General features: G+C 60.2%; 419 protein-coding genes, 11 tRNA genes, 6 rRNA genes, 1 other RNA gene and 4 pseudogenes (1 of these 441 running past the window's edge). 268 read left to right on the forward strand and 173 right to left on the reverse strand.

What is annotated here, in order from left to right; genetic code table 11:
- Window positions 1-90 precede the first annotated feature (90 nt).
- Both trbL and OSC50_RS01340 read left to right on the forward strand, forming a co-directional pair.
- Window positions 91-1716, forward strand: coding sequence for a P-type conjugative transfer protein TrbL (gene trbL / locus OSC50_RS01335; protein WP_266247093.1), 1626 nt, complete (start codon window positions 91-93; stop codon window positions 1714-1716).
- Window positions 1713-2033 (forward strand): hypothetical protein, encoded by a 321-nt coding sequence (locus OSC50_RS01340; protein WP_266247091.1) that lies wholly within the window; start codon window positions 1713-1715, stop codon window positions 2031-2033. Before trbL ends, OSC50_RS01340 begins: the two co-directional genes overlap by 4 nt.
- A gap of 393 nt (window positions 2034-2426) precedes the next feature.
- On the opposite strand, the gene OSC50_RS01345 is transcribed toward OSC50_RS01340, so the two are convergent.
- Both OSC50_RS01345 and OSC50_RS01350 read right to left on the reverse strand, forming a co-directional pair.
- Window positions 2427-2960: an ABC transporter ATPase gene (locus OSC50_RS01345; protein WP_266247090.1), complete on the reverse strand. Its 534-nt coding sequence runs from the start codon at window positions 2958-2960 to the stop codon at window positions 2427-2429.
- A gap of 205 nt (window positions 2961-3165) precedes the next feature.
- Window positions 3166-4041: a helicase RepA family protein gene (locus tag OSC50_RS01350; protein ID WP_266247088.1), complete on the reverse strand. Its 876-nt coding sequence runs from the start codon at window positions 4039-4041 to the stop codon at window positions 3166-3168.
- Window positions 4042-4333: 292 nt separating this feature from the next.
- On the opposite strand from OSC50_RS01350, the gene OSC50_RS01355 reads away from it, so the two are divergent.
- Complete coding sequence (locus tag OSC50_RS01355; RefSeq protein WP_266247086.1) at window positions 4334-5344, forward strand: LuxR family transcriptional regulator; 1011 nt, start codon at window positions 4334-4336, stop codon at window positions 5342-5344.
- On the opposite strand, the gene OSC50_RS01360 is transcribed toward OSC50_RS01355, so the two are convergent.
- The 6 genes from OSC50_RS01360 to rpsU form a co-directional block, all read right to left on the reverse strand.
- A complete protein-coding gene (locus tag OSC50_RS01360; RefSeq protein ID WP_266247085.1) occupies window positions 5259-6371 on the reverse strand; it encodes a tyrosine-type recombinase/integrase in 1113 nt (370 codons plus the stop codon). The genes OSC50_RS01355 and OSC50_RS01360 overlap by 86 nt on opposite strands.
- A gap of 125 nt (window positions 6372-6496) precedes the next feature.
- Window positions 6497-6573, reverse strand: a tRNA-Ile gene (locus OSC50_RS01365).
- 15 nt (window positions 6574-6588) lie between these two features.
- Entirely contained in the window at window positions 6589-10329 is a 3741-nt protein-coding gene (locus tag OSC50_RS01370; RefSeq protein ID WP_253509616.1) for a bifunctional diguanylate cyclase/phosphodiesterase, read from the reverse strand.
- Window positions 10330-10451: 122 nt separating this feature from the next.
- Window positions 10452-12302 (reverse strand): RNA polymerase sigma factor RpoD, encoded by a 1851-nt coding sequence (rpoD, locus tag OSC50_RS01375; RefSeq protein ID WP_181080222.1) that lies wholly within the window; start codon window positions 12300-12302, stop codon window positions 10452-10454.
- A 67-nt stretch (window positions 12303-12369) separates the two neighbouring features.
- Window positions 12370-14343 (reverse strand): DNA primase, encoded by a 1974-nt coding sequence (gene dnaG, locus OSC50_RS01380; RefSeq protein ID WP_181080223.1) that lies wholly within the window; start codon window positions 14341-14343, stop codon window positions 12370-12372.
- A gap of 442 nt (window positions 14344-14785) precedes the next feature.
- Complete coding sequence (rpsU, locus tag OSC50_RS01385; protein ID WP_002551877.1) at window positions 14786-15001, reverse strand: 30S ribosomal protein S21; 216 nt, start codon at window positions 14999-15001, stop codon at window positions 14786-14788.
- A 202-nt stretch (window positions 15002-15203) separates the two neighbouring features.
- Here rpsU and tsaD point away from each other — a divergent pair, with 202 nt between their 5' ends.
- Window positions 15204-16229, forward strand: coding sequence for a tRNA (adenosine(37)-N6)-threonylcarbamoyltransferase complex transferase subunit TsaD (gene tsaD / locus OSC50_RS01390; RefSeq protein ID WP_181080224.1), 1026 nt, complete (start codon window positions 15204-15206; stop codon window positions 16227-16229).
- A 20-nt stretch (window positions 16230-16249) separates the two neighbouring features.
- Here tsaD and plsY read toward each other — a convergent pair whose 3' ends face one another.
- Complete coding sequence (gene plsY, locus OSC50_RS01395) at window positions 16250-16819, reverse strand: glycerol-3-phosphate 1-O-acyltransferase PlsY (protein ID WP_034101082.1); 570 nt, start codon at window positions 16817-16819, stop codon at window positions 16250-16252.
- A gap of 74 nt (window positions 16820-16893) precedes the next feature.
- Between plsY and folB the strand changes: the two genes are divergently transcribed.
- Together folB and folK (OSC50_RS01405) are read left to right on the forward strand one after the other, a co-directional pair.
- Entirely contained in the window at window positions 16894-17247 is a 354-nt protein-coding gene (folB, locus tag OSC50_RS01400) for a dihydroneopterin aldolase (protein WP_253509614.1), read from the forward strand.
- Window positions 17238-17756 (forward strand): 2-amino-4-hydroxy-6-hydroxymethyldihydropteridine diphosphokinase, encoded by a 519-nt coding sequence (folK, locus tag OSC50_RS01405; protein WP_253509613.1) that lies wholly within the window; start codon window positions 17238-17240, stop codon window positions 17754-17756. Before folB ends, folK (OSC50_RS01405) begins: the two co-directional genes overlap by 10 nt.
- On the opposite strand, the gene OSC50_RS01410 is transcribed toward folK (OSC50_RS01405), so the two are convergent.
- From OSC50_RS01410 to OSC50_RS01460, 11 genes are all read right to left on the reverse strand, one after another.
- Window positions 17751-18980 (reverse strand): multifunctional CCA addition/repair protein, encoded by a 1230-nt coding sequence (locus OSC50_RS01410; protein WP_266247080.1) that lies wholly within the window; start codon window positions 18978-18980, stop codon window positions 17751-17753. The genes folK (OSC50_RS01405) and OSC50_RS01410 overlap by 6 nt on opposite strands.
- Before the next feature lie 63 nt (window positions 18981-19043).
- Window positions 19044-20609: a SpoVR family protein gene (locus OSC50_RS01415; protein ID WP_266247078.1), complete on the reverse strand. Its 1566-nt coding sequence runs from the start codon at window positions 20607-20609 to the stop codon at window positions 19044-19046.
- Complete coding sequence (locus OSC50_RS01420; protein ID WP_266247075.1) at window positions 20606-21877, reverse strand: YeaH/YhbH family protein; 1272 nt, start codon at window positions 21875-21877, stop codon at window positions 20606-20608. Before OSC50_RS01420 ends, OSC50_RS01415 begins: the two co-directional genes overlap by 4 nt.
- 115 nt (window positions 21878-21992) lie before the next feature.
- Window positions 21993-23915: a PrkA family serine protein kinase gene (locus tag OSC50_RS01425; protein ID WP_181080231.1), complete on the reverse strand. Its 1923-nt coding sequence runs from the start codon at window positions 23913-23915 to the stop codon at window positions 21993-21995.
- Window positions 23916-24200: 285 nt separating this feature from the next.
- Window positions 24201-24530 (reverse strand): thiosulfate sulfurtransferase GlpE, encoded by a 330-nt coding sequence (gene glpE, locus OSC50_RS01430; protein ID WP_181080232.1) that lies wholly within the window; start codon window positions 24528-24530, stop codon window positions 24201-24203.
- Between the two features lie 32 nt (window positions 24531-24562).
- Entirely contained in the window at window positions 24563-25414 is an 852-nt protein-coding gene (locus OSC50_RS01435; RefSeq protein WP_181080233.1) for a symmetrical bis(5'-nucleosyl)-tetraphosphatase, read from the reverse strand.
- Window positions 25414-25794, reverse strand: coding sequence for a Co2+/Mg2+ efflux protein ApaG (apaG, locus tag OSC50_RS01440; protein ID WP_181080234.1), 381 nt, complete (start codon window positions 25792-25794; stop codon window positions 25414-25416). Before apaG ends, OSC50_RS01435 begins: the two co-directional genes overlap by 1 nt.
- A 106-nt stretch (window positions 25795-25900) precedes the next feature.
- Window positions 25901-26713 (reverse strand): 16S rRNA (adenine(1518)-N(6)/adenine(1519)-N(6))-dimethyltransferase RsmA, encoded by an 813-nt coding sequence (rsmA, locus tag OSC50_RS01445; protein WP_181080235.1) that lies wholly within the window; start codon window positions 26711-26713, stop codon window positions 25901-25903.
- Window positions 26710-27699: a 4-hydroxythreonine-4-phosphate dehydrogenase PdxA gene (gene pdxA / locus OSC50_RS01450; protein ID WP_266247071.1), complete on the reverse strand. Its 990-nt coding sequence runs from the start codon at window positions 27697-27699 to the stop codon at window positions 26710-26712. The genes rsmA and pdxA overlap by 4 nt, the downstream gene beginning before the upstream one ends.
- A complete protein-coding gene (locus OSC50_RS01455) occupies window positions 27696-29036 on the reverse strand; it encodes a peptidylprolyl isomerase (RefSeq protein WP_266247068.1) in 1341 nt (446 codons plus the stop codon). Before OSC50_RS01455 ends, pdxA begins: the two co-directional genes overlap by 4 nt.
- Entirely contained in the window at window positions 29011-31791 is a 2781-nt protein-coding gene (locus OSC50_RS01460) for an LPS-assembly protein LptD (RefSeq protein ID WP_266247066.1), read from the reverse strand. The genes OSC50_RS01455 and OSC50_RS01460 overlap by 26 nt, the downstream gene beginning before the upstream one ends.
- 130 nt (window positions 31792-31921) lie before the next feature.
- On the opposite strand from OSC50_RS01460, the gene OSC50_RS01465 reads away from it, so the two are divergent.
- The 3 genes from OSC50_RS01465 to OSC50_RS01475 are packed head-to-tail and all read left to right on the forward strand — an operon-like array spanning window position 31922 to window position 34387.
- Window positions 31922-32947 (forward strand): aminoglycoside phosphotransferase family protein, encoded by a 1026-nt coding sequence (locus OSC50_RS01465; protein ID WP_181080239.1) that lies wholly within the window; start codon window positions 31922-31924, stop codon window positions 32945-32947.
- Complete coding sequence (gene murU, locus OSC50_RS01470) at window positions 32944-33618, forward strand: N-acetylmuramate alpha-1-phosphate uridylyltransferase MurU (RefSeq protein ID WP_266247064.1); 675 nt, start codon at window positions 32944-32946, stop codon at window positions 33616-33618. The genes OSC50_RS01465 and murU overlap by 4 nt, the downstream gene beginning before the upstream one ends.
- A 1-nt stretch (window position 33619) precedes the next feature.
- On the forward strand, window positions 33620-34387 hold the full coding sequence (locus tag OSC50_RS01475; RefSeq protein ID WP_266247062.1) for a TerB family tellurite resistance protein: 768 nt from the start codon (window positions 33620-33622) through the stop codon (window positions 34385-34387).
- A gap of 28 nt (window positions 34388-34415) precedes the next feature.
- Here the strand turns inward: OSC50_RS01475 and OSC50_RS01480 are convergent, their stop codons facing one another.
- Window positions 34416-35390 (reverse strand): alpha/beta hydrolase family protein, encoded by a 975-nt coding sequence (locus OSC50_RS01480; protein WP_253509606.1) that lies wholly within the window; start codon window positions 35388-35390, stop codon window positions 34416-34418.
- Between the two features lie 77 nt (window positions 35391-35467).
- Between OSC50_RS01480 and OSC50_RS01485 the strand changes: the two genes are divergently transcribed.
- The 10 genes from OSC50_RS01485 (at window position 35468) to trpE (ending at window position 47128) form a co-directional block, all read left to right on the forward strand.
- Entirely contained in the window at window positions 35468-37462 is a 1995-nt protein-coding gene (locus OSC50_RS01485) for a PAS domain-containing sensor histidine kinase (protein WP_181080243.1), read from the forward strand.
- Window positions 37463-37480: 18 nt separating this feature from the next.
- On the forward strand, window positions 37481-38110 hold the full coding sequence (locus OSC50_RS01490) for a response regulator (RefSeq protein WP_034101058.1): 630 nt from the start codon (window positions 37481-37483) through the stop codon (window positions 38108-38110).
- A 225-nt stretch (window positions 38111-38335) separates the two neighbouring features.
- Window positions 38336-39448, forward strand: a complete 1113-nt coding sequence (locus OSC50_RS01495) for an ABC transporter ATP-binding protein (protein ID WP_040267156.1) — start codon at window positions 38336-38338, stop codon at window positions 39446-39448.
- A 44-nt stretch (window positions 39449-39492) separates the two neighbouring features.
- Window positions 39493-40533 carry an ABC transporter substrate-binding protein gene (locus OSC50_RS01500; protein ID WP_266247054.1) on the forward strand — a complete coding sequence of 347 codons (1041 nt, stop codon included), beginning with the start codon at window positions 39493-39495 and terminating at the stop codon, window positions 40531-40533.
- A 95-nt stretch (window positions 40534-40628) separates the two neighbouring features.
- The gene (locus tag OSC50_RS01505) at window positions 40629-41876 is read left to right on the forward strand and encodes an ABC transporter permease (RefSeq protein WP_181080245.1); all 1248 of its coding nucleotides are present in this window, start codon (window positions 40629-40631) and stop codon (window positions 41874-41876) included.
- Window positions 41877-41888: 12 nt separating this feature from the next.
- A complete protein-coding gene (locus tag OSC50_RS01510; RefSeq protein ID WP_024077705.1) occupies window positions 41889-42713 on the forward strand; it encodes an ABC transporter permease in 825 nt (274 codons plus the stop codon).
- 139 nt (window positions 42714-42852) lie between these two features.
- Window positions 42853-44001 carry an iron-containing alcohol dehydrogenase gene (locus OSC50_RS01515; RefSeq protein ID WP_181080246.1) on the forward strand — a complete coding sequence of 383 codons (1149 nt, stop codon included), beginning with the start codon at window positions 42853-42855 and terminating at the stop codon, window positions 43999-44001.
- An 84-nt stretch (window positions 44002-44085) separates the two neighbouring features.
- Window positions 44086-44760, forward strand: a complete 675-nt coding sequence (rpe, locus tag OSC50_RS01520; protein ID WP_181080247.1) for a ribulose-phosphate 3-epimerase — start codon at window positions 44086-44088, stop codon at window positions 44758-44760.
- On the forward strand, window positions 44757-45575 hold the full coding sequence (locus tag OSC50_RS01525) for a phosphoglycolate phosphatase (RefSeq protein WP_181080248.1): 819 nt from the start codon (window positions 44757-44759) through the stop codon (window positions 45573-45575). Before rpe ends, OSC50_RS01525 begins: the two co-directional genes overlap by 4 nt.
- A 71-nt stretch (window positions 45576-45646) precedes the next feature.
- On the forward strand, window positions 45647-47128 hold the full coding sequence (trpE, locus tag OSC50_RS01530) for an anthranilate synthase component I (protein ID WP_181080249.1): 1482 nt from the start codon (window positions 45647-45649) through the stop codon (window positions 47126-47128).
- Between the two features lie 51 nt (window positions 47129-47179).
- On the opposite strand, the gene estP is transcribed toward trpE, so the two are convergent.
- Window positions 47180-49102 (reverse strand): esterase EstP, encoded by a 1923-nt coding sequence (estP, locus tag OSC50_RS01535; RefSeq protein WP_266247048.1) that lies wholly within the window; start codon window positions 49100-49102, stop codon window positions 47180-47182.
- 418 nt (window positions 49103-49520) lie between these two features.
- On the opposite strand from estP, the gene OSC50_RS01540 reads away from it, so the two are divergent.
- The 4 genes from OSC50_RS01540 (at window position 49521) to OSC50_RS01555 (ending at window position 52841) form a co-directional block, all read left to right on the forward strand.
- Window positions 49521-50114 carry an aminodeoxychorismate/anthranilate synthase component II gene (locus tag OSC50_RS01540; protein ID WP_181080251.1) on the forward strand — a complete coding sequence of 198 codons (594 nt, stop codon included), beginning with the start codon at window positions 49521-49523 and terminating at the stop codon, window positions 50112-50114.
- Window positions 50115-50123: 9 nt separating this feature from the next.
- Complete coding sequence (trpD, locus tag OSC50_RS01545; protein WP_253509601.1) at window positions 50124-51173, forward strand: anthranilate phosphoribosyltransferase; 1050 nt, start codon at window positions 50124-50126, stop codon at window positions 51171-51173.
- Window positions 51170-52006 (forward strand): indole-3-glycerol phosphate synthase TrpC, encoded by an 837-nt coding sequence (trpC, locus tag OSC50_RS01550; protein ID WP_266247045.1) that lies wholly within the window; start codon window positions 51170-51172, stop codon window positions 52004-52006. The genes trpD and trpC overlap by 4 nt, the downstream gene beginning before the upstream one ends.
- 142 nt (window positions 52007-52148) lie before the next feature.
- On the forward strand, window positions 52149-52841 hold the full coding sequence (locus tag OSC50_RS01555) for a lipoate--protein ligase family protein (protein ID WP_266247042.1): 693 nt from the start codon (window positions 52149-52151) through the stop codon (window positions 52839-52841).
- Here OSC50_RS01555 and crp read toward each other — a convergent pair.
- Window positions 52838-53482 (reverse strand): cAMP-activated global transcriptional regulator CRP, encoded by a 645-nt coding sequence (gene crp, locus OSC50_RS01560; protein WP_253509599.1) that lies wholly within the window; start codon window positions 53480-53482, stop codon window positions 52838-52840. The two genes, OSC50_RS01555 and crp, sit on opposite strands and share 4 nt — an antisense overlap.
- A gap of 247 nt (window positions 53483-53729) precedes the next feature.
- On the opposite strand from crp, the gene OSC50_RS01565 reads away from it, so the two are divergent.
- Entirely contained in the window at window positions 53730-54152 is a 423-nt protein-coding gene (locus OSC50_RS01565) for an OsmC family protein (RefSeq protein ID WP_009045862.1), read from the forward strand.
- A gap of 60 nt (window positions 54153-54212) precedes the next feature.
- Here OSC50_RS01565 and coq7 read toward each other — a convergent pair whose 3' ends face one another.
- From coq7 to hemJ, 6 genes are all read right to left on the reverse strand, one after another.
- Complete coding sequence (gene coq7, locus OSC50_RS01570; protein WP_266247033.1) at window positions 54213-54860, reverse strand: 2-polyprenyl-3-methyl-6-methoxy-1,4-benzoquinone monooxygenase; 648 nt, start codon at window positions 54858-54860, stop codon at window positions 54213-54215.
- A 118-nt stretch (window positions 54861-54978) separates the two neighbouring features.
- Window positions 54979-55317 (reverse strand): histidine triad nucleotide-binding protein, encoded by a 339-nt coding sequence (locus tag OSC50_RS01575; RefSeq protein ID WP_181081909.1) that lies wholly within the window; start codon window positions 55315-55317, stop codon window positions 54979-54981.
- A 46-nt stretch (window positions 55318-55363) separates the two neighbouring features.
- Complete coding sequence (locus OSC50_RS01580) at window positions 55364-56152, reverse strand: SDR family NAD(P)-dependent oxidoreductase (protein WP_266247031.1); 789 nt, start codon at window positions 56150-56152, stop codon at window positions 55364-55366.
- 62 nt (window positions 56153-56214) lie between these two features.
- Complete coding sequence (locus OSC50_RS01585; protein ID WP_266247029.1) at window positions 56215-57177, reverse strand: DUF805 domain-containing protein; 963 nt, start codon at window positions 57175-57177, stop codon at window positions 56215-56217.
- Window positions 57178-57248: 71 nt separating this feature from the next.
- Window positions 57249-58211: an NAD(P)H-dependent flavin oxidoreductase gene (locus tag OSC50_RS01590; protein WP_266247027.1), complete on the reverse strand. Its 963-nt coding sequence runs from the start codon at window positions 58209-58211 to the stop codon at window positions 57249-57251.
- Between the two features lie 24 nt (window positions 58212-58235).
- Complete coding sequence (hemJ, locus tag OSC50_RS01595; RefSeq protein WP_253509594.1) at window positions 58236-58664, reverse strand: protoporphyrinogen oxidase HemJ; 429 nt, start codon at window positions 58662-58664, stop codon at window positions 58236-58238.
- Between the two features lie 134 nt (window positions 58665-58798).
- Between hemJ and argC the strand changes: the two genes are divergently transcribed.
- Complete coding sequence (argC, locus tag OSC50_RS01600) at window positions 58799-59833, forward strand: N-acetyl-gamma-glutamyl-phosphate reductase (RefSeq protein WP_266247025.1); 1035 nt, start codon at window positions 58799-58801, stop codon at window positions 59831-59833.
- Between the two features lie 124 nt (window positions 59834-59957).
- Window positions 59958-60308: an iron-sulfur cluster insertion protein ErpA gene (erpA, locus tag OSC50_RS01605; RefSeq protein WP_007906865.1), complete on the forward strand. Its 351-nt coding sequence runs from the start codon at window positions 59958-59960 to the stop codon at window positions 60306-60308.
- A 66-nt stretch (window positions 60309-60374) separates the two neighbouring features.
- On the opposite strand, the gene OSC50_RS01610 is transcribed toward erpA, so the two are convergent.
- Window positions 60375-61466, reverse strand: coding sequence for an anhydro-N-acetylmuramic acid kinase (locus tag OSC50_RS01610; protein ID WP_181081903.1), 1092 nt, complete (start codon window positions 61464-61466; stop codon window positions 60375-60377).
- Window positions 61467-61469: 3 nt separating this feature from the next.
- Window positions 61470-62888, reverse strand: a complete 1419-nt coding sequence (locus OSC50_RS01615) for a peptidoglycan DD-metalloendopeptidase family protein (protein ID WP_266247022.1) — start codon at window positions 62886-62888, stop codon at window positions 61470-61472.
- Between the two features lie 210 nt (window positions 62889-63098).
- Between OSC50_RS01615 and tyrS the strand changes: the two genes are divergently transcribed.
- From tyrS to bfr, 55 genes are all read left to right on the forward strand, one after another.
- The gene (gene tyrS / locus OSC50_RS01620; protein WP_181081901.1) at window positions 63099-64298 is read left to right on the forward strand and encodes a tyrosine--tRNA ligase; all 1200 of its coding nucleotides are present in this window, start codon (window positions 63099-63101) and stop codon (window positions 64296-64298) included.
- A 553-nt stretch (window positions 64299-64851) separates the two neighbouring features.
- Window positions 64852-66388 (forward strand): 16S ribosomal RNA (locus OSC50_RS01625).
- Between the two features lie 82 nt (window positions 66389-66470).
- Window positions 66471-66547: transfer RNA gene (locus tag OSC50_RS01630), tRNA-Ile, on the forward strand.
- A gap of 30 nt (window positions 66548-66577) precedes the next feature.
- Window positions 66578-66653, forward strand: a tRNA-Ala gene (locus tag OSC50_RS01635).
- Between the two features lie 247 nt (window positions 66654-66900).
- Window positions 66901-69792, forward strand: a 23S ribosomal RNA gene (locus OSC50_RS01640).
- 151 nt (window positions 69793-69943) lie between these two features.
- Window positions 69944-70059 (forward strand): 5S ribosomal RNA (gene rrf, locus OSC50_RS01645).
- The 16S, 23S and 5S rRNA genes sit together here with 2 tRNA genes alongside, the layout of an rRNA operon.
- 172 nt (window positions 70060-70231) lie before the next feature.
- Window positions 70232-71191 carry a bifunctional biotin--[acetyl-CoA-carboxylase] ligase/biotin operon repressor BirA gene (gene birA / locus OSC50_RS01650; RefSeq protein WP_253509589.1) on the forward strand — a complete coding sequence of 320 codons (960 nt, stop codon included), beginning with the start codon at window positions 70232-70234 and terminating at the stop codon, window positions 71189-71191.
- On the forward strand, window positions 71181-71930 hold the full coding sequence (locus tag OSC50_RS01655; RefSeq protein ID WP_253509588.1) for a pantothenate kinase: 750 nt from the start codon (window positions 71181-71183) through the stop codon (window positions 71928-71930). Before birA ends, OSC50_RS01655 begins: the two co-directional genes overlap by 11 nt.
- A gap of 7 nt (window positions 71931-71937) precedes the next feature.
- Window positions 71938-72384, forward strand: a complete 447-nt coding sequence (locus OSC50_RS01660) for a hypothetical protein (RefSeq protein ID WP_181081305.1) — start codon at window positions 71938-71940, stop codon at window positions 72382-72384.
- A 143-nt stretch (window positions 72385-72527) separates the two neighbouring features.
- Window positions 72528-72612: transfer RNA gene (locus tag OSC50_RS01665), tRNA-Tyr, on the forward strand.
- A 24-nt stretch (window positions 72613-72636) separates the two neighbouring features.
- Window positions 72637-72710: transfer RNA gene (locus OSC50_RS01670), tRNA-Gly, on the forward strand.
- A gap of 26 nt (window positions 72711-72736) precedes the next feature.
- Window positions 72737-72812 (forward strand) — tRNA-Thr (locus OSC50_RS01675).
- Between the two features lie 160 nt (window positions 72813-72972).
- Window positions 72973-73048, forward strand: a tRNA-Trp gene (locus OSC50_RS01680).
- Window positions 73049-73093: 45 nt separating this feature from the next.
- Window positions 73094-73462, forward strand: coding sequence for a preprotein translocase subunit SecE (gene secE / locus OSC50_RS01685; RefSeq protein WP_003194658.1), 369 nt, complete (start codon window positions 73094-73096; stop codon window positions 73460-73462).
- A gap of 9 nt (window positions 73463-73471) precedes the next feature.
- Window positions 73472-74005: a transcription termination/antitermination protein NusG gene (gene nusG / locus OSC50_RS01690; RefSeq protein WP_003176436.1), complete on the forward strand. Its 534-nt coding sequence runs from the start codon at window positions 73472-73474 to the stop codon at window positions 74003-74005.
- Window positions 74006-74122: 117 nt separating this feature from the next.
- Complete coding sequence (rplK, locus tag OSC50_RS01695; RefSeq protein WP_003176435.1) at window positions 74123-74554, forward strand: 50S ribosomal protein L11; 432 nt, start codon at window positions 74123-74125, stop codon at window positions 74552-74554.
- Window positions 74554-75249, forward strand: coding sequence for a 50S ribosomal protein L1 (rplA, locus tag OSC50_RS01700; RefSeq protein WP_003176434.1), 696 nt, complete (start codon window positions 74554-74556; stop codon window positions 75247-75249). Before rplK ends, rplA begins: the two co-directional genes overlap by 1 nt.
- 198 nt (window positions 75250-75447) lie before the next feature.
- Window positions 75448-75948: a 50S ribosomal protein L10 gene (gene rplJ, locus OSC50_RS01705; protein WP_034101003.1), complete on the forward strand. Its 501-nt coding sequence runs from the start codon at window positions 75448-75450 to the stop codon at window positions 75946-75948.
- A 75-nt stretch (window positions 75949-76023) separates the two neighbouring features.
- Complete coding sequence (rplL, locus tag OSC50_RS01710) at window positions 76024-76389, forward strand: 50S ribosomal protein L7/L12 (protein WP_034148078.1); 366 nt, start codon at window positions 76024-76026, stop codon at window positions 76387-76389.
- A gap of 219 nt (window positions 76390-76608) precedes the next feature.
- A complete protein-coding gene (gene rpoB, locus OSC50_RS01715; RefSeq protein WP_181081306.1) occupies window positions 76609-80682 on the forward strand; it encodes a DNA-directed RNA polymerase subunit beta in 4074 nt (1357 codons plus the stop codon).
- A gap of 64 nt (window positions 80683-80746) precedes the next feature.
- Window positions 80747-84946, forward strand: coding sequence for a DNA-directed RNA polymerase subunit beta' (rpoC, locus tag OSC50_RS01720; protein ID WP_010206924.1), 4200 nt, complete (start codon window positions 80747-80749; stop codon window positions 84944-84946).
- A gap of 216 nt (window positions 84947-85162) precedes the next feature.
- Window positions 85163-85534 (forward strand): 30S ribosomal protein S12, encoded by a 372-nt coding sequence (rpsL, locus tag OSC50_RS01725; protein WP_002555494.1) that lies wholly within the window; start codon window positions 85163-85165, stop codon window positions 85532-85534.
- Window positions 85535-85652: 118 nt separating this feature from the next.
- On the forward strand, window positions 85653-86123 hold the full coding sequence (gene rpsG / locus OSC50_RS01730; protein ID WP_002555493.1) for a 30S ribosomal protein S7: 471 nt from the start codon (window positions 85653-85655) through the stop codon (window positions 86121-86123).
- A 30-nt stretch (window positions 86124-86153) separates the two neighbouring features.
- A complete protein-coding gene (gene fusA, locus OSC50_RS01735) occupies window positions 86154-88259 on the forward strand; it encodes an elongation factor G (protein ID WP_065909927.1) in 2106 nt (701 codons plus the stop codon).
- 30 nt (window positions 88260-88289) lie between these two features.
- Window positions 88290-89483, forward strand: coding sequence for an elongation factor Tu (gene tuf, locus OSC50_RS01740; protein WP_008374172.1), 1194 nt, complete (start codon window positions 88290-88292; stop codon window positions 89481-89483).
- A 157-nt stretch (window positions 89484-89640) separates the two neighbouring features.
- Complete coding sequence (rpsJ, locus tag OSC50_RS01745) at window positions 89641-89952, forward strand: 30S ribosomal protein S10 (RefSeq protein WP_003186070.1); 312 nt, start codon at window positions 89641-89643, stop codon at window positions 89950-89952.
- An 81-nt stretch (window positions 89953-90033) separates the two neighbouring features.
- Window positions 90034-90669 carry a 50S ribosomal protein L3 gene (gene rplC / locus OSC50_RS01750; RefSeq protein WP_003194649.1) on the forward strand — a complete coding sequence of 212 codons (636 nt, stop codon included), beginning with the start codon at window positions 90034-90036 and terminating at the stop codon, window positions 90667-90669.
- Between the two features lie 12 nt (window positions 90670-90681).
- Window positions 90682-91284 (forward strand): 50S ribosomal protein L4, encoded by a 603-nt coding sequence (gene rplD / locus OSC50_RS01755; protein ID WP_003176424.1) that lies wholly within the window; start codon window positions 90682-90684, stop codon window positions 91282-91284.
- Window positions 91281-91580: a 50S ribosomal protein L23 gene (rplW, locus tag OSC50_RS01760; protein WP_002555488.1), complete on the forward strand. Its 300-nt coding sequence runs from the start codon at window positions 91281-91283 to the stop codon at window positions 91578-91580. Before rplD ends, rplW begins: the two co-directional genes overlap by 4 nt.
- A gap of 14 nt (window positions 91581-91594) precedes the next feature.
- Window positions 91595-92419 (forward strand): 50S ribosomal protein L2, encoded by an 825-nt coding sequence (rplB, locus tag OSC50_RS01765; RefSeq protein WP_003186055.1) that lies wholly within the window; start codon window positions 91595-91597, stop codon window positions 92417-92419.
- Between the two features lie 16 nt (window positions 92420-92435).
- Entirely contained in the window at window positions 92436-92711 is a 276-nt protein-coding gene (gene rpsS / locus OSC50_RS01770) for a 30S ribosomal protein S19 (RefSeq protein ID WP_002555486.1), read from the forward strand.
- Window positions 92712-92722: 11 nt separating this feature from the next.
- A complete protein-coding gene (gene rplV / locus OSC50_RS01775) occupies window positions 92723-93055 on the forward strand; it encodes a 50S ribosomal protein L22 (protein ID WP_003103908.1) in 333 nt (110 codons plus the stop codon).
- A gap of 13 nt (window positions 93056-93068) precedes the next feature.
- The gene (gene rpsC, locus OSC50_RS01780; RefSeq protein WP_003176422.1) at window positions 93069-93755 is read left to right on the forward strand and encodes a 30S ribosomal protein S3; all 687 of its coding nucleotides are present in this window, start codon (window positions 93069-93071) and stop codon (window positions 93753-93755) included.
- 12 nt (window positions 93756-93767) lie between these two features.
- Complete coding sequence (rplP, locus tag OSC50_RS01785; protein ID WP_003176421.1) at window positions 93768-94181, forward strand: 50S ribosomal protein L16; 414 nt, start codon at window positions 93768-93770, stop codon at window positions 94179-94181.
- Entirely contained in the window at window positions 94181-94372 is a 192-nt protein-coding gene (gene rpmC, locus OSC50_RS01790; protein ID WP_002555481.1) for a 50S ribosomal protein L29, read from the forward strand. Before rplP ends, rpmC begins: the two co-directional genes overlap by 1 nt.
- Window positions 94373-94374: 2 nt before the next feature.
- The gene (gene rpsQ / locus OSC50_RS01795; protein ID WP_003176419.1) at window positions 94375-94641 is read left to right on the forward strand and encodes a 30S ribosomal protein S17; all 267 of its coding nucleotides are present in this window, start codon (window positions 94375-94377) and stop codon (window positions 94639-94641) included.
- A 23-nt stretch (window positions 94642-94664) separates the two neighbouring features.
- Window positions 94665-95033 (forward strand): 50S ribosomal protein L14, encoded by a 369-nt coding sequence (gene rplN, locus OSC50_RS01800; RefSeq protein ID WP_002555479.1) that lies wholly within the window; start codon window positions 94665-94667, stop codon window positions 95031-95033.
- Between the two features lie 11 nt (window positions 95034-95044).
- The gene (rplX, locus tag OSC50_RS01805) at window positions 95045-95359 is read left to right on the forward strand and encodes a 50S ribosomal protein L24 (protein WP_007896770.1); all 315 of its coding nucleotides are present in this window, start codon (window positions 95045-95047) and stop codon (window positions 95357-95359) included.
- Window positions 95360-95381: 22 nt separating this feature from the next.
- Window positions 95382-95921, forward strand: a complete 540-nt coding sequence (gene rplE / locus OSC50_RS01810; protein WP_003194642.1) for a 50S ribosomal protein L5 — start codon at window positions 95382-95384, stop codon at window positions 95919-95921.
- Window positions 95922-95934: 13 nt separating this feature from the next.
- On the forward strand, window positions 95935-96240 hold the full coding sequence (rpsN, locus tag OSC50_RS01815) for a 30S ribosomal protein S14 (RefSeq protein WP_003176414.1): 306 nt from the start codon (window positions 95935-95937) through the stop codon (window positions 96238-96240).
- A gap of 208 nt (window positions 96241-96448) precedes the next feature.
- Window positions 96449-96841, forward strand: a complete 393-nt coding sequence (rpsH, locus tag OSC50_RS01820; protein ID WP_010566853.1) for a 30S ribosomal protein S8 — start codon at window positions 96449-96451, stop codon at window positions 96839-96841.
- A gap of 12 nt (window positions 96842-96853) precedes the next feature.
- Complete coding sequence (rplF, locus tag OSC50_RS01825) at window positions 96854-97387, forward strand: 50S ribosomal protein L6 (protein WP_003176412.1); 534 nt, start codon at window positions 96854-96856, stop codon at window positions 97385-97387.
- A 10-nt stretch (window positions 97388-97397) separates the two neighbouring features.
- Window positions 97398-97748 (forward strand): 50S ribosomal protein L18, encoded by a 351-nt coding sequence (gene rplR / locus OSC50_RS01830; protein ID WP_003186037.1) that lies wholly within the window; start codon window positions 97398-97400, stop codon window positions 97746-97748.
- 3 nt (window positions 97749-97751) lie between these two features.
- Window positions 97752-98252, forward strand: coding sequence for a 30S ribosomal protein S5 (gene rpsE, locus OSC50_RS01835; protein ID WP_010566852.1), 501 nt, complete (start codon window positions 97752-97754; stop codon window positions 98250-98252).
- A gap of 2 nt (window positions 98253-98254) precedes the next feature.
- Entirely contained in the window at window positions 98255-98431 is a 177-nt protein-coding gene (rpmD, locus tag OSC50_RS01840; protein WP_003176408.1) for a 50S ribosomal protein L30, read from the forward strand.
- Between the two features lie 3 nt (window positions 98432-98434).
- Window positions 98435-98872 (forward strand): 50S ribosomal protein L15, encoded by a 438-nt coding sequence (gene rplO, locus OSC50_RS01845; protein ID WP_016969471.1) that lies wholly within the window; start codon window positions 98435-98437, stop codon window positions 98870-98872.
- Window positions 98873-100201, forward strand: a complete 1329-nt coding sequence (gene secY / locus OSC50_RS01850; protein WP_003176406.1) for a preprotein translocase subunit SecY — start codon at window positions 98873-98875, stop codon at window positions 100199-100201. It begins immediately after the preceding gene.
- 27 nt (window positions 100202-100228) lie between these two features.
- Window positions 100229-100345, forward strand: coding sequence for a 50S ribosomal protein L36 (gene rpmJ, locus OSC50_RS01855; RefSeq protein ID WP_002555468.1), 117 nt, complete (start codon window positions 100229-100231; stop codon window positions 100343-100345).
- Window positions 100346-100474: 129 nt separating this feature from the next.
- Window positions 100475-100831, forward strand: a complete 357-nt coding sequence (gene rpsM / locus OSC50_RS01860) for a 30S ribosomal protein S13 (protein ID WP_024077676.1) — start codon at window positions 100475-100477, stop codon at window positions 100829-100831.
- Window positions 100832-100861: 30 nt separating this feature from the next.
- Entirely contained in the window at window positions 100862-101251 is a 390-nt protein-coding gene (gene rpsK / locus OSC50_RS01865; protein ID WP_002555466.1) for a 30S ribosomal protein S11, read from the forward strand.
- An 18-nt stretch (window positions 101252-101269) separates the two neighbouring features.
- Window positions 101270-101890, forward strand: coding sequence for a 30S ribosomal protein S4 (rpsD, locus tag OSC50_RS01870; RefSeq protein ID WP_003176404.1), 621 nt, complete (start codon window positions 101270-101272; stop codon window positions 101888-101890).
- A gap of 22 nt (window positions 101891-101912) precedes the next feature.
- A complete protein-coding gene (locus OSC50_RS01875) occupies window positions 101913-102914 on the forward strand; it encodes a DNA-directed RNA polymerase subunit alpha (protein WP_003176403.1) in 1002 nt (333 codons plus the stop codon).
- A 41-nt stretch (window positions 102915-102955) separates the two neighbouring features.
- The gene (gene rplQ, locus OSC50_RS01880; RefSeq protein ID WP_003176402.1) at window positions 102956-103342 is read left to right on the forward strand and encodes a 50S ribosomal protein L17; all 387 of its coding nucleotides are present in this window, start codon (window positions 102956-102958) and stop codon (window positions 103340-103342) included.
- 233 nt (window positions 103343-103575) lie between these two features.
- Window positions 103576-105024, forward strand: coding sequence for a catalase (locus tag OSC50_RS01885; RefSeq protein ID WP_181081307.1), 1449 nt, complete (start codon window positions 103576-103578; stop codon window positions 105022-105024).
- Between the two features lie 155 nt (window positions 105025-105179).
- Window positions 105180-105644, forward strand: a complete 465-nt coding sequence (gene bfr, locus OSC50_RS01890) for a bacterioferritin (RefSeq protein ID WP_003176400.1) — start codon at window positions 105180-105182, stop codon at window positions 105642-105644.
- Between the two features lie 67 nt (window positions 105645-105711).
- Here the strand turns inward: bfr and uvrA are convergent, their stop codons facing one another.
- Entirely contained in the window at window positions 105712-108546 is a 2835-nt protein-coding gene (gene uvrA, locus OSC50_RS01895) for an excinuclease ABC subunit UvrA (protein WP_266246991.1), read from the reverse strand.
- 178 nt (window positions 108547-108724) lie between these two features.
- Here uvrA and OSC50_RS01900 point away from each other — a divergent pair, with 178 nt between their 5' ends.
- The 3 genes from OSC50_RS01900 (at window position 108725) to tam (ending at window position 111541) form a co-directional block, all read left to right on the forward strand.
- The gene (locus OSC50_RS01900; RefSeq protein ID WP_181081309.1) at window positions 108725-110119 is read left to right on the forward strand and encodes an MFS transporter; all 1395 of its coding nucleotides are present in this window, start codon (window positions 108725-108727) and stop codon (window positions 110117-110119) included.
- A gap of 9 nt (window positions 110120-110128) precedes the next feature.
- Window positions 110129-110644: a single-stranded DNA-binding protein gene (locus tag OSC50_RS01905; protein WP_266246989.1), complete on the forward strand. Its 516-nt coding sequence runs from the start codon at window positions 110129-110131 to the stop codon at window positions 110642-110644.
- Window positions 110645-110779: 135 nt separating this feature from the next.
- Window positions 110780-111541: a trans-aconitate 2-methyltransferase gene (tam, locus tag OSC50_RS01910; RefSeq protein ID WP_266246988.1), complete on the forward strand. Its 762-nt coding sequence runs from the start codon at window positions 110780-110782 to the stop codon at window positions 111539-111541.
- Between the two features lie 20 nt (window positions 111542-111561).
- Here tam and OSC50_RS01915 read toward each other — a convergent pair whose 3' ends face one another.
- Complete coding sequence (locus OSC50_RS01915) at window positions 111562-112125, reverse strand: cysteine hydrolase family protein (protein WP_266246986.1); 564 nt, start codon at window positions 112123-112125, stop codon at window positions 111562-111564.
- A 96-nt stretch (window positions 112126-112221) separates the two neighbouring features.
- On the opposite strand from OSC50_RS01915, the gene OSC50_RS01920 reads away from it, so the two are divergent.
- The 3 genes from OSC50_RS01920 to OSC50_RS01930 all read left to right on the forward strand — a co-directional run bounded on the left by OSC50_RS01920 (window position 112222) and on the right by OSC50_RS01930 (window position 115220).
- The gene (locus OSC50_RS01920; protein WP_266246985.1) at window positions 112222-113193 is read left to right on the forward strand and encodes a GlxA family transcriptional regulator; all 972 of its coding nucleotides are present in this window, start codon (window positions 112222-112224) and stop codon (window positions 113191-113193) included.
- Between the two features lie 172 nt (window positions 113194-113365).
- Window positions 113366-114475, forward strand: coding sequence for a DUF3182 family protein (locus OSC50_RS01925; protein WP_266246984.1), 1110 nt, complete (start codon window positions 113366-113368; stop codon window positions 114473-114475).
- Window positions 114465-115220, forward strand: coding sequence for an alpha/beta hydrolase family protein (locus OSC50_RS01930; protein ID WP_181081314.1), 756 nt, complete (start codon window positions 114465-114467; stop codon window positions 115218-115220). Before OSC50_RS01925 ends, OSC50_RS01930 begins: the two co-directional genes overlap by 11 nt.
- 3 nt (window positions 115221-115223) lie before the next feature.
- Here the strand turns inward: OSC50_RS01930 and OSC50_RS01935 are convergent, their stop codons facing one another.
- The 4 genes from OSC50_RS01935 to OSC50_RS01950 are packed head-to-tail and all read right to left on the reverse strand — an operon-like array spanning window position 115224 to window position 119128.
- Window positions 115224-116180: a lysylphosphatidylglycerol synthase domain-containing protein gene (locus OSC50_RS01935; protein ID WP_253509583.1), complete on the reverse strand. Its 957-nt coding sequence runs from the start codon at window positions 116178-116180 to the stop codon at window positions 115224-115226.
- Complete coding sequence (clsB, locus tag OSC50_RS01940) at window positions 116170-117432, reverse strand: cardiolipin synthase ClsB (protein WP_181081316.1); 1263 nt, start codon at window positions 117430-117432, stop codon at window positions 116170-116172. The genes OSC50_RS01935 and clsB overlap by 11 nt, the downstream gene beginning before the upstream one ends.
- On the reverse strand, window positions 117429-118205 hold the full coding sequence (locus tag OSC50_RS01945; protein WP_266246983.1) for an endonuclease/exonuclease/phosphatase family protein: 777 nt from the start codon (window positions 118203-118205) through the stop codon (window positions 117429-117431). Before OSC50_RS01945 ends, clsB begins: the two co-directional genes overlap by 4 nt.
- Window positions 118202-119128, reverse strand: a complete 927-nt coding sequence (locus tag OSC50_RS01950) for a DUF72 domain-containing protein (RefSeq protein ID WP_266246981.1) — start codon at window positions 119126-119128, stop codon at window positions 118202-118204. Before OSC50_RS01950 ends, OSC50_RS01945 begins: the two co-directional genes overlap by 4 nt.
- Before the next feature lie 159 nt (window positions 119129-119287).
- Here OSC50_RS01950 and OSC50_RS01955 point away from each other — a divergent pair, with 159 nt between their 5' ends.
- Entirely contained in the window at window positions 119288-121363 is a 2076-nt protein-coding gene (locus OSC50_RS01955; protein ID WP_253509581.1) for a mechanosensitive ion channel family protein, read from the forward strand.
- A 93-nt stretch (window positions 121364-121456) separates the two neighbouring features.
- On the opposite strand, the gene OSC50_RS01960 is transcribed toward OSC50_RS01955, so the two are convergent.
- Window positions 121457-125704 (reverse strand): DEAD/DEAH box helicase, encoded by a 4248-nt coding sequence (locus OSC50_RS01960; RefSeq protein WP_266246980.1) that lies wholly within the window; start codon window positions 125702-125704, stop codon window positions 121457-121459.
- A gap of 167 nt (window positions 125705-125871) precedes the next feature.
- Between OSC50_RS01960 and OSC50_RS01965 the strand changes: the two genes are divergently transcribed.
- Window positions 125872-126756 carry a sugar nucleotide-binding protein gene (locus OSC50_RS01965; RefSeq protein WP_181081321.1) on the forward strand — a complete coding sequence of 295 codons (885 nt, stop codon included), beginning with the start codon at window positions 125872-125874 and terminating at the stop codon, window positions 126754-126756.
- A gap of 118 nt (window positions 126757-126874) precedes the next feature.
- Here the strand turns inward: OSC50_RS01965 and OSC50_RS01970 are convergent, their stop codons facing one another.
- The 5 genes from OSC50_RS01970 to OSC50_RS01990 all read right to left on the reverse strand — a co-directional run bounded on the left by OSC50_RS01970 (window position 126875) and on the right by OSC50_RS01990 (window position 130784).
- A complete protein-coding gene (locus tag OSC50_RS01970; protein ID WP_181081322.1) occupies window positions 126875-127573 on the reverse strand; it encodes an OmpW/AlkL family protein in 699 nt (232 codons plus the stop codon).
- Window positions 127574-127667: 94 nt separating this feature from the next.
- Window positions 127668-128189, reverse strand: a complete 522-nt coding sequence (locus tag OSC50_RS01975) for a DUF3299 domain-containing protein (protein WP_266246978.1) — start codon at window positions 128187-128189, stop codon at window positions 127668-127670.
- A gap of 11 nt (window positions 128190-128200) precedes the next feature.
- Window positions 128201-129466 carry an ABC transporter permease gene (locus OSC50_RS01980; RefSeq protein ID WP_181081324.1) on the reverse strand — a complete coding sequence of 422 codons (1266 nt, stop codon included), beginning with the start codon at window positions 129464-129466 and terminating at the stop codon, window positions 128201-128203.
- A gap of 1 nt (window position 129467) precedes the next feature.
- A complete protein-coding gene (locus OSC50_RS01985) occupies window positions 129468-130178 on the reverse strand; it encodes an ABC transporter ATP-binding protein (protein ID WP_181081325.1) in 711 nt (236 codons plus the stop codon).
- A gap of 6 nt (window positions 130179-130184) precedes the next feature.
- Window positions 130185-130784, reverse strand: a complete 600-nt coding sequence (locus OSC50_RS01990; RefSeq protein WP_266246976.1) for a DUF2796 domain-containing protein — start codon at window positions 130782-130784, stop codon at window positions 130185-130187.
- Between the two features lie 131 nt (window positions 130785-130915).
- Between OSC50_RS01990 and OSC50_RS01995 the strand changes: the two genes are divergently transcribed.
- Window positions 130916-131263 carry a hypothetical protein gene (locus OSC50_RS01995; RefSeq protein ID WP_181081327.1) on the forward strand — a complete coding sequence of 116 codons (348 nt, stop codon included), beginning with the start codon at window positions 130916-130918 and terminating at the stop codon, window positions 131261-131263.
- Here OSC50_RS01995 and trxA read toward each other — a convergent pair.
- Window positions 131260-132132: a thioredoxin gene (gene trxA / locus OSC50_RS02000; protein WP_266246975.1), complete on the reverse strand. Its 873-nt coding sequence runs from the start codon at window positions 132130-132132 to the stop codon at window positions 131260-131262. The genes OSC50_RS01995 and trxA overlap by 4 nt on opposite strands.
- 73 nt (window positions 132133-132205) lie before the next feature.
- Window positions 132206-133105, reverse strand: a complete 900-nt coding sequence (locus tag OSC50_RS02005; RefSeq protein ID WP_350355774.1) for an Abi family protein — start codon at window positions 133103-133105, stop codon at window positions 132206-132208.
- A gap of 12 nt (window positions 133106-133117) precedes the next feature.
- Here OSC50_RS02005 and OSC50_RS02010 point away from each other — a divergent pair, with 12 nt between their 5' ends.
- The gene (locus OSC50_RS02010; RefSeq protein WP_266247554.1) at window positions 133118-133435 is read left to right on the forward strand and encodes a hypothetical protein; all 318 of its coding nucleotides are present in this window, start codon (window positions 133118-133120) and stop codon (window positions 133433-133435) included.
- Between the two features lie 34 nt (window positions 133436-133469).
- On the opposite strand, the gene OSC50_RS02015 is transcribed toward OSC50_RS02010, so the two are convergent.
- Window positions 133470-134123 (reverse strand): class I SAM-dependent methyltransferase, encoded by a 654-nt coding sequence (locus OSC50_RS02015; protein WP_181081329.1) that lies wholly within the window; start codon window positions 134121-134123, stop codon window positions 133470-133472.
- Window positions 134120-134575, reverse strand: coding sequence for a YbaY family lipoprotein (locus OSC50_RS02020; RefSeq protein WP_181081330.1), 456 nt, complete (start codon window positions 134573-134575; stop codon window positions 134120-134122). Before OSC50_RS02020 ends, OSC50_RS02015 begins: the two co-directional genes overlap by 4 nt.
- Window positions 134576-134714: 139 nt before the next feature.
- Between OSC50_RS02020 and nrdR the strand changes: the two genes are divergently transcribed.
- The 11 genes from nrdR to OSC50_RS02075 all read left to right on the forward strand — a co-directional run bounded on the left by nrdR (window position 134715) and on the right by OSC50_RS02075 (window position 142921).
- Complete coding sequence (nrdR, locus tag OSC50_RS02025; protein WP_034100969.1) at window positions 134715-135185, forward strand: transcriptional regulator NrdR; 471 nt, start codon at window positions 134715-134717, stop codon at window positions 135183-135185.
- On the forward strand, window positions 135182-136318 hold the full coding sequence (gene ribD / locus OSC50_RS02030) for a bifunctional diaminohydroxyphosphoribosylaminopyrimidine deaminase/5-amino-6-(5-phosphoribosylamino)uracil reductase RibD (protein WP_253509577.1): 1137 nt from the start codon (window positions 135182-135184) through the stop codon (window positions 136316-136318). Before nrdR ends, ribD begins: the two co-directional genes overlap by 4 nt.
- A gap of 45 nt (window positions 136319-136363) precedes the next feature.
- Window positions 136364-137026: a riboflavin synthase gene (locus OSC50_RS02035; RefSeq protein ID WP_253509576.1), complete on the forward strand. Its 663-nt coding sequence runs from the start codon at window positions 136364-136366 to the stop codon at window positions 137024-137026.
- A gap of 15 nt (window positions 137027-137041) precedes the next feature.
- The gene (gene ribBA / locus OSC50_RS02040; RefSeq protein ID WP_253509575.1) at window positions 137042-138133 is read left to right on the forward strand and encodes a bifunctional 3,4-dihydroxy-2-butanone-4-phosphate synthase/GTP cyclohydrolase II; all 1092 of its coding nucleotides are present in this window, start codon (window positions 137042-137044) and stop codon (window positions 138131-138133) included.
- Window positions 138134-138221: 88 nt separating this feature from the next.
- Entirely contained in the window at window positions 138222-138698 is a 477-nt protein-coding gene (gene ribH, locus OSC50_RS02045; RefSeq protein WP_034100965.1) for a 6,7-dimethyl-8-ribityllumazine synthase, read from the forward strand.
- Entirely contained in the window at window positions 138695-139195 is a 501-nt protein-coding gene (nusB, locus tag OSC50_RS02050) for a transcription antitermination factor NusB (protein ID WP_181081334.1), read from the forward strand. The genes ribH and nusB overlap by 4 nt, the downstream gene beginning before the upstream one ends.
- Window positions 139196-139213: 18 nt before the next feature.
- A complete protein-coding gene (gene thiL, locus OSC50_RS02055) occupies window positions 139214-140179 on the forward strand; it encodes a thiamine-phosphate kinase (RefSeq protein WP_181081335.1) in 966 nt (321 codons plus the stop codon).
- Between the two features lie 66 nt (window positions 140180-140245).
- Window positions 140246-140974, forward strand: coding sequence for a substrate-binding periplasmic protein (locus OSC50_RS02060; RefSeq protein WP_253509574.1), 729 nt, complete (start codon window positions 140246-140248; stop codon window positions 140972-140974).
- Between the two features lie 128 nt (window positions 140975-141102).
- Entirely contained in the window at window positions 141103-141720 is a 618-nt protein-coding gene (gene ribA, locus OSC50_RS02065) for a GTP cyclohydrolase II (protein WP_181081337.1), read from the forward strand.
- Window positions 141717-142136 (forward strand): MFS transporter, encoded by a 420-nt coding sequence (locus tag OSC50_RS02070; RefSeq protein ID WP_253509573.1) that lies wholly within the window; start codon window positions 141717-141719, stop codon window positions 142134-142136. The genes ribA and OSC50_RS02070 overlap by 4 nt, the downstream gene beginning before the upstream one ends.
- On the forward strand, window positions 142133-142921 hold the full coding sequence (locus OSC50_RS02075; protein WP_253509572.1) for a cobalamin-binding protein: 789 nt from the start codon (window positions 142133-142135) through the stop codon (window positions 142919-142921). Before OSC50_RS02070 ends, OSC50_RS02075 begins: the two co-directional genes overlap by 4 nt.
- A gap of 18 nt (window positions 142922-142939) precedes the next feature.
- Here the strand turns inward: OSC50_RS02075 and OSC50_RS02080 are convergent, their stop codons facing one another.
- The 7 genes and pseudogenes from OSC50_RS02080 to OSC50_RS02110 all read right to left on the reverse strand — a co-directional run bounded on the left by OSC50_RS02080 (window position 142940) and on the right by OSC50_RS02110 (window position 154452).
- Window positions 142940-144829, reverse strand: a complete 1890-nt coding sequence (locus OSC50_RS02080; RefSeq protein WP_266246970.1) for a TonB-dependent receptor domain-containing protein — start codon at window positions 144827-144829, stop codon at window positions 142940-142942.
- Between the two features lie 140 nt (window positions 144830-144969).
- The gene (dxs, locus tag OSC50_RS02085) at window positions 144970-146868 is read right to left on the reverse strand and encodes a 1-deoxy-D-xylulose-5-phosphate synthase (protein ID WP_266246968.1); all 1899 of its coding nucleotides are present in this window, start codon (window positions 146866-146868) and stop codon (window positions 144970-144972) included.
- Between the two features lie 110 nt (window positions 146869-146978).
- Entirely contained in the window at window positions 146979-147866 is an 888-nt protein-coding gene (ispA, locus tag OSC50_RS02090) for a (2E,6E)-farnesyl diphosphate synthase (RefSeq protein ID WP_253509569.1), read from the reverse strand.
- Complete coding sequence (locus OSC50_RS02095) at window positions 147863-148105, reverse strand: exodeoxyribonuclease VII small subunit (RefSeq protein ID WP_003194556.1); 243 nt, start codon at window positions 148103-148105, stop codon at window positions 147863-147865. Before OSC50_RS02095 ends, ispA begins: the two co-directional genes overlap by 4 nt.
- A 74-nt stretch (window positions 148106-148179) precedes the next feature.
- Window positions 148180-149180: pseudogene (locus OSC50_RS02100) on the reverse strand (Fic family protein).
- A 339-nt stretch (window positions 149181-149519) separates the two neighbouring features.
- On the reverse strand, window positions 149520-149834 hold the full coding sequence (locus OSC50_RS02105) for a hypothetical protein (protein WP_266246965.1): 315 nt from the start codon (window positions 149832-149834) through the stop codon (window positions 149520-149522).
- A 1-nt stretch (window position 149835) separates the two neighbouring features.
- Window positions 149836-154452 (reverse strand): RHS repeat-associated core domain-containing protein, encoded by a 4617-nt coding sequence (locus tag OSC50_RS02110; protein ID WP_266246963.1) that lies wholly within the window; start codon window positions 154450-154452, stop codon window positions 149836-149838.
- Window positions 154453-154936: 484 nt separating this feature from the next.
- On the opposite strand from OSC50_RS02110, the pseudogene OSC50_RS02115 reads away from it, so the two are divergent.
- Window positions 154937-155967 (forward strand): annotated as a pseudogene (locus OSC50_RS02115) (PDDEXK nuclease domain-containing protein).
- 60 nt (window positions 155968-156027) lie between these two features.
- Here OSC50_RS02115 and ycaC read toward each other — a convergent pair.
- Window positions 156028-156660 (reverse strand): isochorismate family cysteine hydrolase YcaC, encoded by a 633-nt coding sequence (gene ycaC / locus OSC50_RS02120; protein WP_093514305.1) that lies wholly within the window; start codon window positions 156658-156660, stop codon window positions 156028-156030.
- Window positions 156661-157029: 369 nt separating this feature from the next.
- Between ycaC and OSC50_RS02125 the strand changes: the two genes are divergently transcribed.
- The 9 genes from OSC50_RS02125 (at window position 157030) to OSC50_RS02165 (ending at window position 163623) form a co-directional block, all read left to right on the forward strand.
- Window positions 157030-157611, forward strand: a complete 582-nt coding sequence (locus tag OSC50_RS02125) for a YjfI family protein (protein WP_266247530.1) — start codon at window positions 157030-157032, stop codon at window positions 157609-157611.
- A 17-nt stretch (window positions 157612-157628) separates the two neighbouring features.
- On the forward strand, window positions 157629-158327 hold the full coding sequence (locus tag OSC50_RS02130; RefSeq protein ID WP_266246959.1) for a PspA/IM30 family protein: 699 nt from the start codon (window positions 157629-157631) through the stop codon (window positions 158325-158327).
- A gap of 55 nt (window positions 158328-158382) precedes the next feature.
- Window positions 158383-158943, forward strand: coding sequence for a rhomboid family intramembrane serine protease (locus tag OSC50_RS02135; RefSeq protein WP_266246957.1), 561 nt, complete (start codon window positions 158383-158385; stop codon window positions 158941-158943).
- A gap of 73 nt (window positions 158944-159016) precedes the next feature.
- Window positions 159017-160051 carry an ion channel gene (locus tag OSC50_RS02140; RefSeq protein ID WP_181079871.1) on the forward strand — a complete coding sequence of 345 codons (1035 nt, stop codon included), beginning with the start codon at window positions 159017-159019 and terminating at the stop codon, window positions 160049-160051.
- Window positions 160038-160709, forward strand: a complete 672-nt coding sequence (locus OSC50_RS02145; RefSeq protein ID WP_253509565.1) for a DUF2491 family protein — start codon at window positions 160038-160040, stop codon at window positions 160707-160709. The genes OSC50_RS02140 and OSC50_RS02145 overlap by 14 nt, the downstream gene beginning before the upstream one ends.
- 15 nt (window positions 160710-160724) lie before the next feature.
- Entirely contained in the window at window positions 160725-161153 is a 429-nt protein-coding gene (locus OSC50_RS02150) for a DUF350 domain-containing protein (RefSeq protein ID WP_034115228.1), read from the forward strand.
- 18 nt (window positions 161154-161171) lie between these two features.
- The gene (locus OSC50_RS02155) at window positions 161172-161879 is read left to right on the forward strand and encodes a DUF1190 domain-containing protein (protein ID WP_236217724.1); all 708 of its coding nucleotides are present in this window, start codon (window positions 161172-161174) and stop codon (window positions 161877-161879) included.
- Window positions 161880-161892: 13 nt separating this feature from the next.
- Entirely contained in the window at window positions 161893-163050 is a 1158-nt protein-coding gene (locus OSC50_RS02160; RefSeq protein WP_266246950.1) for a glutathionylspermidine synthase family protein, read from the forward strand.
- A 336-nt stretch (window positions 163051-163386) separates the two neighbouring features.
- Window positions 163387-163623 (forward strand): hypothetical protein, encoded by a 237-nt coding sequence (locus tag OSC50_RS02165; protein ID WP_266246948.1) that lies wholly within the window; start codon window positions 163387-163389, stop codon window positions 163621-163623.
- A gap of 300 nt (window positions 163624-163923) precedes the next feature.
- Here the strand turns inward: OSC50_RS02165 and OSC50_RS02170 are convergent, their stop codons facing one another.
- The 9 genes from OSC50_RS02170 to exaC form a co-directional block, all read right to left on the reverse strand.
- Window positions 163924-164697, reverse strand: coding sequence for a LexA family transcriptional regulator (locus OSC50_RS02170; protein ID WP_181079865.1), 774 nt, complete (start codon window positions 164695-164697; stop codon window positions 163924-163926).
- 213 nt (window positions 164698-164910) lie between these two features.
- The gene (gene ppa / locus OSC50_RS02175) at window positions 164911-165438 is read right to left on the reverse strand and encodes an inorganic diphosphatase (protein WP_003176323.1); all 528 of its coding nucleotides are present in this window, start codon (window positions 165436-165438) and stop codon (window positions 164911-164913) included.
- Window positions 165439-165547: 109 nt separating this feature from the next.
- Window positions 165548-166363, reverse strand: coding sequence for a M90 family metallopeptidase (locus OSC50_RS02180; protein WP_266246944.1), 816 nt, complete (start codon window positions 166361-166363; stop codon window positions 165548-165550).
- 6 nt (window positions 166364-166369) lie between these two features.
- Window positions 166370-167026, reverse strand: coding sequence for a DedA family protein (locus tag OSC50_RS02185; protein ID WP_181079863.1), 657 nt, complete (start codon window positions 167024-167026; stop codon window positions 166370-166372).
- Between the two features lie 410 nt (window positions 167027-167436).
- Window positions 167437-167895, reverse strand: coding sequence for a GNAT family N-acetyltransferase (locus OSC50_RS02190; RefSeq protein ID WP_181079862.1), 459 nt, complete (start codon window positions 167893-167895; stop codon window positions 167437-167439).
- A gap of 89 nt (window positions 167896-167984) precedes the next feature.
- Window positions 167985-168821, reverse strand: coding sequence for an ethanolamine ammonia-lyase subunit EutC (eutC, locus tag OSC50_RS02195; RefSeq protein ID WP_266246941.1), 837 nt, complete (start codon window positions 168819-168821; stop codon window positions 167985-167987).
- The gene (locus OSC50_RS02200) at window positions 168818-170212 is read right to left on the reverse strand and encodes an ethanolamine ammonia-lyase subunit EutB (RefSeq protein ID WP_266246939.1); all 1395 of its coding nucleotides are present in this window, start codon (window positions 170210-170212) and stop codon (window positions 168818-168820) included. The genes eutC and OSC50_RS02200 overlap by 4 nt, the downstream gene beginning before the upstream one ends.
- A gap of 62 nt (window positions 170213-170274) precedes the next feature.
- Entirely contained in the window at window positions 170275-171708 is a 1434-nt protein-coding gene (gene eat, locus OSC50_RS02205) for an ethanolamine permease (protein ID WP_181079859.1), read from the reverse strand.
- 184 nt (window positions 171709-171892) lie between these two features.
- Window positions 171893-173413 (reverse strand): acetaldehyde dehydrogenase ExaC, encoded by a 1521-nt coding sequence (gene exaC, locus OSC50_RS02210; protein ID WP_266246936.1) that lies wholly within the window; start codon window positions 173411-173413, stop codon window positions 171893-171895.
- A gap of 272 nt (window positions 173414-173685) precedes the next feature.
- Between exaC and OSC50_RS02215 the strand changes: the two genes are divergently transcribed.
- The 5 genes from OSC50_RS02215 to OSC50_RS02235 all read left to right on the forward strand — a co-directional run bounded on the left by OSC50_RS02215 (window position 173686) and on the right by OSC50_RS02235 (window position 179200).
- Window positions 173686-175590, forward strand: a complete 1905-nt coding sequence (locus tag OSC50_RS02215; RefSeq protein ID WP_181079857.1) for a sigma-54-dependent Fis family transcriptional regulator — start codon at window positions 173686-173688, stop codon at window positions 175588-175590.
- A 450-nt stretch (window positions 175591-176040) separates the two neighbouring features.
- Window positions 176041-176838 carry a hypothetical protein gene (locus OSC50_RS02220; protein WP_266246934.1) on the forward strand — a complete coding sequence of 266 codons (798 nt, stop codon included), beginning with the start codon at window positions 176041-176043 and terminating at the stop codon, window positions 176836-176838.
- A gap of 109 nt (window positions 176839-176947) precedes the next feature.
- Window positions 176948-178297, forward strand: a complete 1350-nt coding sequence (gene mpl, locus OSC50_RS02225) for a UDP-N-acetylmuramate:L-alanyl-gamma-D-glutamyl-meso-diaminopimelate ligase (protein ID WP_266246932.1) — start codon at window positions 176948-176950, stop codon at window positions 178295-178297.
- On the forward strand, window positions 178294-178923 hold the full coding sequence (gene ubiX, locus OSC50_RS02230; protein WP_181079854.1) for a flavin prenyltransferase UbiX: 630 nt from the start codon (window positions 178294-178296) through the stop codon (window positions 178921-178923). Before mpl ends, ubiX begins: the two co-directional genes overlap by 4 nt.
- Entirely contained in the window at window positions 178916-179200 is a 285-nt protein-coding gene (locus OSC50_RS02235; protein ID WP_181079853.1) for a YceK/YidQ family lipoprotein, read from the forward strand. Before ubiX ends, OSC50_RS02235 begins: the two co-directional genes overlap by 8 nt.
- A gap of 63 nt (window positions 179201-179263) precedes the next feature.
- Here the strand turns inward: OSC50_RS02235 and OSC50_RS02240 are convergent, their stop codons facing one another.
- From OSC50_RS02240 to OSC50_RS02250, 3 genes are all read right to left on the reverse strand, one after another.
- Window positions 179264-179905, reverse strand: coding sequence for an oxidoreductase (locus tag OSC50_RS02240; protein ID WP_181079852.1), 642 nt, complete (start codon window positions 179903-179905; stop codon window positions 179264-179266).
- 29 nt (window positions 179906-179934) lie between these two features.
- Window positions 179935-181653, reverse strand: a complete 1719-nt coding sequence (locus tag OSC50_RS02245; protein WP_181079851.1) for a C13 family peptidase — start codon at window positions 181651-181653, stop codon at window positions 179935-179937.
- Between the two features lie 105 nt (window positions 181654-181758).
- Complete coding sequence (locus OSC50_RS02250) at window positions 181759-182214, reverse strand: MaoC family dehydratase (protein ID WP_181079850.1); 456 nt, start codon at window positions 182212-182214, stop codon at window positions 181759-181761.
- Between the two features lie 204 nt (window positions 182215-182418).
- Between OSC50_RS02250 and OSC50_RS02255 the strand changes: the two genes are divergently transcribed.
- The 3 genes from OSC50_RS02255 to OSC50_RS02265 are packed head-to-tail and all read left to right on the forward strand — an operon-like array spanning window position 182419 to window position 184106.
- A complete protein-coding gene (locus OSC50_RS02255) occupies window positions 182419-182781 on the forward strand; it encodes a CidA/LrgA family protein (protein WP_181079849.1) in 363 nt (120 codons plus the stop codon).
- Window positions 182778-183494, forward strand: coding sequence for an LrgB family protein (locus tag OSC50_RS02260; RefSeq protein ID WP_181079848.1), 717 nt, complete (start codon window positions 182778-182780; stop codon window positions 183492-183494). Before OSC50_RS02255 ends, OSC50_RS02260 begins: the two co-directional genes overlap by 4 nt.
- 21 nt (window positions 183495-183515) lie before the next feature.
- On the forward strand, window positions 183516-184106 hold the full coding sequence (locus OSC50_RS02265) for an LON peptidase substrate-binding domain-containing protein (protein WP_266246930.1): 591 nt from the start codon (window positions 183516-183518) through the stop codon (window positions 184104-184106).
- On the opposite strand, the gene OSC50_RS02270 is transcribed toward OSC50_RS02265, so the two are convergent.
- Together OSC50_RS02270 and OSC50_RS02275 are read right to left on the reverse strand one after the other, a co-directional pair.
- On the reverse strand, window positions 184103-185419 hold the full coding sequence (locus OSC50_RS02270) for a bifunctional DedA family/phosphatase PAP2 family protein (RefSeq protein WP_266246929.1): 1317 nt from the start codon (window positions 185417-185419) through the stop codon (window positions 184103-184105). The genes OSC50_RS02265 and OSC50_RS02270 overlap by 4 nt on opposite strands.
- Before the next feature lie 30 nt (window positions 185420-185449).
- Window positions 185450-186133: a DNA-3-methyladenine glycosylase gene (locus OSC50_RS02275; RefSeq protein ID WP_253509553.1), complete on the reverse strand. Its 684-nt coding sequence runs from the start codon at window positions 186131-186133 to the stop codon at window positions 185450-185452.
- 174 nt (window positions 186134-186307) lie between these two features.
- Here OSC50_RS02275 and OSC50_RS02280 point away from each other — a divergent pair, with 174 nt between their 5' ends.
- The 13 genes from OSC50_RS02280 to OSC50_RS02340 all read left to right on the forward strand — a co-directional run bounded on the left by OSC50_RS02280 (window position 186308) and on the right by OSC50_RS02340 (window position 198789).
- A complete protein-coding gene (locus OSC50_RS02280; RefSeq protein ID WP_266246928.1) occupies window positions 186308-187573 on the forward strand; it encodes a glutamate-5-semialdehyde dehydrogenase in 1266 nt (421 codons plus the stop codon).
- Entirely contained in the window at window positions 187573-188217 is a 645-nt protein-coding gene (gene nadD, locus OSC50_RS02285) for a nicotinate-nucleotide adenylyltransferase (protein WP_034115210.1), read from the forward strand. Before OSC50_RS02280 ends, nadD begins: the two co-directional genes overlap by 1 nt.
- A gap of 69 nt (window positions 188218-188286) precedes the next feature.
- Window positions 188287-188781 (forward strand): ribosome silencing factor, encoded by a 495-nt coding sequence (rsfS, locus tag OSC50_RS02290; protein ID WP_010206793.1) that lies wholly within the window; start codon window positions 188287-188289, stop codon window positions 188779-188781.
- A gap of 9 nt (window positions 188782-188790) precedes the next feature.
- Complete coding sequence (rlmH, locus tag OSC50_RS02295; protein WP_003176297.1) at window positions 188791-189258, forward strand: 23S rRNA (pseudouridine(1915)-N(3))-methyltransferase RlmH; 468 nt, start codon at window positions 188791-188793, stop codon at window positions 189256-189258.
- Window positions 189259-189273: 15 nt separating this feature from the next.
- A complete protein-coding gene (gene mrdA, locus OSC50_RS02300; protein WP_181079843.1) occupies window positions 189274-191172 on the forward strand; it encodes a penicillin-binding protein 2 in 1899 nt (632 codons plus the stop codon).
- A gap of 31 nt (window positions 191173-191203) precedes the next feature.
- Window positions 191204-192307, forward strand: coding sequence for a rod shape-determining protein RodA (gene rodA / locus OSC50_RS02305; protein WP_181079879.1), 1104 nt, complete (start codon window positions 191204-191206; stop codon window positions 192305-192307).
- Window positions 192308-192324: 17 nt separating this feature from the next.
- The gene (gene mltB, locus OSC50_RS02310) at window positions 192325-193335 is read left to right on the forward strand and encodes a lytic murein transglycosylase B (RefSeq protein WP_266246919.1); all 1011 of its coding nucleotides are present in this window, start codon (window positions 192325-192327) and stop codon (window positions 193333-193335) included.
- A complete protein-coding gene (locus OSC50_RS02315) occupies window positions 193335-194339 on the forward strand; it encodes a septal ring lytic transglycosylase RlpA family protein (RefSeq protein WP_181079841.1) in 1005 nt (334 codons plus the stop codon). Before mltB ends, OSC50_RS02315 begins: the two co-directional genes overlap by 1 nt.
- A gap of 185 nt (window positions 194340-194524) precedes the next feature.
- Window positions 194525-195682 carry a D-alanyl-D-alanine carboxypeptidase family protein gene (locus OSC50_RS02320; protein ID WP_181079840.1) on the forward strand — a complete coding sequence of 386 codons (1158 nt, stop codon included), beginning with the start codon at window positions 194525-194527 and terminating at the stop codon, window positions 195680-195682.
- An 84-nt stretch (window positions 195683-195766) separates the two neighbouring features.
- Window positions 195767-196042 (forward strand): DUF493 domain-containing protein, encoded by a 276-nt coding sequence (locus OSC50_RS02325; protein WP_034100910.1) that lies wholly within the window; start codon window positions 195767-195769, stop codon window positions 196040-196042.
- Window positions 196042-196689: a lipoyl(octanoyl) transferase LipB gene (gene lipB / locus OSC50_RS02330; RefSeq protein ID WP_253509550.1), complete on the forward strand. Its 648-nt coding sequence runs from the start codon at window positions 196042-196044 to the stop codon at window positions 196687-196689. Before OSC50_RS02325 ends, lipB begins: the two co-directional genes overlap by 1 nt.
- Window positions 196690-196715: 26 nt before the next feature.
- Window positions 196716-197717, forward strand: coding sequence for a lipoyl synthase (lipA, locus tag OSC50_RS02335; RefSeq protein WP_253511933.1), 1002 nt, complete (start codon window positions 196716-196718; stop codon window positions 197715-197717).
- Between the two features lie 151 nt (window positions 197718-197868).
- Window positions 197869-198789, forward strand: coding sequence for a S66 peptidase family protein (locus tag OSC50_RS02340; RefSeq protein ID WP_266246918.1), 921 nt, complete (start codon window positions 197869-197871; stop codon window positions 198787-198789).
- 432 nt (window positions 198790-199221) lie between these two features.
- Here the strand turns inward: OSC50_RS02340 and OSC50_RS02345 are convergent, their stop codons facing one another.
- The 5 genes from OSC50_RS02345 to leuS form a co-directional block, all read right to left on the reverse strand.
- Entirely contained in the window at window positions 199222-200547 is a 1326-nt protein-coding gene (locus OSC50_RS02345; protein ID WP_181079837.1) for a lytic murein transglycosylase, read from the reverse strand.
- Between the two features lie 61 nt (window positions 200548-200608).
- Window positions 200609-200773 (reverse strand): alternative ribosome rescue factor ArfA, encoded by a 165-nt coding sequence (gene arfA / locus OSC50_RS02350; RefSeq protein ID WP_003176285.1) that lies wholly within the window; start codon window positions 200771-200773, stop codon window positions 200609-200611.
- A gap of 112 nt (window positions 200774-200885) precedes the next feature.
- Window positions 200886-201923 carry a DNA polymerase III subunit delta gene (holA, locus tag OSC50_RS02355; protein WP_181079836.1) on the reverse strand — a complete coding sequence of 346 codons (1038 nt, stop codon included), beginning with the start codon at window positions 201921-201923 and terminating at the stop codon, window positions 200886-200888.
- A gap of 39 nt (window positions 201924-201962) precedes the next feature.
- Entirely contained in the window at window positions 201963-202574 is a 612-nt protein-coding gene (locus tag OSC50_RS02360) for an LPS-assembly lipoprotein LptE (protein ID WP_181079835.1), read from the reverse strand.
- An 88-nt stretch (window positions 202575-202662) separates the two neighbouring features.
- Window positions 202663-205269: a leucine--tRNA ligase gene (leuS, locus tag OSC50_RS02365; protein WP_266246914.1), complete on the reverse strand. Its 2607-nt coding sequence runs from the start codon at window positions 205267-205269 to the stop codon at window positions 202663-202665.
- A 261-nt stretch (window positions 205270-205530) separates the two neighbouring features.
- Between leuS and OSC50_RS02370 the strand changes: the two genes are divergently transcribed.
- Both OSC50_RS02370 and OSC50_RS02375 read left to right on the forward strand, forming a co-directional pair.
- Window positions 205531-205845 carry a hypothetical protein gene (locus tag OSC50_RS02370; RefSeq protein WP_181079833.1) on the forward strand — a complete coding sequence of 105 codons (315 nt, stop codon included), beginning with the start codon at window positions 205531-205533 and terminating at the stop codon, window positions 205843-205845.
- Between the two features lie 106 nt (window positions 205846-205951).
- Window positions 205952-206713, forward strand: coding sequence for a YdcF family protein (locus OSC50_RS02375; RefSeq protein ID WP_266246913.1), 762 nt, complete (start codon window positions 205952-205954; stop codon window positions 206711-206713).
- A gap of 59 nt (window positions 206714-206772) precedes the next feature.
- Here the strand turns inward: OSC50_RS02375 and lnt are convergent, their stop codons facing one another.
- The 5 genes from lnt to miaB all read right to left on the reverse strand — a co-directional run bounded on the left by lnt (window position 206773) and on the right by miaB (window position 212101).
- A complete protein-coding gene (gene lnt, locus OSC50_RS02380; protein WP_266246911.1) occupies window positions 206773-208296 on the reverse strand; it encodes an apolipoprotein N-acyltransferase in 1524 nt (507 codons plus the stop codon).
- An 8-nt stretch (window positions 208297-208304) separates the two neighbouring features.
- Window positions 208305-209144: a CorC family transporter gene (locus OSC50_RS02385; protein WP_010206772.1), complete on the reverse strand. Its 840-nt coding sequence runs from the start codon at window positions 209142-209144 to the stop codon at window positions 208305-208307.
- A 42-nt stretch (window positions 209145-209186) separates the two neighbouring features.
- Complete coding sequence (gene ybeY / locus OSC50_RS02390; RefSeq protein ID WP_253509544.1) at window positions 209187-209645, reverse strand: rRNA maturation RNase YbeY; 459 nt, start codon at window positions 209643-209645, stop codon at window positions 209187-209189.
- Window positions 209638-210642, reverse strand: coding sequence for a PhoH family protein (locus OSC50_RS02395; RefSeq protein ID WP_266246908.1), 1005 nt, complete (start codon window positions 210640-210642; stop codon window positions 209638-209640). The genes ybeY and OSC50_RS02395 overlap by 8 nt, the downstream gene beginning before the upstream one ends.
- A gap of 130 nt (window positions 210643-210772) precedes the next feature.
- Window positions 210773-212101: a tRNA (N6-isopentenyl adenosine(37)-C2)-methylthiotransferase MiaB gene (miaB, locus tag OSC50_RS02400; RefSeq protein WP_181079828.1), complete on the reverse strand. Its 1329-nt coding sequence runs from the start codon at window positions 212099-212101 to the stop codon at window positions 210773-210775.
- Between the two features lie 131 nt (window positions 212102-212232).
- On the opposite strand from miaB, the gene OSC50_RS02405 reads away from it, so the two are divergent.
- Window positions 212233-212559 (forward strand): DUF1820 family protein, encoded by a 327-nt coding sequence (locus OSC50_RS02405; protein ID WP_003236992.1) that lies wholly within the window; start codon window positions 212233-212235, stop codon window positions 212557-212559.
- Window positions 212560-212625: 66 nt separating this feature from the next.
- On the opposite strand, the gene OSC50_RS02410 is transcribed toward OSC50_RS02405, so the two are convergent.
- From OSC50_RS02410 to OSC50_RS02425, 4 genes are all read right to left on the reverse strand, one after another.
- The gene (locus OSC50_RS02410; protein WP_181079827.1) at window positions 212626-213180 is read right to left on the reverse strand and encodes a tetratricopeptide repeat protein; all 555 of its coding nucleotides are present in this window, start codon (window positions 213178-213180) and stop codon (window positions 212626-212628) included.
- A gap of 226 nt (window positions 213181-213406) precedes the next feature.
- Window positions 213407-214690 (reverse strand): glutamate-1-semialdehyde 2,1-aminomutase, encoded by a 1284-nt coding sequence (gene hemL / locus OSC50_RS02415; RefSeq protein ID WP_253509543.1) that lies wholly within the window; start codon window positions 214688-214690, stop codon window positions 213407-213409.
- A gap of 11 nt (window positions 214691-214701) precedes the next feature.
- Complete coding sequence (thiE, locus tag OSC50_RS02420; RefSeq protein ID WP_266246905.1) at window positions 214702-215331, reverse strand: thiamine phosphate synthase; 630 nt, start codon at window positions 215329-215331, stop codon at window positions 214702-214704.
- A gap of 32 nt (window positions 215332-215363) precedes the next feature.
- The gene (locus OSC50_RS02425; RefSeq protein WP_181079824.1) at window positions 215364-216161 is read right to left on the reverse strand and encodes a hydroxymethylpyrimidine/phosphomethylpyrimidine kinase; all 798 of its coding nucleotides are present in this window, start codon (window positions 216159-216161) and stop codon (window positions 215364-215366) included.
- A 276-nt stretch (window positions 216162-216437) separates the two neighbouring features.
- On the opposite strand from OSC50_RS02425, the gene OSC50_RS02430 reads away from it, so the two are divergent.
- The 4 genes from OSC50_RS02430 to OSC50_RS02445 all read left to right on the forward strand — a co-directional run bounded on the left by OSC50_RS02430 (window position 216438) and on the right by OSC50_RS02445 (window position 222852).
- Window positions 216438-218828, forward strand: a complete 2391-nt coding sequence (locus OSC50_RS02430; protein ID WP_266246903.1) for a hybrid sensor histidine kinase/response regulator — start codon at window positions 216438-216440, stop codon at window positions 218826-218828.
- Between the two features lie 69 nt (window positions 218829-218897).
- Complete coding sequence (locus OSC50_RS02435; RefSeq protein ID WP_266246901.1) at window positions 218898-220553, forward strand: acyl-CoA dehydrogenase family protein; 1656 nt, start codon at window positions 218898-218900, stop codon at window positions 220551-220553.
- Window positions 220554-220672: 119 nt separating this feature from the next.
- Window positions 220673-222145: an AMP nucleosidase gene (amn, locus tag OSC50_RS02440; RefSeq protein WP_266247527.1), complete on the forward strand. Its 1473-nt coding sequence runs from the start codon at window positions 220673-220675 to the stop codon at window positions 222143-222145.
- Between the two features lie 71 nt (window positions 222146-222216).
- Entirely contained in the window at window positions 222217-222852 is a 636-nt protein-coding gene (locus OSC50_RS02445; RefSeq protein WP_258197689.1) for a pseudouridine synthase, read from the forward strand.
- On the opposite strand, the gene OSC50_RS02450 is transcribed toward OSC50_RS02445, so the two are convergent.
- Together OSC50_RS02450 and OSC50_RS02455 are read right to left on the reverse strand one after the other, a co-directional pair.
- Window positions 222847-223056, reverse strand: coding sequence for a DUF2788 domain-containing protein (locus tag OSC50_RS02450; RefSeq protein WP_025999909.1), 210 nt, complete (start codon window positions 223054-223056; stop codon window positions 222847-222849). The genes OSC50_RS02445 and OSC50_RS02450 overlap by 6 nt on opposite strands.
- A 135-nt stretch (window positions 223057-223191) precedes the next feature.
- Entirely contained in the window at window positions 223192-223671 is a 480-nt protein-coding gene (locus tag OSC50_RS02455) for an Lrp/AsnC family transcriptional regulator (protein ID WP_003194418.1), read from the reverse strand.
- Between the two features lie 416 nt (window positions 223672-224087).
- On the opposite strand from OSC50_RS02455, the gene OSC50_RS02460 reads away from it, so the two are divergent.
- Window positions 224088-225113: a DUF6515 family protein gene (locus OSC50_RS02460; protein ID WP_266246898.1), complete on the forward strand. Its 1026-nt coding sequence runs from the start codon at window positions 224088-224090 to the stop codon at window positions 225111-225113.
- Here the strand turns inward: OSC50_RS02460 and OSC50_RS02465 are convergent.
- Together OSC50_RS02465 and OSC50_RS02470 are read right to left on the reverse strand one after the other, a co-directional pair.
- Entirely contained in the window at window positions 225110-226003 is an 894-nt protein-coding gene (locus tag OSC50_RS02465) for a cation diffusion facilitator family transporter (RefSeq protein ID WP_181079819.1), read from the reverse strand. The genes OSC50_RS02460 and OSC50_RS02465 overlap by 4 nt on opposite strands.
- A 9-nt stretch (window positions 226004-226012) precedes the next feature.
- Entirely contained in the window at window positions 226013-226432 is a 420-nt protein-coding gene (locus OSC50_RS02470) for a polyribonucleotide nucleotidyltransferase (RefSeq protein WP_266246896.1), read from the reverse strand.
- Window positions 226433-226542: 110 nt separating this feature from the next.
- Between OSC50_RS02470 and hrpB the strand changes: the two genes are divergently transcribed.
- Window positions 226543-229053, forward strand: coding sequence for an ATP-dependent helicase HrpB (gene hrpB / locus OSC50_RS02475; protein WP_266246893.1), 2511 nt, complete (start codon window positions 226543-226545; stop codon window positions 229051-229053).
- A gap of 17 nt (window positions 229054-229070) precedes the next feature.
- On the opposite strand, the gene OSC50_RS02480 is transcribed toward hrpB, so the two are convergent.
- Both OSC50_RS02480 and OSC50_RS02485 read right to left on the reverse strand, forming a co-directional pair.
- Entirely contained in the window at window positions 229071-230159 is a 1089-nt protein-coding gene (locus OSC50_RS02480) for an endonuclease/exonuclease/phosphatase family protein (protein WP_181079817.1), read from the reverse strand.
- Between the two features lie 39 nt (window positions 230160-230198).
- A complete protein-coding gene (locus OSC50_RS02485) occupies window positions 230199-230858 on the reverse strand; it encodes a DUF7847 domain-containing protein (protein WP_181079816.1) in 660 nt (219 codons plus the stop codon).
- A 180-nt stretch (window positions 230859-231038) separates the two neighbouring features.
- On the opposite strand from OSC50_RS02485, the gene OSC50_RS02490 reads away from it, so the two are divergent.
- The 3 genes from OSC50_RS02490 to OSC50_RS02500 all read left to right on the forward strand — a co-directional run bounded on the left by OSC50_RS02490 (window position 231039) and on the right by OSC50_RS02500 (window position 233015).
- On the forward strand, window positions 231039-231773 hold the full coding sequence (locus OSC50_RS02490) for a DUF2076 domain-containing protein (RefSeq protein WP_181079815.1): 735 nt from the start codon (window positions 231039-231041) through the stop codon (window positions 231771-231773).
- A 128-nt stretch (window positions 231774-231901) separates the two neighbouring features.
- Complete coding sequence (locus OSC50_RS02495) at window positions 231902-232378, forward strand: LabA-like NYN domain-containing protein (RefSeq protein WP_034100876.1); 477 nt, start codon at window positions 231902-231904, stop codon at window positions 232376-232378.
- A 25-nt stretch (window positions 232379-232403) separates the two neighbouring features.
- The gene (locus OSC50_RS02500; RefSeq protein ID WP_266246889.1) at window positions 232404-233015 is read left to right on the forward strand and encodes a 3'-5' exonuclease; all 612 of its coding nucleotides are present in this window, start codon (window positions 232404-232406) and stop codon (window positions 233013-233015) included.
- Window positions 233016-233139: 124 nt separating this feature from the next.
- Here the strand turns inward: OSC50_RS02500 and OSC50_RS02505 are convergent, their stop codons facing one another.
- Window positions 233140-233436, reverse strand: a complete 297-nt coding sequence (locus tag OSC50_RS02505; RefSeq protein ID WP_181079810.1) for a DUF6124 family protein — start codon at window positions 233434-233436, stop codon at window positions 233140-233142.
- A gap of 486 nt (window positions 233437-233922) precedes the next feature.
- Here OSC50_RS02505 and OSC50_RS02510 point away from each other — a divergent pair, with 486 nt between their 5' ends.
- Entirely contained in the window at window positions 233923-234489 is a 567-nt protein-coding gene (locus OSC50_RS02510) for a hypothetical protein (RefSeq protein ID WP_181079812.1), read from the forward strand.
- On the forward strand, window positions 234479-234751 hold the full coding sequence (locus OSC50_RS02515) for an acyl carrier protein (protein WP_253509526.1): 273 nt from the start codon (window positions 234479-234481) through the stop codon (window positions 234749-234751). The genes OSC50_RS02510 and OSC50_RS02515 overlap by 11 nt, the downstream gene beginning before the upstream one ends.
- 180 nt (window positions 234752-234931) lie before the next feature.
- On the opposite strand, the gene OSC50_RS02520 is transcribed toward OSC50_RS02515, so the two are convergent.
- Both OSC50_RS02520 and OSC50_RS02525 read right to left on the reverse strand, forming a co-directional pair.
- Window positions 234932-235228 carry a DUF6124 family protein gene (locus tag OSC50_RS02520; RefSeq protein WP_181079810.1) on the reverse strand — a complete coding sequence of 99 codons (297 nt, stop codon included), beginning with the start codon at window positions 235226-235228 and terminating at the stop codon, window positions 234932-234934.
- A gap of 639 nt (window positions 235229-235867) precedes the next feature.
- On the reverse strand, window positions 235868-236329 hold the full coding sequence (locus OSC50_RS02525; protein WP_034100874.1) for an Lrp/AsnC family transcriptional regulator: 462 nt from the start codon (window positions 236327-236329) through the stop codon (window positions 235868-235870).
- A 159-nt stretch (window positions 236330-236488) separates the two neighbouring features.
- Between OSC50_RS02525 and yedA the strand changes: the two genes are divergently transcribed.
- Both yedA and rhlE1 read left to right on the forward strand, forming a co-directional pair.
- A complete protein-coding gene (gene yedA, locus OSC50_RS02530) occupies window positions 236489-237385 on the forward strand; it encodes a drug/metabolite exporter YedA (RefSeq protein WP_266246886.1) in 897 nt (298 codons plus the stop codon).
- 47 nt (window positions 237386-237432) lie between these two features.
- On the forward strand, window positions 237433-238767 hold the full coding sequence (gene rhlE1, locus OSC50_RS02535) for an RNA helicase RhlE1 (RefSeq protein WP_266246884.1): 1335 nt from the start codon (window positions 237433-237435) through the stop codon (window positions 238765-238767).
- Between the two features lie 113 nt (window positions 238768-238880).
- On the opposite strand, the gene OSC50_RS02540 is transcribed toward rhlE1, so the two are convergent.
- Together OSC50_RS02540 and OSC50_RS02545 are read right to left on the reverse strand one after the other, a co-directional pair.
- On the reverse strand, window positions 238881-240107 hold the full coding sequence (locus tag OSC50_RS02540; RefSeq protein ID WP_253509522.1) for a TIGR03862 family flavoprotein: 1227 nt from the start codon (window positions 240105-240107) through the stop codon (window positions 238881-238883).
- 171 nt (window positions 240108-240278) lie between these two features.
- Complete coding sequence (locus OSC50_RS02545; protein WP_181079806.1) at window positions 240279-241199, reverse strand: histone deacetylase family protein; 921 nt, start codon at window positions 241197-241199, stop codon at window positions 240279-240281.
- 75 nt (window positions 241200-241274) lie between these two features.
- Between OSC50_RS02545 and OSC50_RS02550 the strand changes: the two genes are divergently transcribed.
- The 3 genes from OSC50_RS02550 to OSC50_RS02560 are packed head-to-tail and all read left to right on the forward strand — an operon-like array spanning window position 241275 to window position 243348.
- The gene (locus tag OSC50_RS02550) at window positions 241275-241844 is read left to right on the forward strand and encodes a GNAT family N-acetyltransferase (RefSeq protein ID WP_181079805.1); all 570 of its coding nucleotides are present in this window, start codon (window positions 241275-241277) and stop codon (window positions 241842-241844) included.
- A 38-nt stretch (window positions 241845-241882) separates the two neighbouring features.
- Window positions 241883-242752, forward strand: coding sequence for an acyl-CoA thioesterase II (gene tesB, locus OSC50_RS02555; protein ID WP_181079804.1), 870 nt, complete (start codon window positions 241883-241885; stop codon window positions 242750-242752).
- A complete protein-coding gene (locus tag OSC50_RS02560; protein ID WP_181079803.1) occupies window positions 242749-243348 on the forward strand; it encodes an HAD family hydrolase in 600 nt (199 codons plus the stop codon). The genes tesB and OSC50_RS02560 overlap by 4 nt, the downstream gene beginning before the upstream one ends.
- Window positions 243349-243810: 462 nt before the next feature.
- Here the strand turns inward: OSC50_RS02560 and OSC50_RS02565 are convergent, their stop codons facing one another.
- From OSC50_RS02565 to OSC50_RS02575, 3 genes are read right to left on the reverse strand one after another with little or no spacing between them, the layout of a single operon-like run.
- On the reverse strand, window positions 243811-244791 hold the full coding sequence (locus OSC50_RS02565; protein WP_266246879.1) for an alpha/beta hydrolase: 981 nt from the start codon (window positions 244789-244791) through the stop codon (window positions 243811-243813).
- Window positions 244792-245676 carry a KPN_02809 family neutral zinc metallopeptidase gene (gene ypfJ / locus OSC50_RS02570; protein WP_266246877.1) on the reverse strand — a complete coding sequence of 295 codons (885 nt, stop codon included), beginning with the start codon at window positions 245674-245676 and terminating at the stop codon, window positions 244792-244794.
- Window positions 245677-245729: 53 nt separating this feature from the next.
- Window positions 245730-246146, reverse strand: coding sequence for a membrane lipoprotein lipid attachment site-containing protein (locus OSC50_RS02575; RefSeq protein WP_266246875.1), 417 nt, complete (start codon window positions 246144-246146; stop codon window positions 245730-245732).
- A gap of 198 nt (window positions 246147-246344) precedes the next feature.
- Between OSC50_RS02575 and OSC50_RS02580 the strand changes: the two genes are divergently transcribed.
- Window positions 246345-247223: a DMT family transporter gene (locus OSC50_RS02580; protein WP_034139389.1), complete on the forward strand. Its 879-nt coding sequence runs from the start codon at window positions 246345-246347 to the stop codon at window positions 247221-247223.
- Between the two features lies 1 nt (window position 247224).
- Here OSC50_RS02580 and OSC50_RS02585 read toward each other — a convergent pair whose 3' ends face one another.
- Window positions 247225-248559, reverse strand: a complete 1335-nt coding sequence (locus OSC50_RS02585) for an MFS transporter (RefSeq protein WP_414704459.1) — start codon at window positions 248557-248559, stop codon at window positions 247225-247227.
- Between the two features lie 221 nt (window positions 248560-248780).
- On the opposite strand from OSC50_RS02585, the gene quiC reads away from it, so the two are divergent.
- Together quiC and OSC50_RS02595 are read left to right on the forward strand one after the other, a co-directional pair.
- On the forward strand, window positions 248781-250682 hold the full coding sequence (gene quiC / locus OSC50_RS02590; RefSeq protein ID WP_266246872.1) for a 3-dehydroshikimate dehydratase QuiC: 1902 nt from the start codon (window positions 248781-248783) through the stop codon (window positions 250680-250682).
- A 78-nt stretch (window positions 250683-250760) separates the two neighbouring features.
- Window positions 250761-251426: a TetR/AcrR family transcriptional regulator gene (locus tag OSC50_RS02595; protein WP_181079797.1), complete on the forward strand. Its 666-nt coding sequence runs from the start codon at window positions 250761-250763 to the stop codon at window positions 251424-251426.
- Window positions 251427-251495: 69 nt separating this feature from the next.
- On the opposite strand, the gene OSC50_RS02600 is transcribed toward OSC50_RS02595, so the two are convergent.
- The 4 genes from OSC50_RS02600 to OSC50_RS02615 all read right to left on the reverse strand — a co-directional run bounded on the left by OSC50_RS02600 (window position 251496) and on the right by OSC50_RS02615 (window position 255346).
- On the reverse strand, window positions 251496-252344 hold the full coding sequence (locus OSC50_RS02600) for a shikimate dehydrogenase (protein WP_409521142.1): 849 nt from the start codon (window positions 252342-252344) through the stop codon (window positions 251496-251498).
- Complete coding sequence (gene aroQ, locus OSC50_RS02605; RefSeq protein ID WP_266246869.1) at window positions 252344-252790, reverse strand: type II 3-dehydroquinate dehydratase; 447 nt, start codon at window positions 252788-252790, stop codon at window positions 252344-252346. Before aroQ ends, OSC50_RS02600 begins: the two co-directional genes overlap by 1 nt.
- A 184-nt stretch (window positions 252791-252974) precedes the next feature.
- Window positions 252975-254054, reverse strand: coding sequence for a tRNA (uridine(54)-C5)-methyltransferase TrmA (gene trmA / locus OSC50_RS02610; protein WP_266246867.1), 1080 nt, complete (start codon window positions 254052-254054; stop codon window positions 252975-252977).
- On the reverse strand, window positions 254051-255346 hold the full coding sequence (locus OSC50_RS02615) for an NCS2 family permease (protein ID WP_017528884.1): 1296 nt from the start codon (window positions 255344-255346) through the stop codon (window positions 254051-254053). Before OSC50_RS02615 ends, trmA begins: the two co-directional genes overlap by 4 nt.
- Window positions 255347-255534: 188 nt before the next feature.
- Here OSC50_RS02615 and OSC50_RS02620 point away from each other — a divergent pair, with 188 nt between their 5' ends.
- The 4 genes from OSC50_RS02620 to OSC50_RS02635 all read left to right on the forward strand — a co-directional run bounded on the left by OSC50_RS02620 (window position 255535) and on the right by OSC50_RS02635 (window position 259768).
- Window positions 255535-255981 carry a DUF4879 domain-containing protein gene (locus OSC50_RS02620; RefSeq protein ID WP_181079794.1) on the forward strand — a complete coding sequence of 149 codons (447 nt, stop codon included), beginning with the start codon at window positions 255535-255537 and terminating at the stop codon, window positions 255979-255981.
- A gap of 96 nt (window positions 255982-256077) precedes the next feature.
- A complete protein-coding gene (locus OSC50_RS02625) occupies window positions 256078-256602 on the forward strand; it encodes a (2Fe-2S)-binding protein (protein ID WP_253509506.1) in 525 nt (174 codons plus the stop codon).
- Window positions 256599-257588, forward strand: coding sequence for an FAD binding domain-containing protein (locus tag OSC50_RS02630; protein ID WP_266246860.1), 990 nt, complete (start codon window positions 256599-256601; stop codon window positions 257586-257588). Before OSC50_RS02625 ends, OSC50_RS02630 begins: the two co-directional genes overlap by 4 nt.
- Window positions 257585-259768 (forward strand): xanthine dehydrogenase family protein molybdopterin-binding subunit, encoded by a 2184-nt coding sequence (locus OSC50_RS02635; protein ID WP_266246857.1) that lies wholly within the window; start codon window positions 257585-257587, stop codon window positions 259766-259768. The genes OSC50_RS02630 and OSC50_RS02635 overlap by 4 nt, the downstream gene beginning before the upstream one ends.
- Window positions 259769-259897: 129 nt before the next feature.
- On the opposite strand, the gene OSC50_RS02640 is transcribed toward OSC50_RS02635, so the two are convergent.
- Window positions 259898-261148 carry an MFS transporter gene (locus OSC50_RS02640; RefSeq protein ID WP_181079791.1) on the reverse strand — a complete coding sequence of 417 codons (1251 nt, stop codon included), beginning with the start codon at window positions 261146-261148 and terminating at the stop codon, window positions 259898-259900.
- Between the two features lie 319 nt (window positions 261149-261467).
- Between OSC50_RS02640 and OSC50_RS02645 the strand changes: the two genes are divergently transcribed.
- The 3 genes from OSC50_RS02645 to OSC50_RS02655 are packed head-to-tail and all read left to right on the forward strand — an operon-like array spanning window position 261468 to window position 264096.
- Window positions 261468-262907 (forward strand): cytochrome ubiquinol oxidase subunit I, encoded by a 1440-nt coding sequence (locus tag OSC50_RS02645; RefSeq protein ID WP_253509498.1) that lies wholly within the window; start codon window positions 261468-261470, stop codon window positions 262905-262907.
- 1 nt (window position 262908) lies between these two features.
- Entirely contained in the window at window positions 262909-263916 is a 1008-nt protein-coding gene (gene cydB / locus OSC50_RS02650) for a cytochrome d ubiquinol oxidase subunit II (RefSeq protein ID WP_181079789.1), read from the forward strand.
- A gap of 12 nt (window positions 263917-263928) precedes the next feature.
- On the forward strand, window positions 263929-264096 hold the full coding sequence (locus tag OSC50_RS02655; RefSeq protein WP_253509497.1) for a DUF2474 domain-containing protein: 168 nt from the start codon (window positions 263929-263931) through the stop codon (window positions 264094-264096).
- Window positions 264097-264166: 70 nt separating this feature from the next.
- On the opposite strand, the gene OSC50_RS02660 is transcribed toward OSC50_RS02655, so the two are convergent.
- Window positions 264167-265291, reverse strand: a complete 1125-nt coding sequence (locus tag OSC50_RS02660; protein WP_266246856.1) for a methyltransferase — start codon at window positions 265289-265291, stop codon at window positions 264167-264169.
- Between the two features lie 124 nt (window positions 265292-265415).
- Window positions 265416-266126, reverse strand: a complete 711-nt coding sequence (locus OSC50_RS02665; RefSeq protein ID WP_253509495.1) for a helix-turn-helix transcriptional regulator — start codon at window positions 266124-266126, stop codon at window positions 265416-265418.
- Between the two features lie 444 nt (window positions 266127-266570).
- Here OSC50_RS02665 and OSC50_RS02670 point away from each other — a divergent pair, with 444 nt between their 5' ends.
- On the forward strand, window positions 266571-267347 hold the full coding sequence (locus OSC50_RS02670) for a ferredoxin--NADP reductase (protein WP_253509493.1): 777 nt from the start codon (window positions 266571-266573) through the stop codon (window positions 267345-267347).
- A gap of 153 nt (window positions 267348-267500) precedes the next feature.
- Here the strand turns inward: OSC50_RS02670 and mscL are convergent, their stop codons facing one another.
- Complete coding sequence (mscL, locus tag OSC50_RS02675) at window positions 267501-267917, reverse strand: large-conductance mechanosensitive channel protein MscL (protein ID WP_181080059.1); 417 nt, start codon at window positions 267915-267917, stop codon at window positions 267501-267503.
- A 287-nt stretch (window positions 267918-268204) separates the two neighbouring features.
- On the opposite strand from mscL, the gene katB reads away from it, so the two are divergent.
- From katB to OSC50_RS02695, 4 genes are read left to right on the forward strand one after another with little or no spacing between them, the layout of a single operon-like run.
- Window positions 268205-269746 carry a catalase KatB gene (katB, locus tag OSC50_RS02680; RefSeq protein ID WP_266246855.1) on the forward strand — a complete coding sequence of 514 codons (1542 nt, stop codon included), beginning with the start codon at window positions 268205-268207 and terminating at the stop codon, window positions 269744-269746.
- A 57-nt stretch (window positions 269747-269803) separates the two neighbouring features.
- On the forward strand, window positions 269804-270343 hold the full coding sequence (locus tag OSC50_RS02685; RefSeq protein WP_181080057.1) for an ankyrin repeat domain-containing protein: 540 nt from the start codon (window positions 269804-269806) through the stop codon (window positions 270341-270343).
- Window positions 270344-270378: 35 nt separating this feature from the next.
- The gene (gene radA / locus OSC50_RS02690; protein WP_181080056.1) at window positions 270379-271746 is read left to right on the forward strand and encodes a DNA repair protein RadA; all 1368 of its coding nucleotides are present in this window, start codon (window positions 270379-270381) and stop codon (window positions 271744-271746) included.
- Between the two features lie 15 nt (window positions 271747-271761).
- Window positions 271762-272490, forward strand: coding sequence for a hypothetical protein (locus OSC50_RS02695; RefSeq protein ID WP_266246854.1), 729 nt, complete (start codon window positions 271762-271764; stop codon window positions 272488-272490).
- Between the two features lie 2 nt (window positions 272491-272492).
- Here the strand turns inward: OSC50_RS02695 and OSC50_RS02700 are convergent, their stop codons facing one another.
- A complete protein-coding gene (locus OSC50_RS02700) occupies window positions 272493-272861 on the reverse strand; it encodes a PilZ domain-containing protein (protein WP_181080054.1) in 369 nt (122 codons plus the stop codon).
- 174 nt (window positions 272862-273035) lie between these two features.
- Between OSC50_RS02700 and OSC50_RS02705 the strand changes: the two genes are divergently transcribed.
- From OSC50_RS02705 to yjiA, 3 genes are all read left to right on the forward strand, one after another.
- Window positions 273036-275102, forward strand: coding sequence for a carbon starvation CstA family protein (locus OSC50_RS02705; protein WP_266246853.1), 2067 nt, complete (start codon window positions 273036-273038; stop codon window positions 275100-275102).
- Window positions 275103-275117: 15 nt separating this feature from the next.
- Complete coding sequence (locus tag OSC50_RS02710) at window positions 275118-275315, forward strand: YbdD/YjiX family protein (protein ID WP_003194308.1); 198 nt, start codon at window positions 275118-275120, stop codon at window positions 275313-275315.
- 156 nt (window positions 275316-275471) lie between these two features.
- Complete coding sequence (yjiA, locus tag OSC50_RS02715) at window positions 275472-276431, forward strand: GTPase (RefSeq protein WP_266246851.1); 960 nt, start codon at window positions 275472-275474, stop codon at window positions 276429-276431.
- Between the two features lie 96 nt (window positions 276432-276527).
- Here yjiA and glyA read toward each other — a convergent pair whose 3' ends face one another.
- Both glyA and OSC50_RS02725 read right to left on the reverse strand, forming a co-directional pair.
- Entirely contained in the window at window positions 276528-277781 is a 1254-nt protein-coding gene (glyA, locus tag OSC50_RS02720; protein ID WP_017528864.1) for a serine hydroxymethyltransferase, read from the reverse strand.
- A gap of 227 nt (window positions 277782-278008) precedes the next feature.
- Window positions 278009-281860 carry a sensor domain-containing protein gene (locus OSC50_RS02725; RefSeq protein WP_266246849.1) on the reverse strand — a complete coding sequence of 1284 codons (3852 nt, stop codon included), beginning with the start codon at window positions 281858-281860 and terminating at the stop codon, window positions 278009-278011.
- Between the two features lie 239 nt (window positions 281861-282099).
- Here OSC50_RS02725 and OSC50_RS02730 point away from each other — a divergent pair, with 239 nt between their 5' ends.
- From OSC50_RS02730 to gdhA, 4 genes are all read left to right on the forward strand, one after another.
- On the forward strand, window positions 282100-282444 hold the full coding sequence (locus OSC50_RS02730; RefSeq protein WP_266246848.1) for a hypothetical protein: 345 nt from the start codon (window positions 282100-282102) through the stop codon (window positions 282442-282444).
- Between the two features lie 78 nt (window positions 282445-282522).
- Complete coding sequence (locus tag OSC50_RS02735) at window positions 282523-282660, forward strand: cupin domain-containing protein (protein ID WP_181080051.1); 138 nt, start codon at window positions 282523-282525, stop codon at window positions 282658-282660.
- Window positions 282661-282978: 318 nt separating this feature from the next.
- Window positions 282979-284643, forward strand: coding sequence for an energy-dependent translational throttle protein EttA (gene ettA, locus OSC50_RS02740; RefSeq protein ID WP_181080050.1), 1665 nt, complete (start codon window positions 282979-282981; stop codon window positions 284641-284643).
- A 301-nt stretch (window positions 284644-284944) separates the two neighbouring features.
- Window positions 284945-286282, forward strand: coding sequence for an NADP-specific glutamate dehydrogenase (gdhA, locus tag OSC50_RS02745; protein WP_253509478.1), 1338 nt, complete (start codon window positions 284945-284947; stop codon window positions 286280-286282).
- Here the strand turns inward: gdhA and OSC50_RS02750 are convergent.
- The 5 genes from OSC50_RS02750 to OSC50_RS02770 form a co-directional block, all read right to left on the reverse strand.
- Window positions 286279-286776 (reverse strand): GreA/GreB family elongation factor, encoded by a 498-nt coding sequence (locus tag OSC50_RS02750; RefSeq protein ID WP_266246847.1) that lies wholly within the window; start codon window positions 286774-286776, stop codon window positions 286279-286281. The genes gdhA and OSC50_RS02750 overlap by 4 nt on opposite strands.
- A 69-nt stretch (window positions 286777-286845) precedes the next feature.
- On the reverse strand, window positions 286846-287202 hold the full coding sequence (locus tag OSC50_RS02755; protein ID WP_181080047.1) for a hypothetical protein: 357 nt from the start codon (window positions 287200-287202) through the stop codon (window positions 286846-286848).
- A gap of 117 nt (window positions 287203-287319) precedes the next feature.
- A complete protein-coding gene (locus OSC50_RS02760; protein ID WP_266246846.1) occupies window positions 287320-287643 on the reverse strand; it encodes a chorismate mutase in 324 nt (107 codons plus the stop codon).
- A 394-nt stretch (window positions 287644-288037) separates the two neighbouring features.
- The gene (locus OSC50_RS02765) at window positions 288038-289891 is read right to left on the reverse strand and encodes an Lnb N-terminal periplasmic domain-containing protein (protein WP_266246845.1); all 1854 of its coding nucleotides are present in this window, start codon (window positions 289889-289891) and stop codon (window positions 288038-288040) included.
- Between the two features lie 91 nt (window positions 289892-289982).
- Window positions 289983-290471, reverse strand: coding sequence for a DUF3015 domain-containing protein (locus tag OSC50_RS02770; protein ID WP_016973832.1), 489 nt, complete (start codon window positions 290469-290471; stop codon window positions 289983-289985).
- A 266-nt stretch (window positions 290472-290737) separates the two neighbouring features.
- On the opposite strand from OSC50_RS02770, the gene OSC50_RS02775 reads away from it, so the two are divergent.
- Together OSC50_RS02775 and OSC50_RS02780 are read left to right on the forward strand one after the other, a co-directional pair.
- Window positions 290738-293179, forward strand: coding sequence for a Lon protease family protein (locus OSC50_RS02775; protein ID WP_181080044.1), 2442 nt, complete (start codon window positions 290738-290740; stop codon window positions 293177-293179).
- Between the two features lie 374 nt (window positions 293180-293553).
- Window positions 293554-293871 (forward strand): PA4575 family protein, encoded by a 318-nt coding sequence (locus OSC50_RS02780; RefSeq protein WP_181080063.1) that lies wholly within the window; start codon window positions 293554-293556, stop codon window positions 293869-293871.
- Window positions 293872-293877: 6 nt separating this feature from the next.
- Here the strand turns inward: OSC50_RS02780 and OSC50_RS02785 are convergent, their stop codons facing one another.
- Window positions 293878-295701 (reverse strand): hypothetical protein, encoded by a 1824-nt coding sequence (locus OSC50_RS02785; RefSeq protein ID WP_266246843.1) that lies wholly within the window; start codon window positions 295699-295701, stop codon window positions 293878-293880.
- Between the two features lie 164 nt (window positions 295702-295865).
- Between OSC50_RS02785 and OSC50_RS02790 the strand changes: the two genes are divergently transcribed.
- Complete coding sequence (locus tag OSC50_RS02790) at window positions 295866-296354, forward strand: TIGR00645 family protein (RefSeq protein WP_181080042.1); 489 nt, start codon at window positions 295866-295868, stop codon at window positions 296352-296354.
- A gap of 15 nt (window positions 296355-296369) precedes the next feature.
- Here OSC50_RS02790 and OSC50_RS02795 read toward each other — a convergent pair whose 3' ends face one another.
- From OSC50_RS02795 to OSC50_RS02825, 7 genes and pseudogenes are all read right to left on the reverse strand, one after another.
- Window positions 296370-297803, reverse strand: a complete 1434-nt coding sequence (locus tag OSC50_RS02795) for an ArnT family glycosyltransferase (RefSeq protein WP_253509467.1) — start codon at window positions 297801-297803, stop codon at window positions 296370-296372.
- A 114-nt stretch (window positions 297804-297917) separates the two neighbouring features.
- Complete coding sequence (locus tag OSC50_RS02800) at window positions 297918-298949, reverse strand: hypothetical protein (RefSeq protein WP_266246840.1); 1032 nt, start codon at window positions 298947-298949, stop codon at window positions 297918-297920.
- Window positions 298950-299049: 100 nt separating this feature from the next.
- A pseudogene (locus OSC50_RS02805) lies at window positions 299050-299315 on the reverse strand (DUF6124 family protein).
- Between the two features lie 387 nt (window positions 299316-299702).
- Window positions 299703-300092, reverse strand: a transfer-messenger RNA (tmRNA) gene (gene ssrA, locus OSC50_RS02810).
- Window positions 300093-300186: 94 nt separating this feature from the next.
- A complete protein-coding gene (locus OSC50_RS02815) occupies window positions 300187-300465 on the reverse strand; it encodes a PA2433 domain-containing protein (RefSeq protein ID WP_253509425.1) in 279 nt (92 codons plus the stop codon).
- Window positions 300466-300601: 136 nt separating this feature from the next.
- Entirely contained in the window at window positions 300602-303412 is a 2811-nt protein-coding gene (locus OSC50_RS02820; protein ID WP_266246838.1) for an FAD-binding and (Fe-S)-binding domain-containing protein, read from the reverse strand.
- Window positions 303413-303482: 70 nt separating this feature from the next.
- Complete coding sequence (locus OSC50_RS02825) at window positions 303483-305177, reverse strand: lactate permease LctP family transporter (protein ID WP_181080034.1); 1695 nt, start codon at window positions 305175-305177, stop codon at window positions 303483-303485.
- A gap of 261 nt (window positions 305178-305438) precedes the next feature.
- Between OSC50_RS02825 and OSC50_RS02830 the strand changes: the two genes are divergently transcribed.
- Complete coding sequence (locus OSC50_RS02830) at window positions 305439-306206, forward strand: GntR family transcriptional regulator (protein WP_181080033.1); 768 nt, start codon at window positions 305439-305441, stop codon at window positions 306204-306206.
- A gap of 34 nt (window positions 306207-306240) precedes the next feature.
- Here the strand turns inward: OSC50_RS02830 and smpB are convergent, their stop codons facing one another.
- Window positions 306241-306723 (reverse strand): SsrA-binding protein SmpB, encoded by a 483-nt coding sequence (gene smpB, locus OSC50_RS02835; RefSeq protein ID WP_024077453.1) that lies wholly within the window; start codon window positions 306721-306723, stop codon window positions 306241-306243.
- 168 nt (window positions 306724-306891) lie between these two features.
- Between smpB and OSC50_RS02840 the strand changes: the two genes are divergently transcribed.
- Together OSC50_RS02840 and OSC50_RS02845 are read left to right on the forward strand one after the other, a co-directional pair.
- Window positions 306892-307326: a type II toxin-antitoxin system RatA family toxin gene (locus OSC50_RS02840; protein WP_181080032.1), complete on the forward strand. Its 435-nt coding sequence runs from the start codon at window positions 306892-306894 to the stop codon at window positions 307324-307326.
- On the forward strand, window positions 307319-307621 hold the full coding sequence (locus OSC50_RS02845) for an RnfH family protein (protein WP_266246835.1): 303 nt from the start codon (window positions 307319-307321) through the stop codon (window positions 307619-307621). The genes OSC50_RS02840 and OSC50_RS02845 overlap by 8 nt, the downstream gene beginning before the upstream one ends.
- A 60-nt stretch (window positions 307622-307681) precedes the next feature.
- On the opposite strand, the gene OSC50_RS02850 is transcribed toward OSC50_RS02845, so the two are convergent.
- Window positions 307682-308209: an outer membrane protein assembly factor BamE gene (locus OSC50_RS02850; RefSeq protein ID WP_181080030.1), complete on the reverse strand. Its 528-nt coding sequence runs from the start codon at window positions 308207-308209 to the stop codon at window positions 307682-307684.
- 98 nt (window positions 308210-308307) lie between these two features.
- Here OSC50_RS02850 and fur point away from each other — a divergent pair, with 98 nt between their 5' ends.
- Window positions 308308-308712 (forward strand): ferric iron uptake transcriptional regulator, encoded by a 405-nt coding sequence (gene fur / locus OSC50_RS02855; RefSeq protein ID WP_181080062.1) that lies wholly within the window; start codon window positions 308308-308310, stop codon window positions 308710-308712.
- A 77-nt stretch (window positions 308713-308789) separates the two neighbouring features.
- Here the strand turns inward: fur and recN are convergent, their stop codons facing one another.
- Window positions 308790-310463: a DNA repair protein RecN gene (gene recN, locus OSC50_RS02860; protein ID WP_253509421.1), complete on the reverse strand. Its 1674-nt coding sequence runs from the start codon at window positions 310461-310463 to the stop codon at window positions 308790-308792.
- Between the two features lie 222 nt (window positions 310464-310685).
- Between recN and grpE the strand changes: the two genes are divergently transcribed.
- The 8 genes from grpE (at window position 310686) to OSC50_RS02900 (ending at window position 321197) form a co-directional block, all read left to right on the forward strand.
- Window positions 310686-311279: a nucleotide exchange factor GrpE gene (gene grpE / locus OSC50_RS02865; protein ID WP_266247519.1), complete on the forward strand. Its 594-nt coding sequence runs from the start codon at window positions 310686-310688 to the stop codon at window positions 311277-311279.
- Window positions 311280-311381: 102 nt separating this feature from the next.
- Window positions 311382-313304, forward strand: coding sequence for a molecular chaperone DnaK (gene dnaK, locus OSC50_RS02870; RefSeq protein WP_181080027.1), 1923 nt, complete (start codon window positions 311382-311384; stop codon window positions 313302-313304).
- 317 nt (window positions 313305-313621) lie between these two features.
- A complete protein-coding gene (gene dnaJ / locus OSC50_RS02875) occupies window positions 313622-314746 on the forward strand; it encodes a molecular chaperone DnaJ (RefSeq protein WP_181080026.1) in 1125 nt (374 codons plus the stop codon).
- A 10-nt stretch (window positions 314747-314756) separates the two neighbouring features.
- Window positions 314757-315563 (forward strand): 4-hydroxy-tetrahydrodipicolinate reductase, encoded by an 807-nt coding sequence (gene dapB, locus OSC50_RS02880; RefSeq protein ID WP_181080025.1) that lies wholly within the window; start codon window positions 314757-314759, stop codon window positions 315561-315563.
- A 259-nt stretch (window positions 315564-315822) separates the two neighbouring features.
- Window positions 315823-316959, forward strand: a complete 1137-nt coding sequence (carA, locus tag OSC50_RS02885; RefSeq protein WP_266246833.1) for a glutamine-hydrolyzing carbamoyl-phosphate synthase small subunit — start codon at window positions 315823-315825, stop codon at window positions 316957-316959.
- Between the two features lie 104 nt (window positions 316960-317063).
- On the forward strand, window positions 317064-320285 hold the full coding sequence (gene carB / locus OSC50_RS02890) for a carbamoyl-phosphate synthase large subunit (RefSeq protein WP_266246832.1): 3222 nt from the start codon (window positions 317064-317066) through the stop codon (window positions 320283-320285).
- A gap of 2 nt (window positions 320286-320287) precedes the next feature.
- A complete protein-coding gene (gene greA, locus OSC50_RS02895; protein WP_253511916.1) occupies window positions 320288-320764 on the forward strand; it encodes a transcription elongation factor GreA in 477 nt (158 codons plus the stop codon).
- Window positions 320765-320792: 28 nt separating this feature from the next.
- Window positions 320793-321197 (forward strand): MFS transporter, encoded by a 405-nt coding sequence (locus tag OSC50_RS02900; protein WP_181080022.1) that lies wholly within the window; start codon window positions 320793-320795, stop codon window positions 321195-321197.
- 9 nt (window positions 321198-321206) lie between these two features.
- Here the strand turns inward: OSC50_RS02900 and OSC50_RS02905 are convergent, their stop codons facing one another.
- Window positions 321207-321515 (reverse strand): YhbY family RNA-binding protein, encoded by a 309-nt coding sequence (locus tag OSC50_RS02905; protein ID WP_010206607.1) that lies wholly within the window; start codon window positions 321513-321515, stop codon window positions 321207-321209.
- 105 nt (window positions 321516-321620) lie between these two features.
- Between OSC50_RS02905 and rlmE the strand changes: the two genes are divergently transcribed.
- From rlmE to OSC50_RS02985, 16 genes are all read left to right on the forward strand, one after another.
- Complete coding sequence (gene rlmE, locus OSC50_RS02910; protein ID WP_010206606.1) at window positions 321621-322271, forward strand: 23S rRNA (uridine(2552)-2'-O)-methyltransferase RlmE; 651 nt, start codon at window positions 321621-321623, stop codon at window positions 322269-322271.
- A 200-nt stretch (window positions 322272-322471) separates the two neighbouring features.
- A complete protein-coding gene (gene ftsH / locus OSC50_RS02915; protein WP_181080021.1) occupies window positions 322472-324382 on the forward strand; it encodes an ATP-dependent zinc metalloprotease FtsH in 1911 nt (636 codons plus the stop codon).
- Window positions 324383-324390: 8 nt separating this feature from the next.
- Complete coding sequence (gene folP / locus OSC50_RS02920) at window positions 324391-325242, forward strand: dihydropteroate synthase (RefSeq protein ID WP_181080020.1); 852 nt, start codon at window positions 324391-324393, stop codon at window positions 325240-325242.
- Between the two features lie 16 nt (window positions 325243-325258).
- On the forward strand, window positions 325259-326596 hold the full coding sequence (glmM, locus tag OSC50_RS02925; RefSeq protein WP_181080019.1) for a phosphoglucosamine mutase: 1338 nt from the start codon (window positions 325259-325261) through the stop codon (window positions 326594-326596).
- 66 nt (window positions 326597-326662) lie between these two features.
- The gene (gene tpiA, locus OSC50_RS02930) at window positions 326663-327418 is read left to right on the forward strand and encodes a triose-phosphate isomerase (RefSeq protein WP_181080018.1); all 756 of its coding nucleotides are present in this window, start codon (window positions 326663-326665) and stop codon (window positions 327416-327418) included.
- Between the two features lie 4 nt (window positions 327419-327422).
- The gene (gene secG / locus OSC50_RS02935; protein WP_253509405.1) at window positions 327423-327806 is read left to right on the forward strand and encodes a preprotein translocase subunit SecG; all 384 of its coding nucleotides are present in this window, start codon (window positions 327423-327425) and stop codon (window positions 327804-327806) included.
- A gap of 22 nt (window positions 327807-327828) precedes the next feature.
- Window positions 327829-327914, forward strand: a tRNA-Leu gene (locus tag OSC50_RS02940).
- Window positions 327915-328010: 96 nt separating this feature from the next.
- Window positions 328011-328087 (forward strand) — tRNA-Met (locus OSC50_RS02945).
- A gap of 140 nt (window positions 328088-328227) precedes the next feature.
- Window positions 328228-328686, forward strand: coding sequence for a ribosome maturation factor RimP (gene rimP / locus OSC50_RS02950; protein ID WP_181080016.1), 459 nt, complete (start codon window positions 328228-328230; stop codon window positions 328684-328686).
- Between the two features lie 47 nt (window positions 328687-328733).
- The gene (nusA, locus tag OSC50_RS02955) at window positions 328734-330215 is read left to right on the forward strand and encodes a transcription termination factor NusA (RefSeq protein WP_181080015.1); all 1482 of its coding nucleotides are present in this window, start codon (window positions 328734-328736) and stop codon (window positions 330213-330215) included.
- A gap of 27 nt (window positions 330216-330242) precedes the next feature.
- On the forward strand, window positions 330243-332759 hold the full coding sequence (infB, locus tag OSC50_RS02960) for a translation initiation factor IF-2 (RefSeq protein ID WP_181080014.1): 2517 nt from the start codon (window positions 330243-330245) through the stop codon (window positions 332757-332759).
- Between the two features lie 159 nt (window positions 332760-332918).
- Window positions 332919-333314, forward strand: coding sequence for a 30S ribosome-binding factor RbfA (gene rbfA / locus OSC50_RS02965; protein ID WP_057725021.1), 396 nt, complete (start codon window positions 332919-332921; stop codon window positions 333312-333314).
- A gap of 3 nt (window positions 333315-333317) precedes the next feature.
- Window positions 333318-334235, forward strand: coding sequence for a tRNA pseudouridine(55) synthase TruB (gene truB, locus OSC50_RS02970; RefSeq protein WP_034117853.1), 918 nt, complete (start codon window positions 333318-333320; stop codon window positions 334233-334235).
- A gap of 115 nt (window positions 334236-334350) precedes the next feature.
- On the forward strand, window positions 334351-334620 hold the full coding sequence (gene rpsO / locus OSC50_RS02975; RefSeq protein WP_003176135.1) for a 30S ribosomal protein S15: 270 nt from the start codon (window positions 334351-334353) through the stop codon (window positions 334618-334620).
- 193 nt (window positions 334621-334813) lie between these two features.
- Complete coding sequence (gene pnp / locus OSC50_RS02980) at window positions 334814-336919, forward strand: polyribonucleotide nucleotidyltransferase (RefSeq protein ID WP_181080012.1); 2106 nt, start codon at window positions 334814-334816, stop codon at window positions 336917-336919.
- A 295-nt stretch (window positions 336920-337214) separates the two neighbouring features.
- Window positions 337215-337817: a BON domain-containing protein gene (locus tag OSC50_RS02985; RefSeq protein ID WP_181080011.1), complete on the forward strand. Its 603-nt coding sequence runs from the start codon at window positions 337215-337217 to the stop codon at window positions 337815-337817.
- A 269-nt stretch (window positions 337818-338086) separates the two neighbouring features.
- Here OSC50_RS02985 and OSC50_RS02990 read toward each other — a convergent pair whose 3' ends face one another.
- The 14 genes from OSC50_RS02990 to dksA form a co-directional block, all read right to left on the reverse strand.
- Complete coding sequence (locus OSC50_RS02990; RefSeq protein ID WP_266246815.1) at window positions 338087-341020, reverse strand: DUF748 domain-containing protein; 2934 nt, start codon at window positions 341018-341020, stop codon at window positions 338087-338089.
- 87 nt (window positions 341021-341107) lie between these two features.
- Window positions 341108-342124 (reverse strand): class I SAM-dependent rRNA methyltransferase, encoded by a 1017-nt coding sequence (locus OSC50_RS02995; protein ID WP_181080009.1) that lies wholly within the window; start codon window positions 342122-342124, stop codon window positions 341108-341110.
- A gap of 65 nt (window positions 342125-342189) precedes the next feature.
- Window positions 342190-343059: an oxygenase MpaB family protein gene (locus OSC50_RS03000; RefSeq protein ID WP_266246812.1), complete on the reverse strand. Its 870-nt coding sequence runs from the start codon at window positions 343057-343059 to the stop codon at window positions 342190-342192.
- A gap of 16 nt (window positions 343060-343075) precedes the next feature.
- A complete protein-coding gene (gene acs / locus OSC50_RS03005; protein WP_266246810.1) occupies window positions 343076-345013 on the reverse strand; it encodes an acetate--CoA ligase in 1938 nt (645 codons plus the stop codon).
- A 105-nt stretch (window positions 345014-345118) separates the two neighbouring features.
- Window positions 345119-346783, reverse strand: a complete 1665-nt coding sequence (gene pgi / locus OSC50_RS03010) for a glucose-6-phosphate isomerase (protein ID WP_181080006.1) — start codon at window positions 346781-346783, stop codon at window positions 345119-345121.
- A 222-nt stretch (window positions 346784-347005) separates the two neighbouring features.
- Window positions 347006-347857, reverse strand: a complete 852-nt coding sequence (panC, locus tag OSC50_RS03015; protein ID WP_181080005.1) for a pantoate--beta-alanine ligase — start codon at window positions 347855-347857, stop codon at window positions 347006-347008.
- Complete coding sequence (panB, locus tag OSC50_RS03020) at window positions 347854-348654, reverse strand: 3-methyl-2-oxobutanoate hydroxymethyltransferase (RefSeq protein ID WP_181080004.1); 801 nt, start codon at window positions 348652-348654, stop codon at window positions 347854-347856. Before panB ends, panC begins: the two co-directional genes overlap by 4 nt.
- Before the next feature lie 214 nt (window positions 348655-348868).
- Entirely contained in the window at window positions 348869-349366 is a 498-nt protein-coding gene (folK, locus tag OSC50_RS03025) for a 2-amino-4-hydroxy-6-hydroxymethyldihydropteridine diphosphokinase (RefSeq protein ID WP_181080003.1), read from the reverse strand.
- 2 nt (window positions 349367-349368) lie between these two features.
- Window positions 349369-350772 carry a polynucleotide adenylyltransferase PcnB gene (locus tag OSC50_RS03030; protein WP_181080002.1) on the reverse strand — a complete coding sequence of 468 codons (1404 nt, stop codon included), beginning with the start codon at window positions 350770-350772 and terminating at the stop codon, window positions 349369-349371.
- A gap of 692 nt (window positions 350773-351464) precedes the next feature.
- The gene (locus OSC50_RS03035) at window positions 351465-352904 is read right to left on the reverse strand and encodes a sigma-54-dependent transcriptional regulator (RefSeq protein ID WP_181080001.1); all 1440 of its coding nucleotides are present in this window, start codon (window positions 352902-352904) and stop codon (window positions 351465-351467) included.
- 22 nt (window positions 352905-352926) lie between these two features.
- The gene (locus tag OSC50_RS03040) at window positions 352927-355881 is read right to left on the reverse strand and encodes a sensor histidine kinase (protein WP_181080000.1); all 2955 of its coding nucleotides are present in this window, start codon (window positions 355879-355881) and stop codon (window positions 352927-352929) included.
- Window positions 355865-356041 carry a hypothetical protein gene (locus OSC50_RS03045; protein ID WP_003176118.1) on the reverse strand — a complete coding sequence of 59 codons (177 nt, stop codon included), beginning with the start codon at window positions 356039-356041 and terminating at the stop codon, window positions 355865-355867. The genes OSC50_RS03040 and OSC50_RS03045 overlap by 17 nt, the downstream gene beginning before the upstream one ends.
- Window positions 356042-356103: 62 nt before the next feature.
- Window positions 356104-356991, reverse strand: a complete 888-nt coding sequence (gene gluQRS, locus OSC50_RS03050) for a tRNA glutamyl-Q(34) synthetase GluQRS (protein ID WP_266246804.1) — start codon at window positions 356989-356991, stop codon at window positions 356104-356106.
- 83 nt (window positions 356992-357074) lie between these two features.
- On the reverse strand, window positions 357075-357515 hold the full coding sequence (gene dksA / locus OSC50_RS03055) for an RNA polymerase-binding protein DksA (protein WP_034100675.1): 441 nt from the start codon (window positions 357513-357515) through the stop codon (window positions 357075-357077).
- A 320-nt stretch (window positions 357516-357835) separates the two neighbouring features.
- Between dksA and OSC50_RS03060 the strand changes: the two genes are divergently transcribed.
- Together OSC50_RS03060 and sfsA are read left to right on the forward strand one after the other, a co-directional pair.
- Window positions 357836-359008, forward strand: a complete 1173-nt coding sequence (locus OSC50_RS03060) for a pyridoxal phosphate-dependent aminotransferase (protein ID WP_181079998.1) — start codon at window positions 357836-357838, stop codon at window positions 359006-359008.
- Window positions 359008-359718: a DNA/RNA nuclease SfsA gene (sfsA, locus tag OSC50_RS03065; RefSeq protein WP_181079997.1), complete on the forward strand. Its 711-nt coding sequence runs from the start codon at window positions 359008-359010 to the stop codon at window positions 359716-359718. The genes OSC50_RS03060 and sfsA overlap by 1 nt, the downstream gene beginning before the upstream one ends.
- On the opposite strand, the gene OSC50_RS03070 is transcribed toward sfsA, so the two are convergent.
- Window positions 359715-360032 carry a Rieske (2Fe-2S) protein gene (locus OSC50_RS03070; protein ID WP_181079996.1) on the reverse strand — a complete coding sequence of 106 codons (318 nt, stop codon included), beginning with the start codon at window positions 360030-360032 and terminating at the stop codon, window positions 359715-359717. The genes sfsA and OSC50_RS03070 overlap by 4 nt on opposite strands.
- Window positions 360033-360187: 155 nt before the next feature.
- On the opposite strand from OSC50_RS03070, the gene OSC50_RS03075 reads away from it, so the two are divergent.
- From OSC50_RS03075 to OSC50_RS03085, 3 genes are read left to right on the forward strand one after another with little or no spacing between them, the layout of a single operon-like run.
- Window positions 360188-361066, forward strand: a complete 879-nt coding sequence (locus OSC50_RS03075) for a heme/hemin ABC transporter substrate-binding protein (protein WP_266246799.1) — start codon at window positions 360188-360190, stop codon at window positions 361064-361066.
- Entirely contained in the window at window positions 361063-362100 is a 1038-nt protein-coding gene (locus OSC50_RS03080) for a FecCD family ABC transporter permease (RefSeq protein WP_266246797.1), read from the forward strand. Before OSC50_RS03075 ends, OSC50_RS03080 begins: the two co-directional genes overlap by 4 nt.
- Before the next feature lie 17 nt (window positions 362101-362117).
- Entirely contained in the window at window positions 362118-362867 is a 750-nt protein-coding gene (locus tag OSC50_RS03085) for a heme ABC transporter ATP-binding protein (protein ID WP_434085307.1), read from the forward strand.
- Between the two features lie 235 nt (window positions 362868-363102).
- Here OSC50_RS03085 and OSC50_RS03090 read toward each other — a convergent pair whose 3' ends face one another.
- The 3 genes from OSC50_RS03090 to OSC50_RS03100 all read right to left on the reverse strand — a co-directional run bounded on the left by OSC50_RS03090 (window position 363103) and on the right by OSC50_RS03100 (window position 365572).
- Window positions 363103-363375 carry a TfoX/Sxy family protein gene (locus tag OSC50_RS03090; RefSeq protein WP_181079993.1) on the reverse strand — a complete coding sequence of 91 codons (273 nt, stop codon included), beginning with the start codon at window positions 363373-363375 and terminating at the stop codon, window positions 363103-363105.
- A gap of 203 nt (window positions 363376-363578) precedes the next feature.
- On the reverse strand, window positions 363579-363923 hold the full coding sequence (locus tag OSC50_RS03095) for a pentapeptide repeat-containing protein (protein WP_253509381.1): 345 nt from the start codon (window positions 363921-363923) through the stop codon (window positions 363579-363581).
- A gap of 92 nt (window positions 363924-364015) precedes the next feature.
- Window positions 364016-365572, reverse strand: coding sequence for a bifunctional aminoglycoside phosphotransferase/ATP-binding protein (locus tag OSC50_RS03100; protein WP_266246791.1), 1557 nt, complete (start codon window positions 365570-365572; stop codon window positions 364016-364018).
- Window positions 365573-365690: 118 nt separating this feature from the next.
- Here OSC50_RS03100 and mrcB point away from each other — a divergent pair, with 118 nt between their 5' ends.
- From mrcB to yfiB, 20 genes are all read left to right on the forward strand, one after another.
- Window positions 365691-368015 (forward strand): penicillin-binding protein 1B, encoded by a 2325-nt coding sequence (gene mrcB, locus OSC50_RS03105; protein ID WP_181079990.1) that lies wholly within the window; start codon window positions 365691-365693, stop codon window positions 368013-368015.
- Window positions 368016-368031: 16 nt separating this feature from the next.
- Window positions 368032-368766: a tetratricopeptide repeat protein gene (locus OSC50_RS03110; protein WP_253509377.1), complete on the forward strand. Its 735-nt coding sequence runs from the start codon at window positions 368032-368034 to the stop codon at window positions 368764-368766.
- On the forward strand, window positions 368766-369095 hold the full coding sequence (locus OSC50_RS03115; protein WP_181079988.1) for a YqcC family protein: 330 nt from the start codon (window positions 368766-368768) through the stop codon (window positions 369093-369095). Before OSC50_RS03110 ends, OSC50_RS03115 begins: the two co-directional genes overlap by 1 nt.
- A 431-nt stretch (window positions 369096-369526) precedes the next feature.
- Entirely contained in the window at window positions 369527-371251 is a 1725-nt protein-coding gene (locus tag OSC50_RS03120) for an acetolactate synthase 3 large subunit (protein WP_266246786.1), read from the forward strand.
- A 2-nt stretch (window positions 371252-371253) separates the two neighbouring features.
- Window positions 371254-371745, forward strand: coding sequence for an acetolactate synthase small subunit (gene ilvN / locus OSC50_RS03125; protein WP_003176102.1), 492 nt, complete (start codon window positions 371254-371256; stop codon window positions 371743-371745).
- 47 nt (window positions 371746-371792) lie between these two features.
- Entirely contained in the window at window positions 371793-372809 is a 1017-nt protein-coding gene (gene ilvC, locus OSC50_RS03130; RefSeq protein WP_003194132.1) for a ketol-acid reductoisomerase, read from the forward strand.
- Between the two features lie 143 nt (window positions 372810-372952).
- Window positions 372953-373810 (forward strand): CDP-diacylglycerol--serine O-phosphatidyltransferase, encoded by an 858-nt coding sequence (gene pssA / locus OSC50_RS03135; RefSeq protein WP_181079986.1) that lies wholly within the window; start codon window positions 372953-372955, stop codon window positions 373808-373810.
- Window positions 373811-373873: 63 nt separating this feature from the next.
- Window positions 373874-374887, forward strand: a complete 1014-nt coding sequence (gene msrP, locus OSC50_RS03140; protein WP_181079985.1) for a protein-methionine-sulfoxide reductase catalytic subunit MsrP — start codon at window positions 373874-373876, stop codon at window positions 374885-374887.
- Window positions 374887-375507: a protein-methionine-sulfoxide reductase heme-binding subunit MsrQ gene (gene msrQ / locus OSC50_RS03145; RefSeq protein WP_181079984.1), complete on the forward strand. Its 621-nt coding sequence runs from the start codon at window positions 374887-374889 to the stop codon at window positions 375505-375507. The genes msrP and msrQ overlap by 1 nt, the downstream gene beginning before the upstream one ends.
- A gap of 545 nt (window positions 375508-376052) precedes the next feature.
- A 16S ribosomal RNA gene (locus OSC50_RS03150) occupies window positions 376053-377588 on the forward strand.
- 82 nt (window positions 377589-377670) lie between these two features.
- Window positions 377671-377747 (forward strand) — tRNA-Ile (locus tag OSC50_RS03155).
- 30 nt (window positions 377748-377777) lie between these two features.
- Window positions 377778-377853, forward strand: a tRNA-Ala gene (locus OSC50_RS03160).
- A 247-nt stretch (window positions 377854-378100) separates the two neighbouring features.
- Window positions 378101-380992, forward strand: a 23S ribosomal RNA gene (locus OSC50_RS03165).
- Window positions 380993-381143: 151 nt separating this feature from the next.
- Window positions 381144-381259: ribosomal RNA gene (gene rrf, locus OSC50_RS03170) — 5S ribosomal RNA — on the forward strand.
- Window positions 381260-381391: 132 nt separating this feature from the next.
- Complete coding sequence (recC, locus tag OSC50_RS03175; protein WP_266246781.1) at window positions 381392-384844, forward strand: exodeoxyribonuclease V subunit gamma; 3453 nt, start codon at window positions 381392-381394, stop codon at window positions 384842-384844.
- Window positions 384841-388515, forward strand: coding sequence for an exodeoxyribonuclease V subunit beta (recB, locus tag OSC50_RS03180; protein WP_266246779.1), 3675 nt, complete (start codon window positions 384841-384843; stop codon window positions 388513-388515). The genes recC and recB overlap by 4 nt, the downstream gene beginning before the upstream one ends.
- Window positions 388512-390569, forward strand: coding sequence for an exodeoxyribonuclease V subunit alpha (gene recD / locus OSC50_RS03185; RefSeq protein WP_266246777.1), 2058 nt, complete (start codon window positions 388512-388514; stop codon window positions 390567-390569). The genes recB and recD overlap by 4 nt, the downstream gene beginning before the upstream one ends.
- A gap of 155 nt (window positions 390570-390724) precedes the next feature.
- Entirely contained in the window at window positions 390725-391300 is a 576-nt protein-coding gene (gene yfiR / locus OSC50_RS03190; RefSeq protein ID WP_181078856.1) for a regulatory sequestration protein YfiR, read from the forward strand.
- Entirely contained in the window at window positions 391297-392559 is a 1263-nt protein-coding gene (gene dgcN / locus OSC50_RS03195; protein ID WP_253509369.1) for a diguanylate cyclase DgcN/YfiN, read from the forward strand. The genes yfiR and dgcN overlap by 4 nt, the downstream gene beginning before the upstream one ends.
- A gap of 4 nt (window positions 392560-392563) precedes the next feature.
- A complete protein-coding gene (gene yfiB / locus OSC50_RS03200) occupies window positions 392564-393055 on the forward strand; it encodes an outer membrane lipoprotein YfiB (RefSeq protein WP_181078852.1) in 492 nt (163 codons plus the stop codon).
- A 61-nt stretch (window positions 393056-393116) separates the two neighbouring features.
- On the opposite strand, the gene OSC50_RS03205 is transcribed toward yfiB, so the two are convergent.
- Window positions 393117-394064, reverse strand: a complete 948-nt coding sequence (locus OSC50_RS03205; protein ID WP_253509367.1) for a LysR family transcriptional regulator — start codon at window positions 394062-394064, stop codon at window positions 393117-393119.
- 132 nt (window positions 394065-394196) lie between these two features.
- On the opposite strand from OSC50_RS03205, the gene OSC50_RS03210 reads away from it, so the two are divergent.
- Together OSC50_RS03210 and mmsB are read left to right on the forward strand one after the other, a co-directional pair.
- On the forward strand, window positions 394197-395714 hold the full coding sequence (locus tag OSC50_RS03210) for a CoA-acylating methylmalonate-semialdehyde dehydrogenase (protein WP_253509365.1): 1518 nt from the start codon (window positions 394197-394199) through the stop codon (window positions 395712-395714).
- A gap of 15 nt (window positions 395715-395729) precedes the next feature.
- A complete protein-coding gene (gene mmsB, locus OSC50_RS03215; RefSeq protein WP_181078846.1) occupies window positions 395730-396617 on the forward strand; it encodes a 3-hydroxyisobutyrate dehydrogenase in 888 nt (295 codons plus the stop codon).
- An 85-nt stretch (window positions 396618-396702) separates the two neighbouring features.
- Here mmsB and OSC50_RS03220 read toward each other — a convergent pair whose 3' ends face one another.
- A complete protein-coding gene (locus tag OSC50_RS03220) occupies window positions 396703-397047 on the reverse strand; it encodes a cupin domain-containing protein (RefSeq protein WP_181078844.1) in 345 nt (114 codons plus the stop codon).
- Between the two features lie 387 nt (window positions 397048-397434).
- On the opposite strand from OSC50_RS03220, the gene kynB reads away from it, so the two are divergent.
- Complete coding sequence (gene kynB, locus OSC50_RS03225) at window positions 397435-398085, forward strand: arylformamidase (RefSeq protein ID WP_181078842.1); 651 nt, start codon at window positions 397435-397437, stop codon at window positions 398083-398085.
- Entirely contained in the window at window positions 398082-398939 is an 858-nt protein-coding gene (gene kynA, locus OSC50_RS03230; RefSeq protein WP_253509360.1) for a tryptophan 2,3-dioxygenase, read from the forward strand. Before kynB ends, kynA begins: the two co-directional genes overlap by 4 nt.
- A 37-nt stretch (window positions 398940-398976) precedes the next feature.
- Here the strand turns inward: kynA and OSC50_RS03235 are convergent, their stop codons facing one another.
- From OSC50_RS03235 to antA, 4 genes are all read right to left on the reverse strand, one after another.
- Entirely contained in the window at window positions 398977-400380 is a 1404-nt protein-coding gene (locus OSC50_RS03235) for an amino acid permease (RefSeq protein WP_181078838.1), read from the reverse strand.
- 71 nt (window positions 400381-400451) lie between these two features.
- Complete coding sequence (antC, locus tag OSC50_RS03240) at window positions 400452-401459, reverse strand: anthranilate 1,2-dioxygenase electron transfer component AntC (protein ID WP_266246771.1); 1008 nt, start codon at window positions 401457-401459, stop codon at window positions 400452-400454.
- 26 nt (window positions 401460-401485) lie between these two features.
- Complete coding sequence (gene antB, locus OSC50_RS03245) at window positions 401486-401977, reverse strand: anthranilate 1,2-dioxygenase small subunit (RefSeq protein ID WP_266247517.1); 492 nt, start codon at window positions 401975-401977, stop codon at window positions 401486-401488.
- Window positions 401977-403368: an anthranilate 1,2-dioxygenase large subunit gene (gene antA / locus OSC50_RS03250; RefSeq protein WP_181078833.1), complete on the reverse strand. Its 1392-nt coding sequence runs from the start codon at window positions 403366-403368 to the stop codon at window positions 401977-401979. The genes antB and antA overlap by 1 nt, the downstream gene beginning before the upstream one ends.
- A 311-nt stretch (window positions 403369-403679) precedes the next feature.
- On the opposite strand from antA, the gene OSC50_RS03255 reads away from it, so the two are divergent.
- Entirely contained in the window at window positions 403680-404672 is a 993-nt protein-coding gene (locus OSC50_RS03255) for an AraC family transcriptional regulator (RefSeq protein ID WP_181078831.1), read from the forward strand.
- 38 nt (window positions 404673-404710) lie between these two features.
- On the opposite strand, the gene OSC50_RS03260 is transcribed toward OSC50_RS03255, so the two are convergent.
- Entirely contained in the window at window positions 404711-405586 is an 876-nt protein-coding gene (locus tag OSC50_RS03260) for a LysR family transcriptional regulator (RefSeq protein ID WP_266246769.1), read from the reverse strand.
- A 114-nt stretch (window positions 405587-405700) separates the two neighbouring features.
- On the opposite strand from OSC50_RS03260, the gene OSC50_RS03265 reads away from it, so the two are divergent.
- Genes OSC50_RS03265 through catA form a run of 3 tightly spaced genes read left to right on the forward strand, consistent with a single transcriptional unit; the run spans window position 405701 to window position 408102 of the window.
- Window positions 405701-406828, forward strand: coding sequence for a muconate cycloisomerase family protein (locus OSC50_RS03265; protein ID WP_266246767.1), 1128 nt, complete (start codon window positions 405701-405703; stop codon window positions 406826-406828).
- A gap of 12 nt (window positions 406829-406840) precedes the next feature.
- A complete protein-coding gene (catC, locus tag OSC50_RS03270) occupies window positions 406841-407131 on the forward strand; it encodes a muconolactone Delta-isomerase (RefSeq protein ID WP_181078825.1) in 291 nt (96 codons plus the stop codon).
- Window positions 407132-407172: 41 nt separating this feature from the next.
- Complete coding sequence (catA, locus tag OSC50_RS03275; protein ID WP_181078823.1) at window positions 407173-408102, forward strand: catechol 1,2-dioxygenase; 930 nt, start codon at window positions 407173-407175, stop codon at window positions 408100-408102.
- A gap of 77 nt (window positions 408103-408179) precedes the next feature.
- Here the strand turns inward: catA and OSC50_RS03280 are convergent, their stop codons facing one another.
- Window positions 408180-408653 (reverse strand): Lrp/AsnC family transcriptional regulator, encoded by a 474-nt coding sequence (locus OSC50_RS03280; protein WP_017531067.1) that lies wholly within the window; start codon window positions 408651-408653, stop codon window positions 408180-408182.
- Between the two features lie 144 nt (window positions 408654-408797).
- Here OSC50_RS03280 and kynU point away from each other — a divergent pair, with 144 nt between their 5' ends.
- Both kynU and OSC50_RS03290 read left to right on the forward strand, forming a co-directional pair.
- Window positions 408798-410048 (forward strand): kynureninase, encoded by a 1251-nt coding sequence (kynU, locus tag OSC50_RS03285; RefSeq protein ID WP_253509349.1) that lies wholly within the window; start codon window positions 408798-408800, stop codon window positions 410046-410048.
- A gap of 99 nt (window positions 410049-410147) precedes the next feature.
- Window positions 410148-411554, forward strand: coding sequence for an amino acid permease (locus tag OSC50_RS03290; RefSeq protein ID WP_266246756.1), 1407 nt, complete (start codon window positions 410148-410150; stop codon window positions 411552-411554).
- Here the strand turns inward: OSC50_RS03290 and OSC50_RS03295 are convergent.
- Complete coding sequence (locus OSC50_RS03295; RefSeq protein WP_266246754.1) at window positions 411500-412396, reverse strand: LysR family transcriptional regulator; 897 nt, start codon at window positions 412394-412396, stop codon at window positions 411500-411502. The genes OSC50_RS03290 and OSC50_RS03295 overlap by 55 nt on opposite strands.
- Before the next feature lie 135 nt (window positions 412397-412531).
- On the opposite strand from OSC50_RS03295, the gene OSC50_RS03300 reads away from it, so the two are divergent.
- The 4 genes from OSC50_RS03300 to OSC50_RS03315 all read left to right on the forward strand — a co-directional run bounded on the left by OSC50_RS03300 (window position 412532) and on the right by OSC50_RS03315 (window position 416498).
- Window positions 412532-413296, forward strand: coding sequence for a sulfite exporter TauE/SafE family protein (locus tag OSC50_RS03300; protein WP_266246752.1), 765 nt, complete (start codon window positions 412532-412534; stop codon window positions 413294-413296).
- Window positions 413297-413411: 115 nt separating this feature from the next.
- The gene (gene mdaB, locus OSC50_RS03305) at window positions 413412-414002 is read left to right on the forward strand and encodes an NADPH:quinone oxidoreductase MdaB (protein WP_266246750.1); all 591 of its coding nucleotides are present in this window, start codon (window positions 413412-413414) and stop codon (window positions 414000-414002) included.
- Window positions 414003-414032: 30 nt separating this feature from the next.
- The gene (locus OSC50_RS03310) at window positions 414033-414929 is read left to right on the forward strand and encodes a LysR family transcriptional regulator (RefSeq protein ID WP_181078811.1); all 897 of its coding nucleotides are present in this window, start codon (window positions 414033-414035) and stop codon (window positions 414927-414929) included.
- Window positions 414930-415052: 123 nt separating this feature from the next.
- Entirely contained in the window at window positions 415053-416498 is a 1446-nt protein-coding gene (locus OSC50_RS03315) for a SulP family inorganic anion transporter (RefSeq protein ID WP_266246748.1), read from the forward strand.
- A gap of 18 nt (window positions 416499-416516) precedes the next feature.
- Here OSC50_RS03315 and OSC50_RS03320 read toward each other — a convergent pair whose 3' ends face one another.
- Complete coding sequence (locus tag OSC50_RS03320) at window positions 416517-416897, reverse strand: lysozyme inhibitor LprI family protein (protein WP_266247515.1); 381 nt, start codon at window positions 416895-416897, stop codon at window positions 416517-416519.
- 248 nt (window positions 416898-417145) lie between these two features.
- Here OSC50_RS03320 and OSC50_RS03325 point away from each other — a divergent pair, with 248 nt between their 5' ends.
- From OSC50_RS03325 to OSC50_RS03340, 4 genes are read left to right on the forward strand one after another with little or no spacing between them, the layout of a single operon-like run.
- A complete protein-coding gene (locus OSC50_RS03325; protein WP_253509340.1) occupies window positions 417146-418495 on the forward strand; it encodes a GntT/GntP/DsdX family permease in 1350 nt (449 codons plus the stop codon).
- 12 nt (window positions 418496-418507) lie between these two features.
- Window positions 418508-419368, forward strand: a complete 861-nt coding sequence (locus OSC50_RS03330) for a MurR/RpiR family transcriptional regulator (RefSeq protein WP_181078803.1) — start codon at window positions 418508-418510, stop codon at window positions 419366-419368.
- A gap of 1 nt (window position 419369) precedes the next feature.
- Complete coding sequence (locus OSC50_RS03335) at window positions 419370-420833, forward strand: N-acyl-D-amino-acid deacylase family protein (RefSeq protein WP_266246745.1); 1464 nt, start codon at window positions 419370-419372, stop codon at window positions 420831-420833.
- Between the two features lie 29 nt (window positions 420834-420862).
- Entirely contained in the window at window positions 420863-421231 is a 369-nt protein-coding gene (locus OSC50_RS03340; protein ID WP_266246742.1) for a glyoxalase superfamily protein, read from the forward strand.
- A gap of 626 nt (window positions 421232-421857) precedes the next feature.
- Here OSC50_RS03340 and OSC50_RS26095 read toward each other — a convergent pair.
- Both OSC50_RS26095 and OSC50_RS26100 read right to left on the reverse strand, forming a co-directional pair.
- The gene (locus OSC50_RS26095; RefSeq protein ID WP_400815138.1) at window positions 421858-422721 is read right to left on the reverse strand and encodes a methyl-accepting chemotaxis protein; all 864 of its coding nucleotides are present in this window, start codon (window positions 422719-422721) and stop codon (window positions 421858-421860) included.
- Window positions 422722-422760: 39 nt separating this feature from the next.
- Window positions 422761-423777 (reverse strand): annotated as a pseudogene (locus OSC50_RS26100) (methyl-accepting chemotaxis protein); the annotation flags it as partial.
- Between the two features lie 272 nt (window positions 423778-424049).
- Here OSC50_RS26100 and bamJ point away from each other — a divergent pair.
- Window positions 424050-424667, forward strand: a complete 618-nt coding sequence (gene bamJ / locus OSC50_RS03350) for a BamJ family beta-barrel-assembly machinery protein (RefSeq protein WP_034100560.1) — start codon at window positions 424050-424052, stop codon at window positions 424665-424667.
- A gap of 63 nt (window positions 424668-424730) precedes the next feature.
- Here bamJ and OSC50_RS03355 read toward each other — a convergent pair whose 3' ends face one another.
- From OSC50_RS03355 to OSC50_RS03365, 3 genes are all read right to left on the reverse strand, one after another.
- Window positions 424731-424988: a PA4570 family protein gene (locus OSC50_RS03355; RefSeq protein WP_181078796.1), complete on the reverse strand. Its 258-nt coding sequence runs from the start codon at window positions 424986-424988 to the stop codon at window positions 424731-424733.
- Between the two features lie 160 nt (window positions 424989-425148).
- Complete coding sequence (locus OSC50_RS03360; protein ID WP_181078794.1) at window positions 425149-425490, reverse strand: zinc ribbon domain-containing protein YjdM; 342 nt, start codon at window positions 425488-425490, stop codon at window positions 425149-425151.
- Between the two features lie 118 nt (window positions 425491-425608).
- Entirely contained in the window at window positions 425609-426577 is a 969-nt protein-coding gene (locus OSC50_RS03365) for a polyprenyl synthetase family protein (RefSeq protein WP_032885595.1), read from the reverse strand.
- Between the two features lie 239 nt (window positions 426578-426816).
- Here OSC50_RS03365 and rplU point away from each other — a divergent pair, with 239 nt between their 5' ends.
- The 7 genes from rplU (at window position 426817) to OSC50_RS03400 (ending at window position 432397) form a co-directional block, all read left to right on the forward strand.
- Window positions 426817-427131: a 50S ribosomal protein L21 gene (rplU, locus tag OSC50_RS03370; protein WP_003176051.1), complete on the forward strand. Its 315-nt coding sequence runs from the start codon at window positions 426817-426819 to the stop codon at window positions 427129-427131.
- A gap of 34 nt (window positions 427132-427165) precedes the next feature.
- Entirely contained in the window at window positions 427166-427423 is a 258-nt protein-coding gene (gene rpmA / locus OSC50_RS03375; protein WP_003176049.1) for a 50S ribosomal protein L27, read from the forward strand.
- A gap of 194 nt (window positions 427424-427617) precedes the next feature.
- On the forward strand, window positions 427618-428841 hold the full coding sequence (cgtA, locus tag OSC50_RS03380) for an Obg family GTPase CgtA (RefSeq protein WP_010206489.1): 1224 nt from the start codon (window positions 427618-427620) through the stop codon (window positions 428839-428841).
- 127 nt (window positions 428842-428968) lie between these two features.
- Window positions 428969-430087 (forward strand): glutamate 5-kinase, encoded by a 1119-nt coding sequence (proB, locus tag OSC50_RS03385; RefSeq protein ID WP_181078868.1) that lies wholly within the window; start codon window positions 428969-428971, stop codon window positions 430085-430087.
- 15 nt (window positions 430088-430102) lie between these two features.
- Window positions 430103-430567, forward strand: a complete 465-nt coding sequence (locus OSC50_RS03390; protein ID WP_266246737.1) for a CreA family protein — start codon at window positions 430103-430105, stop codon at window positions 430565-430567.
- Between the two features lie 101 nt (window positions 430568-430668).
- A complete protein-coding gene (locus OSC50_RS03395) occupies window positions 430669-431151 on the forward strand; it encodes a glutathione peroxidase (RefSeq protein ID WP_253509332.1) in 483 nt (160 codons plus the stop codon).
- A gap of 142 nt (window positions 431152-431293) precedes the next feature.
- Entirely contained in the window at window positions 431294-432397 is a 1104-nt protein-coding gene (locus OSC50_RS03400) for an NADH:flavin oxidoreductase (RefSeq protein ID WP_266246733.1), read from the forward strand.
- 137 nt (window positions 432398-432534) lie between these two features.
- Here OSC50_RS03400 and OSC50_RS03405 read toward each other — a convergent pair whose 3' ends face one another.
- The 3 genes from OSC50_RS03405 to cysZ all read right to left on the reverse strand — a co-directional run bounded on the left by OSC50_RS03405 (window position 432535) and on the right by cysZ (window position 435400).
- Window positions 432535-433161, reverse strand: coding sequence for a hypothetical protein (locus tag OSC50_RS03405; protein ID WP_266246730.1), 627 nt, complete (start codon window positions 433159-433161; stop codon window positions 432535-432537).
- A 238-nt stretch (window positions 433162-433399) separates the two neighbouring features.
- Window positions 433400-434578 (reverse strand): glycosyltransferase family 4 protein, encoded by a 1179-nt coding sequence (locus OSC50_RS03410; RefSeq protein WP_181078784.1) that lies wholly within the window; start codon window positions 434576-434578, stop codon window positions 433400-433402.
- Between the two features lie 54 nt (window positions 434579-434632).
- Window positions 434633-435400 carry a sulfate transporter CysZ gene (gene cysZ, locus OSC50_RS03415; RefSeq protein WP_266246728.1) on the reverse strand — a complete coding sequence of 256 codons (768 nt, stop codon included), beginning with the start codon at window positions 435398-435400 and terminating at the stop codon, window positions 434633-434635.
- A 293-nt stretch (window positions 435401-435693) separates the two neighbouring features.
- On the opposite strand from cysZ, the gene trxB reads away from it, so the two are divergent.
- On the forward strand, window positions 435694-436656 hold the full coding sequence (gene trxB / locus OSC50_RS03420; RefSeq protein ID WP_181078780.1) for a thioredoxin-disulfide reductase: 963 nt from the start codon (window positions 435694-435696) through the stop codon (window positions 436654-436656).
- A gap of 157 nt (window positions 436657-436813) precedes the next feature.
- On the opposite strand, the gene OSC50_RS03425 is transcribed toward trxB, so the two are convergent.
- The 6 genes from OSC50_RS03425 to OSC50_RS03450 form a co-directional block, all read right to left on the reverse strand.
- Window positions 436814-437155 carry a HopJ type III effector protein gene (locus OSC50_RS03425; protein WP_266246725.1) on the reverse strand — a complete coding sequence of 114 codons (342 nt, stop codon included), beginning with the start codon at window positions 437153-437155 and terminating at the stop codon, window positions 436814-436816.
- Window positions 437148-437444: a DUF1244 domain-containing protein gene (locus OSC50_RS03430; protein ID WP_181078777.1), complete on the reverse strand. Its 297-nt coding sequence runs from the start codon at window positions 437442-437444 to the stop codon at window positions 437148-437150. Before OSC50_RS03430 ends, OSC50_RS03425 begins: the two co-directional genes overlap by 8 nt.
- A gap of 84 nt (window positions 437445-437528) precedes the next feature.
- Complete coding sequence (folX, locus tag OSC50_RS03435; protein ID WP_003176029.1) at window positions 437529-437900, reverse strand: dihydroneopterin triphosphate 2'-epimerase; 372 nt, start codon at window positions 437898-437900, stop codon at window positions 437529-437531.
- A 2-nt stretch (window positions 437901-437902) separates the two neighbouring features.
- Entirely contained in the window at window positions 437903-438463 is a 561-nt protein-coding gene (gene folE / locus OSC50_RS03440; RefSeq protein ID WP_181078775.1) for a GTP cyclohydrolase I FolE, read from the reverse strand.
- 19 nt (window positions 438464-438482) lie between these two features.
- A complete protein-coding gene (gene folM, locus OSC50_RS03445; RefSeq protein WP_253509322.1) occupies window positions 438483-439193 on the reverse strand; it encodes a dihydromonapterin reductase in 711 nt (236 codons plus the stop codon).
- Between the two features lie 57 nt (window positions 439194-439250).
- The gene (locus tag OSC50_RS03450; protein ID WP_266246692.1) at window positions 439251-439811 is read right to left on the reverse strand and encodes an antibiotic biosynthesis monooxygenase; all 561 of its coding nucleotides are present in this window, start codon (window positions 439809-439811) and stop codon (window positions 439251-439253) included.
- A gap of 214 nt (window positions 439812-440025) precedes the next feature.
- Between OSC50_RS03450 and OSC50_RS03455 the strand changes: the two genes are divergently transcribed.
- Window positions 440026-440985: a MerR family transcriptional regulator gene (locus OSC50_RS03455; protein ID WP_266246689.1), complete on the forward strand. Its 960-nt coding sequence runs from the start codon at window positions 440026-440028 to the stop codon at window positions 440983-440985.
- A 2-nt stretch (window positions 440986-440987) separates the two neighbouring features.
- Here the strand turns inward: OSC50_RS03455 and OSC50_RS03460 are convergent, their stop codons facing one another.
- Both OSC50_RS03460 and OSC50_RS03465 read right to left on the reverse strand, forming a co-directional pair.
- On the reverse strand, window positions 440988-441593 hold the full coding sequence (locus tag OSC50_RS03460; RefSeq protein WP_266246687.1) for a hypothetical protein: 606 nt from the start codon (window positions 441591-441593) through the stop codon (window positions 440988-440990).
- 58 nt (window positions 441594-441651) lie between these two features.
- Window positions 441652-442119 carry a PAS domain-containing protein gene (locus OSC50_RS03465; RefSeq protein WP_266246685.1) on the reverse strand — a complete coding sequence of 156 codons (468 nt, stop codon included), beginning with the start codon at window positions 442117-442119 and terminating at the stop codon, window positions 441652-441654.
- A gap of 129 nt (window positions 442120-442248) precedes the next feature.
- Between OSC50_RS03465 and OSC50_RS03470 the strand changes: the two genes are divergently transcribed.
- The 4 genes from OSC50_RS03470 to OSC50_RS03485 all read left to right on the forward strand — a co-directional run bounded on the left by OSC50_RS03470 (window position 442249) and on the right by OSC50_RS03485 (window position 445623).
- The gene (locus OSC50_RS03470) at window positions 442249-442704 is read left to right on the forward strand and encodes a flavodoxin (RefSeq protein ID WP_266246683.1); all 456 of its coding nucleotides are present in this window, start codon (window positions 442249-442251) and stop codon (window positions 442702-442704) included.
- A gap of 180 nt (window positions 442705-442884) precedes the next feature.
- Window positions 442885-443667 (forward strand): class II aldolase/adducin family protein, encoded by a 783-nt coding sequence (locus OSC50_RS03475; protein ID WP_266246680.1) that lies wholly within the window; start codon window positions 442885-442887, stop codon window positions 443665-443667.
- Window positions 443667-444569 carry an alpha/beta fold hydrolase gene (locus tag OSC50_RS03480; protein ID WP_266246678.1) on the forward strand — a complete coding sequence of 301 codons (903 nt, stop codon included), beginning with the start codon at window positions 443667-443669 and terminating at the stop codon, window positions 444567-444569. The genes OSC50_RS03475 and OSC50_RS03480 overlap by 1 nt, the downstream gene beginning before the upstream one ends.
- 142 nt (window positions 444570-444711) lie before the next feature.
- Entirely contained in the window at window positions 444712-445623 is a 912-nt protein-coding gene (locus OSC50_RS03485; protein ID WP_181078758.1) for an SDR family oxidoreductase, read from the forward strand.
- A gap of 128 nt (window positions 445624-445751) precedes the next feature.
- Here OSC50_RS03485 and OSC50_RS03490 read toward each other — a convergent pair whose 3' ends face one another.
- Window positions 445752-446024, reverse strand: a complete 273-nt coding sequence (locus OSC50_RS03490; protein WP_266246676.1) for a hypothetical protein — start codon at window positions 446022-446024, stop codon at window positions 445752-445754.
- Window positions 446025-446103: 79 nt separating this feature from the next.
- Here OSC50_RS03490 and OSC50_RS03495 point away from each other — a divergent pair, with 79 nt between their 5' ends.
- The 3 genes from OSC50_RS03495 to OSC50_RS03505 all read left to right on the forward strand — a co-directional run bounded on the left by OSC50_RS03495 (window position 446104) and on the right by OSC50_RS03505 (window position 451935).
- Window positions 446104-447894, forward strand: coding sequence for a DUF1302 domain-containing protein (locus OSC50_RS03495; protein WP_181078754.1), 1791 nt, complete (start codon window positions 446104-446106; stop codon window positions 447892-447894).
- 26 nt (window positions 447895-447920) lie between these two features.
- On the forward strand, window positions 447921-449279 hold the full coding sequence (locus OSC50_RS03500; RefSeq protein WP_181078751.1) for a DUF1329 domain-containing protein: 1359 nt from the start codon (window positions 447921-447923) through the stop codon (window positions 449277-449279).
- 154 nt (window positions 449280-449433) lie between these two features.
- Window positions 449434-451935 carry a helix-turn-helix transcriptional regulator gene (locus tag OSC50_RS03505; protein WP_266246674.1) on the forward strand — a complete coding sequence of 834 codons (2502 nt, stop codon included), beginning with the start codon at window positions 449434-449436 and terminating at the stop codon, window positions 451933-451935.
- On the opposite strand, the gene OSC50_RS03510 is transcribed toward OSC50_RS03505, so the two are convergent.
- Window positions 451932-452807 (reverse strand): AraC family transcriptional regulator, encoded by an 876-nt coding sequence (locus tag OSC50_RS03510; RefSeq protein WP_253509309.1) that lies wholly within the window; start codon window positions 452805-452807, stop codon window positions 451932-451934. The genes OSC50_RS03505 and OSC50_RS03510 overlap by 4 nt on opposite strands.
- A 138-nt stretch (window positions 452808-452945) precedes the next feature.
- Between OSC50_RS03510 and OSC50_RS03515 the strand changes: the two genes are divergently transcribed.
- Window positions 452946-453848 (forward strand): DMT family transporter, encoded by a 903-nt coding sequence (locus OSC50_RS03515; protein ID WP_253509307.1) that lies wholly within the window; start codon window positions 452946-452948, stop codon window positions 453846-453848.
- 171 nt (window positions 453849-454019) lie between these two features.
- Here OSC50_RS03515 and norR read toward each other — a convergent pair whose 3' ends face one another.
- Window positions 454020-455561, reverse strand: coding sequence for a nitric oxide reductase transcriptional regulator NorR (gene norR, locus OSC50_RS03520; protein ID WP_181078743.1), 1542 nt, complete (start codon window positions 455559-455561; stop codon window positions 454020-454022).
- Between the two features lie 146 nt (window positions 455562-455707).
- On the opposite strand from norR, the gene hmpA reads away from it, so the two are divergent.
- Complete coding sequence (gene hmpA / locus OSC50_RS03525; protein ID WP_181078741.1) at window positions 455708-456889, forward strand: NO-inducible flavohemoprotein; 1182 nt, start codon at window positions 455708-455710, stop codon at window positions 456887-456889.
- A gap of 398 nt (window positions 456890-457287) precedes the next feature.
- Window positions 457288-457312, forward strand: the beginning of a protein-coding gene (locus OSC50_RS03530) for a disulfide bond formation protein B (protein WP_181078739.1). Its footprint extends 482 nt past the window's final position; only the first 25 of its 507 coding nucleotides appear in the window; it begins with the start codon at window positions 457288-457290; its stop codon lies beyond the right edge, outside the window.

Below are 457312 nucleotides of genomic sequence, written 5' to 3' on the forward strand. Positions count from 1 at the left end.
GGTGGCTGAGCAACAAAGGCAACAGCACGACGCTGATGCCTCATTTGAGGCGCGCCCGAACACTCGCGGCGGCGTGAGGGGGTACTAGCTATGGATCGTCTTCTATTGTCGTTACTCGCCTTGGCTGGTGTGTTCGTGGGCGGGGATGCTGTGGCCGCGACCGACCTTTCCCATGCCGATACATCGATTCAGGGTCTACTCGACCTCGTTTTGCAACAGTCGCACCAGTGGTCAGGGACATTGTATGACTATGCGATCAGACTGTTCTGGCTGCTAGCCTCGATCCAGTTCATCTGGACGTTCATGCCTTTGGTGATGAAGCAAGCCGATTTCGGCGAGATTGTCGGCGAGCTACTGCGCTTCGTGCTGGTGATCGGTTTCTTCCTTGCCGTCATGAAGTACTCGGTGGAATGGTCGACGGCAATTGTCGAAAGTTTTCGCGATGCGGCGGCCTCGGCGAGCGGCCTCGGGCGTGCATTAGAACCCGGCGACATGTTGGCAGTTGCGCTGGATTTTGGCCGCACCATGGTGCAGGGCATTTCAGTGTTCTCCCCAGCTAAGGGACTTCTGATCGCTGTATGTGCAATCCTTGTGTTGGCATGTTTCGCCTTCATCGCTGCATTCATGTTTGTCACGCTCGTAGAGTCTTACGTCATCATCAATGCTTCCGTGCTGTTCTTCGGCTTTGGCGGTTCGCAATGGACGCGGGATTTTGCAATTGCGCCAATGCGCTTTACCGTTGCTATTGGCGCCAAGCTATTTGTACTAACCCTGATTGTCGGCCTGATCGTACAGTCGGCAAAACAGTGGTTGGCCGCCTACACCAATGACGAAGCGTCATTGGTGACAATGGTCGGTTTGGCCTTGGTGTGCTGTTACCTCACGAAGACAATTCCTGACCTGATCGGTGGCATGATTAGCGGCACGTCAATGGGTGGCGGCTCGGCCATTGGCGGGATGGCAGTGGCCGGTGCTGCCGGGGCGGCTGCGGCTGCGGCCACCATCGCCACAGTCGGGGCGGCGGCTCCTGCTGCTGCCCTCGGTGCTGCCGGTACTGGTAGCGCAGCCGCGGCTGGGGCAGCGGGTGTCGGTGGACTCGGCGGCGGTCTGGCGGGGGCGATTAACTCCAGCTTTGCCGGTGCCAGCTCCGCAGGTGGTGCCGCGTCGTCTATGGGGGCAGCGGCGTCCTCCGGCGTGGGTGCCAGCACCGGCGGCGCAGCGGCCAAGGGTGCCAGTTCCGCAGGCGCGAAGGTCGGCGGCAGCTTCGCCAAGCCTGCCGGGCAGGCGTCGGCCGCGCAGTCCTCTCCAAGCAGCGGTGTACAGCAGGTCGCCAGGCAGGCCGGAAGGGCCGCGCTAGAAAGCGACGACAAAGACCAGCAGGCGACACCAAAAGGGGGAGTTGTTAGCTCCGGCAGCTCACTTTCCCAAGCGGCCAATGGTGGCGCAAAGATGCTCGGCGTGATGGCCTCGATGGCAGTGCCGGGTATGGAGAATGCGCACACATTATCTCCCGGTGCAGGATCTCCGGCACCAGTTCCCGATGATATCAACTCGACCACCCTGGCCAATGGAGCAGAATCAGCCACGGAGCCTTCACAAGCAGATTCTAACGTTATCCGCCCGGCCTCGGACACTAGCTCTACTCCCGGCCGCGTCGCCTCGCTCAAAGTGCCGGGCGTGACCTCGAACAACGATCTACCGGAGAAAAAACCATGATGGACGTTCTGATATTCGCTGGATTCGTAATATTAGCCTCGACATTCGCCATCGGCATGTGGGCGCTCGGCAGGTGGCTGCGTAGCAAGGGCTATGGGCCGCAGCTCGATAGTCTGGATCGCCAATATACGGCCTTGCAGCTTCGAGTAAGCCCTTTCGCTTTGTCGGCTTCCTATCGCATGTTTGCCGGAGCGCAGACCATGAATCGTTTACCTCTTATGGGCAGCAAGAGTAGCGTCGCTCTGAACCAACAAGTATTGATGGCCATCCAAGCCGCGCAGGAAGCCCAGAAACGAGAGAATCCCGGCAATCGCTGATTGCTGAGCTGCCAACAAAACCCCGCCCGAACGCGGGGTTTTGTTTTCCGAACGTATCCCTCTTTCCTTATGCCCAGTTCTGGAGGAATCGGGTTATCACCTCAATTATAAATGCGGACGAGGGCCGTCGCTGTCTATTCAAAGACCGCAGACGGCACGATGCACCATGTGCTCGATGTGGTGTGCGTTTGACGGAGAACCGCCCTTCTTTTTGGTGCCTAACGGCCGTAGGCCGAGTGGCAAGGCCTGACCGCGCCTCAAGCGCGGGCTGCGCCGCGCAGGATCTGAATATCCTGAATATCCTGCTCACTCCGGGCGGCTGTGCGACGTTTCGGGCGTGTGCGCGACGCTGTCGGGCGGGTGTGCGACGCTATCGGGCGGGTGTGCGACGCCTTAAGCGTTACCAGGACCTTTCCTCCTCACCCTAACGCCGTCGATAACCAGGCCTAGCACCTTCAATTTTTCCGTGTCTTCCCTTAGCCTGAATCGTGCATCGCGCATTGCCTTATTGGGCACCGTACCGGCGACGGCCACGATAAGAGTGTCAAGATACCAACCGCCTGTAGGCTCTACTTTGTGACTCAAAACGTGCCGAGCTACCGCTTGGCTGATGCCATGCTGGAGGCGGGCAATAGGAGCCGGATCGTAGAACAAACTCAAGTCATGTTCTAACAGCATCACCAGTGCTACGCCAAGGCGCACCCGCCATAGATTACGCTCTCCCCCTGTTAGGGGATCAGGTCGTGTCTTGGACGAAGGAATAACGTGGTCGATCAATCCGCCGATTATTGGGAAATCAAACTGGGGCGTTTCGATTATGATCGTTGCGGTACGAAGCTCCACAAACAACTTCTCAATCTGCGTGAAGCTGTAGCCGCTGTCGGAAATTGTTTTTCTAACTCGAGCGGGGTCTACCAGAAGTTCCACACCGCCATCTGAGACAGGGCGTTTCCGTTCCGCGCAATACAAGACTGCTTCGACAGTATCCGCGTGTCGCTGGCCTAGCCTGCCTACCACACGGCAACGCCCAAATGATGTATCGGTCCAATCGCCTTCGCGATGCTGCGGGCGCTGGCTAGGCTGATAAAGCATCACTCTTGCCATCGCGATGGTACTGGTTGCGGTCGTGGAATTACCACCTCTCATCGTCGCCCCCATCTAGCAGATGAGCGCTTGCCTTCCTAACCTCTGTCAATTGAACTGGCAGCAGGACACCGCCTTCGTGGCGTTGATACCAGCGATCATCATCGCACTCAGCGTAATTACCCTTACTCACTCCGAACCGCACAAAGTGCTTGCGCCGTTCCTTGCCAATCGGTTGCCGATCATAAGCCCGGTTGCTCAAGCGCTTGGCTTCATCCTCGGTCATCCTTGCGACGAATCCGCACCAGCGGGCGTTGTCGATTAGTGCCGATGCGCCACGTGCGGCTTGTTGCTGATCAGTTTGCCCGTCTCGTGCACTGCCTTTGCTTACATGATGGAGGTACAGAACTGATGCCCCCGTACTGGCAGCGACGTGCTCGAGCGTCGCAACAAGTCGAGCCATATCGCCGTTACTGTTTTCGTCTTTGTCGTGAATACGGCTCAGGGTGTCTAGTACGATCAGTCTGGTACCAGCACAAAACTCGTTGATGCGCGCAAGGTGCCTATCATCCATCACGTTCAGGCGTTTACCCATGATCGGTTCGAGGATGAGATTTTCAGCTATCGCTTCTCGAGCCCGTCTGTCCAGGTGCTTGCCTATCGCATGAATGCGGCGCTCCAACGCAACGTCCGGGTCTTCCCCTGCGAGATAGACAACCTTGCCTTTCAGCGCGGGAGCGAGTCCTACAAGATCGCCACCGGCAACGCTGCATGCAATTGACATGGCGGCCTCGAGTGCCCAGAAGCTTTTTCCTGTTGCTCCGGGCGCTACCAACGCTCCTACCGTGCCAGCAAGGAAGCCGGGCCATATGAAATCCAGCGTGGGAGGTTCGTTCTCGAAGGCAGTTGTTAGATTGATTGCCATCAACTACCCCTCCAAGCTTTCGAACGAGCCCGTGCTAAGGGCTTCAGCAATTTGAGAAGTCCGGAAGTAGACCCGTCGACCTATTTTCAGGCGGGCCCGGTTGATTGGTAGAGTCCAAGGATTCTGTGTGCGCAGGCTTATCCGCAGCCCATCTGGTGAGCGGTCCAATATTGTTGCTAGCTGGGCAAGGCTCAACAGCGGCCCAAACCGTCCTAGGAGGTTCTCTTCAATACCCATCGTTCATCTCCACTTGTGATCGGATTTATACGTATCGTAGGGAGAGGCTCAGTTGATGACATTCCTTTTATTGGTCATTATGGTTGACATGAAACTCAGCGAAATTGAAATTCAAATCGTGTCTAGCTGCTCTCCTATTCTCGAGTCAGCAATCCGGGAGCTGGTTGCTAGCTGGAAACCGTACTCGAGTAGTGCGAGGCGCTTTCCGATCCTGCGACTGATAGAGGGTCTTATTGATCCCGCTATTCAGCAGCTCACCATCCATGATTCCGTTTTCGGTCGCTATGTCGTGGGGGCTGGCGGAAAGGTCTCTCTGAGTGCGCTAATTCGTACGATTCATTTCAAGGCTGTTATGCGGGCCCAGCAAGTTCTAATTCGTCAGTACATTAGCGCCACGAAACATACGGGTGAGCAATCGCGGGAAGTCTTAGGAACGCTCGAAACCATTGTCGAATTGGTCGGAGCCTGTGGTCGTAAACGTCCAGTACGGTCCCGATGTCCAGTGAAAGGCGTAACTCAAAATGAGCAACGTAATAGAGATCTTTGTGAGGTATGTGGTAATCCTTCTGAGCTCACACGTCTCATCGATACGGGTGAGTGGCCCGAAGAAAATGATCCCGATTACGCTCTGCATTTAAGCAGTCGTTACTGCGTTGATCACCGCCCTCGTTACGCTGACGGTAGTTGGAATTCTCAATACCTACGGGCAAAGCGATCCAAGGAAGTTTTTAGCCTTGAGCTTGTAAGACTGACTAGGCAAAGCGCTCAGCGTAGCCCTCCCGATGACTCAGAGGGTTCCATTGCTGATCGGTATGCTTTTTATCATGCGCACAGCCTTGGTCTCACAGCGGCTGATGAGGTTGAACTAAGAGGCCAGGCCCGCCTCATGACTGACGCACGTCTGACGGACACCAAAAAGCAGATGTTGATGCTTCGGGCGTCCGGTTTGAACCAGAGTGAGATTGCTCGGACAATTGGTATCAGTCGTCAGGCTGTTTCAAAGGCGCTTGCTTCGATCCCTTCTTCGTTCCAGCTCGGCGGCGCGCCAGAGCATCCAGTTCGTTGACCAAGTCTTCTGCACGTAAGTGGGTATAGCGTCGAAGCATCTGCATAGATTTGTGGCCGCTGATAGCAGCAACCTTTTGGTCACTCATGCCTCCTTCGACAAGGCGGCTCACTGCTTCATGGCGCAGGTCGTGAAATCTGAAGTCAGGTAGATCAAGCTTCTTCTTCAACTGACCCCAAATCTTGGTGAACGTATACGGCCGACGCTTCCCGTCTTTCCCCGGTTCACCGAAAAACACCAAATTGCAGTCGATTGGTCGCACCGGGTTGTCCATCGCAGCTTTGAACACTTCAGTGGCGCGCTTGCTCAGTGGAACGGTTCGGGAGCCGTCGTTCTTTGTGTCTGAGAGACGTATGACGCGCTTTGCCAAATCCACTTGAGGGCGACGTAGGGATGAGATCTCTGACGAGCGCATACCCGTTTCCAGAGCGATGCAAACAATCCAACCCAGCATAGGGTTGCTGTGTCGATTCACTGCCGCAAGCAGAAGGCGTTCTTCCTCCGGCGACAATCTTCGGTCACGACCATCCCCAGGGCTTGGCTTCCGGATGTTCAGCACTGGGTTGAACGTCAGACCCAAACCCCACTCCTGAATCGCTACCGTGTACAGGTGGCTCAATAAGGCCAGTTCGAGGCGCACGGTGTTGTTGCTGATGGTCCCACCACGGCTGGGTTCGTTCAGGCGCTTGTCACGATAGCCGGCGATGATTTCAGCGGAGAGGGCAGCCAGTGAGTATTTGCCCAGGTGCTCGATGAGTTTCTTGGCTTTCGAGGTTTCGCCACGCTGAGTAGTGGGCTTCTTGGTGGGGGTTATGTCGCTCAGGTAGCGCTTGAGTGCAGCCTCTAGCGTCATTTTCTCCGAGCCGCTACGCCGGATGTACACGCCACGCACCATTTCTTCTTCGGTACGCCTCGACCAGTCCTCCGCATCACGCTTTGTGCGGAAGGTTTTGGCGACAGTGGGCCAGCCATTTTTACGAATGAGTGCCTTCCAAGTGCCGGAAGGGGTTTTGACGAGAGTAGCCATGAGAGGGTGCTCCTAGGCGGCTGGCGAACCAGCACTGTACCTAAATTGTACCCTTGGACCATAGGACTGTATCTGTGGTGGACCAGCCAGAAACGCGAAAGCCGCGCAATGCGCGGCTTTGGAGTTGGTGGGCCCACACGGACTTGAACCGTGGACCAAAGGATTATGAGTCCTCTGCTCTGACCAACTGAGCTATAGGCCCTTAACAGGTCGCGGATTATAACGATGGTTTCCTCGCTGTGCTATCCGAAAAGTCCTCAACCTTCATACGAAGGAAGGTTGCGGCGAAAAGTGCTGGCGGCAGAGGCAGGCTGACGATGTAGCCTTGCATTTGTTCGCAGCCTTCATCGGCCAGAAAGGCTTGCTGTGCGGGGTTTTCCACGCCCTCGGCGATGATGGTGAATTGCATGCTGTGGCCCAGGGCGATGATGGCGCGCACGATGGCGGCGTCATGGGTGTCGTCGGGCAGGCCGCGGACGAAGGATTGATCGATTTTCAGGAAGTCCAACGGCAGGCGTTTGAGGTAGCTGAGGGAGGAGTACCCGGTGCCGAAGTCATCGATCGCCAGTTGGACGCCCAGGCGCTTGAGTTCGTGCAGTACGTCGAGGGCTTCTTCAGCCTGGCTCATGATGAAGTTTTCGGTGATCTCCAGTTGCAGGCAGCCTGGCTCCAGGCGGTAGTCGCGCAGTAACTGTTCGATGCGCGGCAGCAGCTTGGGGTGGCGCAGTTGTGCGCCGGCGAGGTTGACCGACAGCGGGCCGAAATCGTCGAAAGTGCCTTGCCAGGCGTGAAGCTGGCGGCAGGCCTGCTCCAGCACCCAATCGCCGATCTGCAGGATCATGCCGTTTTCTTCCGCAAGGGGGATGAAATGTTCGGGCGGCACGTCGCCGAAGGTCGGGTGGTGCCAGCGGATCAAGGCTTCGGCGCCGATCAGCGCGTGGGTCTTGAGGCACAGTTTGGGTTGGTAGTAGAGGCTGCATTCGTTGCGTTCGATGGCGCGGCGAAGTTCTTGTTCCAGGGCGACGCGCTCCTTGGCCTGTGCGGTGAGGTCGCGGGTGTAGCTTTCAACCCGGTTGCGCCCCTTGGCTTTGGAGCGGTACATCGCGGCGTCGGCGTTCTTGACCAGAGTGGCGACGTCGGTGCCGTCCTGCGGGTAGAGACTGGTGCCGATGCTGGCACTGATAAAGAACTCGTGCTCGCCGGCCTGGAATGGCGGGGTGAAGCACGCCAACAGTTTATTGGCCAGGTGCTCGGCATCGCTGGGGTGTTGCAGGCCGGGCAGCAGGATGATGAATTCGTCGCCGCCCAGGCGCGCGACGGTGTCGATGTCCCGCAGTTGCTCTTTGAGGCGCAGGGCGATGTCCTTGAGCAACAGGTCGCCAACGGGGTGGCCGAGGCTGTCGTTGATGTGCTTGAAGCGGTCGAGGTCGAGAAACAGCACCGCGCCCTGTTTGCCGGTTTCCTGCTGGCCGTTCAACGCGGCCTGCAGGCGGTTTTCAAACAGTGTGCGGTTAGGCAGACCGGTGAGGGGGTCGTGGTGCGCCTGGTAGTCGAGGCGGGCCTGGGCGAGTTTGAGGCTGGAGATATCGGCGAATACCGCGACAAAATGCGTCACCTGGTCGCCGTTACGCACGGCGCTGATGGTCAGCCAACTGGGGTAGAGCTCACCGTTCTTACGGCGGTTGGAGATCTCGCCTTGCCAGTGCCCATAGGCGGTCAACTGGTGCCACATGGCGGCATAGAAGGCGCTGTCGTGCAGCCCTGATGCCAGCAGCCTCGGCGTTTCGCCAAGCGCTTCGGCCTCGCTGTAGCCAGTGATTTCGCTGAAGGCGCGGTTGACGGCGCTGATGTTTTGCCGGGTGTCGGTGATCAGCACGCCCTCGGCGGTGCTCTCGAATACGGTAGCGGCCTGTTGCAGCTTTTCCTGCATCAATTGGCGCTCGGTGATATCCCGGGCGATGGTGAGCATGCAGTCCTCGTCACCGATGGGCAGCGGGCGGCTGGACAATTCGCACAGGCGTATCAGCCCGTCGGCCCGGCGGATGTGGCAGATGAAGTCACGCACAAACCCGTCGCGCCGCATCAGCTCCAGCAGATGTTTGCGCTCGTTGAGGTCGACCCAGATGCCCAGTTCCAATGCGGTCTGGTCAATCGAAGTGGCAGCGGTGAAACCGGTAATGCGGCTGAAACCCTCGTTGACCTCGATCAGCAGCCCGTCGCGCTGGCGGCTCAGCAGTAAACCGTCGGGCGAGGCATGAAAGGCCTTGGCGAATTTCTCCTCGGAGGTCTGCAGTTGTTGCTGGGTTTCCTTCAACTGGCTGATGTCGCGCACCACTACCACAATGGCTTCCACCGTATCGAGCTGGAACGGTTCGGCGGATACCAGCCCGGTGAAGGCTTGGCCATTGCTGCGTCGGAACGCCATTTCCAGGTTGCGAATGCTGGTGGTTTGTACGCGGTGCAGCAGGTCGGGGCCTGCTTGGTCAACACCCCAGATATTCAGGTCAGTGGCGGTTTTGCCCAGCACGTCGGCGGCGCTTAAACCGATCTGGTCTTCAAACGCTTTGTTGACCTCCAGCAGGCAGCCATCGCTCAGGCGTGCGATTACCAGAATGTCGGGGCATTGCTGGAACACCGAGGCGAACTTCTGTTCGGAGCGTTGCAAGGCCTCCTCGGTGCGCTTGGCCTCGCTGATATCAATCATCAAGCCACGAAGTACCGGCTCATGGCCGTGCTCGATCAGGCTGACGATATCGCGCACCCACAGGCAGCGGCCGTCGGCGGTGATCACTCGGTAATCGACGCTGTGATCGCGATTGGCACGGGTTTCGCGCCAGCAATAAGCTTCGGCGCGGGTGAGGTCTGCGGGGTGGATGATGTTGCGCCAGAAGCCGGGTATCAGCCAATGGGCGCGTGGATAACCGAGCAGTTCTTCGGCGTGGGGAGACACGTAGCTGTAGGTGAAGTCGGTAATGCTGGCTTCCCAGGCGATGGCGGACAGACTTTCTACCAGGCCACGGTAATGATATTCGCTGCTGCGCAGCTCCTGTTCGAGTGCGACACGGCGGGAAATTTCCGAGCTGAGCCGACGATTGATTCGGATGACGATGACCAATACGGTGCTGAGCAGCAGCAGCGCCGGCACGCCGTATAACAGCAGATCGCTCCAGAACGTGCGGTTATCCGAGAAGTTGCCAACCCAGTGGTGCTGGATTGCGTTGGTTTCGTCCAGGCTGAGGTCGGCCAGCACTTTATCGAGGATACCCACCAATAGCTTGTCTTCGCTTGGTACCCCCATCGCCAGTTGATAGCGGTAGGGCGTTTCACCACTGACGTAAAGGCCTTCAAGTTTGAGTTCGCGCAGGCTCCAGACACTGGACGCGAGGTCGCTGACGACGGCGTCCACTTTTCCGGTGGCCAGAGCCTGCAGGGTGGAGCTGACGTTGGGCATGGCCACCAGATTCAGGTCAGGGTGATGGGTGCGCAGCAGTTCGTGGGGGGCGTAGCTGTCCACTACGGCGATTTTCAGCCCGTAGAGGTCTTTGAGGTTTCGCGGTCGCGCTCCGCCTTCATGGGCGAGAATGACCATCGGAAAGTCGATATAGGGCCGGGTAAAGGCCAGGTATTTCTGGCGCTCGGGCGTAGACATGACGCCGGGGACAAGATCGAGTTGATTGTCTCGGGCCAGCTCCAGCACCATGCCCCAGCGCGGTGGTTCGATCAGTTTGACCTTGACGCCCAGGCGATCCTGGATCAGTCGCACATAGTCGGCGGCGAGACCTTGATAATGCCCATTCTCGTCACGGTATTCGAAAGGTGGCCACGAAGTGTCCACGCCAAGGCGCAGCTCCTGATGGTCCGCCAACCAGGCACGCTCTTGATCGGTGAGAGTCAACGCGCCAGCCGTTGCGGTCCAGATCAGCAGCGACAGTAGTATCACGGTCGGCAAACTGGGCATAACGGTCTCGTTATGGCACGGGGAATTGTTTCGAGTGTAGACGGGCATTTCGCAGGAGGGGTGTCGCGGGGATTTTTATCTGGGCAAAACAAAACCCCCGGCCTGGGCCGGGGGTTCTGGGATCACTCGTCGAGGAAGGAGCGAAGATGCTCGCTTCGCGTCGGGTGACGCAACTTGCGCAACGCCTTGGCTTCGATCTGACGGATCCGCTCGCGGGTTACGTCAAACTGCTTACCGACTTCCTCAAGGGTGTGGTCGGTATTCATGTCGATGCCGAAACGCATGCGCAGTACCTTGGCTTCACGGGCTGTGAGGCCGGACAGTACGTCGCGGGTGGCTTCCTTGAGGCTCTCAACGGTGGCGACATCGATGGGCGACTGCATGGTCGAATCTTCGATGAAGTCACCCAGATGGGAGTCTTCGTCATCACCGATCGGGGTTTCCATGGAGATCGGCTCTTTAGCGATCTTCAACACCTTGCGGATTTTATCCTCAGGCATTTCCATGCGTTCGCCCAGCTCTTCCGGGGTCGGTTCGCGACCCATTTCCTGCAGCATCTGACGGGAAATACGGTTGAGCTTGTTGATGGTCTCGATCATGTGCACCGGAATACGGATGGTGCGGGCCTGGTCGGCAATCGAGCGAGTGATCGCCTGACGGATCCACCAGGTGGCATAAGTCGAGAACTTGTAGCCGCGACGGTATTCGAACTTGTCCACAGCCTTCATCAAACCAATGTTGCCTTCCTGGATCAGATCGAGGAATTGCAGGCCACGGTTGGTGTACTTCTTGGCGATGGAGATCACCAGACGCAAGTTTGCTTCAACCATCTCTTTCTTCGCGCGGCGGGCCTTGGCCTCACCGATCGACATGCGACGGTTGATGTCCTTGATCTCGGCAATCGTCAGCCCGGTCTCGGCCTCAAGCGCGCTCAGCTTCTGCTGGCAACGAATGATGTCCGGCTGCAGGCGGCCGATGGCTTCGGCGTACTTCGCCTTGCCCTTGGCCAGAGCGTCGGTCCAGCTTTCGTCCACTTCATTGCCCGGGAACTGGCGCAGGAAGTCGGCACGCGGCATGCGTGCATCACGCACACAAAGCTGCATGATTGCTCGCTCTTGAGCACGCAAGCGCTCAAGGGCGCTGCGAACGCGCTCAACCAGGCCTTCGAATTGCTTAGGCACCAGCTTGATGGGCATGAACAGCTCAGCCAATGCCAGCAGCTCGGCGATAGCCTGCTTATTGGCGCGACCGTGCTTTTTCAAGGCCTTGCGGGTGATTTCCATTTGATCGGAAACCGCACCGAAACGCTGAGCCGCGATCACCGGGTCCGGACCGCTTTCGACTTCTTCTTCGTCGTCGCTGCTGGCTTCAGCCTCGTCGTCGTCGGTGTCGTCGTCCGCCTTGGCGGCCTTGGCGTCGACAGGCGGCGGAACTTCGGCAGCTGGCGGCGCAATGCCGTCGTCCGGGTCGATATAACCGCTCAGGACGTCGGAGAGGCGGCCACCTTCGGTGGTTACGCGGGTGTACTCGGAGAGAATGTGGTCAACCGTGCCGGGGAAGTGCGCAATTGCGCCCATCACTTCGCGGATGCCCTCTTCGATACGCTTGGCGATTTCGATTTCGCCTTCGCGTGTCAGCAGCTCGACGGTGCCCATTTCACGCATATACATGCGCACAGGGTCCGTCGTGCGACCGATATCGGTCTCCACCGCAGCCAACGCGGCGGCAGCTTCTTCAGCGGCGGCTTCGTCGGTATCGGCGTCGGCCAGCATAAGGGAATCCTTATCTGGCGCAGTTTCGAATACGTTGATCCCCATGTCGTTAATCATGCGGATGATGTCTTCCACCTGCTCTGGATCTGAAATATCCTCAGGCAGGTGGTCGTTGACCTCCGCGTAAGTCAGGTAACCCTGCTCACGACCAAGAAGAATCAACTCTTTGATACGAGACTGCTGTTGCGCTTTTCCGGACATAACACCCTATCCACTGAAGGTCTTGGCGGGCAAAAAACAAGCCGAGGATTATACCCGAGCTATGACCTCACACGCCAGCTGAGGTCGGGTTTGATGCGGAAACATTCTGTTTTAAGAGGTCGCGCATCTGTTTTGCTATCTGAATCTGCTCTTCAGCCGATAATCCAGGCTGCCTTGCTCTCTTGATAAGTTCGTCGAGGGTCTGCGTGTGCTGGCCCGCGGATAACCTAGTAATGGTGTCTAAAAACTGTTGTTCAAGGTTTTCGCCGTCAATCAGCCACTCCTTTTCCGCGAGTGCCTTCAATAATCGACCCTGTTCGGTGCCATGCCATCTTGCCATCAGCTGAATGGAGTTTAGCCTGGGGTTTTTCTGCACCGCCTCGATCAAAGCGATCAGTACCTGCGCGTAAGTGTTGCTCTCGTTGGCAAAGTGCTCGGCACTGTCAACCTTGCCCGCCAGTTGCGGGTGATGAATAAGCGTGCGCAGTGCAATCAGCGTAGGCGCTTCCACCGCGACCGGTGTGCGCGGGGCATAGGCTTCATCTCGATCGCCACGCTTGCCGTTCTTGCTCCAGGGTTTTTTGTTGTCCCATTTCTTGCCGCCGGCGCCGGGCTTCTTCGCCGTCCACTCCTGCTGGGGCGCATAGGCGTCTTGCTGTGGATGAAAATCGGCATAGTCCGGCATGGCGTCGTAGTCCATGCCTGGGTCGTAGGCGGGCGGGGCGTCCTGTGGCGCGCTCTGCACCAGCTGACTCACGGCCTCGCCGCTCAAACCGGTAATTTCCAGCAGGCGCTGACGCATCAGCGTGCGCAGGTTGGCGCCGGGCACCTTGTCGATCAGCGGCGCCGCGAGGGTCGCCATGTGGGCCTTGCCTTCAAGGGAGCGTGGGTCGGCTTCTTCGGTCAGTTGCTGGAAAAAATAATCCGCCAGCGGCTGCGCGTGCTGGTTGATTCGTGCACGGAAGGCGTCGGTGCCTTCTGAGCGCACCAGGGTGTCCGGATCCTCGCCTTCGGGAAGGAACAGGAAGCGCGCGCGACGCCCGTCCTGCAGGCTCGACAGCGTGGCCTCAAGCGCTCGCCACGCGGCGTTACGGCCGGCCTGGTCGCCATCGAAGCAGAACAGGACGCTGGGCACCACGCGAAACAGGCGCTTCATGTGCTCTTCGCTGGTGGCGGTACCCAAGGTAGCGACGGCGTTGCGCAAGCCTTGCTGAGCGAGGGCTATCACGTCCATGTAGCCTTCAACCACGATGATTTCGTCAAGGTTGCGGTTGTTCTTGCGCGCTTCGAACAGCCCGTAAAGTTCCTGGCCCTTGTGGAATACCGGGGTTTCCGGGGAGTTCAGGTATTTAGGCTTGTCGTCACCCAGCACGCGGCCACCAAAGGCGATGATGCGGCCGCGACTGTCGCGGATCGGAAACATCACGCGGTCGCGGAAGCGGTCATAGCGCTTGCCGGTCTCGGCGTTTTCCACCAATAGGCCAGCATCGATCATGGCTTTCTGTTGCAGGGTGTCGCTGCTCAAGTGTTTGTACAGGTTATCCCAGCCCGGCGGTGCAAAGCCAAGGCCGAAGTCGCGGGCGATTTCACCCGTGAGGCCGCGCCCCTTGAGGTACTCGACGGCCGCTTTGCGCTGCGGATGGCTTTTAAGCGCTTGACGATAAAAGTCGGCAGCGGCCGTCAGCAACGGGTACAGCGGCGAGTCGGTGGGTTGTCGTGGTTTGTGCGAACGGCCGCTTTCTTCGCGGGGGATTTCCATACCGGCGGCTTTGGCCAGTTCCTCGACGGCCTGGGGGAAGTCCAGGTTGTCGTGGTCCATGATAAAGCCAAGGGCATTACCGCCTGCGCCGCAGCCAAAGCAGTAATAGAACTGCTTGTCGGGGCTGACGCTGAACGAGGGGGTCTTTTCTTTGTGGAACGGGCAGCAGGCGGTGTAGTTCTTGCCCGCCTTCTTCATTTGCAGGCGCGAGCTGACCACATCGACGATGTCGGTGCGGTTCAGAAGGTCGTCAATAAAGCTCTGGGGAATCAGCCCGGCCATGGCGTTCTCGTCATCACTGCGTGTAAATGAGGGCCCATGAAGTATTCAAGCGCACGTCATGCGGGCTTGATCATCAATTATCTGTTTGGACTGTCAGGAAGTGTATCTGCCGGACATTCGCTGACGTTAGTGTCTATCAGTCTTCGGCTTGAAATGTTGCCCAGGCATCCGGTCTTGACCCATGGCAGGCCTCGGAAGCTCGGTGGTGGGCACAGCCGACGCAGTTGATCGCCTGTTTATAAAATAAGTGTGCTCGTCAGTAGCCTTGTAAGGCTCGTCAGAAGAGACGCGCACCGCTGGCAGAAGAGCCAGTCCTGACGTGTGAAGCAGTGTCTCGGTCGCGTGTGCGGCGTCGACGATGAAGCATCAAGCGATATCCGCAAATGCCATTAGCCCGGCTGAGGGCCGGGCTTGGCAGAAGCTTGCTACGATCGTCTGTGTATTAGTACAGACGAACGGCGCGGCGCTGTTCGCGCTGAACTTTCTTGGCGTGACGCTTAACAGCGGCTGCTGCCTTACGCTTACGCTCAGAAGTTGGCTTCTCGTAAAATTCGCGGCTACGAACTTCAGCCAGTACACCGGCTTTTTCGCAGGAGCGCTTGAAACGACGCAGAGCTACGTCGAAGGGTTCGTTCTCTTTAACTTTGACGGCTGGCATCCAGAGCTACCTTCTTTCATTACCGGGATCAACGTTCTCGTCGCAAACAATTCACGGCTGAGGTCGTCGGTTTTTAAGGGTTGCGGATGTTAACCCCTCATTGCCTGGAATGCAAAGCCTCTGATCGAAAACCGCTAGTCGGGAGGTGGAGCGGCGACTATTATGCGCGCCTTCGAATTCAGCCTCTACAAGGCGCAAACCCATGCTAGTACTGGGACTTGAAACCTCCTGCGACGAAACCGGCGTCGCCCTTTACGACAGTGAACGCGGGCTTCTGGCCGATGCACTGTTCAGTCAGATCGACTTGCACCGCGCCTATGGCGGCGTGGTGCCGGAGCTCGCCAGCCGTGATCACGTCAAGCGCATGCTGCCGTTGATTCGCCAGGTGCTGGATGAGGCCGGTTGCGTGCCCACCGAGATCGATGCGATTGCCTACACGGCCGGCCCCGGATTGGTCGGAGCCCTGCTGGTTGGGGCCTCTTGCGCCCAGGCGCTGGCATTCGCCTGGGGCATTCCGGCACTCGGTGTGCACCATATGGAAGGTCATTTACTGGCACCCATGTTGGAAAAAACACCGCCACAGTTCCCGTTCGTCGCTTTGTTGGTGTCGGGCGGGCATACGCAGCTGGTTCAGGTGGATGGCATCGGCCAATACACGCTGCTCGGCGAGTCCCTGGATGACGCGGCCGGCGAAGCCTTTGACAAGACTGCCAAGATGATGGGCCTCAATTACCCCGGCGGTCCGGAGATCGCACGCCTCGCCGAAAAGGGCGTCGCCGGCCGCTACACCTTCCCGCGCCCGATGTGCGATCGCCCAGGCCTGATGTTCAGCTTCAGCGGCCTGAAAACCTCCGCACTCAACACCTGGCAGCAAAGCCTCGGCGCCGGGGACGACAGCGAGCAAGTCCGTTGCGACATCGCACTGGCGTTCCAGCAGGCCGTGGTGGAGACTTTGACCATCAAGTGCAAGCGCGCCCTCAAGCAAGCGGGCATGAAGCGTCTGGTGATCGCCGGCGGCGTCAGCGCCAACAAGGCGTTGCGCAGTTCCCTGGAGAAAATGCTCGGCGATATGAACGGCGATGTGTTCTATGCCCGACCTGAATTCTGCACGGATAACGGCGCGATGATCGCCTACGCCGGTTGTCAGCGGTTACAGGCGGGGCAGCATGAAAGCCTGGCGATCAGCGTGCAGGCGCGTTGGCCGATGGAGCAGCTGTCGCCGTTGTAGGACACGAGGTGCGTCGGTATTTAAAAATGCCGTTCGCGCCCGGCAAACAGGTCGCGTAGATTGCCGCGATGGCGCCAGACGATCAGCAGCGTCAGCACGCTCATGGGTAACAGCGCCGCCGGCTCCTGCCAGGCCAGCAGTGGCAGGGTCAGGGGCGTGGCGATCAGCGCGGCCAGCGAGCTGGTGCGGGTCAAGTAAAACGTCAGCAGCCAGGCCAGTACGGCCAGCAGCGCGGCGGGTGGGTAGATCCCCAGCAGCATGCCGGCCGCCGTGGCGACGCCTTTGCCGCCGCGAAAGCGAAAGTACAATGGAAACAGATGGCCGAGGACGGCGCATACGCCCACCCAGGCCTGCTGTTGCAGGGTGAGGCCGGCGAGGCTGGCGATCAGCACGGGTAACAAGCCTTTGCAGACGTCGCCCAGCAACGTCAGTACGGCGAGCTTCTTGCCGGCCAGGCGCAGCATATTGGTAGCGCCGGCATTGCCGGAGCCACCCATTCGCGGATCGGGGTTACCCGTCAGGCGGCTGAGCAAAATGGCGAAGGACAGCGAGCCGAGCAGGTAGGCGAGAATCGCCAGTGACCAAAACATGCTAACTATTCCGGGCGAGGACGCCCTGATTCTAACGGGGCATCGCGCCCTTGTCGTGCTGCGGAGAAGAGTGCTTGGACAGAGTGTTTATCGAAGGCCTGGAAGTCGACACCGTGATCGGGGCCTACGACTGGGAGCGCGGGATCCGACAATGCCTGCGTCTGGACCTGAGCTTCGCCTGGGATAACCGCCCGGCCGCGGCCGGCGACGACCTGACCCTGGCGCTGGACTACGCGAGCGTGTCTGCGCGCGTCCAGGCGTTCGCCGAGCAATCCCAATACCAGTTGGTGGAAACGTTTGCCGAGCGCCTGGCTGAAGTGCTGATGCGCGAGTTCAACATTCCCTGGCTGCGCCTCAAATTGACCAAGCCCGGCGCCGTGCCGGCCGCCAAGGGTGTCGGTGTGGAGATCGAGCGCGGATGTCGCTAACTCAGGTTTACCTTGGTCTTGGCAGCAACATCGAGCGTGAGCGCCACTTGCGCGCGGGGTTGGACGCGCTGGCGGGTTTGCTGGTGGACATACGCTGTTCGGCGGTGTTCGAGAGTCAGCCGGTCGGCATCAAGAGCGGGCCGTTCTTCAATTTGGTGGTGTCGGCGTATACCGATCTGGCGTTGATGGAACTGGATCGTCGGTTGAAGTTGATCGAGGCGGATAACGGCCGCTATGCACCGGACCGCAAAGGCTTGCCGCTGGATATCGATGTGCTGCTGTATGGCGAGCTGGTGGGTAACTTTGACGGTTTGGTGCTGCCACGGGCAGAGATCCTGAAAAACGCCTTTGTGTTATGGCCGTTGTCGTTGATGGCGCCGGATCGCATGCACCCTGAGGCGGGCAAGACAATGGCCCACTTATGGCGCGATGCGCACATTGATCAGGTGCTGGCCCCCGTCGCGTTCGAATGGCAGGGCCAGCAGCTCACGCCGAGTGGGTTGTTATAACGCGCACTTTTCCTTGTAGGCCTTGAGTGCCTTGAGCCTTTCCCGCTTGAGCGCTTCGCCCAGTTCCGGACCTTTGAAACCTTTCTCCAGCAGCGGCGCTACGGCCACGCCGCGTGCTGCCTGCGCTGCACCGCGCAAATAATCGGCTTGTGGATAACTGCGCTGCTCCAGGCCTTTGCGGCCACGCGCGTCCATTTCACAGGCAACCACGAACTCCTCGAAGCGCTGCGGCCGGCGATACACGTCAAAACTCTGCAACAACTCCAGCAGCGTCGAGGCCTTCAGCTCCAATGCGCGATGGCCGTGGGTGTGATACTGGCCGACCAGCAGCGCCAGTTCCTGGCAGTCCCTTGGCACTTTGAAGCGCTCATTGACCGCCTTGATCAGCTTCAAACCCCTGTGTTCATGGGCAATATGCTGCGGCAACTTATCCACAGGCGTCAGGCCTTTACCCAGGTCGTGCAGCAGGCAAGCCCAGCGTACGGTCAGCGGTTGCCGATGCACGGCGGCCTGTTCCAGCACGCTTAGGGTGTGCACGCCCGTATCGATTTCAGGGTGGTGTGCCACGGGTTGCGGCACGCCGAACAGCGCATTGATTTCTGGCATCAGGGTTTTCAACGCATTGCAGTCGCGTAACACCTGAATAAATACCTGAGGTTGATCTTCCATCAGTGCGCGAGAGATTTCTTTCCAACTGCGTTCGGGCGTCAGGGCCTCCAGTTCGCCGGATTCGCTGAGTTGGCGCATCAACTCGAGGGTTTCCGGCGCCACTGTGAAACCCAGGTGTGCATAACGCGCGGCAAAACGCGCGACTCTGAGTACGCGTAACGGATCTTCGGCAAACGCCGGGGATACATGCCGCAGTATGCGGGCTTGCAGGTCTTGTTGGCCGTGATAGGGGTCGGTCAGGTTGCCGTCATCGTCTTGCGCCATGGCATTGATAGTCAGGTCGCGCCGAATCAGGTCTTCCTCCAGCGTAACGTCTGGGCTTGCATGGAATACAAAGCCGCCGTAGCCCTTGCCGCTCTTGCGTTCGGTGCGGGCGAGGGCGTACTCATCGCCGTTTTTCGGGTCCAGGAACACCGGGAAATCAGCCCCGACCGGCTTGAAACCCTTGGCGAGCATTTCTTCAGTGGTCGCGCCGACAACGACGCGGTCGATGTCAGTAACGTCGATGCCCAGCAAGCGGTCGCGCACCGCGCCACCAACTTTATAGATTTTCATGAAAAAGCCTCCATTAGCGGCACAGGATAACGCCTGTCCCTGGCCAATGGAGGCTTTGCTGTTTCACAGATGGACGACGGCCATGTCCAGGCAACCGTAGTCATTATCGTTGTGGTCGCTGCGCGGCGGAACATGATGAGTCTTCATCACCTGATCGCCCTGCAGGGTTTCCAAGTGAATATCGAAGCCCCACAGGCGATGCAGGTGCTTGAGCACTTCCTCGGTGGAGTCCCCCAGGGGTTTGCGATCATGTTGCTGATGACGCAGGGTCAGCGAGCGGTCGCCGCGCACATCGATGCTGTAGATCTGCACGTTGGGTTCGCGATTGCCCAGGTTGTATTGCGCGGCCAGCGTCTCGCGAATAATGCGATAGCCCGGTTCATCATGGATGGCCGGTACCACCAGGTCGTCCTTGAGGTCGTCATCGAGAATGCTGAACAACTTCAGGTCACGGATCACCTTGGGCGACAGGTACTGCAGGATGAAGCTCTCGTCCTTGAAGCTGCTCATGGCGAACTTGATGGTGGACAGCCAGTCGCTGCCAGCGATTTCCGGGAACCAACGGCGGTCCTCCTCGGTGGGGTTTTCGCACATGCGCCGGATATCGCGGTACATCGCAAACCCCAGGGCGTAGGGGTTTATACCGTTGTAATACGGGCTGTCGAAACCTGGCTGGAACACGACGCTGGTGTGGGACGTTAGGAACTCCATCATGAAGCCGTCGGTGACCAGGCCTTCGTCGTACAAGTCGTTCATCAGGGTGTAGTGCCAGAAGGTGGCCCACCCCTCGTTCATCACCTGGGTCTGGCGCTGCGGGTAAAAATACTGGGCAATTTTGCGCACGATTCGCACAATCTCGCGCTGCCACGGCTCCAGCAGCGGAGCGTGCTTTTCCAGAAAATACAGAATGTTTTCCTGAGGTTCGGCGGGGAAGCGTGCATTATCCTTGTCGTTGTTTTTACCGGCGCGCTTGGGGATGGTGCGCCACAGGTCGTTAATCTGTTTCTGCAGGTGTTCTTCGCGCTCTTTCTGACGCAGGCGTTCTTCTTCGGCGGAAATCGGGTAAGGGCGTTTGTAGCGGTCGACCCCGTAATTCATCAGCGCGTGGCAGGAGTCGAGCAGGTCTTCCACCGCGTCGATGCCATGGCGCTCTTCGCATTGCATGATGTACTGCTTGGCGAACACCAGGTAATCAATGATCGAACTGGCGTCGGTCCAGGTGCGGAACAGGTAATTGCCTTTGAAAAAGCTGTTATGCCCATAGCAGGCGTGGGCGACCACCAGTGCCTGCATGCAGATGGTGTTTTCCTCCATCAGGTAAGCAATGCACGGGTCTGAGTTGATCACGATTTCGTAAGCCAGGCCCATCTGGCCGCGGCTGTAGGACTTTTCGGTGCTAAGGAAGTGCTTGCCGTAGGACCAATGGTGATAGCCCAGGGGCATGCCGACCGAGGCATAGGCGTCCATCATCTGCTCGGCGGTGATTACCTCAATCTGGTTGGGGTAAGTGTCCAGGGCATAACCCGCCGCGATACGGCTGATTTCCCGGTCATAGGCCTGGATCAGTTCGAAGGTCCATTCGGACCCGGTGGAAATGGGTTGGCGCTTAGTCTCTTTTTTGGCGGTCATGTCACTAACCTGCGCTGGAAGAGTTCACGGAAGACCGGATAGATATCGCCGGCCGAGACCAGTTGTTGCTGGGCGAACGTGTCGGCGAAGGCTTCGCCGATACGCTCGTATTCGAACCACAGGGCCTGGTGCTCCCGAGGGGTGATTTCGACATAGGTGTAGTACTGCACGAACGGCATGATCTGGTTGATCAAAATGTCGCGGCAGATCGGCGAATCGTCGTTCCAGTTGTCGCCGTCGGAGGCTTGGGCTGCGTAGATGTTCCATTCGTTGGCGGGGTAACGTTCAGCCATGATCTCCTGCATCAGTTTCAATGCACTGGAGACGATGGTGCCGCCGGTTTCGCGCGAGTAGAAAAACTCCTCTTCGTCCACCTCCCGTGCGCTGGTGTGGTGACGGATGAAAACTACGTCGATCTTGTCGTAATTACGCTTGAGGAACAGGTACAGCAGGATAAAGAAGCGTTTGGCGATGTCTTTGGTGGCCTGGGTCATGGATCCGGACACATCCATCAGGCAGAACATCACTGCCTTTGAGCTGGGGTTGGGTTGCTTGACCAGCAGGTTGTATTTCAGGTCGAAGGTATCGAGGAACGGCACGCGGCGAATCCGCGCGCTGAGTTTTTCGATTTCCGTCTCGATTTCCTGGATATCGCCGAAGTTATCCGGTTCTTCGCGCTTTAACCGCGCCAACTCTTCCTTGGCCTGTTTGAGCTTGGCGCGGCTGCTGCCCGATAGGGCAATACGCCGGGCGTGGGCCGAGCGCAGGGTTCGGATGATATTGATCCGCGAAGGGTTGCCTTCGTTGCTGATGCCGGCGCGCACCGTCTTGAAGGTGTCGGTGCCCGTGAGATTGCGTTTAACCAGATTGGGCAACTCCAGGTCCTCGAACATGAATTCGAGGAATTCTTCCTGGGTGATCTGGAACACAAACTCATCCATGCCCTCGCCGGAATTACCGGCCTTGCCCGGCCCCTTGCCGCCACCCCCACTTGGAGGGCGCTGGATATGCTCGCCTGTGGTGAACTCCTTGTTGCCGGGATGCACGACGGTCTGTTTGCCGCCCCGGCCGTGGTGCAGCACCGGCTCGTCGATGTCGCGTCCGGGAATGCTGATTTGTTCGCCATGCTCCATGTCGGTGATGGAGCGGCGGCTGACGGCCTCTTCCACCGCCTTTTTGATGTGGTCACGGTAACGCCGCAGGAAACGCTGGCGGTTTACCGTGCTCTTGTTCTTGCCATTGAGGCGTCGGTCGATCACATAGCTCATGGGGCCCCTCCGGGGAGCTTCAAGTCGTGAGCTTCAAGCCGCAAGGCAGAACCCGCTGACGGGCTCTGTCGCTTTTCCCTTGCCGCTTGTCGCTAGAAGCTTACAGCTGCTTCTCTCACTGCGATTTCCGAACCCGCAGGTACCATTCCGAAAGAAGGCGTACCTGTTTGTCGGTGTAGCCACGCTCGACCATTCGAGTAACGAAGTCGTTGTGTTTTTGCTGGTCCTCCTTGCTGGCCTTGGCGTTGAAGCTGATAACCGGCAGCAGATCCTCGGTGTTGGAGAACATTTTTTTCTCGATCACCACCCGCAGCTTTTCGTAGCTGAGCCAGGTCGGATTCTTGCCGTTATTGTTGGCGCGGGCACGCAACACGAAGTTGACGATTTCGTTGCGGAAATCCTTCGGATTACTGATACCTGCCGGTTTCTCGATTTTTTCCAGTTCCTCGTTGAGGGCTACGCGGTTGAGAATCTCGCCGGTTTCCGGGTCGCGGTATTCCTGGTCCTGAATCCAGAAATCTGCATACAGCACGTAGCGGTCGAAGATGTTCTGGCCGTATTCGCTGTAAGACTCCAGGTACGCGGTTTGGATTTCCTTGCCGATAAACTCGATATAGCGCGGTGCCAGGTATTCCTTGAGGAATCGCAGGTAACGCTCGCGGGTCTCGGCCTGGAACTGTTCCTGTTCGATCTGCTGCTCCAGCACATAAAGCAGGTGCACCGGGTTGGCGGCAATTTCGTGGGGGTCGAAGTTGAACACTTTGGACAGGATCTTGAACGCAAAACGCGTCGACAGGCCGTTCATGCCCTCGTCCACGCCGGCGGAGTCGCGATATTCCTGAATCGACTTGGCCTTGGGGTCGGTGTCCTTGAGGTTTTCGCCGTCGTACACGCGCATCTTGGAGTAGATATTCGAGTTTTCCGGTTCTTTCAAGCGCGACAGCACGGTGAATTGAGCGAGCATTTTCAAGGTGTCGGGCGCGCAATGGGCCTTGGACAGGGAGCTGTTGAACAGCAATTTGTCATAGATCTTGATTTCATCACTGACCCGCAGGCAGTACGGTACCTTGACGATGTAGATCCGATCGATGAACGCCTCGTTGTTCTTGTTGTTGCGGAAGGTGTGCCATTCCGATTCGTTGGAGTGGGCCAGCAGGATCCCGGTGAACGGAATCGCTCCCAGGCCTTCGGTGCTGTTGTAGTTGCCTTCCTGAGTGGCGGTCAGCAGTGGGTGCAGCACCTTGATCGGTGCCTTGAACATTTCCACGAACTCCATCAGGCCTTGGTTGGCCCGGCACAATGCGCCCGAGTAACTGTAGGCGTCGGCGTCGTTCTGCGGGAATTCTTCGAGTTTGCGGATATCGACTTTACCGACCAGCGCCGAAATATCCTGATTGTTCTCGTCGCCGGGTTCGGTCTTGGCCACGCCGATCTGGTTGAGGATCGACGGGTAGAGTTTCACCACGCGGAACTGACTGATATCACCGCCAAACTCCGCCAGGCGCTTGGTAGCCCAGGGCGACATGATGGTGTTGAGGTAGCGCCGTGGAATGCCGAAGTCCTCTTCGAGAATCGCGCCGTCTTCCGTGGCGTTGAACAGGCCCAGGGGCGACTCGAAAACGGGTGAGCCCTTGATAGCGTAGAAGGGCACCTTCTCGATCAACTGTTTGAGTTTTTCGGCCAGGGACGACTTACCGCCGCCGACGGGGCCGAGCAGGTAGAGGATCTGTTTCTTCTCTTCCAGGCCTTGGGCGGCATGGCGGAAGTAGGAAACGATCTGGTCGATGCATTCTTCCATGCCGTGGAAGTCTTCAAAGGCCGGATAGCGGCGGATCACCTTGTTGGAGAATATTCGTGACAGGCGCGAATTATTCGAGGTGTCTACCAGCTCCGGCTCGCCGATCGCCAGCAGCAGGCGTTCGGCAGCGGATGCGTAGGCGCTTCGGTCCTGTTTGCACAGGTCGAGATACTCCTGAAGCGTGAGTTCTTCCTGCTGTGTGGACGCGAAGCGTTGTTGGAAGTGGCTAAAAATACTCATGACGTCGTCACCTCGCTCGATACGTGGAGCCGACGCCGGATCAATCAGTTGATGCTGGCAACCATTGACGATCGCCAATGGTTGTTTTCCCCCCAGAACACCCTGAAACGCTACCGATGACCCGCACGCCGGTGTACCGGCTCTCCCCTGATTCGGATGGCCTGCGCTTAAGGATAGTTCGGAATCGGAGAGGTCAAGGTGCGAGACGTAATTAGTTTGCCCGCGCCGTTCGTCAGAAACGGCGCGAGCCCAAGTGACACGCGGGGTGGCGGGGTGTGAAAAAAATTATTGCGAGTCGCCTGATGCGATTTCTGCAGGAAAGGTCGCACGCCATAGCTCAAATCCGCCATCCAGGCTGTAGACGTCCGAGAAGCCCTGGCTGACCAGATAGGCGGCTGCGCTCTGGCTCGAGTTGCCGTGGTAGCAGGCCACGATCAGCGGTGCGTCAAGGTCGGCGGCGCGAATGAAATCGGCGATGTTGACGTTGTCCAGGTGCTGGGCACCAGTGATGTGGGCAGCGGCGTAAGTAGGCTGATCGCGGATATCGACCACCACTGCGCCTTGTTCGCGCAGGGCCTGGGCTTGTTCGGGAGGGATACGTTTGAATTCGCTCATGGCGGGCTCCTTGGGCGGGCGGCAAGCGGTGTCTAGCGCTTGGCGGCGGCCGGCTGTGTAACGGCAAGAGGGGGTGGGCACTGGCAGCGGTGGCGCTCGCCGGTGTCGATATTCATCAAGGTCATGGCGCCACCCCACACGCAGCCGGTGTCGAGGGCGAATACGCCGGGTTCATCGCAGTGGCCTTCCAGGGCCGCCCAGTGACCGAAGATGATCTTCGTGTCGCGGGTCTTGCGTTCCTTGTGGGCGAACCAGGGTTTATAGCCGGGCAGGGCGGTGTCGGCGCCTTCCTTGCTCTTGAGATCAAGTTTTCCTTCGGCGGTGCAGAAGCGCATGCGGGTGAAGTAATTGGTAATGACCCGCAGGCGAGCGACACCGGTGAGATCGTTATCCCACTTGACCGGCTCGTTACCGTACATACCGTCGAGGTAGGCGGTGTACAGGCTGTCATCGGCGAGGGCGCATTCAACTTCGGCGGCACACTTGAGGGCTTTCTTCAGTGTCCATTGCGGCGCAATACCTGCATGGACCAGCGCGATATTGCGGCTTTCATCGTAATGCATGAGTTTTTGCCGACGTAGCCAGTCGAGCAGCTCGGCGCGGTCCGGTGCGTCGAGAATTTCCCGCAGGGTATCGCCCTTTTTCAGGCGTTCGATGTTATTCGCGGCGGCCAGCAGGTGCAGGTCATGATTGCCCAGAACACAGACCAACGAATTGCGCAGGCTATATAAGTAGCGCAGGGTCTGGAGTGACGCGGGGCCACGATTGACCAGGTCGCCCACCAGCCACAGGCGATCCTGCGCCGGGTCGAAGGCTACCCGTTCCAGCAGGCACTTGAGGGGCTCCAGGCAGCCTTGCAAATCCCCGACCGCATATGTCGCCATCAGTGCAGGGCTCCTGGCACGGCGAGCCGAAAAGGCTTGATCATGGCATCGAACACATGGCCATCGGTGGCTTTCATCTGATATGAGCCCTGCATGGTGCCGACCTTGGAGGTCATCACCGTGCCGCTGCTGTAGGTGTGGCTGGCGCCGCTGTCGATCAGTGGCTGCTGGCCGACGACGCCGGCGCCACGGACTTCTTCGACCTGGCCGTCACCGTCGGTGATCACCCAGTGGCGTGAGAGCAGTTTGGCCGGCACCAGCCCATTGTTTTTCACCGTGATGGTGTAGGCAAAGGCGAAGCGGTTTTGTTCAGGTTGCGATTGTTCCGCCAGGAAGCGGGTGACGACGCTGACGTCGATCTGGTAGCGAGGATCGGACATGCAAGAGGCCTTAAAAGCAAAAGCGGAAGACAGCAGATGCGGATCAGTCTAGGCCAAGAAGTGTGTACTAGGCCAGACATGCTGTCCGGCCTGGTGCACGGCAGGCTCAGTCCGCGGCTGGCGCAGGCTGGACGGCCAACTGGTCAGCCAGGCGCACGAACGCGGCCAGATCCAGTTGTTCGGGTCGCAGGCTGCCGTCGACGCCGGCGGCTTCGATCTCGGCGTTGCTCAACAGCGCCTTGAGCGTATTGCGCAGGGTTTTGCGCCGCTGGTTGAACGCCTCGCGTACGACGCGCTCAAGCAGTTTGTGATCCTTGGCCGGGTGTGGCAGCACTGCGTGGGGAACCAGGCGTACGATGGCCGAATCGACCTTCGGCGGCGGATTGAAGGCCCCCGGGCCGACGTTGAACAGATGTTCGACGCGGCAGTGGTATTGAACCATGATCGACAGGCGGCCCCAATCACCGCCGCCAGGGCCGGCAGCCAGGCGTTCCACCACTTCTTTTTGCAGCATGAAGTGCATGTCGCGGATGATCCCGGCGTTATTCAGCAGGTGGAAAATCAGCGGCGTGGAAATGTTGTACGGCAGGTTACCCACCACGCGCAGGCTGTTGGGCGCGGCGTTAAGGGTATTGAAGTCGAACTTCAGTGCATCGCCTTGATGCAGGTTGAAGTTGGGCTTACCGGCGAACTGCTGATTGAGGATCGGGATCAGGTCTTTGTCCAGTTCCACCACGTCCAGCTGCCCACCGCTGGCCAGCAGGCCTTGGGTCAATGCTCCCTGGCCCGGGCCGATTTCCAGCAGGCGATCTTCCGGCTTGGCATGAATAGAGCGCAGGATTCGGTCGATCACGCCAGCGTCGTGCAGGAAGTTTTGCCCGAAGCGCTTACGCGCCCGGTGTTGGTAATGCTCGGTCATATACGGGTCTCGGCCATCCGGTAGGCGGTTTCCAGGGCCACGTGCAGGCTGCCGGTATCGATCTTGCCGCTGCCCGCCAGGTCCAGGGCGGTGCCATGGTCGACGGAGGTACGAATGATCGGCAGGCCCAGGGTCACGTTGACGGCGGCGCCGAAGCCTTTGTATTTCAGCACCGGCAGCCCCTGGTCATGGTACATCGCCAGCACTGCATCGCAGTGCTCCAGATATTTGGGGGTAAACAGAGTGTCTGCGGGCAGCGGGCCGCGCAGGTCCATGCCTTCTTGGCGCAGACGCTCCAGGGTGGGTTCGATGATGTCGATTTCTTCATGGCCCAAGTGGCCACCTTCTCCGGCATGAGGGTTGAGCCCGCAGACCAGGATACGCGGTTGGGCAATGCCGAATTTGTGGCGCAGGTCGGCGTGCAGGATGCGTGTCACGCGCTCTATACGCTCGGCGGTGATGGCGTCGGCCACCTCGCGCAAGGGCAGGTGTGTAGTCACCAGCGCCACACGCAGGCCGCCCGTGGCCAGCATCATTACCACCTGCGCGGTGTGAGTCAGCTCGGCGAGAAACTCGGTGTGTCCGGAAAACGCGATGCCGGACTCGTTGATCACGCCCTTGTGCACCGGCGCGGTGATCATGCCGGCGAAGTCGCCGTCGAGGCAGCCTTGCCCGGCGCGAGTCAGGGTCTGTAACACAAATGCCGCATTAGCCTTGTCCAGGCGACCCGCTACGACCTTGGCCTGCAGCGGGGTGTCCCACACGTACAGGCTGCCGGCGGGCGCGGGCGCGTCAGGCCAATTGCCCGGTGACGCATCCAACAGGGTGACAGCCACACCCAGCAGCGCGGCCCGCTCAACGAGCAGGCCACGGCTGGTAATGGCAATCAGGGGGTGTGGCTGAGGTTGCGAGGCGAGCAGCAGGCACAGGTCTGGACCGATGCCGGCGGGCTCGCCGGGAGTCACCGCGAAACGCTTTGGTTTCACTGGGCTGCCTGGTCGGTGCCTGTTGGTCCGGCGCCTGGCAGCTTGATTTCCACATAGGCTTCGTCACGGATCTGACGCAACCAGGTTTGCAGCTCTTCGTCGTATTTGCGGTTACGCAGCACGTTCAGAGCCTGTTGCTCGCGAGCCTGGCTGGTGTTGTCGGTGGCACGACGGCCAAGGACTTCCAGGACATGCCAGCCGTATTGCGTCTTGAACGGCTTGGACAACACACCTTGCGGAGTATCGGCCATCACCTGCTGGAACTCTGGTACCAAGGCTTTCGGATCGATCCAGTTCAGGTCGCCGCCGTTGAGGGCAGAACCCGGATCTTCCGAGAAGCTCTTGGCCAGGGTGGCGAAGTCTTCACCGTTCTGGATACGGTCGTAGATCTTCTCGGCCAGCTCCTTGGTTTGCGCTTCGCTACGGATTTCGCTTGGCTTGACCAGGATGTGGCGAACATGCACTTCGTCTTTCAACGACGTCTGGCCGCCACGGCGCTCGAGCAACTTGAGGATGATGAAACCGCCGGGCGTGCGAGCTGGCTGAGTAATGCCGCCCACTTCCATGGCGCTCAGTTCACGATCGAACGGAGGTGGCAATTGAGCGGCTTTACGCCAGCCCATATCACCGCCTTCAAGGGCGTTGTCACTGCCGGACTGGGCGATCGCCATTTGCGCGAAATCGGCACCGGCCTTGAGGCGATCATAAATCGCCTTGGTTTTGGCAGCTGCCGCATTGAGTTGTTCGGAGTTGGCGCTGTCCGGGGTCGGAATCAGGATATTGGCCAGGTGCAGCTCTTCGGAAAGCTGCATCTTGCCCAAGTCCGATGCCAGGAAGTTCTTCACTTCCTGCTCCGAAACCTGGACGCGCTCAGCGACGCGGCGCTGACGTACACGGCTGATGATCATTTCACGGCGGATCTGGTCACGGGCGTCCTCGTAGGACAAACCATCGTGAGCCAGCGCCGCGCGGAACTGGTCAATGCTCATGTTGTTGCGCTGGGCAATAGTGCCCACTGCCTGGTTCAACTCTTCGTCCGAGATACGGATGCCGGAGCGTTCGCCGATCTGCAATTGCAGGTTCTCGACGATCAGGCGTTCCAGCACCTGCTGGTCCAGCACGCTGGTAGGTGGCACACCGCCGCCACGCTTGGCGATGGTCTGCTGAACTTCCTTGACCCGTTGGTCGAGTTGGCTCTGCATGATCACGTCGTTATCGACAATGGCCACCACTTTGTCCAACTGCTGGACCGCCGCGTGTGCCGAGACGGTCCCCAGGAACAGCGCGCCCAGTATGAGCGGGCGCAGACAATCAGAAAGCTTGATCTTCACGTTCACGATAACCTTGAATGCCTTTGTCGAGGAAGCTCTCTACCTTGGCGCCGGTCAGGCCGCCGAGTCCTTTGAGGACGATCTGGAAGAAGAGCCCGTGGTCACCCTTTTCGTTAAGCGGGGCGAGCTGGGTATATTCGTCGTTGGAAACCCAGTAACGGTTGATGACACGCAATTTCCAGCAGCAGTTGTCGTATTCGAAACCACCAAAAGCTTCCAGGGTGCGGTTGCGGGCATAGTCATACTGCCAGCGGGTGATCAGGTTCCACTGCGGAATGATCGGCCACATCATCGAGAAGTCGTGTTGTTGGATTTTGTAGTAATCCTTCACATAGTTCTGGGTGTCGGATGGAACGCTGTAGTCACCACCGAACTGCCACTTGCCGGTCAACTGGTTGTAGACCACCTGGTCGTTGCGATAGCGATAACCGAGGTTGACCACCTTGTTGGGGTTGTCTTCCGGTTGGTAGTGGAACATCGCGCTGCCGGAGCGAGCGCTGTGTTCCTCGGTATCCCAGTTGTAGTCGGCAGTGGCGCGCCAGTCGCGGTTGAAGCGGAATTCGTATTCCAAGGCAACAGGCGATACGTCGGACTGCGCATCGGCACGGTCGGCTGCCAGTACGCCTGGAAGCTGAACTTCACGATCTTTGAAGTAAACCGCCTGGCCGACGCTGACGCGCTGACGTTCGAAACCGTTTTCTTCGATCCAGCGGCTGGTCAAGCCCAGGGACAGTTTGTTCTCGTCACCGATCCGGTCAGACCCGCTGAAGCGGTTGTCGCGGAACAACGAGGCGTAGCTGAACGAGTATTCGCTGGTGTCGAAGACCGGAATATCGCTCTGGTCCTTGTTCGGGACATAGAGGTAGTAAGCACGCGGTTCGAGAGTCTGGTTGTAATCTTTGCCGAACCAGTTGGTGTGGCGGTCGAAGTACAGGCCGCTGTCGATGCTGGCGATTGGTACCGCGCGATCTTGGGAGCTTTTGAATTCCTCTCCCGGGTTCATCGTATTCTTACCGAAAGTATCGAGGTCCAGATCATACTTGGTGTAAACGTATTTCAACTTCGGCGTGATGAAGCCGTAGGTCGTAGTAAGTGGCAGTTCAACGCTTGGAGCCAGATTCAGGCGCGTACCGTTGGCGCGGGTCAGCCCCCTCACATTGGTATCTAGGCGCGGAGTAGTCGTAATGCCATCTTTATCAGTGAATGTGCCGTCCTCAAGATCCCGATCAAATCTTACAGCTTCGGTCTCATAGGCGAATCTCAAACCGCCCGGGTTATAAGGCAGCGCGCCATTGAAGGTAATCTGCGGCAACCGATCATACGGCGTGATCTGGGAAATCGTCGCCAGTTGGTAGGCCTGAAGGTTCAAACGAGCCTGATAGGAATCTCCGCGATACGTCACAGAGCCCTGCTGATTCAGGAAGTCCTGAGACTCCACCCCAATCTGGTTGCTTTTCAGATCCTGGAAGTAATAAGGATCGCTGATCCGGGTGTAATCCACCTGAGTCGACAACCGCGAATCCAACCCACCCTTATGCTGCCAATTGAGCATATAGCGGGTTTTCTCGTAATCGGTCTGCTTGCTGCGCTCGTCGTTGTCGTCGTTCAGGTATGCGCCGCCGAACTGACCTTCGCTGGCCTTGGTGAGGTAGCGGAATTCGCCTTCCATCAACAGGCCGCGCTTGGTCATGTATTGCGGGTACAACGTGGCGTCATAGTTTGGCGCCAGGTTGAAGTAGTACGGCGTGGTCAGCGTAAAGCCAGTCTCGCTGCCGGTGCTGAAGCTCGGCGGCAGGAAACCGGACTGACGACGATTGTCGATCGGGAAATAGATGTAAGGGGTGTACAGGATCGGGATGTTCTTGACCCGCAACGTCGCGTTGGTCGCCGTGCCGAAACCGGTGGCGGGGTTCAACGTAATGTTGTTGCCCTTGAGCTGCCAGGCGTTGCTGTCCGGCTCGCAGGTGGTGTACGTACCGTCCTTGAGACGGATGATCGCGTTTTCGGCACGCTTGGCGTACAGCGCGTTGCCGCGGATTCGCGACTTGTGCATCACATATTCGGCGTTGTCGATCTGCGCGGCGCCGGTGTCCAGTTGAACCTGGGCGTGGTCGCCGACGATCAGCGCACCGTTGTCACGCAGGCGCACGTTGCCGTTCAGCTCGCCACGGTTCTCGGCCTGGTACAGGCTGGCTTCCTGGGATTCGAGCTGCATGCTGCCCTGGCGCATGACGACATCACCGGCCAGGGTCGCGACTTGCGATTCCTGCTCGTAACGAGAGGCCTTGGCACCGATGAAGGTCGGCGCGTCGCTCTTGTTCGTCTTGTCGTTCATGCCCGGACGCGTCGGTTCGATGTACGCACCGCCGCAATATGGACCGGTTTCGGCCAATTGGGCTGCGGTCAGCTTGTCGCGCGGCACCCAATCCAGGTGGCTGTAGTCGGCGCTGCGCGAACGCAGGCCGCGGCCCTTGGCTTCGGTGACCAGTGCGGTCTTGGGCTCGGCCTCGGTGCTGCCACCCGCCTCGGCCTGTGCCGTGCTGTTGGCCGAGCTGACGGCAGCGCCGTCATGCACCGGACGCGGTGGTAGAGGGGCTGCGGCGGTTTTCGGCGCGCAATCCCAGGCACCCGAAGCAGAGACTGAGCAGTCATACTGTTCCGCGGCGACCACGAATGAGGTGGCGAAGGGTTGCATGGCCAGCAGACTGCCGGTTACCAGCAACGGAAATTTTCTACGAAACGCGGGGGATTTCAATGCCATCTTATTAGTCCGGGCTTCCTGCGTGCCATCTGCCCGCGGTGTGGGCCGCACGCCTCTCGATGGTCTGAAAAAGATGCGTGATAATAAAGCATGACCCGCTTGACGGCTAGCGCCGTCGGAGACCCTTGTAATGCCCGAGCAAGATCTACGTTTACAACAGCTGAAAGTCTGGCTGGATGAGCAGTTGCCGATCCTTTTCAACGCTCAGGACTGGGGCGTCGTACCCCCGGCCACATTGACCGCGGCCAGCAGCGACGCGAGTTTCAGGCGGTACTTTCGATGGGAGGGCGGTGGCCGGACTTTCGTGGTAATGGACGCGCCGCCCCCCCAGGAAAACTGCAAACCTTTCGTCGATATCGCCCATTTACTTGCGACGTCGGGCATAAATGTTCCAAAAATTTATGCGCAGGATCTGCCGCGAGGCTTTCTTTTGCTCAATGACCTGGGCACAAAAACCTACCTGGACGTGATCGACGAGCACAACGCCGATCAATTATTCGCCGACGCCATCGATGCCTTGCTGGCTTTCCAGCAGTTGCCAATGGATGCACCGCTGCCCAGTTACGACGTCGCCCTGCTGCGTCGCGAGTTGGAACTGTTTCCCGAGTGGTACGTGCGCCGCCACCTGGGTATCGACATGGATACCCAGCAACAAGCGCTCTGGCAGCGCGTCAGCGACCAGTTGATCGACAGCGCCCTGGCGCAGCCGAAGGTGCTGGTGCACCGCGACTACATGCCGCGCAACCTGATGATCAGCGAGCCGAACCCCGGCGTGCTGGATTTCCAGGATGCGGTCTACGGCCCGGTCACCTACGACATCACCTGCCTGTTCAAGGACGCCTTTCTCAGCTGGCCCCAGGCCCGTGTGCGGGCATGGCAGCGTGTTTATTGGGAGCGCGCCGTGCAACTGGGTATTCCGGTGCAGACGGATTTCAATGAGTTCCTGCGTGCCAGCGACCTGATGGGCGTGCAGCGCCACCTCAAGGTGATCGGTATTTTTGCGCGTATTTGCCATCGCGACGGCAAGCCTCGTTATCTGGCGGACGTGCCGCGCTTCTTCGCCTTTATAGAGGCGGTCTTGGCTGAGCGTTCGGAGCTGAGCGAACTCTCCGAATTGTTGACCAGCCTGCGCCAGCCCGCGGAGGCGGTGGTATGAAGGCCATGATCCTGGCCGCCGGCAAAGGCGAGCGGATGCGTCCGCTCACCTTGCACACGCCCAAGCCGCTGGTGCAGGCCGGCGGCAAACGCTTGATCGAGTATCACCTGGAGGCGCTGGCCAGGGCCGGTTTCACCGACATCGTGATCAACCATGCCTGGCTTGGCCAGCAGATCGAAAGCTACCTGGGCGACGGCGCGCAATTTGGTCTGCGCATCCGTTACTCCCCAGAAGGCGAGCCGCTGGAGACCGGCGGCGGGATTTTCCAGGCACTGCCTTTGTTAGGAGACGAACCCTTCCTGGTGGTCAATGGCGATATCTGGACCGATTACGACTTCAGCCGGCTCAAGCAGCCGCTCCAGGGCCTGGCGCACCTGGTCATGGTCGATAACCCGGCGCATCACCCGTCGGGTGGTGACTTCTACCTGGATCACAGTCTGCTTCATGATGCGGCGCTCGGTGCCGATAACCTGACCTTCAGTGGCATTTCCGTGCTCCACCCTCAGTTGTTCGCGGGTTGCAGCGCGGGTGCCTTCAAGCTGGCGCCGCTGTTGCGGGCGGCCATGGCGAAAGGTCAGGTAACGGGGGAGCACATGGCAGGACGCTGGATTGATGTCGGCACGCTGGAGCGCCTGGCGCAAGTCGAAACCCTGCTCACAGCGGGGCAGTAGCATGTTGTGGCCAGGGACGCTGATCGGCGCCGGGGCTGGCTATGCCATTGCCAGTATTCCGGGGGCTTTGTTAGGGGCGCTGTTGGGGCAGGCGCTGGATCGTCGCCTGCAACTGCACAGTTGGGCGCAGTTGCGCGAACGCTTGGGCGGCCGCCCGGCGTTACGCAATGACGAATTGCTGTTTGTGTTGTTGGGGCGGCTGGCCAAGAGCAATGGTCGCGTGGTGGACGGGCATATCCAGCAGGCGCGGCAAGAGATGCGCGCGCTGGACATGAGCGCATCGGCCCAGCGTCGGGCGATTGCGGCGTTCAACCGGGGCAAGTCCGGTTCTGACCGTGTGCGCAGGTACCTGCGCGTGCTCAAGGCTCAACCCCATGCCGCCGAAGGCGTATTGCGAGCGTGTTGGCGGATGGTCTGGGCGGACGGTCGCGCGGACGATGCGGAGCGCGATCTGATCAATCAATGGGGCCGCTGGCTCGGCTGGACACCGCAACAGCTCAAGGCTCTGGCCGCTGACTACACCCCCGAGCGCAAGCCGTTGGCGAACCGAGGCGCGAGTTATCAAGACGCCTTGCGCCTGCTCGGAGTAACGGCTACCACGGAACCGTCGGCGATCAAGCGTGCTTATCGCCGCCTGCTCAGCCGTCACCACCCGGACAAGATCGCCGGCACCGGCGCCAGCCCGGCGCAGGTGCGTGAAGCTACCGAACGCACGCGCGAGTTGCATAGCGCCTACGCATTGATTCGCGAACGCCGGGATTTTCGTTAGTCGCCGCCGTTCAAGGGAGTGCTGTTCTTCAATCTGTGTTGGCCTGGGGGCTTAACCAGCCGCGGATCCTGCGGTACAGCTGCTCCTGCTCGGCGGCGCTGTTGCCGGGCAGGGTCTTGAGCGACACCTGCTTATAGCCGTCATTCTTCAAACGCTTGGCCGCTTGCAGGCGGGCCAGGGCGTTTTTGCTGGCTTGCGGGATATCCTGATAGAAGACATCGGCGGTCGGCAGTTTCAAGCCTGGGGCCAGTTGCTGCACATCCGGCTGCCGGCCGTGGGGTGTCTTGGCGTCGACCATGACCAGTTTCTGCACCTGGGCCGGCTGCTTCTCGCTCAAGTAGCGCGCGGCCCACCAGGCCCCGGTGCCATGGCCGAGCAGTACCACGCTGCGTGCGCTCTGGGTCTGGGCGAACGCCACGGCGGCGTCGATGCGATCAAAGATACGCGACGCATCGGTTTTATCCTGCTCGTCGGCACCCGGAACCACCGAAGGGTCGGTGCCCTCGGCTTCGGCGCTGGCGGCTTGCTCGATGGGTTTGTCGGCGGTGCTGGCTTCCTTGCTGCTGGTGTCGACCGTGGCGTTGGGCGCTTCCATGACACGCGGCGGCAGCGTGTCTACGCTGACGTCCGGCAACGACAGGCTCAGGCTGCCCCAATTGGCGTCCGGCAATTTGCGGCGCAACGGGCCGATTGCCTGCGGCCAGTCAGCATTTTCACCGGCGCCCGGTACGATAATCACCAGACCTTCGGGTTCGGCGCTGTTGGCCGGTTTCCACAGGGCCAGGAAAGAATCGCTGCCGGCCTGTAATTGCTGTTGCTCCTGTTGCGGGATTTTGCGTTCCAGAGCGCTGGCCTCTGCCTGGCTGCGTTCGGGCAGAGGTTGGCGTTCCACGGGCTTTTCGGCTTCTGGCGCGGGAGCGTCAGCGGCCTGTACGGAAAAGGCACTGGTAAAAAGCAGCGACAGGCACAATGCTGGCAGTGCCGAGCGGTGGTGAAAGGGCATCGTTAATTCCCGGCCAGAAGTGATTCCAGCAGCCTAATGGGTTGGTCAGTATTTGTCAGTGATGTGAGACGTGGATCATGGGTTTTCGCTGTCTGCTGGTTATCGGCTGTTGGTGCGTTGCCTTGATGGCAAACGCCGCTCCCGCGTCTGCCGTCGGGCCGGCGCAGTTGACCGCGCAGCAGCGCGAATGGCTGGCGGCGCACCCGGAACTGCGAGTGGGTGTGGTGCTGCAAGCGCCTTATGCGCAATACGATCGGCGCCTGCAGCGCTTGTCCGGGGCCAACGTTGAGTTGATGCAGTGGCTGGCCAAGGCGCTGAATATCGAGCTGACCTGGCGCAATTTTCCCTCTCAGGAGCAGCTCGAAGAGGCTGTGCGCGAAGGTGAAGTGGACATCGCGCCCGGCCTGCAGCAAACCCCGGCCGGCCTGCGCCTGTGGTTGTTCAGCGACCCCTACATGCGCGTGCCCCAGCGTGTGGTCGGCATTCGCGAGGGCGGCGGTGCGGTGGAGCTGGAAAAACTCGATGATCAATCTCGCGTCGCGGTGCGCATGCCCAGCGCCGTGGCCGATTACCTGCGCAGCACGTACCCCAATCTGAATCTGCAAGGCGTGCCCATGGAGCGTCAGGCCCTGCAGTTGCTGGTCAGCCAGCAGGCGCGCTACGCCGTGGTGGATGAAGCGCAACTGAGCCGTTTATCAGCGGAGGCGGAATTCGCCGGGCTGGCGGTGGTGGGCGATATCGGCCTGCCGCAACTCTTGCGCGTGGCCACCCGCCGCGAATGGCCGCAGCTGGCCGGCATCATGGAAAGCGCGCTGCGCGCCATCCCCGCCCGTGACCTGGACCAACTGCACACCCGTTGGCTGCAGCCCCAATACCCTCGGCTGTCGCAATCTCCCGGGCTGTGGCAAAACCTCAGCCTGTTGCTGGGCCTGCTGCTGCTCGCCAGCCTGGCGGTGGTGGTCTGGCAGCGCCGCCACCAGCGCCAGCTGGAACACGATCTGCTGGCCGCCCGTGAAGAAAGCGCCGCCCGCGCCGCCGGTGCCCAGGCGTTACGGTTGACGCAGTTTTCCATCGATCAAAGCACTGTCGGCATTCTCTGGGTCAACTGGGACAGCCATGTACGCTATGCCAACCGGGCGGCCGAGACCATGCTCGGTTATGGCCCCGGCGCTTTGATCGAGCGACCGCTGGTCGACCTTGACCCCACGCTGGACATGGACCGCTGGCTCAACCTGTGGAAGCGCGCGCGGGCCAGCGAAGAGGGGCCGCAGAATTTCGCCACCGATTGTGTGCGCGCCGATGGCAGCATCCTGCCGGCTAACGTCTCCTTGAGTTTTGTACGCTTTGCCGACGCCGAATACCTGGTGGTCTACCTCAACGACGTCACCGAACTGCGCCGCACCCTGGCCGCCCTGTTGCAAAGCGAGGCGCAACTGCGCGAGCTGTCGGCCCACCTGGAAACCGTGCGCGAAGAAGAAAAGGCCCGCATCGCCCGGGAAGTACACGACGAACTCGGGCAGATGCTCACCGTGCTCAAGCTGGAAACCTCCATGTGCGAGCTGGCCTACGCGCAGTTGGACCCCGGCCTGCATGAGCGCTTGAACAGCATGAAGCGCCTGATCGCTCAGCTGTTCCAACTGGTGCGCGACGTGGCTACCGCGTTGCGCCCGCCGATTCTCGACGCAGGCATTGCCTCGGCCATCGAGTGGCAGGCCCGGCGCTTCGAAGCGCGCACGCACATTCCTTGCCTGGTGCAAGTGCCGGATAACCTGCCGGCGCTGAGCGACGCCAAGGCCGTCGGCCTGTTTCGCATCCTGCAAGAGGCACTGACCAATGTGATGCGCCATGCCCAGGCGCATACTGTGGAACTGAGCCTGGCGATCGAAGGCGCCGACCTGCGCCTGACCATCAGTGACGACGGTGTCGGCTTCGTTCCGGCCCAAGGTCGAGCGACCTCGTTCGGCCTGGTCGGCATGCGCGAGCGGGTGTTGATCATGGGCGGCCAACTGAGCCTGCACAGCGAGCAGGGGGAGGGCACCACCCTGAGCGTGACGGTGCCGTTGGATGCCTGACAATAAGAGGAAGCCCTTGTGATACGTGTACTGGTAGCCGAAGACCACACCATCGTCCGTGAAGGCATCAAGCAATTGATCGGCCTGGCCAAAGACCTGCAGGTGGTGGGGGAGGCGAGCAATGGCGAGCAGTTATTGGAGACGCTGCGCCACGTCGCCTGTGAGGTGGTGCTGCTGGACATCTCAATGCCCGGCGTCAATGGCCTGGAAGCGATTGCGCGGATTCGTGCATTGAACAACCCGCCGGCGATCCTGGTGCTGTCGATGCATGACGAAGCGCAGATGGCCGCGCGGGCCTTGAAGGTCGGCGCCGCCGGCTACGCCACCAAGGACAGTGATCCGGCGTTGCTGCTCACGGCGATTCGCAAGGTGGCGGCCGGCGGGCGTTATATCGACCCTGACCTGGCCGACCGGATGGTCTTCGAAGTCGGCCTCACCGATGCCCGCCCCCTGCATTCATTGCTTTCGGAGCGCGAGTTCTCGGTGTTCGAACGCCTGGCGCAGGGCGCCAATGTCAATGACATCGCCCAGCAACTGGCCCTCAGCAGCAAGACCATCAGCACCCACAAGGCGCGCCTGATGCAGAAGCTTAATATCACCTCCCTGGCCGAGCTGGTGCGGTACGCCATGGAACACAAGCTTCTGTAGCGGCATATCTATTTGCGACACCCCGCAAAACCGCGCCGCACCCATTCTTGCCGCTTGCAGCGGGGGTCTTGCCGCCGCACTGTCCGGTGCCCGCCATCGGTGTAGGGCGATCCCTACCCCCAACCTTCCAACCGGCTGATGTGATTCTCTCCTGGCCCCCGATTTCCGGGGCTTCGCGCCTGGACTACGCTTGTGCCACAGCAGTCCAAAATAAAAGGTGCGGGTATGAGCGAGGTGGATTCAAATGATGTGCTGGTCAGCTTTCGTGGCGTGCAGAAAAGCTACGACGGCGAGAACCTGATCGTCAAAGACCTCAACCTGGAGATTCGCAAGGGCGAGTTCCTCACCTTGCTTGGGCCTTCCGGCTCGGGCAAGACCACCAGCCTGATGATGCTCGCGGGTTTCGAAACGCCGACCGCCGGTGAAATCCAGCTGGCCGGGCGCTCCATTAACAACGTGCCGCCGCATAAGCGCGATATCGGCATGGTGTTCCAGAATTACGCGTTGTTCCCACACATGACCGTTGCCGAGAACCTCGCATTCCCATTGTCGGTGCGCGGTTTGAGCAAGACCGACATCAGCGAGCGCGTCAAGCGCGTGCTCAGCATGGTCCAGCTCGACGCCTTCGCCCAGCGCTACCCGGCGCAGCTCTCCGGCGGTCAGCAACAGCGCGTGGCCTTGGCCCGGGCGCTGGTGTTCGAACCGCAACTGGTGCTGATGGACGAACCCCTCGGCGCACTCGACAAGCAACTGCGCGAACACATGCAGATGGAGATCAAGCACCTGCACCAGCGCCTCGGGGTGACCGTGGTGTACGTGACCCACGACCAGGGCGAAGCCTTGACCATGTCCGACCGCGTGGCGGTGTTCCACCAGGGCGAGATCCAGCAGATCGCCGCGCCGCGCACCCTGTATGAAGAGCCGAAGAACACCTTCGTGGCTAACTTCATTGGCGAAAACAACCGTCTCAACGGCCGCCTGCACAGCCGCAGCGGCGAACGTTGCGTGGTTGAGCTGGCGCGGGGCGAGAAGGTCGAGGCGCTGGCGGTGAACGTCGGCCAGGTCGGCGGCCCGGTGACGCTGTCGGTGCGCCCGGAACGCGTCAGCCTCAATGGCTCCAGCGAAAGCTGCGTCAATCGCTTCTCGGGGCGCGTGGCGGAGTTCATCTACCTGGGCGACCACGTGCGCGTGCGCCTGGAAGTCTGCGGCAAGACTGATTTTTTTGTGAAACAACCGATCGCCGAGCTGGACCCAGCCCTGGCCGTCGGCGACGTGGTACCGATTGGCTGGCAAGTCGAGCACGTTCGCGCACTCGACCCACTTCTAGAGGCGAATTGATCGCCCCCATGGCTTCACCAACCCTGCACGTGGAGAGAACAACAATGTTGAGATCCCTGAAGTATTCGGCCCTGGCAATTGGCTTGATGGGCGCAACGCATGCCATGGCCGGCCCGGACCTGACCGTCGTGTCGTTCGGCGGCGCGAACAAGGCGGCGCAGGTCAAGGCCTTCTACGCACCGTGGGAAAGCGCAGGCAACGGCAAGATCGTTGCCGGTGAATACAACGGTGAAATGGCCAAGGTCAAAGCCATGGTTGACACCAAGAGCGTGTCCTGGGACCTGGTGGAGGTGGAGTCGCCGGAACTGTCCCGTGGCTGTGACGAAGACATGTTCGAGCCCCTGGACCCGAAACTGTTTGACAACACCGCCGACTACGTGAAGGGCGCGATCCAGCCGTGCGGGGTGGGCTTCTTCGTATGGTCGACGGTGCTCGCCTACAACGCTGACAAACTGACTTCGGCGCCAACCAGCTGGGCGGATTTCTGGGACACCAAGAAATTCCCGGGCAAGCGCGGCCTGCGCAAAGGCGCCAAATACACCCTGGAATTCGCGCTGATGGCCGACGGCGTTGCGCCGAAGGACGTCTACAAAGTGCTGGCCGGCAAAGATGGCCAGGATCGTGCGTTCAAGAAACTCGATGAACTCAAACCGTCGATTCAATGGTGGGAAGCCGGCGCTCAACCGCCGCAGTACCTGGCCTCCGGTGACGTGGTGATGAGCTCGGCCTACAACGGTCGCATCGCCGCCGTGCAGAAAGAAAGCAACCTGAAAGTGGTGTGGAACGGCGGTATCTACGACTTCGACGCCTGGGCCATTCCAAAAGGCCTGGCCAAGGACCGTGCCGAAGCGGCGAAGAAATTCATCGCTTTCTCGGTCGCGCCGCAGCAGCAGAAGACCTACTCGGAAAACATCGCCTACGGCCCGGCCAATACCCAAGCCGTCCCGCTGCTGGCCAAGGACATCCTCAAGGACATGCCGACCACCCCGGAAAACATCGCCAACCAGGTGCAGATCGACGTGAGCTTCTGGGCGGATAACGGCGAGCAGCTTGAGCAGCGCTTCAATTCCTGGGCTGCCAAGTAACACCGCATAACCCTGTGGGAGGGGGCAAGCCCACTCCCACAGGGGATTTCTTGTGTGTGAGAGATTGCATTCATTTTCAAGTTTCGGAGTCAGCCATGGCCATCGCCGTTCCCTCTAACGAGGTCGACAGCCCCACCCTCAAGCAGCGCCTGGCGCGTGCGGAGCGGCTCAATCGCTGGAAAGCCCAGGCTTTGATTGCGCCGCTGGTGCTGTTTTTGCTGCTGGTGTTCCTGGTGCCGATTGTTGCGCTGCTCTACAAAAGCGTCGGCAACCCGGAAGTGGTGGGCGGTTTGCCGCGTACCGTGGTGGCGGTGAAGGCGTGGGACGGGCGTGGCCTGCCGGGTGAGCCGGTGTACCAGGCCCTCAGCGAAGACTTGGGCGAGGCGCGCAAAAACCAGACCCTGGGCGATCTGTCCAAGCGCTTGAACATGGAACTGGCCGGCTATCGCAGCCTGCTGACTAAAACCGCGCGGGCGCTGCCGTTTACCGACGCGCCCGCCTCTTATAAAGAAGCGCTGGAAAACCTTGATGAGCGCTGGGGCGACCCGGCGTACTGGCAGGCGATCCGGCGCAATACCAGCAGCGTCACGCCTTTTTACCTGCTGGCGGCCGTGGATCACCGTATCGACGACCTCGGCGAAGTGGCGCCGGCCACTCCAGACCAGGCGATCTATCTGGATATCTTCGCTCGCACCTTCTGGATGGGTCTGGTGATCACCGCCATTTGTTTGCTGCTGGCGTATCCGTTGGCCTACTTGCTGGCCAATCTGCCGGCGCGCAAAAGCAACCTGCTGATGATCCTGGTGCTGCTGCCGTTCTGGACCTCGATCCTGGTGCGGGTGGCGGCATGGATCGTGCTGCTGCAATCCGGTGGCCTGATCAACAGCGCGCTGTTGAGCATGGGCTTGATCGATAAGCCTCTGGAGCTGGTGTTCAACCGCACCGGAGTCTATATCTCGATGGTGCATATCCTGCTGCCGTTCATGATTCTGCCGATCTACAGCGTGATGAAGGGCATCTCGCCGACCTACATGCGTGCGGCGATTTCCCTGGGCTGCCATCCGTTCAGCAGTTTCTGGCGCGTGTACTTTCCGCAGACCTACGCCGGCGTCGGCGCCGGTTGCCTGCTGGTGTTCATCCTGGCGATTGGTTACTACATCACCCCGGCGCTGCTGGGCAGCCCGAACGACCAGATGGTCAGCTACTTCGTGGCCTTCTATACCAACACCAGCATCAACTGGGGCATGGCCACGGCACTGGGCGGCCTGCTGCTGCTGGCGACGGTTTTGCTGTACCTGATCTACAACCGGCTGGTAGGCGCCAGCCGCCTGCGCCTGAGCTGAGGAGACGTTGCGATGCTGAGCCCTTATATGTCACCGGTGGAACGGGTGTGGTTTTACAGCTTGCGGATTCTCTGCGGCCTGATCCTGTTGTTTCTGATACTGCCCGTGCTGGTGATCATCCCGTTGTCGTTCAACAGCGGCAGTTTTCTGGTGTACCCGCTGCAAGGCTTCTCCCTGCACTGGTACCAGGATTTCTTCGCTTCGGCGGAATGGATGCGCGCGCTGAAAAACAGCATCATCGTCGCCCCGGCGGCCACGGTGCTGGCCATGGTATTCGGCACCCTGGCGGCCATCGGGCTGACCCGTGGACACTTCCCCGGCAAGGCGCTGGTGATGGCCCTGGTAATTTCGCCGATGGTGGTGCCGGTGGTGATCATCGGCGTGGCCAGCTACCTGTTCTTCGCGCCGTTGGGCCTGGGCAACAGTTTCTTCTCGCTGATCGTGGTGCATGCGGTGCTGGGTGTGCCGTTCGTGATCATCACCGTGTCCGCCACTTTGCAGGGGTTCAACCATAACCTGGTGCGCGCGGCGGCCAGCCTGGGGGCTTCGCCGTTGACGGCGTTTCGCCGGGTGACATTACCGTTGATCGCGCCGGGGGTGATCTCCGGGGCGCTGTTTGCCTTTGCCACCTCGTTCGATGAGGTGGTGGTGACGCTGTTTCTCGCCGGGCCCGAGCAAGCGACCTTGCCTCGCCAGATGTTCAGCGGCATTCGCGAAAACCTCAGCCCCACCATCGCGGCAGCGGCGACGTTGCTGATTGCCTTCTCGGTGCTGCTGTTGCTGACCCTGGAGTGGTTGCGCGGGCGTAGCGAGAAACTGCGCACCGCCCAGGTTTAAAGGTCAATACAGATCAAACTGCGGGAGAGGCCTGCCCCTCCCACTTAGGTTCCTTGACCATTCAGCCGCTGAATGGAAGACAACCTGTTTCAGTCAGCTACTCTTGTGCCAGCCCATCCATTAAAAAGAGGCCGCGCACATGAGTACTTCCTCATTCAAGATCGCCCACAAACTACTGACCGGCGCCGGTGCCATCGAGCAATTGGCCGCCGAGCTGACGCGCCTGGATGTGGATAATCCGCTGATCGTCACCGATGCTGCACTGGTCCAGTCCGGCACGGTGGCGCTGGCGCTTGAACATTTGGGCGAGCGCAGCTACGAGATTTTCGACCGCGTGAAGCCCGACCCCGAGATTGCCATCGTCGAGGATTGCATGCAGGCGTACCGTGACGGTGGGCACGACGGCTTGATCGGCGTGGGCGGCGGCAGCGCCATCGACATTGCCAAAAGCGTGGCCGCCTATGCCGGTTACCACGGTGCGCTGCAAGACTTGTTCGGCGTCGACCAGGTGCCGCGCAAAGGCCCGCCGCTGATTGCAATTCCCACCACCGCCGGCACCGGTTCGGAGGTGACCAATGTGGCGATCCTCTCCGACAAGGTCGCCCAGCTTAAAAAAGGCATCGTCAGCGACTACCTGTTGCCGGATGTCGCGCTGATCAGCCCGCAGATGACCCTGACGTGCCCGCGCAGCGTCACCGCCGCCAGTGGTGTGGACGCGCTGGTGCACGCGATCGAATCCTACTTGTCGCTCAACGCCTCGCCGATCACCGATGCGCTGGCCATTGGCGCGATCAAACTGATCGTCAACGCGCTGCCCAAGGCCTACGCCAATCCGGCCAACCTGCAGGCGCGCGATGATATGGCCACCGCCAGTCTTATGGCCGGGATGGCTTTCGGCAACGCCGGCGTGGGTGCCGTGCATGCGCTGGCCTATCCGCTGGGTGGGCGCTACAACGTCGGACACGGCGTGAGCAATTCGTTGCTGCTGCCCTATGTGATGCACTGGAACAAGTTGGCGTGTGTCGAACGCATGCGCGACATCGCCGAGGCGATGGGGGTAGAAGTGGCAGGCTTGAGCGTCACTGAGGCCGCCGACCGGGCCGTCGACGCGATGACGCGCCTGTGCGCGGATGTGGAGATTCCCTCCGGGCTGCGCAATTTCGGAGTGACCGAGGATGCCATCCCCGCCATGGCGGCCGAGGCGGCAGGTATCGAGCGCCTGATGCGCAACAACCCGCGCAAGCTCAGCGCGGCCGACATCGAGAAAATCTACCGGGCCGCCTACTAGCCATTGAGCCAGGTCACGGTGCGCGCGGCAAAGCATGAGGTATACAATGCGCGCCATCGTGATTTAGCTCAGAAAAGGTGTGTCATGCAGCCCTTCGTCATTGCCCCATCGATTCTCTCCGCCGACTTCGCCCGCCTGGGCGAAGAAGTGGACAAGGTATTGGCCGCCGGTGCCGACTTTGTCCATTTCGATGTCATGGACAACCACTATGTGCCCAACCTCACCATCGGCCCGATGGTCTGCGCGGCGCTGCGCAAGTACGGCATCACCGCGCCGATCGACGCGCACCTGATGGTCAGCCCGGTGGATCGCATCATCGGCGACTTCGTCGACGCCGGCGCCACGTACATCACCTTTCACCCGGAAGCCTCGCTGCATGTGGATCGCACTCTGCAGTTGATCCGCGAAGGCGGCTGCAAGGCCGGCCTGGTGTTCAACCCGGCCACGCCGCTGGACGTGCTCAAGTACGTAATGGACAAGGTCGACATGGTGTTGCTGATGAGCGTCAACCCAGGCTTCGGCGGGCAGAAGTTCATCCCCGGCACCCTCGACAAGCTGCGCGAAGCCCGCGCGCTGATCGATGCGTCGGGGCGTGATATCCGCCTGGAAATCGACGGTGGAGTTAACGTCAACAACATTCGCGAAATCGCCGCCGCCGGCGCCGACACGTTTGTGGCCGGCTCGGCGATCTTCAACGCCCCGGACTATCAGGACGTCATCGCCACGATGCGCGCCGAACTGGCGCTGGCGCGTCCATGAGCGGCTTTGAGCAGTTGTTCCCCGGCAAATTGCCACGGCTGGTGATGTTCGATCTGGACGGTACGTTGATCGATTCGGTGCCCGACCTGGCGGCGGCGGTGGACCAGATGCTGCTCAAGCTGGGGCGCAAGCCGGTGGGCATTGAGGCTGTGCGCGAATGGGTCGGCAACGGCGCGCAGATGCTGGTGCGCCGCGCCCTGGCCAATCACATCGATGCCGAAGGTGTCGATGACGTCGAGGCCGAGCGGGCGCTGGAATTGTTCAACGAAGCGTATGAAGGCGGCCACGAGCTGACCGTGGTCTACCCCGGCGTGCGGGACACCCTCAAATGGTTGAGCAAACAGGGCGTGGAAATGGCCCTGATCACCAACAAACCGGAGCGCTTTGTCGCGCCGTTGCTGGACCAGATGAAAATCGGTCGTTATTTCCGCTGGATCATCGGCGGCGATACCTTGCCGCAGAAGAAGCCAGACCCGGCGGCGCTGTTTTTTGTGATGAAAATGGCCAATATCCCGGCCTCCCAGTCGTTGTTCGTCGGCGATTCGCGCAGTGACGTGCTGGCGGCCAAGGCGGCGGGCGTGCAGTGTGTGGCGCTCAGTTACGGCTACAACCATGGTCGGCCGATTGCTGAAGAATCGCCGGCGCTGGTGATCGATGACCTGCGACGGTTAATCCCCGGTTGCCTGGGAGCGGGCGCTGAGATAACGTTGCCCGACCTTGATCCGTCCCCTTCTGGAAATGCCATCGTGGTGGTCACTCGCAAGCTCTGGATGAAAGTCATGAAGGCCCTGGCCCGCTGGCGTTGGCGCGCCTGACCGATCCTGGCCGCGCCCTGCGGCACGTTTTGCCTACCTGACCGTCAGACCCTCACACCACGAGGCACCTCATGAACCGTGAAGAATTCCTGCGTTTGGCCGCTGCCGGCTATAACCGCATTCCCCTGGCCTGCGAAACCCTGGCCGACTTCGATACGCCGCTGTCGATCTACCTGAAGCTGGCCGACCAGCCTAATTCCTATCTGTTGGAATCGGTACAGGGCGGCGAGAAGTGGGGCCGTTACTCGATCATCGGCCTGCCGTGCCGCACCGTGCTGCGGGTGTATGACCACCACGTCAGCATCACCCATGATGGTGTCGAGATCGAAAGCCATGATGTAGAAGACCCGCTGGCCTTCGTCGAGGCGTTCAAGGCGCGCTATAACGTGCCGACCATTGCCGGCCTGCCACGTTTTAACGGTGGCCTGGTGGGCTATTTCGGCTACGACTGCGTGCGCTATGTGGAGCAACGCCTGGGCAAGTGCCCGAACCCGGATCCCCTGGGCGTACCGGACATCCTGCTGATGGTCTCCGACGCAGTGGTGGTGTTCGACAACCTGGCCGGCAAGATGCACGCCATTGTCCTCGCCGACCCGTCCCAGCCTGACGCGTTCGAGCAAGGCCTGGCCAGCCTTGAAGCGCTGCTGGAAAAGCTGCGCCAACCGATCACCCCGCGCCGCGGCCTGGACCTGAGCCGTCCGCCGGCGGCCGACCCGGTGTTCCGCTCCAGCTTTACCCAGAATGACTACGAGCGCGCGGTCGACACCATCAAGGAATACATCCTCGCCGGTGACTGCATGCAAGTGGTGCCGTCGCAACGCATGTCCATCGATTTCAAGGCTGCCCCCATTGACCTGTACCGGGCGCTGCGCTGCTTCAACCCGACGCCGTACATGTACTTCTTCAACTTCGGCGACTTCCACGTGGTGGGCAGTTCGCCGGAAGTGCTGGTGCGTGTCGAAGACAACCTGATCACCGTGCGCCCGATCGCCGGTACCCGCCCGCGCGGCGCGACCGAAGAAGCGGACCTGGCGCTGGAGGAAGACCTGCTGAGCGACGACAAGGAAATCGCCGAGCACCTGATGCTGATCGACCTGGGCCGCAACGACACCGGGCGTGTCTCGGAAATCGGCTCGGTCAAGCTCACCGAGAAGATGGTGATCGAGCGCTATTCCAACGTGATGCACATTGTGTCCAACGTCACCGGCGAGTTGAAAGCCGGGCTCACCGCAATGGACGCACTGCGGGCGATTCTGCCGGCGGGTACGTTGTCGGGTGCGCCGAAGATTCGGGCGATGGAAATCATCGACGAGCTGGAGCCGGTCAAGCGTGGTGTGTATGGCGGTGCGGTAGGGTATTTCGCCTGGAACGGCAACATGGATACCGCGATTGCGATCCGCACTGCGGTGATTAAGGACGGGGAGCTGCACGTTCAGGCCGGTGGCGGCATTGTCGCCGACTCGGTGCCGGCCCTCGAATGGGAGGAAACCTTGAACAAGCGCCGCGCGATGTTCCGCGCCGTGGCGTTGGCCGAACAGACCCCGCAGGATTGATGGCGGCCACAATGTGGGAACGGGGCACCGTCCCACATTGGTTCGCACGCGTCAGAAGTCCAGGCTGACACCGACGCTGACCCCTTGCTGGGTCAGGTTGTCATCCTTTCTCACGTTATACGCGGCCTTCAGCGCCAGCTCCTGGGTCAGTCTATGGCTGACCCCCAGGCTCAAGCGGTCCGAATTGCTGCGCGGCGTGTAGCCATCCAGTTTGAAATCGATCCCCTGCACGCTGTTGAGCGAAATCTTTACCTTCTGGGTGTCGTTTTCGAACTCATGTTCGCGGGCCACTTCGCCGAAAACCTGGGTGAGTGGCGTCACGCGGTAGCTGCCCTGCAGGCCGACGCCGAGACGTTTGGAGTCGCGCTGTTGATCGGCGAACGTCAAGGCAGTTGAGCGGTTGCCCTTCTCTGCGTAGCCATCGACGTGAACTCGCGCATAGTCGGCGCTGACGAACGGCGACAGGTGCCATTCGCTGCCCGGTGCGGCGATGTCATAGCCCAGGCGGCCACTCAAGGCCCACAGCCAGCCATCGGTGTCGCCTTTCTCGGCGCCTTCGCTGACGCCCAGGGCGAACTTGCGCTTGAGGCTGTCGAAATCCAGCTTGCCGGCGGTCAGCGCGGTGTCGGCCCACCAGTGGTTGTATTGATACTGAGCGAATGCGCTGCCCATGTAGCTGTTGAGCTTGTAGTCCGAATCGCTGGCGCCTGCTTCCAGAGTCTGGCGGTACAAACCCGCCGCGACGCCGACGCGCCAGGCTTCATCGAGCCGATAGCTGCCACCGATATTGAGGTTGTAGCCGCTGCCGTCGGCGCCGGCCGAGTGGTTTTGCTCGTCGAAGTCCAGGCGTTGGCCGCCCGCGGCTACGATCGCGCGCCACTGGCCGATGGCTTGCCACGCGCCGTTGTCGCCTTGCCATTGGTTACGCAGTTCGTCCTGATGCGCGCGCAATGTCCCTTGGGCCATTTCCGGCAGCAAGGTCAGCTCCCAGGGTGCGGCCAGCAGCGAATAGGCGTAGTCGGCGATCAGTCGTTGCCCGGCGATGGTGGGGTGGACGGAATCGTTGTAAATGAGCTTGGTCGGGTCCGGGGCACTGCCGCCGAGGCCATAGGTGGGATTGGCGGTACAGCCGCTGCCGCTGAAGCACGTTCCTGTGAGGTTTTGCCCGATGCCCAGACCAAAGCGGCCAGGGTCGGCGAAAGTTTCCTGAAGCAGCAGTGGGATGTTCAGCGGGATTACTTGGGCATCGACACGTGACAATCGCTGCACCAGCGCCTGGTTGAACACGCGACTCAGCGCCGAACTCGAGGCCTGCAGCGGCGTGCCGTTGAGGGCCGGAGTCAAACCCAGGTCGGGCAGCATCCACACCATGATGTAGCGCGCACCGGCCTGTTGCAGGGCGTCCGCGCTGTCGGCCAGACGCCCGCCCGCGGCTGCGGCCTGGCTTGGGCTGAGGACGCGCCCTTGCAGGAAGTCATTACCTCCACCGGACAGAAAATACAGTGCGTTCGGGTCTGCGCGCCCGCCGTTTGCCGGCAGGTAGCCCTGTCGACTGCGCAGCACGGTGCCGCCACCCGGGTTGTTGGGCGGGATCGTGGCGTTGGAGACCGAGGTGATGGAGTCCAGGATGTTGTCGGTACGGTAGCCGCCCACGGCCCAGTTGTTCCCGTCCGGCAGGCCCTGGGCGGCCCGAACGGGGGAGGTGGAGGCATTCAGATCGTGGGTGGGCACGCCCAGCCGTGAACCGAGCAGGGTCGATGAAACCAGGCCGAAATCGCCTTGGAACGTCGGACCGGTGCGGTTGGTAAAGCGCAATGTGGCGCCGGTGGAGCCGTCGGGGAATGTGCCGGCATCGGCCAGGCTATCGCCGAACACCACCATGGTTGAGTACGGCGCTGGCGCTGCAAGCGCCTGGGCACAGGCCAGTGACAGCAGGCAGCCGGCGAGAGGGGCGAATACCGTGGGTCTGAACATAGCGAAAATCCATTTAGTTGTTTTTGTGAAGGCGACGAAACATGAGCAATGTAGTAAGGGTTGCCTTCAATGAAAACCGTTTTTTCCTGCATGCTCTGCGTCGCGCACCCAGTATTTGCTGCTCCATATTGCACCGCTGCCGAGGCTACGTTACTGTGCCTGAACGTATGGACGAGACCCTTCCCGTGTTGATCATCAGCAAACTCTTAATGCGAGTCGTCAAGGCACACGCCCGTTGGCGTTGGCGCGCCTGACTTTTTCTCCACCGGCTCCGCCGGACCTGTACCGTTTGGCCTTCTTCACCCTCTGTTTGACGCCCCTTGCCTGCGACGCCGGCAACCGGAACGTGCGCCTGGCAGCGGGTATCCCCTTGAAGGCCGTGGCTAGAAATCAGTGAATTCCAGAGGTGTTTGCTCCCATGTTGCTGATGATTGATAACTACGACTCCTTTACCTACAACGTTGTGCAGTACCTGGGCGAGCTGGGTGCCGAGGTCAAAGTGGTGCGCAACGACGAGCTCACCGTGGCCGACATCGCGGCACTTAACCCCGAGCGCATTGTGGTGTCGCCGGGGCCGTGCACACCGACCGAGGCGGGTGTTTCCCTCGACGTGATCAAGTATTTTGCCGGCAAGCTGCCGATCCTCGGCGTGTGCCTGGGCCATCAGTCCATTGGCCAGGCCTTCGGCGGCGATGTGGTGCGCGCGCGCCAGGTGATGCACGGCAAGACCAGCCCAGTGTTCCATAACAACGTGGGCGTTTTCCAGGGCTTGAATCTGCCCGTAACGGTCACTCGCTACCACTCGCTGGTGGTCAAGCGCGAAACCTTGCCTGAGTGCCTTGAACTGACCGCCTGGACCCAGCTGGAAGACGGCAGCGTCGATGAAATCATGGGCCTGCGCCACAAGACATTGAATATCGAGGGGGTGCAATTTCACCCCGAGTCGATCCTGACCGAGCAGGGCTACGAGCTGTTCGCCAACTTTCTCAAGCAGAGCGGCGGCACGCGCTAAGGACTTTCCATGGATATCAAGACTGCCCTGAGCCGTATCGTCGGCCATCTGGACCTGAGCACCGCCGAAATGAGCGATGTGATGCGCGAGATCATGACCGGTCAATGCACCGACGCGCAGATCGGCGCTTTCATGATGGCGATGCGCATGAAGAGCGAGAGTATCGACGAGATTGTCGGCGCTGTGTCGGTGATGCGCGAGCTGGCGGACAAGGTCGAACTCAAGACCCTCGACGGCGTGGTCGATGTGGTGGGCACCGGCGGCGATGGGGCGAACATCTTCAACGTATCGACGGCTGCTTCTTTTGTCGTCGCGGCGGCGGGTTGCACCGTGGCCAAGCATGGTAACCGTGCGGTGTCCGGCAAGAGCGGCAGTGCCGACCTGCTGGAAGCGGCCGGTATCTACCTGAACCTGACGCCGGTGCAAGTGGCGCGCTGCATCGATAACGTCGGCATCGGCTTTATGTTTGCCCAGTCTCACCACGGTGCGATGAAACACGCGGCCGGCCCGCGTAAAGACCTGGGCCTGCGCACGCTGTTCAACATGCTCGGCCCGCTTACGAATCCGGCCGGCGTGAAGCACCAGGTGGTGGGTGTGTTCAGCCAGGCACTGTGCCGACCATTGGCCGAAGTGTTGCAGCGTCTGGGCAGCAAGCACGTGCTGGTGGTGCACTCCAAGGACGGTCTGGACGAGTTCAGCCTGGCCGCGCCGACTTTTGTCGCAGAGCTCAAGAATGATCAGGTCACCGAATATTGGGTAGAGCCTGAGGACCTGGGGATGAAGAGCCAGAGCCTGCATGGCCTGGCGGTGGAAAGCCCGGCCGCCTCCCTTGAATTGATTCGTGATGCCTTGGGGCGCCGTAAGACCGAAAACGGTCAAAAGGCTGCGGAGATGATTGTTCTGAATGCTGGCGCGGCACTTTACGCAGCGGACCATGCCTATAGTCTTAAAGAAGGTGTCGAGTTGGCTCACGATGCACTGCACACCGGTCTGGCCCGCGAGAAACTCGAGGAGCTGGGAGCATTCACTGCCGTATTCAAGATGGAGAATGAAGGATGAGTGTGCCGACCGTTCTGGAAAAGATCCTGGCCCGCAAGGCCGAAGAAGTCGCCGAGCGCCGTGCCCGCGTCAGCCTGGCTGAACTGGAAGACCAAGCCAAGCTGGCTGACGCGCCGCGAGGGTTCGCCAAGGCCCTGCTGGAGCAGGCTAAAAAGAAGCAGCCGGCGGTGATCGCGGAGATCAAAAAAGCTTCGCCGAGCAAAGGCGTGATCCGTGAGCATTTTGTGCCGGCCGAGATCGCCGTGAGCTATGAAAAGGGCGGGGCGACGTGTCTGTCGGTGCTCACCGATATTGACTATTTCCAGGGCGCCGATCTGTTCCTGCAGCAGGCTCGCGCCGCATGCAAGTTGCCGGTGATCCGCAAGGATTTCATGGTCGACCCGTACCAGATCGTCGAAGCCCGTGCCTTGGGTGCCGACTGTGTACTGCTGATCGTTTCCGCACTGGATGACGTGAAGATGGCCGAACTGGCCGCCGTGGCCAAACGCGTCGGCCTGGATGTATTGGTGGAGGTGCACGATGGCGATGAGCTGGAACGCGCCCTGAAAACCCTCGACACACCGCTCATAGGCGTCAACAACCGAAACCTGCACACTTTCGAGGTCAGCCTGGAGACCACTCTCGACCTGCTGCCGCGTATCCCGCGCGACCGTTTGGTGGTCACGGAGAGTGGCATCCTCAACCGTGCCGACGTGGAACTGATGGAAATCAGCGACGTGTATTCGTTCCTGGTCGGCGAGGCGTTTATGCGCGCGGAAAATCCAGGGGCTGAATTGCAGCGCTTGTTCTTCCCGGAGCGCGGCGTGCCGGTCAGTGGTTCCACGCTCGATTGATTTGAAATGCGATCCAAGTGTGGCAGGGGGCTTGCTCCCGATGGCGGCGATTCAGTTGGAGCATCCTTGACTGACATACCGCTATCGGGGGCAAGCCCCTCTCACATTCGGGTTTGTGTTTATTCAGATAGGTAGGTGCTCATTGATCCAGCCAGTGTCGATGCGTGTTGAAGCAGGCCTTGCCGCCGAGCAAGCCTTACTGGCCGCCGTTTGCGCGGGTGAGCAGGGGTTTGGGTTGTTGTTCTGGCAGCCCAGTGACCAGGCATTGGTGATGCCACGCCGTTTGAGCAGATTGCCTGCTTTCGATGTCGCCAGTCGCGTGTCTGCGGATGCCGGTTGGCCGGTGCTCTTGCGCGAAACCGGCGGCGAGCCTGTGCCGCAATCGGCGGCTACGGTCAACATCGCACTGGTCTACGCGCCGCCACGCAGCGAAGGCGACCAGAACCGCATCGAGACCGGTTACCTGCGTTTATGCCAGCCGATTTGCGATCTGTTGATCGAGTTGGGCGGCGATGCCTCGGTCGGCGAGATCGATGGGGCATTCTGCGACGGCCGTTACAACGTCAACCTCAATGGCCGCAAAATGGTCGGCACCGCCCAACGCTGGCGTCAGAGCGGCGGTCGCGCGGTGGGGTTGGTGCATGGAGCGTTGTTACTGGAGAACGATCGTGAAGCACTGATTGCGGCGGTCAACCGCTTCAACCAGGCCTGTGGTCTGGAGCAGCGAGTGCGCGCCGACAGCCATATCGCCCTGCACGAAGCGTTCCCGGCACCGGACGCCATCAGCCGATTGGATATCTTGTACCGCCAGATGCTGGCCGGCATCCTGGCCTAACGAGTACCGAACACCACCATCGTCTTGCCTTTGACGTGCACCAGGTTGCGCTCCTCCAGGTCTTTGAGCACGCGCCCGACCATCTCCCGCGAACAGCCGACAATGCGCCCGATTTCCTGGCGCGTGACCTTGATCTGCATGCCGTCGGGGTGGGTCATGGCGTCCGGCTGCTTGCACAGCTCCAGCAGGCAGCGGGCCACCCGGCCGGTGACATCGAAGAACGCCAGGTCGCCGACCTTGCGCGTGGTATCGCGCAGGCGCTGAGCAATCTGGCCGCTGAGGGCGTACAGAATGTCGGGATCGTGCTGGGCCAGTTCGCGGAATTTGGCGTAGCTGATCTCGGCCACGTCGCACTCTACCTTCGCGCGCACCCAGGCGCTGCGCTCCTGCTCCTTACCTGCTTGTTCGAACAGGCCCAACTCGCCGAAAAAGTCTCCGGTGTTGAGGTAGGCGATGATCATCTCCCTACCGTCCTCATCCTCGATCAGAATGGTGACGGAACCCTTGACGATAAAGAACAGCGTTTCGGAGCGCTCGCCGGCGCAGATGATGTTGTGCTTGGCCGGGTAGCGTCGGCGCTGGCAATGCATCAGCAGCTTGTCGAGGTTCTTGATCTTGGGTATGGGAGTAAGGGCAACCATGGTTGTATCCCGAAAAGGCGTCGCAAGGGGGTTGGCGTTGTTGTATGCAGCGGTATCGGCACAGATACGGGCTGGATAAAGTGTGGCAATGAGCCATCGATTTGGCGCCAGCTTAACAGAGGCATTCTGACTCGATCAGGGAATTTACTGGGCAACGCCCCGTTATCTATCACTTTGATGGGATGCACTGCCGTGATCGGGCCCTGTGCTAAGCTGGCGACCCTTTTTAAGCAGTGGAGTCTGGGCGATGAAGGCACGCATCCAATGGGCGGGCGAAGCCATGTTCCTCGGTGAGTCGGGCAGTGGCCATGTGGTGGTCATGGATGGCCCGCCGGAAGCCGGTGGTCGTAACCTGGGTGTACGCCCGATGGAAATGCTCCTGCTGGGTGTAGGCGGTTGCAGCAATTTCGACGTCGTCAGTATCCTGAAGAAATCCCGCCAGGCCGTGGAAAGCTGCGAAGCCTTCCTGGACGCCGAGCGCGCCACTGAAGATCCGAAGGTATTCACCAAGATCCATATGCATTTCGTGGTGAAGGGGCGCGGTCTTAAAGAAGCCCAGGTCAAGCGCGCCATCGAGTTGTCGGCTGAGAAATACTGCTCGGCATCGATCATGCTGGGCGCGGCCGGTGTGGCCATTACCCATGACTACGAGATTGTCGAGTTGGGCTGATCAACACTCGGCAAAAGAAAAGGGCGCTTTGAGCGCCCTTTTTTGTACCGGCAGGTCGGATCAGATGCGGTACGTACTTTTGGTCATGACCTTGGCCAGCAGGCTCATGCCCAAGCGTACCGGTGCCGGGAAACGAAAGCCGCCGGCGTCCAGCGCGCTTTCGGCGTGGTGTTCTTCGTCGATGCGCATCTGTTCAAGAATCGCACGGGACTTGTCGTCTTCACTGGGCAATTGCTCCAGGTGTTCGTCCAAGTGCTTGCACACCTGATGTTCCGTCGCGGCGACGAAACCGAGGCTGACCTTATCGCTGACCAGCCCGGCCACGGCGCCGATACCAAACGACAAACCGTAGAACAGCGGGTTCAGCACGCTTGGGTGGCTGCCCAATTGGCGGATGCGCTGCTCGCACCACGCCAGATGGTCGATTTCTTCCTCCGCCGCATGCTCCATGGCCGCGCGCACGTGCGGCAGCTTGGCGGTCAGGGCCTGTCCCTGGTACAGCGCCTGGGCACACACTTCGCCGGTATGGTTGATGCGCATCAGGCCTGCGACGTGACGGGTGTCGGTCTCGTTCATCTGCACATCGGGCTGCAGCAGGGCGGGCGATGGGCGGTAAGGCTGCCCGCTGAAGGGCAACAGCGTACGCATGGCCGTATCGGCTTGCAGCAGCAGACGGTCAATCGGCGAGTAGTGACGTTGGGTTGTCATGCTGACCTCCGGGAAGAATCTCGGCGGCCAGTTTACCGCAAGAGAGGAGAGAGCGTTTGCCCTGAGTCAAGGGCATAGGGTCGCAGCCTCCAGCGTTGGCTTCGACCCTGCGGACTTATCAGCCCGGCGGCCAGTTCATCTGGCGCTGACCCAGAACGTGCATGTGGATGTGATAAACGGTTTGTCCGCCCATCTCATTGCAGTTCATGACCACGCGGAAACCTTCTTCGCAACCCAGCTCCAGGGCCAGGCGCTGGGCTGTAAACAGGATATGGCCGGCCAGGCCTTTATCGTCCTCGGTCAGGTCGTTCAAGGTACGGATCGGTTTCTTGGGAATCACCAGAAAATGCACCGGTGCTTGTGGGGCGATGTCGTGGAAGGCTAAAACTTGATCATCTTCGTAAATGATCTTCGCGGGTATTTCTCTGTTGATGATCTTGGTGAACAGAGTATCCACAGCGGTTTCTCCATGATGAAAGGTCAGGGTGAGTGTACTCAGGCGATCAGCGTGGGCAATAGGCTTTGTTGATGGCGCCGGCGATCTTGCGTGTCAGCCAGCGTGGGCTGAAACGTGGGCTGAATGCCAACCAGCGGTTGCGCCGCCCCGGGATGATGATGGCTTTGTTCTTTTCCAGTGCTCGCACGGTGTAGAGCGCGACTTCTTCCGGGCTCATCAGCAGGTCGCTGCGCTCGAGCTTGGCGGTGTCCATTTGCGCGGTGCTGAAGAATGCGGTGCGCGTCGGCCCCGGACACAATACCGATACCTTGATGCCGCAGGTCTTGAGCTCTTCGCGCAGGCTTTCGGAAAAATGCAGCACGTATGCCTTGCTTGCGTAGTAACTGCTCATCCATGGGCCAGGCTGGAAGGCCGCGATCGAGGCAACGTTGAGGATCTGCCCGCCGCCGTGCAGCGCCATGGCATTCCCCAGGGCATGGCACATCCGGGTCAGGGCAAGGATGTTGACTTCGATCAGGTCCTGCTCGGTCATCCAGTCCTGGGCCAGGAATGGCCCGCTGGTGCCGATGCCGGCGCAGTTCACCAGCAGGTCGATCTGCCGCTCGCCTTCTTCCAGCTCCAGCAGAAACCCGGACAAGCGCAGAGGCTCGCCCAGGTCACACGCGCGAAACAGCACTTCTACGCCAAAGCGTTGGGTCAATTCGAGGGCGATGCTTTCCAACTGATCACGCTGGCGGGCCACCAGAATCAAGCTGCGGCCGCGTCGGGCCAGTGCTTCGGCCAAAGCCAGGCCGATGCCGCTGGAGGCACCGGTGATCAGAGCGTAACGGGTCATGCGTTTCTCCATCGCAACGTCCCGGGCCGGTGATGGCGGCACCACCGGCCCGAAGCGTTTCTTTACTGATCCGGAGAGTCTACAGGGTCGGCCGCTTCGTCAGCACTTTGCGTGTCGTCTTCCTGGACGGTCCCGCTCTGGTCGGCGTCTTCGTCGTACGTCATGGAACTGCTTTCGTAGCTGCTGTCGACGTTGCTCTCGAGTTGATCGAGGTAGCCGTTCATCCCCAGGGTCACCACGATGATCAGTATCAACGGAATGAACGCCAGCCACAGTGACGCCAGCACCTTGACTGCGGTGGAGTTGCGCGGCGGCGGCGCGCCGTACTGGTTGGCGCCCGCATTGCCCGGCATTACCAGCAGCAGCAAGGGGAAAATGCTGTTGACCAGCGGGACCAGGTTGAGCAGGTACAACCAACCGGACCAGCCCAGGTCGTGCAGACGCTGCACACCGATTTGCACGCTTACGACAACGAGCGCCACGAACAGCGCAAGGCCCAGCAGCGAACCGACGATGATGGCAAGGGTCGGCGAGGCGGTGGCGATGGCGAAGCCCACGGTGCTCAGGATGCCGGCTGCCACGATCATTGCAACGGTCAGTACCAGCGTCCATGCCAGGTACCGCAGGCGACCGATACGCCCATTGATGGTGAACACTTTGAGGGTGGCGTATTCCGGCAGGTTTTCACCGACGGCAGCCCGTGGCGGCGCATACGGCGATGCGGCCGGGGTGGAGAAGTCCGTGGTGCCGGCAGTGGTCTCGTGGGTTTCGGCAAGGCTGAAGGCCACCGGTTGCTCGGCTTCGATACGTGCATCGACGCCGGCGTTCTTCAGTGCGGTGAGGTAGGTCTCGGCGTCCGGGCGTGACAGGTCACGTTTAAGTGCGACCGTGCGGCCGGTAAAGAGCTTTTCGATCGCCTCGACGTCGCTCTTGAACAGCTCGGCCAGGTTCAGCTTGGCCGTGGTGCTTTCGACACCCGGGAGCAAGGCTCCATCAAACACAATCTTGAAACGGTTGTCGCTCATGCGGGCATCCTTGTCTGTCAAACATTGGGGGGAGTGCAAGCCTGCGCAATCGGCAGGCCTTGCAGGATTAGTCAGCGTGGCCAGTGTAACTGTGTCGCCTGTGTTTGCGCCTCGCGGTATTCGGCATTCAGGCGCGCAACGAGTTCATCGACGCCGGGCAAATCGCCAATTTCACCGACGCCCTGGCCGGCCGACCAGACAGTCTTCCAGGCCTTGGCCTCGTCGTTCAGCGGTTTGAGCTTGGAACCGGAGTTGACTTCGCCTTTGCCTTGCAGGGCATTGAGGTCGAAGCCGGCGTTTTCCAGGCTCTGGCGCATGAAGCTCGCCGGCACACCCGAGACAGCGGGAGTGTGCACGATGTCGGCGGCGCGCGCTGTGAGCAGCATCTCTTTATAAGCATCTGGAGCGTGGCTTTCGGTGGTGCCGATAAATCGAGTGCCCAGGTAGGCCAGGTCCGCCCCCATGACTTGCGCAGCCAGAATCTGGTGCCCGTGGTTGAGGCAACCGGCCAACAGTACGGTTTTATCGAAGAACTGGCGAATTTCTGCGATCAGCGCGAAAGGGCTCCAGGTCCCCGCATGGCCCCCCGCCCCGGCGGCCACGGCGATCAGGCCGTCCACCCCGGCTTCGGCGGCTTTCTCGGCGTGGCGCCGAGTGGTGACATCATGAAACACCAGGCCGCCGTAGCTGTGCACGGCGTCCACCAACTCTTTGACCGCGCCAAGGCTGGTGATGACGATCGGCACTTTGTGATCGACGCAGATGGCCAGGTCAGCCTCAAGGCGTGGGTTACTGCCATGCACGATCAGGTTGACGGCGTACGGGGCCGGGTTGTCCAACTGCGCCAGGCCCGCCTCGATCTCCTCCAACCAAGCTTTGAAGCCGCTGCTTTCACGCTGGTTGAGCGCCGGAAAGCTGCCGACGATTCCGTTGCGGCAACACGCCAGGACCAGTTGCGGGTTGGAAATCAGAAACATCGGCGCGGCCACCACGGGCAGGCGCAGACGTTGTTCGAGCAGAGCGGGCAGCGACATTGGATGTACCCCGATTGATTGACGTTAGAACGGCTTGACCACCACCAAAATTACGACAGCCAGCAATATCAGAACTGGCACTTCATTGAACCAGCGATAAAAGACATGGCTGCGGGTGTTTTCGCCACGGGCAAAGCGTTTTACCTGGGCGCCGCACATATGGTGGTAACCGATCAGCAGCACGACCAGGGTCAGCTTGGCGTGAATCCAGCCGCCCGTGCTGAAGATGCCGGGGTTCAGTGCAATCAGCCAGATGCCGAACACCAGGCTGGCAAGCATTGCCGGGCCCATGATTCCGCGGTAGAGCTTGCGCTCCATGACGCTGAAGCGTTCCTTGCTGACGGTGTCTTCACTTTGTGCGTGGTAGACGAACAGGCGTGGCAGGTAGAACAGCCCGGCAAACCAGCAGACGATGCTGACGATGTGGAAGGCTTTGACCCATAGATAGAGCATTTTCAGTTATTCCCAGGTTCACGGTAGCGAGGATAGTAGTGGCAGATACGCCCATACGTCACGTTGGCGGTTGTCGCAGAACGATGTGGCCCCTATTATCGACGGCTTTCCAGTGGTTCGTTGAGGGCAGGTTTATGGTCAAGGTCGGTATTGTCGGCGGCACGGGTTACACCGGTGTCGAATTGCTGCGTCTGTTGGCTCAGCATCCGCAGGCTGAGGTGGTGATCATCACCTCCCGATCCGAGGCCGGCCTGGCTGTGGCCGATATGTACCCGAACCTGCGCGGCCACTACGACGGCCTGGCGTTCAGCGTGCCGGACACCAAGACCCTGGGCGCATGCGATGTGGTGTTCTTCGCCACGCCCCATGGCGTTGCCCATGCACTGGCCGGTGAGTTGCTGGCCGCCGGCACCAAGGTTATCGACCTGTCGGCGGACTTCCGCCTGCAGGACGCCGACGAATGGGCCAAATGGTACGGCCAGCCTCACGGCGCACCGCAGCTGTTGGAAGAGGCGGTATACGGTTTGCCGGAAGTCAATCGTGAGCAGATCAAGCAGGCGCGCCTGATCGCCGTGCCGGGCTGCTATCCGACTGCGACACAACTGGGCTTCCTGCCGCTGCTCGAGGCTGGGCTGGCGGATGCGTCGCGTCTGATCGCGGACTGCAAATCAGGCGTGAGCGGCGCAGGTCGTGGCGCCGCGGTTGGTTCGTTGTACTCCGAAACGTCGGAAAGCATGAAAGCCTATGCGGTAAAAGGGCATCGTCACTTGCCGGAAATTCGTCAGGGCTTGCGTCGCGCCGCCGGTAAAGAGGTGGGGCTGACCTTTGTTCCGCACTTGACCCCGATGATCCGTGGTATTCACTCCACGCTTTACGCGACCGTGACTGATCGCTCGGTGGATCTGCAGGCCTTGTTCGAGCAGCGCTATGCCGGCGAGCCGTTCGTCGATGTGATGCCTGCCGGCAGCCATCCGGAAACCCGCAGCGTACGCGGCGCCAATGTCTGTCGGATCGCGGTGCATCGCCCGCAGGACGGTGACTTGGTAGTGGTGCTGTCGGTAATCGATAACCTGGTCAAAGGCGCGTCCGGCCAGGCAGTGCAGAACATGAACATCCTGTTTGGCCTGGATGAGAAGCTGGGGTTGTCCCACGCAGGCATGTTGCCCTGAGAGCAGCGCCAAGCGTTAAGCTTGAAATTGCCGCTGCTCCCATAATAGTTGACCGCTTTTCTAGGAGAAGCGGATAATGCCCGCCATTACGCATATGGCGGCGCGACGCCGGGAGATTATCAGCATGAGCGTTGAATCCTTCACCCCCACGGCTTTGCAATTCACCCACGGTGCTGCGCACAAGGTGAAGAGCCTGGTCGATGAAGAGGGTAATGATCGCTTGAAGCTGCGCGTATTTGTTACGGGCGGCGGTTGTTCAGGGTTTCAGTACGGTTTTACCTTCGATGAAGAAGTTGCCGATGACGACACCATCGTTGAGCGCGAGGGCGTTAGCCTGGTCGTGGATCCGATGAGCTTCCAGTACCTGGCAGGTGCCGAGGTGGATTATCAGGAAGGTCTGGAAGGATCGCGCTTCGTGATCAAGAATCCCAATGCCACCACCACTTGTGGTTGCGGGTCTTCGTTCTCGATCTGATTGGCAGCGGATACAAAAACGCCGCTTGGCTTTGATAGGCCAAGCGGCGTTTTGCTGTCTGGAAGGTCACGCGGGGTAGATCGCGCCGAGTATTCGCAGCCCGCGCGCACCGGTCACGCTCGGGCGATTAGTAGCGATGCCTTCAAGACAGCAATGGGCCAGCCAGGCGAATGCCATGGCTTCCACCCAGTCAGGGTCCACGCCATAAGTCGCGGTGGTGCTGACTTGAGTGGAGGGCAGTAACGCCGCCAGACGCCTCATCAGCGTGCTGTTATGCGCACCGCCGCCGCAAACCAGTAGGGTTTCAGTGTGGCTTTGTGCGATTTGCAGGGACTCGACGATGGTCTGCGCGGTCAGTTCCAGCAAGGTGGCCTGCACGTTCTGAGGCGCGAAGGCTGGCAGGCGGGCGAGGTGCTGTTGCAGCCATCCGAGATTGAACACTTCACGGCCGGTGCTCTTCGGACCTTTGGTGGTGAAGAACGGATCGCTGAGCAATGCGTTGAGTAGCTGTGGCTCAACGTTACCGCCGCCGGCCCACTGGCCATCGCGGTCGAAGTGGTGGCCTTGCTGGAGGTGGATCCAGGCATCCAGCAGCACGTTGCCCGGGCCACAGTCGAAGCCTGCAACCGGCTTGCCTGTCTCGATCAAACTGAGGTTGCTGAAACCGCCTACGTTCAGTACCGCGCGGTTGCCGCTGCGCTCACCAAACAGGGCCTCATGAAATGCAGGTACCAATGGTGCGCCCTGGCCGCCGGCGGCGACGTCGCGGCTGCGGAAGTCGCTGACGACGGTAATGCCAGTCAATTCGGTGAGCAGCGCGGGGTTGCCGATCTGTACGGTAAAACCTCGGGAAGGTTCGTGACGAATGGTCTGACCGTGGCTGCCAATCGCACGAATGTGCTGCGGTTTGAGATTCTGCTGGCCCAGTAACGTATGGATGCCTTGAGCGGCGAGTGCAACCCAGTGTTGCTGGGCAATGGCCGACCGGGCGATTTCATCCGGGCCGCTGGCGCACAGGCCCAGCAATTCGGCGCGCAGGCTGTCGGGCATGGGGACGTAATGGGTGGCGATCAAGCTGATCGCCGCGTCCTGCTCGATGAGGGCAATGTCCAGGCCATCAAGGCTGGTCCCGGACATTACACCTATATAGCGCGGCATCGCTTAACGCTTCGCCGAAGCCAGCAAGGTGGTGCGCTCCTGATCCATGCGCGCCATCAGCGGCTGGCTCTGTTGCATGAAGCGCGCGCGCTCGGCTTTGGCGATGGGGTCAGCCATCGGCAGCTTCTGGCCCAGTGGGTCGACGTGAACGCCGTTGACCTGGAACTCATAGTGCAGATGCGGCCCGGTAGACAGGCCCGTAGTGCCGATATAGCCAATTACCTGGCCTTGCTTCACGTTGCCGCCCGTTTGCACGCCCTTGGCGAACCCTTGCATGTGACCATACAGCGTACGGTACGTGTTGCCGTGCTGGATGATGACAGTGTTGCCATACCCGCCGCGACGGCCGGCCAGCAGTACCTTGCCGTCACCGGCAGCCTTGATCGGCGTACCGCGTGGCGCGGCATAGTCGACGCCTTTGTGGGCGCGAATCTTGTTCAGAATAGGGTGCTTGCGGCCCATGGAAAAACGCGAGCTGATGCGAGCGAAATCCACTGGCGTACGGATGAACGCCTTGCGCATGCTGTTGCCGTCAGCGGTGTAGTAGCTGGTGTTGCCTTGTTTGTTGGTGTAGCGCACGGCGGTGTAAGTTTTGCCGCGATTGGTAAAGCGCGCGGAGAGAATGTTGCCGGTGCCGACCACTTTGCCGTTGGCGACTTTCTGTTCGTAGATGACGTCGAATTCATCGCCCTGACGGATGTCTTGGGCGAAGTCGATGTCGTAGCCAAAGACACTGGCCATGTCCATGGTCATGTTGTGGGACAGGCCCGCGCGGGCAGCCGATTGAGACAGTGAGCTGTTAATCACGCCGTGAACGTAGGCGGAGCGCATTACCGGCTTGGTGGTGATGCGATTGAAGGCAAAGCCCTTGGGGCCCTTGGTCAGTGTAATGCTTTCCAGATCGCTGACATTGCTGTGCAGATTGTTCAGCTGGCCATCCGGTGTGAGCTCGAATTCCAGTTTCTGCCCGTGCTTGAGCTGGGTGAATTGCCTGGCTTGCTTATCGCTGGCCAACACTTGCGTAACGGACGCCGCCGGCAGGCCTACTTTTTCGAACAGGGTGGAGAGGGTATCGCCCTTGGCAACGATCACTTCGCGGTGTTGTGGGCCCTTCGCCGGTGTCGGTGCCGGTACGGGTGGGTTTTGGGTGGCTTGCTGGGTGTCCTCGGGAGTGCTTTCTATCTGCGCGAACGGTGAGTCCACGGGTGCGTTTGTGGCTTGTTGAGCGTCGGAAGCGTCTTGATCTTGTGTCAGTTGTTCAACGGGGCTCTCCAGGTCAAGGCTCAGAGACGTTCGTTTGGCTTCTACATCACTGGAAGGGAATACCAGGAGTGCCAGGCTGAGAAGGGCGGCGATACCACTTGCGGCAAGCAGGTGGGTCTTCGGGTAAAGCGGCGGCGCTTTAGACGGTTCAGTGGTCATAGGTAATTTGACTTTGAAAAGATGAAATGGAAAAGATGAATGACATGATGAAGATGAAATAACTGTATAAAATATAACCAAATCATCTGTGGCGCAAGCTCGCGAATGCCGGGCTTGCTGAAGGTTGTCCGTTTGCAGGGCAAAACTTGTAATTAGTCCCTGATCTTGTATGGTTGGTTCCCTTTTGAATCTGAGCCTTGCGGGTCTGTTATGAAGTCGGTTGAAGAGCAGCTAGCGCTGATAAAACGTGGTGCGGAAGAACTGTTGGTCGAGGCTGAGCTGATCGAAAAGCTCAAGCGTGGCCAGCCCCTGCGTATCAAGGCCGGCTTTGATCCGACCGCACCGGATCTGCACCTGGGACACACCGTGCTTATTAATAAGCTGCGTCAGTTCCAGGAGCTGGGGCATCAGGTGATCTTCCTGATAGGTGACTTCACCGGGATGATCGGTGATCCAAGCGGAAAGAGCGCGACGCGACCACCCCTGACCCGTGAACAGGTTCTCGATAATGCCGAGACCTACAAAACGCAGGTATTCAAGATTCTCGATCCGGCCAAGACCGAGGTGGCATTCAATTCCACCTGGATGGATCAGATGGGGCCGGCAGACTTTATCCGCCTGACTTCTCAGTACACCGTGGCGCGCATGCTCGAGCGTGATGATTTCGATAAGCGCTATTCGACTAACCAGCCGATTGCCATCCATGAGTTTCTCTACCCGCTGGTTCAGGGGTATGACTCGGTAGCGTTGCGCGCGGACGTTGAGCTGGGCGGGACGGATCAGAAATTCAATCTCCTGATGGGGCGTGAGTTGCAACGCGCCTATGGGCAGGAAGCTCAATGCATTCTGACCATGCCTTTGCTGGAGGGGTTGGACGGCGTCAAGAAGATGTCCAAATCCTTGGGTAACTATGTAGGTATTCAGGAGGCGCCGGGTGTGATGTACGGCAAGCTTGTGTCCATACCTGATGCATTGATGTGGCGTTATTTCGAGCTATTGAGCTTCCGCTCGATGGATGAGATCAATGCGCTGCGTGCTGAGGTTGAAGCGGGGGCCAATCCGCGGGACGTGAAGATCAAGTTGGCTGAAGAGATCGTAGCGCGTTTCCATGGCGAGGAGGCTGCGGCCAGCGCTCACCGTGCGGCAGGCAATCGTATGAAAGATGGCGAGTTGCCGGATGATCTGCCGGAGATCGAATTGGCTGCGACGGAGGCGATGCCCATTGCCGCCGTCCTCAATAAGGCGGGCCTGGTGAAGAACTCGGCAGTCGCTCGCGATCTTTTGGGTTCTGGCGGCGTGCGTATTGATGGTGAGGTGGTTGATCGCGCCTTTATATACCAGCTGGGCGCGACTCATGTTTGTCAGGCTGGGAAGAAGGCATTTGCGCGTATTACGCTCAAATCGGAATAAACCTGAAATTAACGGTTGACGGCGAATTATATCTGTCTATAATTCGCCCCACTTCCGGCGCAGTCGAAACGGAAAACTCCTTGGTAAACAAAGAGTTACGCAGAATTCGACAGCGGATCGCTTCAGTTCATCGAAGCTCAGAAGGAGTTGGTAGAGCAAGGTTGTTTGGCTCTATTAACGTTTCGATCTTCTCGGTCGAAAGCGGAGAAAAAGAGGTGTTGACAGCAGCGTGTAACGCTGTAGAATTCGCCTCCCGCTAACGAGAGATCGGAAGCGCAAGTGGTTGAAGTTGTTGAAGAAATCTTCGAAAACTTCTGAAAATAATCACTTGACAGCAAATGAGGCTGCTGTAGAATGCGCGCCTCGGTTGAGACGAAAGATCTTAACCAACCGCTCTTTAACAACTGAATCAAGCAATTCGTGTGGGTGCTTGTGGAGTCAGACTGATAGTCAACAAGATTATCAGCATCACAAGTTACTCCGCGAGAAATCAAAGATGTAACCAACGATTGCTGAGCCAAGTTTAGGGTTTCTTAAAAACCCAAAGATGTTTGAACTGAAGAGTTTGATCATGGCTCAGATTGAACGCTGGCGGCAGGCCTAACACATGCAAGTCGAGCGGTAGAGAGAAGCTTGCTTCTCTTGAGAGCGGCGGACGGGTGAGTAATGCCTAGGAATCTGCCTGGTAGTGGGGGATAACGTCCGGAAACGGACGCTAATACCGCATACGTCCTACGGGAGAAAGCAGGGGACCTTCGGGCCTTGCGCTATCAGATGAGCCTAGGTCGGATTAGCTAGTTGGTGGGGTAATGGCTCACCAAGGCGACGATCCGTAACTGGTCTGAGAGGATGATCAGTCACACTGGAACTGAGACACGGTCCAGACTCCTACGGGAGGCAGCAGTGGGGAATATTGGACAATGGGCGAAAGCCTGATCCAGCCATGCCGCGTGTGTGAAGAAGGTCTTCGGATTGTAAAGCACTTTAAGTTGGGAGGAAGGGCCATTACCTAATACGTGATGGTTTTGACGTTACCGACAGAATAAGCACCGGCTAACTCTGTGCCAGCAGCCGCGGTAATACAGAGGGTGCAAGCGTTAATCGGAATTACTGGGCGTAAAGCGCGCGTAGGTGGTTTGTTAAGTTGGATGTGAAATCCCCGGGCTCAACCTGGGAACTGCATTCAAAACTGACTGACTAGAGTATGGTAGAGGGTGGTGGAATTTCCTGTGTAGCGGTGAAATGCGTAGATATAGGAAGGAACACCAGTGGCGAAGGCGACCACCTGGACTGATACTGACACTGAGGTGCGAAAGCGTGGGGAGCAAACAGGATTAGATACCCTGGTAGTCCACGCCGTAAACGATGTCAACTAGCCGTTGGGAGCCTTGAGCTCTTAGTGGCGCAGCTAACGCATTAAGTTGACCGCCTGGGGAGTACGGCCGCAAGGTTAAAACTCAAATGAATTGACGGGGGCCCGCACAAGCGGTGGAGCATGTGGTTTAATTCGAAGCAACGCGAAGAACCTTACCAGGCCTTGACATCCAATGAACTTTCTAGAGATAGATTGGTGCCTTCGGGAACATTGAGACAGGTGCTGCATGGCTGTCGTCAGCTCGTGTCGTGAGATGTTGGGTTAAGTCCCGTAACGAGCGCAACCCTTGTCCTTAGTTACCAGCACGTTATGGTGGGCACTCTAAGGAGACTGCCGGTGACAAACCGGAGGAAGGTGGGGATGACGTCAAGTCATCATGGCCCTTACGGCCTGGGCTACACACGTGCTACAATGGTCGGTACAAAGGGTTGCCAAGCCGCGAGGTGGAGCTAATCCCATAAAACCGATCGTAGTCCGGATCGCAGTCTGCAACTCGACTGCGTGAAGTCGGAATCGCTAGTAATCGCGAATCAGAATGTCGCGGTGAATACGTTCCCGGGCCTTGTACACACCGCCCGTCACACCATGGGAGTGGGTTGCACCAGAAGTAGCTAGTCTAACCTTCGGGGGGACGGTTACCACGGTGTGATTCATGACTGGGGTGAAGTCGTAACAAGGTAGCCGTAGGGGAACCTGCGGCTGGATCACCTCCTTAATCGACGACATCAGCTGCTCCATAAGTTCCCACACGAATTGCTTGATTCATTGAAGAAGACGATAAGAAGCAGCCCGAAATTGGGTCTGTAGCTCAGTTGGTTAGAGCGCACCCCTGATAAGGGTGAGGTCGGCAGTTCGAATCTGCCCAGACCCACCAATTTTGTGTGGGAAACGCCTGTAGAAATACGGGGCCATAGCTCAGCTGGGAGAGCGCCTGCCTTGCACGCAGGAGGTCAACGGTTCGATCCCGTTTGGCTCCACCACTACTGCTTCTGACGTTTGAAAGCTTAGAAATGAGCATTCCATCGCTGCGATGGTGAATGTTGATTTCTAGTCTTTGACTAGTTCGTTCTTTAAAAATTTGGGTATGTGATAGAAAGATAGACTGAACGTTACTTTCACTGGTAACGGATCAGGCTAAGGTAAAATTTGTGAGTTCTCTTAATTGAGAAATTCGAATTTTCGGCGAATGTCGTCTTCACAGTATAACCAGATTGCTTGGGGTTATATGGTCAAGTGAAGAAGCGCATACGGTGGATGCCTTGGCAGTCAGAGGCGATGAAAGACGTGGTAGCCTGCGAAAAGCTTCGGGGAGTCGGCAAACAGACTTTGATCCGGAGATGTCTGAATGGGGGAACCCAGCCATCATAAGATGGTTATCTTGTACTGAATACATAGGTGCAAGAGGCGAACCAGGGGAACTGAAACATCTAAGTACCCTGAGGAAAAGAAATCAACCGAGATTCCCTTAGTAGTGGCGAGCGAACGGGGACTAGCCCTTAAGTGGCTTTGAGATTAGCGGAACGCTCTGGAAAGTGCGGCCATAGTGGGTGATAGCCCTGTACGCGAAAATCTCTTAGTCATGAAATCGAGTAGGACGGAGCACGAGAAACTTTGTCTGAATATGGGGGGACCATCCTCCAAGGCTAAATACTACTGACTGACCGATAGTGAACTAGTACCGTGAGGGAAAGGCGAAAAGAACCCCGGAGAGGGGAGTGAAATAGATCCTGAAACCGTATGCGTACAAGCAGTGGGAGCCCACTTTGTTGGGTGACTGCGTACCTTTTGTATAATGGGTCAGCGACTTATTTTCAGTGGCGAGCTTAACCGAATAGGGGAGGCGTAGCGAAAGCGAGTCTTAATAGGGCGTCTAGTCGCTGGGAATAGACCCGAAACCGGGCGATCTATCCATGGGCAGGTTGAAGGTTGGGTAACACTAACTGGAGGACCGAACCGACTACCGTTGAAAAGTTAGCGGATGACCTGTGGATCGGAGTGAAAGGCTAATCAAGCTCGGAGATAGCTGGTTCTCCTCGAAAGCTATTTAGGTAGCGCCTCATGTATCACTGTAGGGGGTAGAGCACTGTTTCGGCTAGGGGGTCATCCCGACTTACCAAACCGATGCAAACTCCGAATACCTACAAGTGCCGAGCATGGGAGACACACGGCGGGTGCTAACGTCCGTCGTGAAAAGGGAAACAACCCAGACCGTCAGCTAAGGTCCCAAAGTTATGGTTAAGTGGGAAACGATGTGGGAAGGCTTAGACAGCTAGGAGGTTGGCTTAGAAGCAGCCACCCTTTAAAGAAAGCGTAATAGCTCACTAGTCGAGTCGGCCTGCGCGGAAGATGTAACGGGGCTCAAACCATACACCGAAGCTACGGGTATCACGTAAGTGATGCGGTAGAGGAGCGTTCTGTAAGCCTGTGAAGGTGAGTTGAGAAGCTTGCTGGAGGTATCAGAAGTGCGAATGCTGACATGAGTAACGACAATGGGTGTGAAAAACACCCACGCCGAAAGACCAAGGTTTCCTGCGCAACGTTAATCGACGCAGGGTTAGTCGGTCCCTAAGGCGAGGCTGAAAAGCGTAGTCGATGGAAAACAGGTTAATATTCCTGTACTTCTGGTTATTGCGATGGAGGGACGGAGAAGGCTAGGCCAGCTTGGCGTTGGTTGTCCAAGTTTAAGGTGGTAGGCTGAGATCTTAGGTAAATCCGGGATCTTAAGGCCGAGAGCTGATGACGAGTCATCTTTTAGATGACGAAGTGGTTGATGCCATGCTTCCAAGAAAAGCTTCTAAGCTTCAGGTAACCAGGAACCGTACCCCAAACCGACACAGGTGGTTGGGTAGAGAATACCAAGGCGCTTGAGAGAACTCGGGTGAAGGAACTAGGCAAAATGGCACCGTAACTTCGGGAGAAGGTGCGCCGGTGAGGGTGAAGGACTTGCTCCGTAAGCTCATGCCGGTCGAAGATACCAGGCCGCTGCGACTGTTTATTAAAAACACAGCACTCTGCAAACACGAAAGTGGACGTATAGGGTGTGACGCCTGCCCGGTGCCGGAAGGTTAATTGATGGGGTTAGCTAACGCGAAGCTCTTGATCGAAGCCCCGGTAAACGGCGGCCGTAACTATAACGGTCCTAAGGTAGCGAAATTCCTTGTCGGGTAAGTTCCGACCTGCACGAATGGCGTAACGATGGCGGCGCTGTCTCCACCCGAGACTCAGTGAAATTGAAATCGCTGTGAAGATGCAGTGTATCCGCGGCTAGACGGAAAGACCCCGTGAACCTTTACTATAGCTTTGCACTGGACTTTGAATTTGCTTGTGTAGGATAGGTGGGAGGCTTTGAAGCGTGGACGCCAGTCTGCGTGGAGCCATCCTTGAAATACCACCCTGGCAACTTTGAGGTTCTAACTCAGGTCCGTTATCCGGATCGAGGACAGTGTATGGTGGGTAGTTTGACTGGGGCGGTCTCCTCCTAAAGAGTAACGGAGGAGTACGAAGGTGCGCTCAGACCGGTCGGAAATCGGTCGTAGAGTATAAAGGCAAAAGCGCGCTTGACTGCGAGACAGACACGTCGAGCAGGTACGAAAGTAGGTCTTAGTGATCCGGTGGTTCTGTATGGAAGGGCCATCGCTCAACGGATAAAAGGTACTCCGGGGATAACAGGCTGATACCGCCCAAGAGTTCATATCGACGGCGGTGTTTGGCACCTCGATGTCGGCTCATCACATCCTGGGGCTGAAGCCGGTCCCAAGGGTATGGCTGTTCGCCATTTAAAGTGGTACGCGAGCTGGGTTTAGAACGTCGTGAGACAGTTCGGTCCCTATCTGCCGTGGACGTTTGAGATTTGAGAGGGGCTGCTCCTAGTACGAGAGGACCGGAGTGGACGAACCTCTGGTGTTCCGGTTGTCACGCCAGTGGCATTGCCGGGTAGCTATGTTCGGAATAGATAACCGCTGAAAGCATCTAAGCGGGAAACTAGCCTCAAGATGAGATCTCACTGGAACCTTGAGTTCCCTGAAGGGCCGTCGAAGACTACGACGTTGATAGGTTGGGTGTGTAAGCGCTGTGAGGCGTTGAGCTAACCAATACTAATTGCCCGTGAGGCTTGACCATATAACACCCAAGCAATTTGAGTCGAAAGGCCAGATTGCGGTGTGTGAAGACGCAATGAACCGAAAGTTCGACGCTCACAAAACACCGACAGCTGTCACATACCCAATTTGCTGAAGCGAGGCCATCTGGTCACGACTCAGTACCCGAATTTCTTGACGACCATAGAGCATTGGAACCACCTGATCCCATCCCGAACTCAGCAGTGAAACGATGCATCGCCGATGGTAGTGTGGGGTTTCCCCATGTGAGAGTAGGTCATCGTCAAGATTAAATTCCGAAACCCCAATTGCGAGAGCAGTTGGGGTTTTGTTTTGGGCGCTCGAAAAGCGGAGTGAGGGCACTCTGATTTTCTCCTGTTTTCGACGCTAAATTTTGCCCTTTCTATGCAAGCACTCTTCGCATGGCTATCATGCGTGCCTCATTGTGAGGCGATACTTGCATGCTGATGTTGTTGAAGCTTCTTAAAGACGGCCGATTTCATTCTGGTGAGGAGCTCGGTGCGGCTCTGGGTGTGAGTCGTAGCGCGGTATGGAAGCAGCTCCAGAATTTAGAACTTGAATCGAACCTGGCTATTCACAGGGTTCGAGGAAGAGGCTATCAATTGGCTGCTCCTGTGTCCTTCCTGGATGCTGATGAAATTGCCCTGAATGCGCCTTCTTTGTCTTACCCCATTTTCATATCTGAATCTCTTGATTCGACCAACGCTGAAGCCCTGCGCTTGATTACTGCAGGCTCTACTGCGCCCTTTCTCGTGCTTGCGGAGCGGCAAACGGCAGGGCGGGGAAGACGTGGCCGCCAATGGGTAAGTCCGTTTGCGCAAAATATCTATTACAGCCTCGTATTGCGTATCGAAGACGGATTGCGCCAATTGGACGGGCTTAGCCTGGTTGTTGGTTTGGCTGTTATGCGCGCCTTGCAAGCGTCAGGCGTGCATCGTGCGGGACTGAAGTGGCCGAACGATGTGTTGGTGAATGGTAAGAAGATTGCCGGGATCCTGTTAGAGCTCGTGGGCGATCCGGCAGACATCTGTCACGTAGTCGTTGGCATTGGCATCAATGTGAATATGCAAGAAGTCGCCGGTATCGATCAGCAATGGACCTCTGTGCAATTGGAGGCTGGGGCTCCTGTTGATCGCAACCAAATGGTCGCGCAGCTTGGAGCGCAGTTGCAGCATTATCTCGAGTGTCACCGTGAATCTGGTTTTGAGGCTTTGCGAGAGGAGTGGGAGCAGAATCATCTGTGGCAGGGATGCTTGGTCTCCCTTATCGCAGGAGCAAATCAAATTCATGGGCGCGTGCTGGGTATCGATGGCCGTGGCGCTTTGCGCTTAAATGTAGCTGGTGTAGAGAAAGCATACAGCGGTGGTGAGCTAAGCCTGAGGTTGCGTGATGATTCTTGAGCTCGACTGTGGGAATAGCTTTATCAAATGGAGAGTGATCGAGCCAATTGGAAAATCGGCGTTTGCCGAGGGGGTCGTTGGTTCGGATATGGCCTTAATTGAAGGGCTGAAGGTCGTTCCAGGCCTAAGCTTGGCGCGCTGTCGAATGGTGAGTGTTCGTGCGGTAGAGGAGACTGAAAGGCTCGTTGAGGCCCTGGTGCGTACCTTTAACCTCGTTGTCTCTGTTGCTGCCCCGGCCCGGGAAATGAGCGGTGTGCGCAACGGGTACCGCGAGTTCGAGCGTCTGGGGCTGGACCGATGGTTGGCCATGCTGGGGGCCTTCAAGCTGGCAAAACGCGCGTGCTTGGTGCTCGACTTTGGTACGGCGGCCACTGCAGATTATGTTGGGGCGGATGGAGAGCATCTGGGGGGGTTCATTTGCCCAGGGATGCCACTCATGCGTAATCAGCTGCGTACTCACACGCGCAAGATACGTTATGACGATGTGGAGGCGGAGCGAGCCTTGGAACGCCTGTCGCCGGGACGTACTACTGTGGAAGCTGTGGAGCGCGGTTGTGCGCTGATGCTGAGGGGCTTCGTTTTGACCCAGTTGGAACAGGCGCGGGTTTACTGGGGGGATAATTTCACCGTGTTTCTTACGGGTGGAGATGCGCAATTGATAGCGGATGCGGTGCCTGAAGCTCGGCTTGTGCCCGACCTGGTTTTCGTTGGTTTGGCCATGGCCTGCCCTTTGCCCTGAGGTGTCTATGCGTTGGCTGTTTCTGCTTCTGGTTGTTCTCAATGTCTTCTATTACATTTGGCATCAGCAGGAGGCGCCTTTGCGCGCCAAAGATGTAACGCCTCTGAGTCTTTATCGTGGCTCGTCTCAGGATATAAGGCTATTGAGTGAATCTTCTGATGCTGCTGTCCGTCGGGATCGCTCTAAGACGGCTGAAGCGCAAGATACCTGCCTGTATGTCGGTGGGTTTGCCGATCAGCGCCAGGCGGTCGCGCTTGAGCAGCGACTTACAAGCCTGGATATAAAGGTCCAAGTCCAGTTGCTTAAGTCTTCAGACGCCTCCCGGTATTGGCTTCGGGTCTCGCCAGAAAGCCGGAGGCTGGCAGACGATCTGCCCCTTGAAAACCTTGCTAAGGAATTCAATGAGTTAAAACATAAAATAATGTTGTGCGAAGGCGTTGCAACTGCCGAATAGTTTGCATAGAATGGCGCCCGCTTCGCAGTGAAGACCGTTGAGGTCTACGGTGTGAAGCGAAGGTCAACGCAGCTAACCTCATATTTTTAAATGAGAAATTGCTTGACAGAAGGCTGGCATGATGTAGAATGCCGGCTCGCTTAGGAGGGGTTCCCGAGCGGCCAAAGGGATCAGACTGTAAATCTGACGTCTACGACTTCGAAGGTTCGAATCCTTCCCCCTCCACCATTTTTAGCGTGAGCTGCAGGCTCCGCGGGTATAGTTTAGTGGTAGAACCTCAGCCTTCCAAGCTGATGATGCGGGTTCGATTCCCGCTACCCGCTCCATGTTTGCAGGTCGTGCAAAGTGTTTTGCTCTTGTAGCTCAGTTGGTAGAGCACACCCTTGGTAAGGGTGAGGTCAGCGGTTCAAATCCGCTCAAGAGCTCCATATAACAAGGCAGATATGAAAATATCTGCCTTTGTTTTAACAGCTGCCTCGGCTTGTTGGTGTTTGCTTGGCTGTTTTGCTGGGTGATTTCAAGTCTAGTGGGGTTGGTTGTTGTAAAGTCTTTTTCAGGCCTGCATAATGGTCGGCCTGATTTTGTTTTAGGTCAGTAGCTCAATTGGCAGAGCGACGGTCTCCAAAACCGTAGGTTGGGGGTTCGATTCCCTCCTGACCTGCCAGATTCACGTGGTGTGTCTGGCTTTCTTTTCACAGGATCTTCATAGATGACTCCTAAGGCTGAAGCTCAAAGCTCTCGTTTCGATCTCGTCAAGTGGCTCGCTGTAGTCGCTTTGGTGGTCGTAGGCGTTGTTGGCAATCAGTACTATTCTGCTTCGCCGATCCTGTATCGAGTTCTTGCATTGCTGGCTCTTGCTGCTGTCGCTGCCTTTGTTGGCTTGCAGACTGCAAAGGGTAAGTCGTTTGCAGTCCTGGTGAAGGAAGCTCGCACCGAAATTCGTAAAGTCGTTTGGCCGACTCGCCAAGAAACCACGCAGACCACGCTGATTGTTGTGGCTGTCGTTCTGGTTATGGCGTTGCTGTTGTGGGGGCTTGATTCCCTGCTCGGTTGGCTTGTTTCCTTGATTGTTGGCTAAGGGTGTCCCGTGGCTAAGCGTTGGTACGTTGTGCATGCTTACTCGGGTTACGAGAAGCATGTTATGCGCTCTTTGCTGGAGCGCGTAAAGCTTGCAGGCATGGAAGATGGCTTCGGTGAAATTCTGGTTCCCACTGAAGAAGTGGTTGAAATGCGGAATGGTCAGAAGCGTAAAAGCGAACGCAAGTTCTTCCCTGGCTACGTGCTGGTTCAGATGGACATGAATGAGGGTACTTGGCACTTGGTCAAGGACACTCCTCGTGTCATGGGCTTTATCGGCGGTACTGCTGATAAGCCTGCGCCGATCACCGATAAAGAGGCGGAAGCGATTCTGCGTCGTGTCGCTGATGGTAGCGACAAGCCTAAGCCGAAGACGTTGTTCGAGCCTGGTGAAGTCGTTCGTGTTACAGATGGTCCGTTCGCTGACTTCAACGGAACTGTCGAAGAGGTTAACTACGAAAAGAGCCGGATCCAAGTGGCTGTGCTCATTTTCGGTCGCTCTACTCCGGTAGAGTTGGAGTTCAGCCAGGTCGAAAAGGTCTAGCTGAGCAAGCATCCCAACCCCACAGCCTTAGGCTGTGGGGTTTTGTCGTCACTGGGATAAACGCGCAAGTAACCGGGGAGCCTTTCGAGGCGTTTGAACCCGTAATTGGAGTGCCTCATGGCCAAGAAGATTACCGCTTACATCAAGCTGCAAGTGAAGGCCGCTCAGGCCAACCCTAGTCCACCTGTCGGCCCGGCTCTGGGTCAGCACGGCGTGAACATCATGGAATTCTGCAAGGCCTTCAACGCCCGTACTCAGGGTCTTGAGCCAGGTCTGCCGACCCCTGTGATCATCACCGTGTACAGCGACCGTAGCTTCACTTTTGAAACCAAGTCGACTCCGGCTTCGGTTCTGCTGAAGAAAGCTGCTGGCCTGACCAGCGGTTCCGCTCGTCCTAACACTGTTAAGGTTGGCACCGTCACTCGTGCCCAGCTGGAAGAGATCGCGAAAACCAAAAACGCTGATCTGACTGCAGCTGATATGGATGCAGCCGTGCGTACCATCGCCGGTTCTGCTCGTAGCATGGGCCTTAACGTGGAGGGTGTGTAATGGCTAAGCTGACCAAGCGCCAAAAGGCTATCGCCGGCAAAATCGAAGCAGGCAAGTCCTACAATTTTGTAGACGCCGCCGCTCTGCTGACCGAGCTGTCGACTGTCAAGTTCAGCGAGTCCGTTGACGTTGCTGTGAACCTGGGCGTTGACCCACGTAAATCCGACCAGGTCGTTCGTAGCGCGACTGTGCTGCCACACGGCACTGGCAAGACTGTACGTGTAGCTGTTTTCACCCAGGGTCCTGCTGCTGAAGCTGCCCTGGCTGCCGGCGCTGACCGCGTTGGCATGGACGACCTGGCTGCCGAAATGAAAGGCGGCGACCTGAACTACGACGTGGTCATCGCTTCTCCTGATGCAATGCGTGTTGTAGGTCAGTTGGGTCAGATCCTGGGTCCACGTGGCCTGATGCCTAACCCAAAAGTCGGCACCGTAACTCCAGACGTAGCTACCGCGGTTAAGAACGCCAAAGCTGGTCAGGTTCGTTATCGCACCGACAAAAACGGCATCATTCACACCTCCGTTGGCAAGGTTGGCTTCGACGCCGTCAAGCTGAAGGAAAACGTTGAAGCCCTGATCGCGGATCTGAAGCGTATCAAGCCAGCTTCTTCGAAAGGCATCTACGTTAAGCGCGTTACCCTGAGCACCACTATGGGCCCAGGTCTGGTCATCGACCAAGGTTCGTTGGACGTATAAGACACAGATTGGCGCAAGCAATTGCGCCAATTGAAAAATTGGGGTCCCTGCCTGGCGGGGGCTATCCAAGACCGTAGGCGACGCAAGTCTTAAACCACAAGCCTACGCAGATGGTGCTCCCGGTTCCTTACCGAATCAGACACCAAAACGACATCCGGCTCAGGTCGGATGAAACGGTAACAAGCAGGAGTTAAACCCGTGGCAATTAATCTCGAAGACAAGAAGGCCATCGTCGCTGAAGTCAACGAGGCTGCCAAAGCTGCTCTGTCCGCTGTCGTGGCTGATGCCCGTGGTGTGACAGTAGGCGCTATGACCGGACTCCGTAAAGAGGCTCGTGAAGCTGGCGTATACGTACGTGTTGTACGTAACACCCTGCTCAAGCGCGCTGTTGCTGACACTGAATACAGTGTTCTCAATGACGTGTTCACCGGCCCGACCTTGATTGCATTCTCCACCCAACATCCAGGTGCTGCTGCCCGTTTGTTCAAAGAGTTTGCTAAGGGTCAGGATAAGTTCGAGATCAAGGCAGCTGCGTTCGAGGGCAAGTACCTCGCAGCTAACCAAATCGACGTGCTGGCAACTCTGCCGACCCGTGACGAAGCAATCTCCCAGCTGATGAGCGTGATTCAAGGCGCTACCAGCAAATTGGCTCGTACTCTGGCGGCAATTCGCGACCAAAAAGAAGCTGCTGCAGCCTAAGGCTCGTCAACTTCTCGCGTTTTTTGTTTTTTTCGATGGTCGCGTAGGCCGTCCCCAATATCAGGAATTAGATTCATGTCTATCTCTCAGAACGATATCCTTGAAGCAGTTGGCAACATGTCCGTAATGGAAGTTGTTGAGCTGATCAAAGCTTTCGAAGAAAAATTCGGCGTTACCGCTGCTGCTGCTTCCGCTGGTCCAGCTGCTGCTGCTGCCGTTGTTGAAGAGCAAACCGAATTCAACGTCATGCTGACCGAAGCTGGCGAGAAGAAAGTTAACGTGATCAAGGCAGTACGTGAACTGACCGGTCTGGGCCTGAAAGAAGCCAAGGCTGTAGTTGACGGCGCTCCTGCCATGGTTCTGGAAGCTGTTGCCAAAGACGCAGCTGACAAAGCCAAAGCAACTCTGGAAGAAGCAGGCGCTAAAGTCGAGCTGAAGTAAGCATCGACCTTGCGTCTCCAGCCCAAGCGTTAAGCTGAAGGCTGATGGCTGGTGGCTCTTGCCACCGGCCTTTTTCCGTTCTTGGCTGTCGACTCGGTCGCCGCCATTAACGCGCTGTAGCCACCCGATGCGGTGGTGCAAACCATGGGGTTTGCAAGATTTTCTGGCTGCTCCCGTCGGAGGGGCCAAACAAGCAGGTGACCAAGCTGGGGAACGCTGATGGCTTACTCATATACTGAGAAAAAACGTATCCGCAAGGACTTTAGCAAGTTGCCGGACGTCATGGATGTCCCGTACCTTCTGGCTATCCAGCTGGATTCGTATCGTGAATTCTTGCAGGCGGGAGCGACCAAAGATCAGTTCCGCGACGTGGGCCTGCATGCGGCCTTCAAATCCGTTTTCCCGATCATCAGCTACTCCGGCAATGCTGCGCTGGAGTACGTGGGTTATCGCCTGGGCGAACCGGCATTTGATGTCAAAGAATGTGTGTTGCGTGGCGTTACGTACGCCGTACCTTTGCGGGTAAAAGTCCGTCTGATCATTTTCGACAAAGAATCGTCGAACAAAGCGATCAAGGACATCAAAGAGCAAGAAGTCTACATGGGCGAAATCCCATTGATGACTGAAAACGGTACCTTCGTTATTAACGGTACCGAGCGTGTAATCGTTTCCCAGCTGCACCGTTCCCCGGGCGTGTTCTTTGACCACGACCGCGGCAAAACGCACAGCTCTGGCAAGCTCCTGTATTCCGCGCGGATTATTCCGTACCGCGGTTCGTGGCTGGACTTCGAGTTCGACCCGAAAGACTGCGTATTCGTGCGTATTGACCGTCGTCGTAAACTGCCGGCCTCGGTATTGTTGCGCGCGCTCGGCTATACCACCGAACAAGTGCTGGATGCTTTCTACACCACCAACGTATTCAGTCTGAAGGATGAAACCCTCAAGCTGGAACTGATTGCTTCGCGTCTGCGTGGTGAAATTGCTGTCCTGGACATTCAGGATGAAAAAGGCAAGGTTATTGTTGAAGCTGGCCGTCGTATCACTGCGCGCCACATCAACCAGATCGAAAAAGCCGGTATCACAGAGCTCGAAGTGCCTCTGGACTATGTCCTGGGCCGCACCACCGCCAAGGTTATCGTTCACCCGGCCACAGGCGAGATTCTGGCTGAGTGCAACACCGAGCTGAACACCGAGATCCTGGCGAAAATCGCCAAGGCACAGGTTGTTCGCATCGAAACCCTGTATACCAACGACATCGACTGCGGTCCGTTCATCTCCGACACGCTGAAGATCGACTCCACCAGCAACCAATTGGAAGCGCTGGTCGAGATCTATCGCATGATGCGTCCTGGTGAGCCACCAACCAAAGACGCTGCCGAAACCCTGTTCAACAACCTGTTCTTCAGCCCTGAGCGCTATGACCTGTCCGCGGTCGGCCGGATGAAGTTCAACCGTCGTATCGGTCGTACCGAGATCGAAGGTTCGGGCGTGCTGTGCAAGGAAGATATCGTTGCGGTTCTGAAGACTCTGGTCGACATCCGTAACGGCAAAGGCATTGTCGATGACATCGACCACCTGGGTAACCGTCGTGTTCGCTGCGTAGGCGAAATGGCCGAGAACCAGTTCCGCGTTGGCCTGGTGCGTGTTGAGCGTGCGGTCAAAGAGCGTCTGTCGATGGCTGAAAGCGAAGGCTTGATGCCGCAAGACCTGATCAACGCCAAGCCAGTGGCTGCGGCGGTGAAAGAGTTCTTCGGTTCCAGCCAGCTTTCGCAGTTCATGGACCAGAACAACCCGCTCTCCGAGATCACCCACAAGCGCCGTGTTTCTGCACTGGGCCCGGGCGGTCTGACCCGTGAGCGTGCAGGCTTTGAAGTTCGTGACGTACACCCGACGCATTACGGTCGCGTATGCCCGATCGAAACGCCGGAAGGTCCGAACATCGGTCTGATCAACTCCTTGGCCGCCTATGCGCGCACCAACCAGTACGGCTTCCTCGAAAGCCCGTACCGTGTGGTGAAAGACGCTCTGGTTACTGACGAGATCGTCTTCCTGTCCGCCATCGAAGAAGCTGATCACGTGATCGCTCAGGCTTCGGCCACGATGAACGACAAGAAAGTCCTGATCGACGAGCTGGTAGCTGTTCGTCACTTGAACGAGTTCACCGTCAAGGCGCCGGAAGACGTCACCTTGATGGACGTTTCGCCGAAGCAGGTAGTTTCGGTCGCAGCGTCGCTGATCCCGTTCCTGGAGCACGATGACGCCAACCGTGCGTTGATGGGTTCCAACATGCAGCGTCAGGCTGTACCGACCCTGCGTGCCGACAAGCCGCTGGTAGGTACCGGCATGGAGCGTAACGTAGCTCGTGACTCCGGCGTTTGCGTCGTGGCTCGTCGTGGCGGCGTGATCGATTCCGTTGATGCCAGCCGTATCGTGGTTCGTGTTGCCGATGACGAAGTTGAAACTGGCGAAGCTGGTGTCGACATCTACAACCTGACCAAATACACCCGCTCGAACCAGAACACCTGCATCAACCAGCGTCCGCTGGTCAGCAAAGGTGATCGTGTTCAGCGCAGCGACATCATGGCCGACGGCCCGTCCACCGATATGGGTGAACTGGCTCTGGGTCAGAACATGCGCATCGCGTTCATGGCGTGGAACGGCTTCAACTTCGAAGACTCCATCTGCCTGTCCGAGCGTGTTGTTCAAGAAGACCGCTTCACCACGATCCACATTCAGGAACTGACCTGTGTGGCGCGTGATACCAAGCTTGGGCCAGAGGAAATCACTGCGGACATCCCGAACGTGGGTGAGGCTGCACTGAACAAGCTGGACGAAGCCGGTATCGTTTACGTAGGTGCTGAAGTTGGCGCAGGCGACATTCTGGTTGGTAAGGTCACTCCGAAAGGCGAGACCCAGCTGACCCCAGAAGAGAAACTGTTGCGTGCCATCTTCGGTGAAAAAGCCAGCGACGTTAAAGACACTTCCCTGCGTGTACCTACCGGTACCAAGGGTACTGTCATCGACGTACAGGTCTTCACCCGTGACGGCGTTGAGCGTGATGCTCGTGCGCTGTCCATTGAGAAGACCCAGCTCGACGAAATCCGCAAGGATCTGAACGAAGAGTTCCGTATCGTTGAAGGCGCGACCTTCGAACGTCTGCGCTCCGCTTTGGTAGGTCACAAAGCTGAAGGCGGCGCCGGTCTGAAGAAAGGTCAGGACATCACCAATGAAGTCCTCGACGGTCTTGAGCATGGTCAGTGGTTCAAACTGCGCATGGCCGAAGATGCTCTGAACGAGCAGCTCGAGAAGGCTCAGGCCTACATCGTTGATCGCCGCCGTCTGCTGGACGACAAGTTCGAAGACAAGAAGCGCAAACTGCAGCAGGGCGATGACCTGGCTCCAGGCGTGCTGAAAATCGTCAAGGTTTACCTGGCAATCCGTCGTCGCATCCAGCCGGGCGACAAGATGGCCGGTCGTCACGGTAACAAAGGTGTGGTCTCCGTGATCATGCCGGTTGAAGACATGCCGCACGATGCCAATGGCACACCGGTTGACGTCGTCCTCAACCCACTGGGCGTACCTTCACGTATGAACGTTGGTCAGATCCTCGAAACCCACCTGGGCCTCGCAGCCAAAGGTCTGGGCGAGAAGATCAACCGTATGATCGAGGAGCAGCGCAAGGTTGCAGACCTGCGTAAGTTCCTGCACGAGATCTACAACGAGATCGGCGGTCGCAACGAAGAGCTGGACACCTTCTCCGACCAGGAAATCCTGGATCTGGCGAAGAACCTGCGCGGCGGCGTTCCAATGGCTACCCCGGTGTTCGACGGTGCCAAGGAAAGCGAAATCAAGGCCATGCTGAAACTGGCTGACCTGCCGGAAAGTGGCCAGATGCAGCTGTTCGACGGCCGTACCGGCAACAAGTTTGAGCGCCCGGTTACCGTTGGCTACATGTACATGCTGAAGCTGAACCACTTGGTAGACGACAAGATGCACGCGCGTTCTACCGGTTCGTACAGCCTGGTTACCCAGCAGCCGCTGGGTGGTAAGGCTCAGTTCGGTGGTCAGCGTTTCGGGGAGATGGAGGTCTGGGCACTGGAAGCATACGGTGCTGCTTACACTCTGCAAGAAATGCTCACAGTGAAGTCGGACGATGTGAACGGTCGTACCAAGATGTACAAAAACATCGTGGACGGCGATCACCGTATGGAGCCGGGCATGCCCGAGTCCTTCAACGTGTTGATCAAAGAAATTCGTTCCCTCGGCATCGATATCGATCTGGAAACCGAATAACACGTGACGCGAATCGAGAGCGGGGCAGTGATGCCCGCTCTCTGCTCCGCCAGGAGGAAAGGCCTTGAAAGACCTACTGAATTTGCTGAAAAACCAGGGTCAAGTCGAAGAGTTCGACGCCATCCGTATTGGGTTGGCATCGCCTGAGATGATCCGTTCGTGGTCGTTCGGTGAAGTTAAAAAGCCGGAAACCATTAACTACCGTACGTTCAAACCTGAGCGTGACGGCCTGTTCTGCGCCAAGATCTTTGGCCCGGTAAAGGATTACGAGTGCCTGTGCGGTAAGTACAAGCGCTTGAAGCACCGTGGTGTGATCTGCGAGAAGTGCGGCGTTGAAGTTGCGCTGGCCAAGGTTCGTCGTGAGCGCATGGCGCACATCGAGCTGGCTTCGCCGGTTGCCCACATCTGGTTCCTGAAATCGCTGCCGTCCCGTATCGGCTTGCTGATGGACATGACCCTGCGTGATATCGAGCGCGTTCTCTACTTCGAGAGCTATGTCGTTATCGATCCGGGTATGACCACCCTTGAAAAGGGTCAGCTGCTGAACGATGAGCAATACTTCGAAGCGCTGGAAGAGTTCGGCGACGATTTCGATGCCCGCATGGGCGCCGAAGCTGTGCGCGAACTCCTGCACGCTATCGACCTGGAGCACGAGATTGGCCGCCTGCGCGAAGAAATTCCGCAAACCAACTCCGAAACCAAAATCAAGAAACTGTCCAAGCGTCTGAAGTTGATGGAAGCCTTCCAGGGTTCCGGCAACTTGCCAGAGTGGATGGTGCTGACCGTTCTGCCGGTTCTGCCGCCGGATCTGCGTCCGCTGGTACCGTTGGATGGTGGTCGTTTCGCGACGTCCGACCTCAACGACCTGTACCGCCGCGTGATCAACCGTAACAACCGCTTGAAGCGCCTGCTTGATCTGTCCGCTCCTGACATCATCGTGCGCAACGAAAAGCGTATGTTGCAAGAGGCCGTCGATGCTCTGCTCGACAACGGTCGTCGTGGCCGCGCTATCACCGGTTCGAACAAGCGTCCTCTGAAATCCCTGGCTGACATGATCAAGGGTAAGCAAGGTCGTTTCCGTCAGAACTTGCTCGGTAAGCGTGTTGACTACTCCGGTCGTTCGGTAATTACCGTAGGCCCGACCCTGCGTCTGCACCAGTGCGGTCTGCCTAAGAAAATGGCGCTTGAACTATTCAAGCCGTTCATCTTCGGCAAGCTGGAAATGCGCGGCCTCGCAACCACCATCAAAGCGGCCAAGAAAATGGTCGAGCGCGAACTGCCAGAGGTTTGGGACGTTCTCGCTGAAGTGATTCGCGAACACCCGGTTCTCCTCAACCGTGCACCGACCCTTCACCGTCTGGGTATCCAGGCGTTTGAACCGGTGCTGATCGAAGGTAAGGCTATCCAGCTGCACCCTCTGGTCTGTGCTGCGTACAACGCCGACTTCGACGGCGACCAAATGGCCGTGCACGTACCGCTGACCCTGGAAGCCCAGCTGGAAGCGCGTGCGTTGATGATGTCGACCAACAACATTCTGTCGCCAGCCAACGGTGAGCCAATCATCGTTCCGTCGCAGGACGTTGTATTGGGTCTGTACTACATGACTCGTGAAGCGATCAACGCCAAAGGCGAAGGTCGTGTGTTCGCTGACCTGCAGGAAGTTGACCGTGTGTTCCGTGCCGGCGAAGCCGCACTGCACGCCAAGGTTAAAGTGCGGATCAACGAAACCGTCAACGACCGTGATGGCGGCAGCGTGACCAACACCCGTATCGTCGACACCACTGTCGGCCGTGCGCTGTTGTATCAGGTTGTGCCAAAAGGCCTGTCGTACGATGTCGTCAACCTGCCAATGAAGAAAAAGGCGATCTCCAAGCTGATCAACCAGTGCTACCGCGTGGTTGGTTTGAAAGAGACCGTGATCTTCGCTGACCAGTTGATGTACACCGGTTTTGCTTATTCGACCATTTCCGGCGTTTCCATCGGTGTTAACGACTTCGTTATCCCGGATGAAAAAGCCCGCATCATCGGTGCAGCCACCGACGAAGTGAAAGAGATCGAAAGCCAGTACGCCTCCGGCCTGGTAACCCAGGGCGAGAAGTACAACAAGGTGATCGACCTTTGGTCCAAGGCCAACGATGAAGTTTCCAAGGCGATGATGGCCAACCTCTCGAAAGAGAAAGTCATCGACCGTCACGGCGACGAAGTTGACCAAGAGTCCTTCAACTCGATGTACATGATGGCCGACTCGGGCGCACGGGGTTCTGCTGCGCAGATCCGTCAGCTCGCCGGTATGCGTGGTCTGATGGCCAAGCCGGACGGTTCCATCATCGAAACGCCGATTACCGCGAACTTCCGTGAAGGGTTGAGCGTACTTCAGTACTTCATCTCGACTCACGGTGCTCGTAAAGGTCTGGCGGATACCGCGTTGAAAACCGCTAACTCCGGTTACCTGACCCGTCGTCTGGTAGACGTTGCACAAGATCTGGTGGTTACCGAGATCGATTGCGGCACCGAGCACGGCCTGCTGATGACTCCGCACATTGAAGGCGGCGACGTTGTAGAGCCGCTGGGTGAGCGCGTATTGGGTCGTGTCATTGCCCGCGACGTATTCAAACCAGGCACCGAGGAAGTTATCGTTCCTGCCGGCACCCTGGTTGACGAGAAGTGGGTTGAGTTCATCGAGCTCAACAGCATCGACGAAGTGATTGTTCGCTCGCCGATCAGCTGCGAAACCCGCTACGGCATTTGCGCCAAGTGCTACGGCCGTGACTTGGCTCGTGGTCACCAGGTGAACATCGGTGAAGCGGTCGGCGTTATCGCTGCCCAGTCCATCGGTGAGCCGGGTACTCAGCTGACCATGCGTACGTTCCACATCGGTGGTGCGGCAAGCCGGACCTCCGCGGCTGACAGCGTTCAGGTGAAGAATGGCGGTACCGTCCGTCTGCACAACCTCAAGCACGTTGAGCGAGTGGATGGCCATCTGGTCGCTGTGTCCCGTTCCGGTGAGCTGGCGATTGCTGATGACTACGGTCGTGAGCGTGAGCGTTACAAGCTGCCGTACGGTGCTGTGATTTCGGTTAAAGAGGGTGACAAGGTCGACGCTGGCGCAATCGTGGCCAAGTGGGATCCGCACACTCACCCAATCGTTACCGAAATGAAAGGTACCGTGACCTACGTGGGCATGGAAGAAGGCATCACGATCAAGCGTCAGACTGACGAATTGACCGGTATGACCAACATTGAAGTCCTCGACGCGAAGGATCGTCCAGCTGCCGGTAAAGACATCCGTCCTGCCGTGAAGATGGTCGATGACAACGGTAAGGATCTGTTGCTGCCAGGCACTGACGTAATCGCTCAGTACTTCCTGCCAGCCAACGCCCTTGTCGGTGTAGCGGATGGTGCGAAGATCGCCATCGGTGACGTTATCGCGCGTATCCCGCAAGAGACTTCGAAGACCCGTGACATCACCGGTGGTCTGCCGCGTGTTGCCGACTTGTTCGAAGCTCGTCGTCCGAAGGAAGCGTCGATTCTGGCTGAAGTCAGCGGCACCATCGCGTTCGGTAAAGAGACCAAAGGCAAGCGCCGTCTGGTCATTACTCCGAACGACGGTAGTGATCCGTACGAAGAGCTGATTCCGAAGTGGCGTCACCTCAACGTCTTCGAAGGCGAACAGGTAAACCGCGGCGAAGTTATCTCTGACGGTCCAAGCGACCCACACGACATCCTGCGTCTGCTGGGTGTGAGTGCGCTGGCCAAGTACATCGTTAACGAGATCCAGGACGTTTACCGTCTGCAGGGTGTGAAGATCAACGATAAGCACATCGAGACCATCCTGCGTCAGATGCTGCGTAAAGTTGAAATCGCTGAATCCGGCGATTCGAGTTTCATCAAGGGCGACCAGATGGAATTGACTCACGTACTGGTAGAAAACGAGCGCCTTGCAGCGGAAGACAAGTTTGTCTCCAAGTTTACCCGTGTGTTGCTGGGTATCACTAAGGCGTCGTTGTCCACTGAGTCGTTCATCTCGGCGGCCTCCTTCCAGGAGACCACTCGCGTACTGACCGAAGCAGCGGTAACCGGCAAGCGCGATTACCTGCGCGGCCTGAAAGAGAACGTGGTCGTGGGTCGTCTGATCCCGGCTGGTACCGGTTTGGCTTATCACAGCGAACGTAAGCGTCGCCGTGATGCTGACAAGCCGTTGCGCGTAAGCGCCAGTGAAGTGGAAGCTGCACTGACCGAAGCGCTGAACTCAAGCGGTAACTGAGTTCTGCGATAGATAAGTCCGGGCCCTGGCCGCTCCGTTCGTCGGATCGAAGCAATTTTGCTCCGGTTCGATGGGCGGAGAGGTCGGGGCCTTGCCTTGACTGGGGACAAGATCCTCTTTAGACTCTTGTACCCCTAAATTTGGCGGGAATTCGTTCCTGCCATTTTGCTTTTCTTGCAAGACAATAGCGTCGCAAGACAACAGTGGAGCTAGTAGATGGCAACTATCAACCAGCTGGTACGTCAGCCGCGTAAGCGTATCGTCGAGAAATCCGACGTGCCTGCGCTGCAGAACTGCCCGCAACGTCGTGGCGTATGCACTCGTGTGTATACCACCACGCCGAAAAAACCTAACTCGGCACTGCGTAAAGTATGCCGTGTGCGTCTGACCAACGGTTTCGAGGTTTCCTCGTACATCGGCGGTGAAGGCCACAACCTGCAAGAGCACAGCGTGGTACTGATCCGCGGCGGTCGTGTAAAAGACTTGCCAGGTGTCCGTTACCACACCGTACGCGGTTCCTTGGATACTTCCGGCGTTAAAGGTCGTAACCAGGGTCGTTCGAAGTACGGTACCAAGAAGCCTAAGTAGTAGCGGCTTTTTGTAAACCTGAATCATCTTATTTTCTGAGTCGATAAGAGTAAGGTCGGAGGCGTCCCGAAAGGGCACCGATTCCGAGCGAACCTGAAGACCGTTTGAGGGCTTATCCATGCCAAGAAGACGCGTAGCAGCCAAGCGCGAAGTGCTTGACGATCCAAAATACGGAAGCCAAATTCTGGCCAAGTTCATGAACCACGTAATGGAAAGCGGCAAGAAAGCCGTTGCCGAGCGTATCGTTTATGGCGCGCTGGAAAAGGTTAAAGAACGCAAGAACAGCGACCCCCTGGAAATCTTCGAGAAAGCTCTCGACGCCATCGCTCCGCTGGTCGAAGTGAAGTCGCGCCGTGTAGGCGGTGCTACTTACCAGGTTCCGGTTGAAGTTCGTCCGTCCCGTCGTAACGCTCTGGCAATGCGCTGGTTGGTAGACTTCGCCCGTAAGCGCGGCGAGAAGTCTATGGCTCTGCGTTTGGCCGGCGAACTGTTGGACGCTGCTGAAGGTAAAGGTGCTGCTGTTAAGAAGCGTGAAGACGTGCACCGTATGGCTGAAGCTAACAAAGCTTTCTCGCACTACCGCTTCTAATTTTAGCTTCACTAATTTTGCGAGGGCTTTATGGCTCGTACTACTCCGATTAGCCGCTACCGTAACATCGGTATCGTCGCTCACGTGGATGCTGGTAAAACCACCACCACCGAGCGCGTGCTGTTTTACACCGGCAAAAGTCACAAAATGGGCGAGGTGCATGACGGCGCCGCGACCACAGACTGGATGGTTCAGGAGCAGGAGCGTGGTATTACCATTACTTCTGCTGCCATTACCGCCTTCTGGAAAGGTTCCGAGAAGCAGTACAAAGACGAGCATCGCTTCAACGTAATCGATACCCCGGGCCACGTGGACTTCACCATTGAAGTTGAACGTTCCCTGCGCGTACTCGACGGCGCTGTCGTTGTGTTCTGCGGTACTTCGGGTGTTGAGCCTCAGTCGGAAACCGTATGGCGTCAAGCCAACAAATACGGCGTGCCGCGTCTTGTTTACGTAAACAAGATGGACCGTGCTGGTGCCAACTTCCTGCGCGTGATCGGCCAGATCAAGCAGCGTCTGGGTCACACTCCGGTGCCGATCCAGTTGGCTATCGGTTCCGAAGATAACTTCCAGGGTCAGATTGATCTGATCAACATGGAAGCTGTCTACTGGAATGATGCCGACAAGGGCATGGTTCCTGTTCGTAAGCCTATCCCTGCTGAACTGCAGGAACTGGCTGATGAATGGCGCAATAACATGGTCGAGGCTGCTGCCGAAGCCAGCGAAGAGCTGATGAACAAATACCTCGAAGGTGAAGAACTCACCAACGCGGAAATCAAGGCCGCTCTGCGTCAGCGTACTATTGCTGGCGAGATCGTCCTGGCTGTTTGTGGTTCTTCGTTCAAGAACAAGGGCGTTCCCCTGGTTCTCGACGCCGTTATCGACTACCTGCCTGCTCCAACCGACATTCCTGCTATCAAGGGTACCAACCCTGATAACGAGGAAGAAGAGATGGAGCGTCACGCCGATGACAGCGAGCCGTTCTCGGCTCTGGCGTTCAAGATCGCTACCGACCCATTCGTGGGTACTTTGACCTTCGTCCGCGTTTACTCGGGCGTGTTGGCATCCGGCGACGGCGTGATCAACTCGGTTAAAGGTAAGAAAGAGCGCGTGGGCCGTATGGTGCAGATGCACGCAAACGCTCGCGAAGAGATCAAGGAAGTACGCGCTGGCGACATCGCGGCCCTGATCGGCATGAAGGACGTCACCACTGGTGAGACTTTGTGCGACGCTGCTAAGCCAATCATCCTGGTTCGCATGGACTTCCCGGAGCCGGTTATTTCGGTTGCCGTTGAGCCTAAGACCAAGGATGACCAGGAAAAAATGGGTATCGCTCTGGGCAAGCTTGCTCAGGAAGATCCATCTTTCCGCGTCAAGACTGATGAAGAGACTGGTCAAACGATCATCTCCGGCATGGGCGAGCTGCACCTGGACATCCTGGTAGACCGGATGCGCCGTGAGTTCAACGTCGAAGCCAACATCGGTAAGCCTCAGGTTTCCTATCGTGAGCGCATCACGAAGAACTGTGAAATCGAAGGCAAATTCGTTCGTCAGTCCGGCGGTCGTGGTCAATTCGGTCACTGCTGGATCCGTTTTGCTCCTGCTGACGAAGGTCAGGAAGGTCTGCAATTCGTGAACGAAGTAGTAGGTGGTGTTGTTCCTAAGGAATACATCCCTGCTATCCAGAAGGGTATCGAGGAGCAGATGAAGAACGGTGTTGTTGCCGGCTATCCGCTGATCGGCCTGAAAGCAACCGTTTTTGACGGTTCTTACCACGACGTCGACTCCAACGAGATGGCGTTTAAGGTGGCTGCTTCCATGGCAACCAAGCAACTGGCCCAGAAGGGCGGTGGTGAGTTGCTTGAGCCAATCATGGCGGTAGAAGTTGTTACACCTGAAGACTATATGGGTGATGTCATGGGCGACCTTAACCGTCGTCGCGGCATGATCTTGGGTATGGAAGATACGGTTTCCGGCAAAGTGATTCGCGCCGAGGTTCCGTTGGGCGAGATGTTCGGTTATGCGACCGACGTTCGTTCCATGTCTCAGGGTCGCGCAAGCTACTCTATGGAATTCAAAAAATACAACACAGCTCCGGCGCACATCGCTGAAACTGTATCCAAAAAACAAGGCTGATTCAGTCCTTTAGGCAAGGAGTTAATTGTCGTGGCTAAAGAAAAATTTGATCGTTCCCTACCGCACGTAAACGTTGGCACCATCGGCCACGTTGACCACGGTAAAACCACTCTGACCGCTGCTCTGACTCGCGTCTGCTCCGAAGTTTTCGGTTCGGCCGTAGTTGAATTCGACAAGATCGACAGCGCTCCAGAAGAAAAAGCTCGTGGTATCACCATCAACACCGCGCACGTTGAGTACAACTCGACTATTCGTCACTACGCTCACGTTGACTGCCCAGGTCACGCTGACTATGTGAAGAACATGATCACCGGTGCTGCCCAGATGGACGGCGCGATCCTGGTTTGCTCGGCCGCTGATGGTCCGATGCCACAAACCCGTGAGCACATCCTGCTGTCCCGTCAGGTAGGCGTTCCGTACATCGTGGTTTTCCTGAACAAGGCTGACCTGGTAGACGACGCTGAGCTGCTGGAACTGGTTGAGATGGAAGTGCGCGATCTGCTGAGCACTTACGACTTCCCAGGCGACGACACTCCGATCATCATCGGTTCTGCTCGTATGGCTCTGGAAGGCAAAGACGACAACGAAATGGGCACCACTGCCGTTCGTAAGCTGGTTGAAACTCTGGATACCTACATCCCAGAACCAGTTCGTCTGACCGACAAGCCGTTCCTGATGCCAATCGAAGACGTATTCTCGATCTCCGGTCGCGGTACTGTTGTGACTGGTCGTATCGAGCGCGGTATCGTTCGCGTTCAGGATCCACTGGAAATCGTTGGTCTGCGTGACACCACCGTCACCACCTGCACCGGTGTTGAAATGTTCCGTAAGCTGCTCGACGAAGGTCGTGCTGGCGAGAACTGCGGCGTTCTGCTGCGTGGTACCAAGCGTGACGACGTTGAGCGTGGCCAGGTTCTGGTTAAGCCAGGTTCGGTTAAGCCGCACACCAAGTTCACCGCAGAAGTTTACGTTCTGAGCAAGGAAGAAGGCGGTCGTCACACTCCGTTCTTCAAAGGCTACCGTCCACAGTTCTACTTCCGTACTACTGACGTGACCGGTAACTGCGAATTGCCAGAAGGCGTAGAAATGGTAATGCCAGGCGATAACATTCAAATGACTGTTACCCTGATCAAAACCATCGCTATGGAAGACGGTCTGCGCTTCGCTATCCGTGAAGGCGGCCGTACCGTTGGTGCTGGTGTTGTAGCTAAAATCATCGAGTAAGCTCTTTCTTGAGTTAGCTTGGATGTTTTGAAAAAGCCCCCGCTCAGCGGGGGCTTTTTTATTGGGTTGACACCTATCGGGGCCGTCTATAGAATTGCGCCTCCTTTTAACGGGCGTATTGCGCTCGGTGGGAATAGCAGCCGGAGTCTGAAATCCAATGCAAAATCAGCAAATCCGTATCAGGTTGAAGGCTTTTGACCATCGCCTGATCGACCAATCCACCCAGGAAATCGTGGAAACCGCGAAACGTACTGGTGCTCAAGTGCGTGGTCCAATTCCACTGCCTACCCGTAAAGAGCGGTTCACCGTTCTGGTCTCCCCGCACGTCAACAAAGACGCGCGTGACCAGTACGAGATCCGTACTCATAAGCGCGTACTGGACATCGTCCAGCCAACGGATAAAACCGTTGATGCACTTATGAAGCTCGATCTGGCGGCCGGTGTGGAAGTACAGATCAGCCTCGGCTAAGACTTGGGTCTTAGTCGTGTAACGCTCTGAAATGGGCGGCCATAGCGGGTGAAAGCCCCGTACACTCATGAGGTTTACAACATGACTATTGGTGTAGTCGGTCGTAAATGCGGTATGACCCGTATTTTCACCGAAGAAGGTGTCTCCATTCCGGTCACGGTCATTGAGATCGAGCCGAATCGCGTCACCCAGTTCAAAACTGAAGAAACCGATGGCTATCGTGCAGTGCAAGTCACTGTCGGCGAGCGTCGTGCTTCGCGCGTGACTGCTGCTCAAGCAGGTCACTTCGCAAAAGCAAACGTTGCAGCTGGTCGCACTGTTATGGAGTTCCGTCTTGAAGACGGCGACTACCAGGCTGGCGATCTGATCAACGCTGAAATCTTCGCCGCTGGTCAACTGGTTGATGTAACCGGTCAGTCCAAAGGTAAAGGCTTCCAGGGTACGATCAAGCGTTGGAATTTCCGTGGCCAAGACAACACTCACGGTAACTCCGTCTCCCACCGCGTCCCGGGCTCTATTGGCCAGTGCCAGACTCCTGGTCGTGTATTCAAGGGCAAGAAAATGTCCGGTCATATGGGCGCTGAGCGCGTGACCGTGCAGTCCCTCGAAGTAGTGCGCGTCGACGCTGAACGCAATCTGTTGTTGGTCAAGGGTGCTGTTCCTGGCGCTACTGGCGGCAACCTGGTTGTACGTCCAGCGGCCAAGGCTCGCGGTTAAGGGGAAGCTGACATGCAATTAAATGTAAATGACGCTCAAGCGATCGAAGTTTCCGAACTGACATTTGGCGGCGAATTCAACGAGACGCTGGTTCACCAAGCAGTCGTGGCCTACATGGCCGGCGGCCGTCAAGGTAGCAAGCAGCAAAAGACCCGTTCCGACGTTCGTGGTGGCGGTAAGCGCCCTTGGCGTCAGAAAGGTACTGGCCGTGCTCGTGCCGGTACTATCCGTAGCCCAATCTGGCGCGGCGGCGGTACCACTTTTGCAGCTCGTCCGCAGGATCACTCTCAGAAGCTCAACAAGAAGATGTATCGCGCAGCTCTGCGCTCCATCCTTGCTGAACTCGTGCGTACTGATCGCCTGGTCGTGGTTCAGGACTTCGCTGTTGAAAGTCCAAAAACCAAAGATCTGCTGGGCAAACTGAACAACATGAGCCTGACCGACGTTTTGATCGTGTCTGAAGCTGTTGATCAGAACCTGTACCTGGCTGCTCGCAACCTGCCACACGTTGATGTACGTGACGTGCAAGGTTCCGATCCAGTTAGTCTGATCGCATACGACAAGGTGTTGATCACCGTGTCGGCCGTGAAGAAATTCGAGGAGCTGCTGGGATGAACCAGGAACGCGTATTTAAAGTTCTGCTTGGCCCGCACGTTTCCGAAAAGGCTACGGTTCTGGCTGACAAGAAAGGCCAGTTCGTTTTCAAGGTTGCAACTGACGCAACCAAGCTGGAAATCAAGAAGGCCGTCGAAAGCCTGTTCAGCGTGAAAGTAGAGCGTGTTACTACCCTGAATGTTCTGGGTAAGAGCAAGCGCACTGCTCGCGGTCTGGGCAAGCGTAATGACTGGAAGAAGGCAGTTATCTCCCTTCAGCCAGGCCAAGATCTCGATTTCAGCAGCAGTGCTGAGTAAGGAAGGGGTGCATCATGGCAATCGTTAAATGCAAACCGACTTCCCCTGGCCGCCGTTTTGTGGTCAAGGTGGTCAACCAGGAGCTGCATAAAGGCGCTCCTCACGCACCGCTGCTCGAGAAGAAATCGAAGTCTGGTGGTCGTAACAACAATGGTCGTATTACCACTCGTCACATCGGTGGTGGCCATAAGCAGCATTATCGTCTGGTCGACTTCCGTCGCAACGACAAAGATGGCATCGCTGCCACTGTCGAGCGTATCGAATACGATCCAAACCGTACTGCTCACATCGCTCTGCTGCTTTACGCAGATGGCGAGCGTCGCTACATCATCGCCCCTAAAGGCGTGAGCGCTGGCGACCAGCTGATCGCAGGTGCTTTGGCACCGATCAAGCCGGGCAACGCTTTGCAGCTGCGTAACATTCCAGTTGGTAGCACCGTACACGGCATCGAATTGAAGCCAGGTAAAGGCGCGCAAATCGCTCGTTCCGCTGGTGCTTCGGCTCAGCTGATCGCTCGTGAAGGTGTCTACGTGACCCTGCGTCTGCGTTCTGGTGAGATGCGTAAAGTATTGGCTGAATGCCGTGCGACCCTGGGCGAAGTCTCGAACTCCGAGCACAGCCTGCGTTCGCTGGGTAAAGCTGGTGCCAAACGCTGGCGTGGCGTTCGCCCAACCGTTCGTGGTGTTGCCATGAACCCGGTTGACCACCCACACGGTGGTGGTGAAGGTCGTACCTCTGGTGGTCGTCATCCGGTATCGCCATGGGGCTTCCCGACTAAGGGCGCGAAGACTCGTGGTAATAAGCGTACCGACAAAATGATCGTCCGTCGTCGCAAGTAAATAGAGGGATACGACAGTGCCACGTTCTCTGAAAAAAGGTCCTTTTATTGATCTTCACCTACTGAAGAAGATCGAAGTGGCGGCGGAAAAGAACGATCGCAAACCAGTTAAGACCTGGTCGCGTCGTTCGATGATCCTGCCACAAATGGTCGGTTTGACCATCGCAGTACACAACGGTCGTCAACACGTCCCCGTTCTCGTTAACGAAGACATGGTCGGCCACAAACTAGGCGAGTTTGCCGGTACCCGCACTTATCGTGGGCACGTGGCAGACAAGAAAGCCAAGCGTTAAGGGGTAAGGAAATGGAAGTAGCCGCTAAGTTGTCGGGCGCTCGAATCTCCGCCCAGAAAGCCCGCTTGGTCGCCGACCAGATCCGCGGGAAGAAGGTGGGCGAAGCGCTCAACCTGTTGGCTTTCAGCAGTAAGAAAGCCGCCGAGATCATGAAGAAAGTGCTGGAGTCGGCCGTAGCCAACGCCGAGCATAACGAAGGCGCAGACGTTGATGACCTTAAAGTCAGCACCGTTTTCGTCAACGAAGGGCGTTCGCTGAAGCGCATCATGCCACGTGCCAAAGGCCGTGCTGATCGCATCGTCAAGCGGTCTTGCCATATCACTGTCAAGGTTGCTGACAAGTAACGGAGTCGAAGAGATGGGTCAGAAAGTACATCCCATTGGCATTCGCCTGGGAATCGTCAAGGAGCACACCTCCGTCTGGTACGCAGACGGTCGGACTTATGCGGACTACTTGTTCGCTGATCTGAAGGTGCGTGAGTATCTCCAAGACAAACTAAAAAGCGCGTCCGTAAGCCGTATCGATATCCATCGTCCGGCGCAAACTGCACGTATCACCATCCACACCGCTCGTCCAGGTATCGTTATCGGGAAGAAAGGTGAAGATGTTGAGAAACTGCGTCAGGACCTGACCAAGCAAATGGGTGTGCCTGTGCACATCAATATCGAAGAGATCCGCAAGCCGGAGCTCGACGGTATGCTGGTTGCGCAGAGCGTAGCTCAGCAGCTGGAGCGTCGCGTAATGTTCCGTCGCGCTATGAAGCGCGCCGTACAGAACGCCATGCGCATTGGTGCCAAAGGCATCAAAATCCAAGTGAGCGGTCGTCTCGGCGGTGCTGAAATCGCACGTACTGAATGGTATCGCGAAGGTCGTGTGCCACTGCACACCCTGCGTGCCGACATCGACTATGCCAACTACGAAGCTCACACCACTTACGGTGTGATCGGTGTAAAGGTTTGGATCTTCAAAGGCGAAGTAATTGGTGGTCGCCAAGAAGAACTGAAACCACAAGCACCAGCGCCTCGTAAAAAAGCTGCTAAGTAAGGGGTACGCCAAATGTTGCAACCTAAGCGTACGAAGTTCCGCAAGCAGATGACAGGCCACAACCGTGGTCTGGCTCAGCGCGGTAGCAAAGTCAGCTTCGGCGAGTTCGCGCTGAAGTCTGTAGCTCGTGGTCGTCTCACCGCTCGTCAGATCGAGTCAGCGCGTCGTGCTCTGACCCGTCACGTAAAACGTGGCGGCAAGATCTGGATCCGTGTATTCCCGGACAAGCCGATCTCCAAGAAGCCTCTCGAAGTGCGGATGGGTAAAGGTAAGGGTAACGTGGAATACTGGGTAGCCCAGATTCAGCCAGGCAAAGTCCTGTATGAAATCGAGGGTGTTTCTGAAGAGCTGGCGCGTGAGGCTTTCGCCCTGGCTGCTGCAAAGCTGCCGCTCGCCACCTCCTTTGTTAAACGGACGGTGATGTGATGAAAGCGAATGAACTTCGTGAAAAATCCGCACAGCAGCTGAACGAGCAACTGCTCGGCTTGCTGCGCGACCAGTTCAATCTGCGCATGCAGAAAGCAACTGGCCAGTTGGGGCAGTCTCATCTGCTCTCGCAAGTTAAGCGTGACATCGCTCGCGTGAAGACTGTGCTCAACCAGCAGGCAGGTAAGTGATCATGGCTGAAGCCGAAAAGACTGTCCGTACGCTGACTGGCCGTGTTGTCAGCGACAAGATGGACAAAACCATCACCGTTTTGATCGAGCGTCGCGTTAAGCACCCGATCTACGGTAAATATGTTAAGCGTTCGACTAAGCTGCACGCGCACGACGAAACCAATCAGTGCCACATCGGCGACAAAGTCACTATTCGTGAAACTCGTCCGCTGGCCAAGACCAAGTCTTGGGCGCTGGTTGATGTTCTCGAACGCGCTGTGGAAGTCTAAGGACTAGGGGTCGGAGAAATTATATGATTCAGACTCAATCCATGCTCGATGTGGCCGATAACAGCGGCGCTCGCCGTGTTATGTGCATCAAGGTGCTGGGTGGCTCCCATCGTCGTTACGCTGGTATCGGTGACATCATCAAAGTTACCGTGAAGGAAGCAATTCCTCGCGGTAAGGTGAAAAAAGGCCAAGTGATGACTGCTGTTGTAGTCCGCACTCGTCACGGCGTACGCCGTGCAGATGGCTCCATTATCCGCTTTGATGGCAACGCTGCTGTTCTTCTGAACAACAAGCAAGAGCCGATCGGCACCCGTATCTTTGGGCCAGTGACCCGTGAACTTCGTACTGAGAAGTTCATGAAGATCGTCTCGCTCGCCCCAGAAGTGCTGTAAGGAGATCCGACATGCAAAAGATTCGTCGTGACGACGAGATCATCGTGATCGCCGGCAAAGACAAAGGTAAGCGCGGTAAGGTGCTGAAGGTTCTCGCTGACGACCGTCTGGTCGTTGGTGGTTTGAACCTGGTCAAGCGTCATACCAAGCCTAACCCGATGTCGGGCGTACAGGGCGGTATCGTCGAGAAAGAAGCGCCATTGCACGCTTCTAACGTCGCCATCTTCAACGGCGAAACCAACAAGGCTGATCGTGTTGGTTTCAAAGTAGAAGACGGTAAGAAAATTCGTGTCTTCAAGTCGACCCAAAAAGCGGTTGATGCTTGAACACTGCTAGGTAGATAAGACCATGGCACGACTACAAGAGATTTACCGGAAGGAAATCGCCCCCAAGCTTAAGGAAGAACTTAAGCTCGGGAACGTGATGGAAGTTCCGCGCGTTACCAAAATCACCCTGAACATGGGTCTGGGCGAAGCGATCGGCGACAAAAAAGTCATCGAGCACGCTGTTGCTGACCTGGAAAAGATCACCGGCCAAAAAGTCGTCGTGACCTACGCTCGCAAATCCATCGCTGGCTTTAAAGTCCGTGAAGGTTGGCCGATCGGCGTCAAGGTAACTCTGCGCCGTGAGCGTATGTACGAATTCCTGGATCGTCTGCTGTCGATCTCCCTGCCTCGGGTCCGCGACTTCCGCGGCCTGAATGCCAAGTCCTTCGATGGTCGTGGTAACTACAGCATGGGCGTGAAAGAGCAGATCATCTTCCCGGAAATCGACTACGACAAGATCGATGCTCTCCGCGGTCTGGACATCACCCTGACCACCACTGCCAAGAACGATGATGAAGGTCGCGCCCTGCTGCGTGCTTTCAAATTCCCGTTCCGCAACTGATTGGAGTAGGACCATGGCCAAGATGAGCATGAAAAACCGCGAGCTGAAGCGTCAGCTCACGGTTGCCAAGTACGCCAAGAAGCGTGCAGCACTGAAAGCGATCATCGTTGATCTGAACGCAAGTCCAGAAGCGCGTTGGGAAGCTACAGTTGCCCTGCAGAAGCAGCCACGTGACGCAAGCGCTTCGCGCATGCGTAACCGCTGCCGCCTGACCGGTCGTCCACACGGCGTTTACCGCAAGTTCGGCCTCGGCCGTAACAAACTGCGTGAAGCGGCAATGCGTGGCGACGTACCAGGTCTGGTTAAAGCCAGCTGGTAAGTACTTTCAGAGTCCGGGCGATTGGTGTCGCAAGATACTGACCGCCGGTGACCTTGAATCTGGAACAAGCCCCTTTTGGGGCTTGTTTCATTTCCGGAGTGTGTCTAGAATACCCGGCTCGCCTGAGCCCGTGTTTTCTATGCTCGGAGATTCTCGGCGACATATGTAGCCGCAAGGCTAATTTTTTTGTATTAGGAGCGTCTAGCCCATGAGTATGCAGGACCCGTTAGCGGACATGCTAACTCGTATCCGTAATGCCCAGATGGCTGAAAAGTCCGTCGTAAGCATGCCATCTTCCAAGTTGAAGGTAGCTGTTGCCAAAGTCCTGAAAGACGAAGGCTACATTGCGGGTTATCAGATCAGCAGCGAAACCAAGCCACTGCTGTCCATCGAGCTGAAGTACTTCGAAGGCCGTTCGGTCATCGAGGAAGTGAAGCGCGTTAGCCGTCCAGGCCTGCGTCAGTACAAGTCCGCTGAAGATCTGCCGAAAGTTCGTGGCGGTCTGGGCGTGTCTATCGTCTCCACCAACAAAGGTGTGATGACGGATCGTGCTGCGCGCGCTGCCGGTGTCGGCGGCGAAGTTCTTTGCACTGTGTTCTAAGGGGGGATAAGCATGTCTCGCGTCGCTAAGAACCCCGTTAAGCTGCCAGCCGGTGTCGAAGTCAAATTCGCAGGCCAACAGCTTTCGGTGAAGGGTGCCAAGGGCACTCTTGAACTGAACATCCATTCGTCCGTTGAGATCGTTGAAGAGGCTGGTGAGCTGCGTTTCGCTGCTCGCAATGGCGATCAACAAACTCGCGCAATGGCCGGTACCACGCGTGCGTTGGTAAACAACATGGTCCAAGGCGTAAGCCAAGGCTTCGAGCGTAAGCTCCAGCTGGTCGGTGTTGGTTACAAAGCGCAAGCAAAAGGCACGGTTTTGAACCTGGCCCTTGGCTTCTCGCACCCAGTGGATTACGAACTGCCGGAAGGCATCACCGCTGAGACTCCTAGCCAGACCGATATCCTGATCAAGGGCATCGATAAGCAACTGGTAGGTCAAGTGGCTGCTGAGATCCGCGACTTCCGTCCACCAGAGCCGTACAAAGGCAAAGGTGTGCGCTACGCGGACGAAGTCGTCCGTCGTAAAGAAGCCAAGAAGAAGTAGGGCATAGCAAATGACCGACAAAAAAGTTACTCGACTGCGTCGCGCTCGCAAAGCACGCCTGAAAATGCACGAACTCGAAGTCGTGCGTCTCTGCGTGTTCCGCTCGTCGCAGCACATCTACGCCCAGGTCATCTCGGCCGACGGCAACAAAGTCCTGGCAAGCGCCTCGACTTTGGATAAAGAACTGCGTGATGGTGCCACTGGCAACATCGACGCGGCCACAAAGGTTGGCCAGCTGGTCGCTACGCGTGCTAAGGCCGCTGGCGTCTCGCAAGTGGCTTTCGACCGCTCTGGCTTCAAGTACCACGGCCGCGTTAAAGCGTTGGCTGATGCTGCTCGTGAAGCTGGGCTGGAGTTCTAAGTTATGTCAAATAACGACCAAAAGCGCGACGAAGGCTACATTGAGAAGCTGGTTCAAGTTAACCGCGTAGCCAAAACCGTTAAAGGCGGCCGTATCTTCACTTTCACCGCGTTGACCGTGGTTGGTGATGGTAAAGGGCGTGTTGGCTTCGGCCGTGGCAAGTCGCGTGAAGTGCCTGCTGCGATCCAGAAGGCAATGGAAGCTGCTCGTCGCAACATGATCCAAGTTGATCTGAACGGCACCACCCTGCAATACGCCATGAAGTCCGCCCATGGCGCTTCGAAGGTGTACATGCAGCCTGCTTCTGAAGGTACCGGTATCATCGCTGGCGGCGCTATGCGTGCGGTCCTCGAAGTTGCTGGCGTTCAGAACGTTCTGGCCAAGTGCTACGGCTCGACTAACCCGGTAAACGTGGTTCACGCCACTTTCAAAGGTTTGAAAGCTATGCAGTCCCCTGAATCCATTGCCGCCAAGCGTGGCAAAAGCGTCCAGGAGATTTTCTGATCATGGCTACCGTTAAAGTAACGCTGATCAAAAGCATGACCGGCCGCATCCCTAACCACAAACTGTGTGTTAAGGGTCTGGGTCTGCGTCGCATCGGTCACACTGTAGAAGTCCAGGATACTCCCGAGAATCGCGGGATGATCAACAAGGCTTACTACATGCTGCGTGTCGAGGGTTAATCGATGAAACTCAATGATCTGAGTCCAGCGCCGGGTTCCCGTCGCGAAAAGCATCGTCCGGGCCGTGGTATCGGTAGCGGTTTGGGTAAGACTGGTGGCCGTGGCCACAAAGGTCAAACCTCCCGCTCCGGTGGCACCATCGCTCCAGGCTTTGAAGGCGGTCAACAGCCGCTGCATCGTCGCCTGCCTAAGTTCGGTTTCGTATCCCTGAAAGCTATGGATCGCGCAGAAGTGCGTCTGTCCGAGCTGGCTAAAGTGGAAGGCGACATCGTTACTCTGCAGACCCTGAAAGATGCCAACGTGATCAACGTCAACGTACAGCGTGTGAAAATCATGCTGTCCGGTGAAGTGACTCGCGCTGTCACTATCGGCAAGGGAATCGGCGCCACCAAAGGTGCGCGTTCGGCTATCGAAGCAGCTGGCGGCAAGTTCGAGGAATAAATGGCTAAGCAAGGTGCTCTCTCAGCGCTCGGCAAAGGCGGTATGTCTGAACTCTGGGCTCGTCTGCGTTTTCTGTTCCTGGCGATTATCGTCTACCGAATAGGCGCACACATCCCGGTTCCAGGTATCAACCCGGACCGACTCGCAGACCTGTTTCGACAGAATGAGGGGACCATTCTTAGCTTGTTCAACATGTTTTCCGGCGGCGCGCTGGAACGGATGAGCATCTTTGCGCTGGGGATCATGCCGTATATTTCGGCATCGATCATCATGCAACTGATGACCGCCGTCAGCCCGCAGCTGGAGCAGTTGAAGAAGGAAGGTGAAGCTGGCCGTCGCAAGATTAGCCAGTACACCCGCTACGGCACTGTTATCCTTGCCCTTGTTCAAGCTATCGGCATGTCCGTTGGCCTGGCGGGGCAGGGTGTTGCGTTCACTGGTGACTTTGGCTTCCATTTCGTTGCGGTATCCACTTTTGTGGCTGGCGCAATGTTCATGATGTGGCTGGGTGAGCAGATTACTGAGCGTGGTGTTGGTAACGGTATCTCGATGTTGATTTTCGCAGGTATCGTCGCCGGTCTTCCGAGAGCGATTGGGCAGTCTTTCGAGTCTGCACGTCAGGGTGATATCAATATCTTCGCCTTGGTTGCCATCGGTTTGCTGGCAGTAGCGATTATCGGTTTTGTGGTGTTCATTGAGCGTGGTCAGCGTCGTATTGCTGTTCACTACGCCAAGCGTCAGCAGGGCCGTAAGGTCTTTGCTGCGCAGACCAGCCACTTGCCGCTGAAAGTGAATATGGCCGGTGTTATTCCGGCAATTTTCGCGAGCAGCATTCTGCTGTTTCCGGCTTCGTTGGGTACCTGGTTTGGTCAGTCTGAAAATATGGGCTGGCTACAGGACCTCTCTCAGTCGATCGCTCCTGGTCAGCCGTTGAATATTCTGCTGTTTAGTGCAGGGATTATTTTCTTCTGCTTCTTCTATACGGCGTTGATGTTCAATCCGAAAGACGTAGCGGAAAACCTGAAGAAGTCCGGTGCCTTTATTCCGGGCATTCGTCCAGGTGAGCAGTCTGCGCGCTACATTGATGGCGTTTTGACTCGCTTGACCCTGTTCGGTGCTCTATATATGACGGCCGTGTGCCTGTTGCCCCAGTTCCTGGTGGTTGCAGCAAACGTTCCGTTCTACCTTGGCGGGACCTCGTTGCTGATCGTGGTCGTGGTTGTGATGGACTTCATGTCCCAAGTACAATCGCACCTCGTTTCGCACCAGTACGAATCCCTGATGAAGAAAGCCAACCTGAAGGGTTACGGCAGCGGCATGTTGCGCTGAGTACCCATAAGGTTCGAGGAGTTGGTGATGAAAGTTCGTGCATCGGTGAAAAAGCTGTGCCGTAACTGCAAGATTATTCGCCGCGAAGGTGTTGTTCGAGTAATTTGCAGCGCGGAACCGCGTCACAAACAGCGCCAAGGCTGAGTGTGATCCGCTTGAAGCCCGGCAGCTAGTGCGCTGCCGGGTTGATTATTTGTTATTACAGCGATATTATCTCGCGCCCTATTTCTTGGCTTCCGGGGCGTAGGTAGCTGTCAATTGGAGTCCCACTGAATGGCCCGTATTGCAGGCGTTAACATTCCAGATAACAAGCACACTGTTATCTCGCTGACCTACATCTATGGTGTTGGTCGCACTACTGCGCAGAAAATTTGCGCAGTTGCTGGGGTAAACCCAGCCGCTAAGATCAAGGATCTGAGCGACGAGCAGATTGAATTGCTGCGTGGCGAAGTGGCGAAGTTCACCACTGAAGGTGACCTGCGTCGCGAAATCAACATGAAAATCAAGCGTTTGATGGACCTCGGTTGCTATCGCGGTCTGCGTCATCGTCGTGGTCTTCCAGTACGCGGTCAGCGTACCAAGACTAACGCGCGTACCCGTAAAGGTCCGCGTAAGCCGATCCGCAAGTAATCGCCCCAGCGAATCGACAGGAAAATTATCATGGCAAAACCTGCTGCTCGTCCTCGTAAAAAAGTTAAAAAGACAGTGGTTGATGGCATCGCCCACATCCATGCTTCTTTTAACAACACCATCGTGACCATCACCGACCGTCAAGGTAACGCGCTTTCTTGGGCTACCTCCGGTGGTTCGGGTTTCCGCGGTTCCCGCAAGTCCACCCCGTTTGCTGCTCAAGTAGCTGCTGAACGTGCTGGTCAAGCTGCGCTGGAATACGGCCTGAAAAACCTCGACGTTAACGTCAAAGGTCCAGGTCCGGGTCGTGAGTCTGCTGTCCGTGCTTTGAACGGCTGTGGCTATAAGATCGCCAGCATCACCGACGTGACGCCAATCCCGCACAACGGGTGCCGTCCGCCGAAGAAGCGCCGCGTGTAATCCAGGAGATTGTAAAGAATGGCTCGTTACATTGGTCCAAAATGCAAACTCGCTCGTCGCGAGGGCACCGATCTCTTCCTGAAGAGCGGCGTGCGCGCGATCGAATCGAAGTGCAACATCGAAGCAGCACCTGGCATCCACGGCCAACGCCGCGGTCGCCAGTCCGATTACGGCACCCAACTGCGTGAAAAGCAGAAGGTCCGTCGTATCTACGGCGTTCTCGAGCGTCAGTTCAGCGGCTACTACAAAGAAGCTGCTGGCAAGAAAGGTGCAACCGGTGAAAACCTGCTGCAACTGCTCGAATGCCGTCTGGACAACGTTGTATACCGTATGGGCTTTGGTTCGACTCGTGCCGAATCCCGTCAGCTGGTATCGCACAAGTCGATCAGCGTTAACGGTCAGACCGTAAACGTTCCGTCTTACCAGGTTCGTGCTGGTGACGTGGTCGCAGTTCGCGAGAAAGCTAAAAACCAACTTCGCATTGTCCAAGCTCTCGATCTGTGTGCCCAACGTGGCCGCGTAGAATGGGTAGAAGTAGACACTGAGAAGAAGTCGGGCGTTTTCAAGAACGTTCCAGCTCGCAGTGATCTGTCCGCCGACATCAACGAAAGCCTGATTGTCGAGCTCTACTCCAAGTAAGGGCTAGAAAATAGGTGCATCCATGCAGATTTCGGTAAATGAGTTCCTGACACCCCGCCATATTGATGTGCAGGTTGTCAGTCCAACCCGCGCCAAGATCACTCTCGAGCCTCTCGAGCGTGGTTTTGGCCACACCCTGGGCAACGCGCTGCGCCGCATCCTGTTGTCCTCAATGCCCGGCTGTGCAGTAGTCGAGGCCGAGATTGACGGTGTGCTCCACGAGTACAGCGCCATCGAAGGTGTACAGGAAGACGTAATTGAAATCCTGTTGAACCTTAAAGGTCTGGCTATCAAGCTGCACGGCCGTGACGAAGTTACGCTGACCTTGTCGAAGAAGGGTTCGGGGGTGGTTACCGCTGCCGATATTCAGCTGGATCATGATGTCGAGATCGTTAACCCCGATCACGTAATCGCTAACCTGGCGTCTAACGGCGCCCTGAACATGAAGCTCACCGTAGCTCGTGGTCGTGGTTATGAACCGGCCGACTCGCGTCAGAGCGATGAAGACGAAAGCCGCAGCATTGGTCGCTTGCAGCTTGACTCTTCGTTCAGCCCGGTTCGCCGTATCGCATACGTGGTGGAAAACGCCCGTGTCGAGCAGCGTACTAACCTGGACAAGCTGGTTATTGATCTGGAAACCAACGGTACCCTGGATCCTGAAGAGGCTATCCGCCGCGCTGCAACCATTCTGCAACAGCAGTTGGCTGCGTTCGTCGACCTCAAAGGTGACAGCGAACCAGTGGTAATCGAGCAGGAAGACGAGATCGATCCGATCCTGCTTCGCCCGGTTGACGATCTGGAACTGACTGTACGTTCGGCTAACTGCCTTAAGGCGGAAAACATTTACTACATCGGCGACCTGATTCAGCGTACCGAAGTAGAACTGTTGAAGACTCCGAACCTGGGCAAGAAATCCTTGACTGAAATCAAGGACGTTCTGGCCTCCCGCGGTCTGTCCCTCGGCATGCGCCTCGACAACTGGCCGCCTGCAAGTCTTAAGAAGGACGACAAGGCGACTGCCTGATCGTCGTAATCACCGAACGTGAGTTTGGTAAGGAATGAACCATGCGTCATCGTAAAAGTGGTCGTCACCTGAGCCGTACCAGCTCGCACCGCAAGGCCATGTTCCAAAACATGGCGGTGTCGCTGTTCGAGCACGAGCTGATCAAAACTACACTGCCGAAAGCTAAAGAACTGCGTCGCGTTGCTGAGCCGCTGATCACTTTGGCTAAGACAGACAGCCTGGCTAACCGCCGTCTGGCTTTCGACCGTACTCGTTCGAAAGCTATCGTTGGTAAGCTCTTCAACGACCTGGGCAAGCGCTACGCTACCCGTGAGGGTGGCTACCTGCGCATCCTCAAGTGCGGTTTCCGCGCTGGCGACAACGCGCCTATGGCGTACGTCGAGTTGGTTGATCGTGCTACTGCTGGCGAAGCTGTAAGCGCCGAGTAAGACGACAGTCTGTAACGAAGAACCGGGCCTTGCCCGGTTTTTTGTGGGCGTGATAAAAGCGCGAATGTACAAGCTTCCTCCAGCAGCGCTTGGCACTATCGTATCGGAACTTGTTGGTAGTTATTTTCTATTGATGTCTACAATTTAATGAATTTGTAGGTGTCAGGTGGTTGATCAATACTTCCTCCAAGCCGATTAGCCGGCAGCTCCATCTGACCTGAGGAAAATTGAGCATGAGCCAGAATAAAATCCTTACCACCGCCAGTGGTGCACCCGTTGCGGATAATCAGAACTCCCGCTCCGCCGGCCCGCGCGGACCATTGTTGCTCGATGATTTTCATCTGATCGAGAAGCTCGCCCACTTCAACCGTGAGAACATTCCCGAACGCCGCGTCCACGCTAAAGGCTCGGGTGCATATGGCACGTTCACTGTGACCCGCGACATCACTCAATACACCAGTGCCAAGCTGTTTTCAGCGGTGGGCAAACAGACCCCGACTTTCCTGCGTTTCTCCACTGTGGGCGGTGAGCGTGGCTCGGCTGATACTGAGCGTGACCCCCGCGGTTTCGCCTTGAAGTTCTATACCGAAGAGGGCAACTGGGACATCGTGGGTAACAACACGCCAGTGTTCTTCATTCGCGACCCGCTGAAATTCCCAGACTTTATCCATACTCAAAAACGCCTGCCGCAAAGCAATCTGAAAAGCGCGCAAATGATGTGGGACTTCTGGTCGCACTCTCCAGAAGCACTGCACCAGGTCACGATTTTGTTCTCTGACCGCGGTATCCCTGATGGCTATCGTCACATGCATGGCTTCGGTAGCCATACCTACAGCTTGATCAACGCCCAGGGTGAGCGGCACTGGGTCAAATGGCACTACAAGACCAAGCAGGGCATCAAGAACCTCACGCCTGCAGAAGCCGCGCGTTTAGCGGGTACTGATCCTGATTACGCTCAGCGTGACCTGTTCGGGGCAATCGAGCGTGGTGACTTCCCGAAATGGCGCGTCTGCATCCAGATCATGACCGAAGCCCAAGCCAATGTTCATTACGAGAACCCTTTCGACGTGACTAAAACCTGGTCGCAAAAGGAGTTTCCGTTGATCGAAGTCGGCGAACTGGAGCTTAACCGTAACCCGCAAAATTACTTCGCTGAAGTAGAGCAAGCTGCGTTCGGTCCAAGCAATATGGTTCCGGGTGTGGGCTTGTCGCCCGACCGCATGCTGCAAGGTCGTGTATTTGCCTACGCAGATGCGCACCGCTACCGTGTCGGAACCAACCATCAGCAGCTGCCAGTGAATGCGCCGCGCAGCCCGGTGAATAGCTACCAGCGTGACGGCTCCATGGCCTTCGGTAGTAATGGCGGGGCGGCTCCCAACTACGAACCGAACAGCTATTCCGACGCGCCGAAACAGGCGCCTCAATATGCTGAACCCGCGTTGGCATTGAGCGGTGCGGCGGACCGCTACGATCATCGCGAAGACACCGACTACTACAGCCACGCCGGTGCGCTGTTCCGGCTGATGAACGATGAGCAGAAAGCTCTGCTCATCAACAACATTGCCGGTGCGATGTCTGGGGTTTCGAGTGATGTAGTTCAGCGTCAACTGCACCACTTCTACAAGGCGGACCCCGCTTATGGAGAAGCAATCGCAAAGGCGTTGGGTGTATCGCTTAACTGACTCTAAACGAGAAGCAGAACCGCCCTCATTTGGGCGGTTTTTGCGTTATTTCAGCTAGGTTTCTCTGAAAAACTTCGCTTTTCTGCCGTTGGTCCCGTGACCTTCGGCGCAGCATGGTTCAAACTACAGACTTTCAAGCAGGGAGATGTAGGGCGATGCAAGGTCACCCCGACGTAATCGATTACCTCAACACGTTGCTGACGGGCGAACTGGCTGCTCGTGACCAATATTTCATCCATTCACGCATGTACGAAGACTGGGGCTTTACCGAGCTCTACGAGCGTATCAACCACGAAATGGAAGAAGAGGCACAACACGCCGACGCGCTGATGCGCCGTATCCTGATGCTCGAAGGCACGCCACGCATGCGCCCCGATGACTTGGATGTCGGGACCACCGTACCAGACATGCTCGCGGCCGACCTTCGCCTGGAGTACAAAGTACGTGCCGCGCTCTGCAAGGGCATTGAGTTGTGCGAACAGCACAACGACTACGTCACCCGGGAAATCCTGCGTGTACAGTTGAACGATACCGAAGAAGATCACACCTACTGGCTGGAGAAGCAGTTGGGCCTGATCAAGTTGATTGGCCTGGAAAATTACCTGCAATCGCAGTTCTGATTCTCGGCTATAAAAAAAGCCCCTGCCACCGATGAGGTGACAGGGGCTTTTTACTACACCCGATAAATCAGGTTCGATCACGTTCCAGCAAGGGTTTCAAATAGTAACCCGTGTGCGATTGCGACATCTCGGAAACCTGCTCCGGCGTGCCCACTGCGATGATCTGGCCGCCCTTGGAGCCACCTTCCGGCCCAAGGTCCACCAGCCAGTCGGCTGTCTTGATTACATCCAGGTTGTGTTCGATCACCACCACGGTATTGCCATGGTCGCGGAGCCGGTGCAGTACATCCAGCAGCTGCTGGATATCCGCAAAGTGCAGACCGGTGGTTGGCTCATCGAGGATGTACAGGGTCTTGCCGGTATCGCGCTTGGACAGCTCGCGAGACAACTTCACCCGTTGCGCCTCACCGCCCGATAACGTAGTCGCCGACTGCCCCAGCTTGATATACGACAAGCCTACATCCATCAAAGTCTGCAGCTTGCGCGCCAGCGCCGGAACCGCGTCGAAGAACTCCCGCGCCTCTTCGATCGTCATCTCGAGGGTTTCGTGGATGCTCTTGCCCTTGTATTTGATCTCAAGGGTTTCACGGTTGTAGCGCTTGCTCTTGCACACATCGCACGGCACATAGATGTCCGGCAGAAAGTGCATTTCCACCTTGATCAGGCCATCGCCCTGGCAGGCTTCGCAGCGGCCACCCTTCACGTTGAATGAGAACCGCCCAGGCCCATAGCCACGGGAGCGCGACTCAGGGACGCCCGCGAACAATTCTCGAATTGGCGTAAACAGCCCGGTGTAGGTCGCCGGATTAGAACGCGGCGTGCGTCCGATCGGGCTTTGGTCGATATCGACCACCTTATCCAGGTGTTCCAGGCCCTTGATGCTGTCGTGAGCCGCCGCTTCGAGCGTGGTCGCGCCATTCAAGGCGGTGGCACTCAAAGGGAACAGCGTGTTGTTGATCAGCGTCGACTTGCCGGACCCGGAAACCCCGGTCACGCAGGTGAGCAGGCCCAACGGAATTTCCAGATCGACATTACGCAGGTTGTTGCCGCGCGCGCCCTTGAGGTGCAATGCCATTTTCTTGTTGCGCGGTGTGCGTTTGGCCGGCACTTCTATCTTCACCCGCCCCGACAGATATTTGCCTGTCAGCGAGTCCGGGTGAGCCATGACCTCGGCGGGTGTGCCCTCGGCGACAATATGCCCACCATGCACGCCGGCGCCGGGGCCGATGTCGACCACATAATCCGCCAGGCGGATCGCGTCTTCATCGTGCTCCACCACGATCACCGTGTTACCGATATCGCGCAGATGTTTGAGCGTGCCCAGCAACCGGTCGTTATCGCGCTGGTGCAAGCCGATCGACGGTTCGTCGAGGATGTAAAGTACGCCCACAAGTCCCGCGCCGATCTGACTGGCAAGGCGAATGCGCTGGGCTTCACCGCCGGACAGCGTGTCCGCACTGCGATCCAACGAAAGGTAGTCCAGGCCCACGTTCACCAGGAACTGCAAGCGTTCGCGGATTTCCTTAAGGATCTTGTCGGCAATTTCCCCGCGACGCCCGGTAAGCTTGAGCTCACCAAAGTATTCACAGGCATCGCCAATCGGCAGGTTGGTCACCGCCGGCAGGGTCTTCTCACCGACCCAGACATGACGCGCCTCGCGACGCAGGCGCGTACCCCGGCAATCCGGGCACGGCTGGGTGCTGAGGAACTTTGCCAGTTCCTCGCGCACGCTGGCCGACTCGGTCTCGCGATAGCGGCGCTCCAGGTTCGGCACGATGCCTTCGAACGGGTGAGAGCGCTTGACGATATCGCCACGGTCGTTCAAGTACTTGAAATCGACATTCTGCGAGCCGCTGCCGTTGAGAATGACCTTCTGCTGGTCCGAAGGCAGTTGGTTGAACGGCACTTCCAGGCTGAACTTATAGTGGGACGCCAGCGAGCCGAGCATCTGGAAGTAATAGACGTTGCGCCTGTCCCAGCCGCGAATCGCGCCTTCGGCAAGTGTCAGATCACCATTGACCAGGCGCTTGATATCGAAGAATTGCTTAACTCCCAGACCATCGCAGGTCGGGCAGGCGCCGGCCGGGTTGTTAAAGGAAAACAGCTTGGGTTCCAGCTCGCTGATGGCGTGGCCGCAGATCGGGCAGGCGAAGCGCGCGGAGAAGATGATCTCTTCGCCCGGTTCGTCATCCATCGGAGCGACCAGCGCAATACCGTCCGCCAGCTTCAATGCGGTTTCAAAAGATTCCGCCAGGCGTTGCTGCAGGTCGGCTCGCACTTTGAAGCGGTCGACCACAACATCGATAGAATGCTTCTTCTGCTTGTCGAGCTTCGGCGCTTCATCCAGCTCATAGAGCTTGCCGTTGATGCGAGCCCGCACGAAGCCCTGGGCGCGCAGCTCTTCGAATACGGAAAGGTGTTCACCCTTGCGCTCGCGGATCACCGGCGCCAGCAGCATCAACTTGGCGCCTTCGGGCTGCGCCAATACCAGGTCGACCATCTGGCTGACGGTCTGGGCTTCCAGGGGAATGTCGTGGTCCGGGCAGCGGGGGATACCTACCCGCGCGTACAGCAGGCGCAGGTAGTCATAGATTTCGGTAATGGTGCCCACGGTGGAGCGCGGGTTATGGGAGGTCGACTTCTGTTCGATGGAAATGGCCGGCGACAGACCTTCGATGGTGTCGACGTCGGGCTTTTCCATCATCGACAGGAACTGGCGGGCGTAGGCCGACAGCGACTCCACGTAGCGACGCTGACCTTCGGCATACAGCGTATCGAATGCCAGGGACGATTTGCCGGACCCGGACAGGCCGGTGATCACGATCAGTTTGTCCCGCGGCAGGGTCAGGTCGATGTTCTTCAGGTTGTGGGTTCTAGCCCCACGAATCAGGATCTTGTCCAAGATGGCCTCGCACGGCGGGCGTAAATAATGCCGGAGTATACGGCTAAAGACTGGATGAATATACACTGTCAAAAGGCCGCTTGCAGCCTTACATGAAAGCTGCGCGGCAAACCGCCGCATATACCCTCTCAATCGATGGGACTGGTAGAATCGCCGCCGGTTCACACGAGGTTTTTCCATGCACGATCCCCACAGCGAACGCATGAGTAGCGGCGAGACCCGAGCGGCAGGCGGTCTGGCCCTGGTGTTCGCCTTCCGTATGCTTGGCATGTTCATGGTGTTGCCAGTGCTGGCGACTTATGGGATGGATCTCGCGGGCGCGACCCCCGCTCTGATCGGCCTGGCCATCGGCGCCTACGGCCTGACCCAGGCGATTTTTCAGATTCCGTTCGGGATCATTTCCGACCGTATTGGCCGCCGCCCGGTGATCTACCTCGGGCTGATCGTGTTTGCCCTCGGCAGCGTGCTCGCGGCGCAATCCGATTCGATCTGGGGCGTGATCGCCGGACGCATCCTACAGGGTGCCGGTGCTATTTCCGCTGCTGTAATGGCCTTGCTGTCGGACCTGACCCGCGAGCAGCATCGCACCAAGGCCATGGCGATGATCGGCATGACCATCGGCCTGTCGTTTGCCGTCGCCATGGTGGTAGGCCCGCTGCTGACGCGCGCGTTCGGCCTGCATGGGCTGTTTCTGGCCACCGGCGGCATGGCGCTGTTCGGCATCGTGATCGTAGCCTTCATGGTGCCGCGTTCCACCGGCACGCTGCAGCACCGCGAGTCCGGCGTGGCGCGCAAGGCATTGTTGCCGACGCTCAAGCACCCGGATCTGCTGCGCCTGGATTTAGGTATCTTCGTATTACACGCCATGCTGATGTGCAGCTTCGTCGCCTTGCCCCTGGCCCTGGTGCAAAAGGCCGGTCTGCCCAAGGAACAGCACTGGTGGGTGTACCTGACCGCGTTGCTGATTTCATTCTTCGCCATGATCCCGTTCATCATCTATGGCGAGAAGCGACGCAAAATGAAACGTGTTTTGCTGGGCGCCGTCGCGACATTGATGCTCACTGAACTATTCTTCTGGCAGTTCGGCGACAGCCTGCGGGCACTGGTGATCGGCACAGTGGTGTTCTTCACCGCGTTCAACCTGTTGGAGGCTTCGCTGCCTTCGCTGATCAGTAAAGTTTCACCGGCTGGCGGCAAGGGCACGGCGATGGGGGTGTATTCCACCAGTCAGTTCCTGGGCTCTGCACTGGGCGGCATCATGGGTGGCTGGATGTTCCAGCATGGCGGTTTGTCGGTTGTGTTCCTTGGATGCTCAGGTCTGGCTGCCCTCTGGCTGGCCTTTGCTGTTACCATGCGCGAACCTCCCTATGTAACGAGCCTGCGCTTGCCGTTGTCGCCAGAAGCGATCCGCGAAGCTGGCCTGGTCGAGCGCCTCAAGGCTGTTACAGGGGTTACCGATGCCGTGGTTGTTGCTGAAGAAGCCGCCATCTACATCAAATTGGACACCGAATTATTGGATCGCGCGACGCTCGAGCAACTGGTCAACCCAGTGCCGACAGCGCGCCCAGCTTAGGAGAACGTTATGGCCCGTGGGGTTAACAAAGTCATATTGGTCGGTACATGCGGCCAGGATCCCGAGGTTCGCTACTTGCCTAACGGTAATGCCGTGACCAACCTGAGTCTGGCGACCAGCGAACAGTGGACCGACAAGCAGACCGGCCAGAAGGTCGAGAAGACCGAATGGCACCGCGTATCGATGTTCGGCAAGGTCGCGGAAATCGCCGGCGAGTACCTGCGCAAAGGTTCGCAGGTCTACATCGAAGGCAAATTGCAGACCCGCGAGTGGGAAAAAGACGGCATCAAGCGTTACACCACTGAGATCGTGGTCGACATGCAGGGCACCATGCAATTGCTGGGCGGCCGTCCACAGGGCGACCAGCAGGGCCAGAGCGGCATGTCCAATTCGGCACCGCGTCCCCAGCAGTCGCGTCCACAGCCAAGCCAGCAGCCACAGCGTGAGTCGCGTCCAGCGCCACAGCAGGCGGCACCGCAGCCGGCGGCGGATTTCGACAGCTTTGATGACGATATTCCGTTCTAAGGCTTAAAGCGTCGAAACGAAAACCCCCGATAGTCCAGGCTTCGGGGGTTTTTTATTGCCCGTTAATCCACTTGGTTGTCCTCGTGGGTGGCAGAACTTAGGCTAGGGCCAACTTCCAAAAAAAGGAAAGCCACAATGACCTGGTCTGCCAAGCAATACACGATGTTCGAACAGCAGCGCACCCGCCCGGTACGCGACCTGGTCGCCGCCATCCCCGATACCCATGTGCGCAACGCCGTTGATCTGGGGTGCGGCCCGGGCAATTCCACCGAAGTATTGGCTGCGCGTTTCCCACAGGCGCACATCACTGGCATCGACAGCTCGGACAATATGTTGATCGACGCCCGTAAGCGTTTGCCGACCTTGAACTTCGAACTGGCGGACATCGGCGCGTGGCAGCCGTCGCAGGCTTTCGATGTGATCCTGGCCAATGCCTCGCTGCAATGGTTGCCGGACCACGCCACGTTGTACCCGCACCTGATCCAGCAGCTGACGCCCGGCGGCACCTTGGCCGTGCAGACCCCGGACAACCTTGATGAGCCCGCGCATCGGCTCGCCCGCGAAGTCGCCGCCGATGGCCCGTGGGCCGCAAAGATCGGTGGGTTCCAACACAACCAGCGGCACGCGCCTGCCTACTACTACGAATTGCTGAGCGAGCACTGCGGCACTGTCGACGTATGGCGCACGACCTACCAGCATCCATTGGCCGATCATGCGGCCATAGTGGAGTGGTTCAAGGGCACGGGGCTGCGGCCGTTTCTAGCGCCTTTGAACGACGAAGAAAGGGCCGCTTTCCTACGTGAATATCAGGCGCGCGTCACCCAGGCTTATCCGGCCCTGGCGGACGGCACGGTGCTGTTGCCGTTTCCGCGTCTGTTTGTCATCGCCACACGCTGACAACAACCGCACGGTGGCGGTCAGGCCGCCGCCGCTTGCGCCTTCAGGAACTCATCCGCCGACACCACACCCGCGTACCCGAACGCCAGCGACGCCATATACGCCCCATGCACCTGCGCGGCCGGAATCACCTGCCCATTGAATTCCAGATCACGGGTGGCGCAGGCGTCATGGACCACCGTGACGGTGTAGCCCAGGTCCGCCGCGGCCCGTACCACGCCGTCGATGCACATGTGGCTCATGCTGCCGACCACTACCAGGTCAGTGATGCTGCGTTGTTCGAGCAGCGCACGCAGGTTGGTTTCGCGGAACGCATTCACGAAATGCTTGAGCACCACCGGCTCGTCGCCTTGATTGAGCACCTGGTTGTGCAAAAGCGCGCCGTCGGAGCCCGGGGTGAAGAACGGTGCATCCTCGGACGTGAACTCATGGCGCACATGAATCACCGCATTGCCGGCCTGGCGAAAGGCTTGCAGCACTTGCAGTGCCTTATCGGCAGCGGCTTGCACGCCGTCAAGCGGCCACTTGCCCTGGGGGAAGTAGTCGTTCTGGATATCGATTAGGATGAGCGCCTGCTTGGCCATGGAGGTTGCCTCGTGATGGGTTGATGGGCCCAGTATCTTAGCTGGCGTCGCGCCCGAGGATTGGCTGCACCGACAATAACAGGGGGAAAACTGACAATGGCCGTGGAACGCTCCATCGTTGAGCTGGGTGTGTTGATCTACCAGGGCGCGCAATTGGCGGCTGTGCATGGGCTGACCGACCTGTTCGGCGTGGCCAATCGCATCGCCGCCGGGCACGCGTCCGCCCAGTTGCCGTTGCTGCGCATCAGCCATTGGCACGTGCAGGCCGAGGGTGAGCCGATGCGGGTATTCGACAGCCAGCCCGGCCCGGATCTGCCACTGATGGCTCTGCTTGTGCCGCCCTCGATCTGTGGCTTCACCGATGAGCAGGCGCCGCCGTCTCTACTGGCTTGGCTGCGCAAAACACATGCCGGCGGTACGGTGCTTGGCGGCGTGTGCATCGGCTCGATCATGCTGGCGCGCAGCGGTCTGCTGGACGGGCGCAGCGCCACCACTCATTGGTCATCCGCCGAGTCATTTGCCGCCCTTTACCCGGCGGTGCGCCTGGAGGCGGACAAGCCCATTGTGGACGACGGCGACTTGATCACCACCGCCGGGCTGATGGCATGGTCCGAATTGGGCCTGCGCCTGGTCGACCGTTTGATGGGGCCGAGTATCGCCGCCGACACCGCGCGTTTCCTGGTGGTCGAACACAGTGACAGCGCCAGCCAGTGCGGCAGCAATTTTGCGCCCATCCTCGGCCATGGCGATGGCGCGATCCTCAAGGTCCAGCATTGGTTGCAGGCCAGCGGCGCGGTGGATGTGTCCGTGACCGCCATGGCCCAAGCGGCAGGGCTGGAAGAGCGCACGTTCCTGCGCCGGTTTCGCAGCGCCACCGGGCTCAAACCCACCGAATACTGCCAGCACCTGCGGGTGGGCAAGGCGCGGCAGATGCTGGAGTTCACCACTGGCACCATTGACCACATCGCCTGGACCGTGGGGTATCAAGACCCCAGCGCGTTCCGCGCTATCTTCAAGAAAATAACCGGGCTGGCGCCGAGCGACTACCGCAGCCGTTTTGGTGTGTAAATCGTGCAGAACGCCTGTTGCTCAACGCGAGGTCGTGCAGAATCAAACAGGCCATTGGCTATCGCCTTGCCCCTAACTGACTGATTTGCCGACGCTGTCGGCCTTAGGGGGATTGGCCTGATCCCTGCAACTATCCCCCTTACACACATGGCAGGATGGCCAAGGGGGACGCATGACCCCGATGCAACGGAAAAAAAGCGTGGTGGCGCATTCCACACGCAAAGGCGCGCCCCGGCATGAAGTCGACACCAACCGCGCCCTGGCCCGTTGGCTGGCGCAGATTCTGGGGCTCAAGTTCGGCGGCAGCTACGATCCGCAGCAACACGCGGGGCGTGATCTCTACCTGCTGCCCACGCAAACCATCGTCGGTCCGGCCCAGGCCCGTGCCTTGAATATCCAAGGCCCGGACGACCTGTGGGGCGGGTATGTGGAGCACGATTTCATCTGCACCAAAGCCATTACCCATGGCTTGCTCGGACCGAACGCCAAGGCACCGGATGGCTGGTCGCCGCAGTTCTGCGAGCAAGTGCGCGATGTAGTGCTCGATGGCCTCAGCGTATTCGCCCTGGGTGACGCGCGGGAGGCCGCCACGCGCCTGCTGTACAGCGGGCCGATCCGTCTGAAACCTGTGCACGCCTGCGCGGGGCGCGGACAGCAGGTCGTCCGTAGCCTGGACGAACTCGATACCGTGCTGGCGCACTCGCAGGCGACGGCGATGTTCAATGACGGTGTGGTGCTGGAGCAGGACCTGCGCAACGTGGTCACTCACAGCGTGGGTCAGAGTTTTATCGGCGATTACGTGCTCAGTTACTGCGGCCAGCAATACCTGACTCAAGACGGGCAGGGCGAAGAGGTCTACGGCGGCTCCGACCTGCTGGTGGTGCCGGGGGATTACGCCGACCTGCTGGCACTGAAGCTGCCCGACGACGTGCGCCTGGCCGTCGAGCAGGCCAGGGTCTTCGACGCCGCCGCCGACCAGTGCTATCCGGGGTTCTACGCATCGCGACGCAACTACGATGTCGCTCAGGGCCTGGACAGCGAGGGCCAGCGCCGCAGCGGCGTGCTCGAACAGTCCTGGCGCATGGGCGGTGCCAGCAGCGCCGAGGTTGCGGCGTTACAGAGTTTTATCAACCACCCGGGCCTGCAAGCCATTCATGTGTCCTCGGTGGAAACCTATCAGCACCAAGCGCTGCCGGCGGATGCCATCGAGGTGTACCGAGGCCCGGCGGAACACAGCGAATTTCTTCTCAAGTACGTAACGGTCAAATCTTATGACGGCTAGAAGCGAAAGCATTTCCATCGATATCGACGACGAACAAATGAGCGGCACGTTCCTGAGCCCCAAATCCAAAGTGCCCGGCGTGTTGTTTGTGCATGGTTGGGGCGGCAGCCAGGAGCGGGATTTGGAACGCGCCAAAGGTATCGCGGGCCTGGGCTGTGTCTGCCTGACCTTCGACCTGCGTGGTCACGCCGGCACCGGTATTCCGCTGTCGCGAGTGACGCGCGAAGACAACCTGCGCGACCTGCTGGCCGCCTATGACCGGCTGATCGCGCACCCGGCCATCGACACCTCGGCGGTGGCGGTGGTGGGCACCAGCTACGGCGGTTACCTGGCGGCGATTCTCACCTCATTGCGCCCGGTGCGCTGGCTGGCCCTGCGGGTACCGGCGTTGTACCGCGATCAGGAGTGGCTCAAGCCCAAGCGTGACCTGGATAAAGCTGACTTGATGGACTATCGCAGTACCCTGGTGCACGCCGAAACCAACCGAGCCCTGCACGCATGCTCGGCGTTTACCGGGGACGTGTTGATCGTCGAATCGGAAACCGACGACCACGTGCCTCACGCCACCATCATGAGCTACCGCGCGGCGTGCCAGCATACCCATTCGCTGACCCACCGCATCATCGACGGCGCCGACCACGCTCTCAGCGACCCGGTGTCCCAGCAGGCCTACACCTCGATTCTCGTGGACTGGATCACCGAGATGGTAGTGGGCGAGCGCTTGAGCATCATCCAGTCGCGGTAACCCTCAGGCGGGTGTTTTCTTCACCCGCAATGCCTTGGCCTTGGCCTCAACGCCCAGGTACATCACCAGGGCGATCAGCAGCGGGCATATGAAATAGATCGCCCGGTACGCAATCAGCCCGGCCAGCAGGCTGCCGCGCGATGCCTCGTGTTGCAGTAGCGCGATAAACACCGCCTCCAGCACCCCGAGCCCGGCCGGGATATGAGTGACCACCCCGGCAATCGCGCTGATCAGCAGCACGCCGAGCACCAGTGGGTAATCCAGTTTGGACGGCAGCAGCGTGAAAATTACCGCCGCCATCAACGACCAGTTCAGCGCGCCCAACGCCAATTGCAGGCACGCCATGCGCAACGACGGCAGGTTTATTTCGATACCGCGGATCGACCACGCGCGCTTCTTCGAGAACCGGCATGCCGCCAGATAACCCAGGCTCGCCAGCACCAACAACACCCCCACACCTTGCAAGGCGCCGCTGCTCAATTTCCAGCCGGGTGGCAGTGTCACCAGCCCGCTGCTGAACACCACGCCGGCCAGGGCCATATAGCCGAACCAGTTGGTGGCCAGGCTCAGGCCGAGGATTTTAGCGATATTGCCGGTGCTCACCCCCAACCGCGAATACAGCCGATAGCGCATCGCAATACCGCCCACCCACGCGCTCAGGTTGAGGTTGAACGCATAGCTGATGATGCCCACCGGCAAAATCTGCTTCCAACGCAACGGCTGGCGAATGTAGGTGCGGCCGATCAGGTCGAAGCAGGCGTAGACGATAAAACTGCACAGGGTCAGCGCGCTGGCGATCAGGAGCGTGCGCAGCTTGAACTCGCTCAAGGTCTGTACCACTTCGCTCCAGTCGATGCGACGCGCGAGCATCGTGAACAACACAATCAGCAGCAGGAAGAACGCGATGGTCAGCGGTTTCTTCCAGCGCTTGAAGCGCGAACCGCCGGTTTCAGTGGTCATGGGCCTGGCTCTCGAAAGGTTTCAGACGCGGTTTGTGGGCCGGCAACCAACCCGTCAGTACGGGAAAATGGCGCATCACATGGAACACCAGGAAACCCACGGTCAGGCGCCACAGCCACAGGCGTGGCTTGCGGTTTTCCGGCATGGTCTTGCAGTGGTTGTTCGCCAGCGTTTCCAGGCGCTCGTACAACTGCTGGTTGAACCCGCGGTCGCGGATCAGCACGTTGGCTTCCAGGTTGAGCGACAAGCTCAACGGGTCCAGGTTGCTTGAGCCCACGGTGCTCCATTCGTCATCCACCAGCGCCACTTTGCCGTGCAGCGGGCGCTGGCAGTATTCGTGGATCACCACGCCGTCCTTGAGCAGGTAGTCATAGAGCATCCGCGCCGCCAGCTTGGCCAGCAACACATCGGGTTGACCCTGCATGATCAGTTGCACGTGCACGCCACGTCGCGCCGCGTTGCGGATCTCGCGCAGCAGGCGGTAGCCGGGGAAGAAGTAAGCATTGGCGATCACCGCGCGTTTTTGCGCTTTGCTCAACGCATGGATATACGCTTCTTCGATGTCGTCGCGGTGCTGCAGGTTGTCGCGGTAAATCAGACGCACCAGGCCATCGCCTTGCTCGGCCGGCCACACCGCCGGCCGTTGCTGGCGCCGCCGCCAGCCGCGTCGTGTGCGCACCTGCCGACCGCTCTGTGCCAGGGCGAAGTGATGCAGGTCGGCGACCGCCGGGCCGGTGATTTGCACCGCGTAATCCTGCTTGGCTTCGGGGCCGAAATCGCCGAGGTGGTCGGCGGAAAAATTGATCCCGCCGATAAACCCCACGGTAGCGTCCACCACCACGATCTTGCGGTGCAGGCGGCGAAACCAGTTGGTGCGAATGCCCAGGGTCTTGGATGCCGGGTCGAACATTTGCACGGCCACGCCCGCATCCGCCAACGCACCGAGGAACGAGGGGCTCAGCTCGCCGCTGCCAAAACCGTCGAGGCTGGCGACCACCTTGACGCCCCGCTGCGCCGCCTCGATCAAAATACGCTGAAGCTCATTGCCCACCTTGTCTTCGAACAGAATAAAGGTCTCCAGCAGGATCTCGCGCTGGGCTTGGCGCATGGCCTCAAACACCCTGGGGAAGTACGCTTCGCCGTTTTCCAGCAGTTCAACCCGGTTGCCGCTCTGCCAGCCGTAATCGAGATCGCGGGCCTTGGCTTCGTCCGGCGGCTGATCGGTGGAAATGTGTTCTACCGCAATGTTCATAGTTCGATCTCCACGGACAGCGGCACGTGATCTGACAAATGGGACCACGGCCGTGCGGTCAGCACGCGCGGGTTATGGGCGGTGAGGTTGCGCACGTAGATACGGTCCAGCGCCAGCAACGGCAGGCGCGCTGGAAAGGTGCGCGCCGGTTTGCCGTGGGCGCCGACGAAGACTTCGGTCAGCCCGCTCTGGCTCAGGTCGGCTTTTTGTCGCCAATCGTTGAAATCCCCTGCCACCAGCACCGGCGCATCCGCCGGGATTTGCGCGATACGCTGCTCCAGCAAACGCAATTGCTGCTGGCGATGCACCTCGCGCAGGCCCAGGTGGATGCAGAACGCATGCACTTCCTGGCCGGTGCCCGGCAGGCGCAGTACGCAATGCAGCAGGCCACGGTTTTCATGGCCGCTTTGGGATATGTCGAGGTTGTCGTAGCGCACGATCTGGAATTTGGACAGCAGCGCATTGCCGTGGTCGCCGTGGGGGTAGACCGCGTTACGCCCATAGGCGAACTGCGGCCAGATACTGTCGGCGAGAAACTCGTACTGCGGCATGTTCGGCCAGTTGCTGTAACGCTGTGGGTGCTGTTCGTGAGTGCCGTGGATCTCCTGCAGAAACACTATGTCGGCGCCGATGCTGCGCACCGCTTCGCGCAGCTCGGGCAGGATGAAACGACGGTTGAGCGCGGTGAAGCCTTTGTGGATATTCACCGTGAGCACGGTAAAGCGCGTGATCGGCGTCGTCGGGGGGATGGGGATCAACTCGGGATGGGTCATGGCAACACTCCAGGTTCCGGCAGTTTCCCCGGCTCTGTGGCGAGGTGCGTATCCAGCTCGAAACGCTTGAGTAACTGGCGCGCATCGAAAGGCGCGCGCACTTTGATGTCATTGTCGAAAAAACAGAACACGTCGCGCTGCTTGCGCGCACGCGGCTTGTGCTGCGGGTCGGCCAGGTGCGCATCGGTTGGCTGCTTGCCCTTGCACCAGCGCTCGATGCGGTCGCCCCAACGCGTCAAGGCTTCGGGGGTATAGCCGCTGGCATACAGCTGTTTGTCTCCGTGCAAGCGCAAGTACACAAAGTTGGCGGTGACGTCTTCGAGATAAGGCCACTTGCCCGCTGTGTCCGCCACCACCAGGGCCACGCCGTACCTGTCCAGCAGGTGTACGAACTCGGGCACGGCAAAACTTTTATGTCGAATTTCCACCGCGTGCCGCAGCGCGCGCTTGCCGTGCGCCTGCAGGCTCGCCTTGCCGTTCAGGCGCGGCTCATGCTGGCGGGCGAGGGTGGCGGCTTGTTGGGTGTCGGTGGGCAGCTCCTTTAGAAACGCCTCGAACAAGGCCGGATCGAACTTAAAACTGGGCGGAAACTGCCAGAGGATCGGGCCGAGTTTTTCCTTCAGCTCCAGCACCCCGGAGGCGAAGAAATTCGCCACCGGTTTATGCACGTCCCGCAAGCGTAGGATGTGCGTGATGTAGCGCGGCGCCTTGACGCTGAACATAAAACCGTCAGGCGTATCGGCGTACCACTCTGCGTAGCGCTTGGGCGTCTGCAGCGCGTAGAACGAGCCGTTGATTTCGATACTGTTGACGGCGCGTGACGCAAACTGCAATTCGCGTTTCTGGGGCAGCCCCTCGGGGTAGAAGTCCCCGCGCCAGGGCGTGTAGCGCCAGCCGGATATGCCGATGTGAATCGCCGCCATGGTTGCTCCTGTCAAGGCAAGGCCGGTTTGCCTGCGTGGTTGGATGACTGCCGGATTTGACGGAAAGTTTCGCGATTCCTACAGACGGCACATTCTCGGGAACGATCAGGACGCAAACCCGTCAGTTCCTTACAGACCCATGCGAAGGAGCCCGGTGTTTTGCTGAATTCAAAGACTGCATTACTGCTCGGCGCGCTGCTGTTGTGCGGCAGCGGCGCATTGCATGCCGCGGCCGCCGCGCCTGAACCCCAAGCCCCGGCCAAACCGGAGTTGCTGGTGGAGGGTGGCCTGCTCGGCGCGATCAGCTCCAGCATCGACGACGTGCAGGACAAGCTCGATCTCAACCAGAACCTTATCGACGCCTGGCGCCTGCGCGCGGACCGGGCCGCCGATGAAGTCGGGCGGTTGGTCGACCAGACCGCGCAGCGTTCGCCGTGGAGCATTGCCGGGGACTTTGTGCTGCTGTCCTGCGTGTGGATCGGTGCCTTTACCCTGTTGACGTTGCTGGGGCGCCTGATCGTGCGGCGCCTCGGGCAACGCTCATTTTTCGAGCGCCGCGAGCGCCTGCTGGGTGTGCTGGGTTACGTGGCGCCGTATACGATTCCGGCGCTGATCTGTTTGCCGTTGACCCTCTACGTCAGTCATTTTCTGCCCAGCTCCATCGGTCGCGCGCTGGCGCTGTGTTTCGCCTACGCCACCAGCAGCGGGATCTTCTCCACGTCGATGCTGTTGTGCGTGATTGTCATGTTCAACCTCGGGCACAAGCGGCGTGCGGTGCAGATCATTCGCGCGTACTGCCCGCGGCCGCTGTTCCTGATCGGCTTCCTTGCCGCCCTCAGCGACGCGCTGACCAGCCCGCAGATCGCACGCCAGCTGGGCGGCAATATCACCAGCAGCATCGCGGTGTTCACCGGCCTGTTCGCGGCGGTGATCTTTGGCGTGCTGGTGGTGCGCCTGCGCCGGCCGGTGGCGCATCTGATCCGTAACCGGCCGCTGGCGCAACGCCTCAAGCATCCGGCGTTGCAGCAATCGCTGCGGGTGTTTTCCGGGCTGTGGTACTGGCCGATCCTGTTGATGGTGCTGGTCTCGGCGATCAACCTGATTGGCGCTGGCGACGACAACCAGAAGGCCCTGCGTTGCGCGCTGTTCACCACCATTTTGCTGATCGGTACGGTGTTTCTCAGCACGGTGCTGCAGCACCTGTTCAAGTCCCGCAGCCAGGTGGCGATCCAGCGCAGCAGCGCCTACAAGGAACGCTTCCTCAGCCTGTTGCACGCGATCCTGCGCATCGTCATGGCGATTGCGTTTATCGAGATACTCGGGCGCATCTGGGGCGTGTCGCTGTTCGAATTCGCCCAACGCAACTCGGTGGGCCGGGCGATCAGTGATTCCCTGAGCAGCATCGGCCTGATTCTGCTGGTGACGTGGCTGTTCTGGGTGGTGCTCGACACGGCGATTCAGGAAGCGCTCAAGCCGCCGGTGAACAAACGCTCGAGCCGCCAACCCAGCACGCGGGTCAAGACCATCCTGCCGCTGCTGCGCAATGCGGTGAAGATCATCCTGGTGGTGATCTGCGCGATCACTACCATGGCCAACCTGGGAATCAACGTCGCCCCGCTGCTGGCGGGTGCCGGGGTGGTCGGCCTGGCGATCGGTTTCGGTTCCCAGCAACTGGTGCAGGATGTGATCACGGGGCTGTTCATCATTATTGAGGACACGCTGTCGATCGGCGACTGGGTGGTGCTCGACTCCGGCCACGCCGGCACCGTCGAGGGCCTGACCATCCGCACCCTGCGGCTGCGCGACGGCAAGGGCTTTGTGCATTCGGTGCCGTTCGGGCAGATCAAGGCGGTGACCAACCAATCGCGGCAGTTCGCCTACGCGTTCTTCTCGGTGCAGTTCACCTACGACACCGATGTGGACAAGGCCGTGGAGCTGATCCGCGAGGCGGGGCAGTCGATCCGCGACGACGTGTTCCTCAAATACAACCTGCAAGGCCCGCTGGAGGTGTTCGGGGTCGACAAAATGGACCTCAACGGCGTGGTGCTGACCGCGCAGTTCCGCACCGTGTCGGGCGGCCAGTATGCAGTGAGCCGTGCGTTCAACCAGCGCTTGAAAAAGCTTGTGGATAACTGTGACGAGGTGCACTTCGCGCAGACTTATCCACAGCAGGTGTTGCTGCCCAAGCGCATGGCCCAGGCGGATGAGCCGGACGCTGAGATGCCGGTGGTGTGATGGCGTCTGTCAGGGCCTCATCGGGGCAATCCCCCTCCCACATTTTTTGCCGCCACTGTGGGAGGGGGCTTGCCCCCAATGAGGCCCTCAAGCTTACAGCCTGATCAACTTCTCCTGCAGCGCCTGCTGATCCTCCTCCACCAGCAATTGCTGCTTGCTGCCGACCCTCACCGCCGCCGGCAGCCCGTCGCGATACACGATGCGATTGCCACTCACCGCTGGCACCTTGTTGCCCGGCAATAACGTCCCCACCAGGTTCAACGGGTCCGCACCGCACACCGCCACCAGGCGCCCGTCATGGGGCCGACGCCGTACTTCGCGCAGTAACGGTATCGCTTCCGGCAAGGCAAATTGTTCACCTGCCAGGCCACTCACAAACCGTCCGCCGCGGATTTCCCCACGGGCTTCCAGGCGGTGGAAGGTGCGCAGCAATTCGCGCCAGCTCGGCAGCCAATCGGCCTCGCGCTCCAGCAGGCGCCAGAACACCACGCCGTAGCGGCGCAGCAGCGTCATCGCCACGTGCTCCAGGGTTTCGGCCGAGTGCGGGCCGGCGGCGCTCGGTGGGCGACGAATCAGCGCCCAGCGCCCGGCATCGTCCATGCCGCCGATAAACGCACCGCGCCCGCGTCGGCTGCTGCGGGCCTGGCGCTTGCTGGCGGGGGTGGTCAGTGCGCGCAGGCCGGCGAAGCTGTCGGCATTCACCAGGCCGGCGCCCACCAGTTCCAGCAGCGCGGTCTCCAGTTCGCTGCGCAGCAGATGGGCCTCGTGCACCAGCTCGTCGAAAAACAGCGCGCCGTGTTCGCGCAGCGCCCCGTGGGCTTTCTGCGCCTTGGGCGACAGGGTTGTGCAGTCGGCCGCGTCGGCCAGGCCGCTCCACATACCCACTTGGCTGCGCGGCAGCAGTACCACCGGCGTGCTGCGCTGGGCACTCGCGCTGGGTTTGTCAGTCAGGCGCATCCATACCCATTTGCCGCTGCGGCATAGGTCATCGAGCCAAGTCGGTGAGTAATCCTTGAGCCGAACGTTGAGTAGATCGCTGTCCCACGCCGACGCGGCGGCGGCATAGCCTTCGAATTGCCCGATAATCTGCGCCAACATGGCGCTGCCTTGGCCCCGGGTTTCATCGGACAGGTGCTGCCAATCGAACAGAAACCGCATGAAATCCTGCAGCGCCACCGGTTCGATTTCCCGGCGCAGACGCTTGACGGTGTAGCGATGGATGCGCGCCAGCAGGTGGCGCTCGCACCACTGTTCGCTGTCGGCGCCGGGGCTGAAGTGGCCGCGCAGCACGTAGCCTTCCTGCTCCAGCCGGGCCATGCCCTGGGCGATGTCGGCCGGCGGCAAGGCCAGGGGCGCGGCGATCTGGGCCAGGGTCTGCGGGCCGAAACCACTGAGGCGTGCGCGCAGCACTTCCGCCAGAGCGTCCTCATGGCTCCAGGGCTCGTCGAAGCCCGGCAGCAGCGGCAGGTGGTGGGGCACGAGCGCCTGCCAGATATTCAGGCGCTCCACCGCTGCCCACAATCCGTTGGGCAAACGATGGGCGCGCCCGGCTTTGGCCAGCGCCTGCAGCCAGTTGGCCCAGGGCGGCGTGATTTCGCTGGGGGCGATGCCGCCCAGGCTCATCAGCGCTTCGTGCATTTCATCCACGCCCTGAGGCGCCGGCCAGGCCTCTTCGCGCACGCCGGCGATGGCCTCAGCATCCAATGCACCGAGGTCGTCGGTGCTCTGCGGGTCGCTCCAGCGGCGATTGAGCACGGCCTGAGTACGACGTTCTTCCAGCGGCGCGTCATCCAGAAAGGTGTAGGGGCGCGCGCTGAGAATTTCTGCGGCCATGGGCGAGGGGGCCGGCAGATCGCGGCTGACCAGGCGCACCTGGCCGCTTTCCATGCGCCGCAGCAGGGCCAGCCAGCCATCGCTGTCCATGGCGTCGTGCAGGCAATCGTCGAGGGTTTGCTCGACCAATGGATGCTCGGGTACTTCGCGCTCGCCGGCGAGGTTTTCCAGGCAGGCGATCTGGTCGGGGAACACACTGGCGATCAGGTCTTCGCTTTTCATGCGCTGGATTTGCGGGGCCACCTTGCGCCCACCGGTGTAGCGTGGCAACGCCAGGGCCACGCCGGCGTTCCAACGCCAGCGCACGCCGAACAGCGGCGCGTCGAGCACGGCCTGGATCAACAGGTCTTCGGCGCTCTGGCTGTTGAGGTAACGCCACACCTCGTCCAGCGCGAAGCTGTGGCTGGTGGACAGCGAGAGCACGATCGCGTTTTCGCTGGCCGCCGCCTGCAATTCGAAATTGAAGGTGCGGCAGAAACGCTTGCGCAGGGCCAGGCCCCAGGCGCGGTTGATGCGGCTGCCGAACGGTGTATGGATGATCAACTGGGTACCGCCGGAAGCGTCGAAGAACCGCTCCATGATCAGCGTGTCCTGGGACGGCAGCGCGCTGAGAGCCAGGCGCGTGCGGGCCAGGTAATCGAGGATCTGCTCGGCGCTGGCGTGGTTCAGGCCCAGGGTTTCGGTAAGCCACGCCGATGCCCCGCGCAGGTCCCCGGGTGTGGCGCTGAGCAGGCTGTCCATCTGCCCCTGCAGGCGGGCCACGGCGGCCGACAATTCATGGCTGCGCCCTGGTGCTTCGCCCAACCAGAACGGAATGGTCGGCGGCTGGCCGTGGGCGTCCTCCACGCGTACTTTGCCGGCGTCGACCCGCAGGATGCGGTAGGAGGTATTGCCCAGCTGGAAGATATCCCCGGCGATGCTTTCCACCGCGAAATCCTCGTTGACGCTGCCGATGTTCAACCCCTGGGGTTCGAGCAAGACGCTGTAGTCGGCGTTATCCGGGATCGTGCCGCCGCTGGTCACAGCGGTCAGCCGTGCGCCACGTCGGCCGCGCAGGGTGTGGGTCACGGCATCGCGGTGCAGGTAGGCGCTGCGGATGCCCTGGCGACCGTTGTAGCCGTCGGCAAGCATGTGCAGCAGCGCCTGGTAGTGGCGCTCATCCAGTTCGGCATAAGGCGCGGCGCGGTGGATCAGCGCCAGCAGGGCCTGCTCCGACCACTCCTGGGCGCTGACCTCGGCGATGATCTGCTGCGCCAGCACATCCAGCGGTGCAACGGGGATGTGCAGCGTGTCCAGTTCGCCGCGCCGCACACAGTCGAGCAGTGCGGCGCATTCGATCAGATCATCGCGGGTGAGGGCGAATAAACGTCCCTTGGGTGTGCCGCCCACATGGTGGCCGGAGCGCCCGACCCGTTGCAGAAACCCGTTGATGGACCCGGGCGAGCCGATCTGGCACACCAGGTCGACGTCGCCGATATCGATTCCCAGCTCCAGGGAGGCAGTGGCGATCAGCACTTGCAGCTCGCCGGCCTTGAGACGTTGCTCGGCATCCAGGCGCATTTCCTTGGCCAGGCTGCCGTGGTGGGCGGCCACCGCGGTTTTACCCAGGCGTTCGCTCAAGTGCCGGGCCAGGCGTTCGGCCAGGCGCCGGGTGTTGACGAAGATCAGCGTAGTGCGGTGTTCGCGGGCCAGATCGGCGAGGCGGTTGTAGACCAGCTCCCAGACATCGTTAGCCATCACCGCGGACAGCGGCACCGGCGGTACTTCGATGTCCAGGTCACGGGGGCGCGCGTGGCCGATGTCGACAATGGCGCATGGGCGGCCGGTGCCGACCAGAAAGCGCGACACGGCGTCGATGGGTTTTTGCGTGGCCGATAAGCCGATGCGTGTCAGCGGTTCGCTGCACAAGCTTTGCAGGCGCTCCAGGCTCAGCGCCAGGTGGCTGCCGCGCTTGCCGGCGGCAATGGCGTGGATTTCATCGACGATCACCGTGCGCGTGGTGGCGAGCATCTGCCGGCCGGAGTCCGAGCCCAGCAGTACATAGAGCGATTCCGGTGTGGTCACCAGGATATGCGGTGCGCGTTTGCGCATCTGTGCGCGGTCTTTTTGCGGGGTGTCGCCGGTGCGCACGGCTGTGCGTATCGCCAGCGCTGGCAGGCCTTGCTGTTGCAAGTGCCGAGTGATGCCCGTCAGTGGGGTTTGCAGGTTGATCTGGATGTCGTTGGACAGCGCCTTGAGTGGCGACACATACACCACGAGCGTCTCATCCGGCAGTTCGCCGCCGTTGGCCAGCCCTTGGTGGACCAGCTCATCAAGCACTGCCAGAAACGCTGTCAGCGTCTTGCCGGAGCCGGTGGGCGCAGCGATCAGGGTCGAGCGGCGCTGGCGAATCAGCGGCCACGCCTGCGCCTGGGCGTCGGTCACCGAGGGGAAGCTTTCGCGGAACCAGGCGCTGACGGCGGGGTGGAAACCGCGCAGGGCTGTGTCGATGGATTCAAGTGCGTTCATGGAGTGATTGATACTGCCAGTTCCAACAAGTTGCAAACCCGTACTTTATCCGTGACGGTTGCGCTACAAACCCGCAAAATGCAACGATTCTGGCAACTATCCACGGCACGGCCCACAGCCCTGCCGACCCCAACCATCGTTCCAAACAGACCGGGCCTGCTCAATCTATGCGAATGCGCCTTATGTTACTGGGCGGCGGGAATGCCCTCGGGCAGGCGCTGATTCGCCTCGGTGCGGAGGAAGACATCGGTTTCCTCGCCCCCAAACCGCCCCAAGACGGCTGGGATGCCGCAAGCCTTACCCAATTGCTCGACGACACCCGTCCCGATGCGTTGATCAACCTCGCCTACTATTTCGACTGGTTCCAGGCCGAAGCGGTCAGTGAAACGCGCCTGGCCGCCCAGGAATTCGCTATCGAGCGCCTGGCCGAACTGTGTCAGCACCACACCATCACCTTGCTGCAACCGTCCAGCTACCGCGTGTTCGATGGCTCGCGCGCCACCGCCTACAGCGAAAAGGACGAGCCTGTGCCGCTGGGCCTGCGCGGCCAGGCGTTGTGGCGCATTGAACAAAGCGTGCGCGCCGCGTGCCCGCAACATGTGTTGCTGCGTTTTGGCTGGCTGCTGGACGACAGTGTCGATGGCACCCTCGGGCGCTTTCTGGCCAAGGCTGAGCAACCGGGGCAATTGCTGATGGCGGACGACCGTCGCGGCAACCCGACGCCAGTGGACGACGCCGCTCGGGTGATCATTTCGGTACTCAAGCAACTCGATTGCGCGGCGCCGCTGTGGGGCACGTACCACTACGCCGGCCATGAGGCGACCACGCCGCTGGCGCTGGGGCAGGCCATCCTTACCGAAGCGCGCAGCTTTCACCCGTTGGCCATCGAATCACCCACCGCCCAGGCCCACGCCGCCCGCCCGGATGCCAGCGAAGAACCCCAGCACGGCGTACTGGCCTGCAAGAAAATCCTGCACACGTTCGGCATCAAGCCCCGCGCCTGGCGTGCGGGGCTGCCAGCCTTGCTGGACCGCTTCTACCGCCGCAGCTGAATGTGAGAGGGGGCTTGCCCCCGACAGCGGTGGGTCAGTCAATGAACCGGTGACTGACACTCTGCTATCGGGGGCAAGCCCCCTCTCATATTGGTGACGCAGTGTTGGTTGCAGCGGCTTAGAACTTGTAGCCGATACCCACCATGTAGACCATTGGGTCCACGTCCACATTGACCTTGGCGCGAGTGCCGGCGGCCAATGCGTTGTTGTCCACGGTGGCCTTGGTGCTGATGTCGATGTAGCGCGCCTGGGCGTTGATCATCCACTTGTCGTTGATCATGTAGTCAGCGCCGATCTGCGCCGCCCAGCCCCAGGAGTTTTCCGCCTTGAAGTTGCTGAAGCCTGCGCCCTCGGCACGGCTGCCGACGTGTTCGTCATAGATCCAGGTGTAGTTGATACCGGCACCCACGTAGGGCTGGAAGGCGGACTTGTTATCCAGCGGGTAGTACACGACGCTCAAGGTCGGTGGCAGATGCTTGAGAGTACCGAGCTTGCCATTGGCGGCACCGAGCGCGGTGTTCTTGATCTTCACATCGTGCTCGAACGGCGTGGCCGCCAGCAGTTCGATCCCGACGTGGTCGGTGAGCATGTAAGCGAAGTTCAAGCCCAACTGGGTATCGCTGCTCATGGTCGCCTTGCCACCCAGGTTGGCGCCGGCCAGTGGGCCTTGATCAACCTTGACGCTGCCGCTGTCGGCCTTCGGGTTCACGGTGATTGCACCGGCGCGAACCAGAATGTCGCCCGCTTCGTGAGCATGGGCGGCAGGGGCGACGAGGGCGAGCGCGAAGAGGGACGCGCCGAGCAGAGACTTGTTCATGGGAGCTCCAAAGGACGTTTAAAAGTTGTAGGTCCAATGGTAAAGATCGTTCCGTTCGGTCTTTTGACTCAGCTCAATGAAAGGGCGATAAGCGTTATTCCTGCAGCTCGTACATATAAATCTTTTCGGCAACCATCTGGTAACCGGCGTCGGCCAGTTCGCTGGTGGAGGGCTTGACCTGCATCGCCCCCTCGATCCAGTACGGCTGGTACAGCTCGTCGAGCTTCACGCCGACTTCGCTTTTGACATGCACGATCTGGTTCGACGGCGGCGGCGGCACATGGATACACGCGCCGAAGTACGGCACCAGCAGGAACTCGGTGGTACGGCCTTCCTCGCTCACTTCCAGCGGCACGATATAACCGGGCAGGCGAATATGCTGGCCGTCGAGGCCCTTGACCACCGGGGCGTTGGGCAAATCCTGCTTGGCCGCCGGCGCCGCCTCGACGGACAAGGCATCGGCCATGTTCGACAGGTTGTGCAGCGGTTTCATATTGGGCACTTCCGGCGGCGCATCCGGCGGAATCATTTCCTGCCAGGACAGATCCCTGGGTTGCTCATCGGCCCAGGTCGGCACGGCCACCACCAGCAACAGGGCAAACAGGACACGGCGCATCGAAACCTTCCTCATAAACGTATGGACAGGCCGTCGGCCAGGGATTGTCGATAGGCGCGCCACGCGGGCACGCTGCCCATCAACAGCGCGGCGGCCAGGATACCGGCGAGCAGGGTCCATTCATATTCGCTCGGCCATGACATCGGCAGGTCCAGGCCATAGTTGGCCTGCAGGTAACCGCGCGAGGCGGCGATGCATACGTACAGCAGGCCGACGCCGGCGATCACCCCGGACAGTGCCAATGCAAACGCTTCGAAGATCAGCAGCGTCGCGATATGCCAGGGTCGCGCGCCCACCGAACGCAAAATCGCCATTTCGCGACGGCGTTCGTTGAGGCTGGTGAGGATCGCCGTGAGCATGCCGATCAAACCGGTCAGCACCACGAACAGCGAGATCACGAACAGCGCTTTTTCAGCGGTGCCCATCATGCTCCACAGCTCCTGCAACGCCACGCCCGGCAGAATCGCCAGCATCGGTTCGCCACGAAACTCATTGATCTGCCGCTGCAGCGCGAAGGTGGAAATCTTGTTGTTCAGGCCCAGCATGAAGGCCGTGATGGCTTGCGGCGTGAGGTCCATGTTGCGCGCCTGGTCCGCGCTGATCCGGCCTTTGCCTTGAGCGGGAACGCCGTTGTGCCAGTCGATGTGAATCGCTTCCATGCCACCAAGGCTGATATGCAGCGTACGGTCCACCGGCGTACCGGTGCGCTTGAGAATACCGACCACGGTGAAGGGTTTGTCATCGTGCTTGACCAGGCTGACCACCGCTACGCCATGGGCCAGCACCAGTTTGTCGCCGAGTTTGTAGTGCAGCGCATCCGCCACTTCCGCACCGAGCACCACTTCGAACGGGTCGCTGGCGAAGGCACGGCCGCTGGCCAGTTCGAGGTTTTGCTTGCGGCCGTACTGGTAGTGCTCGAAGTAGGATTGGTTGGTGCCCATCACGCGATAGCCGCGGTGGGAGTCCCCGAGTGAAATCGGGATGGCCCATTTCACCTGAGGGTTGGCGGCGAAGTGCTCGTAGCTGTCCCAACGAATGTTGTTGGTGGCGTTGCCGATGCGGAACACCGAGTACAGCAGCAGATTGACCGAACCGGAGCGCGCGCCGACGATCAGGTCGGTGCCGCTGATGGTGCTGGCGAAACTGTTGCGTGCCTCAACGCGTACGCGCTCCACCGCCAGCAACAGGCACACCGACAGGGCGATGGCGAAGGCGGTGAGGATCGCGGTAAAGCGGCGGTTAGCCAGGCTGGCCATGGCTAGACGAAACAGATACATCTCAAACCTCTGCGGGCGTGGCGGCGCGATTGAGCTCGGCCAGCGAAAGATGACGGTCGAACAGCGGCGCCAGGCTCTGGTCGTGGCTGACAAACAACAGGCTGGCCCCCGCGTCGCGGCACTCGGCGAACAGCAATTGGATGAAGGCTTCGCGGGCGTCGTAATCCAGGGCCGAGGTGGGTTCGTCGGCAATCACCAGTTCCGGTTGGCCGATCAACGCACGGGCGGCGGCCACCCGTTGCTGCTGGCCGATGGACAGCGAATCGGCACGACGCGCCAGCAGGTCTTTGTCCTTCAGGCCCAGGTGCGCAAGCAGAGTGGCGGCCGCCTGGTCGACGCTGCCGTGACGCTGGACCGCGCGTTGCGCACGCAGCCTGGAAAAGTGGCAGGGCAACTCGACGTTCTCGCGCACCGACAGAAACGGCAGCAGGTTGAACTGCTGGAAAATGTAGCCGGTGTGGTCGACACGGAACCGATCGCGCGCGCCCGCCGACAGCGCGGTAAGTTCCTGGCCGAGCAGGCGAATGCTGCCGCGACCGGGTTTCTGCACGCCGCCGAGCAACCCTAACAGGGTGGTCTTACCGCTGCCGCTGGGGCCTTTGAGAAACAGGGTTTCGCCGCGCTCCAGGCGGAAGGCGGGGATATCCAGCAGTTGAGGATGACCGGGCCAGTTAAAGCCCAGGTCGGACAGTTCGATCAATGGCTGGGTCATGGGCACTCAGAACTTCAGGGTGGCTGCGGTGGCCGTCGCGTCGACGCCTTGCTGGCCGCTCGGGCCGATCAGTTGTACCTGGATTTTCAGGGTGGCGGGGAAGGTCTTGAACACTTGGGTCAGGTCCAGATTGCCCAGGGCGGTCGGTGTGGCGCAGGTGAATTGATAGTGAGCGTGGATCTCGCTGTGGTCGTGATGGTGCTCATGGGCGGCTGCGCCTTTGCCGTCGGTGGCGTCATCATCGTCGTCATGATCGGCTTCGGGCTTGTCACCGAACAGCGGGCTGTTGAGTTCCTGGGAGCTGACCTTGCAACCGGCGGCCTTGGGCAGGTTGAACAGGGCGACAGGGTTTTCCAGTTGCTCGCGCGCGGCGGCGACCTTGGCTTTGTCGGCGGCGCTGCTGGCCACGTGCTCGAATCCCACCAGGTTCATCGCCGGGCTGTCCAGCTCAAGCTCCAGCGTCTGACCATCAAGCACGGCGTTAAGGCGAGCAACACCGTGTTCGTGGGCGCCGAGGCTGCCGTGTTCGTGATCATGGTCATCATGCGCCTGGGCGACAGCCAGTGGCAGCAGGGCAAACGGCAAGGCAAGCAACAGACGGCGCATGGAAAAGCTCCCGGAGATGAAAGTTTTGTTATGTAATCTTATAACAATGTGTCGAGAGTTTGCCCGCCCGCTTGGCGTTGTGCAAGCCACATGGGAGCATGCCGGTCGGAAAAACTGCGGGAGTAGGGGCGATGTTGCGAATTCGTGGAACCATCGGCGACCTGCCGGTGGATTTGACTGTAGAGATGGACGACGGCGATTGGGCACGCCTGGGCGCGCAATTTCAGGCCGCGCCAGTAGCCCCGGCGAGCGCTGGCCCGGCTGCGGCGGCGAAACCCGGTGATGATCTATGGCAGAGCGCCCAGGACCTGTTACGCAATGCCGGCCAACTCAGCGGCCTGGAATTGCTCGATCAACTGGAAGGCTTGGCCGGCGATGCGGCAGTGGGCAAACGCCTGCTGGTGCGCCTGCGCCACAGCGCCAAGGTCAAGGTGGTCAGCGGCGGGGATACGCCGCTGTACCGTTGGCTCGGCGATTAGTACAGCGCAGCGAACAACTTGCGGCGGTACACGGTGACCAGCGGGTGATCATTGCCCAGCAGTTCGAACACCTGCAGCAAGGTCTTGTGCGGCAGGCCTTCGTTGTAGCTGCGGTTGCGGACGAATAATTTGAGCAGACCGTCCAGTGCCGCATCGTACTGCTGGCGCGCCAGTTGCTGGATAGCCAGCTGATAGGCCGCTTCGTCGTCCTGCGGGTTTTGCGCCAGCCGGCTTTTCAAGTCGGCGGCGTCCGGCAGCTCGGCGGCCTGGCGCAGGAAGGTGATCTGTGCCTTGGCCCCGGCGAGAGCGGCTTTGTGGTCGTCGCTTTTCACGGCATCGAGCACGGCCTGGGCTTCACCCAACTCACCGCGTTCAGCCAGGCAGCGCGCGTACAGAATCAGTGCGGCGGCGTTAGTGTTGTCCTCGCCCAGCAGCGCGACCAATAGGGCTTCGGCGTCACTGATACGGCCTTCTGCGAATAACGCCTGGGCCTGCACCAATGGATCAGCCGCCTTCGGCGCAGGCATCTGCACATGCGGCTCAAGCATCGCCCGCACCGCCGACTCCGGCTGTGCCCCGGCGAACCCGTCCACCGGCTGACCGTCCTTGAACAGCACCACCGTCGGCAGGCTTTGAATGCCAAACCGCGCAACGATGTCCTGCTCGGCCTCGCAATCGACCTTGGCAAGCAGCAACTCACCCTGATAACTCTCGGCAATCTGCGCCAGCATCGGCATCAACGCCTTGCACGGCGCGCACCACTCGGCCCAGAAATCTACGAGTACAGGTTTGTGGAATGAGTTTTCGATTACCGCCTGGTCGAAGGTGGCAGTGGTGGCGTCGAAGATATATGGGGTGGGCTCACTCATGGGGCGTCTCGAAGAAAGCGGGAATGGGGGCAACTATAAGGGCTGGCGAAAGCTACCGGAAGCAGCAGGGCGCTCAGTTTTCAAGCGCATGCCAAAAAGGGTCCTGATACCAATTGAGAGGGAAGCCCATCGCTTTAAGGCTAACGTCGGGAAAATCGCAAATCAGTTGATGCAAGCGTTGATCCCAGTGGCTGTCGGGGCTCACTTGATGTGTCAGATGATTCAAAATGCAGAGTGCTGCAAAAATGCGGGTGTGCGGCCCGGGCTGAAAGAGATGTTTGGGCCATAAAAAATTGGCTTTCTTTGGCAGTTCGGGACGAATACCTAATTCTCGGTTCCACAGCCGTGAATGATGGGCGCAGATGTTTCGAATGGTGGTCAGGGTGTGCAGCCAAGACTGCATCAGGGGAGCCGCAATTCCCAGACGCCTGGCAATCGCCTTTTTGTCCGCGTCTTTCGCCAAGCCTTTATATAAATGGGATATATCGCCCAGTGTCAGTTCCTCCAACATCGCCCAACCTGGCATAAGAGGTGGGTGGGCGTAGGTGGTGGGGTAGTGGCGGGCGTAGCTTTCTTTAGCTCTTTGGCGTTTAAGGAGGCATTTTCTCCTGTCGTCCGCACGGGATCTATCGATGCGCTCGCATTCGCGCTGAAAATCACGCATGGCGGTGGATTGTTTGAAGGACAGCGTCGTAAGCAGCCGCTGATGATCGAACATCTGATGGAACATTCGTGGGTCCATATACCAATGACTGCCATGGGCGGGGCCCATATGGTTGCTGATGACTGCACGAGATGCGATTTCGACTCTCTCGATGGCATCCATGGTCAGTAAACGAAGCCGTCGATCAAAGTCGTAGAGACGCGTTAACTGACGAAACTGGCTGCCATCACGAAAGCGATGATCGATATCCTCCGGTTGTTGAAACGGTCGCATATAGGGGCTGAGCCTAAAGAAGCTGACCGATTGCAAAAAAGACTCTGCATGAACCTTATCCTGAACATTCAGCCCGCGGTGCTTGAGCAGCTCAAGCTGGGCGCGAACGTCAATGGCGGGTTTGCTGAATGTCCTCATGCTCAAAAAATACCGGGCAAAAAAAACCCGCACAATTTGTGCTTGGTTGCTAACGCAACCAGAGGCATGGCGGGTGTATTGCTGCAAAGGTTAGGTAGCCGCCCGATTTTTTGCAAGGGCGTTAAGCGCTCAGCAATGATTGAAATTGTTTGGAAAAACATGCAGATCGATGGCCCAGGCCGCTTGCGAAGAAGGGCATTTTCCATGCGCCTGCTTTTGCTGTCTTAACCAATCTATTGCTGAAAATCTGTAACGTGCGGGTTTAACGCTTCGAATGGTACAGGCTCACCTTGCGAAACTCCCACGGCTCGGCCAGGTCCGGCAGGGTCAGGGCATCCAGTATGTCCAGGCGTCGATAGGCGGGGTGTTGGAAGTCCCGCACGCGGGAGTCCGCCACCAGTGCTTCGCGTCCACGGCTGAGGAAGTGATCCAGCAGCGGCAGGTTAGCGCGGTCGTAGAGCACGTCGGCGACCAGGATCAGGTCGAAGCGGTCGGCTTCGGCGAAAAAGTCCGCCGAGTAACTCAGTTTCACACCGTTGAGTTCGGCGTTCGCCCGGCAGGACGCTAATGCCAGCGGGTCCAGGTCGCAGGCCACCACTTCCAGCGCACCCGCTTTAACCGCCGCAATACCGGCCACACCGGAGCCGGCGCCGAAATCCAGCACGCGCTTGCCTTTCACCCATTCCGGGTTTGCCGCCAGATACCGCGCCAGCGCCAGGCCGCTGGCCCAGCAGAAACTCCAGTAGGGCGGTTCATGCAGAATGCGCCGGGTTTCCTCCTGGCTGAAGGCGCGGTCCATGTTGTCCGCGTCCAGCAGCCATAACGACAGGTCGGTGCCCGGCAGCGCGCAGGGCACCAGGTGTGCGTCGCCGATCAGATCGCTCAGGGCGCGTTGCAGGTCCAGCGGTGGCGTCATGGTGCCTTGACGAGTTGCAGGGGGCCGGTGGTCTGTGTGATCGCCTGAGTAATGCGCACGGCGGGCAGGTGCAGGATCAACTGGCCGGACTGGCTGGCACGACCGCGCAGCTCAACCCGCGCGCCGGCCGGGAAAGCCTCGGGGTTGAACCGCAGGCGAAAGGCCAATGGCTTGCCGTTGCCGGTCAACACACTGCTGGCGAGCAGTTGCTGCGGGCGCGAGCGGTCGTCGATCACCAGCAGGGCCATTTCGACTTCGGCCCCGGCAGGCACATTGGTCAGGCTGCCGTTGATTTCACGCTGATAGGCCGGCAGTGGACCGAGGTCTTCGATTCCGGGGACTTTTTTCTCCTGCGCGGGCGCCGGCTGGGGCGCGCTCGGCTTGGGGGCTTCGCTGCTGCAGGCGACCAGGACACTGAACAAAGCGAGCAAAACAACGGGTCGTAACTGCATGTACGGCTCCAGAAGGGACAAAATCCGTGGCTTAAAAGAGAAGAAACATAATTGTCAGCCTATATACCGTAAAGGCTATGGCTTGTCTTGCCATGGGGATGCGCTACCATGGCCCTCCCATTTTTTGTTGCCTGCCACCATGCACTGTCCCTTCTGCGGTGCCAACGACACCAAGGTCATCGACTCGCGACTGGTCGCCGAGGGCGATCAAGTACGTCGCCGGCGCGAATGCCTGGCCTCCGGCTGCGGTGAACGTTTCACCACCTTCGAAACCGCCGAACTGGTGTTGCCACGGCTGATCAAGTCTGACGGCAGCCGCCAGCCCTTCGACGAAGAAAAACTGCGCGCCGGTATGCAGCGCGCCCTGGAAAAACGCCCGGTAAGCGTCGAGCGGCTGGAAGCAGCCCTGGCGCATATCAAGCACAAGTTGCGAGCGACCGGCGAGCGCGAGGTCAAGAGCCTGGTCGTGGGCGAGTTGGTGATGGGCGAGCTGCAAAAACTCGACGAAGTCGCCTATATCCGTTTCGCCTCGGTGTATCGACGCTTCCAGGATCTCAACGAGTTCCGCGAAGAGATCGACCGCCTGGCCCGTGAGCCGGCCAAACAATGAACCCACCTTCCGCTGAACAGGCCGTGCTCGACGCCCACTACATGGCCCGTGCCCTGGAGCTTGCGCGCAAGGGCGTGTACACCACCCATCCCAACCCTCGGGTCGGCTGCGTGATTGTGCGCGATGGGCAGATCGTCGGCGAAGGCTGGCATGAGCGCACCGGCGAGCCCCACGCCGAGCCCAATGCCCTGCGCGCCGCCGGCGATAAAGCGCGCGGCGCCACGGTGTACGTGACCCTCGAACCTTGCAGCCACCATGGCCGCACACCGCCATGCGCCGATGCGCTGGTGAGTGCTGGCGTGGCGCGGGTGGTGGCCGGGATGCAGGACCCCAATCCGGAAGTCGCCGGGCGCGGCATGCAGCGTCTGGCTCAAGCCGGGATCGAGGTGCGCAGCGGCGTGCTGGAAAGCCAGGCGCGAGCGCTGAACCCGGGCTTTCTAAAGCGTATGGAGCAAGGCCTGCCTTTTGTGCGCGTCAAGCTGGCGATGAGTCTGGACGGTCGCACCGCAATGGCCAGCGGCGAAAGCCAGTGGATCACCGGCCCCGCCGCGCGCGCCGCCGTGCAACGGTTGCGCGCCGAAGCCAGCGTGGTGTTGACCGGTGCCGACACCGTACTGGCCGACGGCGCGCGGCTGACCGTGCGTGCCGCCGAACTGGGCCTCGATGAAGCCACGACCGCCTTGGCCATGTCGCGCCCGCCGCTGCGCGTGCTGATCGACGGCCGCCTGCGGGTACCGCTGAACGCACCGTTCTTCAAGGCCGGGCCGGCACTGGTCATCACCTGTGTGACGCCGGAAAACCAGTTCCCGCGTGGCCCCGAATGCCTCGTAGTGCCGGGCGTCGACGGTCAGGTCGACCTGCGTTCGGCGCTGGTGGCCCTGGCCGCCCGTGGCGTCAACGAGATACTGGTGGAGGCCGGGCCAAGCCTGGCGGGCGCTTTTGCGCAGCAGGGCCTGGTGGACGAATACGTGATATTCGTCGCCGGTAAATTTCTCGGCTCCGCCGCCCGGCCGTTGCTGGACTGGCCGCTTGAGAAACTGGCGGACGCTCCCCAACTCAAGATCACTGATATGCGCGCTGTAGGCGACGACTGGCGAGTCACTGCCATCCCTCTGCCAGCAGCCAGCGTATAATTTCCGGCCTGCGCATCGCGCGGCCCCGTTTTCCAGGAGAAGGCCATGTTCACCGGCATTATCGAATCCATCGGCAGCATCCGCGCCATGACCCCCAAGGGCGGCGACGTTCGGCTGCTGGTTGAAACCGGCAAGCTCGACCTGGGCGACGTCAAGCTGGGCGACAGCATCGCCGTCAGCGGCGTGTGCCTGACCGTCATCGAGTTGCCGGGCAACGGCTTTGCCGCCGACGTCAGCCGGGAAACCCTGGACTGCACGGCGATGAGCGACCTCAAGGCCGGCAGCCCGGTTAACCTGGAAAAAGCCCTCACGCCGACCACCCGCCTGGGCGGCCACCTGGTCAGCGGCCACGTCGACGGCGTTGGCGAAGTAATATCGCGCAGCGAAAACGCGCGGGCGGTGGAATTCCGCATCCGCGCGCCAAAAGAATTGGCCAAGTACATCGCGCACAAAGGCTCGATCACCGTCGACGGCACCAGCCTGACCGTGAACGCCGTCAATGGCGCAGAATTCGCGTTGACCATCATCCCGCACACCCTGAGCGAAACCATCATGGCCGCGTACCAGCCGGGCCGCCGGGTGAATCTGGAAGTGGACTTGCTTGCCCGTTACCTGGAGCGCCTGTTGCTGGGCGAAAAGGCCGCAGAGCCGACTGCCGGGAATATCACTGAAAGTTTTCTGGCCGCTAACGGCTACCTGAAATCCTGACCAAGGGGGTGCCGCGTGGCGCTCAATAGCATCGAAGAACTGGTTGAAGACATCCGCCAAGGCAAGATGGTCATCCTGATGGATGACGAAGACCGCGAGAACGAAGGCGACATCATCATGGCTGCCGAGGCTTGCAAGGCCGAGCACATCAATTTCATGGCCAAGCACGCTCGCGGCCTGATCTGCATGCCTATGAGCCGCGAGCGCTGCGAACTGCTCAAGCTGCCGTTGATGGCGCCGCGCAACGGCTCGGGTTTCGGCACCAAGTTCACCGTATCCATTGAGGCCACCACCGGCGTCACCACCGGCATCTCCGCCGCCGACCGCGCACGCACGGTGCAGGCCGCCGCCGCCAAGGACGCCAAGGCTGAAGACATCGTCAGCCCCGGCCACATCTTCCCGTTGATGGCCCAGCCCGGCGGCACCCTGGCCCGCGCCGGTCACACCGAAGCCGCCTGCGACCTGGCGCGCATGGCCGGGTTCGAGCCCAGCGGTGTGATCTGCGAAGTGATGAACGACGACGGCACCATGGCCCGTCGTGTCGAACTCGAAGCATTTGCCGCCGAGCACAACCTCAAGATCGGCACCATCGCCGACCTGATTCACTATCGAATGATTCACGAACGTACCGTTCAGCGGATTGCCGAGCAGCCGCTGGACAGCGAACTGGGCCAATTCAACCTGGTGACCTACCGTGATTCGGTGGAAGGCGACGTGCATATGGCCCTGACCCTGGGCACCATTTGCGCTGAAGAGCCGACCCTGGTGCGCGTGCACAACATGGACCCGCTGCGCGACCTGTTGATGGTCAAGCAACCCGGCCGCTGGAGCCTGCGCGCCGCCATGGCCGCGGTTTCCGAGGCCGGCAGTGGCGTGGTGCTGTTGCTGGGCAACCCGGTGGATGGCGATGTCCTGCTCGCGCATATCCGCGAAACCGCCGAGCACACCCAGGTGAAAACGCCGACCACCTACAGCATCGTCGGTGCCGGTTCGCAGATCCTGCGTGACCTGGGTGTGCGCAAAATGCGCTTGATGAGCGCACCGATGAAATTTAATGCGATATCCGGTTTCGATCTGGAAGTTGTAGAATATGTGCCCTCCGAATAAAGGCCGGCGATTTCTGCCCCTTGTTCGCGGTTAAATCATCACTGAGGGACGCACATTTCGCGTCCCGGCTCTTTAAGAGATTTGTCGAATGACCCTGAAGACCATCGAAGGTACCTTCATCGCCCCCAAAGGCCGCTATGCCCTGGTGGTTGGCCGCTTCAACAGCTTCGTGGTTGAAAGCCTGGTAAGCGGTGCCGTGGACGCCCTGGTTCGCCACGGTGTGAGCGAGAGCGATATCACGATCATCCGCGCCCCTGGCGCCTTCGAGATTCCGCTGGTTGCGCAAAAAGTCGCCCAACAGGCCGAATACGCCGCCATCATCGCCCTGGGCGCGGTCATTCGGGGCGGCACGCCGCACTTCGAATACGTGGCCGGCGAATGCACCAAGGGCCTGGCCCAGGTGTCCATGGAGTTCGGCGTGCCGGTTGCGTTCGGCGTGCTGACCGTGGACTCCATCGAACAAGCCATCGAGCGCTCCGGCACCAAGGCCGGTAACAAAGGCGCCGAAGCGGCCCTGTCCGCCCTGGAAATGGTCAGCCTGCTGTCGCAGTTGGAGGCCAAGTGATTTCCGACGAGAGCGATCAGTTCAACCCTCAGGACCCACGCCCTGCGGATGCCGGCAAGCCGTCCAAGAGCGAGAAGCGTCGCAAGGCGCGTCAACTCGCGACCCAGGCGCTGTATCAGCGTCACCTGGCAGGCGCTGCGCTGAACGAAATCGAAGCGCAGTTTCGCGTCGATAACGACTTTACCTTCGCCGATCAGAGTTACTTCCACGACATCCTGCACGGCGTTCACGCCAACCTGACCGAGATCGACACGGCCCTCGCACCTTGCCTGGACCTGACGATCGAGGAACTGGACCCGGTTGAACTGTGCGTGATGCGCCTGTCCACCTGGGAACTGCTCAAGCGCGTCGATGTGCCGTACCGCGTGGTGATCAACGAAGGTATCGAGTTGGCGAAAGTCTATGGTTCGACCGACGGTCACAAGTTCGTCAACGGCGTGCTCGACAAATTGGCCCCGCGCCTGCGCGAAGCCGAAGTGAAGGAACACAAGCGCTGATCCGCGCTTGAGTTCTCGATGGGCGAGTTTGAGCTGATCCGCACCTACTTCGCCGCCGCGCCTTGTGCGCAGGGCGGTGAAGGCATAGCCCTGGGGATCGGCGACGACTGCGCCTTGCTGGCGCTGCCCCCTGGGGAGCAACTGGCGATCTCCACCGATACTCTGGTGGCCGGCGTGCATTTTGCCGACCCCTGCGATCCATTCCTGCTCGGCCAGCGCTCGCTGGCCGTGGCGGTGAGCGACCTGGCCGCCATGGGCGCCCACCCGCTCGCCTTTACCCTTGCACTCACCACTCCGACCGTCGATGCCGATTGGCTGCAACGCTATGCCCAGGGTTTGAACGCCATGGCGCAACACTGCGGTGTGGGCCTGGTAGGCGGCGACACCACGCGCGGGCCACTGAGCCTGACCCTCACGGTGTTTGGCCGTGTGCCGGCGGGGCAGGCCCTGACCCGCAGCGGCGCGCAGCCAGGAGACCTGTTATGTGTGGGCGGCGAACTGGGCAACGCCGCTGGCGCTTTGCCGCTGGTGCTGGGCCAACGCAGCGCCGATGCTGGCGTTGCCGAGCCGCTGCTGGCCCATTACTGGTCACCACAACCGCAACTGGCCCTGGGGTTGGCGCTGCGCGGTAAGGCCACGGCTGCGATGGATATCTCCGACGGGTTGTTGGCCGATTGTGGGCATATCGCCAAGGCTTCGGCTGTCAGCCTGCTGATTGAGCGCCAGGCGCTGCCTTTGTCCAAGGCGTTGCTGGCGTTCGTGGGGGACGAGCAGGCGCGGGTGGCCGCCCTGAGTGGGGGCGACGACTACGTGCTGGCCTTCACCCTGCCACCCGCCGAGCTGGCGCCGTTGCTGGCCGGTGGCTGGCCGATTCATGTGATCGGCCGGGTCGAGGCAGGGCAGGGCGTGACGCTGCTTGATGCCGGCGGCCAGGACATCACACCAGCCGTCCGCGGTTACCAGCATTTTCGCGAGACGCCCTGAAGCGGCGTCCTGCGCTACCCTCAATAGCGTAATCCCTGATGCATGGCTCTGTAGGAGGTCGTCCCGATGGATGTACGCCGCTGGCTGCTGACACTGCTGTGCACTGCTGCGACGTTGTTGCAGGCGCAGGACGCTCCGGTGGTGCCCTCCAAGGTCACGCTGGCCAGTGAGGCCTGGGACGGCTACACCAACGCCGATGGCAGCGGCCTGGCGTGGGATGTGATGCGCAAGGTATTCGAACCGGCGGGTTTGCAAGTACAGCCCCGCACCGAGCCCTACACCCGAGCGGTTGGCCTGGCCCAGCGCGGCGAGGTGGATGGCTGGGTCGGTTCTTACCGCGACGAGGTCACCGGCGTGCTGTACCCGCGCTGGCATTACGATTCGGACCCCATCTACGCCCTCGGCCTGGCGACCTCGCCCGCACCGAGCCTGGCCACGCTGGGGCGTTATCGCCTGGCCTGGGTGCATGGCTACAAATACGAGGCATACTTGCCGAATGTGCGACGTTTCAACCAGATACATCGGCGTGACGGCATCCTGCCGATGCTTCAGTACGGCCGGGCTGATTTCTACATTGATGCGCTCACCGAAGCCCGCGAAGTCCTGAGTCAGGCGCAGGACCCGGCCACCTTTCGGCTTACACACCTGACCCAGCTGCCGCTCTACGTGGGTTTTGCCGACAACGAGCGGGGGCGGGACCTGCGGGCAGTGTTTGATCGGCGTATGGATGCGCTGGTGAAGAGCGGCGAACTCAAGCCGATTTTTCAACACTGGAAACAGCCGTATCCGTTCTGACCTGCATAGAACCGAGTGGAAGGCCAATCGAACCGATTGATCTTTATCAGCGAACATTCAGCTTAAGCGTCTGTAGGAACCTGCTGTTACAATGCCGCCTCTGTAAAATCTGAAATCAGGAGCACCCGGTGCCCGTCGTTTTCGTCGCCGCTTCCAAGCTGCCTACCCCTTTTGCCACGTTCACCATGAGCGGCTTTCTTGAAGAAGCCACCGGGCGCGAGCACGTTGTGCTCAGCCTGGGCGACATCGCCGATGGCGAACCCGTGCTCGGCCGCCTGCACTCTGAGTGCCTGACCGGCGATGCGTTGTTCAGCCAGCGCTGCGACTGCGGCTCGCAGCTCGAAGCCGCGCTGCAGGCAATCGCCCGGGAAGGCCGTGGCGTACTGCTGTATCTGCGTCAGGAAGGCCGTGGCATTGGCCTGCTGAACAAAATCCGCGCCTACGAACTGCAGGATGGCGGCGCCGATACCGTGGAAGCCAACGAGCGCCTGGGTTTCGCGGCCGATCAGCGCGATTATGCGATCTGCCTGCCGATGCTTGAGCACCTGGGCGTGAAATCCCTGCGCCTGATGACCAACAACCCGCGCAAGGTCAAAGCCTTGGCCGACATGGGCATTACCGTGGCCGAGCGCGTGCCGCTGCACACCGGGCATAACCCGCACAACAAACTCTACCTGGCGACCAAGGCCAGCAAGCTCGACCACATGATGGGCAACGAACACCAGGGCGAGGTCGACCGCGCGTGACCCGGGGCCAGGTCAAGCGTCGGCTGTCCGTCAACTGGTGGCAGTATCTGGCCCTGGCACTGCTGCCCCTGTTTGTGGTCAACCTGGTGTTTGGCCAGGCTGAGTCCCTGCTGCCGGTGTTGGCCATGCCGTTCTTTATCGCCGGTGTGGCCTCGATGTTCCTCAGCCTGCGCTACTTCAATGGCTATAAACACGCGTTGATCGCCACCTCCAAAGCCCTCGACACCGCCGAAGAACCCGCCGCCTGGATCACCCTGGCGGCCCGTCGCCGCACGGCGTTGCTGGTGGCCGCGCTCCCCGCGTGGGTGGGTGCACTGGCAGTGTTTGTCGGCCTGGAGGCGGTGCCGTTGTTTCTGTTGGCGCTGTCGACGATGGTGCTGTTTTACCTCTACCGCATCCCGCGTCAGTTGGGATGATGCGCCGCTGGCTGGCGCTTCTGCTGCTGGCGCTGAGCGCCCAGGTCCTGGCGGCCGAGCGGGTGGTCAGCCTGGCGCCGTCGCTGTCGGAAATCGTAATGGAACTGGGCGCCGCCGACTTGCTGGTGGGCGTGCTCGACGGTGGCGAGCGCCCGGTGGCATTGGCGCAGGTACCTTCGGTCGGTCGCTATGGTCAGTTGGACATGGAGCGCCTGCTGAGCCTCAAACCGGACCTGATCCTGCTGTGGCCTGGCAGCGTCGGCCCGGCCCAGCGCGAGCAATTGCAGCGTTTGAATATCCCGGTGTATATCGCCGAGCCCCACAACCTTGAACAACTTACCGTCCAGGTCCAAGCCATCGCCGCGCGGCTGGGACGTGCCGACGCCGGGCAGCAACTGGCCGCGCAGTTGCGCCAGCGCCTGACCGAATTGCGCCGGCGCTATCGGCGTGCCGAACCCCTACGGGTGTTTTACCAGGTGTGGAATTCGCCGCTGTACACCGTGGGCGGCGGGCAGATCATCAGCGATGCGTTGACGGTCTGCGGTGCGCGCAATGTGTTCGACGACCTGAACCTGCCGGCGCCGCAAGTCAGCATCGAGTCGGTGTTGCAGCGCAATCCCGAGATGATTCTGGTCAGCGATCAAGCGCAGATGGACGCGTGGAAAGCCTGGCCAACCATGGCCGAGCGCGTGCGGCAGGTGCCCGATAAGGGCCTGGAACGGCCCAGCGGGCAGATGCTGGAGGCGCTGGGGCGATTGTGTCGGGTGATTGCGCCGGACCTGTGACACCGTTGCGCAGGCGCGTCAGGTCTCCGGGGTCCAGGTCACGCCGAACAGCCACGTCCGGCCTTCCTCGCGATAATCCTGGTTATTCATGAACGCCGGATCGTCATAGCTGTAGCGCGCCCGCACGTAAGACCGGTCCAACAGGTTATCGACCTTCAGCGACAGCGCCACTTGCCGATTGATCGCCCAGCTGCCACGCAGCCCAAGCAACGCATAGCCGCCCAAGCGTTGAGTGTTGTCGGCATCGTCATAACTGCTGCTGATAGCCTGCCAGCTGGCGCCCACGCCAAGTTGATCGAATTGCCGGTCCAGGTCCAGGCTCAACGTGCGCCGTGCGCGACGGGCCAAGGTATAGCCGGTGCTACGGTCGCGCGGATCGATGATCGACAGTCCCAGGTTGCCCTGCCAGCCGAACAGTTCCTGCTTGAGCGCCGCTTCCATGCCGTTGATGCGCGCCGACGCCACGTTCTGCGGCTTGCCCGAGCTGTCGAGGATGATCGCGTCGCTCAAGTCCGTGCGGTACAGCGAGGCTTCCAGGCGTGTGCTGTCACTGAGCTGGCTGCGCCACTGCAACTCGTAGCTCTTGGAGGTTTCGGGCTGCAGATTGGGGTTGCTGTAGTGTGTGTCGGGGTAATACAGGTCGTTGAAGGTCGGCGCGCGAAAGCCTTCGCTGTAGCTCAGCAGCACGTCATTGTCGGGGTTGATGGGCAAAGTCAGCGTGCCACTCCAACTGTTCTGCGCACCGAACTGCTGATTCTGGTCGCGGCGCAGGCCTAGTTCCGTGGAGAACCATTCACTGTGAAAGCGATGCTGCACAAAGGCCGCGCGGTTCCAGCGGCTGTTTTCGCTAAACGCGGTGGAGCCATGGAAGCGATCCTCGTACCAATCGCCGCCGAGGATCAGGCTGTTGTGTTCGTCCAGGGTCAGGTCGTTCTGCCAGTTGATCGAGTCGCGGTAGGTGTTGAACACGCTGAAGTCGTCGCTGAGGGTGTCGCGCTTGGTGTCGCGGTTTTCGCTGTGGCCCAGTTCCAGGCGTGACTGCCAATGCGCATTGAGCGTGGCATCCAGGTAGCCGCTGGCGCTGCTGACGGTGTAATCGGTGTAAGGCTTTTGCCCCAGCGTCTGACCACTGGCGACGTCGTAGCGGCCGAAGCTGTTGTCGTACTCCGATTTGCCACGGTTATCGAGCAGGTTGAAACCAGCCTCCAGCGCATCGCTGAACGAATGGCTGAGATTGAGGCTGAGCGACTGGTTGCGGTAGGCATCGTGGTCGCCGTCACTGGGAAAAGACGCACGGGTCGAGTTGATGCCGGCGGTTTCATCCAGGCTCGCTCCCAGGTTGAACCGCGTGTGTTCGTCCCCGCCTGCCAGACCGAGGCTGCGCTGCCAGGTCCGGCGGTTGCCGAACTCCAGCTTAAGACGCGGCTGCAAGCCTTGCTCGGCGTTGCGCCGGGTGAAGACCTGGATCACCCCGCCTATCGCATCGCTGCCATACATGACTGAGCGCGAACCGCGCAGCACTTCCACGCGCTCGATTTGATCGACATTGAGGTATTGCAGGCCGCTGTCGCCGGAGGTGGTATTGGCGATGCGCTGGCCGTCCACCAGCACCAGGCTTTGGGCGGATTTGGTGCCGCGCAGGTAAATCCCCGGCAAGCTACCGCGCCCGCCGGTGGGCGCCACTTGCACGCCAGGCACACGGCTGAGCAGGTCGGTGAGGCTGGTCGGTTGCAGGCGGTCGATATCGTCGCGGGTGAACACCGTGTTGGCGGCGCTGCTGTCATTGCGCGCCTGCACCTGGCGGTTGGCGCTGATGACCACGTCGGGGAGCTTAAGGGCCTCGTCGCGGGTGTCGGCGAGCAATTGCGGGGAGGGCAGGAGCAGCAAGGCAAGGTACAGGTGTTTCATGAGCTGTCCATGGCGTGGAGGAGGGCACAAACCAAATGTGGGAGAGGGGCTTGCCTCCGATTGCAGGGGGCCAGACTCAGTATCGGTAACTGATCCACCGCTATCGGGGGCAAGCCCCTCCCACATGTTGTTCCAGGTTTTTACAGACCCAGCAGTGCCATGCGGTTGCGCACAGAGGCTTCAATCCCTGCCTCGTCCAGCCCGCACTCAGCCAGCATCTGCGCCGGCTTGGCATGTTCGACGTACACATCCGGCAAGCCCAGGTGCAGCACCGACTTGAGGATATTCTCCCGCGCCAGGTACTCACTGACCGCTGCACCGGCACCACCCATGATGGCGTTTTCTTCAACTGTGACCAGCAACTCATGGCTGCCGGTGATCTCGCGCACCAGGGCTTCGTCCAGGGGTTTGACGAAGCGCATGTCGACCACCGTGGCGTCGATCTTCTCGGCGACTTTCAAGGCTTCGGCCAATTGCACGCCGAATACCAGGAACGCAACCCGGTTGCCCTGGCGACGCACGATACCCTTGCCGATCTCGATGGGTTCAAGGTCTTTTTCGATCACTGCGTTTGGGCCGTTGCCGCGCGGGTAACGCACCGCGGCCGGGCCGTTGTACAGGTGGCCGGTGCTGAGCATCTTGCGCAATTCGTTTTCGTCGCTCGGGGTCATCACCAGCATCCCGGGGATGCAGCGCAGGTAGGACAAATCGAAACTGCCGGCATGCGTCGGGCCGTCTTCTCCCACCAGGCCCGCGCGATCGATGGCGAACAGCACGTCGAGGTTCTGCACCGCGACGTCATGCACCAGTTGGTCGTAACCGCGTTGCAGGAACGTGGAGTAGATCGCAACCACCGGTTTGGCGCCTTCGCAGGCCATGCCGGCGGCGAACGTCACCGCGTGTTGCTCGGCAATCGCCACGTCGAAGTAGCGCAGCGGGAACCGCTCGCTGAACGCCACCAGATCAGAGCCTTCCTTCATCGCCGGGGTAATGCCCACCAGGCGCGAGTCGGCGGCGGCCATGTCGCACAGCCACTCGCCGAACACCCCGGAATACTTCGGCCCGCTGGGCTTTTTCGGCGCGGCGGCGGGAGCGTCCAGCGGTTCGAGCTTGGTGATTGCGTGATAACCGATCGGGTCGACTTCCGCCGGGGCGAAGCCTTTGCCTTTCTTGGTGACGATATGCAGAAACTGCGGGCCCTTGAGGTCACGCATATTGCGCAGCGTGGCGATCAGCGTCGGCAGGTCGTGGCCGTCGATGGGGCCGATGTAGTTCCAGCCCAGCTCCTCGAACAAGGTGCCGGGCACCAGCATGCCCTTGGCGTATTCTTCGGTGCGTCGGGCAATTTCCCACGCGCCGGGCAGACGCGAGAGTACCTTTTTGCTGCCTTCTCGCATGCTGGCGTAGGTGCGGCTCGACAGGATCTTGGCCAGGTAGTTGGACAGGCCGCCAACATTGCGCGAGATCGACATGTCGTTGTCGTTGAGGATCACCAGCATATTGGCGTCCACTTCCGGGGCGTGGTTCAGCGCTTCGAACGCCATGCCGGCGGTGAGTGCGCCATCGCCGATCACTGCAATCGCCTTGCGATCACTGTTTTGCAGGCGGGCGGCAATCGCCATGCCCAGTGCTGCACTGATGGACGTGCTGGAGTGGCCGACGCCAAAGGTGTCGTACTCGCTCTCGGAGCGACGTGGGAAAGCGGCAACACCGTCCTTCTGGCGCAGCGTGCTCATGCGCTCGCGGCGACCGGTCAGGATCTTGTGCGGGTACGCCTGATGGCCCACGTCCCACACCAGCCGGTCGTCCGGGGTGTCGAACACGTAATGCAGGGCGATAGTCAGCTCGATGACGCCCAGGCCGGCACCGAAATGCCCACCGGTCTGGCCGACCGTGTAGAGCAATTCCAGGCGCAATTCATCGGCCAGGGTTTCCAGCTCGGCTTCACCCAGACGACGCAGGCCGTCCGGCGTGGCAGCACGGTCGAGCAGGGGCGTGGACGGGCGCTTGCGGGGAATCTCTTGGAACGTCGTGGGCATCAGGCGAATCGTTATAGGTATAGAAGAGGCGGCAGTTTACCTCAAGCATCGCAAACTGCCCACGCAGAGCGCCGAACTTGGCCGATAGGCGGCCATGATGGCCGTGCCGATCAGTGGCGACGTTCGACGATATACCGCGCCAGGTCGCGCAATGGCTCGGCCGCCGCGTCGAAAGGTCGCAGGGCGGCCAGGGCCTGGTCGCGCAGTTCCAGGGCGTAGGCCTTGGCGGCTTCGAGCCCGAGCAGCGCAGGATAGGTCGGCTTGTCCCGTGCGATATCGGCGCCCTGGCGTTTGCCCAGCGTGGCGGTGTCACTTTCTACGTCGAGAATGTCGTCCTGCACCTGGAACGCCAGGCCAATCGCCTGGGAATAGGTCTGTAACGCCGCCAATTGCGCAGGCTGCGCCTGACCACTGGCCAGCGCGCCCAACTGCACGGCGGCTTCGATCAGCGCGCCGGTCTTGTGGCGATGCATGTGTTCAAGGGCTTGCTGGTCCAGCTTGAGGCTGACCGAGCCCATGTCGATTGCCTGCCCGCCGACCATACCGGCCGGGCCCGCAGCCTGCGCCAGAGTGGTGACCATGCGCAGGCGGATCTCGGCGTTGACGCTGCTCAAGCGCGGGTCCAGCAATGCGCTGAACGCCAGGCTCTGCAGACCATCGCCGGCGAGGATCGCGTAGGCTTCATCGAAGGCTTTATGGGTGGTGGGCTGGCCGCGACGCAGATCGTCGTCGTCCATTGCCGGCAAATCGTCGTGTACCAGTGAGTACGCGTGGATCAACTCCACCGCGCACGCCGCGCCATTAGCCTGTTCGGCCGGCGCGCCCAGCGCCTCGCAGGCCGCATACGCCAGCAACGGGCGCACGCGCTTGCCGCCATTCATCACGCTGTAGCGCATGGCTTCATAGAGGCGATTCATTTCCGGGCTTGGCGCAACAAACAAGGGCTCCAGCGCCGCATTCACCCGGGCTTGGCTACTGGCCTGATACGCGTCGATCATTCCGGCTGTTCCGCGTCGAAAGGTTCTTCGGCCAACTCCCCGTCACGCTCCAGCAACACCTGCACCTTCTGCTCCGCCTGCGCCAACGCGCTCTGGCAGTCACGGGTCAGGCCGATGCCTTGCTCAAACGCCGTCAGCGAGTCCTCCAGCGACAACTCGCCGTTCTCCAGACGCTCGACCAGGGCTTGCAGGTCGGCGAGGGATTGTTCGAAATCGAGTGCAACTTTTTTGCGGGCCATGGCGGCTATTCCGGTAGACGGTAAACCGGCGCGACACTAGCAGACATGGGGATTCTGGGCAAATGAGCGGGGTGTCACTTGCCTGCTGTATTGACCTGATAACGCGTGCTGCGGCCGCCTCCTGGGAGGCGGACCAGGCAGTTTTTTTCCAGCAGGTCCGCCAGGTGTCGCGTCGCTGTCGCCTTGGAGACCTTTGCGACCGCCTGGTACTGCGCCGCGCCGATGCCGTGTTCGAAGCCGTTCTCACCACCGTCGAGCAGTCGATTGAGGACCTTGATCTGTTCAGCCGACAAAGGGACGTCGCGGTGCTGCTGCCAGAACCGACTCTGTTCCAGCACCCGGTCAATCCGCGCCATGGCCTGCTGCACGCTGCGTAACAGGGTTTTAAGGAACCACTCCAGCCAGGCAGTGATATCCAGGGAGTCCTTCTGGCTGGATTCCAGCGCGCTGTAGTAGCCGGTGCGGTCTTCGAGGATGCTGGCTGACATAGCATAGAAACGGATGGCCTGGTGTTCACCCTGGGCCAGTGCCAAATCGGTGATAGCGCGTGTCAGGCGACCATTGCCGTCATCGAAGGGGGGCAGTGTGACAAACCAGAAGTGCGCGACACGACTTGCATTGGCTCATCTCCCCTCAAGGATCCAATATTGAGCGCTCGAGCGGCATAGCCCGCTTCCGGGGCCGGGAACAATAAGTGATGCCAGTTCAATGGGCGGGCGAGGGTAAACGGCTGGGTGAATTGTTGAGTGGCATCCATCATCAACTCGGCGAGGCCTTCGCTGCGGCGGCTTACCTGACCGTCTTCCATCGCTTCCAGGCCCATCCGCCTTGCCAGGGACGAGCGCACCGAGCCGACATTCAACTGTTCACCCTCAATCGCCGAGGACGTCAGGATATTTTGCAGCAGCGCATCCAGTTCATTCTGTGCGCTGACCGGCTGGCTGACGGAGCCGAGCATGCCCAGCAACTTGCCCTGGGCTTGTCCGCACTCGCGCAGCAACGCCGCGAGGCGACCGGGTTGCCAGTGGAAGTGAGGCCAGTCGGCGTGTTGCCAGATCCAGTGCGGATGAGCCATGGTGGAATGCCTGGGGTGCGTGAGCCGAATAAAGAGGTTATTCGGCTCATTTGGTGAGCCGATTGTGCTGCGGATTTGGCTCAGGGTCTAGGCTGGTGGTGGTGTTTTCGTAAGTGCACCATGAAATCCATATCAGTTACCTGTATCTTCATTTCACTTCTTTCATCTGCGCCCTGAGTGAGTTCGCTGTGGTTTTAGTTGCGCCGTTGATAAGGGTGATAAAAGGTTCTTTATCAGGTGCATGCATTAGGCTAGTGGAAAAACAGTCCTGTGTAGCTTTTGATTTTGACGGTGTTCAGGTGGATCAGTTTTTATCACTGATGAGTTTTAAGGGGAATGTCATATCTCTTGTGCGCTATAGCTGCCAGCAACTACGAGAAGAATTTTTTCTCCGCCATTACTCGATGTAAAACAGTAAGTTATCCCAGTTTCGCCAGGTTCTAGTCTGGTTGCTTCTTGCGAAAGCCATGTGTTTACCTCTTCGTACATATCACATATTTCGGTGCCGACAGCGCCTAAGCCTTGAAAGGCAACTAGATCGTTGAAGGTTATCTCCCATCGTCTTTCCTGCCAGTCTGTAAACTCCATTATCAATGTATTGCGGTTGCATATCAGTTTTTCAATTGTTCCATCTGCCACAGGGAATTTTTTCATGTCAGCTTCCTGGATGTTTTTCACCCGGTAAAAATCCGGTTCCGTGCCCTTCTTCGTAATTATGTGGTAGTACTTTTATTACTAGACTGTTTCTTTCAGCCTGTCTCCAACTGGAGTCGTTGGGCTTTAGCTCTATGTGATAGTGCTCGCCGTGATGTCTCTGTACGAATACACCCTCATCTCCCGGATGGCTCTCAAATCTTATCCGGGTATTACTGTTAGGTTTCCACTCCATTCGCTGAGTGTCATGCCTTGTCGTGGAGACTTTTGGCGCTACTCCTAGCACGTCTGTTAAATCATTAGGATCGCTTGGAAAATGAGAGTGGGCAGTGGGTAGGCTTGGCTGTCCATCATTGTGTCGCGGTACAGGCTCGTCAACACTCAACGATGGTTTACATTCGTTATTCCCTGGGCATGTACTCAGTCCCAGCGGATCCACCCATTTCGTAGGATTGGGCACGTACTGGTAGGTATTAATCCCACCCGCCAACTTCACGGGGTCCGGTGTGAGGTAACGACCAATATCGGGATTGTAGTAGCGATGGCGGTTGTAGTGCAGCCCGCTTTCCGGATCGAAGTACTGGCCTTGAAAACGTAGCGGGTTGTCGAGTTTGCTTACGTCGAAACGGCTGATCTGGCCGTAGGCGCGATAGTGCGCGGACCAGACGATTTCGCCATCCGGGGTGGTGAGTTCCTGGGGTGTGCCGAGGTGGTCGAGTTGGTAGTGGTAGGGTTTTGTCTCTTTGGGGCCGAAGCCTTCTAAAAGTGCCAACGGCCGAAAGCTGTCGGGTTCGTAGAGGTAACTGCGATGGCGGTCGGCCTGGTGTTCGGCAATCAGCTTGTCGCCTTGCCAGAAAAACTCCGTCGTTATGCCGTCCACGGTTTTGCTGATGCGTCGCCCAAACGGGTCGTAGCGATAGCTCGCGGTTTGGCCGTTGGGTTGGGTGATGCCGATCAGCCGATGCTGGCAGTCGTAGCGGTATTCCGTGACGAGTTGCCGGCCCTTGCCACGCCGTTCCTGGATCAGGTTGCCGAAGGCGTCGTAGGTGTAGTGGCGGTCGCCCTGGATCATCAGGCGGTTGCCGGCGACGATGTCGGGGCCGGGGCGGTTTTGCATCAGCAGGTTGCCGGCCGGGTTGTGGGCGAAACGTTCCTGTACGTCGTGGGAATGGTCGGCGCGGGTCAGGCGCTGGAGCGGGTCGTAGCGGTAGTGGTGTTCGCCTTTGCGGGTGTCGAGCAGGCGGGTGAGGTTGCCGGCTTGGTCGTAGTCGTATTGGCGCTGGTAGAGCGGATGGGTCTGGTGGGTGACGGCGTGGGCGTGCAGGCGCTGCTGGTCGTCGTAGTGGTAGTGGCTGAGCAGTTGGCCTTGTTGGCGCTGATGTTCGCGGCCTTTGCTGAACAGGTGTGAGGTCAGCGGTTTGCCGTTGAGTTCGACGGTGGCAAGATGCCCGCCCTTGTCGTGGTTGAACGCCACGCGGTTGTTGTCCGGCAGGCGCAAATGTTTGAGCTGGCCGCAGGCGTCGTAGCTATAGCGCAGGGTGCCCCAGCCCTGGTGTTCGGCGGTGAGGCGGTTTTGGCGGTCGTACTCGTAGGCCAACGCCCAGTGGCCGTCGTCGACGCTGAGAAGATTGCCTTGGCGGTCGTAGGCATATTCAACGACGCTGCCATCGGGCAGGGTTTTTCGTACGAGGCGACCGGCGTGGTCGCGCGCATAACGGGTAATGCGCTGACTGCCGTCGTCGCCGTGTTCGGTCTTTTCCTGCAGGTGGCCGTTGAGGTCGTAGGTGTACGCGGTGCGTTGGCCGTCGAAGCCGGTTTCCTGCCGGATCAGGCCATTGGGGTGGTAGTCGAGTTGGTAGATTTCGCCGACTTCGTTTTCGATTTCGGTCAGCAACAACCGCACGTTGTCGTAGCGGTAGTTGACCTGAGTGCCATCGGCGTTGAGGCGGCGGCTGATCAGGTGCAGGCCGTCGGCGTAGTCGTAGCGGGTGATGTGCCCGAGTTCGTCGCGTTCGGCGGTGATTTTGCCGTAGGGGTTGTAGCTGTATTCGCGGGTGGCACCGCCTGGCAGGGTCAGACGAGTCAGCCGACCCACAGCGTCCCACTGATACTGGCTCAGCGCGCCGAATTCATCCTCGCGGGCCACCTCGCGGCCCAGGTCGTCATAGCGATAGCGCTTGATCCCGCCATTGGGTAGTTGCTCCTCAATGAGCTGACCGCGTTCATTCCACACCAGCCGATGGCAGCTGTGATCCGGGTACCAAACCCCGGTCAGTTGTCCGTATTTGTTGTAGCTGTAATCCGTGACATGCCCATCGGGATCGATCTTACGAACGACATCGCCCTGGTCATTGCGCTCGTATTTCCAGACCGCCTCACCCCGGCGCACCACCCGTACGAAACCGTTGTCATGCTCGTAGGTTGTTGGCTCATCATCCCCAGGAAATAACGCCACCAAGCGTCCGGCTTCGTCGTACTGATACGCCGTCACCGCCCCCAGCGGGTCCTGCTCGACTGTCAGCCGGCCTTTTTCGTCGTAGGATTTGAAGTGCTGCGCGCCATCGGGATCGATACGTTGCACCAGGCGTGCGCGTTCATCGTGGACATACACTTCCTGGCTGCCATCGGCGTTATGCACCGTGACGCGGCCGTCATCACCCCAGGCATAGCGCGTGTCCATCTGCGAGAAGCTGGCCCAATGCCGTATGCATCTCGCCGCCTTGCCAGCCCGTTCCCACGCCCAGAAGAAACTCGCCCCACCGGCCAGTCCACGCTCAACAATGACGTGCTGATCGTCGTAGCGGTACACCTCGCTTTCACCGACGGCATTGGTCGCCGAGACCAGTCGGCCCAGGTTGTCATAGGCGTAGGAAACAACGTTCTGCTCGGTGAGCCATTCGTAAGGCTCATGCTCCTTGGCGCGCTGAATCTGGTAGTCCACCGCGACAATGCGACCGGACGAGTAGCGCAGAAACAACGAGCGACCAACCCCGTTATCCACTCGCTCGATACGCCCGGAAAAATCCCGGGCAATCCGCAGCCGGTTGTCATACGCATCACTGATTGAGACCAATGCGCCATCGCGAAAGTGATAAAACCGTGACGCCTGCGCCAGCACCAATTCATCCGGCGAATCCCCCAGATAGATCGCCGCTTCGGCCAAGCTATTAGTGATCGCCGGTCGCACAGAGGTGGGCAAGGGCAGGGTGATCGACCGGTTCTCATGATCCGTCCACACCACCGAATCGCCCGACACACAAAGCCGCTGCGCCAACGCATGGCTCCAGCCAAACCCCAACCCGACATCCACTTCCACCGCACTGGTGCGATACAGCCGCGTCCATTCAAACGGCAAAATCCCATCCAACGTGCCATCGGTCAGCGTCAACAGTTCCTCCCCGGTAACCATCGACACCGGGCAGCCGTTGGTGACGGTCTTATCCGAAGAGGCCGCCGCATCGCCCTTCGGATTCGTCGATACAGCAGGCACATCATCCACAGGCTCTTTTTGCTTAAGCACCGCGTTCTGCCGCGCCCGCCAGCGCATCTGCAGCGTGCCTTGCTTCACCCCGCCGACCACGCCGCGAACCGCTACCGCTTTGTAGCGATCCACCGCCTGCATGAACTTCGTCAGAATCGCCAGCACGCTCTGAACAAAACCTACAGCCGCCTTAACAATCTGTGCGCCATACCTGGCCAGCCGCAGGCTCAAATACGCCACAGCCGCCGCCGGCAATGCGATGGTCAGCACCGCGCCAATCACCAGGTCAATCAGCAGCGACACCACAAACCCAGCGGCCACTTGCGCAATCTCACTGGGCGGCAATGCGTCCAACCAGATCATCGCCGTGCGCACCAGCAGGAACAGCGCCGCCTCATCACTCGCGAGCAACATCGCCTGTGCCATGACCTTGGGCGCATCGGTGGCGATTTGTGCGAGCTTGGTCGCTTCAGCCCCCAGCTGTTCGACGTACTTCAACGGGTCTTCAAGCATCGCCTGCACCAGCTTGATGCTGTCCCACACGTCCCGGATCGCGGCCCAACTGCCCGCCAGCACGCCGTTGCCAATCGCACTGGCCGTGGACTGCTGCCAATGCGGCTTGAAGCCTTGCCACTGTTCGCGGAGCCACCGCTCCAGGTCCGCCATCAGCCCGGCGTAGGAGGCGAACAACGCATCCACCTGCTCCTGGGAAACACCGCCCTGTACCCGCACCTGATAGCGCCCGCCAGCGGCGCAGTGGTGTGAGCCCTTGCCGTGCTCATCCAGCATGACCCGCGTGGAACTGCCGTCATCCAACCCGATCACTTCGACTGGAATGTCGCCAATCGGCACGTCATACATCGAGTCGAATGTGCTCTCTATCTTCAGCTCGCCGCCCAACTGGCACACGGCAACACTGCCGATAAAGTTCGGGTCGCTTATGCTCACGGTTGTCTGCGAGTCACCGACGCGCAACACCCGATCCATCCCCAGCAACGACGGCATATCTGCCGCATGGCTCACCGAATCCAGCGCCCGCGAATACCAGGCGCCCATCTGCTGGCGATAAGTCACCAGGCTCTGATGAAAGCCATCCAGCTCATGTTCGATAGAGGCAATGTGGGAAGCGTGGGTCATCCGTGACGTCTCGGCAGAGGGCAAGGCGTCGGAGTCTGCCGCAGTAAAAAGCGGCTGGATGAACGGCGGGAAAAATCAGAAAGGGCTTACGAAGGTCGCGTAATAGTCAGCCCCAATCACAGTTGGGGGCTACTTCAAATGGCGATCATGCTCATTGACGAGCAGTGCTTTGTGCTTCTTTAAGTTGGAGTTCAAATTCAATCAGTCCAGCCTGCATCCTCTGCAATACGGCGATTTGCCTAGCCAGGTCTCGCTTCTTAAATTGGCAATAGCGTGTTCTGCTCGATCCCAGGGCAAAGCATTGGCCTCTCCCTTTTCCAAATCGTCCGCCGACCTGCTTCAGAGAGTGTTGCAATAAGCAGATTTGCAGTTGCCAGTAGGACCGTTCTGTAAGATGTGTCGGGCAGCTCCTTAAGCGCTTACGACCCCTTGTTACTGCAAAGGCCTCTGACTAGCCTGCCGAAAACTCAAGAGTGAAACAGGCATGAGCGAAAGGTCTATCCGTTTGACGGCGCCTCCGACGGGCTACAGCGATTGGCTGACCGGCCTTAAAAAGCGCATCCACGTGGCACAACAGCGTGCGTCACTGGCAGTCAATCGAGAAATGGTGCTCCTTTACTGGAATATCGGTCACGAGATTTTGACCCGCCATAACCAGCAGGGGTGGGGGAGCAAGGTTATTGATCGTCTTGCTCAAGATTTGTGTACGAGTTTTCCCTGCATGAAAGGTTTTTCGCCCCGCAACCTGAAGTACATGCGTGCATTTGCTGAAGCTTGGCCGGATTCGGAATTGTGCAACAGGCTGCTGCACAATTGCCGTGGGGCCACAATGTGGTCCTGCTCGACAAACTTCCGCGGCCAGAATCCCGTCGTTGGTACATCGCGCAGGCGATTGAACACAGTTGGTCCCGCAACACGCTGGTGATGCAAATCGAAACTCGCCTACTGGAGCGCACGGGTAAAGCAGTCAGCAATTTCGAAAGCCACCTGCCCAAGCCACAATCCGACCTGGCGCGTGAGTCGCTGAAAGATCCTTATCGTTTTGATTTTCTCAGTCTGGCCCTGGATGCGCAGGAGCGCGACATAGAAAATGCCCTGATCAAACACGTCACCGACTTTCTGTTGGAGTTGGGCGCTGGTTTTGCGTTCGTCGGCCAACAAGTTCTCTTGGATGTGGGTGGCGATGAGTTCTTCGTTGATCTGTTGTTCTACCACGTGAAGCTGCGTTGCTACGTGGTGATCGAGCTCAAGGCGGGAAAATTTAAGCCTGAACATCTAGGCAAGCTGAGCTTTTACCTTGCTGCTGTAGATGCTCAGCTTAGGCATCCGCAAGATGGGCCAACGATTGGCCTATTATTGTGCAAGAGCAAGAACGCGGTGGTAGCTGAGTATGCACTGCGCGATAACAACCGACGTATCGGAGTGGCGGAATATCAACTGGTAGGGACATTACCCGCAGAGCTGCAAACCAGTTTGCCAAGCATCGAGCAAATTGAGCGGGAACTGGCGGGTTAAGCTCGGTTGAATAACGAAAGCCTGCTTTTAAGGGCAGGCTTATCGCGAATCTCGGCTGACTTACTTCTGATGAGCCGTCAGCGCCGCATACCCATTCATCAAGTTGCGATAGTTGGGAATGCGCTGGGACAACAAATTCCCCAGGCCTTCGATATCGTTGCGCCAGTCGCGGTGCAGCTCACAGGCCACCGAGAACCAGTTCATCAACTGCGCACCGGCCTGTGTCATGCGGCTCCACGCCGCCTGCTGCACCGTGGTGTTGAACGTGCCGGAAGCATCGGTTACTACAAACACCTCAAACCCTTCCGCCAGCGCCGACAAGGTCGGGAACGCTACGCAGACATCCGTGACCACACCGGCAATGATGATCTGCTTGCGCCCGGTGGCCTTGATTGCCTTGACGAAATCTTCGTTGTCCCACGCATTGATCTGGCCAGGGCGGGCGATGTACGGCGCGTCCGGGAACATCTCTTTCAGCTCCGGCACCAGCGGGCCGTTGGGGCCCTGTTCGAAACTGGTGGTGAGGATGGTCGGCAGGTTGAAGAACTTGGCCAGGTCGGCCAGGGCCAGTACGTTGTTCTTGAACTCGTTGGGCGAGAAGTCCTGAACCAGGGAGATCAGGCCGGTCTGGTGGTCGACCAGCAGGACTACGGCGTCGTCTTTGTTGAGGCGGTTGTAGGTTGCAGTGCTCATGGTTGAATCCTTTTTGTTTAAGTGGGTTAGGGCGTTGCGTTCAACATGGGCACAGATTAATGGGTGGCGACGGCATGATAAATCGTCTGATATGGGTAATACCGTCAACTCAAAGGTGACAATTTCGGTCATTTAGCAGCAGCGATCTTTAGCGTCACTGAAAGAAGTGCGACAAAAAATCTCACGCGTGAGCTATTGAGCCTGCTGAAAATTGCCTGTAGATTTTCTCACGCGTGAGTTTTTCACAGCGAGGTCAGCACCATGAAAAGCAGCTCTCTATCGAACCCGTCCCCGGGGGCCGATACCGATTCAACCCGTCTTCAGGGAGAGCGCTTGAAACCGTCGGTCAAAAAGCCATCAAGCTTCTACATGAAGCAAATGCGCGCAGGCCTGGCGGCCGCCGGCTATGTGAAACACGAGACTTGGGTGCTTCCCGAAAATCGAAGCCTGCTCAAGCAAATGGAGAAACAGCTTCGCCAGCCGATTCTGGTTGGTTCATTCATGTCGGAGAATTTCATGAGCGCAGGTACCAACTGGAATATCGATCGCCTCTTCACCGCTCTTCAGGCCCTGGACGAGGTGATGTCCAAGGACATTACGCTGTCTCTGGTCCAAGGCTCCGAATCCAGCATCAAGCTGGAAATGAACGACTTCGGTGGCTTGCCGATTTACATCGCGGTGGTGGGCGAGCAGATCATCGTCGATACCGTGCTGGTCGATGCCGAGTCCATCAACGATGTCGCAACATTTAATGACGCGGTGTTGCGCAGCCGGGAGATGTTCCCGCTGTCTTCGATCGGTATCGAGACCATGCCGAACGGGCAAGTGGTCTACAACATGTTCGGCGCATTGAGCTCCGACTCCAGCCTGACCAATATCGTGACCGAGGTGAAAACCCTCGTCGACAACGTGCAGCGCGCCAGCGAAGCCTTCGAACGTTTCTTCAATTAAGTACTCGGGAGTATCCAATGACTCAGTCCATCTGGAGCAAATTGTTCACCGCGCTGCGTGGCGGTGCCAACGAAGTCGGCGAATCGATCGTCGACCAACAGGCCCTGCGCATCCTCGATCAGGAAATTCGCGATGCCGACACCGCGCTGGCCAACGCCAAGCGTGAGCTGGTCAGTATCATGGCCAAGCACAAATTGGCGACTGATCGCGTCAACGAGTACGACGCCAAGATCAAGGACCTGGAGTCCAAGGCAGTGGCGGCCCTGCAGGCCAATCGTGAAGACCTCGCCCTGGAAGTGGCCGAAGCGATTTCGACCCTGAGCAACGAGCGGGATGTCGAGCATAAGCAAGCCATTGAGTTCGGTGGCTATGCGGAAGGCATGCGCAAGGACATCACCAAGGCCGAAAGCCGGATCAAAAGCCTGCGTCAGCAAGTGGATATGGCCAAGGCTCGCGACAGCGTACAGAAGGCCCAGGTCAGCGCCTCCATCGCCAGCGGCGGTGCCAACGGCAAGCTGGAAACCGCCGTCGGTACGCTGAATCGTTTGCAGGCCAAGCAGCAGCAACGCGCCGCTGAACTGCAAGCCCAGGATGAGCTGGCTGACGCTTCGACGGGGACCGATCTGGAGCGCAAGCTGCGCGACGCCGGCATCACGCCTGATGAAGGCAGCGCCAATGCGATTCTGGAGCGCCTGAAGCAAAAGTCGGCGGAGTAAGCAACGTCGCCGCTGGGAGGGCAGTGTCTGCCCTCCCTTTTTTGTCGAGGTCAGGATGGATGCCCTGAAGGGTTTCAAGACAATCGCAGGCTTGGCCTTCTTGATGGTCGCGCTGCAACTGCTCAATGTGGCGACCGGTTACAGCCTTATGGCGTTCGGCCTGATCCCGAGAACGCTGCAGGGGCTGCCCGGCATACTCACGTCACCGTTTCTGCACGGCTCGTTCGCCCACCTGAGCGCCAACCTGATTGCCTTTGTGATCCTGGGCAGCCTGGTGATGATCGAAGGGCTCAATCGGTTTGTGGCCATCAGCGCGATCATCATTGTGCTGGGTGGCTCGCTGGTCTGGCTGTTCGGTTTTGCCGGCATACACGTGGGCGCCAGCGGCTGGGTCTTCGGGCTATGGGCCTACCTGTTGTCTCGCGCCTGGTTCCACAGGAGTTGGGGCAACCTGATAACGGCCGCTGTCGTCGCGGCACTGTATGGCGGCTTGATCCTTGGCTTCCTGCCTCGCCAGGGTGTTTCCTTCGAAGGGCATCTGTTTGGCGCATTCGCCGGATTTATTGCAGCCAAGGTACTTCTCTCCAAACCACGCAGCAGGTTTAATGCCGGCTGAGCGCGCTTGAGCATCCCGATGTCGAGGCGACAACGTCATCAGGTAATCAAGTACCCAAGGAGCCAGGGACAACGTGTCGATTTTTCTTCTGTTGCGCAGGTACGCTTCCTCGCTCTTTCACCGCTTCGGTTGGGCGGGGCTGGTGATCGCCCTGGGGATACACCTGATCACCGCCTACCTGGGCCTGGTGTACCTGGGCGAACAGCACCTCACCGCTCCCGCCACATTTATTTACTTCTACCTCACCACCACGCTGACGGTCGGCTATGGCGATCTTGCGCCGCAGACCTCGGCGGGGCGCGTGTTCGTGGCTGCCTGGGTGATGCTCGGGGGCATTGCGCTGCTGACGGCAGCCATCGGCAAAACCACCAGCACTGTCATCGATGCATGGAGAAAAGGCATGAAGGGCAAAGGCGATTTCACCGGTAAGGTCGGTCATACCGTGCTCATTGGCTGGGAGGGCGCGTCCAGTGAGCGAGTCATTGAGTTGTTGCTCCAGGACGAGACCTCGAACGACAACCTGATCGTCATTTGCGATTGCACCCTCGAAGAAAACCCAATGCCGGGCAAGGCGGCGTTCATCCGTGGCGAAAGCCTGTCTTCCACCGCGTTATTGCTGCGTGCCGGCGTGCCCGGTGCCGAGCGTGTGCTGGTGCGCACTCCGTCTGATGATCTGACGCTGGCCACCGTGCTGGCGGTGAATCAACTGAGCCCGGTTGGTCATGTGGTGGCCCACTTCAATGAAAGCGAAATTGCCGCCCTGGCCAGCTCCTACGCCCCCAGCCTGGAATGCACATCAAGCATGGCTATCGAAATGCTGGTGCGCGCGTCTCAGGATCCGGGCTCGTCGGTGGTCATCAATGAGCTGTTGTGCGTGGGCCAAGGTGCCACCCAATACTTGATGAAATTGCCCGAGGCCTTTGAAGCCACGTTCGGCGACCTGTACACCCAAATGAAAGAACGCCACAACGCCACACTCATCGGCTATCGCGCCCAAGGCGCCCCGCAACCCTCGATCAACCCGCCCAGCAACACGCGCGTTGCAGGTGGCGAACTCTTCTACATCGCCTCCACCCGCCTCAAGGAAATCTCCAATGGGATGGTTTAAACAGTTGATGGGGCTTGAGGCCCCGCACGCCAATACACAATCGAAAGAGCCTGGCCAAGCCGTGCCGACCACCGGGCCGCTGGGCCTGGCGCCGGGCAAAGGCGTGATATTCGACACGAGCCTGAAATTGCTGCTCGACGGCAAAACCACGGTGATCATCCCCGGCACCCAGGAAATCTGGAGCAACGGCACCGTTGACCTCGGGCAGTCGACCTGGCTGTCGCGTTACTACATGAACGACGAAGATTACTGGCTGCAGGTACACACCACGGGCGATATCACCGGGCAGGTCGAGTCGGTGATCCTGTTCAACTACCTGAGTTACGTCACCCTCAGCAGCGAGGCCGAACTGCGCCGCCTGGCGGGGCCGCAGAGTCTGATCGGTTTGCCGACCTACACCCACAACGGCGTCGAATACGCGCGTGTATGGGGCAGCGAGGAAGGTCAGACAGAATTGGTGGCCATGAGTGAGCAGGTGATCAACCCCGAAGACGCCTACAGCGTCGAGCACCGTTCGATGCTATACGCACGGGATACAGGCCTGACCGATCGACGTGAGTTCCTGCTGTTTTCCGTCGAGGAAGACGCTGAAGGCACCGTTAGCCTGAGCACATCGCTGGGCATTTCGCTGTACACAACCGACTTGAAAGCGCTCTAAAAAAGGAAGAAACACATGCTAGAAGCTCTCTCCATTTCACTGAACAAAACCGCTGTGCTCGGGTTTGTGACCTACATCCTGGGCGCTGCCGTACTGTTCGCATTGTTCCAGTTCATCTACACCCGCATCACCCCGCACAAAGAATTCGAACTGATCCGTGCAGGCAATGTTTCCGCAGCCGTTGCCCTGGGCGGTGCCATCGTCGGGTTCGCCATTCCGGCCAGCAATGTGATTGCCTACTCGATCAGCATTCTCGACTTCGTCGTCTGGGCAGTGATCGCGGCCGTCGTCCAACTGCTGGCGTTTCTGCTGACCAGCCTGGTGCTCAAAGGCACGTCCGAGCGCATCAGGAAGGGCGAGCTTGCGGCAGGCATCTACGTGGCCGCCGTGGCTATCAGCGTCGGCATGTTGAATGCCGCCTGCATGACGCCCACCCAGAACTGATTGCGCACGGAGCTCCCGATGAAACGAAGCAAGTACGTCCAGCTTTCGCTGGCAGCGTCGGTCGCCATGGCGATTTCCGGCTGCGGGCCGACGGAAAAAACCTACGATCTGCAGAAGAAGTACAACTTCCAGTCCGTTCAGCAATGCGCCGATGAAAAGCTTCCGGTGGACGTCTGCTCGGACGCCTACATGACCGCCATGGCCGAGCATCGCCGCATCGCTCCGGTGTACGCCAGCCAGGCCGACTGCGATGCCGACTTTGTCGCCGGCTGGTGCCAGCTTGACTCCAATGGCCAGTTCATTCCCAAGCTGGGCGGTTTCGAGCTGACCGCCGAAGGCCAGGTGACACAATCCCAGGTCGACGCTGCCAACGCTCAGGCGGGCAACGCTCAGGCAAGCGGCGGCTCCGGCTTCTCCACCAGCAGCCTGCTGACCGGTCTGCTGATCGGCAACATGCTGAGCAGCAATCGCAACAGCTACCGCTCTGAGCCCGTGTATCGCTATCGCGATGATCGCGGCGACTACGCCAACTCGACGCTCAATCAGCGCGTCTCCAATGGCGCCACGTTCGGCCGCTCGAACCAGGCCCGGTATGGCAGCAGCAATTACACCAACACGCTGCGCTCCTCCGGCACGTCGGGCTCCGTGGCGTCGGCCACCTCCCGTGGCGGTTTCGGCAGCAAGGCCAGCGCACGCAGCGGCTGGGGCGGCGGGTCGAGCAGTTAAGGAAAACCTGGGCATGAAGAAGATCCATTGCGCAGAGCGTCATGACTGGAAACAGACGGCCGACAGCCTCGGCTTTCTGTTCCACACCATCGACAACGAACCCTATTGGGACGAGAGCGCGTACTACCAGTTCACGCTCAAGCAAATCGAGCAAGACCTGGAAGACCCGACCACCGAGATCCATGACATGTGCATGGACCTCGTGGCACGCGTCGTCCAGAGCGAAGAACTGCTCGAACGCCTGAGCATCCCCACGCCTTTCTTCGACATGATCAGAACGTCGTGGCTGGAAGGTCATCCGCACCTGTATGGGCGCATGGATTTCTCCTACAACGGCACCGGCCCCGCCAAGCTGCTGGAGCTCAACTACGACACACCGACCAGCCTTTACGAGGCTGCGGCGTTTCAATGGGGCTGGCTGGAGCAATGCATCGAGCGCGGCCTGCTGCCCAAGCATGCCGACCAGTTCAACAGCATCGACACCAAACTGCACCAGGCTTTCGCGCAGTTGCAGGTCAACCAGCCGTTCTACTTCGCCTCGATGAAAGACTCGGTCGAAGACAAAGGCACCACCGACTACCTGCGCCTGGTCGCGGAAAAAGTCGGCATCGAATCACGCCACATCGACATCGAAGACATCGGCCTGACCCCCGAAGGCCGCTTCGTCGACCTCCAGGACCGTTGGATTCCCCACCTGTTCAAACTGCACGCCTGGGAATTCATCTTCCACGAACCCTTCGGCGCCGCGATTGCCGAGAGTGATACCCAGTTTTTCGAGCCTGCGTGGAAATCCATCATTTCCAATAAAGGCATCCTGCCGCTGTTGTGGGAATTCAACAAAGGCCACCCGAATCTGCTCGCCGCCCACCTGGATACCGAACCGGGTAAAGCGGTGCCGAAGGGGTGGGTGCGCAAGCCGTTTTTCTCGCGGGAAGGCGCCAACATTGAGCTGCAAACGGCTGATGGGCTGGTTGTGAAGGAGGACGGGCCCTACACGGATGCGCCGTTTATCCTGCAGGAATTTGCGCCGTTGCCGCGGTTTGGGGACAGCTATACGTTGATTGGGTCCTGGGTGATCGGGGACCAGGCGGCGGGGATTGGGGTGCGGGAGGATAATAGTTTGATTACCAAGGATTCGAGCCGGTTTTTGCCGCATTTGATATTGGATTGAGGCTGGCGCTTAAAGGGCCAGCAGGGCTGATCCCTTTCATTTGCAGGACGTTTCCGAGAGAATCCCAACCGCATTGCGCCAGCGGGAATGCGTGGCTAGGCTGCGGATCGTCACTGCCTATTCAGTGATCGGGTTTAGTCGCCCGGACTTCGCTAGGCGTATGCGCCATCTCAAAGACAGGTGTCTTCTCATCTGCACTTTATGGTGGCTGTGCGCAGGGCACCTTCGGGTGCGCCGGTGCCTAGCGGCCGGTCGACTAACCTGCGTACAGCCGCCACCTCTGATTGTTTAGTCGCGAAAGGACGGTGGTAATCACTTACTGCTAGAGGTTTTGCTATGGATAACGTTATTTCGGACTCACAGTCTTCGCGTGCAACCAATCCATTCGTCGTAAATGAAGAATTGAGCTTTGAGGATGCCTGGGTGCGCGTGGCTGAGTTGCTGCAGTGTGCGGTGGCGACTTCGCAAGTGCTTGGGGAGCCGGTGGCTGCACCGCAGAGGGCGGTGATGCATCTGGTGGAGATGGCGAAGGTGGTGGCGGATCGGGCTGTGGAGTGTATGCGGCCCGCATAAGGCGACTGAGAGAAGGGCAGGATATAGCAGCCCGCTTTTGATTAATCAATTGTCCAATAGCTGTTGGACAATTGAGCCGCGATACTTATCAGGCATTAAAAAGCCGGCTTGTGGCCGGCTTCTCGCTGACTGCCTCGGTTTGTTTTTGACAAACCTCACCAGCCTTCAAATCGCTCAGCCCACATTGCGTCGGGCTGAATAGTAGGGGCATCCGCGGGAACTCCTCCGCATCGCCGAGCAGGGTGGATAGCGCAAAGCCACCCCCTGCCAAATGTGCGGCGCATGATACCCACATTCATCTCAGTTGCCCACCTCGGGTTCCGATTTAGAGCCTTCCCAGCCCAAAAGATGCTCATCCAGCGGTACGGGCGGGCGGCGGTTGTTGAGGGTGGACCACCAGAATACCCAACCCACGATCTGGAAGTTCTGTTCGAAGCGTTCCTCGTAGGTGAGGTATTCGTCCGGGTGTTCGCCGGCGTTGTGGCTGCGCATGCGCAATCCGCCCCCAGGTCGGTTGTAGAGGTATTTGATGCGTAGCATCCCGTCGTGTTCGACGGCATAGATTTCGCCGTCGATGATTTGGCTGCGGCCTCGGTCGATGGCGAGGGTGGCGCCTTGTTGGATGATGTCGATCATGCTGTTGTCGACCATGTAGGCGCCCAGTGCGCGGTCGGGGTTGACGTTGAGGGTTTCGAGGGCGTGCAGGGAGATGCGGATGCGCTCGGTTGAGGTGAAGGAGGTGTGGAGGGGAATCTCCACGTCGATTTTTTCCGGGCTGCAGGCGGGGCCTGTGAGGTATTTGCCGCTGTCTTCGCGGGTGGGCAGTCCTTTGCGTGCACTGGGTGCTTCCAGCAGGAAGTTGGCCGGTGGGTGTTTGGGGCCTTCGCCGGTGCGCAGCCAACGGCTGGAGACGCAGAGCAGTTCTGCGAACTCGTTGAGTCGGCCCATGGGCACGCCGCGTTTGAACCAGTTGTTCACGTGTTGAGGCGTGACGCCGCGGTTCTTGGCGAAGTCGGAAGCGGAAAGATGAACTTCCCGCAGTAGTGCTTTTAAACGATCACCTGATGTATTCATAAACGCAGAGTTTACTGGCGGATAAGAACCATCAAATAAACCATGCGTTGATTTGCGCCTGTAGGTTTTGGCTTAGTTGTAGCCGGTTTTTTCAACTTTCTTGTCTGTTTAAACGTTAGTTGATGTTAGTTGAACTCGCTGTTTAATTTTTTCCAAAAAAAAGCCCCGAATGAACGGGGCTTTTTCAATTGCCGGAGCAATGAGTAGCGGGTATCAGCCTTTGTAGGCCGCGACCGACTTCATGATCTCGGCGCGGGCGGCGTCTGCGTTGCCCCAACCGTCGATCTTCACCCATTTGCCTTTTTCGAGGTCTTTGTAGTTCTCGAAGAAGTGCTTGATCTGCTCCAGCAGCAATGGCGGCAGGTCGGTGTATTCCTTCACGTCCACGTACAGCTGGGACAGCTTGTCGTGTGGCACTGCGATCACTTTGGCATCGCCGCCGCCGTCGTCGGTCATGTTCAGGATGCCGACTGGGCGCGCGCGGATGACCGAGCCTGGGGTAACCGGGTAAGGGGTCACGACCAGCACGTCGAGGGGGTCGCCGTCGTCGGCCAGGGTGTTCGGGATAAAACCGTAGTTGGCCGGGTAGAACATCGGGGTGGCCATGAAACGGTCAACGAACAGGCAGTCGCTGTCTTTGTCGATTTCGTATTTGATCGGCGCGTGGTTGGCCGGAATCTCGATGGCGACGTAGATGTCGTTCGGCAGGTCTTTGCCAGCCGGAATCTTGCTGTAGCTCATTGGGCGTTGCCCCCGTTAGTTGGCCAAGAAACTTGGCCGGATTGGCCTAAAAGTGGCCGCGATTATAGGCACATTCTGACGCCGATGCCATGCGCCAGACGTCGTACGGTTATTCGCCCGATGGCTGATAACGTGGGTCGTGGGCCTGCAGTTGGCTCAGGCGGGCCAATGGATCCTGGCGATAGAAGCAGCTGAGTTGGGCGTACACCTGTGGATAACTGCTGGCGAGCAAATCCGGGGCACTGAAGAAATATTCGCTGGTGACCGCGAAGAATTCCGCCGGGTTTTCGGCGGCGTAGGGGTCGATGGCGGTCTCGGCGTCGGGGTCGGTATCGAGTTGGCGGTTGAGGTCATCAAACGCGCTTTGCATCACGCTGGCCCACTCCTGCACGCGCATATCGCTATGCAGCGGTGGAAGACCGTTGGCGTCGCCGTTGAGCATGTCGAGCTTATGCGCCAGTTCGTGGATCACCAGGTTGTAGCCTTCCCATTGGCCGCTCGCCAGCACACCGGGCCAGGCGAGGATCACCGGGCCTTGCTGCCAGGCCTCGCCGCTGTGTTCGCCGTCCCACTCGTGCTCGACGCCGCTGGCATCGCGATGGCGTTGCGGGCTGAGGAAGTCGTCGGGGTACAGCACGATTTCGTGAAAGCCCTGGTACCAGTCCAGGTCGCCCAGGTTCATCAGTGGCAGTTGCGCCTGGGCGGCGAGCAGCAGGCGTTGTTCCTGATGCAGCTCGACGCCAGGCAGGGCGGTGAGGTGTTTTTCAGCGAGGAACACCACGCAGGCTTCGCGCAGCCACTGGTCCTGCTCGGCGCTGATGCCATCGAGGAAGGTCAGGTGGTGCCGCACCCGCTGCCAGGTGTCATCGGCAATCGGGTGCTTGGCCAGCAGGCGCCGGCGACGCCAGCCGCTGAGTGACCACATCGCCGGTTACTGCTGGTTGGCTTCGGAGGAACTGCGGCCGAAGCGGCTGCGGAACACGCTGATGATCATCGGTACCAGGGACAGCAGGATGATAAACACCACCAGCAGCGACAGGTTCTTCTTGATAAACGGCACGTTGCCGAAGAAATAACCGAGGGTCACCAGGCCACCGACCCACAGCACGGTGCCCAGCACACTGAAGCCGAAAAAGCGTGCGTACGGCATTTTGGCGATGCCGGCGACGAACGGCGCAAATGTGCGCAGGATCGGCAGGAAGCGCGCCAGGGTCACGGTTTTACCGCCGTGTTTGTCGTAGAAATCGTGGGTTTTCTGCAGGTAATCGCGGCGGAAGATTTTCGAGTTCGGGTTACTGAACAAGCGCTCGCCGACGGTTCGCCCAATCACGTAGTTGGTGCTGTCACCCAGGATCGCCGCCAGCATTAATAAACCGGCCAGCAACACCGGGTCCATGCCGCCGCCTGCCGCGACGGCACCGGCGATAAATAGCAGGGAATCCCCCGGCAGGAAGGGCATGACCACCAGGCCGGTCTCGCAAAAAATCACCAGGAACAGAATGGCGTAGATCCATGGACCGTAATTGGTGACCAGCATGTCGAGGTAAACATCGAGATGCAGGATAAGGTCAAGCGGGTTGAAATCCATGGATGGCACCTGTGTGAACGGCCCGACTCGGCAGGCCTGTGCGGAAGCTCGGGTAAGTAAGGCTACAAGCGTATGCCGTGATTCTTACAACCCTGAAAGGTGCGCATTATACGGATTGATCGGTGAAAAGCGTGTTGCTTTTGTAGCGGGGGATGTCGTGGAGCCCGATGCACTGATTGCCACAAATCCAGCGTGATTGCCAAAGTGGTGGGTCAGTTATAGATGGGCTGGCTGAGCAACCATTATCGGGGGCAAGCCCCCTCCCATATTGGAGTAGTGTTGAGGCAACTGACTCAGAGCGATCCCGTGCATTCACACGGCACCACCGGCCCCCCACTGCCTAGCCACTATGCCAATAAGGCCAATGTGGGAGAGGGCTTGCCCTCGATAGCGGTGTGCCTGTCCGGGCGTCAGTCTTCGCTGATCGGCAGTGTGTAGTTCTTGAATTCGGTGTCCTCGCGAAAGCCGATCGACTCGTAGGTTTTCTGCGCCACCTGGTTATCACTGCTGGTGGAAACCCGCAGCCGCACCGCATGGGTTTCCTTGGCCATCTTTTTCGCCGTGCGCATCAGGTTATCCGCCACCAATTGGCGCCGCGCATCTTCGGCTACATAGATGTCATTGAGGATCCACACGCGCTTGAGCGACAGCGAAGAAAAACTGGGGTACAGCTGGCAGAAGCCAAGTAACTTTTTGTCGTCGTCATCGGCCAAAGCCAGATAGACCACCGATTCCTTGCGGCGCAGGCGCTTTTCCAGAAAAGCCCGGGTTGAATCCGGAAAGGGCAGCGCCCCATAGAACTCGCGGTATTTGACGAACAATGGGGTCAACAGGTCCAGGTGTTCCAGGGTCGCTTGAATAATCCGCATGCCAGGCCTCGACTTCCTAGGGGGGTATGACCACACAAGCGGCCGTGACCCGATGCTGCCTAATGCCGCAAAAAAGCGCAATCGCGCGGCTATCGGTCATCTGGTGAGCTGAGCAGGAAATTTCCTTTCATCAGGTCCGGGTCGTCCGACTCGATAGTCTGAACCTGCGCCTCGTCCTTCAAGTTGACCCCCGATAACTGCCGACGGCACGCCTCCCGCATCAAGTAAAGCAGGCGATGCGCCGCCATGCCGTAACTCAACCCTTCCAGGCGTACATTGGAGATGCAGTTGCGGTAGGCATCGGTGAGGCCGACCTTGGGGTTGTAGGTGAAATACAGCCCCAGGCTGTCCGGCGAGCTGAGCCCCGGTCGCTCACCGATCAGGATCACCGCCATTTTGGCGCCGAGCAATTGCCCGATTTCGTCAGCCACGGCCACACGGCCCTGTTCCACCAGAATCACCGGCGATAACGACCAGCCCTCGGCGTGGGTCTGTTCCTCCAGGCGGGTCAGAAACGGCACCGTATGTTTATGCACCGCCAGCGCCGATAAACCATCGGCCACCACCACGGCCAGGTCCACGCCGCCAGGGTTGGCCTGGGCATGCTCGCGCAGGGTCTGGGCCGAGTCGTCACTCAAGCGTCGGCCCAGGTCCGGGCGTTGCAGGTAACTGTGGCGATCGGTGGCGGCGCTGTGCAGCAACAGGCTGTCCCGCCCGCGCTCGGCGAGTTGCCGGCTCAGGCCGGCATGGTCGAACGGCAGGTGCACCGCGTCGCGCGCCTGGGCGTGGGCGAACTGGAAATCCAGTTGCGCGCTGGTGGGAAGGCTGGTGCCGGTGCGGCCCAGGGCAATGCGCGCCGGGGTGAGGCTGCGCAGTTGCAGCCAGGGGTTGTCGGGCAGTTCTGGTTGCACGGTAGGCTCCTTCATCCTAATTGCGCCAAGGCGTGGCGAAACGCTGGTGGCAGGCTGTTGCCGAAGCGCACCTTGCCGTCGGCCTGCGTGAAGATGCCCATTTTCGCCAGCCACTGTTCAAATTCCGGTGCCGGTTTTAAACCCAGTGTCTGCCGGGCGTATAGCGCGTCGTGGAAGGAGGTGGTCTGGTAGTTGAGCATGATGTCGTCGGAACCGGGGATGCCCATGATGAAGTTGATCCCGGCCACGCCCAGCAGGGTCAACAGGGTATCCATATCATCCTGATCGGCCTCGGCGTGGTTGGTGTAACAGATGTCGCAGCCCATCGGTACGCCCAGCAGCTTGCCGCAGAAGTGGTCCTCCAGGCCGGCGCGGATGATCTGTTTACCGTTGTACAGGTACTCGGGGCCGATAAAGCCCACCACCGTGTTGACCAGAAACGGCTTGAAATGCCGCGCTACTGCGTAGGCGCGGGTCTCGCACGTCTGTTGGTCGACACCAAAGTGCGCGTTGGCCGACAAGGCGCTGCCCTGGCCGGTTTCGAAATACATCAGGTTTTGCCCCAGGGTGCCGCGCTTGAGGCTCAAGCCCGCCTCGTACCCTTCCTGCAGCACACTCAAGCTGATGCCGAAACTGGCGTTGGCTGCTTCGGTGCCGGCAATCGATTGAAACACCAGGTCCAGCGGTACACCGCGGTTGATCGCTTCAATGGAGGTGGTGACGTGGGTCAGCACGCAGGCCTGGGTCGGGATCTCATAGCGCTGGATGATCGCGTCGAGCATTTCCAGCATCGCGCAGATCGAGGCGATGCTGTCGGTGGCCGGGTTAATGCCGATCATGGCGTCGCCGTTGCCATACAGCAGGCCGTCGAGAATGCTCGCGGCGATGCCGGCCGGTTCGTCCGTGGGATGGTTGGGTTGCAGGCGCGTCGACAGGCGCCCGCGCAGGCCAATGGTGCCGCGAAATTGGGTAACCACGCGGATCTTCTGTGCCACCAGCACCAGGTCCTGCACGCGCATGATCTTGGAGACGGCCGCTGCCATTTCCGGTGTCAGCCCCGGCGCCAGGGCGCGTAGGGATTGTTCATCGGCCGCATCGCTGAGCAGCCAGTCGCGCAGTCCGCCGACGGTCAGGTGGCTGACCGGGGTAAACGCCTGTTTATCGTGGGTATCGATGATCAGTCGGGTGACTTCATCGCTTTCGTAAGGGATCAACGCCTCTTCGAGAAAGTGCTTCAACGGGATATTCGCCAGCGCCATTTGCGCCGCCACCCGCTCGCCATCGTTCTGCGCCGCCACGCCGGCGAGGAAGTCTCCGGAGCGCGCGGGGCTGGCCTTGGCCATCACGTCTTTAAGGCTGTCGAAGCGGTAGGTTTGTGTACCCACCGCGTGGGAAAAGCTTGCCATACAGTGTCTCCTTGGCGACGCGGGCCAGATGAAGGAACAGCGCCCGCGTCGAGGTTTACGGCTCAGTGCAAGGCGGCCTCTGCGGCCTGGATCGCCGCGAATTCCTCTTCGGGCGTGCCTGCTACCAAGTGATGCCGGCTGTAGAAAGCAAAGTAAGCAATTAATACTCCATAGATGATCGCCGCGCCAATCACCACCCGTGGGTCCACCAGAAAGCCCGCCACCACGGCCACGCAGGCCAGTACCAGAGCGACCCCGGAGGTGAAGATGCCACCGGGCGTGCGGTAAGGGCGTTCCATTTTGGGGCGACGGATGCGCAGGGTGATATGCGCGGCCATCATCAGCACGTAGGAAATCGTCGCGCCGAACACGGCCACCAGGATCAGCAGGTCGCCCTGGCCGGTCAGCGACAGGCCGAAGCCGATAACGCCGGGGATCACCAGTGCCAATACCGGAGCCTTGCTTTTGTTGGTCTCCGACAACTTGCGCGGCAGGTAGCCGGCGCGGGACAAGGCAAAGATCTGCCGCGAATAGGCATAGATAATCGAGAAAAAGCTGGCGATTAAACCGGCCAGGCCCACCAGGTTGACGAAGCCGCCCATCCAGGTCGAGCCGCCGTAGGACAACGCCAGCGCTTCAACCAGTGGGTTGCCGGATTTGATCAGCGCATAGGTCCCCGCACCGCCCGGTGCGATCACCAGAATCAACAGGGCAAAACTGGTGAGCACCACAATGGCGCCAATCAGGCCGCGAGGCAGGTCACGCTTGGGGTTCTTGGTTTCTTCGGCGGCCAGTGGCACACCTTCCACCGCGAGGAAAAACCAGATCGCATAGGGGATCGCAGCCCACACGCCAACGTAGCCGAAGGGCAGGAAGGTGCTGGCGCCCTTGGCCTCGGTCACCGGGATGTCCAGCAAATTGGCGACATTGAAGTGCGGCACCATCGACACCAGGAACACGCCCAGTGCAATCGCGGCGATGGCGGTGATCACAAACATCAGCTTCAAGGCTTCACCGACGCCAAAGATGTGGATGCCGATAAAGATGATGTAGAACGCCAGATAAATCATCCAGCCGCCAATGCCAAACAGCGACTCACAGTAGGCGCCGATAAACACCGCAATGGCGGCGGGGGCGATGGCATATTCGATCAGGATGGCCGTGCCGGTGAGAAACCCGCCCCAGGGCCCGAAGGCGCTGCGGGCAAAGCCGTAGCCACCGCCGGCGGTGGGAATCATCGAGGACAGCTCGGCCAGGGAAAAGCACATGCACAAGTACATGGTGGCCATCAGCAATGTGGCGAGGAACATGCCGCCCCAGCCACCCTGGGCCAGGCCGAAATTCCAGCCGGCGTAGTCGCCGGAGATCACGTAGGCAACACCGAGGCCGACCAGCAGCACCCAGCCGGCGGCGCCTTTTTTCAGTTCGCGTTGTTGAAAATATTGGGAGTCGACTTTTTCGAAGTCGACGGAGGATCCAGTCGGTTCGCTAGGCATGGGAAAGTACCTTTCATTCTTATTGTTTTATGCAGCAAGGGCGATCGTCCCCACGCTCTGCGTGGGAATGCATCCCATGACGCTGCGCGTTACCTTGCGCAGGGCTTGAACCTTGCGCAGACATCGGGACGCGGAGCGTCCCAGGTGGCGTTCCCACGCAGAGCGTGGGAACGATCGAGGCGGGTTAGAAGAAGCCCAATGGATTAATGTCGTAGCTCACCAGCAGGTTCTTGGTCTGCTGGTAGTGATCCAACATCATCTTGTGGGTCTCACGGCCCACGCCGGACTTCTTGTAACCGCCGAACGCGGCATGCGCCGGGTACAGGTGGTAGCAGTTGGTCCACACACGACCCGCCTTGATCGCGCGGCCCATGCGGTAGGCGCGGTTGATGTCGCGGGTCCAGACGCCGGCGCCCAAACCGAACTCGGTGTCGTTGGCAATCGCCAGGGCTTCGGCTTCGTCCTTGAAGGTAGTGATGCTCACCACCGGGCCGAAGATTTCTTCCTGGAATACGCGCATGTCGTTGGTGCCCTTGAGCAGGGTCGGCTGGATGTAATAGCCGCCGGCCATGTCGCCACTGAGCTGCTCCACCTTGCCGCCGGTGAGCAGTTGCGCGCCTTCGCCCTTGGCGATTTCCAGGTAGGACAGGATCTTGTCGAACTGCTGCTCGGACGCCTGGGCGCCAACCATGGTGTCGGTGTCCAGCGGGTCGCCGCGCTTGATCTGCTCGATCTTCTTCATCACCACTTTCATGAAGTCGTCGTAGATCGACTCTTGCACCAGCGCGCGGGATGGGCAGGTGCACACTTCGCCCTGGTTGAAGAACGCCAGCACCAGGCCTTCCGCCGCTTTTTCGATGAATGACGGCTCGGCTTGCATGATGTCGGCGAAGAAGATATTCGGCGACTTGCCGCCCAGCTCAACGGTGGACGGAATGATGTTGGTGGCCGCCGCGTGCATGATGTGCGAACCCACCGGGGTAGAGCCGGTGAAAGCGATCTTGGCGATGCGCTTGCTGGTGGCCAGGGCTTCGCCGGCTTCTTTGCCGAACCCGTGCACCACGTTCAGTACGCCCGGTGGCAGCAGATCGCCGATCACTTCCATCAGCACGTTGATGCCCAGCGGCGTCTGCTCGGCCGGCTTGAGCACGATGCAGTTGCCGGCGGCCAGGGCCGGGGCGAGTTTCCACGCGGCCATCAGCAGCGGGAAGTTCCACGGGATGATCTGGCCGACCACGCCCAGCGGTTCGTGGAAATGGTAGGAAGCGGTGTGTTCGTTGATCTCGGCGCTGGTGCCTTCCTGGGCGCGCAGGCAGCCGGCGAAGTAGCGGAAGTGGTCGGCAGCGAGCGGGATGTCGGCGTTGAGGGTTTCACGCACGGCCTTGCCGTTGTCCCAGGTTTCGGTGATGGCCAGCAGTTCGAGGTTCTGTTCAATGCGGTCGGCGATTTTCAGCAGCACCAGGGAGCGGTCCTGGGCTGAGGTTTTGCCCCAGGCGTCGGCGGCGGCATGGGCGGCGTCCAGCGCTTTGTCGATGTCTTTGGCGGTGGAGCGGGGGAATTCGGCGATAGGCTTGCCGTTGACCGGCGAGGTGTTGGTGAAATAGTTGCCATCGACCGGGGCAACGAATTCGCCACCAATGTAGTTGCCGTACTTGGCCTTGAACGAAACGATCGCGCCTTCAGTACCGGGGTGTGCGTAACGCATGGTGGGTATCTCCTGGCTTTTATGTTTATTGGAGTGCAGCGCTCAAGCGCGTAATAAAGCGTAGAGCAAAGGTTGGGCCAGCGCTGTGCACACCAGGTAAATCAAGGCGGCGGGCTTTGTTGCAGGGCGTTGCTGTGACACGCCTGGTACAGCCTGTGTGACAGTTTGTGCCACTAACGGTACAGCCCATGACCGATCAGTCGGCTCGGCATTGCATTGGCTGGGTGGCTGGGGGATGCTGGTCCCTCTCACGCCGGGAGAATAATAAGAACATGCACAACGATCATTTCAGTCGCCATGCCCAGCAGGTATTGACCGTCGCGCGCGGGCAGGACCTTTCCCACGGACCTGCCAGCGACCCCTCCATCGCTCGCTCCTGGCTGCGTTGCCTGCATGACTATCACCTCGACCCCGCATTGACCATGGCGCCCACCGTGCTTGAGCACGGTCGCCTGCTGGAAAGCCGCGAGCGCCTGCAGCACGTGCTGCACATTGCCGGCAGCGAAATGAACAGCCTGCACCAGCAACTCTCGGGCGCTGGCCATGCGGTGCTGCTCACCGACGCGCGCGGGGTGATCCTCAACTGTGTCACGGCGCCATCGGAGCGCAAGATTTTCGAGCGTGCCGGGTTGTGGCTCGGCGCGGACTGGAGCGAGGCCTGTGAAGGCACCAACGGCATCGGCACCTGCCTGGTGGAGCGCCAGCCGCTGACCATACATCGTGACGAACACTTTCGCGGCCGGCACACCGGGCTGACCTGTTCGGCGAGCCCGGTGTTCGACCCCAATGGTGACCTGCTCGCCGTGCTGGATGTGTCATCGGCTCGTGAAGCGGTGTCGCGCCAGAGCCAGTTCCACACCATGGCGTTGGTCAACCTGTCGGCAAAAATGATCGAGAGCTGCTATTTCCTGCGGCATTTCGAGCAGCACTGGCTGCTGCGTTTTCACCTGCAGGCCGAGTCCGTTGGGCTGTTCAGCGAAGGCTTGCTCGCGTTCGATGGCGACGGGCGCGTCTGTGCGGTCAACCAAAGTGCGTTGAACCTGTTGGGGCAGGTACGCGATGGTTTGCTCGGGCGCCCGGTGGACGCCTTGTTCGACTGTTCCCTGGATCAATTGCTCGGTCGCGCCAGTGCCACCGCCTCCAACAGTTGGCCACTGCGCACGCGCGATGGTCGACAGTTGTTTGCGGCGTTACGGGGCCAGTCGCGTAGTGTGCCGACCGTACTCGCGCCTGCGCCCAGGCCCGCGCCCCGGTCGGCGCCCGGCATCTGCCTGGGCGACCCGACGCTGCAGGAGGCTTTTCGAAAAGCGCTGCGGGTGTTCGAGCGCGACGTGCCACTGTTGATCAACGGCGAAACCGGTTCCGGCAAAGAAGCGTTCGCCAAGGCCGTGCACCACGCCAGCCAACGCGCCGATAAAGCCTTCATCGCCCTCAACTGCGCCGCGATCCCGGAAAGCCTGATCGAAAGCGAACTGTTCGGCTATCGCGGCGGCAGCTTTACCGGCGCGCGCAAGGAAGGCATGCCAGGCAAATTGCAACAGGCCGACGGCGGTACGCTGTTTCTGGACGAAATCGGCGACATGCCGCTGGCGCTGCAGACCCGGCTGTTGAGGGTGCTGGAAGACCGCCTGGTCGTGCCCATCGGCGGCGAGCCCCACGCGGTGGATGTGCGCATCATCAGCGCCACCCACCGTCATTTGCTCGAACGCGTACAGGACGGCAGCTTTCGCGAAGATTTGTATTACCGCCTCAACGGTCTGGAGGTGGGCCTGCCGCCGCTGCGCGAGCGCGCTGACAAGGCCCAGTTGCTGGACGTGCTGCTGGCCGAGGAGGCCGGGCGCCAAACGATCAGCCTGGAGCCTGCTGCGCGCCAGGCCTTGCTGGCGTTCGCCTGGCCTGGCAACGTTCGGCAGTTACGCACGGTGCTGCGCACAGTGGTGGCGCTGTGCGACAACGGGCGCGTAGGGCTGGCGGACCTGCCTGCACCGGTGCGCCAAGCGCCTGTGCACAAGGTGGCCGAGTTGCCGCTGGCGGATGCCGAGCGCCAAACCCTGCTGGCGGCATTGGAACGCCAGCGTTGGCACATGACCCAAACCGCAGAACAGCTTGGCGTCAGCCGCAATACTCTGTACCGAAAGTTGCGCAAACATGGGATTGCCCGTTTAACGGCGTTATAAATTTAATGTTCAATGATATAAGCACTGAGGTTGTAGGTTTTATGTTTCAACGTAGTCGGAAGTAAAAGGCTTTTTATTGTCAGGTCTGAATTGTCGTAGTCGTTGAGTTGGATACCACTCGCGGAACTGTTCCCGTGGGGTTGTTCACTCAATAAGTGCAACTAAAGCGATCCTTACAATAAAATTACGTGGGTGAACATGATGAAGATTGCAGCGACATTTATTCCTTTACTTCCAATGCTGTCCCCCTCGGAACCAGCGCCTCCGGACCCGGCCGCAGGAGCCGATCATGAGCCTGCCGATCCGTCGCACGAGCGCAGTAAACGAGGGGCCAGAAGCTTTTTCGGGTTTGGACGAAGGCACTCCGCGCCGCCATCGCTCCCGCCGGTCGTCCACGCGCCTTCCGTGCCTAAATCTCCCCTCAAACACTCCGTGTCGTTGAAGCCAGTAATGCCTGCGCCGGTGGAGAAGTTCAAAGGCGCCGGGCAGGCGGTCCTTCATGCCGAGAGAATCAAGGCGAACGATGAGCTACTCATGGCCAATTTGCGCAAGCAAGCGCCGATCAGTGTGGCGGAGGCTGCCAAGCGGCTGATCGATGCGGAAAGTCTGGTCAAGGCCGGGGTGATCTCTACCGGACCGAATGCCAGCCGGGTAGCGCGCGATGCATTTATCAGTGCGGGCATCACCGGGCTGGTCAGCGCTCCGATCAACGTTGGCGCCTATGCCGGTTCGGCGGCGGCGGGGGAGTCGATCAAGTCATCGTATACGCCCGGGGTGCTGCCGCCGCCCTTTTTGCCAGGCGCCGCCAACTCGCCCAAGCCGGCTACCGTGGCAGTTGCGCCGACCCAATCGTCCACCGTGTCGACATCGCCGGATCCTCTCAGCCAACGCTTGGATGAAGTTGAAATGAAGTTGCTGGGGATGGCCTCGACCGTCATGTTTGCCTTGGGCGATACCAGCAGTGTATTTACCAAAGATGAAAACTGGCCATCCGAGCATGGCGCGCGTTTGAATAACATGGAGAAGTTGCTCGGTGTTGCCGAGCAGCACTTTAAAAAAGCTGCTCGGCAGAATGCCTTGGTGTTCAAACCTTACAAACCCGGAGAGGCCATTCCCACGGAACCCAAGGAGCGCTTGGACCTTATGGAAAGAAAACTGGAACGCATGGTCGACACCTTTGAGAAGTTACGCTATTTGGCGGCCATGAAAGACAGTGAAAATAAAGCCGGTAATTCAACCGTCGCGTGAAAGATACCCAAGGCCAGGCGCAGGTCTGCTTCGCCTGGCCTTGGGCCGCATAAAGAGTGCGATTTCTTCCACCCTGCGCTAACCTGCCTCGATGTTTACGAGGTCGACTATGCACATTCATATTCTCGGTATCTGCGGCACGTTCATGGGCTCGATGGCGGTTCTGGCCAAAGAGTTGGGCCATCATGTCACGGGTTCCGATGCCAATGTTTACCCTCCCATGAGCACCCAACTGGAAGCTCAGGGCATTGAGTTGACCCAAGGCTACGACCCGGCGCAATTCGATCCGGTCCCGGACTTGGTCGTGATCGGCAACGCCATGTCCCGTGGCAACCCAGCGGTCGAGTACGTGCTCAATAAAGGCTTACCTTATGTGTCCGGCCCGCAGTGGCTGGCGGATCATGTGTTGCAAGGTCGCTGGGTAATGGCTGTTGCGGGCACCCACGGCAAGACCACCACCAGCAGCATGCTGGCCTGGGTCCTGGAGCACGCAGGCATGAGCCCGGGCTTTCTGATCGGCGGCGTGCCGCAGAACTTTTCGGTGTCAGCGCGCCTGGGTGATACGCCGTTCTTTGTGATCGAGGCGGATGAATACGACAGCGCCTTCTTCGACAAGCGCTCCAAGTTCGTCCATTACCGCCCGCGCACGGCGATTCTGAACAACCTGGAATTCGATCACGCCGACATTTTCCCCGACCTGGCGGCCATCGAGCGGCAGTTCCACCATTTGGTCCGTACTATCCCAAGCGAAGGCCTGGTGATCCACCCGACCACCGAACCGGCTCTGCAGCGAGTGATCGATATGGGCTGCTGGACCCCGGTACAAACCACCGGTGTCGGCGGGCAGTGGCAGGTCAAGTTGCTCAGTGACGACGGCTCTCGCTTCGAAGTGCTGTTCGAGGGCGAGCCCCAGGGCATTGTCGAGTGGGGCATGACCGGCCAGCATAACGTCGCCAACGCGCTGGTCACTCTGGCGGCGGCACGGCATGTGGGCGTAGTGCCGGCGATGGGCATTGCGGCGTTGAGCGCGTTCAAGAGCGTCAAGCGGCGCATGGAAAAAGTCGCCGACGTGAACGGGATTACGATCTATGACGATTTTGCCCACCACCCAACCGCTATCGCCACCACGCTTGACGGGCTGCGCAAACAGGTCGGTACGGCGCCGATCATTGCGATTGTCGAGCCACGTTCCAACTCCATGAAGCTCGGCGCGCACCGCGACGGTTTGCCGGAAAGCGTCAACGATGCCGATCAGGCCGTGTGGTACGCCCCGGCCAACCTCGGCTGGGACCTGCCGGCCATTGCCGCACAGTGCACGGTGCCTTCGCAGGTGTGCGATTCCATCGAAGGCATCATCGCGTTCGTCAAACAAAAGGCGACGCCGGGCACCCATGTGGTGGTGATGAGCAACGGCGGCTTCGGCGGCCTGCACGGCAAACTGGCCGAGGCGCTCAAATGAGCGGCCCGGAACGCGTCACGCTGGCGATGACCGGCGCGTCGGGCGCGCCCTATGGCTTGCGCCTGCTCGATTGCCTGGTGCGCGAGGATCGCGAGGTGCACTTTTTGATCTCCAAGGCCGCGCAATTGGTATTGGCCACCGAGACCGATGTGGCACTGCCCGCCAAGGTGCAATTAATGCAAGCCTTCCTGACCGAGTACACCGGGGCGGCGGCGGGGCAGATCAAGGTCTACGGCAAGGAAGACTGGATGTCGCCGGTGGCCTCCGGCTCCGGTGCGCCGGCGGCGATGGTGGTGGTGCCGTGTTCCACCGGCACCTTGTCGGCAATTGCTACCGGGGCCTGCAACAACCTGATCGAACGTGCGGCGGACGTGACCTTGAAAGAGCGCCGCCAACTGATCCTGGTGCCGCGAGAAGCACCCTATTCGAGCATTCACCTGGAGCACATGCTCAAGTTGTCGAACATGGGCGTGACGATCCTGCCGGCGTCGCCGGGGTTTTATCACCAGCCGCAAACCATCGACGACTTGGTGGACTTCGTGGTGGCGCGCATTCTCAATCTGTTGAATATCCCCCAGGACATGCTGCCCCGTTGGGGCGAGCATCATTTGAGCAGCGATGAATAGGGCGCTGCTGGTGCTGATGGCGTTGCACCTGGCCGGCTGCGCCACCGCTCGCACGCTGGACGCCGCGCAACCGGGCGCGCCGGTGGTGTACGCCGGCACGCGGTTGGATTTATATGCAATGAATGGCGGCTGCTGCGCCAAAGACCGGTTTGGCGCCGAAGCACCGAGCTATCCCGGCGTCGACCTGCCGGCCAGTGCATTGCTCGACACCTTGCTGTTGCCACTGTCAGTGTTGACGGTGCTGGGCGTCGGGTTCAACGCCACGGGCGGGCTTTAGCCTGGGGTTATAGGTCGGTTGACACGCCGCCATCGGGGGGCAAGCCCCCTCCCACATTTGGGCTCATTTACCGAGCTTGCGCAGCTCGTCCGACTCCACCACCCGCACTCCGTCCTGTTCTTCCAGCGCCAGGCGCCACATGGCGCGGGCCAGTTCGCACACTTCGATGCCGTGGTATTTACCCGGAATCAGGCGCGACAACGGGCCGGCCAGTTGTTCGGCCAGGCGTGGTTTGAGACGTTCGCCCAGCAGCAACGACGGGCGCACGATGGTCAGTTGCGGCCAGTCCTGAGCTTTGAGCGCCTGCTCCATTTCGCCTTTGACACGGTTGTAGAAGATCGAAGACTTCGGATCGGCGCCGATCGCGCTGATCACGATCAGGTGCCGCGCGCCCATTTCCCGCGCACGTTTGGCGAAGGCCACCACCATATCCAGGTCCACCGCGCGGAACGCTTCTTCGGAGCCTGCTTGTTTGATGGTGGTGCCCAGGCAGCAGAAAGCAATGTCCACCTGCCCGCTGAGCTGCGGCAGGAATACCGCCGGGTCGCCCACTGGGTTTTCCAGGCGCGGATGTTCGGCCAATGGTTTGCGGCTGGGCGCGAGTACGCGAGTGACGGTGGGTTCGTTGAGCAGGCGATCGAGCAGGTGTTCGCCGGTAAGGCCACTGGCTCCGGCAAGCAGAATATGCTGAGGCGTCAAGTACATGGTGTTTCCCCCTTGTTACACGGTTCAGCTTAGTTGCCTTTGGCTTCCTTGCTATTCATTGAGACGCTTTCCAGCGCCTTTCGTGCCTGCTGCTTGCGTAAGAGTTGCCAGTGAGCGATCACGCCTTTGGGGGCCCAGATCTGTGGTTCGGACGCTTCGAAATTGTCCGCCTGTTCGCGTTCGCTCACGTGCACCTGGGCCAGCTTGAAGGCTTGCTGCAAATCGTCGGTCTGGTTGAAGGCCTGGGCGAAGAGCGCATCGCCGAAGTAGGTGAAGTCGGCTTCTTCAGAACAGCCGAAGGACACCCGATCAGCCCGAGAGGCGGTCATGATCAGGGTGCGCTCGTCTTTGAGGGCCGGAATGAAGCCGCCGGAGTAGCAGGCGGAAATCACGATGACCTTGTCGCGGTTTTTCAAAGGGGCCATGACGATTGCCAGTTCATCGGCGGGCAGGTCGGCCAATTCCATGCGCGGCTGGTCCAGCACCAATTCGTGTTCATGGGTGCCGTGGCTGGTCAGGTAGATAAACACCAGGTCTTCCGGCCCGGTGCGCTCGGCCAGGGTCTGCACGGCGCGGCGCAGGCTCTCGCGCGTGGCCAGGGGGCGGTCGGTGATGTGATCGCGGTGGTTGACCAGGCGAATCTGCCCGCGCGCGCCAAAGCGGCTTGCCAGCAGATTGCTGACGTAATCGGCCTCGCGCAGGAATACGCTTTGTTTACCGTCGCCAGCCAGCACCAGGCTATACAGCTCCACGGCCGGCGTGGAGGTCGGCACGGCGGCGAGGGCGGCATCGAGTAACCGGCCCTGGGCCAGTACGCCTGTTTCCAATGGGTCGGGCAACAGCCGGCCGTCGGCGTCCCTTACGCGCATGCCGTTGACCCAGGTGCCTGCCTGTACGCTGCCGTCGGCGAGCACGAGGGTGCCTTGCCCCTGATAGTTGTCGCTGTCGAAGCCGCCCACATAGAAGCTGCCGTCGGTAAGGTTCAGACGGCCTTCGCCACTGAAGCGCCAGTCGGCGAACTGGCCGACGTAATGGCTGCCGTCCACCCCGATCAATTCGCCCTTACCGGTCAGCGATCCTTCCTTGAACTGACCGATCCACACATCGCCGTCGGCGTTTTCGTAGCGGCCCTTGCCATTGAGCTGGTTCTGTTTGAACTGGCCGACATAGATGTCGCCATCGGCGCTGTTGAAGATGCCGTTGCCCTCCAGCTGGCCGTCGACGAAGTGGCCGCTGAACTGGTTGCCACTGTCGTCGTTGCGCTGGCCTTCGCCATTGGGCTTGCCATGGGCGAACTGGCCCTGGTACTGGCTGCCGTCGGCCAGCTCAAGGCGCCCGAGGCCGGAATACTGGTCATCCTTGAATTCGCCGCGATAGGTCATCTGCCCCTCTTTGAGGGTGCCTTCGCCATGCCGTCGACCGTTCTTGAAACCGCCCACATACTGGCTGCCGGCGGTGGTCAGGCTGCCCTGGCCTTCGAACAGACCCTGCCGAAACTCGCCTTTATAGACTTCGCCATTGCTGCCGTGCCATTCGCCCTGGCCATGCCACTGGCCTTTGTCGAACGTGCCGGCGTACCAGCTGCCATTGGGGTAATCCACACGGCCCTGGCCTTGCAGCAAGCCATTGACCACGTCGCCCCGGTAGCGGCCACCATCGGGCAGGCGTGCGTCCGGCGGCAACAGCGATTCGCCGTCTCCGCAAGCGGTGAGCAACAGGGCAAGGGCAAGTGGGGCGAGTGGGCGCATAGCGGGATCCGGATAATTGAGCGCCGAGTATGCCGCAGCTGCGCGTTTCATACATAAATTTACATACCCTGCGACGAGTGTGGGGGCCTCGCCGCAGGGAAAGTCCTACACGAAGTAGAGCGACAGCGACTCGGCGATGTAAGCGGGTTTTTCCTGGCCTTCAATTTCCAGGGTGGCGGTGGCCTTGAGCAGCCATTGACCAGGTTTTTTTTCAATGACGTCGGTGAGCTTGACGCTCAGTCGCACCTTCGAATCGACTTTCACCGGCTGGATGAAGCGCACACTGTCCAGGCCGTAGTTGACCGCCATTTTCAGGCCTTCGGGCGCGATGAGGATGTCTTCCATCAATTTAGGCATCAGCGACAGAGACAGGAAGCCGTGGGCGATGGTGCTGCCGAACGGAGTCTGCGCGGCCTTGACCGGGTCGATATGGATGAATTGATAATCGCCGGTGGCTTCTGCGAACAGGTTGATACGGTCCTGGTCGATGGTGAGCCATTCGGAACATCCCAGTTCCTTGCCGACATAATCTTTGAGCTGCGCTACGGGTACATAGGGCATTGCGTTTCTCCTGGGTTCATCAATTTTTTCTCCCGGCACAGGCATGCGTTCATCCAGTGGCGGCGGGGCTTTTATGGGTGACAGAGAACCAATGTAGATCATCATGGGCAATCGGCTCGGTCAACCCACCATGCTGATGGCGAATGCCTGGGCATAGAGCCGGCGTGCTTATAATGCGAACGTGTTTTGAAGGGGAGAGGACGGATGCTGTTACGTGGCCTGACGTGGCTGGTGCTGTTTCAACTGATCGGCACGGCGCTCAATCATTTGCTGCTGCCGGTTCTGCCGGGGCCCATCATTGGCCTGCTGTTGATGCTCGGCTTTCTGGTGTGGCGCGGCGAAGTGGGTGAGCCCCTGAGCCTGGCCGCCGGCAGCCTGTTGCGCTACCTGCCGTTGCTGCTGGTACCGCCGGCGGTCGGAGTGATGGTGTACGCCAGGGATATCGCCGCTGACTTCTGGGCGATCGTCGGCGCCCTGGTGTTGTCGCTGGTGATTGCCATGGCCGTGATCGGCGTGATGATGCAGCGCCTGGTCAGGCGCCATGCCCATGAGGAGGAGGGCCAATGATCTTCGACTGGCACGGCGCGTGGACAGCAGTGATCCACCATCCCTTGTTCGGCATCGGCATCACCCTGGGTGCCTATCAGTTGGTGCTGGCGGGCTTCGAGAAAACCCGCTGGATCTTCCTGCAGCCGGTACTGGTGTCCATGCTGCTGGTGATCGGCGTGCTGCTCAGCTGTGGCCTGGACTACGCCGAGTACCGCAAAAGCACCGAGATCATGGGCATCCTGCTGGGCCCGGCGACGGTGGCCCTGGCAGTGCCGCTGTACCTGAACCTGCGGCGGATTCGCCAATTGTTCTGGCCGATTTTTACTACGCTGGTGATAGGCGGGGTGCTGGCCACCGGCTTGTGTGTCCTGCTGGGCTGGTGGTTCGGCGCCGAACACATGGTGCTGATGACCATGGCGCCCAAGTCGGTGACGTCACCGATCGCCATGCTGGTGGCCGAGCAGATTGGCGGCGTGGCGGCGCTGGCGGCGGTGTTTGTGCTGATCACCGGCGTGGTTGGCGCCATGGTCGGCCCGGCGTTATTGTCGCGCCTGGGCGTGCACAGTGCCGAGGCGCGCGGCATGGCCCTGGGCATGACTGCCCATGCGGTCGGTACCTCGGTGGCCTTGCAGGAAAGCGAAGAGTGCGGCGCCTTCGCGGCGCTGGCCATGAGTTTGATGGGCGTGGCCACGGCGGTGTTCCTGCCGCTGGCCGTGTCGGTCATTGTTTAAACCGGGTTTAAGGAACGCTTTATGAGTCTGGCGCTGTTTCCACTCAATACCGTGCTGTTTCCTGGCTGCACGCTCGATCTGCAGATCTTCGAGGCGCGCTACCTCGACATGATCGGGCGCTGTATGAAAAAGGACGAAAGCTTCGGCGTGGTGTGCATCCTTGGAAAAACCGAGGCCGGCCATATTACCGACGCTCACGCGGTGGTCGGTTGTGAAGCGTTGATCCGTGACTTCAAACAGCAGGATAACGGCCTGCTGGGCATTCGCGTTGAAGGTGGGCGGCGTTTTCGCGTTTATGACGTCACTGTGCAGAAAGACCAGTTGCTGTTGGGTGAGGTGCACTGGCTGGATGAGCAACCGGACAAAGCTCTGGAAGAAGAGGATGAAGACCTGCTGGCCTTGCTGCAGGCCCTGGCCGAACACCCAATGGTCGCTTCATTGGACATGGACACCAACGCTGAGGGCCAACAAGCGTTGGCCAATCAGTTGGCGTATTTGCTGCCATTCACGGATGACGACAAGGTCAGGCTCCTGACCATGGACAGCCCGCAGGAGCGTCTGGATATGATCCAGGCGCTGCTCGACGAACTGCAGGGCGAGCTGTTCACTTAATAGGCGTAGCGCAGCAGGGCATGCGAAGTACCGACCAGCGCGATAAAACCCATCACCGCCGCCAGTGCCGGCAGCAGCAGCCACCAGGTTTTTTGCGGCATGGCGGGCAGCGGGCGGCGATATTCGCTGAGCCCCAGGCAGACCGCGCACACCGTCATTGCCAGTAATGTGCCGGCAAGGATGTCCGTGGGCCAATGGGCACCGAGGTAAACCCGCGACAACGCGATAAACGCTGCGGGAATACAGCCCAGCAGCATCCAGGTCAGGCGCAGCCGCGTGGGCTGGCCGCGACCGGCCAGTACCGCCAACGCCAGGAAGAACGCGAATGCGCCGGACGCGTGGCCGCTGGGCATACTGAAACTGGTCAGCGGGTCTGTGAGGATTTCTGGACGGCCTCGGGCGAAAAACAGTTTGCTCCCGGTATTGATAAGGGCCGACCCCGCCAGCGTGGCACCGACAAACAGTGCGTGGCGCCATTGCCGCGCCAGTAACAACAGGCCGGTAAATACGGCACTGGCGAAAAACATCTTCTTGAACTCACCCAGTTGGGTGATCCGCACCATCACCTCATCCAGCCAAGGGCTGCGGTGCTCCTGCACCAGGGCGCTGAGGCCGTGGTCAAAATTATCCAGCGAGCGATAGCCGATAAACAGTGCGATCAACAACGTCAGGCTGGCGCCGCCTATCCATAAAGTGGCGCGACGATGGCCGCGCAGGCTGCTGTTCAGGCTCAGCCCGATCACTACGGCAAGGCACCCCGCGACCACCGCCGCCTCGGGCCAGAACCCTTCGGGCAACGGCAAGCGGAACGCGGCACCCGTCGCCCAGCCGGGCAGCAGATAAGCCACCGACCAACCCGCCGCCGCCAGAATGCTGACCCCGGCGAAGCGCGGGAACGGCATGTCGCACATGCCTGCCACCATCGGCAGCATGGGCCGCAGCGGGCCGATGAAGCGTCCGACCAGCAAGCTGGCGATGCCGTACTTGTGAAAGTAGGTTTCTGCACCGTTCATCCACTCGGGATGTTGGCGCAAGCCGGGCAGGCGCCGAATGTTCTGGTGAAAGTGTCGGCCCAGGTAGTAGGAAACCCCGTCGCCAAGCAAGCCGCCGAGGAAGCCCAGCAGCAATGTCTCGCTCAAGGACAACGCGCCGCTGCCGGCCAGCGCGGCAATGGCGAACAGCAGCACCGTACCGGGCACGATCAACCCGGCAATCGCCAGGCATTCCACGCACGCGACGATAAACACCGCCACGGCCAGCCACTGCGGGTTGACGGTCAGCCAGCCGGTAATGCTATCGAGCCATTGGCCCATACAATCCACTCCATCGGTGTTCGTGGGAATTCACAGCAAAAAATAGTCGCGGCCTTCGACCTGGCCTCGGCGCAGCGGGTTCCGCGTGCAATAAGGCGCATAGCCCGCATCGACGAAGCGGTACATCAGGTGTTCATCGCGGCCGCTGGGGATGCCCAGGCGGGTGGTCTGGATGATCTGCGTCGGGGTCTGGCCGACGTCTTCGACATAGAGGCGCTCCTGGTCAAACCGTTTGGCATCCCACATCGGTACCTTCAACCCCAGCGCCTTGCATAACAGTGTCTGGCCGGCGCACAGCGTGTGCGAAGGACGCGGCAAGCCCTTGGCGTCCGGATTATTGAGCAGCATCTGCGCCAGGCTGTCCGGGCCGGACACCTCATCGACCCACGGGTAGGCCGATTTGATCAGCACCGCGTTGCCGGGGCCCTGGGCGCTGAAGTTCAGGGAGTCGCCACCGCGTGCGTAATACATATAGATATGCCCGCCATCCAGAAACAAAGCCTTACGCTTTTCTGTGTAGCCGAGTGAAGAATGGCTGCCTTTCTCAGCGGCGTAATACGCTTCGGTTTCGATTATTCGCGCCGAAAGCCAGATGTCGCCGACGCGATGGCGGATGACTTTTCCGAGCAATTCACGCGCGAGCAATTGCGCATCGCGGTCGAAGAAGCTGTCGGGCAGGGCGCTGGCGGGGAGTTCGGGGGCAAAGCGGGACATGGCACCAAGGGTTATTGCGGCTAAATGTGACGGAATAATAACAACTCCCGCCTTAATTACCGCTGAAGGCGATGTTTTTACAGTTCATTTCGACCATCCGCCCCTCACCGCTGTCAGTCGGGCGGCGTCACGGCTATAATCTGCCGCTTTCCTCTTTGCCAAGACTCCCCGACCATGACTGAGTCCGTTCTTGACTACATGACCCGCCTGGGTCGCGCTGCCCGCCAGGCGTCGCGGTTGATCGCCCGTGCGAGCACTGCGCAGAAAAATCGCGCCCTGCTGGCCGCCGCCGACGCTCTGGATGCCTCGCGCTCCGAGCTGGCCGCCGCCAACGAACTGGACCTGGCCAACGGCCGTGCCAATGGTCTGGAGCCGGCTCTGCTGGACCGCCTGGCGCTGACCCCGGCGCGCATCGACGACATGATCGAAGGCCTGCGTCAGGTAGCCAAGCTGCCTGACCCCATCGGTGAAATCCGCGATATGCGTTACATGCCCTCCGGTATTCAGGTCGGCAAGATGCGCGTGCCCCTGGGCGTGATCGGCATCATCTATGAGTCGCGCCCGAACGTGACCATCGACGCCGCGAGCCTGTGCCTCAAGTCCGGTAACGCCACCATCCTGCGTGGCGGTTCCGAGGCCATCCATTCCAACCGTGCCATCGCCGCCTGCATCCAGCAGGGCCTGGCCGTGGCCCAGTTGCCCGCCGAAGTGGTGCAAGTGGTGGAAACCACCGACCGCGCCGCCGTCGGTGCCTTGATCACCATGCCGGAGTTCGTCGACGTCATCGTGCCGCGCGGTGGCAAGAGCCTGATCGAGCGCGTGAGCCGCGATGCCAAGGTGCCAGTGATCAAGCACCTGGATGGCGTCTGCCACGTGTACATCGACATCGCGGCCGATATCGACAAGGCGATCCGCATCGCCGACAACGCCAAGACCCATCGCTACGCGCCGTGCAACACCATGGAAACCCTGCTGGTGCACGCCGGCATTGCCGAGCGCGTGCTGCCAGCGCTGGCGGCCATCTACCGTGACAAGGGCGTGGAGCTGCGTGGTTGCGAGCGCACCCGCGCGCTGCTGGGCGCCGACGTGATCGAAGCCACCGAGCAGGACTGGTACACCGAATACACGGCGCCGATCCTGTCGATCCGCATCGTCGACGACCTGGACCAGGCCATCGAACACATCAATACCTATGGCTCCAAGCACACCGACGCAATCGTGTCCGAGCATTTCAGCGATGCGCGCCGGTTCCTTAATGAAGTGGACTCCGCTTCGGTGATGGTCAACGCCTCGACGCGTTTTGCCGACGGCTTCGAGTACGGCCTGGGCGCGGAGATCGGCATTTCCACCGACAAGCTCCATGCTCGCGGCCCGGTGGGCCTCGAAGGCCTGACCAGCGAGAAGTATGTGGTGTTCGGCGATGGGCATGTGCGCACTTGATGGCTAAGCGTATCGGGCTGCTCGGCGGTACCTTCGACCCTGTGCACATCGGCCACCTGCGCAGTGCGCTGGAGGTGGCGGACGCGCTGGCGCTGGATGAACTGCGTCTGATCCCCAATTTCCGGCCGCCCCATCGCGACACGCCGCAAGTGTCGCCCCAGCAGCGTCTGGAAATGGTGCGTCTGGCGGTGGAAGGCATTGCACCGTTGGTGGTGGACGACCGCGAACTCAAGCGCGATAAACCGTCCTACACGGTCGACACCCTGGAACTGATGCGCGCCGAACTGGCCGCGGACGACCAGTTGTTTCTGCTTTTGGGCTGGGACGCATTTTGCGGCCTGCCCTCTTGGCATCGCTGGGAGGATCTCCTCCAGCATTGCCACATCCTGGTTCTGCAACGCCCGGATGCCGACAGCGAACCGCCGGATGCCTTGCGCAACCTGCTGGCCGCGCGGTCGGTAAGTGACCCCTTGGCCCTGACCGGGCCGAACGGGAATATTGCATTCGTCTGGCAGACCCCGCTTGCGGTGTCCGCCACCCAGATCCGTCAACTGCTGGCCAGCGGGAAGTCGGTACGGTTCCTGGTGCCTGACGCGGTCCTGGCCTACATCGATGCGCACGGGCTTTACCGTGCGTCGAACTGAAAAGGCGCGCTTGAACGTACGAAACGTCGTACAGCGAGCGCCCGAACATACGAGCAAAACGAGTTTTATATGACCAACAAAGACGTAAGCAAAGTTAAGCGCAAAGGCACTTTCAAAAGCGCCCCTCTGCCGGTAGAAGCCCACACCGGTCCGGAACTGGCCGGCGAAGAGCTGGTAAAAGTCGCCGTGGCGGCCCTGGAAGATGTGAAGGCCCAGGACATCCAGGTGCTGGACGTGCGCGATAAGCAGAGCATCACCGACTACATGATCATCGCCACCGGTACCTCCAACCGCCAGATCGGCGCGATGCTGGACAAGGTGCGCGAAGCCGTCAAAGCCCAGGGCGTCAAGCCGTTGGGTGAAGAAGGCAAGGGCGACAGCGACTGGGTGCTGTTGGACATGGACGACGTGATCGTCCACATGATGACGTCCAACGCCCGCCAGTTCTACGACCTGGAGCGTCTGTGGAAAGGCGCCGAGCAGAGCCGTGCCGCCGATGGCAAGCACCACAGCCCTGAAGTGGGCCACGCTCACTTCGACAAGCTCAACAAAGACCAGGAATAAGGAACGGCTGTGCGCCTGCGTCTGATTGCTGTCGGTTCACGCATGCCCAAGTGGGTGGAAGAAGGCTGGCATGAGTATGCCAAGCGTCTGCCCGCCGAGCTGTCGCTGGAGCTGGTGGAGATACCGCTCAACACCCGGGGCAAGAATGCCGACGTGGCGCGCTTTATTCGTCAGGAAGGCGAAGCCATGCTGGCCAAGGTCGGCCCCAACGAGCGCATCGTCACCCTGGAAGTGCACGGCAAGCCCTGGAGCACCGAGCAGTTGGCGGTGGAACTGGACCGCTGGCGCCTGGACTCGCGCACCGTCAACTTCATGGTCGGTGGCCCGGAAGGGCTGGCGCCGGAAGTCTGCGCGCGGGCGGACCAGCGCTGGTCGCTGTCGGCACTGACGCTGCCGCACCCGTTGGTAAGGATCCTGATCGGTGAACAGCTGTATCGCGCCTGGACAGTTCTGTCCGGGCACCCTTATCACAAATAGTCTGCGCCCCTCCCGATGACTCAGCCGATCCGCATCAAGGACCATGAGAAAGACGCACGTCTGGTACGTGCGCGCGTGGTGTTTGGCGCGATCATGGTGGTGACGCTGATCGGGGTACTGATTGCGCGCCTGTATTTCCTGCAGGTGATCCAGTACGACTATCACTCCACGCTGTCGGAAAACAACCGTGTGCATGTGCAGCCGATTCCGCCGACCCGTGGGCTGATTTTCGACCGCAATGGCGTAGTGGTGGCGGATAACCGGCCCAGCTTCAGCCTCAGCATGACCCGCGAGCGTTCCGGCGACTGGCAGCAAGTGCTCGACGTCATTGTCGAGGTCCTGCAGCTGACCCCGGAAGACCGGGTGATCTTCGAGAAACGCATGAGGCAGGGGCGCCGACCGTTCGAGCCGGTGCCGATTCTGTTCGAGCTGACCGAAGAGCAGATCGCCCGCATTGCGGTGAACCAGTTCCGCCTGCCGGGCGTGGAAGTGGTGGCGCAGTTGGTGCGGCACTACCCGCAGGGGCCGCACTTTGCTCACTCCGTCGGCTATATGGGGCGCATCAACGAGAAAGAGCTGAAAACCCTCGACCCCGTCAATTACAGCGGCACCCACCATATCGGCAAGACCGGCATCGAGCGTTTCTACGAACCCGAGCTGCACGGCCAGGTGGGTTACGAAGAAGTCGAGACCAACGCGCGCGGCCGCGTGTTGCGGGTGCTCAAGCGGACCGACCCGGTGCCGGGCAAGGACATCGTGCTGAGCCTGGACATCAAGCTGCAGGAAGCCGCCGAGATGGCCCTGGGTGGCCGGCGTGGCGCCGTGGTGGCGCTGGACCCGAAGACGGGCGAAGTGCTGGCCATGGTCAGCCAGCCCAGCTTCGACCCCAACCTGTTCGTGACCGGTATCAGCTTCAAGGCCTACGCCGAGCTACGCGATTCCATCGATCGGCCGCTGTTCAACCGGGTGCTGCGTGGCCTGTATCCGCCGGGTTCGACGATCAAGCCGGCGGTGGCGATTGCAGGTCTGGACGCCGGTGTGGTGACCGCTTCCAGTCGGGTATACGACCCCGGTTACTACATGTTGCCCAATTACGATCACAAGTACCGTAACTGGAACCGTACCGGTGACGGCTATGTCGACCTGGACACCGCGATCATGCGCTCCAACGACACCTATTTTTATGACCTGGCCCACAAGCTGGGCATCGATCGTCTGTCGGCCTACATGGGCAAGTTCGGCCTCGGGCAGAAAGTCTCCCTGGACATGTTCGAAGAGTCCCCAGGCCTGATGCCGTCGCGGGAGTGGAAGCGCGCGACGCGCCGCCAGGCGTGGTTCCCGGGCGAAACCCTGATCCTGGGGATCGGTCAGGGCTACATGCAGGCGACGCCGTTGCAACTGGCCCAGGCTACCGCGCTGGTGGCCAACAAAGGCGTGTGGAACCGTCCGCACCTGGCCAGGACCATCGAAGGCGAAAAGCCGGTGGATGAGAACCCGATCCCGGACATTGTGCTGCGCGACCCATCGGACTGGACCAAGGTCAACCACGGCATGCAGCAGGTGATGCACGGCGCGCGCGGTACGGCGCGCAAGGCAGCGATCGGCGCGCAATACCGCATTGCGGGCAAGAGCGGTACCGCCCAGGTGGTGGCGATCAAGCAGGGCGAGAAATACGACCGTTCCAAGGTCCAGGAACGCCACCGCGACCACGCGTTGTTTGTCGGCTTTGCGCCGGCCGACGACCCGAAAATCGTGGTGGCGGTGATGGTCGAGAACGGCGAGTCCGGTTCCGGCGTCGCCGCGCCTGTGGTGCGCCAGGTGATGGACGCCTGGCTGCTGGCCGAGGACGGCAGGCTCAAGCCTGAATATGGCGGCCCCCCTTCAACCACCGAGGTTACGGCCAGTGAAGAGTAATTTTGACCGCATCCTCTCCAGCGAGGATGTGATGCGTCGCCGCGCGACGTTGCTGCAGCGCATGCACATCGATGGTCCGTTGCTGATCCTGCTGCTGACGCTGGCGGCCGGCAGTCTGTTTGTGCTGTATTCGGCCAGTGGCAAGAACTGGGACCTGCTGATCAAGCAAGCGTCGTCGTTCGGCCTGGGCCTGTTGTCGATGGTGGTGATCGCCCAGCTGGAGCCGCGCTTCATGGCGCGCTGGGTGCCGCTGGGCTATGTGGTCGGCGTGTTGTTGCTGGTGGTGGTGGACGTGATGGGCCATAACGCCATGGGCGCCACGCGCTGGATCAACATTCCAGGGGTGATTCGCTTCCAGCCGTCGGAATTCATGAAGATCCTGATGCCGGCCACTATCGCCTGGTACCTGTCCAAGCGCACGTTGCCGCCGCAGCTCAAGCACGTAGGCATCAGCCTGATCCTGATCGGCGTGCCCTTTATCCTGATTGTGCGCCAGCCCGATCTCGGTACTTCGCTGCTGATCCTGGCCGGCGGTGCGTTCGTGCTGTTCATGGGCGGGCTGCGCTGGCGCTGGATTCTCAGCGTGCTGGCTGCCGCGGTGCCGGTGGCGGTGGCGATGTGGTTTTTCTTTATGCATGACTACCAGAAGCAGCGGATCCTCACGTTCCTCGATCCGGAAAGCGACCCGCTGGGCACCGGCTGGAACATCATCCAGTCCAAGGCGGCAATCGGTTCGGGTGGGGTGTTTGGCAAGGGCTGGCTGTTGGGCACCCAGTCGCACTTGGATTTCTTGCCCGAGAGCCACACCGACTTCATCATCGCCGTGTTAGGCGAAGAGTTCGGCCTGGTGGGGATCTGCGCCTTGCTGCTGATCTATTTGCTGTTGATCGGTCGCGGCCTGGTGATTACCGCCCAGGCGCAGACGCTGTTCGGCAAATTGCTCGCAGGCAGTTTGACCATGACGTTTTTTGTTTACGTTTTCGTCAACATCGGTATGGTCAGTGGCCTGCTGCCGGTGGTTGGGGTGCCGTTGCCGTTCATTAGCTACGGCGGAACTTCGCTGGTGACGTTGATGTCAGCGTTTGGGGTTTTGATGTCGATTCATACGCATCGCAAGTGGATCGCACAGGTTTGAATAAGGTGAAGATGTCAATGCAAGTAATGCGCGGCTGGGCGACTCGGCATGCGTCCTGGATGGGCCTGATTGGGCTGCTGGGGGCAACGCAGGAGACGCTGGCCGGTGACTACGATGGTTCACCTCAGGTCGCCGAATTTGTCGGTGAAATGACCCGCGACTATGGTTTCGCCGGTGAGCAACTGATGGGCGTGTTCCGCGAAGCCCAGCGCAAGCAGGCGATCCTCGACGCCATTTCCCGCCCCGCCGAACGTGTGAAGCAATGGAAGGACTATCGCCCGATGTTCCTCACCGATGCCCGCGTGGCCCGTGGCGTGGACTTCTGGCGCCAGCATGAAGCCGCCCTGACCCGCGCCGAGCAGGAATACGGTGTGCCGGCCCAGGTGATTGTGTCGATCATCGGCATCGAGACCTTTTACGGGCGTAATACCGGCAGCTACCGGGTGGTCGACGCCTTGTCGACCCTGGGCTTCGATTACCCGCCGCGTGCCGAGTTCTTCCGCAAGGAGCTGCGCGAATTCCTGCTGCTGGCCCGCGAAGAGCAGGTCGACCCGCTGACGCTCAAGGGCTCGTATGCCGGCGCGATGGGCTTGCCGCAATTCATGCCGAGCAGCTTTCGCGCCTACGCGGTGGATTTCGACAACGACGGCCACATCAATATCTGGAGTAACCCCGACGATGCCATCGGCAGCGTGGCCAGCTACTTCAAGCGCCACGGCTGGGTTGCCGGCGAACCGGTGGTGGTGCGGGCGGACGTCAGCGGGGAGCGCGCCGACGAGGGCCTGACCCAGGGCATCGAGCCGGCCAGAACGGTCGGGGAGTTGCGGGCGCTGGGTTGGTCGAGTCAGAATGCGCCCCACGACGACATGCCGGTAACGGCGTTTCGCCTGGAAGGCGAAAACGGCCCTGAATACTGGATGGGCCTGAAGAATTTCTACGCAATCACGCGTTATAACCGCAGTGTGATGTACGCCATGGCCGTGCATCAGCTGTCAGACATGCTGGTCCAAGCACGGGGCAACAAGTAATGCGGGCATCGCCGTTCAATAAACCGCTCAAGCTGGTGGCGTTCACCGCGTTGTCCTTGCTGGTTGTCAGCTGTTCCACCTCCACCAGTCGCGGTCCGGCGCAGAAGTCCGGCGGCACTGTTGTCCGGTCTCAGCCTGGCCTGGACATCAACCGCGCGCACAAAGACGGTGCGCCGTGGTGGGATGTGGATGTGTCGAAGATTCCCGACGCCACACCGACCCTGCACACCGGTGCCTACAAGGCCAACCCTTACACAGTGCTGGGCAAGACCTACTTTCCGCTGCAGGACTCCAAGACCTACGTGCAGTCCGGCACGGCGTCCTGGTACGGCACCAAGTTCCATGGCCAGAACACCGCCAATGGCGAAGTGTATGACCTGTACGGCATGAGCGCAGCCCACAAGACCCTGCCGTTGCCAAGCTATGTACGCGTGACCAACCTGGACAACCACCGCACGGTGATCCTGCGGGTCAATGACCGTGGGCCGTTCTATTCGGATCGCATCATCGACTTGTCCTACGCCGCCGCCAAAAAGCTCGGCTACGCCGAAACCGGCACCGCGCGGGTCAAGGTCGAAGGCATCGACCCCGCGCAGTACTGGGCCCAGCGCGGCAAGCCGGCGCCGTTGATGCTCAACGAGCCGCAGACCCCGCAACCGCAGATCACCGCGTCGGCGGGCAAGGTCGAACAGTGGACGCCGCCGCCGCAACAGCATGCCCCGGACACCGTGGCCGTGCCTCAGGCCGCGCCGGGTGCCTCTCTGGCGGGCGGGCAATACCTGCAGGTCGGCGCTTTTGCCAACCCGGATGCGGCGGAACTGTTAAGGTCCAAGCTCAGCAGCATGGTCAATGCGCCGGTGTTCATCAGCTCTATCGTGCGCAACCAGCAGACCCTGCACCGCGTGCGAATGGGCCCGATCGGCTCGCCGAGCGAGGTTGCACAAGTGCAGAACAGCGTGCGTCTGGCCAACCTGGGGCAACCCAGCCTGGTCACCGCCGAGTAAGCAGTAATGGATTGATGGTTCAGGCGCGTACGCGGGCCTGGGCCCTGGTTGTTGGCTCGTTTGAACAATAAAAACCCGGGAGCAAGGGGTGAGCGGGCAACCGAACACGCGACAGTCTGGTAGCGGGCTGTCTGAATAAGTTTTGCCCGCGAGGGCAAGTTTCCATAAGCAATTTCGAGAGACGGATGAACATCACCACCTTAGCCAAACGCACGTGCCTGCTTATCTCGCTGATCATCACCCCGGCCGCCTGGGCGGTTGAAATGGTGCCGGCTTCACCGCAACTGGCCGCCAAGGCCTGGGTGCTCATGGATGCCGCCAGCGGCAACGTGCTGGTCGAGAACAACGGTGACCAGCGCCTGCCGCCGGCCAGCCTGACCAAGCTGATGACCGCCTATATCGCGACCCTGGAAATCCGTCGCGGCCAGATCGGCGAAAACGATCCGGTGACCGTCAGCGAAAACGCCTGGCGTACCGGCGGTTCGCGGATGTTCATCAAGGTGGGCTCGCAGGTCACCGTGAGCGACCTGCTGCACGGCATCATCATCCAGTCCGGCAACGACGCCAGCGTCGCCCTGGCCGAGCATATCGCCGGCAGCGAAGACGCGTTCGCCGACATGATGAACAAAACCGTGGCCGACCTGGGCATGACCAACAGCCACTTCATGAACCCGACCGGCCTGCCGAACCCAGAGCACTACTCGTCGGCTCATGACATGGCGATCCTGGCGCGCGCGATCATCCGCGTCGACCCGGTGCACTACGCGATCTACTCCCAGAAGGAGTTCTTCTGGAACAACATCAAGCAGCCTAACCGCAACCTGCTGCTGTGGCGCGACAAGACCGTCGACGGTCTGAAAACCGGCCACACCGAAGAGGCCGGCTACTGCATGGTGTCCTCGGCGGTACGTGACGGCCAGCGCCTGATCGCCGTGGTGTTCGGTACCAACAGCGAACAGGCCCGTGCGGCCGAGACACAGAAACTGCTGACCTATGGCTTCCGTTTCTTCGAAACCCAGACCTTCTACCAGAAGGGTGCTGAGCTGGCGACCGCGCCGGTGTGGAAAGGCGCGACCTCCCAGGTCAAGGCCGGCCTGGCCGAAGACCTGACCCTGACCATGCCTAAAGGCCAGCTGAAAAAGCTCGCTGCCAGCATGACCATGAACCCGCAATTGGTTGCGCCGATCGCCAAGGGCGACGTGATCGGTAAAGTCGAAGTGAAACTGGACGACAAGGTGGTGCACAGCGCCGACCTGATCGCGCTGGACGCCGTCGACGAAGGTGGTATCTTCCGCCGCGTGTGGGATAGCATCCGTCTATTCTTCTACGGCTTGTTCAACTGATTGTGTGCACCTGCAAAGCCCCGCGTTGATAAGACGCGGGGCTTTGCCGTCGCCACGGCTTACCGCTTACGAGGCTGTTCTGCCATGACCGATAAAGAAGTAAAGGCGCCCAAGATCGAGTTCCCGGTGACGGATTATCCCGTCAAGGTGATCAGCGATACCGGTGTTGGCAACAAAGACAAGATCCTCGACATCGTGCGTAAACACGCCACGATCAACGACAACCGTGTGGACGAACGCTCCAGTACCAACGGTAAATACACCACGATCCAGTTGCACATCGTGGCGACGGATCAGGACCAGCTCTACAATATCAACAGTGAACTGCGGGCCACCGGCTTCGTACACATGGTGTTGTGATGCCGCAGGTCCTGGGCTTTCGCGAGCTCGGCCAGATGGCCTACGAGCCCGTGTGGCATGCCATGCAGCGCTTCACCAACGAGCGCGGCACGTCGGCACCGGATGAGGTCTGGCTGGTGGAGCACCCGCCGGTATTTACCCAGGGCCAGGCCGGCAAGGCCGAACACCTGTTGCTGCCGGGGGATATTCCGGTGGTGCAGGTCGACCGAGGTGGCCAAGTGACTTACCATGGGCCCGGTCAGCTTGTCGCTTACCTGTTGTTGGACGTGCGCAAGCTGGGGTTTGGTGTGCGTGATCTGGTCAGCCGCATCGAGGCTTGCCTGATCGAGCTGCTGGCCAGTTATGGCGTGACCGCCGCCGCCAAGCCGGATGCTCCGGGGGTGTATGTGGACGGTGCGAAAATCGCCTCCCTGGGGCTGCGGATCCGCCACGGCTGTTCCTTTCATGGCCTGGCCCTGAACGTGGACATGGACCTGGCACCGTTCCGACGCATCAACCCGTGCGGTTATGCGGGGTTGGCGATGACACAACTGAGCGAGCATGTCACACCGATTAAATTTGCCGAGGTAAGTGCCCGGCTGCGTGCGCAGCTCGTCAAACACCTCGACTATGCTGAGCAGACGACCCTCACGGGCGGAATCGACTGATTATGACTACTGATGCAGTGCAAACCATGATCCCGACGCTGGACGTTACCGAGCGTCCGGCCCCGGCCCCGCGTGCCAAGGTGGAAGCCGGTGTCAAGCTGCGCGGCGCCGAGAAGGTTGCACGCATCCCGGTGAAGATCATTCCGACCACCGAACTGCCGAAAAAGCCCGACTGGATCCGCGTGCGCATCCCGGTCTCGCCGGAAGTCGACCGTATCAAGGCCCTGCTGCGCAAACACAAGTTGCACAGCGTGTGCGAAGAGGCCTCCTGCCCGAACCTGGGCGAGTGCTTCTCCGGCGGCACCGCCACCTTCATGATCATGGGTGACATCTGCACCCGTCGCTGCCCATTCTGCGACGTCGGCCACGGCCGGCCGAAGCCGCTGGATGTCAACGAGCCGCAAAGCCTGGCCATCGCCATCGCCGACCTTAAACTCAAATACGTGGTGATCACCTCGGTAGACCGCGACGATCTGCGTGACGGCGGTGCCCAGCACTTTGCCGACTGCATCCGAGAAATCCGCAAGCTGTCGCCCAACGTCGTGCTCGAAACCCTGGTGCCGGATTACCGGGGCCGTATGGACGTGGCGCTGGAAATCACCGCCGCCGAGCCACCGGATGTGTTCAACCACAACCTGGAAACCGTGCCGCGCCTGTACAAGGCTGCGCGTCCGGGTTCGGACTACCAGTGGTCGCTGACCCTGCTGCAGAAATTCAAGCAGATGATGCCGCACATCCCGACCAAATCCGGCCTGATGCTGGGGTTGGGCGAGACCGACGAGGAAGTGATCGAAGTCATGCAGCGCATGCGCGAACACGACATCGACATGCTGACCCTGGGTCAGTACCTGCAGCCGTCGCGCAATCACTTGCCGGTACAGCGTTTTGTGCACCCGGACACCTTCGCCTGGTTCGCCGAGGAAGGCTACAAGATGGGCTTCAAGAACGTGGCATCGGGCCCGCTGGTACGTTCTTCGTACCACGCTGACGAGCAGGCCAAGCTGGTCAAGGCAAGCCTGATCTCCTGATCGGAGTTTAGATCCGGAGTGGGAGGGGCTTATGTGGGAGGGGGCTTGCCCCCGATAGCGGTAGGTCAGTCACTCCTGTGCTGGCTGATCCACCGCTATCGGGGCAAGCCCTCTCCCACATTCGTACTGCGTTAACCAGGGAGAGTTGTGTATGACCATTGCCGTTCCAGCCCTTCGTTCCGAAGGCACCATCGCCCTGATTGCACCTGCCGGCCCCGCCGCGCTGGATGTTGAAAAGGCTGGCCAATGGATGCGCACCCGCGGCTATGGTCTGCAAATTTTTCCTGGGGTGTATGAACGCGACGGCTACCTTGCCGGCAGCGATGAGGTGCGCTTGCGTGACCTGCACGCCGCTTTCGCCGACCCTGAAATCGATGCGATCTTCTGCCTGCGGGGCGGCTACGGCACGCCACGGCTGTTGGACTGTTTGGACTTCGACCTTCTGCGCGCCAATCCCAAGCCATTTGTCGGCTATAGCGACATCACCGCCCTGCACCTGGCTATCAATCGCCACGCGGGCTTCGTGACCTTTCACGGGCCGATGCTCAATGCCGACCTGCTCGGCGACAAGCAGCAACCTACCGAATCCTCATTGTTCAGCCTGCTGCGTGGGCAACTGGGCGCTGGCAGCGTGCTGACGCACCCCGTGGCCTACCCGCTGACCACTCTTGAGCCCGGCATTGCCTGTGGGCGTCTGCTGGGAGGCAACCTGTCGATGATTGCGGCGGTGATGGGTACGCCTTACGAAATCGATGCGCAAGGCATCATCCTGTTTATCGAGGACGTCAACGAGCCGATCTATCGCATCGATCGTCTGCTCACGCATTTGCGCCTGGCGGGCAAGTTGGCTCAGGTAGCTGGGGTGCTGGTCGGGGACGTGGCGGGAGTGGATAACGTCGCGCTGCAGCGCCTGCTCAAACAGACAGTTGAACCGTTGTGCATTCCGGTGCTGGCCGGCTGGCGCAGTGGGCATTGCGATCCGAACCTGACCCTGCCGATGGGCGCGTGGGTGCGGCTGGATGCGGGAGAGCAGCGGGTGGTGTTGGAGCAGGATGTGGTCGTTACACTTTGAATCTGGGATCACTCGCTAAACCGCCATCGGGGGCAAGCCCCCTCTCACATTGATCAGTGATCGACATGACAACTCGGTCAGCTGTGGGAGGGGGCAAGCCCCCTCCCACATTGATCAGTGATCGACATGACAACTCGGTCAGCTGTGGGAGGGGCAAGCCCTCTCTCACATTGATCAGTGATCGACATGACAACTCGGTCAGCTGTGGGAGGGGCAAGCCCCCTCCCGCATTGATCAGTGATCGACATGACAACTCGGTCAGCTGTGGGAGGGGGCAAGCCCCCTCTCACATTGATCAGTGATCGACATGACAACTCGGTCAGCTGTGGGAGGGGGCAAGCCCTCTCTCACATTGATCAGTGATCGATATGACAACTCGGTCAACTGTGGGAGGGGGCTTGCCCCCGATAGCGATAGTCGCCATCAGCAGATCTAGCGGCTCTGCAGCGATTCCAGCAACTTCACCGTCGGATACCCATCCGCCGGCCAGCCCAGTGCCTGCTGCGCCGCGCGAATGGCCTTGCGGGTATTGGCGCCAATGATGCCGTCCGGGTTGCCCGCGTCATAGCCTTTGGCGCTGAGTGCCGTCTGCAGGTCAATGCGCTGCGTGCGGCTCAGGGGCAGTTCATCCTTCGGCCATTCGCCACGAATCACGCCACCGCCGCCAAAGCGCTCGGACAGTAGGCCGACCGCCAGCGCATAGGACGATGAGTTGTTGTACTTGAGGATCGCGCGGAAGTTATCCAGTACCAGGAACGCCGGGCCACGGTAACCCGCCGGCAGCAGCAGCGCGGCGGAGAGTTGATCGACGTTGGGCGGCATGCTGGCGCCCGGTGGCAATTGGATGCCCAATTTCAGCCATTCGGCGACGGTCTTGCGCGTGCCGCCGTCCGCCAGGGCGTAATCGAAGCTGGATGGCAGTTGCTTGACCTCAAAGCCCCACGGCTGGCCTTTCTGCCAGCCGGAGCTTTGCAGGTAGTGAGCGGTGGAGGCGAGGGCGTCCGCCGGGCTGTTCCAGATATCGCGGCGGCCGTCGCCGTCAAAGTCCACGGCGTGGGTGTTGTAGGTGGTCGGGATAAATTGGGTCTGGCCCATGGCCCCGGCCCAGGAACCCTTCATCTGGTCGGCGGCGATATCGCCGTGTTGGATGATCTGCAGCGCCGCCAGCAATTGCGCCTGGGCAAACGCCGGTCGGCGGCCTTCGTAGGCCAGGGTCGCCAGGGAGCGGATCACCGAATTGTTGCCCTGGAACTGGCCGAAGTTACTTTCCATGCCCCACACCGAAACCAATGCCTGACGGTCGACGCCATAGCGTTGTTCGATGCTTTGCAGGATGTCGGCATATTTGATCAGCAGCGCCTGGCCATTGCGCACGCGTACCGGCGACAGGGCGCCGTCGAGGTATTCCCAAACCGGGCGAGAAAATTCCGGTTGGCTGCGGTCGGCGCGTATCACCGCCATGTCAGGGGTGACATTGGCGAAGGCCGTGTCGAACACCGCAGGCGCGATGCCGGCCTTCAGGGCCTCCACACGAAAGCCGGCCTGCCATTCGGCAAAGGTCTGGGTCGGTTGGATATCCAGGTTGTCCACGGCCAGCGGGGCCACGACAGCGGGCGCTACCACAGGGGCGGTCTGGAGTGAGGGCAGGGGCTGGGCGTCGGCGGCGGTAGGTTTTTCCGCGCAGGCGACGAGCAGGATGAGGCTGGAGGCAGCAATCAATTGGCGCAGGTGCCAACGACGGGAAAGACTAGAGGGCATGCACAGGTCCAGGGATTACAAATCAGGTGCAGACCTTATCATGCCAAAGGGGCGCTTGCCTTCAGGCAGCCAGAAAGTAAGAAGCCTCCCAGCTGTTAGACTGGAAGGCTTCGCGGCGGTAACTGCCTTTGCCCTTGCCGGCGCGTTCCTGACGGCTGCGGAACAGTGGCTGGGCGATGATGGATTTGGCCTTGTTGGGGCCATGCTTGGATGGCTTTTTGCTCATGGTCGGTACTCTCGATAGGTGGTTACAACGGCGCAAATCATCTGCCGAAGTTTGACCGCTGTAAAGCCCGACACGTTTTTCGAAATGTTAACGCGGTCAACAGGTGGGAGGGTTATTCGGCGGGAAGTGTCAGGCGTTGCCCGGACATCAGCAGCGCCAGACGACTCAGGCTCATCCACGGCGAGCCGGCCGCTTGTCCTTTGATCTGCGCATCGATGCGCTGAGCTTCCAGCAACAGTTGCGCCCAGCGTTGCGCCGAGTGCCGTTGCAGGGCTTTGCTCATCAAGGGTTTGCGCTTGTCCCATATCGGCGGCCGGGCCTGGCTGAAGCACTTGTCCAGCGGCGTGCCCTGGCTGTATTGCAGGGAAATATTGGCCAGCACCCGCAATTCACGGGCCAGGGCCCACAGAATCACCGGCGGCTCCACCCCTTCGCCGCGCAGGCCTTCGAGCATGCGCAGGGCGTGGGCGGGTTCGCCGTTGAGAATCGCATCCACCAGTCCGAATACGTCAAAGCGCGCGCTATCCGCCACGGCGCCCTGGACGGTTTCGACGGTAATCTGCCCGTCTTCTGCCATCAGCTTGAGCTTTTCGATCTCCTGGGCGGCGGCGAGCAAGTTGCCTTCGACCCGTGCCGCAATCAGCTCGACCGCGTCCTGGGTCGCTGCCAGCCCCGATTGAGACAGGCGCTGGCGAATCCATTGCGGCAACTGGTTGCTGTCCACCGGCCAGATCTGGATGAACTGGGTCTGTGCACCTTCGACCAGGGCCTTGCCCCATTTGGTTTTCTGCGCACTGCCGTCGAGTTTGGGCAGGCTGATCAGCAGCACGGTGTCCTCTGCGGGGCGCGCGCAGTATTCCATCAAGGCGGCGGCGCCTTTGTCACCGGGCTTGCCCGAAGGCAGGCGCAGTTCCAGCAGGCGCTTTTCGGCGAACAACGACATGCTCGCACCAGCTTGCAGCAACGTGCCCCAGTCGAAACTGGCGTCCGCGCTGAAAACCTGGCGTTCATCGAAACCTTGCTGGCGTGCGGCCGTGCGAATGGCGTCCGCGGCTTCCTGGCACAGCAGCGGGTCATCGCCGCTGACAATATAGACAGGCGCAAGGCCACCTTGCAGGTGTTTGGCGAGTTGGGCGGGAGCGAGTTTCATAGGCAGGGCGAACGGGGCGCCTGGGGCGCCCCGTCGGGCTTACTCGACCGGAACCGGTACTTCGACAGGCGATTGTTTCGGCGTGTTGTCTTCGTACTCTTGGGCTGCTTTCAGGGCATCGGCTTCGGCCTTGGCCTTGTTGTCAGCCGTACGTTGCAGCTCCTCCAACTGCTGCGGAGTGAGCAATTGCAGGCGCAGCATCATGCGCTGGATCAGCTCGCGACGCATTTCCTTGCGCACTTGGATAACTTCCGAATCCGAACCCACCAGGTTGTTGCCATCGTGGCTCACGACCTTCTGCACCTGGATCTTGTCACCCATCAACGGCAGGTGGTCACGGCCCTGCACTTCAAACATGAGCAGGGTGCTCAGTTCGACGTCCGAGGCACGGCCTGCACTGGCGTAGCTCAGGTTACGCTGGGTTTCTTTCTCGTCCACCAGCACCAGCTTGTAGGGCGCACCGGCGTAGACGCGCACGCCGCTGTTTTCCAGGACCTGACGCAGTTGCGTCACGGTTTCGCCGTAGGCGTTGCGGGCACTGAGATCCAGTTCCTTGATCGTCAGGTCGTTGGTGCCGGTACCGCGCAGCTGGAAGCCGCAAGCGCTCAGCAGCACGGCAAGGCCCATAACCAGCAGATTGCGTTTGATCATTTTGTTGCTCCCCTTGAAACCAGGCGGGCCTTATCGCGGCCCCGAAGGTTTAATTCGGCGCAGGGCTCAAGCCCTGCGCCCGATCCGATTAGCTGGCGACGATATTGACCAGTTTGCCAGGCACAACGATTACTTTGCGAATCGTCAGGCCTTCGGTAAAGCGCAGCACGTTCTCATTGCTGCGCGCGGCCGCTTCGACGTCTTCGCGGCTGGCGCTGGCCGGCATGTCGATCTGGCCACGCAGTTTGCCGTTGACCTGGATCACCAGTTGCAGCGTGTCCTGGACCAGGGCGCTGTCATCGGCCACCGGCCAGCGGGCGTCGATGACGGCGTCGCTGTGGCCAAGGCGGCTCCACAGTTCGTGGCTGATGTGCGGCGTGATCGGAGCCAGCAGCAGGGTGACGGTTTCCAGGCCTTCCTGTACCAGCGCGCGGTCCTGCTCGGTAGCCTGCGGGACTTTTTCCAGCACGTTCATCAGCGTCATCACCTGGGCAATGGCGGTGTTGAACTTGTGGTTCTGGCCCACGTCCTGGCTGGCTTGCTTGATGGCCAGGTGGATGCTGCGGCGAATGGCTTTCTGCTCGTCGTTCAACGCGGCTACGTCCAGCCTGGCCGGCAGGCCCTGGCTTACGTGGGCATGGGCCAGGCGCCAGACGCGCTTGAGGAAGCGGTGCGAACCTTCCACGCCGGAGTCGGACCATTCGGCGCTCATGTCAGGCGGCGAGGCGAACATCATGAACAGGCGGCAAGTGTCGGCGCCGAACTGGTCAATCATCGACTGCGGGTCGACGCCGTTGTTCTTGGACTTGGCCATCTTCTCGGTGCCACCGATTTCCACCGGCAGGCCGTCGGCGATCAGTTTGGCGCTGATGACCTTGGCTTTGCTGTCACGCTCCAGCTCGACGTCCGCCGGGTTGAACCAGGTATAGGCGCCATTGGCTTCACGGCGATAGTAGGTCTCGGCGATCACCATGCCCTGGGTCAGCAGATTCTTGAACGGCTCGTTGGATGTCACCAGGCCTTCGTCACGCATCAGCTTGTGGAAGAAACGCGCATACAGCAGGTGAAGGATGGCGTGTTCGATACCCCCGATGTACTGGTCCACCGGCAGCCAATGGTCGGCTGCGGTTTTTTCCACCAGGCCGCCTTCGTAGTGAGGCGAGGCGTAGCGCGCGTAGTACCACGAGGACTCGACGAAGGTGTCCATGGTGTCGGTTTCACGCTTGGCCGGCTGGCCGCATTTCGGGCAGCTGCATTCGTAGAACTCGGGCATGCGCGCCAGCGGCGAACCGGCGCCGTCCGGCACTACGTCTTCAGGCAGAACTACCGGCAGTTGATCTTCCGGCACCGGCACGTCGCCGCAGCTGGCGCAGTGGATGATCGGGATCGGGCAGCCCCAGTAGCGCTGGCGGCTGATGCCCCAGTCGCGCAGGCGGAACTGAGTGCGCGAGGCACCAAGGTTTTTCTTGATCAACGCCACTTCGACAGCGTCGAAAGCGCCGGCGAAATCCAGGCCGTCGAACTCGCCGGAATTGATCAGCGTGCCGTGCTCGCCGTAGGCGTCCTGCCACGGTGCCGGGTTGGTATCGCCCGAGCTGGTGCGCACGACTGATTTGATCGGCAGGTTGTACTGGGTGGCGAATTCGAAATCGCGTTCATCGTGAGCCGGCACGGCCATGACCGCGCCATCGCCGTAGTGCATCAGCACGTAGTTGGCGACCCATACCGGCAATTTTTCGCCGGTCAGTGGGTGCTCGACGAACAGGCCGGTCGGCAGGCCTTTTTTCTCCTGGGTGGCGACGTCGGCTTCGGCCACGCTGCCACCTTTGCATTCGGCGATGAACGCCTGCAGCTCAGGGTTGTTCTGTGCGGCCTGGGTGGCCAACGGGTGTTCGGCGGCCACGGCGACGTAGGTCGCGCCCATCAGGGTGTCCGGGCGGGTGGTGAACACCTTGAGGGTGCCCGCTTCGCCGATGGAGTCGACGTTGTACGGGAATTGCACTTCCATGCCCTTGGATTTGCCGATCCAGTTGCGCTGCATGGTCTTGACCTGCTCCGGCCAGCCCGGCAGATCATCCAGGCTCGACAACAGCTCATCGGCGTAGGCGGTGATCTTGAAGTAGTACATCGGGATTTCGCGCTTTTCGATCAGCGCGCCGGAGCGCCAGCCGCGACCGTCGATCACCTGCTCGTTGGCCAGCACGGTCTGGTCGACCGGGTCCCAGTTCACGGTGCCGCTCTTTTTATAGATCACGCCTTTTTCGAACAGGCGAGTGAACAGCCATTGTTCCCAGCGGTAGTAATCCGGCTTGCAGGTGGTCACTTCGCGCGACCAGTCCACCGCCAGGCCCAGGCTGCGCAGCTGGGTCTTCATGTAGGCGATGTTTTCGTAGGTCCACTTGGCGGGCGCTACGTTGTTTTTCATCGCGGCGTTTTCTGCCGGCATGCCGAAGGCGTCCCAACCCATGGGTTGCAGTACGTTCTTGCCTTGCATGCGCTGGTAGCGTGAGATCACGTCGCCGATGGTGTAGTTACGCACGTGCCCCATGTGTAGCTTGCCGCTGGGGTAAGGGAACATCGACAGGCAGTAGAACGTCTCCTTGCCCGGCTGTTCACTGACTTCAAAGGACTTCTGCTCGTCCCAGAAGGCTTGGGCGGCATTTTCTATTTCACGGGGCTGATATTGTTCGTGCATGGCTACTTTTTGAACTGAATAGGGGTGGCCTAATCCTCTTCGGTGCATTGTCCAGGGAGATCGACACCCAAAAGCGGCGCGTCGGTGCCCGAACCTGCGGGAAGTGGAGTTACAGGAAGCGCCGTAGCATACATGACCCCACTCTATCGAGGGAAACCCTGATTGCGCGCCCGAGGCCGTCTGTCGCGGCGCCGGGCAGGCGCAGCCACGGGGGCTACGCTGTTTATTGGGGAGCAAGTCTTTCTTCAATGAGGTGAGGGGATGGTTGAATCGCAGCGAATCGCAACGAAACCGGAAATCTACGAAGGACTGATCGACCGATTGGGTCGTGCATTGGATGCAGCGAGAACGGCTGGCCGATTGCGGGATGAGCGGCCTGTTGAGTTGGAGCTGCGCGGTTTGAGCCGCGCGGAGTTGGAACTGATCAAGGCTTACCTGGAACGCAACAAGCGCAGTGCGCCTCCCCTGGCAACCCCGCCGGTCAAGGAGCCCACGCACTCTGCCAAGGTGGTGTGGCTCAAGGATGTGTCCGAGGGTCGTGGTCGGGAAAGGTTTCGGTCCGCCCGCAAGCAATAAGCTCTCCCCATGAACAGCACCCTTGTACACCGTCACAAATGTCACCGTCAGGGCTGTCGCTGAACCGCGCTACACCTTAGGCTTCGGGCATCTATGGAGATGCCCGATGCCTATTCGCTATTTCATCAAACAGTTGCTCCTGCCGCCCGGCATCCTTTTGCTGTTGCTGGCGCTTGCCTGGTGGTTTCGTCGCAGCCGTCCCAGGCTGGCCGGCGCGTGCTTTGCCCTCGGGTTTGGCGGTATGTGGCTGATCAGCCTGCCCGTGATGGTGGAGTGGGGGGCGCGCGCGCTTGAGACCGAGCCACCGCTGGCCCTTGAGGATTGGTCGAGCCTGGCCCAGCGTGCCGACGCCATTGTCGTGCTCGGCTCCGGGCGCGAGCGCGGTGACCCGGCCTGGGGCGCCGACCAGCCTACCGGTATCGGCCTGGAGCGCCAGCGCTATGCCGCACGCCTGGCCAAGGCATCGGGGTTGCCGGTGCTGACCACCGGCGGCCTGCATTACGGCACGCCGCCCAGCGAAGCGCAGTTGATGGCGGTGTCGCTGCAGGATGACTTCGGTGTGACCGTGCGCTGGAAGGAAGAACGCAGCCGGACCACTTGGGAAAACGCGCAGATGAGTGCCGAGGTGCTGTTGCCCCAGGGCATCAAGCGCGTGGTCGTCGTGACCCAGGCCTGGCACATGCCGCGTTCGGTGTGGAGTTTTGAAAAGGCCGGCTTTACCGTCGTGCCCGCGCCGGTGGGGTTCCTGGGCGTGGACAACGCCCGGCCGCTGGGCGGCTGGATGCCCGAGTTCAAGTCGGTGTGGCAGAGCGGGCAATTGATCAACGAGGCGGTAGGGCAGGTGGGGTATCGGTTGTTCTATCGATAACACCGCAGGCAAATGTGGGAGGAGCAAGCCTCCTCCCGCATTGGCTTTGCATTGTGTCGTTAGACGGTTTTGGCCATCCGACCTGCCAGCAACGCCCAACCAAACAACACCAGGCACACGATGATCAGCGGCCACGAGCGCCATTGCAGATACGGCGTGAGCTCGTGCATCGGCACCACTTCGCCGTACAGAATGCCGCGTTCGAACTGCGGGATCTGCGCGGTAATCTGCCCAAACGGGTTGATCAGACCGGTCACGCCATTATTGGTGGCGCGGATCATCCAGCGACCGGCTTCGAGCGCGCGCATCTGCGCCATCTGCAGATGCTGCAACGGGCCGATGGAGCGCCCGAACCACGTGTCGTTGCTGATGGTCAGCAACAGGTCGCTCTGGGCCGAGAGGCCTGCGGCGAATTCCGGGTAAACCACTTCGTAGCAAATGAACGGTGCGATCTGATAGCCCTTGGCTTGCAGCATCGGCTGGTCGGACGGGCCGCGCGCGAAGTCGGACATGGGCAGGTCAAAGAACGCGATCAGCCCGCGCAGCATGTCCTGCAGCGGTACGTACTCACCGAAAGGCACCAGTTTCTGCTTCAAGTAGGTGCCGTCGCCTTCGCCCACTACGGTAATGCCGTTGAAATAGCGCTTCTGATGGCGCACTTCCTGGCGAATCGGTACACCGGTGATGAGCGCGGTATGCCGATCGGCGGCAAACTTGCCCATCATGCCCAGGTAGCCCTCTACCGACTCCTTAAGCACCGGCACGGCGGTTTCCGGCCATACCAGCAGGTCGACAGGCTTGGACGTGAAGCTCATGTCACGGTACAGCGCCAACTGCGCGTTGAGCTGCTCCGGGTCCCACTTCATGCTCTGCTCAACGTTGCCCTGAATGGCCGCCACGCTGAGCGGGGCGCCAGAAGGGCTGGTCCAGGCGTGATGCTTGAGGGCCAGGCCGATAGCCCACGGCGCAACCAGCAGCACCAGGCCCGCGCCGACAAACGCATTGCGCTTGCCGGCCAGCAAGCGCGGCAGGTTGCAGAGCAAAGCGGCTGTGAGTGCCAGGGCAAAGGAAATCAGCCACATGCCGCCGACGGGCGCCAGGCCGCTGAGCGGGCCATCGAGTTGGCTGTAGCCGGAGTAGAGCCACGGGAACCCAGTGAGGAACCACCCGCGAAACGCCTCCTGGCCCACCCACAATGCGGCAAACGTGAGTGCATCCGCCAACGGTGCTTCATTGCGACGCAACCAGCGCGCCCACAGCCAGGCCGGCAGGGCGAAGAACCAGGCAATCGCAGCGGTGAACAGCAGCATCAGGAAACCCGCCAGCAGCACCGAGGCGCCGCCGAAGTGGTGGATGCTGTAGTAGATCCAGCTGGTGCCGGCCCCGAACAGGCCGAAACCGAAGCACCAGCCGCGCCCCAGGGCCTGGCGTGGGGTCAGTTCCCGCAGCCCGACATAGAACAGTCCCACGGCCACCAGCGCAAACGGCCATAGGTCGAATGGCGCCAACGCCAGGGTGGTGATGGCGCCGGCCACCACGGCCAGCAGGTTACCGGGCCAGCCGGGTGCGATGAGACGGCGCATGTCAGTCCTTAGCGGGCGATAGGTGTCAAACGAATCAAGTGGATACGGCGGCTGTCGGCATTCAGGATGCGGAAGCGATAAGCGCCGATCTCGGTGGTTTCGTTACGCTTGGGCAAGTGCCCGAACGCACTCATCACCAGGCCACCCACCGTGTCGAACTCATCATCGGAGAATTCGCTGTCAAAGAACTCGTTGAAGTTCTCGATCGGCGTCAACGCCTTGATCAGGAAATCGCCACTGGGCAGAGGCTTGATGTAGCTGTCTTCTTCGACGTCGTGCTCGTCTTCAATATCGCCGACGATCTGTTCCAGTACGTCTTCGATGGTCACCAGGCCCGCCACGCCGCCGTATTCGTCGATCACGATGGCCATGTGGTTGTGGTTGGCACGAAATTCACGCAGCAGAACGTTCAGGCGCTTGGACTCCGGCACGAACGTGGCCGGGCGCAGCAGGTCCTTGATGTTGAAACTGTCGCCGTTCTCCTTGAGGATCAGTGGCAGCAGGTCCTTGGCCAGCAGCACGCCCATGACGTCGTCATGGCTTTCACCGATGACCGGGTAGCGCGAGTGCGCCGAGTCGATCACGGCCGGGAGGAACTCCCGCGGGGTCTGGGTCGCCTTGATGCTGATCATCTGCGATCGCGGGACCATGATGTCCCGGACCTGCAGGTCAGCCACCTGGATGGCGCCTTCGACGATGGCCAGCGCTTCGCTGTCCAGCAACTTGTTCTGATGGGCCTCGCGCAGCAGCTCCAGCAGCTCCTGGCGGTTTTTCGGCTCGTGGGCAAAAGCCTGGGTCAGCTTACCCAGCCAAGACTTTTGCCCGTTGCTCGATCGGTCTTCGCTCATAGCGATTACTCTGAATCCTTTGTTGTTACAGTTGAGTGTTTTTTACGCTTCGTCATCTGCGTAGGGGTCCGGATGACCCAATTGGGCAAGCAACGTTCGTTCCAGTGCTTCCATTTCCTCGGCTTCATCATCGTCTATATGGTCGTAACCCAAGAGATGCAAGCAGCCGTGGATGACTAGATGGGCCCAGTGGGCCTCAAGTTCCTTGCCTTGTTCCCTGGCTTCGCGCTCGACGACTTCGACGCAGATCACCAGGTCACCCAGCAATGGGATGTCCAGCAACTCGTCGGGAACGTCGGCGGGGAAGGACAGCACGTTGGTCGCGTAGTTTTTCTGACGCCAGGTGTGGTTCAGTTCGCGGCCCTCGGGCTCATCCACCAGACGAATGGTCAGCTCCGAGTCGGCGGAGCGCTGGCGCAGCGCCAAGGCGCACCATTGCCGGAACTGTTCTTCGCTGGGGGCCGGCGCTTCGGTGGCCAGTTGCAGGTCAAGCTCAAGCATCGCCGCGAACGTCCTTGGCCGGTGCGTCATCGCGGTGGTCGAAGCGCTCGTAGGCTTCGACAATGCGCTGCACCAGCGGGTGGCGCACCACGTCCTTGGGCATGAAGTGCGTGAAGCTGATACCCGGCACGTCCTTGAGCACCTCGATCACCTGGGCGAGGCCCGACTTGGTACCTTTGGGCAGGTCGACCTGGGTGACGTCGCCGGTAATCACGGCCGTGGAACCGAAACCGATACGGGTGAGGAACATCTTCATCTGCTCGACGGTAGTGTTCTGGCTTTCGTCGAGGATGATGAAACTGTTGTTCAGCGTCCGGCCGCGCATGTACGCCAGCGGGGCGATCTCGATCACTTGGCGCTCGATCAGCTTGGCCACGTACTCGAAGCCGAGCATCTCGTAGAGCGCATCGTAGAGCGGGCGCAGGTACGGGTCGATCTTCTGGGCCAGGTCGCCGGGCAGGAAACCGAGCTTTTCGCCAGCCTCGACCGCCGGGCGTACCAGCAGGATGCGGCGTACTTGCTCGCGCTCCAGGGCATCCACCGCGCAGGCCACGGCCAGGTAGGTCTTGCCGGTGCCGGCCGGGCCGATGCCGAAGTTGATGTCGTTGCCGAGAATCTCTTTGACGTAGCGCTGCTGATTCAAGCCGCGCGGGCGAATCATGCCTTTCTTGGTGCGCAGGGCCACGCTGGCTTCGGCCACCGGGTTGTTGGCCAGGTCTTCCACGGCCGACTCCTGCAGGTACAGGTGCACGGTTTCCGGGGACAACTCGCTGCCCTTCGTCTCGCGATAGAGACGGCGCAGCAGGTTTTCTGCGGACGTAGTGTGTTGGGGTTCACCAATGAGCTCGAACTGATTGCCGCGGTTGCGGATCTCGATGCTCAGGCGTTGTTCGATCAAGCGCAGGTGCTCGTCGAACTGTCCGCACAGATTGGCGAAACGGCGAGCCTCAAACGGCTCGAGGATAAAACGATGGGGTTCTGCGATGGGTGCGTTCAAGGTTGCTTTTAGCCGCCCTTTGGCTGTTTAGGTGAAAGAGAGGATAACGCCAGTGACGCGGGTACGAAAGCACTTACGTCATTGGATGTTGCACGGTTCCAATGTGGAGGGGGCAAGCCCCCTCGCACATTTATTGCACCAGCGAGCCGCGCAACGAGTGCGGCTGCGCCGCGTCGATATGCACATCGGCAAACTGACCGATCAATGTAGGATTATCGCAGCGGAAGTTGACGATCCGGTTGTTCTCGGTACGGCCCTGCAATTCTCCAGGATCTTTCTTCGAGTAGTCAGTGACCAGGATGCGCTGGATCGAACCGACCATTTGTCGGCTGATCTCGAAGCCCTGCTGGTTCAGGCGGTGTTGCAGGGCATTCAGGCGTTCTTTCTTCACCGCCTCCGGCGTTTCGTCAACCAGGTCGGCGGCCGGGGTGCCGGGGCGTTGGCTGTAAACGAACGAGTAGGAGAAATCGAAGCCGACGTCTTCGATCAGCTTCATGGTCTGCTGGAAGTCTTTCTCGGTTTCACCGGGGAAGCCCACGATAAAGTCCGAGCTGATGCAGATACCAGGCACCGCCGCGCGCAATTTGCGCAGTTTGGATTTGTATTCCAGGGCGGTGTGGTTGCGTTTCATGGCCGACAGGATGCGGTCCGAGCCCGATTGCACCGGCAGATGCAGATGTTTGACCAGCTCCGGCACCTCGGCATGGGCCTGGATCAGGCTGTCGGAAAACTCCAGCGGGTGCGAGGTGGTGTAGCGAATGCGCTCGATGCCATCAACCGCCGCGACCACGCGGATCAGTTCGGCGAGGTCCGCCAGCCGCCCGTCGTGGGTCTGGCCGCGATAGCCGTTGACGTTCTGGCCCAGCAGGGTCACTTCACGCACGCCGTTCTCGGCCAGGTGGATGATTTCCGCCAGCACATCGTCGAACGGTCGGCTGACTTCTTCACCACGGGTATAAGGCACGACGCAGAAGGTGCAGTACTTGCTGCAGCCTTCCATCACCGATACGTAGGCGCTCGGGCCATCGATGCGCGGCTCGGGCAGGTGATCGAATTTTTCGATTTCAGGGAAGGAGACATCGACCTGCGGCAGCTTGGTCACGCGCGCGGCATCAATCATCTCGGGCAGACGGTGCAGGGTCTGTGGGCCGAACACCACGTCGACATAGGGCGCGCGGTCGCGGATCGCGGCGCCTTCCTGGCTGGCCACGCAACCGCCGACGGCGATCACCATGTCCGGATTGGCCAGTTTCAGTTCGCGCCAGCGGCCCAGCTGCGAGTACACACGGTCCTGGGCCCGTTCGCGGATCGAGCAGGTATTGAGCAGGATCACGTCGGCATCTTCGGCGCGGGCGGTGACTTCCAGGGCCTGGTGTTCGCCCAGCAGATCGACCATGCGCGAGCTGTCGTACTCGTTCATCTGGCAACCGTGGGTTTCGATGTAAAGCTTCTTGGCCATGGGAATCGTCAACTGGTGGTAAAGAACCGCGCATTATAGGGGGCATGCCCATTGGTTCCTAGCGTTGTGCATCGGGTGCCATGCTATAGTTCGCGCCCTCTTTTATATCCCCGATGTGTTGTTCGCCCACCATGACCAAACGTGAAGCTCCAATCTACAAGGTGATTTTCCTCAACCAGGGCCAGGTGTTCGAAATGTACGCCAAGCAGATCTATCAAAGTGATCTGTGGGGGTTCCTGGAGGTGGAAGAGTTCGTCTTTGGCGAGCGCACCCAGTTGGTCGTCGACCCGGGCGAGGAGAAACTCAAGGCGCAATTCGAAGGCGTGGTGCGCAGTTTCGTGCCGATGCACTCGATTGTGCGCATTGATGAAGTCGAGCGCCTGGGCACGCCGAAGATCAGCGAAGCGCGAGGCGTGAGCAACGTCATGCCGTTTCCGATGCCGATGCCTGAGAAGTAGAGCGTTAGAGTGCGTCGTGCCCTTCGCGGGCTTGCCCGCTAAGTGGCCGTCAGATGCAACGCAGGGTCAGGGCAGGGGTGAGAACGGCGAACGTCCGTCGGCGCTTTGCAATTCCAGCAGGTACTTGCGGAAGATCTGGCCCAGCACCTGGGTCGCCACTTCCAGCTCATCGCGCTTCATGTGCTCGGCGACCTCGTCGGCCGTGTCCAGTGCGTCTTCGGCGCCGTTCACCGCCGCCATCTTCAATACGATGTACGCCTGGACGTTATTGACCGGCACCCCTTCACCGCGCATGTACATGTTGCCCAGCTCGAATTGCGCCTGCGCGTGACCTTGCAACGAGGCTTTCTCGAAGTAACTCAAGGCTTTGTTGAGGTCCTGGGCTGGGTTTTTGCTGTCGTGGTAATACGCGCCCAACTCGTATTGCGCCTGGGCATCGCCCTCGTCAGCCTGTTTCTGGCACGCGCTCAGGGCTTCGGCCTGGGTGTCTGGCTGGGTATTGAGGGTGCAGCGACCCATCGCTGGGATTAACAACGAGTTGCCGCCTGCTTGTGCATGTGCCAGCAGCGGCTGAAGGAGCAACAGGCAGCCCAGAACCAGGGTGCGGCCGGTGCGTTTCATGGGAATCGACTTACCTCTGACGGGGCGCGCGGACCCTCGCGGGATCCAATAAGCGCGCATTATGAAATAAGCAGGCCCCTGCTTACAAAGTCTTTACTCGTTTTTCTGCTGGTTGGGCAAGTTATCTGCTGGATTGCGGATGATTTCTTGCGAAAAAGCCGGAAATATCTGTAAGCAAAGCGCCCAGCCAGGCGCCACGTGGGTGGCGCCTGGTAGATACGGCCGTTTATTTCAGCGCGGCAAAGGCGCGTTCAGCGGCGTCCAGGGTCAGTTTCAGCTCAGCGTCGCCATGGGCGATCGAGGTGAAACCGGCTTCAAACGCGCTCGGCGCCAGGTACACGCCGCCTTCAAGCATCAGGTGGAAGAAGCGTTTGAACAGGTCCGCATCGCTGCCCATCACGTCGTCGAAGGTGACGATATCGTCGGCGCCGCTGAAGTACAGGCCGAACATGCCGCCGGCCTGGGTGGTGACGAATGGGATACCGGCGGCATCGGCGCGCTGTTGCAGACCGTCCAGCAGGCGGGTGGTGTAGTCGGTGAGTTCGGCGTGGAAGCCCGGACGGCTGATCAACCGCAGGGTTGTGAGGCCGGCGGCCATGGCCAGCGGGTTACCCGACAATGTGCCAGCCTGGTACACCGGCCCCAGCGGCGCGATGTGTTGCATGATCTCGCGCTTGCCGCCGAAGCAGCCCACCGGCATGCCGCCGCCGATGATCTTGCCAAAGGTGCTCAGGTCCGGTGTGACGCCGTAGTGCGCCTGGGCGCCGCCTAAGGCTACGCGGAAACCGGTCATCACTTCGTCGAAGATCAGCACCACGCCATGTTTGTCGCACTGCGCGCGCAGGCCTTCGAGGAAACCCGGGGCCGGCGGTACGCAATTCATGTTGCCGGCCACCGGCTCGACGATGATGCAGGCCACGTCCTGGCCCACTTCGCTGAGCATCTGCTCGACGGCGGCGATATCGTTGAACGGCAGGGTCAGGGTGTGTTTGGCGAACGCCGCCGGCACACCGGCCGAGCTCGGTACGCCTTGGGTCAGCGCGCCGGAACCAGCCTTGACCAGCAGGCTATCGGAATGGCCGTGGTAGCAGCCTTCAAACTTGATGATGCTGTCGCGACCGGTGAAGCCGCGGGCCAGGCGAATCGCACTCATCGTGGCTTCGGTGCCGGAGCTGACCATGCGCACCATCTGCATCGACGGCACGATCGAACACACCAGATCAGCCATCTCGGTTTCCATGGCGGTCGGTGCGCCATAGGACAGGCCGTGTTCCAACTGCCTGCGTACCGCGTCCAGCACGTCCGGGTGGCTGTGACCGAGGATCATCGGGCCCCAGGAACCCACGTAGTCCACGTAGCGCTTGTCATCTTCGTCGGTGACGTAGGCGCCTTCGGCATGCTTGAAAAACAACGGCGTGCCGCCCACGCTTTTGAATGCACGCACGGGGGAGTTCACACCGCCGGGGATGTGTTTCTGGGCATTGGCAAACAGGGTTTCGGAACGGGACATAAACGGGCTCTCTACACTGAAGATTTAAGAAGGTCGCTGAAGGCGCGGGCGCGGCGCGTCACTTCCTGGGTGCTGTCGGCGCCGAACAGGCCATGGACCACCGCGAGCAGGTCGGCACCGTGCGCCACCAGCGGCTCGGCGTTCTCGAGGGTGACGCCGCCGATCGCACAGATCGGCAGGTGCAGGCGCTTGCGCGCATCGGCGAGCATTTGCAGGGTGGCGGCCGGCGCACCGGGCTTGGTGTTGGAGTTGAAGAAGCGGCCGAAGGCGACATAGCTGGCGCCTTCCCTGGCGGCCTGCTCGGCCAGTTCGATCTGGCTGTGGCAAGTGGCGCCGATGATGGCTTTGGGACCGAGCAGTGCGCGGGCCGGGGGGAGCGGGCCATCGGTCTGGCCCAGATGCACACCGACGCCCAGGCGCGCGGCCAGTTCGGCATCGTCGTTGATGATTAATTGGGTTTTGTAGCGCGAGCACAGTTCCCGCAGCGTTTGAGCTTCGCGCAGGCGGCGCGCTTCATCGTTACTTTTGTCGCGGTACTGCAGCAGCGTCACGCCGCCGTCCAGCGCCGCTTCGACGTAAGCGAGGAATTTGCCGGCCAACAGTTGGCTGTCGGTAATGGCATAAAGGCCACGTAATTTCATCGGGCATGTCCCTTGAAGTGGCGAGCAGGCGCCTACGAGCAGAAATCCAGCGGCAGCCGGCGCGGAACGAACTGGCCCTGGCCGAGTTGTTCAGCATCACGCAGCGTGCGCCAAGTGTAGTTGAGGGCCGATTGCACGGCGCTGGCCAGGCCTTCGCCCTGGGCGATACGCCCGGCCAGCGCACTGGCCAGGGTGCAACCCGAACCGTGATAGCTGCCCGGCAGGCGCTGACAGGTGAAGGTCTGGCGCGTGCCGTCGCGGCTATACAGGCGATTGTGCACTTCATGCTCGTCGCCATGCCCACCGGTAATCAACAGGTGCTGGATAAACGGCAGCAGCTTGTCGGCGCACTCGTCCGCCGTGCCTTCGGGCAGTTCAGCGAGGATGCGGGCCTCGGGCAGGTTCGGCGTGGCAATCAGCGACAGAGGCAACAGCCGCTCCCGCATGGCGTAGCCCACTTCATCCTTGCCCAGGCTGCCGCCGCCGCCGGCACGCAGCACCGGGTCGCAGACCACCGGCAGGTGCGGGTGCGCCTGCAGCAGCTCGACCACGGTGTCGACCATCGCGGTGGAGCCGAGCATGCCTAGCTTGACCGCGGCCACCTCGGAGTCGCTGAGCACGGCGTTGGCCTGGGCCAGCACCCACTCGCGGTCGAGCACGCGGAAGTCGCTGACGTTGACTGTGTTTTGCACGGTCAGCGCGGTAACGGCCGCAGCGGCATGACAACCCTGGGCGAGCAGGGCTTCGATATCTGCCTGCAGGCCGGCGCCACCACTGGGATCATGGCCGGAGAGACAGAGGACAACAGGGCGAGAGCTGTAGATATTCATGGTGGGCGAGCTTACCACCAAACGCTTTTTGCGTGGCCTTCGGGCAGTGCTTGAATTTCACTCTGAAGGCTTCGCGCTTGCGCGGCTTTAACGGCCAAAAAACCATGCTGAAAGCCTTGTCCTAGAGCCTTTCAAAAAATTATTTCAATGGTGTCCAATGGCCTGCAACGGCTATGCTAGAGTGAATCCAAACAACTTATCTGTACCGCCGGTGTACGTCTTCTCAAAAGGAATGGGGGGCCTTTGCCATAACCGGACATGCCACGCTGGGGCTCTATGCGCTATTTGCTGATTCTATTGTTGTGCGGGCTGCCCATGCTCGCCGGCGCCATCGAGTTCAACCAGGACACCCGAAGCCTGCCCCTGGGCCGAGCCTTGCAAGTGCTCGAAGACCCGTCCAACAGCCTTACCATTGCCGAGGTCAGCGCGCCGTCCGCGGCCGTGCAATTCAAACCTCACGATAAAGACACCCTCAACGCCGGCTACTCGCGTTCGGTGTTCTGGCTCAAGCTCAATCTGCATTATTTACCCCACGACACCGAGGCTCAGCGCACCTGGCTGCTGGAGCTGGCGTACCCGCCGTTGGACCACCTCGACCTGTACCTGCCCGACGGCCAGGGCGGTTATCGTCTGGCCAGGCGCACCGGGGATGCACTGCCGTTTGCCAGCCGCGAGATTCGTCAGAATAATTACCTGTTCAAACTGGATTTCACCCCAGGCGAGGCCAAGACCGTTTACCTGCGCCTGCAGAGCGAAGGTTCGATCCAGGCGCCGCTGACCCTCTGGTCCAGTACCGCGTACCTGGAGCAGCAGCCGCTGCGTCTGTATGTGCTGGGCCTGATCTATGGCGTGCTGCTGGGGATGCTGGTCTATAACCTGTTCATCTACCTGAGCGTGCGCGACACCAGCTACCTGTACTACATCTTCTATATCGCTTCGTTCGGCATGTACCAACTGTCGGTGAACGGCGCGGCGGTGGAATATTTCTGGCCGAACAACCCTTGGTGGACAAATGCCGCGACGCCATTTCTGATCGGTGCGTCGGCATTGTTCGGCAGCCTGTTTGCGCGCAGTTTCCTGCACACTGCCCAGCACAGTCGCTGGATCAACCGCGTGCTGCTGGCGCTGGTGGCGTGCGGCGCCGTGGTCATGCTGCTGTCGTTGATGGCCAGCTACGCGCTGGCACTGCGTCTGGCCACGGGCCTGGCGTTAGTGTTTACCGTGAGTATCTTTGTCGCCGCCATCAAGGCCTGGTATTGCGGCCAGCGCGTTGCGCGCTATTTCATCATCGCCTGGTCGGCGTTCCTGCTGGGTGGGGTGGTCAACACCCTGATGGTGCTGGGCTATCTGCCTAATGTGTTCCTGACCATGTATGCCAGCCAGATCGGCTCGGCAATCGAGGTGGCGCTGCTGTCGCTGGCCCTGGCCGACCGCATCAACGCGATGCGCGAGCAGCAGGCGCAGATTCTGTTCGATGCCAGCCAGAAACTCGAAGTGCTCAACTCGCAACTGGCCCGCAGCAACCGGCTCAAGGATGAATTTCTCGCCACCCTGACCCACGAACTGCGCACGCCGATGAACGGTGTGATCGGCTCTCTGGAGCTGATGCAGACAGTGCCTCTGACCCACGACCTGGCGCAATACCATCAAACCGCCGCCGGTTCCGCGCGGGACATGATGCGCATGGTCAACGGCATTCTCACCCTCACCGAATTGCAGGCCGGACGCCTGAGCGCCCAGCACCGCGTGTTCAGCCTGCGTGGGGTACTCGACAGCCTGCGCCAGCAATTCAATGCCAGCGCCCTGGCCAAGGGCCTGGCGTTTTCCATCGACGTCGCCGATGAACTGCCGGACCGCCTGGAGGGCGACGTCGACAAACTCATCCAGTGCCTGGATTGCCTGCTGGACAACGCGTTCAAATTCACCCACGAAGGCTCCGTGCGCGTGCGGGTGGTGGGCGTGCCCCACAGCGACGGCAGCGTGCGCCTGAGCTTTATCGTGACCGACACCGGCATCGGCTTTGCCTCCCTTGACGGGGCCACGTTGTACCAGCGTTTCTTCCAGCTGGACGGTTCGAGCACCCGAGAGTACGGCGGCATGGGCATCGGGCTGGCGATCTGTCGGCAGTTGATCGAACTGGTCGGCGGGCGCCTTACCCATCATTCCGAACCCCACAAGGGCAGTCGTTTCCAATTGGAGATGGAGGTGCGCCAGATGCCGTCCGAGTCCAGGCCTGCCCTGGCCGGGCAGCGCGCACCGCAGGACTGCACGGTGTTGCTGGTGGATGACAACAGTGTCGGCCAGTTGGCGGTGCGCGGCATGCTGCTCAAGCTCGGCTACCGGGTTAAAACGGTAGGCAGCGGCCCGGCGGCGTTGGAGGCGTTGCAGGCGCGATGTGTCGAGGCGGTGGTGTTGGATATGCCTGACGGTGAATTCTCGTTGTGTTGTCAGATCCGTGCCTTGCCCGGTTGCGCGGAACTGCCCGTGATCGCCTTGAGCACGTCGCTGACCGCGCCCGAGCGCGAGCGTTGCCTGGGGATCGGGGTGACCGAACGCATAGTCAAGCCGGTGCGCTTTGACGCGCTTCAGGCGGTGATGCAGCGCTGGGTGCTGGGCGCGGCCGAGGGCGAAAGCGCCGGGTATTCGGCGCGTATGCCACTTTTTTAAGCGCAGCAGCGGTGCTTAACTGAAAAAACCGGCCCTAACCGAACGTGGCCTTTTTCCAGGACGCCCGTGATGAACCTGCATCAATTTGCCGAAACCCACGACGTGACCAACCAGCCGCCCTCCCTGGACGGTGTCAACCTGTACCGCATCGACTTGCCCCTGCAAGAGTGGTCGCGTCGTTTCGGTGCCGGTTGGGCGCAACCGCGCATCGATGCCTATGGCGCGCTGGCCGGCGGGCCGTTGATGGCGGCCGGGTTCCTGGCCAATCAGCATAAGCCGGTGTTCAACACTCATGACCGTTACGGACATCGCATTGATCTGGTGGAGTTTCATCCGGCCTATCACGAGCTCATGCGCACCGCCGTGGAGCACGGCCTGCCGTCGTTGCCGTGGGCGCACCCGCAGGCCGGCGCCCATGTGGCCCGCGCCGCCATGACCTACCTGCACAGCCAGGCCGAGGCCGGCAGCGGTTGCCCGTTGACCATGACCTTTGCCTGCGTGCCGGCACTGCGGTTGCAGCCGGACCTGGCCAAGGCCTGGCTGCCGAAAATCCTCAGCACTCACTACGACCCGCGTAATGTGGGCATCGCCCACAAGGCCGGCGCCACCATCGGTATGGCGATGACCGAGAAGCAAGGCGGCACCGACGTGCGCGCCAACACCACCCGCGCCTATCCGGTGGGCGCGGGCGGCCCCGGGCAGGCGTATGAGCTGGTGGGCCACAAGTGGTTCTGCTCCGCGCCGATGTGCGATGCGTTCCTCACGCTGGCGCAGACCGACAAAGGCCTGACCTGTTTCCTGCTGCCCCGGCACCGCCCTGGTGATACACGCAATGAGTTCTACATCCAGCGCCTGAAAAACAAGCTCGGCAACTGCTCCAACGCTTCCAGCGAAGTAGAGTTTCGCGGCGCCCTGGCGTGGATGGTCGGCGAAGAAGGGCGTGGCGTGCCGACCATTATCGAAATGGTCGCCATGACTCGCTTCGATTGCATGGTCGGTTCCAGCGCCTTGATGCGCCAGGCGCTGACCCAGGCCAGTCATCATTGCGCCCATCGCTCGGTAAGCGGGCGCGTGCTCAGCGAGCAACCATTGATGCAAAACGTGCTGGGCGATCTGGCGCTGGAAAGCGAGGCCGCGCTGGCCTTGAGCATGCGCATGGGACGAGCGTTGGATCACTTGGATGACGAGCGCGAAAGCAAATTCGCACGGCTGGTCACGGCTGTGGGCAAGTACTGGATCTGCAAGCGCGCGCCGGCCATGATCAACGAGGCTGCCGAATGCATGGGCGGTGCCGGCTATGTGGAGGACAGCATCCTGCCGCGCCTTTACCGTGAGGCGCCGGTGAATTCTACGTGGGAAGGTTCCGGCAATGTGCAATGCCTGGATGTGTTGCGAGCGTTGTCCAAAGAGCCGGGGGTGCTGGAGGCGCTGTTTGTCGAACTGGGCGACGGGCACGGCGACAAGCGGCTGGCGCGGCATATCGAAGCGTTGAAATCCGCCTTCATGGACACCCAGGACATCCAGTACCGGGCGCGGCAGTTGACCGAGGACATTGCCGTGGCATTGCAGGCCAAGCTCTTGTTGGAGGCGGGTCATGCCGCGGTCAGCGATGGCTTTATCGCCAGCCGCTTGAGCGATTCCTCCGGCCGCGCTTATGGCGCCTTGCCGCGTGGCGTGGATGTGGCGGCTATCGTCGCCCGCTCAACGCCTTCTGTTTCTGAATAAGCGCGGTTCAAAGGTGGGAGGGGCAAGCCCTCTCCCACATTATTGAGCGCTTTCCAACGCCACTGTTTCGGTGCGGCTGGGATGCAGGCAAGATACAGGCCTGCATGTCAGAACACAGGATGCTTACCGTGACCGAAGCTTTTGTTGTCGTTAAAACCGCCGAAGAAGCCGTGGACCGGCTGGCGGCTCTGCATGAGCGGGCTACCGGCGCGCTCAATCAGGCCCTCAAGCAATACCTCAAGGACCGCGTCGAACCCGATGCCGAACAGCGTGCTCTGTTTCGCTACCCGGAACTGCGCCTGACCTACCACTGCCACGGCGAAGTCCCACAGACCACCCGCGCTTATGCCAAGGTGCAACTGCCGGGCACCTACAGCGTGACCGTTACCCATCCTGCGGCGTTCCGTAAGTACCTGCTGGAGCAACTGGTGCCGCTGATGCACGACTTCACCGTGACGGTGGAAGTGGGCGTGAGCCAGCAGAATATTCCTTACCCATACGTGGTCGAACAGGGCGATGAACTCGCCGGCTCCGGCGTGAGCGCCGCCACCCTCGCGCGGGTATTCCCCAGCACCGACCTGTCGGCCGCCACCGACGGCATTGCCGACGGCCTGTATGACTGGGAAAACACCGACCCGCTGCCCCTGGCGCTGTTCGATGCGGCGCGCGTGGACTTTTCCCTGCGCCGGCTGGTGCATTACACCGGCAGCGACTGGCGCCATGTTCAACCCTGGATCCTGCTGACCAACTACCACCGCTACGTCGACCAGTTCATCCTGCATGGCCTGGAGCAGTTGCGCAGCGACCCGCGTTTTGTCCGCATGGTGTTGCCGGGCAACGTGGTCATCGACAAGAGCATGGACCACGGCGAAGCCTCGGCCATCGCGGCGGGTGTGGTCTGGCACCGCTACCAGATGCCGGCTTATCACCTGCAGGCCAGCGATGGTCACGGCGTGACCCTGGTCAACATCGGCGTCGGCCCGTCCAACGCCAAGAACATCACCGATCACCTGGCCGTGCTGCGTCCGCATTGCTGGTTGATGATCGGCCACTGCGGCGGCCTGCGCCAATCCCAGACCATCGGCGACTATGTCCTGGCCCACGCCTACATGCGTCGCGATGGCATTCTCGACCGTGTGGTGCCGCCGAATATTCCGATCCCGGCCCTGGCTGAAGTGCAACTGGCGCTCCAGCAAGCTGCGGCCCACGTGACGGGCGAAAAAGGCGAACAGCTGAAAAAACGCCTGCGCACCGGCACCGTGCTGACCTACGACGACCGCAACTGGGAGTTGCGTTGGGCCCAGGAACGCCCATTGATCAACCTGTCCCGCGCCGTGGCGGTGGACATGGAAAGCGGCACCATCGCCGCCCAGGGCTATCGCTTGCGGGTGCCTTACGGCACGTTGCTGTGCGTGTCTGACAAGCCGCTGCACAGTGAAATCAAATTGCCCGGCTCGGCTAACGCGTTCTATGAACGCGCGGTGAGCCAGCACTTGAAGATCGGCATCGAAGCGGTGGACCTGCTGCGCAACGAACTCAACTCGCTGCACTCGCGCAAACTGCGCAGCTTCGACGAGCCGCCGTTCCGCTAAGCGGTTGGGATGGTCATTTAACGGTCAGGCCACTAGCATTGTCGGCCCTGACCGTTAGATGTTGTTCCGCCATGTCTCGTCCCACTCGCCCCGATTCGCGCCGCCCTGGCGTGAAACCTCCGTATTCCGCTGCGCGTCGCGTCGCCAAGGCGCCGCCAGCCGAGCCGAAGCTGATCCTGTTCAATAAACCATTCGATGTGCTGACCCAGTTCAGCGACGAAGGCGGGCGCGCGACGCTCAAGGACTTCATCGACATTCCCGGCATCTACCCGGCGGGCCGTCTGGACCGTGACAGCGAAGGCTTGCTGCTGCTGACCAACGATGGCCAGTTGCAGGCGCGCATTGCCGACCCTAAGCACAAGCTGGCGAAAACCTACTGGGTGCAGGTGGAGGGCGAACCCACGGAACAATTGCTGCAACGCCTGCGCGAGGGGGTAGAACTCAACGACGGCAAAACCTTGCCCGCCGAGGCCCGGCGTTTGGACGAGCCCGCGTTATGGCCGCGCAACCCACCGGTACGCTTTCGCAAAAACATTCCGACGTATTGGCTTGAATTGGTGATTCGAGAGGGGCGCAACCGTCAGGTCCGACGCATGACCGCCGCTGTGGGCCTGCCGACCTTGCGGCTGGTGCGGGTGCGCATTGGCGATTGGACAATCGATGGCCTGGACCAAGGCCAGTGGAAAGAAGTGCCGGCGCGTTTATAAAGCGCCGGATTCGATCAGGCCAATCACCACGCTCTTGATGATGAAAGCGGCCACGCCCAGGCCCAGCACGAAAAACAGGATGAACGAACCAAAGCGTCCGGCCTTGGACTTCTTCGCCAGGTCCCAGACGATAAAGCCCATGAAAATGATCAGAATCGTGACCAGGCCGGTCATCATCCATTCTTCAAACAGGGCGGGGTCGATGTTGTTCATGGGCTCTTCCAACGGGGCAGGCGGCGAGTATAGGGCAGTGTCACAAGCGCAACATTGACCTGGGTCGAAGTGCAATCAAAATGTGGGAGAGGGCTTGCCCCCTCCCACATTTGATCTTCATTGACCTTAGGTGCGTAGGTGGGTCAGTGGCAGCTCCGTGCTGTTGAGCACCTGGTTGAGTACAAAGCTTGAACGCACGCTGGTCACGCCTTCAATGCGGGTCAAATGCCCCAGCAACAGTTTCTGATAATGGTCCATGTCCGGCACCACCACTTTCAGCTGATAGTCCGCATCCATGCCGGTGACCAGGCTGCATTCCAGTACCTGGGGCAGGGTGCGGATGGCCGCCTCGAAGTTTTCGAAACGCTCGGGGGTGTGGCGGTCCATGCCGATCAGCACGTAGGCGGTCAGGCTCAGGCCAAGCATCTTGCGGTCGAGCAGGGCGACCTGGCGGGCGATGTAGCCGTCGTCTTCCAATTGCTTGACCCGGCGCGAGCACGGCGATGGCGACAGGCCAATCCGTTCAGCCAACTCCTGGTTGGAGATCCGCGCGTCACGCTGCAATTCCGCCAGAATACTCAGGTCATATCGGTCAAGCTTGCTCATTGGGTTGGCCTTTGTCGTAACTATTGCGGCGAATTATCTATGAAGGGTTAAAAATTGCGCAAGCACTGTTTATTGACGCAATCTTCGCAATCATCTGTCGGGTGCTGGCGCGTATCGTTAGCAACAGAATCACCGCCTGGACAACAGTCCACTGCAGCTCGCCCAATCAGGCCCGCTGCGGCCGCCGCCCCAGCAGGGTTGAGCCGGCCTCCAGGCTGCACACTGTCCACAAGACGGCGTGAGGTGAGCCAACGTCAAAAGCGTTGAGCCAGGACGAAATTCTCAAGGGGTGGCCGACGGGTCGCCCCTTTTCTTTTGCCTTAAGAAAATTGTTCTCGTGACTGATAACCTGTCTCAGAACCGGGCGAGGCTTTCCCAGTCTCATGTTCAAGCCCCGAATCGCAGTGAGGAAAAGCATGAAGCGCATCTGGCGTTTGGCAGGTGTTGGTTTGCTGGTGGTCGGTGTCGGCGCGCAGGTATTGGCCGACGAGCGCGATAACGCACCTCGCGAAGGCCAAGGGCCGCAGGGAGGTGGGCAGCATGAGCGCGGCCCGGAGGGCGGGCGGCGGCCGGAGAATAGTCCGCCGCGTCCCGAGAACCCTCAACCGCGTCCGCAGAACGAGCATTTTGACCGCGGCGGCCCGAATGGCGGTGGTCAATGGCAGGCGCGGCCGCAGAGCAACGAACCGGAGCGGCCGGCGCCACCGCCGAATAATCTGCCGATCCAGGGCCGGCCCGATACCGTGCGCCAGACCCAGGAACCGCGCCAGGGTTACTACCGTGATATCCCCCGGCGCAACGATGGCAACCCACATTGGGAAGCCGGCGGCCCCGGTTCGCGTCCCGGCTACAACGGGCGTCCGGATGACCATCGTTGGCCAGGGCGCCCCGACGGCCATGGCAATGGCTGGGGCGCAGGCCCGCAGTACCGTCCGGGTTATGTGGTGGACCGCTTCCCCGACCGCAATTACCGCGTGCCGTATCGTGGCCAGGACTACTTCTTCTCCGGCGGTTACTGGTATCGCCCCCAGGGCCCGCGCTATGTCGTGGTTGCGCCGCCTTATGGCATCCGCGTGCATTACCTGCCGGACTATGCGCGCGAAGTGTGGGTCGGCGGCTCGCTGCTGTTCCTCGCCGCCGGCGCCTATTACGCCTACGAAGAAAGCACTCAGCAATACGTGGTGGTGCAGCCGCCGGCGGCGGTTCCCGCGCCGCAGCCTGCGCCCCAGGGCAATGGTTATGACGTGGTGGCCTATCCCGCCAATGGCCAATCACCGGCCCAGGTGCAACAGGATGGTTATGACTGTTATCGCTGGGCGGTGCAGCAAAGCGGCTTCGACCCTCAGGCCGTCACCTATGCACCCGACCCGGCGGTGGTGCAGGCCTATCGCCAGGCCCAGGGCAACTGCCTGAGCAGTCGCGGGTATCAGGTGCAGTACTAGACCTTGGCGCCTGTAACCACTTCCTGCGGGTCGGCGTGTACCAGCACTTCGGCGCGCGGGTAGGCGGCGTGAATGGCATCGGCGGCCTGGTCGCTGATGTCATGGGCCACTGACAAGGTCAGGTCCCCCGGCAGTTCCAGGTGCAATTGCACGAACCAATGGTTGCCCGATACCCGCGTGCGCAGGTCATGGGCGCCCAGCACACCGGGCACGCCACGGGCCAGCTCCAGCATGTGCTGGCTGACGTCGGGCGGCAGTTCTTCGTCCATCAGCACCGCAAAGCTTTCCCGGGCGATATGGATGGCACTCCACAAAATGTAGGCGGCGATCCCCAGGCCGAACCAGGCATCCACCTGATGCAACCCCATGGCGGCCAGCACCAGCGCCAGCAGGATGCTGCCGTTGAGCAGCAGGTCCGAGCGATAGTGCAGCGAGTCGGCGCGCACGGCGTTGGAGCCGGTTTCACGGACCACCCGGTGTTGCAGCATCAGCAGGGCCACGGTCAGCAACAGGGAGAACACAATCACGCCGATGCTCAGCCATGGCGCGCCCACCGGTTCCGGATGCTGCAGGCGCTCATAGGCCTGCAGTGCGATCAACACCGCACTGCCGCCGATAAATAACGCCTGGGCCATGCCGGCCAACGACTCCGCCTTGCCATGCCCGTAACGGTGATCGTCATCGGCCGGTCGCAGCGCGTAATGCACGGCGAGCAGATTGAGCAGCGACGTCACCCCGTCCAGCAGCGAGTCGGTCAAGCCGGCAAGCATGCTCACCGAGCCGCTGAACCACCAGGCGATGGCCTTGGTGATGATCAGTACACAGGCCACCGCAACCGAGGCGCGAGTGGCCAGGCGCAACAGCCGGGCGTGTTCGGGACTGCTGGTCATGGGCTGTCCTTAGGCGGCGGGTTGCAGGCCAAGGGCGGCGAGTTGTTGCACGCTGCCCTTGAACTGGATCAGGCGCGGGTCGTCCAGCGGCAGGCTGCGGCCGGTTTCTTTCTGAATGATGCTTTGCAGCTTGGCGTTGTCGACCTGGCCGTCGGCGCCGACGGCTTCGTGGAGTTTTTCCGGGGCGACCTGGGCAGTCTTGCCCGGCTCGAAATAGATCGCGCCCGTGGCGAAGTCGACGCCAAACGCGATCAGGCCAGGGATCACATAAAACAGCAGGCCCACGGCATCAAGCACAGCGATGGTCGGGTCGATCTTGCCGTCGATCTGGCCGCGGCGGTCGGGGTAGAAAATCGAGCCGCAGGCGGTCAATTGGCTGAGCAGGGTGACGGCTAAAACACCGCCGATGACACGGGAAGCGATACGCATGGACAATCTCCTCAACAGGGTTGATACGCGACTATATAACACCGGCCTTGAGACCAGCGTCGGCATCCGGCAGTTCGCCGTTATACTCGCCGCTCTGCTTTGGAGCCAGTATGAATTCGTTGCCCATCGATGATGTTTTACCCGCCCTGCGTGACGCTTTGGCCAATCGCCATGAAGCCGTGCTGGAAGCGCCGCCCGGCGCCGGTAAAACCACCCGCGTGCCCTTGGCCTTATTGAATGAAACGTGGCTGGCCGGGCAGACCATCCTGATGCTCGAACCGCGCCGCCTGGCTGCGCGCGCCGCCGCCGAACGCCTGGCCAGCGAACTGGGGGAAAAAGTCGGCGACACCGTCGGCTATCGCATCCGCCTCGACAGCAAAGTCGGCCCCGACACGCGCATCGAAGTGGTCACCGAAGGCATTCTCACGCGGCGCCTGCAGGACGACCCGGCCCTGGAGGGCGTGGGCCTGCTGATCTTCGATGAATTTCACGAGCGCAGCCTCGACGCCGACCTGGCGCTGGCCCTGAGCCTGAATGGCCGCGAGCTGTTTCGCGATGAGCAGCCGCTGAAAATCCTGTTGATGTCCGCCACCCTCGAAGGCGAGCGCCTGGCCGGTTTGCTGGACGACGCACCGATCCTGCGCAGCGAAGGGCGCATGTTTCCGGTGCAGATGCGCTGGGGGCGGCCGTATCAGCCCGGTGAGTTTATCGAACCGCGCGTGGTGCAAACCGTCCTTGAAGCCCTGCATGACGAAACCGGCAGTGTGCTGGTGTTCCTGCCGGGCCAGGCGGAGATTCGCCGGGTCCACCAGCAGCTTGCCGACGCCCTGGGCGACAGCCCCGATGTGCTGCTGTGCCCGCTGCACGGCGAGCTGGACCTCAACGCCCAGCGCGCCGCCATCGACCCTGCGCCGCCCGGCACACGCAAAGTGGTCCTGGCCACCAACATCGCCGAGACCAGCCTGACCATCAATGGCGTGCGCGTGGTGATCGACGCCGGGCTCGCACGAGTGCCGCGTTTCGACCCCGGCAGCGGCATGACTCGCCTTGACACCCAACGCATCTCCCGCGCCAGTGCGACCCAGCGCGCCGGCCGGGCCGGGCGCCTGGAACCGGGGGTGTGTTATCGGTTGTGGTCCGAAGACCAGCATGAAGGCCTGGCCGCGTATGGCAGCGCGGAAATCCTCGCCGCCGACCTCGCCGGTCTGGCCTTGCAGCTGGCGCGCTGGGGCGTGACGCCCGCGCAGCTCGTTTGGCTCGATGTGCCACCGACCGCCGCGTATGCCCAGGCCCAGGACTTGTTGGTGCGTCTGGGGGCATTGAGTGAAGAAAAACTGACGGCGCATGGGCAGAAGATGGCCGAGTTGCCGGCCCATCCGCGCATCGCTCATTTGCTGCTGCGCGGGCAAGACCTGGGGCTGGCGGCCACCGCGTGTGACGTCGCCGCGCTATTGGGCGAGCGCGATATTTTGCGCGGTGCCGGTGCGGACCTGCATAGCCGTCTGGCGTTGATGTCCGGCGAAGAACGCGCACGCGGCGGCCAAGGTGGCGTGCAGCGGGCCAGGCAACTGGCGCGGCAATATCGCGGGTACCTGCGCGGCAAGCCGACGCAAGCGGTGGCCGATCCAGACCACCCGCGCTGGCTCGGCGCCTTACTGGCGCTGGCCTACCCGGACCGCGTGGCCCAGCAGCGTCGCCCCGGCGGCGCCGAATACCGCCTGGCCAATGGCCGCGCGGCGCTGTTCGCCGAGGCCGACAGCCTGATGAAACAACCGTGGCTGGTGATCGCCGACCTGGGCAGCCGCCAGGGCCAGCGCGAAGAGCGCATTTACCTGGCGGCGGATTTCGATCCGGCGCTGTTCGACACGGTGCTCGCCGAGCAAGTGCGCAACGTCGATCAACTGGATTGGGACGAACGCGAAGGCGTACTGCGTGCCGAGCGCCAGCGCAAAGTCGGTGAACTGGTGCTCAGCCGCGAACCGCTGACCGGCCTCGACGAAGCCGCGCGCAGTCAGGCGCTGGTGAATCTGGTGCGGCGCAAAGGCCTGGAACTGTTGCCCTGGACCCCGGAACTGCGGCAATGGCAATCCCGGGTGATGCTGCTGCGTCAGTTGGACGCCGGCAAAACCAGCGAGTGGCCCGACCTCAGTGACAACGCGTTGCTGGCCGGCCTGGAGCACTGGCTGATGCCGTACTTGGGAAAAGTCTCGCGCCTGAGCCACTTCGCCAACCTGGATATCTCCAGCTATCTGCACAACCTGCTGCCCTGGCCGCTGCCCCAGCGCCTCGACGAACTCGCGCCGCAGCACATCAAAGTCCCTTCGGGTTCATCGGTGCGTTTGGACTACAGCGAACAGCCGCCGATTCTGGCGGTGCGCTTGCAGGAACTGTTCGGCCTGGCCGACACGCCGCGCATCGCCGGCGGGCGCCAGGTGGTGAAGCTGCACCTGTTGTCCCCGGCACGGCGGCCGGTGCAGGTGACGCAGGACTTGGCGAACTTCTGGCGCAGTACCTATGCCGAGGTGAAGAAAGACCTGAAGGGCAGGTATCCCAAGCATTACTGGCCGGATGATCCGCTGATAGCCGAGCCGACCGCGCGGATCAAACCCCGAAAGTCATAACCCTAAGCCTTCTACATTTATTGCGCGGCGGGCAGCAGGAAGCGGGCAATCACCGGCAAATGGTTGGAAATGCGCAACGTATCCTCCTGCCGCACCTTGGCCTCCACCCGCTTGATGCGCGGGCTGTGGAACAGGTAATCGACCGTGCGATCCGGGCCGTCGATGCTCGGGTCGTTGGGGAAGTACGTCAGCCATTTCTCCCGGTCGATGCCGCTGGATTGGCTGTTGCTCGGGATCATCGGGTACTTGTCCCACAGCAGGTGCAGCTCGCTGTCCGGCGAATACTGCCCGCGTTTGCTGGCGTCCAGGCGCAGGAATTGCCCCAGCGGCAGCAGATTGAAATCGCCGCCGATCAACCACGGTGTGCCACGCCCCTCGAATTTATCCAACAGCTTGACCGTGGCCTGCACCTGTTCCTGCACGGCACTGTGCCCCGGCATATCGGGATTCAGACGCGTGTTGAGCACCGCCAGCTGGCCGCCATCGCTCAACGGCAGGTAAGTCAGCAGCAGGGCGGGCTTGGGCTGGAACTGGCGGCTGATCAATCCAGCATCCGGCACCGGCAGTTGCAGGCGTTCGGCGTGTTCGATCTGGTAGCGGCTGAGGGTGGCGAGCTTGCGCCCGACGCTGCCGAAAATATGCAGGTCGGGCACGAAATCGGCTTTCCAGTCGAACGCCTGGGCGCTGCACGGGTAGAGGTCGACCAGGCGCTCTTGCAGCAACGCGAGTTGATCCTGGTAATGGGAGGGCTTGGCGTTTTCGTCGAGTTCCTGCAACAGCAGGAGGTCGGGTTGTTCATCGCGGATTATCCGCGCCACTTCGTCGAGGCTGACGGCCATGTCTTCCACGGTGGGGCGCTCGTCCGGGCCGCTGCCGTCGGCGGTGTCGTACCAGAACACGTAGTTTTTGCCGGCCAGGTATTGCACGTTCCAGGTCATCACTTTGAGCGCCTGCCCGGGCAGCAGGGTAGGCGCCCGTGGCGCCACGCAACTGACGGGCAGGGTCTGCCTGGGTTCGGGGCGCCAGGTGAGGCTGTAGATCAAGGCGCTCGCCAGGCCCGCGACGATCAGCAGGCCCAGCAAGGTGATGCGCAATAAACGGGTCATCGGCTCGGCTTAGGGCGTGTCAGGGATGGCGGGAGCATATCACCGCGCGTCGGCGTCGCCACCGATCAGCATGAATAAACGGAACAGCACCACACTGGTAAACAGCTGCAGGAAACTGTGAGCACTGTCGATCAGCACACCCAGCAACGGCGCCGGCTCGGGATACGCCGCGACACTGGCGCCCTTGAGCAGCCACAGGGGTGTCATCACACACAGCAGGCACACGAGGATGCGCCAGAAATGCCCACGGGTCAGGCGCAGGCTTTCCTTCATCGCTTCCAGCGCCGGCATGCCGCGCAGCACCAGCAGGTACTCGGCAAACCCCAGCACCACCATCAGCCATAGGCCCGGCAGGAAATACAGCGACAGCCCCAGCAGAATCAACAGCGTGCTCATGGCCGTCAGCAGCGCGAAACGCGGCCACAGGGTCAGCGCCATCGCCCACACATCGCGGGTGCGCGGCGTCTGGCCACGAGTTCGGGCGTCAAGGAACAGAATCAGGGCACCGGTATACACCGGGTAGACGAGCAAACCCACTATCACGCTGTAACCGGGGAAGGCGTCCGCGCCGAGCGTATGGTCGAGCACTTGTTGCAGCACCGCTTCGAGGATCACCCAGGGCAGGCACAGCTGAACGATGGCGCCCAGGTTGCGCAGGGTAAAACGGAAGGAGTCGCGCAGTACGTCTAACGGATTCATCAGGTTCATCGCAGGCCTGTAAACGAGGGCGACACTTTAACCGATCAGCATCGAAGGGGCACAAACGTAAACCTTGAGTAAAGACCATTGAAACAATTGGTAACAGCCCCATAACTAGCACGCACCTGGCCTGATCAAGGGCAGGACCACGATTTCTACCGGCAATCTAACGAGGTCGCCATGAACAGCGAAGAGCAAACCCTGATCGATGGACTGTTTTCACGGTTGCAGCAAGCCGAAACGGACTCAGCCCCCCGCGACGCCCAGGCCGAAGCGCGGATCAAGGAGCACATGACTCGCCAACCGGCCGCCGGGTACTACATGACCCAGTCGATTCTGGTGCAGGAACACGCCCTGCAGAGCCTCGACGCGCAGAACAAGCAACAGGCGCAGCAGATTCAGCAGTTGCAGGAACAATTGCAACGCGCCAAATCCGCGCAACCCGCCGCCTCCAGCGGTGGCGGTTTCCTGTCGAGCATTTTTGGCGGCGGCTCCCGCGACGCGCAACCCACCCAGAGCGCCCCGGCCTCCACGGGCGGCGGTTGGCGCGAACCGGCGCGGCCCTCCTTCAGCCAGCCTGCGCCGCAACAGAGCTATCAGCAGCCCCCCCAAGCACCTGCCGCGCCCGTGGGCAGCGGTTTCCTTGGCGGCGCCATGAAAACCGCAGCGGGCGTGGCCGGTGGTGTGTTGCTGGCCGAGGGCATCAGCAGCCTGTTCCACCACAACCAGCAACCACAGGTGGTGGAAGAAATCATCGAGCAACCGGCGCCGGCCAGCGATCAAGGCAACTGGGGCAACGATGACCAGAAGTTCGCCGGCAACGACAGCTGGGGCGGCAACAACGCCGACAGCTTTGCCGATAGCGATTATTCCGACGACTCTTCCGTCTTCGATGATGACGATTCCTTCGTCTGACACCGCCAGGCCGGGGCGGCATAGCGCCCCGGTCTGATTTTTTCCCGGAAACTTCCCTGTGGCTGGCATACTGGCGCCTTTGCGGACCCCCGTATGCCGGGTCCAAATGGCTGTCATGGGGAAGTGCGGTGAAGAAAATTGCAGTGTTCGCCGATGTACAAAACCTCTATTACACCGTGCGCCAGGCCTATGGCTGCCACTTCAACTACGCCGCCCTGTGGGCTGATATCAGCTCCCGCGGGCAGATCGTCGAGGCGTATGCCTATGCCATCGACCGGGGCGACAGCAAGCAGCAGCAGTTCCAGCAGATCCTGCGCAACCTGGGCTTTACGGTAAAGCTCAAGCCGTATATCCAGCGCAGCGACGGCTCGGCCAAGGGCGACTGGGACGTGGGTATCACCCTCGACATCATGGACGCCGCCGACCACGTCGACGAAGTGGTGCTGGCCTCCGGTGACGGTGATTTCGACATGCTGCTCGAACGCATCATCCACAAACATGGCGTTGAAGCCGTGGCTTATGGCGTGCCGGGGCTCACGGCCAATTCATTGATACGCGCCGCCAGCCGCTACGTGCCGATCGAAGGCGCGTTGCTGCTTAAATAGTTGTTTTGACGGAGTAGGAACAGGTTTGGAACGTATAGCGGTCATCGACTTTGAAACCACCGGCATCACCCCGAGCAGCCAGTGCCGGGCCACGGAAATTGCCGTGGTCATCCTTGAGCGCGGGCACATCGTCGACCGCTACCAGAGCCTGATGAATGCCGGCGTGCGCGTGCCGGGCTTTATCGAACAACTGACCGGCATCAGCACCGCCATGTTGCGCAGCGCACCACCGGCCGAGCGGGTGATGAACGAAGTCAACGAGTTCGTCGGCATCACGCCGCTGCTGGCGCACAACGCCGCATTCGACCAGAAATTCTGGGACTACGAACTGGGCCTGATCCGCCGCACCCGCCTGCAGAAATTCGCCTGTTCCCTGCTGCTGGCCCGCCGCCTGATGCCCTCGGCACCCAACCATAAGCTCGGCACCTTGAATGCTTTCGCTCAACTGCCTCATACCGGCAAGGCTCACCGTGCATTGGCGGACGCGGAAATGGCCGCCAACCTGACGGCGCATTTGGCCCAGGAACTGCGACGTACCCATGGCCTGCGCGAACTGTCCCACGACCTGCTGTGCACCTTGCAGAAGGTGCCGGCGGCGAAGATCAATGAGCATTTAAAGAAGCATCGCGGGTTCTGACAGAACAACTCCGCTGGAAATGTGGGAAGGGGCTTGCCCCCGATTGTGGTGTGTCAGTCACAGATTAGCTGACCGGTCCACCGCTATCGGGGGCAAGCCCCCTCCCACGTTAGTTATGTGTCGTTCATCGAGGCTGCACACACTCCAGAGCCTGATCCACCACTCCCTTTGCCATCTCCACCAAATGCATCACCGCCCGCTGCTGCACATCCATCGCTTCCCCCGACGAATGTGCGGTGCCCACCGCGCAGTGCAACAAATCCGCCGCGTGGGCGAGGGCGTCTTCGAGGCTCAGGTTGTCGTTCAGGGTGAAAGTGGGCGCATCGGGGGCGCTGGCTTTGAGGTAGTAGTCGATGGCGCGGCGGTGGAGCAGGGCGTCTTCGCTGGGGAAGTGGGGTGGATCGGGGGTAACTTTGACCATGATGTCGCTTCTCCGTCAGATAAGAAGCTGCACCATTCGCTTGCACGCGAATTAGGGTGGCAGCGGTACGCGGGTGTGCAAGACCGAGACGGAGTTCGGTAGATCCGAAGATCTCCCGCGTACAACTGCCATAACGAATTACCGCCTGAAAAAACAGACGTTAAAGAGTTAAAGCTTTTGAGTATTACCGTCGGCGGACTTGCACGTCCGGTCACCGAAAACTCGATGACTGGGCGAGACTAGCTACCTGATCCGACGGAAACAAGGCCGTGGGATTCTCTCGGAAACGTCCCGCAAATGAAAGGGATCGGTCTTGCTGGCCTTTGAAACAACAGCTCTTTTTCGGGGCGTTTATTTGCTTTCTGAATAGTCAGTAAGCTTAGACTTGCTGTCATGTCGGACTTTTCTGGATTTTCCCGTCTCCCGTCTATAGCCCTTCGCTGCGACCTAAGATCCCTGCTGTCATTTACGTACAGGGACTACGTCATGCAGGAAAGCGATCTTCACACAGCAATCATGCGAAGCCAGTTTGAACTCCAGCGTAACGGCATCGATTTCGGCTCAACTTCAAACGTGGCGTTTCATTTGGGAAACGCGATGACAAGCTGCCCGGCAGTCATGGTTTTACCTGGTTCGCCAAGCTGGACCCATGGCGCCAGTTACCAGCTCCTCAAGCCCGTGCATGCTGACTCCTCGGTGCCGAGCACCACGTTTGACGAACTCTGGAAATGCACACAGCAACACTACGGCTTGACGGCCGCAACGGTTCTCACTGGTGCCGCGGGCATACCTATCAGCAAAATGGCCGTGGGCACTTGGGTTCATGTTGGCTCCAGCAAAACGACGAACTTGGCGAGTCTTATTGGCATGCGCTTTTTCCCCCGTACATTGATCAGGCAACCCACGGTGGCCAGAATGGCGAAAGCAACGTTTGGCACCGTCCGGGTATTTGGCATTATTGGGCGGGGCATTCCGTTCGTAGCTGCGGGGTTAGCTGTTTTTGATCTAATCAGTATTGGTAAGTGCGCCTATGAGGCCAGAAATGGAAGGTAGCCCGACTAGAACCGAGATCAGCGAAAAGGTAATTCAGCTATTCGTCGATATCATCGGCTTTATCGACCGAAGTCAGGTCACGGAGCAAACGGACTTCATCCATGACTTCAAGATTATTGATGATGATTTGACCTGCTTTGTCATGCAGATCAAGTGGCAATTCAACTTGCAGGCGACGCAGGAGGATTGGGATCACATCACTACCATCAAGCAGATAGTCGACTTGATCGTTGAGCGCGCGAATTTGCAGTGCGGCCACTGACGCCATCGGGGGCAAGCCCCCTCCCACATTGGATCTGTGTTTACCTTCGGATTGGCGCAGTCAACGCGGTCAAAACTGTGGGAGGGGGCTTGCCCCCGATGGCAATCTGTCAGTCACAGATTAGCTGACCGGTCCACCGCTATCGGGGGCAAGCCCCCTCCCACATTAGTTATGTGTCGTTCATCGAGGCTGCACACACTCCAGAGCCTGATCCACCACTCCCTTTGCCATCTCCACCAAATGCATCACCGCCCGCTGCTGCACATCCATCGCTTCCCCCGACGAATGTGCAGTGCCCACCGCGCAGTGCAACAAATCCGCCGCGTGGGCGAGGGCGTCTTCGAGGCTCAGGTTGTCGTTCAGGGTGAAAGTGGGCGCATCGGGGGCGCTGGCTTTGAGGTAGTAGTCGATGGCGCGGCGGTGGAGCAGGGCGTCTTCGCTGGGGAAGTGGGGTGGATCGGGGGTAACTTTGACCATGATGTCGCTTCTCCGTCAGATAAGAAGCTGCACCATTCGCTTGCACGCGAATTAGGGTGGCAGCGGTACGCGGGTGTGCAAGACCGAGACGGAGTTCGGTAGATCCGAAGATCTCCCGCGTACAACTGCCATAACGAATTACCGCCTGAAAAAACAGACGTTAAAGAGTTAAAGCTTTTGAGTATTACCGTCGGCGGACTTGCACGTCCGGTCACCGAAAACTCGATGACTGGGCGAGACTAGCTACCTGATCCGACGGAAACAAGGCCGTGGGATTCTCTCGGAAACGTCCCGCAAATGAAAGGGATCAGTCTTGCTGGCCATCCAAGCATTCTGACGGCGTCGCGATCGTTGAGCGCTCGAATTTGCGGTGCGGCCACTGACGCCATCGGGGGCAAGCCCCCTCCCACATTGGATCTGTGTTTACCTTCGGATTGCGTAGTCAACGCGGTCAAAACTGTGGGAGGGGCAAGCCCCCTCCCACATTGGATCTGTGTTTACCTTCGGATTGCGTAGTCAACGCGGTCAAAACTGTGGGAGGGGCAAGCCCCCTCCCACATTGGATCTGTGTTTACCTTCGGATTGCGCAGTCAACGCGGTCAAAACTGTGGGAGGGGGCTTGCCCCCGATGGCGATCTATCAGCCAAGCGTTTTCCCATTGCCTTCCAATTGCCCCAACGGCACTCGCCGTTCTATCGCGCTCGATAGGATGATCGAGGTCTTGCTGAACCCAAACTTTGCAATCCGGTTGATCAGGTTTTCCAGCTCCTGCATCGACCCCACCGCCGCCTGCATGATCACGCAGGGGTCGCCGGTGACGCGGTGGCACTCGGTCAGTTCGGGGATTTCGGCGAGGGCGTCGTAGACCTTTTGATTACCGTGGTGGGTCAGGCGCAGTTCAATCACGCATTGAATCGGTAAGCCCACTTTGGACAGGTCCACCTTGGCCTGATAGCCGGTGATTACCCCGCTGGCCTCCAGCTTGGCCACGCGTTCGGCCACGGCCGGGGCGGAGAGGTTAACGATGCGCGCCAGTTGTGCGTAGGACGCGCGGCCGTCTTCAAGCAGGGCGTTGAGGAGCATGCGGTCGTATTTGTCCATAGAAAGGCTCCAATCACCGGTTGCTTTCGAAAACAAAGCTTATAGCCCCCATAACCCTGTTTTGAAAAGTGTATGGGCCGTTTAAACAGGTTTTGTAACTTATTTTTATCCGCCTGCCTTTCTAGAATAAGCCTCCCGTTTCCGTCATAGAGCCGCCCCATGCCTGGCCCACGTCGCTTTCCCTTACCGTTGATCGCTGCCTTCTTTGCTTTATATGTGATCTGGGGTTCCACCTACCTGGTGATCCGCATCGGCGTCGAATATTGGCCGCCGCTGTTGCTAGCGGGGATTCGGTTTTGCACGGCGGGGGCGTTGATGTATGGCTACCTCAGATGGCGTGGGGTGCCGGCGCCGACCTGGAAGCAGTGGAAAGCCGCCGGGATGATCGGCATTTTGCTGCTCACCTTCGGCAATGGCGGCGTCAGCGTGGCCGAGCACACCGGCGTGTCGTCCGGTGTGGCGGCGCTGGCGGTAGCGACGGTGCCGCTGTTCACCCTGCTGTGCGGGTACTTCTGGGGCGCGCGTAATACGCGACTGGAATGGGCCGGGGTGATCCTGGGGATCGTCGGCATCGCCATGCTCAACATGGGCAACACCCTGCAGTCGAGTCCGATAGGGGCCGCGTTGTTGCTGTTTGCGGCGGCGTCATGGGCGTTCGGCTCGGTGTGGAGCCGGCAGTTGCCGTTGCCCCAGGGCGCCATGGCCAGTGCCGCGGAAATGCTGGTGGCCGGTGTGGCGTTGTTGATCGTCAGTGCGCTGTCCGGCGAGCACCTGCAGGCGATGCCTCCGTTGGAAGGCTGGCTGGCCCTGGCTTACTTGACCGTATTCGGCTCGATCATCGCCTTCAACGCCTATATGTACCTGCTCAAGCACGTGCGCCCGGCAGCGGCGACCAGTTACGCCTACGTCAACCCGGCGGTGGCGGTGTTGCTGGGGATTGTGTTCGTCGGTGAAACCATCGGCCTGGAAGAAGCCCTGGCCATGCTGGTGATTATCAGCGCGGTGCTGTTGATCAGCCTGCCCCAGTGGCGCAAGCCCAAGCCGGAAATAAGGTAAACTGCCGCGCATTGCGACCTTGCGTTGATTTTTCCTACGGTAACTACATGACTTTCGCCACCCTTGGCCTGATCGAACCCTTGCTGCGCGCCCTTGAGACGCTCGGCTACCAGACCCCGACGCCGGTGCAGGCGCAAGCCATTCCGGCGGTGCTGGCCGGTCGCGACCTGATGGCCGCCGCCCAGACCGGCACCGGCAAGACCGCCGGCTTCGCCGTGCCGTTGCTGCAATTGCTGACCCTGGAAGGGCCGAAAGTCGCCGCCAACTCGGCACGCGCGCTGATCCTGTGCCCAACCCGTGAGCTGGCCGAGCAGGTCCACGCCAGCGTCGCCGAATATGCGCAACACCTGCCGCTGACCACCTACGCGGTGTACGGCGGCGTGAGCATCAACCCGCAAATGATGAAGCTGCGCAAGGGCGTCGACATCCTGGTCGCCACCCCTGGCCGCTTGATCGATCTGTTCCGCCAGAACGCGCTGAAGCTCAATCAGCTGCAGACCCTGGTGCTGGACGAAGCGGATCGCATGCTCGACCTGGGCTTCTCCGAAGAACTGGCGAACATCTACCGAATGCTGCCGAAAAAGCGCCAGACCCTGTTGTTTTCGGCGACCTTCTCCGATGACATCCGCCTACTGGCCGGGCAGATGCTCAACGACCCGCTGAGCATCGAAGTCAGCCCACGCAACGTGGCGGCCAACACCGTCAAGCAGTGGGTGGTGCCGGTGGACAAGAAGCGCAAGCCGGAGCTGTTTGTGCACCTGATGCGCAAAGGCCGCTGGAAGCAGGTGCTGGTGTTTGCCAAGACCCGCAACGGCGTGGATGCGCTGGTGGACAAGTTGCAGGGCCTGGGCATCAATGCCGACGGCATCCATGGCGACAAACCCCAGGCTACGCGCCAACGCGCGCTGGACCGCTTCAAGTCCAGCGATGTGCAGATCCTGGTGGCCACCGATGTGGCGGCCCGTGGCCTGGACATTGAAGACCTGCCGCTGGTGGTCAACTTCGACCTGCCGATCGTGGCCGAGGACTACATCCACCGTATCGGCCGCACTGGCCGCGCGGGCAACACCGGTGAGGCGATTTCCCTGGTGTGTGCCGATGAAGTGAACATGCTGTCGGCCATCGAGATGCTGACCCGTCAGACCCTCACGCGCAAAACCGAGCCGGACTTTGAGCCCGAGCACCGGGTGCCGGATACCGATGCCAGCGGGCAAGTGGTGAAGAAGCCGAAAAAACCGAAGAAGCCCAAGGCGTCCGGTGGTGGCGGCAAGAGCAATCTGGGCAAGTGGGTGGACAGTGGGGACGCGGCGCCGGTGGAGCCGTCGATCAAGCCGGTGCGCAAGGTGCCGGTGTTTAATACCGGGCCGCGTAAGAAGAAGTAAATGATCGTTCCCACGCTCTGCGTGGGAATGCATCCTGTGACGCTCTGCGTCACGACTCTACAGCGGGACGCGGAGCGTCCCTGGCGGCATTACCACGCGGAGCGTGGGAACGATCAGCGGTTCAACCATTCCAGCATGCCCCGCCCAGCTGCTCGACCACTGGCAAAGCACCCCGTCAGCAAATACCCGCCGGTCGGCGCTTCCCAATCCAGCATCTCGCCCGCACAAAACACCCCCGGCAATTGCTTGAGCATCAAGCGCTCATCCAACGCTTCAAAGGGCACGCCGCCTGCGGTGCTGATGGCTTCATCCATTGGCCGGGTTTTCACCAGCGTCAGGGGTAACGCCTTGATATCCACCGCCAATTGCGCGGGATCCTGGAAGTGATCGGCTGGCGTCAACTCGCGCAGCAGCGCGGCTTTCACCCCATCCAACCCCAACTGGCTGTGCAAATGCTTGCTTATCGAGCGCGAGCCACGCGGCTTGGTCAGGGCGGCCTGGACCTTATCCAGCGGTTTGCTCGGCAGCAAATCGATATGCACGGTGGCCGCGCCGTCGCGGTTGATCGCTTCCCGAATCGGCGCCGACAACGCATAGATCAAGCTGCCCTCGATACCAGTGGCGGTGATCACGCATTCGCCCAGCCGCGGTTTGTCGTCCCCCAAGCCGATGGCGACGTTTTTCAACGGCGCGCCGGCGAATTTGCTGACCATCAAATCGCTCCAGGCCGACACCTCGAAACCACAGTTGCTCGGTTGCAGGCGGACGTAGGGCACGCCTTTGTCTTCCAGCAGCTTGAGCCAGGCGCCGTCGGAACCCAGGCGCGACCAACTGCCGCCGCCCAGGGCCAACAGCACGGCCTCGCTGCGGACAACTGTTTCGCCGTCCGGGCTGTGGATAAGTAAATCGCCCTCGGCATTCCAGCCCACCCAGCGATGGCGGGTGTGGATAACCACGCCTTGGTCGCGCAGGCGCTTGAGCCAGGCACGTAAGAGCGGGGCGGCTTTCAAGTCGGTAGGAAATACGCGGCCGGAGGTGCCGACAAAAGTTTGAATACCCAGGCCATGAATCCACTCGCACAACGCTTGGGCACCAAACTCACGCAGCAAGGGCGCCATTTGCGCGGCGCGCTCGGCGTAGCGGGCCACAAAGGCCGGGTACGCCTCGGAATGGGTGATGTTCATACCGCCTACGCCCGCCAGCAGGAACTTGCGCCCCACCGAGGGCATGCCGTCGTAGAGGTCCACATGCACCCCGGCCAGGCTCAAGACTTCGGCGGCCATCAGCCCGGCTGGGCCGCCGCCGATGATGGTTGCGTGTCGAGAGGAAATGTCGGGCATGGGCAGGGCTACGATCGCGAAAACAAGCTGAGCATTCTACCTGAGGAGTGCGACGCTGCCTGATCAAAAAATGTACAGCTTCCTACAGGCTATGCAGAGACTGGCTCTCAGCCGCTTACGCTCAAGTTATCCACAGGCCGTTCCACAGCCATTGTGGGTAACGCTCACAAATCAATGACAACCTGATGACGTCCACACCCGCTGCGCGCTGTGGTGCAGGATGCCGTGGCGGCGGGCCAGGGCCGTGCGGTCTTTGCTGTAGCCGCCGCCGATCACGCCCATCACCGGAATGTCGCGGCCCAGACAGTGACGCATCACGCGTTCATCGCGGTCGGCCAGGCCTTGGTCTGTCAGCTTGAGGTAACCGAGGGCGTCATCCTTATGCACATCTACGCCGGCGTCGTACAGCACCAGGTCGGGCTGATACAGCGGCAACAGGTAGTTGAGGGCGTCATCGACCACTTTGAGATAGTCGGCATCGCCCATGCCCATGGGCAGTGGGATGTCCCAGTCGCTGTGGGCCTTGCGCGCGGGGAAGTTTTTTTCGCAGTGCAGCGACACGGTGATCGCTTCCGGGGTGTCGTGCAGGATGCGCGCAGTGCCGTCGCCCTGGTGCACGTCGCAATCGAAGATCAGCACGCGGTCGACCCGGCCGCTTTCCAGCAGGTAACGGCTGATTACCGCCAGGTCATTGAAAATGCAAAAGCCTGCCGGGTAATCGTAATGGGCATGGTGGGTGCCGCCCGCCAGATGGCAGGCCAGGCCGTGCTCCAACGCTTGCTCGGCGGCCAGGATCGAACCGCCCACCGCTCGCACCGTGCGCCGGGCCAGGGCTTCGCTCCAGGGCAGGCCGAGGCGCCGTTGGTCTTCGCGGGACAACTCGCCGCTCATGTAGCGTTCGATATACCCAGGTTCATGGGCCAGGGCCAGAATCTGCGGCGGGCACAATGACGGGCGCAGCAGTTGGCTGTCCTTGGTCAGGCCGCTGGCCACCAGGTGGTCACGCAGCAGGCGGAATTTGTCCATCGGGAACCGGTGGTCCGCCGGGAACTCCGGGCTGTAGTCATCGTGGTAGATCAGTGGCAATGGCATGGAATTTTCTGACGGGAATCTGCGACTGATCTTAACAGCGCTGTACACTCACGCACATGGCAAGGGAGGGGCCCCATGGAGCCGATACTGGAATTGGAAAGCGCGCGGCTGGTGCTGCGCCAGTGGCGCGACAAAGACCTCAAGGCATTTGCGAGCATGTGCGACGACCCTCAGGTGATGCGCTATTTCCCGGCCCGGCTGAGCCACCTGGAAAGCGCCGCCTTGATCGGGCGCATCCGTGGCCATTTCGCCGAATACGGCTTCGGTTTCTGGGCCTTGCAGCGCAAGGACAGCGGCGAATTCATCGGCTTCACCGGGTTGCAGAACGTCAGCTTTGAAACCGGCTTCACCCCGGCGGTGGAAATTGGCTGGCGCCTGGCGCGCGAGCATTGGGGCCTGGGGTACGCCAGTGAGGCCGCCTGGGCCGCCTTGCGTTGTGGTTTCGACCGCTTGCAGCTGGATGAAATCGTTGCCTTCACCACCGAAGCCAATCTGCCTTCACAAAAAGTCATGCAGGCCATCGGTATGCATTACGATCCGCAGGCCGATTTTGAACACCCCAAAGTCGCAGCCGACGACCCGCTGCGTCATCATGTTTTGTACCGCATCACCCGCGCCCAATGGTTGGACACGCTGCACGGATAAGCAGCCCGGAATGCCCTATCGTTTTTAGGAGTTGCTCTATGAGCCAAGTATTGGAAGATCTGGTGGACCTGCTGACCCTGGAGCCGATCGAGGAAAACCTCTTTCGCGGCCGCAGCCAGGACCTGGGTTTTCGCCAGTTGTTCGGTGGCCAGGTGCTCGGGCAGTCGTTGTCGGCGGCCAGCCAGACCGTCGAAGAAGCGCGGCATGTGCATTCCCTGCACGGTTACTTTCTGCGCCCCGGCGATGCGGCGCTGCCGGTGGTGTACTCGGTGGACCGCGTGCGCGACGGCGGCAGCTTCAGCACGCGCCGGGTCACGGCGATCCAGAAGGGCCAGCCGATTTTTACCTGCAGCGCCTCGTTCCAATACGACGAAGTCGGCTTTGAGCACCAGACCACCATGCCGGTGGTGGTCGGCCCGGAGAATCTGCCGTCGGAGCTGGAGCTGACGCGCCAGCGCGCGCACCTGATCCCCGAACCCATGCGCGACAAGCTGCTGTGCGCCAAACCGATCGAAGTGCGCCCGGTCACCGAAAAAGACCCGTACAACCCCCAGCCGTCCGACCCGGTCAAGTACGTGTGGTTTCGTGCCGACGGCGCCCTGGCCGATGCGCCGGCGCTGCATAAATACCTGCTGGCCTACGCCTCGGACTTCGGCCTGCTGACCACCTCGTTGCTGCCCCATGGCAAGACCGTATGGCAGAAAGACATGCAGGTCGCCAGCCTCGACCACGCACTGTGGTTCCACGCCGACCTGCGCGCCGACGATTGGCTGCTCTACGCCATGGACAGCCCGTGGGCCGGCAACTCTCGGGGGTTCTCCCGTGGCAGCGTGTACAACCGCGCCGGGCAACTGGTGGCGTCGGTGACCCAGGAAGGCCTGATCCGCCATCGCAAGGATTGGGCATGAGCCTGGCGGACGTTAAGCACTGGGTGTTCGACATGGATGGCACCCTGACGGTGGCCGTGCATGATTTTGCGGCGATCCGCGTGGCGCTGGAGATCCCGCCCGAAGACGATATTCTCACCCACCTGGCGGCACTGCCCGCCGAGGTGGCGGCGGCCAAGCATGCCTGGTTGCTGGAGCACGAGCGTGAACTGGCGCTGGGCTCGGTGGCGGCCGACGGTGCGGTGGAACTGGTGCGCGAGTTGTCCGCACGCGGGTATCGCCTGGGCATCCTGACCCGCAACGCGCGGGAGCTGGCCCATGTCACGTTGCAGGCCATCGGCCTGGCCGACTGCTTCGCCGTGGAAGACGTGCTGGGCCGCGAAGACGCGCCGCCCAAGCCGCAACCGGGTGGTTTGTTGAAATTGGCGGCGGCGTGGCAGGTATCGCCCGATGAAATGGTGATGGTCGGAGATTACCGCTTCGACCTCGATTGCGGCCGTGCGGCGGGAACCCGGACCGTGCTGGTGAACCTGCCGGAGAACCCGTGGCCCGAGTTGGCGGACTGGCATGCCGCAGACTGCGCGGCACTGCACCGGATGATCCAGCCCAGGCAATGACTATCAAAGGTGGGAGGGGCGGTGTGACGGTTCGACTTACCCGATGACGGTGAGTCAGCAACAGCTGGGTGACTGACCCACCGCTATCGGGGCACGGGTATCTACCTATCTTCAGTGAAAACATCACGTCAGTACATGAAGCTCTTGTGGTGAGCGGGCTTGCCCCGCGCTGGGCTGCGAAGCGGCCCCAAACTCGGGCACCTCGGAGTGTCAGTTGAAACCACATCGCCTGGAATGGGGCTGCTTCGCAGCCCAGCGCGGGGCAAGCCCGCTCACCACAACAAGTCTAGGTCACCACAACAAGGCCAGGTCATCACAGCAAGCCAAGGTCACCACAACAAGCCCGGCTCACTACAAACAGCCGAGTTCACCACAGAGTTATTTCAGCCTGTGAGGGTTGCGTGGATACCTATGGCTCTCGGGTGCTAGCCGCTTCCCACAGGTTGCGCCTGTTTTGTTCAGTTAAAGCTGGGGAAACAGTACTTTCTGGCCTTCGGGCGATCTGAGCATCCCATCGCCGTTATGCCCCACCCCTGGCACTTCCACCAGTTCCTGGCGCAGCTGCGGATGGCGTTGTTTGAGGTAGTCAAAATAGTTGTGCCCGCGAATCAGCCGATAGGCGCCCTGGGCCTCGGCCTCGCAGCCTTTATCCAGCGCGGGGTGGTTGGGGTTGGTGTCTTGTTGGCCGAGCAGATACGTGATGCTGCGTGACACGTAGGTTTGCTCAAGTTGCGCGGCGCTTTGGCCGTTGGCGTACGCCGGCAGTTTTTGCAGGCCGTACTTCCAGTCGTCGAAACCAGGGCAGGCCGCCGCGTCGAACGGCACGGGCCGTTGCGGGCTGAAGTAGGCGTAGGACGATGGATTGGCCACCACATAACGCAGGCGGATGCCTTCGTGATGCAAGGTCGGATGATCGTCGCCGAGGAGGGCAAAGCGCTGTACCACCTGGCCACCGCCGGAATGACCGGCGACCACGATGTCCTTGAGTGCCGGGAACAACCGGCGATCGCCCAAATGCTGGATCAGTTGGTCCAGCGCGCTGAAGGAGCTGACGTGATCGGCCCCCACCGACGGCTCGCCGGCCATCCAGTCATTGCCTTGCCAGCGCAGCACCGTATTGTCCAAGTGATTGCGCTGCGCATCGGCCTCGTTGAGAAACTGCGGGGCGATCACCAGCGTCGTATCGGCCTGGCCCGCCTGTTCGGCGGCGGCTTCGGCGCTGTGCAGATAGGTCTGCGCGTTGCGCAGGCGACCGTGCACGACGATCAGCACGCGGGTGACATGTGGCAACGGCTGGCGCCAGTCCTGGCTTACACCAAGGCTTAAGGCACCGGTCTCCAGCTGGAAACGATCGGGGCTGACTACCTTGACCCCATGCTCGACGGCCCCGGCGGTAGAGCAGGCCAGCCACATACCCAGCAGCAATCCCGATCGTTTATTCATTTAAAGGCTCTTGGCGTTAAAGGTGTCGCACTGGCTGATCTGGCCTTGGGCGAAGCCGGTCTTGAACCAGCGCACCCGCTGCGCGGAGGTGCCATGGGTGAACGAGTCCGGCACCACGCGGCCCTGGCCTTGCTGTTGCAAACGGTCATCGCCGATGGCGTTGGCCGCATTCAGGGCCTCTTCGATGTCGCCCGGTTCCAGCCAGTTCAAGCGTTTTTGTGCGCGGTTGGCCCACACGCCGGCAAAACAGTCGGCCTGCAGTTCCTGGCGCACCAGCAGGCCGCCATCGCCCTGCATCTGCATGCCTTGCTGGCGTGCGTCCTGGATCTTCGCCGAGATGCGGAGCAATGTCTGCACGTGGTGCCCGACTTCGTGGGCGATCACATAGGCCTGGGCGAAATCGCCGGCGGCCTGGAAGCGTTGGGACATTTCCCGGAAGAAGTCCAGGTCCAGGTACACCTGCTGGTCGGCCGGGCAATAAAACGGACCGCTCGCCGATGTGGCGCCACCGCAGGCGGAATTGACCCGGCCACGGAACAGAATCAGCTTGGGGTTCTGGTAGGTCTTGCCGTTTTCCTTGAACACCTGGCCCCAGGTGTCCTCGGTGTCGCCCAGCACCGCGCGGACGAAATCGGCCTGCTCATCGTTGGCCGGCGGTGCCTGACGCGGCTGGGTGCTGACCGACGGTGCCTGCTCCATCTGACCGGTCAACTGGCCGAGAATCTGCATCGGGTCCTGGCCGGTCAACCAGCCGATACCGACGATCAGCACAATCGCCGTGAGGCTCAGGCCCTTGCCGCCGCCGAAGCGCATCCCGCCGCCGCCACCACTGTCATCGCGGGCATCCACCACGTTGTCGCTGCGTCGGCCTTTTTTCCATAGCATGGGGCAATCCTCTTGATGAACGGTCCTACAAAATATTGAGATGAGTATGGCCGTTAATCGCGGCAATACCCTTCGCCGGTCACCACAACCAGGCAGTCTTTCTTGTCCGCCAGCCACTTGAGACCGGTTGCCGCGCCATCACCGGCGCGCAGCAACTGCGGACCGTCCGGGCGGTTGAAGGCGATCCCGTCTTCGGCCGCTTCACCCTTGAAGGTGCCGCTGTCATCGGCGTCGAGGCCGTACTGCATGGTAAGAAGATAGTGACCGCGGCCAATGCTGTCGTCCTTGGCGATGGTCAGGTGCAGGCCTTCGACGCCGACCCACTTGCCGACCCATTTATCGGTCGGTGGAGTCTGCGGTACCAGCGTGGCTTGCACCGACGCGGGCGCGGGTTTGGGCGCTTGCCTGGCCTCCTGGTTGCAGGCGGCGAGCAAGGCGAGGGTGGAAAGAATAAAGAAGGTTTTTTTCATAGCGGCAAGGCCTTGATTAAAAAATGTGCAGCTGGAAGGCAACGTGCAGGGTTGGACTCGATTCCCATGATTTAGTGCGCTGTTCGCCCGGTGTTTGGTTATGCTCTTGGGGCAGGCTGCGGCCCGCCTGCTAGATTACCGGGTTGAGCGCGGCCTCGTTCAGTGCTCAGCGTTAAGCCCGCCACGCAAGAGAATTCCATGACTGTCAGTACCCCGCTTTCCGGCGTCAACCATCCGTTCAAAGGCATCCTGCTGATTGTGGTGGCGACCTTTCTGTTTTCCAGCCACGACGCGTTGTCCAAATACCTGGCCGGGTTCTATCCGATCGTGATGGTGGTGTGGGCACGGTACGTGGTGCATACCGTGCTGATGGCCGGGATCTTCCTGCCGCAATCGGGTTTGCGCGTGCTGCGCAGTAAGCGACCGGGGATGCAGGTGGTGCGGGCCTTGTGCCTGTTGGGCACCAGTCTGTTCTTTACCACCGCGCTGCATTACATCCCGCTGGCAGAGGCCACGGCGGTGAACTTCCTTGCACCGATCCTGGTGACTGCGCTGTCGGTGCCGCTGCTGGGTGAGCATGTGACACGTGGCCAGTGGCTGGCGGTGATCTGCGGGTTTATCGGCGTGCTGGTGATCATCCACCCAGGCGGTGAACTGTTCACGCCGGCGGTGCTGCTGCCGTTGTGTTCAGCGATGTTCTTCTGCTTTTACCAACTGCTGACGCGCATCCTCAGCCAGTACGACACCCCCACCACCAGCAACTTTTTTGCCGGGTTGTGCAATACCCTGGTGATGAGTGCGCTGGTGCCGTTCTTCTGGCAGGTGCCGACCCTGTGGCACGGCGTGATGATGCTGGCCCTGGGCACCTGTGGCATGACGGCGCACTTGATGCTGACCCAGGCGTTCCGCTTTGCGGCGCCTGCCTTGCTGGCGCCGTTCGGCTATTGCCAGATCGTGTTCGCGGGGTTGCTGGGCTGGCTGGTGTTTGCCCATACCCCCGACATGACCACGGTGGTCGGCATCGGGGTGATCTGCATGAGCGGGTTGGCCGCCGCCTGGCAGCAGCGGCGGCGGTGATTCATACCTCGACGGTGGGAATCTTGCGCGGTGCCATGAAGTACATCCAAGTCAGCGCAATGAAGTACATCGCCGGGATCAGAGTGAACAATACGGTGTAGTTGTTGTGGGTCACGGTCAGGATATGGCCGACGATCTGGGTCATGAACATGCCGCCGATGGCCGCGCACATGCCGCCGAAGCCGAATACCGTGCTCATCATGTGCTTGGGCGTGTAGTCCATCACCAGGCTCCAGATATTCGCGGTCCAGGCCTGGTGCGCACCGATGGCCAGGGAGATGGCGAACACCGCCACCCACAGCTGGCTGGAGCCGGCCGCCATGATCACGCCGACGATGCAGCAGGCGAACAGTAGCATCGACAGCAGCCGCGCCTTGATCGAGTTCATCCCTCGGCCGATCAGGAACGAAGAGAGAATCCCCCCACCCACGCTGCCGAAGTCGGCTGTCAGATAAATAATGATCAGTGGGATGCCCATCTGCGTCACGTTGATGCCCAGGTTGTATTGCTGGTTCAGGAACGGTGGCAGCCAGTACAGGTAGAACCAGAACACCGGCGCGGTCAGCGAATAGGCCAGGGCAAAGGCCCAGGTGCCGCGCATGCGCAGGATACGGGTGAAGGGCACGCGCGGTTGTTCCGGTTCGGCTTGTTGTTGTACGTAGTCCAATTCGGATTGTTTAACCGTCGGATGCTCTTCGGGGTTGTAGTACTTCAGGCCCCAGCACAGCAGCCAGATGCCGCCCAGCGCCGACATGCACAGGAACGCCGCCTGCCAGCCCCATACGTGCAGGATCAGCGGCAACAGCATCGGTGTCATCATCGCGCCGACGTTGGTGCCGGCATTGAAAATACCGGTGGCCACTGCGCGCTCGCCGGCGGGGAACCACAGGCGGGTGGTCTTGACGCAGGCCGGGTAGTTGGCGGCTTCGGTCAGGCCGAGGATAAAGCGGCAGACCATAAAGCCGACGGCCGAGGTGGCCAGGCCGTGGGCGCCGGTGGCCAGGCTCCACAGCAATACCGCGAAGAAGAACACGCGTTTCACGCCAACGCGGTCGATCAAGCGACCCTGCAGCACAAACCCGATGGCGTAGCCGACCTGGAACCAGAAGTTGATGTTGGCGTAGTCCATCGCCGTCCAGCTCATTTCCTTGGCCAGGATCGGCTGCATCACCCCCAGGGCGGCGCGGTCGATGTAGTTCAGGGTGGTGGCGAAGAACACCAGGGCCAGCATGCCCCAGCGGGTTTTGCCCACGGCCAGGGCGCCGCGGATCTTGCTGCCGATGCCGGCGTGCGGCATGCCTGGGCGCTCGGCCAGGACGGAGTTTTGCAAAGGCATGAGGTCGTACCCGTTTTTTGAAATTTTTATGGTGTGTTCTGGGTCTTTTGTGAACGTTTGTTGCGTGATCGATGGTGCGCAGCGCCTAAAAAATCGTCAATTCGCTGCACGGCATAGTGTTCGATAATCGCCCGAAAAACTAACCGGTTCGTACATTTTATTTGCTGCCGGTAGGCGGGGGGCGAATAATTTGCCACAAACAACCAATGCGGGGAGTTTCCATGCAACGTTCCATCGCTACCGTTTCCTTGAGCGGCACCCTGCCGGAAAAGCTCGACGCCATCGCCGCCGCCGGGTTCGATGGGGTGGAAATCTTCGAGAATGACTTGTTGTATTACGACGGCAGCCCGCGGGAAGTGCGGCAGATGTGCGCCGACCTCGGCATTGCGATCACCTTGTTCCAGCCGTTTCGCGACTTTGAAGGCTGCCGTCGCGAGCGCCTGGCGCGCAACCTGGAGCGGGCCGAGCGTAAATTCGATCTGATGCAGGAACTGGGCACCGATCTGGTGCTGGTGTGCAGCAATGCCTCGGCCGATTGTGTGGGCGACGAATCCATTCTGCTGGATGACTTGAGCCTGCTGGCCGAGCACGCCGGCAAACGTGGCTTGCGCATTGGCTATGAAGCCCTGGCCTGGGGCAAGCATGTGAACACCTGGCAGCAGGTGTGGAACCTGGTGCGTCAAGTCGATCATCCGAGCCTGGGCGTGCTGCTCGACAGCTTCCATACCCTGTCGCTCAAGGGCGACCCAAGCGCCATCGCGCAGATCCCCGGCGACAAGATCTTCTTCGTGCAAATGGCCGATGCGCCCATCCTGGCCATGGATGTGCTGGAATGGAGCCGGCATTTCCGCTGCTTCCCGGGGCAGGGCGAATTCGACCTGGCCGGGTTTCTGGCGCCGATTATCAAAAGTGGTTACACCGGGCCGCTGTCCCTGGAAATCTTCAACGATGGTTTCCGCGCCGCGCCGACCCGCGCCAATGCCGCCGATGGGTTGCGCTCGCTGCTGTATCTGGAGGAAAAAACACGCCAGCGCCTGGCCGAGGAACAGTCGGCGGCGCCGGTGGATATCCTGTTCGAAACGCCGCCTGCCAGCGAGTACGACGGCATCGAGTTCCTCGAATTTGCCGTGGATGAAAGCCTCGGCGCCAAGCTCTCCCACTGGCTGGAGCGACTTGGCTTCGTCAAGGCCGGGCAGCACCGTTCCAAGGCCGTCAGCCTGTTGCGCCAGGGTGAGATCAACCTGATCCTCAATTGCGAGCCGTATTCCTTCGCCCATAACTTTTTCGAAGCCCACGGGCCGTCGCTGTGCGCCACGGCGTTGCGGGTCAAGGACAGCGCCAAGGCGTTGGAGCGCGCGGTCGCCTTTAAAGGCCAGCCTTATCGTGGCCTGGTCGGGCCAAACGAACTGGAGCTGGCGGCGGTGCGCGCGCCGGACGGCAGCCTGATTTACCTGGTGGACGCCAGCGAAGGCGGGCTCTACGACACCGATTTCAACCTGCAGGCGAACACGGCTTGTAGCGGCGGCCTGCTGCGCATCGACCATATGGCAATGGCCCTGCCGGCTGACAGCCTCGACAGTTGGGTACTGTTCTACAAGAGTCTGCTGGATTTCGAAGCCGATGACGAAGTGGTGCTGCCCGACCCCTACGGCCTGGTGAAAAGCCGCGCATTGCGCAGCCGTTGCAGCTCGATTCGCCTGCCGCTGAATATTTCCGAGAACCGCAACACGGCCATTTCCCACGCGCTATCGAGCTATCGGGGCTCGGGGGTGCATCACATTGCCTTCGACTGTGCGGATATTTTCGCCGAGGTACGCCGGGCCAAAGAGGCCGGTGTGCCGCTGCTGGATATCCCGCTCAATTATTACGACGACCTGGCGGCGCGCTTTGATTTTGATGAGGAGTTCCTCAGCGAGCTGGCGTACTACAACGTGCTGTACGACCGCGACGCTCAGGGCGGTGAGTTGTTTCACGTCTACACCGAGCCGTTCGAAGGGCGGTTTTTCTTCGAAATCATCCAACGCAAAAACGGTTACGTGGGCTACGGCGCGGCCAACGTGGCGGTACGCCTGGCGGCGATGGCCAAGTCGCGCAGCGGCGCGGTGCGCCAGGCACGCCTGTAAGCCATGGCCGGGTGCTTCCTTCGGGGAGCGGCCCGGCCCATAATCGCGGCCTGCCTAACAACAATGGCCGTGAGCACCATGACGTCGAGTCCCGAACTCCCCGCAGTGCCAGAAGCACCGCGCAAGAGTCGTAAGAACAACCCGGAAAAGACCCGCGAAAACATACTGCAGGAAGCCATTGTGGAGTTTGTCCAGCAGGGCCTTTCCGGCGCGCGCGTGGACGCCATCGCCGAACGCATCCACACTTCCAAACGCATGATCTACTACTACTTCGGCAGCAAGGAGCAGCTGTACGTCGAGGTGCTGGAGAAGCTCTACGGCGATATCCGCAATACCGAAACCCGCATGAACCTCACGGCGCTGGAACCGCGTGAAGCGATCCGTCGGCTGGTGGAATTCACCTTTGATCACCACGATCAGAACGTGGATTTCGTGCGCATCGTCAGCATCGAAAATATCCACAACGCTGAATATGTGAAGCGCTCGGACTCGATCAAGGCCATGAACAGCAACATCCTCGAAGCCCTGGGCACTACCTTGCGCCGAGGTGCCGAAATGGGCCTGTTCCGCGAAGGCCTGGAGCCGCTGGATGTGCACCTGCTGATCAACTCATTCAGTTTTTACCGGGTGTCCAACCGCCATACGTTCAGTGAGATTTTTCAGATCGAACTGTCGGATGAGGCGGTTAAACAGCGCCACCGCGAGATGCTCTGCGACTCGGTGATGCGCTACCTGCAAGCCTGAAGGCTCAGGTTGGAATGCCTGCCAGGTGGAGGGGCAAGCCCCTTCCACATTTTGATCTGGTTTCGTCAGTCAGGTATTCATGCTGTTGAAGTGCGTCAGCATGCGTTGCGCATCCGGCACTTCACCGCTGAATAATTCAAATGCTTTTACCGCCTGGAACACCGCCATATTGCCGCCGTCCAGGGTGCGACACCCCAGGGCGCGTGCATCCCGTAGCAGTTGGGTTTCCAGCGGGAAGTAGACGATTTCCGCTACCCACAGCTGAGCGCGCAAAAGCGCCGCCGGCACCGGTGTACCGGGGAGTTTGGCCATACCCATCGGCGTGGTGTTGACCAGGCCATCGGCTTCGGCCACGGCGTTCTCCAGGTCTGCGCCGACTTGAGCGCGGCCGCTGCCGAAACGCTGTGCGAGGTTATCCACAAGGTCGCGGGCGCGGCCGGCGTCCACATCGAAAACACTCAGCTGCTCCACCCCTTCAGCCAGCAGTGCATGCGCGACTGCCGCGCCCGCACCACCGGCGCCCATCTGCACCACACGCTGGCGCGGCACGTCACTGAGATTGCGCCGCAAACCTTCGGCAAACCCCAGGCAATCGGTGTTGTGACCGATGCGTTTGCCGTCTTTGAACACCACGGTATTCACCGCGCCGATGCCTCGGGCCTCGTCGGACAAGTCATCCAGCAGCGGCAGAATCGCCTGTTTGCATGGGTAGGTAATGTTCAGCCCGGTAAAGTGCATTAGCTCGGCGGCGCGTAGGAGCTCGGGCAGGGCCTTGGCGTCCAGGCCCAGGGCATCGAGGTCGATCAGTTGATACAGGTAGCGCAGGCCTTGGGCGTCGCCTTCCTGTTCGTGCAAAGCGGGCGTGCGGGAGGCCTGGATGCCGGCGCCGATCAGGCCGGCAAGAATGCGTGGCTTCATCAGGCACGTCCTTTCAGCAGATGGCTGAAATGTTCCAGGGCCAGGTGGTAGCCGTGGCTGCCGAAACCGGCCAATACAGCTTTGGCGATGGGCGACACGAACGAGTGATGACGAAACGCCTCACGCGCATGCACGTTGGATAAATGCACTTCGACCACCGGCACTTCACTGGCCACCAGTGCATCACGGATCGCCACCGAGGTATGGGTCCAGGCCGCTGGATTGATCACGATGCCGGCGCAACGTGCACGGGCGCCGTGGACCCAGTCCAGCAGCTCGCCTTCGTGGTTGGTCTGGCGAAATTCGATCTTCAGTCCGAACTGTTCCGCGCTACGGCCGCACAACGCGGCAATGTCGGCCAGGGTTTCATGCCCGTACGTAGCAGGCTCGCGGCTGCCGAGCAGGTTGAGGTTGGGGCCGTTGAGCATCAGCACGATGGGCGGCATGAGGGGGTATCTCCACAGTTCTTGTTGGTTGTGGAGATAAAATGTACTGGATGGTTAATTTGGTCAATTGCCAGCGCGGCATGTGTTCGATTATCGAACCGTTAATGCGAGCAACGCGCTGCAAGCCCACTGCGCGGCCGCTTAGCCAATGGCTCGGGCGGCCGTGCAGGGGACAACAGCACGTTTAGCGTCGGGTCAACAACACACCCGATTCCATATGGTGCGTCCACGGAAACTGATCAAACAGCGCACACCGGGTAATACGGTGCGTGTCATGCAGTTGCGCAATGTTCGCCGCTAACGTCTCCGGGTTGCAGGAGATGTACAGGATAGTGTCGAACCGCCGGGTCAGTTCGCAGGTGTCCGGGTCCATGCCGGCACGCGGCGGGTCGACGAAAACGCTGCCGAATTCGTAGCTCTTCAGATCGATTCCCTGCAGGCGGCGGAACGGGCGAACTTCGTTGAGCGCTTCGGTCAGTTCTTCAGCGGACAGGCGCACGAGGGTGACGTTAGCCACGGCGTTTTCATCGAGGTTGCTCAGGGCTGCGTTGACCGAGGTCTTGCTGATCTCAGTGGCCAGCACCTTGCGCACACGGGTCGCCAGGGGCAGGGTGAAGTTGCCGTTGCCGCAGTACAGCTCCAGCAAGTCATCCGCACGATCGCCCAACGCGTCGTAGGCCCAGTTGAGCATCTTCTGGTTCACCGTGCCGTTGGGCTGGGTGAACGCGCCTTCGGGTTGGCGATAGCTGAAGGTGCGGCCGCCGACGTCGAGTTTCTCCACCACGTAGTCGTGGCCGATCACATCGCGCTTGCCCTTGGAGCGGCCGATGATGCTCACGTTCAGGTCCGCGGCGAGCTGGTTGGCGGCGGCATGCCAGTGCTCGTCCAGCGGGCGGTGATAGCACAGGGTGATCATCGCATCGCCGGCCAGGGTGGTGAGGAACTCCACCTGGAACAGTTTGTGGCTCAGGGCGGCGCTGGCTTGCCAGGCGGCCTTGAGCTGCGGCATCAGTTGGTTGATGCGAGCGCTGGCGATGGGGAAGTCTTCGATCAGGATCGGCGTGCGCTTGTCATCCTGGGAAAACATCGCGTAGTGGCGTTCACCGCCCTCGCGCCACAGGCGGAATTCCGCGCGCAGGCGGAAGTGCTGCAGCGGCGAGTCGAACACCTGCGGCTCGGGCGCATCGAACGGAGCGAGCAGGTCACGCAGGCGCGTGACCTTGTCTTGCAATTGAGCGGTGTAGCGTGCGGCGTCAAAAGTCATGCGTTGAACCAGCCCAGCTTGATCACGAACAGGATCGACAGAATCACCAGCGCCGGGTTCAGCTCACGGTAGCGGCCCGAAAGCAGCTTGATGGCGGTCCAGGCGATGAAACCGAAGGCGATGCCGTTGGCGATGGAGTATGTGAAGGGCATCGCCAGGGCGGTGATCACCACCGGCGCTGCAACGGTAATGTCATCCCAGTCGATTTCGGCCAGGCCCTGGGTCATCAGCACGGCGACGAACAGCAGCGCCGGTGCGGTGGCAAAAGCCGGAACGCTGGCGGCCAGCGGCGAGAAGAACAGTGCGAGCAGGAACAGGATCGCGACCACGATGGCGGTCAAACCGGTGCGGCCACCGGCGCTCACGCCCGCGGCGGACTCGATATAACTGGTGGTGGTCGAGGTGCCCAGCAGCGAACCGGCCATGGCCGCGGTGCTGTCGGCGATCAGCGCACGCCCCATTTTCGGCATGTGGCCGTCCTTGCTCATCAGGCCGGCGCGCTTGGCAACGCCGATCAGGGTGCCGGAGTTGTCGAACAGGTCAACGAACAGGAAGGCAAAGATCACGCTGACCAGGCCGATATCCAGCGCGCCCTTGATATCCAGTTGCAGGAAGGTCGGTGCCAGGGACGGTGGCATTGAGGTCACGCCGCCGAACGGGGTAACGCCCAGTACGATGGAAGCAATGGTGACCGCCAGAATGCCGATCAGCACCGCACCACGCACGGCCAGGGCTTCCAGCGCGACGATCAGTACGAAACCGAGGGTGGCGAGGATGGGGGCGGCTTTTGTCAGGTCGCCCAGGCCCACCATGGTGGCCGGGTTACTGACCACGATCTGCGCGTTGTGCAAGGCAATCAGCGCCAGGAACAGGCCGATACCGGCCGCAATCGCTGAACGCAGGGGCAGGGGGATGGCGTTGATGATCCACTCACGGATGCGAAAGATCGACAGCAGGAAAAACAGCACCGCCGAAATAAACACTGCCCCCAGTGCCACTTGCCAGGTGTGGCCCATGTGCAGCACCACGGTGTAGGTAAAGAAGGCATTGAGGCCCATGCCCGGCGCGAGCGCGATGGGGTAGTTGGCGATCAGGCCCATCACGGTCGAACCGATGGCGGCCGCCAGGCAGGTCGCGACAAACACCGCACCTTTGTCCATGCCGGTTTCGCCGAGGATGCTCGGGTTCACGAACAGGATGTAGGCCATGGCCAGGAATGTCGTGATGCCCGCGAGGATCTCGGTGCGCACGTTGGTGTTGTGTGCCTTGAGTTGAAACAGCTTTTCCAGCATGCCGGCTCCCTGTGACGCTATTTTGCGTCGTGATTTGTTGACCTCTAAGTCAAAGCACAAACTGCGCCAAGCGCCTGTGGTTCCAGAGAGGATCGGAAAAAGCGGCGCATCATACCAGCAGCCGAGGCTGTGTGGCGCATGGGCTTGAGGCATACTGCGCCGACGTTCAATTCACGGTCATCGACAGCATGAAAAAAGCCAACGCGTGGAGTCTAGCCCTGATCGCCGCTCTGAGCCTGTGGCTCGGCGCGGCACCGGCATGGGGCGCGACTGCACCGGCCTTGAGCGAGGTGCGCGTGTTCAAGGTCGAGTCGTCGCGCTGCGAGGAAACCATCCCCGAACGCGTCACCTCCACGCAGATGTGCACGCACCGTGGGCCCACCAAGGTGTCGGTGATGGAGGTGGGCCTGGGCAATAACCCGGTCGGCCTGTTCAATGGCGCGGTATTGAATGGCCAGCGCACGCCGGTGTGCCAGGTCGGCAACATCAGCCAGGCGTGCAACGGCGCGGGCACGCTGATGGGCTACATCTATGTATTTGATCTGGATGTGCAGGCCCAGGGCTGGTTTGAATACAGCAACTCTTCGATCAACCCCCCGCGAAACACCTTGAAGACCCAGCTCAATATCCGCTGATCAATTCTCTTGAACGCTCAAAACCCCGGGAAGTCGTACCCCTGAGACGGCGATTTTCCTGAACGCCGCGGATGCAGACCAACCCGTGAGGTGTTTATGAGCGCAACCCCCCAAGGCGCGGCGGCCCAGCCGTTTGCCCGCCATTCGATACGCCTGACCCTCAATGGGCAGGCCCGCCAACTGGACGTGTTGCCCTGGACCACGCTGTTGGACCTGCTACGCGAACAACTGGACCTGGTGGGCAGCAAAAAAGGCTGCGACCACGGCCAATGCGGCGCCTGCACCGTGTTACGCGACGGCAAACGCGTGAACGCTTGCCTGACGCTGGCGGTGATGTGCGACGGTGCCGAACTGACCACCGTCGAAGGCCTGGCCAATGGCGATCAACTGCACCCCATGCAGCAAGCCTTCATCAAGCACGATGCCTTCCAATGCGGTTACTGCACGCCTGGGCAGATCTGCTCCGCCGTCGGCCTGGCCAATGAAGGCCGTGCCCACGACAGCGCGCAAATCCAGGAGCTGATGAGCGGTAACCTGTGCCGCTGCGGCGCCTACAGCAACATTCGCGATGCGATTGAAGAGGCCCTGCCGGCCTGCCGCAATGCGGGAGGTGAGCAATGAACCCGTTCCAGTACAGCAAACCGGCCGACGTGCACGAAGCCGTGCACCTGAGCAGTGCCGCGTCGCGCTTTATCGCCGGCGGTACCAACCTGCTGGACCTGATGAAAGAAAACATCAGCCGCCCCGAGCACCTGATCGATATCACCGGCCTGCCGTTGCACGGCGTCGAACCCACGGCCGAAGGGGGCGTGCGCATTGGCGCGCTGGTCAGCAACGCTGATCTGGCCTGGCACCCCTTGATCGAACAGCGTTACCCGTTGCTGTCCCAGGCCATCCTTGCCGGTGCCTCACCGCAGTTGCGCAATATGGCCAGCACCGGTGGCAACCTGCTGCAGCGCACCCGTTGCTATTACTTCTACGACGCCAGCGTGCCCTGCAATAAACGCGAACCCGGCAGCGGTTGCCCGGCGCGCACCGGCTTGAATCGCATCCATGCGATCCTCGGTGCCAGTGAACACTGCGTGGCGACCCATCCGTCTGACATGTGCGTAGCCCTGGCGGCGCTGGAAGCGCGGGTGCATGTGCATGGGCGCGGCGGTGCGCGAGTCATCGAGTTCGCCGATTTCCACCGCCTGCCCGGTGATGCGCCGCAACGGGATAACCAACTGGCCGACGATGAACTGATCACCGCCATTGAATTGCCCGCCGACCACCTGGCGCGGCACAGCCATTATCTGAAGATCCGTGACCGTGCGTCCTACGCCTTCGCGTTGGTGTCGGTGGCCGCCGCTCTGGAGTTGGACGGCGATGTGATCGTCGACGCGCGCCTGGCTCTGGGCGGCGTGGCCCATAAACCCTGGCGCGACCGCGCGGTGGAGGCGGGATTGATCGGGCAGGCTGTCAGCCGCGAAACCTTCAGCCTCGCCGCCGATGCGATGTTGCAGGACGCCGAGCCGCTGGAACACAACGCTTTCAAGGTCAAGCTGGCACGGCGCGCAATTATCCGCGCCCTGAGCGATGCCGCTGTTGCAGGAGAACGCCCATGAGTGCCGTCGGAAAACCTCTGGACCGTGTCGACGGTCTGCTTAAAGTCACCGGCCAGGCGCGCTATGCCGGCGAGTTCCCCGAACACGACCTGCTGCATGGCAGCGTGGTGTCCAGCACTATCGCCAAGGGCCGCGTGGTTCGTATCGATGCGTCCAGGGCCCTGGCGCTGCCGGGTGTGGTCATGGTGCTCGATCACACCAACCGGCCTCGGTTGGCCAGCTATGACGACGCGTTTGCCGACGCCGATGCCGCCGATGGCTCGCCGTTTCGCCCGCTGTACAACGACCGCGTGCTGTACAGCGGCCAGCCCCTGGCCCTGGTGATCGCCGACAACCTGGAGCTGGCGCGACATGCCGGCTCCCTGGTGCACATCGAATACGAGCGCGATGAGTTCGAAACCGACCTGCTCGCCCAGCAGGCCCAGGCCCATCCGTCGCCACAGACACCGCCGGCCCCGCGCGGGAATTTCCAGGCCGAGTGGACCGCTGCCGCCGTGAGCCTGGACGTGCACTACAGCACCCCCATCGAACATCACAACCCCATGGAACCCCACGCCAGCACCGTGCTGTACCAGGCGGATGGCACGCTGCATATCCATGACAAAACCCAGGGCCCGCAGAACTGCCAGGCCTATGTGCAAAAAGTGTTTGGCCTGGATAAAAGCCAGGTGCGGGTGTTTGCCGCGTTTGTCGGCGGTGCCTTTGGTTCCGGCTTGCGTCCGCAGTACCAATTGCCCCTGGCGGTGATGGCGTCGCTGGCGCTCAAGCGTTCGGTGCGCGTGCCCCTGACACGTCAGCAGATGTTCACCTTCGGCTACCGCCCGCGCACGTTGCAGCGCTTGCAAATGGGCGCCGCCGCCAATGGTCGCCTGCTGGCGCTGGGGCACACTGCGATCGGCCAGACCTCGCGCTTCGAGGACTTCAGTGAACACGTGGTGGAGTGGAGCGGCATGCTCTATCACTGCGACAACGTGCAATTGACCTATAAGTTGGTGCCGCTGGATGTGTTCACGCCGCTGGACATGCGCGCACCCGGCGCCGCCCTCGGGGTGATCGGCCTGGAGTGCGCCATGGACGAACTGGCCTGCGCCCTGGCCATCGACCCGGTGCAACTGCGCCTGATCAACTACGCCGAGCGCAACCAGAACGAAGACAAACCGTGGTCGAGCAAAGCGCTGCGCGAGTGTTATGCCGAAGGCGCCGAGCGCTTTGGCTGGAGCCAGCGCAATCCGGAACCGCGCAGCATGCGCGACGGCCGTCAGCTGATCGGCTGGGGCATGGCGGGCGGCGTATGGGAAGCCATGCAAATGAAGGCCAGCGCCAAGGCGCGTATCGATGCCGAGGGTAAGCTGGTGGTAAGCAGCGCCACCACCGATATCGGCACCGGCACCTACACGGTGATGACCCAGATCGCCGCCCAGGCCAGCGGCGTGGCGGTGGAAGACGTGCGCTTCGTGCTAGGCGACTCATCGCTGCCCACCGCGCCGTTGCAGGGCGGTTCGTTCACTGTTTCCTCGGTGGGCACCGCCGTGCAACAGGCCTGCGAAGCGTTGACCGCCAAACTGCTGAGCGTGGCCCGGCAGACTTATCCGGTGTTCAAGGATGCCGAGTCGGTGCGCTTCGAGGACGGTCGGTTGCACACGGGCGACGTAAGCGTGTCGTTGGCGCAGTTGGTCAAGGACAGCGGTGAAGACGTCCTGGAGGTGCAGGTCGACAGCGAGCCGGACAAAAAACGCGAAGGTTATGCCACGGCGACCCATTCGGCGGTGTTCGTCGAAGTACGGGTGGATGAGGACCTCGGCACTATCAAGGTCAGCCGCGTGGTCAGCGCGATTGCCGCCGGGCGGGTGGTCAATCCGAAGATGGCCCGCAGCCAGATCCTCGGCGGCGTGGTATGGGGTATCGGCATGGCCCTGCATGAAGAAACCCAGATCGACCATCAGCTGGGCCGCTACATGAACCATAGCCTGGCCGAGTACCACATCCCGGTGAACGCCGATATTGGTGAGATTGATGTGGTATTCGTCGAAGAACACGACGAGATCGTCAACGCGCTGGGGTCCAAGGGCGTCGGCGAAATCGGCATCGTCGGCGTCGCGGCGGCAGTGGCCAATGCGGTGTACCACGCCACCGGCAAGCGGGTGCGGGACTTCCCGATTACCTTGGACAAGGTGCTTTAAAACACTGCCTATCCAAATGTGAGAGGGGGCCAGCCCCCCAGTGGCGGTGTTTCAGTCAATGGATGCTTCGACTGTTACGCCGCCATCGAGGGCAGGCCCTCTCCCACATGGACCTTATCGCCACAGCGCCTATGCGGTGGGTTTCGAGACCGGTTCTTCCACCGGCACATGCATGCGATCACGGTTGGCCAGGGTGGGGAACAGTTTGATCCACACCCCGGTGACCACCAGAGTCCCGATCCCGCCCATCACCACGGCGGGCACGGTGCCGAACCAGTGGGCGGTGATGCCGGATTCGAATTCGCCCAATTGATTCGACGCGCCGATAAACAGGCCGTTGACGGCACTGACGCGCCCGCGCATTTCATCCGGCGTTTCCAACTGCACGAAGGACGCACGGATGACCATGCTGATCATGTCCGCCGCGCCCAGCACCACCAATACCGCCAGGGAAAACCAGAACGAGGTGGACAGGCCGAAAGCGATGGTCGCCACGCCGAATACGCCGACGGCGGTGAACATCACGCGGCCGACGTGGCGGTCCACCGAGAAGCGCGCCAGCCACAACGACATCAACAACGCCCCTACCGCCGGTGCCGAGCGCAACAGGCCCAGGCCCCAGGGGCCGGTCAGCAGGATGTCCTTGGCGAACACCGGCAGCAGCGCGGTGGCGCCGCCCAGCAGCACCGCGAACAAGTCCAGGGAAATGGCCCCCAGGATGTCAGGGCGACTGCGGATAAAACGGATGCCGGCCAGCAGCGAATCCAAGGTGGCCTTGCCTTTGTTCAGCGGCGTCTGGCGGGCAGGCAGGTTGAGGGTCAGCGCGCAGGCGATCAGGTACAACACCACGGTGGGGCCATACACCCACACGCTGCCGAACGCGTAGAGCAAACCACCCAAGGCAGGTGCGACGATGGTGGCCAGTTGCTGGGCGGACTGCGACGACGCCACGGCACGCGGGAACAGCGCGCTGGGCACGATGCTGGGGAGCAGTGCCTGGGTGGTGGGCATTTCAAAAGACCGCGCAGCCCCGAGCAGGAAGGCGAGGATAAAGATCATCTCGCGGGTTACGTTGCCGGTCAGGCCGCCGATGGCCAGGGACAGCGCAATCAGCGCCTGTACGGTCTGGCAAATGGCAGCGACCTTGCGTCGCTCATAACGGTCGGCTACATGCCCGGTGTGCAGCATGAACAGCACGCGGGGTACAAACTCCACCAGGCCGACCAAACCCAGGTCCAGCACATTGCCGGTCAGTTGGTAAAGGTTCCAGCCGATGGCCACGGTCAGCATCTGGAAGCCACTTGCGGTAAAGATCCGCGCCAGCCAGAACGCTATGAAGGGGCGGTGGTGACGCAACAGCAACGCAGGTTCACTAGGCATCGGGAATTCAGATCAAGGCCGGAGGGAAGGGCGAGATTAGCATCAAGCTGTAACAAATAGTTGCGAGAACCGGGGTGAGGCAGCCTGTCACGCGTCAATCGACCACACAACTGGACAGCAAAAATGGGACTACTCTTTGAGCTGTAATTGATCCAGATCAAATCCATCCCATGATTTGTCCTGGCGGGCCGCAAGGCCGGATTCCCTACGTGGTTGGCCAAAAAAAGAAACGAATTGAAATTCGCCACACTCCATATCCGTGGGGGCAGTGGGTGCAGGCTCCCGCCAGCAGCCGGTATTACCTGACAGAGGAAGACTTATGTTCGGTTTGGAGGCGTTAGATCTCGCCCGAATTCAATTTGCGTTCACCGTCTCATTTCACATCCTGTTCCCGGCGATTACCATCGGCCTGGCCAGTTACCTTGCGGTGCTGGAAGGGCTCTGGCTCAAGACCCATAACGATACCTACCGTGACCTTTACCATTTCTGGTCGAAGATCTTTGCCGTCAACTTCGGCATGGGCGTGGTCTCGGGGTTGGTCATGGCCTACCAGTTCGGCACCAACTGGAGCCGCTTCTCGGATTTCGCCGGCGCCGTCACCGGCCCCTTGCTGACGTATGAAGTGCTCACGGCGTTCTTCCTCGAGGCCGGTTTTCTTGGCGTGATGCTGTTCGGCTGGAACAAGGTGGGGCGCAAGCTGCACTTCTTCTCCACGGTAATGGTGGCCGTGGGTACGCTGATCTCCACCTTCTGGATCCTGGCGTCCAACAGCTGGATGCAGACGCCCCAGGGCTTTGAAATCATCGACGGCCGCGTGATCCCCACCGACTGGCTGGCAGTAATCTTCAACCCTTCATTCCCCTATCGCTTGATGCACATGGCCACGGCGGCCTTCGTGGCGACCGCATTCTTCGTCGGCTCCTCGGCGGCCTGGCACTTGCTGCGCGGCAAGGACAACCCGGCGATCCGCAAAATGCTCTCCATGGCGATGTGGATGGCGCTGATTGTGGCGCCTGTCCAGGCGGTAATCGGCGACTTCCACGGGCTCAATACCCTGGAGCACCAGCCGGCGAAGATCGCCGCGATCGAAGGTCACTGGGAAAATAAAGGCAATGAGGCGACGCCGCTGATCCTGTTCGGCTGGCCCGACATGCAGGCGGAAAAAACCAAGTACGCCGTAGAGATTCCCTACCTGGGCAGCCTGATCCTGACCCATTCCCTGGATAAACAGGTGCCTGCACTCAAGGAGTTCGCGCCGCAAGACCGACCGAATTCGACCGTGGTGTTCTGGTCCTTCCGGGTCATGGTCGGGTTGGGGTTCCTGATGATCTTTACCGGTCTGTTCAGCCTGTGGCTGCGCCGGGGCGACCGGATGTATACCTCCAGACCGTTCCTGTACCTGGCGTTGTGGATGGGCCCGTCCGGCCTGATCGCGATCCTCGCCGGTTGGTTCACCACCGAAATCGGGCGCCAGCCTTGGGTGGTCTATGGGCTGATGCGCACGGCGGATGCCTCCTCCGGGCATAGCGTGGCGCAGATGACCATCACCTTGGTGTTGTTCGTGGTGGTGTACTTCGCCCTGTTCGGCGCGGGCCTGGGCTACATGATGCGCCTGGTGCGCAAAGGCCCTGTGACCCACGACAGCACCGAACCGACCCACGGCGGCCCCGGCCAGAAACGCACACCGGCACGTCCGTTGTCGGCGGCCGACGATGGCACCGACGACGACCACGACCACATCCAGCACAAGGGGAATTGAGATGGGTATTGATCTTCCGCTGATCTGGGCCGTGATCATCATCTTCGGCATCATGATGTACGTGGTGATGGACGGCTTCGACCTGGGCATCGGCATCCTCTTTCCGTTTGTTCCGGGCAAAGTCGACCGTGACGTGATGATGAACACCGTCGCGCCGGTCTGGGACGGCAATGAAACCTGGCTGGTGCTGGGTGGGGCGGCGCTGTACGGCGCCTTCCCGCTGGCTTATTCGGTGGTGCTGTCGGCGCTGTACCTGCCGCTGATCCTGATGCTGGTGGGGTTGATTTTTCGGGGCGTGGCGTTCGAGTTCCGCTTCAAAGCCAAGGACCACAAGCGCCATCTGTGGGACAAGGCCTTCATCGGCGGTTCGCTGGCGGCGACGTTCTTCCAGGGCGTGGCGCTGGGGGCGTTCATCGACGGCATTCCGGTGGTCAATCGCCAGTTCGCCGGCGGTTCGCTGGACTGGCTCACGCCGTTTACGCTGTTCTGCGGCGTAGCGCTGATCGTCGCGTATGCCTTGCTCGGCTGCACCTGGCTGATCATGAAGACCGAAGGCAAGCTGCAGGAACAGATGCACAACCTGGCGCGGCCGTTGGCATTCGTGGTGCTGGCGGTGATCGGCATCGTCAGCCTGTGGACCCCGCTTTCGCACGCGGAAATCGCCTCGCGCTGGTTCACCCTGCCTAATCTGTTCTGGTTCCTGCCGGTGCCGCTGCTGGTGCTGGTGACCATGTACGGGCTGATTCGCGCGGTGGCGCGCAATGCGCACTACACACCGTTCCTGCTGACGCTGGTGCTGATCTTCCTCGGCTACAGCGGCCTGGGGATCAGCCTGTGGCCGAACATCGTGCCGCCGTCGGTGTCGATCTGGGACGCCGCCGCACCGCCGCAGAGCCAAGGCTTCATGCTGGTGGGCACCTTGTTCATCATCCCATTCATCCTGGGTTACACCTTCTGGAGCTACTACGTGTTCCGCGGCAAGGTCACCCACGAAGACGGTTACCACTAGGAGGGGCGCGACATGTCCGGCAAGCCTTCGTTGCACGAGATCGAACAGGCTGAAAAGCAACCGCTGTGGCGGCGCCTGGGGTGGCTGGCGGTGATTTGGACCGGCAGCGTGCTGGCACTGTTCGTCGTGGCCAGCCTGATGCGCATGTTCATGAATGCGGCCGGCCTGACCACCCACTGACATCCCATCCCGTTGCCTTGCGGCACGGTTTTTTGACCCTGTTTCTACGTTGTAGGGGCGGGGTCTTTTTTTATTTTCGGGCTTTGAGAATCACGAACTTGGGCGTGGCCGCCACCTGCTCGACGCCGCGGAACAGCCGCGCCAATTTGCTGTGATAACCCAGGTGGCGGTTGCCGACGATATACAGCGCACCGCCCACCACCAACGCCTCACGAGCCTGCTGGAACATGCGCCAGGCAAGGAAGTCGCCGACCACCTGCTGCTGGTGGAATGGCGGGTTGCACAGCACCACGTCCAGCGATTGGGCCGCTTGCCCGGCCAGGCCATCGGCGGCGCGCACGATCACGGCACGCTCACCGAGCGCGGCCTGCCAGTTTTCACGGGCCGATTGCACGGCCATGTAGGACTCGTCCACCAGGGTGTAGTGCGCGTCGGGGTTGTGCAGCGCGCTGGCAATCGCCAGCACGCCGTTGCCGCAGCCGAGGTCCGCCACGCGGGCATCGCCCAGGCCGGTGGGCAGGTGCGGCAGGAACGCGCGGGTGCCGATGTCCAGGCCTTCGCGACAGAACACGTTGGCGTGGTTCAGCAACTCAAGGGCGGGAGTGTCCAGGGTGTAACGCGTCGGATAGGGCGAAGCGGCGACAGGGCGCTCGGCCACGGTGGCGATCAGCAGTCGGGCTTTCTTGACCGCCAGAGAGGCGTGCATCGGCCCGATATAGCGTTCCAGCAGGTCCCCGGCCGCGCGTGGCAAGTGCTTGACCATCGCCCCGGCGATCACTTCGGCGCCGGGTGCCAGTCGGCCCTGCAGGCGTATCAGTTGTTCTTCCAATAGCGCCAGGGTTTTGGGCACGCGGATCAGCACGCGGTCGAACGGCCCGGTGGGCACCTCGCTTGCGGGAATGAACGGCACGGCATCGACAGCCTTGGCGTTGCGCACCAGGTTTTTCTCCAGGCCCTGGGCCGCCAGGAACGAGTCGCCGCAGGACGTCACCTGCACCCGGCCTTCAAGGCTGGCCGCCAGGGCGCCGAAGCTGTCGTTGAGCACCAGCACGCGGGTGCTGACGTTCGGCTGCTGTGCCGCCAGATGGTTGAGCAGGTATTCGTCGGCGGCATCGAAGGCTTGCAGCGGGTCGTTGTGCTGCTCGGGCTGGCGGATCAGATCGAGCTGGGCGAAGGGGCTGTCGAGCAGGGGCATGGGGGGAGGAAACTCTGGGTAGTCGAACCTTCTGGGTGAACGGCGACACGACATTGAAGGCTGCGTCATCACCCGGAACTGGTCGCAAATGTTACGGTTTTTTTGTGCGGATTACATGCGGTGTTTATAGAAAGCCGGCCTTTGCAGCCACCATCACGGCGGCGATCTTGTTATTGACCCCTAGTTTTCGCATCGAACTGCAGTTGTGAAACCCCACCGTGCGTTCGGACAGGCACAGGATCTGTGCGATCTCCGCCGCGGTTTTGCCCAGCGCCGACCACCGCAGCACTTCGATTTCGCGCGCGGTCAACTTTGTGGACGGCCTGGCAGTTGGGCCGTTGGCGTATTTATGCGCCACTACGGTATGCAGCGCGTGGCACAGCCACAGGGCATTGCCGGCTTTTTCGTACAGTTCCTCCGGGGTGATTTCGCCTGTGCGGCGGCTCAATGTCAGCATGCTGACCACGCCGTGGGGGCTGTGCAACGGCTGTGTCCACCCCAAATGCACGCCATAGGATCGAGCCAGTTGCCACAGATGCGGCGAACCTTCGAAGGCACTTTCTTTCCACACAAACGGCAACACAGAGCGTTGGCAGTGAGTCACCACAGGGTCGTAATGAAAAAACTTGGCGCGGCGGTAGAGTTTGTTCCACTCATTTGGATAGTTGTTTTTTTCGAATACAAGATTTTGATTAGTCGTGTGCTGAGTACTCATTTTGAAGGCGCAGAAGTGAAAGCCGAGGGCGTAGGTTTCATTGACGACCATCTCAAAGACACTGGTGATCTCGTCCTCCTCTTTCAGTTTTGGGGGGCGTGTGTTGTGCCAGTTGACCATCGATAACTCTCCATGTGAATTGGCATGGCTTGGGTACGTCCTGATCCCAATGCTGCTCGGAAAAGAGTGTAGGACACCGGCTACTTTCAGGTACGAAAAAAAATTAATAGTAGTTGGTAATTTTCGAGGGTTTTAACTTGTACAGACTTAACAGTTTTGTGTAGCTATTTAAAAGAGTATTGATTTTGAGGCCTTTGAAGTAGTGTCTAATTGATATCATTTAGTTAGGGTTTTTACTCTAGTAATCGAACGGGAGGACGTTAATAGCTAAATGATTAGTGCATGTGCAAGAAATCTGATCAGTCAAAAGCCGCAACTAATAAAGGGTCTTTCTATCGTCGCGATCGACATTCCGTCAGCGGTCGATAATGCCAGTACAAATCACCGGTGTTAGCCGGCGCGGCTTTGAGGGACACTAGTGGCCTCTGCAGATCGGAGTTCCCCATGACGGCCAGCGCTGAAAAATACACCTGCCAGACCTTGCTCGACGTGCAATCGCTCACCCCCAGCCTCTTCACCCTGCGCACCACCCGCGATCCGGGATTTCGTTTCACCGCCGGCCAATTTGTGCGCCTGGGGGTCACCAAGGCGGATGGCAGCACTGTATGGCGCGCGTATTCCGTGGTGTCGGCGCCTTTTGACGAGTACCTGGATTTCTTCTCGATCGTCGTACCGGGGGGGGAGTTCACCAGTGAGCTTAGCCGCCTGCGTGTCGGCGACACGCTGATGGTGGAGCGTCAGGCCACGGGTTATCTGACGTTGAACCGATTCGTCGATGGCCGCGACCTGTGGTTGCTGGGCACGGGCACCGGCGTGGCGCCGTTTCTGTCGATCCTGCAGGACTTCGAAGCCTGGGAGAAATTCGAGCGCATCATCCTGGTGTACAGCGCACGTGAGGCCAGGGAGCTGGCTTACCAGTCGCTGATCAAGGAACTGGGCGAGCGCGAATACTTGGCCGAGTACGCGCATAAACTCACCTACCTGCCCATCGTCACTCGAGAGCAGCACCCGGGGGCCTTGAACGGCCGCATCACCACCTTGATCGAAAACGGCGAGCTGGAACGGGCGGCCGGGGTAAAACTGAGCCCCGAGCATTCACGCGTGTTGATTTGCGGTAACCCGCAGATGGTCGATGACACCCGCCAACTGCTGAAGAAACGCGACATGAACCTGTCGCTCTCCAGGCGACCGGGCCAGGTGGCGGTGGAGAACTACTGGTAAACGAAAGGCGCCCCTGGAGGCTAATGCCGGTCAGTTAAGAGACGGAACGGACAATCAGTCACCTGTGGCGAGCCCGCTCGCCACAGTTACAGTGTTCCTCCTTAACTGACTGGCATTACCCCTGGAGGCGCCTTTTTTGCAAACCGGTGCGGCTTAAAGCGGCTTGTCGTTCTGTGCCTTGAGCAGATCGCGGATCTCGCCCAGCAGCACTTCTTCCTTGGTCGGCGTCGGCGGCAGGCTCGGTGCCTTGGCCTCTTCGCGCTTGAGACGGTTGATCACCTTCACGCCCATGAAAATTGCAAATGCCACGATCAGGAAATCGACGACGCTCTGGATGAACTTGCCATACGCCAGCACCACGGCCGGTGCATCGCCCTGGGCGGCCTTGAGCGTGATCGCCAGATCACCGAAGTCCACACCGCCGATCAACAGACCGAGCGGCGGCATCACCACGTCGCCTACAAATGAGGAAACAATTTTGCCGAAGGCGGCGCCGATGATGATACCGACGGCCATGTCGACCACATTACCTTTGACCGCGAAGGCCTTGAACTCACTGATCACGCCCATAGGTTATTCCTTGTTACAGATGAGAAGGGTGGTGCCAAGTGTAAGTCAGTCGATGCGGGCTTGCGCGACACAACTGTTAACACTGTTGGTTTTTATCGACACATTAAAACGCAAATAGTTTGCAAAGTGCCACCAATCGCGCGCGAAATACCCGGAAATTCAGTGGGTTACCACACTCATTTATTAATCGGCCTGGTATGAGTTTTCTATTTATCTTCTGACTCTCGGGTCACTAGCCTCTGGCAAGCACAACTGAATGTGCATCAAAAAAACCAGAGGAAACCTTGATGAAAAATCCAACCCGCCGCGGGCCGGTGCTGGCGCGACACGCGCTGCTCCTGGTCACCGCCAGCCTGCTTTCCCTGTCTGTACACGCCGCCAACCTCACCCGCGACAACGGTGCCACGGTTGGCGATAACCAGAACTCGCAAACCGCCGGTGCCACCGGCCCGGTGCTGCTGCAAGACGTACAGCTGATTCAGAAACTGCAACGCTTCGACCGCGAGCGTATCCCGGAGCGTGTGGTGCACGCGCGCGGCACCGGCGCCCACGGCACCTTCACCGTGACCGATGGCCTCAGCGACCTCACCAAGGCCAAAGTATTCGCCGCCGGCGAGACCACTCCGGTGTTCGTGCGCTTCTCCGCCGTGGTGCATGGCAACCATTCCCCGGAAACCCTGCGTGACCCACGCGGCTTCGCCACCAAGTTCTATACCGCTGACGGTAACTGGGACTTGGTGGGCAATAACTTCCCGACGTTCTTTATTCGCGACGCCATCAAGTTCCCTGACATGGTGCATGCGTTCAAACCTGATCCGCGCACTAACCTGGACGACGATTCGCGCCGGTTCGACTTCTTCTCCCATGTTCCCGAGTCGACCCGCACGCTCACCGAGTTGTATTCCGACGCCGGCACACCCGCCAGTTACCGGGAAATGGATGGCAATGGCGTACACGCCTACAAGTTGATTAACGCCAAGGGCGAAGTGCATTACGTCAAGTTCCACTGGAAGAGCCTGCAAGGCATCAAGAATTTAGATCCCAAACAAGTGGTGCAAGTACAGGGGCGCGATTACAGCCACATGACTAACGACTTGGTCACCCATATCAACAAGGGCGACTTCCCGAAGTGGGACTTGTATGTGCAAGTGCTCAAGCCTGAAGACTTGGCCAAGTTCGACTTCGATCCACTGGACGCCACCAAGATCTGGCCGAATGTGCCCGAGCGCAAAGTGGGGCAGATGGTCCTCAACCGTAATCCGGCCAACGTTTTCCAAGAGACCGAACAAGTCGCCATGGCGCCGGCCAACCTGGTGCCGGGCATCGAGCCGTCTGAAGACCGCCTGCTGCAAGGCCGTGTGTTCTCCTACGCCGACACCCAGATGTACCGCCTGGGCGCCAATGCCCTGCAACTGCCGATCAACGCCCCGCGCGTGACCGTCAACAACGGCAATCAGGACGGCGCGATGAACAGCGGCAAGACCAGCAGCGGTGTGAACTATCAGCCAAGCCGCCTGGAACCGCGTGAAGAGCCACAAGCCGCGCGCTACAGCCAGTTGCCGCTGTCCGGCAGCACCCAGCAGGCGAAAATCCAGCGCGAGCAGAACTTCAAGCAGGCCGGTGATCTGTACCGTTCGTACAGTCAGAAAGAGCGTCAGGACCTGATTGAAAACTTCGGCGGCTCCCTGGCCACCACCGATGACGAGAGCAAGCACATCATTCTCTCGTTCCTCTATAAGGCCGATCCGGAATACGGCACCGGCGTGGCCAAGGTCGCCAAGGGCGATCTGGCCCGCGTGAAGGCGCTGGCCGACAAACTGACCGACTGACCCGTTGGTTCCGATCGGCGTCCACGCGGGCGCCGATCCCTTGGCAGGAGAACTCCCATGCGTATTTCCATTGGCTTGCTGATCGCCATGCTGGCCTTCACGGCTCGGGCCGAATCCGCCGACCCGGTCGCGCTCAAGGCGCAACTGCAGGACTATTACTTCGACGCCGCCCGCCGTGGCGACCTCGACATGCTCAATACATTCATTGAGTCCGGCTACAGCCTGAACACCCAGGACGACAAGGGCTACACCGCCCTGATCCTCGCCGCCTACCATGGCCAGGCGCCCTTTGTGGAGCGCTTGCTGGACGCCGGTGCCGACGCCTGCGTGCAGGATAAACGCGGTAACACCGCCCTGATGGGCGCGATCTTCAAGGGTGAGCTGAAAATTGCCCAGCGCCTGCTGGCCACCGACTGCAACCCCGACCAGCGCAACGGTGCCGGGCAGACCGCCGCCATGTACGCCGGGCTGTTCAAGCGCATCGAACTGCTGGATGAACTGAAGGCCAAGGGCGCCGACCTCAACGCCGAAGACCCGGTGGGTAACAGTGCCTCGCGATTGGCCAGCGGTGAAATCCGGACCCCGGCGTCGCGCTGAGCTATCATCGCGGTTTTTCAGTTGGAGGTTCTCGAATGGCAAAGGCCAAGCGCATGTACGGCTGCACGGAGTGCGGCGCGACCTTTCCCAAGTGGGCCGGCCAGTGCGGCGAATGCGGCGCGTGGAACACCCTGACGGAAACCATGATCGAGAGCGGCGGGGCGGCTGCGCCCACCGGTCGCGCCGGCTGGACCGGGCAACAGGCGCAGATCAAAACCCTGGCTGAAGTCAGCGTCGAAGAGATTCCGCGATTTTCCACGGCCTCCGGTGAACTGGACCGGGTGCTGGGCGGCGGCCTGGTGGATGGCTCGGTGGTGCTGATCGGCGGCGACCCGGGCATCGGCAAGTCGACCATTCTGTTGCAGACCTTGTGCAGCATTGCCAGCCGCATGCCGGCGCTGTACGTCACCGGTGAAGAATCCCAGCAACAAGTGGCCATGCGCGCCCGTCGCCTGGGCCTGCCCCAGGACCAGTTGCGGGTGATGACCGAAACCTGCATCGAAAGCATCATTGCCACGGCTCGTGTGGAAAAGCCCAAAGTCATGGTGATCGACTCGATCCAGACGATTTTTACCGAGCAATTGCAATCGGCGCCGGGCGGCGTGTCCCAGGTACGCGAGAGCGCGGCGCTGCTGGTGCGTTATGCCAAGCAGAGCGGCACGGCGATTTTCCTGGTCGGCCACGTCACCAAAGAGGGTGCGCTGGCGGGGCCTCGCGTGCTGGAGCATATGGTCGACACTGTGCTGTATTTCGAGGGCGAGTCCGACGGACGCCTGCGTTTGCTGCGGGCGGTAAAGAACCGTTTCGGTGCGGTCAACGAACTGGGTGTCTTCGCCATGACCGACCGAGGGTTGAAGGAAGTTTCCAACCCTTCGGCGATTTTCCTGACCCGCGCCCAGGAGGAAGTCCCCGGCAGCGTGGTCATGGCCACGTGGGAAGGCACCCGGCCGATGCTGGTGGAGGTCCAGGCGCTGGTGGATGACAGCCATCTGGCCAATCCGCGTCGGGTGACGCTGGGGCTGGATCAGAACCGCCTGGCCATGCTGCTCGCGGTGCTGCATCGCCATGGCGGCATTCCGACCCACGACCAGGACGTATTTCTCAATGTGGTCGGCGGGGTCAAGGTGCTGGAAACTGCGTCCGACCTGGCCTTGATGGCGGCGGTGATGTCCAGCCTGCGCAACCGGCCATTACCTCATGACCTGTTGGTGTTCGGTGAAGTCGGCCTGTCCGGCGAAGTGCGCCCGGTGCCGAGCGGTCAGGAACGACTCAAGGAAGCCGCCAAGCACGGCTTCAAGCGCGCGATCGTGCCCAAGGGCAACGCGCCGAAGGAAGCGCCGGCGGGGCTGCAGGTCATTGCGGTGACGCGGCTGGAGCAGGCGCTCGATGCACTTTTCGAATAACAAGGGAACCACCCGATGCAACGATCGAACGACTGGGCGGTAGTCGCCCTGCTTGTCGCCCTGACCGGCGCGCCCGCCATGGCCGCGGCTGCCGAGCTGCCGCCCGGTTACCGCCTGGCCCAGACGCTGGCAACCGAAGAGGGCAACCAGCTGCAGATCCTGGAAGACCAGCGCATCAGCGCGCAGATGCATAAGGACAATTGGGGCAGTGGGCTGGATGAGGACTCGTTCGACGAGCCCGGCGATCTGGTCGACAACCCGCTGCTTGAGGCTCAAGTACGCCTGGTGTCGGCCGCCGATAAAGTGGTTGCGCAGCAGGACCTTGGCTACCCGCTGGCCGAGGTCGGTAAAGCCCCGCTCAAGGGTTTACCCGCGCCGGTGTATTTCCTGAGCATCGATGAGACCGCGCCGATGGGCTCCTACAGCGGCCCTGCCACTCAATTGCTGCTGCCGGCCAAACAGCAACTCACCCCGCTGAGCTACACCGGCGCGGACGGCAAGCCTCAACCGCTGACCCTGGCCCACACGGGGAAGGCTGACTGGCAGGTGGCGACGCCGGCCAGTGGCGGGCCGGATGAACTGTTGCAGGTATCGTCGTTTATGGACGGCGACGGTGAGGACGATTTCACCACGCGCTACCAGACGTATCGCTATGTCGACGGGCAATGGCAAGTTGCGTCGAGCCAGAAAAAGGGCTACTGGGACATGGAAAGCGACTTTCCCGGCCGCGAGGCGTTTCCCTGAGCCTATAGCGCCAGCAAAGCGCCCAACTCTCGCTCAAGTTCATCTTGATCGCCGAGGTTCAATTCGATCAGCCGTCGCAGGTGGCTGATCGAATCCAGGTCGATTTCTTTGCACACAAAGCCCAGTTGGCCGTGATCGTCATGGGTCAGCCTGACCTGCATCTTGATATGCGCTTTGGGATCCAGGCGGATATCCACCTCGAACGGCAGGTCTTTATTGCCCTTCCAATGTTCGGGCCGCTTTACTGCCAGGCCCTTGAGCGACAGATCCACTAAGGTTACTGGCCATTGCTGCTCGTTTTGGCGAAGTTCGGTTTTCGCATCCAGGGCGATCCGGCGGAAACAGCGGCGGTCGGACGGGTGATCGGTCATGGTGAAACCCTCTGAGGATGGATGGAGTGTAGCCCTGCGCCATCATTGGGCGATTTTTTCTGCTTTTTTCAGCGCTGCAGGGCTCTAGACCAATGGAGGGGGGTGGCCTTTGGGGCCAACAGCGCTAAACTCCGAGTGGCTGTCCTTTCTGTCCACCCTGGCTGGAATATAAAAATGAAAAATAATAATAGCCTGCTACGCCACTTACCCTGGCTGGTGCTGGCAATCGTAGGAGCGTGCGCCCTGGGCGTAGTGGCCTTGCGCCGCGGCGAGGCGATCAACGCCTTGTGGATTGTGGTGGCCGCAGTGGCCATCTACCTGGTTGCTTACCGTTACTACAGTCTGTTCATCGCTAACAACGTGATGCAGCTCGACCCACGGCGGGCCACCCCCGCAGTGCTCAACAATGACGGTCTGGACTATGTGCCGACCAACAAACACATCCTGTTCGGTCACCACTTTGCCGCCATTGCCGGCGCAGGCCCGCTGGTCGGCCCGGTGCTGGCGGCGCAGATGGGCTATCTGCCCGGCACACTCTGGCTGATCGCCGGCGTGGTGCTGGCCGGTGCGGTGCAGGACTTTATGGTGCTGTTCCTGTCCACCCGTCGCAACGGCCGATCCCTGGGGGATATGGTGCGCGAAGAGATGGGGCGCATTCCGGGGACTATCGCGCTGTTCGGCTGCTTCCTGATCATGATCATCATCCTCGCGGTGCTGGCGCTGATCGTGGTCAAGGCCCTGGCCGAGAGCCCATGGGGCATCTTCACGGTGATGGCGACCATCCCGATCGCGATGTTCATGGGCATTTACATGCGCCACATCCGCCCGGGCCGCATCGGCGAGATTTCCATCATCGGCGTGCTGTTGCTGCTCGGCTCGATCTGGCTGGGCGGGCAGATTGCCGCCGATCCGGTGTGGGCCAAGGCGTTCAGCTTCACCGGCGTGCAAATCACCTGGATGCTGATCGGCTACGGTTTCGTGGCGGCGGTATTGCCGGTGTGGCTGATCCTGGCGCCGCGCGACTACCTGTCGACCTTCCTCAAGATCGGCACCATCATCGCCCTGGCGATCGGTATCCTGGTCACCATGCCCGAGCTGAAAATGCCGGCGCTGACCCAGTTCATCGATGGCACCGGCCCGGTGTGGAAAGGCGGGCTGTTCCCGTTCCTGTTCATCACCATCGCCTGTGGCGCGGTCTCGGGTTTCCACGCGCTGATTTCGTCGGGCACCACGCCCAAGCTGCTGGATAACGAAACCAACGCCCGCTACATCGGTTACGGCGGCATGTTGATGGAGTCCTTCGTGGCCATCATGGCGATGGTCGCGGCCTCGGTGATCGAGCCCGGTGTGTACTTCGCCATGAACAGCCCGGCCGCCGTGGTTGGCGGTGACGTAATGGCCGTGGCGCAGACCGTCAGCAGCTGGGGTTTTGCTATCACCCCGGAAGCGCTGCAGGCGGTGGCCCATGACATCGGCGAAACCACCATCCTGGCGCGTGCCGGCGGTGCGCCGACATTGGCAGTCGGTATCGCGCAGATCCTGCACAGTGTGCTGCCGGGTGAAAACACCATGGCGTTCTGGTACCACTTTGCGATCCTGTTCGAAGCCTTGTTCATCTTGACCGCTGTCGACGCCGGTACCCGTGCCGGCCGCTTCATGCTGCAGGACCTGCTGGGCTCGTTCGTGCCGGCGCTCAAGCGTACCGAGTCGTGGACCGCCAACCTGATCGCGACCGCCGGTTGTGTAGCGATGTGGGGTTACCTGCTGTATCAAGGCGTGATCGACCCACTGGGCGGTATCAACACGTTGTGGCCGCTGTTCGGCATCTCCAACCAGATGCTGGCCGGTATCGCGCTGATGCTCGCCACCGTTGTGCTGATCAAGATGAAGCGCCAGCGCTACATCTGGGTAACGATGCTGCCGGCCGTATGGCTGCTGATCTGCACCACCACCGCAGGCTTCATCAAGCTGTTCGACGCCAACCCGGCAATCGGCTTCCTGTCGCTGGCCAAGAAGTACAGCGATGCCCTGGCCGGTGGTCAGATCCTCGCGCCGGCCAAGAGCATCGACCAGATGCAGCACGTGATCTGGAACGCCTACACCAACGCGACACTGACGGCGTTGTTCCTGTTCGTGGTATTCAGCATCCTGTTCTATGCGCTCAAGGTCGGCGTCGCCGCCTGGGGCAACAAGGAACGTACGGATAAAGAAGCCCCGTTCCAGGCCATTCCGGACGCATGATCGAGGATTGCAGCCATGTTCAATGACATCAGTCGCCTGGGTAAATACCTCGGTCAGGCCGCACGCCTGATGGTCGGCATGCCCGACTACGACACCTACGTCGAGCATATGCAAACCAAGCACCCGGACAAGCCGGTGATGGACTACAAGGCGTTCTTCCGGGAACGCCAGGAAGCCCGTTACGGCGGCAAGGGTGGGCCCAAGTGCTGCTGACCCGTTAGTTCGGGCTGGCGATGATCCACTGTGGGAGGGGGCTTGCCCCCGATAGCGGTGTCTCAGTGACACATAAGTGCCTGACACACTGCTATCGGAGGCAAGCCCTCTCCCACATTTGTTTTGTGTTTCTTCAGTTAATAAGGAGAACTGTTTTTGTCCTCTCCCATTCCCGTCACCGTCCTCAGTGGCTTTCTCGGCGCCGGCAAGACCACCTTGCTGCGCCACCTGCTCAAAGCCGAGCACGGCCTTAAAATCGCCGTGATCGAAAACGAATTCAGTGACGCCGGTATCGATACTCAGCTGTTGGGCGCCGAGCCGGTGCAGGTCATGACCCTGTCCAACGGCTGCGTTTGCTGCACTATCCACACCGACCTGACCAAGGCCCTTTACCTGCTGCTGGAACGCCTGGACAGCGGTGAGATTGCTTTCGACCGCCTGGTGATCGAGTGCACCGGCCTGGCCGACCCGGCGCCGGTGGCCCAGACATTTTTCATCGACGAGGAATTGCGCGAGCGCTACATCCTCGACGGCATCATCACCCTGGTGGACGCGGCCCACGCCGAGCACCACCTGACCCAGACCATCGCCCAGGCGCAGATTGGCTTTGCCGACCGCTTGTTGGTGAGCAAGCGTGATCTGGTGGACGCCACCACATTCGACGCTCTCAGCGAACGCCTGACGCGTATCAACCGTCGCGCGCCGATCCACGTCGTCGAGCACGGCAAGATAGATTTGGCTCAGTTGCTCGATGTCCGTGGTTTCAACCTCAATGCCGGCATGAGCCTGCGTCCGGTGGGCCAGGCGCCGTCCATCGACCGTATCTCCAGCCTGGTGCTGCGCACCGACCAGCCGCTGGACATCGACCGCCTCAGTGAATTTATGAACGAACTGCTGGAAGACCACGGCAAGCAATTGCTGCGCTACAAAGGCGTGCTGAATATTGCCGGGGAGGACCGGCGCATGGTGTTCCAGGGTGTGCTGAAGCTCTATGGTTTCGACTGGGACACGCAGTGGGGCGAGGGCGAGGCTCGGGAGAGTGTGATCGTGTTTATTGCCGATGAATTGCCGGAAGACAAGATCCGCGAAGGCTTTGCCAAGGTCTACCAACCCTGAAAACCCTGTGGCAGGGGGCTTGAGCGCATTTCACATTGAAATCTGGCATAAAAAAGCCCGGCTCTAGAGCCGGGCTTCTTATTCAAGCAACTGCAATCAAGCGCCGTATACCGGCAGCTTCTTGCAGATGGCCTTGACCTTCTCACGTACCGCGTCGATCACGGCTTCGTTGTTCAGGTCAGCCAGGATGTCGCAGATCCAGCCGGCCAGTTCCTTGCACTCTGCTTCCTTGAAGCCGCGAGTGGTCACAGCCGGGGTGCCGAAACGCAGGCCGGAAGTGACGAACGGCGAGCGTGGGTCGTTCGGTACCGAGTTTTTGTTCACGGTGATGAAGGCTTTGCCCAGGGCAGCGTCCGCATCTTTACCGGAGATGTCCTGCTTGATCAGCGACAGCAGGAACAGGTGGTTTTCAGTGCCGCCGGACACCACGTCAAAGCCACGCTCGATGAACACACCGGCCATGGCCTTGGCGTTCTTCACCACTTGTTGCTGGTAGGTCTTGAACTCAGGCTGCAGGGCTTCCTTGAAGCAGATCGCTTTAGCGGCGATCACGTGCTCCAGCGGGCCACCCTGGGCACCAGGGAAGACGGCGGAGTTCAGCTTCTTCTCGATCTCGGCGTTGGCGCGCGCCAGGATCAGGCCGCCACGTGGACCGCGCAGGGTTTTGTGGGTGGTGGTGGTGACCACGTCAGCGAATGGCACCGGGTTCGGGTAGACGCCGGCGGCGACCAGACCGGCCACGTGGGCCATGTCGACGAACAGGTAGGCACCGACTTTGTCGGCGATGGCGCGAAAACGCGGGAAGTCCAGGATCTGCGAGTAGGCAGAGAAACCGGCCACGATCATTTTTGGCTTGTGCTCAACGGCCAGGCGCTCGACTTCGTCGTAGTCGATCAGGCCATTGGCATCGATACCGTATTGAACGGCGTTGTACAGCTTGCCGGAGGAGGACACGCTGGCGCCGTGGGTCAGGTGACCGCCGTGGGCCAGGCTCATGCCCAGAATGGTGTCGCCGCCTTGCAGCAGGGCCAGGTACACGGCGCTGTTGGCCTGGGAACCGGCGTGCGGCTGGACGTTGGCGTAATCGGCGCCGAACAGTTCCTTGGCACGGTCGATGGCCAGTTGTTCAACCACGTCGACGTACTCGCAACCACCGTAGTAGCGCTTGCCCGGGTAGCCTTCGGCGTACTTGTTGGTGAGTACAGAGCCTTGAGCCTCCATCACCGCAGGGCTGGTGTAGTTTTCCGAAGCGATCAGCTCAATGTGCTCTTCCTGGCGCACGGCTTCTTGCTCCATGGCGGCGAAGAGATCGGCGTCGTACTTGGCAATAGTCAAATCACGGCTGAACATGGCGGTCCTCAAGGATCGGGGGCAGAAAAGGAGGGCATTCTAACCCAATGGGTTTTAGATGGCATATGAAAGGACGTCATGTCGCGGACAAGCGGGATTCACCTCGGGATGGGTGGTGGCTGTGCCGGCCTCATCGGGGGCAAGCCCCCTCCCACCTTCGATTTGTGAATACATTCAAATGTGGGAGGGGCTTGCCCCCGATGAGGCCAGTGGCCGCACCACACCCTTCAATCGAACATGAAGAGGGCATCATTGCTGAACTGCGCCTCGAACCGATTCGCCGGCATCGGCCGCCCGAACAGGTAGCCCTGGACCTCGTCGCAACCATGTTCGCGCAGGAAGTCCAGTTGCTCATGGGTTTCCACGCCCTCGGCGATCACCGCCAGGTTCAGGCTGTGGGCCATGGCGATAATCGCGCGGGCGATCTGCGCGTCCTGTTCGCCGGACGGCAGGCCGTCGACGAAGGTGCGGTCGATCTTCAGCACATCGATGGGGAATTGCTTGAGGTAGTTGAGCGACGAGTAACCGGTGCCGAAGTCGTCCACCGCAATGCTCAAGCCCAGGTTTTTCAGGCTGTCGAGGATGTGCATGGCTTCGTTGACTTCACGCATCAGGATACTTTCCGTCAGCTCCAGTTCCAGACACGCCGGCGGCAGGCCGGTGTCCTTCAGAATGTTGGCGATGCGCGTGCCCAACTGGCCGTCGGAAAACTGCCGCGCGGAGATGTTCACCGAGACTTTCGGCACGCGCACTTTGTTCTGATGCCAGGTCCTGAGCTGGCGGCAGGCCTCGCTGATGACCCAGTCGCCTACGTCCACCACCAGGCCCAGCTCTTCCAGTACCGGGATGAAATCGCCTGGGGGTACCAGCCCGCGCCGTGGGTGGCGCCAGCGCAGCAGGGCTTCGGCGCCGGTCAGGCGTTTGCCGTCGCCGCTGAACTGCGGTTGGTAATAGAGCACGAATTCGTTCTGGTCGAGGGCGTGGCGCAGGTCGCTTTCCAGTTCCAGGCGTTCCAGGGCGCTGGCGTTCATGTCGGCCTGGTAGAACTGGAAGTTGTTCTTGCCGCGCTCCTTGGCGTGATACATCGCCGTGTCGGCGTTTTTCATCAGTTGGCTCAGCTCATTGCCATCCTGCGGGCTCAGGGCGATACCGATACTGGCGGTCACAAAGAACTCGCGGCCTTCCAGCACGAACGGCTTCACCAGGCTCGCAAGGATTTGCTCGGCCACATGAATGGCGCGGTTGAGCGCCAGTTCACGATTGACCCGGGGTTGCAGCAACAAGGTGAATTCGTCGCCGCCCATGCGCGCTACGGTGTCGTCTTCGGCCACGCAGCCGAGCAGGCGGGTTGCCATTTCCTTGAGCATGCGGTCGCCGGCGGCGTGGCCCAGGGAGTCGTTGATCGGTTTGAAGCGGTCGAGGTCGAGGAACATCAGCACCACCCACGACTTCTGCCGTTCGGCCGCCTGCAACGCGGTGTGCAGGCGGTCCTGGAACAATGTGCGGTTGGGCAGGTGAGTCAGGGCGTCGTAATAGGCCAGGCGGTGGATGCGCTGTTCGCTGGCCTTGCGCTCGCTGATGTCGCTGAAGAAACACACATAGCTGGCCAGGTCGCCTTCGTCGTCGAACACTGCGGTAATGCCGACCCAGGCCGGGTAATGCTCGCCGTTGCGGCGCTTGAGCCACACCTCGCCTTCCCAGGTGCTGTGCTGGTGCAATTGCTTGAGAACGTAGCGCAGGTGGGCTTCCTGCTGCTCGTCGACGGTCAGCATGTTCGGCAACTGGTCCAGCACATCCGCCACTTCATAGCCACTGACGCGGCTGAACGCTTCGTTGGCCTGCACGATATAGCCGGCCGGGTCGGTGATCAGGATCGCCGATGTGGAGTGCTCGAATACCGTGGCCGCCATGCGCAGGTCTTTTTCCGCGCGGCGTTGCTGGCTGATGTCGCGGCCCACGCCGAGGATGCCCTCGAAGGTGCCGTGCTCGTCCCATACCAGCACCACGCGCAGTTCGATCGGCACTTTGCGGCCATCGGCGCGCAGGCAGTCGAACAGAAACAGCTGGGTCTGCACCTGATCGCGCAGTTTGCTCAGGGCCGCCTGGTCGCCCAGCGCGCGACTGACCTGTTCCACCAGGCTGTAGATGCCGGCCAATTGCTGCGGGTTGGCGATGATCGATTGCCAACCGTTCTTGAACACCCAGTCCACGTCATAGCCCAGCACCGCATTGACCGATGGGCTGATGTAGTTGAGCGCCAGTTGGCTGTCGGTGGAGCAGATCACGTCGCTGATGCTTTCGGCGAGCATGCGGTAGCGCTGCTCGCTGTCGCGCAGCGATTCGCTGGCTTCGATCTGGTCGGTAATGTCCTTGGCCACGCCGATGATGCGCGTGACTTGCGAGCTCTTGTCCCGGGCCAGGGCCTGTTCACGGATATCGAAGCGTCGCCACTGGTTGTTGCGATGGCGAAAGCGCAACTGACAGTGCAGCTGGGTCGCGTAGCCCGCCTGGCGTTGCTGCTGGCGCAGCTCGTGGTAGTGCTCGGCATCTTCGGGGTGGAGCAGGATCTCCCAGAAGTACTCGCCCATTTGCTGCAGTTCGGCGCGGTTATAGCCGAGCGTGTGGCCCAGATGATGGTTGCTGAAAATCATGCGTTGGCTGATCACGTCCTGCACATACAGGTGGTCGGGCACCGTACGGACCACGTCCGACCAGAAGCTTTCGCGCTCCACCAGCGACAGCTCGATCAGCTTGCGGCTGGTGATATCGCTGATGCTGAGGATCACCGCCTTGAAATCGTCCTGCTGCTCCGGCAAGCGCATGACCAGCCACAGGTACTGTTCGTTGCCGGCCACGTCCTTGAGCTGGATTTCCAGCTCCAACTGGTCCTGCTGAGTCAGGACCGCCTCAAGCACCTGATAGCCGATAGAGGTAGCGTTGTCCGGGCAATCGCTGATCAGGCGCTGCCAGGCCTCTTCGCACGAGCCCACGTTCAGCAGGCGCACCGCCACCTGGTTGATTTCAGTGATGCGCAGTTCGCTGAGCAATAGCCGGCACTGCGCCGGGTCGGCCAGTCGCCAGGCCTGCAGTTGCTCGCGGGTCTGCAGGCGAGCCTTATCGAAAAAGGCATTGAGCCCCGACAGGTCCAGCACGCACAGGGCCACGCCGGTGCCTTCGAAAATATCCTGATAACGGCGCCGGCCCTCATGCACCTGGCGCTGACGGCGGCGCATGTTCAGCAGGACAATCACCGGGATCAGCGAGAACGCCAGCCCCAACAGGCATTTACCGATAAACGCCGGCAGCAGTTCTTCGAGCACGGCGGTGCGGTCGAACAGGCCGCGCAGTTGCCAGTCGCTTTTGCTCAGGGGAGTGATCAGTACGGTTTTGTTCAATTCGTCCGGGGTCAGGGCACCGGCCCATTGGGCCGGCATGCCGGTGTCGCGGCTGATCACGCGGTGGTTGAGGCGATTCTCGATGGCCCACGTCGGGCGCTGGCCCTGGTTGTCCTGGGGAGTCAGGTTGGCCAGGTACTCGGGCGCCAGGCGTAGCGCCCAGTAGACCCGCGAGCCGCCGCTGGGCTGGTGGAGCAGCAAATAGATGAGGGAGCCGTCGTCGTTGTTGCTCAGGTAATACGCCTGGCCGTGGCTGCGCTCTACCAGCTCGTCGAGCCAGGCGCTGTCCTGGCTGTCCGTGGCACTGTCGCTGATCATCGCGCCGCTGGGAGCCAGCAGGGCGACGCTGCGCAATTCCGGCAGGGAACGCTGCAGTGTGCGCATCAAGGCCTGTTGCTGTTCGCTGTCGCGGGGCGCCTCGACCATCGGCAGCAGGTTGAGCGCGATCTTGGCGCTCAGGGCCATGTTCAGGCTGATTTGTTCGGCCAGGTCGGCGCTGTAGTCGATGGTGTATTGCTGTTGGTTTTTCTGGTTTTGCTGCAGTTGATCCAGCAGTTGCCAGAACAATAAAGCGAGCAGCAGCAGGACGAGCGTCGCCAATGCGCCTTTGAGAGGACCGTGCAGGGGCGCTCCTGGCGCTAGATGAGCGGCGCGCAAAGGAGTTGGCGGCGTGACTTTGGACAAGCTGTAATCCTGCGGTTTGGCTGGACTGGCGCGCGACGTGCACTATAAGCCGGACGCCCGGAGGGCGGCTAGCATGCCTTGACTTGTGGCAAAGTGCCAGTCCCGCCCGACTGAACGTGGCCGCGAGCGGCCGCGTCAGTCGTCCGTTTCAATCGACTTGTTGTCCTGCCTGAGCATGTTCGATCAAGTAGGGGTTACGTAGCTTTGTGAGCGGCAAATGCCGTTCACAGGGATACGTCATGAATAGTTTTCTGCACACTTCAAGCCAAGATGAAAATGATCACGCACGGTTCGAAATAATTAGAAGAAGGGAGCAGGGTGCACCAGAAACAGTAGCTTATATCCGCGACATTTATCAGCGCCGTTACGGGGCCGATATGACGCCCGCTTCCGACTGGCTGGTGGCACGTCGCAACCTGGCCAGTGGTGCGTTGTCGAGCGGCGCCCTGATCATGCTCGCCGCCCTGGGCTGGGTAGCCGGCGCGACGGTGTGCGGCAAGCGTCTGGCGCGGGTGGATTCCGAGAAGACTGACTGGGGTAGGCATGCATTACGATGGAACACACTATTCAGCGCTGGTCATTGAAAGGCAGTTGAGCAGGATTGACGACGAGGGCGAGCCCCACAGGCACCCCGTCGGTCAATTCGTGTTGGTAAAAAAGGCATGCTCCACGGCCACACGGAGGACCAGCGCTGGTTGCTCAAGCCTGGCATGGCCGTATGGATTGCGCCGCAGACCCTGCACGCCGGCATGGTGCACAGCCAGGTCGACCTTATCGTGCTGTACCTGGGCTTCGATTAATCCAAGGATTTCCCACCACCCTTAAACTGATTGAAGCCTCCGCGCTGATCGTTTCGCTGTGCGACCGACTGGCCGAGGAGGCCGTTCGGCCCACCGGCAGCGCGGCAGATCCATCGCGGGGTACTGGGCCAGACGCTGTGCACCTCGGCGATCCTGCTGGTGATGCTTTTGCACAGTACGCTGGACCTGAACGTGCTGGCCATCAGGTTGTTCTGATGCCGGCTGTGTGACACCGGTCGGCGTTCTGCATCTGTGCACAGGTTCATCTTGACGTAGAATACCGGCCTTTGTTTACACAGTTCATCAGAGGGCTCCATTTTGGCTCAATACGTCTTCACCATGCATCGGCTGGGCAAAGTCGTCCCACCGAAGCGGGAAATCCTGAAAAACATTTCGTTGTCCTTCTTCCCCGGCGCCAAGATCGGCGTGCTCGGCCTCAACGGTTCGGGTAAATCCACCCTGCTGAAAATCATGGCCGGCGTCGACACCGAATTCGAAGGCGAAGCGCGCCCGATGCCGGAGCTGAACATCGGTTACCTGCCGCAGGAGCCGATTCTGGATCCGACCAAGACCGTGCGCGAAGTGGTCGAAGAGGCCGTCAGCGTGATCAAAGACGCCCAGGCGCGCCTGGACGAGGTGTACGCCGCCTACGCCGAACCGGATGCCGACTTCGACAAGCTCGCCGCCGAACAGGCCAAGCTTGAGGCCATCCTGCAGGCCGGCGACGGGCACAATCTGGAGCGCCAGCTGGAAGTTGCCGCCGATGCGCTGCGCCTGCCGGCGTGGGACGCCAAGGTCGAGCACCTCTCCGGTGGTGAAAAGCGTCGTGTGGCCCTGTGCCGCCTGCTGCTGTCGGCCCCCGACATGTTGTTGCTCGACGAACCGACCAACCACTTGGACGCCGATTCCGTCGCCTGGCTGGAACATTTCCTTCACGATTTCCCGGGCACCGTGGTTGCGATCACGCACGACCGTTACTTCCTCGACAACGTGGCCGGCTGGATCCTCGAACTCGACCGTGGCGCCGGTATCCCTTACGAGGGTAACTACTCCGGTTGGCTGGAAGCCAAGTCCGACCGTCTGGCCGCCGAGTCCAAGCAGCAATCGGCTCACGAAAAAGCCATGAAGGAAGAACTGGAATGGGTGCGCAAAGGCGCCAAGGCCCGTCAGTCCAAATCCAAGGCGCGTCTGCAACGCTTTGAAGAAATGCAGTCGCAGGAATTCCAGAAGCGCAGCGAAACCAACGAGATCTACATCCCGGCCGGTCCGCGCCTGGGTGACAAGGTCATCGAATTCAAGAACGTAACTAAGGGCTACGGCGACCGCGTGTTGATCGACAACCTGTCGTTCTCCATGCCAAAAGGCGCGATCGTCGGCGTAATTGGTGGTAACGGTGCGGGTAAATCCACGCTGTTCCGCATGCTGATGGGCAAGGAAACTCCGGATTCGGGCAGCATTGAAATCGGTGAAACCGTGCAGCTGGCCTGTGTTGACCAGAGCCGTGAAGACCTGGACGGCAGCAAGACCGTGTTCCAGCAGATTTCCGACGGTTCCGACCAGATCCGCATCGGTAACTATGAAATCCCGTCGCGCACCTATGTCGGCCGTTTCAACTTCAAGGGCGGCGACCAGCAGAAGTTCGTCAAGGACCTGTCCGGTGGTGAGCGCGGCCGCTTGCACCTGGCCCTGACCCTGAAAGAGGGCGGCAACGTGCTGCTGCTCGACGAACCGTCCAACGACCTCGACGTCGAAACCCTGCGTTCCCTGGAAGAAGCCCTGCTGGACTTCCCTGGCGCCGCCATTGTGATCTCTCACGACCGGTGGTTCCTTGACCGCGTCGCGACGCACATCCTGGCATACGAAGATGACTCCCAAGCGGTGTTCTTCGAAGGCAACTACACCGAGTACGAAGCCGATCGCAAGAAGCGCCTGGGCGATGCTGCTGCCCAGCCGCACCGCGTACGCCACAAAAAACTGGCCTGATTCGGGCCGGGTTGAAAAAAGCGGTGCCCTCGGGCACCGTTTTTTTTTGCACATTTTCCCTGCCCCACATCATTCAACTGTGGGAGGGGGCTCGCCCGCGATAGCACTTCCTCTGACGGTGCACGCCCCAGCTTGGCAATCCCTTTTTAAGTGCATAAAACGTCCATTTCTCTGATTTATTTATATCCATTGCACCATTTAAATTCACAAAGGCGACATTTTGCCCTGTCGCGGTGCGACATGAATTGTTAAAGTCCGGCCCAATCTCATTTTAAAAACAATCAATTTGCCGAGACTCTTCATGATCGAATCCGTCGAATCCTTCCTCGCTCGCCTTAAGAAACGTGACCCCGACCAGCCGGAATTTCACCAGGCAGTAGAAGAAGTCCTGCGCAGCCTGTGGCCGTTTCTTGAAGCCAATCCGCACTATCTGACCTCTGGCATCCTGGAGCGCATGTGCGAGCCCGAGCGTGCGATTACGTTCAGGGTTTCGTGGGTGGATGACCAGGGCAAGGTCCAGGTCAATCGCGGATTCCGCATCCAGATGAACAGCGCGATCGGCCCGTACAAAGGCGGCCTGCGCTTCCATCCGTCGGTCAACCTGGGGGTTTTGAAATTCCTCGCCTTTGAACAGACCTTCAAGAATTCCCTGACCTCGCTGCCCATGGGCGGTGGCAAGGGTGGTTCGGACTTCGATCCCAAGGGCAAGAGCGACGCAGAAGTGATGCGGTTCTGCCAGGCGTTCATGAGCGAGCTGTACCGGCATATCGGTGCGGATGTCGACGTGCCGGCCGGTGATATCGGCGTGGGTGCCCGTGAGATCGGCTTCCTGTTTGGCCAGTACAAACGGCTGAGCAATCAGTTCACCTCGGTGTTCACCGGCAAGGGCATGACCTACGGCGGTAGCCTGATCCGCCCGGAAGCCACCGGTTTTGGCTGTGTGTACTTTGCCGAAGAGATGCTCAAGCGCGACGGCCTGCGCGTGGAAGGCAAGCGCGTCGCGGTATCCGGGTCCGGCAATGTGGCGCAATACGCGGCGCGTAAGGTCATGGACCTGGGCGGCAAGGTGATTTCCTTGTCTGACTCCGAAGGCACCCTGTACGCCGAGAGTGGCCTGACCGAAGAACAATGGTCGGCGCTGCTGGAACTGAAAAACGTGCAACGCGGCCGTATCAGCGAACTGGCCGAGCGCTTTGGCCTGGAGTTCCGCAAAGGGCAAACGCCGTGGGCGCTGGCCTGCGACATCGCCTTGCCCTGCGCCACCCAGAACGAGCTGGACGCCGACGCGGCCCGCACGTTGTTGGGCAATGGCTGCATCTGCGTGGCTGAAGGCGCCAATATGCCGACCACGCTGGAGGCTGTGGATATCTTTATCGAGGCAGGGGTTCTGTTCGCACCCGGCAAAGCATCCAATGCCGGCGGTGTGGCGGTGAGCGGCCTGGAAATGTCGCAGAACGCCATGCGCCTGCTATGGACCGCCGGGGAAGTGGACAGCAAGCTGCACGCGATCATGCAGTCGATCCACCACGCGTGCGTGCACTATGGCGAAGAACACGGCCGGGTTAACTACGTCAAAGGCGCGAACATCGCCGGCTTCGTGAAAGTCGCCGACGCGATGCTGGCCCAAGGCATCGTCTAAACCTCGGCGTCGATGTGCAGCACTTCGATCAACTGATCGCCGACGGGGCGCTTCCACAACACCTCGTCACCGATGCGTGCACCGAGTAATGCGCGGCCGAGGGGTGAACCCCAGTTGATCAAACCGGCGTTGGCGTCGGCCTGGTCTTCACCCACCAGTTGGATGCGCTGCTGTTCGTCGTGCTCGTTGGCGAAGGTGACCCAGCTGCCGATCTGTACCTGGTCGGTGGACGTGGCAGGCGCCACTACCTGGGCGCTTTGCACCCGCTGGTTGAAATAGCGCAAATCCCGCTCAAGGTCGGCCTGGCGCTGTTTATCGGCCTGCTCGCCCTTGGCTGATTCAGCGCCATGTTCCTGCTGCAACTGAGCGACTTTGGCGTGCAACTGCGCCAGACCTTGCGCGGTCAGGCGGTTGGGTTGCTCACTGACTTGACGCTCCACCGGCTGATCGGCCTGGGCGGCGGCGTTATCTTCATTAACAAAAGCACGGCTCATCATGATCTCCTCTATGGAGCTTGGGCCATGTTCGCCGCGCTTTAGTTTCGCTGGATGTCTGAAAGCGACCTATTGGGCGCGATAGGCCCGAGCCGCATCGCGATCCTTCTCCTGCTGCCACTCACGTTCGCGCTCATCCCAATGGCGCTCTTTGTAATCGCGCAGTTCTTCGTTCTCCCGCATCGCCTTGCACTGGCGAAAACCGTCCTCCCAGCCTTCGGCATATTCGCGCTGCTTCAGATAGCGCGGCACGTTCTTGCGAAACTCCCCGCTGATCACCCCAGCCGCCTGGCGACCGCTGCTGCAGCCATCGTCAAAGCCATCGGCGAACGCCGGCGGATAACCCTTGGCCAATAACTCCTGATGGGTGGTCTGACAACCCGCCAACCCCAGTACCGCATACAACATGACCGCATAGCGCCACATGGCGTACTCCCTGGCCGTTTTACGGCTGATAGGGAAAGTCTAGAAGGGGATTCGTCGGACGGATGTGAAGCGGGTGTGAGAAATGTGTTGGGCTTACGGTTGAGGCCAAACCTGTGCTCAGCTGACTTCAGGGGGGCAGGCCGCCTGTTGAGTGGTCAGCGCCGCATGGTCAGCCAGTTCCTGTTGGATAAACGCTGCAATCATGGCGCGGTACACCTGCTCGGTGACTTGCGGATTGGCTCCCGCCGCCTGCGCCAGATTGCGCACTTTAGCGATCACTTGTTCGACCCGTTGCGGTGCCTTGACGCCATCGGCATCTTTCTTGAAGTGGGCAGCCTGGGAGACGTAGCGGCCGCGTTCGGCCAGCAGGGTGACGATTTGCTGGTCGAGGCGGTCGATGTTGGTTCGCACTTCTTCAAGGGTGGTGCAGATGACGGCCATGTCGAGTGAACTCCTGATTGTGCAGGCAATGCTAGCAAATGTGGGAGGGGACTTGCCCCCTGATGGCATAGGTATCTACACAGCTTTGGCTTAACACTAAACGCCCGGCAGATAGAGCTGTTGTGGCGAGCGGGCTTGTCCCGCGTTGGGCTGCGTAGCAGTCCCAAAACCAGCCTCTACAGAGTGTCTGATACACCGCGTTCTTCTTTACCGGGGCTGCTACGCAGCCCAACGCGGGACAAGCCCGCTCGCCACAGGGAGTTTTTTCAGGATCGGAAAAGTTGTGTAGAGACCCATGCCCCGATAGAGGTGTGTCAGCCACTCGATACTGGACTGAACCGCCGCCATCGGGGGCATACCCCCTACCACATGTTCGTTTTCCGGCAGGCGTTGGTCAGTAGTGATACCACTTCACTTCCAGCATCACTTCATTGACCGGCGAAGATAAATGGCTGTATTCGCGCTGGGCGCTCAGGCGCAGGCCCAGGTTGCGCGACAGTTCCCATTGCTGGTTGAGGCTGAGGCTGCGCCGTACTTCGCCATTGGTGAAGAAGTCACCCTTGGCTTCCAGGCTCAGGTTGCCCAGCGGGTTTTTCCACAGCACGCCGGTGTTGAAGCCCGCCGCGGGGGAGATGGCTTCGCTGAAGTCGTTGTTATGCTCCACCCGCACGGTGCCAAGGGCAAAGCCGAGCATGTCGTCGCGCAGTTGCCAGGTGCTGCCGGCGCCACCATTGACGTGGGCGACCAGGGTTTCGTCGTCGTGTTTGCCCGGTACGCGCTCCAGGCCACCGGTGACTTGCCACGACCAGGGTTGCAGTAACGCGTTGCGTGGAGTCAGGGAGCGGATGGTGGCCAGGTCCAGTTGCTGCAGTTGCCAGTGATTGCCTTCGTACTGGCGCAGTTTCATTTGCAGGATTTCGATCTGCGCGCCGAGGGGGAAGCCTTCGGCGTTGTCGTTGAGGTCGTGGTAAGCCATGCGCAGGCCGTATTCGCCGAAGGCCTTGTCGCCACGGGTGCCGATGCCGGCTTGCCAGGTACGTGATTCATGGCCGTCTTCCGGCAGGCCGGGCGGCTGGATCTTGAGGTCGGGCGCGGGGTTCTGGTTGATCGCGCGCAGCAGTTCGAAGCTGCGCTGGGAGCGGGCGGTGTCGCGCTCCAGGCCGTTGGCGCGGTAGCGGCCCAGGCGGTAGGCAGCGTCGATAATCAGGGCCTGGCGCTCGCGGGGCAGGGCTTTGAAGGCCGCTTGCTGCAATTGTTTCTGGTCGTCGCTGATCTTGAGCACCCATTGCTGCTCGTCGCCGTCCAGGGGGTTGGCGCGTTCAAGCAATTCGCGCTCGCGGGACGGGCGATAGTCGATTTTTTCCACCAGACCGGCCTCTTTCACCGCTTTGACGGTATCGGTGGGGATGGCGGTCAGCGGGAACTGTTCGGTCAAACGCAGGCCGGGGCGGGCGACTTGCAGCAGCTCCAACAGGCGATAGGAGCAGTTTTCGTCGAAGAAGAAGTAATCGAACTGGATCTGCTTGAGTTCCCACACATGCTCGACCATGCGCTCGGTCTCGACCTGGGTAAGGTTGAGGCGGTATTCCCACAAGTCACGGTTCTCCAGGCTACGGTACTCGGAGAGTTTTTCCTGGTAGGGCACCAGCGCGAACAGGCCGGGGTAGCCACCCATCAGGCCTTTCCAGGCGTAGAGGATGCTGTTGTCCGAGCCCTCGATATACGCGCCGAAGTTGATCGCGTAGCTGAGCAGCGCGGTGTTGTTGCTTTGCACGTCGGTCTGGTCGATACGCAGCAAGGTGTGGCCGAACATCGACGACGGGCTGTTGAGGTAGGCCGCCGGGAAGATCATCACCGCGCTGTGGGGGGCGACGTCCTTGAACCATTGCTTGAATTCGGCGCAGTCCACGGCGGGCAGGTCGGTCAGGTGCAACTGATCCTTGAGCCAGCGGGTACGTGCGGGGTAAACGCATTGGGCGTGTTTTTCACCCAGGCTGGCGGGCGCATAGAGTGCGTCGACGGTGGCCTTGAGTTCCGCGTCCGGATGGTGAGCGCCATCGGCCGCGAGGAAGAATTTCTTATCGCTGACATAACTGCGCCAGCCTTTGAGCTTGCCGGCTTCGTAATGGCCCAGGGAAAGCCAGAACGGATCGTTGGCCAATTGCTGCAAACGCTGATCATCAAGGTGCGGGGCCGCATACAGCGGGGCGCAGGCGAAGAGTGCCAGGCAGGCAATTCGTTTGAGCATAGAGGCAACTTAAGTCGGAAATAGAAAGACCCAAAGGGGAGGCGGGCCCAAAAATAAAACCCGCGCCTGGAGAGGCGCGGGCCGGTCGAGCTTAAGCCTGGGTCGCGTATTTCGCCAGACGGGCATCGCTTTTCAGTACAGCGAGGGTGTTGTTGTGCACGTCGTCAGCGGTCACGTCAGCCTTGCTGAAGATCTGCTGGAAGTGCTCGTGGGTCACGGCAGCGAAGTGCTCGCGATCTTCAGGGGCAACGCCCAGTACCACGGCGTAGGTGGTCAGTGCTTCGCCATTACCCTTGGCCATGTCTTCGGACAGCTCGTTCATCATGCCATTCATGGCAATCCAGGACTTGCCGCCGTAGGTCAGCGCGCTATTGGTGCTGCAACCGTTGGTACCCGAGGTCATGCCGAAGGTGGCGTTACCGGAGGTGCCGTTGGTGGTGGAAGCCAGGAAGTGAGCCGGAGTACCGCGCTGGCCTTCGAACAACATGTTGCCCCAACCGCAGTTCGGGCCACCTGGCGCTTCTGCCATTGCATTGAGGGAGACGACGGTGAAGAGAGTACCGAGAAGGATCCGTTTCATAGCTTTGTTCTCTTTGTGTGCAACCAATGGACAAGGGTTCAGGCACTTCATAGCGCCCCAGGGATCGGTTATTAGTCCAACCCGCGCAGTTTGGAGTTTAGGCACGTTCGAAGGGTTCCGTGTGTTTTTATAAAACCGTTGGCGATTTGATGAAATATTTGCCGGTCGCGTCCCGCGTCTAAGCTTTCCCAGAGACCTGCCTTGCCAGAGCGCGCAAGGGGGAGCCAGAATGCCGTTATCTGCCCCGCCTGATGTAAGGAAGCCCGATGCCTGATCCTGTTGCTGCCAGCCTGCGTCTAGCGCCTGATGCGCTGACTCGTCCTTTCTCCGCTGAACAGTTCAGCTTCTCGACCACCAATGATTTGGAGCCCTTTCGCGGTGTGCTTGGCCAGGAACGCGCGGTTGAAGCCTTGCAGTTCGGTGTGGCCATGCCACGCCCCGGTTACAACGTATTTGTCATGGGCGAGCCGGGTACCGGTCGCTTTTCGTTCGTCAAACGCTACCTGAAGGCCGAGGGCAAGCGCCTGCAGACCCCGTCGGACTGGGTCTACGTCAATAATTTCGATGAGCCGCGCGAGCCGCGCGCCCTTGAGTTGCCCGCCGGTGGCGCCGCAGCGTTCATCACCGATATCAATGCACTGATCGACAACCTGGTGGCCACATTCCCCGCGGTGTTCGAACACCCCACCTACCAGCAGCGCAAGAGCGCCATCGACCGCGCCTTCAATCAGCGCTACGACAAGGCGCTGGATGTCATCGAACGCCTGGCGCTGGAAAAGGACGTGGCGCTGTACCGCGACAGCTCCAACATCGCCTTCACTCCCATGCTCGATGGCAAGGCGCTGGACGAGGCCGAGTTCTCGCAGCTGCCCGAGGCCGAGCGCGAGCGCTTTCATACCGATATTTCCGAGCTGGAAGAGCGCCTCAACGAAGAGCTGGCCAGCCTGCCGCAGTGGAAGCGTGAGTCGAATAACCAGCTGCGCCAATTCAACGAAGAAACCATCACCCTGGCCCTGCAGCCCTTGCTGGCGCCGTTGTCGGAAAAATACGCGGAAAACGCGGCCGTCTGCGGTTACCTGCAAGCCATGCAGGTGTACCTGCTCAAGACCGTGGTCGAGCAACTGGTGGATGATGCCAAGACCGACGCCCAGGCCCGCAAGCTGCTGGAAGAGCAATATTGCCCGAGCCTGGTGGTGGGCCATCCGGTCAACGGCGGCGCGCCGGTGGTGTTCGAACCGCACCCAACCTACGACAACCTGTTCGGCCGTATCGAATACAGCACCGACCAGGGCGCGCTCTACACCACCTATCGGCAACTGCGCGCCGGGGCGTTGCACCGTGCCAATGGCGGATTCCTGATCCTTGAAGCGGAAAAAATGCTCAGCGAGCCGTTCGTGTGGGACGCGCTCAAGCGTTCCCTGCAGTCGCGCAAGCTGAAAATGGAATCGCCCCTGGGCGAACTGGGTCGCCTGGCAACTGTGACCCTCAACCCGCAGATGATCCCGCTGCAGGTCAAGGTCATCATCATCGGTTCGCGTCAGTTGTACTACGCCTTGCAGGACGCCGATCCGGACTTCCAGGAAATGTTCCGGGTGCTGGTGGACTTCGACGAAGACATCCCGATGGTGGACGAAAGCCTGGAGCAGTTCGCGCAGTTGCTCAAAACCCGCACCTCGGAAGAAGGCATGGCGCCGCTGACGTCGGACGCCGTGGCGCGCCTGGCTACTTACAGCGCGCGGCTGGCGGAGCATCAGGGGCGCTTGTCGGCGCGCATTGGTGATCTCTTCCAACTGGTCAGCGAGGCGGATTTCATTCGCCATCTGGCGGGCGACGAGATGACTGACGCCGGCCATATCGAACGCGCGCTCAAGGCCAAGGCCACGCGCACCGGGCGGGTATCGGCGCGGATTCTCGACGATATGCTCGCCGGGGTAATCCTGATCGACACGGCCGGTGCGGCGGTTGGCAAGTGCAACGGGCTGACGGTGCTGGAAGTGGGCGACTCGGCGTTCGGCGTGCCGGCGCGGATTTCCGCCACGGTGTACCCGGGCGGCAGCGGGATTGTCGACATCGAGCGCGAGGTCAACCTCGGCCAGCCGATCCACTCCAAGGGCGTGATGATCCTCACGGGTTACCTGGGCAGCCGCTATGCCCAGGAATTTCCGCTGGCGATTTCGGCCAGCATCGCTTTGGAACAGTCCTACGGCTACGTGGACGGTGACAGTGCGTCCCTGGGTGAGGCGTGTACGTTGATTTCGGCCCTGTCGAAAACCCCACTCAAGCAGTGTTTTGCCATCACCGGTTCCATCAACCAGTTTGGTGAAGTGCAGGCGGTCGGCGGGGTCAACGAGAAGATCGAAGGGTTTTTCCGTCTCTGCGAGGCTCGCGGGCTGACCGGCGAGCAGGGGGCAATCATCCCCCAGGCCAACGTCGCCACGCTGATGCTTGATGAGAAAGTGCTGCAGGCCGTACGCGCCGGGCAGTTCCACATCTATGCAGTGCGCCAGGCCGACGAAGCCTTGAGCCTGCTGGTGGGCGAGGATGCCGGTGAGCCGGATGCCGAAGGGCAATTCCCGGAAGGCACCGTCAACGCCCGTGTGGTCGAGCGGTTGCGCGCGATCGCCGAGATGATCAGCGAGGACGATCTCAAAGAAGCCGAGAAGGAATTGGCACAGCAGGCACTGGCCGAAGCCAAGCCCGCTTCATAACCGGCCCATAGGCGGTGAGCGAACTGGCCTCGCGCGGGGCAAGCCCGCTCACCACATGGGTTGGTGTGTTGTCACAGAGCCGGAGTGATCGGCTCTTCTTCTAAAAGTAAATGACGCTGAAATGCTGACGCCACTCCTCGTCCTTGTGGTGAGCGAGCTGGCCTCGCGCGGGCCTGTTCGGCCAACGCAAGGTTGGCAGAAATGACAATAATTTGACTGACGCCAGGAGGCGCTTGCACCGTTGGTCTCTACGGCCTTGGTTTGTCGTGGTTTTCTTCTATTCTGAGGATTAGGGATATCTGCAGGAGTCGCTGGATAGAGACAGCCTCGCCCACGCGCCGGGATTGAACACCGATCTACCGAGGGTCGCCGCCATGCCGCGCAACCTCTGTCTTACCCGCCAGTACTTCGGCCTGGCTACCCGTATCGAATGCGTCATTCGCCCTCTCGCGGGGGATGACGGCCTGTGGACGGTCTTATTCGCCGCCGGAATGAGCGGTGAGCAACCTTCAGCCGTCAAATCCCAGGGACCTTTTCGCGGTCCCGTGGAAGCCGCCAAACTGCTCGACTCGATCGTCGAAAATCTGACAGGGCAAGGCTACAAGCATGCCGAGGACCCGCCGATCTGGTGCCTGCACCTGCAGGCTCATCTGCGATCGCTTAACCGCAGCCACGAACAGCTCGCGCTGTAGCCAGGCTTATTTGTTTTCGGGCTTGTCCAGTTTGACCTCGAACCCGTATTGCACGGTAATCAGGTCGGTGCGCTGATAGCTTTCCAGAACGGTCGGCCGGCCGTAAAAATAATGCACATCAAACAGCGCCGTGCCGTATTCCGCGGCGCGGTGGCTGACGCCCAGGATTTCCTTGAGGTAATTGCCGCTGGCGTCCTTGGCGTAGAAGCGCCAACTGTCGGCCGGAAAGGCTTTCTGATCGACGATCAGCGCGTTGTCCTTGAGCGACAGGCCCTTGGGCAGGGTCGTTGCGTCAATCTGGTTCTTTTCGATGGTCGCCAGGAACAGCGGAATCGAGCCCACCACAAAGGCCGGGGTTTCCGGAAACAGTGTGAGATCGTAGGTGAGGGTGCCGCGCGCCGGGTTCAGCTCATACGCCTCGGTCGGCAACTCGATGGGCTCGCCGCGCTCGCCCTTGTTATCGGCGGTAAAGAAGGTCACCGGCGACTCCCCGCTGTTGCGCTCGGCGCCCACCAGATCATCGTTGAAGGTGAAGGGATGGTCGAACACGATGGTCGCGGCGCTGGCGTCTTCGACGGACTGGCTGATCGTGACGCTGTTTTTGAGTTGCTCTTCGGTCAGTGTGGCGTCTTTGAGCCAGGCCGCGGCGCCGTCCTCATACACCGTGACCGGCATGGGCAGGGCCTGCACGGTTTTTTCCAGGCTGTTTCTGTCGAAGCGCTGCACGGGCAGGTCCAGGTCCTTGCGTGTGATCGACGCCTGGGAAAAGTCCAGCACGTTGACCTGCAGGGTGTCGACCAGGCCATTGAAATAAACCTTGGCGTAATGGGTGCTCTGCTGGTGCTCGAAGGCTTTTCGCTCGTCGTTGAGCTGTTGCTCGAATGCATCGGACCAGGCGTTCTGCTTCTGCATCTCGGCCAGTTGTTTCTGATAGAACGCCACCTGGGCTGCACTCTCATTGATGGCGCCCGCACGGGTGAGAAACTGCCCGGTGCTGTCGCGCGCCTGCACAAGCAGCGGGTTGGGGGATTCATCGCCCACTTGGGGGGCGAGGGGCGCACGGTTGGTCAGTTCGATTTCGGCGTAGTTCTTCTCCAGGCGCAGCAGGTTAACGCTGATCGCGCCCTCGGTGCGCGGGTGGCCCACGTCCTTTTTCGCCAGGTCGAACGTCAGCACATTGCCCGGCGTGATGACTTCCACTGTGCCCTTGAGGCTGACCGGCTGCGGCTGGCTTTTGTTTTCGGTCTCGATGCCGTCGATGAACGGGTAGGTCACCGTCAGATCATCGGGGTTGGTCAGGTTGGAACTGCTGGGACTCAGCTGGATGCCCGGGTCGGTTTCCGACCACTCCGGTTGGAACGGGATGACCTTATGGTTGCTGAGCGTCACGGACTGCCATTCCAGGCTGTGGGGAAACGGGAATTGATCGGGCTGGTTGAAGTTGAACGGAAAGACCGGCTGCAGATCCGTCAGGTAATCGGAGTGAGAGGTCTTGCGCAACACGAACAGGCCATTGATGTAAGTGTCCACCAGTGCCTGGGGCGTGGGGTAATGCTTGAGCAGAGCCAGGGTGTCTTCGCCGTACTCGGGCTCGATGGGCTTGCTGGCGAGCTTGATCTGCGCGCGCTCGAGCAACAGCAGGGAACCGCCGAGGTCGGCGATGGCGTCGCGCAGCTTGGGGTCCTGGATGCGGTCGAGGGATTGTTCGAACTGCGCGGTCTTCTCTTCGAGCGTGGCTTGTTTTTTTTCATCATCAGGCGAGCAACCGCCCGCCAGCAGCAGCGCCGCACATAAGCCGATACCGGCCAAAGGGGTTCGCACATCCATCATCTGAGAGTCTTCCTGTCCGACGTCATCGAGCCGAGTTGATGGGCTCGACACTAGCAGAAAAATTCTCTTACAGAAGCCGCTCAGGTCAGTTTTCTCGCGGTTACAGCGCTTTGGTGGCGGCTGGTATACTCGCCGCCATTTCTAACCACGCTGTGTGAGATCCAATGGAACGCTTTATCGAAAATGCGATGTACGCCTCGCGCTGGTTGCTGGCGCCGATCTACCTGGGATTGTCCCTGGGGTTATTGATCCTGGCGTTGAAATTCTTCCAGGAAATCATCCACGTCATCCCCAACATCTTCAGCATGTTGGAAGCCGAAGTGATCCTGTTGCTGCTGTCATTGATCGACATGGCCCTGGTCGGCGGCCTGCTGGTGATGGTGATGATCTCCGGCTACGAGAACTTCGTCTCGCAGCTGGATATCGATGACAACAAGGAAAAGCTCAACTGGCTGGGCACCATGGACTCTTCGTCGCTGAAGATGAAAGTGGCGGCGTCCATCGTGGCGATTTCCTCCATCCACTTGCTGCGCATCTTCATGGACGCCAAGAACGTCGATCCCCAGCACCTGATGTGGTACGTGATCATCCACATGACCTTCGTGGTCTCGGCTTTTGCCATGGGTTATCTGGACAAACTCACCAAGCATTGATACCGCGCGCCGGCCTTACTGTTCGATGAAGTAGTAGGGCTGGCGGTTGACGGCCATCTCCTTGATCACCTTGACCTGTGTGCTCAGCCGGTCGGTATGGTCCAGCAGCGCAACGTTGCCGGGCCTGGCGGCGAGGTAGCTGTGCAGTTGCGCTTCGGTTTGCAGGATCTTCAAATAGCCCTGCATGTAGAACACGCCGGCTCCGGCGATGCGTTCGTTGGGTTGAAACAACACCACATCCCTGCCTTCGGCCTGCAGCGCCTGGATCTGACTGATCAAGGGCACGAACGAATGGCGCACGTCGGCCTTGGGCGCAAACCAGAACGCTGCCGTCAGATAGCAGGCCACCGCCACGGCGAACACGCTGCCGATCACGCGCTTATGGTGCTTGTACAACGCCGGCTTGTGCGCCTGGAGCCACGCCAGCAGCACCCGCGCATACTCGGCGGCCAGGACCGCGGCGGCGGGCGTCAGGGCCATCAGGTACACCGTGCGTTTGCTTGAGGCCAATGTCAGCAAGGTGAACTGTGCCACCAGCCAGACACTGAAAAACAAGTGGTAGCGATTACGCGCCAGGCTTTTGCGCAAATGCCATAGCCCCAGGTACACCAGGATGTTCCACGGTAAAAATGCTTCGGGCAGTTTCAGCAGGTAGTAATAGAACGGCTCGTAATGCCCGGCCTCGACGAATTCGCCGCTGAAGCGCCCCACGCTGTTGGTCCACAGAACCTCGCCCACCGCCTGCAGGCCGCCGCGCTGGAACAGGAACATCAGCCAGATCAGCAGAGGAATCAGGGCCAACAGGGTAAACGCCGCCGGTTTAAGCCAATCCCCGAGGCGCAGGCGTTTGTCCAGCAGGGTGGTGCTGGCCAGGTAGACGAAAATCACCACGCCGGGCATCGCCAGGCCCAGCACGCCTTTGCTCAAGGTGGCGATCACCATCCCGGCGGTGAACAGCGCCCAGGCCCCGGTTGCCGAACCCTGACGTTCGGGGCGCACCGCCTGGTAGAACGCCAGCAGGGCAGTGGTCACACCGAGGGTGAGCAGTGAGTCCTCGCCCACGCCGCGCACGTTGCTCCAATAACTGGCCATGGTCGCCAGGATCAACGCCGCGCTGAAGGCCAAGGTCTGCGGGCGCCCGAATCTGCGCAGCATCGCGTACAGCAGCATCACGCTGAACAACCCGGCAAACGCCGAGGCCAGGCGTACCGCCCAGGGGCTGGCGCCGAACAGTCGAATCGCCCCGGCGTCCAACCAAAGGCTCAGGGGCGGCTTTTCCAGGAAGGGCTCGCGAAACAGCTGCGGCACCACCCAATCATTGTCCAAGTGCATGGCCATGGCGATCCCGGCGACGCGGGCTTCGGTTGAGCCTTGCAGTTCGTGGTTACCCAGGGCAAAGAAAAACAACAGACCAGCGAGCAGGAGCAGCAGAGGGGCGGGACGCGTCATGGGGTGTGGGTACCGGGCAGTGGGCCGTTCGGGGGAACGGCCTTGGCATCCGGCTAGTATCGGTCGGGGTTTCTGAACATTTCGTGAACGACCGTCGGATTTCTCTATCGGTGTTCAGGGTGCCTGCAAGCTGGGCAGTGCGGCTTTGCCTTGAGGCGTCAGGACCGGTGCCAATTGCTCCCAGGTAAACGACAGCTCGTTGTCGCAGCCGTCGCCGTTGGCCGGTGTCGAAAGTTGCAGGCCCTGGGTGTTGAAGCTCAGGTCGAACCGGGAATAGTCGGTGATCGCCGGGCAGCCCTCGTCGGTACTGGTTTGCTTGACCAGCCAATGGCTGAACGTGGCGGGCAGCGTCACCTCGCCGGAATAGGCGTCATGCCATTGCTGGCGCGCTCCCAGCCATGTCCACGGGTCGACGCCTTCGCCGGTCTGCAGATTAAACGAATGCAACCCCCAACTGATGCCCCTGGCGCCTGTACCGGCGGCCCAGCGATAGAACCTGACCGTTATCCACTGCGACGACCAATAGGTCGGCTCAACCACGATTTCACTGGTATAGGCCGAACCGTTTCGCCCCAGATACTCACGCCGCTCGCGCAGGTAGTCAGCCTGGTCATCGTCGTTAACGGCCAGCGCGGCGAGTTGCCGATTGATCTTCTGCACCGCCGGGCCTTCGCCTTCGAGTTGCAGCGTGACGCGCGCGCCTTGTGTCTTGAGCTGATAACGGTGCTCGCCGAAGGCTTTCTTCTCCACCTTGACCGGCAGCGGCGCCGCTTCCAATGCAGCGTTATACGCATCGCTGCCACAACCGTCGCCTGGCGTGCCCACGCGTTGCAGGGTAATCGGCAGCGGTGTGCCGCCCTTCGTTTTGCTCCACGTGCCTGCCAGCGTATTGCCCTGCAAGCCGCCCAGCGTCCACAACCCGGTATTGCCTTCTTCCACCCACGGCGCATTGGCACTTGCCTGGGTCAGTTGGATGGGCGTGAGGATGCGCTGGTAGTAATAACTGCCATGCTCCCCGCCGGCGCCGTTGAAGCAGGCCGTGATGGCGGACTTGCCCAGCGTCCCCTTCCAGACGCCCGCCAGGTCGGCAGCGCAGGTGAGCAATGGCGTACAGGCGAGGGCGAACACAGCGAGAGGCTTGAGCACGGGTATCTGACTTCCGGATGTCTGATAAAGGCCGACAGGTTAATCGGGACCGTACCCGGATACCAGCCGGGCAAGCCTTGCGGCCCGCCCGTTGCGCTCACTACGGCAGTGCCTGCGCATGAGGGAATGACAGGGTGTCCAGCAAGCGGTCGATTAATAACTCACCCAGCACGATCAACTGTTGGCTGGCCAACAACTTCTGACGATGCGCACCTTCCAGCTCGAACGCCAGGTCGGTGGTCATGACGTTCAATGCGGCCAGGGTTTCGCAGGCTTGGACCAGTAATGCTTCCGGGGGGATGTTTGGGGCGATGGTGAAGATGTTGGGGGTTGGGGGTTTGGGGGGTTGGGGGTGATTTTTTTCATGGTTCAAACTCCTTGATTGATGGAGTCGCCAAACATCGCTGCTAAACGAAAAGGGTGGCGACTGTGCGCGGGTTAGCAGACCAGGAATCAAGGAACCCGGCGCACCCGAAGGTGCCCCACGCACAGCCGCCATAATTCGTACAAGTCGATGCTGGAAGCATCGCTCGAACGGTAGGTGGCTTTGCAGGCCTTGATGTTAAACGAGCTGCTAAACCCGGTCGCTGATTTTGCAGCGACGCAAGGAGGCTATCTGCGTAGGAGTTGTTGCACCAGTTCATCACGAGCGCTGCATGTTGAAGGAGATTTCTGAGGAGTGACCAGGTGGGTGTTTCCGGAGAGTAAAAACGACAAAACCCGCACGGGGCGGGTTTTGTCGATGCTTTGAGTTGGTGGAGCCGGGGGGATTTGAACCCCCGTCCGCCAGTACTCCGCTGTCGGTACTACATGCGTAGCCGTGTCTATTAAGTTAACCCTTGGCGACCCGACGGGCAGGGTGCTTTGGGCGAGTTGTGTAAGTTTTAGCCGCTTCGTCCACAACGTACTGCACGGCGATTCTGTTCTATATGACAATCATTTTGGGTTTACAGACATCCCCTGATGATTGCTGGGCCCGAAGGCACCAGGAGTGCATGTCAGCTGCAATTAAGCAGCGAGAGCAGCACCGTATTGGTCGTCATTGGCAACTATAAGAAGTTGCAACAGTGGATTTACGAGTTCTGTTACCAACTCGGCATGCACCTAAAGTTTCGCAACCGGCGTCGAATCCTAAACGGCCCCGTGCTTGTAACTCGTTGTTTCATAGTGAGTGACAAGCCTGTGCAGTGTACGCCAAACGGTCACGGAAGGCCAACCCGAAGGTTGGCACATTCGTTCACTGACCGCCTTTCTCGCTATTTTGCAGGTCCTGAAGCGCCTTGGAGGTGATCTCGATGCACTTCTTGTCATCACCCGCCTCATGGGCTGCTTTGGCTTGAGCCACCGCCGTGTCGATTTCACCGCTTTTGCCGCTGGTGTCGGTGGCGAGCAGTGCCTTGCCGTTGTTGATTTTATCCAGGTTGATCTGGCACAGGTCTTTGTCACCGGCAGCGAAAGCGGAAGGGGCCAGCATCGCAGCGGTAATGAACAAGCCAGCAAGAGCGGAACGCTTCATTGGGTATCTCCTTGCGAAAAAAAGCTGGACGCTGCTGGCGTTCGACGGCTGCCAGCGACATCAGTGAAGGCCTCGTTTGTCGAGGCCTGTTCAGATGACTACGCCGGCGCGCAGGGGTTCTGTTTTTTTGCAGGGTTTAATGGACGCGGGCCTGGGTTACCCGGTCCACCAGGTAGACCAGCCCGTGGTAATCAATGCCGCCGTGCTGGCTCAGGCCGATCTCGCAGGTGCGGCTGGTGGAAATGCCTTCGCTGCAAAATTGCACCGCATCCTTGAGCGACCGCAGCGAATGGGCATTGAGTTCCGGCGTGGTGAAGCCCTTGTCACCGGCAAAGCCGCAGCAGTGAATGCCCTCCGGGACGATCACGGTACTGGCGCAACGTCGGGCCAGTTCGATCAGCGCCTGGCTTTCGCCCAGATGCTGGGTGCTGCAGGTGACGTGCACCGCGATGGGCGCTTCCTGTGGTGTGAAATCGAGACGGTCGATGAGGTGCGTGCGGATAAACCGCACCGGGTCATAGAGGTCCAGGCGGGTTTCGCCCAGATCCTGTACCAGGCGCAGGGTGCAGGGGCTGGTGTCGCAGTAGATGGGGTCCAGCCCGCCGCGACTGGCGTGGAGCAGGGCGCCGATCAGTTCCTGACGCTTGTGCTCGGCCTGTTCGGCATAACCTTTGGAAGCGAACGGCTGACCGCAGCACAGGTTGTCCTGATTTTCTGGGATAACCACTTGGTAACCGGCTTTTTCCAGCAGGCCACGGGTTTTGTCGTACAGCGACATCTGCTCCTTGTCACCGGCTGCCGGGCCCATTGCCCGCGACACGCAGGCTGCCAGGTAGACCACGCGAGGCCGTTCGTCAGTGACCGGTGGGCTGAAACGAATGGCTTTTTCCGGCTGCGGCATGGCGGGGGTCCACTGAGGGATTTGCCCTTTGGACAGACGTGTTGCTGCGCCGGACAGTTTGGCCAGGCGCGGTGCCCCCAGCAGCATGCGGGCGCCATTGGCGACATGCAGGGTAAAGCGCGCGCCTTGCAACGCAGTGGCGAAATGGGTGGCGAGCCATTCGGCGGTTTTCGTACGGTCGGCGTCCCTTGCGCGCAGTTTTTTCACCAGATCGCCGGTATTGATTCCCACAGGACAGCGTTGAGCGCAGAGGCCGGTGGCGGCGCAGGTCTCGATGCCCTGGTAGTGGTAGGCCGCCTCCAGTTCGGTGGTATCGACCCCGGCGCGTTTTTTTGCCTGGATGTCGCGCCAGATCACAATGCGCTGGCGCGGGCTCAGGGTCAGCCCTTTGGATGGGCACACCGGCTCGCAGAACCCGCACTCGATGCATTTATCCACCAGCTCATCGGCGGCGGGCAGCGGCTTGAGGTGCTTGAGATGGATCTGTGGGTCGTCGCTGAGCACCACATCCGGATTGAGAATGCCGCTGGGATCAAGCAGGCGCTTGAGTTGCCACATCAATTGGTAGGCGTCGCGGCCCCATTCCAACTCGACGAACGGCGCCATGTTGCGCCCGGTACCGTGTTCGGCCTTGAGCGAACCGCCGAATTCCACCGCAACCAGCTGGGCGACGTCATCCATGAAGGCTTGATAGCGGGTGACTTCCTCACTGCTGTTGAAGCCTTGGGTGAACACGAAGTGCAGATTGCCTTCCAGCGCGTGTCCGAAAAGGATCGCTTCGTCGTAATGATGTTTGTCAAACAGCGCGATCAGGCGGTTTACGCCTACGGCCAGTTGCTCGACCGGGAACGTCACGTCTTCGATGATCACGGTGGTACCGGTCTTGCGCACAGCACCGACGGCGGGGAAGGTGTCTTTACGAATCGCCCACAAACGTGCGTTTTCCACGGGGTCTTCGGTGAAGTCGACCTGTTTTTCCACCGGGAAGCGGGCCAGGGAGGCCATGATCAGGACGAGCTGTTCCTGCAGCAATGAGGACGTTGCCGCGCGGGATTCGATCAACAGTGCGCAGGCATTTTCTGAAAGGTGCTGTACGAATGCAGGCATGCCGGGTTTGTTCTGCACCGAGCGCATGCTGCGTCGATCCAGCAGTTCTACGGCCGATACCGGCTGGGTTTTCAGCACGGTGACGGCGTTGCAGCAAGTTTCCACATCCGGAAAAACAATCAGTGCCGACGCCTTGTTCGGATGATCGACCACAGTGTCGTAGGTGACCGCGCTGATGAACCCCAGGGTGCCCTCGGAGCCCACCAGCAAGTGGCTGAGAATCTCCAGCGGGTCGTCAAAGTCCACCAAGGCGTTAAGTGACAGGCCTGTGGTGTTTTTCAGACGGTATTTGTGGCGAATTTTGGCGGCCAACTCGGTATTTGCCCGCGTTTCGCGTCCCAGTGTCGCCAGGCGGTCCAGCAGTGCGCCATGCTGCGTGCGAAAGGCGCTGACGCTGGCAGGGTCTTCCGTGTCGAGGCGGCTGCCGTCGGCCAGTACCAGACGGATGCCGGCCAGGGTGTGGTAGGTGTTTTGCGCGGTGCCGCAGCACATGCCGCTGGCGTTGTTGGCGACAATGCCGCCGATCTTGCAGGCGTTGATGGAGGCCGGGTCCGGACCGATCTTGCGCCCGAACGGCGCCAGCCAGGCGTTGGCCTGGGCGCCGATCACGCCGGGTTGCAGGCGGATCTGCGTGCCTTGGCCACGAATTTCGCGACCGTTCCAGTTATCGCCCAGCACGATCAGTACCGAGTCGCTGATCGCTTGCCCGGACAAACTGGTGCCGGCGGCACGAAAGGTGACGGGTACTTGGTCGCGTTGGGCCCATTGCAGCAACGCCACGACTTCGTCTTCAGACTCTACGCGGATCACCAGTTGTGGGATCAATCGATAAAAACTGGCGTCTGTGCCGAATGCGAGGGTAGAAAGCGGGTCGTCGAAGCGTCGACTCTTCGGAATCAGCCGTGCGACGTCAGTCAGGAAAGCGGTAGGCAGACTCATCAGTCCTCCAGAAGTAGCTGACGCCGGCGTGATTGTCCGGCGTCGATTCTTACCCTGTTATGTGTAGTCTTCAGTGCACCAGCATACCGGTGAACCAATAAGCCTGAGCCAAGGTGATCAGACCGACGATGGTGGCAAAGAACAGGCTGTGCTTGAGGGTAAAGCGGAACAGGTCGGATTCCTTGCCGACCAGGCCGGTGGCGGCGCAGGCCACGGCGATCGACTGCGGCGAGATCATCTTGCCGGTGACGCCACCGCTGGTGTTGGCCGCAACCAACAGCGTGTCGTTAACACCGATCTGGTGCGCGGTGGTGGCCTGCAGCGAGCTGAACAGTGCGTTGGACGAAGTATCGGAGCCTGTCAGAAAAACCCCCAGCCAGCCGAGGAAAGGCGAGAAGAACGGGAAAGCCGCCCCGGTGCCCGCCAACACCAGCGCCATGGTCGACGACATGCCGGAATAGTTGGTGACGAAGGCAAACGCCAGCACCATGCCAATCGACAGGATCGGCCAGCGCAGTTCGTAAAACGTGTCTTTCAAAGTGGTAAGACCAGTTTTTACGTTGATCTTCAATACCAGCATCGAAATCAGTGCCGAGAAGAAAATCGCGGTGCCGGTGGCTGAAATCGGATCCAGTTTGAACACCGCCGGGATCGCCGTGGGGTTGGTCACAATGGGAGCGACCTTGATCACCAGTTGATCCAGGTGTGGGATCGCGAAGTTGAACACCCAGCTGTACATCGAGCCGCCTGCGGCGAACATGGCCTTGAATGGTTTAAGGGTCCAGATCGTTACCAGCACAGTGAGGATCAGGAAGGGCGACCACGCTTTGAAAATCTGCCCGAGGGTGTAAGGCGATGCGACGGTGCTGCGTGGCTGGCCGAACCCGCCGACGCTGGCGGTTACCGCCGCGCTCGACGTGGCGCCGGCAATTTGCGCGCCTGCGGTGCGCTTGGGCTGCCAGACTTTCAGGAACAGGGTCAGGGCGATCAGGCTGGCGAGCGCCGAGGTGATGTCCGGCAGTTCCGGGCCAATGAAGTTCGAGGTGAAGTATTGGGTGACCGCAAAGCTCAAACCGGCTACCAGGGCTGCCGGCCAGGTTTCGCGCACGCCGCGCAGGCCGTCCATCATAAACACCAGCCAGAACGGCACGAACAGCGACAGCAAAGGCAGTTGACGGCCGGTCATGGCGCCGATCTTGAAAGCGTCGATACCGGTCACTTGGCCTGCCACGATGATCGGGATGCCCAGCGCGCCGAATGCGACGGGTGCGGTGTTGGCAATCAGGCACAAGCCGGCAGCGTACAGCGGGTTGAAACCCAGGCCGACCAGCAGTGCAGCGGTAATGGCCACCGGGGCGCCGAAACCGGCCGCGCCTTCCAGGAAGGCGCCAAAGCAGAAGCCGATCAGCAGCACCTGCAGGCGTTGGTCGTCGGTAATCGACAGAACGGAGCTGCGAATGATCTCGAACTGGCCGCTCTTGACCGTAAGCTTGTAGAGGAACACGGCCGCGACAATGATCCACGCGATGGGCCATAGGCCGTAGGCAAACCCGTAACCGGCAGCGGCCAGTGCCATATCGACGGGCATCTGGAAGGCAAAGATTGCCACCAGGATCGACAGTGCCAGGGTAATGCTACCGGCCACGTGCCCTTTGAGGCGGAACACTGCCAGAGCCAGGAAGAAGAATACGATCGGGATGACGGCGGCCAGGGCGGACAGGCCGAGGCTGCCGAGTGGGCTGTAAAGCTGTTGCCAGGTTTGCATATGGGGTGGCCCCTAATTGTTGTTGGTCAGGCACTTTTTAGTCGACTTGGATAATTGGTAATACCAATTTACAATCGCTGTGGGCTAGGTTAAAAGCCTTCAGGGGATGTGTCAATTTGCCGCCTGCGAAACTTTGGTCGTAGGCGAGCGCGGGCGCGCTTCTGATCGGCAGAAACCAAGGCCTTCTGATAGGTGCCGCAAAGGCGGCGATAGGCCAGAATAGAGGGCCCGGCGAAGGGCCGGGATGGTGGAGAGTGAGTTATGGCGTTTGATCAGGTGCGTCAGCGCCGTTTGTCTGACGATATTGTCGAGCAGCTTGAAGGCATGATCCTTGAAGGCACGCTGAAATCGGGTGAGCGCTTGCCGGCTGAGCGCGCGTTGGCCGAGCAGTTCGGCGTGTCGCGCCCGTCGTTACGCGAGGCTATCCAGAAGCTGGTGGCCAAAGGGTTGCTGGTAAGTCGTCAGGGCGGCGGTAATTATGTCGCGGAGTCTCTGGGCTCGACCTTCAGCGATCCGCTTTTGCACTTGCTGGAAAACAATCCTGAAGCGCAGCGTGATTTGCTGGAGTTTCGTCAGACCCTGGAGGCTTCCTGTGCTTACTACGCGGCATTGCGCGCCACTGAGGTCGACCGTGAGCGTCTCACCGCTGCATTTGAAACGCTGCAGGATTGCTACACCCGCGTCGATGAGGTGAGTCGGGCGGAGGAGGGGGCGGCGGATGCGCGGTTTCATCTGGCGATCGCCGAAGCCAGTCATAATGCGGTGTTGCTGCATACGATTCGTGGTTTGTTCGATCTGCTCAAGCGCAACGTGGTGACCAACATCGGCGGCATGTATCAACAGCGTACCGAAACCCGTGACATGCTGATCAATCAGCATCGGGATTTGTACTTGGCGATTATCGAGGGGCGGGCCGAGCAGGCGCGGGAGGTTTCTACACGTCACCTGCTGTATGTGCAGGAAGTGTTGGAGGAAGTGCGTCAGGAGGTTCAGCGCGTGGCGCGTGCGGAGCGACGCAAGGGGATGTAGCCGCGGCGATTGCCGAGGCCACATCGATACAAGGTTATTCTTCCTTGCCCTTGTTGCGAACCGCGCGGTGCAGCTCGCGGTTGGAATCGCGTTCGCGCTCGGTATCGCGCTTGTCGTATTCCTTTTTGCCCTTGCCCAGTGCGATCTCGCACTTGACCAGGTGTTTGCTCCAATACCAGGACAGGCAGACGCAGGCGTAGCCTTTCTGCTGAACGGCTGCGGCAAGCTTGTCCAGCTCGCGAGCGTTAAGCAGCAGCTTGCGGGTGCGCACCGGGTCGGCGATCACATGGGTGCTCGCGGTGGTCAGCGGGGTAATATGGCTGCCTAACAGCCAAGCCTCGCCATCCTTGAGCAGCACATAACTGTCGACCAGCTGCAATTTGCTGGCACGCAGACTTTTTACTTCCCAGCCGGCCAGGACCAGACCAGCCTCGAAACGATGTTCGATGAAGTAATCGTGTCGCGCTTTTTTATTTTGCGCGATGGTCCCTGTGGGGTGTTTCTTTTGTTTAGCCATAGGGGCGGCATTATAGGCAGTTGCGAGCGTGTCGGCTACGGTCAACCTGCGTGCTTGAGCGTGTTGGATGAATCCCGGACAATGCGGGCAGTTCTTTGGTTTTTTTCTCTCGCGAATCGGGCTGTTCTTTCGCGATGTTTGCCGCTCAGCTGTGGAAATAACGCACACATGACGACGCATATTCAACGTTCGGCGCTGCTGCCCTATCCGGCACAGGCGCTCTATGATCTGGTCAACGACGTGGCGCGTTATCCGGAATTCCTGCCGTGGTGCTCAACTGCCGAAGTGCTGGAGAGCAGTGCCGAGCACATGGTTGCCAGTGTTGGTGTCGCCAAGGGCGGCCTGAGTCAGCATTTTGTCACGCGCAATGTATTGGTGCCGGGCAAGTCCATTGAGATGAATCTGCAGGAAGGGCCCTTTACGCAGTTGCATGGTGTGTGGGTGTTCAAGGCGCTAACGGACAAGGCCTGCAAAATCAGTCTTGACCTGTCTTTCGAATACGCAGGGCCTATCGTGCGTGCGACGCTGGGGCCCTTGTTCAATCAGGCGGCCAATACGTTAGTGGATGCTTTCTGTCAGCGGGCCAAGCAGCTGCATGGTTGAAATCGAAGTGGTGCATGCTGCTGAGGATCGCCAGGTCTTGCTCGCGGTGACGGTGCCGGTGGGCACCAGCGTGCGCGAAGCGGTTCGGCTTTCCAGGATCCTGGAGCAGTTCCCTGATGTTGACGCTGAAACATGCGTGCTGGGGATATTCGGCAAGGTGGTTGCTGACGCCGATCTTCGCGCTGTGCACGCAGGTGATCGCATTGAGGTCTACCGCCCGTTGCTGGCTGACCCTAAGGAGATTCGTAGGTTGCGCGCAGCCAAGGCAGCGCTTGCCAGGCAGCGAAACCCTTAGGATTTCCGCCCGACAGGTACAAAAAAGCCCGGCACGCCGGGCTTTTTAATGGCCGCACAGTTACTGCGGGCTGGTGTCCAGAGGCTGAGGCGTCGGGACTGGCACGGTTTCCACGCCGTCGACGTCTTTTTGGATCTTGTCCAGCAAGGAGCCAGGTTTGGCCGGAACCTCGGACTTCGGCTTTTCGCCTTCCTGAGCGGGAGCCGTCACGTTCGTGGCGTTGTCTTTACCCAGCAAGGCTTCATCGCGGCTTACGCCGGGCATGAAGTCACCGGACAGGCTGACAAGCTGGTCATTGCCATTAAAAATGACGCTGACGCGCTCCTGCTGGCGCTCACCGCCACCAGGCTGAATGCTGTAGAGATAATCCCAGCGATCGGCATGGAAAGTGTCGGTCAGCAGGGGGTTACCCATGATAAACCTTACCTGCCGTCGGGTCATTCCGGGGCGTAACTGGTCTATCATGTCCTGCGTGACGACATTGCCCTGCTGGATGTCGATTTTGTAAACCCCGGGGAATGAACAACCGGCGAGTGCGAGCAGTCCCACAAAGGTGAAACTGGTTAGCAAGAGCTTGGTGTTTTGCATCGGTGGGCGACTTCCACTATCTTGGCTGGGACAACGTAAACGCCGATCATACCCGTATTAAGAGAAGCTGCGAAGCAGCATCCGCGAGAAAGCTAACCATGGTTGAAAATAGCGAACTACGCAAAGCCGGTCTCAAAGTGACTCTGCCACGCGTCAAGATTCTACAAATGCTCGATTCTGCTGAGCAGCGCCACATGAGTGCCGAGGATGTTTACAAGGCGCTGATGGAGTCCAATGAGGACGTTGGCCTGGCCACGGTTTATCGTGTGCTCACCCAGTTTGAAGCCGCGGGGCTGGTGGTTCGTCATAATTTCGACGGCGGTCACGCAGTATTTGAACTGGCTGACGGCGGTCATCACGACCACATGGTTGACCTGGATACCAACGAGGTTATCGAGTTCACCAGCACGGAAATCGAAGAGCTTCAGCACAAAATCGCTGAGGAGCATGGCTTCGATTTGGTGGATCACAATCTCGTGTTGTACATCCGTAAGAAAAAGTAAAAAGCTACGCAGACGCTCTGCGAAACGATCGAAGGCGACCTCAGGGTCGCCTTCGTGCTTTCTATATAGGGATAAGATCAGGCCTTGGTGGCAACCACCATCTTCTTCGCATGTGCCAGCGATTCTTTCGTCAGGTCGATGCCGCCCAGCATGCGCGCAACCTCTTCTACGCGTTCCGATTTGTTCAGTTTGGACACTGCTGTGCGTGTTGCGTCGCTGCCTCGCACCTTGTGTACAAACAAATGCTGGTGTCCTTGGGCGGCCACCTGTGGCAAGTGGGTGACGGTAAGGACCTGGCCTCGATCCCCCAGGCGACGCAACAGTTGCCCGACAATTTCTGCCGTCGGCCCACCAATACCCACGTCCACCTCATCGAATACCAGCGTCGGTACGCGGGAGGTCTGTGCGGTAATCACCTGAATGGCCAGGCTGATGCGTGACAGTTCACCGCCTGAGGCAACTTTTGCCAGCGCCTTGAGCGGTTGCCCAGGGTTGGCACTGACCAACAGTTCTACCTGTTCAAGGCCGTGGGGTTGCAGCTCATTGCTGGCGTTGGTGCGCAGTTCGATCGTGAAACGCCCGCCCGGCATGCCGAGGCGCTGAATCTCCTGCTCGACCGCGCCGGCAAGGCTGGTCGCGGCTTTATGGCGCAGCTCGCTCAGTTCTTGAGCCTTCTCCTGGTAGTGGCGAGCATAAGAGGCAAGTTCGTCACCCAGGCGCTCAATGGATTCATCGTTCGCGTTCAGCGTTTCGATTTCATCCAGCAGTTTTTGCTGCATTGCTGCCACTTCGGTGGGCTGGATTCGATGCTTGCGCGCCAGTGTGTAGATAGTGTCCAGGCGTTCCTCTATCTCTTGCAGGCGCGCCGGGTCGGCATCGAAGTGATCCAGGAAACGGTTCAGCTCGCCCACCGCTTCTTCCACCTGGATTTGTGCACTGGTAAGTAACGTGGTGGCTTCGCTCAGGGAGCTGGAAGCGTTGTTCACACTGGACAGGCGATTGAGGCTGGCGGTGAGTGCGTTGAGCACATTGCCGGAATCGCTCTCGCTGCATTGCTCCACTACCTGGCGGCAGATGCCCAAAAGAGTTTCGGCATTGGTGAGGTTCTTGTGTTCCTGTTCCAGTTGCTCCAGCTCCGTTTCACCAAGGCCCAAGCTCTCCAATTCTTCAAGCTGGTAGCTGAGCAACTGATGGCGCGCACGTTGTTCGTCACCGGAGTTGGAGAGCCGCTCGAGTTCCTGGCGCGTCTGGCGCCAGCGTTGTGCGGCGAGTTGCACTTGCCTGGCAAGGTCGGTGGCGCCGGCGTATTCGTCGAGCAGGCGACGATGTGTATCGGTTTTCAGGAGTGACTGGTGCTCGTGCTGGCTGTGGATATCGATCAAAAGCTCGCCCAGGGCTTTCAGGTCGCCAAGCGGGCAGGGGGTTCCGTTGATATAGCCGCGCGAACGCCCTTCGGCGGTGATGACCCTGCGCAGGATGCACGGCCCTTCATGGTTGAGGTCGCGCTCAGCCAGCCAGGCTTCAGCTTCGGGAATGTCGGCCAGGTCGAACGTGGCGAGAATATCGGCCTTGTCCGCGCCGGGGCGTACTACGCCGCTGTCGGCGCGATCGCCCAGGGTCAGCCCCAGCGCGTCGAGCATGATCGACTTGCCGGCGCCGGTTTCGCCTGTGATTACGCTCATCCCGCGATCCAGTTCGAGATCCAGGTGTTCAACGATGGCGTAGTTATGTACGGACAGGTGCACGAGCATGATGACCGCTCCCAGGCTTTAGGTCTGGTTATTTATACAGTGTTTTGTTCAGCCCTGACAATCCTGATGCTTAGCTCGATTTGCTTGAATTTCGACATTTTTTAGCGCAAACGGGAATGTGTGGGCAGGAATCATCCGTGTCCGGGTGAGAGATTTTTGGTATCGCCTGAGCCCTTGAACCTGAAAATTGTGGCCCCATATACCGGAACAGAAGCGCGAGTTGTGTTCGCGCATGATTTTGAAAGGAGAGAATCTATGGCTGACGAACAGACGCAGGATACGCAAACTCCAGACGCCAATTCGGCTGTCGGTGATGAACTGGCAACTCGTGTGCAAGTGCTCGAAGAGCAATTGGCTGCTGCGCAGGATCAGTCGTTGCGTGTTGCCGCCGATCTGCAGAACGTCCGCCGCCGTGCCGAGCAGGATGTAGAAAAAGCGCATAAATTCGCACTGGAAAAATTTGCCAGTGACCTGCTGCCGATTATGGACAGCCTGGAGCGCGGCCTCGAGCTGTCCAATCCGGATGATGAAAACATTCGTGCGATGCGTGAAGGCATTGAGCTGACCCTGAAAATGTTCCAGGACACGCTCAAGCGTTATCAGCTCGAAGCCATCGATCCGCAGGGCGGCGAGCCCTTCAATGCTGAGCACCACCAGGCAATGGCCATGCAGGAAAGCCATGACCTGGAACCTAACAGTGTGCTGAAGGTGTTCCAGAAAGGTTATCTGCTCAACGGTCGTTTGCTGCGCCCGGCAATGGTGGTGGTTAGCAAGGCGCCAGCACCCGCTGCACCTTCTATTGATGAGCAGGCTTGAAATTCGCCGCAAGGCCCCCATTTATAAGTCAAGCGATTAAGTGCTACCGCAGTTAGCCACAACTGCTGCGGCAACCAAATTCAAGTTTCGGGAGAGTAAATCATGGGCAAAATTATCGGTATCGACCTGGGGACCACCAACTCGTGCGTCTCGGTCATGGAAAACGGCAAAGCCAAAGTCATTGAGAACGCAGAAGGCGCACGTACTACGCCTTCGATCATCGCTTACGCCAACGACGGCGAGATCCTTGTGGGTCAGTCGGCCAAGCGTCAGGCAGTGACTAACCCTCATAACACGCTGTACGCAGTAAAGCGTCTGATCGGTCGTAAATTCGACGAAGAAGTCGTACAGAAAGACATCAAGATGGTGCCTTACAAAATCGCCAAGGCTGATAACGGTGACGCCTGGGTTGAAGTGAACGGCAACAAAATGTCCGCGCCGCAGATCTCGGCTGAAGTCTTGAAAAAGATGAAGAAGACTGCCGAAGACTACCTGGGTGAAGCGGTCACCGAAGCGGTGATCACCGTTCCGGCTTACTTCAACGACAGCCAGCGCCAGGCAACCAAAGACGCCGGCCGCATCGCGGGCCTGGATGTAAAACGTATCATCAACGAACCGACTGCTGCGGCCCTGGCCTACGGTATGGACAAGGCCAAGGGCGATCACACTGTGATCGTTTATGACTTGGGCGGTGGTACTTTCGACGTTTCGGTGATCGAGATTGCTGAAGTCGACGGCGAACACCAGTTCGAAGTATTAGCTACCAACGGCGACACCTTCCTGGGTGGCGAGGACTTTGATATTCGTCTGATTGACTATCTCGTTGACGAATTCAAGAAAGAAACCAGCATGAACCTCAAGGGTGACCCGCTGGCCATGCAGCGTCTGAAGGAAGCGGCCGAGAAAGCCAAGATCGAGCTTTCGTCGAGCATGTCGACTGACGTCAACCTGCCGTACATCACTGCAGATGCCACCGGTCCTAAGCACTTGAACGTGAAGATTTCTCGCGCCAAGTTGGAAGCACTGGTTGAAGACCTGGTTCAGCGTACCATCGAGCCTTGCCGCATTGCACTGAAAGACGCCGGTATCGACGTTGGTTCCATCAACGACGTGATCCTGGTGGGCGGCCAGACCCGTATGCCGCTGGTTCAGCAGAAAGTTACTGAATTCTTCGGTAAAGAAGCGCGTAAAGATGTGAACCCGGACGAAGCAGTTGCCATGGGTGCTGCCATCCAGGGCGCGGTATTGGCCGGCGATGTAAAAGATGTGCTGCTGCTGGACGTCAGCCCGCTGACCCTGGGTATCGAAACCATGGGTGGCGTGATGACCGCGCTGATCGAGAAAAACACCACGATTCCTACCAAGAAATCCCAGGTGTTCTCGACTGCCGATGACAACCAGGGCGCTGTGACTATTCACGTGCTGCAAGGTGAGCGTAAGCAGGCTTCCCAGAACAAATCCCTGGGCAAGTTCGACCTGGCCGATATTCCACCAGCGCCACGTGGTGTGCCACAAATCGAAGTGACTTTCGACATCGACGCCAACGGCATCCTGCACGTAGGTGCGAAGGACAAAGCGACCGGCAAAGAGCAGAAGATCACCATCAAGGCCAACTCCGGTCTGTCTGATGAAGAAATTCAACAGATGATTCGTGATGCTGAAGCCAACGCTGATGCGGATGCCAAGTTCGCTGAACTGGCTGGCGCTCGTAACCAGGGCGATGCTTTGGTTCACTCGACCCGCAAAATGGTCGTGGACGCTGGTGAGAAGGTTACGGCTGAAGAGAAAGCTGCAATCGAGGCTGCCGTGGTTGCCCTGGAAGCCGCCGTCAAAGGCGACGACAAGGCCGCCATTGAAGCCAAGATTGAAGAGTTGTCGAAAGTCTCTGCGCCAGTGGCTCAGAAGATGTACGCAGAGCAGGCTCAGCCGGCGGACGGTGCTGCACAACAGGCAGAACCGGAAGCCAAGCATGACGACGTTGTCGATGCTGAGTTCGAAGAAGTCAAAGAAGACCAGAAGAAGTAACTTGGTCGCCCGGTTGACCGCTTTCAAGCGGTGACTGGTAGGATGTCGCCGCGCGGGAGCTTGCTCCCGCGTTGGCGTGTCTGGGGTATGCGAATTTTTACAGCATGCGACATCAGTCGGATGCTGGCGGTGTGATCGGGGATGCTCCTGCTTTCCGAGTATTGACCACCGCGTTTTTGGCCGGGTCCCTGGCTAAAAGCAGTAATGACCAGGATCGTTGAATTGACGTGAGTTGGGTCCGGGCCTGTATTGGGGCTCAACGAGTTTGGCAAGGCTCAGGAGGGTCTGGCTGGACGTCCTTAAGAGTGCAAAGACTTATGGCAAAGCGTGACTATTACGAAGTTTTGGGTGTGGAGCGTGGGGCCAGCGAGGCTGAGCTGAAAAAGGCTTACCGCCGCCTGGCGATGAAGCACCACCCGGACCGTAATCCGGATAACAAAGAATCCGAAGACATGTTCAAAGAGGCCAATGAGGCCTACGAATGCTTGTGTGATCCCAATAAGCGCGCGGCCTACGACCAGTACGGTCATGCCGGCGTCGACCCGAGCATGGGTGGCGGTGGTGCCGGTTTTGGTGGTCAGAATTTCTCTGATATTTTCGGTGACGTGTTCAGCGACTTCTTTGGTGGTGGTCGTGGTGGTCAGCGTGGCGGTGCCCAGCGTGGCAGTGATCTGCGTTACACGCTTGAGTTGAATCTGGAAGAGGCCGTGCGCGGCACCAGCGTCAACATTCGCGTGCCTACGCTGGTCAACTGCAAGCCGTGCGACGGCTCCGGTGCCAAGAAGGGGTCTTCGCCCATCACCTGCCCTACGTGTGGCGGTATTGGCCAGGTTCGGATGCAGCAAGGGTTCTTCTCGGTGCAGCAGACGTGCCCGCGTTGCCATGGACAGGGCAAGATCATTTCCGATCCGTGCGACGCCTGCCACGGCGAAGGCCGCGTCGAAGAGTACAAGACCTTGTCGGTCAAAGTGCCGGCCGGTGTGGATACCGGTGATCGCATTCGTCTGTCGGGCGAAGGTGAGGCAGGCGCGCAGGGTGGGCCTACTGGCGACTTGTACGTGGTGATCAGTGTGCGCGAGCACGCGATCTTCCAGCGTGACGGCAAGCATCTGTTCTGTGAGGTTCCAATCAGCTTTGTGGATGCGGCATTGGGTGGCGAGCTTGAGATTCCGACCCTTGATGGTCGCGTCAAGCTGAAGATTCCTGAAGGCACGCAGACCGGCAAGCAGTTCCGCATTCGTGGCAAGGGCGTGGCGCCGGTGCGCGGTGGTGGGGCGGGTGACTTGATGTGTCGCGTGGCGGTAGAAACACCGGTCAACCTGGGCCGCCGCCAGCGCGAGTTGCTCGAGGAATTCCGCAGCTCCCTGGAGGGCGATGACACCCATTCGCCGAAAACCACCGGTTTCTTCGAAGGCGTGAAGCGCTTCTTCGGCGACCTGTAAGGAAGTGAATATGCGACGTATAGCCGTAATGGGCGCTGCCGGGCGCATGGGCAAGACTTTGGTCGAAGCGGTGCAGTTGCGTTCACCGGCCTCCGGGCTGACGGCGGCGATCGTTCGCCCTGGCAGCACGTTGATCGGTGCGGATGCGGGAGAGCTGGCCTCCTTGGGGCGTATCGGCGTTTCGCTGTCGGGCAGCCTGGAGCAAGTGGCTGATGAGTTCGATGTGTTGATCGACTTCACGTTGCCTGAAGTGATGCTCAAGAACCTGGCGTTCTGCCGCAAGTCGGGCAAGGCCATGGTGATTGGTACCACGGGGCTGACTGCCGAGCAGAAGCAGTTGCTGGTGGAGGCGGGCAAGGATATTCCCGTGGTGTTTGCCGCCAACTTCAGCGTTGGCGTGAACCTGTCGCTCAAACTGTTGGACATGGCCGCGCGAGTGCTGGGCGATGAAGCGGATATCGAGATTATCGAGACCCACCATCGCCACAAGATCGATGCGCCTTCTGGTACGGCGCTGCGCATGGGGGAAGCCATTGCCGATGCGTTGGGTCGTGACCTGTCGAAGGTCGCGGTTTACGGTCGTGAGGGCCATACCGGTGCTCGGGCGCGCGACACCATTGGCTTTGCGACCGTGCGTGGTGGCGATGTGGTGGGTGACCATACGGTGTTATTCGCCACTGAGGGCGAGCGCCTTGAGATCACGCACAAGGCTTCCAGTCGCATGACATTCGCCAAGGGCGCCGTACGCGCTGCGCTTTGGCTGGAGGGGCGCGAGCCTGGCTTGTACGACATGCGTGACGTGCTGGATCTGCACTAATCAGTAGCTAAAACGGGTGCCCAGGATTATCCTGAGCCCCCGTTTTTAACCGCTAGGCGACGTCCTGTCGCATTCCCCTGCCTTTAAGGCTCTTTAGCGGTGGACCCAAAAAGCCTTTTTCTGTAAGCTACAGCTTTAGTGTGTCCACTAAAAGCGCGCAGAATAATTCAGTGAACAAGCGGGGTGACGTGTCCATACGTCACTCCGCTTTTTTACAACCTGCGATCGCCCCTTCAGGCTTTATCTACGGGAGGTCTTCTTGACTAAGCCAGCCATACTCGCCCTTGCTGATGGCAGCATTTTTCGCGGCGAAGCCATTGGAGCCGACGGTCAAACCGTTGGAGAGGTAGTGTTTAACACTGCCATGACCGGCTATCAGGAAATCCTTACCGATCCTTCCTACGCCCAACAGATCGTTACCCTGACTTATCCACACATCGGCAATACCGGTACTACCCCGGAAGATGTCGAGTCTGATCGTGTCTGGTCCGCGGGCCTGGTGATTCGTGATCTGCCGCTGGTCGCGAGCAACTGGCGTAACACGATGTCGCTGTCCGATTACTTGAAAGCCAACAATGTGGTGGCTATCGCCGGTATCGACACGCGTCGCCTGACACGCATCCTGCGTGAAAAAGGCTCGCAGAACGGCTGCATCCTCGCCGGTGAGAATATTTCTGAAGAGGCGGCGATTGCGGCCGCGCAAGGCTTTCCCGGCCTCAAAGGCATGGACCTGGCGAAGGTCGTCAGCACCAAGGACAAGTACGAGTGGCGCTCCACCGTCTGGGACCTGAAGACCGACAGCCACGAGACCATCGACGCCGCCGAGCTGCCTTACCACGTAGTGGCCTACGACTATGGCATCAAGTACAACATCCTGCGCATGCTGGTCGAGCGCGGCTGCCGGGTGACGGTTGTACCTGCACAAACGCCTGCCATCGATGTGCTGGCTCTGCAGCCGGACGGTGTGTTCCTGTCCAACGGCCCAGGTGATCCTGAGCCTTGCGACTACGCCATCCAGGCGATCAAGGACGTGCTGGAAACCGAGATCCCGGTATTCGGTATCTGCCTGGGCCACCAGCTGCTGGCTCTGGCCTCCGGTGCCAAAACCCTGAAAATGGGCCACGGCCACCACGGCGCCAACCACCCCGTGCAGGACCTGGACACCGGCGTGGTAATGATCACCAGCCAGAACCACGGTTTTGCGGTGGATGAAGCGACCTTGCCGGGCAACGTCCGTGCGATTCACAAGTCGCTGTTTGACGGTTCCCTGCAAGGCATCGAGCGCACCGACAAGAGCGCGTTCAGCTTCCAGGGCCACCCTGAAGCCAGCCCGGGCCCGAACGACGTAGCACCGCTGTTCGACCGTTTCATCAATGAGATGGCCAAGCGACGCTGACTGAGCGGCTTGCGGGTGGCCCCGAAAACCGGTGGCCCCCGCAGGCTCTCTAAAGATTGTCAAGACGGCTTGCCGACTGACCTGCGGATTTGAGTGACAAACCCATGCCAAAACGTACAGACATAAAAAGCATCCTGATTCTCGGCGCTGGCCCGATCGTGATCGGCCAGGCCTGCGAATTCGACTACTCCGGCGCCCAGGCGTGTAAAGCCCTGCGTGAGGAGGGTTACCGCGTCATCCTGGTGAACTCCAACCCGGCCACCATCATGACCGATCCGGCGATGGCCGACGCGACCTACATCGAGCCGATCAAATGGCAGACCGTTGCCAAGATCATCGAGAAAGAGCGTCCGGACGCGCTGCTGCCAACCATGGGCGGCCAGACCGCGCTGAACTGTGCTCTGGACCTGGAGCGCGAAGGCGTTCTGGAGAAGTTCGGCGTAGAAATGATCGGCGCCAATGCCGACACCATCGACAAGGCCGAAGACCGTTCGCGCTTCGACAAGGCTATGAAGTCCATCGGCCTGGCATGCCCGCGCTCCGGTATTGCCCACAGCATGGAAGAAGCCAGCGCGGTCCTCGAGACCCTGGGCTTCCCCTGCATCATCCGTCCGTCCTTCACCATGGGCGGCACCGGTGGCGGTATTGCCTACAACCGTGAAGAGTTCGAAGAGATCTGCGCCCGTGGGCTCGACCTGTCGCCGACCAAAGAGCTGCTGATCGACGAGTCCCTGATTGGCTGGAAAGAATACGAGATGGAGGTTGTCCGCGATAAAAAGGACAACTGCATCATCGTCTGCTCCATCGAAAACTTCGATCCGATGGGTGTGCACACCGGTGATTCGATCACCGTTGCTCCGGCGCAGACCCTGACCGACAAGGAATACCAGATCCTGCGTAACGCCTCCCTGGCGGTATTGCGTGAGATCGGTGTGGAAACCGGCGGTTCCAACGTTCAGTTCGGTATCTGCCCGAACACCGGCCGTATGGTCGTGATCGAAATGAACCCGCGTGTATCCCGTTCCTCGGCACTGGCGTCGAAGGCCACCGGCTTCCCTATCGCCAAGGTCGCGGCCAAGCTGGCGGTGGGCTACACCCTGGATGAACTGTCGAACGACATCACCGGCGGCAAAACCCCGGCGTCCTTCGAGCCTTCCATCGACTACGTCGTGACCAAGCTGCCGCGCTTTGCCTTTGAGAAGTTCGCCAAGGCGGATGCGCGCCTGACCACCCAGATGAAGTCGGTGGGTGAAGTGATGGCCATCGGCCGGACGTTCCAGGAATCTCTGCAGAAAGCCTTGCGAGGCCTGGAAGTCGGCGTTTGCGGTCTGGACGAGAAACTCGACCTGAGCAATCCGGAAAGCATGAGCGTGCTCAAGCGCGAACTGACCGTGCCGGGTGCCGAGCGTATCTGGTACGTGGCGGACGCGTTCCGTGCCGGCATGACTGTCGAAGACATCTTTGGCATGAACATGATCGATCCGTGGTTCCTGGTACAGATCGAAGATTTGATCAAGGAAGAAGAGAAGGTCAAGACCCTGGGCCTGGCCAGCATCGACCGCGACATGATGTTTCGCCTCAAGCGCAAGGGCTTCTCCGACCAGCGTCTGGCCAAGTTGCTGGGTGTGACCGAGAAGAACCTGCGTACTCATCGCCACAAGTTGGAAATCTTTCCGGTCTACAAGCGCGTCGACACCTGCGCGGCGGAGTTTTCCACCGACACCGCGTACCTGTACTCCACCTATGAGGAAGAGTGCGAAGCGGCGCCGTCGGGTCGCGACAAGATCATGATCCTGGGCGGCGGGCCAAACCGTATCGGCCAGGGTATCGAGTTTGACTACTGCTGCGTACACGCCGCCCTCGCTCTGCGCGAGGACGGGTACGAAACCATCATGGTCAACTGCAACCCGGAAACCGTTTCCACCGACTACGACACCTCCGATCGCCTGTATTTCGAGCCGGTGACCCTGGAAGACGTGCTGGAAATCGTGCGCGTCGAGAAGCCTAAAGGTGTGATCGTTCAGTACGGCGGCCAAACCCCGCTGAAACTGGCGCGCGCCCTCGAAGCGGCGGGTGTACCGATTATCGGCACCAGCCCGGACGCTATCGACCGTGCCGAAGACCGTGAGCGCTTCCAGCAAATGGTTGAGCGCCTGAACCTGCGTCAGCCGCCGAACGCCACTGTGCGCAGCGAAGATGAAGCGATTCGCGCAGCCAGCAAGATCGGCTACCCGCTGGTGGTGCGTCCGTCTTATGTGCTGGGCGGCCGTGCGATGGAAATCGTCTACGAAGAAGAAGAACTCAAGCGTTACCTGCGCGACGCGGTGAAAGTCTCCAATGACAGCCCGGTGCTGCTGGACCACTTCCTTAACTGCGCCATCGAGATGGACGTGGATGCGGTCTGCGACGGCACCGACGTGGTAATCGGCGCAATCATGCAGCATATCGAGCAGGCCGGCGTTCACTCCGGTGACTCCGCATGCTCGCTGCCGCCTTACTCGCTGCCGGCCCACATCCAGGACGAGATGCGCGAGCAGGTCAAGAAAATGGCCCTCGAACTGGGTGTGGTCGGCCTGATGAACGTGCAGTTGGCTTTGCAGGGCGAAGACATCTACGTCATCGAAGTCAACCCGCGCGCGTCGCGTACCGTGCCATTCGTTTCCAAGTGCATCGGCGTGTCGCTGGCCATGATCGCTGCGCGTGTGATGGCTGGTAAGACCCTGAAGGAAATCGGCTTCACCAAGGAAATCATCCCGAACTTCTACAGTGTGAAAGAGGCGGTGTTCCCGTTCGCCAAATTCCCTGGCGTGGACCCGATCCTGGGCCCGGAAATGAAGTCCACTGGTGAAGTGATGGGCGTGGGCGATACCTTCGGTGAGGCTTTTGCCAAGGCGCAGATGGGCGCCAGCGAAGTGCTGCCGACCGGCGGTACGGCGTTCATCAGCGTGCGCGATGACGACAAGCCACTGGTTGCAGGTGTGGCCCGTGATCTGATCAACTTGGGTTTCGAAGTCGTGGCCACCGCCGGGACCGCCAAGCTGATCGAGGCTGCCGGCCTGAAAGTGCGTCGCGTGAACAAGGTAACGGAAGGTCGTCCGCACGTGGTCGACATGATCAAGAATGACGAAGTCACTTTGATCATCAACACCACCGAAGGTCGTCAATCGATCGCGGATTCCTACTCCATTCGTCGTAACGCCTTGCAGCACAAGATTTACTGCACCACCACCATTGCTGCTGGCGAAGCTATCTGCGAAGCGCTCAAGTTCGGTCCGGAAAAGACCGTGCGTCGCTTGCAGGATCTACACGCAGGATTGAAGGCATGAGCATTACCAAATACCCAATGACCGTCCAGGGTGCCAAGGCCCTGGAAGAGGAGCACGCCCACCTGACCAAGGTCGTACGTCCAAAGCTGAGCCAGGACATCGGTACGGCCCGCGAGCTGGGTGACTTGAAGGAAAACGCCGAATACCATGCTGCTCGCGAGCAGCAAGGTATGGTCGAGGCGCGGATCCGCGATATCGAAGGCCGCATGCAGAATGCTGTGATCATCGATGTGACCACTATTGCGCACACCGGCAAGGTGATTTTCGGTACGACCGTTGAAATTGCCAACGTCGAGACTGATGAGAGCGTGACTTACCACATCGTGGGTGAGGATGAAGCTGACATCAAGCAAGGCAAGATCTCTGTCGGCTCGCCGATCGCACGCGCCTTGATCGCCAAGGAAGAAGGCGACGTGGTCGCCGTGAAAACACCAAGCGGTGTGATCGAGTACGAGATTGTTGAAGTTCGTCACGTCTGAAAGACGGCGCCCGCTCCAGGCGGGCGCAATGCTCTGGCAGCTCACCCAGATGCTCTGGGTGGGTGGCTTGTGGCTGTTGCACCTTGGCGTTTTGCCGGCGTTGGGCCTGATTGGGCTGGCGCCGTTGCTGATCGATGAGCTCGATGGATTACTGAGTGCGTTGCTGGTGGGTTTTGCGGCGGCGTGCGTGATACTTCAAGTGTTGGTGCTGGTAAGGACCGAGGGCTTGGAGAGTCTGTGGCGGGATATTCGTGGGCAATTACTGTTGATGGCGCTGTATGGCTGTTCGATGTATTTCGTCGTGCATGTCTGGCTGCCGCAAGCGTTGCGCTGGCAACTATTCAGCTATCTTGTGCTAGGGTTCTCAGGCCTCGTGCTGGTGATACAGCCGGCACCGGGTTGGAGTGGCAGGGCGCGCGAAGCACGCCCTTGACCCTTGCTATCATTTGAAGCGGTGAACATTCGACAGTTGCTTGTTGACGCTGAAGTTCTTGCGATACAGCAGCGCCATCTTGCCGATAACCTGAACCAGGTCCGCTTTGCCCACCTTGCACAGTTCTGCAATGGCGGCCAGGCGTGCTTCGCGGTCAAGGATATTAACCTTGATCTTAATCAGCTCGTGATCGTTGAGTGCGCGTTCGAATTCGGCTAACACACCCTCAGTCAAACCGTTGTCTGCCACAATCAGAACTGGTTTCAGATGGTGGCCAATGGATTTGTATTGTTTCTTCTGCTCTTGAGTGAGCGGCATAATCTGACCCCTGCGTCTGATCTTGTAAAAAGCGGCGGCCAGTTTACCCGAGCGAGTCCGGGACCGCCCAGTTAATCACGACCCGTTTTATTTTCGAGGTGCCCAGTGGCCCGTTCCAAAACCAGCCTTAAGTGGCTACAAGAGCATTTCAACGACCCTTACGTCAAAAAGGCGCAGAAGGACGGCTACCGCTCCCGGGCCAGCTACAAGCTGCTGGAGTTGCAGGACAAGGACAAACTATTCCGCCCCGGCATGAGTGTGATCGACCTCGGAGCGGCGCCTGGCGGCTGGTCACAGGTTGCCAGTCGTCTGATTGGTGGGCAGGGGCGGTTGATCGCTTCCGACATTCTGGAGATGGACAGCATTCCGGATGTAACCTTTGTACATGGGGATTTCACTCAGGATGCGGTACTGGCCGAGATTCTTGAAGCCGTGGGAAATTCGCAGGTAGACCTTGTGATTTCCGACATGGCCCCCAATATGAGTGGATTACCGGCTGTTGATATGCCGCGCGCCATGTTCCTGTGCGAATTGGCGCTGGATCTGGCGGGCCGGGTATTGCGTCCGGGGGGTGATTTCCTGGTCAAGGTCTTCCAGGGGGAAGGTTTCGACGAGTATCACAAGAACATCCGTAAGCTATTCGACAAGGTTCAGATGCGCAAACCGGACTCTTCCCGGGATCGGTCCCGCGAGCAATACCTGTTGGCGCGTGGGTTCCGTGGCATTGAAGGCGCTGCCAGCGATGAGCGTCTTTAAAGGTTTGAAGGGAGTCGATAGGTTTTTTTATATCGCTTTCGTCATGAAGCTTTACGAATATTGTGTAGTCAAAGTTTCACAAAGGGTTACAGACGGCGCCTGCCAGAGTTGTAGGTAATGTAGTAAGTTAGGCCGGTGAATATCATGCGAAGCGCGCGCCAGCAGCGGAGCTTGCTTCAGAGGGTAGTTAATTGAACGATATGGCAAAGAATCTGATCCTGTGGTTGATCATCGCGGCTGTCCTTGTGACGGTGATGAACAACTTCTCCAGCCCTAACGAGCCGCAGACCCTCAACTATTCCGACTTCATCCAGCAAGTCAAGGATGGCAAGGTTGAGCGCGTAGCGGTAGATGGCTATGTGATCACCGGCAAGCGTAACGATGGCGACAGCTTCAAGACCATTCGTCCGGCAATTCAGGATAACGGTCTGATCGGCGATCTGGTCGATAACCACGTGGTGGTTGAAGGCAAGCAGCCTGAACAGCAGAGCATCTGGACCCAGCTTCTGGTGGCCAGTTTCCCTATTCTTGTGATCATTGCAGTCTTCATGTTCTTCATGCGCCAGATGCAGGGCGGCGCGGGGGGCAAGGGCGGACCGATGAGTTTCGGTAAGAGCAAGGCACGCCTGCTGTCCGAGGATCAGGTGAAAACCACGCTGGCTGATGTTGCCGGCTGCGATGAGGCCAAAGAAGAAGTCGGTGAGCTGGTCGAATTCCTGCGCGATCCGGGCAAATTCCAGCGTCTTGGCGGTCGTATTCCGCGCGGCGTGCTGATGGTCGGCCCTCCGGGTACGGGTAAAACCTTGCTGGCCAAGGCAATTGCCGGTGAAGCCAAGGTGCCGTTTTTTACCATTTCCGGTTCTGACTTCGTCGAGATGTTCGTCGGTGTCGGTGCCAGCCGTGTTCGCGATATGTTCGAGCAGGCCAAGAAACATGCGCCGTGCATTATCTTCATCGATGAAATCGACGCTGTTGGTCGTCATCGTGGTGCTGGCATGGGCGGTGGTCATGATGAACGCGAACAGACGCTCAACCAGCTGCTGGTAGAGATGGACGGCTTCGAGATGAATGACGGCATCATCGTCATCGCCGCGACCAACCGTCCTGACGTGCTTGACCCGGCCTTGCTGCGTCCAGGCCGTTTTGACCGCCAGGTGGTGGTTGGCTTGCCTGATATTCGCGGGCGCGAACAGATTCTGAAAGTGCACATGCGTAAAGTGCCGATGGGTGACGATGTGGCTCCGGCCGTGATTGCCCGTGGTACTCCTGGTTTCTCCGGTGCTGACCTTGCCAACCTGGTGAACGAGGCATCGCTGTTTGCCGCGCGTACCGGCAAGCGCATTGTAGAAATGAAAGAGTTCGAGCTGGCTAAAGACAAGATCATGATGGGCGCCGAGCGCAAGTCCATGGTCATGTCTGAAAAAGAGAAGCAGAACACTGCCTATCACGAAGCCGGTCACGCGATCGTGGGGCGCGTCGTGCCTGAGCACGACCCGGTGTACAAGGTTTCGATCATTCCGCGAGGTCGCGCACTTGGCGTGACCATGTTCCTGCCAGAAGAGGATCGCTACAGCCTCTCCAAGCGTGCGCTGATCAGCCAGATCTGCTCGCTTTATGGTGGACGGATTGCCGAAGAAATGACCTTGGGCTTTGACGGTGTGACCACCGGCGCTTCCAACGACATTATGCGAGCCAGTCAGATAGCGCGAAACATGGTGACCAAGTGGGGCTTGTCTGAAAAACTCGGTCCTTTGATGTATGCCGAGGAAGATGGCGAGGTGTTCCTGGGTCGTGGTGGTGGCGGTCAAAGTGCCAGTTTTTCGGGTGAGACTGCCAAGCTGATCGATTCCGAGGTTCGCAGCATCATTGACCAGTGCTACGGTACGGCCAAGCAGATCCTGACCGATAACCGCGACAAGCTGGATGCCATGGCCGATGCGCTGATGAAATACGAAACCATTGATGCCGATCAGATCGACGACATCATGGCAGGTCGTCCGCCGCGCGAACCTCGCGACTGGGAAGGCGGTTCAGGCACCTCGGGCACTCCGCCCGTGGTTCAGAATGAACGCCCTGAAACCCCGATCGGCGGTCCTGCAGCCGAACACTAAGGTTTGAAATGACTTCTGTGTTGCCCTCCACCCGGTTGCCTTGCGGCAGCCGGGTTCTTGATTTGGCCCATACACACGTCATGGGTATCCTCAATGTAACCCCCGATTCCTTTTCTGATGGCGGCCGATTCAGTCAGCAGGACGCTGCGTTGCGTCATGCCGAGGCGATGGTGGCGGCTGGCGCGACGTTGATCGATGTCGGTGGTGAGTCGACTCGGCCTGGTGCCCGTGTGGTTTCTCCTCTTGAGGAGTTGGAGCGGGTCGCTCCGGTTGTCGAGCGTATTGCCCGGGAGTTGGACGTCATCATCTCCGTTGATACTTCGACCCCCGCAGTGATGCGCGAAACTGCTCGTTTGGGGGCTGGCTTGATCAATGATGTGCGGTCACTGCGGCGCGATGGCGCGTTGGACGCAGCTGCCGCTACCGGGTTGCCGGTGTGCCTCATGCACATGTTGGGCGAGCCCGGCACTATGCAGGACAACCCGCATTACGACGATTTGGTGGGAGAGGTGACAGGCTTTCTCGCTGAGCGGATTGCCCAATGTGCTGCCGTGGGTATTGCGCCGGAGCAGATCATCCTTGATCCGGGTTTTGGATTCGCCAAAACCCTGCAACATAATTTAAGCCTGTTCAAGCACCTGGAGTCCTTGCATGCCCTTGGTCGGCCCCTGTTGGTAGGGGTGTCGCGCAAGAGCATGATAGGGCTGGCGTTGAATCGTCCGGTGGGTGAGCGTCTGTATGGCGGACTTGCACTGGCGGCACTCGCCTTGACCAAAGGCGCGCGAATTCTGCGCGTGCACGATGTCGCCGAGACAGTGGACGTGGTGCGTATGATTGCCGCTGTAGAATCAGCCGAATAAGAATGATGGAGCACTTATGACTAAAAAATATTTTGGCACCGACGGAATCCGTGGTCGGGTCGGCGAGTTCCCGATTACCCCTGACTTTATGCTCAAGTTGGGATGGGCGGCGGGGATGGCGTTCCGCAGCATGGGCGCGTGTCGCATCCTGGTGGGCAAGGACACTCGAATTTCGGGGTATATGTTCGAGTCTGCGCTGGAGGCCGGGTTGTCCGCGGCTGGGGCCGATGTGATGCTGCTGGGGCCAATGCCCACGCCCGCCATCGCCTACCTGACGCGTACCTTCCATGCCGAGGCGGGCATTGTTATCAGTGCTTCGCATAACCCTCATGATGACAACGGTATCAAGTTTTTCTCGGGTCAAGGTACCAAGCTGCCCGATGAGATTGAGCTGATGATCGAGGAGTTGCTGGATGCGCCGATGACAGTGGTCGAATCCAGCAAGTTGGGCAAGGTCTCGCGTATTAACGACGCGTCCGGCCGTTACATTGAGTTCTGCAAGAGCAGCGTGCCAAGCAGCACCAATTTCGCCGGGTTGAAGATCGTTGTCGATTGCGCCCACGGTGCAACCTACAAGGTGGCGCCGAGCGTGTTCAAGGAGTTGGGTGCACAGGTTACTGTGTTGTCGGCCCAGCCTAACGGCTTGAACATCAACGACAACTGCGGCTCTACCCATATGGAGCAGTTGCAGGCCGCAGTATTGGCCGAGCATGCAGACCTGGGTATCGCTTTCGATGGCGACGGCGACCGTGTTCTGATGGTGGATCACACAGGTACCATCGTGGATGGCGATGACTTGTTGTTCATTATTGCTCGCGACCTGCATGAGCGTAACAAGTTGCAAGGGGGTGTGGTCGGCACCTTGATGAGCAATCTCGGGCTCGAGCTCGCCCTGGCAGATCTGGGCATTCCCTTTATTCGCGCCAATGTCGGTGATCGTTATGTCATCGCAGAGCTGCTCGAGCGTAATTGGCAGATAGGTGGTGAGAACTCGGGCCATATCGTGTGCTTCCAGCACACCACGACCGGTGATGCGATTATCGCCGCGCTGCAGGTGCTGCTTGCCTTGCGTCGTCGCGAGGAAAGCCTGGCTCAGGCGCGGCAGGCGTTGCGTAAGTGTCCGCAAGTGCTGCTGAACGTGCGGTTCGGTGGAGGCGAAAACCCGATTGAGCACCCTGCGGTCAAGGACGCTTGTGAGCGCGTAACCCTGGCGATGGAAGGGCGTGGGCGGGTATTGCTGCGCAAGTCGGGCACGGAGCCTCTGGTGCGTGTCATGGTCGAGGGTGAAGATGAAACACAGGTTCGCGGCCACGCTGAAGACCTGGCAAAACTGGTAACTGAAGTTTGCGCCTGAATTCGGCTTGCCAGTGATGAAAGGGTTGGGTAACATCTGCGCCCACTTTGACCGACGAGGTACAGCATGCGTCGCACTATGGTAGCTGGTAACTGGAAGATGCACGGTACCCGCGCCAGTGTCGCTGAGCTGATCAATGGCCTTCGTCACTTGGCCTTGCCTGGCGGTGTCGATGTTGCGGTTTTCCCGCCTTGCCTGCATATCGCCCAAGTGGTTGATGGCTTGAAGGGTAAGTCGATCCAGGTCGGCGCGCAGAATTCTGCGGTGGAAGCCATGCAAGGTGCGTTGACCGGCGAAATTGCGCCGAGTCAGCTGGTCGATGCGGGATGTTCCTTTGTGCTTGTCGGGCACTCCGAGCGCCGTCAGATGATGGGTGAGCGCGATGGGATGCTCAATCGCAAGTTCGCAGCGGCACAGGCATGCGGTCTGATCCCAGTGTTGTGCATAGGGGAAACCCTGGAGCAGCGCGAATCGGGCAAGACTCTTGAGGTTGTCTCGCGTCAGCTGGGCAGCATCATCGAAGAGTTGGGTGTTGGTGCGTTTGCAAAAGCGGTCATCGCATACGAGCCGGTCTGGGCCATTGGCACCGGGCTGACTGCTACACCGCAACAGGCGCAGGATGTGCACGCAGCCATCCGCGCGCAGTTGGCGGCAGAGAATTCTGAAGTCGCACAAGGTGTGCGTCTTCTATACGGCGGCAGCGTGAAGGCGGCCAATGCGGTCGAACTGTTCGGCATGCCGGATATCGATGGGGGGCTCATTGGTGGAGCTTCCCTGAATGCAGATGAGTTCGGTGCGATCTGTCGCGCCGCGGGAAACTGAAAAAATGCTGGAAACAGTCGTGGTCGTTTTTCATCTGTTGGCTGCACTGGGCGTAGTTGCCCTGGTTTTGCTGCAACAGGGTAAAGGTGCGGATGCTGGTGCGTCTTTCGGTGCAGGTGCTTCAAATACTGTATTCGGAAGCCAAGGTTCCTCTACCTTTCTTAGTAAGTTTACTGCTATACTTGCCGCCGGTTTCTTCATAACCAGCTTGGGGTTAGGTTACTTTGCTAAAGAGAAAGCTCATGTGCTGACTCAAGTAGGTTTGCCAGATCCAGCAGTGTTGGAAGTACCAAAAGCAAAACCGGCTTCTGATGATGTTCCGGTGCTTCAAGAGCAAAAGTCGGCTACTCCAGCGACTGACGTACCTCCAGCTCAAGAGCAGAAGTAAGAAGAGTTGTAAACGTTGTATTGCCGAGGTGGTGGAATTGGTAGACACGCAACCTTGAGGTGGTTGTGCCCATAGGGTGTAGGGGTTCGAGTCCCCTTCTCGGTACCAATTATCAGGAGAGCCCGCTGTTGCGGGCTTTCTTGTAGGTGGAAGGTTACATTGACCCTGCAAGGGATCGGTCGTATACTTCCGCCCCAGCTTTGTCGCGGGGTGGAGCAGTCTGGTAGCTCGTCGGGCTCATAACCCGAAGGTCGTCGGTTCAAATCCGGCCCCCGCAACCAGTTTTAGCGGAGCCCCTTTTAAGGGGCTTTTTGTTAGCTGGACACTTTCAACGCCGCTGTTCGACGGCGTTTCAAGGATGGGCGTTTCGCCCATTTTTTTATTTTGCACAGCATGCACATACATGCACGAGGGGGTTCAGGTGTCGAGCAAGCTAGAAGAGTTGCAGGCCTTGCTGGCCCCGGTGGTCGTGGCCCTAGGCTATGAATGCTGGGGTATTGAGTTTTCGGCTCAAGGTCGCCACTCAATGTTGCGCGTTTATATCGATAAAGAGGGCGGTGTGCTGGTGGACGATTGTGCCATTGTCAGCCGTCAGATCAGTGGTGTGTTGGATGTTGAAGATCCGATCTCCGTTGAATACACCCTCGAAGTTTCCTCGCCAGGCATGGAACGCCCACTGTTCACTCTTGAGCAGTTTGCTAAATATGCCGGTGAACAAGTGAAGATCAAGCTGCGATCTCCCTTTGAAGGGCGACGCAACTTTCAGGGCCTTCTGCGCGGTGTAGAAGAACAGGATGTCGTGGTGCAGGTAGAAGACCATGAATTCCTGTTGCCGATCGATATGGTCGACAAGGCCAACATTATTCCCAGTTTTGACTGAGACGCGGATCCCGCGGATCCAATGGCTTGCGAAAGGCGAGGCGTACGATGAGCAAAGAAGTACTGCTGGTTGTTGAGTCGGTATCCAATGAAAAGGGCGTACCGGCAAGCGTGATTTTTGAAGCGTTGGAGCTGGCCCTGGCCACTGCTACCAAAAAACGTTTTGAGGACGAAGTTGATCTGCGTGTGGAAATCAATCGCCACACCGGTGCCTATGAGACTTTCCGTCGCTGGACAGTCGTCGAAGAGGCCGATCTTGACGATCCGGCTATTGAAACCTGGCCGAGCAAGGTTGCTGAAACGCATCCTGGTGCCAAGGTTGGCGATGTGGTCGAAGAAAAAATCGAATCGATCGAATTCGGCCGTATTGCTGCACAGACCGCCAAGCAGGTCATCGTGCAGAAAGTCCGCGAAGCTGAGCGCGCTCAAGTCGTTGACGCCTATCGCGAACGCCTGGGTGAAATCATCTCCGGCACCGTTAAGAAAGTCACCCGCGACAACGTGATCGTCGATCTGGGCAATAACGCCGAAGCGTTGCTGGCTCGTGAAGACATCATCTCTCGCGAAACCTTCCGTGTGGGCGTGCGCTTGCGTGCGCTGCTCAAGGAAATCCGCACCGAGAACCGCGGCCCTCAGTTGATCCTGTCGCGTACCGCTCCGGAAATGCTGATTGAGCTGTTCCGTATCGAAGTGCCGGAAATTGCCGAAGGCCTGATCGAAGTCATGGCGGCGTCCCGCGACCCGGGTTCGCGCGCCAAGATTGCGGTCCGCTCCAAAGACAAACGCATCGACCCGCAAGGTGCCTGCATTGGTATGCGCGGTTCGCGCGTCCAGGCGGTGTCTGGCGAATTGGGCGGTGAGCGCGTGGACATTGTCCTGTGGGACGATAACCCGGCGCAGTTCGTGATCAACGCCATGTCGCCGGCTGAAGTGGCGGCAATTATCGTTGACGAAGATGCCCATGCGATGGACATCGCCGTTGGCGCAGACAATCTGGCTCAGGCCATTGGTCGTGGTGGTCAGAACGTGCGTCTGGCCAGCCAACTGACCGGTTGGACCCTGAACGTGATGACCGAATCGGACATCCAGGCTAAGCAGCAAGCTGAAACCGGTGACATCCTGCGCAACTTCATCGAAGAGTTGGAAGTCGATGAAGAGCTGGCACAGGTGCTGGTAGATGAAGGCTTCACCAGCCTGGAAGAGATTGCCTACGTACCGTTGGAAGAAATGCTCAACATCGACGGCTTTGACGAAGATATCGTCAACGAGCTTCGCGCTCGGGCCAAGGATCGCTTGTTGACTAAAGCCATCGCTACTGAGGAAAAGCTGGCAGACGCCCATCCGGCCGAAGACCTGCTCTCGCTTGAGGGTATGGACAAGGATTTGGCGATGGAACTGGCGGTGCGCGGCGTAATTACCCGCGAAGACCTGGCCGAGCAGTCTATTGACGATCTGCTCGACATCGACGGCATTGACGAAGATCGTGCCGGCAAGTTGATCATGGCCGCCCGAGCCCATTGGTTCGAGTAACTAGGCGCGGCCTGAGGAGAGAAGTGCATGACGCAAGTCACGGTGAAACAACTGGCCGATGAGGTCAAAACACCGGTAGAGCGCCTGTTGCAGCAGATGCGTGAGGCAGGTCTGCCGCACACCGCCGCCGATGAAGGTGTGAGCGATAGTGAGAAGCAGTCTTTGCTGACTCACTTGAAGAGCAGCCACAAGGCGAAAGTGGAAGAACCGCGCAAGATTACATTGCAGCGCAAAACCACCAGCACCCTGCGTGTTGCGGGTAGCAAGAGCATCAGCGTTGAAGTACGCAAGAAGAAAGTCTTCGTACAGCGCAGCCCGGAAGAAATCGAAGCCGAGCGTAAACGCGAACTGGAAGAACGTCGCGCAGTAGAAAATGCTGCTCGTCAGAAGGCTGAAGAAGAAGCCAAGCGTCGCGCCGAAGAAGAAGCGCGTCGCCAGCCTGCTGCTGCGCAACCTGCTAACACTGAAGCGGTTGCCGCTCCTGTTGAAGCTGTGCGTGAGGCCGCTCCGGTGGCTGCAGCACCTGCTCCGGCAGCAGATGCCCGCAAGCGCGACGAGCCTCGTCGTCCGGACAAACCACGTGCCGACGATAACAATCGTCGCGGTGGTGGCGGTGATGGCGAGCGCAAAAACGCTCCGCATCGTGCTTCGGTCAAAGAGAAAGCGCCTGCTCCACGCGTTGCCCCACGTACAACCGACGAAGAAAGCGATGGCTTCCGTCGTGGTGGTCGCGGCAAGGCCAAGCTGAAGAAACGCAACGCCCACGGTTTCCAGAGCCCAACCGGCCCTGTCGTGCGTGAAGTGAAGATCGGCGAGACCATCACTGTGGGCGATCTGGCCCAGCAGATGTCGGTCAAGGCTGCTGAAATCATCAAGTTCATGTTCAAGCTGGGCACTCCGGCTACCATCAACCAGGTACTGGACCAGGAAACTGCTCAACTGGTTGCTGAAGAGCTGGGCCACAAAGTGACCCTGGTCAGCGACACCGCCCTGGAAGATTCCCTGGCCGAGTCCCTGAAGTTTGAAGGTGAAGCGGTTTCCCGTGCACCGGTTGTGACCGTAATGGGCCACGTTGACCACGGTAAAACCTCCCTGCTCGACTACATCCGTCGTGCCAAGGTGGCTGCTGGCGAAGCCGGTGGTATTACCCAGCACATCGGCGCTTACCACGTTGAAACCGACCGTGGCATGGTGACGTTCCTCGACACCCCTGGTCACGCCGCGTTTACCGCGATGCGTGCCCGTGGTGCCAAGGCGACCGACATCGTGATCCTGGTGGTTGCAGCGGACGACGGCGTAATGCCACAAACCATCGAAGCCGTTCAGCATGCCAAGGCAGCTGGCGTTCCGCTGGTAGTCGCCGTGAACAAAATCGACAAGCCGGGCGCCGATCTCGATCGCATCCGTAGCGAACTGTCGGTTCACGGCGTGACGTCGGAAGAGTGGGGTGGCGACACTCCATTCGTACCGGTTTCCGCAAAAATGGGTACTGGCGTTGACGAACTGCTTGAAGCCGTTCTGCTGCAAGCCGAAGTCCTGGAACTGACCGCTACCCCATCGGCTCCTGGCCGTGGTGTTGTGGTTGAATCCCGCCTCGACAAAGGCCGTGGCCCGGTTGCGACCGTGCTGGTTCAAGACGGTACCCTGCGCCAAGGCGACATGGTACTGGTCGGTTCGAACTACGGCCGTGTACGTGCCATGCTCGACGAGAACGGTAAGCCAATCAAGGAAGCCGGTCCGGCCATCCCCGTCGAGATTCTCGGCCTGGACGGTACCCCGGACGCTGGCGACGAGATGAGCGTGGTTGCCGACGAGAAGAAAGCCCGTGAAGTGGCTCTGTTCCGTCAAGGCAAGTTCCGTGAGGTCAAGTTGGCCCGTGCTCACGCCGGCAAGCTTGAAAACATCTTCGAGAACATGGGCCAGGAAGAGAAGAAGACGCTTAACATCGTCCTCAAATCTGACGTACGTGGTTCCCTCGAAGCGTTGAACGGCGCCTTGAACGGCCTGGGTAACGACGAAGTGCAAGTGCGTGTTGTCGGTGGCGGTGTCGGTGGTATCACCGAATCCGACGCCAACCTGGCACTGGCTTCCAACGCTGTACTGTTTGGCTTCAACGTGCGTGCCGATGCCGGCGCTCGCAAGATTGTCGAGCAGGAAGGCCTGGACATGCGTTACTACAACGTCATCTACGACATCATCGAAGACGTCAAGAAAGCCCTTACCGGCATGCTTGGCAGTGACGTTCGGGAGAATATCCTGGGTATCGCCGAGGTGCGTGACGTGTTCCGCTCGCCGAAATTCGGTGCGGTTGCCGGCTGCATGGTTGTCGAAGGTACTGTGTACCGTAACCGTCCTATCCGTGTACTGCGTGAAGACATCGTTATTTTCGAAGGCGAGCTGGAATCCCTGCGCCGCTTCAAGGATGACGCGTCTGAAGTACGTGCCGGCATGGAGTGCGGTATCGCGGTCAAGAGCTACAACGACGTCAAGGTTGGCGACAAGATCGAAGTCTTCGAGAAGGTTCAGGTTGCTCGCAGCCTCTGACTCGCGCACTTCCGGAGCCACGCGGCGCGTGGGCATGCAAATGCCCCGCGCAGCGTACGGACTCTAAACGCAACGCCCGGTCTGGCTTTTGTCAGGCCGGGCGTTTGCCGCTTTCAGACCCCACGGGTTTCACCGTGTGGCAGTAACAGGTAACAAGACATGGCAAAAGAATACAGCCGTACCCAGCGTATCGGCGATCAGATGCAGCGCGAGCTGGCTCAACTGATCCGTCGCGAAGTCAAAGACCCGCGCGTTGGCCTGGTCACCATCACCGCTGTGGAAGTGAGTCGCGACGTGGGTCACGCGAAGATCTTCATCACCGTGATGGGGCAGGACAGCAGCGAAGAAATCGCGCAAAGCATCAAGGTGCTTAACGCTGCAGCAGGCTTCCTGCGCATGCAGTTGGCCCGTGAAATGAAGCTGCGCAGCGTTCCTCAGTTGCACTTCCACTACGACGAAAGCGTCGTACGCGGCGCGCACCTGTCGGCATTGATCGAGCGTGCCGTGGCTGAAGACAGCCAGCACCCGTCCACACCTGAAGACGCCAAGGAGTAAGCGGTGGCTCAGGTCAAACGTATCCGTCGCAATGTCAGCGGCATTATTCTGCTCGACAAGCCCATTGGCTTTACCTCCAATGCCGCGCTGCAGAAGGTCCGCTGGCTGCTCAACGCCGAAAAGGCCGGGCACACCGGGAGTCTCGATCCGCTGGCCACCGGTGTATTGCCGTTGTGCTTCGGCGAAGCCACCAAGTTTTCGCAGTACCTGCTCGATTCCGACAAGGGTTACGAAACCCTGATGCAGCTGGGCAAGACCACCACCACGGCCGATGCCGAAGGTGATGTTCTGCAGGTTCGCGATGTGACCGTTGGTCGTGCTGATATTGAGGCTGCTTTACCCGCTTTTCGCGGGGAAATCAGTCAGATACCGCCAATGTACTCGGCCCTCAAGCGTGATGGGCAGCCGCTTTACAAGTTGGCGCGTGCGGGTGAAGTAGTGGAGCGCGAACCGCGTTCTGTTACTATTGCGCGCTTGGAATTGCTCGCCTGTGAAGGCGACACCGCGCGCCTGGCGGTGGACTGCAGCAAAGGCACCTATATCCGTACCCTGGTGGAAGATATCGGTGAAAAGCTCGGTTGCGGCGCGTACGTTGCAGAGCTGCGGCGCACACAGGCCGGCCCTTTCAGCCTGGCACAGACCGTGACCCTGGAAGAGCTGGAAGCGGTGCATGCCGAAGGCGGCAATGAAGCGGTTGATCGCTTTTTGATGCCATCGGACAGTGGGCTGCTGGATTGGCCATTGCTGCACTTCTCGGAGCACAGCGCGTTCTACTGGCTCAACGGCCAGCCGGTACGCGCGCCGGATGCCCCGAAGTTCGGCATGGTGCGGGTACAGGATCATAACGGTCGCTTTATCGGTATCGGTGAAGTGAGCGAAGACGGGCGCATCGCGCCGCGTCGACTGATTCGGTCAGAATGACCGAACGAGTGTGGCTGTTAACAGGCATGGTCAACACTCATTTTTAGATACAGGGATTTGTCCCTGGCCTGTTGAAACCATCCTTTGGGTGGTTTCCTGAAAGAAGGATTGCCTCATGGCTCTCGACGTTCAAGAAAAAGCACAAATCGTAGCTGACTATCAGCAAGCTGTTGGTGACACTGGTTCGCCAGAAGTGCAAGTTGCACTGCTGACCCACAACATCAACAAGCTGCAAGGTCACTTCAAGGCCAACGGTAAAGACCACCACTCCCGTCGTGGTCTGATCCGCATGGTAAACCAGCGCCGTAAGCTGCTGGACTACCTGAAAGGCAAGGATCTGGGTCGTTATCAGGCTCTGATCGGTCGCCTGGGTCTGCGTCGCTAATAAGCGATTGCGCTAGAGGTTGGTTGTCTGCCGTGTGTCAGTGCGATTGCGCTGGCCCATGGCAGGCTCCCAGCCTCAAGTTTTATCTGGATACACGTTTTACCCTGGACGAGCGTCGGGCCGATTCCCGGCATTGCCCAAGAATTTCGCAAGAAGACAAGTTCCCCAAGAGCCACAAAGAAGGTAGGACACCGTGAACCCGGTTATCAAAAAATTTCAGTTCGGTCAGTCGACCGTTACCCTCGAGACAGGCCGTATCGCCCGTCAAGCCTCCGGCGCAGTGCTGGTTACCGTTGATGACGACGTCACCGTATTGGTGACCGTTGTGGGTGCCAAGACCGCTGACCCAAGCAAAGGCTTCTTTCCTCTTTCCGTTCACTACCAGGAAAAGACTTACGCTGCCGGTAAGATCCCTGGCGGTTTCTTCAAGCGTGAAGGCCGTCCTTCCGAGAAAGAAACCCTGACGTCCCGACTGATCGATCGCCCGATCCGTCCACTGTTCCCAGAAGGCTTCATGAACGAAGTGCAGGTTGTCTGCACCGTCGTTTCCACCAGCAAAAAGACCGATCCGGACATCGCTGCGATGATCGGTACCTCGGCTGCCCTGGCCATCTCCGGCATTCCTTTCGATGGCCCGATCGGTGCTGCCCGTGTTGCGTTCCACGAAAGCACCGGCTACCTGCTGAACCCGACTTACGAGCAACTGAAAGCATCGAGCCTGGACATGGTCGTTGCCGGTACCTCGGAAGCCGTACTGATGGTTGAATCGGAAGCCAAAGAGCTGACCGAAGACCAAATGCTGGGCGCTGTATTGTTTGCCCACGACGAGTTCCAGGCCGTTATCAAAGCGGTCACCGAGCTGGCTGCCGAAGCCGCCAAGCCAACCTGGACCTGGGCGCCACAGGCTGAAGCGACCGAGCTGCTGGCCGCGATCCGTTCCGAGTTCGGTGCTGCCATCTCCGACGCCTACACCATCACCGTCAAGGCCGACCGCTACGCTCGCCTGGGCGAGCTGAAGGATCAGGTTGTGGCCAAGCTGTCCGGCGAAGAAGGCCAGCCTTCCGCCAGCGACGTCAAGGCAGCTTTCGGCGAAATCGAATACCGCACCGTTCGCGAAAACATCGTTAACGGCAAGCCACGTATCGACGGTCGCGACACCCGCACCGTGCGTCCGCTGAACATTGAAGTCGGCGTCCTGCCGAAGACTCACGGTTCGGCTCTGTTCACCCGTGGTGAAACTCAGGCGCTGGTTGTTGCAACGCTGGGCACCGCCCGTGACGCGCAACTGCTGGACACGTTGGAAGGCGAGAAAAAAGACCCCTTCATGCTGCACTACAACTTCCCTCCTTTCTCGGTGGGCGAGTGTGGTCGCATGGGCGGTGCCGGTCGTCGCGAAATCGGTCACGGCCGTCTGGCTCGTCGTTCGGTTCAGGCCATGCTGCCGGCTGCTGACGTGTTCCCTTACACCATCCGCGTGGTATCGGAAATCACCGAATCCAACGGTTCCAGCTCCATGGCTTCCGTGTGCGGTGCTTCCCTGGCGCTGATGGACGCTGGCGTACCGATGAAGGCACCGGTTGCCGGTATCGCCATGGGCCTGGTTAAAGAAGGCGAGAAGTTCGCCGTCCTGACCGACATCCTGGGCGACGAAGACCACCTGGGCGACATGGACTTCAAAGTAGCCGGTACCGCCAAAGGTGTGACCGCGCTGCAGATGGACATCAAGATCAAGGGCATCACCGAAGAGATCATGGAAATCGCCCTGGGCCAAGCCCTGGAAGCGCGCCTGAACATCCTCGGCCAGATGAACCAGATCATTGGTCAGTCGCGTACCGAGCTGTCGGAAAATGCCCCGACCATGATCGCGATGAAGATCGACACCGACAAAATCCGTGACGTTATCGGTAAAGGCGGCGCGACCATTCGTGCAATCTGCGAAGAAACCAAGGCCTCGATCGATATCGAAGACGACGGTTCGATCAAGATCTTCGGTGAAACCAAGGAAGCTGCGGAAGCCGCGCGTCAGCGCGTGCTGGGTATCACTGCGGAAGCCGAGATCGGCAAGATCTACGTCGGTAAGGTTGAGCGCATCGTCGACTTCGGCGCATTCGTCAACATCCTGCCAGGCAAGGACGGTCTGGTTCACATCTCCATGCTGAGCGATGCTCGCGTTGAAAAAGTGACCGACATCCTCAAGGAAGGCCAGGAAGTGGAAGTGCTGGTACTGGACGTGGACAACCGCGGCCGTATCAAACTGTCCATCAAAGACGTGGCAGCGGCCAAAGCTTCGGGTGTTTAACCACCCTGGTTTTTGAGCTGAGAAAAGGACTCTACGGAGTCCTTTTTTTATGCGCGATGGAAAATGCCTGAAAATCAGACGGTTAATGCGTATTCAAAAGCCGCAACTTGCATGCAGGAGCAGGGGGCTTCATGCAATATGCACGATTCCGAAATTAGCCATGTTTTATAACCCATTGTTTTTTAAGGATTTAATCGTCCGAACAGAATTGGCACAGTGTCTGCAATATCCCTGTTAACGCTGCAGCATCAAGGTTTACACGCTGCAGACTTTTGATAAAACAGGAGTTACTCGTATGAAGAAGTTCGCTCTCGCTACCGCAACAGCTACCGCTCTGACCCTGGCCATGGCTAACGCCGCCTTCGCCCAACCTACCCAGGCGCCAATGACTCTGGCTGCTGGCGAGATGACCAAGGCTAAAGAGTCCACTTCGGATACCTGGATCACCACCAAAGTCAAAGCTGACTTGCTGACTGAAAAAGGCATTCCAGGTTCGGACATCAAGGTTGAAACCAACAAAGGCGTGGTTTCCCTGTCTTCCGACGTAGCTATCTCGGACTCGCAGAAAGCGACTGCCGTAGCCATCACCAAGAAAATCAAAGGCGTAACCGCTGTTTCCGCTGACGGCCTGTTGGCTGGCGGCGCTGTCAAAGCCGATAACATCGACAAATCCAAAGATGCCACTTCGGACACCTGGATCACTACCAAAGTGAAGGCTGATCTGGTTACCGAAAAAGGTATTCCTGGTACCGACATCAAGGTTGAAACCAACAAAGGCGTGGTTTCCCTGTCGTCCGCTACCCCAGTGACCGAATCGCAGAAAGCCACTGCTGTTGCGATCACCAAGAAAATCAAAGGCGTTAAAGCTGTATCGGCCGACGGCCTGAAAGCTGAGTAACGCTCGACAGTTCGTCTGAACTTAGCGGCGGCGGCGCGTGAGTTAGATATCCACTCAATGCACCTCTGAGGTTCATGCGACCGACCACACGGAAGTGGTCATTACAGGCCCCGGCACTTTGTGTCAGGGCCTGTTCTATTTCACGCAGCAATTAAACGTGGCGATCCAGCGTGCTGTGGTTAGCGAGCTTGCCCCAACCGGAGCCGGCTTCCCCCGCCGACCCTCACCGCACTCAAACCTGTCCTACAGAGGCTGAATGACGCCTTGCATCACTCAGCATCCAGATGCATCGGTGTCACCACCCGACCATCCTTTTCAGCCTGCCCCAGCTGCGCGTCAATGAAGTAAACCCGGTCGTCCTCCAATTGCCCCTTATCCACAAGGTAATCCTTGATGGTGCTGGCACGGTCTTGTCCCAACTGGCGCAGTAACACATCACTGCCACTCCAGAACTTGATCACGCCGTCCTTGAGTTTGGCCGAGCGTTCGTCTCGGCTCAGGTCTTTCCACTCCGCAGGCGGCTGCTGTTTCAAGCGGGTGCGGTAGATGCCTTCGAGCAACGGGGCTTTTTCGTTTTCCGGGACCTGCAGTAACGACGCCTGGGCCGGAACCTTGTCGCCCCGACGTTGCAGCATCTTGTAGTAGTTGTATTGGTATTCGCGCTCCAGGCGCTGTTCAGCCAGGAATGGCCCGTCGCTGCTGGCTGCGGCGGTGCCTTCGATTTCCAGGCGCAGGGCAGGGCGTTCTTTAAGCGCTGTGGCCAGTTTATTCAGCGCGCCCTCGGCGTCTTTGCTCAATTCACTGGAGCCGGGCGCGAACGATACGTTGCCCAAATCTTCTGAACCGCCGCCGGTGACCAGCCCACCAATGAATTTGAAAGGCGCCGTGGCGGCGCGAACCACCAGGTTACGCAAAGTCTGCCAAACGATCGGCATGACACTGAATTGGGGGTTATTGAGGTCGCCACTGACGGGCAGCTCGATGGAGATCTTGCCATCACTGTCCTTGAGCAGCGCGACCGCGAGACGGATCGGCAGATCCACGGCATCGGCGCTGTCGACTTTTTCGCCCAGTTGCAGCTGCTCTACCACGACTTTGTTTTCGGCCTTCAATTGTCCCTTGATGATTACGTAATGCAGGTCGAGGTTCAGGCGGCCCTTACGAATGCGGAAGCCCGCGAATTTGCCCGAATAAGGCGTGAGGGTAGTCAGCTCGACCCGTTTAAAGCTGGTGGCGATGTCCAGCGCCGCCATCGGGTCGAACGGGTTGACACTGCCTTTGATGGTCACTGGCGCATAGCGGTCCACCTTACCCTTGATATCGACGCTGGCAGGTTTGGCCTGGCGACTGTCGATGGTACCGATCTGGCCATTGAGCTGTTGAATCGCCGTGGCGAAGTTGGGCGTGAGACTGAAGTCGGCGAAATTGGCCGAGCCATCGTTGATCGCAATCTGCCCAATGCGAATGCCCAGCGGTTTGTCTTTACTCGCGGCCGGTTTGGCCGCCGACTTGGCGCCAGTGTCCGCCGGCTGCGGGATCAGCAGGTCATCGACATTGGTGGTGCGGTCATCGTTGATCATGAAACGGGCATACGGTTGCAGCAGGTTGACCTTGTCGATCGACAGGCTTTCGCCATGTTGGTAATTCACGCCTTCGAGCACCAGACGCTGCCATTTGAGAAAGTCGCGGGTCTTGAGGGTGTCGAGGGTATGCAGTTGATCGACCTGCGCTCGGCCGGTCACCTGCAGCGCCAGCGGATCGGTGCTTTTCAGATTGACGGCGAGATTACTGCCCAGCATGCCGCTGCGCAGTTCCAGACGAATGAAGGGGCTGATATAGGACTGGGCGACGCGCAGGTCGATGTCCTGGGTATTCACGTTGAGCCTGGCGCTGACCGGGTTGAGGTTAACCTCGCCGCTCGCCTGGAGCTTGCCTTGTTTACCCACGCCGCTATCGATCTTCAGGTTGAAGGGGCTGCCGTTGAGGCTGTCGAAGTTCTGCATGTCGACGTTCAGCGGGCCCAGCTCCAGTGCGACCGCAGGCTTGGCCTGACGATCGGCCAGATGCACTTGGTAGTTGCGCAGTTGCACATCCTTGAGCAGCACTTGCCAGGGTTTGCTTGGCGCACCGGGCTCAGCCTTGGGCGAGTCAGCGGTGGCAGGGGCGCTGGCCGGCTCCGCCGCCTTGGCCGGTTTGCTCGGTTGGCCGGCGAACAGTTTCTGCCAGTCGAGTTGCCCGTCGGCCTCACGCGCGGCCCAGGTTTCGAGTTTATTGCTGCGAATCTTGCCGACGACCACTTGTTGTTTGGCCAGGTCCACCGTGGTGTCGCTGACGTCCAGGCGCTCCAGGCGTACCAGTGGCCGCCCGTCCGGCGCCTTGATGGCAAACGGCGCGATACTGGCGGCGGTGTTGGTCAGGTTCAGTTCGGTTTCTTTGGCAAGACTGAATTTATAGTCGGTGCTCAGGTTGAGCACGCCATCCTCAAGCACCAGTGGCAAGGCGTCACGCACATACGGCCACCAGGCTTTCATCTTGCCGTCGGTGACTTTCAGGGTGCCCTGAGACGTAATCGGCACCAGGCTGAAATTACCTTTCCAGTCGATATGCCCACCCTCGGGGCCGGCGGCGACCAGGGTCATGTCGGCGTTGTCTTCGGGCAGGGTACTGAGGTTCTTCAGTTCGAAGTCGAGCTTGTCGTAGAGGAATTCGATGGGCTCGCTGGGGCGCAAGTCCTCAAAGTGCACATAGCCACCGGCCAGCTTGATGCTGTCGATACGCAGCGGAAAGGGCTTGGCGTCAGGATCAGTCGGCGTTGGCTCACTGGGTGGCAGTTTGAACAACTGCGCCAGGTTCAGTTGGCCGGATTTGTCGAACAGCAATTCGGTTTTAGGCTTGTCCAGTTGCACATCGGCCAGGTGCAGGGCGCGGGACCATAAGCTGTCGAGTTGAAGATTGGCGTACAGGCGCTCGAAACCCACATGCTCCTTGCCCGGTTCTCCGATTTTCAGGCCCCAGACCGTCAGCTCAAGGCTGAACGGGTTGAGTTCGATCCGCTCGATGCGTGCCGGCACCGTGGCGTACTCGGCCAATTGTTGGTTGGCAATGCGAAGACCAATGCCGGGGAGGATCAAAAAGCCCAGTAAGCTGTACAAGGCCAGGGCAGTCAACAAGGCGCCGGCGGCGCGGATCAATCCTTTGGGCATGGGTGACGCCATCTATGTCGAACAAGGAGTGCCTTGGAGTATGGCACGGGTTTTCGGTTCCGAAGAACCGGGCGTTTGAGACAAGTCTTACAGCTGCAGGATCAGCGTTTTCAGGGGCGGCTGGTGATCCTGGGAAGGGAAATCCGCGCCCGGAGCCATCACTTTCCAATCACGTACCGGGCGTCCGGCTTTTTCCGCGCAGCGCAGCACCTGTTCACGCCAGTCGTCCATGCTGACCTTTGCCAGGTTATTGCAGCAGATCAGCACGCCGTTGTCGGCCGTCGCAAGCAGAGCGGGCTTGAGTAGGCTCTGATAGTCGCGAAGCAGGTCGACGGTGCCGAAGGCGCTCTTGGCCCACGCGGGTGGGTCGAGCACGACCAGGTCGTACTGGCGCTGTTCCAGGCGTGGATAGCTCGGCAGTTTATGCCCGCGCCGCTGGGTGATCGGCAGGCCGGCCAATTGGCGGATCGCCGGGAAGTAATCCGACTGCACGAAATGCATGGGCGGTAGTTGAGGGTTGAGCTGGCCGTTTTCGCGTCCGACCGCCAGGTTGCCCTCGGCGAAGTCCAGGTTGCACACTTCGCTCGCGCCACCGGCGGCGGCGCTCAGGCCCACGCCGCAGGTATAGGCGAACAGGTTCAGCACGCGCTTGCCGGCAGCCTGTTCCTTGACCCAGCCGCGAGTGTTGCGCAGATCGAGAAACAGCAGCGGGTCCTGGCCGGCATGCCGACCACGCACGCGGTACTTGAGACCCCATTCATGGCCCACCAGATCTTCCAGCGCGGCGGGTTCGGCGCGGTATACCGTGTCTTCGCGATCGATCCGCGAGTTGCCGCGAGAGCGGTCGTTGTACACCAGCAGCAATTCCAGGCCCATGTGCTGATTAATCTGTCGATGCAGGTCCAGCAGCTCGGTGGTTGGCAGCGATTGATGAAAACTCTGCACCAGCAATTGCGGGCCGTAGCGATCAATGGTCAAGCCGCCCACGCCTTCTTGGCTACCGTGAAACAGTCGATAGCAGTCGGTGCCTTGAGCATGCAGTTCGTTGATCAGCGCCTGGCGGTGATCGAGGGCGGCGCGCAGCGCCTGATTCAATGAAGACATGGAGCGCGCCTTGCGTAGGGGATGTGGGCAGAAGGGCGCGCAGTTTAGCAGCTATGGCAGGCCGGCTACAGCAACCCCATCCGGCGATGGGCACGTTGCACCGAGCCGTTGCGCATCGCCCAGCGCAGCAACGGTGCACTGCGCTTGACCCCGGCGCGGATCATCCGCCGTTGCAGCGGGCTCTGATGCTGGTCGAGCAAGGCGCTGGCCCAGTCCGGCAGCAGGTCGATGCCGGCCTGCATCATCAAGGCGCCCAGCGGTCTGGCCAGTGGGCTTGGCGCAGGCGCATTGAGCAGAAGGTGCAGCACCTCCCGGCTGCGCTCGTCGCACAGCAGCTGTGGGCGGATTCGCTGCAGATACTCGGACATTTGCTGCCTGGAACGCGGTACGTCCTGCGCGCCCAGGCGTTCGGCAACCAGTGCGATTTCGCTGTAGTAACGGTCCTGATCGGCGCCCGAAAGATGCGGGTTGCGGTAGCGCAGATGGGCGGCGAGAAAGTTGCTCACTTCCGCCACATGCACCCAGGTCAGCAGTGCCGGATCGCTCGCCGCGTAAGGGCGCCCGTCCGGCGCATGGCCGACCACTTGCAGGTGGATGGTGCGCACTTTTTCGATCAGCCACTCGGCATCCTTGCGTGAGCCGAAGGTAGTGCCGGAAATGAACTGCGAAGTACGGCGCAGACGTCCGAGCATGTCCTGACGGAAGTTCGAATGGTCCCACACCCCGGCGAGAGCCAGTGGGTGCAAGGCTTGCAGCATCAACGCGCTGATCCCGCCGATCAGCATGCTGCTGAAGTCGCCATGCACTTGCCAGCTGACGGAGTCTGGCCCGAATAGGCCCGGATCGCCCTTGGGGTTTTCCAGGTCCAATTGGCCTAGAGACAGGCCCGTCAGACTCATCAACTGGGTTTCGATACGGCTGCGGATAAATTCCATGACGACTTGAGGCTTCCTATCGGTTCAGGCGTTTGTCGATCAGGCCATCCACTACGCTCGGATCGGCCAGGGTTGAGGTGTCGCCGAGGCTGTCCAGTTCGTTACAGGCGATTTTGCGCAGAATTCTGCGCATGATCTTGCCGGACCGGGTTTTCGGCAGGGCCGGTGCCCATTGAATCAGCTCCGGTTTGGCGAAACTGCCGATTTCCCGGCTGACCAATTCCAACAGGTGTTGTTTCAGCGCCTCGCTGGGCTCCACACCGTTCATGGGCGTGACAAACGCATAGATACCCTGGCCCTTCACATCATGGGGGTAGCCCACCACGGCGGCTTCGGCCACTTGATCGTGCAGGACCAGTGCGCTTTCCACCTCGGCAGTGCCGATACGGTGCCCGGAGACGTTGATCACATCATCGATGCGCCCGGTGATCCAGTAATCGCCGTCCTCATCGCGTCGTGCCCCGTCACCGGTGAAGTAGTAGCCGGGATAGGGTTTGAAATAGGTGTCGACCATGCGCTGCGGATCGCCGTATACGCTGCGGATCTGCCCCGGCCAGCTGGCTTTGATTGCCAGCACACCGCTGCCTGGGCCGGTAATGACGTTGCCTTGTTCGTCCAGCAGCACCGGCTGCACGCCAAACATCGGCTGGGCAGCGCAGCCGGGTTTGATGCGCTGGGCGCTGACCAACGGGCTGAGCATGATGCCGCCGGTTTCGGTCTGCCACCAGGTATCGACAATCGGGCAGCGTTGTTCGCCCACGGCGTTGAAGTACCAGTCCCAGGCTTCCGGGTTGATCGGCTCGCCTACGCTGCCCAGCAGCCGCAGGCTGGCGCGCGAGGTGCTTTCCAAGGGGCCGTGGCCTTCACGCATCAAGGCGCGCAACGCGGTGGGCGCGGTGTAGAAGATATTGACCTGATGCTTATCGATCACTTGCCAGAAGCGTGAGCTGTCGGGGTAACTGGGCACGCCTTCGAACATCAGCGAGGTGGCACCGTTGGCCAGCGGCCCATACACGATGTAACTGTGGCCGGTGACCCAGCCGACATCGGCGGTGCACCAGAAGACTTCGCCGTCGCGGTAGTCGAGCACGTACTTGAAGGTCATTGCCGCCTGCAGCAGGTAGCCACCAGTGGTGTGCAGCACGCCTTTGGGTTTGCCGGTGCTGCCGGAGGTATACAGGATGAACAGCGGGTCTTCGGCATCCATCGGCTCGGGTGGGCAATCATCGTTGGCGGCGGCCAGGGTTTGTTGATATTTCAGGTCGCGACCATCGCTCCAGTTCACGGCCGCCCCGGTGCGTTCCACCACCAGCACGGTGCTGACATCCGGGCAACTGGCCAGGGCTTTGTCGACATTGTTTTTCAGTGCCACCGGCTTGCCGCCGCGCACGCCCTCGTCGGCGGTGATCACGGTGCGGCAATCGGCATCCAGGATGCGGTCACGCAGGGCGTCCGGCGAGAATCCACCGAACACGACCGAGTGCACCGCACCGATGCGCGTGCAGGCGAGCATGGCGTAGGCGGCCTCGGGAATCATGGGCATGTAGATGCACACCCGGTCACCTTTTTTCACGCCACGGCTTTTCAGTACGTTGGCCAGGCGGCAAACGTTCTGGTGCAGTTGGCGGTAGGTGATTGTGCTGGAGTTTGTCGGATCGTCGCCCTCCCAGATAAAGGCCGGCTGATCGGCGCGTTTTGCCAGATGGCGATCAATGCAGTTATAGCTGACGTTCAACTGGCCGCCGGCAAACCATTGGGCGGCGCCGGTAGTGATGTCTGACTGTTGGACGGTATGCCATGGGGTTATCCAGTCGAGAAAAGCGCTGGCCTGTTCGGCCCAAAAGCTATCGGGTTGCTCGATGGATTGGCGGTACAGGCGCTGATAGTCCTTTTGACTGAGTTGCGCAGCCCCGCGGACGGCATCGGCGGCGGGAAACGTGCTGATATCGAACATGAGCGGTCCTTATTCTTGTTGTCGGGACAAGGCATAAAGATGCACCCAGTGCGGGGAGGGGGCAAGGCCAACGTCCAAACGACGTTGGCCCGGCAGGCACTGCTATCAGCCGCGGTGACGGCCGCGGAAGTAGTTGATCAAGCCCTGCGTCGAAGCATCCTCGGCCGAGGTTTCTTCGGCGCCGGTCAGGCGGTTGTACACGCCTTTGCCCAGTTCTTTGCCCAGTTCCACACCCCATTGGTCGAAGGCGTTGATCCCCCAGATCACGCTTTGTACGAACACCTTGTGTTCATACATGGCGACCAGAGCACCCAGGCGCCGCGGGCTGATACGCTCGACCACCAGGGTGTTGCTCGGACGGTTGCCGGGGATCACTTTGTGCGGCGCCAGCTTCTGCACGTCGTCTTCGGCGATGCCTTTGTCCCTCAACTCGGCTTCGGCTTCACTGCGGGTTTTACCCAACATCAGCGCCTGGCTCTGGGACAGGCAGTTGGCGTACAGCCACTGATGGTGGTCGGATACAGGATTGAAGCTGACGATCGGCACGATAAAGTCGGCCGGGATCAGTTGGGTCCCTTGATGCAGCAACTGGTGGTACGCATGCTGACCGTTGCAGCCCACGCCGCCCCAGATGACCGGGCCGGTGTCGGTAGCCACTGGCGTACCGTCCTGGCGCACGCTCTTGCCGTTGGATTCCATGTCCAACTGCTGCAAGTGCTTGGTGATGTTACGCAGGTAGTGGTCGTACGGCAGGATCGCATGGCTCTGCGCGCCCCAGAAGTTGCCGTACCACACGCCCAGCAGGCCCAGCAGCACCGGCATGTTGGCCTCGAACGGCGCATTCTGGAAGTGCTGGTCCATGGTGTAGGCACCGGACAGTAGTTCCTTGAAGTTGGACATGCCGATGGCCAGGGCGATTGGCAAGCCAATGGCCGACCACAGCGAGTAACGACCGCCGACCCAGTCCCACATCGGGAAGATGTTTTCTTCGCGGATGCCGAAGGCCACGGCCGCCGCGTTGTTGCTCGATACGGCAATGAAGTGGCGGTACAGCTCAGCTTCCGAACCACCCTGGGCCAGGTACCAGGCGCGGGCGGCCTGGGCGTTTTTCAAGGTTTCCAGGGTGTTGAAGGATTTCGACGAGACGATAAACAGCGTGGTCTCGGCGCGCAGCTTCATGGTCAGTTCGTGGAACTCACTGCCGTCGATGTTTGCCAGGTAGTGGCAACGTACGCCTTTGTGGGCGTAGGACAGCAGGGCTTCGGAGACCAGCTCCGGGCCTAGGAACGAGCCACCGATGCCGATGTTCACCACGTCGGTGATCGGCTTTTCGGTGTAGCCACGCCACAGGCCGTCGTGGATGCGGCCGACCAGGTCGGTGATCTGGTTCAGCACCTTGTGCACGTCCGGCATGATGTTCACGCCATTGACCGACAACTTGTCGCCTACCGGGCGGCGCAGCGCGGTGTGCAGGGCAGGGCGGCCTTCGGAGGAGTTGACCGGTTCGCCGGCGTACAGCGCGTCGATGGCGTCCTTGAGGTTGACTTCCTTGGCCAGGGCTACCAGCAGGTCGCGGGTTTCGCTGGTGATCAGGTTTTTCGAGTAATCGAGGAAAAGCCCGCAGCTGCTCAAGGTGAATTGGGAAAAACGCTGGGGATCGGCATTGAATGCTTCGCGCATGCTGAAATCCTGCATGGCTTGGCGGTGTTGAGTGAGCGCTTGCCAGGCGGGCAGAGCGGTAACGTCATGAGGGGTGCGGTAGTACGCCATCGCTGCGGGTTTCCTTTTATTACGGGGACTGCCTTTAGGACACTTCAAAGCCCGGAACGTCCAGTCTTTTATCAAGGGCTGGGTGCCAGACAGCGCTAACCATAGCGCAGGGCGATTACATTAAACCTCGCGTGTGCATATGTCTTGGCTTTGTCTGTGCTGTAGCCGGTACTTTTTTATACCGGCACAGCGGACGGGGCAATGGCGGGGCGTCGGGAGGGGTCAGTCGAGGGTCAGGTGCAGGTTATCGATCAGGCGCGTCGTGCCCAGGTAGGCCGCGACCAGAATTACCACGTCACGGTCTTCGGCCGTGGCCGGGCGCAGGTGTACGCCCTGGCGCACTTCCAGGTAATCCAGGCGCAGGCCGGCAGCTTCGATGTGCTGGATCTGCTCGGCGCGCAGCCTGGCGAAATCGCGGTCTCCGGCTCTGATCGCCGCGGCCATCTGGCTGAGGCTGCGGTACAGCACTGGTGCGATGGCACGTTGTTCGTCACTCAGGTAGCCGTTGCGCGACGACAGCGCCAAACCGTCGTCGGCGCGGACCGTCGGTTCACCGATGATCTGGATCGGCATATTCAGGTCGCGCACCATCGCGCGGATCACGGCCAATTGCTGGTAGTCCTTCTGACCGAACACGGCCATGTCCGGCTGGACCATGTTGAACAGCTTGCTGACCACCGTGGCCACGCCCTCGAAGTGCCCGGGGCGACTGGCGCCGCACAGGCCTTCGGACACTTGCGGGACGCTGACGCGGGTCTGGCCGGCCATGCCGTCGGGGTACATCTCTTCAACAGTGGGGGCGAACAGCAGGTTGCAACCGGCCTGCAGGAGTTTTTCCTGGTCGGCGGCCAGGGTGCGCGGGTATGTGTCCAGGTCTTCGCCGGCACCGAATTGCAGTGGGTTGACGAAGATACTGGCGACGACGAAGTCGGCCTGCTGCGCAGCCTTGGTCACCAACGTGGCGTGGCCGCTGTGCAGGTTGCCCATGGTGGGCACAAAGCCGATGCGCTTGCCGGCCTTGCGCGCATGGGCCACGGCGGCGCGCAGTTCTCTTACGGTTTTTACGGTGTTCATGCAGAAAATCCGTGTTCGGCGCCCGGGAAGGTCATGCCTTTGACTTCGGCGACGTAGGCGCTCAAGGCGGCGTGAATGCTGTCCTGGCCGACCATGAAGTTCTTCACGAACTTGGGTACGCGGCCGCTGATCGACAGCCCGAGCATGTCGTGCAATACCAGCACCTGGCCATCGGTGGCGGAGCCTGCGCCGATTCCAATCACAGGCACTTTGACCGCTTGGGTGATTTCCGCCGCCAGTTCGCTCGGCACGCATTCGAGCAGAATCATCGCGGCGCCGGCTTGCTCCAGCGCGATGGCATCGGCGCGCATCTGCCGCGCCTGGGCTTCCTGGCGGCCTTGCACTTTGTAACCGCCGAGCAGGTTGACCGACTGCGGGGTGAGGCCCATGTGCGCACACACTGGCACGCCGCGCTCAGCCAGCAGGCGGATCGAGTCGGCAAGCCACACGGCGCCTTCGACCTTGACCATGTGCGCACCGGCCTGCATCAGCTTGCCGGCATTCGCGAACGTTTGCTCCAGGGTGGCGTAACTCATGAACGGCAGGTCGGCGATGATGAACGCGCCGTCGTTCCCGCGCTTGACGCTGGCGGTGTGGTACGCCAGTTCATCCGTGGTGACTGGCAGTGTGCTGTCATTCCCTTGAAGAACCATGCCCAGGGAATCACCTACCAGCAACACCTCGACGCCGGCCTGGCAACTGGCGTGGGCGAAGGTGGCGTCGTAGCAGGTGAGCATGGTGATTTTTTCACCTTTGAGCTTGAGGCTCTGCAAGGTGGTCAGGGTAATGTCTGGCATGAAAAGGGTCCTCGTTCAGGCGCTTGGAAACAGCGAGTAACGCGCGTGAGTCTTCGTTTATACAGGCGCACCGTCTTGATAGCAGTGCTTATAAGGCCTGGATTGCGCCCTTTAGCGCCGGGTTGGCGGCAGCAGGACGCCTATAGTCGTGAGGAGGACACGGGAAGTCAATTGGATGTGTTACCGCATTGTTACGATGGCGGTGTTACCGCTGTTACTGACGCGATTCAGCAACGGGGAGCCGTTCCAGGCCGACAAACGGGCAGGCTTCCAGCAAGGCGCTGAGGCGTCTGCCATCCGGCAATTGCAGCTCGGCAGGCGCCAGTTCCGCCAATGGATACAACACGAACGGACGCAGGTGCAGCTGGTAATGGGGCACCTTCAGGCGCGGCTCGTCGATCAGGCGATCGCCAAATAACAGGATGTCCAGGTCGAGCGTGCGAGGGCCCCAGCGCTCGAGGCGTTCGCGACCCTGGTCATTCTCGATGGCTTGCAGTGCATCGAGCAGGTCCAGTGGCGCCAGATCGCTGTCCAAGGCCGCGACCGCGTTGGTATAGCGCGGTTGGCCGGGCAACAGGGAATCGCTTTGATAGAAAGCGGAAACGCCGGCGAGGGCAGTGCCGGGCAGGCCGGCCAGTGCTTGGACTGCCCTGTGCAGCTGCTGGTCCGGGGCAGCCAGGTTGCTGCCCATGCCGATGTAGATACGTTCCACGCTTATTCGCCTGCGGCGCCCGAAGCATCGGCGGCGCTGCGTTTGCGCTTGGCGCCGCTGCGACGCCGTTTTTTCGGTCCTTCGCCGGCGGCATCACCTTTGCTGCCCAGCTCACGGATCATCTCGCGTCGCCCGCTGTCGTTGGCGTCCTGATAGTCGGTCCACCATTCGCCCAGGCCGTCGGTCTGCTCCCCGGCACTTTCGCGCAGCAGGAGGAAGTCGTAGCCGGCGCGGAAGCGTGGGTTTTCCAGCAATAGATCGGCGCGTTTGCCGCTGCGACGCGGCAGGCGTTCCTGCATGTCCCAGATCTCGCGGATGGGCAGGGTAAAACGTTTAGGGATGGCGATGCGCTGGCACTGCTCGGTGATCAATTCGTGAGCGGCTTCCTGCATCGCCGGAATCGGTGGCATACCGCGTTCCTGCAGGCGCAGCACGCGTTTAGGCAGGGCGGGCCACAACAGCGCGGCAAACAGGAAGGCCGGGGTCACCGGTTTGTTTTGTTTGATGCGCAGGTCGGTGTTGATCAGCGCTTCACTGATCAGCGTGTGGGTGTAAGTCGGGTTGTATTCCAACGCTTCGGCACTGGCCGGGAACAGCGGATCGAACAGCTGCAGGTCGACAAGCATTTCGAACGTGTCGGCGGCGTAGCCTGAGAGGAACAGCTTGAGGACTTCCTCGAACAGGCGTGCCGAGGGGATTTCCCGCAGCATCGGCGCCAGGTCGCGGATCGGCGCGGCGGTGTGTTTTTCGATACCGAAGTTCAGCTTGGCGGCGAAGCGCACGGCGCGCAGCATGCGTACCGGGTCTTCCTGGTAGCGCTGGGTCGGGTCGCCGATCAGGCGGATCAGGTTGTTGCGAATGTCGTGCACGCCATTGGCGTAGTCGAGGATGCGCTCACTGACCGGGTCGTAATACAACGCGTTGATGGTGAAGTCGCGGCGCTGCGCGTCCTCTTCCAAAGTGCCATATACGTTGTCACGCAGGATGCGTCCGCTTTCGTTGCGGGAAGACTGGTTAGTGTCTTCCTCTTCATCGTTTTGCGGGTGGCCTGCGCGGAACGTGGCGACTTCGATGATTTCTCGGCCAAAGTGGATATGCACCAGCTTGAACCGGCGACCGATGATCCGCGCATTGCGAAACTCGGCACGCACTTGTTCGGGCGTGGCGCTGGTGGCCACGTCGAAATCTTTAGGCGTGATATTGAGCAGCATGTCGCGTACGCAACCGCCTACCAGGTAAGCCTGGTAGCCGGCGTTCTGCAAACGTTCGACGATATTCACCGCATAACGACTGAATTGAGCGCGCTGCAACGAATGCTGGCTGCTGTTGAGCACTTCAGGCGTGCTGCGTTTGTGTTGCGTACGACGCAAGGGAGAACGGAATGACTGGAACAACTTCTTCAGCATGGGATGCACTGTTTGAAGGAATGTTCGGCCATAACGAAGAATGACCGCATGATGGGCCGGGATTCTAGCATTTAGTCAGGGGATGGTGTAGGAACAAGCTACAGGCATTGCGCCATAGGCTCTGGAACGTCAAATCGCGGAAACTACAAGGGGAGCCGAAGCTCCCCCAGAAGTAGTTGCGTGCTCTATTTTTATTATTGGTCGGGCTTCTTGTTTTTGTTGATCGCCCTCGCCATGAAGCTTCACCTTCATGACACTCCCAATCGGGAGTCAAGAGCAAACGGATTGCTTTGGTCGCTGTGTTGCTGATCTACGATCCAACCAGTTCAGGCTCTGCCTTAAGGCAGTTTTTGTTGTTCTCGGCCTGGTTGCGGGGCAAGCCCCAAATGCAACGCCTCTCCAAAAGAATCAGTTAGCTGCGCCTCCGCCGTGTTGTTTTTGTTATGCGTGAGTCGATTCGTCTTATTTTTATTGTCTTGTACAAAGCTTGTTATTGTTTTTGTACTAAGCATATAGCAGGGTGCGTGCCAACTTTTTCAAAGCCCAGTAAAACCGGGGGTTTGAGGTGGTTTCGGCTTTTTGACGGACGAAAAAAAGCCGGGGCTTCGTTACCGTAAGCCCCGGCTTTTGTTACGCGAATTGTCTGCGGTAACAGTTTTTTCACATTCTTGGGTGTTACCTGCGTACGCGCCTCAGCTTTCGCTGGCCACGCCGGTCTTGCGCCGCGGAATGCCCAGGCGCTGACGTCGTTCCCACAGGCACTTGCGGCTTACGCCTAATTTGCGCGCCAGCTCGGTCTCGGTCATATGGTCCTGATGCTCCAGGACGAAATGCTGGAAGTAATCCTCCAGCGACAGATCTTCCGTCGGCTCATGGCTGGTGTTACTGGCCGCGCCCTGCTGTGGGGCAAGGCCGATAAACTCATCGTCTTCCAGGTCACTGAGTTCGATATCGATGCCCAGCAGCTCGGCGGAGATTTCCGGGCTTTCCGATAGGATCACCGCGCGCTCCACGGCGTTTTCCAGCTCGCGCACATTACCCGGCCATGAGTAATGCCGAATAGCCTGTTCGGCATCCGGAGCAAATTTCAGGTCGGTTCGGTTGATGCGCGCACTCTGGCGTTGCAGGAAGGCACTGGCGATTTCGTTGACGTCGGCGCCGCGCTCACGCAGCGCCGGGAGTTTGAGGGCGATCACGTGCAGGCGGTAGTACAAGTCTTCACGGAACTGGCCAATCTTGGCCAGGCTCTTGAGGTCGCGGTGGGTCGCGGCGATCAGACGCACATCGACCTTCTGCGATTGCACCGAACCGACCCGGCGAATTTCGCCTTCCTGCAGCACACGCAGCAAACGCGCCTGGGCTTCCAAAGGCAGTTCGCCGATTTCGTCGAGGAACAACGTGCCGCCGTCCGCCGCCTCCACCAGGCCGGCGCGTCCAGCGCTCGCACCCGTGAAGGCGCCTTTTTCGTGGCCGAACAGTTCGGATTCGATCAGCGATTCCGGGATCGCCGCGCAGTTCACCGAAATCATCGGTGCCTTGGCGCGCTTGGACAAGTTGTGCAGGGCGCGGGCTACCAGTTCCTTACCGGTCCCGGACTCACCCTGGATCAGTACATTGGAGTCAGTAGGCGCGACTTTGCGGATCTTGCTGTACAGGTCCTGCATCGGCGGGCATGAGCCGATAATGCCGATCTCGCCATTGCTGTTGTCCACACCGGGCTTTTCGGCACCGTTGGTGGCTTTGCCGGCGGGGCGTTGTTCGGCCTGCACGCTGCCGGCCGACTGCCGGTCGCGCAGGATGCGGGCCACTGCCTGAAGCATTTCGTCATGGTCGAAAGGCTTGGCGATGTAGTCCACCGCGCCCATCTTCATGGAGTCCACCGCCGAGCGCAGGCTGGCGTAGCTGGTCATGATCAGCACCGGCGTGCCCTGGCCGAGTTTTATCAACTCGGTCCCAGGCGCGCCCGGCAGGCGCAGGTCGCTGACGATCAGGTCGAACGTAGGAATGCTGAAGCGCTCCTGAGCTTCCTGTACCGAGCCGGCTTCGCTGACCTGGTACTGATTACGTTCAAGCAGGCGACGCAGGGCAGAGCGGATAATGGTTTCGTCTTCGACGATCAAAATGTGCGGCATTGATTCAATTCTCTCGACGGTCTCAGTTCACAGCGGACGTCGCTTCGACATGACGCGGCAAAGTCACCCGAATACGGGTGCCGCGTTGGCTTTCGGTGTCAGCCGGGCTGTCGATGGTGATTTGTCCATAATGCTCTTCAACGATGGAATAGACCAGTGCAAGGCCCAGACCGGTGCCTTCACCCGGATCCTTGGTGGTGAAAAAGGGTTCGAACAGTCGGTCCATGATGTTCTGTGGAATGCCGCTGCCTTCGTCTTCCACGATCAGGTCGATCGTGTGCTCGAAAGCCTCGCTCTTGACGCGTACCGCACTGTGGGGCGGTGAGGCGTCACGGGCGTTGGACAACAGGTTGATCAGTACCTGGGCCAGGCGTTGTGAGTCGCCGTCGACCCAATGATCCGGGTCGCACAGGTTGAAGAATTGGACTTCGAAATTGCGCCGGTTCAAGGCCAGCAGCCCGATGGCATCCTGTGCCACCGCGGCCAGGCACACCGCTTCGTCCTGATTCTGATGAGCGCCGGAGTGAGCAAAACTCATCAGCGACTGCACAATGCGTGAAACGCGCTTGGTCTGCTCAAGGATCTGCCCGCTGATCTCGGTGATTTCGCCGTCTTCCTCGCGTTCTTCGCGCAGGTTCTGCGCCAGGCAGGCAATGCCGGTGATCGGGTTGCCGATCTCGTGCGCGACGCCCGCTGCCAGGCGACCAATACTGGCCAGGCGCTCGGAGTGCACCAGTTTGTCTTCGAGCATCTGGGTTTCGGTCAAGTCTTCTACCAGCAATACCAGGCCGCTGTTGCCGGGGGCCAGGGGCTCATCGATGGCGGCTTTGTGCAGGTTGAGCCAGCGGGTCTGGCCGTCGAGGGCCAGGTGCTGTTTATGCAAATGCTCATCCGGCAGGTTGATAAAGCCCTGCAGCAGTTCTTTCCAGGGTTCGGCCAACGTATTCAGGCGCGAGCCCACCACGCGCTGCGCGGCGATGCCGGTCAGTTCTTCCATGGCTTTGTTCCACATCAGGATCTCCTGATCCTTGGCCAGGGAGCAGACGCCCATGGGCAATTCCTGCAGGGTCTGACGGTGGTAACGGCGCAGTGCATCGAGTTCGGCGGCCAGGCCGGTGAGGCGTGAGTGGTAATCCTCCAGGCGGCTCTCGATGAAATGGATGTCTTCGGTGACGTAGTTTTCGCCCCCGGCCTTGTAGGGCAGAAACGTTTCCACCATGTCCTGGGACACACTGGGGCCCATCAGGCCGGACAGGTTGGCCTCGATGCGGTCACGCAGGCGGCGCAGTGCGTAGGGCCGGCGCTCGTCGAAGGGCAGGTACAGATCGCGCAACGCTTGTTCGACTTCTTTTTGCGCGGCTTTGGCACCCAGGGGTTTGGCCAGTTGCGTAGCGAATTCCTGGGGCGAGGCAGCGTGCAATTCGCGGCGTTGCGGGCGGCGCACGTTGTCCACCGCACAGGCTTCGGCGGCGCTGGTTTCCTCGGGGCTGGCGTTAGTGAACAGCGAGATCAGCGTAAACATCAAGACGTTGGCGGCGAGCGAGGCAATTGCGGCCATGTGCCAGCTGGTGTCGTCGAGTACATAGATCATGTTCAGCAAGGGAATGTAGAAGCCCTGCAGGTTGCCGACCAACGGCAGCAGCATGGTCACGACCCACACCAGGATCCCCGCGAGCAGCCCGGCGATGAAGCCGCGCCGGTTGGCCGTCGGCCAGTACAGCACTGACAGCACTCCCGGCAGGAATTGTAAGGTGGCGACAAATGCCACGATGCCCAGGTTGGCCAGGTCTTGCCCGGCGCCGAGCATCAAATAGAAACCGTAGCCGGCCATGATGATGGCGACGATCAGTGCGCGACGCGTCCATTTCAGCCAGCGGTAGATATTGCCTTCCGCCGGCGGCTGGTACAGCGGCAGCACCAGGTGGTTGAGGGCCATGCCCGACAGCGCCAGGGTGGTGACGATGATCAAACCACTGGCCGCCGACAGACCGCCGACATAGGCCAGCAACGCCAGGGCCGGGCTGTTGGCGGCGATGCCGATGCCGAGGGTGAAGTATTCCGGGTTGGTGGTGGCGCCCAGTTTCAGACCGGCCCACAGGATCAGCGGCACCGCCAGGCTCATCAGCAGCAGGAACAGCGGCAGGCCCCAACTGGCACTGACCAGTGCGCGGGGGTTGAGGTTCTCGGTAAAGGTCATGTGGTACATGTGCGGCATCACAATCGCCGACGCGAAGAACACCAGCAGCAACGTACGCCACGGACCTTCCTGCAAGGGCGTGTGCAGGGCGGCGAGGGCGGTCTGGTTCTGCAGCAGCCACAGCTCCAATTGCTGCGGGCCATCGAACACGCCGTACAGCGCATACAGGCCGACACCGCCGATAGCGATCAGCTTGATCACCGATTCGAAGGCAATCGCAAACACCAGGCCTTCGTGTTTTTCGCGGGTGGCGATGTGACGGGAACCGAAGAAAATCGTGAACAGGGTGATCAGCGCGCAAAAGGCCAGGGCCACGCGATGCTGTACCGGCTCATGGGTGAGGATGCTGATGGAGTCGGCCACTGCCTGGATCTGCAGGGCCAGCAAGGGCAGCACACCGATCAGCATGAACACCGTGGTCAGCGCGCCGGCCCAGGTGCTGCGAAAGCGAAACGCAAACAGGTCGGCCAGGGACGACAGTTGATACGTGCGGGTGATTTTCAATATGGGGTACAGCAGCACCGGCGCCAGCAGGAACGCGCCGGACACGCCGAGGTAGCTGGACAGAAACCCGTAGCCGTACTGATACGCCAGCCCCACCGTGCCGTAGAAGGCCCAGGCACTGGCGTAGACCCCCAGGGACAAGGTGTAGGTCAACGGATGGCGAATGATCGCCCGCGGAATCATTCCGCGCTCACTGATCCAGGCGACGCCGAACAGCGCGGCCAGGTAGGCGGCGCTGATCAGCAACATCTGGGTGAGGCTAAAGCTCATCGGCATCTTTTTGGCTCTGCAGGATGAAAGTCACGACGATCAGGATCAGCCACAGCAGATAGGGGCGATACCAGGCGCCCGTGGCGTCGATCCACCAATCCATGATGGCGGGGGAAAACAGGTAGATCCCGACGACCAGCAGCAGGACCAATCGATAGATGTACATGTTGGCCTCTGAGTAAAAAACTGCCGCGATGGTAACGGATGGCTGGCAAGCTGCAAGCGCCTTCAGCTCAAGTGCGCTTCCGCCAACGTGAGTGTGCGCGGGATGCGCGTGGCATCCCAGTGCTGGATACCCCAATCGAGCAACTCGCGCGCGCTGGCGTAGAGCAGTTCGCTGCCCGGTTGCTGCCCGAGGGCGCGCAGGGCTCTTAACAGCAACGGCGTGGCCTGGTCGGGTGTCAACGGCGGCGAGCGGTAGGACTTGCCCAATTTGTTGCCATCGGGCTGCACGATCAGCGGTACGTGCAAGTAGCGCGGTTGGCGCAGGCCCAGCAGTTCCTGCAGGTACAGCTGGCGCGGTGTGGAGTCGAGCAGGTCGGCACCGCGCACGATGTCGGTCACGCCTTGCCAGGCGTCATCCAGCACCACGGCCAATTGGTAGGCGTAGAGGCCGTCGCGCCGACGAATAACAAAGTCGCCGACCTCGTGACCCAAGTGCTGTCGGAAGTTGCCCTGCACTCGGTCAGTAAAGTGGTATTCCAGCTCGGGAACGCGCAAACGGATGGCCGCGTCGTGCAGGTCGTGGCCGGCGTTACGGCACAAGCCGGGGTAGATGCCGTTATAAGGCTCCAGTTGTTTGCGCGAGCAGGTGCAGGCATAGGCCAGTCCATGGTTGAACAGGTCGTTCAGCACTTTGGCGTAGGCATCATGCCGCTCGCTTTGTCGGACCAGTTCACCGTCCCACTCAAAGCCATAGCTTTCCAGTGCATGAAGAATCGCGGTCTGGGCGCCGGGTTCTTCGCGCGGCGGGTCCAGGTCTTCCATGCGCATCAGCCAGCGGCCATGGTTGGCGCGGGCGTCGAGGTAGGAGGCGAGGGCGGCGACCAGGGAACCAAAATGCAGATGGCCGCTGGGCGTGGGGGCGAAACGCCCGATATAGGTAGAGGCAGTCATGGGCCGGATACTACTGGAAAATCGGCAAACGCCAGAAACAAAAATGGAGCGTTAGCACGCCCCATTCGTTCAGCCCGGCAGGATTATTTGCCGACCTGTTTTTCCTTGATTTCGGCCAAGGTTTTGCAATCTACGCACAGGTCCGCGGTTGGGCGGGCTTCCAGGCGACGAATGCCGATCTCGACGCCGCAGGATTCGCACCAGCCGTATTCTTCGTCTTCGATCAGTTGCAGTGTTTTATCGATCTTCTTGATCAGCTTACGTTCGCGATCACGGGCACGCAGCTCGAGGGCGAATTCCTCTTCCTGGCTGGCACGGTCGGCCGGGTCAGGGAAGTTGGCCGCTTCGTCCTTCATATGGTCAACCGTACGGTCGACTTCCTGCATCAAGTCCTGCTTCCACTTTTGCAGGATCTTGGTGAAGTGCTGGCGCATGGGCTTGCCCATGTACTCCTCACCCTTCGTTTCGACGTAAGGTGTGAAGCCGCTGAGGCTCTGCTGCTGTTGCTTTGCTTGGGTGGACATGAATAGACCGCCTCTCACTCTTCTAATCCATTGCGCAGGATTGCAACGTCACCGACACCTGCCGGCCCTGCGGCTGCAAGCGGGCGAACTTACCAGATAGATTCAGGGTGCGCCACTCCCGGTTGTCGAAGCCCTCCGCCCAGGGGTTGCAAACTGCAGCAGCCCGCTGTGGCTGGGTATGGATCGCCTCGAATGTTGATTTTAGTCGTTTTGCTGGCGCGTGCCGGGTTCATCTCGAACGACCGAGCAGGCAATAGAGCATGTTTTACCGTGAGGGTTCGGTAGAATCCTGATTTTGTCCTCACCGTTAAGGAAGGCTAATGGCCCAGCCCTACAGTGCGCGCAGTCGCGCCATCGAACCTTTTCATGTCATGGCGTTGCTGGCGCGCGCCAACGAGCTGCAGGCGGCGGGCCATGATGTGATCCACCTGGAAATCGGCGAGCCGGATTTCACCACGGCCGAGCCGATCATTCGGGCCGGCCAGGCTGCGTTGGCCAACGGCAAAACCCGCTACACCGCCGCCCGTGGCCTGCCGGAACTGCGCGAGGCCATCAGTGGGTTCTATCAGCAACGCTACGGTTTAAGTGTCGATCCCGAGCGGATCCTGATCACGCCCGGTGGCTCGGGTGCGTTGCTGCTGGCCAGCAGTTTGCTGGTGGACCCCGGCAAGCATTGGCTGCTGGCAGACCCGGGTTATCCGTGTAACCGGCATTTTCTGCGGTTGGTGGAAGGCGCGGCGCAACTGGTACCGGTGGGCCCGGACGTGCGCTATCAACTGACGGCGGACCTGGTGGCCAAGCACTGGGACCAGGACAGCGTGGGTGCCCTCGTGGCATCGCCGGCTAACCCGACCGGCACGATCCTGACCCGTGACGAACTGGCCGGGCTATCGAGTGCGATCAAGGCGCGCGATGGCCATTTGGTGGTGGACGAGATCTACCACGGCCTCACTTACGGCACCGACGCCGCCAGTGTGCTGGAGGTCGATGATGACGCCTTTGTCCTGAATAGTTTTTCGAAGTATTTCGGCATGACCGGTTGGCGCTTGGGGTGGCTGGTGGCGCCATCCGCTGCGGTGGGTGAACTGGAGAAGTTGGCGCAAAACCTCTACATCAGTGCGCCAAGCATGGCTCAGCATGCCGCGCTGGCGTGTTTTACCCCGCAGACGCTGAGTATCCTGGAAGAGCGCCGCGCCGAATTCGGGCGCCGTCGCGATTTCCTGCTGCCGGCATTGCGCGAGTTGGGCTTCGGTATTGCCGTCGAGCCCGAAGGCGCCTTCTATTTGTACGCTGATATCAGCGCATTCGGCGGCGATGCCTTCGCATTCTGCCGTCATTTCCTGGAAACCGAGCACGTCGCATTTACGCCCGGCCTGGATTTTGGTCGTTATCAGGCCAGCCACCACGTACGGTTTGCCTACACGCAGAACACCGAGCGCCTGCAGGAAGCAGTGCAACGCATCGCCCGTGGTCTGCGGAGTTGGCAAGGCTGATGCGTTTTTATCCTCCCCTCGAAGAAGGCCGCTTGATTCGTCGTTACAAGCGTTTTCTTACCGATATCGAAACCGTTACCGGCGAGTTACTCACGATTCACTGCCCGAACACCGGCTCGATGCTCAATTGCATGGTCGAAGGCGGGCAGGTCTGGTTCAGCCGCTCCGATGATCCCAAGCGCAAGCTGCCCGGCACCTGGGAAATCGCTGAAACGCCTCAGGGCCGCCTGGCTTGCGTGAACACGGCGCGCGCCAATCAGTTGGTGGAGGAGGCGTTGCGCGCCGGGGTCATCATCGAGCTGGATGGTTTTACCGCTCTGAAGCGCGAAGTCCCGTATGGTCAGGAGAAAAGCCGTATCGACTTCCGTTTGGACTATCCCCACGGCGCGGCCTACGTGGAAGTCAAAAGCGTCACCTTGGGGTTTGATGATTCCAGAGTGGCGGCTTTTCCCGACGCGGTGACGCAGCGCGGGGCCAAGCATCTGCGGGAGTTGGCGCACCTGGCGCGGGATGGCGTGCGGGCCGTGCAATTGTATTGCGTCAATCTGTCGGGGATCGACGCAGTGCGCCCGGCCGTGGAAATCGATGCGGCCTACGGTGCGGCATTACGCGAGGCCAAGGCCGCCGGGGTGGAAGTGCTGGCGTATGGCGTGCGCGTCACGGCGCAGGAGATTTGCGTGGAGCGCCGCCTGGACGTGTTGCTCGACTAGGCATCCACCCAAAGGCCATGGGCGTCTTCGCGGCCGGGCACGGCGACCAGGCTTCTACCGGCGCACGGCCCGGCGATGCATTCACCGGTTTCGATCAGAAACAACGCGCCGTGGGTGGCACACCGTATCAAGCTGGCGCTGTCGTCGAGAAACTGGTCCGGCTGCCACTCCAGCGCGACACCGCGATGGGGGCAGCGGTTGATATAGAAGTAAGCGATGCCATCGCGGCGCACGGCCAATAACGTGCAACCGTCGATATTGAAACCGAGGCTGGTGTTGGGCGCGAGCGCGGCGGAGGAGCAGAGAAACTTCATTTCAATCCTTAAGTGCCTTGACGTTCAAATGCAAACAATTATCAAATGCCGGCTTCGCCCGTTGGCTGACGGGGTGCTACGTTCGATGCCAGTCGGGACCCGTCTGTCACCTCGGACAAGCCTCAAAAGCCCTGCCCCTGGAAGGAAACCCTGTTATGCGCCTGAGTGCCAGCGCTATTGCGCTTGTTGTCGGACTGCTGGTCAACCACGGGGCGCTGGCCTCTGAACTGCCGCAACGCTGGGTGAGTGCCGGTGGCGCGTTGTCGGAGTGGGTGGTGGCGTTGGGCGGCGAGCCGAAACTGGTCGGTGTGGACACTACCAGCCAGCATCCCGCAACGCTCAAGGCATTGCCAAGCATCGGTTACCAGCGGCAATTGTCCGCCGAGGGAGTTCTGAGCCTGCGCCCGCACTTACTTGTAGGCACAGAGGAAATGGGGCCGCCGGCGGCGCTGGCACAGATGCGCAATGCAGGTGTGCAGGTGGAGCTGTTCTCGGCGCAGCCGGATTTGCAGACGTTGAAGAGCAACCTCGGTCACTTGGGTCAGTTGCTCGGCAACGAAGCCCAGGCTGACGCGGTGTTCAGTGAGTACGAACACGCGCTGGTTCGGCACGAAGCCCTCGTTGCGACGATGCAGGCCACTCACAAGGCGCCGGGCGTGTTGTTGCTGGTCGGCAATGCCGGTGGCAAGCCGCTTGTGGCCGGTCGGGGCACGGTCGCGGATTGGGTGTTGCGGCACGCGGGTGGGCGGAATCTGGCGACGCACACCGGTTACAAACCGTTTTCTGCGGAATCGCTGGCGGGGTTGAGCCCGGATGTCCTGGTGTTCGCGGATCGCGCGCTCGGCGGTGATGCGGCGCGTGCCGCGTTGTTCAAGGAAAACCCGATTCTGGCGGCCACACCGGCGGCCAAGCGTGGGCGAGTGCTTGAGCTGGACCCGACCCTGCTGGTCGGCGGGCTGGGGCCGCGTCTGCCGCACAGCCTGCAAGCCTTGTCGGCGGTGTTTTATCCAGACTCGACTGAATCCGCCCGATGAGCACTCTGGTAAAACCGCGCACCTTGTTTATCGGCTTGACGCTGCTGTGCGGCTTGGCGATCTGGCTGTCTTTGGCATTGGGGCCGGTGAGCCTGCCGTTGTGGGACACCCTGCGTGCGGCTTTGCGCTTGCTGGGCGTGCCGCTCGATGCCCAGGGGCTTGAGCAGGCTGAGCTGATTCTGGGGCAGATTCGTCTGCCGCGCACTCTGCTGGGCCTGGCGGTCGGAGGAGTGTTGGCGCTGTCTGGCGTGGCGATGCAAGGGCTGTTTCGCAACCCGTTGGCGGACCCCGGATTGGTCGGGGTGTCCAGCGGGGCGGCCCTGGGAGCGGCGGTCGCCATCGTCGGTGCTACGTTGCTGGGCGGTTTGCCGGAAGTGTTCGGCCCTTACCTGTTGTCGCTGTGTGCGTTTCTGGGTGGGCTGGGGGTGACTGCGCTGGTTTATCGCCTGGGGCGACGCAATGGTCAGACCCATGTAGCAACCATGCTGCTGGCGGGTATTGCTCTGACTGCGCTCGCCGGTTCGGCCGTCGGGTTGTTTACCTACCTGGCGGATGACGCGACGTTGCGTACGCTCACGTTCTGGAACCTGGGCAGCCTGAACGGCGCCAGTTATTCGCGGCTGTGGCCATTGCTGCTGGTGAGTGCCGGCGTGGCGCTATGGTTGCCGCGCCGGGCGAAGGCGTTGAATGCGCTGCTGCTTGGCGAATCCGAAGCGGGTCATTTGGGCATTGATGTTGAACGTCTCAAACGCGAGTTGGTGTTCTGCACTGCCTTGGGGGTGGGCGCGGCGGTGGCTGCGGCGGGCATGATTGGCTTTGTCGGGTTGCTGGTGCCGCACCTGGTTCGGCTGTTGGCCGGGCCCGATCATCGGGTGCTGTTACCTGCTTCGGTGTTGGCGGGCGCAAGCTTATTACTGTTTGCCGACCTGGTCGCACGGCTGGCCTTGGCACCTGCTGAGTTGCCGATTGGAATTGTGACTGCGTTTATCGGTGCGCCGTTTTTTCTCTACTTGCTGTTACGAGGACGCGCCTGATGTTGCGGGTTGAAGCCTTGCAGATCCGCCGTGATCGCAAAACCGTACTGGAGGGCGTCACCCTCGACCTGCTGCCGGGTGAAGTGCTCGGCGTACTGGGTCCCAATCGTGCTGGTAAAAGCACATTGCTGGGGGCGTTGTCGGGTGAATTGCAGGCGGATCAGGGCGCAGTGTGGCTGGATCAGAAAGCACTGGGCGCATGGAGTGGGGCGCAGCGTGCGCAACGCCTGGCGGTGTTGCCGCAGGTGTCCACGCTGGACTTCGCTTTCCGTGTCCAGGACGTGGTCGGCATGGGGCGCCTGCCTCATCAGACGGGCAAGGCGCGTGACGACGAGATTATCAAGGCGGCGTTGCAAGCCGCCGATATCGGGCATTTAAGCGCGCGCAGTTACCTCGCCTTGTCCGGCGGTGAGCGTCAGCGTGTGCACCTGGCGCGCGTATTGGCGCAGGTATGGCCAGGTGAAGCGGGGCAGACCCTGCTGCTGGATGAGCCCACATCGATGCTCGACCCTTTGCACCAACACACCATTTTGCAAGCGGTCCGCTCCTTTGCTGATCAAGGGGCGGCGGTGCTGGTGATCCTGCATGATCTGAACCTGGCCGCACGTTACTGCGACAGGATTCTACTGCTGGCGCAAGGGCGCCCTCATGCACTGGGCACGCCGGTGCAGGTGCTGCAGCCTGAGGCCCTTAAAGCGGTGTTTGGGCTTGAAGTGCTGGTTCAGCCGCATCCGGAACGCGGGCATCCGTTGATCATCGCGCGCTGATACGGGTTTGGCAGGCAAAAAAAGACCCGGCAAGAGCCGGGTCAAATAACCGTGATTAGCCTGATGAGGAGATAATCTGAGCGCCCGAACCAAGGGCCTTTCAGTTATCGGCTGATCTCGCGACCAGTTGTGATAATCATAACGATTCTCATTTGAGAGTCAACCGTTGTTTCGGCTCGCATCAGAGCTTTTCTCAAACGCTCGTTCGAAACATGGGGGTTGGAGGGTGAAAGGTTCAGCTTTTCTGTCGTGCCGCAATTGCATCTACCTGGCGATTCAGTGCTTCCTTGCGCTCGGCAGGTATGTCATTCCAGTGCACATCCAGCAATGCCCCTTCAATCGCATATAACAGCACTTTAGACGCCCGAAATCCGCGGGTCCTGACGGCTCTGTACGCGTCGACCGCGCCCAGGCGACGCAAGTCGGATGCACTGTGGATGCCCACCGCATGCAACCACTGTGCTGAAGTCTTGCCGAGGTTTTTCAGGTGTTGCAGCTCATCGTTCATCAAGCCTCCTTGCGACGGCCGAATGGTTCGGTGGGTATCGTGACCAGGCAAGCCTGAAAAGGAGTGTAGCGCTCAGTAGGAAAAGTGCAGTTCTTTGCTCCGAAGCGGCTTAAACGCTTATAAGAATGGAGTGGTAGCCATGACTGACGCAGCCGCAAGCTCCCGGTTACGCGCTTGCATGACCGGGGCTTAGGTCGTTGGGTTCACTTGGTGCGGTAGCGCAGGCGGGTGCCGAAATTGACCGACATGAGGATTTCATCCGCGGTCAGCTCAGGCGGAAAGTAGGCGCCTGAAATCTGCGCATGCGCCAGGCTGGCGCCTTCCAGCGAGCAACCGCGCAAATCCACGCCGCGCAAATCGGCGGAGCGGAAATACGCGTCGGTGAAATCCACGCCATTGGCGTTCAGCTCGCGCAGGTCCAGCCCACGGAAGTCGCCGCCCCGCATATCGACAATGCCCTCTGTCGGGCGCTCGTGGTTGAAGCCGCGGATATCATCTTTATGCAGGAGCGAGTAGAGCGGAGTATCGAGAAGCTTGGGCTGACTCATGAAGGCGACTCCTGTTGGAATTATGACGCCATTATAGTGCCACTATTTGCAGGTCGCGCGCCTCAAGCAGCGACACGACCAAGAAATATTTCTTACAAGCCTGGCAGACGTTGGCGAATGTGCGCGACCAACGCATCCAATGTCCCGCTCTGATTGGTCTCTACGCGCTTGCTCTGCAACAGTTCTTCGGCCGTCAGCGGATCGCGGTTGGCCTGTTGTTCCTCAATAACGGCGAGGGTCGCGTCGGAAGGGTCGTTTTGTTCCGCCTGACGTTGTGCCAGCCAGCTGGCGATTACCGCGGGTGGCGCATTGCAATCCAGAATCAGAAAAGGCGCACCGGTGGCTTCGGCGACTTTGGCGGCGGCATCGCGCTGTTCGCGTTTGAGGAATGTGGCATCCAGCACCACGGGGAAACCGGCGCGCAGCACGATGGTGGCGATTTCATTCAGGCGTGCGTAGGTCTTGATGCTGGCATCGGCGGCATAGATACCGGCCTGGGGCGTGTTTTCTATCTGCTGTTGGCCGAACAGGCGCTTGCGCTCCACGTCCGAACGCAGGCGTACGGCGCCCAAGGCTTCCACCAGGCGCATGGCAACGTGGCTCTTTCCAACCGCCGACACACCGTGGGTGATCGCCAGAAAGCGCGATGGAATGGTGCTGTAGCTTTCCGCCAGATTGGCGTAGTTGCGGTACTGGCGCAGGGTGGTGGCGCGTTGCACCGGGCTGGCCTCGCTCGGCATGCTGAACAGCGCAACTTTGGCACGGACCAGGGCGCGGTAGGCTTTGTAGAAGTTCAGCAACTCAAGGCCCTGATAGTCACCGGTCAGCTCCAGGTATTGGCTGATGAAGCGGCGCGCCAGGGACTTGAGCCCGCGATCTTCCAAGTCCATGGCCAGGAAGCCGGTGTCGGCGTAAACGTCGGTGAAGCGAAACGGCTCGTTGAATTCGATGCAGTCAAAAATGACCACCTGACCATCGATCAGCGTGGCGTTGCCGAGGTGGATATCACCATGGCATTCGCGGGTGAACCCATCGAGCTTGCGTTGCGCGAGCAGTGGCTTGAGGCGCTCGAAGCTGCTTTCGGCCCAGGCTTGCAGGGCGTCGAGTTGAATCAGGTCGGCCTTATCGCTGAGGAAAGGCCGAATTTGTTCGAAGTTCTGTCGCACCGGCGCCATCACCTCGTCCGGGGTGCCGGCGGGGTGAGCTTGCGGTACGTGTGGGGCGGTGAGATGAAAGTGCGCGATCTGCCGGGCCATCTCATCGATGTGCGCACTGGTCAGTTCGCCATTGGCCTGCAAGGTGCTCAGCAGCTGGCTTTGCGGAAACTGGCGCATTTTCAGCGCGTATTCGATCACCGGGCCATCACCGCCCAATTGCGGCGATTCGGTGGTGCCGGTAATCGGCAGTACGTCCAGATATAAATCTGTTGTCAGGCGTTGGTTGAGGCGCAGTTCCTCTATGCAAAAGTGCCCGCGATCGTCCAAGGCGGTGAAGTCCAGGAACCCGAAGTTCATCGGCTTCTTCAGTTTATAGGCATAAGGGCCGGTCAAAATGACCCAGGAGATATGGGTTTCGATGACTTGGAACGCTTCTACCGGATGCGGGTACAACGCTGGGTTTTGCAGGGCTGCGATCAGGGACTGGCTCACGGGCGATCCTTCAGAGTCTGGGGGAAATCATGGTGGGCATTATGGCCGCTGTGGGCGGTCGTGCAAACCGCTGTCCGGCTCATGTTGATCATCGATAAAGTGCGTATAATCCGCCGCCATGACTCGAACCCGATCTCCCCGTTCCCGTAAAAAAACACCCTCCCGCAGCCTGCGCCCCTGGTTGGGCTGGGCGCTCAAGCTCGGCCTTGTCGGTCTTGTCGTGCTCGCCGGCTTTGCGGTGTACCTCGACGCCGTGGTCCAGGAGAAATTCTCCGGTAAACGGTGGACCATTCCGGCCAAGGTCTACGCACGCCCGCTGGAGTTGTTTACCGGCCAGAAGCTGAGCAAGGACGACTTCCTCACCGAGCTCGACGCGCTCGGTTATCGTCGTGAACCCGTCAGCAATGGCCCCGGTGCCGCGGCCGTCAGCGGTAACACCGTCGATTTGAACACCCGTGGCTTCCAGTTCTATGAAGGTCTGGAAAAACCTCAGCCGGTACGTGTGCGCTTCTCCGGCGACTATGTAGCCGAACTGTCGTCGCTCAACGGCTCGAAGTTGCCGGTGGTTCGCCTGGAACCGCTGATGATTGGCGGAATTTACCCCAAGAATCTCGAAGATCGCATCCTGATCAAGCTGGACCAGGTGCCGCCGTACCTGCTCGAAACGCTGGTTGCGGTGGAGGATCGCGATTTTTACAGTCACTGGGGCGTCTCGCCCAAGTCGATTGCCCGCGCCATCTGGGTAAATACCTCCGGCGGCAAAATGACCCAGGGCGGCAGTACGCTTACCCAGCAATTGGTCAAGAACTTCTACCTGACCAACGAGCGCAGCCTGACCCGCAAGCTCACTGAAGCCATGATGGCGATGCTGCTTGAGCTGCACTACAGCAAGCAGGAAATTCTCGAGGCTTACCTTAATGAAGTCTTCGTCGGCCAGGACGGCCAGCGCGCGGTGCATGGTTTTGGCCTGGCCAGTCAGTTCTTTTTCGGTCAGCCGCTGTCCGAATTGAAGCTGCATCAGGTCGCACTGTTGGTCGGCATGGTCAAGGGCCCGTCCTATTACAACCCGCGTCGCAACCCGGAGCGTGCGCTGGAACGCCGTAACCTGGTGCTGGATGTGCTGGAGCAGCAGGGTGTCGCAACCGCCGAGCAGGTTGCCGCAGCCAAGAAAATGCCGCTGGGCGTGACCTCGCGTGGCAAGTTGGCGGACAGCTCCTTCCCCGGCTTTATCGACCTGGTCAAACGCCAGTTGCGTGAAGACTACCGCGACGAAGACTTGACCGAGGAAGGCCTGCGGATCTTCACCAGCTTCGATCCGATCCTGCAGATGAAGGCCGAAGCATCGGTCAACGACACCTTCAAGCGCCTGACCGGCCGCAAGGGTTCCGATGAAGTGGAAGCGGCAATGGTCGTGACCAATCCTGAGACGGGTGAAGTGCAGGCCATGATCGGCAGTCGTCAGGCCAGCTTCGCCGGATTCAATCGGGCCTTGGATGCTGTGCGTCCGATTGGCTCGCTGGTCAAGCCGGCGGTGTATTTGACGGCGTTGGAAAAACCGAACAAGTACACGCTCACCAGCTGGCTCTCGGACGATCCGCTGTCGGTCAAGGGCGCCGATGGCCAGGTCTGGACCCCCCAGAACTTTGATCGCCGTTCCCATGGCACGGTATTTCTGTACCAGGGGTTGGCGCACTCCTACAACATCTCCACGTCTCGGCTTGGCTTGGAAGTCGGGGTGCCGAGCGTGCTCAAGACGCTGGCGCGCCTGGGCATCGAGCGGGAATTCCCGGCGTTCCCGTCGATCCTGCTGGGCGCCGGCGCCATGACGCCAATGGAAGTTGCAACCATGTACCAGACCCTGGCCAACGGTGGCTTCAACACGCCGATGCGCGGTATTCGCAGCGTATTGACGGCCGAGGGTGAACCGCTCAAGCGCTATCCGTTCCAGATTCAGCAGCGTTTCGACGCGGGTTCCATCTACCTGATCCAGAACGCTATGCAGCGCGTGATGCGCGAAGGTACTGGCAGTTCGGTCTATAAAGTGCTGCCTTCGAATCTGACGTTGGCGGGCAAGACGGGTACCAGTAACGATTCGCGCGACAGCTGGTTCGCAGGTTTTGGACAGGATGTGCTGGCTGTCGTGTGGTTGGGCCGTGACGATAATGGCAAGACGCCGTTCACCGGTGCCACGGGGGCGTTGCAGGTCTGGACCAGTTTCATGCGCAAGGCCGACCCGCTTCCGTTGAACATGCCGCAGCCGGACAACATTGTGCAGGCCTGGATTGATCCACACACCGGCCAGGGCTCCGATGCGAACTGTCCGGGGGCGGTGCAGATGCCGTATATTCGCGGCAGCGAACCACCACCCGGTGCCGCGTGCGGTGGCGGTGCCCCTGCTGACGCGGAATCGGTGATGGACTGGGTCAAGGGCTGGATGAATTAAGCAAAGAGGGTTTCAAGTGAACAAGTGGTGGATTCCAGCTATTACAGCGCTGGCTTTGCTCAGCGGTTGCTCCAGCGTGCAGCGCGGTTCCATTCCCGTGGTGGACTCGAGCACAGCCGTTTCCAATAGCGACCGTATCTCGGCCAATGGCGGCTTCCGCCAGACCGTGACCAAGCGTCCTGTGCAGGCCGCGGCCCAAGCGGTGCCGCAGGATTCGGGCGTGGTAGTGATGGTTCCCGGCGGCGGTGCTGCCACAGCGGCGCCGATCAGCGCTGAGCCGTGGACGCCAGGGCCAAGCACTTCCGGGCCGATCGATGCCACGCCGATTCAGACGGCGCCAGTCAATCAGGGCACCTATAACATGCCATCGTCGCCGAGCGGCATTCCGTCGTCTTCCAATGCGGGTGGCCTGTCGGCTGATGAGCAGTTGGACGGGCCGGTGCTGGCCTTGCTGACTACCGCGCAACAGCAGCAGGCAGGCGGCGATTTGAATGGCGCATCGTCCAGCCTTGAACGTGCGCAACGTGTTGCGCCGCGTGAGCCTCAGGTTCTGTATCGCTTGGCGCAGGTGCGCATGGCCCAGGGCGACGCGCCGCAGGCTGAACAGTTCGCGCGTCGCGGTCTCAGCCTGGCCAATGGTCGGCCTGACCTGCAAGCCAGCCTATGGGCTTTGATCGGTGATGCGCGCGCGGCGCAGGGTGATGCCGCCGGTGCGGCCCAGGCTCGGCAGAAAGCCAAGGTCAACCTCTGATGGATGGGCGTTTTCATGCGATTGCCGAACAGTTATTGCTGATCGAGCGGGAATTGCGTGTGCAGGGCTGGTGGGACGAGACGCCTCCCAGCCCTGAGGCGCTCAGGAGTGTCGAGCCGTTTTCGGTGGACACGCTGGACTTTCATCAATGGCTGCAGTGGGTTTTCCTGGCGCGCATGAAGCACATCCTTGAGCAGGATCTGCCTCTGCCCGGCGCATCGGGAATTCTGGAAATGGCCGAGATGGTCTACGCCGACCGGCCTGTGGAAAGCCTCGGGCTGCGCAATGCGCTGAAAAAGTTCGATCAATTGATCGTCGGCGCTCGTTAATTGCCTGACTGCCGGCTTTTTCGGCAGTCTTGCGCATATTTCTACCGCTTGACGACATTCAGGCGAGTTTTATCCCTCCTCACAGCCCTTTCTTATGCGTTCTCATGCGCTTAGTTGGAAAAAAGCGCAATTATTGCTTGACTTGAACGGCCTGAAACAGAAGAATCCAAAGTCCGCTGTATCGGGACTGCCAGAAGCAGGCCCGCTCAGCAGATCATGAGGCGCACATCCGCGCCGACCTGTTACACCCGCAACGCGTTACCTCGCGCTGGGTGGGAAAAGCCCGCAACACTTGGGACGATCCCAATACTTGCTCAGTCAGTGCTGACGTAGTCGGCGACCACCGTCGCTCATGCTCTGTTGAGAAGTAAACCTATTAAGACCCGTCGGTTTTCAACGGACGGTATTCTGGCGTTTTAGAGGTGAACAACGTGGAGCTTTTATCTGGTGGTGAGATGCTCGTCCGCTTTTTGCGTGACGAAGGCGTCGACTATATCTACGGGTACCCAGGTGGTGCTCTTCTGCATGTTTACGACGCGCTGTTCAAGGAACCGGCTGTTACCCACATCCTGGTTCGCCACGAACAAGCCGCGACCCATATGGCTGACGGCTATGCCCGTGCCACCGGTAAAGCCGGTGTGGTGCTGGTAACGTCAGGCCCAGGCGCAACCAATGCCATTACCGGCATCGCGACTGCTTATATGGACTCCATCCCAATGGTGATCATTTCCGGCCAGGTTGCCAGCACCATGGTCGGTACCGACGCATTCCAGGAAACCGACATGATCGGTATCTCCCGGCCGATCGTGAAACACAGCTTCATGATCAAGCATGCCTCGGAAATTCCGGAAGTCATGAAAAAGGCGTTCTACCTCGCGCAGTCCGGTCGTCCGGGCCCTGTGGTGGTCGATATTCCGAAAGACATGACCAACCCGGCGGAGAAATTCGAATACATTTTTCCGAAGAAAGCCAAATTGCGCTCCTACAGCCCGGCCGTCCGTGGGCACTCGGGTCAAATTCGCAAGGCAGCGGAAATGCTCCTGGCGGCCAAGCGTCCCGTGCTGTACTCGGGTGGTGGCGTGATCCTGGGCGGTGGCTCCGCGCCGCTGACCGAACTGGCCAAGCTGCTCAACCTGCCGGTAACCAATACCTTGATGGGCCTCGGTGCATTCCCGGGTTCGGATCGTCAGTTCGTCGGCATGCTCGGTATGCACGGCAGCTACACCGCCAACCTGACCATGCACCACGCGGATGTCATTCTGGCGGTTGGCGCGCGGTTCGACGACCGTGTGATCAATGGCGCGAGCAAGTTTTGCCCGAATGCCAAGATCATCCACATCGACATTGACCCTGCATCCATCTCCAAGACCATCAAGGCCGATGTGCCGATCGTGGGGCCGGTGGAAAGCGTATTGACTGAAATGGTGGCAGCGCTCAAGGACATCGGTGAAGCGCCGAACAAGGAGTTTGTCGCCAGTTGGTGGAAGCAGATCGACGAATGGCGCGGTGATCGCGGCCTGTTCCCGTACGACAAGGGCGACGGCAGCATCATCAAGCCCCAAACCGTGATCGAAACCCTCTGCGAAGTGACCAAGGGCGACGCCTTTGTGACCTCCGACGTGGGGCAGCACCAGATGTTCGCTGCGCAGTACTACAAGTTCGACAAGCCGAACCGCTGGATCAACTCCGGTGGCCTGGGCACGATGGGCTTTGGTTTCCCAGCGGCCATGGGGGTGAAGCTGAGCTTCCCGGAGGCGGACGTTGCGTGCGTCACCGGCGAAGGCAGCATCCAGATGAACATCCAGGAGCTGTCGACGTGCCTGCAGTACGGCCTTCCCGTGAAGATCGTCTGCTTGAACAACGGCGTGCTGGGCATGGTTCGTCAGTGGCAGGACATGAGCTACGGTAGCCGTCACTCCCACTCCTACATGGAATCGTTGCCGGACTTCGTCAAGTTGGTTGAAGCCTATGGCCACGTCGGCATTCGCATCACCGATCTGAAAGATCTGAAGCCTAAGATGGAAGAGGCGTTCGCCATGAAGGATCGCCTGGTGTTCATCGATATTCAGGTGGATACCAGCGAGCACGTCTACCCGATGCAGATCAAAGACGGCTCTATGCGCGACATGTGGCTGAACAAGACGGAGCGTACTTAATCATGCGGCATATTATCTCCCTGCTTCTGGAGAACGAACCCGGCGCCCTGTCGCGTGTTGTCGGCCTGTTTTCACAACGTAACTACAACATCGAAAGCCTGACCGTGGCCCCAACCGAAGATCCGACCCTGTCGCGTCTGACGTTGACCACCGTCGGCCACGATGAGGTGATCGAGCAGATCACCAAAAACCTCAACAAGCTGATCGAAGTGGTCAAGTTGGTCGACCTGTCGGAAAGCGCCCATATCGAGCGCGAGCTGATGCTGGTTAAAGTCAAGGCCACGGGCGCCCAGCGTGCCGAGATCAAGCGCACTACCGATATTTATCGCGGGCAGATCGTCGATGTGAGCGCCAGTGTTTATACCGTTCAACTGACCGGTACCAGCGACAAGCTGGACAGCTTCATCCAGTCGATCGGGACGGCCTCGATTTTGGAAACCGTCCGCAGTGGTGTCACCGGGATTGCCCGTGGCGACAAAGTACTCAGCATCTAAACCAAATTAGCGAATGGCCTTACGGCCTGGATATATAGAGGAACCTCATGAAAGTTTATTACGATAAAGATTGTGACCTGTCGATCATCCAGGGCAAGAAAGTCGCCATCATCGGCTACGGCTCCCAAGGTCACGCGCAAGCCTGCAACCTGAAAGACTCCGGCGTTGACGTGACTGTCGGCCTGCGCAAAGGCTCGGCCACCGTGGCCAAGGCTGAAGCCCACGGCCTGAAAGTGACGGACGTCGCTTCCGCCGTTGCTGCTGCCGACCTGGTCATGATCCTGACCCCGGACGAGTTCCAGTCTTCGCTGTACAAGAACGAAATCGAGCCGAACATCAAAAAAGGCGCCACCCTGGCGTTCTCCCACGGCTTCGCGATCCACTACAACCAGGTTGTGCCGCGCGCCGACCTCGACGTAATCATGATCGCGCCGAAAGCACCGGGCCATACCGTGCGTTCCGAGTTCGTCAAAGGCGGTGGTATCCCTGACTTGATCGCGATCTACCAGGACGCGTCGGGCAACGCCAAGAACGTTGCGCTGTCCTACGCCGCCGGCGTGGGTGGCGGTCGTACCGGCATCATCGAAACCACCTTCAAGGACGAGACCGAAACCGACCTGTTCGGCGAGCAAGCCGTTCTGTGCGGCGGTACCGTTGAGCTGGTTAAAGCCGGTTTCGAAACTCTGGTTGAAGCTGGCTACGCGCCGGAAATGGCCTACTTCGAATGCCTGCACGAACTGAAGCTGATCGTTGACCTCATGTACGAAGGCGGTATCGCCAACATGAACTACTCGATCTCCAACAACGCCGAATACGGCGAGTACGTGACTGGCCCGGAAGTCATCAACGCCGAGTCCCGTCAGGCCATGCGTAACGCCCTGAAACGCATTCAGGACGGCGAGTACGCCAAAATGTTCATCAGCGAAGGCGCTACCGGCTACCCTTCGATGACCGCCAAGCGTCGTAACAATGCTGCTCACGGTATCGAAGTCATCGGCGAGCAACTGCGCTCGATGATGCCGTGGATCGGTGCCAACAAGATCGTCGACAAAGCCAAGAACTAAGTCGTACGCATCAGCGAAAAACGCGGCTTAGGCCGCGTTTTTTCGTTTGGGTCGCCGGTTCTGGTATAAAGCTGCATCGTTTGCTGGCGAACACTCGCCGCACGTCTTTGTTGAATTTTTCAAACTGTTGCAAGGTAAAGTCCATGAGCGAACGTCCCGAAGAGCCAAGCCAGGCTTCTGACGCCGAAAGCCTGCTGCCGATCGATGAACATGTCGAAGAAGGGCATGACGCGGAAGGTCGCAAGGTCCGGCATCGTGGCATCTATCTTCTGCCCAACCTGTTTACGACTGCGAACCTGTTTGCTGGGTTCTACTCCATCATCAACTCCATGAGCGCGCAAAGCGCGTTGGCGGCGGGTGATGCCGTAAGCGCCAGCAAATATTTCGGCTTTGCCGCCATCGCGATTTTCGTGGCCATGGTGCTCGACGGCCTGGATGGTCGTGTGGCGCGAATGACGAATACGCAAAGCGCTTTCGGGGCCGAATACGACTCGCTGTCGGATATGGTCGCGTTTGGTGTTGCCCCGGCCTTGCTGGCATTTGCCTGGGCGTTGGGTGATATGGGCAAGGTCGGCTGGATGGTCGCCTTCATTTATGTCGCGGGTGCCGCGCTGCGTCTGGCGCGCTTCAATACTCAAGTGGGCACCGCCGACAAGCGTTATTTCATTGGATTGGCCAGCCCTGCCGCTGCGGGTGTGGTAGCGGGCATCGTCTGGGCGTTCAGTGACTACGGCATCCAGGGGTCGAAAATGTCGTTCCTGGTGGCACTGATGGTTGCCGCTGCTGGGATGCTGATGGTGAGTAACATCAAGTACAACAGCTTCAAGGAGCTGGATCTCAAGGGGCGGGTGCCTTTCGTGGCGATTCTTGTGGTGGTGTTGGTGTTCGCTGTGGTGTTCAGCGACCCGCCGCGTATTCTGCTGCTGGCGTTCCTGGCTTATGCAGCGTCGGGGCCGATTCAATATCTGCTGCGTCTGCGTCGGGACAAAACGCTGCCTTAATGTAATTTCGCCCATACTCCGCAGTCTATTGGTGCATCAGTTCTCCAACGCTGCGGAGTTGCCATGTTAATTAAATCGCCTAAAGCGTCCGATTGCCACGAATCGGATGTCACCCCCGAGTCCTTCTACCTCTCTCGCCGCAGCTTGCTCGGTGGTGCGCTTGCCAGCATTGCCACCAGCAGCTTGCCACGCTGGGCGAGCGCGGATGAAGCTGCCCGTTATGCCGACGTCGAGCCGGGCAGGGCGCCTGGCTGGTTTGCCGAGAAGCTGCCTGCTACAAAGTGGCAAGCGATAACGGTCAAGGATGAGGCCATCACGCCATTCAAAGACGCAACGCACTACAACAACTTCTACGAGTTCGGTACCGACAAGGGGGATCCGGCGAAAAACGCCGGTTCGCTCAAGACTGAGCCCTGGAGTGTTGTGATTGATGGTGAGGTTGCAAAGCCTGGGCGTTATGCCCTGGAAGATTTCATTAAGCCTTATCAATTGGAAGAGCGCATCTACCGGCTGCGGTGTGTCGAAGCGTGGTCGATGGTTATTCCATGGATAGGGTTTCCGATTGCAGCCCTGCTCAAGCAGGTCGAGCCGACTTCCAAGGCCAAGTACATCCGTTTCGAAACCCTGCAGGATCCTAAGAGCATGCCGGGTCAACGTTCCAGCTTCGCGTTGATTGATTGGCCATATGTAGAAGGTTTGCGTCTGGACGAGGCAATGAACCCTTTGGCGATTCTTGCCGTGGGCATGTATGGGCGGGAGCTGCCTAACCAGAATGGCGCACCCTTGCGTCTTGTTGTGCCTTGGAAGTATGGCTTCAAGAGTGTGAAGTCAATTGTCCGCATCAGTCTTGTCAGTGAGCAACCGAAAACCACCTGGCAAAGCATCGCTGCGGATGAGTATGGGTTTTATGCGAATGTGAATCCTACGGTCGATCATCCTCGTTGGACACAGGCCCGTGAGCGTCGGCTGCCGAGCGGCCTATTCAGTCCCAATGTGCGTGAAACGCAAATGTTCAATGGGTACTCGCAAGAGGTGGCGTCTCTTTATACGGGCCTCGATCTGCGGAAGAACTATTGATGCGTCAACTTATCTGGCGTGTTGCCGTCTTTATAGCCGTGGCGATATGGCCGTTGTATTGGCTATACCAGGCATGGAGTTCTGCACTTGGCCCCGATCCGGGCAAGGTGTTGGTTGATCGGTTGGGTCTGGGGACCTTGATCCTGCTACTGATCACTCTGGCAATGACCCCGATGCAGAAGCTCACTGGATGGTCGGGATGGATAGCGGTGCGCCGGCAGTTGGGGTTGTGGTGCTTTGCTTATGTGGTGCTGCACTTGGCGGCCTATGGTGTCTTTGTTCTGGGGCTGGATTGGTCGCAACTGGGAGTGGAGCTGCGCAAGCGCCCGTACATTATTGTCGGAGCGTTGGGTTTCCTGGGTTTGTCAGCGTTGGCAGTGACATCGAATCGCTATAGTCAGCGCCGGCTGGGTAAGCGTTGGAAGAAGCTGCATCGTCTTGTGTACGTAATTCTTGGGCTTGGCTTGTTGCATATGCTGTGGATCGTGAGGGCGGATCTTAAAGAATGGGCCGTCTACGCCTCTCTAGGTGCGGCGCTTCTGGTCTTGCGAATTCCCCCGGTTATGCGGCGTATCCCGCGGGTTATCGCGAAAAAATCATCTTTCGCGACAAAAGCATAATTAACGCTTGACGGCAGATTCCAGAAGTCTATAATTCGCCCCACTTCCGGCGCAGTCGAAACGGAAAACTCCTTGGTAAACAGAGAGTTACGCAGAATTCGAAAGCGGATCGCTTCAGTTCATCGAAGCTCAGAAGGAGTTGGTAGAGCAAGGTTGTTTGGCTCTATTAATGTTTCGATCTTCTCGGTCGAAAGCGGAGGAAAAGAGGTGTTGACAGCAGCGTGTAACGCTGTAGAATTCGCCTCCCGCTAACGAGAGATCGGAAGCGCAAGTGGTTGAAGTTGTTGAAGAAATCTTCGAAAACTTCTGAAAATAATCACTTGACAGCAAATGAGGCTGCTGTAGAATGCGCGCCTCGGTTGAGGCGAAAGATCTTAACCAACCGCTCTTTAACAACTGAATCAAGCAATTCGTGTGGGTGCTTGTGGAGTCAGACTGATAGTCAACAAGATTATCAGCATCACAAGTTACTCCGCGAGAAATCAAAGATGTAACCAACGATTGCTGAGCCAAGTTTAGGGTTTCTTAAAAACCCAAAGATGTTTGAACTGAAGAGTTTGATCATGGCTCAGATTGAACGCTGGCGGCAGGCCTAACACATGCAAGTCGAGCGGTAGAGAGAAGCTTGCTTCTCTTGAGAGCGGCGGACGGGTGAGTAATGCCTAGGAATCTGCCTGGTAGTGGGGGATAACGTCCGGAAACGGACGCTAATACCGCATACGTCCTACGGGAGAAAGCAGGGGATCTTCGGGCCTTGCGCTATCAGATGAGCCTAGGTCGGATTAGCTAGTTGGTGGGGTAATGGCTCACCAAGGCGACGATCCGTAACTGGTCTGAGAGGATGATCAGTCACACTGGAACTGAGACACGGTCCAGACTCCTACGGGAGGCAGCAGTGGGGAATATTGGACAATGGGCGAAAGCCTGATCCAGCCATGCCGCGTGTGTGAAGAAGGTCTTCGGATTGTAAAGCACTTTAAGTTGGGAGGAAGGGCCATTACCTAATACGTGATGGTTTTGACGTTACCGACAGAATAAGCACCGGCTAACTCTGTGCCAGCAGCCGCGGTAATACAGAGGGTGCAAGCGTTAATCGGAATTACTGGGCGTAAAGCGCGCGTAGGTGGTTTGTTAAGTTGGATGTGAAATCCCCGGGCTCAACCTGGGAACTGCATTCAAAACTGACTGACTAGAGTATGGTAGAGGGTGGTGGAATTTCCTGTGTAGCGGTGAAATGCGTAGATATAGGAAGGAACACCAGTGGCGAAGGCGACCACCTGGACTGATACTGACACTGAGGTGCGAAAGCGTGGGGAGCAAACAGGATTAGATACCCTGGTAGTCCACGCCGTAAACGATGTCAACTAGCCGTTGGGAGCCTTGAGCTCTTAGTGGCGCAGCTAACGCATTAAGTTGACCGCCTGGGGAGTACGGCCGCAAGGTTAAAACTCAAATGAATTGACGGGGGCCCGCACAAGCGGTGGAGCATGTGGTTTAATTCGAAGCAACGCGAAGAACCTTACCAGGCCTTGACATCCAATGAACTTTCTAGAGATAGATTGGTGCTTCGGGAACATTGAGACAGGTGCTGCATGGCTGTCGTCAGCTCGTGTCGTGAGATGTTGGGTTAAGTCCCGTAACGAGCGCAACCCTTGTCCTTAGTTACCAGCACGTTATGGTGGGCACTCTAAGGAGACTGCCGGTGACAAACCGGAGGAAGGTGGGGATGACGTCAAGTCATCATGGCCCTTACGGCCTGGGCTACACACGTGCTACAATGGTCGGTACAAAGGGTTGCCAAGCCGCGAGGTGGAGCTAATCCCATAAAACCGATCGTAGTCCGGATCGCAGTCTGCAACTCGACTGCGTGAAGTCGGAATCGCTAGTAATCGCGAATCAGAATGTCGCGGTGAATACGTTCCCGGGCCTTGTACACACCGCCCGTCACACCATGGGAGTGGGTTGCACCAGAAGTAGCTAGTCTAACCTTCGGGGGGACGGTTACCACGGTGTGATTCATGACTGGGGTGAAGTCGTAACAAGGTAGCCGTAGGGGAACCTGCGGCTGGATCACCTCCTTAATCGACGACATCAGCTGCTCCATAAGTTCCCACACGAATTGCTTGATTCATTGAAGAAGACGATAAGAAGCAGCCCGAAATTGGGTCTGTAGCTCAGTTGGTTAGAGCGCACCCCTGATAAGGGTGAGGTCGGCAGTTCGAATCTGCCCAGACCCACCAATTTTGTGTGGGAAACGCCTGTAGAAATACGGGGCCATAGCTCAGCTGGGAGAGCGCCTGCCTTGCACGCAGGAGGTCAACGGTTCGATCCCGTTTGGCTCCACCACTACTGCTTCTGACGTTTGAAAGCTTAGAAATGAGCATTCCATCGCTGCGATGGTGAATGTTGATTTCTAGTCTTTGACTAGTTCGTTCTTTAAAAATTTGGGTATGTGATAGAAAGATAGACTGAACGTTACTTTCACTGGTAACGGATCAGGCTAAGGTAAAATTTGTGAGTTCTCTTAATTGAGAAATTCGAATTTTCGGCGAATGTCGTCTTCACAGTATAACCAGATTGCTTGGGGTTATATGGTCAAGTGAAGAAGCGCATACGGTGGATGCCTTGGCAGTCAGAGGCGATGAAAGACGTGGTAGCCTGCGAAAAGCTTCGGGGAGTCGGCAAACAGACTTTGATCCGGAGATGTCTGAATGGGGGAACCCAGCCATCATAAGATGGTTATCTTGTACTGAATACATAGGTGCAAGAGGCGAACCAGGGGAACTGAAACATCTAAGTACCCTGAGGAAAAGAAATCAACCGAGATTCCCTTAGTAGTGGCGAGCGAACGGGGACTAGCCCTTAAGTGGCTTTGAGATTAGCGGAACGCTCTGGAAAGTGCGGCCATAGTGGGTGATAGCCCTGTACGCGAAAATCTCTTAGTCATGAAATCGAGTAGGACGGAGCACGAGAAACTTTGTCTGAATATGGGGGGACCATCCTCCAAGGCTAAATACTACTGACTGACCGATAGTGAACTAGTACCGTGAGGGAAAGGCGAAAAGAACCCCGGAGAGGGGAGTGAAATAGATCCTGAAACCGTATGCGTACAAGCAGTGGGAGCCCACTTTGTTGGGTGACTGCGTACCTTTTGTATAATGGGTCAGCGACTTATTTTCAGTGGCGAGCTTAACCGAATAGGGGAGGCGTAGCGAAAGCGAGTCTTAATAGGGCGTCTAGTCGCTGGGAATAGACCCGAAACCGGGCGATCTATCCATGGGCAGGTTGAAGGTTGGGTAACACTAACTGGAGGACCGAACCGACTACCGTTGAAAAGTTAGCGGATGACCTGTGGATCGGAGTGAAAGGCTAATCAAGCTCGGAGATAGCTGGTTCTCCTCGAAAGCTATTTAGGTAGCGCCTCATGTATCACTGTAGGGGGTAGAGCACTGTTTCGGCTAGGGGGTCATCCCGACTTACCAAACCGATGCAAACTCCGAATACCTACAAGTGCCGAGCATGGGAGACACACGGCGGGTGCTAACGTCCGTCGTGAAAAGGGAAACAACCCAGACCGTCAGCTAAGGTCCCAAAGTTATGGTTAAGTGGGAAACGATGTGGGAAGGCTTAGACAGCTAGGAGGTTGGCTTAGAAGCAGCCACCCTTTAAAGAAAGCGTAATAGCTCACTAGTCGAGTCGGCCTGCGCGGAAGATGTAACGGGGCTCAAACCATACACCGAAGCTACGGGTATCACGTAAGTGATGCGGTAGAGGAGCGTTCTGTAAGCCTGTGAAGGTGAGTTGAGAAGCTTGCTGGAGGTATCAGAAGTGCGAATGCTGACATGAGTAACGACAATGGGTGTGAAAAACACCCACGCCGAAAGACCAAGGTTTCCTGCGCAACGTTAATCGACGCAGGGTTAGTCGGTCCCTAAGGCGAGGCTGAAAAGCGTAGTCGATGGAAAACAGGTTAATATTCCTGTACTTCTGGTTATTGCGATGGAGGGACGGAGAAGGCTAGGCCAGCTTGGCGTTGGTTGTCCAAGTTTAAGGTGGTAGGCTGAGATCTTAGGTAAATCCGGGATCTTAAGGCCGAGAGCTGATGACGAGTCATCTTTTAGATGACGAAGTGGTTGATGCCATGCTTCCAAGAAAAGCTTCTAAGCTTCAGGTAACCAGGAACCGTACCCCAAACCGACACAGGTGGTTGGGTAGAGAATACCAAGGCGCTTGAGAGAACTCGGGTGAAGGAACTAGGCAAAATGGCACCGTAACTTCGGGAGAAGGTGCGCCGGTGAGGGTGAAGGACTTGCTCCGTAAGCTCATGCCGGTCGAAGATACCAGGCCGCTGCGACTGTTTATTAAAAACACAGCACTCTGCAAACACGAAAGTGGACGTATAGGGTGTGACGCCTGCCCGGTGCCGGAAGGTTAATTGATGGGGTTAGCTAACGCGAAGCTCTTGATCGAAGCCCCGGTAAACGGCGGCCGTAACTATAACGGTCCTAAGGTAGCGAAATTCCTTGTCGGGTAAGTTCCGACCTGCACGAATGGCGTAACGATGGCGGCGCTGTCTCCACCCGAGACTCAGTGAAATTGAAATCGCTGTGAAGATGCAGTGTATCCGCGGCTAGACGGAAAGACCCCGTGAACCTTTACTATAGCTTTGCACTGGACTTTGAATTTGCTTGTGTAGGATAGGTGGGAGGCTTTGAAGCGTGGACGCCAGTCTGCGTGGAGCCATCCTTGAAATACCACCCTGGCAACTTTGAGGTTCTAACTCAGGTCCGTTATCCGGATCGAGGACAGTGTATGGTGGGTAGTTTGACTGGGGCGGTCTCCTCCTAAAGAGTAACGGAGGAGTACGAAGGTGCGCTCAGACCGGTCGGAAATCGGTCGTAGAGTATAAAGGCAAAAGCGCGCTTGACTGCGAGACAGACACGTCGAGCAGGTACGAAAGTAGGTCTTAGTGATCCGGTGGTTCTGTATGGAAGGGCCATCGCTCAACGGATAAAAGGTACTCCGGGGATAACAGGCTGATACCGCCCAAGAGTTCATATCGACGGCGGTGTTTGGCACCTCGATGTCGGCTCATCACATCCTGGGGCTGAAGCCGGTCCCAAGGGTATGGCTGTTCGCCATTTAAAGTGGTACGCGAGCTGGGTTTAGAACGTCGTGAGACAGTTCGGTCCCTATCTGCCGTGGACGTTTGAGATTTGAGAGGGGCTGCTCCTAGTACGAGAGGACCGGAGTGGACGAACCTCTGGTGTTCCGGTTGTCACGCCAGTGGCATTGCCGGGTAGCTATGTTCGGAATAGATAACCGCTGAAAGCATCTAAGCGGGAAACTAGCCTCAAGATGAGATCTCACTGGAACCTTGAGTTCCCTGAAGGGCCGTCGAAGACTACGACGTTGATAGGTTGGGTGTGTAAGCGCTGTGAGGCGTTGAGCTAACCAATACTAATTGCCCGTGAGGCTTGACCATATAACACCCAAGCAATTTGAGTCGAAAGGCCAGATTGCGGTGTGTGAAGACGCAATGAACCGAAAGTTCGACGCTCACAAAACACCGACAGCTGTCACATACCCAATTTGCTGAAGCGAGGCCATCTGGTCACGACTCAGTACCCGAATTTCTTGACGACCATAGAGCATTGGAACCACCTGATCCCATCCCGAACTCAGCAGTGAAACGATGCATCGCCGATGGTAGTGTGGGGTTTCCCCATGTGAGAGTAGGTCATCGTCAAGATTAAATTCCGAAACCCCAATTGCGAGAGCAGTTGGGGTTTTGTTTTGGGCGCTCGAAAAGCGCCACGGGCGTCAGCGTCGTCATCAATGCTAAAGTCCATACCCCCGATTTTGCTTTCCCAAGGAAGCTGTTATGCCGGATGCGGAGTCCCTCAGCGCTGGATTCATGGTGGTTCACGGTAACCGCTTGGATGAGCTGCGCAGCCTGGTGGTGAGCTGGATGCGCCGGTATCCCCTCGCGCCCCTGGAAAACGAAATTGCGTTGGTACAAAGCAACGGTATCGCCCAGTGGCTCAAACTGGCGCTGGCTGAAGATCCAGAAGATGACGACATGGGCGGCTGCGGCATTGCCGCCGCCATTGATGTGCAACTTCCTGGCAGTTTTATGTGGCAGCTCTATCGCATGGTTCTGGGCCGCGATGAAATCCCGCCCAAATCCCTGCTCGACAAAGCCCCACTCACTTGGCGCCTTATGCGCCTGCTGCCGGAACTGATCAACCAACCACACTTCGAACCGTTGCAGCGCTTCCTCACCCACGACACCGACCTGCGTAAGCGCTATCAATTGGCTGAGCGCCTGGCTGACCTGTTTGACCAATATCAGGTTTACCGTGCTGACTGGCTGGAGGATTGGGCCGCCGGCCGCCATCAACTTCGCAACGGGCGAGGTGAAACCAAACCCCTGAACCCGGCGAACTGCTGGCAAGCAGAATTGTGGCGTGCATTGCTGGTGGACGTTGGGGAAGAGGGTATGTCTGAAAGCCGTGCCGGCGTGCACCAGCGCTTCATCGAGCGGATCAATTCGCTTGAGCAGGCCCCGTCCGGCCTGCCTTCACGAGTCATTGTTTTCGGCATCTCTTCCTTGCCGGCCCAGGCTCTTGAAGCACTCGCCGGGTTGGCTCGTTTCAGTCAGGTCCTGCTGTGCGTACACAACCCCTGTCGCCATCATTGGTCCGACATCGTCGCCGACAAAGACCTGCTTCGTAACGAATACAAAAGGCAGGCGCGCAAGACCGGCATGCCCATCAGTATCGACCCGCAAACCCTGCACCAGCACGCCCATCCGTTGTTGGCCGCCTGGGGCAAACAGGGGCGCGACTACATAAGCCTGCTGGACAGTTACGACGACCCTAACAGCTACCGCGCCGCATTCCGCGATGGACGCATAGACCTGTTCAGCGACAGTGAGCCCACCACGCTGCTCAATCAGTTGCAGGACGATATCCTCGAACTGCGCCCGCTCAATGAAACCCGCGCTCTATGGCCCGCTGTCGACCTGCAGCGTGACACGTCAATCCGCTTCCACATCGCCCACAGCGCTCAACGCGAAGTCGAAGTGCTCCACGACCAACTGCTGCACCGCTTCAGTGCCGACGCCACGCTGCGACCTCGGGACATCATCGTCATGGTCCCGGATGTCGACAGCTACGCGCCGCACATTCGCGCCGTGTTCGGCCAACTCGAGCGCAATGATCCGCGCTTCATCCCATTCACCTTGACCGACCAGGGACAACGTGGACGCGACCCTCTGCTGATCGCCGTGGAGCACTTGCTCAAACTCCCCGACAGCCGCTTTCCTGTCAGCGAAATTCTTGATCTGCTCGACGTGCCCGCCCTGCGCGAACGCTTTGCGATCAAAGAGCGCGACTTGCCGACGCTGCACCGCTGGATCGAAGGCGCCGGCATTCGCTGGGGGCTCAACGCGCAACAACGTGCCAGCCTGGGCCTGCCCGCTGAGCTTGAGCAGAACAGCTGGCGATTCGGGCTGCGCCGCATGTTGCTGGGATACGCAGTCGGTAGCGGTGCGGCCTGCGAAGGTATTGAGCCCTACGATGAGATCGGCGGTCTTGATGCCGCGCTGATCGGCCCGCTGGTCGCGTTGCTCGATGCACTGAGTGATGCTCACCAGGCCTTGTCCGAACCGACTACTCCCCAACAATGGGGCGAACGCCTGCAACGCTTGATGCAGCGGTTCTTCCTGGCCAGCAGCGAACATGATGACTTTCTCCTGAGCCAACTTGAGCAACTGCGGGAAACCTGGCTCGAAACCTGCGAGTCCGTCGGTCTGCAGGATGAGTTACCACTCACCGTGGTCCGTGAAGCCTGGCTGGCCGGTCTGGACCAGGGCCGGTTGTCTCAGCGTTTTCTTGCCGGCGCTGTCAATTTCTGCACCCTGATGCCGATGCGCGCTATCCCCTTCAAACTCGTCTGTCTGCTGGGTATGAACGATGGCGATTACCCCCGTGCGCAGCCGCCACTGGACTTCGACCTGATGGGCAGCGATTACCGCCCTGGCGACCGATCGCGCCGCGAAGATGACCGTTACCTGCTGCTCGAGGCCCTGCTCTCGGCCCGCGACCAGCTCTACATCAGTTGGGTCGGCCGTAGCATCCGAGACAATAGTGAGCGTCCGGCTTCGGTGCTGATCGGCCAGCTGCGCGATCATCTCGCCAGCGGTTGGAAGCACGCAACAAGTGACGAACCGCTCATCGACGCCCTGACTCAGGAACACCCCTTGCAGCCCTTCAGCGCCCGCTATTTCCACGCGGGCGATCCATTGTTCAGCTACGCCCGTGAATGGCAGCTGCTGCACGAGGCCACATCCACTGCCGCGCCGGAGCCCGAGCTGACGCAACACCAGCAAGAAGAACCGCTAAGCCTCGGTCAGTTGCAGGATTTCCTGCGCAACCCGGTCAAGCACTTCTTCAGTCAGCGCCTGAAAGTATTCTTTGAGGCCGCCGAAGTTCCGCTCGCCGATGAAGAACCTTTTGTCCTGGACGCCCTGCAACGCTACAACCTGAGCGACAGCCTGCTCAATGCTGCACTGAGCCAGCCGGATCACCTCGACCAGGCGCTCAAGGCCCAGGCCCAGCGTCTGCAGGGCAGTGGTCTGTTGCCCATGGTTGGTTTCGGCGAGTGCCTGCGCAACGAACTGATCGAGCCCTTGCCCGATCTGCTGCAACGCTACCAGCAATTGCTGGCCCTATGGCCAACTCCTCACACCGCTGCCGAACCGGTCAGTTTTGAGCATCAAGGGATCAGGCTCGAAGGCTGGGTCAGCGGCCTGCATCGGCGCAGTGATGGCGGATTGCTCAGCGTGAGCACCATCCCGAACAGCATCGGCTCGATCAAGACGCGCAAGTGGCATCGTCTGATCCGCCCTTGGGTCAATCACGTGGTGGGCTGCGCCTGCGGACTGCCCTTGAGTACTGGCCTGGTGGCCAGCGACGACACCTTACTCCTGGCTCCGCTGGCCCCGGCGCTCGCCCAGGACATCCTCGGCAACCTGCTCCTGGCCTGGCACAGCGGTATGCGCAAGCCACTGCCGGTGGCCGTCAAGACCGCATTTGCGTGGCTGGGCCAAACCGATCCGGCCAAAGCCCATGCCGCGGCGAGCAAGGCCTATGAAGGCGACGGCCTGACCACCGACGGCGAACGGAGAGAGAGCCCTGCGCTCACGCGCCAATTCCCGGACTACGCAGCGCTAACGGCCAGCGAAGAATTCGAGGGTTGGTGCGAAGCGCTCTATCGACCGATGATCAATGCGCCGTGGCGATCACTCACTGGCGAGGAGGCCGGCGCATGAGCAGTAAACCCTTGGCGCTGGCCTTCCCACTTAAGGGCAGCCAGCTGATTGAGGCCAGCGCCGGCACCGGCAAGACCTTCACCATCTCCGCCTTGTACCTGCGCCTGGTGCTTGGCCACGGCGGCGATGAGTGGGGCTTTGGGCGGGAATTGCTGCCGCCGCAGATCCTGGTAGTGACGTTTACCGACGCCGCCACCAAAGAACTGCGTGAACGCATTCGCATTCGTCTGGCCGAAGCCGCGCGGTTCTTCCGCGACGAGATCCCGTCACCCGACGCATTAATCACCGACCTGCGCGCGCACTATGCGCCGCAACAGTGGCATGCCTGCGCCAACCGCCTGGACATCGCGGCCCAGTGGATGGACGAAGCGGCCGTCTCCACCATCCACAGTTGGTGCCAGCGCATGCTGCGCGAGCACGCGTTCGACAGCGGCAGCCTGTTTACCCAGACGTTGGAAACCGATCACAGCGACCTGCTCGGCGAGGTGCTGCGCGATTACTGGCGACTGTTCTGCTACCCGATGCACGACGATGCGCTCAACTGGGTGCGCACCCACTGGGGCGGTCCCGCTGCGTTGATGCCGCGCGTGCGCGCGCTGTTCGGCAGTGAACGGCCCGGCGACGACACACGCGCCCCCGCCGAATTGATCAACGCTTGTCTGCAGGAGCGTCGCGAGGCGCTGGTCGCCCTCAAAGCGCCCTGGCAACAGTGGGCCGCCGAACTGCGCGATCTCTGCCTGCAAGCCGTGGCCGCCAAAGCCGTCGACGGTCGTAAGATGCAGGCACGGTATTTCGAGCCCTGGTTTGAAAAAATCAGCGCCTGGGCGAACGATGAAACCCTGGAGCAACTGGATATCGGCACCGGTTTCAGTCGCCTCACGCCCGAGGGTATGGCCGAAGCCTGGAAAGACGAACCGCCCCGGCATCCCGGCATTGAGGCCATGGCCACTCTCAAGGCCAGCCTCGACGCGTTGCCGAGCCCCGACGCCGCCGTGCTACAACACGCGGCCGCCTGGGTGAGCAAACGGTTCGAAGAAGAAAAACGCCGCCGCGCCGAAATGGGCTTCGACGACATGCTGATCCGCCTTAACGCCGCCCTTCAAGCAGAGGGCGGCGAGCGCCTGGCCAGTGTGATCCGCGAGCAGTTCCCGGTAGCGCTGATTGATGAATTCCAGGACACCGATCCGGTGCAGTACAGCATCTTCGACAGTATCTACCGCATCGAAGAAAACCACCTCGACAGTGGCCTGTTCCTGATTGGCGACCCCAAACAAGCGATCTACGCTTTTCGCGGCGCCGACATCTACACCTACCTGCGCGCGCGCAAGTCCACCCTCGGCCGTCATCACACCCTGGGCACCAACTTTCGCTCCAGCCATGCAATGGTCGAGGCGGTGAACCACGTATTCCAGCGCGCAGAAACCGGGCGCGGCGCGTTTTTGTTCCGCGCACCGAATGGCGACAATCCGGTGCCGTTCCAGCCGGTATTGTCCCAGGGGCGCAAAGAAACCCTGCTGGTCGACGGCCAACGGGTGCCGGCGATGAACCTCTGGCACCTGCCCACCGATCAACCGATTTCCAATGCGGTTTACCGCCAGCACCTGGCCGCTGCCTGCGCCACGCAGATTGTCGAGTTGCTCAACGCCGGGCAGCAAGGCAAGGCCGGCTTTCTACAGCCGGACGCCAGCCTCAAAGGCGTAATGCCGTCGGACATCGCCATCCTGGTGCGCGATGGCAAGGAAGCCCAAGCCGTGCGTGGCGAATTGGCCGCCCGAGGCGTGCGCAGTGTGTACCTGTCCGATAAGGACTCCGTATTCGCCGCCCAGGAAGCCCACGACCTGCTGGCCTGGCTCAAAGCCTGCGCCGAGCCGGATGTGGAGCGCCCACTGCGCGCCGCCCTGGCGTGCGTCACCCTGAACCTGACACTGCCTGAACTGGAACGTCTGAATCAGGACGAACTGGCGTGGGAAAGCCGCGTGATGCAGTTCCGGGGCTACCGTGCGATCTGGCGCACCCAAGGCGTGTTGCCGATGCTGCGGCGTTTGCTGCATGACTTCAAATTGCCGCAAACCCTGATCGCCCGCAGCGACGGCGAGCGGGTGTTGACCAACCTGCTGCACCTGAGCGAATTACTGCAACAGGCCGCCTCGGAGCTGGACGGCGAACAGGCGCTGATCCGCCACCTGGCCGAGCATCTGGCACTGTCGGGGCAAGCCGGTGAAGAGCAGATCCTGCGCCTGGAAAGCGATGAGCAATTGGTCAAAGTGGTCACCATCCACAAGTCCAAAGGCCTGGAGTACGACCTGGTGTTCCTGCCGTTCATCTGCTCGGCCAAGCCGGTGGACGGCAGTCGCCTGCCGCTGCATTACCACGATGAACACGGCACTTCTCACATCAGCCTGCGCCCGACTGCCGAACTGATTGCCCAGGCTGACGACGAGCGGCTGGCCGAGGACCTGCGTTTGTTCTATGTCGCCCTGACCCGCGCCAAGCATGCGTGCTGGCTGGGCGTTGCCGACCTCAAACGCGGCAATAACAGCCGTTCGGTCCTGCACCTGTGTGCGCTGGGCTATTTGCTCGGCGGCGGCGCAGCGCTCGGCGAGTCCGCGGGCCTGGCGCGTTGGCTATTGAACTTGCAGGACGGTTGCCCAGCCATCCATTACGCCCAGGTGCCCGAGGCGCGGGACGTGTTGTTCCATCCGCCACGCAACCCGGCCACGTTGCTGGCGCCGTTATTGCCCGCTCGCAAGGCGGCGGAAAACTGGTGGATTGCGTCCTACAGCGCTCTACGCATTGGCGACAGCTTGAGCACCGCTACCCTCGAAGCGCCTGAAAGCCCACAAGCGCAAAAGCTGTTCGATGACGAACGCCTCGACCCTGACGCACCGCGCGAAATGGCGGCATCTGGGGGCGATATTCACCGTTTCCCACGCGGGCCCAATCCCGGCACCTTTCTGCATGGCCTGCTGGAATGGGCCGGTGAAGACGGCTTCAACGTAACGCCTGAGGCTATCGAAAAAGCCGTTGGCGCGCGCTGCAATCGGCGTAACTGGGAAGGCTGGATCGTCACCCTCAGCGCCTGGCTGGGCCACCTGTTGCACACACCACTGCCTGTGGATAACGGCCATGTCACCTTGAACAGCCTGCAGCAGTACCAGATCGAAATGGAGTTCTGGTTCGCCAGCCATAAAGTCGATGTACTTGCTCTGGATAAACTGGTGTGTCAGCACACTCACAACGGCGTCGCCCGCGTAGCTGCCGAACCGGTGCTGCTCAACGGCATGTTCAAGGGGTTCATCGACCTGACGTTTGAACACCACGGTCGCTACTACGTGGCCGACTATAAATCCAACTGGCTCGGCCCCGACGATTCGGCCTACACCCGGCAAGCCATGGAACAGTCGATCCTCGAGCATCGCTACGACCTGCAATACGTTCTTTACCTGCTGGCCCTGCATCGCCAGCTCAAGGCGCGCTTGCCCGACTACGATTACGACCGTCACGTGGGTGGTGCGCTGTATCTGTTCCTGCGCGGCACCCAGTCGGCCAGCCAAGGCGCCTATTTCACCCGACCGCCACGAGCGTTGATCGAGGGCCTCGATCTGCTGTTCCAAGGCAAACCGCTGCCGCCGAAGGCTGAGCCCGCCTGGGAACAAGGAGTGTTGTTATGAGCCTGTCGCCGCTCCCGCTGGAGGCGTTGGAACCGTTGGAACGTGCCGTCGACCTGGTGCAACTGCTGGAGCGCTGGGTCGAGCGCGGCTGGTTGCGAGCGCTGGACAAAGCCTTCGTCGGCTTCCTGCACGAACTCGATCCCCTGGCCGATCCTCTGTTATTGCTTGCCGCTGCATTGACCAGCCATCAACTGGGCCACGGCCATGTCTGCCTGGATTTGTTCGAAACCCTCAAAGCGCCGGATTTCGCTCTGTCCCTGCCTCCCGAAGGTGACCTGCAGACGGGCGCGATGCTCCTCCCGTCGCAGTTGCTCGATGGCCTCGACGGCGCTCACTGGTGCCATGTACTGGCCGCCAGTCCCTTGGTCGCCCTGGCGCTGGACGGCAGCGAGGCGGCGCAGAGCCGGCCCTTGGTGTTGTCAGGTAAACGTCTGTACCTGCGGCGTTATTGGACTTACGAGCGGCGTATCGACACTGCATTGCGCCTGCGCCTGGCGACCCGCGAAAACGTTGCCGACGATTTGCCCGAGCGCTTGAACGGTCTGTTCGACCAACCTGCGCCCGACGGCGTGGTGGATTGGCAGAAACTCGCCTGTGCACTGGCCACGCGAGGTGCGTTCAGCATCGTCACCGGCGGGCCCGGCACCGGCAAGACCACCACTGTGGTGCGTCTGCTTGCGTTGCTGCAGGCGCCTGCCGTGGAAATCGGCACCCCGTTGCGTATTCGCCTGGCGGCGCCCACCGGCAAAGCGGCTGCGCGGCTCACCGAGTCCATCAGCCAGCAAGTGCTGTCGCTGAGCGTGCCCGAGGCCGTGCGCGAAAAAATTCCTACTCAGGTCACCACGGTTCACCGCTTGCTGGGCAGTCGTCCAGGCACCCGACACTTCCGGCACCATGCGGGCAACCCATTGCCGTTGGATGTGCTGGTGGTGGACGAGGCCTCGATGATCGACCTGGAAATGATGGCCAACCTGCTGGATGCCCTGCCGCCCCATGCCCGTCTGGTGCTGCTGGGCGACAAGGATCAATTGGCGTCCGTGGAAGCCGGCGCGGTGCTCGGTGACCTGTGCCGCGACGCCGAGGCCGGTTGGTACAACCCCGACACGCGCCAGTGGCTGCAAGCCGTCAGCGGCGAAGACCTCAGCACCAGCGGCCTGAGCGAAGACCTCGACCACAGCCATCCCCTGGCCCAGCAAGTGGTGATGCTGCGCTACTCGCGCCGGTTCGGCGAAGGCAGCGGCATCGGGCAACTGGCGCGCTGGGTCAATCAACAGAACGCGGAAGAAGCGCGCAGGCTGCTGGCTGCGCGCAGTCACCGCGACCTGTTCTGTGTCAGCCTCAAGGGCGAACACGACCACGCCCTGGAGCGCCTGGTGCTGGACGGGCAGGGCGGCGGTGCCGAGGGCTATCGTTATTACTTGAACCTGCTGCAATCGGCGCGTCCGTCACCTGCCGCCCCGCGTGACGACCCCGCCTGGACGGCCTGGGCCCAGCAACTGTTGCAAGCCTTCGACGCGTTCCAATTGCTCTGCGCCGTGCGCAAGGGCCCGTGGGGCGTGGAGGGGCTGAACGCGCGTATCACTGCGGCGTTACGCAAGGTGAGGCTGATCGAAGGCGATGAGCAATGGTATGAAGGTCGCCCCGTGCTGATGACCCGCAACGACTATGGCCTGGGTTTGATGAATGGCGACATCGGCATCGCCCTCAAACTGCCCGAAAGCGACGGCGGCCCGCAGGTGCTGCGCGTCGCGTTCCCACGTAACGATGGTCAGGGTGGTGTGCGTTTTGTACTGCCCAGTCGTCTGAATGATGTGGAAACCGTGTACGCCATGACCGTGCACAAATCCCAGGGCTCGGAATTCACCCACACCGCGCTGATCCTGCCGGACGCCTTGAATCCGGTATTGACCAAGGAGTTGATCTACACCGGCATCACCCGCGCCAAACGCTGGTTCAGCTTGATCGAGCCGCGCGGCGGTGTATTTGAGGAAGCGGTGCGACGCAAGGTCAAGCGTTTGAGCGGGCTGATGCTGGAATTGGATAGCGGCGCCTGAAAAGCTGACTGACAGGTCATCTAATATTTCTTATTTCGCTGTGTGAATTTTCTGAAAAAATAGCGGCCCTCGCGATGGCACTGCCTCGCGGGGTTTTTCGCCGCTGTGCTATCGTTGCGGCATCACCCCACGAAAACACCCGAGAGAATCGCAGCATGAACGTGGCTGTCTCGCCCACAGAGTGCCGTTGGAGCTGGAGACGCCTGCTGCTGATCGCGCTGCTGTGTGTGCTGGCACCGCGCGTGTTCGCTGAAGCCTCAGGCGGCGACCGCATGGCTGATCAGCGTGCCGAGGCCGTCACTCAGGTGGTCCTGGGCATCCTCAGTTATGCGCGCTGGCCGGTCGAGCCGGCGCAATTGCGTTTGTGCATCGTCGGGCCTACCCAATACACCGACGACCTGATCAAGGGCACCACTCAGGCCACCGGCCGTCCGGTAGTGGTGCAGCGCCTGCTGGTCAACCATCCCGATATCGTCAATGCCTGCGATGCGGTGTACATCGGCAAGCTTTCCGCCGACGAGCGCAGCCAGTTGTTTGCCTCGTTGATCGGTCACCCGGTGCTCAGCATCAGCGAAGGCGGCGACCCATGCACCGTGGGCAGTCTGTTCTGCCTGCGTGTGGGCAATGAGCAGGTGTCGTTCGAGGTCAACCTCGACTCGGTGGCACGCAGCGGCGTGCGCATTCACCCCAGCGTGCTGCAACTGTCCCGCCGCCGGTCGCCGGGGCCATGACCGACGTGAAAGTGCGACCTACCCTGCGCTCCGTCATCGGCCGTGGTCACTTGATCCTGGCGCTGGTAGCGGTGACCCTGGCCAGTGTGTCCCTGACCCTGCTCGGTGTGTTGGCGCTGCGCGTATATGCCGAACATAACCTGCAACTGATCGCGCGCTCGATCACCTATACGGTGGAAGCGGCGGTGGTGTTCAACGACAGCGCCGCAGCCACCGAAGCACTGAGCCTGATTGCTTCCACCGAAGAAGTGGCCGAGGCCGAAGTATTCGAGGCTGATGGCAATCTATTAGCCTATTGGGCGCGACCCGAAACCGGCCTGCTTTCGCGGGTTGAATTGGCGCTGGCGCACACCCTGCTCGAACAGCCGATCAACCAACCGATCCTGCACCAGGGCCGCACGGTCGGCAGCATTCACCTGACTGGCCACGGCGGCAGCCTGCTGCGCTTCCTGCTCAGCGGCCTGGCCGGGATTCTGATCTGCACCGCCCTCAGCGCCTGGGTGGCGTTGCACCTGGCCCGGCGTCTGCTGCGTGGGATCACCGTGCCCCTGCAAAGCCTGGCCGCGGTAGCCCACGCCGCTCGCAGCGAGCGCGATTTTGACCGGCGAGTGCCACCGGCGCGCATCGCCGAACTCGACAGCCTCGGCAGTGACTTCAATGCCTTGCTCGGCGAAATGGAAGCCTGGCATAGCCACCTGCAAAGTGAAAATGAAACCCTGGCCCACCAGGCCAGCCACGACAGCCTGACCGGGTTGCCCAACCGCGCGTTCTTCGAGGGGCGGCTGATCCGAGCCCTGCGCGGCGCGGCCAAGGTCAACGAGCGGGTCGCGGTGCTGTTTCTCGACAGTGACCGTTTCAAGGACATCAACGACACCTTCGGCCACGCCGCCGGCGATGCGGTGCTGGTGGCCGTTGCCGCACGTGTGCGCGCGCAACTGCGGGACGGTGACCTGGTGGCACGCCTGGGCGGTGATGAATTCGCCATCCTGCTCGCGCCGTTGCACAAGGCCGAGGATGCACAACGCATCGCCGATAAAATCATCGCCAGTATGGACCTGCCGATTGACGTACCGGGTGGTACCCAGGTGGTCACTTCTCTGAGCATCGGGATTGCCCTTTACCCCGAACATGGCGCCACGCCCGGCACCTTGCTCAACGCCGCCGATGCGGCAATGTACCAGGCCAAACGCCTGTCCCAGGGCGGCCAGCACACGGCGGAGTCGGAGCACTCCGCTGTCAACGTTCAACACAGGAGTTGATCCCTTGTTCTCGACTGCACGCGTTATGTTTCTTACCTTGCTGGTGGCCCTGTCGGCCCTCGGTGGCTGTCAGACCCAACCCCCCAAGGGCCTGACCCCGGCGCAAGTCGCGGTGCTCAAGCAACAGGGGTTCGAACTCACCGACGACGGCTGGGCGTTCGGCCTGTCGGGCAAAGTGCTGTTCGGCAGCGACATCGAAACCCTCAACCCGCCCAGCACTGTAATCGTTCAACGCATCGGTAAAGCCTTGCTCGGCGTAGGTATTGAGCGCGTGCGCGTCGACGGCCACACCGATGCCTCCGGTAAGGAAACCTACAACCAGCAACTCTCCCTGCGCCGCGCCAAAAGCGTGGCCACGGTGTTGACTGGCGTGGGCATGAAAGACGAAAACATCCAACTACGCGGCTTGGGCAGCAGCCAGCCAGTCGCGTCGAACGACACCGCAGCGGGGCGCACCGAGAATCGGCGAGTGTCGATTGTAGTGATTGCCGACTGAGCGGCTTCAATCTGAAAGACCATCAAGTACGTGAAGGGGCTCGCCCGGCTGACCCATTGCTTTAATCCGCAAACCGCATCTGCCGGGTTTCCCCCATCAACAACCCCCGGTTCTGCTCCGTCACTTCCCGGATGTAGTCCCACAACAATGTAATGCGCTTCAACTTGCGCAGATCCTCCCGGCAGTACATCCAGAATTGGCGCGTAATCGTGATCTGCTCCCCCAGCACCGGCAGCAGGCGCGGGTCCTGTGCCGCCAGGAAACACGGCAAAATCGCCATCGAACGGCCCTGCTGCGCGGCCACGTATTGTGCAATGACGCTGGTGCTGCGCAGGCTGGCGCTGGCGCCGGGCACCACGTTGGCCAGGTAGAGCAGCTCGGAGCTGAAGGCCAGGTCGTCGACATAGCTGATAAATGGGTGCGTGGCCAGGTCCGACGGGCGTTGGATCGGTGGGTGTTGGTCGAGATAATCCTGGGTGGCATACAACTGCAAGGTGTAGTCGCACAGTTTGCAGCACACGTAAGGCCCGTGTTCCGGGCGTTCCAGGGCGATGACGATGTCGGCTTCGCGTTTGGACAGGCTGATGAAGTGGGGCAGGGGCAGGATGTCCACCGAGATCGCCGGGTAGGTGTCGACGAAGTGGCTCAACTGCGGCGTGACGAAGAAGCTGCCGAAGCCTTCGGTGCAGCCCATGCGCACATGCCCCGACAACGCCACGCCGGAGCCGGACACCTGCTCGCAGGCCATATGCAAAGTGCTTTCGATGGACTCGGCGTAGCCCAGCAGCCGCTGGCCTTCGGGGGTGAGCACAAAACCGTTGGTGCGGGATTTCTCGAACAGCAGCGTGCCCAGTGACACTTCCAGCGAACTGATGCGCCGCGACACCGTGGTGTAGTCCACCGCCAGGCGCTTGGCGGCGACGCTGGCCTTGCGGGTGCGGGCCACTTCGAGGAAAAACTTCAGGTCATCCCAGTTCAGGGAGCCCAGCGACGTGATGTTTTTTTGCATATTGGTCCGGCTTTTATGTGCGTTCTTATTAGAGATTTGCACATCTATACTCCAAAAACAGTCCGAGCGCCTCATTCTTCAGGGCGGTTCAACGCCTTGGTTCTCTGCATATAAATAAGAATTGGAGACCCCATGAACGCATCTGCCGAAATTTCCGTACAACCGGTCAAGCTACTGATCGACGGTGAATGGGTCGAGTCCAAGACCACCCAGTGGCAGGACATCGTCAACCCCGCCACTCAGCAAGTGCTGGCCAGAGTGCCGTTTGCCACCGCCGATGAAGTCAACGCCGCCATCGATGCCGCCCATCGCGCCTTCCAAACCTGGAAACTGACGCCGATCGGCGCGCGCATGCGCATCATGCTCAAACTGCAGGCCTTGATTCGCGAACACTCCAAGCGCATCGCCGTGGTCCTCAGCGCCGAGCAGGGTAAGACCATTGCCGATGCCGAAGGCGATATCTTCCGTGGCCTGGAAGTGGTGGAGCACGCCTGTTCCATCGGCACCCTGCAAATGGGTGAGTTCGCCGAGAACGTCGCCGGTGGCGTCGATACCTACACCCTGCGCCAACCTATCGGCGTGTGTGCGGGTATCACCCCGTTTAACTTCCCGGCGATGATTCCGCTGTGGATGTTCCCGATGGCCATCGCCTGCGGTAATACCTTCGTCCTCAAACCGTCCGAACAGGACCCACTATCGACCATGCTGCTGGTGGAGCTGGCGCTGGAAGCCGGCGTACCCGCGGGTGTGCTCAACGTGGTGCATGGCGGCAAGGACGTGGTGGATGCGCTGTGCACCCACAAAGACATCAAGGCCGTGTCCTTCGTCGGCTCGACGGCGGTGGGCACGCACGTCTACGACCTGGCCGGCAAACACGGCAAGCGTGTGCAATCGATGATGGGCGCCAAGAACCACGCGGTGGTGCTGCCGGATGCCAATCGCGAACACACCCTCAATGCCTTAGTCGGCGCCGGTTTCGGTGCGGCCGGCCAGCGCTGCATGGCCACCTCCGTGGTGGTGCTGGTGGGGGCGTCCAAACAATGGCTGCCAGACCTGAAGGCGCTGGCGCAGAAGCTCAAGGTCAACGCTGGCAGCGAAGCCGGCACCGATGTCGGCCCGGTGATTTCCAAGCGCGCCAAGGCACGCATCCTGGAGCTGATCGAAAGTGGCGTGCAGCAAGGCGCCAAGCTCGAATTGGACGGTCGCGACATCCAGGTGCCGGGTTTCGAGCAAGGCAACTTCGTTGGTCCGACCCTGTTCTCGGGCGTGACCACCGACATGCGCATTTACACCGAAGAAATCTTCGGCCCGGTGCTGGTGGTGATCGAAGTCGACACCCTCGACGAGGCCATCGCCCTGGTCAACGCCAACCCGTTCGGCAACGGCACCGGCCTGTTCACCCAGAGCGGCGCCGCGGCGCGTAAGTTCCAGAGCGAAATCGACGTGGGCCAGGTCGGCATCAACATCCCGATTCCGGTGCCGGTGCCGTTCTTCAGCTTCACCGGCTCCCGGGGTTCCAAGCTTGGCGACCTCGGCCCGTACGGCAAGCAAGTGGTGCAGTTCTATACCCAGACCAAAACCGTGACGAGCCGCTGGTTCGACGACGACACGGTCAACGATGGCGTCAACACCACCATCAACCTGCGCTGATTCCGGGAGACCACCATGAAGATCGCATTTATCGGTTTGGGCAACATGGGCGCGCCCATGGCCCGCAACCTGATCAAGGCCGGCCACGCGCTGAACCTGTTCGACCTCAACCAGACGGTGCTCAAGGAACTCGCCGAACTGGGCGGCACCATCAGCGACTCGCCGCGCCATGCCGCCCAAGGCGCTGAGCTGGTGATTACCATGCTGCCGGCCGCTGCCCACGTGCGCAGCGTGTGGCTGAATGACGATGGCGTGCTCGCCGGTATCGGCAGTGGCGTGCCGGCGGTGGACTGCAGCACCATCGATCCGCAGACCGCACGCGACGTGGCCGCAGCGGCAGCCAAGCACGGCGTGGCGATGGCCGACGCGCCCGTCTCCGGCGGTACCGGCGGCGCCCAGGCGGGCACATTGACCTTTATGGTCGGCGCTACCCCGGAACTGTTCGCCACCCTGCACCCGGTGCTGGCGCAAATGGGCCGCAACATCGTGCATTGCGGTGAAGTCGGCACCGGGCAGATCGCCAAGATCTGCAACAACCTGCTGCTGGGTATCAGCATGGTGGGCGTCAGCGAAGCCATGGCCCTGGGCGATGCGCTGGGGATCGACACCCAAGTGCTGGCGGGCATCATCAACAGCTCTACTGGGCGCTGCTGGAGCTCCGACACCTACAACCCATGGCCTGGCGTGATCGAAACCGCCCCGGCGTCCCGTGGCTACACCGGCGGTTTCGGTGCCGACCTGATGCTCAAGGATCTGGGCCTGGCCACCGAAGCTGCCCGCCAGGCCAGGCAGCCGGTGATTCTGGGCGCTGTGGCTCAACAGTTGTATCAATCCATGAGCCAGCGCGGGGAGGGCGGCCAGGACTTCTCGGCGATCGTTAACAGCTATCGCAAGCCCAAATAGGTCCTGCGCAAAGGAAACTGCGTGGTGAGCAGGACCGGCCCGCTCACCACCCACCTGCTCAATCCCTCATAAGCGGAGCGATTACTCAGGCGAACACAAAATACTTACGCACAGTCTCGACCACTTCCCACGTCCCCTTCATCCCTGGCTCCACCACAAAGATATCCCCGGCCCGCAAGTGAATCGGCGCCATCCCCTCAGGCGTGATCACGCAGTAGCCTTCCTGGAAATGGCAGTATTCCCACTTCACGTACTCCACGTACCACTTGCCCGGCGTGCAGATCCAGGTGCCCATGATCTTGCTGCCGTCTTCGCTGGTGTAGGCGTTGAGGTTGACGGTGTGCGGATCGCCTTCGAGCTTCTCCCATTTGCAGGCATCCAGGACCGGCAAGGGATGGGTGTCGCGCAGTACGGTAATGGGCTTGGGCATGATGACTCCGAGGCAAGTAAACGAGAGTCGAACCCTATAGCGTCGCCAGCACCCTCAGTGGTCTGAACTCGACATCGGGATGTCCAGAAGCGCAGATGAATAGGGTGTTATTTGCACGGCGAGGTCAATGTGGGAGGGGGCTTGCCCCCGATGGCGGCGTCACAGCGGGCACCTGGATCAACTGGCTCACTGAATCGGGGGGCATCCCCCCCTCCCACATTAATTCTTGGTGTCCAGTCAAACGTTGCCAGGCGACATATTCGAGCGTGAGTAAGCCTGTTTCTCGCAGTAAGTGCGAAAGATCTCCCATCTCACGCCAGAATTCGCAAGAAAATTCACAGCAGGCCCTCGTATCATTCACCCCAGTAACGACCGAGAGCCTTGAGCATGAACCCAATAAAAACGTGGTGGGACATCAGCCCGCCCTTGAGCGCAGCCACGCCCACCTGGCCGGGCGATACGCCGTTTCAGGAAGAGCGCGTATGGCAGTTCGGCCCCGAGTGCCCGGTGAACGTCGGGCGCGTAACCTTCTCGCCGCACACCGGCGCCCATGTCGATGCGCCGCTGCATTACAGCGCGGACGGCGCGCCGATCGGTGAGGTGTCGCTGGAGGTGTACATGGGCCCCTGCCGGGTGCTGCATTGCCTGGGCAGCGGTGCGCTGGTGCAGCCTCATCAGCTCGATGGCCGTGTGGATAACTTGCCAGAGCGCGTGCTGCTGCGCACTTATCCACAAGCGCCTTTGACTGAATGGGACGCGAACTTCACCGCGATTGCCCCGCAAACCATCGAACGGCTCGCCGGCCTGGGTGTGCGGCTGATCGGTATCGATACGCCGTCTCTGGACCCGCAGCAGTCCAAGACCATGGATTCTCACAACGCCGTGGCCCGGCATGGCATGGCGATTCTCGAAGGCATCGTGCTTGACGACGTACCGGAGGGCGACTACGAACTGATCGCCTTGCCGCTGCGCTTTGCCAACCTCGACGCTAGTCCGGTCCGCGCAATCCTGCGCCCGCTCAAGGAGCCCACGCGATGAGCCAATGTCCTTTCTCTGCTGACTACCAACCGCCGGAAGAATGGCATAACGCCGAGCTGAATTTTTCCGAGTCCATGAGCTACGGCGATTATCTGGACCTGGGCAAAGTCCTCAGCGCTCAGCACCCGCTGTCGCCGGACCACAATGAAATGCTCTTTATCATCCAGCACCAGACCTCCGAGCTGTGGATGAAGCTGATGCTCCACGAGCTCAAGGCCGCCCGCGAACATGTGCGCCTGGGCGAGCTGCCGCCGGCGTTCAAGATGCTCGCGCGGGTGTCGCGGATCTTCGACCAGCTGGTGCATGCCTGGGCGGTACTGGCGACCATGACGCCCTCGGAATACAAGGCCATTCGCCCGTTCCTGGGACAGTCGTCGGGGTTCCAGTCGTTTCAGTACCGTGAGATCGAATTTATCCTTGGCAACAAGAGCCCGGCATTGTTGCGGCCCCATGCCCATCGCCCGGAATTGTTGCAGCAACTGCAAGTGGCGATTGCCACGCCGTCGCTGTATGACGAGGCGATCAACCTGATGACCAAGGCCGGCTTGGCGATTGACCCGCAACGCACCCAACGCGACCCAACGGCAGCGACCGTTCACGATGACTCGGTGGAAGCGGCGTGGCGCGAGGTGTATCGCGATCCGAGCCGTTACTGGGACTTGTATCAGTTGGCCGAGAAGTTTATCGACCTGGAGGATTCGTTCCGTCAGTGGCGCTTTCGCCATGTGACCACGGTGGAGCGCATCATCGGCTTCCAACCGGGCACCGGCGGCACCGAGGGCGTGGGTTACCTGCGCAAGATGCTCGACACGGTGTTGTTCCCCGAGTTATGGCGAGTGCGTTCCACGCTCTAAACACATATGGGAGGGGCTTGCCCCTCCCATATGCCTATCACTGCGTAGCGGCGATTGCTTTCGCCTTACTCATTCGCAACCGGTAGGCCACATAGATCACCCCCACCCACACCGGCATCGCATACACCGACTCACGAATCCCCGGAATGGCCAGCATCACGCTGACAATCATCAGCATGAACGCCAGGCACAGGTAGTTGCTGAAGGGGAACCAAAACGTCTTGAACGACGGCACCACGCCTTGCTCGCCCATGGCCTTGCGAAACTTGATATGGGTGATGCTGATCAGCGCCCAGTTGATCATCAGCGAGGCAACCACCAGGGCGAACAGCAACTCCAGGGCGCTCTGCGGCGCGACATAGTTGACCACCACGCACAGCATCGTCACCAGCGCCGAGATCGCCAGGGCCCGCAGCGGCACGCCTTGCTTATTGAGCTTCATCAGCGCTTTGGGCGCATCGCCTTGCTCGGCCAGGCCGAACAGCATGCGGCTGTTGCAGTACACGCCGCTGTTGTACACCGACAACGCCGCGGTCAGCACCACGAAGTTGAGGATGTGCGCGGCGGTATCGTTGCCGATCAGTGAAAAGATCTGCACGAACGGACTGCCGCTGTAGGCATCGCCCGATGCGCCGAGGGTCTGCAGCAGTTGGTCCCACGGATACAGCGACAGCAGCACAGTCAGCGCACCCACGTAGAAAATCAGGATGCGGTACACCACCTGGTTGATCGCCTTGGGGATCACCTTGCGCGGTTCGCTGGCCTCGGCGGCGGTGATGCCCACCAGCTCCAGGCCACCAAACGAGAACATGATGAACGCCATGGACATCAGCAGCCCCATGCCGCCATTGGGGAAGAACCCACCGTGGCTCCACAGGTTGCTGATGGACGCCTGCGAACCGCCGGTGCCGCTGAACAGCAGGTAGCAACCGAGCACGATCATGCCGACAATCGCCACCACCTTGATGATCGCGAACCAGAACTCGGCCTCACCAAAGAACTTCACGTTCAGCGTGTTGATCAGGTTCACCGCGACAAAAAACACCAGCGCGCTGACCCAGGTCGGAATCTCCGGCCACCAGAACTGGATGTACTTGCCCACCGCCGTCAGTTCGGCCATGCCCACCAGTACATACAGCACCCAGTAGTTCCAGCCCGCCAGGAAACCCGCGTAACCGCCCCAGTATTTGTGCGCGAAGTGGCTGAAAGAACCGGCCACCGGCTCTTCGACGATCATCTCGCCGAGCTGGCGCATGATCAGGAAGGCGATAAAACCGGCGATCGCGTAGCCGAGGATCATCGACGGCCCGGCGGACTTGAGCACACCGGCCGAACCGAGGAACAACCCCGTACCGATGGCGCCGCCCAAAGCGATCAGCTGAATATGCCGGTTCTTCAAGCCGCGCTTGAGGCCCACCGGGTTAACCATGTCATCCGCCATTAACGTTCCCTTCTACTTGTTTTTCTTAAGGGTGAGTGCAGGCCGCATCAGCCCCTCAGAAGTGCTGAGGGTCAGATATTACTCTGCGTGAACTTTTCGTAATACAGCTGAACGCCATCAAGTGCCTGATCCAACAGCCATTGTTGGATGGATTCGACCATCGGCGGCGGGCCACACACGTACATATCCGCCGAAACATCCCGCCATTGCGCCACCTCGAAATGTTCGGTGAGGTAGCCGCGCTTGCCGGGCCACTCGGGCGACGGGTTGCTGAGCACTTCGGTGTAGCGAAAACCCGCGAGGCGCCTCGCGTACGCCTTGATACGCTCGGCCTCGCACAAATCCTCTGCACTGCGCACACCATAGTAAAGATGCACGGGCTGCTCGCAGCCGTTGTCGACCAGCTGATCGAGCATGCCCAGCAGTGCCGATAAGCCCGTGCCACCGGCCACCAGCACCAGCGGTTGGCTGACGTGGCGCAGGTAGAACGCCCCCAGCGGCGCTTCCAACTGCAGCCGGTCACCTACCTGGCAACGCTCGCGCAGGTAATTGCTCATCACCCCGTCAGGCAGCAGGCGAATCAGAAATTGCAGCTGCTCGCCTGGCCGATTGGCGAACGAATACGAACGCCAGCTATCGGTGCCGGGCACTTGCAGGCGGGCGTACTGGCCGGGCAGAAAATCCAGCGGTGCGTCCAGTCGCAGGGTGAGCATTGCGGTACTGGCCGACACCTGCTGAACATGGCTCACGCTGGCGCCGACCAGCACCGGGCCCGGCGCGTTGCACAGGCTGGAGTCGAAATCGAAATAAAACGCCGCATCGGAGTTCACCCGCGTCTGGCAACTGAGCATTTTGCGTTGCTGCAGGTCGAGGCTGGAGAGTGCTTCGTCGTCGACATAATCCTGGGTGTAATCCCCCGACTCGCAACGGCCCTGACACGTGCCGCACACACCTTCGCGGCAATCGAGGGGGATCTTGATGCCATTGCGCAGTGCGGCATCCAACAGGATTTCACCCGCGCCCACCGGAAAAAACAGGGTCTTGCCGTCGGCAAAACTGAAGGCCACTTTGTGATTCATTCGCGAAACTCCACAGGTGATGCGCGTCACAGGTGATAGAAATCCAACACCGAGTTGATGGTGTCGTTAAGCAGCAGCGCATGCTTGCGGGTGATCAGCCAACTGTCGCCGTCGGGTTTGAGGCGGTAAGTGGCGTGCCCGTAGAACTGCTCCGAGGTGGCCAGCCGGTAAAACAGCGTGTGCCAGTTCAGGTGCACTTGCAGGGTGCCGTCGGCCTGTTCGGCAATACGCACGTTGTTGATCAGGTGCAGGGTGCGCGGCATCGGCGTGGCGGAGGCGGCCTTGCCGGTGCGCAGGCGGAACACGCGGTCTTCAAGCCCCGAACGGTTGGCGTAGTAGATCAGCGACAGTTCGCGCTTGGGATCGCGGGTATAGACGTGTTCCGAATCCCACTGCGGCAAGTGGAATTCGCTCTGTGGGTCGAACAGCTGCACATAGGCGTCCCAGTCCTGGGCGTCGCACAGCTCGCACTTGCGGTAGAAGAACTGTTCGATGCGGTACTGCAGTTGCGCATTCATCATTGCACCTCCCGCAGTGTCAGCGCGCGTTGCTCCAGCCCCTTGAGCAGAAATTGCTGCCAGTTGCGGTGCTGGTTGACGTACAGCCCTTCGTGGGTGAACTCGGTACCGGTCATCGCCGGCTGGATGCCGAGGGCTTCGCTGTTGGGGGTGGCCCCGGTTTGCCAGCGGTGGCTGCCACGGGAGATATCGCTCCAGCGTTCCAGGCGGCCCTGGAACCCGCGTTGGGCTTCGCGAAATTCCACCAGGTCGTCCGGTGTGCCCATGCCCGACACGTTGAAGAAATCCTCGAACTGGCGAATGCGATTTTCGCGGTCGGCGTCGGATTCACCCTTCACGCCCAGGCATTGGCTGATGATCTCGGTCTTGTTCCATGCCACCGGGCGGATGATGCGCAGCTGCGAGCTGATCTGGTCGAGAAAAAACAGGCTGGGGTATATGTTCAGGTTGCGCAGGCGGTGCATCATCCATTCGGCTTTTTGCTGGCCGTGTTCGGCGACCAGGCGCGGCATGATCGTGGCATAGCCGGAACGCACGCTCGGGTTGGGCATGTCGCTGAACAACACGCTATGGCCATTGTTGAAGGCGAACCAGCCGTCATCGGTATTCGCGTCGCCTGCGCCGAGCTTGCTGTAGTCCAGCGTGCTGCCGGCGGCGCTGCCGTTTTCGCTGTTCACTTGCTGGCGGTGCTGCACCGTGGCCACGTAGTTGTAGTGCACAGTACTGACGTGATAACCGTCCAGGCCGTTTTCGTTTTGCAGCTTCCAGTTGCCGTCGTAGGTGTAGGCGGATTTACCCGGCAGCACCTCCAACTCACCGGTAGCCGACTGCGCGACCATCATGTCGAAAAACACTTTTGCATCGCCGAGAAAATCCTCCAGGCTGTCGCCGCCGCTCACGTCCAGGCTGATGAACACGAAGCCTTTGTAGCTTTCGATGCGCGCCTTTTTCAGGCCGCGTGTCGCCTTGTCGAAACCCTCCGGGTATTCCCCCGGCGCCTTGACCTTCACCAGTCGGCCATCGCTCTTGTAGCACCAGGCATGGAACGGGCAGGTGAAGGTGGACTGGTTGCCCTTGCCCACGCGGGTAAGCGTGGTGCCGCGATGCTGGCAGGCATTGACCAGAGCATTGAGGCGGCCTTCGCCGTCGCGGGTGATGATCATTGGCTGGCGCCCGGCGCGCATCGTCACGAAGTCATGGAGGTTGGCCAGTTCGCTTTCGTGGCAGGCGTAGATCCAGTTCTTTTCGAAGATCAGTTCCATCTCCAGATCGAACAGCTGCGGCTCGGTGAACATGTCGCGGGCGATGCGGAACACATCGTCGACGGGGCGAAAATCCAGGCAGCTTTCGATAAAGCTTTTCCATTGCTCGACGCTTCTTGCACCACTCATGGGAGGCACCTTTTATTAATGGCTGAACACGTCGGCCATTAAGCGGTTGAGCGTCGGCCGTGGGCTATCCGCTTAATGGGGGAAGGTGCGCCGGATAATTGGGCAGCAACTACCCACGTCGGTGCAGCGCGGTGACGTAATGCGCTACTGTCCTGCCGGGCGATGTGCGCAAAAGCGTGGGACTTATCCACATAGTCGACGCTTGTTATCCAGCCAGTGGCAAACCGGCCGGCGTGGCGCAGAACTTGCCTTCAGCTCAGATGACGCGCCGCCAGAGCGCGCAAATGCCTAACCGCCGTGGGTGCACCCTGATGAGTAGCCAGACACGCGATATCCGTATTCAACGTTTCGACCTGGAGGGCGCCCGCAGTTGGATGTCCGGCATCTGCGGGCCGCACCGCCTGGCGACGGCAACGCCCGAGCGCCTGCGCTTCCACCACAGTGCCAATGTGTTCAAGTCCCGCGCTACCACCCTCGGCGTGATCGAATACGGCACCGACGTGACTATCGATATCGAAGACGCCGAACACTTCAGCAGCTACAGCCTGAGCCTGCCGCTGGTGGGCGAGCAGGAGTTGAGCAAGAACGGCGAGCGCTTGAGTTCCAACTGCGATCAAGGCGTGATCATCTCGCCCAACGAGCATCAGGTGCTGGCGATTTCCGGCGACTGTCGCAAGCTGCAAGTGGTGATCACCCGCGCCGCCATGAGCGAAACCCTCGAGGGCCTGCTGCAGCGCCCGATCGAAGCACCGTTGTGCTTCGAACCGGTGATGGACGCCGTGGACGGCGCGCCGGCGTCGTGGTGGCGCATGGCGCGTTATTTCATTGCCGAGCTGGAACACAGCAGCGAGTTGTACGAGCACGCGGCGTTTACCCGCGACCTGGAGAGTTCGCTGATCAAGGGCCTGATCCTCGCTCAGCCGAATAACTATTCCGAAGAACTGCGCGACGTACTCGGCGTGAAACTGCCGCACTACCTGATCCGCGCGCGCCAGTACCTCCACGTCAACGCACGCGAAGCCGTGCACCTGGAAGACCTGGAAGCCGCCGCCGGGGTGTCGCGGTTCAAGCTGTTCGATGCGTTTCGCAAGTACTTCGCCCTGTCGCCCATGGCCTACCTGAAAAAGCATCGCCTGGGCGGTGTACGCCAGGAGATCCTCGAGCACGGCTCGACCCGCACCATCTCCGAAATCGCCCTGGGCTGGGGCTTTACTCACCTGGGGCGGTTTTCGGCGGAGTACCGAAAACTGTTCGATGAGTCCCCCAGCCAGACCTTGCAGCGCAAGCGCCTGCGCAATCTCTAAAAGCAATGACATCCTATGTGGGAGGGGCGGGGTGGGGATCAGATCAACTCTTCCAGCAGTTGCAGGCAATGACTCAGCCCCGGCGATTGATCGTTCACCCGTCGGCTCAAGATGATCGGCGAAGTCGCCGTCGCCTCCACAATCGGCGTATAGCCGATGTCCGCCCGATGCAGCACCTGTACCGACGCCGGCACCAGCGTCATGCCCATCCCGGCACCGACCAGGCCGATGGCGGTCTGCAGCTCGTTGGTCCACTGCGCCACCTTCAGGCTCAAACCGTGGGCGTCGAAGAGTGCGATTACATGGTCGGCATAACTGGGCCGTGGGTTGCCGGGGTAAAGCACCACCGGCTCGGCGGCCAGTTGCGCGAGGGTAACGGGTGCGGCCAGCAGCGGATGCCCGGCGGGCAGCACGGCCACCAGGCGATCCTCCACCAGCACGCGCTGCACGATGGCCGGGTCGTCGATACGAATGCGCCCGAAGCCCACGTCGATACGCCCGGTCTTGAGCGCTTCGACCTGCTGCAAGGTGGTCATCTCCGCCAAGCCCAGCTCCAGTTCCAGCGTGTCGTGGCTACGCAGGCGCCGGATCAGCTCCGGCAACACGCCATACAACGTCGAGGGCGCGAAGCCGATGCCCAGCCAGGTCTTCTCGCCCTGGCCGATGCGGCGGGTGACGTCGCGGATCTTGTCCAACTGCTCGAGCAACAATTGGGCGTGCTCATAGAAAAACCGTCCGGCCTCGGTCAACCGCAATGGGCGGCTGCGTTCGAGCAGCAGCACCCCCAGTTCATCCTCCAATTGCTGGATCTGCCGGCTCAACGGCGGCTGGGCGATGTGCAGGCGTTCGGCCGCGCGAGTGAAGTTGAGGGTTTCTCCCAGCACCTGGAAATAGCGCAGATGACGCAGTTCCATGACGACTCCTTTCATACTTATGAGGTATCAAGCCAGACCCATTCTATATTGGAAGCCTTGAAATCTGGGGTGCAGAATCGATCGAAACTTATACGCAACCCAGCGGGTATTGCCATGCCGATTTGCATCATCACCTCGATCGAGGCCCTTATCGTCGATCTGCCAACCATTCGCCCGCACAAGTTGGCCATGCACACCTTGCAGAACCAGACCCTGGTGATCATCCGAGTGCGCAGCAGCGATGGCATCGAGGGCATCGGTGAGGCCACCACCATCGGCGGCCTGAGTTACGGCAACGAAAGCCCCGACAGCATCAAGGTCAACATTGATCGCCACATCGCGCCGTTGCTTATCGGCCAGGACGCCAGCAACATCAACGCCGCCATGTTGCGCGTGGCGCGCAGCGTACGCGGCAACACCTTTGCCAAATCCGGCGTGGAGAGCGCGTTGCTCGACGCCCTTGGCAAGCGCCTGGGCCTGCCCGTCAGCGAGTTGCTCGGCGGGCGCGTGCGCGATGCGCTACCGGTGGCCTGGACATTGGCCAGCGGCAATACCGCGCAGGACATCGACGAAGCGCAGAAGATGCTCGACCTGCGCCGCCATCGCCTGTTCAAGCTGAAGATCGGCGCAGGGCAGGTCGACCATGACCTGGCCCATGTGATCGCGATCAAAAAAGCCCTGGGCGATCGCGCCAGTGTGCGGGTCGACGTCAACCAGGCGTGGGACGAAGCCGTGGCCCTGCGCGCGTGCCGGGTGCTGGGCGACAACGGCATCGACCTGATCGAGCAGCCGATCTCGCGCAACAACCGTGCCGGCATGGCGCGGCTCAATCTGTCGAGCCCGACGCCGATCATGGCCGACGAGTCCATCGAATGTGTCGAGGATGCCTTCAACCTGGCCCGCGAAGGTGCGGCGTCGGTGTTTGCCCTCAAGATCGCCAAGAGCGGCGGCCCGCGCGCAGTGTTGCGCACGGCGGCTATTGCCGAAGCGGCCGGTATCGGCCTGTACGGCGGCACGATGCTGGAGGGCGGTATCGGCACCCTGGCGTCGGCCCATGCCTTCCTGACCCTGGACACACTGGCGTGGGGCACCGAACTGTTCGGCCCGCTGTTGCTCACCGAAGACATCCTTGTCGAGCCGCCGCTGTACCGCGATTTCCAGCTGCATGTCTCCACCGCACCGGGCCTTGGCCTGGTCATCGATGAAGAGCGCCTGGCGTTCTTGCGTCGCGATAAACCCTAAGAGGCACCTGCCATGTTGTTCCACGTAAAAATGACCGTGAACCTGCCCGTCGACATGCACCCCGAACGCGCCGCCAGCCTCAAGGCCGAAGAAAAAGCCTTGGCGCAGCGCCTGCAGGAGTCCGGCCAGTGGCGCCACCTGTGGCGCATCGCCGGGCACTACGCCAACTACAGCGTGTTCGACGTCGACAGCGTGCAGCAACTGCACGACCTGCTGATGCAACTGCCGCTGTATCCCTACATGGCCATCGAGGTGAATGCCCTGTGCCGACACCCGTCGTCGATCCATGAAGACGACCGCTGAGTCTGATTTGCGCCCGATAATTACAAGATGAGGATTGCACCATGTCCATTCGACTGTCCCAGACCGCCCACGCCCAGCAGTTTCTCGAAGAAGCCAGCGGCAACTGCAACGCCGGCGGCAACCCGCGCGCCAAAGCGCTGATCTACCGGATTTTGCGCGACACCGTGAACATCATCGAAGACCTGGAGGTGACCCCGGAAGAATTCTGGAAAGCGGTCAACTACCTCAACGAGTTGGGCAAACAGCAGGAAGCCGGGCTGCTCGCCGCCGGGCTTGGCCTGGAGCATTACTTGGACATGCTGATGGACGCTGCCGACGAAGAGGCCGGCAAGACCGGCGGCACCCCGCGCACCATCGAAGGCCCGTTGTACGTGGCCGGCGCGCCGCTGTGCCAGTACGAAGCCCGCCTGGACGACGGCAGCGACGATGCCGTGCCGCTGTTCATGCGCGGCCAGGTACGCGACACCCATGGCAAGCCACTGGCCGGAGCGATTGTGGATGTGTGGCAGGCCAATACCGGTGGCACCTACTCGTGGTTCGACGCGACGCAGTCGGACTTCAACCTGCGCCGCCGCATCGAGACCGACGCCCAGGGCAACTACCGTTTTCGCAGCATCGTGCCGTCGGGCTACGGCTGCCCGCCGAGCGGGCCGACCCAGCAGTTGCTCGATCAACTGGGGCGCCACGGGCAGCGCCCGGCGCATATCCATTTCTTTATCTCTGCGCCTGGACATCGGCACCTGACCACGCAGATCAACCTGTCGGACGACCCCTATCTGCATGATGACTTCGCCTATGCCACCCGTGACGAACTGATCGCCCAGATCCGCTTCAGCGACGATCCGCAACTGGCGCGCGAGTTTGGTGTGCAAGGGCGCTTTGCACAGATTGATTTTGACTTTGAGTTGCAGGCGGCCGACGCGCCGGTAGAACAGAAACGCATGCAGCGGGTGCGCGCCCTCGAAGACTGAATGCGGTCAAACATGTGGGAGGGGGCAAGTCGAATGGTCGCACCGCCCCTCCCACATTTGATCTGTGTCGTGCCTGACTATTTGCGCACGACCAGATCCAGCACTTCATCCCGATCCTTGATCTTCTGCAGCACAATCTCCGAACGGATATCCATCACTCCCGCCGTGCGGTTCAGGTGGTTCACGATAAAGTCAGAAAAATGCTTGAGGTTGCGCGCCTGCACCCGCAGCACGTAGTTGCTCGCGCCGGTGATCACATAGGCGCTGGCCACTTCCGGCCAGCCTTGCACCTTCTTGATGAAGGTCTCGTGCCAATCCTCTACGTCCTGACGCAAGGACAGGTGGACGATGGCTTCCAGTTCGATCCCCAATTGCTCGGCATTCAGCACCGCACGGTAGCCGCTGATCACACCCTCGCTTTCCAGCAGGCGCAAACGGCGCAGGCAGGCGGAGGGCGACAGGGCGACTTTTTCCGCCAGTTCCTGATTACTGATACGGCCGTCCTGTTGCAGGAAATGCAGGAGGCGCAGGTCGGTGGCGTCAAGAATCATGCTTAGAATAAATCCGCGTGTTTGAGGGTTTAATTCGAATTTCCTACAGCTTAATTAGCCTGTCGCCCAGCACTTTGCACGAAAATTCTTTAAAACTTCGTTAATAATTTGGTTCATCTTCTCTTATAAGAATCAGGACCTGCCATGACCTCCCGAAGCCATTGCCAAACCCTGGATGCCCAGGACCCGCTGGCACCGCTGCGTGCATGCTTTGCCTTGCCCCAAGGCGTGATCTACCTGGACGGCAACTCCCTCGGCGCACGCCCGGTGGCATCGCTGGCGCGGGCGCAACAGGTGATTGCCCAGGAGTGGGGCGAGGGCTTGATTCGCAGTTGGAACAGCGCGGGCTGGGCAGACCTGTCCCTGCGCCTTGGCAACCGCCTGGCCCCACTGATCGGCGCACGCGACGGCGAAGTCGCAATCACCGATACCACTTCGATCAACCTGTTCAAAGTGCTCAGCGCCGCACTGAGCGTGCAGCGCCAGCGGGCGCCGACGCGCAGGATCATCGTCAGCGAGGCCAGCAACTTCCCCACCGACCTGTACATCGCCGAAGGCCTGGCCGAGTTGCTGCAACAGGGCTATTCACTGCGCCTGGTGGACGGCCCGGACGAGCTGACCCAGGCCATCGACGCCGACGTGGCGGTGGTGATGCTCACTCATGTCAACTACAAAACCGGCTACATGTATGACATGCGGGGCATGACCGCCCTGAGCCATGAGTGCGGTGCGCTGACGATCTGGGACCTGGCGCATTCGGCGGGCGCGGTGCCGCTGGACCTGCATCAGGCCGGCGCCGATTACGCGATTGGCTGTACCTACAAATACCTCAACGGCGGCCCCGGCTCCCAGGCATTCGTGTGGGTCAACCCGGCGCTGGTGGACCTGGTGCGCCAGCCGTTGTCGGGCTGGTTCGGGCATACGCGGCAGTTCGCCATGGAATCCAGCTATGCGCCGAGCGCCGGCATCGCTCGCTACCTGTGCGGCACCCAGCCGATCACTTCGTTGGCGATGGTGGAATGCGGTCTGGAGATTTTTGAACAGACCGACATGGCCAGCCTGCGCCGCAAATCCCTCGCGTTGACCGACCTGTTTATTGCCTTGGTGCAGACCCGCTGCGCCGCCCATGGCCTGCAACTGATTACCCCGCGTGAACACGCCAAGCGCGGCAGTCATGTGAGCTTCGAGCATCCTGAAGGCTATGCGGTGATCCAAGCGCTGATCGCCCGTGGCGTGATCGGCGACTACCGCGAACCGCGCATCATGCGCTTTGGGTTTACGCCGCTGTACACGAGCTTTACCGAGGTGTGGGATGCGGTGGAAATCCTTGGTGAGATTCTAGATAACAACACCTGGGACCAACCCCAATTCAAGGTCCGCCACAGCGTTACCTGAATAAACGCCGGAGAATGTGGGAGGGGCCTGCCGCCTCCCACAGGGGATCTGTGACAACGGTTAGACAGTACAACCACAATAATAAAGAGGCACACCACAGTGACCACACCAGACAACGGCTTTGCCGAAATCACCCATCGCGAACTGGGCCTGAGGCGCCAGCTCACCTCCGGCCAGATGAGCATGATCGCCATCGGTGGCGCCATCGGCACCGGACTGTTCATGGGCAGCGCCTACGCCATCGGCTATGCCGGGCCCAGCGTACTGGTGAGCTACGCCATCGGTGCGTTGATCACCTTGCTGCTGATGGGCTGCCTGGCGGAGATGACGGTGGCCCATTCCACCTCCGGTTCCTTCGGCGCCTATGCCGAGTTCTATATCAGCCCGCTGGCCGGGTTCCTGGTGCGCTATGCCTATTGGGCCGCGATTGTGCTGGCGGTGGGCGCCGAGGTTACGGCGGTGGCGATTTACATGAAGTACTGGTTCGCCAACGTGCCGGAGTGGGTGTGGATCGTGTCGTTTTCCAGCGTGCTGATTGTGCTCAATGCCATCAGCGTGAAAACCTTCGGCAACTTCGAGTACTGGTTTTCAACGATCAAGATCAGCGCCATCGTCGGCTTCATTCTCCTCGCGGTGTACGTGGTGTTCGGTTCCGCCAACCCGGACTACGGTGTGCAGAACTACACGGCTCATGGCGGTTTCTTTCCCCACGGTGTGAGCGGTATGTGGATCGCGGTGATCGTGTCGATCTTCAGTTACCTGAGTGTGGAGATGATCGCCGTGGCCGCCGGTGAAGCGGCCGACCCGGAGCGTGCGGTCAAGCAAGCCTTTCGCGCGACCATCGTGCGCCTGGTGGTGTTCTACCTGCTGACCCTGGCGCTGATGCTCGCCATCGTGCCGTGGAACCAGGCCGGCCAGGCCCAGAGCCCGTTCGTCACGGTGATGCAGACCCTCGGTATCCCCGGCGCCACCGGGGTGATGAATTTCGTCATCCTGATCGCGGCGCTGTCGGCGATGAACAGCCAGCTCTACATCACCACGCGCATGATGTTCAGCCTCTCGCGCGCCGGCTTTGCGCCCAAGGCCATGGGCACGTTGAGCAAGAGCGGGATACCGCTGAACGCGCTGGTGCTGTCCAGCTCGGGCATCGCCCTGGCGACCTTGCTCAACGTGGTGTACCCGCAAAGCTCGTTCACCTTGATGATGGCGATCTCGATGTTCGGTGCGATTTTCACCTGGTTCATGATCTTCCTCACCCACCTGTTTTTCCGTCGCTATCGCAAGCGCCACGGTGGGCCGAACCTGTCGTTCCAGTTACGCCTGTTTCCCTGCAGCACCCTGCTGGGGTTGGTGCTGATGGGCGCGGTGATGATCACCACCTACTTCACCGAGGCGTTCAAGCTGACTCTGGTGTTTGGCGTGCCGTTTCTGCTGATACTGTCGGCGGTGTACTACGGGTTTTTCCGCAAGGGCAGGGCCAGCGCTTCGAACAAGGCCTTGGCGTAACCCGGCAGTTGTTCGAACGAGCGCGCACATAGCAGCAATCGCCGAGAGGCCCATTCTTCGCGCAGCGGCTGGGCTTTGAAGCGGTGTTTTCCTGACCAGCGTTCCAACGCGGCCTGGGGCACGATCCCCAGGCCGGCGCCGCGCGCGACCATGCGCATCAGCCCATCAAAGCTCTCGGCGCGAATTCGCGTGTGCAAACGAAAGCCGGCGTGCAGCGCCTGTTCTTCCAGGTACACCGCCAGCGCACTGTGGGCCGCCAGGCCGACGAAGTCGTGTTGCAGGCTATCGATAAAACTGGCCGGTCCTGCCGCCAGTGCATGCGTCGCCGGCATGATCAGCACCAGCGGGTCGTCGCGAAAGGGCAGGGTCTGCAAACCGTGGGTATCCACCGCGTCGGAGATGATCCCCAGGTCGGCCGTGCCTTGGCGCAGCGCCTGGGTGATGCGCAGGCTGGGCAGCTCCTGCAGGTCGATATCCAGGTAGGGATTGTCACGCAGCACATCCGCCAGCAGTTCCGGCAGGTATTCGCTCAGCGCCGTGGTGTTGCACAGCAGGCGCACCTGGCCTTTGACGCCATTGGCATACGCCGCCAGGTCTTGTTGCAGGTGGTCGGCCTGTTGCAACAGCAGGCGCGCGTGGCGGGCCAGGGCCTTGCCCGCGGGCGTCGGGCTGACACCACGGCGACCGCGTTGCAGCAACTCGATCCCCAGCGACGCTTCCATGGCCCGGATGCGCGCGCTGGCGGCGGCCAGAGACAAATGGCTGCGGGCTGCGCCAGCGGTGATATTGCCGGCGTCCAGCGTGTGCAGGTAGAGGCGCAGGTCGATCAGGTCAAAGTGCATGGCCGGTTTCTCGGGTGGCTGGACGGGCCTTATCGGGCCTTGCTCCGGATGAAGCTTCAAGCCTCAAGTAAAACAAGAGGCTGCCTAAGTATATGGCGAATTTTCGCGCTCATCGAAAATCGTCACAATCGGCCCATGACGACCTTCCTCACGTTCTATCAAAATATCGGCTTGGCCTTGTCCTTGCTGGTGATCGCCACCTTTATGCTGGCGGGCACCGTCAAAGGGGTGATCGGTTTGGGCTTGCCCACCGTGGCCATGGGGCTGCTCGGTCTGGCTATGTTGCCGGCGCAGGCTGCGGCGTTGCTGATCATTCCGTCGACCGTCACCAACCTCTGGCAACTGGCATTCGGCGGCCATCTGAGTGCGCTGGTCAGACGTCTGTGGCCGATGCTGTTGCTGATTTTTCTCGGCACCGGGCTGGGTACGGCGTGGCTGGGCATCGACGGCGGCGGCTGGGTGGCGCACGCCTTGGGCGCAGCGTTGCTGGCGTACGCCTTGAGCGGGTTGTTTTTGCCCACGTTCAAGGTCGGCTCGGCGGCGGAGCGCTGGCTGGGCCCGCTATGCGGATTGCTCACCGGCGTCGTCACCGCAGCCACCGGGGTGTTTGTGATTCCCTCCGTGCCATATCTGCAGGCGCTGGGCTTGCAGCGCGATCAACTGGTGCAGGCGCTGGGGCTGTCGTTCAGCGTGTCCACCCTGGCCTTGGCTGGCGGGCTGGCCTGGCGCGGTGGGCTGGGCGGCGCTGAACTGAATGCTTCATTGCTGGCGCTGGTGCCGGCGCTGTTGGGCATGTGGCTGGGCCAGTGGGTACGCCAGCGCATCAGTGCCGTGGTGTTCAAACGGGTATTTTTTGTCGGCATGGCGCTGTTGGGCGGGCATCTGCTGATCAGTGGTTAATAATGGCCGCCTATTCGTGCTTGCAGATCAAATGTATTTTGCCGGTTCATGGCTTATTCGAAGGGGTCTGGGCGGATAGTCTGCGTCCAGACCTTTCAACCTTCTGGAATCTCCCATGAAAAAAGTCCTGTTGCTCAACGGCGGTAAACAATTCGCCCACTCCGATGGCCGCTACAACGTTACCCTGCATGACACCGCAGCGGCGGTGCTGGACCGTGCCGGTATCGACGTCAAGGTCACCCATATCGACGCCGGCTACGACGTGGCCGAAGAGGTCGCCAAGTTCCTGTGGGCCGACGTGATCATCTACCAGATGCCCGGCTGGTGGATGGGCGCGCCGTGGATCGTCAAGAAGTACATCGACGAAGTCTTCACCGAAGGCCACGGCAGCCTGTATGCCAGCGATGGTCGCACCCGGTCCGATGCATCGCAGAAATACGGCAGCGGCGGCCTGATCCAGGGCAAGCAGTACATGTTGTCGCTGACCTGGAACGCACCGCAGCAAGCCTTCGACGACCCCAGCGATTTCTTCGAAGCCAAGGGCGTGGACGCGGTGTACTTCCCGTTTCACAAGGCCAATCAATTCCTCGGCATGACCGGCCTGCCGACTTTCCTTTGCGTGGATGTGATGAAACGCCCGGCCATCGACGCGGATGTGGCGCGCTATGAGCAGCATCTGGCGCAGGTGTTCAACCTCTCGGTGTAAGCTGCGCCTCACGATGAGAGAGGAGCGCCCGTGAAAGCCCGATCCGATGAGCTACAGATTTTTGTCAGCGTGATCGAGTGCGGCTCGATTTCCGCAGCGGCGGAGCAGGCCGGGCAGACGCCGTCGGCGGTCAGCCGGACCTTGTCGCGCCTGGAAGCCAAGCTCGACACCACGCTGATCAACCGCACCACGCGGCGCATGGACCTGACCGAGGAAGGCAAATACTTCTTCGAGCAGGCCAAGGCGATTCTGGCGCAGATGGATGAGCTGGAAGAACGCCTCAGCTCGCGCCAGCAAACACCGGCCGGGCGCCTGCGCATCAATGCGGCGGTGCCGTTCATGCTGCACGGGATCATTCCGTACATCGCCGAATTTCGCCGCCTGTATCCGCAGATCCAACTGGAGCTCAACAGCGATGACCTGATCATCGACCTGCTGGAACAGAGCACCGACATTGCGATTCGCATCGGTGCGTTGGCCGATTCGAGCCTGCATGCGCGGTCCCTGGGCTGCACCCCGCTGCATATCCTTGCCAGCCCCGACTATCTTGAGCGCCACGGCACGCCACGCACGGTCGCTGACCTGGCGGATCACACCTTGCTGGGTTTCACCCAGACCGAAACCCTCAACCATTGGCCGCTGCGCCATGCGGCAGGCGACCGCTGGCTGATCCAGCCGAGCATCGGCGCTTCCAGCGGCGAAACCCTGCGTCACCTGGCATTGGAAGGACAGGGCATTGCTTGCCTGTCGAACTTCATGACCTTCGACGACATCGACGCCGGGCGCCTGGTGCCGCTGCTGGAAACGTTTTACAGCGGCTACCGCCAACCGATCCACGCGGTGTTCTATCGCAACTCGCAGTTGGCGCTGCGCATCCAGTGCTTCCTGGACTTTATCCAGGCCAAGCTGGCGCGGTATGCCTGCTGATTCGACGGTCATGTGAGAGCGGGCTTGCACCCCGATGGCGCCCACTCGGCCTTCAAGACTAGCCCCGCCCCGCTCAATTCCGTACCATTCCCGGCCTTATTCCCCGCAATACCCTGGTACCTCATGAACCTCACCCGTCTGCGCGCCGATGCCCTGGCCGGCCTCACCACGTCCTTTGCGTTGCTGCCCGAATGCATCGCCTTCGCCCTGGTCGCTCACCTCAACCCACTGATGGGCCTGTACGGCGCCTTTATCATCTGTACCCTCACCGCGCTGTTCGGCGGGCGGCCGGGGATGGTGTCCGGGGCGGCCGGTTCGATGGCGGTGGTGATCGTCGCGCTGGTGGTGCAGCACGGGGTGGAGTATCTGCTCGCCACCGTGCTGCTGGGCGGGTTGATCATGGTTGCGTTCGGCCTGCTGCGCCTGGGCAAGCTGGTGCGCATGGTGCCGCACCCGGTGATGCTGGGGTTCGTCAACGGCCTGGCGATCATCATTGCCCTGGCGCAGTTGGAGCATTTCAAGAACGGCGAGGCCTGGCTCAGTGGCACGCCGCTCTACGTAATGAGCGGCCTGGTGCTGGTGACCATGGCGATTGTCTATGGGCTGCCGCGCATCACGCGCGCAGTGCCGCCTGCGCTGGTGGCGATCCTCGGCGTGGGTCTGGCGGTGTACCTGCTGGGCTTGCCGACGCGCACCCTGGGCGACATGGCTCACATCGCCGGTGGCCTGCCCGGCTTTGCGCTGCCGCAGGTTCCATGGACCTTGGAAACCCTCGGCATCATTGCGCCCTACGCGTTCCTGATGGCGATGGTCGGCCTGCTGGAGACCCTGCTGACCCTCAACCTCACCGACGAAATCACCGAGACCCGTGGCTACCCCGACCGTGAGAGCGTGGCCCTGGGCGCCGCGAACATGGTCTCGGGCCTGTTCGGTGGCATGGGCGGTTGCGCGATGATCGGGCAAACCGTGATCAACCTCAGCTCCGGCGGACGCGGGCGTTTCTCCGGGGTGTTTGCCGGGGTGATGATCCTGTTGTTCATTCTGTTTTTGTCGCCGCTGATCGAGCGGATTCCACTGGCGGCGCTGGTGGGGGTGATGTTCGTGGTGTCTCAACAGACCTTCGCGTGGGCGTCGTTGCGGGTGATCAACAAGGTGCCGCTCAATGATGTGCTGGTGATTATCGCAGTGACAGCCATCACCGTGTTCACCGACCTGGCCACCGCGGTGCTATGCGGGATCGTGATTGCGGCACTGAATTTTGCCTGGCAGCAGGCCCGCGAGCTGTACGCCGATGAACACGTGGAAGCCGACGGCAGCAAGCTCTATCGCCTGCATGGCACTTTGTTCTTCGCCTCAACCACGCCGTTCCTGAACCAGTTCGATCCGGCCAACGACCCGGCCCAGGTGACGCTGGACTGTCGCCACCTCAGCTTCGTCGATTATTCGGCGATTGCCGCGCTGATGACCCTGCGCGAGCGCTACAACAAGGCCGGCAAGCATTTGCGGGTGCTGCATTTGTCTGAGCGCTGCAAAAAACTGCTCAAACGCGCGCGGGTGCATCACGACTGACTCCCGCCCTGAGAGGAGTTATGGCCCCATCAGGTCTTCGAGTTCCTGGGCGCGGGTCTGGGTCATGTCCAGCACGCAGCCGGAGCCGTTGACCCGATCGATGGAACCACCGGTCGCCGAGCCGGCAAAGGCGCAATTGGCGTCGCGATACTTTATCCACAGGCGCTGCACGTCCTGCAGTTGCTGTTTACGTGGGCCTTCCTGGGCGGCGAGGGCGGTTTTGTAGGCGCGGTTCAGGCGATCGTCCTGAACCTTGGCCTCTTTGGTGTTGCAGGTGACCATGTCGAGCGTGGTGTTGGCGCTGTCCATGCACTTTGTCAGCGCGGCGTTATCGGCGGCCGTTGCGTGGCCGCACAAGGCCAGAAGCACGGCGGTGGCGGCGAAAGAGCTACGAGTCATCATCGATTTTCCTGAGCGTGAGTGGGTGCGCATTCTAAGACCCAGCGGCGCGGTCTGAGTTTCCGCCAGCGTCCGATCCTCATGTAAGAACACCTTCCTGATTTTCATCCGATGGCGCCGAACATGTCCGACGGCGACAGCGCTTATCCGTGGACGAAAGTTACTTTCATGCAGTTTGAAAATCCCGTGGGGAAATGATTTATGAATTTCACAACCAATTCGACGTGACCCTTTCCGAGGAGTACCGCATGGCCGCATCACCGGGCTTTGGGCTGTTGGCATACGCTGCCATCGCCATCATTGCATTGATCGTGCTGATTGCACGTTACCGACTCAACCCGTTTATCGTCATCACCCTGGTGTCTATCGGCCTGGCGCTGATGGCCGGGATGCCGGCCGACACCATCATGGGCTCCTACGAGGCGGGCGTCGGCAAGACCCTGGGACACATCGCCCTGGTGGTGGCGCTGGGCACCATGCTCGGCAAAATGATGGCCGAGTCCGGCGGTGCCGAGCAGGTGGCGCGCACCTTGATCCATCGCTTCGGCGAGCGCAATGCGCACTGGGCCATGGTGTGCATTGCCTTTCTGGTGGGGCTGCCGCTGTTTTTCGAGGTGGGCTTTGTGTTGCTGGTGCCCATCGCGTTTACCGTGGCGCGGCGCGTGGGGGTGTCGATCCTGATGGTTGGTTTACCGATGGTCGCCGGCTTGTCGGTGGTGCATGCGCTGGTGCCGCCGCACCCGGCGGCGATGATGGCGGTGCTGGCGTACAACGCGTCGGTGGGGCAGACCGTGCTGTATGCGATTCTGATCGGCATTCCGACGGCAATCATCGCCGGCCCCGTCTACGCCAAATACATCGTGCCGCGTATTCACCTGCCGGCGGAAAACCCGCTGGAGCGCCAGTTTATCGAGCGCGAGCCGCGTAGCCGTCTCCCGAGTTTTGCCCTGACCATGGCCACCATTCTGTTGCCAGTGGTGCTGATGATGATCGGCGGCTGGGCCAATGTGTTGTCCACGCCGGGCACGGGGTTCAACCAGTTCCTGTTATTTATCGGCAACTCGGTGATTGCGCTGCTGGTGGCGACGCTGGTCAGTTTCTGGACCCTGGGCCTGGCTCAAGGCTTCAACCGCGAATCGATCCTCAAATTTACCAACGAATGCCTGGCGCCGACTGCCAGCATCACGCTGCTGGTGGGGGCGGGTGGCGGTTTGAATCGCATCCTGGTGGATGCCGGCGTGACCAACGAGATTCTGGGGCTGGCCCATGCCTTCCACCTGTCGCCGCTGGTGATGGGCTGGTTGTTCGCCGCACTGATGCGCATCGCTACCGGCTCGGCCACGGTGGCCATGACCACTGCCTCCGGTGTGGTGGCGCCGGTGGCCCTGGGCCTGGGTTATCCACATCCGGAATTGCTGGTGCTGGCCACCGGTGCGGGCTCGGTGATCTTTTCCCACGTCAACGACGGCGGCTTCTGGCTGATCAAGGAATACTTCAATATGACGGTGATCCAGACCTTCAAGACCTGGACCGTGCTGGAAACCCTGATTTCCGTGGTTGCCTTCGGTCTGACCTATGGTCTGTCCTGCCTGCTTTGACCCGGAGCCCTTATGGACATCCTCTACCAGATCCGCGCCCGCCAGGCGTCCTTCAGCGCCGGCGAAGGGCGCATCGCCCGGCTGATGCTGGACGACGTAGGCTTTGCCGCGTCGGCCAGTCTGGAGGCACTGTCCCAGCGTGCCGAGGTCAGCACTGCGACCTTGTCACGTTTTGCCCGCAGTGTCGGTTGCCGCGACTTGCGCGATCTACGCCTGCAGCTGGCCCAGGCCAGCGGCGTCGGCAGCCGCTTCCTGGACCCGGTGGGCACACCCGAGCAGTCGGCGTTTCACCGGCAGATCCTGGGGGATATCGAAGCCACGCTGCGCCAGCACCTGGCGGGCTTCGATCAGGCAAGTTTCGCCGACGCGGTCGGCCTGTTGAGCAAGGCGCGCATGGTGCATGCGTTCGGCATGGGCGGCCCGTCCAGTCTGTGCAGCGATGAGTTGCAAGTGCGCCTGGTGCGCCTGGGCTATCCGATTGCCGCTTGCCATGACCCACTGATGATGCGCGTCACCGCCGCCACGCTGGGCCCGCAGCACGTGCTGATCGTCTGCTCGCTGACCGGCCTGACGCCCGAGTTGCTCGACGTGGTGGAACTGGCGCGCAACTACGACGCACGCGTTATCGCCCTCACGCTCGCCGACTCACCGTTGGCGCGCCTGGCCGACGTGGTGCTACCGCTGCAACCGGCCGAAACCAGTTTTATCTACAAACCCACGGCGGCGCGCTACGGCATGCTGCTGGCCATCGACCTGCTCGCCACCGAGCTGGCGCTGGCCATGCCGGACGATAATCAGGAACGCCTGCGCCGCATCAAGCTGGCCCTGGACGACTACCGCGGCGGCCCCGATGCCTTGCCGCTCGGAGATTGAAATGAAGTACGACACGTTGATTCGCCAGGCTCTGATTATCGATGGCAGCAACACCCCGGGATATGTCGCCGATGTAGGCGTGCGTGCGGGGCATATTGAGGCCATCGGCGAGCTGTCGAGCGGCTCGGCCGCGCAAACAATCGAGGCCAGTGGCCGGGTGCTGGCGCCGGGCTTTATCGACGTGCACACCCACGACGACACAGTGGTGATACGCCAGCCGCAGATGCTGCCCAAACTCAGTCAGGGTGTGACCACGGTGATCGTCGGCAACTGCGGTATCAGCGCGGCGCCGGTCAGCCTGCGTGGCGATCCGCCGGACCCGATGAACCTGCTGGGGCGGCGTGATGCCTTTGCCTACCCGCGCTTTGCCGACTACCGCCAAGCGGTGGAAAACGCCCACCCGGCGGTCAACGTTGCTGCGTTGATCGGCCATACGGCGCTGCGCAGCAACCACTTGGACGACCTCTACCGCACGGCCACCCAGGCAGAAATAACGGCCATGCGCGCGCAGTTGAAGGAAAGCCTTGAGGCGGGCGCCCTGGGTTTGTCCACCGGTTTGGCCTACGCCAGTGCGTTCAACGCCGAGACCGATGAAGTGCTGCAACTGAGCGAAGAGCTGACCGCTTTCGGCGCGGTGTACACCACCCATTTGCGCAGCGAATTCGAGCCGGTGCTGGAGGCCATGGACGAAGCGTTCCTGATCGGCCGGCATGCCCAGGCGCCGGTGATCATTTCCCACCTCAAATGTGCCGGCGCGGGTAACTGGGGGCGTAGTCCGCAGTTGCTGGCGTCCTTGGAACTGGCCGCGAAAACCCACCCGGTGGGTTGTGATTGCTACCCCTACGCGGCCAGTTCCTCGACGCTGGACCTCAAGCAAGTCACCGATGCCTTCCCCATCACCATCACCTGGTCGACGCCGTACCCCTCCATGGGCGGGCGCGACTTGCAGGACATTGCGGCCGAGTGGGACGTTTCCCTGCTCGACGCGGCCCGTCGCCTGCAACCGGCGGGGGCGGTGTACTACGGCATGGACGAGGCGGATGTGCGGCGCATCCTTGCGCATCCGTTGTCGATGGTGGGCTCCGACGGGTTGCCGGAAGACCCGTTCCCGCACCCGCGCCTGTGGGGCGCGTTCCCACGGGTGCTAGGACATTTCAGCCGGGATGTGGGGTTGTTCCCGCTGCACACGGCGGTGCACAAAATGACCGGCTTGTCGGCGGCGCGGTTTGGCTTGTCGGAGCGCGGTGAAATCCGTGAAGGGCACTGGGCCGATCTGGTGTTGTTCGACCCCTTGCGAGTGCGTGACGTCGCGGACTTCAAGGCACCGCAGCGGGCGGCGGAAGGCATCGAGGGGGTATGGGTCAACGGAGTGTTGAGCTACCACAATGGGCACGCCAACGGTGAACGGCCGGGCCGCTTCCTGGCGCGCAGCGGGGATTTGCGCGGTGGGTTTTGGTCTTTATAGTGGGCGCCTTCACACACGGAGCGATCGCCATGCACTTAGGAAAAGTCACCCCCATCCTGCGAATTTTCGACGAAGCCAAAACCTTGGAATTCTACGTCGACTTCCTGGGTTTCAAGGTGGATTGGCAGCACCGTTTCGAGGCCAATTATCCGGTGTACCTGCAGGTGTCTTTGGGCGAGTGCGTGCTGCATTTGTCCGAGCACCATGGCGATGCGTCGCCGGGCGCCGCCGTGCGCATTCAGGCGCAAGGCGTGGACGGGTACCAACGGCAATTGCTGGCCAAGGATTATCGTTACGCCAAGCCGGACGTTGAGGAAACTCCGTGGGGCTCGCGGGAGATGAGCATCAAGGATCCGTTCGGGAATCGGCTGGTGTTTGTGGAGGAGGGCGAGGGCTGAGCGGTAAATCGCGGGCAATAAAAAACCGTCTTGGTTAAGACGGTTTTTTTGCGATCCCAGTTAGTGGCTGGGATTGCGAGCTCACTGAAAGCGCTGACCCACCCTGCCGATATTAATGGCGACTATCCTTTCGTGCAAGGCCTGACCACGCTCGGCCTGGTTTGTTTATGTACAAAAACGGCGGCAAAATTTTGCAATGAATCGGTTGGTTTTGACTGCTGATTTATCGTCACCTGTCACACCTTCGGTCAGGATGTTGGTTAGTATCACCCCCGTTCCAAATATGTCGTTTTGTAGGTGGCTGGGTATGCGCGCGGAATTATGGACCGAACGCCACGGGCTAGTAATCCGTGCCGGATTCATGCGGGAGGAACCAAAGCCCGGCCGCCTCACTGGAAGCGCTGACCCGCGTCCGAAGGCTCACATGTTCCGGTAAGTGCGCTGGAGGTAAGGCCCAACTCATGGAGGGCCGAGTATGTCTAAGTTTGCACGACGTATGTGGAACCTCGTAGTGAACTGCCTGCGTGCTTATCACGTATGGAAGTTCCTGCGAGACAGCTTCGATGACCGCTAAGGTCTGAAAAGCGGAGCCGCCTCGGTGTATGCCGAGGCGGCTTTTTGCTTTCCTACACCCGGAAGTGGCTTACCATCTGCTGCAACTGGCTGCCCAGTCGGGCCAGTTCCACGCTGGATTTGGCGGTCTCTTCACTGGCGCTGGCGGTCTGTTCCGACACATCGCGCACGTTGACGATGCTGCGGCTGATCTCTTCGGCCACGGCGCTCTGCTCTTCGGCGGCAGCGGCGATCTGCTGGTTCATCGACTGGATGTTGGACACCGTCCGGGTGATGTTCTCCAGCGACACGCCGGCCTTGCGGGTCAGTTCCACGCTGCTGTCGGTGAGGCTGCGGCTGTTGTTCATCACGTTGGCCACTTGCTGGGTGCCGTTCTGCAAGCCGGCGACCAGGCCTTCGATTTCTTCGGTGGATTTCTGCGTGCGCTGGGCCAGGCCGCGCACTTCGTCCGCCACGACGGCAAAGCCACGGCCGGCTTCACCTGCACGTGCCGCTTCGATCGCTGCGTTGAGAGCCAGCAGGTTGGTCTGTTCGGCCACGGCCTTGATCACATCCATCACGCTGCCGATCTTGTTGCTCTCTTGCTGCAGATGCGTCATGGCGTCGGTGGAGCGCGCCACTTCAGCGGCGAGCCGCTCGATCTGAGCGATGGCCTCGGCCACCACCTTGTCGCCTTCACGGGCCTGGCCATCGGCGTCGGACGCAGCCTGGGAAGCCTGCTCGGCATTGCGCGCCACTTCCTGCACGGTGGCGGTCATTTCATGCATCGCGGTGGCGACCTGGTCGGTTTCTATTTTCTGGCTGTTCACGCCGGCGCTGGTCTGCTCGGTCACGGCCGACAACTCTTCGGCGGCGCTGGCGATTTGAGTCACGCCATCACGAATCCCGCTGATCAGTTCGCGCAAAGTGGTGCCCATGCGCTGGATGCCTTGTTGCAGCACGCCCAACTCGTCGCGGCGGGTGACCTGAATGTTGTGGCTCAGATCGCCGGAGGCAATGCGCTCCACCACGGCCAGGGTGTCCTGGATCGGACGGGTGATCTGGCGGGTAATCACCAGCGCGGCGATGATGCCGACCAGCAGTGCCAGCAAGGTGCTGATCAACTGCAGGCTACGGGCCTGGGCGCTTTCGGCGTCGCGGCGGTCAAGCTGAATATCGTAGAGCTTGTCGCTGATGGTGACGATATCGGCTCCCTGGGTGGTCATCTCGGCCCGGGCGGCGACGATGTTGGCGTTGGCAGCCTTATAGTTCTGCACGGCGTTGCGATAGGCATTCAGGGCGGTTTCAAGCGCGGTCAGTGCGCTTTGCTGGCTGCTGCCGAACACGGCGCTCAAACCTTTCAAGCCGTTGATGGCTTTCTCGATTTGTGCCGCGGCGCGGGCTTCGGTGTCAGGGTTGACGTTGTTGGTGTAGCCACGCACTTCGTAGCGGGCCAACTGGAATTCCTGCTTGGCATTGGTCAATGCCTGGAACTGTGTGAAGCGTTCCGGGCTGTCCGGCATCTGCTGCACACTGGTGTCCAGGGCCTCGATCTGAGCGTTGGCGATGTCAGCCTTGTCGCCCATGACCTGGCGCGACGCGTTGCCGTTACGGTAAGCCTCACGCATTTTGTTCAGGGACTGCTGATAGGCGGTGATCACGGCCTTCTGGTCGGTCAGCAGCTTGACGTTTTCCGGGCTCTTGAAACTGTCCAGCAGCTTCTGCTGTTGTGCGGCGAACGCATCCAGGCTGGTCTGTACGTTCTGCGCCACGGCTTCGTCGCCGTTGGCCAGCATGTACTGCAAACGCACGATGCGCAGTTTGGTCAGCGACGCGTTGAGCTGGGTGATATCGCTCATCCAGTTACTGCGATCGATCAGGCTGCCGAGGCTGGTCCAGCCGGTGAGGGCCAGGATCGAGGTGAGGACCAGCACCAGGCCGAAGCCCAGGCCGAGTTTGAGGTTGACGCTGATGTTACCGAACCAGCTGTTCATCGAATGCTCCGCAAAAGTGATTTGTCTGCTGGACGGTGTTGTTGTTTGAGCCAGCCAAGGTGAGTAGACCTGTATCGGCAGGCGGACGAGAATCTGAAACGTTTATTCGTAAAACCCCGGCGCACACTCTTGTACAGCGACCTGCGGCGCCATATCGGTACTCCGCGAAGGCTCATCGGGGGCACATATTCTGTGCTAGTCTGCGGGCCCTTTTAGTTTTGGGCGGTGCGGGAGACAGTGTTTTCAGTACCGTCCTACAGCGGAGCCTATTCATGTCCGAAGTTAATCTGTCCACCGACGAAACCCGCGTCAGCTACGGTATCGGCCGTCAGTTGGGCGACCAACTGCGCGACAACCCGCCGCCGGGCGTGAGCCTGGACGCGATCCTGGCCGGCCTGACCGACGCTTTTGCGGGCAAGCCAAGCCGTGTTGACCAGGAACAAATGGCCGCCAGCTTCAAGGTGATCCGCGAAGTCATGCAGGCCGAAGCCGCTGCCAAGGCTGAAGCCGCAGCCGGTGCCGGCCTGGCTTTCCTGGCTGAAAACGCCAAGCGCGAGGGCATCACCACCCTGGCTTCCGGTCTGCAGTTTGAAGTGCTGACTCAGGGCGACGGCGCCAAGCCGACCCGTGAAGACCAGGTGCGTACCCACTACCACGGCACCCTGATCGACGGCACTGTGTTCGACAGCTCCTACGAGCGTGGCCAGCCAGCCGAATTCCCGGTAGGTGGTGTGATCGCCGGTTGGACCGAAGCCCTGCAACTGATGAATGCCGGCAGCAAATGGCGCCTGTACGTGCCGAGCGAGTTGGCTTACGGCGCTCAAGGCGTTGGCAGCATCCCGCCACACAGCGTTCTGGTGTTCGACGTCGAGCTGCTCGACGTTCTGTAAGACCTGCTGCTGATTACCTGTAGGGGCGAGCCAGCCCGCTCCTACAGGGTTCTTCAGCATGGCTCATGGATGAAACTTGCCATTGATTTCCGTGGCCGGGCGCAACGCTCGGGCATAGCAGAACAGAAACAAATTACGCACCACCTCCTTCAGCACACCGGGTTCGCTCGAACTCAGGCCATTGACGTCCAGGTCGCCCTGGTCCTGCAGTTCACTCAATGCTTCTTCTTCAAGCACTGCACAGACTTCGCCGGTTTCCCGATGCAGGATTCGCAGGTAAGGGTGTGGGCGATCCAGCCAGGCGTCTATCAAATAAGTCATGGTCAATTCTCCTTGATGGGTTTCAATGAGAATAATTCTTATTCGCTGAATAGCAAGTGCCTATTGGCGGTTTTTGGTTTTTTCTGAAGGGGTGTTGCGTTCGATCAACGCAGAGGGCGAAACGCCATCCCGCGACGGGCGCGGGATGGAAGCAGCATATTCAGACTTTGCGCACGAACTCTGATTTGAGTTTCATCGGGCCGATACCGTCGATCTTGCAATCGATATCGTGGTCGCCGTCGCACAGGCGGATGTTTTTCACCTTGGTACCGACTTTCACCACCAGGGAGGTGCCCTTGACCTTGAGGTCTTTGATCACGGTGATGGTGTCGCCGTCCTGCAGCACGTTACCCACGGAGTCTTTCTTCACGGTTTCATCGCCGGCCGCTTCGGTCTCACCGTTAGCGGACCATTCATGGGCGCATTCCGGGCAGACCAGTTGGGTGCCGTCTTCATAGGTGTATTCGGAATTGCATTTCGGGCAGGGTGGCAAAGTGCTCACTTGCGCTCCTTAAAGGTCAGGATGGCTAAAGTCGCACATTGTATAGGGATTTACGGTCTTGCAGGTTGAATGAAATCTAAATGTGGGAGGAGGTACGCTCCTCCCGCATCAATGTGATTTAGTGCGTGCGTGCCACCGCAAACTCACTCAGCTCAACCAGGGCGTCCCTGTATTCGCTGGCCGGGAGGGCTTCCAGGCATTTGATTGCACGGGCCACGTAGTCACGGGCCAGTTGCGCGGTGTAGTCCAGCGAGCCCGAGGCCTCGACGGCCGCACGGATGCTTTCCAGGTCTTCGATCCCACCTTTCTGAATCGCCTTGCGCACCAGCGCAGCCTGTTCCGGCGTGCCTTCGCGCATGGTGTAGATCAGCGGCAGGGTCGGCTTGCCTTCGGCCAGGTCGTCGCCGACGTTCTTGCCCAGGGTTTCGGCGTCGCCACGGTAGTCGAGCAGGTCGTCCACCAATTGGAATGCCACGCCCAGGTGATCACCGAAGGTGCGTAGGGCTTCGGCCTGTTCGGCGGTCGCGCCACACAGCGCGGCGGCACTATGGGTGGAGGCTTCGAAGAGCATCGCGGTTTTGCCGCGAATCACTTCCATATAGGTTTCTTCGGTGGTGCTGGCGTCACGTACCTTGGACAACTGCAGCACTTCGCCTTCGGCGATGATGCGCGTGGCTTGCGACAGGATCTTCATGACCGGCATCGAGCCCAGCTCGACCATCATTTCGAACGAGCGCGAATACAGGAAATCACCCACCAGCACACTGGGCGCGTTGCCCCACATGGCATTGGCGGTTTCGCGGCCACGGCGCATGCCGGACATGTCGACCACGTCGTCATGCAGCAGGGTCGCGGTATGCAGGAATTCAATCGTGGCAGCCAGCAGGCGCAGATCGTCGCCTTCGCGGCCCAGGGCCTTGCCGCACAGCAACACTAATAAAGGACGCAGGCGTTTGCCACCCGCCGACGTAATGTAGTCGCCAATTTTGGAGACCAGCGGCACTTTAGATGTGAGCTGCTGCTTGATGATGCCGTCGACGGCGCTAAAATCGTCCGCGACCGCGCGGTAGAAAGCTTGGGGTTGCATCAGCGACAGTCGCTCCAGAAGGGTTGCGCGGCATGCTAGGACCCAGGCCCCCGAGTGTCAAGGCGCGATGGACGGCCACTTGCAACACCTATTTACCTTGCGTACAATCGCGCACCCTGAACTTCCTGGGCAGCACCTGCCTTACGCAATTGCATTCGGGACGTCCATCCCATGCAGCCATGCCAGCCAATACCTCTTCTTATAAAGCGCTGGGTGAGCAGGATTATCGGAGAAATACCATGTCGTACGCAGTAATTGTTACTGGTGGCAAGCAATACAAGGTCGCCCCAGGTGAATACCTGAAGATCGAAAAACTGGAAATCGCTACCGGCGAATCCGTTACCTTTGATCGCGTTCTGTTGGTCGCCAATGGCGATGACGTGAACATTGGCGCTCCAGTTGTTGCTGGCGCTACCGTTGTGGCTGAAGTGATCTCCCAAGGTCGTCACGATAAAGTCCGCATCATCAAGTTCCGTCGTCGTAAGCACCACATGAAGCGTATGGGCCACCGCCAGTGGTACACCGAGATCAAAATCACCGGTATTCAGGCTTAATTTCAGCCTAATTCCTCACTAGGAGAATTGACTCATGGCACACAAAAAAGCTGGTGGTAGTACCCGTAACGGTCGCGACTCAGAAGCCAAACGCCTTGGCGTGAAGATGTATGGCGGCCAGAAAATCATTCCGGGCAACATCATCGTGCGTCAGCGCGGCACCCAATTCCACGCCGGTTACGGTGTTGGCATGGGTAAAGATCACACCCTCTTCGCGAAAATCGAAGGCGTGATCAAGTTTGAAGTAAAAGGCGCGTTCAACCGCCGTTACGTGAGCGTTGTCGCCGCTTAATTGCGCGATCGCTGGAAAAGCCCTGTCTTGCGACGGGGCTTTTTCGTTTGTGGAATGAGTCTCTTGCAAAGCTGTTTGTGATGGGCAAAAGCAGCGGATTTTGCGGATGTTGCTTGAGGTCGCTGCGCTCATTTTTGCAAGAGTCTTATGTCTTGGTTTCTTAAGCTCGTCCATGCGACGAGAGGCGTTTTGTTATGAAGTTCGTTGATGAAGTTTCCATCCGAGTAAAAGCAGGCGACGGCGGTAACGGTTGCATGAGTTTCCGTCGCGAAAAATTCATCGAAAACGGTGGCCCCAACGGTGGCGACGGCGGTGACGGCGGTTCCATCTACATGATGGCCGACGAAAACCTCAACACCCTGGTCGACTACCGCTATACACGGCACTTCGATGCCGAGCGCGGCTCCAACGGTGGCAGCACTGACTGCACCGGTAAGAAAGGTGAAGATCTGGTCCTGCGGGTACCGGTCGGCACCACGATCATCGATTCCGCGACCCAGGAAGTGATCGGCGACCTGACCAAGGCCGGCCAGAAGCTGATGGTCGTGCAGGGCGGCTGGCACGGTCTGGGGAACACCCGATTCAAGTCCAGTACCAACCGTGCGCCGCGCCAGACCACGCCGGGCAAGCCGGGCGAGCAGCGCGACCTCAAGCTGGAAATGAAAGTGCTGGCGGATGTGGGCCTGCTGGGCCTGCCGAACGCCGGCAAGAGCACCTTTATCCGTTCGGTATCGGCCGCCAAGCCGAAAGTTGCCGACTATCCGTTCACCACCCTGGTACCCAACCTGGGCGTGGTCAGCGTCGATCGCTGGAAAAGCTTCGTAATCGCCGACATTCCCGGCTTGATCGAAGGCGCTTCCGACGGTGCGGGCCTGGGTATCCGCTTCCTCAAGCACTTGTCCCGCACCCGTTTGCTGCTGCACCTCGTCGACATGGCGCCGCTGGATGACACCAGCGCACCGGACGCCGCCGAAGTGATCGTCAGCGAGCTGACCAAATTCAGCCCGTCGCTGGCCGAGCGTGATCGTTGGCTGGTGCTGAACAAGTGCGACCAGATTCTCGAAGAAGAGCATGAAGAGCGCGTCAAGGAAATCGTCGACCGCCTGGAGTGGGAAGGTCCGGTCTACGTGATCTCGGCCATTGCCAAAGAAGGCACCGAGCGCCTGACGCGCGACATCATGCGCTACCTGGAAGACCGTGCCGACCGCCTGGCCGCCGATCCGGTGTTCAAGGCCGAACTGGCCGAACTCGACCAGCGCATCGAAGACGAGGCCCGCGCCCAGCTGCAGGCCCTGGACGACCAGCGTGCCCTGCGTCGCAGCGGCGTGAAGTCGGTTCATGACATCGGTGACGATGATTGGGACGAAGAAGACGTGGATGACGAAGACGGTCCGGAAATCATTTACGTGCGCGACTGATTCGTTGCAGTAAACTTAAGCGCCGCTCACTCGAGCGGCGTTTTGGTATCTGTAGTCTTTAAAGCAGTCACGAATAACGTTATGGGCGGCGCTGGGTCGCGCGGCCCTCACTCTAAGGTTGAAGATGATGCGGAGCAAAGTGACAGGTGCGCAGCGCTGGGTCGTAAAGATCGGCAGTGCGTTGCTGACGGCCGATGGCAAGGGTCTGGATCGCGCAGCCATGAGCGTCTGGGTCGAGCAAATGGTGGCCTTGCATGAAGCGGGCGTGGAGTTGGTGCTGGTGTCGTCCGGAGCGGTTGCCGCCGGGATGAGCCGCCTCGGCTGGACCGCGCGACCCAGCGCGATGCACGAGCTGCAGGCCGCGGCCGCCATCGGTCAGATGGGCCTGGTGCAGGCCTGGGAATCGAGCTTTGCCGAGCATGGTCGCCACACCGCGCAGATCCTGCTGACCCACGACGACCTGTCCGACCGCAAGCGCTACCTCAATGCCCGCAGCACCTTGCGCGCGCTGGTGGAGCTTAAGGTGATCCCGGTGATCAACGAGAACGACACGGTGGTCACCGACGAAATCCGCTTCGGCGACAACGACACCCTGGCCGCGCTGGTGGCCAACCTGGTGGAAGCCGACCTGCTGGTGATCCTCACCGACCGTGACGGCATGTTCGACGCCGACCCGCGCAACAACCCCGATGCGCAGCTCATTTATGAAGCGCGTGCCGACGACCCGGCGCTCGATGCCGTGGCCGGCAGCGTCGGCGGCGCCCTGGGCCGCGGTGGCATGCAGACCAAGCTGCGTGCCGCGCGCCTGGCCGCCCGTTCCGGCGCGCACACGATCATTGTCGGTGGGCGCCTGGAGCGCGTGCTGGACCGTCTCAAGGCCGGCGAACGCATCGGCACGCTGCTGTCGCCGGAGCGCGGCATGCTGGCGGCACGCAAGCAGTGGCTGGCGGGGCATCTGCAAACCCGTGGCACCCTGGTGCTGGACGACGGCGCGGTTTCGGCGTTGTCCCAAGGCAACAAAAGCCTGCTGCCGGTCGGCGTCAAGTTGGTGCAGGGCAGTTTCCGCCGTGGCGAGATGGTGGTGTGCGTGGCGCCGGATGGTCGCGAGATCGCCCGTGGTCTGGCCAATTACAGTGCCCTGGAAGCGCAGAAGATCATCGGGCAGCCGTCCGACGCGATTGTCGGTCTATTGGGTTACATGGCGGAACCGGAACTGGTGCACCGCGATAACCTGATCCTGGTTTAACCAAAGGAATACACAATGCGCGTACTGAAAGGATTGCTCGGCCTGCTGATGGCCATGCCCCTGCTGGCCTCGGCCGAAGAGGTCGGCCAAGTGTCGACGGTGTTCAAGTTCGTCGGCCCCAACGATCGAATCGTGGTCGAAGCGTTCGATGACCCCAAGGTCGACGGTGTGACCTGCTACCTCTCGCGCGCCAAGACCGGCGGCGTGAAGGGCGGGCTGGGCCTGGCCGAAGACCGCGCCGAAGCCTCTATCGCCTGCCGCCAGGTAGGGCCGATTCGCTTCAAGGGCGAACTCAAGGACGGCGACGAAGTCTTCAAGGAACGCACCTCGCTGGTGTTCAAAACCATGCAGGTGGTGCGCTTCCTCGACAAGAAGCGCAATACCCTGGTGTACCTGGTCTACAGCGACCGCCTGATCGAAGGCAGCCCGCAGAACGCGGTGACGGCCATTCCGATTTTGCCGTGGCCGACCGCTCAGTAACCGGCGGGCGAGTTTTGTCATCGGCGTCTATGATTCCAAGCTTGCGGTCTGTAATCTCGAAACGCCGCAATGCAAAGAATATGGGATATCTGGAGTTCGTCATGAGTGTTTTCCACGACCTGAAACTCAAAGCTCTGGACGGGCAAGAGCTGCCGCTGGCGCGTTTCAAGGGGCAAGTTGTGCTGGTGGTCAACGTCGCATCCAAGTGCGGTTTAACCCCGCAATACGCGGCGTTGGAAAACCTTTATCAGCAATACAAGGCCAAGGGGTTCACCGTGCTCGGCCTGCCTTGCAACCAGTTTGCGGGCCAGGAGCCGGGCACCGAACGGGAAATCCAGGACTTCTGCAGCCTGAACTATGGGGTGACTTTCCCACTGGCCAGCAAGATTGAAGCCAATGGCCCGGAGCGTCACCAGCTGTACCGTATCCTCGCGGGGGAGGGCGCTGAGTTTCCGGGCGATATCACCTGGAACTTCGAGAAATTCCTGTTGGGCAAGGATGGTCGCGTGCTTGCGCGCTTCTCGCCGCGCACGGCACCGGATGATCCCACCGTCGTTCAGGCCATCGAAAAAGCCTTGGCCTGATTCCCTGACCTGCAGGCGCCAATGCGCTCCTGCAGGTGTCCGTCATTTCTAAGCTTTAATCACCCAGATCAATAGTGCTACTCAGCGCGCAACGCCGCCCATATTATCCACGTCATAATTCAGACCTTCGTGGAGTGCTCCCATGCCTGCCCAAGCCTTGTTCAAACCTTTCCAGCTCGGTGCACTGCAACTGTCGACCCGCGTGGTCATGGCGCCAATGACCCGTTCGTTCTCGCCCGGTGGCGTGCCCAATGCCAAGGTCGTCGAGTACTACCGTCGACGCGCGGCCGCCGGTGTGGGCCTGATCATCACCGAGGGCACAGTGGTCGGGCATCAAGCGTCCAATGGCTACCCCAACGTCCCACACTTCTACGGCGAAGCCGCCCTGGCCGGCTGGAAGACCGTGGTCGATGCAGTGCACGCCGAGGGCGGCAAGATCGTTCCGCAGTTATGGCATGTGGGCAGCGTGCGTCGCCTTGGCACCGAACCTGACGCCAGCGTGCCGGCCTACGGGCCGATGGAAAAACTTAAGGATGGCAATGTGGTTGTCCACGGCATGACCGTCCAGGACATCAAGGAGGTGATCGGTGCCTTCGCCCAAGCGGCCAAAGATGCCCAGCGCATCGGCATGGACGGCGTGGAAATCCACGGTGCCCACGGCTATTTAGTGGACCAGTTCTTCTGGGACGGCAGCAACCAGCGCACCGACGAATACGGCGGCAGCTTGGCCAACCGCTCGCGTTTTGCCATCGAACTGATCCAGGCCACCCGCGCAGCCGTCGGCCCGGACTTTCCGATCATCTTCCGGTTTTCGCAATGGAAGCAGCAGGACTACACCGCGCGGCTGGTGCACACCCCTGAAGCATTGGGTGAATTTATCAAGCCTTTGTCGGACGCGGGTGTGGATATTTTCCACTGCTCCACTCGGCGTTTCTGGGAGCCGGAGTTTGAAGGTTCAGATCTCAACCTGGCCGGCTGGACCCGTCAGCTCACCGGTAAACCGACTATCACCGTAGGCAGCGTCGGCCTGGATGGCGAGTTCCTGCAGTTTATGGTCAATACCGATAAGGTCGCTCAACCTGCAAGCCTGGAAAAATTGCTGGAGCGTCTGAATAACGATGAATTCGACTTGGTCGCCGTGGGTCGCGCACTGTTGGTGGATCCGGACTGGGCGTCGAAAGTGCGTGAAGGGCGCGAAGGCGACATCCTGCCGTTCAGTCGTGAGGCGTTGACGACACTGGTGTAGGGACTCAACAGAGCTGCGCTTGAGGATCACGTCAGTGGCAGTCTTAAACGGGGGGGCGGGTATTGAATATCCGCCCCCCGCTTCTCGTCAGGCCGACTGGCCTTGCGGCCTAAGGTCTTGTGTTAAGCCTTTATTGGTTAAGCCCAATAAGTGTCGTCGGGTTGGTTGGAATACGCCCTTTGATAGTAAGGCGTGTGGTCATGCAGTGAAGGTCTGTCAGCTTGCCGCAAGTGATAGCCACCGTCGTAGGGTGGGCGTTGTCCGCCGTTATGCTCAGGTTGCCAGGTGTTTTCAGGGCGCACGGCATAGGGGCGATAGCCGCCGTTGTGGGGTGGGCGTTGCCCGCCGTTGTGCTCTGGTTGCCAGGTGTTTTCAGGGCGTACGGCATAGGGGCGATAGCCACCGTTGTGAGGTGGGCGTTGCCCGCCGTTGTGCTCGGGCTGCCAGGTGTTTTCAGGGCGCACGGCATAGGGACGATAGCCGCCGTTGTGGGGTGGACGTTGCCCGCCGTTGTGCTCAGGCTGCCAAGTGTTTTCAGGGCGCACGGTGTAGGGGCGATAGCCACCGTTGTGGGGCGGGCGTTGCCTGTCGTCATGCGCAGTTTGCCAAGCATTGGCGGGGCGTTGCGGTTGCGGGCGGTTCCAGCCATGGCTTGCGCCGTGGGAAGGGTTCGAGCCGTTCGGGGACGGGCGTATCTGCAACTCCCCTTGAGTGTGGGAGGGCTGAGGATGCAGCGTGAATGACCCATTTATCAGTGTCGACATAGCGCTCTCTATCAATGTCCAGTATCGATGGCCTGCCTGGTTCGAGCGTGTTCCGCTGGGAAACACCATCGGATGGCAGGTGTCATCTAGGTGGCGCTGATTCGCACACCGTTCCAGAAATATCCTGTTGTGGTGCGCCGATTCGTGCGGCCTCAAGGCGAGATTCCCCGTGCAGAGGCCAGAACCCAGGCGCAGCAGAGGCAGGAGGGCGAACGGGCTTACGTCATTTGCGGAGCGTTCAACGAACGTAGGGCAGCGTTGGCACCGTCAAATGCTCCCCGCACACATCGCGTAACTGGTTCTCGAATTGCTCGATGATCGCCGGCCAGCCTTGGCGGCTGGCATGCTGGCGTGCATTCAGACGCGCCCTGCGCAAGTGTTCGCTTTCTTCAAGCAGCCAGTTGGCCGCGTCGCAAAAGGCATCTTCATCCCCTGGCATCGCCAATGCGCCGCTGTAACCGTGGCGAATGTGCTGGGTTGCGGCCGCCTGGTCGTATGCCACTACGCCCAAGCCAGAGGCCATGGCCTCCAGCACCACATTGCCGAAGGTTTCGGTCAGGCTGGGAAACAGGAACAGGTCGCCGCACGCGTAATGCTGTGCCAGGCTTTCTCCGCGCTGGCTGCCGCAAAAGATCGCGTCGGGAAGATCGCGCTCCAACTGGGCCCGTTGCGGGCCATCGCCGACGATGATCAATTTCAGTCGGCGCTGTGGATAAGTTGCGCGCAATGACTCAAAACAGCGCTTGAGCAGGCCCAGGTTTTTTTCCTGGGCCAACCGACCGACGTGCAGCACCGCCACGTCATCATTGGCCAGCCCCCAGCTTTCCCGCAGGGCATTGTCGCGCTTGGCAGGGTGGAACAGCTGGCTGTCGACCCCGCGCGACAACATGCCCAGGCGTTCGAAATGCCGGCGCTCCAGCTCCAGGCGTTGGCTGGCACTGGGCACCAGCGTCAAGTCAGAGCGGTTATGAAACCAGCGCAGGTAGTGCGTGACCATCCGGCTCAACAGGCTCAGACCGTACTGGTTCGAGTACTGCTGGAAATTGGTGTGGAAGCCGCTCACCACACTGATCCCCAGGCGCCGCGCGGCCCGCAGCGCCGACAGCCCCAGCGGGCCTTCCGTGGCGATGTACAGCACATCAGGGCGTTGGCGCGTCCAGCGTCGCAGCAACTTGTGCATCGACGACTGACCCCACTGCAAACCCGGATAGCCGGGCAGAGGCCAGCCGCGGCACAGCAGCAATTGGTCGTCGCTGGGACGGCTCTGATCAACGCCCTGTCGCGGACGCACCAGTTCGATTAGATGGCCGCGGGCGCGCAAGCCATCACACAGGCGGCCAAGGGTATTGGCCACCCCGTTGATCTCTGGCGGGAAGGTTTCGGTAATCAGGGTGATGTGAAGCGAAGCTGTCGTCATGACCCCCAGTCTCGCTGTGGGCCATGTCGTCAATGTGTCATCGGTATGATGGATTTATGACCGGGTCACTTTTGCTTGGCGCACCATCGTTTCGGCGCCTTGTTCACGCACCCAGAATAACGTGGCGCCGGCCACCGCCGCCGGCATCATCAGCAAATTGACCACCGGCACCAGCAGCACCAGGTAGACGACGCCGCCGAAGCTCAAGCTCTGCCAGCGCTTCTGACGCAGCCAGGCGAGCATTTCGTTCCAGCCCAGTTTGTGGTTGTCCGCCGGGTAGTCGATGTACTGGATCGCCATCATCCACACGCCGAACAACAGCCACAGCGGCGCGGCAATCAAGTTGACCACCGGGATAAACGACAGAATAAACAGGCCGATGGCGCGTGGCAGAAAGTAGCCCAGCTTGCGCATTTCACGGGCCAGGGTGCGGGGGATCATGGCGACCAGCTCGCTCCAGCTGAACGGCGGGAAGTCATCGGTGCCACGCACCACCACTTCGACCTTTTCCGCCAGGAAACCATTGAACGGCGCTGCGATGATGTTGGCGAGCAGGGTGAAGGTGAAAAACACCATCAGCACAACCAGCACCATAAACAGCGGCCACAGCAGGTAATTAAGAAAACTCAGCCAGCCGGGCAGGGTCGGCATCAACTGGTCGACCCACAGGCTGAACTGATGGCCGGCAAAATAAATCAGCCCGACGAACAGCACGAGGTTGATCGCCAGCGGCAGCAGCACAAACAGCCGCAGGCCGGGGCTCAGCACCAGTTTGAGGCCTTCTCGCAGGTATTGCGGGCCGGAAAGAGCAGGGGCGGGCATGAGGTACTCCGAGCAGAATGACGAACGCGCCGACCTTACCGGCTTTGTCGGCATGGCGAAAGCACGGTCAGTGTGACGACATCATAGGTAACAAAGGCGTCGATCAAGGGTGTCGACTGCATAGAGACCGCCTATGAGCTGGATTGTTATTGCGTATTTCCTTAATCTTGCCCCCCTCTATACGCTGCACCCATTATTTTTCAGGATCCGCGAGTTCAAGCCTTCCCCAAGTGCTTCGCGGTCCTTTTTTATTCCAGCCGTCTTGTTGTCCGGGCGGTCGATAGGAGCGAGTCATGTCTGATACCCGTCATTCGCGAGTGATTATTCTCGGTTCCGGCCCTGCCGGTTACAGCGCTGCCGTCTATGCCGCCCGTGCCAACCTCAAGCCGTTGCTGATCACCGGCATGCAGGCGGGCGGTCAGCTGACCACCACCACCGAAGTCGACAACTGGCCTGGCGATGTCCACGGTCTGACCGGCCCGGCGTTGATGGAACGTATGAAAGAGCACGCCGAGCGCTTTGAAACCGAGATCGTGTTTGATCACATCAACAAAGTCGACTTCTCCAAGAAACCTTACAGCCTGACCGGCGACAGCGGCGTGTACACCTGTGACGCGCTGATCATTGCTACCGGCGCCAGCGCCCGCTACCTGGGCCTGCCGTCGGAAGAAGCGTTCATGGGCAAGGGCGTGTCCGCCTGCGCCACCTGTGACGGTTTCTTCTACCGCAACAAGCCGGTCGCCGTGGTCGGTGGCGGCAACACTGCCGTGGAGGAGGCGCTGTACCTGGCCAACATCGCCAGCACTGTGACCCTGGTCCACCGCCGTGAGACGTTCCGCGCCGAGAAGATCCTGATCGACAAGCTGCACGCCCGTGTCGCCGAAGGCAAGATCATCCTCAAGCTCAACGCCACCCTGGACGAAGTCCTGGGCGACAACATGGGCGTGACCGGTGCTCGCTTGAAAAACAACGACGGCAGCTTCGATGAGCTGAAAGTCGACGGTGTGTTCATCGCTATCGGCCACACCCCGAACACCTCGCTGTTCGAAGGCGTGCTGGAAGCCAAGGACGGTTACCTGGTGGTGAAGGGCGGTCGTGAAGGCAATGCCACCGCCACCAACATCGAAGGCATCTTTGCTGCCGGCGATGTGGCCGACCACGTGTACCGCCAGGCCATCACCTCGGCCGGCGCCGGTTGCATGGCGGCTCTGGATGCCGAGCGTTACCTCGACGGTTTGAAGGATGCTGCGTTCTAAACCGTTGAAATAAGAAAACCGGCTGCGAGGCCGGTTTTTTTATGGGTGCCATTTAGAGGTGGGAGAGACTTGCCCAATGGCAGTGGTTCGGTCAATGCATCGGTGACTGACATACCGCTATCGGGGGCAAGCTAACTCATTTTCACCTGCAACTGACTCAGGATTTGCGGGTCAGGGGTTGTGCGGCAAATTTCACGCCTGCCAACCCATGGGTAATCAACGCGCGAATATTGGCATGGTCACTGCCCTCAGGCGTCGCCAGCACCGAGCGGTAGTGCTCCCCAAACGCCAGCAGCGCTTGCTGGTCGCTCAAGCCTTCCAGCAATGCCAAACCCAAGGTTTTGCACGAGCCTTCGTTCTGCCCGGCAGCATTTTCTACCTCGCCATTGGTGAAGGCCTGCGGCTGGTAATCGTAACCGGCCGCGATGAACGCCAGGGTATCGGCAAAAACGTGCTCGCCGCTGTTCAAGCTGGCGCGCAGGGTATTGAGATCAGTCATGGGAGTTTCCTTTGGCGAACGCCGCCTGTTGTTCGGCGCTGGCTTCTTTCTGGTATTGAGCTTTCCACTCGGCGTACGGCATGCCGTACACCACTTCACGGGCGTCATCGAGGCTCAGCTCGATCTGGCGCTCATCGGCCTCGGCCTTGTACCACTTGGACAGGCAGTTGCGGCAGAAGCCGGCGAGGTTCATCAGGTCGATATTCTGCACATCCTTGCGGCTGTCCAGGTGCGCTACCAAGCGGCGGAAGGCGGCGGCTTCGAGTTCGAGGCGTTGTTGATCGTTCATAGGGGGCTCTTCGAGGCAGCTTCAAGCGGGTAAGCTTCAAGCTGCAAGTTGGAATAGGGTTGGCCTTTAGCCTGCAGCTTGTAGCTAGCGGCTTGCAGCTAATGTTATCGACACCGATTCGGCAAAGCGCAGCGCATGGGGCTTGTCCACTTCGACCTCGGCGTACAACACCGATTCGTTGCTCATCACCAGGTCCAGCAGTTCCTGGGTCAGGCGCTCGAGCAGGGCAAAGCGGTTGCCCTCGACGTGGGCAATGATTGCCTTGGTGATGGTGCGGTAGTTCAAGGCATGGTCGATGTCATTGTCGCGCACCGCTTCCTGGGCCGCATACAGGATGGTCAGGTTGATCAGCACGTCCTGCTTGTTGAGGATTTCGTCCTCATTGATGCCGATATAGGTGCGCAGGCACAGGTCCTTGACCCGGATGCGCGCCATGCCTGGTTGAAGTTGTGGCATTGCTACTTGCTCCGTCCAATCAGTTGCAGGAACTCCGTGCGCGTGGTGTTCGACTCGCGGAACGCGCCGAGCATCACCGAGGTGTTCATGGTTGAATTCTGTTTTTCCACGCCGCGCATCATCATGCACATATGCTTGGCCTCGATCACCACGGCCACGCCGGCGGCCTGGGTTACCTCCTGGATCGCATCGGCGATTTGCCGCGTGAGGTTTTCCTGGATCTGCAGGCGCCGGGCGAACATGTCGACGATGCGCGCCAGCTTTGACAGGCCCAGCACCCGGCCGGTCGGGATATACGCCACATGGGCCTTACCGATAAAGGGCAGCAGGTGATGCTCGCACAGCGAATACAATTCGATGTCCTTGAGGATCACCATTTCGTCGTTGTCGGAGGCGAAGAGCGCGCCGTTGACGATTTCTTCCAGGTTCTGCTCGTAGCCATGACACAGGTATTGCATGGCTTTGGCGGCGCGCTTGGGGGTGTCGAGCAAGCCTTCGCGCTCCGGGTCTTCGCCCAGGCCCTTGAGGATCTCGCGGTAATGGTGGGGCAGGGAAAAGGTCATACAACATCCTCAAAACGGCTTACTTGATATGCCGCCCGCCGTTGACGGTCAGGGTGGTACCGGTGACATAAGGGTTATCCAGCAGGTAACGCACGCTCTGGTAGATCACGTCGGGGCCGGGTTCGATGCCCAGCGCCGACTTGGCGAGCACCCTGGCACGGTAGGCCGCATCGTCACCTTCGTTGAACATGACCATCGCCGGCGCAATGCCGTTGACCTTGATCAGCGGCGCGAGCTGCGCGGCGAACGACAGCGTGAGGCTGTCGAGCCCGGCCTTGGTGGCGCAATAGGCAATATGCTGGCGGCTGCCCTTGCGCACCACATCATCGCTGATATGCACGATATCGGCCGGTGAAGAACGTTGCAGCAAAGGTGAACAATGCAGGTTGATCAAGTACGGCGCAAGCATGTGCACGTTGAACATGTCGATAAACGCGCGGCTCTCGTCACCCGGCGTCTCGGCGACCCAGGCCGAGGCGTTGTGAATGATCGCGCGCAGGCTTTGGGTGTGGGTGTTCACCTGCGCGATAAACGCCAGCACCCCGGCCTCGCTGGAGAAATCAGCGAACAGGCCGATCGCACCGCGGTCACGAAGGGCTTGAACGCCGGGGCGTTCGCTGCGGTAACTGAATATCACTGGCTGGCCCTCGTCCAGCAGGCGATGGGCACAATGCAGGCCGACACGCTGGCCGGCACCGGTGATCAGGATCGGGGCGTTCGTTGCAGACATGGGAGGCTCGCGTCGCTGGCAGGCTCGAATCATACCAGCGACGCGGCGCCCCTGTACCTACGCCGCCGCTTCGGTAGGCTTGCCCGGCGGTGGGCTGGGGTGCAGCCAGTTCGCCAGCATGTGGGTCGACAAGGGAATGAACAGGTAAACCATCAAGGGCGTGAGTGCCAGGGTACTGACCAGCACGCGCGGCACCAGGGCCAGCTCGTTGAGCAGCGGCCCCAGGACAAAGTTGAACAACAGCGACACCGGAAAAAACGCCAGCCAGATAGCCACTGCCTGCTTCCAGCGCGGTGGGCGCGCACCTGCTGCGCCGAACCAGCCGTCGATGCCGCGCACGCGATGCTCCGACGGGTCGGCAAACAGCTCGCTGCCGCGGCCCAGCCAGGCACTGCGCGAGGCGGAAAACTCCCAGGCGTGCAGGGTTTGCTCATCGGCAAAGCGGAAAATGATCTGGAACTCATCGTCATTGGGCGGCGGCGCCAGTACGCCGGAGCCCAGGTAACCGGGAAAATCGGTGGCCAATTGCTCGCCTTCGCGCAGCCAGGCCATCAGTTCTTCATAGCGTCCCTTGGCCACGCGGCGCGCAACCATCAGGGTAACGGGGGAGGTAGACATTGTGTATCTCCAAATGAACGGGCGCGGTTGGCCGGGTAGGCGGCGCGCAGACGAGGCTGCGGGGTGAGGCAGCGACGTAGAAAAAACAGGCAAGGATTATTCCCGAATCCACCGAATACACCAGCGGCGTTGGTCCGAAAATCGCGGACCTTGAAAAGGACAGCTTTAAAGGCGTTAAATGCGCGTTCAATTACCGTTGGTTTTATGGTCGTCAATGCCCGTGATCCATGCTCCCGTTGATAGTGTTTCGCAACCAGACTCGATAGATTTCAACGAGCTGTTTCCGATCCGTGAAGTGTCCAGAATGACAGGTATCAACCCGGTCACCCTGCGTGCCTGGGAGCGACGCTACGGCTTGATCGAGCCCAAGCGCACCGAAAGTGGGCATCGGCTGTACACCCGCGACGATATCCAGACGGTCAGTCGCATCCTCGAGTGGATCGAGCGCGGGGTGGCCGTCAGCAAAGTGGGCAGGATCCTCGCCCGCGAACAGCAGCAGGCCGATGCAGTGCGTGCCGAGGGCGATGCGCTGCAGGCCTTTGAGTGGTCACAATTGCAGGCGCGCCTGAGGCAAGCGGTCAGTGCCTTCGATGATCGGCAACTGGAAAGCCTGTACGGCCAGGTGCTAGCCACCTATCCGATCAGTGTGGCGTTCCAGGACATCTTCATGCCGCTGTGGAACGAACTGTTGCGCCATCAGGGCCGCTTCGGCCAGGCCAGCGAATGGCTGTTCTTCGATGTATTCCTTAGGACCCATGTGCTGCAGCGCCTGCAGTTGGCAAGCCTTGGCGCGGCTCCCCGTGTCTTGATGGCGGCGTTGCCGGGCGAGTGCCGTAAGTTGGAGCTGCTGGTGGCGGCCGCCCTGTTGGCGCGCGATGACCTGGTCGTAAAGGTGCTGGGCATGGGCCAGCCGTTCGATGAGTTGACGCTGGTGTGCCAGAAGACCCGTCCCCAGGCGCTGGTGCTGTTCTCCAACCACTCACATAACCAAGACCTGGCGGTGCGTTTGAATCGCCTCGCGCAGACCCTGGACTGCCCGTTGTTCATCGCCGGCGCTGCGTCGGACCTGGCCGAGCACGACCTGGCAGGCTCCTCCATCGGTTGCCTGGGCAATGACGGGCCCGTGATGCAACGCCGCTTGCAGCAGTATCTGAGCGGCACGCTCGATACCTGACCTCAAGCGTGAACGTGCGGATGCGCCAGGCGGTGCTGATGCAGGATGAAATGGCGCAGTCGCTCGGTTTCGTCCGCATCGCTCTGGCTCAAGCGATACGCAAACAGGCCACGCGCCGTTACCCGCTGCAACGTGCCACGCAAGGCGATGCGTTCGTAGCCCGAAGGGCTGAACCACAGCGCGAAGGTTTTCGGCGGCTTGAAGCGGCCACGACCCTCGACCAGCACACCCTTGAACGACACTTCATGCACCCACAGCGCGCCGGGGTTGCCTCGGATATTTTCCAAGGCCACCAGCGTCTCCAGCACCAGGCGCCACGGGCGGATCATAGGGCCGTCTTCGAAAATGCTCGGCACCCCCAGGCGCAGATGCACCGCGTTGAACTCGTCCTCCACCAAGTGCAGGGGAAACGTCAGTTGCTGGTTGTCGAACTGGGCCTGGATGGTGACATGGTCGTGGGCGGCGAGTCGGGTGAGCAAGTCGCGGATCTGCGCACCGCCGTTGACCGTCAGGCTCGACGAAGCGTCCCGCAGGTTCAACTGCGGGTTATGCTGCATGTTCTGAATGAAGTCCAGTTCATCCTGGGTCAGAAGCGCGTTGCGTGGCATCGCCGTTTGCTCAGTAGAAGTGCTAAAAGGCCATTATCCCCCTTAGTGACCGATGTTTCTAAATTTTGTTTGAGCCACTTGTCGCGCGAAGCGTCGCAAGTTCGGCCTTGACCTCAGCCAGTTCGGCCTCCAGTTGGGCCACGCGCTGCTGGGCCTTGACCTGCAGGGTCACATCTTTTTGCACGCCGACAAAATAGGTCTGCCGGTCAGCCTCGTTGTACACCGTCGACAGCGATAATTCATTCCAGAAATGGCTGCCGTCCTTGCGGTAATTGCGCAGGATCTCACGGCACACCCCGCCGCTTTCCAGAGCGTCGCGAATGGCCATCAGCGCCGGCTGGTCGCGGTCGCCGGATTGCAGGAAACGGCAGTCCTGATAGAGGATTTCATCCAGCGTGTAGCCGGTCAGCCGTTCGAACGCCGGGTTGACGTAGATCAGCGGCTTGTCCTTGCCTTCGCGTTCGGCGACGACGATGCCGTCGTTGGAAGCGTTGATCACCAGTTGCATCAGCTTGGCATTAATCATTGAGCGGTCCATGGCTTGTGGTGGGAAAGAGAAGTGTATGGCACCCGTTGAATCTTGCACCAGGCGCCGCGAAATAGTTGCGTCAGCTGTTAATATCCCACGCTTTCGCTCAACTACAGGATCAGATTGATGAAAGTCGCCATCCTTTCCGGCTCGGTGTACGGCACCGCAGAAGAAGTGGCTCGCCACGCTGTCGTCATCCTCGAGGCCGCAGGTTTACAAGCCTGGCACAACCCTCGCGCCACAATGGCGGACGTGCAGGCTTATGCACCTGACGCACTGGTGGCGGTAACGTCCACCACCGGCATGGGAGAACTGCCCGACAACCTCCAGCCCCTGTATTGCGCGCTGCGCGAGCAACTGCCCGGCGCCTTGCGCGGTTTGCCCGGCGCGGTCATCGCCCTGGGCGACGCCAGCTACGGCGATACCTTCTGCGCCGGTGGCGAGCAGATGCGTGAGTTGTTCGTCGAGCTGGGCGTGCGCGAAGTGCTGCCGATGCTGCCCCTGGACGCCAGCGAAAGCGTGACGCCCGAAAGCGACGCCGAACCCTGGCTGGCCGAGTTGGTCGCTGCCCTGCGCGGTTGATCGGGTCGACACCCAAGCGCCCATCGTTCCGGGGGCGCTTGTATGGATTTCTACTATTCTCAGTACGTGACTCGTACAGTCATCAAGCTGGCTGCCAAGGCGACTCCGCCGGCCAGGGTGTCTGACTAGACTGGCCCAACCCTTAGAACAATAAGAACGTGCGTCCAGGAGGTCATCACCGTGAGCCTAGCCCCGGTTGTATCCCCACAGAATGTCCAGGCCCAGGTCAGCACTGCCGAGTGGCAGGCACGCGTCGACCTCGCCGCGTGCTATCGCCTGGTGGCGATGCATGGATGGGACGATCTGATCTTCACCCATATCTCAGCCAAAGTGCCCGGCACCGACGATTTCCTGATCAACCCCTACGGCCTGATGTTCCATGAGATCACCGCGTCGAGCCTGGTCAAGGTCGACCAGGCCGGCAACAAACTGATGGACAGCCCCCATGAGATCAACCCGGCCGGCTACACCATCCACAGCGCCATCCATGAAGTGCGCCATGATGTGACCTGCGTGCTGCACACTCACACTGCCGCCGGGGTCGCGGTGGCCGCGCAGAAGCAGGGTGTGCTGCCCATCAGCCAGCAATCGATCTTTGTGCTCTCCAGCCTGGCCTGCCACGCTTACGAGGGCGTCGCGCTGAACCACGAGGAAAAGGCCCGCCTGCAGGCCGACCTGGGCGACAACCAGTTCCTCCTGCTGCACAACCATGGCCTGCTCACCTGCGGTGCCAGCATCGCCGACACTTTTCTGATGATGTTTATCTTCCAGCGCGCCTGTGAAATCCAGGTGCTGGCGCAAACCGGCGGTGCCGAGTTGATCAGCATCGAGCCGCAGATTCTCGCCGGAGCCAAGGCCATGGGCGCGGCTGTTACCAAAAGTGCCCAAGGCATGGGCGGCGCGCTGGCCTGGCCGGCGTTGCTGCGTAAGTTGGACCACCAAAACCCTGGGTATGAAACCTGATGCCAATCGCCGAGATCCCGCTTCGAGCCTGGCGCAAGCGTGGCCAGGATTTCGACTTTCATGGCCACACCATCCGTTACTGGGTAGCGGGCCAGGGTGAACCGCTGTTGCTGCTCCACGGTTTCCCCACGGCCAGCTGGGACTGGCATTACCTGTGGCAAGCCCTGACCCAGCGCTATCTGGTGATTGCCTGCGACATGCTCGGTTTCGGCGATTCGGCCAAGCCCCTGGACCATGGCTACTGCCTGCTGGAACAGGCGGACTTGCAGCAGGCCCTGCTTGAACACCTGCGTGTGCAGCCGCCGGTGCATGTGTTGGCCCACGACTATGGCGACAGCGTCGCTCAGGAATTGTTGGCGCGGCACTATGAAGGCCGGTTCCAGATGGCCAGCTGTGTGTTTCTCAACGGCGGCCTGTTCCCGGAAACCCATCGCCCGGCGCTGGTGCAAAAACTGTTGCTCAGCCCCCTGGGCTGGATGATCGGGCGGGCCTTCGGGCGCAATGCCTTGTCCAAAAGCTTCAGCCAGATTTTCGGGCCTGCCACCCGCCCCAGCGAAAGCGCCCTGGATGACTTCTGGAGCCTGATCAGTTGCAACGACGGCCCGCGCATCCTGCACAAGTTGATTTCCTACATCCCCCAGCGCCGACGCCTGCGCGAGCGCTGGGTGCAGGCCATGCAGCGCGGTGACGTGCCGCTGCGGGTGATCGATGGCGAGATCGACCCGATTTCCGGGGCCCATATGGTGGCGCGCTACCAGCAGTTGGTGCCGAATGCCGACACGGTGCTGCTGGCCAATATCGGCCATTACCCGCAGATCGAAGCGCCGGTGCAGGTGCTCAAGCACTACCTGGCGTTTCGCGATCGAATCGGGCGGCCGGCGTCGCAGGTGGCTTATTCCTGAGCGGCATCGCTTGTTGCCGCAGGCGCGCGGCGATTATCCCCGTGCCTTATCGCGCACCATTCAGCCGCGACCGTAGTTATTGTGACCAAAGGCGCTGTGCCTGACACTCCAGCCATCCCCATTGTCGCCCTAGGAGTTCGGTATGAGTGAGTCAGTGCAGTTCCAGGATAAGGTCGTGATCGTCACCGGTGCCGGCGGCGGCTTGGGCCGTGCCCATGCGCTGTTATTCGCCCGGCATGGCGCCAAGGTACTGGTCAACGATCTCGGCGGCTCCACCCAGGGCGAGGGCGCCAGCGCGTCGGCCGCTGACCGCGTAGTGGCCGAGATCCGGGCGGCCGGCGGAATCGCCGAGGCCAACCATGATTCTGTCACCGACGGTGACAAGATCGTGCACAACGCTCTCGATGCGTTCGGCCGTATCGACGTGGTGGTCAACAACGCCGGCATCCTGCGGGACAAGACCTTTCATAAAATGGACGACAGCGACTGGGACATGGTTTACCGGGTGCATGTCGAAGGTGCCTACAAAGTCACCCGCGCCGCCTGGCCTCATCTGCGTGAGCAAAGTTATGGCCGGGTGATCTTCACCGCGTCCACCTCGGGCATCTACGGCAATTTCGGCCAGTCCAACTACGGCATGGCCAAGCTTGGCCTCTACGGCCTGACCCGCACCCTGGCGCTGGAAGGCCGCAAGAACAACATCCTGGTCAACGCCATCGCCCCCACCGGCGCCACACGCATGACCGAAGGCCTGATTCCGCCGCAAGTATTCGAGCGCCTCAAGCCGGAGCTGGTCAGTCCGCTGGTGGTGTACCTGGGCAGTGAAGCCTGCCAGGAAACCTCGGGGCTGTTCGAAGTCGGCGGCGGCTGGATCGGCAAGACCCGCTGGGAGCGCAGCCTGGGCGTGGGCTTCGACCCCGAGGTCGGGTTTTCGCCGGACGACGTGGCGGCGCATTGGGCGCAGATCTGCGACTTCGAAGGCGCCGCCCACCCCAAGGACACTATCGAGGCGTTGAAGGAGATGATGGCTAACTTGCAGAAATACAGCCTGTGATCGTTGTCTGAACGCGGGTCAATCCTACGGGGCGCTGATGGCGCCCCGTTTTATTTCAGGCATAAAAAAGGCCGCTGCAAAGGCAGCGGCCGAAGTAAGACGTTTGATCAAGGAGCAACAAATCAACGTCAGTGAACACCGGTAACGGATTGAAAAAACACATCAATCCATTGAAGCTCAGCTTGTCTTCCAAACTTGGAAGCGGGCGGTTTGCCCTGAAAGCCCGACAAGAATAGCTGGTTGTAACAAGATGAGTAATAGCGCTTCAGGACAAGGACTGTTACCGATCCGGCAACAGTCCATGGCGCCATCCATGCTCCTGATAACCCTCCATCCACCCTGCGCATGCCCCCGCCCGCACCCCAGCCAGAGCGGCCTGTCATCCTTTCGAGCGACAGCACGAATCCCTCCTTGGTGCGCTTATCGCTCCTGACGCGCGGCAGTAGGGTGGGGCCTTCTGTCACTCACCGGGGAAGACGCATGACAAAAACAACAATGCGCGCCATCTTCACGCCACAGGCGCTGGCCGCTGCGGTTGCGTTGGGTTGCTGTGCCCACGCGCAGGCTGTTTCGTTCAACATTGGCGAGATCGAAGGGCAATTCGATTCGTCGTTGTCGGTGGGGTCGAGCTGGGGTATGCGCGACGCCGACAAGAAACTGGTCGGCACCGTCAACGGCGGTACGGGCCAGGCTTCCACGGGGGATGACGGACGCCTCAATTTCAAGAAGGGCGAGACCTTCTCCAAAATCTTCAAAGGGCTGCACGACCTCGAACTGAAGTACGGCGATACCGGCGTGTTCGTGCGCGGCAAGTACTGGTATGACTTCGAGCTCAAGGACGAAGACCGCGAATTCAAGCCAATCAGCGACCACAACCGTAAGGAAGGCGCCAAATCCAGCGGCGCAGAGATCCTCGACGCGTTCGTCTACCACAACTATTCCCTGGGCGACCTGCCGGGCACCGTGCGCGCCGGCAAGCAGGTGGTCAGCTGGGGCGAAAGCACTTTCATCGGCAACTCCATCAACAGCATCAACCCGATCGACGTCTCGGCATTCCGTCGGCCGGGCGCCGAGATCAAGGAAGGCCTGATCCCGGTGAATATGCTGTTCGCTTCCCAGAGCCTGACCAATCAACTCACGGTGGAAGGCTTCTATCAGCTGGAATGGGACCAGACCGTGCTGGATAACTGCGGCACCTTCTTCGGCGGCGACGTGGCGGCGGACGGTTGCACCAATAATTACACCGTCGGCAACCCCGCCATTCGCCCGTTGCAACCTGTTGCGGCGGCGTTCGGGCAAGGCTTTGGCGTGGTCAACGAAGGCGTGATCGTGCGGCGTGCCGGCGACCGCGATGCGCGGGATTCCGGCCAGTTCGGCGCCGCGTTGCGCTGGCTGGGCGACGACACCGAGTACGGCCTGTACTTCATGAACTACCACAGTCGTACGCCGACCGTGGGCACTATCACCAACAACACCAGCCTGGCCACCCTCGGCGCCATCGCCGGCGCCGCCAATCGCCTGGCCCCCGGCTCAGGCGCAGGCCTGGTGCAGAGCGTGATGCTCGGTCGTGGCCAGTACTACCTCGACTACCCGGAAGACATCCGCCTGTTCGGTGCCAGTTTCTCCACGACCTTGCCCACCGGCACGGCCTGGACCGGGGAAATCAGCTACCGACCGAATGCGCCGGTGCAACTGAACACCACCGATCTGACCCTGGCCTTGATCAATCCGGTCGCCGGGCAAGCGGCCTCGCCGATACGCAGCAACTTCGGGGATGACAATACCGGCTACCGTCGCAAGGAAATCACCCAGATCCAGAGCTCCATGACTCAGTTCTTCGACCAGGTGCTGGGCGCCGAACGGTTGACCGTAGTGGGCGAAGCCGCTGTCGTCCACGTGGCTGGCCTGGAAGATAAATCCAAGCTGCGTTACGGCCGCGACTCGGTGTACGGCGCTTACGGATTCCAGGGCGATACCGACGGTTTCGTTACATCCACGTCCTGGGGTTATCGCGCGCGGGCAATCCTGGACTACAACAACGCGATCGCCGGGGTGAACCTCAAGCCCAACCTGTCCTGGTCCCATGACGTTGCCGGCTACGGCCCCAACGGGCTGTTCAACAAAGGCGCCAAGGCCATCAGCGTGGGCGTCGATGCCGACTACCGCAGCACCTACACCGCCAGCCTCAGTTACACCGACTTCTTCGGCGGCGACTACAACACCCTGACCGACCGTGACTTCCTCGCCCTCAGCTTCGGCGTGAACTTCTGATTTGGCTTAAAGAAGGACAAGAACGTATGCGTAAGACAATTGCAGTGTTGGCCCTCAGCCTGTTGGCCGCCAACGTATGGGCAGCGGTTTCCCCGGAAGAGGCCGCCAAGCTTGGTACCACCCTCACCCCGGTGGGTGCCGAGAAGGCCGGTAACGCCGATGGCTCTATCCCCGCCTGGACCGGCGGCATCCCTAAAAACGCCGGCGCGGTGGACAGCAAAGGCTTCCTCGCCGACCCATTCGCCAGTGAAAAACCGCTGTTCGTGATCACCGCCGCCACGGTGGACAAGTACAAGGACAAACTCTCCGACGGCCAGGTGGCGATGTTCAAGCGCTACCCCGAGACCTACAAGATCCCGGTCTACCCCAGCCACCGTACGGTCAACCTGCCGCCGGATATCTACGAGTCAATCAAGCGCAGCGCGCTGAACGTCAAGGCGATCAACGACGGCAATGGCCTGGAGAACTTCACCGGCAATCGCTACTACGCATTCCCGATTCCCAAGAACGGCGTGGAAGTGCTGTGGAACCACATCACCCGCTACCACGGCGGCAACCTGCGCCGCATCATCACCCAGGCCACCCCACAGACCAACGGCAGCTACACGCCGATCCGCTTCGAGGAAGAAGTGGCGGTGCCCCAGGCCATCCCGGATATCGACCCGGCCAAGGCGGCCAACGTGTTGAGTTACTTCAAGCAATCGGTCACCGCGCCGGCGCGCCTGGCGGGCAACGTGCTGCTGGTGCACGAAACCCTCGACCAGGTGAAGGAGCCGCGCCTGGCATGGATCTACAACGCCGGTCAGCGCCGCGTACGGCGTGCCCCGCAGGTGTCCTATGACGGGCCGGGCACCGCGTCGGACGGCCTGCGCACCACCGACAACTTCGACATGTTCTCCGGTGCGCCCGACCGTTATGACTGGAAGCTGGTGGGCAAGAAAGAGATGTACATCCCCTATAACAGCTACAAGCTCGACTCGCCGTCGCTCAAGTACGACGACATCATCAAGGCCGGCCACATTAATCAGGATTTGACCCGCTACGAGCTGCACCGCGTGTGGGAAGTGGTCGGCACGGTCAAACCGAGCGAGCGGCACATCTATGCCAAGCGCCACATGTACATCGACGAGGACAGCTGGCAAGTCGCGCTGGTGGATCACTATGACGGTCGTGGCCAACTGTGGCGGGTCGCCGAAGGCCATTCACAGTTCTACTACGACCATCAGGTGCCGGCGTACACCGTGGAGACCCTGTATGACTTGATCGCCGGGCGTTATATCGCGCTGGGGATGAAAAACGAGGAGAAGAGCAGCTTCGTGTTCGGGTTTGCGGCCAAGGCGGCGGACTACACGCCGGCGGCGTTGCGGGCGGAAGGCGTGCGCTGATCCCGGATCGAAGGTGGGAGGAGGCTAGCCCCCTCCCACATTGGGTTTTGTGCATGGCCTTCAATCACCCTGCTGAATACTTCTTCAACTATCGCCCGTCACAGGTCTAGGGTAAGCGTCAGGTTGCATAACAATAAAAACGCAGGATGCAGCAATGACCGCCATGACTCGCTGCCTGGACCGTCCTGGATTCATGCCTCGGCTGTCCGCCCATCATCTGCTGCGCCCACGCCTGGCCGAGCCGTTGCTGGCGTCTGTGGCGCGGGTCAGGTTGTTGTGTGCGCCTGGCGGCAGCGGCAAGAGCGCGTTGCTCGCCGAATGTGCGTTGCAGGCGCCCGTGGGGTATCAGGTGTACTGGCTGCCCCTCAATGGCGTGGCCCTCAGCCCCTTCCAATTGTGCCAGCGCCTGGCGCATACCCTTGGCATGCCCTTTACCGATGAAGCCACACTGCTGCAGGACTTGAGCCGCTGGCAAGCTCCGGCGTGGTTGTTCCTTGATGATTTCTGCCGCTGGCCCATGCCCGAGACCGATGCCTTGCTCGACCGCCTGCTCACCGCCGGCAGCCCGGCGCTGACCTGGTGGCTGGGCGCGCGGCGGCGGCCGGCGTGCAACTGGCCGCGGTTGCTGCTCGACGATGAATTGCTCGAATGCGGTGCGGAACTGGCGTTGCGCGCCGGGGAAATCCAGGCGCTGCTCTGCCATGCGCCAGGGCAGTCCGTCGAGGACGTGCTGCAGTTCAGCGCCGGCTGGTGCGCCGGTGTACGCATCGCGCTGCTGGGCGACGGGCACCCCGACAAAACCCTGCTCGACTACCTGCAACACGAACTGTTCAGCGTGCTGCCGCCCGAACTGGCCGACGCCTGGCGCGTGCTGGCCCATCTGCCGCGCTTCAATACAGGGCTGTGCGAACACCTGTTCGGGGCCGGCGACGGTGATCAGTACCTGCGCGATCTGCTGGCCCTTGGCGCCTTTATCCAGCCGTGGGAAGACACCGACTGGCTGCAGGTTTTTCCGCCCCTGGCGCGTCTGATGCGCGACGAACCCTGGCCGACCAAGCGCTCGTGGCACCGTCGCGCCTGCCAATGGTTCACCGCCGAGCAGGACTGGCAAGCCGCCTTCGAACAGGCGCTGTTGGCCGAAGAATATGAGGTGGCGGTCAGCCTGTTGCAGCACTTCAGCTTCGAAGATCTGTTCCGCCAGCAGAACGCGTTGCTGCTGTTGCGCCTGCACGCGGAGCATGGCGATGACCTGATGCTCGGTTCGGCCCAGTTGGTGGGGCTGGTGACGGCGGCCCTGCTGTTTGCCGGGCGCTTCGAGCAGGCCGCCGTGTGCATCGACCAACTCGCACGCTTCGCTCCGCAACCGACGGCGGCCCGGCAGCGGCACTTGTTGGCACGCTGGCAGGCCCAGTGGGGCTGGTTGCTGCACTTGGGAGGGGACGCCGAGCGTTCGCGCGCGCATTTCCTCGAAGCGTTACAAGCCTTGCCCGACAGTGCCTGGACTTCGCGCCTGATGTGCCTGTCAGGGCTCACCCAGCAAGCCCTGTTGCGTGGTGAGCTGAACGTGGCGCAAACCCTGAACCGCGAAGCATTGTGCCTGGCGCGTGCCCATGGCTCATTGCTGCTGGAGGCGCTGCTGGAACTGGATCACGCCCAATTGCTCGAACAGCGCGGCGCGCCGCACCGGGCCCAGAGCCTGCTCGAACATATGCAGGCGATGCTGCTCAAGCAGCGGCTCAAGGCCGGCCCGCTGGTCGGGCGCATTGCCCTGCGGCGCGGGCACCTGGCGCTGCGGCAGGGGCAGGACGCGCTGGCCGCCGAGTGTTTCGAGACAGGCTTGCCGATGTGCCTGCACAGTCAGGACAAGCGCGTGCTTTATGGGTTTCTGGGCCTGGCGCTGCTGGCGGCCAACCGTGGCGATTACGCCCAGGCGTTCATTCAACTGCGCGAGGCCGAACGGCTGATGCAGCAACGCCAGGTGCCGGACACCGTGTACCGCGCGGTGTTGCTGCTGGTCAGCGGGCATTTCTGGTTGCAGCAGGGGCGTGCCGAGTTGACCGTCGAAGCGCTGCGCCGCGTGTTGCGTCACTTTCGCGGGCCCCAGGCCAAACAAGCGCCGCCGGCCACCCTGGAACTGATCCCGCGTCTTGAATATCTGTTGGTGTTGGCCGAGGTGAAACTGGGTTGCGCCGAACAGCCGCTGGCGCGCCTGCAAGCGCTGCTGGAGGCCACCCATCAGCGCGGCATGCTGTGCCTGGAAACCGAGTTGCACTTGGTGCTGGGTGAAGTCGCCTGGCAACTGGGCGACGCCGGGCTGGCGCGTCGTTCACTGCAGACCGGATTGGAACTGGCCGCGCGCTGCCAGGTGCAGCAAGCCATTCGCGAACTGCGCCTGCGTTCGCCGGGGCTGCTGAGCGAGTTGGGGTTGGAGCCGCAGGCGTCGACGCCGGGCACGGTGCAAAACCCACTCAGCCAGCGCGAGTTGGAAGTGCTGCAGTTGATAGCCCTGGGCAATTCCAACCTGGAAATCGCCGATCGCCTGTTTATCTCCCTGCACACCGTCAAAACCCACGCGCGACGCATCCACAGCAAGCTCGGGGTGGAGCGGCGCACCCAGGCCGTGGCCAAGGCCAAAACCCTGGGGTTGATGACTTAGGTGCGGAAGGCCTGGCGATACTCTCCAGGCGTGGCGCCCATGGCCTGGCCGAAGCGGCGGGTAAAATGGCTGGCGCTGCAGAAACCGCACATCAGCGCAATCTCGCCGAGGGGCAGGGTGCCGCCACGCAACAGGCTTTGCGCTCGGGCCAGGCGGCGCGCCAGCAGGTATTGATGGGGCGGCAGACCGAAGCTTTGGCGGAACATTCGCGCGAAGTGGTATTCCGACAGTGCACACAGCCCGGCCAATTGCCCCAGGCTCAGCGGCGCCTCCAGGTGGTAGTCGATGTAGTCCACCAACAAGCGGCGCTGATGCGGCGCCAGCCCACCTTTCAAGCGCAGACCGTCGCGCAGGCCCACTTGGTTGAGCAAAGTGTGGCTGAGCAGCTCATGGGCCAGGCTGCTGGTCAGCAGACGCTCGGCGGGCTCCTGCCAATCGAGAGCGATCAACTGGTGGAAGCGGCGCGCCTGGCTGGGGTCCTCCAGGAACGTACCCTCCTGCAACTGCAAGGTGCGCGGTTCGCGGTCGAGCAGGGTCACGCAGCCGAGGGCGAATTGTTCCGGGCTGAAGTACACATGGGCCAGGCGGATCTCGCCGTTGATCACCCACCCGGACTGATGCTCGGCGGGCAGGATGCACAGCTTGTCGGGGCCGCCCTTGGTGTCGGGTCGGTCGCGCCGAAACGTGCCGGTGCCGCCGCCCACATAGCACGACAGGGTGTGATGGCCTGGCGCCTGGTAATCCTGGGAATCGTGGTGGTTGCTCCACAAGGCCGCGGCAAGGCCGTCACCCAGCTCGGCGCAGGCCTCCAGGCGCGCGTGGGGCGAACGGTGAAGGGCTTGGAAGACTTGCAGCGATTGCAGATCCGGCATGGCGTGTACTCTCCGACGCCCTGCATCGTACTCCGCGATGCCGGTGCTGTGCGCGGCTCGCCCGACAAAAGCGCAAGAATGTGCAAGAGCGCAGCGTGGTTTGGGGAGGACACTGGGGCTCAATCGATGGAGCCTGTTATGAACCTTTTTCTGTATTTACTCACCGTGCTGATCTGGGGTACCACCTGGATCGCCCTCAAATGGCAACTGGGCGTGGTAGCGATTCCCGTGTCCATCGTTTATCGCTTCGGCCTGGCGGCGTTGGTGTTGTTTGCGTTGCTGCTGCTCAGCCGCAAGCTGCAGGTGATGAACCGGCGCGGGCACTTGATCTGCCTGGCCCAGGGGCTGTGCCTGTTTTGCGTCAACTTCATGTGCTTTCTCACGGCCAGCCAATGGATCCCCAGCGGGCTGGTGGCGGTGGTGTTTTCCACGGCGACGCTGTGGAACGCGTTGAACGCGCGGGTATTTTTCGGCCAGCGCGTGGCGCGCAATGTGCTGATGGGCGGTGGCCTTGGGTTGGCGGGTTTGGGGTTATTGTTCTGGCCGGAGCTGGTGGGGCACACCGCCAGCCCGCAGACCCTGCTGGGCTTGGGGTTGGCCTTGCTGGGGACGATGTGTTTCTCGGCCGGCAATCTGTTGTCGAGCCTGCAGCAGAAGGCCGGGCTCAGGCCGCTGACGACTAACGCCTGGGGCATGGCGTATGGCGCGGCGATGCTGGCGACCTGGTGCGTAGTCCGAGGGGTTCCGTTCGAGATGGATTGGAGTGCGCGATATATCGGTGCCTTGGCTTACCTGGTGATTCCGGGGTCGGTGATTGGGTTTACGGCGTATTTGACGTTGGTCGGGCGTATGGGGCCGGAGCGCGCGGCGTATTGCACGGTGCTGTTTCCGGTGGTGGCGTTGAATGTGTCGGCGTTTGCCGAGGGCTATCAGTGGACCGCGCCGGCGTTGGTGGGGTTGGGCTTGGTGATGGCGGGGAATGTGTTGGTGTTTCGTAAGCCTAAGGGTGTAAGCCCGGTATTGAAGGCGAGAACAGTCTGACCAGGTGGCAGGCGGCAAGTCCTAATGCCCGTCAGTGAAGGAATCAGTGAGTGAATTTCTGCCCTGGACCGGACCAAAATGTGGGAGGGGGCTTGCCCCCTCCCACTTTTGATAGTCATTGCCTGGGGTGGATCTGACTGGCATCAAGACTTGCCCCCTCATTTCACCGAGTTATTTTATTCCAAGGCGCTTGGCCAGGCGGGCGAGGTTGGCGCGGTTGAGGCCCAGTTCGCGGGCGGTGCTGGCCCAGTTGTGCTGGTGGCGTTCCAGGCAGGCGCTGATGAGGTGGCGCTGATAGTCTTCGGTGGCGTGGCGCAGGTCGCCGGTCAGGGGCGCCAGTGCGGGCGGGGTTTCAATCGGTGGTGCGCTGACGGTGGGCAGGTCGAGGTCGGTGGCGCTCAGGCTGAGAATTTTCGGACGCTCGCGACAGTTTCCAAGCGCTTTCAGTGCGCTGCGTCCGATCAAATGTTCCAGCTCCCGTACGTTGCCTGGCCAGTTATAGGCCAGCAGGGCCGCCTGGGCATCGCTGGTCAGGCGCAGGCTGCCCAGGCCCATGCGTGACCGGTTCTGTTCAAGGAAGAAACCGGCCAGCAGCAGTACATCGCGGCCGCGCTCGCGTAACGCCGGCACTTGCAGCGGGTAAACGCTCAGGCGATGGTAGAAGTCGGCGCGGTAGCGGCCGTTGCGCACCTCATCGGCGAGGTCGCGGTTAGTAGCGGCGATCAGGCGCACATCCACTTGGTGTTCCTTGTCCGACCCCAGGCGCTGCAACTGGCCGCTTTGCAGCACGCGCAGCAGTTTGGCCTGCACCGTCAGCGACAGTTCGCCCACTTCATCGAGAAACAAGGTGCCGCCGTCGGCCAGCTCGAACTTGCCCCGGCGCTCGTTCAGCGCGCCGGTGAAGGCGCCGCGTATGTGGCCGAACAGCTCGCTTTCCACCAGCGTTTCCGGCAGGGCCGCGCAGTTGAGGCTGATCAGCGGTTTGTCGGCGCGCGGCGAGGCGGCGTGAATCGCCTGGGCCACCAATTCCTTGCCCACCCCGGTTTCGCCGGTGATCAGCACCGTCAGGTCGCTGCCGCCCACCAGCTTGATTTCTTCCACCAGACGCTTGTGGCTTTTGCTCTGGCCGATCATTTCCTTGTGCTGCTGGCCGCTGGCCTGGCGATAGATTTCGGCGCGCTGGTGTGCGTCTTCGGCGCGCAGGGCCAGGCGTTCGATACGTTCGGCCACGTTGACCGTGGCGGCGGCCAGGCTGGCGAAGGCTTGCAGAGCGTCCAGTTCGACGCGTTCGAAGCGCTCGGTGTCCAGCGCGTCAAGGGTCAACAGGCCCCAGGGGCGGTCGTCGACAAACAACGGGCAGCCCATGCAGTCATGCACCTGCAGGTGCCCGTGCAGACCTTCCACCAGGCCGTCGTAAGGGTCGGGCAACTCGCTGTCACTGTCGAAGCGGGTCGGGCCGGGGCTGGCGAGCAGCGCCGCGAAACGCGGGTGTTCGCTGACCTTGAAACGTCGGCCCAGGGTGTCGGTGCTCAGGCCGTCCACCGCCAGCGGCACCAGCGCTTCACCGTCCAGGCGCAATAAGGCGGCGGCGTCGCAGGGCAGCAGGGCGCGCATGGCTTGCAGCAGGCGCCGGTAGCGCTCGCCCTCGGGCAGATCGCGGGACAGATCGGCCACCAGGGGCAGGAGGGTGGTGAGCAGCGAGTGTGCAGTCATAATGACTCCTTGTAGTCCTTATAACTTTATCCTGTAAGAAGTCATACTGACTACTTGAGTTCTAAGTCATTGAAAATTAACGATTTTAAAGTTGGCATGAATGCTGACTGTCTAAGGCTAACTTTAAAGAAGCCCTGGAGGCTCTCATGCTTAGCGCCCAAGACCGTGCCATCGTCAAATCCACCGTGCCCCTGCTGGAAAGTGGCGGTGAAGCGCTGATCACCCATTTCTACCGCATGATGCTGTCCGAATACCCGGAAGTTCGCCCGTTGTTCAACCAGGCCCACCAGGCCAGCGGCGATCAGCCACGTGCCCTGGCCAATGGGGTATTGATGTACGCGCGGCATATCGACCAGTTGGATCAACTGGGCGATCTGGTGGCCAGGATCATCAATAAACACGTGGCCTTGCAGATCCTGCCGGAGCATTACCCGATCGTAGGCGCCTGCCTGTTGCGGGCGATTTCCGAAGTGCTGGGCAGTGAGATCGCCACGCCACAGGTGATGAATGCCTGGGGCGCGGCCTACGGCCAACTGGCGGATATCCTGATCGGCGCCGAAGCGGCCATCTATGACGAGAAAGCCCAGGCCCCTGGCGGCTGGCGCGGTGCGCGGCCGTTCACGCTGGTCAAGCGGGCGGAGGAGAGCGCCGAGATCACGTCCTTTTATTTCGCCCCGGTGGATAACGGCCCGATCCTGGCGGCGGCGCCCGGCCAATACATCGGTATGACGCTGGTGCTGGACGGCGAAGAGGTACGCCGCAACTATTCCCTTTCGGCACTGAGCGATGGCGGCCAGTACCGCATCAGTGTCAAGCGCGAAGCCGGCGGCCGGGTGTCCAATTACCTGCACGATCAATTGCAGGTGGGTGCCACCATCGACCTGTTCCCGCCGGCGGGCGAGTTCACCCTGGCCGCCAGCGCCAAGCCGCTGGTGCTGATCAGCGGCGGCGTCGGTATCACGCCGACCTTGCCGATGCTCGAAGCGGCCCTGGCCACCGAGCGCCCGGTGCACTTCATTCACTGCGCGCGCAACGGCGGCGTGCACGCGTTTCGCGAGTGGGTGGATGCCCTGGCGGCCAGGCACCCGCAGCTCAAGCGCTTCTATTGCTATGCCGAAGACGACGGCGTGAGCCCGGCAGCGGACAACGTTGGTCTGCTCAGTCAGGACCAACTGGCGGCGTGGTTGCCCGAGCAACGTGATATCGACGCCTACTTCCTCGGCCCGAAAGGCTTCATGGCCGCGATCAAGCGTCACCTCAAGGCCCTGGGTGTGCCCGAAAAACAAAGCCGCTACGAATTCTTCGGCCCGGCCGCTGCCTTGGAATAGGACCTAAAGGTCAACAGTGTGGGAGGGGCCTGCCGTGGTGAGCGGGCTTGCCCCGCGCTGGGCTGCGAAGCGGCCCCAAACCCAGGCACCTCGGTGTGTCAGGTGAAATTACATCGCCTGGAGTGGGGCCGCTTCGCGCCCCAGCGCGGGGCAAGCCCGCTCACTACAAGAACGTCACTTTCTGTTTACAGCGAAGATGTGAAGATATCTCTGCCGATACCTCTGCGCCCGATAGCGGTGCATCAGCCAGCTGACACACCCTCATCGGGGCCAGCCCCCTTCCCACATTTGGTTTTCCATTTCTCGCGATTAATCCGCCGTTAACCCGTCTCTGTTTAAACCACTCCCTGTGTGTAAACTTGCGGCCAGAGCCACAACCAAACAAAGGGAAAACCGGGATGAGTGACGAATTGCGTTTAGGCA

The organism is Pseudomonas quebecensis (assembly GCF_026410085.1).
In the GTDB taxonomy this organism is placed as follows: Bacteria; Pseudomonadota; Gammaproteobacteria; order Pseudomonadales; family Pseudomonadaceae; genus Aquipseudomonas; species Aquipseudomonas quebecensis.

Excerpts from the sequence above, each read along its gene's own strand:
- trbL (WP_266247093.1), top strand. The coding sequence starts at position 91 with ATGGATCGTCTTCTATTGTCGTTACTCGCCTTGGCTGGTGTGTTCGTG.
- OSC50_RS01340 (WP_266247091.1), top strand. The coding sequence starts at position 1,713 with ATGATGGACGTTCTGATATTCGCTGGATTCGTAATATTAGCCTCGACA.
- OSC50_RS01350 (WP_266247088.1), bottom strand. The coding sequence starts at position 4,041 with ATGGCAATCAATCTAACAACTGCCTTCGAGAACGAACCTCCCACGCTG.
- OSC50_RS01355 (WP_266247086.1), top strand. The coding sequence starts at position 4,334 with ATGACATTCCTTTTATTGGTCATTATGGTTGACATGAAACTCAGCGAA.
- OSC50_RS01360 (WP_266247085.1), bottom strand. The coding sequence starts at position 6,371 with ATGGCTACTCTCGTCAAAACCCCTTCCGGCACTTGGAAGGCACTCATT.
- OSC50_RS01370 (WP_253509616.1), bottom strand. The coding sequence starts at position 10,329 with ATGCCCAGTTTGCCGACCGTGATACTACTGTCGCTGCTGATCTGGACC.
- rpoD (WP_181080222.1), bottom strand. The coding sequence starts at position 12,302 with ATGTCCGGAAAAGCGCAACAGCAGTCTCGTATCAAAGAGTTGATTCTT.
- dnaG (WP_181080223.1), bottom strand. The coding sequence starts at position 14,343 with ATGGCCGGGCTGATTCCCCAGAGCTTTATTGACGACCTTCTGAACCGC.
- rpsU (WP_002551877.1), bottom strand. The coding sequence starts at position 15,001 with ATGCCAGCCGTCAAAGTTAAAGAGAACGAACCCTTCGACGTAGCTCTG.
- tsaD (WP_181080224.1), top strand. The coding sequence starts at position 15,204 with ATGCTAGTACTGGGACTTGAAACCTCCTGCGACGAAACCGGCGTCGCC.
- plsY (WP_034101082.1), bottom strand. The coding sequence starts at position 16,819 with ATGTTTTGGTCACTGGCGATTCTCGCCTACCTGCTCGGCTCGCTGTCC.
- folK (WP_253509613.1), top strand. The coding sequence starts at position 17,238 with ATGTCGCTAACTCAGGTTTACCTTGGTCTTGGCAGCAACATCGAGCGT.
- OSC50_RS01410 (WP_266247080.1), bottom strand. The coding sequence starts at position 18,980 with ATGAAAATCTATAAAGTTGGTGGCGCGGTGCGCGACCGCTTGCTGGGC.
- OSC50_RS01415 (WP_266247078.1), bottom strand. The coding sequence starts at position 20,609 with ATGACCGCCAAAAAAGAGACTAAGCGCCAACCCATTTCCACCGGGTCC.
- OSC50_RS01420 (WP_266247075.1), bottom strand. The coding sequence starts at position 21,877 with ATGAGCTATGTGATCGACCGACGCCTCAATGGCAAGAACAAGAGCACG.
- OSC50_RS01425 (WP_181080231.1), bottom strand. The coding sequence starts at position 23,915 with ATGAGTATTTTTAGCCACTTCCAACAACGCTTCGCGTCCACACAGCAG.
- glpE (WP_181080232.1), bottom strand. The coding sequence starts at position 24,530 with ATGAGCGAATTCAAACGTATCCCTCCCGAACAAGCCCAGGCCCTGCGC.
- OSC50_RS01435 (WP_181080233.1), bottom strand. The coding sequence starts at position 25,414 with ATGGCGACATATGCGGTCGGGGATTTGCAAGGCTGCCTGGAGCCCCTC.
- apaG (WP_181080234.1), bottom strand. The coding sequence starts at position 25,794 with ATGTCCGATCCTCGCTACCAGATCGACGTCAGCGTCGTCACCCGCTTC.
- rsmA (WP_181080235.1), bottom strand. The coding sequence starts at position 26,713 with ATGACCGAGCATTACCAACACCGGGCGCGTAAGCGCTTCGGGCAAAAC.
- OSC50_RS01460 (WP_266247066.1), bottom strand. The coding sequence starts at position 31,791 with ATGGCATTGAAATCCCCCGCGTTTCGTAGAAAATTTCCGTTGCTGGTA.
- OSC50_RS01465 (WP_181080239.1), top strand. The coding sequence starts at position 31,922 with ATGCCCGAGCAAGATCTACGTTTACAACAGCTGAAAGTCTGGCTGGAT.
- murU (WP_266247064.1), top strand. The coding sequence starts at position 32,944 with ATGAAGGCCATGATCCTGGCCGCCGGCAAAGGCGAGCGGATGCGTCCG.
- OSC50_RS01475 (WP_266247062.1), top strand. The coding sequence starts at position 33,620 with ATGTTGTGGCCAGGGACGCTGATCGGCGCCGGGGCTGGCTATGCCATT.
- OSC50_RS01480 (WP_253509606.1), bottom strand. The coding sequence starts at position 35,390 with ATGCCCTTTCACCACCGCTCGGCACTGCCAGCATTGTGCCTGTCGCTG.
- OSC50_RS01485 (WP_181080243.1), top strand. The coding sequence starts at position 35,468 with ATGGGTTTTCGCTGTCTGCTGGTTATCGGCTGTTGGTGCGTTGCCTTG.
- OSC50_RS01495 (WP_040267156.1), top strand. The coding sequence starts at position 38,336 with ATGAGCGAGGTGGATTCAAATGATGTGCTGGTCAGCTTTCGTGGCGTG.
- OSC50_RS01500 (WP_266247054.1), top strand. The coding sequence starts at position 39,493 with ATGTTGAGATCCCTGAAGTATTCGGCCCTGGCAATTGGCTTGATGGGC.
- OSC50_RS01505 (WP_181080245.1), top strand. The coding sequence starts at position 40,629 with ATGGCCATCGCCGTTCCCTCTAACGAGGTCGACAGCCCCACCCTCAAG.
- OSC50_RS01510 (WP_024077705.1), top strand. The coding sequence starts at position 41,889 with ATGCTGAGCCCTTATATGTCACCGGTGGAACGGGTGTGGTTTTACAGC.
- OSC50_RS01515 (WP_181080246.1), top strand. The coding sequence starts at position 42,853 with ATGAGTACTTCCTCATTCAAGATCGCCCACAAACTACTGACCGGCGCC.
- rpe (WP_181080247.1), top strand. The coding sequence starts at position 44,086 with ATGCAGCCCTTCGTCATTGCCCCATCGATTCTCTCCGCCGACTTCGCC.
- OSC50_RS01525 (WP_181080248.1), top strand. The coding sequence starts at position 44,757 with ATGAGCGGCTTTGAGCAGTTGTTCCCCGGCAAATTGCCACGGCTGGTG.
- trpE (WP_181080249.1), top strand. The coding sequence starts at position 45,647 with ATGAACCGTGAAGAATTCCTGCGTTTGGCCGCTGCCGGCTATAACCGC.
- estP (WP_266247048.1), bottom strand. The coding sequence starts at position 49,102 with ATGTTCAGACCCACGGTATTCGCCCCTCTCGCCGGCTGCCTGCTGTCA.
- OSC50_RS01540 (WP_181080251.1), top strand. The coding sequence starts at position 49,521 with ATGTTGCTGATGATTGATAACTACGACTCCTTTACCTACAACGTTGTG.
- trpD (WP_253509601.1), top strand. The coding sequence starts at position 50,124 with ATGGATATCAAGACTGCCCTGAGCCGTATCGTCGGCCATCTGGACCTG.
- trpC (WP_266247045.1), top strand. The coding sequence starts at position 51,170 with ATGAGTGTGCCGACCGTTCTGGAAAAGATCCTGGCCCGCAAGGCCGAA.
- crp (WP_253509599.1), bottom strand. The coding sequence starts at position 53,482 with ATGGTTGCCCTTACTCCCATACCCAAGATCAAGAACCTCGACAAGCTG.
- OSC50_RS01565 (WP_009045862.1), top strand. The coding sequence starts at position 53,730 with ATGAAGGCACGCATCCAATGGGCGGGCGAAGCCATGTTCCTCGGTGAG.
- coq7 (WP_266247033.1), bottom strand. The coding sequence starts at position 54,860 with ATGACAACCCAACGTCACTACTCGCCGATTGACCGTCTGCTGCTGCAA.
- OSC50_RS01580 (WP_266247031.1), bottom strand. The coding sequence starts at position 56,152 with ATGACCCGTTACGCTCTGATCACCGGTGCCTCCAGCGGCATCGGCCTG.
- OSC50_RS01585 (WP_266247029.1), bottom strand. The coding sequence starts at position 57,177 with ATGAGCGACAACCGTTTCAAGATTGTGTTTGATGGAGCCTTGCTCCCG.
- OSC50_RS01590 (WP_266247027.1), bottom strand. The coding sequence starts at position 58,211 with ATGTCGCTGCCCGCTCTGCTCGAACAACGTCTGCGCCTGCCCGTGGTG.
- hemJ (WP_253509594.1), bottom strand. The coding sequence starts at position 58,664 with ATGCTCTATCTATGGGTCAAAGCCTTCCACATCGTCAGCATCGTCTGC.
- argC (WP_266247025.1), top strand. The coding sequence starts at position 58,799 with ATGGTCAAGGTCGGTATTGTCGGCGGCACGGGTTACACCGGTGTCGAA.
- erpA (WP_007906865.1), top strand. The coding sequence starts at position 59,958 with ATGAGCGTTGAATCCTTCACCCCCACGGCTTTGCAATTCACCCACGGT.
- OSC50_RS01610 (WP_181081903.1), bottom strand. The coding sequence starts at position 61,466 with ATGCCGCGCTATATAGGTGTAATGTCCGGGACCAGCCTTGATGGCCTG.
- OSC50_RS01615 (WP_266247022.1), bottom strand. The coding sequence starts at position 62,888 with ATGACCACTGAACCGTCTAAAGCGCCGCCGCTTTACCCGAAGACCCAC.
- tyrS (WP_181081901.1), top strand. The coding sequence starts at position 63,099 with ATGAAGTCGGTTGAAGAGCAGCTAGCGCTGATAAAACGTGGTGCGGAA.
- birA (WP_253509589.1), top strand. The coding sequence starts at position 70,232 with ATGCTGATGTTGTTGAAGCTTCTTAAAGACGGCCGATTTCATTCTGGT.
- OSC50_RS01655 (WP_253509588.1), top strand. The coding sequence starts at position 71,181 with ATGATTCTTGAGCTCGACTGTGGGAATAGCTTTATCAAATGGAGAGTG.
- OSC50_RS01660 (WP_181081305.1), top strand. The coding sequence starts at position 71,938 with ATGCGTTGGCTGTTTCTGCTTCTGGTTGTTCTCAATGTCTTCTATTAC.
- secE (WP_003194658.1), top strand. The coding sequence starts at position 73,094 with ATGACTCCTAAGGCTGAAGCTCAAAGCTCTCGTTTCGATCTCGTCAAG.
- rplK (WP_003176435.1), top strand. The coding sequence starts at position 74,123 with ATGGCCAAGAAGATTACCGCTTACATCAAGCTGCAAGTGAAGGCCGCT.
- rplA (WP_003176434.1), top strand. The coding sequence starts at position 74,554 with ATGGCTAAGCTGACCAAGCGCCAAAAGGCTATCGCCGGCAAAATCGAA.
- rplL (WP_034148078.1), top strand. The coding sequence starts at position 76,024 with ATGTCTATCTCTCAGAACGATATCCTTGAAGCAGTTGGCAACATGTCC.
- rpoB (WP_181081306.1), top strand. The coding sequence starts at position 76,609 with ATGGCTTACTCATATACTGAGAAAAAACGTATCCGCAAGGACTTTAGC.
- rpsL (WP_002555494.1), top strand. The coding sequence starts at position 85,163 with ATGGCAACTATCAACCAGCTGGTACGTCAGCCGCGTAAGCGTATCGTC.
- rpsG (WP_002555493.1), top strand. The coding sequence starts at position 85,653 with ATGCCAAGAAGACGCGTAGCAGCCAAGCGCGAAGTGCTTGACGATCCA.
- fusA (WP_065909927.1), top strand. The coding sequence starts at position 86,154 with ATGGCTCGTACTACTCCGATTAGCCGCTACCGTAACATCGGTATCGTC.
- rpsJ (WP_003186070.1), top strand. The coding sequence starts at position 89,641 with ATGCAAAATCAGCAAATCCGTATCAGGTTGAAGGCTTTTGACCATCGC.
- rplC (WP_003194649.1), top strand. The coding sequence starts at position 90,034 with ATGACTATTGGTGTAGTCGGTCGTAAATGCGGTATGACCCGTATTTTC.
- rplD (WP_003176424.1), top strand. The coding sequence starts at position 90,682 with ATGCAATTAAATGTAAATGACGCTCAAGCGATCGAAGTTTCCGAACTG.
- rplW (WP_002555488.1), top strand. The coding sequence starts at position 91,281 with ATGAACCAGGAACGCGTATTTAAAGTTCTGCTTGGCCCGCACGTTTCC.
- rplB (WP_003186055.1), top strand. The coding sequence starts at position 91,595 with ATGGCAATCGTTAAATGCAAACCGACTTCCCCTGGCCGCCGTTTTGTG.
- rplV (WP_003103908.1), top strand. The coding sequence starts at position 92,723 with ATGGAAGTAGCCGCTAAGTTGTCGGGCGCTCGAATCTCCGCCCAGAAA.
- rpsC (WP_003176422.1), top strand. The coding sequence starts at position 93,069 with ATGGGTCAGAAAGTACATCCCATTGGCATTCGCCTGGGAATCGTCAAG.
- rplP (WP_003176421.1), top strand. The coding sequence starts at position 93,768 with ATGTTGCAACCTAAGCGTACGAAGTTCCGCAAGCAGATGACAGGCCAC.
- rpmC (WP_002555481.1), top strand. The coding sequence starts at position 94,181 with ATGAAAGCGAATGAACTTCGTGAAAAATCCGCACAGCAGCTGAACGAG.
- rpsQ (WP_003176419.1), top strand. The coding sequence starts at position 94,375 with ATGGCTGAAGCCGAAAAGACTGTCCGTACGCTGACTGGCCGTGTTGTC.
- rplN (WP_002555479.1), top strand. The coding sequence starts at position 94,665 with ATGATTCAGACTCAATCCATGCTCGATGTGGCCGATAACAGCGGCGCT.
- rplX (WP_007896770.1), top strand. The coding sequence starts at position 95,045 with ATGCAAAAGATTCGTCGTGACGACGAGATCATCGTGATCGCCGGCAAA.
- rplE (WP_003194642.1), top strand. The coding sequence starts at position 95,382 with ATGGCACGACTACAAGAGATTTACCGGAAGGAAATCGCCCCCAAGCTT.
- rpsN (WP_003176414.1), top strand. The coding sequence starts at position 95,935 with ATGGCCAAGATGAGCATGAAAAACCGCGAGCTGAAGCGTCAGCTCACG.
- rpsH (WP_010566853.1), top strand. The coding sequence starts at position 96,449 with ATGAGTATGCAGGACCCGTTAGCGGACATGCTAACTCGTATCCGTAAT.
- rplF (WP_003176412.1), top strand. The coding sequence starts at position 96,854 with ATGTCTCGCGTCGCTAAGAACCCCGTTAAGCTGCCAGCCGGTGTCGAA.
- rplR (WP_003186037.1), top strand. The coding sequence starts at position 97,398 with ATGACCGACAAAAAAGTTACTCGACTGCGTCGCGCTCGCAAAGCACGC.
- rpsE (WP_010566852.1), top strand. The coding sequence starts at position 97,752 with ATGTCAAATAACGACCAAAAGCGCGACGAAGGCTACATTGAGAAGCTG.
- rpmD (WP_003176408.1), top strand. The coding sequence starts at position 98,255 with ATGGCTACCGTTAAAGTAACGCTGATCAAAAGCATGACCGGCCGCATC.
- rplO (WP_016969471.1), top strand. The coding sequence starts at position 98,435 with ATGAAACTCAATGATCTGAGTCCAGCGCCGGGTTCCCGTCGCGAAAAG.
- secY (WP_003176406.1), top strand. The coding sequence starts at position 98,873 with ATGGCTAAGCAAGGTGCTCTCTCAGCGCTCGGCAAAGGCGGTATGTCT.
- rpmJ (WP_002555468.1), top strand. The coding sequence starts at position 100,229 with ATGAAAGTTCGTGCATCGGTGAAAAAGCTGTGCCGTAACTGCAAGATT.
- rpsM (WP_024077676.1), top strand. The coding sequence starts at position 100,475 with ATGGCCCGTATTGCAGGCGTTAACATTCCAGATAACAAGCACACTGTT.
- rpsK (WP_002555466.1), top strand. The coding sequence starts at position 100,862 with ATGGCAAAACCTGCTGCTCGTCCTCGTAAAAAAGTTAAAAAGACAGTG.
- rpsD (WP_003176404.1), top strand. The coding sequence starts at position 101,270 with ATGGCTCGTTACATTGGTCCAAAATGCAAACTCGCTCGTCGCGAGGGC.
- OSC50_RS01875 (WP_003176403.1), top strand. The coding sequence starts at position 101,913 with ATGCAGATTTCGGTAAATGAGTTCCTGACACCCCGCCATATTGATGTG.
- rplQ (WP_003176402.1), top strand. The coding sequence starts at position 102,956 with ATGCGTCATCGTAAAAGTGGTCGTCACCTGAGCCGTACCAGCTCGCAC.
- OSC50_RS01885 (WP_181081307.1), top strand. The coding sequence starts at position 103,576 with ATGAGCCAGAATAAAATCCTTACCACCGCCAGTGGTGCACCCGTTGCG.
- bfr (WP_003176400.1), top strand. The coding sequence starts at position 105,180 with ATGCAAGGTCACCCCGACGTAATCGATTACCTCAACACGTTGCTGACG.
- OSC50_RS01900 (WP_181081309.1), top strand. The coding sequence starts at position 108,725 with ATGCACGATCCCCACAGCGAACGCATGAGTAGCGGCGAGACCCGAGCG.
- OSC50_RS01905 (WP_266246989.1), top strand. The coding sequence starts at position 110,129 with ATGGCCCGTGGGGTTAACAAAGTCATATTGGTCGGTACATGCGGCCAG.
- tam (WP_266246988.1), top strand. The coding sequence starts at position 110,780 with ATGACCTGGTCTGCCAAGCAATACACGATGTTCGAACAGCAGCGCACC.
- OSC50_RS01915 (WP_266246986.1), bottom strand. The coding sequence starts at position 112,125 with ATGGCCAAGCAGGCGCTCATCCTAATCGATATCCAGAACGACTACTTC.
- OSC50_RS01920 (WP_266246985.1), top strand. The coding sequence starts at position 112,222 with ATGGCCGTGGAACGCTCCATCGTTGAGCTGGGTGTGTTGATCTACCAG.
- OSC50_RS01925 (WP_266246984.1), top strand. The coding sequence starts at position 113,366 with ATGACCCCGATGCAACGGAAAAAAAGCGTGGTGGCGCATTCCACACGC.
- OSC50_RS01930 (WP_181081314.1), top strand. The coding sequence starts at position 114,465 with ATGACGGCTAGAAGCGAAAGCATTTCCATCGATATCGACGACGAACAA.
- OSC50_RS01935 (WP_253509583.1), bottom strand. The coding sequence starts at position 116,180 with ATGACCACTGAAACCGGCGGTTCGCGCTTCAAGCGCTGGAAGAAACCG.
- clsB (WP_181081316.1), bottom strand. The coding sequence starts at position 117,432 with ATGAACATTGCGGTAGAACACATTTCCACCGATCAGCCGCCGGACGAA.
- OSC50_RS01945 (WP_266246983.1), bottom strand. The coding sequence starts at position 118,205 with ATGACCCATCCCGAGTTGATCCCCATCCCCCCGACGACGCCGATCACG.
- OSC50_RS01950 (WP_266246981.1), bottom strand. The coding sequence starts at position 119,128 with ATGGCGGCGATTCACATCGGCATATCCGGCTGGCGCTACACGCCCTGG.
- OSC50_RS01960 (WP_266246980.1), bottom strand. The coding sequence starts at position 125,704 with ATGAACGCACTTGAATCCATCGACACAGCCCTGCGCGGTTTCCACCCC.
- OSC50_RS01965 (WP_181081321.1), top strand. The coding sequence starts at position 125,872 with ATGCGAATGCGCCTTATGTTACTGGGCGGCGGGAATGCCCTCGGGCAG.
- OSC50_RS01970 (WP_181081322.1), bottom strand. The coding sequence starts at position 127,573 with ATGAACAAGTCTCTGCTCGGCGCGTCCCTCTTCGCGCTCGCCCTCGTC.
- OSC50_RS01975 (WP_266246978.1), bottom strand. The coding sequence starts at position 128,189 with ATGCGCCGTGTCCTGTTTGCCCTGTTGCTGGTGGTGGCCGTGCCGACC.
- OSC50_RS01980 (WP_181081324.1), bottom strand. The coding sequence starts at position 129,466 with ATGTATCTGTTTCGTCTAGCCATGGCCAGCCTGGCTAACCGCCGCTTT.
- OSC50_RS01985 (WP_181081325.1), bottom strand. The coding sequence starts at position 130,178 with ATGACCCAGCCATTGATCGAACTGTCCGACCTGGGCTTTAACTGGCCC.
- OSC50_RS01990 (WP_266246976.1), bottom strand. The coding sequence starts at position 130,784 with ATGCGCCGTCTGTTGCTTGCCTTGCCGTTTGCCCTGCTGCCACTGGCT.
- OSC50_RS01995 (WP_181081327.1), top strand. The coding sequence starts at position 130,916 with ATGTTGCGAATTCGTGGAACCATCGGCGACCTGCCGGTGGATTTGACT.
- trxA (WP_266246975.1), bottom strand. The coding sequence starts at position 132,132 with ATGAGTGAGCCCACCCCATATATCTTCGACGCCACCACTGCCACCTTC.
- OSC50_RS02010 (WP_266247554.1), top strand. The coding sequence starts at position 133,118 with ATGAACCTTATCCTGAACATTCAGCCCGCGGTGCTTGAGCAGCTCAAG.
- OSC50_RS02015 (WP_181081329.1), bottom strand. The coding sequence starts at position 134,123 with ATGACGCCACCGCTGGACCTGCAACGCGCCCTGAGCGATCTGATCGGC.
- OSC50_RS02020 (WP_181081330.1), bottom strand. The coding sequence starts at position 134,575 with ATGCAGTTACGACCCGTTGTTTTGCTCGCTTTGTTCAGTGTCCTGGTC.
- nrdR (WP_034100969.1), top strand. The coding sequence starts at position 134,715 with ATGCACTGTCCCTTCTGCGGTGCCAACGACACCAAGGTCATCGACTCG.
- ribD (WP_253509577.1), top strand. The coding sequence starts at position 135,182 with ATGAACCCACCTTCCGCTGAACAGGCCGTGCTCGACGCCCACTACATG.
- OSC50_RS02035 (WP_253509576.1), top strand. The coding sequence starts at position 136,364 with ATGTTCACCGGCATTATCGAATCCATCGGCAGCATCCGCGCCATGACC.
- ribH (WP_034100965.1), top strand. The coding sequence starts at position 138,222 with ATGACCCTGAAGACCATCGAAGGTACCTTCATCGCCCCCAAAGGCCGC.
- thiL (WP_181081335.1), top strand. The coding sequence starts at position 139,214 with ATGGGCGAGTTTGAGCTGATCCGCACCTACTTCGCCGCCGCGCCTTGT.
- OSC50_RS02060 (WP_253509574.1), top strand. The coding sequence starts at position 140,246 with ATGGATGTACGCCGCTGGCTGCTGACACTGCTGTGCACTGCTGCGACG.
- OSC50_RS02075 (WP_253509572.1), top strand. The coding sequence starts at position 142,133 with ATGATGCGCCGCTGGCTGGCGCTTCTGCTGCTGGCGCTGAGCGCCCAG.
- OSC50_RS02080 (WP_266246970.1), bottom strand. The coding sequence starts at position 144,829 with ATGAAACACCTGTACCTTGCCTTGCTGCTCCTGCCCTCCCCGCAATTG.
- dxs (WP_266246968.1), bottom strand. The coding sequence starts at position 146,868 with ATGCCCACGACGTTCCAAGAGATTCCCCGCAAGCGCCCGTCCACGCCC.
- ispA (WP_253509569.1), bottom strand. The coding sequence starts at position 147,866 with ATGATCGACGCGTATCAGGCCAGTAGCCAAGCCCGGGTGAATGCGGCG.
- OSC50_RS02095 (WP_003194556.1), bottom strand. The coding sequence starts at position 148,105 with ATGGCCCGCAAAAAAGTTGCACTCGATTTCGAACAATCCCTCGCCGAC.
- OSC50_RS02105 (WP_266246965.1), bottom strand. The coding sequence starts at position 149,834 with ATGAAAAAATTCCCTGTGGCAGATGGAACAATTGAAAAACTGATATGC.
- OSC50_RS02110 (WP_266246963.1), bottom strand. The coding sequence starts at position 154,452 with ATGACCCACGCTTCCCACATTGCCTCTATCGAACATGAGCTGGATGGC.
- ycaC (WP_093514305.1), bottom strand. The coding sequence starts at position 156,660 with ATGAGCACTGCAACCTACAACCGCCTCAACAAAGACGACGCCGTAGTC.
- OSC50_RS02125 (WP_266247530.1), top strand. The coding sequence starts at position 157,030 with ATGAAGCAAATGCGCGCAGGCCTGGCGGCCGCCGGCTATGTGAAACAC.
- OSC50_RS02130 (WP_266246959.1), top strand. The coding sequence starts at position 157,629 with ATGACTCAGTCCATCTGGAGCAAATTGTTCACCGCGCTGCGTGGCGGT.
- OSC50_RS02135 (WP_266246957.1), top strand. The coding sequence starts at position 158,383 with ATGGATGCCCTGAAGGGTTTCAAGACAATCGCAGGCTTGGCCTTCTTG.
- OSC50_RS02145 (WP_253509565.1), top strand. The coding sequence starts at position 160,038 with ATGGGATGGTTTAAACAGTTGATGGGGCTTGAGGCCCCGCACGCCAAT.
- OSC50_RS02150 (WP_034115228.1), top strand. The coding sequence starts at position 160,725 with ATGCTAGAAGCTCTCTCCATTTCACTGAACAAAACCGCTGTGCTCGGG.
- OSC50_RS02155 (WP_236217724.1), top strand. The coding sequence starts at position 161,172 with ATGAAACGAAGCAAGTACGTCCAGCTTTCGCTGGCAGCGTCGGTCGCC.
- OSC50_RS02160 (WP_266246950.1), top strand. The coding sequence starts at position 161,893 with ATGAAGAAGATCCATTGCGCAGAGCGTCATGACTGGAAACAGACGGCC.
- OSC50_RS02165 (WP_266246948.1), top strand. The coding sequence starts at position 163,387 with ATGGATAACGTTATTTCGGACTCACAGTCTTCGCGTGCAACCAATCCA.
- OSC50_RS02170 (WP_181079865.1), bottom strand. The coding sequence starts at position 164,697 with ATGAATACATCAGGTGATCGTTTAAAAGCACTACTGCGGGAAGTTCAT.
- ppa (WP_003176323.1), bottom strand. The coding sequence starts at position 165,438 with ATGAGCTACAGCAAGATTCCGGCTGGCAAAGACCTGCCGAACGACATC.
- OSC50_RS02180 (WP_266246944.1), bottom strand. The coding sequence starts at position 166,363 with ATGTGGTCACTCAGCGGCTGGCGTCGCCGGCGCCTGCTGGCCAAGCAC.
- OSC50_RS02185 (WP_181079863.1), bottom strand. The coding sequence starts at position 167,026 with ATGGATTTCAACCCGCTTGACCTTATCCTGCATCTCGATGTTTACCTC.
- OSC50_RS02190 (WP_181079862.1), bottom strand. The coding sequence starts at position 167,895 with ATGCGGATTATTCAAGCGACCCTGGAACACCTGGACCTGTTGACCCCA.
- eutC (WP_266246941.1), bottom strand. The coding sequence starts at position 168,821 with ATGAAGGAGCCTACCGTGCAACCAGAACTGCCCGACAACCCCTGGCTG.
- OSC50_RS02200 (WP_266246939.1), bottom strand. The coding sequence starts at position 170,212 with ATGGCAAGCTTTTCCCACGCGGTGGGTACACAAACCTACCGCTTCGAC.
- eat (WP_181079859.1), bottom strand. The coding sequence starts at position 171,708 with ATGCCTAGCGAACCGACTGGATCCTCCGTCGACTTCGAAAAAGTCGAC.
- exaC (WP_266246936.1), bottom strand. The coding sequence starts at position 173,413 with ATGCGTTACGCACACCCCGGTACTGAAGGCGCGATCGTTTCGTTCAAG.
- OSC50_RS02215 (WP_181079857.1), top strand. The coding sequence starts at position 173,686 with ATGCACAACGATCATTTCAGTCGCCATGCCCAGCAGGTATTGACCGTC.
- OSC50_RS02220 (WP_266246934.1), top strand. The coding sequence starts at position 176,041 with ATGCCTGCGCCGGTGGAGAAGTTCAAAGGCGCCGGGCAGGCGGTCCTT.
- mpl (WP_266246932.1), top strand. The coding sequence starts at position 176,948 with ATGCACATTCATATTCTCGGTATCTGCGGCACGTTCATGGGCTCGATG.
- ubiX (WP_181079854.1), top strand. The coding sequence starts at position 178,294 with ATGAGCGGCCCGGAACGCGTCACGCTGGCGATGACCGGCGCGTCGGGC.
- OSC50_RS02235 (WP_181079853.1), top strand. The coding sequence starts at position 178,916 with ATGAATAGGGCGCTGCTGGTGCTGATGGCGTTGCACCTGGCCGGCTGC.
- OSC50_RS02240 (WP_181079852.1), bottom strand. The coding sequence starts at position 179,905 with ATGTACTTGACGCCTCAGCATATTCTGCTTGCCGGAGCCAGTGGCCTT.
- OSC50_RS02245 (WP_181079851.1), bottom strand. The coding sequence starts at position 181,653 with ATGCGCCCACTCGCCCCACTTGCCCTTGCCCTGTTGCTCACCGCTTGC.
- OSC50_RS02250 (WP_181079850.1), bottom strand. The coding sequence starts at position 182,214 with ATGCCCTATGTACCCGTAGCGCAGCTCAAAGATTATGTCGGCAAGGAA.
- OSC50_RS02255 (WP_181079849.1), top strand. The coding sequence starts at position 182,419 with ATGCTGTTACGTGGCCTGACGTGGCTGGTGCTGTTTCAACTGATCGGC.
- OSC50_RS02260 (WP_181079848.1), top strand. The coding sequence starts at position 182,778 with ATGATCTTCGACTGGCACGGCGCGTGGACAGCAGTGATCCACCATCCC.
- OSC50_RS02265 (WP_266246930.1), top strand. The coding sequence starts at position 183,516 with ATGAGTCTGGCGCTGTTTCCACTCAATACCGTGCTGTTTCCTGGCTGC.
- OSC50_RS02270 (WP_266246929.1), bottom strand. The coding sequence starts at position 185,419 with ATGGGCCAATGGCTCGATAGCATTACCGGCTGGCTGACCGTCAACCCG.
- OSC50_RS02275 (WP_253509553.1), bottom strand. The coding sequence starts at position 186,133 with ATGTCCCGCTTTGCCCCCGAACTCCCCGCCAGCGCCCTGCCCGACAGC.
- OSC50_RS02280 (WP_266246928.1), top strand. The coding sequence starts at position 186,308 with ATGACTGAGTCCGTTCTTGACTACATGACCCGCCTGGGTCGCGCTGCC.
- nadD (WP_034115210.1), top strand. The coding sequence starts at position 187,573 with ATGGCTAAGCGTATCGGGCTGCTCGGCGGTACCTTCGACCCTGTGCAC.
- rsfS (WP_010206793.1), top strand. The coding sequence starts at position 188,287 with ATGACCAACAAAGACGTAAGCAAAGTTAAGCGCAAAGGCACTTTCAAA.
- mrdA (WP_181079843.1), top strand. The coding sequence starts at position 189,274 with ATGACTCAGCCGATCCGCATCAAGGACCATGAGAAAGACGCACGTCTG.
- rodA (WP_181079879.1), top strand. The coding sequence starts at position 191,204 with ATGCGTCGCCGCGCGACGTTGCTGCAGCGCATGCACATCGATGGTCCG.
- mltB (WP_266246919.1), top strand. The coding sequence starts at position 192,325 with ATGCAAGTAATGCGCGGCTGGGCGACTCGGCATGCGTCCTGGATGGGC.
- OSC50_RS02315 (WP_181079841.1), top strand. The coding sequence starts at position 193,335 with ATGCGGGCATCGCCGTTCAATAAACCGCTCAAGCTGGTGGCGTTCACC.
- OSC50_RS02320 (WP_181079840.1), top strand. The coding sequence starts at position 194,525 with ATGAACATCACCACCTTAGCCAAACGCACGTGCCTGCTTATCTCGCTG.
- OSC50_RS02325 (WP_034100910.1), top strand. The coding sequence starts at position 195,767 with ATGACCGATAAAGAAGTAAAGGCGCCCAAGATCGAGTTCCCGGTGACG.
- lipB (WP_253509550.1), top strand. The coding sequence starts at position 196,042 with ATGCCGCAGGTCCTGGGCTTTCGCGAGCTCGGCCAGATGGCCTACGAG.
- lipA (WP_253511933.1), top strand. The coding sequence starts at position 196,716 with ATGATCCCGACGCTGGACGTTACCGAGCGTCCGGCCCCGGCCCCGCGT.
- OSC50_RS02340 (WP_266246918.1), top strand. The coding sequence starts at position 197,869 with ATGACCATTGCCGTTCCAGCCCTTCGTTCCGAAGGCACCATCGCCCTG.
- OSC50_RS02345 (WP_181079837.1), bottom strand. The coding sequence starts at position 200,547 with ATGCCCTCTAGTCTTTCCCGTCGTTGGCACCTGCGCCAATTGATTGCT.
- arfA (WP_003176285.1), bottom strand. The coding sequence starts at position 200,773 with ATGAGCAAAAAGCCATCCAAGCATGGCCCCAACAAGGCCAAATCCATC.
- holA (WP_181079836.1), bottom strand. The coding sequence starts at position 201,923 with ATGAAACTCGCTCCCGCCCAACTCGCCAAACACCTGCAAGGTGGCCTT.
- OSC50_RS02360 (WP_181079835.1), bottom strand. The coding sequence starts at position 202,574 with ATGATCAAACGCAATCTGCTGGTTATGGGCCTTGCCGTGCTGCTGAGC.
- leuS (WP_266246914.1), bottom strand. The coding sequence starts at position 205,269 with ATGCACGAACAATATCAGCCCCGTGAAATAGAAAATGCCGCCCAAGCC.
- OSC50_RS02370 (WP_181079833.1), top strand. The coding sequence starts at position 205,531 with ATGGTTGAATCGCAGCGAATCGCAACGAAACCGGAAATCTACGAAGGA.
- OSC50_RS02375 (WP_266246913.1), top strand. The coding sequence starts at position 205,952 with ATGCCTATTCGCTATTTCATCAAACAGTTGCTCCTGCCGCCCGGCATC.
- lnt (WP_266246911.1), bottom strand. The coding sequence starts at position 208,296 with ATGCGCCGTCTCATCGCACCCGGCTGGCCCGGTAACCTGCTGGCCGTG.
- OSC50_RS02385 (WP_010206772.1), bottom strand. The coding sequence starts at position 209,144 with ATGAGCGAAGACCGATCGAGCAACGGGCAAAAGTCTTGGCTGGGTAAG.
- ybeY (WP_253509544.1), bottom strand. The coding sequence starts at position 209,645 with ATGCTTGAGCTTGACCTGCAACTGGCCACCGAAGCGCCGGCCCCCAGC.
- miaB (WP_181079828.1), bottom strand. The coding sequence starts at position 212,101 with ATGGCCAAGAAGCTTTACATCGAAACCCACGGTTGCCAGATGAACGAG.
- OSC50_RS02405 (WP_003236992.1), top strand. The coding sequence starts at position 212,233 with ATGACCAAACGTGAAGCTCCAATCTACAAGGTGATTTTCCTCAACCAG.
- OSC50_RS02410 (WP_181079827.1), bottom strand. The coding sequence starts at position 213,180 with ATGAAACGCACCGGCCGCACCCTGGTTCTGGGCTGCCTGTTGCTCCTT.
- hemL (WP_253509543.1), bottom strand. The coding sequence starts at position 214,690 with ATGTCCCGTTCCGAAACCCTGTTTGCCAATGCCCAGAAACACATCCCC.
- thiE (WP_266246905.1), bottom strand. The coding sequence starts at position 215,331 with ATGAAATTACGTGGCCTTTATGCCATTACCGACAGCCAACTGTTGGCC.
- OSC50_RS02425 (WP_181079824.1), bottom strand. The coding sequence starts at position 216,161 with ATGAATATCTACAGCTCTCGCCCTGTTGTCCTCTGTCTCTCCGGCCAT.
- OSC50_RS02430 (WP_266246903.1), top strand. The coding sequence starts at position 216,438 with ATGCGCTATTTGCTGATTCTATTGTTGTGCGGGCTGCCCATGCTCGCC.
- OSC50_RS02435 (WP_266246901.1), top strand. The coding sequence starts at position 218,898 with ATGAACCTGCATCAATTTGCCGAAACCCACGACGTGACCAACCAGCCG.
- amn (WP_266247527.1), top strand. The coding sequence starts at position 220,673 with ATGCTTACCGTGACCGAAGCTTTTGTTGTCGTTAAAACCGCCGAAGAA.
- OSC50_RS02445 (WP_258197689.1), top strand. The coding sequence starts at position 222,217 with ATGTCTCGTCCCACTCGCCCCGATTCGCGCCGCCCTGGCGTGAAACCT.
- OSC50_RS02455 (WP_003194418.1), bottom strand. The coding sequence starts at position 223,671 with ATGAGCAAGCTTGACCGATATGACCTGAGTATTCTGGCGGAATTGCAG.
- OSC50_RS02460 (WP_266246898.1), top strand. The coding sequence starts at position 224,088 with ATGAAGCGCATCTGGCGTTTGGCAGGTGTTGGTTTGCTGGTGGTCGGT.
- OSC50_RS02465 (WP_181079819.1), bottom strand. The coding sequence starts at position 226,003 with ATGACCAGCAGTCCCGAACACGCCCGGCTGTTGCGCCTGGCCACTCGC.
- OSC50_RS02470 (WP_266246896.1), bottom strand. The coding sequence starts at position 226,432 with ATGCGTATCGCTTCCCGTGTCATCGGCGGTGTTTTAGCCGTCACCCTG.
- hrpB (WP_266246893.1), top strand. The coding sequence starts at position 226,543 with ATGAATTCGTTGCCCATCGATGATGTTTTACCCGCCCTGCGTGACGCT.
- OSC50_RS02480 (WP_181079817.1), bottom strand. The coding sequence starts at position 230,159 with ATGACCCGTTTATTGCGCATCACCTTGCTGGGCCTGCTGATCGTCGCG.
- OSC50_RS02485 (WP_181079816.1), bottom strand. The coding sequence starts at position 230,858 with ATGAATCCGTTAGACGTACTGCGCGACTCCTTCCGTTTTACCCTGCGC.
- OSC50_RS02490 (WP_181079815.1), top strand. The coding sequence starts at position 231,039 with ATGAACAGCGAAGAGCAAACCCTGATCGATGGACTGTTTTCACGGTTG.
- OSC50_RS02505 (WP_181079810.1), bottom strand. The coding sequence starts at position 233,436 with ATGGTCAAAGTTACCCCCGATCCACCCCACTTCCCCAGCGAAGACGCC.
- OSC50_RS02510 (WP_181079812.1), top strand. The coding sequence starts at position 233,923 with ATGCAGGAAAGCGATCTTCACACAGCAATCATGCGAAGCCAGTTTGAA.
- OSC50_RS02515 (WP_253509526.1), top strand. The coding sequence starts at position 234,479 with ATGGAAGGTAGCCCGACTAGAACCGAGATCAGCGAAAAGGTAATTCAG.
- OSC50_RS02520 (WP_181079810.1), bottom strand. The coding sequence starts at position 235,228 with ATGGTCAAAGTTACCCCCGATCCACCCCACTTCCCCAGCGAAGACGCC.
- OSC50_RS02525 (WP_034100874.1), bottom strand. The coding sequence starts at position 236,329 with ATGGACAAATACGACCGCATGCTCCTCAACGCCCTGCTTGAAGACGGC.
- yedA (WP_266246886.1), top strand. The coding sequence starts at position 236,489 with ATGCCTGGCCCACGTCGCTTTCCCTTACCGTTGATCGCTGCCTTCTTT.
- rhlE1 (WP_266246884.1), top strand. The coding sequence starts at position 237,433 with ATGACTTTCGCCACCCTTGGCCTGATCGAACCCTTGCTGCGCGCCCTT.
- OSC50_RS02540 (WP_253509522.1), bottom strand. The coding sequence starts at position 240,107 with ATGCCCGACATTTCCTCTCGACACGCAACCATCATCGGCGGCGGCCCA.
- OSC50_RS02545 (WP_181079806.1), bottom strand. The coding sequence starts at position 241,199 with ATGCCATTGCCACTGATCTACCACGATGACTACAGCCCGGAGTTCCCG.
- OSC50_RS02550 (WP_181079805.1), top strand. The coding sequence starts at position 241,275 with ATGGAGCCGATACTGGAATTGGAAAGCGCGCGGCTGGTGCTGCGCCAG.
- tesB (WP_181079804.1), top strand. The coding sequence starts at position 241,883 with ATGAGCCAAGTATTGGAAGATCTGGTGGACCTGCTGACCCTGGAGCCG.
- OSC50_RS02560 (WP_181079803.1), top strand. The coding sequence starts at position 242,749 with ATGAGCCTGGCGGACGTTAAGCACTGGGTGTTCGACATGGATGGCACC.
- OSC50_RS02565 (WP_266246879.1), bottom strand. The coding sequence starts at position 244,791 with ATGAATAAACGATCGGGATTGCTGCTGGGTATGTGGCTGGCCTGCTCT.
- ypfJ (WP_266246877.1), bottom strand. The coding sequence starts at position 245,676 with ATGCTATGGAAAAAAGGCCGACGCAGCGACAACGTGGTGGATGCCCGC.
- OSC50_RS02575 (WP_266246875.1), bottom strand. The coding sequence starts at position 246,146 with ATGAAAAAAACCTTCTTTATTCTTTCCACCCTCGCCTTGCTCGCCGCC.
- OSC50_RS02580 (WP_034139389.1), top strand. The coding sequence starts at position 246,345 with ATGACTGTCAGTACCCCGCTTTCCGGCGTCAACCATCCGTTCAAAGGC.
- OSC50_RS02585 (WP_414704459.1), bottom strand. The coding sequence starts at position 248,559 with ATGCCTTTGCAAAACTCCGTCCTGGCCGAGCGCCCAGGCATGCCGCAC.
- quiC (WP_266246872.1), top strand. The coding sequence starts at position 248,781 with ATGCAACGTTCCATCGCTACCGTTTCCTTGAGCGGCACCCTGCCGGAA.
- OSC50_RS02595 (WP_181079797.1), top strand. The coding sequence starts at position 250,761 with ATGACGTCGAGTCCCGAACTCCCCGCAGTGCCAGAAGCACCGCGCAAG.
- OSC50_RS02600 (WP_409521142.1), bottom strand. The coding sequence starts at position 252,344 with ATGAAGCCACGCATTCTTGCCGGCCTGATCGGCGCCGGCATCCAGGCC.
- aroQ (WP_266246869.1), bottom strand. The coding sequence starts at position 252,790 with ATGCCGCCCATCGTGCTGATGCTCAACGGCCCCAACCTCAACCTGCTC.
- trmA (WP_266246867.1), bottom strand. The coding sequence starts at position 254,054 with ATGACTTTTGACGCCGCACGCTACACCGCTCAATTGCAAGACAAGGTC.
- OSC50_RS02615 (WP_017528884.1), bottom strand. The coding sequence starts at position 255,346 with ATGCTGGAAAAGCTGTTTCAACTCAAGGCACACAACACCAACGTGCGC.
- OSC50_RS02620 (WP_181079794.1), top strand. The coding sequence starts at position 255,535 with ATGAAAAAAGCCAACGCGTGGAGTCTAGCCCTGATCGCCGCTCTGAGC.
- OSC50_RS02625 (WP_253509506.1), top strand. The coding sequence starts at position 256,078 with ATGAGCGCAACCCCCCAAGGCGCGGCGGCCCAGCCGTTTGCCCGCCAT.
- OSC50_RS02630 (WP_266246860.1), top strand. The coding sequence starts at position 256,599 with ATGAACCCGTTCCAGTACAGCAAACCGGCCGACGTGCACGAAGCCGTG.
- OSC50_RS02635 (WP_266246857.1), top strand. The coding sequence starts at position 257,585 with ATGAGTGCCGTCGGAAAACCTCTGGACCGTGTCGACGGTCTGCTTAAA.
- OSC50_RS02640 (WP_181079791.1), bottom strand. The coding sequence starts at position 261,148 with ATGCCTAGTGAACCTGCGTTGCTGTTGCGTCACCACCGCCCCTTCATA.
- OSC50_RS02645 (WP_253509498.1), top strand. The coding sequence starts at position 261,468 with ATGTTCGGTTTGGAGGCGTTAGATCTCGCCCGAATTCAATTTGCGTTC.
- cydB (WP_181079789.1), top strand. The coding sequence starts at position 262,909 with ATGGGTATTGATCTTCCGCTGATCTGGGCCGTGATCATCATCTTCGGC.
- OSC50_RS02655 (WP_253509497.1), top strand. The coding sequence starts at position 263,929 with ATGTCCGGCAAGCCTTCGTTGCACGAGATCGAACAGGCTGAAAAGCAA.
- OSC50_RS02660 (WP_266246856.1), bottom strand. The coding sequence starts at position 265,291 with ATGCCCCTGCTCGACAGCCCCTTCGCCCAGCTCGATCTGATCCGCCAG.
- OSC50_RS02665 (WP_253509495.1), bottom strand. The coding sequence starts at position 266,126 with ATGGTCAACTGGCACAACACACGCCCCCCAAAACTGAAAGAGGAGGAC.
- OSC50_RS02670 (WP_253509493.1), top strand. The coding sequence starts at position 266,571 with ATGACGGCCAGCGCTGAAAAATACACCTGCCAGACCTTGCTCGACGTG.
- mscL (WP_181080059.1), bottom strand. The coding sequence starts at position 267,917 with ATGGGCGTGATCAGTGAGTTCAAGGCCTTCGCGGTCAAAGGTAATGTG.
- katB (WP_266246855.1), top strand. The coding sequence starts at position 268,205 with ATGAAAAATCCAACCCGCCGCGGGCCGGTGCTGGCGCGACACGCGCTG.
- OSC50_RS02685 (WP_181080057.1), top strand. The coding sequence starts at position 269,804 with ATGCGTATTTCCATTGGCTTGCTGATCGCCATGCTGGCCTTCACGGCT.
- radA (WP_181080056.1), top strand. The coding sequence starts at position 270,379 with ATGGCAAAGGCCAAGCGCATGTACGGCTGCACGGAGTGCGGCGCGACC.
- OSC50_RS02695 (WP_266246854.1), top strand. The coding sequence starts at position 271,762 with ATGCAACGATCGAACGACTGGGCGGTAGTCGCCCTGCTTGTCGCCCTG.
- OSC50_RS02700 (WP_181080054.1), bottom strand. The coding sequence starts at position 272,861 with ATGACCGATCACCCGTCCGACCGCCGCTGTTTCCGCCGGATCGCCCTG.
- OSC50_RS02705 (WP_266246853.1), top strand. The coding sequence starts at position 273,036 with ATGAAAAATAATAATAGCCTGCTACGCCACTTACCCTGGCTGGTGCTG.
- OSC50_RS02710 (WP_003194308.1), top strand. The coding sequence starts at position 275,118 with ATGTTCAATGACATCAGTCGCCTGGGTAAATACCTCGGTCAGGCCGCA.
- glyA (WP_017528864.1), bottom strand. The coding sequence starts at position 277,781 with ATGTTCAGCCGTGATTTGACTATTGCCAAGTACGACGCCGATCTCTTC.
- OSC50_RS02730 (WP_266246848.1), top strand. The coding sequence starts at position 282,100 with ATGAATAGTTTTCTGCACACTTCAAGCCAAGATGAAAATGATCACGCA.
- OSC50_RS02735 (WP_181080051.1), top strand. The coding sequence starts at position 282,523 with ATGCTCCACGGCCACACGGAGGACCAGCGCTGGTTGCTCAAGCCTGGC.
- gdhA (WP_253509478.1), top strand. The coding sequence starts at position 284,945 with ATGATCGAATCCGTCGAATCCTTCCTCGCTCGCCTTAAGAAACGTGAC.
- OSC50_RS02750 (WP_266246847.1), bottom strand. The coding sequence starts at position 286,776 with ATGAGCCGTGCTTTTGTTAATGAAGATAACGCCGCCGCCCAGGCCGAT.
- OSC50_RS02755 (WP_181080047.1), bottom strand. The coding sequence starts at position 287,202 with ATGTGGCGCTATGCGGTCATGTTGTATGCGGTACTGGGGTTGGCGGGT.
- OSC50_RS02760 (WP_266246846.1), bottom strand. The coding sequence starts at position 287,643 with ATGGCCGTCATCTGCACCACCCTTGAAGAAGTGCGAACCAACATCGAC.
- OSC50_RS02765 (WP_266246845.1), bottom strand. The coding sequence starts at position 289,891 with ATGCTCAAACGAATTGCCTGCCTGGCACTCTTCGCCTGCGCCCCGCTG.
- OSC50_RS02770 (WP_016973832.1), bottom strand. The coding sequence starts at position 290,471 with ATGAAACGGATCCTTCTCGGTACTCTCTTCACCGTCGTCTCCCTCAAT.
- OSC50_RS02775 (WP_181080044.1), top strand. The coding sequence starts at position 290,738 with ATGCCTGATCCTGTTGCTGCCAGCCTGCGTCTAGCGCCTGATGCGCTG.
- OSC50_RS02780 (WP_181080063.1), top strand. The coding sequence starts at position 293,554 with ATGCCGCGCAACCTCTGTCTTACCCGCCAGTACTTCGGCCTGGCTACC.
- OSC50_RS02785 (WP_266246843.1), bottom strand. The coding sequence starts at position 295,701 with ATGATGGATGTGCGAACCCCTTTGGCCGGTATCGGCTTATGTGCGGCG.
- OSC50_RS02790 (WP_181080042.1), top strand. The coding sequence starts at position 295,866 with ATGGAACGCTTTATCGAAAATGCGATGTACGCCTCGCGCTGGTTGCTG.
- OSC50_RS02795 (WP_253509467.1), bottom strand. The coding sequence starts at position 297,803 with ATGACGCGTCCCGCCCCTCTGCTGCTCCTGCTCGCTGGTCTGTTGTTT.
- OSC50_RS02815 (WP_253509425.1), bottom strand. The coding sequence starts at position 300,465 with ATGAAGCGTTCCGCTCTTGCTGGCTTGTTCATTACCGCTGCGATGCTG.
- OSC50_RS02820 (WP_266246838.1), bottom strand. The coding sequence starts at position 303,412 with ATGAGTCTGCCTACCGCTTTCCTGACTGACGTCGCACGGCTGATTCCG.
- OSC50_RS02825 (WP_181080034.1), bottom strand. The coding sequence starts at position 305,177 with ATGCAAACCTGGCAACAGCTTTACAGCCCACTCGGCAGCCTCGGCCTG.
- OSC50_RS02830 (WP_181080033.1), top strand. The coding sequence starts at position 305,439 with ATGGCGTTTGATCAGGTGCGTCAGCGCCGTTTGTCTGACGATATTGTC.
- smpB (WP_024077453.1), bottom strand. The coding sequence starts at position 306,723 with ATGGCTAAACAAAAGAAACACCCCACAGGGACCATCGCGCAAAATAAA.
- OSC50_RS02840 (WP_181080032.1), top strand. The coding sequence starts at position 306,892 with ATGACGACGCATATTCAACGTTCGGCGCTGCTGCCCTATCCGGCACAG.
- OSC50_RS02845 (WP_266246835.1), top strand. The coding sequence starts at position 307,319 with ATGGTTGAAATCGAAGTGGTGCATGCTGCTGAGGATCGCCAGGTCTTG.
- OSC50_RS02850 (WP_181080030.1), bottom strand. The coding sequence starts at position 308,209 with ATGCAAAACACCAAGCTCTTGCTAACCAGTTTCACCTTTGTGGGACTG.
- fur (WP_181080062.1), top strand. The coding sequence starts at position 308,308 with ATGGTTGAAAATAGCGAACTACGCAAAGCCGGTCTCAAAGTGACTCTG.
- recN (WP_253509421.1), bottom strand. The coding sequence starts at position 310,463 with ATGCTCGTGCACCTGTCCGTACATAACTACGCCATCGTTGAACACCTG.
- dnaK (WP_181080027.1), top strand. The coding sequence starts at position 311,382 with ATGGGCAAAATTATCGGTATCGACCTGGGGACCACCAACTCGTGCGTC.
- dnaJ (WP_181080026.1), top strand. The coding sequence starts at position 313,622 with ATGGCAAAGCGTGACTATTACGAAGTTTTGGGTGTGGAGCGTGGGGCC.
- dapB (WP_181080025.1), top strand. The coding sequence starts at position 314,757 with ATGCGACGTATAGCCGTAATGGGCGCTGCCGGGCGCATGGGCAAGACT.
- carB (WP_266246832.1), top strand. The coding sequence starts at position 317,064 with ATGCCAAAACGTACAGACATAAAAAGCATCCTGATTCTCGGCGCTGGC.
- OSC50_RS02900 (WP_181080022.1), top strand. The coding sequence starts at position 320,793 with ATGCTCTGGCAGCTCACCCAGATGCTCTGGGTGGGTGGCTTGTGGCTG.
- OSC50_RS02905 (WP_010206607.1), bottom strand. The coding sequence starts at position 321,515 with ATGCCGCTCACTCAAGAGCAGAAGAAACAATACAAATCCATTGGCCAC.
- ftsH (WP_181080021.1), top strand. The coding sequence starts at position 322,472 with ATGGCAAAGAATCTGATCCTGTGGTTGATCATCGCGGCTGTCCTTGTG.
- folP (WP_181080020.1), top strand. The coding sequence starts at position 324,391 with ATGACTTCTGTGTTGCCCTCCACCCGGTTGCCTTGCGGCAGCCGGGTT.
- glmM (WP_181080019.1), top strand. The coding sequence starts at position 325,259 with ATGACTAAAAAATATTTTGGCACCGACGGAATCCGTGGTCGGGTCGGC.
- tpiA (WP_181080018.1), top strand. The coding sequence starts at position 326,663 with ATGCGTCGCACTATGGTAGCTGGTAACTGGAAGATGCACGGTACCCGC.
- secG (WP_253509405.1), top strand. The coding sequence starts at position 327,423 with ATGCTGGAAACAGTCGTGGTCGTTTTTCATCTGTTGGCTGCACTGGGC.
- nusA (WP_181080015.1), top strand. The coding sequence starts at position 328,734 with ATGAGCAAAGAAGTACTGCTGGTTGTTGAGTCGGTATCCAATGAAAAG.
- infB (WP_181080014.1), top strand. The coding sequence starts at position 330,243 with ATGACGCAAGTCACGGTGAAACAACTGGCCGATGAGGTCAAAACACCG.
- rbfA (WP_057725021.1), top strand. The coding sequence starts at position 332,919 with ATGGCAAAAGAATACAGCCGTACCCAGCGTATCGGCGATCAGATGCAG.
- rpsO (WP_003176135.1), top strand. The coding sequence starts at position 334,351 with ATGGCTCTCGACGTTCAAGAAAAAGCACAAATCGTAGCTGACTATCAG.
- OSC50_RS02985 (WP_181080011.1), top strand. The coding sequence starts at position 337,215 with ATGAAGAAGTTCGCTCTCGCTACCGCAACAGCTACCGCTCTGACCCTG.
- OSC50_RS02990 (WP_266246815.1), bottom strand. The coding sequence starts at position 341,020 with ATGCCCAAAGGATTGATCCGCGCCGCCGGCGCCTTGTTGACTGCCCTG.
- OSC50_RS02995 (WP_181080009.1), bottom strand. The coding sequence starts at position 342,124 with ATGTCTTCATTGAATCAGGCGCTGCGCGCCGCCCTCGATCACCGCCAG.
- OSC50_RS03000 (WP_266246812.1), bottom strand. The coding sequence starts at position 343,059 with ATGGAATTTATCCGCAGCCGTATCGAAACCCAGTTGATGAGTCTGACG.
- acs (WP_266246810.1), bottom strand. The coding sequence starts at position 345,013 with ATGTTCGATATCAGCACGTTTCCCGCCGCCGATGCCGTCCGCGGGGCT.
- pgi (WP_181080006.1), bottom strand. The coding sequence starts at position 346,783 with ATGGCGTACTACCGCACCCCTCATGACGTTACCGCTCTGCCCGCCTGG.
- panC (WP_181080005.1), bottom strand. The coding sequence starts at position 347,857 with ATGAACACCGTAAAAACCGTAAGAGAACTGCGCGCCGCCGTGGCCCAT.
- panB (WP_181080004.1), bottom strand. The coding sequence starts at position 348,654 with ATGCCAGACATTACCCTGACCACCTTGCAGAGCCTCAAGCTCAAAGGT.
- OSC50_RS03030 (WP_181080002.1), bottom strand. The coding sequence starts at position 350,772 with ATGCTGAAGAAGTTGTTCCAGTCATTCCGTTCTCCCTTGCGTCGTACG.
- OSC50_RS03035 (WP_181080001.1), bottom strand. The coding sequence starts at position 352,904 with ATGCCGCACATTTTGATCGTCGAAGACGAAACCATTATCCGCTCTGCC.
- OSC50_RS03040 (WP_181080000.1), bottom strand. The coding sequence starts at position 355,881 with ATGCCGATGAGCTTTAGCCTCACCCAGATGTTGCTGATCAGCGCCGCC.
- OSC50_RS03045 (WP_003176118.1), bottom strand. The coding sequence starts at position 356,041 with ATGTACATCTATCGATTGGTCCTGCTGCTGGTCGTCGGGATCTACCTG.
- gluQRS (WP_266246804.1), bottom strand. The coding sequence starts at position 356,991 with ATGACTGCCTCTACCTATATCGGGCGTTTCGCCCCCACGCCCAGCGGC.
- dksA (WP_034100675.1), bottom strand. The coding sequence starts at position 357,515 with ATGTCCACCCAAGCAAAGCAACAGCAGCAGAGCCTCAGCGGCTTCACA.
- OSC50_RS03060 (WP_181079998.1), top strand. The coding sequence starts at position 357,836 with ATGGCCCAGCCCTACAGTGCGCGCAGTCGCGCCATCGAACCTTTTCAT.
- sfsA (WP_181079997.1), top strand. The coding sequence starts at position 359,008 with ATGCGTTTTTATCCTCCCCTCGAAGAAGGCCGCTTGATTCGTCGTTAC.
- OSC50_RS03070 (WP_181079996.1), bottom strand. The coding sequence starts at position 360,032 with ATGAAGTTTCTCTGCTCCTCCGCCGCGCTCGCGCCCAACACCAGCCTC.
- OSC50_RS03075 (WP_266246799.1), top strand. The coding sequence starts at position 360,188 with ATGCGCCTGAGTGCCAGCGCTATTGCGCTTGTTGTCGGACTGCTGGTC.
- OSC50_RS03080 (WP_266246797.1), top strand. The coding sequence starts at position 361,063 with ATGAGCACTCTGGTAAAACCGCGCACCTTGTTTATCGGCTTGACGCTG.
- OSC50_RS03090 (WP_181079993.1), bottom strand. The coding sequence starts at position 363,375 with ATGAACGATGAGCTGCAACACCTGAAAAACCTCGGCAAGACTTCAGCA.
- OSC50_RS03095 (WP_253509381.1), bottom strand. The coding sequence starts at position 363,923 with ATGAGTCAGCCCAAGCTTCTCGATACTCCGCTCTACTCGCTCCTGCAT.
- mrcB (WP_181079990.1), top strand. The coding sequence starts at position 365,691 with ATGACTCGAACCCGATCTCCCCGTTCCCGTAAAAAAACACCCTCCCGC.
- OSC50_RS03115 (WP_181079988.1), top strand. The coding sequence starts at position 368,766 with ATGGATGGGCGTTTTCATGCGATTGCCGAACAGTTATTGCTGATCGAG.
- ilvN (WP_003176102.1), top strand. The coding sequence starts at position 371,254 with ATGCGGCATATTATCTCCCTGCTTCTGGAGAACGAACCCGGCGCCCTG.
- ilvC (WP_003194132.1), top strand. The coding sequence starts at position 371,793 with ATGAAAGTTTATTACGATAAAGATTGTGACCTGTCGATCATCCAGGGC.
- pssA (WP_181079986.1), top strand. The coding sequence starts at position 372,953 with ATGAGCGAACGTCCCGAAGAGCCAAGCCAGGCTTCTGACGCCGAAAGC.
- msrP (WP_181079985.1), top strand. The coding sequence starts at position 373,874 with ATGTTAATTAAATCGCCTAAAGCGTCCGATTGCCACGAATCGGATGTC.
- msrQ (WP_181079984.1), top strand. The coding sequence starts at position 374,887 with ATGCGTCAACTTATCTGGCGTGTTGCCGTCTTTATAGCCGTGGCGATA.
- recC (WP_266246781.1), top strand. The coding sequence starts at position 381,392 with ATGCCGGATGCGGAGTCCCTCAGCGCTGGATTCATGGTGGTTCACGGT.
- recB (WP_266246779.1), top strand. The coding sequence starts at position 384,841 with ATGAGCAGTAAACCCTTGGCGCTGGCCTTCCCACTTAAGGGCAGCCAG.
- recD (WP_266246777.1), top strand. The coding sequence starts at position 388,512 with ATGAGCCTGTCGCCGCTCCCGCTGGAGGCGTTGGAACCGTTGGAACGT.
- yfiR (WP_181078856.1), top strand. The coding sequence starts at position 390,725 with ATGAACGTGGCTGTCTCGCCCACAGAGTGCCGTTGGAGCTGGAGACGC.
- dgcN (WP_253509369.1), top strand. The coding sequence starts at position 391,297 with ATGACCGACGTGAAAGTGCGACCTACCCTGCGCTCCGTCATCGGCCGT.
- OSC50_RS03205 (WP_253509367.1), bottom strand. The coding sequence starts at position 394,064 with ATGCAAAAAAACATCACGTCGCTGGGCTCCCTGAACTGGGATGACCTG.
- OSC50_RS03210 (WP_253509365.1), top strand. The coding sequence starts at position 394,197 with ATGAACGCATCTGCCGAAATTTCCGTACAACCGGTCAAGCTACTGATC.
- mmsB (WP_181078846.1), top strand. The coding sequence starts at position 395,730 with ATGAAGATCGCATTTATCGGTTTGGGCAACATGGGCGCGCCCATGGCC.
- OSC50_RS03220 (WP_181078844.1), bottom strand. The coding sequence starts at position 397,047 with ATGCCCAAGCCCATTACCGTACTGCGCGACACCCATCCCTTGCCGGTC.
- kynB (WP_181078842.1), top strand. The coding sequence starts at position 397,435 with ATGAACCCAATAAAAACGTGGTGGGACATCAGCCCGCCCTTGAGCGCA.
- kynA (WP_253509360.1), top strand. The coding sequence starts at position 398,082 with ATGAGCCAATGTCCTTTCTCTGCTGACTACCAACCGCCGGAAGAATGG.
- OSC50_RS03235 (WP_181078838.1), bottom strand. The coding sequence starts at position 400,380 with ATGGCGGATGACATGGTTAACCCGGTGGGCCTCAAGCGCGGCTTGAAG.
- antC (WP_266246771.1), bottom strand. The coding sequence starts at position 401,459 with ATGAATCACAAAGTGGCCTTCAGTTTTGCCGACGGCAAGACCCTGTTT.
- antB (WP_266247517.1), bottom strand. The coding sequence starts at position 401,977 with ATGAATGCGCAACTGCAGTACCGCATCGAACAGTTCTTCTACCGCAAG.
- antA (WP_181078833.1), bottom strand. The coding sequence starts at position 403,368 with ATGAGTGGTGCAAGAAGCGTCGAGCAATGGAAAAGCTTTATCGAAAGC.
- OSC50_RS03255 (WP_181078831.1), top strand. The coding sequence starts at position 403,680 with ATGAGTAGCCAGACACGCGATATCCGTATTCAACGTTTCGACCTGGAG.
- OSC50_RS03260 (WP_266246769.1), bottom strand. The coding sequence starts at position 405,586 with ATGGAACTGCGTCATCTGCGCTATTTCCAGGTGCTGGGAGAAACCCTC.
- OSC50_RS03265 (WP_266246767.1), top strand. The coding sequence starts at position 405,701 with ATGCCGATTTGCATCATCACCTCGATCGAGGCCCTTATCGTCGATCTG.
- catC (WP_181078825.1), top strand. The coding sequence starts at position 406,841 with ATGTTGTTCCACGTAAAAATGACCGTGAACCTGCCCGTCGACATGCAC.
- catA (WP_181078823.1), top strand. The coding sequence starts at position 407,173 with ATGTCCATTCGACTGTCCCAGACCGCCCACGCCCAGCAGTTTCTCGAA.
- OSC50_RS03280 (WP_017531067.1), bottom strand. The coding sequence starts at position 408,653 with ATGATTCTTGACGCCACCGACCTGCGCCTCCTGCATTTCCTGCAACAG.
- kynU (WP_253509349.1), top strand. The coding sequence starts at position 408,798 with ATGACCTCCCGAAGCCATTGCCAAACCCTGGATGCCCAGGACCCGCTG.
- OSC50_RS03295 (WP_266246754.1), bottom strand. The coding sequence starts at position 412,396 with ATGCACTTTGACCTGATCGACCTGCGCCTCTACCTGCACACGCTGGAC.
- OSC50_RS03300 (WP_266246752.1), top strand. The coding sequence starts at position 412,532 with ATGACGACCTTCCTCACGTTCTATCAAAATATCGGCTTGGCCTTGTCC.
- mdaB (WP_266246750.1), top strand. The coding sequence starts at position 413,412 with ATGAAAAAAGTCCTGTTGCTCAACGGCGGTAAACAATTCGCCCACTCC.
- OSC50_RS03315 (WP_266246748.1), top strand. The coding sequence starts at position 415,053 with ATGAACCTCACCCGTCTGCGCGCCGATGCCCTGGCCGGCCTCACCACG.
- OSC50_RS03320 (WP_266247515.1), bottom strand. The coding sequence starts at position 416,897 with ATGACTCGTAGCTCTTTCGCCGCCACCGCCGTGCTTCTGGCCTTGTGC.
- OSC50_RS03325 (WP_253509340.1), top strand. The coding sequence starts at position 417,146 with ATGGCCGCATCACCGGGCTTTGGGCTGTTGGCATACGCTGCCATCGCC.
- OSC50_RS03330 (WP_181078803.1), top strand. The coding sequence starts at position 418,508 with ATGGACATCCTCTACCAGATCCGCGCCCGCCAGGCGTCCTTCAGCGCC.
- OSC50_RS03335 (WP_266246745.1), top strand. The coding sequence starts at position 419,370 with ATGAAGTACGACACGTTGATTCGCCAGGCTCTGATTATCGATGGCAGC.
- OSC50_RS03340 (WP_266246742.1), top strand. The coding sequence starts at position 420,863 with ATGCACTTAGGAAAAGTCACCCCCATCCTGCGAATTTTCGACGAAGCC.
- OSC50_RS26095 (WP_400815138.1), bottom strand. The coding sequence starts at position 422,721 with ATGGGCACCACTTTGCGCGAACTGATCAGCGGGATTCGTGATGGCGTG.
- bamJ (WP_034100560.1), top strand. The coding sequence starts at position 424,050 with ATGTCCGAAGTTAATCTGTCCACCGACGAAACCCGCGTCAGCTACGGT.
- OSC50_RS03355 (WP_181078796.1), bottom strand. The coding sequence starts at position 424,988 with ATGACTTATTTGATAGACGCCTGGCTGGATCGCCCACACCCTTACCTG.
- OSC50_RS03365 (WP_032885595.1), bottom strand. The coding sequence starts at position 426,577 with ATGCAACCCCAAGCTTTCTACCGCGCGGTCGCGGACGATTTTAGCGCC.
- rplU (WP_003176051.1), top strand. The coding sequence starts at position 426,817 with ATGTCGTACGCAGTAATTGTTACTGGTGGCAAGCAATACAAGGTCGCC.
- rpmA (WP_003176049.1), top strand. The coding sequence starts at position 427,166 with ATGGCACACAAAAAAGCTGGTGGTAGTACCCGTAACGGTCGCGACTCA.
- cgtA (WP_010206489.1), top strand. The coding sequence starts at position 427,618 with ATGAAGTTCGTTGATGAAGTTTCCATCCGAGTAAAAGCAGGCGACGGC.
- proB (WP_181078868.1), top strand. The coding sequence starts at position 428,969 with ATGCGGAGCAAAGTGACAGGTGCGCAGCGCTGGGTCGTAAAGATCGGC.
- OSC50_RS03390 (WP_266246737.1), top strand. The coding sequence starts at position 430,103 with ATGCGCGTACTGAAAGGATTGCTCGGCCTGCTGATGGCCATGCCCCTG.
- OSC50_RS03395 (WP_253509332.1), top strand. The coding sequence starts at position 430,669 with ATGAGTGTTTTCCACGACCTGAAACTCAAAGCTCTGGACGGGCAAGAG.
- OSC50_RS03400 (WP_266246733.1), top strand. The coding sequence starts at position 431,294 with ATGCCTGCCCAAGCCTTGTTCAAACCTTTCCAGCTCGGTGCACTGCAA.
- OSC50_RS03405 (WP_266246730.1), bottom strand. The coding sequence starts at position 433,161 with ATGTCGACACTGATAAATGGGTCATTCACGCTGCATCCTCAGCCCTCC.
- OSC50_RS03410 (WP_181078784.1), bottom strand. The coding sequence starts at position 434,578 with ATGACGACAGCTTCGCTTCACATCACCCTGATTACCGAAACCTTCCCG.
- cysZ (WP_266246728.1), bottom strand. The coding sequence starts at position 435,400 with ATGCCCGCCCCTGCTCTTTCCGGCCCGCAATACCTGCGAGAAGGCCTC.
- trxB (WP_181078780.1), top strand. The coding sequence starts at position 435,694 with ATGTCTGATACCCGTCATTCGCGAGTGATTATTCTCGGTTCCGGCCCT.
- OSC50_RS03425 (WP_266246725.1), bottom strand. The coding sequence starts at position 437,155 with ATGACTGATCTCAATACCCTGCGCGCCAGCTTGAACAGCGGCGAGCAC.
- OSC50_RS03430 (WP_181078777.1), bottom strand. The coding sequence starts at position 437,444 with ATGAACGATCAACAACGCCTCGAACTCGAAGCCGCCGCCTTCCGCCGC.
- folX (WP_003176029.1), bottom strand. The coding sequence starts at position 437,900 with ATGCCACAACTTCAACCAGGCATGGCGCGCATCCGGGTCAAGGACCTG.
- folE (WP_181078775.1), bottom strand. The coding sequence starts at position 438,463 with ATGACCTTTTCCCTGCCCCACCATTACCGCGAGATCCTCAAGGGCCTG.
- folM (WP_253509322.1), bottom strand. The coding sequence starts at position 439,193 with ATGTCTGCAACGAACGCCCCGATCCTGATCACCGGTGCCGGCCAGCGT.
- OSC50_RS03450 (WP_266246692.1), bottom strand. The coding sequence starts at position 439,811 with ATGTCTACCTCCCCCGTTACCCTGATGGTTGCGCGCCGCGTGGCCAAG.
- OSC50_RS03455 (WP_266246689.1), top strand. The coding sequence starts at position 440,026 with ATGCCCGTGATCCATGCTCCCGTTGATAGTGTTTCGCAACCAGACTCG.
- OSC50_RS03460 (WP_266246687.1), bottom strand. The coding sequence starts at position 441,593 with ATGCCACGCAACGCGCTTCTGACCCAGGATGAACTGGACTTCATTCAG.
- OSC50_RS03465 (WP_266246685.1), bottom strand. The coding sequence starts at position 442,119 with ATGATTAATGCCAAGCTGATGCAACTGGTGATCAACGCTTCCAACGAC.
- OSC50_RS03470 (WP_266246683.1), top strand. The coding sequence starts at position 442,249 with ATGAAAGTCGCCATCCTTTCCGGCTCGGTGTACGGCACCGCAGAAGAA.
- OSC50_RS03480 (WP_266246678.1), top strand. The coding sequence starts at position 443,667 with ATGCCAATCGCCGAGATCCCGCTTCGAGCCTGGCGCAAGCGTGGCCAG.
- OSC50_RS03485 (WP_181078758.1), top strand. The coding sequence starts at position 444,712 with ATGAGTGAGTCAGTGCAGTTCCAGGATAAGGTCGTGATCGTCACCGGT.
- OSC50_RS03495 (WP_181078754.1), top strand. The coding sequence starts at position 446,104 with ATGACAAAAACAACAATGCGCGCCATCTTCACGCCACAGGCGCTGGCC.
- OSC50_RS03500 (WP_181078751.1), top strand. The coding sequence starts at position 447,921 with ATGCGTAAGACAATTGCAGTGTTGGCCCTCAGCCTGTTGGCCGCCAAC.
- OSC50_RS03505 (WP_266246674.1), top strand. The coding sequence starts at position 449,434 with ATGACCGCCATGACTCGCTGCCTGGACCGTCCTGGATTCATGCCTCGG.
- OSC50_RS03510 (WP_253509309.1), bottom strand. The coding sequence starts at position 452,807 with ATGCCGGATCTGCAATCGCTGCAAGTCTTCCAAGCCCTTCACCGTTCG.
- OSC50_RS03515 (WP_253509307.1), top strand. The coding sequence starts at position 452,946 with ATGAACCTTTTTCTGTATTTACTCACCGTGCTGATCTGGGGTACCACC.
- norR (WP_181078743.1), bottom strand. The coding sequence starts at position 455,561 with ATGACTGCACACTCGCTGCTCACCACCCTCCTGCCCCTGGTGGCCGAT.
- hmpA (WP_181078741.1), top strand. The coding sequence starts at position 455,708 with ATGCTTAGCGCCCAAGACCGTGCCATCGTCAAATCCACCGTGCCCCTG.